Source organism: Sphingomonas sp. NIC1, from assembly GCF_001638925.1.
GTDB lineage: Bacteria > Pseudomonadota > Alphaproteobacteria > Sphingomonadales > Sphingomonadaceae > Sphingomonas > Sphingomonas aquatilis.
This window is the reverse complement of record NZ_CP015521.1, coordinates 1,076,836-1,523,710: the sequence shown is the minus strand read 5'-3', so window position 1 is coordinate 1,523,710 and position 446,875 is coordinate 1,076,836. Positions and strand designations below refer to the sequence as shown.

Here is a 446,875-nt window from a genome sequence, read left to right as displayed (position 1 = left end):
CCCAGCGACCCCAGACGCTTGGATAATTTGCCCTCGGCGCCGGTCAGCAGCGCTTCGTGCGCGAACGCGGGTGGTGTGACGCCCATCGCGTCGAACATCTGCAGTTGCAGCGCGGTGTTGGACACATGGTCTTCGCCGCGCACGACATGCGTGATGCCCAGATCGGCATCGTCGATCGCCGATGGCAGCATATACAGCCACGATCCGTCGGCGCGGCGCACGACGGGATCGCTCATCGTCTTCGCATCGAAGATTTGGGCCCCGCGGATCAGATCGTCCCAATGGATCGGTGCGTCATGATCCAGCTTGAACCGCCAGTGCGGCGCGATGCCATCCGCCTCAAACTGCGCCTTTTGCGCATCGCTCAGCGCCAGCGCCGCGCGATCGTACACCGGTGGCAGGCCGCGCCCGAGCAGGATCTTGCGCTTCAGATCGAGTTCCTGTGCGCTCTCATAGGCCGGATAGATCCGCCCCGCCGCGACCAGTGCGTCGAACCGCGCCTGATACAGTGCGAATCGCTCCGACTGGCGCACCTCGGCATCGGGCGTCAGGCCCAGCCACGCGAGATCGGCGCGGATGCCGTCGACGAACCGCTCCTCGGACCGCTCGGCATCGGTGTCGTCGATGCGCAGCACGAACCGCCCGCGCTGCCCCCGCGCGAACATCCAATTGTGCAGCCCCGCCCGGATATTGCCGACGTGGAGCATGCCGGTGGGAGAGGGGGCGAAGCGGGTAATGACGGTCATGCCCGCGCTCCTACCGCCGCGGGCGGGCGAAGCGAAGCGGTTTGCGAAAGGCGCCATCGACGATAAAGGGCGGCGCAAGGGAGCCCAGCGCATGAAACTGATCACCGGCAATTCGAACCTTCCGCTCGCGCAGGCGATCGCGAACTATCTCGAAAGCCCGTTGACCGACGCGCTGGTCCGCCGGTTCGCCGACGAGGAGATCTTCGTCGAAATCCAGGAAAACGTGCGCGGCGAGGACGTGTTCGTGCTCCAGTCGACCGGTTTCCCGGCGAACGACAATCTGATGGAGCTGCTGATCATCATCGATGCGCTGAAGCGCGCGTCGGCCAAGCGCATCACCGCGGTGATCCCCTATATGGGCTATGCGCGCCAGGACCGGAAACCCGGCCCCCGCACGCCCATCTCCGCAAAGCTGGTCGCCAATCTGGTGACCGTCGCCGGCGCCGACCGCGTGCTGTCGGTCGACCTCCACGCCGGGCAGATCCAGGGCTTCTTCGATATCCCGACCGACAATCTCTATGCCGCACCCGTGATGAGCGCGGACATCCATGCGCGCTTCAAGGGCCGCAATCTGATGGTTGTCTCGCCCGACGTCGGCGGCGTCGTGCGCGCGCGCCAGCTCGCCAAGCGACTCGACAACGCCCCGCTGGCGATCGTCGACAAGCGTCGCGAGCGCGCCGGCGAATCGGAGGTGATGAACATCATCGGCGACGTCGAAGGCCGCTTCTGCATCCTGGTCGACGATATCGTCGATTCGGCGGGTACGCTGTGCAACGCTGCCGCAGCGCTGCGACAGGCGGGGGCGGAGGATGTCGTCGCCTATGTCACGCACGGCGTCCTGTCGGGCGGCGCGGTCGCGCGCGTCGAGGGATCGGTGCTGACCGAACTCGTCATCACCGATTCGATCGGCAATCACGAATCGATCGGCGCGACGTCGAAGATCCGCCACCTGCCGATCGCGCCGTTGCTGGGCGAGGCGATCAAGCGCATCGCCGACGAAACGAGCGTGTCGTCGCTGTTCGACTGACGGGCGCCGGCGCGGCCACGCCCGCGCCAATGCGCGACGCGTAGTGCCCGACACGGCCAGCGGGCGCGCAGCGCGACCCGACTGACGGCGGCTTTGCCGGCGTCAGCCTCTATCGCTGGCTGAGCGCGATGATATGGTCGAACACCGCCGGGTGCAGCGGCTTGGCGAAGGCGCAGCCATATTGCGTCTTGTCCCGCCACGCGACCACGGCCTCCAGACCGGCCAGCCCCGGCAGCGTCAGCCACACGATCGTGCCCGGCCATAGCGTAAAGGACGTTTCGGCGCGGAACCCCATCAGCGACAGGTCGGTCACGTCGATTTCGAACCGGGTCTGTCCGCGATCGCGCAGATGCGCGCGCATCGTCACCGCCTTGCGCAGCGATCGGCGCGACTCGGCGCCCTCTTCCGTCCCGTTGAGGGCGATGGGCTGGTACGGCGGCGTGAAGGTCGGCTGTTCCATGGCTGTATCGTGCCACGGAAGGCGTTACTTTTCTGCCAACGGCTCCCCGGCGGGCGCCCGCACCCCCTGCCGCCCGCGCCGCTTGAGCTCGGCTTTCAAGGCTTCGGGCCGGGGAGCGACCAGGAAGCCGAAGCTGACGTTGCCTTCGCGCGTCTCGACGACATGGTGCAGCCGATGCGCCTGGACGATCCGCTTCATGTAGCTGGACTTGGGCAGATAGCGCGTCGGGATCCGCTGGTGGACGATGATGTCGTGGAAGCCGAAATAGATCGCGCCATAGGCCGCGATCCCCGCACCGATCCACGCGAAGCCCGGCCACCAGCCCAGCTGAACCCCGCCGAGCAGCAGCACGAACGAGGGCACCGCGAAGATCGCCGCGTACAGGTCGTTGAGCTCCCAATTGCCTTCGCGCTTGGTGTGGTGGCTCGCATGCAGGAACCAGCCCGGCCCATGCATGATCCAGCGGTGCGCGGCATAGGCAAAGCCCTCCATGCCGATCACCGTCGCCAGAAACAGAAGGATGCCGATCGGCCAGGACATGCGTATTCCATCTAATGCGAAGCGTTTGCGATAACGATCGATCCCCGTGCTATATCCGGGGTGGATTCGACGCGCCGCCTGTGCAAAGGGCGGCGGCAATCTCCTCTTTATAGCATAATGCGAGGCAGGCCATGAACATCCACGAATATCAAGCCAAGGAACTGCTGGCGAAGTTCGGCGTGCCCGTGCCGGCAGGCTTTGCGGCGCTCAGCGTCGAGGAAGCGGTCGAGGCATCGAAGAAGCTTCCCGGACCGCTCTACGTCGTGAAGGCGCAGATCCACGCCGGCGGCCGCGGCAAGGGCAAGTTCAAGGAACTGGGCCCCGACGCCAAGGGCGGCGTCCGCCTCGCCAAGACCGCTGACGAAGTCCGCGCACACGCGACCGACATGCTCGGCAACACGCTGGTGACGATCCAGACCGGCGACGCCGGCAAGCAGGTCAACCGCCTGTACATCACCGATGGCGTCGACATCGCCAAGGAATTCTACCTCGCGCTGCTCGTCAACCGCGCGACCGGCCGCGTCTCGATGGTCGCTTCGACCGAAGGCGGCATGGACATCGAGACCGTGGCGCATGACACGCCCGAGAAGATCCACTCGATCGACATCGACACCGCGACCGGCTTCATGCCGCATCACGGCCGCGCCGTCGCAGCTGCGCTCGAGCTGACCGGCGACCTCGCCAAGCAGGCGGCCAGCGTCGCGTCGAAGCTGTACGACGCGTTCCTGGGCACCGATGCCGAGCAGATCGAAATCAACCCGCTCGCCGTCACCGACGATGGCAAGCTGGTCGTGCTCGACGCCAAGGTCGGCTTCGATGGCAACGCCATGTTCCGTCACAAGGACCTGATGGAGCTGCGCGACACCACCGAAGAAGACGCGATGGAGCTCGAGGCGTCGAAGTACGACCTGGCCTACATCAAGCTCGACGGTGACATCGGCTGCATGGTCAACGGCGCCGGCCTCGCCATGGCGACGATGGACATCATCAAGCTGAACGGCATGTTCCCGGCCAACTTCCTCGACGTCGGTGGCGGCGCCAACAAGGAGAAGGTGACGGCGGCGTTCAAGATCATTCTCGCCGATCCGGCGGTGAAGGGTATCCTCGTCAACATCTTCGGCGGCATTATGAAGTGTGACATCATCGCCGAGGGCATCGTCGCTGCCGCCAAGGAAGTGAACCTGTCGGTGCCGCTGGTCGTCCGCCTGGAAGGCACGAACGTGCAGGCCGGCAAGGACATTCTGGCGAACTCGGGCCTCGCGATCGTTCCCGCGAACGACCTGGGTGATGCGGCGAAGAAGATCGTCGCAGAGGTCCAGAACGCCGCGTGATCCCTTAGTCCTCCCCCGCAAGGGGGAGGTGGCGCCGCGCAGCGGTGACGGAGGGGGAGGATAGGGTGCCGTTCATGAAGGCCGGTCCTGACCTCCCCTTCGACCATTCGGCTGATGCCGAACGGTTCCCCCGCCTGGCGGGGAAGGACTTTGCGATAGAAAATTCCTCAGGCTCGGGCATCATGTCCGGGCCTGATTCGTTTGGGCGGTAGACCTGCCGTTACGGCAACCGGCGCTTTCCGTACCGGACTTGCGAAAGGCACGGAAAACCGCCATCTCACCCGCCGATACGACGCCAAAAAGGTGTCGGAGGCGCAATCGGAAGGAAGCCTATGAAGGTGCTGGTGCCGGTCAAGCGCGTGCTTGACTATAACGTGAAGCCCCGCGTGAAGGCGGACGGCTCGGGCGTGGATCTTGCTAACGTCAAGATGAGCATGAATCCCTTCGACGAAATCGCCGTCGAAGAAGCGATCCGCCTCAAGGACAAGGGCGTCACCGAGATCGTCGTCGTCTCGATCGGTGAGGCGAAGGCGCAGGAAACGATCCGCACCGCGCTCGCGATGGGCGCCGACCGCGGCATCCTCGTGACCAGCGACACCAAGGTCGAGCCGCTGGGCGTCGCCAAGATCCTCGCCAAGATCGTCGAGGAAGAGCAGCCTAGCCTCGTCATCCTGGGCAAGCAGGCGATCGACGACGACAACAACCAGACCGGCCAGATGCTGGCAGGGTTGCTCGGTTGGGGCCAGGGCACGTTCGCCTCGAAGGTCGAGCTGACGACGAGCGACGTCACCGTGACGCGCGAAGTCGACGGCGGCCTGGAAACGGACAAATTCCCGCTGCCGGCGATCGTTACCACTGACCTGCGCCTCAACGAGCCGCGCTATGCCTCGCTGCCCAACATCATGAAGGCGAAGTCCAAGCCGCTCGCGCAGAAGACCGCCGCCGATTACGGCGTCGACGTCACGCCCCGCATCACGACGCTGAAGGTCGTCGAGCCGGGCAAGCGCCAGGCCGGGATCAAGGTCGCCGATGTCGACGAACTCGTGACCAAGCTGCATGCGATGGGGATTGCCAAGTGAAGACGCTCGTTTGGGTCGAGCATGATGGCTCGACGGTAAAGGATGCCACGCTGTCGGCGGTGACTGCCGCATCGAAGCTGGGTGAGGTGCATCTGCTCGTCGCCGGCCAGGGCGTCGATGGCGTCGCGCAGGCGGCGGCGAAGATCGCCGGCGTCGGCAAGGTGCATGTCGCCGACGATGCCGCCTATGCGCATGCGCTCGCCGAGAATATCGCGCCGCTGGTCGTCGAGCTGATGGGGCATCACGATGCCTTCGTCGCGCCGTCGACCACCACCGGCAAGAATGTCGCGCCGCGCGTCGCCGCACTGCTCGACGTGATGCAGATCAGCGACATCCTGTCGGTCGAGGGCGAGGACACGTTCACCCGGCCCATCTACGCCGGCAACGCGATCGCGACCGTCCAGACGTCGGACGCCAAGAAGGTGATCACCGTCCGCGGCACCGCCTTCGACAAGGCGGCGGCCGAGGGTGGCTCGGCCGCGATCGAGGCGGTCGCCTCGGTCGGCGACAAGGGCGTCTCGTCCTATGTCGGTTCCGAGATCGCGCAGAATGCGCGTCCCGAACTGACGTCGGCCAAGATCATCGTGTCGGGCGGCCGCGCGCTGCAGAACGGCGAGAACTTCCACACGCTGATCGAGCCGCTGGCCGACAAGCTCGGCGCCGGCGTCGGTGCGAGCCGCGCCGCGGTCGACGCGGGCTTCGTGCCCAACGACTATCAGGTCGGCCAGACCGGCAAGATCGTCGCACCGGAAGTCTATATCGCGGTCGGCATCTCGGGCGCGATCCAGCACCTCGCCGGCATGAAGGACTCGAAGGTCATCGTCGCGATCAACAAGGACGAAGACGCCCCGATCTTCCAGGTCGCGGACATCGGCCTCGTCGGTGACCTCTTCAAGGTCGTGCCGGAACTGACGGAGAAGTTGTAGGCGCACGGCTTGCCGTGCGCCGGTGCGGGGCAGGCGGAGCCGCCCCGCAACACTTCGACCGGCCAGCGCCGCTACAGCGGCGACTGACGACGCGGGATTCATTCCCGCGTCGTGGGCCCAGAGAGGTTGGCTGGACTAGCCTCGCCTCCATTCCACCGCCGTCAGCCCAGCGAAGGCTGGGACCTCCCGACGAAAGCGCGCGAACAGAGCCGCCACAGGCCCCAGCCTACGCTGGGGCGACGGCTCGGCCTGATGCGCTATCCCCAAGGGAGCGCGTGCCCACCACACACGACGGCGCGTGCCTCGGATCGCCTCCACTCCCACACAAAGAGACGGCCCGACACCAGCAATGTCGGACCGCCAGTCTACGCCTAGGGAGCTTACCTTGGCGTGTTCGAAAAGAGGTAGGCGTTACAGCGCGTTGCCGGCTGCCGGGGCGGTGGCGTTGTCCGTGACATTGCCGGTCAGCGCGGTATCGCCGGCGGCCGCATTGCCGTCCGTTTCCAGACCCGCTGCATTGTCGAAGACGGCGCCGTCGTCGTTGAGCGTGACCGTCTCCGCGGCAGTGTTGCCCGATTCGGTCTTGGGGCCGCAGGCGGCAAGGCCCAGCGCGGCGAGGCCGAGGACGGGCAGCAGGATGGCAGTCTTCATGTCGTTCTCCCTTTAGAAACCGGATGGCGATGGAACGGGTGGGCGGCCGCGGTGCAGAGCGGCGCCGATCAGCGAAAAGAAGGCGCGGCTGGCGGGCGAATCGGCCGTGTCCCATTCGGGATGCCATTGGACGCCCAGCACTTCGCCGCCGCAGGGGCGCGCCGACACCGCCTCGACCAAGCCATCGTCCGCTGCGATCGCCTCGATGGACAGACCGCGGCCCAGCCGGTCGATGCCCTGCTGGTGCACCGAATTGACGCGAACGCGGCGGGCGCCGGTCGCACCGGCGAGCCGGCCGTTTGGGGTCAGCTCCACGTCATGGCCGTGGTCGAACAGCGAATCGTAATCGCCCTCCCACGCGCCGCGATGGTGGCGGCCGGGGTGGCTGGCCGCGGCCAGCGTGCCGCCGAACAGCACGTTGATCTCCTGCAACCCGCGGCAGATTCCGAAGACGGGCTTGCCCGCCTCGATCATCCGTCCGGCAAGCGCCAGCGCGACCTCGTCGCGGCAATCGTCCGTCACCTGGTCGTCCGGCAGCGCCGCGCCACCATAGCGACCGGGCGCGACATGGCTGCGCGATCCGGTGAGCAGCAGTCCGTCGAGCACCGCGGAGAGCGTGTCGGTATCGGTGGTCCCCGGCATCGCGGGCACCAGCAGCACCGTCGCCTGCGCCAGCGTCGTCAGCGGCGCGATGAAGCGGCTCGCGACGACCTGTACCGGCCGTGCCGCCACCTCGTTGCAGCACAGCACCCCGATGACGGGACGGCGCGACAAAGGGCGGGCCTGCCCCATCACACCAGCGCCGCGACCAGCGTGTCGCGCAACGCGAGGCTGGCGGAGGGCGCGAGCAACGTGGCTTCGGGCTGCACCACCACGCCGCCGGCGGGCACGTTGTCGAGCAGCCAGACGTTGCCGCCGATCGTCGCGCCGTCGCCGATCGTGACGCGGCCGAGGATCGTCGCGCCGGCATAGATGACGACATCGTCGCCGACGATCGGATGCCGGGCATAGCGTTCGCGCGGGGATCGCCGCGCCGCGCCCAGCGGACTGCGCGCGCCGAGCGTTACGTGCTGGTACAGGCGCACGCCGGTGCCGACGATCGCGGTTTCGCCGATGACGACGCCGGTGCCATGGTCGATGAAGAAGCGCGCGCCGATCGTCGCACCGGGGTGGATGTCGATCCCGGTGCGTTCGTTGGCGAGTTCGGAGATCATGCGCGCGACGATCGGCGCGCCCAGATTGTGCAGCTGGTGCGCGATACGGTGATGCAAGCTGGCGATCGCGCCCGGATAGCAGACGAGGATTTCATCGGTGCTGCCCGCGGCGGGATCGCCCAGGAAGGCGGCCTCGACGTCGCTGTCGATCAGCCGGCGGATATCGCCGAGCGTGCCGGCGAACAGTCGCACGATCGTCGCGGCCTGATCCGCGGCGAAGGCGGTGCGCGCCTCCATCTGCCAATAGCCGAGCTCACGGTCGATCTCGCGTTCCAGATCGGTGAAGGCGGCGGTCAGCTTGGCGGCGACGAAATGATCCTCGTCCTTCGGCGCCACGCGCTGCTGGCCCAGACGGCGGGGATAGAGCGCTTCGGCGAGCAGCGCGACGACGCGCTCGATGGCTTCGCGCGAGGGGAAGATCGCTGCGGCGCGCTGCGGCTGTTGCCGGTCGCGCCAGGCCGCCCGAGCGCTGCGCAGCGCGCCCACCGCCTCGTCCAGCGTCGCGCCGGCGGCAGGGGATACGGGCGGTGAGGACAGCGTCGGCATGGCAAGTCTCCCAGACCTGCGAGCATATCCCTCCATTCTGATGGGAAAGGAAAGAAAAGCTTTGCCGCCGACAAGATGGGCCCGGTTCGGTCAGGCCGCGGGCAGTCCGGGTCCGTTCGTTTCGGGCATCGGCAGCGGCGGTATCCGGCTCAGCAGCAGCGCCACCACCAATGCCAGAACCGCCAGGATCAGGCAGAATAAAGTCACCCCCGGCCAGGCGCCGCGGCTCCACGCGATGCCGCCGGCCGAGCCCAGCACGCTCGATCCGAGGTAATAGAAGAACAGGTAAAGCGCGGCGCCCTGGCCGCGATGACCCGCCGCGCGCCGCCCGACCCAGGCGCTGGCGATCGAATGCGCGCCGAAGAAGCCGATCGTCACCAGCGCGATGCCGACGACGACCAGCCACAGCGGCGTCGCCGCCGCGACGGCGATGCCCGCGATCAACACGACGATCGGCAGCCAGAACACCCGCCGTCGCCCGACCCGTCCCGCGAAGCCGCCGAACAGCGTCGAACTCACCGATCCCAGGATATAGAGCAGGAAGACCATGCCGACCGCCGCCTGGCTGAGGCCATACGGCGGCGCGATCAGGCGGAAGCCCGCGTAATTGTACAGCGTGACGAACAGGCCCATCAGCAGGAAGGCTTCGGCGTAGAGCAGCGGCAATGCCCGGTCGCGCAGCAGGGTCACGATACCGGCGAGCGGGTTGCGTGCGGTGCTCGCGACGAAGCGGCGTGACGGCGGTGCCAGCCGGCGAAACGCTTCCGCCATCACGACCCCGGCGAAGCCGACGCCGCCTAGCGCCCAGCGCCAATCCGCGACGTCCGCGATCAGGCTGGCGATCAGTCGCCCGCCCATGCCGCCCAGCGCGCTGCCGGCGATGTACAGCCCCATCGCCGCGCCCACCGTCGCCGCATCCACCTCTTCGGCGACATAGGCCATGGCGACCGCCGGCACGCCGGCAAGCGCAAGGCCGGTGAGCAGCCTGAGCGCCAAGAGTGCATGCCAACCCGGCGCCACCGCCGCGGCGAGCGTCAACAGCCCCGCCGAAAACATCGCCGCGATCATCAGTGGCCGCCGCCCGATCCGGTCAGACAGGACGCCCGCGAACAGGATGGCGATCGCCAGCGGCCCGGTCGCGAGCGACACGGCCAAGGATGCGCCCTCCGCACTCAGCGCATAATCGTGTGCGAACAACGGCAGCAGGGGTTGGACGGCGTAGAGCAGCGAAAAGGTCGAAAAGCCCGCGAACAGCATCGCCAGCGTCAGCCGGCGATAGGCGGGCGTGCCCAGCGCAATGGGCGCGATGGCCGCGTCAGCGGGCGGCATGCGCCCGGCGTCCCGCGATCACCAGCACCGCCGCACCCGCGAGCGCCGAGGCGATCGAACCGGCGAGCACACCGATCTTCACCGCGTCGATCTGCGCAGGATCGGCGAAGGCAAGGCCACCGATGAACAGGCTCATCGTGAAGCCGATGCCGGCGATCAGCGCCATGCCGTACAATTGCCCCCAACTCACCCCCGCTGGGCGGCGTGCGATCCCCAGCCGGTCGGCACCCCAGATCGCTGCCAGGATGCCGGTCTGCTTGCCTAGGAACAGGCCGAGCGCGATGCCGAGCACCAGCGGTTGGGCGAACGTCTCCAGCCCGACGCCGGTCAGCGATACGCCGGCATTGGCGAAGCCGAATAACGGCACGATGGTAAAGGCGCTCCACGGATGCAGCGCATGCTCCAGCCGGTGGAGCGGCGAACTCGCCGCGTCACGGCGGATCGGCACCAGCATCGCGGTCATCACGCCGGCGATCGTCGCATGCACCCCCGATTGCAGCACGAACAGCCACAGCGCGGCCCCCACCAGCAGATAGGGCCACAGCGCCATCACCTGCCGCCGGTTGAGGACGTAGAGCACCAGCAGCGCAAGCCCCGCGCCGGCCAGCGCCAGGACGCGGATCGAATCGGTATAGGCGATGGCGATGATCGCCACCGCGCCCATGTCGTCGACGATCGCGACGGTGGTCAGCAGCAGCTTGAGCGACGAGGGCACGCGCGATCCGAGCAGCGCCAGCACGCCGATCGCGAAGGCGATGTCGGTCGCGGCGGGGATCGCCCAGCCGGGCTGCAATCCCGGCGTATCGCCCGCGACGAGCAGGAAGACGAGCGCCGGCACCGCCATCCCCGCGACCGCCGCGATGAACGGCAGCCGCCGCCGGTCGGCGCTGGCGAGCCGGCCGCCGACGAACTCGCGCTTGATCTCCAGCCCGACCAGGAGGAAAAACAGCGCCATCAGCCCGTCGTTGATCCAAAGGTGGACGGTCATCGGCCCCAAAGCGGGGGCGAGCGTCGGGCCGATCTGCGCGTGCAGTAGCGCCTCATAGCCGTGCGCGGTCGCCGGCCAGTTGGCGGCAATCATCGCCAGCGCGGCCGCGGCGATCAGCACGATCCCGCCCGCCGCCTCTCCATGCAGAAAGGCGCGCAGCGCGTGGCGGCGATGGGCGGAGGCCTTGGTCATCCCGTCTGACGTAACGGCTCGCGCCTCGCTGGCAAGCCGAACCCGCCGCGCTCGATGGCGAACGAGACCGCCCAGATCGCAAAGCCGCCCAGCGCCAGGCCGGCGCCGACCAGTCCGGTCGACGTCCAGCCGAGCCCGCCCGCGATGGCGAGGCCCCCCAGCCACGGGCCGATCGCGTTGGCGGTATTGAACGCCGAATGGTTCAGCGCCGCGGCCAACGCCTGCGCGTCACCTGCCACGTCCATCAGCCGCGTCTGCAACACCGTGCCCAGCGCACCCCCCAAGCCGATCGCGAAGACGTCGGGGATCAGCGTCCACAGACTCCCCGCACATAAGGGATAGACCGCCAGCGCCGCCGCCGACCACAGCAGTAGCGCACCCGCCGTCGGCATCAGCGCCCGGTCCGCGAAGCGCGGCACGATCAGATTGCCGATCGTCATGCCGGCGCCGAACACCGCCAGCACGACCGGCACGGTTTGCGGTGCCACGCCGGTGACGTCGTGCAGCGTCGCGGCGAGATAGGTATAGACCGCGAACATGCCGCCGAAGCCGATCGCGCCGGTGCCGAGCGTCAGCCACACCTGCCGCCGCTTGAGCGCGCCGAGTTCGCGCAAAGGACTGGCGCTGCGATCGGGACTGTCGATGGGGGCCAGCACGGCGACGAGGCTCGCGGTGGTCAGCGCCAGCAGCGCGACAAGCGCGAACACCCAGCGCCAGCTCGCCATCTGCCCCAGCCAGGTCGCGACCGGCACACCGACGATCGTCGCGACGGTCAGGCCCAGCATCACGCGCCCGACCGCCTGCGTGCGCTGCGCGGTCGGCACCAGCGACGCGGCGACGAGCGAGGCGATCCCGAAATAGGCGCCATGTGGCAGGCCTGCGAGGAATCGGAACGCGAGCATCCAGCCATAAGACGGCGCGAGGGCGGACAGCGTGTTGCCGATCGCGAACAGCGCCATCAGCCCGATCAACAGGCTGCGCCGTGCCATACGGGCCGACAGCACCGCGATCGTCGGTGCGCCGACCACTACGCCCAGGGCGTAGGCGCTGATGATATGCCCCACGGTCGGCGCGTCGATGCCCAGCCCGCGGGCCAGATCCGGCTCCAGGCTCATCGCCGCAAATTCGGTTGTCCCGATCGCAAACCCGCCGACGGCAAGCGCAAGATGGACGAGGCCGGGATGCGCCTCGGCAGTCTGTCGTAACGTCATGGATGCTGCCCTAACCGACCTTGCTGCAGTGCAGCAAGATCAATGGCCAAGGGCGCCGCGTAGTTCCGCTTTAGTGCGAGCGCGATGGGAGATCCGCCAATTCCTCCCTCGCGTTAGCGGTGGAGGGGGCGTTTCCGCAAACACGACCTCCGTCGCATACCTCCCCCTCCGTCACCGCTACGCGGCGCCACCTCCCCCTGGCGGGGGAGGACTTAGGCAGTGGCCTTCGCCAAGGCTTCGGCAATCAGCGTCCGACTGTTCTCCACCCCGTACAGCGCGATGAAGCTCCCCATGCGCGGCCCCTGTTCGGACCCCAGCAGCGTCTCGTACAGCGCCTTGAACCAGTCGCGTAGGCTCTCGAAGCCGGCTGTCTTGCCGATCTCATAGACGACGTTCTGGATATCCTCCGCGCTCGCATCGGCGGGCAGCGCGGCGAGATCGGCGTCCAGCCGGCGCAGCGCTTCTACCTCGACGCCCTCGGGCGCACGGCGCTTCAGCGTCGGCACGACGAAATCGCGGGCATAAGCCAGGGCATAGCCGATCAGTCGGTCGAGCTCGGGGTCGCGCTCCGGCGTCGCATCGGGCACATAATTGCGCAGATAGCCCCACACCTGCTCCTTGCTCGCCTCGCCCATCACGCCGACGAGGTTGAGCAGCAGCCCGAACGTCACGGGCAACGTCGCGCTGGGCACGTTGCCGTCGTGGATGTGGTGGACGGGGTTGCCCAGCTTCTGCGGCAGTTCCTGCGTCGGATAATTGCCGCGGAACTGCCAATAATCGTCGACCGCGCGCGGGATGACGCCGAAGTGCAGCGCCTTCGCCTTCTTGGGCTCGCGATAGGCGAAGAAGGCCAGGCTCTCTTCCGGCCCGTAGGTCAGCCATTGGTCGAGGCTGAGCCCGTTGCCCTTGGACTTGGAGATCTTCTCGCCCTTTTCGTCGAGGAACATCTCGTAGTTGAAGCCCTCGGGCGGGCGTCCGCCGAGCACGCGCGCGATCTTCGACGATTGCGTCACCGAATCGATCAGGTCCTTGCCCGCCATTTCGTAGTCGACGCCGAGCGCCACCCAGCGCATCGCCCAGTCGACCTTCCATTGCAGCTTGGACTTGCCGCCGAGCGCTGACTGGACGATCCGTTCGCCGCTTTCGTCGGTGAAGGCGATCGTGCCGGCGTCCGCGTCGACCACCTCGACCGGCACCTGCAACACGACGCCGCTCGTCGGGCTGACCGGCAGGACCGGCGAATAGGTCTCGCGCCGTTCCGCCCGCAGCGTCGGCAGCATCACGTCGAGGATGCCCTGATAGTGGCGCAGCACGCCCTTGATGGCGTCGTCGAACTTGCCGCCCTCGTAATAGTCCGTGGACGAGGCAAATTCGTAGTCGAAGCCGAACCGGTCGAGGAAGGCACGCAGCATCGCATTGTTGTGCGCGGCGAAGCTGTCGAACTTGCCGAACGGATCGGGGATGCGCGTCAGCGGCTTGCCGAGATGTTCGCGCAGCATGTCGCCGTTGGGGACATTGTCGGGCACCTTGCGCAACCCGTCCATGTCGTCGCTGAACGCGATCAGGCGCGTCGGCTGGTCGCTCAGCGCATGGAAGGCGTTGCGCACCATCGTCGTGCGCAGCACCTCGTTGAACGTGCCGATATGCGGCAGGCCCGACGGGCCATAGCCGGTTTCAAACAGGATCGGCGCGCCACCGGGCTTTCCGTCCGGATAGCGTTTCAGCAGCTTGCGCGCCTCTTCGAACGGCCAGGCCTTGGAGTCGAGAGCGGCGGAGCGCAGATCGGTATCGGTCATGATGCGCGCCGGACTAGGACTCCGGCGCGCATCTCGCAACACTTTGGGTCGCGGCGCCTTAGCGGCAGCGGCGCTTGGCGGTGATCGTGCGATCGATCGCCCGGCCGGCAAAGGCACCACCGACGCCGCCCGCGATCGTGCCGAGCGCGCCATGGCCGAGCAGCGAATTGCCGACGAGCGCACCGCCGACGCCGCCCGCCACCAGGCCCGTCGTGCCGCTCGAATAGCGGCAGCCGTGTGCGTAGCGATAGCCGCGCTCATGCGCATAGCGGTGGTGATGCCGCTTGGCCTCGGCCTTGCTGACCGGCAGCGCGACGCTGGCGGGCAGGACGAGCGAAGCGGCGGTGAGCGCGAACAGCATATGGCGCATGATATATTTCCCTTTCGTGTCGAACGATGTCTGCCGAACGAGCGATAAAGGGCGCGGTTTCATGAATGCAGGATGACGTCCGTCGCGCGCGGGTTGGCGAGTTGCCATTCCGTTCCGGTGGAGTACAGCGGCACCGGTGATCCCTTATCCCGCCCTCCACGCCAGCCATGGCGGCATCTGGATCGCGACCGCGGAGGGTACGCGGCCGATCGGGCGCGGCGAGGCGATCCGGATCGCCGCGGATACGCCAGTGATCCTGCTCAACGCCGCATTGGTCGCGCAGCGGCTGGGCTACCCCGAGCTGTCGGGCCTCGACCTGCTCGAACTGTTCGCCTTCCTCCATCCCGCGCGCTTCGCGGTGCCGACGCCCAAGGGGCTCGCGCGGGCGGTCGATCTGTCGCCGCCGACGCGCGACGAGGATGTCGCCGCCTTCCTGCGCGAAGCTGCCGCGGCATTGCTCGCCGTGCCGGAGGGTGACTGGCCCGAACGTGAGGGCGCGTGGACCGCGGTGCAGTCGCTCGGCCGGCTGCGCTGGCCCTGGGCCCCCGCGATCGGCCCGCTGATCGCCAAGCCACGCACCAACGAACGCTGGCTGTTCGCCGCGCTGCCCGAATGGGAGGAGCACGCCCCGCGTCCCGCACCGCTGTCCGCCACCGTCCCGCCCGGCGATGCCGAGGCACGGCTCCACGCCCTCACCGGTGCGGGCGCCGAGGAACGCACCGGCCAGCGCGCCTTCGCCGCCGCCGCGACCGAAGCCTTCGCGCCGCGTGCGATGCGTGAGGCGCCCAACATGGTCCTTGCCGAGGCGGGGACGGGGATCGGCAAGACCTTGGGCTATCTCGCCCCCGCTTCGCTCTGGGCCGAGCGCGCGGGCGGTGCGGTGTGGATCAGCACCTATACCAAGGCGCTGCAACGCCAGCTCGCCAAGGAAACCGAGCGCGTCTTCCCCGACGCCACGGTGCGTCGCGAGAAGGTGGTGACGCGCAAGGGCCGCGAAAATTATCTGTGCCTGCTCAACCTGGAGGATGCGTTGCAGGGTGGCTTTGCCGGCCGCGCCGCGATCCTCGCGCATCTGGTCGCGCGCTGGGCGGCCTATAGCGCGGACGGCGACATGGTCGGCGGCGACCTGCCCGGCTGGCTACCCACCCTGTTCCGGCGCAACGGCCCGGCGGCGCTGACCGACCGGCGCGGCGAATGCGTTTATGCGGGCTGCCCGCATTACCGGAAGTGCTTCATCGAACGCGCCGCGCGCGCCTCCGCCGATGCGGACATCGTGATCGCCAACCACGCGCTCGTGATGGTCAACGCCGCGCGGGGGCGAGAGACGACGACGCGCCCGACCCGCTATGTCTTCGACGAGGGCCATCACCTGTTCGAAGCGGCCGATTCGATGTTCGCCACCGCGCTGACCGGGCAGGAGACGATCGAACTCAGGCGCTGGATTCTCGGCCCCGAAAGCGGCGGGCGCGGCCGGCGGCGCGGGCTTCAGGCGCGCTTGTCCGATGTCGCGAGCTATGACGAACAGGGCGGCATCGCGATCCAGGATGCGGTGGAGGCGGCGCGCAACCTCGCGAGCGACGGTTGGCTGGGGCGGATCGCCGAAGGCGCGCCGTTCGGGCCGATCGAGCATCTGCTCGCCGCCGTCCGCGGCCTCACCTATGCCCGCGCGGAACAGCCGGGCGATGCCGGCTATGGCCTTGAAACCGAACTCGCCGAACCGACCCCCGAACTGATCGAAGCCGCCGCACCCGCTGCCGCCGCGCTCGACGCGCTGGTCCGCCCCCTGGTGACGCTCGGCCGGCGGCTGGAGGCGGTGCTGGCGGAGGCGCCCGACTGGATGGACGGTCCGGCACGTGCGCGGATCGAGGGCGCGATCGCCTCGATCGGCTGGCGAGCGGAGACGGTGGCGGCGTGGCTGTCGCTGCTCGCGCGCGTCGGCGGCCCGGTCGATCCCGACCATGTCGACTGGCTCGCGGTCGAGCGGATCGAGGGGCGCGAATATGACATGGGGCTGCACCGCCACTGGCTCGATCCCACGCGCCCCTTTGCCGAGGTGGTGCTGAAGTCCGCGCATGGCGTACTCGTCACCTCGGCGACGCTGACCGGCGGTGGCGACTGGCCGACCGCGGAGGCTCGCGTCGGCGCCCCCCACCTCGCCCGCGCACCGTCGCGGTTCGAGGCGGCGAGCCCCTTTGCCTATGACCGCCAGGCCGAGGTGCTGATCGTCACCGACGTCAAGCGCGGCGACCTGCCCGCCCTCGCCAATGCCTATGCGCGGCTGATCGTTGCGGCGGGCGGCGGCACGCTCGGCCTGTTCACCGCGATCCGCCGCCTGCGCGGCGTCCACGGCCGTATCGCCGACCGGCTGGCGCGCGAGGGGTTGCCGCTCCACGCCCAGCACGTCGACCCGATCGACACGGGCACGTTGGTCGACATCTTCCGCGACGATCCCGCCGCCTCTTTGCTCGGCACCGATGCGTTGCGCGACGGGGTGGACGTACCCGGATCGTCGCTGCGCCTCGTCGTGATGGAGGGCGTACCCTGGCCCAAGCCGAGCGTGCTCCACGCCGCGCGCCGGCTGGCGGGGGGCGGTTCGGCCTATGACGACCGTATCGTCCGCGCGCGGCTCGCCCAGGCGTTCGGCCGTCTCATCCGCCGCGCCGACGATTCGGGGGCGTTCGTGATGCTGTCGGCCGCGATGCCGTCGCGGTTGCTCGCCGCCTTTCCGCCCGGCGTCGCCGTGACGCGCGTGACGCTGGACGAGGCGGTGGCCCGCGTCGCTGCGCGTAGTGGCGGGCGGCTTTCCTTGTCGCCCGCGATCGGGCATGAGGCGCGCATCGCGGTCGAGGACGGAGACGCCGGTTGAAGACGCTGACGCTGCTGCGCCACGCCAAGTCCGGCTGGGACGATCCCGTCGCTCGCGATTTCGACCGTCCCCTGAACGACAAGGGTCGCCGCGCCGCGCAGACGATGGGCCGGCACATGCGCGACGAGGGCCTCGTCTTCGACCATATCGTCGCCTCGCCCGCGGTGCGCGTGATGGAGACGCTCGACGCGATCGCCAGCGGCTATGGTCGCAAGCTGGAACCGGTGTGGGAACGGCGCATCTACCTCGCCTCCGCCGCGACGTTGCTCGACGTCGTGCATGAGCTGCCGGATGAGGCGCAACGGGTCCTGATGGTCGGCCACAACCCCGGCCTCGAGGATCTGGCGATGCTGCTGGTGCCGTTTGGCGGCGGCGCGTTGCGCGACCGGCTCGAGGAAAAATACCCGACCGCGACGCTCGCCGAGATGGCGACCGGGGCGGAACGCTGGCGTGCGGTCGCCGAGGGGCAGGCGCGGCTCGACCGCTATGTCCGCCCGCGCGACCTCGATCCCGCGCTCGGCCCCGACGAGCGGTGACGGACCCGAAACGGTCCTGACGGGTTCTTGCCCCGTCCCGCAGTCGGCGGGAGTGCAGACGGGGGCGATATGATCGACAGGCGACGGCTGGAATCGGGGGGACTGATCGTCTTCCTCGTGGCGGTGAGCGTGGGCCTGCTCGCGATCGTGTCGTCGTTCATCGGCGCGCTGCTGTGGGCGGTGCTCGCCGCGATCCTGTTCCAGTCGCTGTTCCAATGGCTGCTCAAGCGCTGGCCGGGGCACCGCAACCGTGCGGCGGCGGCGACCTTGCTCATCATCTTCGTCGCGGTCATCATCCCGACGCTGGCGATCGGCGGCATGGTGATCGACCAGACTGCCGGCGTCTATGCCAAGGTGCAAAGCGGCCAGATCGATTTCGACAGTTACTTCAAGCAGGTGCACGACGGCCTGCCGCAATGGGTGCAGCGCCCGCTCGACCGTTCGGGCCTCGGCAGTTTCGACAACGCGCAGGCCCGCATCGTCGAGGCGGTGCGCTCCAGCTTCCGCGGCATCGCGTCGCAGGCGCTGTCGATCGGCCGCAACACGGCAGCGTTCCTGCTCGCCTTCGGCGTCGGGCTCTACGTCACCTATTTCCTGCTGCGCGACGGCGATCGGCTTGCCCCCAAGATCCGGGACGCGCTGCCCCTGGAACGCGCCGTGGCCGACCGCCTGCTCGGTCGCTTCGTCGCGGTGGTGCGCGCGACGATCAAGGGCTCGGTGCTCGTCGCACTCGCGCAGGGTGCGTTGGGCGCGATCACCTTCTGGATCGTCGGTCTGCCCGCAGCCCTGCTGTGGGGCCTGCTGATGGCACTCGTCGCACTGCTGCCGGCGGTGGGGCCGGCCCTCGTCTGGGGGCCGGTCGCGATCTATCTGCTCGCGACGGGTGCCATTTGGCAGGCCGTGGTCGTGATCGTGTCGGGCGTCGCGGTGATCGGTCTGGCCGACAATATCCTGCGGCCGATCCTGGTCGGTCGCGACACGGGCATTCCCGACTGGCTGGTGCTGGTGACGACGCTGGGCGGCATCGAGGTAGCCGGGCTCAGCGGCATCGTCGTCGGCCCGCTGGTCGCCGCGCTGTTCCTCACCGGCTGGCAGATCCTCACCGACGAGCGCGAGGGGCGGCGGGTGACGGCGGGCGTCGACGCCGAGGATGCGCCGCGCGAGGAGTGATGTGGCACGCCCAGAACGCCGTTCACCCTGAGCTTGTCGAAGGGTGGTCCTCCGCAGGTGCTACGTTTGGGGAACGCGCCCTTCGACGGGCTCAGAGCGACCGGGTAGGAAGCACTTCAATTCCGTTGGCACGGATAGGTCTTCGCCAACACCCGCGCATAGCCGTCCTTCAGCGGCAGTTTCTTGTCCGCCGGCGACAGCGCATCCAGCCCGCCCAGCATCTGCAGGATCCCGATCGATTCGCCATCGGGGATGCAGGCGATCGGCGGCTTGCCCGCAGCGACCCGCGCCGCCCCCTCTGCCCGAAGCTGGCGCGTCGCGGCGTCGGCTTCCGCCTTCAGCACCGGATAGTCGGGGTTGGTCAGCGCGGTGAAGGGGTTGGCGCGCAGTGGCGCGGCCTTGGCCAGGAAGGTGCCGACGCTCATCGCGGCAGCGGCAGGCGTGGCGAGGCCCAGCGAAACGGCAAGGGCGATCAAAGGCTTATACGACAACGGCGGCACTCCGGATGGGAATGCCGCCGCATAATCGGATCAAACTGACGGCGGGCTGAACCGTGCCCCGTCTCTGTCGTTCGGATCAGGCGCCGAGCGGTGCCGGATTGCCGAACGGACCGCCCGGACGCCGCGTCTTCGGGATCGAGGTGCCGGCACGCGGCACGCTCGCCTTCGGACCCGACGGATCGCTGCGACCGATCTCTTCACCGGCGATCAGCTTCTTGATCTCGTCGCCCGACAGCGTCTCATATTCGAGCAGCGCACCGGCCAGCAGGTGAAGCTGATCGACATGGTCGGTCAGCAGCTGCTTGGCGCGGGTCAGACCGCCTTCGACGATGCTCTTGATCTCGTCATCGATCAGCTGTGCGGTCGCATTCGACATGCGAACCGGCTGGCTCGACGAATAGCCGAGGAAGCTTTCGCCTTCAGGCTGCGCATATTCGACCGGGCCGACCTTGTCCGACATGCCCCATTTCGTGACCATGTCGCGGGCAAGGCCGGTGGCGTATTGGATGTCGCCGCTCGCGCCCGACGACACCTTGTCGTATCCGAAGATGATCTCTTCGGCGACGCGGCCGCCCATCGCCACCGCCAGGTTCGCGTACATCTTGTCGCGATGGTAGCTGTAGCTGTCGCGCTCCGGCAGGCGCATCACCATGCCCAGCGCGCGACCGCGCGGGATGATCGTCGCCTTGTGGATCGGGTCGGACGCCTGTTCGTGGATCGACACGATCGCATGGCCCGCCTCGTGATAGGCGGTCATGCGCTTTTCGTCCTCGGTCATGACCATCGACCGCCGCTCGGCGCCCATCATGACCTTGTCCTTCGCCTCCTCGAACTCGGCCATCGCTACCAGGCGCTTGCCCTTGCGCGCGCCCATCAGCGCGGCTTCGTTGACGAGGTTGGCGAGGTCGGCGCCCGAGAAGCCCGGCGTACCGCGTGCGATCGTGCGCGCATCGACGTCGGGCGCCAGCGGCACCTTCTTCATATGGACTTCCAGGATCTTGACGCGACCCTCAATATCCGGCCGCGGCACGACGACTTGACGGTCGAAGCGGCCCGGACGCAGCAGCGCGGGATCGAGCACGTCGGGACGGTTGGTCGCCGCGACGATGATGATCCCTTCGTTCGCCTCGAACCCGTCCATCTCGACCAGCAGCTGGTTCAGCGTCTGTTCGCGCTCGTCGTTGCCGTTGCCCAGGCCCGCGCCGCGATGGCGGCCGACCGCGTCGATTTCGTCGATGAAGACGATGCACGGCGCCGACTTCTTGGCCTGTTCGAACATGTCGCGGACGCGACTTGCGCCGACGCCGACGAACATCTCGACGAAGTCCGAACCCGAAATGGTGAAGAACGGCACGCCCGCCTCACCCGCGATCGCACGGGCGAGCAGCGTCTTGCCGGTGCCGGGCGAGCCGACCAGCAGCGCGCCCTTGGGGATCTTGCCGCCCAGCCGCGCAAATTTCGACGGATCCTTCAGGAAGTCGACGATTTCGGTCAGCTCGGCCCGCGCCTCGTCGATGCCGGCGACATCGTCGAAGGTGACCTTGCCTTCCTTCTGCGTCAGCATGCGCGCACGGCTCTTACCGAAGCCCATCGCGCCACCGCCGGTGTTCTTCTGCATCTGCTTGATGACGAAGAAGGCGATGCCCAGGAACAGCAGGAACGGCAGCGACTGGTACAGCAGCACCATCCACACCGACGTGCCCTCATCGGGCTTGGCGGAGATCGTCACGTTCTTCTGGCGCAGGTGCGGCACCAGCGTCGGATCGCTGATCGGATAGGTGCGGAACTTCTCGCCGCTCGTATAGGTGCCGGTGATCATGTCGCGGCTGATCGCCACGTCCTTCACCGTGCCCTCGTCGATCTGGTCGAGGAATTTCGAATAGGCGACGGTATTGCTATTCGCGGCGCTGGTGCGGCCATCGAACATCGTCACGAACAGACCGAGCGCCAGCAGGATGCCGACCCAGATCAGCAGGCTCTTCATCCAGGGGCTGCCGCCGCCGTTGCCGCCATCATTCCCGCCGTCGCCGCGCGGCTGCTTGTCGTTGTCGTTCATGGGGTGCCTTTCACCGCACAAGATAGGCGCATGGAGGTTAATGGCAATGGAACACCCCGGCGGAATTGCGTCGATCAGCCGGCCGGCGACGACGAACGCCGCGGTGGGGCGGGGCGGAAACGCCATTCGGGGCCATGCGGGCTGGCGATGACCCCCGCCTGCGTCGCGCGACGACCGGACATGAGCGCATCGAGCAACGCCTCGATATTCGCCGATTCGCTCCATTGCGTGGTCGCCACGGCATGCGTCGCGATCACCTCTCCGATCGCGCGGCGTGCCAGCCGGCGCAGCACCTCGCGTGGCAGATCGGCGGCGTCGAGCCGGATGCTCGCGTCCAGGATGCGCACGCGCGTACCCCATAGCCAGTCGACGATCGCACGCAGATCGCCGTCCGCTTCCGCCAGCGCGGTCGCCGATCGGGCGAGCTGGGGCGGGCCGAGCCATTCATTGCCCTCGATCAGTCGGCGAAAGCGCGTGCGATCGTGCGCGGGATCGTGGTTGCTGGGATCGTCGACGAACGGCACGTCGGCACGCCGGACGATCGCGCGCAGCTCCGCGCGCCGCCATTCGAGCAGCGGCCGCACGATCGTCACACCCTCGACCGTCGCCCGCGCCCGCACGCCGGCCAGCCCCGCAATCCCCGATCCGCGCGCGGCACGCATCAGGAAGGTTTCGGCCTGGTCATCGACATGATGCGCCGTCGCGATCGCATCGACCCCCAGCGCGCGCGCGTGGTCGGTCAGCAGCCCATAGCGCGCGCGCCGCGCCGCCGCCTGGATGCTCGCGCCGCCGATCGGTTCGGCGGGCGTCAGTATCGTATGCGGCACGCCGATCGCGCGGCAGTGATCGGCGACCATTGCCGCCTCCGCCGCCGCCTCCGCGCGCAGGCGATGGTCGACGGTCGCGACATGCAGCCCCTCGACCCCGCCGGCCTGCGCCAGCGTCAGCATCGCCATGCTGTCCGGCCCGCCCGAGACGGCCAGCAGGATACCGCCGCGCGGGGCGTGCCCCAGCGCGCGGATCAGGTCATCCCGAAACCGCTGGCCTTCCGGCCCTGCGGCATCACTGGCATTTGGCGGCGGTGCGGCCCTTTTCGACATTCGCCTTCATCTGGCTGGAGATCTTGCTGCCGTACACGTCGGTCAGCTCGCCATATACCTTGCACGCATCGGCCGGCTTGTTGAGCTTCATCAGCGCCTGCGCGAGATAATAGAGGCTTTCCGGCGCGCGCTCGCCGTCCGGCATCTTCTTGTAATTGTCGTAGAACGCCATCGAGGCAAGGCTGGGCTTGCCCTCGTCCAGATAGGATCGGCCGAGCAGGTTCTGCGCATAGCTGGCGCGGCGATGTTTGGGATAGGTGGCGACCACCTTCTTCAGCTGCGCCTCGGCCTGCGGATATTGCTTCGCCGCCCACAGGCGATAGCCGTAGAGATAGTCGTCCTCGGGCGCGTCGCCGGTCGAGGGTTTCTCGACCTTGGCGGCGTTGGCGGAGGGCGCGGTGTCGCCCGCGGCGGCGACCGCGGTGGAGGTCGGGGTCTTTGCCGGCGTACGGCCGGGCTTGACCGGCGCGTCGCTCGCCGTCGTGTCGCCGGTCAACGGCGCCGAGGCGGGAGTTTCGGCCAGCGCCGGCGTGCTCGCCATCGCCTTCAGCTTCGCATCGGTGCTGCGCTTGTACGCGTCGAAGGCGTCCTGCAGCTGGCGCACCTTATAGCCGTTCTGCTCGATCTGATCGGTCATCGACGCCATCTGGCTCTCGAGCGCGGTCACGCGGCTCGTCAGGTCGGCGACGGCGCTGGTCGCGGGTACGCCGCCGATTGGCTGTGGCGTATCGGGACGCGTGATCTCCGGCTGGAGATACTGGCCGGCGCCGCCCGGGAAGACCTTGCGCTGCACCGCGCGCATTTCGCTTTCCAGCTTGCCGACGCGGCCTTCGACGTTGCTTTGTGCCGATGCGGCGACCGGCGTCAGGATAGTGGCGGCAGCGAGCGCCCAGATGATCGTACGCATGGATGTGGCGCCCCCCGGCGCAGCCTTGGTTAACACGAAACGAGTCATAGCTGCATTGCCATGCCTGTCGCCAGCCTTAAGGCGCCGACGAATTGCCCGTCGTTGCCGGTGGTGGCGTCGGCGCCGTCTCGGCGGATTGCAGGTTGGCCCGCTGCGTCTCGCTGGTCGCGGGACGATCGGCGCGACGCTCGCTGCGCCGGGTCGAGCGCTCTTCGCTCGAGCGCGTCGCACTCGCCGCGGCGGCACTCGGCGTCGCGGTCGGTGCCGGGGCGCCGGACAGGCGCGCGGCGATCGCCGCGCCGCTGACGCGCACGTCCTTGATCGCGCGCGACCCGTCGCCCAGCGGCGGGATGGCGGTGCCGTTCAGCGTCACGTCCAGCTTGTCGGGACGGCCGACGTTGATCTTGGGATCGTTGGCGGTCGCCGGCACCGCAAAGGTTTCGCCCGGCTTCATCGTGCCGAGGTACAGCGTCTTGTTGTCGGCGTCGTAGACGCGCAGCCACACTTCGTCCTTCGCGGTCAGCACCACCTGCCCGCCGGTCGGCGCGGCCGGCGTCGCGGCGGCGGTCGGCCGGGGCGTCACCGCCTGCGCCACCACGGCATCCTGCGCGGCGGGCGGCGTGGCGCCGTGCTGCTGGAACAGGTTGGTGCCATACCACAGACCGACCAGGATCAGGACGGCGAGCGCGATGCCGACGCCCAGCACGGCGACCCCGCGCGAGGGCACGCGTGCCGGATCGGCGGTTTCATAGGGCACATATTCGGGCTGGCGCGGCCCCATCTGGTCGAGTTCGCGACGCAGGTCGGCGGCCAGCTCCACCTCGTCCATACCCACCGCGCGGGCATAGGCTTTTGCGAAGCCCATCGCATAGGTGGGCGAGGGCAGGGCACCATAATCGCCCGCTTCCAGCGCCTCCAGATGGCGCTGCGGCACGCGGGTGCGTGCGGCGATCTCCGCCAGGCTCAGGCCCCGGCTGTCCCGCGCGGCACGCAACCGATCGCCCGGCCGGGCCGGTTCGACGGGGGTGGGGGCAGGCTGGCCGGATTCGACCTCGTCCATTCGTATCTCCGGGGGAGGGGCGTTTGCGGATCGCTGACGGGCGGGACATTCCCCGATGGACTGCTGCAAGTCAACGCGCCCGAAACCCTATTCGGCGAGGTTTCAGGCCATGTCGACGCCTTGCGAGGCTGCCCAATTACTTAGCGCGGCGCGCATGTCGCGCGGCGGCCGGGCGATCAGCTCGGTCACGAACGCGCGGACCGCGTCATGGTCCAGGCTGCGTACCATCGCCTTGATCGGGCCGATCGCGGCGGGGGTGATCGACAGGCGGTTGATGCCCAGGCCGATCAGCGCCATCGCCTCCACCGGCCGCCCGCCCATCTCGCCGCAGACGCCCAGGTCGACGCCCGCTTCGCGGCACGGCCCGACGACCCGCGAGAGGAAGCGCAGGATCGACGGGCTGAGCCAGTCGTAGCGTTCGGCGAGCCGCGGGTTGGCGCGATCGGCGGCGAACAGGAATTGCGTCAGGTCGTTGGTGCCGACCGACAGGAAGTCGAGATCGGGCAGCAGCAGGTCGAGCTGCTCGGCGAGCGCGGGCACTTCCAGCATCGCGCCATAGCGGATGCCGGTCGGCAGCCGCCGGCCGCGCGCGCCCAGCCACTGGCGCTGCGCCTCGAACAGCGCCTTCGCCTCGGCGAACTCCCAGGCCTCGCTGACCATCGGGAACATGACGTTGAGCGTGCGGCCCGACGCCGCCTCGATCAGCGCGCGCGCCTGCACCTTCATCAGGCCATCGCGATCCAGCGCCAGCCGCAGGGCGCGCCAGCCCATTGCCGGGTTTTCCTCGTCGGCATCGGCCTTGTTGAGATAGGGCAGCGCCTTGTCGCCGCCGATGTCGACGGTGCGGAAGATCACCGGGCGATCCCCGGCGGCGTCCATCACCTCCTTGTACAGGCGCTGCTGGCGTTCGCGCTGCGGCAGCGTCGCCGACACGAGGAACTGGAATTCGGTGCGGAACAGCCCGATGCCGTCCGCCCCCGTCGTATCCAGCGCCGCGACGTCATCGCGCAGGCCGGCATTGACCATCAGCGTGATGCGATGCCCGTCCTTCGTCACCGGCGGCACGTCGCGCAGCGCGGCAAAGGCGGCCTTGCGCTTCTGGCGCAGCGCCAGCTTCGCCTCGAACGCCTCTTCCATCCCGCCCGACGGCCGCACGAACACGTTGCCCGCGACCGAATCGAGCAGCAGCAGGTCGCCCTCGGCGATCTGGCGGCGCACGTCGCGCACCCGGCCCAGCACCGGCACGCCCATCGCCCGCGCGACGATCGTCACGTGCGCGGTCAGCGATCCTTCCTCCAGCACCACGCCCTTCAGCCGGCGCTTGTCATATTCCAGCAGCTCGGCGGGCCCCAGATTGCGCGCGATCAGGATCGTATCCTGCCGCAGGCCCAGCTGCGCGGCGGTGCCCATCTGGCCCGACACGATGCGCAGCAGCCGGTTCGACAGGTCCTCCAGGTCGTGCATGCGATCGGCGAGCAGCGGATCGTCGATCTGGCGCATGCGCTGGCGGGTGCGCTGCTGGACGCGCTCGATCGCCGCTTCCGCGGTCAGGCCGCTGTCGATCGCCTCGTTGATCCGCCGGGCCCAGCCTTCGTCATAGGCGAACATCTTGTAGGTCTGCAGGACCTCTTCATGCTCGCCGCCGACGCCAAACTCCGCCTCGCGCGTCATCCGGTCGATCTGTTCGCGCATCTTGTCGAATGCGGCATAGACGCGGTGGCGCTCGGCGTCGGTATCTTCGGCGACGGTATGTTCGACGACGATGCGCGGCTGGTGGAAGACGGCATAGCCCGATCCCATGCCCTCGACCAGTTTTTGCCCCGGCAGGCGGATCGCCGCGGTCGACTTCTCGCGCCCGCTCGCGCCTGCCGCCGTGTCGATCAGCCCGGCATTGGCGATCAGCTCGGACAGCACCATCGCCACCGTCTGCAACGCCTCGATCTCGACGTCCTGATATTTGCGCTGCTCGCTGTGCTGCACCGCGAGCACGCCCACCGCGCGTTCGCGCCGGATGATCGGCACGCCGGCAAAGCTGTGGTAGCGTTCCTCGCCCGTCTCGGGTTTGTAGGCGAAGTCCGGATGGCTCGCGGCTTCGTCGAGGTTCAAGACCTCGACATCGTCGGCGATCGTGCCGACCAGGCCCTCGCCCAGCGCCAGCTTGGTGACATGGACCGCCGCCTGATCGAGCCCGCGCGTCGCGAACAGCTCCAGCACGCCTTCGCGCAGCAGATAGATTGAACAGACCTCGCTATCCATCGCCTCGGCGATGATGCCGACGACGGCGTTCAGCTTCGCCTGCGCCGGGTTGCGCCCGGCCATGACGTCGTGAAGGCGGGTGAGGATTTCGCGGGCGGAGGCGACGGCCGAGCTGGGCATGGGCCTAGGGCTAACAGATGCCGCGGGCGGGTGCCACGCAACATTGTGTTTGCGCCGGCATCAAAGTCCTCCCCCGCCAGGGGGAGGTGGCAGCGCAGCTGACGGAGGGGGAGGACAGCGATGTCTACCGAAGTGAAGCGCAACCTTTACCTCCCCCTCCGTCACGGCTCCGCCGCGCCACCTCCCCCTGGCGGGGGAGGACTTTAAGGCGAATCGAACAGCCCGTCCTGACTGCCGACCGGCGGGTTCAGCCCCAGATGCTTCCACCCGCCCGCGTTCAGCACGCGCCCGCGCGCGGTGCGGGCGACGAGGCCGAGCTGGATCAGATACGGCTCGATCACCTCCTCGATCGTATCACGCGGCTCGCTGAGGCCCGAGGCCAGCGTCTCCACGCCCACCGGCCCGCCGCGGTAGATATCGGCGATCATATGAAGGTAGCGCCGGTCCATCGCGTCGAGGCCCAGCGCATCCACCTCCAGCCGGTTGAGCGCGCGGTCGGCAGCGGTGCGATCGACCGTCGGCGTGCCCGCAACATTGGCGAAGTCGCGCACCCGGCGCAGCAGGCGCCCGGCGATGCGCGGCGTGCCGCGCGCGCGCCGCGCGATTTCGGCGGCGCCGTCGGGCGCGATCGCCAGCTCGAGCAGCCCGGCGGCGCGCGTCACCACGCGGGTCAGCTCCTCGACCGTATAGAATTGCAGGCGGACGGGAATGCCGAAGCGGTCGCGCAGCGGCGTCGTCAGCAACCCCTGCCGCGTCGTCGCGCCGACCAGCGTAAAGCGCGGCAGATCGATCCGCACCGAGCGCGCCGACGGCCCCTCACCGATCATCAGATCGAGCGCGCGGTCCTCCATCGCCGGATACAGCACCTCCTCGACCGCGGGTTGCAGGCGGTGGATCTCGTCGATGAACAGCACGTCGCCGTCCTCGAGATTGGTGAGCAATGCGGCGAGGTCGCCCGACTTGGCGATGACGGGGCCGCTGGTTGCGCGGAACCCCACGCCCATCTCGCGCGCGATGATCTGCGCCAGCGTCGTCTTGCCCAGTCCCGGCGGCCCGAAGAACAGCACATGGTCCAGCGCATCGCCGCGTCCCCGCGCCGCCTCGATGAACACGCGCAAATTCTCGCGCGCCGCCTGCTGCCCGACGAAATCGTCCAGGCTCTTGGGGCGCAGCGCCGCGTCCACATCCTCGGGACGGCGGCTGGCGGTGAGGAGGCGGTCGCTATCGGTCACGACGCGCTGTCGTGTTCTGGATCAGACAGCGCGACCCATGGGTTTGCCTGTCTTGCCGAACGAGGTGGCAGAGACAAGCGGAGACGTCGGCATACCCGCGCGTCTCCGCGACCTGCGATCCACGCCGACGGCGCGTCATCCACGGTGATCGTCACGGTCGCCATAGGTCGCTCCTAAACAGTGCGGAACGAAGCGGCAACGCCCTACTTCGCCGCCTTGCGCAGCGCCAGCCGCACCAGCGCGTCGAGCGTCGCGCCCGGGCCCAGATCCTCCTCCGCCGCACCGACCGCGTTCGCGGCCTCGGCGGGGCGGAAGCCGAGGTTGAGCAGCGCCGACACCGCATCCGCACTGGCGCCGACCGGCACTACCTGTGCGGCGGCGGCGGGGCCGAGCGCGACCGTTCCCACCTTGTCCTTCAACTCGCGCACGATTCGTTCGGCGAGCTTCGGGCCGACGCCGTTCGCGCGTGCGACCATCGCCTTGTCCTGCGCCGACACCGCGCGCGCGATCTCCTGCGTATCCAGCGCGGACAGGATGGCGAGCGCCACCCGCGCGCCCACCCCCTGCACGCCGGTGAGCAGGCGGAACCAGTCGCGCTCCTCGGCACGGGCGAAGCCGACCAGGCGGATCGAATCCTCGGCGACCAGCATCTCGGTGTGCAGCATCGCCGCTTCGCCGACCGGGCCGATCGCCGCGAGCGTGCGCGCCGACGCACCGACGAGATAGCCGACGCCGCCGACGTCGATCACCGCGTAATCCACGCCCGTCGAATCGAGCCGACCCTTGAGATGTGCGATCATGCCGTCACCCTAGCGCGGCGGGCCATGCCCTGGGCAGAGGCAAGATGATGCGCGTGCGTGATCGCCACGGCCAGCGCGTCGGCGGCGTCGGGGCCGGCGAGCTTGGCGCCCGGCAGCAGCACCGCCATCATCGCCTGGATCTGCCGCTTTTCCGCGCCGCCGGTGCCGACCACCGCCTTCTTGACCGTCGAGGGGTGATATTCGCCGATATGCAGCCCCGCGCTGGCGGCCGCGAGCAGCACCACGCCGCGCGCCTGCCCCAGCTTCAGCGTCGACTGCGCATTGGTGTTGCCCAGCACCTCCTCCACCGCCGCGCCGTCGGGCCGCTCGGCGAGGATCACGTCGACCAGCGCGGCATGCAGGTTCGACAGGCGGCGGGGCAGGGGCATCGACGGATCGGTCTTGATCTGGCCGTTGGCGATATGCCGCAGCCGGTTGCCGTCGGCATGGATGACGCCCCAGCCCGTCGTGCCGAGCCCGGGATCGAGGCCGAGAATGATCATGACAATTCCTCCCCCGCTAAAGCGAGGGAGGACCGGATCATTAGCCCAGCTTCTCCATCACCTCGTCGGACACTTCGTAATTGCCCCACACGGTCTGCACGTCGTCGTCGTCGTCCAGCGCGTCGATCAGCTTGAACAGAGTCGCGGCATCGGCTTCGGTCACCGCGACCATCGTCTGCGGGCGCCAGGCAAGCTTCGCACCCTCCGCTTCGCCGAGCACCGGCTCCAGCGCCTTGGCGACCTCGTGCAGGTCGGCCTGCGCGGTCCAGATTTCGTGGCCTTCCTCGGTCGAGGTCACGTCCTCGGCCCCCGCCTCCAGCGCCGCCTCGAACACCTTCTCGGCATCGCCCGCGGATGCGGGATAGTTGATCAGGCCGACGCGATCGAACGCATGGCTCACCGAGCCGGACGCGCCGAGGTTGCCGCCGTTCTTCGACACCGCGGTGCGCACGTTGGTCGCGGTGCGGTTGCGGTTGTCGGACAGCGCCTCGATGATCAGGCTGACGCCGCCGGGGCCGAAGCCCTCGTAGCGGATTTCCTCGTAATTCTCGGTATCGCCCTTCGATGCCTTGTCGATCGCGCGCTGGATATTGTCCTTGGGCATCGACTGCGCCTTGGCGGCGTTCACCGCCGCGCGCAGGCGCGGGTTCATGTCGGGGTCGGGCAGACCCATTTTCGCCGCCACGGTGATTTCGCGGCTGAGCTTGGAAAACATGCCCGAGCGCTTCTTATCCTGCGCGCCCTTGCGGTGCATGATGTTCTTGAACTTGGAATGGCCTGCCATGGATGCCTCTAGCGGATAATCCCGTGCCCTTACGCCGCGGACGCCGCATTCGCCAGCCTGTCGATCTTTTCCTCCAACGCCGTCAGGCGATCGAGGATCACGCCGTCCAGCTTTTCGTGCAGGCGCAGGATGTCCAGCTCGGCACGCAAATTGGTCTCATAGTCCAGGCTGGCGGCCAGCCGGTCCTTCGCCGCCTGTCGGTTCTGGCTCATCATGATGACCGGTGCCTGGATCGCGGCGAGCGTCGAGAGCATCAGGTTGAGGAAGATGTAGGGGTAGGGATCGAACGCCGCGCCGAAATGCGCGAGCACGTCCGAATTGAGCAGCATCCAGCCGAGCAGCACCACGGTGAAGCTGATGATGAAGCCCCAAGACCCGCCGATCGCCGCGACCTTGTCCGCCAGTCGGTCGCCGAAACTGGCGCGCGCATCGGCCTCGTCGGCGGCATCGCGGCTGACCAATGTGCCGCTTTCGATACTGTCGAGAACGCGGCGCTCCTCGGCATCGAGCGCATGCGCGGGCTTGCGCAGCAGCCGCAGGGCGAGGTCGGCGAACGGGATCTGGGCCATGCGGGGCATCCTCGCGCAGGGGTAGCGGAACGGAACCGGCCCGTACTGGCCCGATCGCCACGGGGCAACCGGGCGCAAACCGCTTGCCCGATGCCCCCCGGATCGGCCAAACGGCAGCCACAATGACCGTCAGCGTAGACATGGGAGCCGACGAGCGCGGCGCGCCCGTGACCATGGACCTCGAAGAACTCCTCGCCACCCGATTGCTCGTCCAGGGCAATTCCGGGTCGGGCAAATCGCATCTGCTGCGCCGCCTGCTCGAAGGATCGGCGGGACAGGTGCAGCAGGTGGTGATCGATCCCGAGGGCGATTTCGTCACGCTCGCCGGCCCCTATGGCCATGTCGTAATCGAGGCAGCGGATTATTCGGTGCCGGAAATCGCGCGCATCGCCACCCGCCTTCGCGAACATCGCGCCAGCGTCGTGCTGAGTCTGGAAGGACTCGAGGCGGAAGGGCAGATGCGCTGCGCCGCCGCCTTCCTGTCGGCGCTGTTCGATGCGCCACGCGAACATTGGTATCCGGCGCTGGTCGTCGTCGACGAAGCGCAATTGTTCGCGCCGACGACGGGCGGCGAGGTGGCCGAAGAGGTGCGCCGCGCGTCGCTCAGCGCGATGACCAACCTGATGTGTCGCGGCCGCAAGCGCGGCCTCGCCGGCGTGATCGCGACGCAGCGCCTCGCCAAGCTCGCCAAGAACGTCGCGGCGGAAGCGTCCAACTTCCTGATGGGCCGCACCTTCCTCGACATCGACATGGCACGCGCCGCCGATCTGCTCGGCATGGAACGGCGCCAGGCGGACGGTATCCGCGATCTGGCGCGCGGCACGTTCCTGGCGCTCGGTCCCGCCGTGTCGCGCCGGCCGATCACGGTGAAGATCGGTGCGGTCGCCACCTCCGCGCGCTCGGGCAGCCCCAAGCTCACGCCGCTGCCCAGCGCGCCGGTCGAGAATTTGCAGGAACTCATCTTCGCGCCGCCGCCCGAAGAGGCGCCGCAGCTGCCGATGAGCTTCGACCCGCGCCCGCGCCGCGTGCCGACCGACGAATTGTTGGACACGATCGAACGCCCCGCCGCGCCCGCGACGCTCGCGCCGCTTCCGGACAAATCGGACGCAGAGGTGGAGGGCATCTATGCCAGCGTGCTGGAGGCGATCGTCGCCGATCGCGATTCCGCGCTGCGTCCGCCATCGGTGCTGTTCCAGGATTTCCAGGTCCGCTGCCGCATGGCCGGCCTCGCCAAGCCGCCGCTCGACCTGCCCGGCTTCACCCGGCGACTGTCCGCGGCGCGCGCCGGCATCTTCGACGTCACCGATCCCGACTGGGCCGAGGCGATGGAGCTCGCCAACACGCTCCCCGACGACATGATCGGCGCCTTCCTGCTGATCGCCCGTGCGGCGCGGGCGGGTGAGCCGTGTCCGTCGGACGTGGCGCTCGCCGAAACCTATGGCACCAGTTCGCTCGGCCGGGTCCGCCGCCTGATCGGCTATATCGAAAGCCGCGAGCTGATCGTCGCGCGCGTCGACCTGTCCGGCAAGCGCTCGATCACCATCCCGCGCCTCGGCTGGACGACCGCGGCGAGCGAGGCGGCCTAGGCGCCGCTATTTCGCCGGCGGGATCGGCGTGTACTGCGCCGATACGAGCTTCCATCCGTTCGGCGCGCGCATCGCGACATAACGGACGCGGATCGAACGGGTGACCGTCGTGCCGTCGGGACGCGTCATGGTGATCGTCCGCCGCTCCGTCTCGATGCCCGTCGCGCCGCGTACGACGATCTGCCGTTCGCTGCCCTGCATCGGCGGCGCCGGCCGGCGATCCTCGGGCCGGTAGAAGCCGAGCACCTTCGCCCGATCGTCGACGTCGCCGACCGGAGAAATCTCCTGATACTCGGGGGCGAGCGTATCGGCGAGCGCCGCTGCGTCGAAGTCCGTGCGGGCGGTGTTGAAGCGCTCTACCAGCCGTTCGATCGCTGCCGCATCGGGGGAAGGGGGCGCGGGCGTCGCCGCTGCCAGCATCGCCATTGCCCATCCGATCGCCATATACCCCGCCCCTCGCCCGTGTGATGTATATGGCTAATACGGTGCGACGGCGTGGGTCAAGCGTGGTGTCAGACCAGCAGCGTCGCCAGACCGATCGCAAGGCCCGCATGGACCATCGCGATCAGGTCGAGCTGCGTTGCGAACGGCTGCTTGCGCGTCTTGTGGCGGAACCGCCGCCGCGCCCAGAGCGCGCCCGGCGATCCGCCGAACAGCGCCAAGACGAGCAGGGTCGATTCGCGTACCCGCCAGCCGCCCGATGCGGCGCGCGCCTTGTCATGGGCGAAGGCGAGCACCGTCATCAGGTTGATCGCCGCCAGCGCCAGCGCGGCGGGGACGAGGAATACGGACAGATTCGGCATCCCTCATGATGCGTATCGACGTCTTAGGAAATCGTGACCTGCAATTCGCAGATCAGATCATGCCCAGCGCCTGCATATACACCTCGAGGATCGCTTCCTCTTCCTGATACTCTTCCTTCTTCTTCTTGCGGATGGAGAGAATCTTACGGATCGCCTTGGGATCGTAGCCGCGGCCCTTGGCTTCGGCCATCACGTCCTTGATGTCGTCGGCGATGCCCTTCTTCTCTTCCTCGAGTCGCTCGGCGCGTTCGATCAGCAGGCGCAATTCGTCCGCCGCGACCTGGCCGCCGCCCATGCCTTCTTGCCGTTCGTCCATATGTCCCACCCGCCACGGGTCGCCCGTGGCCCTTCTGATTCGCGTGAAAAGGATGCCGGCGCCGGGCCGGCAGGGGGGTGCGTCTAGGCGTTAACCGGTTTGCGCTCAACCCCGGCCCTCAACCCCGGCCGGGCTCGGTCATCGCGGGCGGATCGGATGCGGGAAAGCTCTCGTCCAGCGCTTCGTCCAGGGCCGCATCCTTGGTGGCATCGGCGGGGGGATTGCGCGTCATGCTCTCGTCCATCCGCGCGAGCTGTTCGGGCGTCGCCTCGGTCTGGTAGCGCGCCTTCCACTCGGCTTGCGGCATGCCGTAGATCGTCTCACGTGCGGTCGCCTTGTCCAGCCCGCCGGCTTCCTCGATCCAGTCCGACAGGCAATTGCGGCAGAATCCGGCCAGCCCCATCAGGTCGATGTTCTGCGCGTCGGTGCGATGGCGCAGGTGGCGGACGAGGCGACGGAACGCCTGCGCGGCGACCGCATCGGGCAGCGAATCGAGTTTGTCGGTCACGGGCGTCTCCGATAGGTTGATCGCGGGTAGATAGGGATTAGAGGGAAGCGCGGCCATTCCCCAGGAGCCTGTTTCATGACCACTGCCATCGCGCCCCGATCGAGGAAGGTCCGCGTCCTCGCGACTCTCGGTCCGGCGAGCAATTCCCCCGAGATGATCGCCACGCTGTTCCAGGCGGGCGCCGACGCCTTCCGCGTCAATATGAGTCACGGCGACCAACAGTCCAAGGTCGCGGTGATCGAGGCGATCCGCGCGCTCGAAAAAGAGTTCGGCCGTCCGACGACGATCCTCGCCGATCTGCAGGGTCCCAAGCTGCGCGTCGGCAAGTTCGACGGCGGCCGGACCGTGCTGGAGCATAACAGCACCTTCGTGCTCGATCGCGATCCCACGCCGGGCGATGCGACCCGCGTCGAACTGCCGCATAAGGAAATCTTCGAAGCGATCGAGCCGGGCGCACGCCTGTTGCTCGACGACGGCAAGCTGGTGCTGCGCGTCACCGACCATGATTCCGACCGAATCACGACGGTCGTCGAGGTCGGCGGTCCGCTGTCGAACAACAAGGGGCTGAACGTCCCCGACGTGGTGCTGCCGATGGCGGCGCTGACCGAAAAGGATCGCAGCGACCTCGCCTTCGCAGTCGACCAGGGCGTCGATTGGATCGCGCTCTCCTTCGTGCAGCGGCCCGAGGATCTGTGGGAGGCGCGCAAGCTGATCGGCGGCAAGGCCGCGCTGCTCGCCAAGATCGAAAAGCCGCAGGCGATCGATCGCTTGGAAGAGATCGTCGAGGCGTGTGACGGCGTCATGGTCGCGCGCGGTGACCTCGGCGTCGAACTGCCGCCGCAGTCGGTGCCGCCCTTGCAGAAGCGCATCGTCGAAACCGCGCGCCGCCTCGGCCGCCCGGTTGTCGTTGCGACGCAGATGCTCGAATCGATGATCCAGAGCCCGTCGCCGACCCGCGCCGAAGTGTCCGACGTCGCCACCGCGATCTACGACGGGGCGGACGCGATCATGCTGTCGGCGGAAAGCGCCGCGGGCCAGTGGCCGGTCGAATCGGTCGCGATGATGAACTCGATCGGCGTCTCGGTCGAAAGCGATCCGATGCACGGCGACCGCGTCCACTTCACCGTAATGCGTCCCGATCCGACGACCGCCGACGCGCTGGCGGAAGCGGCCAAGCAGATCGCCAAGACCGTGTCGGCGACCGCGATCATCTGCTTCACCACCTCGGGCTCGACCGCGCGCCGCATCGCGCGCGAGCGGCCGTCGGTGCCGTTGCTGGTGCTGACCCCCAACCGCGACACCGCGCGCCGCCTCGGCCTGCTGTGGGGCACGCATGCCGTCCACACCCGCGACGTCGAATCGTTCGAGGACATGGTCGGCAAGGCGAAGCGCATGGCGCTGCGCACCGGCATCGCGCATGCGGGCGACCGCGTCATCGTGATGGCCGGCGTGCCCTTCCGCACGCCCGGCTCGACCAACGTGCTCCACGTCGTCCACATCACCGGCGACGAACTGCGCGACTACGCCTGAGCGAACTCTCTCCGTCACCCTGGCCGAAGAGCCGGGGTCCCGCTTCTTCCCGGCGCTGACGAAGAAGCGGGACCCCGGGTCTAGCCCGGGGTGACAGTAAGTGACGGCTTTCATCCATACGATACGTATGGATGACGGGGGCCGGACCCGTTACAGACGGAGCGTTATGTACCGTCCTGCGCTGTCCGTCGTCATTCCCTGCTACAATGAGGCCGCGTGCCTCGAGCTGCTGCACGCGCGCGTCTCGGCCGCGGCACGGGCGGCGGTGGGCGACGATCATGAGATCGTCCTGATCAACGACGGCAGTCGCGACGACAGCTGGCCGGTGATGCAGCGCCTGTCCGCGGCCGACCCACGCGTCGTCGCGATCAATCTGTCACGCAACCACGGCCACCAGCTCGCGCTGACCGCGGGGCTCGACCTGTGTTCGGGCGAGCAGATCCTCATCATCGACGCCGATCTGCAGGACCCGCCCGAATTGCTCGCCGAGATGCGCGCGACGATGGCGGCGCAGAAGGCGGACGTCGTCTATGCGGTGCGCCGCAAGCGCGACGGCGAGACGATCTTCAAGAAAGCCACCGCCGCCGCCTTCTACCGCGTGCTCGATCGCGTCACCGACACGCCGATCCCCTTGGACACCGGCGACTTCCGCCTGATGAGCCGCCGCGCGCTCGACGCGCTGCTGTCGCTGCCCGAACAGGCACGCTTCATCCGCGGCATGGTTGCTTGGGTCGGCTTCCGGCAGGTGCCGTTCCCCTATGATCGCGCCGAGCGCCACGCGGGCGAGACCAACTATCCGCTCGGCAAGATGGTGCGCCTCGCCTTCGACGCGGTGACTGGCTTTTCCACCGCGCCGCTGCGCTTCGCCAGCCACGCCTCGGTGATCCTGGCGGCGGCATCGCTGCTGTTGCTCGTCTACATCCTGTGGGGCTTCTTCGAAGGCTCGCCGGTGCAGGGCTGGACGTCGACGATGCTCGTCGTGACGGTGCTCAGCGCGGTACAGATGTTCGTGCTGGGGATGATCGGCGAATATCTCGGCCGGCTCTATATCGAATCGAAGCGGCGCCCGCTGTACCTCGTCGCCGACATCGCCGGCCCGGTGAAAGGCCATTCGACGCTCGGCTTCAACGCCGCCGAGCCCTCGCCGGAGTTCGAAGTCGCCGAGGAGCGCAAGGCGGCGGAGTGAGAAGGCGGTTGCGCCGTATCCGCCCCCTCCGTCAGCGCTGACGCGCTGCCACCTCCCCCTGGCGGGGGAGGACGTGTCCCGTAATGCCTCCCCCGCCAGGGGGAGGTGGCGCGCCGAAGGCGTGACGGAGGGGGAGGACACGGTGCCCCATGGTTTCGCCGCGACGGTTCTCCGCCGACCTACCGCGGCTCCGCCAGCGTCACGATCGACACGCCCGGCGTCAGCGGCACGCGGCCGACCGCATGGCGCTCCAGCCGGAAGATCGCCTCGAACAGCGCGTTCAGCGGCTTGGCGGGCGGCGAATCGTCGCTGTCGTCACGGCCGGTCAAACGGCCCGCGATCCGCGCCGCAGCCGCCAGCGGGAACAGCAGCGAATTGAAATAGGTGAGCTTCCGGCTCTTCAGCCCCGCCGCCTCGATCGCCTTGACCAGGCTGGCCTTGGAATAGCGGCGATGGTGGTGGTTCACCACGTCGTGCGCGCTCCACATCCATTGGTGCGCCGGGACCGCGATCAGGATTTTCCCGCCCGGCTTCAACAGGCTCGCCATGCCCTTCAGCGCGGCAACATCGTCCTCGATATGCTCGACGACGTCGAGCACCGCGACCAGATCGTACGATCCCTTCGCCACGCCGGGCAGGTCGGGCAGGGGGGCATCGCCCACCGGCTTGCCGAGTCGCTCGCTCGCGATCGATCGCGCGGCGGGATCGATCTCGATCGCGTCGACCTCGCCGAACTGGCCGAGCATCGGCAGATTGTGCCCGGTGCCGCAGCCGATCTCTAAGATGCGCGCGCCCTTGGGTACGTTGCCGTAGCGCTCCAGATAATCGCTCAGGATGTCGCGACGCGCGCGATACCACCAATGGGTGGAATCATGCGCCGCCATGCGGTCGTAGACGATGCGGTCCATGATTTAAGCGAACACCAGCCAGCGATTGAGGATGAAGGTGACGATGGTGGCCAATGCCACCGCAGGCAGCAGCGGCGCCCAGCCGGGAAGCCCCAGCACGGCCGTGCCGATCCACGTCACCAGCGCGTTGAGGGCCATGCCGGTGCCCTGTACCGCGACGAACTGCAGCTGCTGGCGCGGGCCGCGCCGTTCGGCGCCCTGTCCCTTGAAGCTCCAGCGGCTGTGCATGACGTAGCCGAATATCACCGCCACCGCAAAGGCGGGCGGCACGGCATAGACGGCATGCTCGCGCGCGAAGACCCACAAAGTCAGCGGCAGATAGACCGCCGAATAGATCAGCGTCGACAATCCGCCGGTGATCCCGAAGCGCAGGATCTGGCCGCGAATGTCGTCGGCTTGCAGGATGTGGAGCAGGGCAGGCGCTTCCCTCGTCATCGGCCAGCCCCTAAACCCACATTTCCCAAGTAAGGCGCTGATTTCGCTGTCCTGACCATTATATTTCCTATATAAAACATGGTGTTGAAGGCTGCGAGGGGCGCGTTTCATGGATCACCCAGAGGGTGCGGGCTTGCAACGGGCAGATCGGGTGGATTTCGACCCTCGCGTGCGGCTGGAATTTCGCGGCACGCAGCTCAGTTCCGACGGCGGCCTTCTGGTGATGCGCGAGCTTGATGACGCGCTCGGGTTGTCCGATTTGGCGTCAGCGGCGCTGCGCGATACTCGCTCTGGCAAGAACACGGTCCATCGGCTCGACGGCCTGTTCCGGCAATCAGTCTTTGGGCGGCTGGCCGGATACGAGGATGTCAACGACGCCAACCGTCTCGCCTGCGATCCGGTCATGCGCCAAGTTGTCGGCGGCAGAGCGGTCGATGCACAAGCGGCCTCGGCATCGCAGATGGGACGGTTCGAGACCGAGACGCTGGCTCTGGCCGGGAACCGTGCCGCGCTGGCCGACCTGAACGGGCAATGGATCGACCGGTTCCATGACCGTAACGGGCTGAAGTACATCGTTCTGGACATGGACAGCTCGGTCAGCCCGACCCATGGCGACCAGGAAGGGTCCGCCTGGAATGGCCATTTCGACTGTAGCTGCTATCACCCCAACTTTCTGTTCAACCAGTTCGGGATGCTGGAACGCTGCGCCCTGCGCCATGGCAACGTCCACAGCGCCGATGGCTGGCGTGATGTTCTCGACCCCGTCATTGCGCGCTACGCGGAGCGCGACCTTGGTGGCAGGTTCTTCCGGGCCGATGCTGCCTACGCGATCCCGGCGATCTATGAGCGATTGGAAGAAGCGCGGTTCTTCTACGCCATCCGGCTGCCCGCAAACGCGGTCCTCAAGGACAAGATCGCGCATCGGCTAACGCGCCCTGTCGGGCGGCCGTCACTGACCAAGGTCAAGCGGTTCTTCGAGGAATTCGAGTATCAGGCGGCGTCCTGGGACAAGGAACGCCGGGTGATCGCCAAGATCGAATGGCATCCGGGCGAACTGTTCCCGCGTGTCGGCTTCATCGTCACCAACCTGCCGATGGAGCCGGACTGGGTGGTGCGGTTCTACAACCAGCGCGGCACCGCCGAGCAGCACATCAAAGAGGGCAAATACGCCTTTCGCTGGACGCGGCTGTCGTGCCGGAAGTTCCGCGACAATGAGGTGCGGCTGCAACTGCACGCCCTGGCGTACAACCTGGCCACCTTCTTGCGCTGCATCGAGCTGCCCGAGGCCATGGCCGACTGGTCGTTGACCAGCCTGCAACTGAAGCTGATCAAGATCGGGCACGTGTGGTCCGTCACGCCCGCACCATCACCTTCCAGCTGGCCGAGGTCGCTGTCACCGGCACGATGGTACGCGCCATCCTCGCCGCTATCCGCCGATTGCGAGCGCCACCGCTATGCGCATGATCGCGATCCACGCTCAAACTGAACGAAAGCGGCTGGACAGATCTGTCCGCTGCGCTGAAAAACGCCGCCCCTGGGCAAGGAAACAGCGGCTTCGCGGTCTGATCCGTCCAGATCCAGCAGTCTGCGCGACCGCAGGTGCCGCTTGCGGCAGAAAATCCTTGTCTAGCGCTCGGATACAGGCGATCTTCACCTCAAACGCCACGCCACTTGGGGAATGCAGGATAATAGCAGCCCTCGGGAACGCGCCCGACCGGTCCCGGCGTCAGCACCTCGCCGAAGCGCGAGCGCGGCTTCATGTGCGCGACGCGGACGCCGTCGACATAGACCCATTTCCCGCGATGCTCGACCAGCGCCCCGGCCTCGCCGATCACGCGCTTGCCGAACGGTCCCGAATCCGGTCCGAAGTGGCGGCGCACCAGCTCGCCCTCGGGCGGCGCGAAGAACACATAGTCGCCCTTGGCGGGCACGCGGCCGCGCTGGATGAAGAACGCCCAGTTGGGGAGACTCTCGCTCGCGTTTATCATGAAGGCGTGCGTCTCGCGCCACGCGGCGATCGAGTTGTAGCCGCCCCACACGATCCCGAGCAGCGCGACCGCGCTCCACTGGCGGACCCGCTTGACGATCAGCGCCTTGCGGGCCGCGCGGTCCCCGGCGACGTCAACCGCCGTGGGAGCCGCATGACCGACCCGCGCCAGCGCCTCAGTTGCCGCTGCCATCGACCCCTCCCGGCGCGGACTGGGTGACCGTCGCCTCGACCGGCGAGACCGGCGCAGGCCCGAACGGCGAAGCGGTCGGGACCGCCGCCCCTGGCGCGGCCGGCGCGACGTTCCCGGAGACTTGGGGAAGCATCGCACCGACCGCGGGACCGGCCGGGGTGTTCGGCGCGGCCGCGGGGAGCGGCACGCGCGCGAAGACCGCGCGGCGGATCTGGTCGGTGATATCGGGGACGTTCTTCGAGAGGACCGCCTCGCCGACGAGGACGGTGGTGCCGCTCGCGCCGACCTTCTTCATCTCGTCGTCGAGCGCGGACATGAAGGCCTGGGTCTGCGCGGCCACCTGTTGGGGCTGGCCGTTACTGTGGCTCTGCGCCTGGACATATTCCGAGACGATGCCTTCGAGCCGGACGCTCGCCATCGGCACGGTCGCGGGCGGGGCAAGGAGATGCTTGGTCACCCACGCCCCCCAGAGCAGTACCGCGACCGCCAGCGCGACCGCGACATAGGCGATGACGGGCAGGCCCTGCGGCTTGCGGCGATCCACCTTGTCCGCGACCGGACGGCGCGGTGCCGCACCGGCAGCGTCATCACGGGGTGCCGGGGCCGGAGCGGACGGTTGCACCGCCGCGGACGCGACCTCGGGACGATCGAGAACATCAACCATGACGGGGGGCCTTTCGTGGAAGTGATGATCGCGCCGAGCAGGCGCACGCGGGTCACGGCGACGATGCCGAACGCGACCAGCCACACGACGAACAGCTGGTCGCCGAACGCCGCGCGGCGTGCCTGGTCGGCCGCGACGAAGCGCGTGCCGAGGTTGGCGACCTGCGAGAAGAAGCCGAGCGCGGTGAAGTCGCCCTAAAGGCAATGCGCCGGGAACGAAACGGTCAATTCGAGGGTCGCCAGTTTGTATAATCCCCCCCGCGCGGTCGGCTGGCCGATACGCTCGACAGGCGCTGGATCGCGCTGACGCTGCTCGCCTGGGTCGCGGTCGCGGCCTGGTACGTCTGGAACGACTGGAACATGGTGCGCTGGCTGTCGCTGGGCGACACCGACGACAATATGCGCCTGATGCAGGTCCGCGCGTGGCTGGCGGGCCAAGGCTGGTACGACCTCACCAACTATCGCCTCAATCCGCCCGTCGGCTTCAATATTCACTGGAGCCGCATCGTCGATTTGCCGATCGCCGGCCTGATCCTGTTTTTCCGCCTGTTCACCAGCAATTACTGGGCGGAGCGGCTGGCCTGCGGCATCGCGCCGCTGATCCCGCTGTCGATCACGATGTTGGGCGTCGGCGCCACCGTGCGGCGGCTGATCCATCCTTTGGCGTGGCCGCTGGCGATCGTCTTCCTGCTCGGCACCGCCGCGACGATGCTGATGTTCCTGCCCGAACGCATCGACCATCACGGCTGGCAGCTCGCGATGCTCAGCCTGACCGTCGCCGGCCTGTGCGACCAGCAAGACCGCCGCGGGGGCCTGATGGTCGGCCTCGCCAGCGCAGTCAGCCTGTCGATCGGGCTGGAAATGCTGCCCTATTGCGCGATGGCCGGCGCGATCCTGGCGTTGCGCTGGGTGTGGGACCGGGCTGAGGCGCGGCGGCTCGCCGCCTATGCGGTCAGCCTCGGCGGCGGCGCGGCATTCGGCTTCGCGGCCTTCGCCTCCAATGCCAATTACGCGATGCGCTGCGACGCGCTGACGCCGGTGTGGCTCAGCGTCTGCGTCGCGGCGGGCGCGCTGCTGCTGCTGATGGCATGGGCGAACCCTGAATCGCGGGCCTTGCGTATCGCGATGGCGGTGGTCGCGGGCGGCGTGATCGTCGCGGGCTTCGTCCATTTCTTCCCGCAATGCCTCGGCCGGCCCGAAGGCGTGTCGCCGGAGCTGGAGAAGAACTGGCTGAACAACGTCCGCGAAGCCAAGCCGATCTACAAACACCCCTTCCGCCTCGCCTTCCCGATCGCCGCGCTGCCGATCGTGGGGACGATCGGCGTGCTGTGGGGGACGTGGCGCGCGCGGCGGACGCCGGCGCTGATCGGCTGGACCGCGGTGGCGCTGTTCGTCGTCTTCGCGACGCTGATGCTGCTGTGGCAGGTGCGGGCCGGGCCGGCGGCGCAGATGCTCGCGGTGCCGGGCGCGACCCTGCTCGGCTGGATCATCCTGCCGTGGCTGCTCAACCATCGCTCGCTGCCCGTCCGCGTCGGCGGCACGGTGGCGGCGTTCCTGCTGGTCAGCGGGATGTTCGCCGGGCTGATCATCAAATATCTGCCGGTCGCGCGCCCGAACGCCTATACCAAGCGGGTCAACGGCGCGACGGGCAATTGCGTCCGCTACACGGTGCTGAAGGCGCTCGATCACTATCCGGCACAGACGATCTTCACCTTCGTCGATCTGGGGCCGCGGCTCATCACCGTGACGCACCACGATGCCATCGCCGGGCCGTACCACCGCAACGGCGACGCGATCCTCGACGTGCAGCATGCGTTCGGCGGGACTGCGGATCAGGCGCATGCCATCATCCGCCGCCACGGCGCGACGATGCTGCTCGTCTGCCCCAACCATTCGGAATCGACCAACTACCGCGCGCGCGATCCCGGCGGCTTCTACGACCAGCTCGCCCACGGCCAGACGCCCGCGTGGCTGACGCCGCTGCCACTGCCCAAGGGGTCTCCGCTCCGCCTGTTCAAGGTCGACTGACTGACATCCGGCATTCCTCCCCCGCCAGGGGGAGGTGGCATGCCGCAGGCATGACGGAGGGGGAGGTCAGGGTAACGCTCCTGTTACGCAGCGTCTCCCGCCCCCTCCGTCACCGCCTCCGGCGGCGCCACCGCATCGGGTCGATCATGCCCCCGGCATGATCTTGAACAGCCGGGGGCCGTTCACCCCGATGCGCCCTGGCGGGGGAGGAATGAAGGCGGTGCCCCGAACGTCGGTTGGCCTTAGGCGGCGAGCGCCTCCCCCGCCGGCAGGTCTTCGGCCAGCCGCTGGCGCGTGGCGACGATCGCCGGCACCAGCGCCTGACCCGCGACGTTCACCGCGGTCCGCCCCATGTCGAGGATCGGGTCGATCGCCAGCAACAGCCCCGCGCCCTCCAGCGGCAGGCCCAGCGTCGACAGCGTCAGCGTCAGCATCACGAGCGCGCCGGTCAGCCCCGCGGTCGCCGCCGATCCCAGCACCGATACCGCGACGATCAGCAGATAATCGGTCCCGTGCAGCGGGATGCCGTAATATTGCGCGACGAACAGCGCCGCGATCGCGGGATAGATGGCAGCGCATCCGTCCATCTTCGTCGTCGCCGCGAACGGCACGGCAAAGGCGGCATAGCCGCGCGGCACGCCCAGCCCTTGCTCGACCACCTGTTCCGTGACGGGCAGCGTCGCGATCGACGAGCGCGAGACGAAGCCCAGCTGGATCGCCGGCCAGGCCGCGGCGAAGAACCGACGCGGGCTCATCCCGTTCGCCAGCAGCAGCAGCGGGTAGACGACGAACAGCACCAGCGCGAGGCCGACATAGACCGCGATAGCGAACGTCCCGAGCGCCGACAGCGACTGCCAGCCGTAGCGCACGATCGCACTCCCCAGCAGCGCGCCCGTCCCGATCGGAGTCAGCCGCACCACCCAGCGCAGGATGCGCCGGAAGATCGCGAGTGCCGACGCGTTGAACGCCAGGAACGGTGCACCCGCCTCGCCCGTCCGCACCGCGGCGACGCCGATCGCGATGGCGACGACGATCAGCTGCAGCACGTTGAACGACAGTTTCGTGCTCGCGCCGCCCTCCTTCAGCGCCGTCGATGCCTCCAGCCCCAGGATGTTCGCCGGCACCAGCCCGCGCAGGAAGTCGAGCCACGACCCCGCCGTATCCGGCCGCACCGCGGCGGCCGCGCTCACCCCGGCATGCGCGCCCGGTTGCAGCACAATGCCCAGCGTCAGCCCGATCGACACCGCGATCAGCGCGGTGATGCCGAACCAGATGAACGTGCTCGCCACCAGCTTCGCCGCATTGTTGAGGTCGCGCAGCGCCGCGATCGACGCGACGATCGCGGTGAACACGAGCGGCACCACCAGCGCCTTCAACAGCTGGACGAACATCTCGCCGACGATCCGCAACGCGTCGGCCAGGCCGGTGAGCTCATAGCTGCGGGCGACGAAGCCCAGCACGAGGCCAAGGGCCATGCCGATGAAGACCTGTACGCCGAACGAGGGGCGGGTCATGCGCCGAATTCCTGTGTCATCGCACCGATGTAGGCCCGTCGCGGCGGAAGGGGAGGCAAGAAAAGCGATGCCGGTATCAAGCCGGCGATTGCGTGGGCGAGTCACGTACCCTGCGCTTCGCTTCCTTGAGTGGAAGCGGCTGGGCGGCCTTGGCCCATCACCGCCGGTGCCCAGCTACACGGTGCGACAGCAGGCAAGCCGCGAGCAGGCTATTGCGCTGGGCTTCACGCAGATGGTGGCCGAGGTGCCGCCCGCGGGCCGCGCGTGACCGTCGAGCGGCAGAGGGTGGACGCGCAGGCCGAAGCCATCCTTGCCAAGGCGCAGGAACGCGCGGACCAGCGCAGAGCGACGAACCCCGCCGCTGCCGGCACCATCATGCACTACGCCAAGCTCAAGGCGGAGCGCCTGCTGGCAGACCAGACGCGCCTAAAAATTCGGCCGGGACTCCCGCGACCTCGATGGCAATCCCGGCCCCATGACCCGCCGGGCCTGCCTGCGGTGTCGCGGAAACTTCCACAGCACCGGGCCGGGCAACCGGTTGTGCGGAGAGTGCCGGAGGAGAGCCGCGGACGCCAGCCCTTACGCTGTATAGCTTGCGCTTTGCTGTAAGCGCAGCCTGGCAAGTTAACAGGATACATGCTTAGCCTTCGCGTATACGGTCTCAAGCCACTGACATAGAATGATAAAATACTTGTTATGCGAGAGTTCGCCTGAGCATGCTATTGCTCATTCATTCTTCAATAGCTTTGAAAATACTTCATAGAAGTCAACAATCGTCAGTCTGTTCACCGAGTGTTCAGCAGAACTTGCTAAGGTAGGATTGTGTCATGTTCTAACGGGATTTGCACGGAAGATCGCGCAAACATATGTTCGCCCAAAAGGGGGGCGACTCGTGGCAGAAAACCAGACCGGCGTAGACGATGAGTTTGCAGCGATGCAGGCGGTGTTTTCCGCCCTGAAACCGCTCAGTGAAGAGGGTGCCCAGCAACGAGTGATGGACTACGTTGCCAATCGTCTTGGCCTGTCTATTCGCGCGGCGGCGAAGGCCGGCACCAATCAACACACGGTGATTGAAGACGAACCGACAGAAGAGAACGAAGATGTGTCGGTTCATGCGCCGGGTCACTTGGCGAGCTTTGGTACGTTTGCGGAGTTATGCGACGCTGCTCAGCCCAAGACGCAGTCGGAAAAAGCGCTTGTCGGCGGCTACTGGCTCCAAGTTTGTCAGAGCGGCGAAAGCTTTGATGGTTTCGCCATCAACAAGGAACTCAAAAACCTCGGGGAGGGCATCCCGAACATCACGTCCGCGCTGCAGGCGCTGAAAGCCCAAAAGCCTGCGTTGGCGCTCCAGCTAAAGAAATCCGGCAAGTCTCGGCAGGCACGTAAGACATTTAAGGTGACGGTAGCGGGCATCAAGGCTGTGGAGGCCATGATTCGTGGATGAGGGTAGACTTAAGGCAGCCTTGAGCGGGTATCTGACGGCTGAGCTTGGGGACGAGCTAGTTGGCAATTTCATCAAACTTCGGCGCGATGCAGCCACCCTCACTCTCGAGCGGGCCGTGGCGGGCAAGTTCGTGGAGGTGTTCGTCCAATGCTTGCAGAAGCTCGCAGCAGACAAATACGACGAGAAGCCCGACGTTGACGCCTACCTCAGCAAGCATGCCGAAAATCAGACTGCTTTGCCTGAGGGCATTCGGGTGTGCGGGGCCAGGCTCGCTCGCTTCATCTACACGCTTCGCAACAAGCGGAACATTGCTCACAAGAACCCGGTTGATCCAAATCGCTTCGACTTCGCGCTAGCGCACGAGGGCGCGGCGTGGATCATGGCTGAACTCCTTCGCAACGCTACTGGTGTTTCCATGCAAGAAGCCGGGGCGCTGATTGAGCTTGTCCAGACGCCGGTCGGCACGCTGGTTGAGGAGATTGATGGCGTTCGCTTGGTACACGCGGATGCTTCGGTACGTGGCGAGATACTGCTTCTTCTACACAGCCACTACCCCGAGCGGGTCGGTTCAGCAGACATTCTGCGCACGATGAGCGGTCGTAGCAGCGGCTCGGTGCGAAATAGGCTGGGCGAGCTGAAAGCCGAAAAGCGTCTCGTGGGAGACTCCAAGGCCGGGTACAGGCTGACCCAGACCGGCTATTCGGAAGCCGTGGAAACCATACGCCGTGTTCTGCAGTCGAGGGCTGCCTGATTTCGCGCCGGGCGAGTTGTCACGCCCAAGGATAGAGAAAATTACCCTTCCGGTTTCCCGCGGGCAAAAGCGTGCGCCTTTTCCCCGAAAGGGGTGTCTTATCTCACTAACAATGAGGAAAAAATGGTGCTGCCGGTGAGGATTGAACTCACGACCTCAGCCTTACCAAAAAAAGATGCACCGTTTCTGAGGCTTTCCTAGGGTTACCCTGGCTGGGTTTTCTCGCGGTTTTCCGCCATTTAGATGGACGTTCTGTTTCTCTCGGTGACCGCCGATTTCCATTCGGCTGCTTGCCACAAGATTGCCAGGACGACCACCAATGCAGGCTCTCGAAACCCCCTCCCGGGGCCCCGTCTCCATCAGCAAGAAGCTCATCAACGAGATCGACTTCCCGACCGCAGAGGAGGGCCGCCGCGTCCTCTGGGACAGGCAGCTGAAGGGTTACGGCATCCGCGTCAACCCGAACAAGACGGTCGTCTTCATCGTCCAGTACCGGATGAAGGCGAAGGGCGCCAAGACGCAGACCTACACCATCGGCAAGTACGGCTCGCCCTGGGCGCCCGATGTCGCGCGGGAGGAGGCGCGCTCCCTCCTCGAGAAGGTTCATCGGGGCATCGACCCGATCGCCGAGCGGCGCGCCCAAGAGGCTGCAGACGAGCAGGCCGCCCTCGAGGAGAGCCACTATGACTTCGACGCCTTCGCCGACCGCTACATCGACCAGCACGTCAAGGCGAACGAGCTGCGCAGCCTCAAGGACATCGAGGGAACGTTCGACCGCGACCTGCGGCCCTACTTCAAGGGCAAGTCGGTGCGGCAGATCACCAAGCAGGAATGTGTCAATCGGCGTCCAAAAAGGACCCCCTATCGGCGTGCAAAAGGGACCCCCTTCGTCGAGCAGCGTAACGGGTATGACGGGCGCACTGTTCGTGCTGGTTGCGGCGTAGGGCGGGCGTAGCCCGACCGGAGGCGCAACCAGCACGAAGCGTTCTCTGCCGGTGCCCCAGGCTTCAGCTTCGATGTTTGAAGCGCCAGCTGTCGTTGCCGGTTTCGACGATGTCGCAATGGTGGGTAATGCGGTCGAGCAGCGCGGTGGTCATCTTGGGGTCGCCAAAGACGGTCGGCCACTCACCAAAGGCCAGGTTGGTGGTGACGATGACCGAGGTCTTCTCGTAGAGCTTGCTGACGAGGTGGAAGAGCAGTTGACCGCCCGAGCGTGCAAACGGCAGGTAGCCAAGCTCGTCGAGCACCACGAGATCGAGGCGCGAAAGCTGGGCCGCCAGCGTGCCGGCCTTGCCGAGGCGCGTTTCCTCCTCGAGCCGGTTCACCAGGTCCACTGTGTTGAAGTAGCGTCCGCGGGCGCCGGCTCGTACCACATTGGCAGTGATGGCGGTGGCGAGATGCGTCTTGCCGGTACCCGTTCCACCGACCAGCACGACGTTGCGTTGGCCCGGAAGAAACGAGCCGCTGTACAGCGAGCGCACCAGTCCCTCGTTGATGGGAGTGTCGCCGAAGACGAAGGCGTCGAGGTCCTTCACCGCGGGTAACCTGGCGGCCGACATCCGGTAACGGACCGAGGCTGCATGGCGGTGCGTCGCCTCGGCACGCAGCAGGTCGGTCAGGACCTCCATGGTCGTGCGCTTGCGCTGGAGACCGGTAGTGACCGCCTCGTCGAAGGCGCCAGCCATGCCCTTCAGCCCCAACTCGGCCATGGCCGTCATCATCTCATGCCGCTGCATGGAGACCTCGCAGGCTGTCATAGCGGTTGCAGTCGGCACGGGGCGGATGGCGCAGCGCCAGATCTTCTGGCGTGACAATAGTCAGCGGTCGCGGCGGTTCGCGCCGGCGGGCCAGGATGTTGACGATGACGTCGTCGCTGGCGACGCCGGCCAGCAATGCTTCGCGCACGGCCACTTCTACCGCCTCCAGCCCGTCGTCGAGCACCGCTGCCAGCACCCGCACGAACCGCCGGTCGGCATCGTCGCCGGTGCCAAGCTTGCGCCGCAGTCGTGCCAGCGCAGGCGGCAACTCCCAGCCCTGGAACGGTGCGCCGTTGCGCAGGGCACCCGGCTTGGTCACCAGCACCGGCAGATAGTGCCACGGGTCGTAGATGGTCCGGTCGCGGCCGAAGAACCGGGGATGGTCGGCGACGACTTCACCGTCGCAGCGCACGACGATGCGGTCGGCATAGGCGCGGACCTGGACGGCACGTCGCACCACCCTGGCAGAAACGGAATAGCGGTTGCGGTCGAAGCTGATGAGGCATGTGCCGCTTACCGCATGCTCGCTCTCGTGGAAGCCGTCGAAGGGTGCGACAACAGGCTGGAGCACCGCCCGTTCTGCTGCCCATGCCTGGGCGACTGTCAGCTCCTTCTGCTCGGGATGCTGGTGCAACTCTGCCCAGCGCCGACACTCCGCCTCCAGCCAGCCGTTCAACTCCTCGAGGCCGGTAAATCGCAGGCGCGGCTGGAAGAAGCGACCGCGTGCGGTCTGCACCTGGTTCTCGACCTGACCTTTCTCCCAGCCCGACGCCGGCGAGCAGGCGGTCGGCTCGACCATGTAATGGTTGGCCATGACCAGGAAGCGACGGTTGAAGACCCGCTCCTTGCCGGTGAACACGCTCGTCACCGCCGTCTTCATGTTGTCGTAGATGCCGCGCGTCGGCACGCCTCCGAAGAAAGCAAACGCCCGTGCATGCGCGTCGAACAGCATCTCCTGTGTCTCGCGGGGATAGGCCCGCACATACATTGCCCGCGACGCGCACAGCCGGACATGCGCGACCTTCACGCGCATCGGCTTGCCCGAGATCTCGACGTCCTCGTGGCTCCAGTCGAACTGGTAAGCCTCGCCCGGCCGGAACAGCAGCGGGATGAACGCCGGCGCATTCATCACGTCGCGACGCTGCGCCTGCCGCCAGCGCGCCGCATAACGGCGAACCGCGTCGTACGAGCCATCGAACCCCTCGCGTAGCAGCAGGTCGTGGATGCGCGTGAGGCGCAGCTTCTCGCGCCGCGGCCGTGCCTCATCTTCCTCCAGCAACGCATCCAGTCGCGCCTGAAACGGCCCCAGCTTCGGCAGCGGCTGCACCTCTCGCCGATAACCCATGTCCGCTTCCGGCGCCCGGATCGCCTTGCGCACCACCTTGCGCGACAGGTGCAGGTCCCGCGCTATCGCCTTGATGGCCTTGCCCGACGCGTGCTCGCGCCGGATCCTCAACACCGTCTCCAATACCAGCATCCCGATCTCGCCGCCTGACACACCGCCAAGCGAACAGCCTAGAACACCAGGATGAGGGGTCCCTTTTCGACGCCGATCACCCCGCTAACGGGGTCCCTTTTCCACGCCGATCCACACTCAAGGCGTTCAAGAAGTGGCTAGACGAGCAGCCTGCCGAAAAGCTCAACGTGGAGTCCCGCCGCGCCGATAAGATCAGCGTGATCCAATACGTGCTCGATGCCCTGCTGACATCGCGCAAGTGGAAGGGCGAGCTGGCCAACGACCTCGACTTCATCAGCAACCCCTATCCCGGGATGCACCTCAGGAGCGGGCACGTGGACATCCTCGACGACGCGACGCTCGAGAAGCTCTACGTCGTAGCTGCCGACGATTGCGAGAAGTCGATCCTGCGCTGGCGCGACGACGAGGCCACCATCGCTCGCCTCCGGAACGAGGGCGTCGCGGTGCGGGACATCCGAGGCGACCCTCACCGGTGCGCCGCCCACATCCTGAACCGCTACGAACTACCCCTTCCGACTTACGCGCGCCTCCCGCAGCAGGATGCCTACGCCGAGGAGATACCGACCGAACTCTACCGGTCGATGCAGGAGCTGCTCTATCCCGACTTCGACGAGCTGCTTCCGTTCGTCCTCCTCATCACGCTGATGTTCGCGTTCAACCCCGGCGTCGTGCTGCACATGACGCACAGCGACTACGATGACGACGACACGCTGTTCGGCCGGGAGCGCATCCGGCTCAAGCCGTTCAAGCCCCGGGCGAACAAGAACCAGATCTCCATCGTGCTGGCAACCGACGACCTCGACAACCCAAGGACCATCCTGCGCCACCTCGAATCACGGACCGCCTACCTCCGCCCGAACCTGAGGAAGGAGTTCGCCGACCGCGTCTTCATCCGCTTCAGTCCGGGCAACCGCAGGATCAGCCCGGTGCAACTGACCGACGACGGCGTCCGCAAGTCGATCGAGCGCTTCTGCAAGAAGCACGAACTCGACATCTTCCAGCTCCAGCAAATCCGGCCGACAACCCTCGACCTCGTCCACGAGGTATCGGGCGGCAACCTCCTCTCGATGACGCAGGTGGCCAACCACGTCCATGCAGCCACCACGCTCGGGCACTACGCACGCACCGCGTTCCACCGCCGCAACGAGGAGATGCTCGCCAATGGGATGCAGCAGCTCGATCGGAAATACCTGAGCGATGGCCGGATCGACGTCGCGAGCCGGCACCGGCTGCGGTCGGACCTCGGCTCGGCGACCCCCGGGTTCGCCTGCCTCGACCCCTACGCCAGCCCCTTCGACAAGCCCCGTCCGCAGGACGGCGGTACATCTGGACCGCGTGCGCGCGGACGGCTCTGCCAAGCCTACGGCAAGTGCCCGATGTGCCCGCTGGCCATGATCGACCCGACGTCGCCAGAGACCTACGCCTACCTCTACAAGTTGCGCGAGGCGATCGAGGAGGCGCGCGGACGCCTCGGCGCACCCTGGATTTCCCGATGGCAGATCGTCAGCGAGAAGCTGACGCTTTGGGCGCGCCTGTTCAGGGACAAGGACGTCATCCGGAAGGGCGTCGAGCTCGCGACCTTCACCATTCCCGACCTACCCAAGCTGGATTGAGCACATGGACAATGAATCGTTCCCCCTCGTCGACATGGACGAGATGCCGACGCTTGCCGAGATCCTCGCCAAGCCGGTCCGCGTCACGCAGGCGAGCCTCTTCGTCGACGACACCTGGTATCTCGACGGTTCGACGCCGGGGTACCGCGACACCAAGTTCGCGATCCGCTGGACCGTCGACGCCGACCCCAAGCTCATCAACGGGCTGAAGTATCTCGCCGCGCTGCTGTTCCTGCGCCGGGATGGCCGGAAGATCTACGCACACGGCACCGCAGGCACGTTCAGCGCAGGCGCACGGCATCTGCTCCGCTTCATGACCTCCCATGTATACACTAGCTTCGACCAGCTCGACGACAACGCCGTCGACCTCTTCACCCGCAACCTGCACGTCACGCTCTCAGATCCGGCGTTCGCGGAGGACGACGAGCTCGACGACGGGATGCTCGATGCATCGGAAGACCGGCCGTCAGGACATGCACTGGCCCCGATCGCCCGCGTCACGCCCCGCCGGACGCAGAAGCCCAAGCCCCAGCCGTCGCCGGACGAATTCACCTACGCCGCCGCCTACAACCGGCTCCGCATGCTCCAGCTGCTGTGGGACCACCGCGCCGACCTGAGGGCGGCTGGCATCGTGGTCATGGCCAGCGACCCGTTCAAGGGCGGCTCGGCCGCGCCGGCGGCAAAGTCCGCCTCCGCCACCGCTTGGGACCTCATCCCCCCGCTTCCCGACGAGGTCGCGAACGCGATCATGTCGGACGCCCTGCGGCTGATCTACGAGCCCGCCGACGACGTCATCGAACTCCAGCGCCGCTTCCTGGCGCACAAGCTCAGGATTTCGCGGGCATCGCCGCCGCACGAACGGCGTCGCATGGCCAAGGAGCTCGAGGCGTTCGAGTTCAGCGAGGTCGACGGCAAGCCGTGGCGGGCGCGGATCGAGCTCGATGCCGACGGCATCGGCGGTCCGAAGACCGTGAACGCCCTCGTCGACCTGATCCGCGACGCGTGCCTCACGACGATCTTCTCTGGCACCGGATGCCGGATCAGCGAGGTCCTCAGCCTCTAGTGCGACACGCCGCCGCACGAGCTGCCGCTGTTCGCGACGCGCCAGAAAGAGGACGCCCTGCCGGCATGCATCTCGACGGCTCCTTCGAAGAGCCGCCTGCACCAGCTGTTCTACATGCACGCGAAGCTCTCGAAGGGTCAGGAGACGCCGAAGGACGAAAAGTGGCTGATCGGCTCTCGGCCGATGGATCTCAAGGCGGGGGAACCACTCATCGTGCGGGCCATCCGCGTGCTCGAGCGCCTCTACGCGCCCTGGCGTCCGCTGATCGCGGACGAGGCCGAGCGGCGCCGCCTGGTCCTCAACTTCCGCTCCGGCGGGCTGCCGCAGTCAGGTGCCGGCATCGTGGCGGCCGACGCATGGCGGACCGCGCTGTCGCTCCGCGAGTTCTACGCCCGTCCCGAGATCGGGCTCGCGAAGCTGGAGCCTCTGGTCGAGAAGAACCGGAGGCTGGCGCCATACGTGCGGAAGCAGGGCCGGTGCATTCGGCCGCACCAATGGCGCAAGACTTTCGCGCTCTACATGATGCGTCTCGACGAGCGGATGCTCCCGGCCATCTCCCGGCACTTCAAGCACCTGTCGCTCGCGGTCACCGAGGGTGCCTACATGCCGCAGGACCCGTCGATGATCGCCGCCGGCGAAAGCGTGCAGATGCGCGAGACGCACCGCGCCCTCTACGAGATGCGTCGCGGCGACGGCGGACGGTCCGGCAAGCTCGACAGGATCGTTGACGGGTTCCGATCCGATCTCGACAAGCTGATCGGCGACCTGCCGCTCGAGGAGAGTTACGAGGAGGTGAAGCACGCGCTGTTGTCGCGCGACCTGCGCATCTTCCATTCCGAGCACGGCCGATGCCTCATCGCCGCCAACCCCGACCGGGCGCGGTGCCACGACGCCGGCGGCACCTCCAGCTGGCGGCGCCTGCAGCCGAACGAAGCAACGCGCACGCCAGCCCTGTGCGCGGGCTGCGACAACTTCTCGATCTCGACCGAGCACGGCGACTTCTGGATGCGCCGCTACCTGGAGAACAAGTCGGTCTGGCTGCTGGCGAAGGGAAGCGCCGACTTCGAGATCGTCCGCCGCAGGGCGGAGCAGGCGCACGCCGTCCTGCAGGCCCTGGGGGCGACACCGCCCGAGGTCACCCACGGGGTCGCGGCGGTCTACCTCAATGCGAACAAGACGCCTGGCGCCGCCGCGCAAGCGATCAACTGACGAGGGGAACACCATGTACCACCACCTGCTGGAACAGGCCATGCTCGACCATCCGCTCGGCGCCGGATCTGCGACCTACCGCAAGTTCATCGACGCCACGGTCGCGCTCTTGAGGAACGATCCCACCCATCCGGACCTGATCGCGGTCATCGAGGAGAGGCAATCCGGCGGCGAGGAGAACGCGTCGATCCCCGTCAACCTCGTGAACGTCGTCCTGGAATCGCGCTGCGACCGCAAGGGGCTCATCGGCAAGAACCCACGCTATCCCAAGCTCTCAGCGTTCATCCGGGGCATCAAGTCCACGCACGGCGTCAACCAGACGACGACTGCGCTCATCGACCGGCTGCAAGCCGAGACGCGGGAATGGAAACAGCGCGAGCGCGTGCTGCGCTCGAGGCTCGCCGAGAAGGCGCTCGAACTAGCAGACACCCGGCGCGACCTCGTCGATGCCCGCGAAAAGGCGGCACGCGCGGTCGCGTCCATGCACTAGGCGTCGAACAGCGCCGGTGCGGCGATGCGGCGCCAGCCGAGCGCGGCGAGTTCCCCAGCCACCGCCTCATCGACCGTGCCGCGCATCGTCCGGTGGCCGATGGTCGGCACCGGGCGACCTGCGCCGATCGCGCGGACGAGCGCCACAGCGGCCGCCTGCCCGCCATACCAGGTCGACGCCGTCGCGAGGTGGATCCACCGGTGCTCCCCGACCGCGCTGGCGAGCAGGCCGGCGAATGCGCCGCCCTCGACCAAGCCCTCGATCCGCTCCGAGCGGATCAGGTCGGCACCCAGATCGGGCCGCGGCGCCGGGTGCAGTCCCATGTCCTCGAGCGTGACGCTGAGGCGATCGCCGGCGTCGGCGCCCTGCAGGATGCCGGCCTCCTCGAGACGCGCCCGCCACCGGTAACCCTTGTCGGGGCCCGTCGCCACACGCAACGCGTCGCGCGCGTGGAGCAGGGCACCGAGTGCGCCCTCCGTTTAGGTCGCCGCGACCGGAGCGGGCCCCTCGCGCAACGCGCGCCAGACCTCCGCGACGGTATCCACAGCGGCGTCGAGTGCCGCAGCCGGCTCAAGGGGAGCACCGTCCGGAGCGCTCAAAGGGGTGTCCGTCACCACCGGTCCTCCGGCCACTGGACGGAGAAGGGAGCGAGCGGCATCCGAAAGCTGAGCACGGGGAGGTCCTCGGTCGGATCGGTGACCACGTTCCGGACACGCATGTCCCGGCCGTGGAAAACGGGGTGGTCGACGAGGTCGCACAGACGGCGCCCGGGCATCGCCAGCACCAGCGTCTCGGGCAGCGGTTCGGGGAAGCGCAGCATGCCCATCGCGCCCACCCCGGTCAGCAGGCAGGGGCCGAGGCCGACGGAGAAGTCGAGGGTGCCGACGCCGGGCCGGATGCCGAACCGTCCGCGGTGGTCGTCGGCCCCACGCACGATGATGCCAGGATCGGCGAACGCGCGGCGGAAGCGGCGGGCCCCGCGGTCCGCGTCAACGCCCAGCATCATGCGACGCGCCTGCCACTGCCGCATCACGGGATTGGTGGGATAGTAGACGGGCCGCCAGGGCCAATCGCGCGGCGGCCTCATCAACGCGACGGCCGCAAGGAGATCGACGCCCTGCGTCAACGCCAGCTGCGCCAGGATCGGCGACACGCTCACGACAGTCGAACGGAGGTGGTCGCCGAAGAGCCGCTGGCGGTCGCGCTCCGTGCGGGCGAGGAAGTCGGCGATCGCCAACGCCACGGCCGGCTCGGACACGACCGGGACCGAGGACTGCGGCTTGGTGCGCCGGCTCACGCCGCCACCCCCATCGCGTTGATGAGCCACCGGACCCACTCGGGCGAGCGCATCATCACGTCGATCGGCGTCCTGCCGCTCATGCTGCGGTTGGGCGCGCGCAGCCATGCGCGGAGCCGCTCCATGTCGTGGTCGAACACGGAAGCCACGATCGGCTCCAGCACCACGAGCAGACGCATCCTCCGCTCCGCGAGCGGCGTGCCGTAGCTCGCGACCTCGCCGATCGGTCCGCACCCGCCCTCGCCGAGCAGAGCCGAGCACTCGTCGCCCCGCAGACCCCAGCGGACGACCATCTCGTCCCAGCTGGCGATGACGGCTGCGAGGGGAGCCGTCTCCCAGGCGAACGGCGCACTCACGAGGCGAAGCCCATTTCGACGATACGCCGGAAGCCGCGCAGGTCGGCGAGCGTTCCCGACATCGCGTCGAGCGGCGTGAGCCAGCCGAGATCGGGCGTCGGGGTGCGGAGCCAGTCGTGGAGCAGGCATTCCGCGAGGCGAATCCGGTAACCGACCTCGATCATGATGCGCATGCGCGTCTCGGTATCGCGGGGTCGAATTCAACGCATGGGACGAGCAGGACGACGACACGTCGGGGCGTGAGGACGACATCCTTGCGAACTTCGTCGGTTTTCTCCGCAGCTGCGATGTCGCGGCGTTCGCTGCGAGCGTCTCGGCCGCCTCGCGCGGTTATGCGGCGTCGACCGTCTGGAGCCGAATCCTCGGGATTGCCGGCGAGCGGGCCCCAGAGGTCGGCCATCTGGTCTGGCCCGCATTTGGCAGGCCCGACCTTTTGGAAAACACCGACACCCTACGCGACGCCGTGCGCTTCGTCGCGGGAGCTTGGCCAACACTTCCGCCAGAGGAGAAACAGCGCTTCGAAGAGATGATCCTCGACGAGGCCCGTCATGACGATGAACGGAGCAGGAGACGGTGGCGACGGATCGTCGGTCGGATCCTCGACGCGCTGCCCGAGGAGACGCTCGTCATGGAGGCGACGCGCGATGTTCGGCGCCAGATGGAGGCTAATGGCGAATTGGAGGAAAACCGCCCGATCCGCAGTTCCACCATCTCCTGGGGCGGGCATGAGGACTGGGAGATGGAGCAGCTCCGCCGCGACGGCGTGGACATGGACGGCGGTCCGAACCGGACGGTCCTGGACGCCTCCAACGCCCTGAACGCGGCATACAAGGCAACATCAAGTGCCAGCAAGGCGGCAGAACTCGCCGTTCTGTGGTCGAAAACGTTGGCGGTGCTGGCGTTGGTCGACGCAAACCCCGATTTGCACGGCGACGTCGATCGATCAGCTTGGGGCCACGTCGCCAACGTCGCTGAACGCCTCGCTTCCAGCCCCAACTTCCATCCCGGCAACGATGGCCTGCCAGATCTGGACAGCCTTTTTGCAGTCCTTCGGAGACTGTCGTCCAGCCCATATCCCCTATCGCGCGAGGACAGCGAATGAGCATCAGCTGGGGAAACCTCTCGGTCAGGGTCTACGCCGCTGAGGCCTGGGTGAACCTCGCGCCACGATTCGCCGCGGCGAGGCCCGAGATCGTCGATGAGATTGAGCGAGCGCTGGACGACGAGGAGCCAGCCGTGCGGCTGCAGGCCGCAGGCAACCTCCAGGTCATCTGCGAGGCGGCGCCTGATCGCATGTGGGAACTAGGCGCCCGGATCGCCGCGCGCGAGCGGAACGACGAGGTTCTGGTCGCATACCTCAGCAGATCGCTCCGTCGCTTCAGCCACGGCGAGACCGAACGCTGCGAGTCGATCCTCCAGATAGCGAAGGGGCGTCTGGGCGACTTCGAGGATCGAGAAGGGGCACGGGATCGCCTGCAGGAATGCCTCGGCAGCTGGGCAGCGCAACTACAGGCAGGGCAAGGCAGGACCCTCGCCCGTGAGTGGCTGGAGGAGTGGTCGGCCGACCCCGCGCGTTTCCAGTACGCGTTGAACGCCTACTCGTCGTGCCTCCGCGGAACCTTCTTCAGCCGATACGGCGCCGAACCGGAGAAGGAGGCGGAGGCGATGTGCGACCGCGCGCAGGAGGGACTGACCATGATCCTTACCCCGGCTCTGGGGATATCCGCCGCCTCGCATGCCGTTCTGCATTCCGACGTCTCCGACGAGGACAAGAGAGCGGCGGGGAAACGCTACTCCGCCGCGGAGCACGTCATTCATCACGCCATGAACCAGTTGTACTTCGGCGCGGGCGCGCGGGCGGACGATGCCGAGGGCGGACCCGGGCTGAACAACGTCAAGGTGAAGGCCCGCTTCCTCACCGACTACGCGGAAATCCTGGCACTGCTCAGTCAATCGCGGGAGCCGGCGACTCTCCACCACCTGATTGAACTCTACGAGCACCTGATCCCGGGTGATCCGATCGCTGTGTTCACGGCCTTCCATGCCATCCTCACCGGCATCGGCGCGGAGGAGGGATACCAGTTCGAAAGCCTGGGCAGCACGGCGGTGGTGAAAATCGTGAAGCGGTACATAGCCGACCACCGAGGCATCTTCGACGATCAGGTCCGACGTTCCAAACTGGTCGAGATCCTTCAGCTATTCTCGGAAGTTGGCTGGACCGAAGCGTTGCGGCTTCTCTACGATCTGCCAGACCTTCTGCGCTGATCAGCGGTCAGTTGCGGCGCCCGAACGCGCATTCGTCGCACTGGTTCGCGGCATTGCAGTAGCAGACCTTCCGGGTGCCGTCGGGATAATCCGTCACCGAACAGGGGCCGACAAAGCCGGGCCGACACTGGTTGATCACGGCGTCGAACCGCACAGCCTCCGCCGCGTCCTGCTCCCGGATCATCTTCTGCACAGTGTCGGGCAGGTCCTCGAAGCGCTGGAACCCCGCACGGATGGCGTCGTCAAACGTCGTCGGTGCTGATCGCTCGTCCGTCATGGGCTGTTCCTACAGCGGTGGTCGGGTCTGGAGGGCGTTCGCGACCGCTTGCCCGACGAGATTGGCGAAGTGCTGGTCGTCGAAGTCCTTCCTGGGAACCTTGTTTCCCTTGTCGTCGGTGACGACCTTGCCCATCGTGATGGTCAGCTCGTCGGTCTTGATCTGCGAGGCGGCGAACAGGTTTCCGCTCTGGTTGGCCGAAAGCTCCACCAGCTTCCAGGCGGGCGTCAGGTTGCCGCCGGTCGTCACGATGAACTTCACCTGGTAGGTGAAGGTCGTGTACGGTGACTCGCCGTCCTTGCGCAGCAGCGCGTCCGGCTGGAACGACATGTCCAGGCCCTTCATCAGGAAGTCGTCGATCTTGAGGTCGCTCGCCAGATAAGGGCCCGTGTTCGGCTTGCACTTCGTCGGGTCGAGGGTGAGCTTCTTCAAATCCTCGAACGAATAGTAGAAGCCGATCGTCTCGGTGCGCGTGGCATCGGCCGACCACGAGAAACCGAGCCCCAGGCTCCGGTTCTGCCCGGTGGTCACGTTGCCGTTCTTCGTGAAGACCGTGACCGCGTTCTCCAGCGGCGTCGTCGCCGACAGGCTCGGCGAGAAATTGTTCTTGTTGTTGACCGACAGCACCAGGCTGACCTTGGCGCCCCACTGACCAAGCCAAGCGGCTCGCCGCTCGGGCGGCACATTGACGGCGTTGTCCTGATCGAACTTCTCGGCCTTCGCCACCGCATTGGCCAGCTGGCACTGGATGTGAAAGATCAGATGCTGCTGGCTCAGCCACTGCTCAGGCGCGGTCTGCGAGTTGCTCCGAAAGTCGGGCGTCATTGTCGCGCAGCCGCCAAGGCCGGCGCCGAGGACCGCAAGCAGCCCGATCCACATGAACCGACGATCCATCGATCCCCCCTCATCATCAGCGGAGCCTCACCGGCCCCCGCCGCCCCATCGACTTTCTCTCGCGGCTCGACACATGCCGCAAGTCCGGTGTCGCACCGATCGCGCGACCAGGCATGATTCGCGGAAATACCGAATGTCGCCCAACAAGAAATTCGGTCGCGTCAGCTCGAACGACAATCGAACATGTTCGGCGATGATTGGGTACATCGCTCGGCGCCTTGGCGAAACGCCCGTCACATCGCCCCGTCATCAAGCGATCGGATGAAGCGACCAAGCGATCATTCGCGCGCGCTCGTCGCGACGTGAATATACACGTCGCTCGATCGGCTGTGGTAACCGCGCTCCATGGCAACACCCTCCGCGAAACGCAGCCCAGGCGACAAGCTGGGCAACTGGATACTCGACGAACTCATCGGCGGCGGTGGCAACGGCTATGTCTGGCGGGTGAGCCCGCGCGGGGGTGGCGAGGCCATGGCGTTGAAGGTGCTCAAGCGCACCAGCGACACAATCTTCAGTCGTTTCATCGCCGAGATCACGGCGCTCAAGATGGCGAAGGCCATCGACGGGGTGGTGCCGCTGATCGACGAGGACCTGCCCGTCGTCTCGACATCCCGGCCCCGATGGTACGTGATGCCGATCGCGGGCAGGTTCGATGACTTCATCGCGGGCATGGAGGCGACCGGCGTGGTCGATGCCTTCGTCCCGCTCGCCCGCACACTCGCCGAACTGCACCGCCTTGAGATCCACCACCGCGACATCAAGCCGGCGAACATCCTGTCGCTGAAGGGGCGTCTGTGCTTTTCCGACTTCGGCCTCGTCCGATACCCCAAGAAGGAGGATCTGACGCCGGCAAGGAAGGAACTCGGCCCGAAGCTGCTGATGGCCCCCGAGATGCGGCGCGACGCGCACACGGCGGACGGCGCGCCGGCCGACACGTTCTCCTTCGCGAAGTCGCTGTGGATCGGCCTGACCGGCCGTCACGACGGATTCGACGGGCAGTATGCGGCGGGTGGCGACCTGGACATCCGCCGGTGCCACCCGGACATCCTGTCGACGCCGCTGGACGAGCTGCTCACCGAGTGCACCGACAACGATCCTAGCCACCGGCCGACGATGGAGCAGGTCGCGGTCCGGCTCGCCGAATGGGTCGCGACGATGCGCGACTTCGACAAGCGCAACCTGACCGAGTGGCTCACGATCCAGAACCGCATGTTTCCCTTCGGCGCCCCCCGCCGATGCCGATGGACCGGCCCCGAGGAGATCTGCGCCGTCTTGCGGCTCGCGGCTGACACGAACGGCCTCAACCACATGATGCTGCCCGGCGGCGGCGGTCAGGCCCTTGCCGGCGCGCGGCTCGCCGACACCCCCGGCCATATCATCCTGGACATCGGATGGCGCGTGGAAATGAAGCCGGCGTCTCTGTCGTTCGAGTCCTTTGGGCCAGGCTCAACCTGGAACTATTTCTGGCTGGAGGCCGACAGCATCGCGCCGACGGGCACGCACGGCGCCTACGTGTCGTCGGACGGGCTGCAGGAGATGCTCTGCGAGATCGAGCCCGGCCGATACGTCGCCTACAGCGCCTGGGACAACGGCGAGTACCATGGCGAGCCGCTGCCGAAGGGCGCCCGTCCGCTGGAGCGTGCGCTGAAGGGCTCATTCCTGCTTGTCGCCACGCGCTCCGAATACAACCTGACTCCGGCGACCTACGACGCGCGGCACCAGAAGTTGGGCGAGGACGAATTCCGCAGATACATCGAACGCCACGCCACGAGATGACCGGACCTTCCGCCCGCCGGCACCGGGAAACGGCTCGGCTCGACGTGGCGACGCCTCGTCCCACCGCAGGCGGCTACGAGCGCCAACTGCTTCGGATGATTGCCCGGCGCTTGCCGGCCCCATCGCCGGCAGGCCGGTTCAACGGCTAAGTCATTGAAAAATGGTGCTGCCGGTGAGGATTGAACTCACGACCTCAGCCTTACCAAGGATGCGCTCTACCACTGAGCTACGGCAGCACTCGTTTTTCCGCCGGCGTTCGCCGCGGGAAGGGCGCCTAGAGACGACCGGGGGCGGATTGTCAAGCGTTACCGGACGGGGCTAGGGTCCGGGCATGGCAAATAGCGACGAACGGGCCGCCCGGCTGGCCGCGCAGCTGCGCGCGAACCTGCATCGGCGCAAGGCGCAGGCGCGCGCGGTGGCGGCGGGAACGGATCGCGGCACCACGCCCGCGCCGGCGCCGCCACCGACCGACGGATCGACCGATTAACCGCCGATCGGCGCGCATTTGGCGTTGAGCCACGCGCGCTCCGCAATGTCGAGCTCGGGACCGATCCGTGCCGCCACGTCCGCGTGATAGGCGTCCAGCCAGTCGCGCTCGTCGCGGGTCAGCAGCGCCGGATCGATCAGCGTCCGCTCGATCGGCGCGAAGGTGAGCGTTTCGAAGCGCAGCATCGTCCGCTCGCGGTCGCCGCCAGGGATGGCGGCGGGGACGATCAGCAGCAGGTTCTCGATCCGGATGCCGTATTCGCCGGCCTTGTAATAGCCCGGCTCGTTCGACAGCATCATGCCCGCGCGCAGCGGCTCCAGGCTCGCGCCGCCGGGATAATTGGGCGCCGCGATCCGCTGCGGTCCTTCATGCACCGACAGATAGCTGCCGATGCCGTGGCCGGTGCCGTGCGCGAAATCGAGCCCCGCCTCCCACAGTGGCCGGCGGGCGAAGGCGTCGATCTGCGCGCCGCTGGTGCCGTCGGGGAAGACCGCGGTGGCGATGGCGATATGGCCCTTCAGCACGCGGGTGAAGCGGTCGCGCATCTCCGCGTTCGGCGGCCCGACCGGCACGACGCGGGTCACATCGGTGGTGCCATCCGCATATTGCCCGCCCGAATCGATCAGGAACAGCTGGCCCGGCAGGATCGGGGCGTTCGATTCCTCGGTAACGTGGTAATGCGGGCTGGCGCCATGCGCGCCGGTGGCCGAGATCGTGTCGAACGACGTGTCGAGCAGGCAGCCGGTCTGTTCGCGGAAGGCGAGCAGCTGCGCCGCGGCGGAGAGTTCGGTCTGGCCGCCCTTGGGCGCCTCCGCCTCGATCCAGCGCAGGAAGCGGCTGAGCGCGGCGCCGTCGCGGATGCTGGCGGCGCGATGGCCGGCGATCTCGGCGGGGTTCTTCAGCGCCTTGGCGAGGACGACAGGGTCGCGCAGCGCCAGCACCTTGGCGCCGCCTTCGGTCAGCGCGTCGAACACCGCGGCGACGGCGCGTTCGGGATCGGCGGCGACGCGCTGGCCCGCATAGCCGCGGAGCGCGGGCGCGAAGGCGTCGCGATCATGGATGCGCACCGCATTGCCCAGATGCTGGCGCACCGCGTCGTCGACTTTTTCGGGCGCGACGAACAGGTCGGTGGTGCCGTCGCTGCCGACGATCGCATAGGAGAGCGCGACCGGCGTGTGCGCGACATCGGTGCCGCGCACGTTGAGCGCCCAGGCGATCGAATCGAGCGCGGTCAGCACCACCGCATCGGCGCGCTGCGCGCCCAGCCAGTCGGCGATCGCGGCGCGCTTGGCGGCGGAGGACTGGCCCGCATGCGTATCGGCGTGGACGGTCATCCGGGCAGGCGAGGGGGCGGGGCGGTCGGTCCACACCCCGTCGATCGGATTGCTCTCCACCGGCACCAGCGTGACACCGCGGTCGGCGAGCGCGGCGGCGGTGTCCTTCGCCCAGGCGCTGGTGTGCAGCCACGGGTCGTAGCCGATGCGGCTCCCCTCGCTGGCGTTGGCGGCGAGCCAGCCGGCGATGCTCTCCTGCGGCACCGGCACATAGGCCCAGTCGTCCGCCGACACCTGCTCACGCACCTGCAGCGTATAGCGGCCGTCGGTGAAGATCGCGGCCTTCTCCGCCAGTACGACGGCGCTGCCCGCCGATCCGCCGAAGCCGGTCAGCCAGCCCAGCCGCTGCGCATAGGCGCCGACATATTCGCTCATATGCTCGTCGGTCAGCGGCACGACGAAGCCGTCGAGGCCGCGGGTGGCGAGCTCTGCGCGGAGGGCGGCGAGGTTGGCATGAGGGGTCATCGAAGGGGTCCGTCAAAAGTCACAAAAGTCACGCCCAGGCATGTGTTTTCGCTCTAGCATCGGGAGCGTCACAAGCCGAGTCGGTCCCGCTTTGCACGGCAGGAGCGTGTAGGACAGTTTCCCTTCGTGGCGATCCAACATTGGTGCGCGGATCAGTGCCGTCTGGGCAGCAGGTGGAGCACGCCCGCGATGACGCCGCCGATGACGATCCCGACGATCCCCGATCCGATCGCGCCGACCAGCCAGCCGATGACGCCGCCCAGCACGCCGGACGAGGCCGCAGCGACCTCTGCCGCATGGTGGATCACATGCGGAATGGCGGTGAACCCGAACGCTTCCAGCCCATGGACGATGATGCCGCCGCCCACCCACACCATCGCCGCGGTGCCGATGATCGACAGCGCCGACAGCACGCGCGGCATCGCGGCGACGAGGCCGCGGCCCAGCGCCTGGCTGCCCGATCCCGGCCGGCGGGCGAGGTGCAGGCCGATATCGTCCATCTTCACGATCAGCGCGACCAGACCGTAGACGCCCGCGGTGATCGCCACCGCGACGAGCGCCAGCGCGACCGCCTGATTGACGAGGCTCTGATCGGCGAGTTCGGCGAGCGCGATCGCCATGATCTCGCCCGACAGGATCAGGTCGGTACGGATCGCGCTCGACACCTGCCGGTTCTCCAGCTCTTCCGGCGACGTCGCGGCCGCGGCCTCGTCGCCATGGCCGTGGCCGGTCAACGCGCCGAGGATCTTCTCCGCCGCCTCGAAGCACAGGAAGGCGCCACCCGCCATCAGGATCGGCGTGATCGCCCAGGGCGCCAGCGCGCTCAGGATCAGCGCCGCGGGCAGCAGGAACAGCAGCTTGTTGCGCAGCGATCCCTTGGCGATCTTCCAGATGATCGGCAGCTCGCGCGCGGGGCTGAGGCCGACGACATAGGTCGGCGTCACCGCGGTATCGTCGATCACCACGCCCGCCGCCTTCGCCCCCGCCTTGCCCGCCGCGCCCGCGACATCGTCCAGGCTGGCGGCGGCAAGCTTCGCCATCGCCGCGATATCGTCGAGCAGTGCGACCAGTCCGCCGGCCATGTGTGTTCCCCTGTGTTATCCGTGATGTGCATGGCGGCGCGCGCGCACGGGTTCAACTGCGGTCGTGTTGCTGGCGTGTTGCTGGAGCGGGCCGGTCGCCCCACGCCTCCGTCACCCCGGATCAAGTCCGGGGCGACGAAGAGGATGGCGTTCCCATCACCCGCCATCCTGTTCTACAGCAAGGCGATGACCGACCCCACGCCCCCCGTCGCCGAGCGCCGCCCCCACAGCTTCACCACGCATGGCGTGACGATCGACGACCCCTATGCCTGGCTGAAGGACCCGAAGTATCCCGAGGTCACCGACCCCGACGTCCTCGCCTATCTCGACGCCGAGAACGCCTATTTCGAAGCCGTCATGGCGCCGCACCAGCCGCTGGTCGACACGCTGTACGAAGAGATGAAGGCGCGCATCAAGGAAGACGAATCCTCGGTCCCGCAAAAGGACGGCGACTGGCTCTACTGGACCGCCTTCGAGACCGGCGGCCAGTATCGCAAATGGTGGCGCAAGCCCGTCGCGGGCGGGCCGGACGAACTGCTGCTCGACGAGCCCGCCCTCGCCGAGGGCAAGGAATATTTCCGCCTCGGCGCCTTCGCGATCAGCAACAACGGGCGGCTGCTCGCCTATGCGATCGACGACAGCGGCGCCGAGCGGTTCGAGGTGCGCGTGAAGGACCTCTCCACCGGCCAGCATCTGCCCGAGGTCATCCCCGGCATGCTGTCCGAGATCGTCTGGACCGCCGACGATACGGGCTTCCTGTACGGCGTCGCCAACGACCAATGGCGCACCGACAATGCGCGCTTCCACCGGCTCGGCACGGCGGTCGCCGACGACGTCGAGCTGTTCCACGAGGAGGACGAAGGCTATCGCGTCGCCGTCGCCGAGACGAGCGATCGCCAGTGGATCGTCATCGGCACCGGCGATCACGTCACCAGCGAAGTCCGGCTGCTGCCTGCCAACGATCCCTTCGCCACGCCGATTCTGGTCGCGCCCCGCCAGGAGGGCCGCGAATATGACGTCGACGCGCACGACGGCACGCTGTTCATCCACACCAACGATACCGATCCGATGTGGCGGCTGTGTACCGCCAGCCTCGATAGCCCAAGCGACTGGCACGAGCTGATCCCGGCGGACCCGCATTTCTACATGACCGGGGTCGAATGCTATCGGGACTTCTTCGTCGTCGAAGGGCGCCGCGACGGCCTCGATCAGATCACCATCCACCGCTACGACGCGCCGACCGTGCCCCAGCCGATCACCTTCCCGGAGGCGAGCTATGCCGCGGGCCTGGGCGACAATCCCGAATATGACGTCGCGACGCTGCGGCTGGGCTATGAATCGATGGTCACGCCGGGCACGGTCTATGACTATGACGTCGCCACCGGCGGCCTTACCGTCCTGAAGGTGCAGGAAATTCCCGCCGGCTATGACGCCGCCGGCTATCGCACCGAACGGCTGAAGATCACGGTCCGCGATGGCACCCAAGTCCCCGTATCGATCGTCTATCCGGCGGGCTTCCAGCGTGACGGGTCGCAGCCGCTGTTCCTCTACGCCTATGGCGCCTACGGCTATGCGATCCCGCCTGGCTTTTCGACCGGGCGCCTCAGCCTGCTCGACCGCGGCTTCGCTTATGCCATCGCGCATATCCGCGGCGGCGACGACCTCGGCCAGCAATGGTATCACGACGGCAAGCTCGAAAAGCGCACCAACACGTTCAACGACTTCGTCGACGTCGCCAAGGGGCTGATCGAGCAGGGGTGGACCAGCGCCGGCCGCATTGCCACCGCGGGCCGCTCGGCGGGCGGCGAGCTGATGGGCGCGATCGTCAATAGCGATCCCGATCTGTGGGGCGCAGTGATCGCTGACGTGCCGTTCGTCGATGTGCTCAACACCATGCTCGACGCCGATCTGCCGCTGACGCCGGGCGAATGGCCGGAATGGGGCAATCCGATCGAGGACAAGGCGGCGTTCGACCTGATCCGCAGCTACAGCCCCTACGACAATGTCACGGCGCAGGATTATCCGCCGATGTTCATCTCGGGCGGATTGAACGATCCCCGCGTCACCTATTGGGAACCGGCCAAATGGGCGGCCAAGCTGCGAGCCACCAAGACCGATGACAATGTGCTGCTGCTGAAAACCAACATGGGGGCAGGGCATGGCGGGAAATCCGGCCGCTTCGAATCGTTACGCGAGGCCGCGGAGGAACATGCCTTCGTGCTGTGGCAGTTGGGAATAAGCGGCTGAGCATCGAGACACTGATCGCCGAATACGGCTTGGCCGCCGTCTTCCTGGGCGCGGGGATCGAAGGCGAGACGATGGTGCTCGCCGGCGGCCTGTTCGCGCATGAAGGCATGCTGTCGCTGCCCGGCGCGATGATCGCGGCGGCGTGCGGATCGTTCGTCGCCGACCAATTGTTCTTCGCGGCGGGGCGGCGCTTCCGCTCGCACCGCTGGGTGCAGCGCGCGCAGAAAAAGCCTGCTTTCGCCAAGGCGTTGACGACGCTGGAACGCTACCCGGTCGGCTTCATCTTCGCCTTCCGCTTTCTCTACGGCCTGCGTACCGTCAGCCCGATCGCGATCGGCACCACGCATGTCCGCACGCGCCAATTCCTGTGGATCAATGCGGTCGCCGCGGCCGTGTGGGGGGCGCTGTTCACCAGCCTCGGCTATGTGTTCGGCACGGGGATCGCCGAACTCCTCGGCCGCTATCGCCCGCATGGGCGGCAATGGTTGTGGGTCGCGGGCGCGGCGGTGCTGCTGGGCGGTGCCTTCGCCGTCTTTCGCTGGTGGCGGAGCCGGCGGGCATGAGCGCGCGCTTCACGATGACGATCACCGCCGCGGCGGAGGACATCGACGAACTCGGCCACGTCAACAATGCCGTGTGGGTGCGCTGGATCCAGGACATCGCCGTCGCCCACTGGGACGCGGTGGCGCCGGCAGAGCATCGCGAGACGATGATCTGGGTCGTGACCCGCCACGAAATCGACTATCGCGGCAACGTCGTCGCGGGTGAGACGGTGACCGGCGAAACCTGGGTCCCCGAACCCCCCAAGGGCGCCCGCTTCGACCGCCACGTCCGCTTCATCGGCGCCGACGGCAAGGTGAAGGTAGAGGCAGTGACGACTTGGGCCTTACTGGAACGCGCCACCGGCCGCCTGATGCGCGTCCGGCCGGAGGTGGCGGCGCCGTTTCTGGCCAGCTGATCCGCCCTCCACGAACTTACGTCACCCCAGCGCAGGCTGGGGTCCACCGGGCCGCCAGGGGGTGGCCAGAGCCTCCAGCCGTCCCCCTGGCCGCGGAGTGGACCCCGGACCAAGTCCGGGGTGACGGGGTGTGTCTGGCGTGCCTTGGCGCGCCGCCTCAGCGTCGGCTGCGGGCAACTGATGCGCGTCCGGCCCGAGGTTGCGGCCCCGTTCCTACCGTAAGTCCTCCCTCGCTTCAGCGGGGAGGGGGACCGCCGCCGCAGGCGGTGGTGGAGGGGGCGTTTCCGCATATCGTTCGGTCGCCGTATCCTCCCCCTCCGACCGCCTGCGGCGGCCACCTCCCCCTGGCGGGGGAGGACTTACATCACCCACTATTCCGCAGCGCTGGAACGCGTAACCGGCCGCCTGATGCGCGTGCGACCCGAGGTGGCGGCGCCGTTTCTGGCCAACTGATCCGCCCTCCACAAACTTACGTCACCCCAGCGCAGGCTGGGGTCCACCGGGCCGCCAGGGGGTGGCCAGAGCCTCCCGCCGTCCCCCTCGCCGCGGAGTGGACCCCGGACCAAGTCCGGGGTGACGGAGTGTGTCTGGCGTGCCTTGGCGCGCCGCCTCAGCGTCGGCTGCGGCCGCCTGATGCGCGTCCGGCCGGAGATTGCGGCGCCGTTCCTACCGTAAGTCCTCCCTCGCTTCAGCGGGGGAGGGGGACCGCCGCCGCAGGCGGTGGTGGAGGGGGCGTTTCCGCATATCGTTCGGTCGTCGTATCCTCCCCCTCCGACCGCCTGCGGCGGCCACCTCCCCCTGGCGGGGGAGGACTTACATCACCCGCTATTCCGCAGCGCGGTCGCGATCGCGTTGATCGACAGCAGGATGCCCTCGCCGATCCGCGGATCGTCCTCGCCCGCGCGGTGGCGCTTCATCAGTTCGATCTGCAGGAAGTTGAGCGGCTCGATATATGGCAGTCGCAGCCGGATCGAGGCGTCGAGCGCCGGGTGCTTGTCCAGCAACCGCGTCTGCCCGGTCACGTCGAGCAGCCCGTCATGCGTCAGATGCCACGCATCGCGGATGCGGGTGAAGATGCCGTCGCGCAGGGCCTTGTCTTCGACCAGTTCGGCATAATGGCCGGCGATGGCGATGTCGGACTTCGCCAGCACCATCTCCATATTGGCGAGCGTCGCGGCGAACAGCGGCCAGCCCTGCGCCATGTCGCGCAGCAGCGCCTTGTCTTCGAACGCCGCAATCGCCTGCCCGACGCCGTACCAGCCGGGCAGCATCGTGCGCGCCTGCGCCCAGCTGAACACCCAGGGGATGGCGCGCAGATCCTCGATCGCGTCGCTCTTCTTGCGGCTCGCCGGGCGGCTGCCGATCTTCAGCCCCGCGATCTCGCCGATCGGCGTCATCTGGCGGAAGAAGGTGCGGAAGCCGTCCGTCCCGTAGACGAGGTCGCGATAGGCGTGGAACGCGGTGTCGGACAGCGCGTCCATCGCGCCGGTGAAGTCCGCATTCTGCGCATTCGACAGTCGTTCGGGCTCCAGGCTGGCGAGCAAGGTCGCCGAGGCGATCGCCTCCAGATTGGTCATCGCGCTGTCGCGGGTGCCGTATTTCGCCGCGATCACCTCGCCCTGTTCGGTGATGCGGATGCGGCCCTGCACCGTGCCCGGCGGCTGCGCGCGGATCGCGGCGAAGGCGCTGCCGCCGCCGCGCCCCACCGCACCGCCGCGGCCGTGGAACAGCTGCATGCCGACGCCCGCCGCCTCGAACACGGGTTTGAGCGCGGTCGACGCCTTGGACAACTGCCAGGTGGAGGTCAGGTAGCCGCCGTCCTTGTTGCTGTCCGAATAGCCGATCATCACCTCCTGATGGCCGCGCTTTGCTGCGATTTGCGCGATCTCCGGCAGCGCGAACCAGTCGGTCATGATGCCGGGTGCGGCCTCCAGATCGCCGACCGTTTCGAACAGCGGCACCGCCATGATCGCCGCCGACGGCTCGTCGCCACCACGGTACAGGCCCACTTCCTTCAGCAGCAGGTTGATCTCGAGCAGGTCGGACACCGACTGCGCCATCGACACGATATAGTTGGTGATGCACGCCGGGCCGTAGGTCGCATGCGCCTCCGCCGCGGCGAGCACGATCTGCAATTCGGACTGCGTCTCGTCCGAATAGGTGGTGAAGCGGCTGGCGAGCGGCCGCGCATGCGCCAGTTCGCGACGCAGCAGCGCGACGCGTGCCGGCTCGTCGAGGCTGAGATAATCGTCCTCGACGCCCGCCGTCTTCAGCAATTCGGCGACGACGCGCTCATGCACTGCGCTGTTCTGGCGCAGGTCGAGCGTCGCCAAGTGGAACCCGAACGTCTCCACCGCGCGGATCAGCCGGCCGAGCGCGCCGCCGGTCTTGAGCGCCCCGGCGCTCGCCAGCGCATGCGCGATCGCGGCGAGGTCGGCGCGGAACGCCTGCGGGTCGGGATAGGGCTCGCCGGTCAGCCGGCCGGGGCGCGCGGCGGGCTTGCCGGTCAGTGTCTCGTGCGTCGCGGCGAGGCGCGCATAGATCCCCGACAGTGCGCGGCGATAGGGTTCGTCGCTGCGGCTGGCGGCGGTGTCGCCGCTCGCCTCGGCCAGCGCGAGCACCGCGTCGTCCACCGCGGCATGTTCGGTCGAGATCGACAGCTCAGCCCCCAGCGCATGCACCGCGTCGAGGTAGAAGCCGAGCACCGCCTCCGCCGCGCGCGACAGCGCGGTGCGCAGCGAATCGGCGGTGACGAAGGGATTGCCGTCGCGGTCGCCGCCGATCCAGCTGCCTGGCTTCACGAAGCTCGGCACGCGCTCCCCGAACGCGCGGTCCCAGCGCTGGTACAGCGCGGGGAGGGCGGGCAGGAACACGTCGCGCATGTAGCTCAGCGCCGTCTCGACCTCGTCGGTCACGTACAGTCGCTCGCGGCGCAGCACGCGCGTCTGCCACAGCAGCGCGATCTGGCGGGTGATCGCATCGTCGACCAGATCGCCGTCGGGCGTCTCGCTGCGGCCCGAATCCTTCAGCGCCATCAGCTCGGCGATGCGGTTCTTGTGGTCGATCATGCTCTTGCGCCGCACCTCGGTGGGGTGGGCGGTCAGCACGGGGACGATCAGCGCATGGGCGAGAAGGCGCTGCACCTCGGCGCGGTCGATCCCCTCCGCCTGCAACGTCGCGAGCGCCGCGGCGACATCCGCCCCCTGTTCGGCGGCGATGCCCTGGCGGTCCTCGGCGAGGTTGGCGAGCATCGAGAAGAGCATGAATCCGCGGACGAAATCGAGCGTTTCGTCGAGGCCCAGGTCCTGCAGGTGGCGGTGCACCGCATCGCCGTCGCCGGTGCCGCGATGGCGCTCCACCGACGCCCGCCGGATCGCCTCGGTCGCTTCGAACAACGCCTCGCCGCCATAGGCGCGAATGACGTCGCCGAGCTTCGCGCCCAGGAAGCGCACGTCGGGGTTGTTGGCGATCGGCGGAAGCGAAGCGGGGTCGATATTGGCCATGCCCGCATGCTGCGCTGCGGCAGGGACCGGGTCAACCGGGCTTGGGGTTTGCGGGGCAAAAGCTGAGGTGCGGAGCCTTTGCCGCAAATTCCTCGTCACCCCGGACTCGTTCCGGGGTCCACTGAGCCACAAGGGGGCGGCAAGAGCCTCCAGCCACCCCCCTCGCCGCAGAGTGGACCCCGGACCAAGTCCGGGGTGACGGCGTGGGTGGGAGGCCTAACGACGCCCCTATTGCGCCCGCGTCCCCTGGTTGCTCAGCGTATCGCCCAGCACCGGTGTGGTCGGCTGCGCCGGCGGGGCTCGGCCGGCGTCGCGGGCGGCGCGCCATTCGCTTTCCTCTTCCGACGTCACCGTGCCGTCGTGGTTGAGGTCCATCTGGTCGAAGCGGCGCATCGTGCCCTCGCTCCATTCGATCTGGCTGATCACGCCGTCCTTGTTGCGGTCCAGCCCCATCAGGCGGCTGTTCTGGCGCGGCAGCTCGGGGGCGTCGATGCGGTCGTCGCCGTTGCGGTCCAGGCTGCGGAAGCGCTGGTCCATCGCGGTCGAGAAATCGACGCGGCTGGTCACGGCGGGCGGCACGAAGCCGGCCGCATTGGCGACCGCATCCGCCTGCGCCGCTTTCTCCTCGCTCTTCTTGCCGCACGCGCTCAGCAGGGCCACCGCAAGGACCAGCGATGCCGTCATTCCGTGTCGCCGCAACTATCGTCTCCGCTTATGCTTCCAGCTCAACATCCCAGTAGAGCCAGTCGTGCCATGTGTCGTGCAGATAGTTGGGCGGAAAGGCGCGGCCATGTTCCTGAAGGTGCCAGTTGGTCGGGCGGATCGGCTCGACATACAGCGGCATGCCCGCTTGCTTCGGCGTCCGCCCGCCCTTCTTGAGGTTGCACGGCGCGCAGGCGGTGACGACATTCTCCCACGTCGTCCGGCCCCCTTGCGCGCGCGGCACGACATGGTCGAACGTCAGGTCGCGGCTGACCCCGCAATACTGGCAGGCGAAGCGATCGCGCAGGAACAGGTTGAAGCGGGTGAAGGCGGGAAAGGCGGAGGGGCGCACATATTGTTTGAGCGCGATGACCGACGGCAGCTTGATCGCCGCATTCGGGCTGCGCACCTCACGCTCGTAATGCGCGACGATGTCGACCCGGTCGAGGAACACCGCCTTGACTGCGGTCTGCCACGGCCAGACGCTCAAGGGATAATAGGACAAAGGCGTATAGTCCGCGTTGAGCACCAACGCGGGGCAATTGTCGGGATGGCGGATCAGATCGGGATGAAACACGGCTCCTCCCACGGGTTACCCATGGGCCATGTCGCCCATGAGAGTGACGGGGGTATGACAGCACGCGCCCTTGGGTGCGGTCAAGCGGCTTGCGGTGGCCGGCGGGGCCGCGCGGCATGAGCGCCTCCGGTGCCGGCACCGTCGTCACGCGCTTCGCCCCCAGCCCCACGGGCCTGCTGCACCTGGGCCATGCCTATGCGGCAATCCAGGCGCACGACCACGCCCGCGCCGCGCATGGCCGCTTCCTGCTGCGGATCGAGGATATCGACGGGACGCGCAGCCGCGAGCCATTCGTCGCCGGCATCCTCGACGATCTCGCCTGGCTGGGTCTGTCGTGGGACGGCCCGGTGGTCCGCCAGTCGCAGCGGTTGGCGCTGTATGACGCGGCGCTCGCCAGGCTGCGCGCGGCGGGGCTGTTCTACCCGTGTTTCTGCACCCGCGCCGATATCGCGCGCGAGATTGCGGAGAGCGCCAGCGCGCCGCACCACGGCCCGGACGGACCGGTCTATCCCGGCCTCTGCCGGCATCTCGACCCGGCCGTGGCGGCGGCGCGGATCGCGGCAGGCGAGCCGCATGCGTGGCGGCTGCGCATGGACGCCGCCTTGGCGCAGACCGGCCCGCTCCACTGGCACGACCTCGACGCGGGCGACCGCACTGCCGATCCGGCGGCGTTCGGCGACGTCGTGCTTGCGCGCAAGGACGCGCCCGCCAGCTATCACCTCGCGGTGACGGTGGACGATGCCGCGCAGGGCGTCACCGACGTCGTCCGCGGCGTCGATCTCTACCCGGCGACCGACGTCCACCGCCTGCTGCAGGCGCTGCTCGACCTGCCGACGCCGCTCTATCGCCACCACCCGCTGCTGACCGGGCCGGACGGCACGCGGCTCGCCAAGCGTAATGGCGCCCCCGCGCTCGCCGATCTGCGGCAGGCGGGCGAGGATGGACGCGCCCTCGCCGAGCGCTTGCGCGCCGGGCGGCTTCCCATTGGCTTTGCCGCGCACGATGCTTAAGTATGTCGCATGAACACCTTCCTCGTCATTCTGCTGATCGCGGCGATGCTGGCGACGGTGGTCGCGCTGGTGCGGGGCGTCATCGCCTTCCTCCAGGATAGTCACGCCCAGGTCCGCAATGGCGAAGGGCCATCCGCGGCCTCGCTCAAATCGAACAAGATGATGCAGATGCGCGTCTTCTTTCAGGCGCTGGCGATCCTGATCATCGTCGTCATCCTGTTCGTCGGCGGCCGCACCTGAGCCGCTGACACCCGCACGATGGTCAAGCTGAACCGCATCTACACGCGCACCGGCGACGCGGGCACGACGGGCCTTGTCGACGGATCGCGCGTGTCCAAGGCCGCCGCGGTGATGCAGGCGATCGGCGACGTCGACGAGGCGAACAGCGCGATCGGCGTCGCGATCGCCGCGTTGCAGGGCGCGGCGCCCGCGGACCGATTGCTCGTCATCCAGAACGACCTGTTCGATCTCGGCGCGGATATCGCCACGCCGATGGGGATCGAGGGTGCGCTGCGCATCGTGCCCGCCCAGGTCGCGCGGCTGGAGGCGGAGATCGACGCGATGAACGAGGGCCTGACCCCGCTTACCAGTTTCATCCTGCCCGGCGGCACCCCCGCGGCAGCAGCCCTCCACCTCGCCCGCGCGATCGTCCGCCGCGCGGAACGCAGCGTCGTGACGATGGGCAGCGAGGCGACACAGGCCCTCGCTTATCTCAACCGCCTGTCCGACTGGCTCTTCGTCGCCACCCGTGTGGTGAACGGCGCAGGCGAGGGCGACGTGCTGTGGAAGCCCGGCGCCAGCCGATAGGGTGGGGCGGGGGCGTCTCGCGCGCTACTTATCGTCGTCCGGCGAAGGCCGGGATCTCCCGTAATCAGTGCCCACCCAAAGCCACAGCCGTTCCCCAACGCTGCGGTAACGCGCCAAGGCATACCCCAACCACCCCGTCACCCCGGACTCGTTCCGGGGTCCACTCCGCGGCGAGGGGGATGGCCGGAGCCTCTTGCTATTCCCCTGCGGCCCGGTGGACCCCGGACCAAGTCCGGGGTGACGGCGTGGTTGGGGCGACGGCAATGCGTGTAGCAGACGTCTGAAGCAGGCCTTTGCGTGGAGGCCACCAGCGCGCCACAAGCCCCAACCTGCGCCGGGGCGACGCACTGTGGCGGCCGGAACCGAGCCCAAAAAGCCCCGTCACCCCGGACTCGTTCCGGGGTCCACTCCGCGGCGAGGGGGATGGCTGGAACCTCTTGCCGCCCCCTCGCGGCCCGGTGGACCCCGGACCAAGTCCGGGGTGACGGGGTGGGTGCGGCGACGGCAATGCATGTAGCAGAAGCCTGAAGCAGGACCTGTATGTGGAGGACACAAGCCGCACACAGGTCCCAACCTGCGCCGAACCGTCGCAAAGTGGCGGCCGGAACCAAGCCCAAAAAGACCCGTCACCCCGGACTCGTTCCGGGGTCCACCCTGCGGCGAGGGGGATGGCCGGAGCCTCTTGTCGTTCCCCTGCGGCCCGGTGGTCCCCGAACCAAGTCCGGGGTGACGGGGTGATGAGTGGTCAGGACAGAAGGACCCACGAAGCGCGCACCCCCCACCACCCTGTCCTACAAGCCCCCCATCTGCTAAACCCTTGCCATGACCCGTCCGCCCTTCGCCCCGCCGCTGCGCGACGGGCGCCGCGGGCCCCTCGCTTCCGACGATAGCATACCGTCCACTTCGTCCACTTCCGCGCGCGCCCTCCCGCGCAAACCCCGATTCGCGCCATCGCCGCGCCCCACCGGAGCACCGCGCTTCAATCCTCACTTTCCTCGACAAAAAGCGCGTGTATGCTGCCCCGTCGCTGCCGGGGGGCCGCGGCTTTTCCCTATCCTCGCGGAAACACCATGAACCGTATCCTGATCGGCGTTGCCGGCATCCTCGTCATCCTCGGCATCGCCTTCGCGCTGTCCACCGACCGCAAGGCGATCCGGCTGCGCGTCGTCGGCGCGGCGTTCGCGTTGCAGGCGGCGATCGCGACGATCGTGCTCTACTGGGGGCCGGGTCGTGCGGCGCTCGCGGGGGCGTCGGCGGGTGTGTCGGCGCTGCTCGGCTATTCGCAGCGGGGCACGGAGTTTCTGTTCGGCAAGCTCGCCAGCCCCGATATCGGCGGCCAGAGCTTCGCGATCGCGGCGCTGCCGGTCATCATCTTCTTCGCCAGCCTCGTCTCGATCCTCTACTACCTCGGCGTCATGCAGGTCGTGGTGCGCTGGGTCGGCGGCGCGATCGAAAAGGTGATCGGCACGTCCAAGGTCGAATCCTTGTGTGCCGCGGCCAACATCTTCGTCGGCCAGTCCGAATCGCCGCTGGTGATCCGCCCCTATCTCGCCGGCCTCACTCCGCCGCAGCTGTTCACGGTGATGACCAGCGGCATGGCGGGCGTCGCGGGCACGATCCTCGCGGCCTATGCCTCGATGGGCATCCGCATCGAATATCTCCTCGCCGCCAGCTTCATGGCCGCGCCGGGCGGCATCCTGATGGCCAAGATCATCATGCCCGATCGCACCATGCCGCCCGAAGGCGAGCTGCCGCTGGGCGACGTGCCCGAAGAAAATCGCGTGATCGCGCTCGCCGACCATCGCATCAGCGGCGCCGGCCCCGCCGCGTTGCTGCCGGAAGGCACGCCGGGCGAGCCGCTGCCCGAAGCGACGCATGACGAGGAAAAGCCCGCCAACCTCATCATGGCCGCCGCCCAAGGCGCGCAGACCGGCGTGCGCCTCGCCGTCGCGGTCGGCGCGATGGTGCTCGCCTTCGTCGCGCTGGTCGCGCTGGCCAACGGCCTGCTCGGCGGGTTCGGCAATATGGTCGGCCTGCCGGGCTTAAGCTTCCAGGCGCTGCTCGGCTATCTCTTCCAGCCGGTCATGTTCCTGCTCAACGTGCCGTGGAACGAGGCGGGGATCGCCGGCGGCCTGTTCGGCGAGAAGATCGTGCTCAACGAATTCGTCGCCTATATCGATCTCGGCAAGCAGGCTGCGCAGCTCAGCCCGCGCACCATCGCCGTCGTCACCTTCGCGCTGTGCGGCTTCGCCAATTTCTCGTCGATCGCCATCCAGATGGCGGTGACGGGCAGCCTCGCCCCCAACCAGCGCCCGATGATCGCCAAGCTCGGCCTGCGCGCGCTCGCCGCGGGCAGCCTCGCCAACCTGATGTCGGCGGCGCTCGCCGGCCTGCTGATCGGCTGACGAGGACGATATGACCGGCCCGCTCCCCCTCACGACCACCCATACGGTATCCTGATGGGTGGCCGGGAGGGGGAGCGGGCCGGCACCGCCGGGAACCCTGCTCTTCCGCAGGGTTCCAAAAAAGCCCTCAAGCGCACGCTTGGGCCGGGCCAGCTCGCGATGATCGCGATCGGCGGGGCGGTCGGCACCGGGCTGTTCCTGGGCAGTGGCTTCGCGATCCAGCTCGCCGGGCCGGCGGTGCTCGTCAGCTATGCGATCGGTGGCCTCATCACACTGGCGCTGATGGGGTGCCTTGCGGAAATGACCGTCGCCGACCCCGCGACCGGGTCGTTCGGGCTGTTCGCCGAACGCTACATCGGTCGTTTCGCCGGTTTCCTCGTCCGCTACGCCTATGTCACCTGCATCATCCTGGCGATCGGGACGGAGGTGACCGCGGTCGCGATCTACATGCGCTACTGGCTGCCCGATGTGGCCGGCGCGTGGTGGATCGGCGGGTTCGGTTTGGCGCTGCTCGCCGTCAACCTCGTCAGCGTGCGGGCGTTCGGTGCGGTCGAATATCTGTTTTCGGCGATCAAGGTCGTCGCGATCCTCGCCTTCATCGCGCTCGGCCTGTGGGTGATCGGCCGCGGCGCACTGGGCGTCGGGCTGGCGAACTACACCGCCCACGGCGGCTTCGCGCCGCACGGTATCGGCGGCATCTGGAGCGCGGTGATCGTCTCGATCTTCAGCTACCTCAGTATCGAAATGATCGCGGTCGCGGCCGGCGAGGCACGTGATCCCGAACGCGCGATCGTCCGCGCCTTCCGCTCGACGATGCTGCGCCTCGCGCTCTTCTACCTGGGCAGCCTCGCGGTGATGCTGGCGGTGCTGCCGTGGACGCAGGCGGGCACCGCGACCAGCCCGTTCGTCACGGTGATGGCGGCGAGCGGCCTGTCCTATGCCGCGGGCGTCATCAACGCCGTCGTGCTGGTCGCGGCATTGTCGGCGATGAACAGCCAGCTCTACACCGCCTCGCGCATGCTGTTCAGCCTGGCGGACAGCGGCCTCGCGCCGCGGCGGCTAGGCGTGGTCGATGCGCGCGGCGTGCCGGTGGCGGCATTGCTCGTGTCGGCGGCGGGGATTGCGGTGGCGGGCGGCGTCTATGCGTGGCGGCCCGATGCGGCCCTTGGCGTGATGATCGCCGTGTCGATCTTCGGCGCGCTGTTCACCTGGGGCATGATTTTCGTCACGCACCTCGCGTTCCGGCGACGGCACGGGCCGCCGGCGGGGTTCCGGATGTGGGGCTATCCGTGGGTGAGCCTCGCCGGCGCGGGCGCGATCCTCGCGATCCTGGCGACGACACCCTTCACCGCGGCCTTCGCACTCACGCTGGTCTACGGCGTGCCGGTGCTGGCGGTGCTGGCGGGGGTGTATGCGGTGTGCTTGCGCCGCCCGTAAGTCCTCCCCCGCCAGGGGGAGGTGGCGTCGCGGAGCGGTGACGGAGGGGGCGGTAAGCGGCGTCGTTCGCGGCGCAGGACGCCGCCGTCCTCCCCCTCCGTCAGCTTCGCTCCCACCTCCCCCTGGCGGGGGAGGACTTGAAGGTCACTCCCCCGTCCGGGTCTTCACCTTGTTGGGCAAATCCTTGCCCTTGGTCCGGCGCGAAGGCAGCTGCACCGGGTTCTTCTTCTTCCATTCCTTGAAGGTCATCGGACCTTCGGGCGTGTCGACGATCGTGTCGTCCAGGCTCATGGCCAGTCTCCTCAGCGCGTCGGCTCGGGTTGCGGGCCGCTGTAATCGTAGAAGCCGCGGCCGGTCTTGCGGCCGTACCAGCCGGCCTCGACATACTTCACCAGCAGCGGCGCCGGCCGAAACTTGGGGTCGCCGGTGCCCTCGAACAACACGCGGGTGATCTCCAGGCAGGTGTCGAGGCCGATGAAGTCGGCCAGCGTCAGCGGCCCCATCGGATGGTTGAGCCCCAATTGGCAGGCAAGGTCGATGTCGCGGATCGTCGCGACACCCTCGCCGAGCGCAAAGATCGCCTCGTTGATCATCGGCATCAGCACGCGGTTGACGATGAAGCCCGGCGCGTCGTTGGCGCGGACCACCGCCTTGCCCAGCCGCTCGGCGTAATCCTCGATGACGCCGACGGTGGCGTCCGACGTCGCAAGCCCGCGGATCACCTCGATCAGGCCCATCACCGGCACCGGATTGAAGAAATGTACGCCGATGAACCGCGCCGGATCGGGCGTCGCCTGGGCGAGGCGGGTAATCGGGATCGAGGAGGTGTTGGACGCGAGGATCGCGTCCGGCCTGAGCACCTTGCCGACATTGCCGAAGATCGCCCGCTTGATCTCCTCGCGCTCGGTCGCCGCCTCGATGACGAGGCCGCAAGGCGCCATGGCGGCGACGTCGCCCACCGGTTCGATCCGGGCGAGCGTGGCATCGCGCGTCGCGGCGTCGATCTTCTCCTTCTCGACCGCACGGGCGAGCAGCTTGGCGATCCCCGCCTTGCCCGCCTCGGCGCGCTCGACCGACACGTCGGACAGGATCACGCGATAGCCCGCGGCCGCGCTCACCTGCGCGATGCCGGCGCCCATCTGGCCCGCACCGATCACACCCACTGCCTGCATCATGTCTCTCCATCGATCGCTTTGCCGTTCGCCATAGCCGCTTTCCCGCCGCCTGCCAGCCGGATAGGCTCGCGCGCACAGAGGAGAGGGGCATGATCATATTGGGGGATAGCGGGCTGTTGCGGCCGGGCCGATGGCGGTGGCTGGCGGCGCTCGGCTGGATGGTCGCGCTGTTCGCGGTGATGAGCGTTCTGCTCTTCCCCGGCTGGCTGCATGCGGCGCCCGCCTATCGCGATGCCGTGCGGATCGGGTCGGTGCTGGTCGCCTATGCGGTTTATGCGCTGGCGGTCCGCTACGGCGAGCGGCGCGCGCCGGTGGAGATCGCCGCCCGGCCGCTGCTGCCCGAACTGCTCGCCGGCCTCGCGATCGGGGCGGGGATGTTCGCGCTGGTCTTCACCAGCCTGCGCTTGCTCGGCGTCTATACGCTCGCGCCCGGCCAATGGGGCGACTGGCCGACCGACATCGTCTGGGCGCTGCGCACCGGGTTCGCCGAGGAATTGCTGCTGCGCCTCGTCGTGTTCCGCCTGCTGATGCGCGCGGGCGGCCTGTGGCCGGCGCTGGCGATCTCGGCGCTGCTGTTCGGGGCGATGCACCTCGCCAACCCCAATGCGACGCTGGTCGCCGCGCTGGCGATCGCGGTGGAGGCGGGGCTGATGCTCGCCGCCTTCTACCTCGTCACCGGGCGCATCTGGATGGCGGTGGGGGTGCATGCCGCGTGGAATTTCGTCCAGGGGCCGGTGTTCGGCGCGCGCGTGTCGGGCGGCACCGACACGGGCAGCCTGTTCGTCAGCGCGCCCGTACGGGGCAGCCCCGACTGGCTGAGCGGCGGCGCCTTCGGACCCGAAGCGTCGCTGCCCGCGGTGATCGTCGGCTTCGTCATCTTCGTCGTGGTGCTGCGCGCGGCGTTGCGGCGTTGGAACCGGGAACCCGTTCGCTGAGTAGGACCATCATGACCCGCCATGTCGCCCTCGCCGCCCTGATGCTCGCCGCCTGCTCCAGCCAGCCGCAGGCCGACGCGACGCCAACCCGGACGCCGGAGGCCACCCCCCGCACGGCGGCACGTGCGCCCGCGACGGCGAAGACGGATGCGCCGGTCACGCCGAAACCCGGCGTGCTGAAGACGTTCGGCGACTGGCAGGTCGGCTGCGACAATGGGCTGGTATGCACCATGGCGTCGCTGCTGCCCGACGATGGCGCGGGCGCGGGCGCGACGCTCAACCTCACGCGAGACCCGGGCCCGCAGGGTCGCTATCATGCGATGTCGGGGGAGGGCGTGACCGATGCGTCGGGGCGCACGCCCGCGGCCCGTTTCACCGTCGATGGTCGTGATCTGGGCAGCGACGCGAATGCCCTTGCCGCCGCGATGGCGAACGGTCGGGTTTTCAAGGTGCCCGGCGGCACGATCTCGCTGAAGGGCGCCTCGGCCGCGTTGCGCTACATCGACGCGATTCAGGGGCGCGCCGGGACCGTGACGGCCACCGTCGCAAAGGGCGCCAAGTCCGCAGCGAGCGTGCCGCCCGCACCGGCGCTGCCGATCGTCGCCGCACAGCGGCTGACGCCCTATACCGCCAAGCTGTCAGCATCCGTCGTCGCGACGATGAAGCGGATCGGCCGGTGCGACCTGTCCGAAGGGATGGACTCGACCCCCTCGGTCGCCAGGACGCCGGACGGTCGCCTGCTGGTGGTCCAGCCCTGTTCGGCGGGGGCGTATAACGTCATCGGCGCGCTGTTCGTCGTCCGCGGCACCGACGTCCGCCCGGCGCAGATCGACGCGCCCGCCGGCTTCGACGCGACCGGCGCGGATTCGCAGACCCCGGTCCACAGCGTCGTCAATGGCGATTTCGACCGCAACGTCCTGACCAGTTACGCCAAGGGCCGTGGCTTGGGGGATTGCGGTGTGGGGCAGACCTTCGCGTGGGACGGCAGCCGCTATCGTCTGGTGTCGCAGGACGAGATGAGCGAATGCCGCGGCAATACCGAATATATCGCGACATGGCGCGCGACGATGCGGCCGTGACGCCGTGGGGCGGCTGGCGCGCTTATGGCGCCGGCCGCTCCGGCTGCGCTTCGGCGAGGTAAAGGCCGAACAGCCCCTTGGGGTCGGTCCATTCGCGGATCGGCGTCCACCCGCCCGAACGCAGCAGGATACGCGCATCGCGCGAGGCGTATTTGTGGCTGTTCTCGGTGTGGATGCTCTCACCCGCACCGATGGTGAAGGGGCGCCCTTCGATGGTGAAGGCGACGTCGCGCTGCGCCACCAGATGCATCTCGATCCGCGCCCGGTCGTCGTTCCAGCGCGCTTCGTGCGCGAAGGCGTCGACCGGGATCGTGCCGTCGAGCTCGCGATTGATCCGGTCCAGCAGGTTCAGGTTAAACGCCGCCGTCACGCCCGCCGAATCGTCATAGGCGGCGACCAGCGTGCTTTCGTCCTTGATCCGGTCCATGCCGATCAGCAGCATCGCGCCTTCGCCCAGCGACGCGCGCATCGCGCGCAATAGGTCGACCGCCATCAGCGGGATCATGTTGCCGATCGTCGAGCCGGGGAAGAAACCGAGCTTCGGCGTGTCCGCCACCTCGGCCGGCAGCGTCAGCGGCCGCATGAAGTCCGCCTCGAACGGCAGCACGGTCAGGTCGGGGAAAGCCTCGCTGAGCACGCGCGACGATTCGCGCAGGAAATCGCCCGAAATGTCGATCGGCACATAAGCGGACGGCGCGGCACAGCGCAGCAGCAGCGGCGTCTTGGTCGACGATCCCGATCCGAACTCCACCACCGCGCGGCCGCGGCCGACGACCTCGGTCACCTCGGGGCAGATCTCTTCCAGGATCGCGGTTTCGGTGCGCGTCGGATAATATTCCGGCAGCACGGTGATATCCTCGAACAGCTCCGATCCGCGGCGATCGTAGAACCAGCGCGCGGGGATCGCGCGCGGGCGCCGCTCGAGCCCCGACAGCACGTCGGCACGGAATTGCGGATCGGCGAGGCTCGCCTGACCGTCCTCGATTTCGGGCTTGAGCATCAGATATCCTTGGCGAGCCGGACGCCGGTGAATTGCCAGCGCTGGTGGGGGTAGAAGAAATTGCGATAGCAGGGGCGGGCATGGCCGCGGGGCGTGGCGCAGCTGCCGCCGCGCAGCACGAACTGCCCGCTCATGAACTTGCCATTGTATTCGCCGACCGCGCCGTCGACGGTGCGAAAGCCGGGGTAGGGGCGATAGGCGCTGCCCGTCCATTCCCACACGTCGCCGAAAAAGGCGGGATCGCCGGGGGCGGCGGGGCGCGGCTCGACCGGGCCGGCGGCGTCCATCTGGTTGCCGCCGGCCGCGTCGGCCGCTTGCGCAGCGGCCTCCCATTCGAACTCGGTCGGCAGGCGCGCGCCGGCCCAGGCGGCATAGGCGTCCGCTTCATACAGGCTGACGTGCGTCACCGGCGCGGCGGGATCGATCGGTCGGCGCCCGTCCAGGCCGAAGCGCGTCCACACGCCGTCCTGCCGTTCCCAGTAGAGTGGCGCGGCGATGCCGTTCGCCTTCACCCATGCCCAACCGTCGGCGAGCCAGTGTCGCGCGTCCGCATAGCCGCCATCGGCGATGAACGCCGCCCATTCGCCATTGGTGACCGTGCGGTCGGCGATCGCATGGCGGGCGAGCAACGCATCGTGCCGCGGCCCCTCGCAATCGAAGGCGAAACCGTCGCCATCGTGCCCGACACGGACGATTTCCGCATCCCGCTCGATCCAGCGGATCGGCCCGGGCATCGCAACCGGCACCTTGGGCGGGGCGGGCCACAGCGCGGGCTCCAGCGGATTTTCACCGAACAGGTGCAGGATATCGGTGACGAGCAGTTCCTGATGCTGCTCTTCGTGATGACAGCCCAGCGCTACCAGCTCGCACGCGGCATCGGGCAGGTCGGGCAATGCCGACAGCAGCGCCGCATCGACATAGGCGCGATAGGCCAGCACCTCGTCCAGCGTCGGCCGGGTGATCATGCCGCGGCGGTCGCGCGCATGGCGGCGGCCCTCCGCCTCGTAATAGCTGTTGAACAGGAACGGGAAGCGTTCGTCATGCAGCACATAGCCGTCCACATGATCGCGCAGCACGAAGGTTTCGAAGAACCAGGTCGTATGCGCGAGATGCCATTTGGCCGGCGACGCATCGGGCATCGACTGAACGCTGGCATCGGCGTCGGAGAGCGGCGCGGTCAACGCGACGGTGAGGGCGCGAACCCGATCATAACGTGCGGCAAGGGCGGCGTCGTTGCCGGGTGCGATCTTCAACATGGCCGGCCCCTCCTGCGCAAGGCGCGTCCTTCACGCGCGCGCAAGATGCTGAAGCGCACGACAGCTCAAAGGGTTGCGCCGAGCCGATGATAAAGTGGATTCGTCCCGATCGATATCCGGAGCGATGCTAAGTCCTCCCCCGCCAGGGGGAGGTGGCATGCGGCAGGCATGACGGAGGGGGAGGTCAGGAAAGCGCTTCGGCTCCTGTCCGCCGCCGCCGTCGCCCCTGCCACAGCGCCATCCCCGCCGGAAGAAGCCTAGCCCGCCCCATCGCACGGCGATTGCCCCCAGCCTCTTGAAAGCAAAGGCCGCCGAACCCGTCACACGCGCCAATCCCTTTGACGCGCGCGCCAAAGCCGATAGGGTCCGCGCGATGGACGACACCCACGCCGCGCCGATCCCGCGCTCGCTCTTCGCCTTTTCGATCTTCTACGGCGGCATGGTCTGCATCGCGGGCGTGCTCGGCAACAAGCAGGTGGCGCTGGGGCCGTTGTCCGCGCTGGGCCCGCTGGTCGGGCTGGGGCCGCTGGCGGTCGAAGCGGGAATCTTCGCCTTCCTGCTGCTCGTCGTCACCTCTAGCGCAATGGCCGAACTGCACGGGCGCAGCATCGCCAACCGGCTGGTGCAGATCGGCTTCGTGCCGCTGATCGTCTCAATCCTGCTGTCGTTCATCGTCCATGCACTGCCCGCCGCGCCCGAAATGCAGCCGGCCAATCGCGATGCGATCCAGCTCGTGCTCGGCGGCACGTGGCGCATCTGGCTGGGCGGGATCGTCGCCTATGGCATCTCGCAGACGCTGAACGTCACGATCTTCGCGGCGTTGAAGGGGCGCGAGGGCGGCGGCCTCCTTTGGCTGCGTGCCGGCATCGCCAGCATGCTCAGCCAGATCGTCGATACGTTGCTGTTCGTCACCATCGCCTTCGCCGGCGTCTTCCCGATCGGCGAGCTGCTGGCCGGGCAGATGATCGTCAAGGTCGTGCTCTCGGCGCTGCTCGTGCCGCCGCTGATCTACGTGTTCGTCGGCCTCGGCAAGCGGCTCGACCGCCAGGCCTAAGTTCCCCAAGTCCTCCCCCGCCAGGGGGAGGTGGCAGCGAAGCTGACGGAGGGGGCGGTCAGCGACGTCGCCTGTTATGACTCGCCGCGCCTCTGTCGCGCGGCGGAGGACTATGAGGACCGCCCTCGGACCGCTAAAGGCCGCCGCATGACCGACTCCGCCGCCACCGCTGCCCTGCTCGCCAAGGCCGAAACGCTGACCGAGGCTCTGCCCTATCTGCAGCGCTATGCCGGTCAGACCTTCGTCGTGAAATACGGCGGCCATGCGATGGGCGATCCGGAACTGGCGCGCGATTTCGCCGAAGACGTCGTGTTGTTGAAGGCGGTCGGCATCAATCCCGTCGTCGTTCACGGCGGCGGGCCGCAGATTGGCGCGATGCTGAAGCGTTTGGGCGTCGAATCGCGCTTCATCGACGGCCTGCGCGTCACCGACGCCGAAACCGCGCGCATCGCCGAAATGGTACTGGCGGGATCGATCAACAAGGAAATCGTCGCCTGGATCGGGCAGGCGGGCGGTCGCGCGGTCGGCATTTCGGGCAAGGACGCGAACCTCGTCACCGCGATGAAGGTCGGCCGCGACACCCCCGATACGTTGCAGGGGATCGAACGCCACGTCGATCTGGGCTTCGTCGGCGAGCCGGTGGCGGTCGACCGCACGATCATCGATACGCTGTCGGCCAGCGGCATCATCCCCGTCGTCGCGCCGATCGCCTTGGGTGCGGACGGGCATACCTACAATATCAACGCCGATACGATGGCGGGGGCGATCGCCGCGGCGCTGGGTGCCTCGCGCTTCTTCCTGCTCACCGACGTCGCGGGCGTGCTGGACAAGGACAAGGTGCTTCTGACCGACCTCGACCCCGCGGGCATCGCGGCGCTGAAGGCGGACGGCACGATCTCGGGCGGCATGATTCCCAAGGTGGATACCTGCGTCGCCGCGGTCGAGGCGGGGGTGGACGCCGCGGTGATCCTCGACGGGCGGGTGCCGCATGCGATGCTTCTCGAAATCTTCACCTCGGCGGGCGCGGGGACGTTGGTCCACGCCTGACCGACAGCGCTTGGCCGCGCCGGGTTTAATCGCTAGGTCCGGCCTCTACCCATAATCCGGAGCCCAGGCGTGGTCGCGCTTTCCCTGATTCAGATCATTTCGATCCTGCTCGACGTGCTGTGGTGGATCATCATGGTCCAGTTCGTGCTGTCGCTGCTGATCGTCTTCAACGTCATCAACACGTCGAACAATTTCGTGCGCTCGCTCCACTACGGGCTCGATTCGCTGACGGAGCCGCTCTACCGCCCGCTCCGCCGCGTTCTGCCCAACATAAATGGAATCGATCTGGCGCCGCTCGCGGTGCTAATCATCATCCGCATCCTAGACTCCGTCCTCCTCCCCAACATCGCCGCTGCGATCCTGACCAACGGCGCGGCCTGAGGCGCCGCGGATGCCCGCCTGGACGGTGCGCGACGATGGCATCGTCCTTGCCGTTCGAGTGACACCCCGTAGCGGGCGCGATGCCTTACTGGCTGGCACCGAAGATCATTTTGCCGCGCGACTGGCCGCCGCACCGGTCGACGGCAAGGCGAATGCGGCGCTTCTTGCGCTGGTGGCGGACCGGTTCGGCGTTCCGAAGCGCGCGGTCGTGCTTATCGGCGGAGACACCGCGCGATTGAAGCGGCTGCATGTTGCGGGGGACGCGGCCGTGCTGGCGAAAACCGCTGCCGCCCTCTATGACGTGGCGCCATGACCGCCACGATCATCGACGGCAAGGCGCACGCCCTTGCGCTCCGTACCCGCACCGCCGCGCATGTCGCCGCCTTCCGCGACGCGACCGGCCGGGCGCCCGGCCTAGCCGTCGTCCTGGTCGGCGAGGATCCGGCGTCGTCGGTCTATGTCCGTTCCAAGGGCAAAGCGACGCGTGAGGCCGGGATGGAGAGCTTCGAGCATCGCCTGCCCGCGGACACGGATGCGGATGCTCTATTGGCTCTGGTACGGCGGCTGAATGTCGATCCGACGGTCGACGGCATCCTCGTTCAGCTGCCCCTGCCGAAGCATATCGATGCCGAAGCGGTGCTGCTCGCGATCGATCCGGACAAGGACGTCGATGGTTTCCACCCGGTCAATGCGGGACGCCTCGCGATCGGGGCGGAAGGGTTCGTGCCCTGCACGCCGCTGGGCTGTCTGATGCTGCTGCGCGACATCCATCCCAGCCTGTCGGGCATGGAGGCGGTGGTCGTCGGTCGGTCGAACATCGTCGGCAAGCCGATGGCGCAGCTGTTGTTGCAGCAGAGCTGCACCGTCACGGTCGTCCACAGCCGCACGCGCGATGTCGCGGCGCATTGCCGGGCCGCCGATATCGTCGTCGCGGCGGTGGGCATCCCCCATTTCATCAAGGGCGACTGGATCAAGCCGGGCGCGACGGTGATCGACGTGGGCATCAACCGGACCGAGACGGGGCTGGTCGGCGACGTCGATTTCGCCGCCGCCAAGGACGTGGCTGGCGCCATCACGCCCGTCCCCGGCGGCGTCGGGCCCATGACGATCGCCTGTCTGATCCGCAACACGTACATATCCGCCTGCCGCCGCGAGGGCGTGAGCGTCGCATCGTGATCGAGCTGTTCGTCTCGTCGCTCATCACCTTCTTCGTGGTGATCGACCCGCCGGGGTGCGCCCCCATCTATGCCGGCCTGTCGTCGGGCGCGTCGCCGCTGCAACGCCGCAGCATGGCCATACGCGCGGTTGGCGTGGCAAGCGCGATCCTGTTCGTCTTCGCGCTGTTCGGAGAGAAACTGCTCCATGGCCTGGGCATCAGCCTGGCGAGCTTTCGCATCGCGGGCGGCATCATGCTGTTCCTGATCGCACTTGAAATGGTGTTCGAGAAGCGCACGCAGCGCCGCGAGGATCGCGCCGCGGAGGTCGCCGCTGATCCGGAAGTAGAAGACGTGTCGATCTTCCCGATGGCGATGCCGATGATCGCCGGGCCGGGATCGATCGCGACCGTGATGCTGCTGATGGCGCGCACGAACGGGCTGGAAGCGACGCTGGTCGTGCTGGCCGCGATGGTGACGATCCTGCTGCTTACGCTGGTCGCGCTGCTCGCCGCGGGGCCGCTGATGCGGCTGCTCGGCACGCGGATCGAGGCGGTGATCACGCGCCTGCTCGGTGTGCTCTTGGCGGCGCTGGCGGTGCAGTTCGTGATGGACGGGTTGCAGGTCAGCCTGCGCTGATCGACTTTATCGCGGCGCTACCAGCGGTGCGAAGCGCGCGACCTGCCGACCGATCAGGCACAGTTGATCGTAGACGGCGGGATCGCTCGCTCCACCTTCGTCGTCGAATTTGGTGATCTGCGTGTTGATCGCCGCGGCAAAGGGCGTCGGCCAGCCGCGCAGGGCGTGGACGATCGAGCGCAGCGCCGCAATCGTCGATCCCGTCGCCTGCCAGCCATAAGCGGTGGCGATCAGCCCCACGGGCAGGTCGGCGAGATAGGGGCGTTCGTCGCGCGCGGTTTCTTCCAGCAGATCGAGCGCGTTCTTGACCACGCCAGAGATGCTGCCGTGATAGCCGGGGCTGGCGATGATGACCGCCGATGCGCCGCGCACCGCGGCGACGAACGCCTGTTCGTCCTCCGTCCGGCTCGTCGCGCGCGGATCGTAGAGCGGCAGGCGCGCCATATCGGCGCCACCGAACATCCGCGTCGCGAAGCCCTCGCGTTCCGCCGCGTCGAGCGCAATGCGCAACGCGCGCTCGGTCGAGGAGACTCCGCCGATCGTGCCGCCGATACCGACGACGAGCGGGGGTGAGGAGGGCTGCTGGGTCATGGCCCCGCGATAGCGCTCCCCGCGGGCCTGCGCCAGCCGCTGGCGTTCGCGCCTGCAAAAGGGTAAATGGGCCTACACCTCCCCCACAGCGTCCGGCCCTTGCGCGTGCTGTTATAGGATAGTAATACACGTCATGGCTGACCGCTGGGACGAGCCGATGCGTCACGAACCGATCGATACCAACCGCCGCGGCAGCATCGGCCAGCGCTACGACCTCGACGACGGGGAGGATCGCTTCGAATCGGCACCGCGTTGGCGCCGCGACGAGGCGCGGGCGCCGGACGAGGATCGGTACGCCGGGCGGTTCGACGCCTTCCTCGATTCCGAACAGGACGCCACGGCAGAGCCGCCGCCGCGTCGGCCTCGCCATATCGGCCGCTGGATTTTGCGCGGTATCGCCGCGGGCATCGTCCTGCTGGTCATCGCGATCGGCTGGCTCGCCGTGACCGCGCCGCTGAGCAAGTCGCTGCAACCGCCGACGCCGCCATCGATTACGCTGACCGCGGACGACGGCACGCCGATCGCCCGGCGGGGAGCGATCATCGACAAGCCGGTCGATGCCGCCAAGCTGCCCCCGCACGTCACCGAGGCGTTCCTGGCGATCGAGGACCGGCGCTTCCTGTCGCACTGGGGCATCGATCCGCGCGGCATCCTGCGCGCCTTCGTCCACAATGTCGGGTCGGGCGGGGTGAGAGAGGGCGGCAGCACGATCACGCAGCAGCTCGCCAAGAACGCCTTCCTCGACTCAGACCGCACCGCGGCGCGCAAGATCCGCGAGGTCATGATCGCCTTCTGGTTGGAAGCGTGGCTGTCGAAGGACGAAATCCTGTCGCGTTATCTGTCGAACGTCTATTTCGGCGACAACGTCTATGGCCTGCGTGCGGCGTCGAAACATTATTTCGGCCGCGAACCGGAAAAGATGAATATCGGGCAGGCGGCGATGCTGGCGGGGCTGGTCAAGGCGCCGTCACGTCTCGCCCCAACCAGCAACCTGGAAGGTGCGCGCAAGCGCGAGATGGTCGTCGTTCGCGCGATGGCGGATGCGGGTTTCCTGACCAAGGCCGAAGCTGCCGATGTCCAGCCGCAGCGTGTGCTGGCGAGCCGCCCCACGACGCTGCCGAGCGGCACCTATTTCGCCGACTGGGTGCTGCCGCAGGCGCGCGACCAGGCGGGCGAGATCAAGACCGAAGCGACGGTGAAGACGACGCTCGACCGCCGATTGCAGCGCACCGCCGAACGTGTCGTGCGGCAGGCGGGGCTGCGGCAGGCGCAGGTGGCGCTGGTCGCGATGCGGCGCGACGGGCGCGTCGTCGCGATGGTCGGCGGCAAGGATTACACCAAGAGCCCGTTCAACCGGGCGACGCAGGCGCAGCGCCAGCCCGGATCGACGTTCAAACTGTTCGTCTACCTCGCCGCGATGCGGAAGGGCATGACGCCCGACACGATGGCGGACGATACGCCGGTCGAGATCGCCGGGTGGAAGCCGAAGAACGACGATGGGCGCTATCTGGGCCCCATCCCGCTGCGCCGCGCCTTCGCGCGTTCGTCCAACGTGGTCGCGGCTCGGCTGACGCAGGAAGTCGGCGTGCGCAACGTCATCAAGGCGGCGCGCGACCTGGGCATCACGACGCCGATTCCGAACGAGGCGACGATCGGCCTCGGCACGGCCGAAGTCTCGTTGCTTGAACTGACCGCGGCCTATGCCGCCATCGCCAACGGCCAATATCCGGTGCGCCCGCGCGGGCTGGAAGAAACGGGCGACAACAAGAGCTGGTACGAATCGCTGACCGGCGGCACCACCAAGATGCCCGACGACATCCGCGAGAAGATGCTCGACCTGCTGTCGTCGTCGCTGCGCGGTACGGGACGCGAGGCGGTGCTGAGCACGGACGCTTATGGCAAGACCGGCACGTCGCAACAAAGCCGCGATGCGTGGTTTATCGGCTTTGCCGGCGATCTGGTCGTCGGTGTCTGGGTCGGCAATGACGACAGCTCGCCCAATCCTGGCCTGCACGGCGGCGGCGTACCGGCGCAAATCTGGCGAAACTTCATGGTCTCCGCGCTCGGCCTCGCACCACCGCAGGCGCCGGTGGTGGTCGAGGAGAATGCCAGCGATCCCGAAGCGATCGTCGGGCCGGAAGACCCCGTCGGCGACATGATCGACCAGGCGGGGCCGGAGGTCGAGGGAACGCTCGACGGCCTGGGCCTGCAGATGAAGATGGGCCGCGACGGCAGCATCAGCATCACGCCCGGCCGCGACCGCGAGCCAGATGCCCCACGCGAGCCTCGCGAGCCGCGCGCACGGGGTGATGAGGGCGGCGAGGAATAGGCCTACCACTGCCGCCGCTTCGGTTTTGCGAGGGTCGTGAAAATTTCGTCTAAGCTTTTGAACTGCTTAACTTTAACGTCAATCTTTGGATCTACTTCCCGATAGCGAGGGGAGACGCCATGGAGACTGACGCAATCGGCATGTCTGCGCGCCGCGCCAGCATCGACATGCTTCGCGGAGCGCTCGTCATCGGCGTCATCGCGGGACATTGCGCCGAGCTCGTCGCGCGGGGCAGCTTTCTCGCATGGATCGGTACGGGCATCCGCATGCCCCTGTTTCTGGGACTGTGCGGCTTTCTATTCCGAGTGGAGCGGGCGCGAGCAGAGCCGCTGGCGATCTTGCTGCGCCGCTGGTGGCCAAGAATCATCCTTCCGTGGCTGATCGCAAATCTAGCCTATCTGCTCCTCGCTGGCCGGTTCGACGTCTGGGCGCTGCCATTGATGGTGTTCCAGCCGTCCTTCCACCTGTGGTTCGTGCCGGTGATGCTGGTGTTCATGACGATCGCGGCGATTACCCGAGCGGAGCCGGCGACGCTGCTCGCCTGGGCGCTGCTGCTCAGCGTCGCGGCGATGTACGGCTTCGGTATCGGGCATGGCGTCGGCGCCTCTGTGGCCTGGCTGCCCGACCGGCGCTTCTTCGTCTATCCGATCTTCTTCTATTACGGTCTGTGGGTAGCGCGGCGACCGCGTGACCCGTGGCGGGTGCGGGCGGCGATCGCCCTTGGCGCGCTGGGCGCGTTCTGGTGGGCGTCGCTCTACGCCTCGCCCGATCCCGCCGCGGAGGTGGCGGCGGAGCTGATCTGGGGCTTGGCCCTCGTGTACCTGCTGCCCAATATCCGCGACCTCAGCGTGCGCGTGCCTGCCCTTGCGGCGATCGGGCGGGACAGCCTGTTCTATTATCTGTGGCATCCGCTGGTCTTCACGTTGTGGCTGGCGGTAGGCGGCAAAGGCTGGGCGATTCTCCTGCCGACGCTGATGACGCTGGCGGTGCTCCGCCCGGCCCTGGCGCGATGGCATCGGATCTCGGCACTCGTGGGATTGACTGATCGATTGGCGTCAGTGCCCGATCGGGCGGGGGCGACACGCGTGACGGCCGTGTCGTAAAGGGCGGCATGAGCGTCATACATCGATTGCTGCGTACCGGAACGCTGACGGTCGCGTGGCTGGTGTTGGTCCCCTGTGCGCTGCTGCCGCTGGTGGCGATCCTGCCCATGCTGCCCTGGGTGCGGATCTATGCATTCGACATCGTGCCGAACTGGGCGTCTTGGCTGCTGATAGGATGCCTTGCCGTCCTGGCGATCGGCCTGTTTGCCCGACGGCAGCCAGGCGGTGCAGCGGGCTGGCTTATCGCAGCGGCCCTGATCGGCGTGCTGGCCAATGCGATCGTGATCGGCCGCCTGTGGCAGCTTGCGGCGTCGCACGGTGCCCGCATCGACCTTGCCGCCACGCTATCGCTGCGCGACTATAGCGAAGCCGCGGCGCCCGATGCGACCTATGTCTACGATATGCCGGACGGAGAGCCGCTGTCGCTCGACGTCTATCGCCCCCCTGCGGCGCTTCGGTCCGCGCGGCCCGGCCCCGTGCTCCTCATGATCCACGGCGGCGGTTTCGTCGGCGGCACGCGGCGGCTCGCGGCGGCGAACATGCGCAATTATGCCGGGCGCGGTTGGACCGTCGTCAGCGTCGACTATCGGCTCGCACGGCCCGGACGTCCGACCTGGAACCTTGCCGCGGACGATGTGCGCTGTGCGATGGCCTGGGTTGCCGCCCATGCCGGGGCGCTGCACGTCGACACCAGCCGCCTTGCGCTGAACGGCGCATCGGCGGGCGGCAATCTGGCTCTGGCTGCGGCGTATACCCGCAAGGCACCACGGCCCGGTTGCGGGGCCGCGCTGCCGCCGGTGGCTGCGGTCGTCGCGCGGGTGCCGCTGGTCGATCCTGCTGCGTCGTGGGACCATGGCGGCGAGATGCAGCAAGTGCAGCGGCGGCTGATGCGTGCCTATTTCGGCGGGTCGCCGGCGGAGGTGCCCGCTCGCTATCGGCGGCGCGACGTGCGCCGCCGCCTCACCCCCGGCCTGCCGCCGACATTGATCATGGCGGCGGCGAACGATCCGATCCTGCCGATCGCCTCCGCGCGCGATCTTGCCGCCCGTTCCGCGGCATTGGGCAATCGGATCACGCTGGTCGTCTTCCCTTATGCCGGCCACGACTTCAATGCGGCCTATGAGGGCATTCCCAATCAGACCGTGCGGCAGATCGTTACGCGGTTCCTGGCCGAGAATGATCCCGGCCCGGCTCGTTGATCCATTACTTCGTCGCCATCCACGCGCGGACCTTGTCCTCCAGCACCGGCATCGGCAGCGCGCCGCTGTCGAGGACGGCGGCGTGGAAGCCGCGCGGGTCGAACGATGCGCCCTGCTTGGCCTGCGCTTCCGCCTTCAGCTTCAGGATGGTGAGCTGGCCGATCTTGTAGGCGAGCGCTTGCCCCGGGATGGCGATGTAGCGTTCGACCTCGGCGGTCGCATCCGTTTTTGCCATGGCGGAGTGGGTCAGCATGTAATCGATCGCCTGCTCGCGGCTCCATCCCTTGGCATGGATTCCCGTGTCGACGACGAGGCGCATCGCGCGCAGCATTTCGTCGTTTAGGCCGCCCATCCGCTGGTAGGGGTCGGTTTCCATGCCCAGCGGCTTCCACAGCGTTTCTGCATAGAGCGCCCACCCTTCGACATAGGCGGTGTTGCCGCCGAAGCGCATGAAGGCGGGCAGCGCGGCATTTTCCTGCGCGAGACTGATCTGGAAGTGATGGCCGGGCACCGCTTCGTGCAGGAACAGCGTCTCCATGCCCCAGGTGTAGCGGACCGGCAGGTCGTAGGTGTTGTAATAGAAGACGCCCGGCCGCGTCCCGTCGGGGGTGCCGCCCTGATAGCTGCCCGCCGCACCGCTCTTGGCGCGGTAATCGGGCACCGGCCGGATTTCGAGCGGCGTCTTGGGGATCACGCCGAACTGTTCGCGCACGCGGGCGTCGATGCGCTTGCCGATCGCTTCAAAGCCTTCGCGGACCGCTTCGGCGCTCGTTGGCTGGAAGCGCTTTTCGGTGCGGAGATAGTCGAAGAAGGCGGGCAGCGTGCCCTTGAAGCCCGCAGCGGTCTTCTGCGCCTCCATCTCACGTGTGATGCGCGCGACTTCGCTAAGGCCCAATTGGTGGACCTGTTCGGCGGGTAGCGGCAGCGTCGTATTCTGCTCGATGCGATAGGCGTAGAGCGCCGCGCCGCCGGGCAAGGCCGACAGGCCGACGGTCGAACGCGCCTTGGGCAGATAATCGGTCTTCAGGAAATCGCGCATGCGCGTGTGCGCCGGGGTGATGACGTCGCGAACCTGCGCGGCATAGGCCGCGGTCAAGCGCTGCCGGTCCGCGGCAGAGATGCTGGCGGGGAACATCGTGACCGGCGCGTAGAACACCGATCCTTCGACGCCCTGCGCGATCAGCGCGTCGAACTGCGCGATCATATTCTCGACGACCAGCCGCGGCTGGACGACGCCTTTCGCCATGCCTTCGCGGAAGCGGGCGATCGCGCGATCGTACAGCGCGGCATAGCCGGCGTTCCGCTTCAGATTGTTCTCGTAATCGGTGACCGTCTTGAACGGTGCAGCACCCTTGCCGCCCGCAAAATCGGGATAGAAGGTCTGGAAGCCACTGAAATGATCCATCGGCAGCAGCCGGTCGACCGCCTGGATCGCGGGAGCATAGCCGCGCAGATTGATCTCCGCCTGATTGCGGAACACGTCATAGGCGAGCTGGTCGACGCGGGTCAGCTTCGACCGGTCGATCGCCTTCAGCGCGGCGAGGTCGGATTCGAGGTTACGCTTGTCGCGCGCGGTCGCGGGATCGCTGATGTAATCGCCGAAGCGATCAGCATAGCGCAGGTCGCCGCGGAAGATCGCACTGATCGGGTTCAGCGCCAGATCGCGTTCGTCGCTGTCGTAAAACAGGCGCTTGAGCTTCATGTCCTCCGCGCCATCGCCAGGCAGCGGGTTGGGCGGCGGCAGCGCTTGGCCGAGGGCCGGCGCGGCGACGGAGGCGAGAAGCAAGGCCGCAGCAAGAAAACGCATCTATAAATCCCCTTCTGCAGCAGCACTTAGCAAGGCCGGGCGGGGATGCGATAGCCATGGTTGACGCTGTACCCCGTTGCGCCGCAAGGCAGGGGCATGCGCTTCTTTTCCGACAATGCCGCGACCGTGCATCCCCGCGTGATGGCGGCGATGGCCGACGCCAACCATCTCGACACTGCCTATGACGGCGATGGCCTGTCGCGCAGCCTCGATGCGCGTCTGTCCGATCTGTTCGGCACGGATGTAGCTGCCTTGTGGGTGCCGACCGGGACCGCGGCTAACTGCCTCGCGCTCGCCGCGCTGTGTCCGCCGCATGGCGGGGTGATCTGCCACCGCGACGCGCATATTCAGAACGATGAGGGCGGCGCGCCGGAATTCTTCACCCACGGCGCCAAGCTGTTCCTGGCCGACGGCGACGGTGCGAAGGTGACGCCCGAGACGATCGCGGCGGTGGCCGATGCGATCCCCAATGACGTTCACCGCGTGCAGCCGCATGCGATCTCGATCACCAACGCCACCGAATATGGCCGGGTCTATACGCCGGACGAGGTGGCGGCGATCGGCGCGCTGGCGAAGCGCCGTGGGCTGGGCCTGCACATGGACGGTGCGCGCTTCGCCAATGCGGTGGCGACGCTCGGCTGCACGCCCGCCGCGGTGACGTGGCAAGCGGGCGTCGACGCGCTGAGCTTCGGCTTCGTCAAGAACGGCGCGATGAGTGCGGAACTGCTGGTCTTCTTCCGCCCGGACCTTGCCGACGTGACCCGCTATCGCCGCAAGCGGGCCGGGCTGCTGTTTTCGAAGGGGCGCTATCTCGCCGCGCAGGTGATCGCGATGCTGGAGGACGATCTGTGGCTGGCGAACGCCCGCGCCGCCAATGCCTGCGCCAGCGCACTCGCTGCGGCGGCCGGCGGCCGGCTGGTCCACCCGGTCGAGGCGAATGAGGTGTTCCTGCGGGTGACGCCCGAGGAAGCGGCGGCGCTGAGGGCGCAGGGCTTCGATTTCTACGATTGGGCGCCCGGCGAAATCCGGTTGGTAACGGCGTGGGACAGCGCGGCGGATCATGTCGCGGCGCTCGCCAAGGCGATCGCGGCGCTGTGAGCGACACCGTGACGGGAGGGGCGCCGCCGCCACAATCGACCCGGGCCGCGATCCTGATCCCGTTCGCGATCGTCACGCTGATCTGGGGATCGACGTGGCTGGTGATCCGCGATCAGCTGGGCGTCGTGCCGCCGAGCTGGTCGGTGACGTATCGCTTTATCGTCGCCGGGATCGCGATGGCGCTGGTCGCGACGGTGAAAGGCGAACGGTGGGCGCTCGATACACGCGGCTGGGTGTTCGCCGGCGCGGTCGGCCTGCTGCAATTCTGCCTGAACTTCAACTTCGTCTATCGGGCGGAACATTACATCACGTCGGGGCTGGTCGCGGTGGTGTTCGCGATGCTGCTCGTGCCCAATGCGCTGCTGGCGCGCCTGTTTCTCGGCCAGCGGATGGGGCGTCAGCTGATTGCCGGCTCCGCCGTGGCGATGGCGGGCATCGCGCTGCTGTTCCTGCACGAAGCGCGGACCGGACCGGCCGGCGCCGCGGCGACGCTGGCGGGAATCGGCTTCACCGCCATCGCGATCCTGTCGGCGTCCGGTGCCAACGTGTTGCAGGCGACGCCGACCGCGAAACGCTATCCGATGCTGTCGACGCTGGCGGTCGCGATGTTGATCGGGGCGGCGATCGACGGGGCGGTCGCCTGGACGCTGACCGGACCGCCGGTGGTCGAGATGCGCGCGGGCTATTGGGCGGGCATCCTGTACCTGGGGCTGTTCGGCTCGGCCTTCGCCTTCCCGCTTTATTATCGCGTACTGCGCGTGATCGGGCCGGCCAAGGCGGCCTATTCCAGCGTCATCGTCCCCGTTATCGCGATGCTGCTGTCGACGCTGTTCGAGGATTATCACTGGTCGCCGCTCGCCGCGGCGGGCGCAGGGCTGGCCGGCATCGGATTGGTCATCGCATTGAGCGCGCGCAGGCCCAACCGGTAATCGGGATAGGCCGGGCGCCAGTCGAGCAGGCGTTTGGCCTTGCCGTTCGCGACGCGGCGGTTCTCGGCGTAAAAGGCGCGCGCCATCGGCGAGAGCGTCTCCAGCGCGACGATCGGTGGCGGCGGAAGGCGGAGCAGCCCGGCAGCGAAAGCGACCACGTCGTCCTGCGGACAGGGGCGATCGTCGGCGAGATTATAGGCGCCCGGCGGGGCGTTGCGGGCGGCAAGGACGCCGGCGACGATATCGTCGACATGAACGCGGCTGAACACCTGCGTCGGCAGGCCGACACGATGGGCGCGCCCCGCCGCCACGCGCTCGAGCGGCGAGCGGCCGGGGCCGTAGATGCCGGGCAGGCGGAAAACATGCGCGCCGCGGGACAGCCAGGCGGTATCGGCGGCGGTGCGCGCCGAGCGGCGGCCCGAGCCGGTGGGGGCGGTTTCGTCGACCCAGGCGCCGCCCGCGTCGCCATAGACGCCGGTCGAGGACAGATAGCCGAGCCAGCGGTCGTGCAGCGCGTCGCCGTAGCGAGACAGGACGGGGTCGGCGTCCCCCTCCGGCGGGACCGAGGACAGGACATGGGTGGCGGTGGCCAGCGCGGCGCGGACGGCAGGTTCGTCGTCGAAGCGGAGCGTGCCGTTCCGGCCGTCGCGGGTGGTGCCGATGGTCGCGTTCGGCCAGGCGGCTGCGATGCGGGCGGCGGTGTAGCCGAGGCCGAAGATCAGGAGCATGGGGTTTCCCCGCATGCTCCGTCACCCCGGACTCGGTCCGGGGTCCACTCTGCGGCCAGGGGGACGGCTGGCGCCGCTTGCCGTTCCCCTGCGGCCCGGTGGACCCCGGACCAAGTCCGGGGTGACGAGAGCGAGGAAGCGCTCACTGCGCCATCGGGCCGTTGTAGGTGATGCCGAAATAGTCGCCCTTGTTCCACGTCGGACGCTGCGGCGCGTCGGCGACGGCGCGGGCGATGGCGTAATTGGTCGCGACGAAGCGGACGCCCTGATCCCACAGGATCGGCTGGCTGAGGTCGTCGCAGGGACGATGGTAGCAGCGGCTGAGGAAATCCTCGAACGGCTTGGCGCCGGCGCCCTTGACCCCCGGCCACAGGAACAGCGAGGGAATGCCCTTCTTGACGAAGTTGAAGTGATCCGAACGGGTGAAGAACCCCTGTTCGGGCATCGGATCGGGCGACAGGCCGATGCCGATCGCGTTCACTGCCTTTGTCACGATCGGGCCGAGGCTGGAACGGTCGGCCCCGAAGGCGATCATATCCTCGAACGTGTAGAGCAGCACCGGCATGTCGAGGTTGATGTCGGCGACGATCGTCTGGAGCGGCACGGTTGGATGGTCGACGAAATAGCTCGATCCGATCAGCCCTTTCTCCTCGCCCGTCACGGCGAGGAACATCACCGTCCGCCTGGGGCGCGTGGGCGCCGTGGCGAAGCGTTTGGCCTCTTCGATCAGGCTGGCGATGCCGATCGCATTGTCGAGCGCGCCGTTGTTGATCCGGTCGCGACCCGGCGCATCGTCGGGGCGGGCGGGCGAGACGCCGATATGGTCGAGATGGGCCGACAGGATGACGACCTCCTTGCCGACCGTGGGGTCGGTGCCGGGGACGACGCCGACGACGTTGCTGCTGGCGGCGGGGGTGAAGCTGGTCCGCGTCGTAGCCGCGAGCGTACCCTTGAGCGCGACGGGCGTGTAGGTCGGGTCGGGGCGCCGCGCTTCGGCGACGATCGCCGACCAGGGCGTCGCGGCGCCCTCGAACAGCGTTGCAGCGGCGGCTTGGCTCAGCGTACCGAGCACCGGGGTGGTGGGTGCGGCGCTGGTGCCGGTGCCATCGGCCTTGGCCCAGGTGGTCTTGGGCGAGGCATAGCCGCCGACCAGCGCCGCGAACGGACGCTGGCGCGGACCAGCGCGCGGGGCATCCAGCATGACGATGCCGATGGCGCCACGGGCCGCCGCGATCTGCGCTTTGGTGGCGGCGGAGCCGAAATAGGCGCGCTCTTCGCCGGGAAATCGCGTCGGCGATCCGGCGAAGATCGCGACGATCTTGCCGCCCACGTCCATGCCCCGATAGTCGTCGACGCCGAATTGCGGCGCGACGATGCCGCGGCCGGCGAAGACGACCGGCGCCGTGACGCTGGTCTCGGCGCGCGCCGGGTTGGGGCTGGGGATGTAATCGGTGCCGAACACGAGCGGCCGGGCGCGTCCTGCCGCGTCGGTCCAGCGCATCGTGCCTTCGCTGGCAGCTTTGTAGATCGTCAGCGGCACCTGTTGCAGGTAGCTGTCCGCATCGCCTGCCGGGCGCAGGCCCGCCGCCTGGAATTGCGCCGCGACGTATTGCGCCGCGACGTCGTAATCCGGCGTGCCCGCCTCGCGTCCGCGGAGGGCATCGGAGGCGAGGAACATCACGTGCGCGCGCATCGCGGCCTGATCGGCCGGCAGGACGGCTGCGGTGTCGGCCGCGGCCATTTTGGTAGGGCCGGTCTGGGCGGGAGCGGACGCAACGAGGGTCAGCGCGGCAAGCGCGCCGGGAATACGGATCATGCTGGAAAGTCCCGACTATCGATCGGGCCAGCGTAACGGCACCGCCGCGGGTGGCAAGATACCGGAAAAGGCCGCAAGCGATGGCTGGCAGGGGGCGTGGGGGCTCCTATAAAGGACTCATGCTCGACGTTTCCAACAGCATCGCCCAGCCCGCCGTCTCCGCGCCCGCCACTGCGATCAGTCGGCACGATTACCGGCCGCCGGCTTGGGCCGTGCCCGAAACGCGGCTGGTGTTCGATCTGGATGCCGCCGCGACGCGGGTGACGGCGACGCTGTCGGTGACGCGCAACCCCGATGGCGGTGCGGGCCAGCCGCTGCGGCTCGACGGTGCGGGGCAGGAACCGCTGGCGGTGCGGGTCGATGGCGTTGCGGTGCGCGACTGGCGGATCGAAGGCGAGCAGCTGGTCGTGCCGCTGCCCGGCGACGCCCACACGGTCGAGACCGAGGTGGAGATCGCCCCCGAACGCAACACGCAGCTGATGGGCCTGTACGCCAGCGGCGGCATCCTGTGTACGCAATGCGAGGCGGAAGGCTTTCGCCGGATCACCTATTTCCCCGACCGGCCCGACGTGCTGAGCCGGTATTCGGTGCGGCTGGTAGCGGACAAGGCGCGCTATCCGGTGCTGCTCGCCAATGGCGATCCCGTTGATAGCGGCGACCTGGAGGATGGGCGGCATTGGGCGGAGTGGAACGATCCCTTCCCCAAACCCAGCTATCTGTTCGCGATCGTCGCTGGCGATCTGGCGGTCAATCGCGGTAGTTTCGTCACGCAATCGGGCCGCGAAGTCGCGCTGGGCATCTGGGTCCGCGCTGCTGATATCGACAAGACGCATCATGCGCTCCACGCGCTGAAGCTGTCGATGGCGTGGGACGAACGCGTCTATGGTCGCGAATACGACCTCGACGTATTCAACATCGTTGCGGTCGACGATTTCAACTTCGGCGCGATGGAGAACAAGGGGCTGAACATCTTCAACAGCCGCTACATCCTCGCCGATCCCGACACGGCCACCGACTACGATTACGACGCGATCGCCGCGGTGGTGGCGCACGAATATTTCCACAATTGGTCGGGCAACCGCATCACCTGTCGCGACTGGTTCCAGCTGAGCCTGAAGGAAGGCTTCACCGTCTATCGCGACCAGGGCTTTTCGGCGGATCAGGGTTCGGCGGCGGTCAAGCGGATCGAGGACGTGCGCGGCCTGCGTGCGGCGCAGTTCCCCGAGGACGCCGGCCCGCTCGCGCATCCAGTGCGTCCCGAAAGCTACCTCGAGATCAGCAACTTCTACACGGCGACGATCTACAACAAGGGCGCCGAGCTGATCCGCATGATGGCGACGATCCTCGGCCCCCAGGCGTTCCGCGCCGCGACGGACCTGTATTTCAGCCGCTTCGACGGGACGGCGGCGACGTGCGAGGATTTCGTCGCCTGCATGGAAGAGGCGAGCGGCATCGACCTCGCCCAGTTCCGCTTGTGGTACAGCCAGGCCGGTACGCCGCGCGTCGCCGCCAGCCTGGGCCATGAGGCGGGCGAGGGCCGTGCGACGCTGCGCCTTGCCCAGCACGTCCCGGCGACACCGGGGCAGGAGACGAAGCAACCGATGGTGCTGCCGCTGAAGATTAGGCTGTTCGGCGCGGAGACGGGCCAGCCGATCGGGCCGGAGCGACTGGTGCTGCTGGACGCGGCGGCGAGCACGATCGTGTTCGACGGCGTCACCGAACGCCCCGTCCTGTCGATCAACCGCGGCTTTTCGGCGCCGGTGATCGTCGAAAGCGATCGCAGCGCGGCCGACCTCGCCTTCCTCAGCGGCCATGATGACGATCCGTTCGCCCGCTACGAGGCGATGCAGCAGCTGATGCTCGATACGTTGGTGGCGGGCGCGGTCGAGGGGCGGGCGGACCATGGTGCGGTGATCGCCGCGGTCGCCGATACCCTGGGCAATCGCGGCCTCGATCCCGCCTTCATCGCCGAAGCGGTGCTGCTGCCGTCGGAAAGCTTCATAGGCGACCAGCTGGCGCTGGTCGATCCCGATGCGATCTTCGCGGCGCGCGAAAGCCTGCGCCGGGCACTCGGCACCGAACTCGCCGATGTGTGGCGGCATGCCTATGAGGCGGGTCCGCGCGAGGCCTATGCCTATACGCCGGTCGCCAAGGGGTTGCGCCGGCTGCGCAATGTGGCGCTGGGCTATATCGCCGCGAGCGGCGCGGGGGACGCGGCGAGCCTCGCCTTCCGCCAGTTCGAGCGCGCCGACAATATGACCGATCGGCAGGGTGCGCTGACGACGCTGGCGAGCGGCTATTCCGACGAGCGCGAGGCGGCACTCGACATCTTCTACAACCGCTATGCCGGCAACAGCCTGGTCATCGACAAATGGTTCCAGACGCAGGCGCTCGCCAGCCGTGACGATACCGGGCGGCTGGTCGAGGAGCTGGCGCGGCATCCCGATTTCACGCTCGCTAACCCCAATCGCGCCCGCTCGCTGATCGGGGCGTTCGGGGCGAACCAGCGTGCGTTCAATGCGGCGGACGGTTCGGGGTATCGCTTCCTGGCCGAACAGCTGATCCAGCTCGACAAGCTGAACCCGCAGACCGCGGCGAAGCTGTTGCCGCCGCTGGGGCGTTGGCGGCGCTTCGATTCGACCCGGTCGGCGGCGATGCGCGCTGCGCTGGAGCGGATCGTCGCGGTCCCCGGCCTGTCGCGCGACCTGTTCGAGCAGGCCTCGAAGAGCCTGGGGTGATCGGGCGGCCGTCAGGGCAAGGGGGGGCGGACGCCGAGACCCGATCGGCGTAAAGGTTTGCCGACGTCGAATACTTCGGTCGAACGTGCCGATGTCCTTGCCGTCAGCGATCGGCGAAGATGTGCCGCTGACGTGCTGCGGCGGCAAGACAGGACGCTGATCCAGATTAATTCGCTTGTTACTGCGATCCATGTTGCGTGTCTTTCGGCGCAAGCATAGGCTGCACAGGTCTCGGGGTGGGAGAAGACGTGTGAGCGTACGGCGTGGGGTTGGGATTCTGGCGCTGGCGGCGCTGTTGTCTGGCTGTGGTGACGGCGGATCGGGCGGCGGCGGGGCGACGGGCAGCACGCCGACTCCAACGTCCACGGCGACGCCAACCCCCACCGCCAGCAATGGGTGTTCGCTGCGCAGCCGCCAGGATTGGGTCGCGGCGCAGATGAAGGAATGGTATCTGTTTTACGATACCCTGCCGACTAACCTTGATCCGAGCGGCTACACCAACGTCGACGATTATCTGGATGCGCTGACCGCGACGGCGCGGTCGCAGCGCAAGGATCGGTATTTCACCTATCTGACGTCGATCCAGCAGGAAAACGCCTATTACAGCCAAGGATCCAGCGCGGGTTTCGGCTGGCGGCTGGGGCTCGATTCGTCGGGGCGGCTGTACGTCACCGAAGCGTATGAGAGCGCGCCGGCGCTGACCGCGGGGATCGATCGCGGCGCGGAAATCCTGGCGATCGGCACGTCGTCGAGCAATTTGCAGACCGTCAGCAGCCTGTACAATGCCGGCGGCAGCGCGCTGAGCGACTCGCTTGGGCCGAGCACGACCGGCACGCAGCGCTATTTCCAGATCCGCGATGCCGGTGGCACGCGGACCGTGGCGGTGACGAAGACCGACTTCACGCTCAGCCCGGTGTCCAACCGGTACGGCGTCAAGATCATCACCGACAACGGCCAGCGCTACGGTTACGTGAACCTGCGCACCTTCATCACCACGGCGAACGACCAGCTGCGCAGCGCCTTCGCCCAGTTCAAGGCGGCGGGCATTACCAACGTCGTCGTCGACCTGCGCTATAATGGCGGTGGCCTTATCGACACTGCGGTCGTCATGAGCAACCTGTTGGGTGGCAACCGCGCGACGACCGACGTGATGAGCTACATGACCTTCCGTCCGGAAAAGGCGTCGGAGAACACGACCTATCTGTTCCAGTCCGAGCCGAACGCCATCGCGGCGACCAAGATCGCTTTTATCGGCACGGGTAGCACCGCATCGGCGAGCGAATTCGTCATCAATGCGTTCGTCCCCTATCTGGGCGCCAACGACGGGCTGATCGGCGGCAACACCTATGGCAAGCCGGTGGGGCAGATCGCGCTGGACCAGAAGTCCTGCGACGACCGGCTGCGCGTGATCGCCTTCGCGTTGCAGAATGCGGCGCGGCAGGGGGCCTATTATAACGGCCTCGCGAGCACGATGGTGTCGACCTGCCAGGCTGGCGACGACATTTCGTATCCGATGGGCGATGCGCGCGAGGCTTCGACACGGGCGGCGCTCGACTTCCTGCAGGGCAAGAGCTGCACGCGCATTTCCGCCTCGGCGAGCGCGAGCGCGAATGCGGGCAGCGGAACCGGCCCGATGGCGACGCGTGCCTCGCTGCTGACCGACGTGCCCGAGCGCGAGGCGCTGATGCCGCCGGCCGAACGCCGTACGCCGGCGCAGCGCGAGGTGCCGGGGCTGTACTGACGCCGCGCGCTTTTGCCGATATGGCCACCCCCGACCAACATCGGGGGTGACATGCAGGACGACGACAGCTTCGTGTACGACGAGGCGAGCGGCGAGTGGATCAGCGCCAGCGACGCGGCGGCGAAGGCGGCCGCGTCCGGCGGCGCGGGTGGTGGCGGCGAGAGCGCCGTCGAGGTGCGCGACGCGGTCGGCAATTTGCTGGCCGATGGCGACCAGGTGACGCTGATCAAGGACCTGACGGTCAAGGGCGCGGGCCAGACGCTGAAGCGCGGCACGCTGATCAAAAGCATCCGGCTGACCGGCGATGCGCAGGAGATCGACTGCAAGTTCGACGGGATCAAGGGGCTGGTGCTGCGCGCCGAGTTCGTGCGGAAGCGCTGAATGGACGGGGCGGACATCGGCCGGCGGCTGGACCCGAGCTGGCGTACTGCGCTCGACCCGGTGCTGGCGGGCGAGGCGATGGCGAACCTGCGCCGCTTTCTGAGCGCGGAAGAGGCGGCGGGGAAGACCATTCTGCCGCCACCGCAGGACTGGTTTCGGGCGCTGGAGCTGACGCCGCTCGATGCGGTGAAGGTCGTGATCCTGGGGCAGGACCCGTACCATGGGCCGGGGCAGGCGCATGGCCTGAGCTTTTCGGTGCAGCCGGGGGTGAAGGTGCCGCCGTCGCTGCGCAACATCTTCAAGGAATTGCACGACGATCTGGGCGTTGCCCCGCCGGGCCACGGGCATCTGGAGCGCTGGGCGAGGGCGGGCGTCCTGCTGCTCAACAGCGTGCTGACCGTCGAACAGGGGCGCGCCGCGGCGCATGCCGGCCGGGGGTGGGAGGCGTTCACCGACGCGGTGATCCGCGCGGTCGCGGCCAAGCCGGAGCCGGTCGTGTTCCTGCTGTGGGGCGCGCATGCGCAGAAGAAGGCGGCGTTCGTCACCGACGTGGCGCACGGCGGGCGGCATCTGGTGCTGCGATCGCCGCACCCGTCGCCGCTGTCGGCGTATACCGGCTGGTTCGGCAGCAAGCCGTTCAGCCAGGCGAACGCCTTCCTGACCGCGCACGGCCGCGGGCCGGTGGATTGGGCATTGCCGGCGGCGTGAGGCAAGGCATGGCCGCATCCTTCCGTTCACCCTGAGCCTGTCGAAGGGTGCTTTCCCGCAAGTGTGACGCTGTGGGCGGACCCGCTCTTCGACAGTGAGCAGGTGAAGCCATCCCCCGGTTGGTTTCAGCCGAGCCTGGGAGGCTGGGCGACCTGCTCACCAGAGCGAACGGGATGGGGGCAGGTGGTTTCCTCGGGCCGATTGCGCGCGGAAGTGGACGAAGTGGACGGTACGTCATCGTCCGGAATCACGCCGAGCCGGCGTCGCCCATCGCCGCGAGGTCGCGCTCCCACGCTTCGTCGCTGGCGCGCAGCTCGGCGCCGTGCGCCGCCTCTTCACGCGCCGCCGCGGCCCGCTCCTCGATCGCATCCTGCTCCGCCTCCGACACGAAGCGCGGCGGCTGGTAGCGGACGAAGGGTTTCGGCAGCGGGTCGCCGGCCTCGCGGGCATAGGCGTCCGCCTCGACCTGATCGATCATGCGGTTGAGGCAGAGCGTCGCGGCATCGGGCGAGCGCTCGGCGCGCACCGTGTCCATCCACGCGCCGTAGCGGACGGGATCGCGGTAGCCCAGCAGGAACATCGTCAGCTTTCCGTCATAGCGGCGGCGTTCGCCGATCTGTTCGCCCTTGTAGAAGATCGGCGTGGCGACGCCGTGGATCGCGCGGGAAAAGGCGGCGTCGGACAGGCGCTGGATCGCCTGATCGAGCGCGGCGTCCCAGGCGAAGCGGAAGCTTTGCGCATCGGTGCGCGCGCGCAGGGCATAAGCGGCGCTGGTGCTGATCCCGACGCGCTTGCATGCACTGTCGACACAGCCGCATTCGGCGAGCGCGCGGATGAAGTCGACCTGCCGCTGCGGCTTCCAGCCATCGTGGCGATGGCGGAGTTCGACGGTGTCGAAATCGAGCGGGTTGCGGGCCGCGGCCTTGCGGCGGCGGGGCGAGCGATGGGGTGCATGGGACATGCATGGGTATTGGGCAGGTTTTGTGCGTGTAGGACAGGGGGTGGGGGAAAGGCGCGGTTTTCTGCGGGGTGTGGGGCGGGGGTGTCCTATGGGGGTGGGGGCAATTAGGGGTACTGCCGCATGCGCATGATAAGCTGTCCGAAAAGAATACCGACCTCGCAGGCGTGATCGAACTGGTCGTCGCTGATGGTGCTTCGCTGGCGATTGTCGGATGTAATTTAAAAATTTTTTTAACCGGACGAAAGGGACAACGAAATGTCAGCTTGTCACGATCATAGAGTTATATGGTGAAGGTGTCCGCAAATTATGGTAATTTATGTAGTGCAAAATATACCGCAAATTACTTTATAAGGTTTTTATTATTAAAATTATGCATTTGAATTAGCCGCAAGAGTGGGTTGATCAAGGCATTTATAAATCAATCTGGCAAGTTTTAGAGCTGAGCCGGCTTCGTCCATAGACAATTCTTCACCGTGTACCGCTCGGCTTGCAAGAAACCAAAACTGCCTCAGCATTCCGCGAAGATCAGGATCTTCGATGTTTTTATATGGAGGACCGCGTCGTGCCTCCGCCTGGGACATGCCCGACGTAAGTTTCCTCTCCAAATCTCGCCGCAAACTTGCCAAGGCCGTCCACGCTTCGCCCTCCCTCATCCGCTTTACCGCTGACGCGATCGGCTCAGGGTCATCCGGGAAAGTATCAAACCTAAAATATGGCTCTTCGGGAGTGGTGTCTTGGGTAGGGTGTCGCGGACTGCTATCTTCGGGTAACTTGACGAGTTCAGCCAAGCGATTGATGTATTTATTTACCCGCTGCTGAGTAGTTGTATCATTAAGGTAATCTCTGACGCCGATCTGGCCTAGGTCGGAACGAAGATATTTACCAATAGTCGACAAATTGTCACTGGTAATGGCCTTGTTGAATTCGTCTGTTCGGGTTTTTTCCAATAGGCGACGAGATTGGAAGTAGCGTTTTATCCCAGCTGTTAAAAGCGGAACAAAGGCTCCAGCAAGTGCCGAGATGATTGCAGCAAAAGCTTCTGACCTAATTAAGGTCGAAATAATGCCAACTATCGTGGTCAAAGTTCACCCTCACGACGTAAGCGTTGCAAAAAGGGCTGTACGTCTTTTAGGCGAGCGCACAAGATTGAGGTCTGAACAAACCTGGAATGGACCATGCCAGCGCGGTGAAGGGCCACATAACCCACCGTTGCAAGAAGTCCTCCTCCCGAGGGCAGGCATATTAGCAGCCAAGTGGCCAAACTTTCCTGTTTTGCCAATAACGCAAAGACTGCGATGATGGCTGCGCCGCCGGTAGTAAGAAGCCACTTGGCGATTTCAAGCCTGCGCGCATGCTCCCAGTCAAAAGCCGCTTTTACAACCGCATTTGCATCAGCCGTCTCGGACTCCACCAGTCGCATTAAATCAACCAATAACATTCTGGAGGATCTGTTAATCATCATCACTCCAGGAATGTTGCCCATTCTAAGCTATCCGAAATGAGCTGGCGGGCGACCACGTTTAATCGTGCTCTCGCCCTCTGGTGTCAATATACAAATCTCGCCCGGAGGCCTCATACAAATTGCTCATCATTGCCATTCCTATTTCGGCTTTTTCTAAAGCTTCTTTCGACAGGTCGGCGGCGATGAACGTGTCCGCCGGCGCATTCTGCTTCGCGGCGAAGTCGCGGACTTCCTGCGTGATCTTCATGCTGCAGAATTTGGGGCCGCACATCGAGCAGAAGTGGGCGGTCTTGGCGCCTTCCGCCGGGAGCGTCTGGTCGTGGTATTGCTCGGCCGTTTCGGGATCGAGGCTCAGGTTGAACTGGTCGCGCCAGCGGAATTCGAAGCGGGCGCGGCTGAGGGCGTCGTCGCGGACCTGCGCGGCGGGGTGGCCCTTGGCGAGGTCGGCGGCGTGGGCGGCGAGCTTGTACGTCACCACGCCGACCTTCACGTCGTCGCGGTCGGGCAGGCCCAGATGCTCCTTGGGCGTGACGTAGCAGAGCATCGCGGTGCCGTACCAGCCGATCATCGCGGCGCCGATGCCGCTGGTGATATGGTCGTAGCCGGGCGCGATGTCGGTGGTGAGCGGCCCGAGCGTATAGAAGGGCGCTTCGCCGCACGCTTCGAGCTGCTTGTCCATGTTCGCCTTGATCTTGTGCATCGGCACGTGGCCGGGGCCTTCGATCATGACCTGGACGTCCTGCGCCCAGGCGCGGTGGGTGAGCTCGCCGAGCGTGTAGAGCTCGCTGAACTGCGCTTCGTCATTGGCGTCGGCGATCGATCCGGGGCGCAGGCCGTCGCCGAGGCTGTAGGCGATGTCATACGCCTTCATGATCTCGGTGATCTCGTCGAAGCGTTCGTAGAGGAACGATTCCTTGTGATGCGCGAGGCACCATTTCGCCATGATGCTGCCGCCGCGGCTGACGATGCCGGTGACGCGCTTGGCGGTCATTGGGATGTAGGGCAGGCGGACGCCGGCGTGGATGGTGAAATAGTCGACGCCCTGTTCGGCCTGTTCGATCAGCGTGTCGCGGAAGATCTCCCACGTCAGATCCTCGGCGATGCCGCCGACCTTTTCCAAGGCCTGGTAGATCGGCACGGTGCCGATCGGCACGGGGCTGTTGCGGATGATCCATTCGCGCGTGTCGTGGATGTTGCGGCCCGTCGACAGGTCCATGACGGTGTCGGCGCCCCAGCGGATCGACCAGACGAGCTTGTCGACTTCGGAGGCGACGTTGCTGGCGACCGCGCTGTTGCCGATGTTGGCGTTGATCTTCACGAGGAAGTTGCGGCCGATCGCCATCGGTTCGGATTCGGGGTGGTTGACGTTATTGGGGATGATCGCGCGGCCGCGGGCGACCTCGTCACGAACGAACTCCGGCGTCACGTAATCGGGGATGGCGGCGCCGAAGCTTTCGCCGTCGCGGGCGTATTCGCGAAGGCGTTCGCGGCCGAGGTTTTCGCGGGTCGCGACGTACTCCATCTCGGGCGTGATGATGCCGCGGCGGGCATAGTGCATCTGGCTGAGGTTGCCGCCGGCCTTGGCGCGGAGCGGCTTGCGGCCGGTGTGCGGGAATTGGGGGACGCCGCCGGACCGGTCGGGGCCGAGCTGGCCGTTGTCTTCGGGGCGGATGGCGCGGCCGTCATAGGCCTCGGTGTCGCCGCGGGCGTCGATCCACTGGCGGCGCAGCTGCGGCAGGCCGGCCATGATGTCGATGCGGGCGTTGGGGTCGGTGTAGGGGCCGGACGTGTCGTAGACGCGGACGGGGGGCTCGCCCGACGATGGGTCGAGGTGGATTTCGCGCATCGCGACGTTGAGCGGGCCGACGTGGACTTTCTTCGAGCCGCGGATCGGGCCTGTCGTGACGCCGATTTCGGTACGGGCGGGGATGTCGGCCATGGGTCTTGCTCTCCAAATACGGAGAGCGGGCGGTGTACGGGTGTAGACCGCTCCCTCCCTCCGCCGGTCTTAACCGGATCAGGTTCAGCGGGTCGCGGCCTCGTGGCCGCCTCTCAAGCGCCGATAGGGACCCCATCAAAGTACTACTTTGATGGGAACCCGGTAGCGCTCCCCCGGGGATGACAGGGGTTTACGCGCTTTTTCGGAAGGGCGCCAATCAATTCCTCCCCCGCCAGGGGGAGGGGGACCGTTCGGCTTTAGCCGAATGGTGGAGGGGGAGGTCGGCGGCGCGGACTATCGTCAACGCTCCGCCGTCCTCCCCCTCCGTCAGCTTCGCTGCCACCTCCCCCTGGCGGGGGAGGACTTGTTGAGGTCAGCCGCTGGCGGCGCTGGTGCGGATGTTGCCGTTGATGCCGTTGGGGAAGAAGCCGCCGGCCGTCACCGCGGCCTTGTTGAGGAAGACGATGTTGAGCACCTGGCCGGTCGAGCGGCTGTAGACGATGCCGTTCGAATCGGTCGGCACGATGTTGGCGGTGGTGGTGTCGCCGATGCCCTGGTCGGTGTCGCTGGTGCCGTCCAGGCTGTCGCGCGCGTCGGAGATGAGGCGCGCGTTGTTGAGGATCGCCGGGTTGTAGAGGATCGACGAGGCGTCGATGCCCTTGCGGTACAGGACCGAGCGGATGAGGCCGGCGTGATAGCTTTCGGCGGCGAGGATGCCGGCGGCGGCTTCCAGATACACCTTGTTGCCGATCGCGGGCGCGGCGCCCTTGTACGCGCTGACGCCGACGTCTTCGAACAGGTACGCGCCGAGCAGGAAGCTGATGTCGTCGGCATAGGGGTTGAACGTGCCGCTCGACCCGACCACGCCGGCCGCGCGGGCGGCGGCGGTGAAGGCACCGTTGGCATCGCCCGAAATGTTGATCGCCGGCATCGCCACCGCCGCGCCGACGCCGTTCGCCCCAGCGCCCAAAGCGGTGCGCAGGAAGGTGACGTGGGCGATTTCGTCATTGGCGATCTCGCGCGCATATTGCGCGACGACCGGGTCCTGGAAGGGCACCTGCGCGCCGCCGGTCACCGTGCCGCCGATGCCGACGCCGGTGGTGAGCCCGGGGTTCAGGCCCTGGCCGAAGGCGGCCCAGCTGTAGAATTGCGCCTCGAGATATTCGAGGTTGAGCGCGAAGTTGAGCACGTCCGCGTCCGCGGCGATCGGCGTCGGGCTGCCGGTGGGCGTGGGCGTCGGCGTCGCGGTGCCGCCGGTGTCGCCACCGCAGGCGGCGAGCAGCGAGAGCGCGCCCGCCGAGGCGGCGGCGCCGCCGGCATAGCGCAGGAAGGCACGGCGTTCGGCACGGCGATCGGCGATCGCGGAAAGGATGGTATCGGTCGGAAGATCGGTCATCGGGTCTGTCCCTGGCGAAATCGGTTGGAGCGCGTCGGCGATCAGGAGGCGGTGGCCGCCTTGATCGTGCCGTTGAGGCCGGCGGGGAAGAACCCGCCCGCGCTCGTCGCCGCGGCTTTGAGATAGACGATGTTGAGCACCTGATTGGGGCTGCGGCTGTAGACGACGGCGTTCGCGTCCGCCGGCACGATGTTCGACACCGGGAAGGTCGGCGCGGGCGTCGGCGAGGCGGTTGCGGTGGGGGTCGGCGTCGGCGTGGGGGTGGGCGTCGGCGTCGGCGTCGGGGTGGGCGTCGCGGTGACGCCGCCCGCGGGCGCGGTGGTGGTGCCGGGCGTGATGCCCTGGTCGATGTCGGTCGCGCCGTCCAGGCTGTCGCGCGCGTCGGAAATGCCCTGCACCCAGCCGATCAGCGGCGACCCCGAGACCAGGCCCTTGCGGTACAATTCGCCGCGGATCGTCGCGGCGTGATAGGCCTCGGTCGCCATGATGCCGGCCGCAGCCTCGACATAGGTCTTGGTGAGCAGCGGCGCGGCGCCCTTGTACGCGGTGACGCCGACGTCTTCGAAGATGAAGGCAGCGAGGAGGAAGGCGTCCTCGTTCGCGTACGGATTGAACGTCTGGCCGGCGGTGATGATCTTCGCGGCGACCGCGGCGGCGGAGAAGGCGCTGTTCGGGCCGACCGACAGGTCGAGCGCGGGCTGCGCGACGACCGTGCTGCTGCCGAGGGCATTGCGCAGGAAGGTGACGTGCGCGACCTCGTCCGCAGCGATTTCACGCGCGTAGCGGGCAATGATCGGATCGGCGAAGGGCACCGCGGCCGCGCCGGTCGCATTCACCGACCCCGCCGTGCCGGCGCCGCCGAGCAGGCTCGACGAAATGCCCGCACCGGTGGTGGCGTACGCGTAGAATTGCGCTTCGAGATATTCGAGGTTCAGCGCGAAGTTCAGGATATCCTGATCGGTATAGGTCGGCGTCGGGGTCGCGGTGGGCGTCGGCGTCGGCGTCGACTGGGCGGACGCGCCGCTGGCGAGACCCAGCGCCCCGGTGACGGCCATGGCGCCCAAAGCATCGCGGAAGAAGGCGCGGCGCTGTTCGCGGCGGTCGACGCGGGCGTCGAGGGCGGCGATCAGCCGGTCGCTGTCGATATCGGTACGGGCGGTCATGACTTCAGGGTCCTCCCCAAACACGCGGGCGGCGGCGGACCGCCGAGAATGGCAACAGCCGTTCCGCATCCCGCCGGACGCGTCAACCCCGCATGGCGGGGAAAGCGCTCGGCTCGGCGTGTCTTCGTGACTTTGGGGAAGGTCGGGGTGTGGTCGTCAGGGGCGGCGGCGGCAATGGTTCGCGCGAAGCCGCGAAGCCGCGACGGAAGAACGGATTTCGCGCAGAGGCGCAGAGGACGCAGAGGGGGAGATGCGCCTTGAGGTGAGGGAAAAGGGGGCATCGGGCAGGTCGAGACCGAAGGGGGCTTGCAGACGACGCCAATTCCTCCCCCGCCAGGGGGAGGTGGCATGCCGAAGGCATGACGGAGGGGGAGGAAACACCAACCGATGTGTCTCTTACCGCCCCCTCCGTCACCGCTTCGCGGCGCCACCTCCCCCTGGCGGGGGAGGAATGGAGTCGGACGGCCATCCTAGCGTGGGCTTGAAGTTTTTGATCAGGGCGCTGGCAACCGCGAAAGACCCCAGTCTGCGCTGGGGTGACCGTTCCGCAATGGTGGAGCAAATCTTGAAACGAAAATCCTCCCCCACCCGGGGGGCAGGTGGAGGAGGATCCATGACCGGCCCGTCCACGGAAGGAACGGACGGTCGCCGGGCACCCAAAGGGGGGGAGGGGGAGCGGGTGCCCGAGGTGTTACCCGTCAGCCGAGGCCGACGGTGAAGGCGGGATTGGGATTATTGGTGCCGTTGGGGAAGAAACCACCACGCGTGCGGTTCGATCCATTGACGTTGAGATAGGCGATATTGTGGACCTGCTGGCTCGTCCGGCTGTACGCGATGCCGTTCGCGTCGGTCGGCACGATGTTCGAAATGCCGGTCGTGAGATTGCCGATATTGCTGCCGGCAATGCCCTGATCGTCGTCGCCGTTGGTGCCGCCGGTCGTGCCGTCGAGCAGATCGCGCGCGTCGGAGATCTTGTTCGTCGCGGTGATGATGTCGGCGTTAGTGATGCCGCGATTGTACAGGATCGTGCGGACGAGGCCGGCGTGATAGGCCTCTGCCGCGAGGATGCCTGCCGCCGCATCGAGGTACATCGACGAGATGACCGGCGAGGCGCCCTTGTACGCCGTCACGCCGATATCTTCGAAGATATAGGCGCCGAGCAGGAAGTTGGTCGGGCTGGCGTACGGATCGAACAGGCCGTCCGACGCGACCACGCCGGCGGCGCGCGCCGCCGCGGTGAAGGCGCCGGTCGAGGTGCCCGAAATGTCGATCGCCGGCTGTGCCACCACCGACGTGCCGAGCGCGGCGCGCAGGAAGTTGACGTGGGCGATTTCGTCATAGGCGATCTCGCGCGCATATTGGCCGATCAGCGGATCGCCGCTGAAGTCGACCGCGCGCGGGAAGCCCGCTCCGCTGCCGGTGATGACCGCGCCCTGCGTGCCGCTGCCGGTCAACTGCGCGGCGGTGAGGCCGGTGCCGAAGGCGGCATAGCTGTAGAATTGCGCCTCGAGATATTCGAGGTTGAGCGCGAAGTTGAGCACCGCGACGTCGGTGCTGACCGCGGTCGGCGTCGGCGTAGGGGTAGGAGCCGGCGTCTGCGCCGAATCGTTGTTATCACCGCAGGCGGCGAGCAGCGACAGGCCACCGACGGCGGCGGCACCGCCCACGGCGGTCTTCATGAAGGCGCGGCGCGCGTTGCGGCGGGCGGTCGTCTTCTCGATGATCTCGAGGACCGAAACTTCCTTGGTCATGTCGGGTCCCCTCAGTTCGCGCCGCTGGTGCGGATGGCGGCGTTGCCGTTGTTGATACCGGCCGGGAAGAACCCGCCCGACGAAACCGCAGACCGGTTCAGGTAGACGACGTTGAGCGTCTGCGCGGGCGTGCGGCTGAAGGCCAGGCCGTTGCTGTCGAGCGGCACGATGTTCGACACGAGGTTCCCCGACTGGGTGGTCGGCGAAATGCCCTGGTCGAGATCGGTTGAACCATCGACCGAGTCGCGCAGGTTCGAGATCGAATCGGCGGCGGTGCGCAGCGACGCGACGTTGAGGCCGCGGGCATAGAGCGCGGTGCGGACCAGCGCGGCATGATAGGCCTCTACCGCAAGGATGCCGGCGGCGGCCTCGAGATAGGTCTTGTTGTTGATCAGCGCGCCCGCGGCGCCCTTATAGGCGGTGACGCCGACATCTTCGAAGATGTACGCGGCGAGCAGGAAGCTGTTGTCGTCGGCATAGGGATCGAAGCCGGCGAGCGACGGGCTGGTGCTCGACGCCGCGGCGGCGAAGGCGCCACCAGACGATCCGGAGATGTTGATCGTCGGCTGTGCGGCGATCAGCGCGTCGCTGCCGCTGCTGCCACGGATCGCGGTGCGCAGGAAGGTGACGTGCGCCACCTCATCCGCCGCGATTTCGCGCGCATAAGCGGCGATGGCGGGATCGGTGAAGTTGACCTTGCGCGCCGAGCCGGCGCCGGTGCCGGTGATGACGGCGCCCTGCGTGCCGACGCCGCCGGTCAGCAGGTTGTTGGGCAGGCCGGTGCCATAAGCGGCATAGCTGTAGAATTGCGCTTCGAGATATTCGAGGTTGAGCGCGAAGTTCAGGACGTCGATTTCCGACAGCGCGGTCGACTGTGCCTGCGCGGCGGTGGCCAGCGAAAGGCTGGCGGCACCCGCGGCGGTCATCGCAGCGGCGCCCATCATGTTGCGGAAGAAGTCGCGCCGGTCTTCGCGGCGCCTCGCTTCGGCGTCGAACGCCTCGATGAGCTGATCCGTTTGAGTCATCGTCAGCCTGCCTTTCCTCACCTGTCCCGGCCAGCCTCGCGGACCCGGGGCGCGTCGATGCGCACGGATCGGGATGACCAACGGCAGGTACGTTCGGCGGCGACAAAAAGATGCGCGCAATAAAAATATATAACGCGCAGCCGCTTATGACGGGCTGGAGGCTTGCCCGGCCGGTGGCGGCCGCTTAGCCTTCGACCCCGTGGTGCCCGCCGACGATCCTGCCGACCTGCCCCCCCTGCCTGCCGCGGCGGCGCGTGCGCGCCTAGTCGAGGCGCTGATGGCAACGGGGGCGGCGGACCGCGAGGCCTTCCGCCGCGTCTATGCGCTGACCTCCGCGAAGCTTTTCGGCATCTGCCTGCGTATCTGCGGCGACAGGCAGGCCGCGGAGGACGTGTTGCACGACGTCTACATCACCATCTGGCAGCGCGCGGGCGCGTATCAGCCGGGGCGGGCGAGTCCGATTTCGTGGCTGGCGACGATCGCGCGCAACCGGGCGATCGACTGGCGGCGGCGGCACGGGCGAGCCACCGCGCCGATCGAGGAGGCCGAGGCGGTGGCCGATGGCGCGTTGCGCCAGGACGACGTGCTGATGGCCGAAGAGGCGCAGGCGCGGCTGCATCTGTGCCTCGAAAGGTTGGAGGAACGGCAGCGCGGGGCGATCCGCCGCGCCTTCTTCGGCGGCCTGACCTATGCCGAGCTGGCGGTGCAGGCGGCGGTGCCGCTGGGGACGATGAAGAGCTGGGTGCGGCGCGGGCTGCTGGCGCTGAAGGGATGCCTCGATGGCGAGCGCTGAACCGGACGATATCGGGCCCGACGACCTCGCCGCGGCGGAACTGGCGCTGGGGCTGCTGGACGGCGAGGCGCGTGTCGCGGCGCTGGCGCGGGTGGCGGCGGATCCGGCGTTCGCGCTGGCGGTGGCATGGTGGGAGGCGCGCTTTGCCGCGCTGTTCGCCGATGGCGCCGACGTGGCGGTGCCGCCCGCCGTGCTGCGGCGGATCGAGGCGTCGCTGGATGGCATGGGTCGCGATGACGGGCGATGGGCCCCGGCCGCGAACGACAATCCGGGTGTCGGACCGTGGCGCGGGGCGGCGATCGCGGCGGGGCTGGCGGCGTGCCTGCTGCTCGTGGTGACGGTGATGCTGGCGCTGCGGCCGGCGCCCGAACCCGTGCGCGTCCCGGTGCCGGTCGCGGCGCAGGCGCCGTTGCTCGCCGCGCTGGCGCCGAGCGCGGGCAAGGGCGCGCCGATCGCTGCGGCTTATGATCGCGAGACCGGCGTGGTGCGGATCGGCGGCGCGGTGGCGGTGCCGGCCGGGCGGTCGGCCGAGCTGTGGGCGATCCGTGGCAGCGCGGCGCCGCGCTCGCTGGGGGTGATGGCGGCGGGCCGGGTGGTCGTGCCGGCAGGCCTGCGCGCCGAGATGGCGGCGGATACGGTGCTGGCGATCTCGATCGAGCCGGCGGGCGGATCGCCGACCGGGTTGCCGACCGGGCCGGTGGTGGCGGCGGGTAAGCTGGCGGGGTGATTGGGGGGGCGTTACGGCCGCCCCGCCAACTTCGTCACCCCAGACTTGGTCCGGGGTCCACCGGGCCGCATGGGGGAGGCTGGAGCCTCCTACCATCCCCCTCGCCGCAGAGTGGACCCCGGACCAAGTCCGGGGTGACGGGAATATTGGGGTGAGGGTTCGCGACCCTCGCCTGCCTCAGAACGTGTACGCCACGCCCACCGCGCCGAGCCACTGGTTGCGCGAGCCGGCGATGCTGACCACCGGGCTGTCGCCGAAGTCGTTGAGCATGCGGCGATAGGTGCCGCCGGCGACGACCTTCCAGCCGTGCAGCAGATTGCCGGTCAGCGAGTAGGTGGCGAGGCCGCCGATCGAATAATTCTTCCAGCCGCCGCGCGCATTATAGGTCGGCAGACCGCTGGCGATCGATTGCGTCGGCGAAATCGAGAAATAGCTGGTCGCATAGCCGCGACCGGCATGTTCCGCGGTGGCGAACAGGCCGACCGCCGCCTTGGTGCTGAGCGGGGTGAGATAGTTGATGCTCGGCTGCCAGATGCCGCTGTCGTGTGCGCCGGCGACGTCGTGGCGGTAGCTGAGCGAGACCGACAATTTGTCGTACGGGCTGGTGATGACGCCGGTCTTGCCGATGCCGACATAGCCGCCGAGTTCGATCGCGGTCTTCACCTTGCCCAGCGCCTTCACGCGCGGATCGTCGATGCTGTCGAGGCTGGAGCGGTTGAAGTTGACGACACCGATCGGCCCGGCCTGAATGTCCCAGACGGGACCGGGTTCGTTGCGGATCAGGTCGACGCTGGCGCGGTTGCCGGCAAGCAGGAAGGCATAGCCCTTCACCGAACCGACCGCGGCGGGCGCAGGCACCCAGCGATAGTCGTTCGAGCCTTCATAATCGCTGAGGTACACGCCGGCGACGCCCGCGGTGATCGTGTCGCGGTTCGTGTCGAACTCGGTAGGGGTTTCCTGCGCGAACGCGGGTACGGCGAACGCGGCGGACGCGGCGAGCGCGGCCAAATACTTGAACGACACGGGGAAGGCTCCAACCTGTTACGTGACCGTAACGCAGCGGTTGCGGAATCTTTCCCGTAGCAACCGTTCAGAAGATGTAGCGCATTCTGATCTGTTGCTGATTTGCATCACTCGTCACCGTGAAGCGCGCGGCGGCGAAGCGCGGCGCACCGAAGCGGATCGGCGGGTTGCGCGAAAAGCCGAAGCCTTCGCGCGGGATGCCGGCGAGCGTATCGAGCTTCGCATTGTTGTTTTCGTCGTGGATCACCGCGACCGCGTAGTTGCCGAGCGGCAGCCCGTCGAAGTGCAGCGCATGCGTCGAGGCGGGGACGGAGCGGGTGACGGCATTGGCATCATCGACGCAGGCGGGGAAATTATCCGGGTCCGCGGTCAGGCAGACGCGCAAGCTGCCCTTGGCCGAGCGCATCTGGCTGACGCCAACGTCAAGCCGCGCGATCGGCGCGGCGCCCAGCATCACCACCGCCGCCGGCAGCAGGCCCGCCAGCGCCAGCGTGCGCGCGCGCCGCCTTGGCGTGGGCCCGCGCGAAATCCCCGACCCCCCGGTCGGTGCCGCACAGGCGATCCCAGAAGCGGAAATACAGCCCATAATTGCACCCGTATTGCTCATGATGGCGTTGATGATGGCTCGCGGTGATGAGCCAGCCCCCCAATGGTCCCCCCCACATGAACCGCGGGAAAACCTCCCATCCCATGTGATTGGTTACGCCCATAACGGTCATGAGGCCGAGCACGAAGCCCAGCGCGCCGATGTGGATCGGAATCAGCAGCACCAGTAGCGGAATTACCACAGCGCCGGTCACCGCCTCGATCGGGTGGAACGCCATCGCCGCCCAGGCGGTGGGCGGCCGGCTGGCGTGGTGGACGGCATGCGCGGCCTTGAACACCGCGGGCCGGTGCATCCAGCGATGCGTCCAGTAGAACCAGGTGTCGTGGAGGAACAGGTACACGACAACCGACAGCGGCACGTACCAGAGCGGCCGCGCGTGGACGTCGTCGTAGATGCGGGTCCAGCCGTGCGCCTTCCACCCCCAGGCGAGGATGCCCGCGGGCACGCCGTAGATGGCGGCGGACGCGAGGCTCCAGGCGATCTCGCGCCGCATCTGCGCATCAAGGCCGCGGTAGAGGCCGGGGTGCTTCAGGCGCGTCGCCGCGGCGAAGGCGCCCGACACGACCAGATAGCGGACACCGACGATCAGCGTCATCGCCAGAGCGGACAGGGTGACGGCGAGCAGCATGCGGGTGGTGTAGCGGATTGTGGGGGTGGGGGATACGGGGTGCCCGCATCCGTTCGTCACCCGGTTTTGGTGAAGGATGGGTTCCGCCCTATGCTTGCCGTCACCCCGGACTTGGTCCGGGGTCCACCGGGCCGCGCGGGGACGGCAAGAGGCAAGGGCCATCCCCCTCGCCGCGAAGTGGACCCCGGAACGAGTCCGGGGTGACGGATTGGGTGGGGCGAGGGTCTGTGCGTCTCAACGTGGACGGCGTGACGTTTGTCGGCCGCATTGCGCCCGCGCTGATGCCCGGCTTGGTGGGGGATGAAGCCCGCCACATCTCCTTCGTCACCCCGGACTTGGTCCGGGGTCCACCGGGCTGCGGGGGGACGGCAGGAGGCATTGGCCTTCCCCCTCGCCGCAGAGTGGACCCCGGACCAAGTCCGGGGTGACGGGGTGGATGGGGTGTGTGTCGGGGGTTCAGGTAAGGGTGGGCGTCGCTCAGCGTTCGAGGACGTGGATGGGGCGGTCCTTGTAGGTCGCGTCGCGCACCGCCGTGTAGCCGAGCTTGGCCGCCAGGCGGAGCGAGGGGGTGTTGGCGGGGTCGATGATGCAGGTGGTGCGGGCGATGCCTTGGGCGTCGGCCCAGCCGAGCGCCGCTGCCATCGCCGCCTGCGCGAATCCGCGGCCGTGGGCGTGGGGGGCGAGGACCCAGTTCGCTTCGGGCAGCGCGAGCGGCGGGTCCATCGCGCGGCGCGCCTCCATCAGGCCGCCTTCGCCGAGGACGGTGCCGTCGGGTGCGCAGAACACCCAGCTGCCATAGCCGAACGCCTGCCACTGGCCGATCGAGCGGAGCAGGCGCAGCCACACCTCTTCGCGGCTGCGGGGCACGCCGCCGATCATCGTATAGACCGCCGGGTCCGCCCACATCGCGGCGAGCGCGTCGAGGTGGTCGGGGTGGTGGCCGGTGAGGATCAGCCGGTCGGTGGTAACGACGGGGGCGATCATGCGCGCCGTTACATCCCGACCGAGGTGGTTTCCTGCGTGTTCGTATCGGGATCGGTCGCCGGCGTGGTATCGGCGGGCGTCTGCGCCTGCACCGTCGTCGGCGGGATCGGGCGGGCGACCGCCTGGCCCATCAGCGCAGCGTTTTCGATGAGGTCGAGCGCGCGGCGCGCCTCGATATAGCGGTCGGCGGCCTGCATCCAATTGCCGGCCTGCGCGGCGCCGGGCAGGCGCGCGACCTCGGCACGGGCGGCCTCCACCTGGCCGCCGTCGAGCAGGCGGCGCGCGCGGGCGAGCCGGTCGGCGGGGCGGGGCGAGGGGGTGCCGGCCTGGCGCAGCACGACGAGGCCGGCCACCTCGCGGCGCAGGCTGGCGAGCCAGCCATCGGTGCTGACCGAGGCGATGTCGGGCGCGATCGCCTCGAGCCCCTGGCGCAAATCCTCCAGCGTCACCGGCTGGCGCGCGGCGTCGATGACCGCGGCGACCGCCTTGGGCTGCGCGGTGCCGAAGCGGCTGCGCAACTGCTCCTCGAGATAGCCGAGGCCGACGCCGCGATCGAGCGCACGGCGCGCGGCGACGGCGATCAGCAGCCCTTCCGCCCGGCCCGCCTGCGCGGCGGCGGCGTTGGCGTCGGTGGTGACAGCGGCGGTGCGCGTCTCCAGCGCCGACAATTGCCCGGCGAGCGTCGCTTCGCGCGAGGCGAGCGCATTGGGGTCGAGCTGCGGGTTGGTCCGCTCACCATTGGCGTTGAGCGGCAAGGCGGGGTTGTAGTTGACCGGTTCGGGCGTTGCCTTTTGCGCGCTTGTCGTCCCGCCCAGCCACGGCACGTGGCGCATCAGATAGCCGGTCAGCACCGCGCCCGCGACGAAGGCCAGCGCGATGATCGCCAGGAAGACGCCGGTGCGCAGGCCCTGCGCTCCGCGGGCGCCCGACGGCGGATCGATCGGCACATAATCGCTCATGGCGCCTTATCCCCGGCCCCCGCCGCAGGGTCAATCGCTGGCGTGCATGCCGCCGCCCCGTCCCGGCACAGCGCAGCGTCGGTGGGGGTGTCGGCGGTGAGGGCGAGCGCCCAGCCGTCGCCGGCCGCGGCACGGACCGCGGGGCTCAGCGCGGCGATGCCGGTGGCGCTGCGGTCGGGCAGTAAGGCGGCGACGCGGGTGGCGGCGCGGACCGAATGTAGCAGAACGATGCGGTGTCGCGCGGCGCGGGCGAAGGCGGCGGGGTCTACGGCGATCGTGTCGCTGGCGTAGACGATGCGCGTCGGGTGGCCGCTGTCGATGTGGTCGCGGCCGGCGAGGTGGAGCGGGCGGGTGAAGCTGGCGGCGGCGAGCGCTTCGGTCACGCCGCCCGTGCCGACGACCGCGACCGAGAGGCCGGCGCCGCGCGCTGCCTCGGCGGTCTGCGCGCCCACCGCGATCACGGGCAGATGGGCGAGGCGGGCAAGGGCGGGGCCGGCGTGGCGCACCGTATTGGCGCTGGTGATCAAGAGCGCGTCATGGGCCGCGGGATCGGGTGCCTGCCACGGCACCGGCACGGTCGCGAACAGCGGGACGGCGGCGGCGTCCACGCCGAGCGCGCGCAGGCGGGCGAGGGTGCGCGTGCTGCCCGGTTCGGGGCGGACGACCAGCACGCCCGAGAGCGCGATGCCCGTCACGGCGCGAACAGGCTGCGGACGCTGGAGGGCGCGCGGGCGAGCAGGTCGGCGGCGAGTTCCGCGGCGATCAGCGCGCCGTCGGTGCCTTCGCTGGTGCCGTCGACGTGGAGGCTGCCGTCCTCGGCGATCAGTTCGGCGCGCAGCGTCAGCATCTCGCCCGACAAAGCGGCGAGCGCGGCGACGGGGGAGTGGCAGTCGGCGCCCAAGGCGGCGAGCAGCGCGCGCTCGGTCAGGACGCAGGCGCTGGTTGCGGGATCGTCGATCGCGGCGACGGCGACCATCGCCTCGTCGTGGCTGGCCAGCACCTCGATCCCGACGGCGCCCTGCGCGGGGGCGGGCAGCATATCGTCGGTCGGGATCGCGCGGCCGACGCCGTCGCGCCCCAGCCGGTCGAGCCCGGCGGCGGCGAGCAGGGTGGCGTCCGCCTCGCCCGCCGCCAGCTTGGCGAGGCGCGTGTCGACGTTGCCGCGGAACAGCACGACTTTCAGGTCCGGGCGCAGCCGCAGCAGCTGCGCGCGGCGGCGCGGCGAGCTGGTGCCGACGACGGCGCCGCGGGGCAGCTCCGCGACACTGTCCGCGCCGATCAGCCGGTCGCGAACGTCGGCGCGCGGCAGCATCGCGGCGATGCGGATCTCGGCCGGGCGGATCGTTTCGACGTCCTTCATCGAATGGACTGCGGCGTCGATCTCGCGGGCGATGAGGGCCCGGTCGAGTTCCTTGGTCCACAGCGCCTTGCCGCCGATCTCGGCGAGCGCGCGGTCCTGCACGCGGTCGCCGGTGGTGCGGATGACGACGAGGTCGATCTCGTCCGGCGTCCAGCCGTGTGCGGCGCACAAAGCGTCGCGGACCAAATTGGCCTGGGTCAGCGCCAGCGGCGATCCGCGCGTGCCGAGTTTGAACCTGATCGCCATCGTTTCATCCATTCACACCCTCACCCTTCCGGCGCTGCGCGCCTCCCTCCCTCTCCCGCCGGGAGAGGGAAGAGCCGCCAAAGGCGGCGAAGGGTGAGGGTGTTTTACAATCCTGCCGCCAGCCATGCCCAAACCCCCACCCTTCGACAACCTCCGTGCGGCGCGATAGAAGGCCGGCCATGCCCCCCCGGATCATCCTCGGCCTCGAATCCTCGTGCGACGAAACTGCCGCCGCGCTCATCACCAGCGACCGGCAGGTGCTCAGCCACCGGCTTGCGGGCCAAGAGGCGGCGCATGCGCCCTTCGGCGGCGTGGTGCCCGAAATCGCGGCGCGTGCGCATGTCGAGGCGCTGGAGCCGTTGGTCGCGGCGGCGCTCAAGGATGCTGGGCTGCGATTGGATCAGGTCGATGCGATCGCGGCGACCGCGGGGCCCGGGCTGATCGGCGGCGTGATGGTGGGCCTCGTCACCGGCAAGGCGCTGGCCCATGCCGCGGGCAAGCCGTTCGTCGCGGTCAATCACCTGGAGGGGCATGCGCTGAGCCCGCGGCTGTCCGATCCGGACCTCGCCTTTCCCTATTTGCTGCTGCTGGTGTCGGGCGGGCATTGCCAGCTGCTGCTGGTGGAGGGTGTCGGCCGCTATCGCCGGATCGCGACGACGATCGACGATGCCGCGGGCGAGGCGTTCGACAAAACCGCCAAGCTGCTGGGCCTGGGCTTTCCCGGCGGGCCGAATGTCGAGAAGGCGGCGGCGCTGGGCCAGCCGGTCGTGCCGTTGTCGCGCCCGCTGAAGGGATCGGCCGAACCGCATTTCTCCTTCGCCGGCCTCAAGAGCGCGGTCGCACGCGCGGTGGGGCATCATGCGCCCGAGGATATCGCCGCATCCTTCCAGGCGGCGGTGGTCGATTGCCTGATCGACCGGACGCGGCGGGGGATCGCCGGTGTCGAAGCGACGGCGCTGGTCGTCGCAGGCGGGGTCGCGGCGAACGGTGCGGTGCGCGCTGCGCTGCAGGCGCTCGCCGCCGAGCATGGCCTGCGCTTCGTCGCGCCGCCCTTGTGGCTGTGCACCGACAATGCGGCGATGATCGGCTGGGCGGGGGCGGAGCGGTTCGCCGCCGGGTTGACCGATCCGCTCGATACGCCGGCGCGGGCCAGGTGGCCGCTCGATCCGGGGGCAGAGGCGGTGCGCGGTGCGGGGGTGAAGGCGTGATCGCACAGGACGTGACGGCGACGGCATGATGCCGTACCCCCGTTCGTGCTGAGCCTGTCGAAGCACAGCTATCCACGGGCGGTGCCCCTGCGGCACGGCGCCCTTCGACAGGCTCAGGGCGAACGGAGTGTGTGAGGTTGGGCGTCCAGGGATGAGCAGCATGAAGATCGGGGTCATCGGCGGCGGCGCCTGGGGTACGGCACTGGCGCAGGTCGCGGCGCATCGCGGCGAACCGGTGACGCTGTGGGCGCGCGAGCCGGAGGTGGTGGCGGGCATCAACGACGCCCACGAAAACCGGCTGTTCCTCGCTGGTGTGCCGCTGTCGCCGTCGATCCGCGCGACGTCCGATTTCGGCGACCTCAATGCAGCCGACGCGCTGCTGGTCGTCGCGCCGGCGCAGCATGTCGGCGGGGTGCTCGCGCAGATCGACGTCGGTACGCGGCCGCTGGTGCTGTGCGCCAAGGGGATCGAGGCGGGGACGCGGCGGCTGGTGGGCGAGGTGGCCAAGGCCGTCCATCCGCAGGCGCCGATCGCAGTGCTCTCCGGTCCGACCTTCGCGCATGAGGTGGCGGCGGGCCTGCCGACCGCGGTGACGCTGGCGGTGGCGGACGAAGCGTTGGGCGAGGCGCTGGCCGCGCGGCTCGCGGCGCCGCACTTCCGCCCCTATGCCAGCCGCGACGTGGTCGGCGCGGAGATCGGCGGGGCGGTGAAGAACGTGCTCGCGATCGCGTGCGGCGTGGTGGAGGGCGCGGGGCTGGGGCAGAATGCGCGCGCGGCGCTGATCGCGCGCGGCTTTGCCGAGATGACGCGCTTCGGCTTGGCGCGTGGCGCGCGGGCGGACACGCTCGCCGGCCTGTCGGGACTGGGTGATCTGGTGCTGACCTGCTCGTCGACGAGCAGCCGTAATTTCTCGCTGGGGTTGGGCCTGGGGCAGGGCCGTGCGGCCGCCGATCTGCTCGCTGACCGGCGGACGGTGGCGGAGGGTGCGTTCACCGCACCGGTGCTGGCCGAGGCGGCGGCGCAGGCTGGCGTCGACATGCCGGTGACCGCGGCGGTGTGCCGCCTGCTGGATGGCGCGCCCGCGGCGGACGTGATCGGCGCGCTGCTCGCCCGCCCACTGCGCGCCGAACTGGGCTGATCGCGCCACAATCCGAACGCTGCATGAACGAGCGCATCGTGCGGGCGGGCGTTCGGCGCCTGCCGCGCACGGCTCGGCGTGGCGAAAGGGTGAGTGATGCTTTCCTGTCACAGCGGTGACAAAATGGTATGCAAAGGTATCACGGCGGTATTGACGCCGTCTCTCGGATAGGAAAACTTGTCTGACGTAAAGAGGCTCCATGGTAGCGAGCCTCGGTGAGAGGCAAGGCTATGATTGGGAAGAATGGGGTTTCGCTCGTCGCGCTGGCAGGCAGCCTGGCGATGGTGAGCGCACCCGCGCTGGCACAGACCACTACGACCGACGATACCAATATCGGACAATCCCCGCAGGAAGCCGCCGCCAAGGCCGCGACCGCCGCGGGCGAGACGCCGCCGGCCGCACAGCCGGGTGGCGATATCGTCGTGACGGGCACGCGCATCGTTCGCCCCAACGTCACCGCCGCCGCGCCGATCACCTCGGTCACCTCCGCCGACATCCGCGCGCAGGCCGCGGTGAACGTCGAGGACGTGCTGAACCGCCTGCCGCAGGTCGCGCCGGACGCGCAGCAGACCTATAACGATTCCGACGGGCGCCAGCGCATCAAGTTGCGCAGCCTGGGCTTCGAGCGCACGCTGGTGCTGATCGACGGCAAGCGCCTTGGCACGCAGAACGGCCAGGACACGGGCATCATCCCGACAACGCTGCTGGAGCGCGTCGACGTGCTGACCGGCGGTGCGTCGTCGGTCTATGGATCGGACGCGGTCGCGGGCGTGGTCAACTTCGTCCTGAAGAAGGATTTCGAAGGGCTGCAGCTCGACGCCAATTACAATTTCTACAATCACAACAACAAGGACACGGTCGTGTCGCCGCTGGCGCGTGCGGCGGGCTTTACGTCGCCGCGCGGCTGGACCAACGACGGCGGCCGGGCCGACCTGACGCTGACCGCAGGCCATGGCTTCTTCGACGACAAGGTCCATGTCAGTGGCTTCGTCAATTACAAGAACACCGACGAGATCGCGCTGACCTCGCGCTCGAACGCGGGCTGTTACCTGACGCAGCTGCAGCTCAACGGCCCGCTGTCGTGCGGCCTGACGCCGAGCAGCTCGACCAGCGGCCTCATCACGCCGCAGTCGGGCCCGAATGCCGGCGCGCAGCTGGTCAACAACCCCAATGGCACGCGCACCTTCGTGCCGTTCGGCGCGGGCCAGGGCAATGCGTCCAACTATTTTAGCGGCTATGCCTATCAGCGTCCCAGCGAGCGCGTGAACGCCGGCGGCTTCGTGACCGCCGAACTGGCACCGGAGGCGGAGCTCTACGCGTCGGGCCTGTGGTTCCGCGACAAGTCGTACACCAACTATCCGACGATCGCGAGCGGCACGGTCAACGTGTCCTGCGCCAACCCCTTCCTGTCGGCCAGCCAAGCGACCGCGATCGGTTGCGGCGTCGCGGGTGCGACCAGCGTGCCGGTCAACCTCGCCTATCGTCTGGGCGAGATGAACGACCGTCCCGACACGTTCGTCAACACCGGCGTGCGCCTGACCGGCGGCGTGCGCGGCAAGGTGGGCGATGCGTGGACCTATGATGTCGGCGGCGTCTATGCGCGCAACCATCAGGATTACATCCCGAGCTTCCCCACCCCCGGCAATCTGCAGAATGCGGTGAACGTCGGTGGCACCGCGGCCAACCCGGTCTGCGCGAGCGGCGCGGCGGGCTGCGTGCCCTTCGACATCTTCAGCGCGGGCAACACCAATCCGGCGCTGATCAACTATCTGTTCACGACCGGCACGTCGCAGACGACGGGGACGTTGTACGACGTGCTCGCCAACGTCAGCGGCGACCTGGGCAAATACGGCATCACCTCGCCGTTCGCCGAACAGGGCGTGGCGATCGCGCTGGGCGCCGAATATCGCAAGGACACGCTGAAATCGACCGCCGACGCCAGCTATCGCAGCGCGCTGGGCGGCACCGACAGCTACCTCAGCCAGGACGTGTGGGAAGCCAACGCCGAAGTGCAGGTGCCGCTGATCGAGCACAAGCCGTTCGTCGAGCTGGCGCAGGTCAACGGCGGCTATCGCCTGTCGAAGTACAGCAGCAATCCGTCGACCTTCAACACCTGGAAGATCGAGGGCATCTACGCGCCGGTGAAGGACATCACCTTCCGCGCCTCGTTCAACAAGGCGCAGCGCGCGCCGACCGTGGTTGAGATCCGGCAGGCGACGAACATCGACTTCGCCGCCGGCGGTGCGGGCACGTTCAACGACTTCTGCGCGCCGACGCCGATCCCCGGCCCCAATGGCGTGACCTATGGCGCGCCGCTCGCCTCGCGTGAGGTGTGCCGTGCGACCGGCCTGTCCGACGCGCTATATGGCAGCACCAGCCTGTTGTGCAGCAACGGCACGACGCCGAACGGCACCGCGGCCTGCACCGTACGATCGGGCGGCTTCACCGCCGATCCGGAGACGGCCTATACCCAGACCTATGGCCTGGTGCTGAAGCCCCGGTTCGTGCGCGGCCTGGTGTTCTCGGTCGACCGGTATCGGATCAAGATCGACAACTCGCTGGGCTACAACGATTACAGCTATTACACCGATGGCTGTCTGCGCTCGGGCGGCGACCAGTTCTTCTGCCAGGGCATCGTCCGCAACGCGAACGGCACGTTGTTCTCGAACGCGGCGAGCAACCCGACGACGGGCTTTATCCGTCAGGGCACCAGCAACTATTACACCTCGATCGCGCGCGGTTACGACTTCCAGGCGCAATATCCGATGGAGCTGGGCAGCGCGGGCCGGATCGACTGGAGCTTCAATGGCTCGCTGACCACCTTTGCCGGCGGCCAGGATTCGCCGGTGCAGCCCGAGCGCAACTGCGCGGGCTATTACGGCAACGGCTGCGGCCAGCTGATCCCGAAGTGGAGCCACGGCCTGCGCGCGACCTATACGACCGAAGGGCGTGGCTTCAGCGCATCGTTCAACTGGCGCTACGTGGGCTCGCTGACCAACGCCGACAATTCGGGCGATCCCGCGATCGGCGGCACGGCGGCGCGCGCGCGGACGAGCTATTACCGGGTCGCACCGGCGAATTACTTTGATCTCGCGCTCAACTTTGCGATCGCCAAGCAGTTCTCGCTGCGCCTGATCGCGAACAATCTGCTCGACAAGGCGGCGCCGATCGTGCCGGATTCGTACAATATCAGCCTGGCCCGCGGGAACACGATCCCGCAGCGCTACGACTCGCTGGGTCGCAACATCGCGATCGGGACAACGATCAACTTCTGATCGGTGCGTTTGGCATGAGAAAAGGCCCGTCGGAGCGATCCGGCGGGCCTTTTTTGTCTGCCGCCACCGTCCCCTTCGTCGTCATTCCCACGAAGGCGGGAATCCATAACCTCGGACGTTTCGGCTGGAGGCGCGAGGGTAGCGTGTCTGGATTCCCGCCTTCGCGGGAATGACGGTGTGGGCTGGGTAGGGGCGTGGGTGTGGGCGTGAGTGTCGGTTGGCGCGCCTTATCGCGCCAGTTCGCGCCAGCCGATGTCGCGGCGGCAGAAGCCGTCGGCGAAGTCGATGGCGTCGACGCCGCGGTAGGCCGCGTCGCGGGCGGCGCGGATGTCGGGGCCGGTGGCGGTGACGGCCAGGACGCGGCCGCCGGACGCTGCCAGCGTATCGCCGGACTGCTTCGTGCCTGCCTGGAAGACGACTGCGCCGGTCGCTTCCGCCGCATCGATGCCGCGGATCGCGCCGCCGGCCTTGGGGGTGCCGGGATAGCCCGCCGCGGCGAGGACGACGGTCATCGCGGTGTCGTCCGACAAGGCGATGTCGCCGAGCAGCGCGAGCCGGCCCTCGGCGGTGGCCAGCATCACGGCAAGCAGATCGCCCTGGAAGCGCATCATCAACACCTGGCATTCGGGGTCGCCGAAGCGGGCGTTATATTCGATCAGCTTCGGACCCGTCCGGGTCAGCATCAACCCGGCGTAGAGGACGCCGCTGAACGGCATGCCTTCGTCCCGCATCGCCTTGACGGTGGGCGCGACGATCTCGGCGATCGCACGCTCCTCCAGGTCGGGGGTGAGGACGGGGGCGGGGCTATAGGCGCCCATGCCGCCGGTGTTGGGGCCGGTATCGCCCTCGCCGACGCGCTTGTGATCCTGCGCGCTGCCGAAGGCGAGCAGGGCATGGCCGTCGGTGAGGACGAACAGGCTGGCCTCTTCCCCCTCCAGAAATTCCTCGAGCACAACGGGGGCGTCGCCCTGCGCGAACATCGCGTCGAACGCCTGCGCTGCCTCCGCCTCGCTGGTCGCGATCACCACGCCCTTGCCCGCGGCGAGGCCGTCCGCCTTGATGACGACGGGATAGCCGAAGGTCGCGGCGAGGGCGGCCTCCGCGTCGCGACGATTCTCTACGCGGACATAGCCGGCGGTCGGGATATCGGCGCGGCGGCACAGATCCTTGGTGAAGCCCTTCGATCCTTCCAGCTGCGCGGCGGCCTTGTCGGGGCCGAAGACGGGGACGCCGGCTGCGCGCAAACTGTCGGCGAGGCCATCGACCAGCGGCGCTTCGGGGCCGATCACGACCAGGCCAATCGCTTGCGCCCGCACGAAATCGATCACTGCGGCGTGATCCGTCGCGTCGAGGGCGACGCACGTCGCATGGTGCGCGATGCCGGGGTTGCCTGGCGCGGCATAGAGCGTATCGAGGGTCGGCGATTGCGCCAGTTTCCACGCCAATGCGTGTTCGCGGCCGCCTGAGCCCAGCAGCAGGACGTTCATGCCAGAGTTCCTATCCGATACCGATGATGCCCGGCTGCTAGCCGAGGAGCGCCCCGGCGACAACGCGCTCGCGCTGTCGGTGGGCGAGCTGAGCTTCAAGCTGAAGCGGATGGTGGAGGGCGAGTTCGGCCACGTCCGGCTGCGCGGCGAGATTTCGGGATACAAGCGGGCCGCCTCGGGCCACGTCTATCTGGCGTTGAAGGACGATGCCGCGGTGATCGACGGCGTGATGTGGAAGGGGCAGGTGAACGCGCTCGCCTTTGCGCCGCAGGATGGGATCGAGGTGATCGCGACCGGCAAGCTGACCACCTATCCCGGCCGGTCGAAATACCAGATCGTCATCGAGCGGATGGAGCTGGCCGGCGCGGGCGCGCTGATGGCGCTGTTCGAGACATTGAACGCGAAGCTGGCGGGCGAAGGGCTGTTCGATCGCGAGCGCAAAGTCGCGCTGCCCTATCTGCCGCGCACGATCGGGGTGGTGACGTCGCCGACCGGCGCGGTGATCCGCGATATCCTGCACCGGCTGGAGGATCGCTGCCCGAGCCACGTCATCGTGTGGCCGGTGAAGGTGCAGGGGCAGGGCGCGGCCGAGGAGGTGGCAGCGGCGGTGCGTGGCTTCGATGCGATCCCGGCGGACGGGCCGGTGCCTCGGCCCGATCTCGTCATCGTCGCGCGCGGCGGCGGGTCGATCGAGGATCTGTGGGCGTTCAATGAAGAGGTGGTGGTGCGCGCGGTCGCGGACTGCACGATCCCGATCATCTCGGCCGTGGGGCATGAGACCGACACGACCCTGTGCGATTTCGCCGCCGACCTGCGCGCGCCGACGCCGACTGCGGCCGCCGAGCTGGCGGTGCCGGTGCTCGCCGACCTGCGCTACACGATCCAGAGCCATGGTAGCCGGACGCAGCGGTGCGCCAATCGCTATGTCGAGCGTGGGCGCGAGCGGCTGGCCGCGCTCGCCCGGCTACTACCCAAGCGCGAGGCGCTGCTGGGGCCGCAGCGGCAGCGGGCGGACGATGCCGGGCAGCGGCTGGACCGGGGGCTGGAGCGGCGGGTGACGCTGGCGCGCGGCAGTCTCGATCGATCGGCGGGGGCGCTGCGGCCGGCGGTGCTGGAACGACAGGTGGAGCGCGGGCGCGAGCGGCTGGCGGGGACGTGGCGGCTGGTACAGTCGCTCAACCCCGATGCGGTGCTGGACCGCGGTTACGCGCGGGTGACGGCGCGCGACGGCACGACGCTGTCCTCGGCGGCGGCGGTGCGCGCGGCGGGCGCGGTGACGCTGCGCTTCCGCGACGACAGCGTCGATGCGGTGGTGGGCGATGAGGCGTTTGCGCCTGCGCCCGCTCCAGTATCCCCCAAGGTTGAGCGCAAGACGGCGCGCGCCTATGTCGCCCCCACGCCCGACCAGCCGACGTTATTGTGACGGCTGGGCTCTGATACGGACACAAGACATGCTCGTTTCCAATTCCGACCGGCCCGCGCGGCTGCACTATATGGCCAATGGCTTTCGCGTGCTGGCGCCCGGCGACCATGTCACCTGCGCGGTGAGCGGGGCACGCGTGCCGATCGACCTGTTGCGCTATTGGAGCGTCGCCAAGCAGGAAGCCTATGCGACGGCCGCGATTGCCAGTGAGGCGATGCGCCCGCAATGAGGCGTGCCGGCGGGCGAGGCGGCCTGTTGCTCGCGCTGATCCTTGGTGGGGCGGCGCCCGGCGTGGCGCAGCAGGCGCCGATCGTGCGCGGCGCCCAACCCTTGCTGGCCGGCGCGCCCGCGCTGCGGCTGGAGGGGACACCGATGCAGGGCGCGCTGGTGCGCCGCCATGCCCGCCCTGGCACGCGGCTAACGCTGGACGGGCGTGACGTGCCGGTCGCAGCCGACGGCACGTTCGTGCTCGGCTTCGACCGGGACGCGCCTGCCGCCGCGACGCTCGTCGAGCGGTTGGCGGGCCCCGCCGGCACCCCGCTGGTCGTGACCACGGCGCTGACCGTCGCGCCGCGGGCGTGGCGGATCGAGCGGCTCAACACCTTGCCCCGCTTCCCCGCGCCCGATCCGGTGATGGCGCAGCTGCGCCCGCCCGAACTCGCCCGGATCGCCGCGGCGCGCGCGATCGAGACCGACGCGCAGGGGTGGCGGCAGCGCTTCGTCTGGCCGGCGGTCGGCCGTATTTCGGGCTGGTTCGGGTCGCAGCGCGTCTATCGCGGCGAGCCGGGCGCCTATCATTCGGGCACCGACGTGGCGCTGCCGGTGGGTGCGCCCGTCGTCGCGCCGGCGGACGGCGTCGTGATCCTGGCCGCGGATCACCCCTTCACGCTGGAGGGCAATCTGCTGATGATCGACCATGGCATGGGGCTGAACAGCGCGTTCCTGCACCTGTCGCGCATCGACGTGGCGGTGGGCGATCACGTCCGCCAGGGGCAGGTGATCGGCGCGGTCGGCAAGACCGGGCGCGCGACCGGTCCCCATCTCCACTGGAGCCTGCGCTGGCGCGATGCGCGCCTCGACCCGATGCTCGTCGCGGGGGCGATGCCGGCCAAGTAAGCCGGCTTTTTCACGATCGGATGATGGCGCGCGCGCTCGCAGGCACGCGGTAGCGGACCCGCGTGCCGCACAGGCAGGGCATAGTAGATGTCCTATCCTTTTCGACTAGACCATGACGACGGGTGATGGTTGGGGAATGCCCAAGCCAAGCCATTAGGTCAGCATTCGTCCAAATTGCCCCGTCGCGCAGGCGCAGGCTTCGTGGACTGGACCATGCGGGTGTTCCGCCACACCAGGCCACATAAACCTATGATAAAAAGCCGGTTCGGAACAAATTGGCCAATCGGTGAACCAAGATGCCTGTCAGCGCGTTCTGCCCGTCAGCGGGCAGGATTCCCGATCCGGCCTGCCATGCAGGGCAGACATTGTGTCATTTCGGCGACACCGGCGCGCAAAGATGAGCCGCGGATGAATGACGGCTTTACACCCTAAATACGTGAACGCATTCCTGTCCCATGTCCTTTGGAAGCCGAATGCGGCTTGAGGGGGCTTGGCCATGCCTGGAACCGGCACCGTCACAACGGGCCGGCCATCCGGGTCAAGCGAGGGAAGACGATGACCACGATGTACCGCTTTACGCGAAAGGCGGCCCTGCTCGCCGCCGCGACGCCGTTCGTGCTGCTGTCCGCCGGCGTCGCCGCGGCGCAGACCACCCCGGCGCCGCAGCCGACCACCGATTCGTCGGATCAGACCGCAGCCGCCGCACCGCAGACCCCGGAGCAGCCGCAGGAAGCGTCGACCGGCAACGACATCGTCGTCACCGGCTCGATCATCCGCGGCGCCGATGCCGGCCCGTCGCCGGTCAGCACGATCACGACCGAAAACCTCGATGTGCGCGGCATCAACACCGTGCAGGCGGGCATCCAGGCGCTGTCGTCGAACAACGGCCCGGCGCTGACCAACTCGTTCACCGCCAACGGCGCGTTCGCTTCGGGTGCGTCGTCGGTGTCGCTGCGCGGCCTGTCGACCAATTCGACGCTGGTGCTGTTCGACGGTCTGCGCGCCGCTTACTATCCGCTGTCGGATGACGGTTCGCGCAACTTCGTCGACCTCAACACCATTCCGGACGACATCGTCGAGCGCGTCGACGTGCTGCGCGACGGCGCCTCGTCCAGCTATGGCGCAGACGCGATCGCGGGCGTGGTCAACATCATCACCAAGCGCTCGTTCCAGGGCATCGCCGGCCGCGTCGAAGCGGGCATCGCGGAGCGTGGCTATAACGCCAACCAGCGCCTGTCGCTGACCGCCGGCACCGGCGATCTCGATGAGAAGGGCTATAACGCCTATATCAGCGGCTTCTATTACCGCAGCGAAGGCGTGAAGGCGTCGTCGCTGCCGGCGCCGTACAACACGAGCGACGAGCGCAGCCTGTGCAGCAACCGCACCGGCACCACGGTGTGCGGCCCAAACAACATCGCCAACAGCGTCGGCCCGAACGGCACGCTGCCCGGCTTCTCGATCGGCACCGGCAACTTCTACGTCCGCCCGGCCGATGCGACCAACACGACCGCGCTGGGCCGCTATCAGTTCCTGAACCCGGCGCTGGGCTGCGTCGTCGGCACGCCCTACAACCTGACCGCGACCGACCTCGCCAACAACCCGACCGCACCGGGCACCGTCTGCCAGGTCGATACGCAGAACCTGTACGGCAACGTGACCCCGGACATCGAACGCTTCGGCGGTTCGGCCAAGTTCACCGCCAAGGTCGGCGACACGTCGGAAGCCTATTTCCAGGTCAACTTCCAGCAGTCGACGTCGAGCTACACGGGCGTTCCGGCGACGATCCGCGCCAACGCACCGGCGGGCATCCTCTTCCCGCAATATTCGACCTCGCAGGGCCCGACGCCGTCGATCGATCCGCGTTCGGCGATCCTGGCGCTGCCGGTCTACATCTGCCCGCGCGGTACGACCGCGGCCTGCACCGCGGCGAACGGCACGCTCAACCCGAACAATCCGTTCGCGGGGCTGGGCCAGGTGGCGCGCATCGTCGGCACGCTGGCCAACGAGCGTGAGTTCAACGAGACTCGCAGCCGCGTCTATCGCGCCGCGATGGGCATCAACGGCACCATCTTCGGCGACGTCGACTATCGCGTCGACGCGACCGCGATGCACACCGACCTGCGTCGTCGCACCGACGGCTACGTCTACATCCAGCACCTGCTCGATGTGATCAACGACGGCAGCTACAACTTCCTCAACCCCGGCCAGAACAGCCAGGCGGTGCGCGACTATCTGACGCCGCAGTTCATCAACAACAGCTCGTCGGATCTGTACCAGGCGCAGTTCACCCTGGGTAAGGCGCTGATGGCGCTGCCGGGTGGCGACCTGCGCGTGGCGCTCGGTGGCTCGATCTTCTACGAAGCGGTCGACGCCCCCAGCGGCAACCCGGACACCAACGGCCCGACGCAGCGCTATTTCCGTCTGAACGCCTTCGGCACCAGCGGCAACCGCACCGTCACCTCGGCCTTCGGCGAAATCAACGCGCCGATCCTCGACCAGCTGACGCTGAACGCCTCGGGTCGCTACGACCATTATTCGACCGGTCAGAGCGCGTTCTCGCCGAAGTTCGGCGCGATCTTCAACCCGATCCGTCAGGTCACCGTGCGCGGCACCTATTCGCGCGGCTTCCGCATCCCCTCGTTCGGCGAGGCGAACGCCCTGCCGACGACGGGTTACGTGACGCAGCAGCTGTCGAGCATTCCGGCGGCGTTCCTGGCGCAGTACACCAATCGCGGTTCGACCACGCCGTGCTCGGCTGCGGCACCGACCGCCTGCTCGTCGTACATCACGGCCTATTCGATCGGTCAGACCACGCTGGCATCGCCGAACCTTCAGCCTGAAAAGTCGCGCAGCTTCACCGCCGGCATCAAGTTCGAGCCGATCCGCAGCCTGTCGTTTACCGTCGATTACTACAACATCCGCAAGACCGGCGCGATCACCACGCCGGATCTGTCGCCGGCGATCGCCGCTTACTATGCGGGCAACGCGATCCCTGCGGGCTTCGACGTCATCGCCGACGCGGTCGACGTCAACAATCCGACCGCCAAGCCCAAGATCGCGTTCGTCCGCTCGCAGCTGATCAACGCGCAGACGATCAAGTCGGAAGGCATCGATTTCGGCGCCAACGGCTTCGTCAACTTCGGCAACGTGAAGTGGACCACGGCGCTGAACGCCAGCCTCATCCTGGAGCTGAGCACCACCGTCGACGGCGTGCGCCAGACCTATGTCGACACGCTCGGCAACTTCAACCTGACGGCCGGTTCGGGCACGTTCGAGTGGAAGGGCAACTGGGCCAACACGTTCGACTTCGGCGATTTCGCGCTGACCGGCACCGTCAACTACACGTCGGGTTACGACCTGTCGGCGATGGACCAGGGCGACGCGTACAAGGACTGCGGTCAGGCACCGGCCTATTTCGGCTGCCGCGTGAAGAGCTACATCACGGCGGATGCGAACGCGACGTTCCGGGTGAACGACAAGTTCTCGTTCTATGTGAACGTGCTGAACGTCTTCAACCGCCTGCCTCCGATCGATCCGGTCACGTACGGCGCGTATCTGTACAACGCCGTCCAGGGCGGCGACGGCATCTTCGGCCGCCAGTATCGCGCAGGCGTGAAGTTCGGCTTCTAAACGCCGGTATCCTGCCCCTCTGCGGAGGGGCGGCGCTCTAGGACGGGGCGGCTCTGCGGGGCCGCCCCTTTTTTGTGATTTAAAATGATTGTCAGTTACGTTGACGTATTGCTGCGCGTAGCCCCTGCTACCGTATCCAGAGTATTGCCGTAGTAACACGGCGCGCCGATCGGTATACGCAAACAGCCTAGAGAGTTAGTGTGTTATATCGGTAGGTCCGGACTGCCGTTTTTGGAGGCACAGGGCGTTCACGGCTGACGCTTGTTTGCGCAACTCGCCACGTGAAGGGCAGGAAGTGTGGCATTTTGCCCACGCATGACCTGATAATTACAAAGTGTGTCAATTTTGTTTTGCGTCAGGGCGGTCCCGTAAGAAAGTATGGCCGCATTCGCCCTTTCCAAAGGGGCGAGGCCACGTGGCGGATCACTGGATGCGCCGAGTAGGGGGACCATAGAATGACACGGAACGAACGGTTTTCGCGCGGCAAACTGCGCGCGGGCGCAGCACTCCAGGCTCTAGCACTGATCGGCGCGGGCGTCGGTGTCGCCGCGATCGCGACGCCGGCCGCCGCTCAGGATTATACGACGGGTTCCGTCCGCGGCACCGTGGTCGACACAGCGGGTAAAGACGTGCCGGGCGCTCAGGTTACGCTGACATCGCAAGCACAGGGTCAGGCGCGGACGCTGACCACTTCGGCCAATGGTTCATTCTCGGCTGTCGGCTTGGCACCAGGCGCGTACAACGTGACAGTTAAGGCTGGTGATTATGGCGACCTTTCGGATACGATCACTGTCGCCGCTGCGCAGGAAAACCGTGTCACTCTGACCATCGCTCCCGCCAACCAGGCGGCCGATATCGTGGTTACGGGGCAGCGAGTCCGTCAGGATTTCACCAAGACAACGACGGGCGTAAATATCGACGTGCCGGCGCTTACCGCCAACGTCGCATTGCCGCGCAGCATCACCGCGATCACCCTGCTGGCACCGGGATCGGTTCGCGGCGTAGCGGGCTTTGGTGACGTGCCGTCGTTGAGCGGCGCTTCCGTCGCTGAGAATGCTTACTACGTCAACGGCCTGAACATCACGAACCCCGACACCTATGTCGGCGGCGCCGAGGTGCCCTTCGATTTCTACAAAACCGTCGATGTCCAGACGGGCGGCTATGCGGCGGAATTCGGCCGCGCGACGGGTGGCATCATCAACGCGACGACCAAGTCGGGCAGCAACACGCCGTTCATGGCGATCCACGGCAATTTCGTGCCGTCGGGTACGACGGCGCGGGGACCCAGCATCGGCGATCCCACGAATCGGACGTCGATTGGTTCGCTCTATCGCAACGACGAGAACCAGCTGTCGATCGAGGCCGGCGGCGCCCTGATCAAGGACCACGTGTTCCTGTACGGCCTGTTCGCGGATAACCGGAACATCACCAAGAGCGCTTTGCCATCAGCCGGCAATTACGAGACTCGGAAGAACACCTCGCCCTTCTTCGGGGGCAAGGCCGATGTGTACTTCACGCCGACCCAGCACTTGGAATTCACCTACTTCAACACCCAGGCAAAAACCTACATCACGGACTATGCCATCACTCCGAATGCACAGTTCACGGACGCGACAGTCGGGGCTTACAAGTCGACGGCAGTCAATCGGACCGGCGGGGTCAACTGGGTCGGCCGCTACACCGGCGCCATCACCGATTTCTTCCAGATTTCGGCCGCATACGGTATCAACAAGGATACCGACGACTTCCTGCCTGGCGATGTGACATCGTATTTCGTCCGCGACCAGCGATCGTCGACGTCTCCATCGGGCACGACCTCGACGCGCGTAATTTCGGCATCGCAAACGGCGCTCACGAATCAAATCGTCCAGACCCGGCGCGAGTTCTATCGCGTTGACGGCGACCTGCGTTTCTCGCTCCTCGGCCGGCACCACATCCGTTTTGGTATGGATACCGAGAATGTCAGCGAATCGAAGATCACACAGATTAACGGCACGCTGCCCATTCGCTACACTTATACCGATACTGGTGTTCAGCTGTTGTACGAACGGCTGGGTGGGCAAGTGTCCGGTAAGAACCGCGCTTTCTACATCCAGGATTCGTGGGAACCTGCCGATGGTCTGACGATCAATGTCGGTATTCGTGACGACGAATTCTCGCAGCGGAACCTTTCGGGGCAGCAGTACCTAAACTTCAAGGGAAACCTCGGACCCCGTGCGGGCTTCAGTTATGTTCCCAACGGCACGTCCAACTTTAAGTTCACGGGGAGCTATGGTCGTTACTTCATCCCGCCGGCGATGAATCTCGGCTTCCGCGGGCGCGATCTCTACTTCGCAGAATATTTCAATTATCCTGGTGCAACGACGGCCGCACAGAATCGTGCGATTGCGGGAGGCTACCGAGTCGATCAGACGACTGGCTTGCCGCTCCTGGCGCTCGGTTCCGCGCAAACCTTCCGCACGGGTGCAGGTTATGGATCGGCATGTCCGACCAGTCTTGCTGCGGCGCCGGGTTCGCCGGTGAACGGCGCAGCAACCTGTCTGGTGCTCGGTGCGGGCATCCAGGACCCGGCCTTCGCAAAGGTCGCTCCGGGGACGAAGGCGACGTATGAGGACGAGGTCATCCTCGGTATGCGATATCAGGTCACGCCGTTGCTGTCGGTTGGCCTGACAGGCACCCATCGTCGCCTGTCGCGGGTGTCGGAAGATACCGATTTCGCGCCGATCATCGCCGATCAGCTCGGTTGCAACGGCGCGACGCCGACCGGCACGGCAGCGCAATGCAATTTCTACGAAAACAACTCGACCTATTACATCTGGAACCCCGGCAAGAAGAGCCTGTCGGTTAGGGATTGGCAGGATGCTTCGAAGATCATCAACCTGACCAATCTGCAATTCCCGACGCCGAAGCGTAAGTACGACGCGGTCACGCTCGACTGGAATCGTGCAGACGACGGCGTGTGGTCGTTGCAAGGCTCGGTAACTTTGTCGCGTTTGACCGGTAGTACCGAAGGTACGGTCAAGTCGGATGCGGGCAATGGGGCACAAACCGATGCCGGTTCGACGTCGGACTTCGACTATATCGGGCTGACCGATTACAGCTATGGACGTCTGGCAAATGACCGTTCGTGGAACTTTAAACTGTTCGGGTCGGTGCATCTCGCGAGCAATCTTATCGTCGGCGGCAATTTGCAGGTTCAGTCGCCGCTGCCAGGTTCTTGTGAGGGCATCCATCCCACGGACCCTTACGCGGCAGGTTATGGTGCTCAGAGCTTCTTCTGCGCATATGGACCGCTCAATGCTGCCGGCAACTATACGGCGACGCGCCCCTCGCCGCGTGGCACAGGCTATCGTTCGGATTGGCTTGTCCAATTCGACCCGTCGGTGAGGTTTATTCTACCGGAAGCCTGGGGTGTGGGTAAGCGGACGGTGCTTCGAGCCGACATCTTCAATGTCTTCAACCGTCAGTCGGTGCAACAGCGGTACGTCCAGCACGAGACCGCTCAACTTTCGCCGGGTCTGAACGGCGAATACGTACCCGACCCGCTCTACAACACGCCGACTGTTTATCAGCAGCCGCGTTATATCCGGTTCGGCTTCGACATGTCGTTCTAAGCTCATTTTAAAATGAGACGTAAGGAGCGGAGGGAAACCTCCGCTCCTTTTCTTTTGCTGGCCTTATCCCACCTCCAGCACCAGCTTTCCATCCCCCTCATCCACCTTCACCGTCGATCCGTCCTTCACGTCGCCCCGCAGGATCGCTTCGGCGAGCGGGTCCTGGAGGTGGCGTTGTACGGCGCGGCGGAGTGGGCGGGCGCCGTAGACGGGGTCGTAGCCGACACGGCCGAGCCATTCGCGGGCCGCATCGGTGAGTTCCAGCGCGATCTTGCGATCTGCCAGAAGTTTCGCGACGCGGGCGACCTGGATGTCGACGATCGGGCCCATGTGGCTCTGGCCCAGACGGTGGAAGAGGATGATCTCGTCCAGCCGGTTGAGAAATTCCGGGCGGAAGTGGGCGCGGACGATCTCCATCACCTGCGGTTCGACGCTGTCGACCGACTGGCCGTCCTCCAGGTTCGCCAGATACTGGCTGCCGAGGTTGGACGTCAGGATGATGATCGTGTTGCTGAAGTCGACGGTGCGGCCCTGGCCATCGGTCAGGCGGCCGTCGTCGAGGACTTGCAGGAGCACGTTGAAGACGTCGCCGTGCGCCTTTTCTACCTCGTCGAACAGCACGACCTGATACGGTCGGCGCCGCACCGCCTCGGTCAGCACGCCGCCTTCCTCATAGCCGACATAGCCGGGAGGGGCGCCGATTAGGCGGGCGACGGCGTGCTTCTCCATGAATTCGCTCATGTCGATGCGCACCATCGCGGCAGGATCGTCGAACAGGAATTCGGCGAGCGCCTTGGTCAGCTCGGTCTTGCCGACGCCCGTCGGCCCGAGGAACAGGAAGCTGCCCAGCGGCCGGTTCGGGTCCTGTAGACCCGCGCGGGCGCGGCGGACGGCGGTGGAGACGGCGCGCACCGCATCGGACTGGCCGATGACGCGGGCGCCCAGCACCTCCTCCATCTTGAGCAGCTTTTCGCGCTCGCCTTCCAGCATGCGGTCGACGGGCACGCCGGTCCAGCGGCTGACGACGCCGGCGATATCGTCGGCGGTCACTTCCTCGCGCAGCATCGCGCCCTGGGTGGCACCCTGGGCTTCGGCGAGCTGCTTTTCGAGCGCGGGGATGCGGCCGTAGGAGAGCTCACCCGCCTTGGCGAGGTCGCCGCCGCGCTGCGCCTGCTCCAATTCGAGCCGGGCGGCGTCGAGCTGCTCCTTGAGCTTCGCCTCGCCGGCGATCTTGTCCTTTTCAGCCTGCCAGCGCGTGGTCAGTTCGGCCGACTGCTGTTCGAGGTTGGCGAGTTCGCCCTCCAGCGTTTCGAGGCGATCGACGCTGGCCGCATCGGTTTCGCGGCGCAGGCCCTCACGCTCGATCTTCAGGCGCAGGATGCGGCGGTCGAGGCTCTCGATCTCCTCGGGCTTCGATTCCACCTCCATGCGGATGCGGCTGGCAGCCTCGTCCATCAGGTCGATCGCCTTGTCGGGCAGGAAGCGGTCGGTGATGTAGCGGTTGGACAGCGTCGCCGCCGACACCAGGGCGCCGTCGGTGATCCGCACCCCGTGGTGCATCTCATACTTGTCCTTCAGACCGCGCAGGATGCTGATCGTATCCTCGACCGTCGGTTCGCCGACGAAGACGGGCTGGAAGCGACGCTGGAGCGCCGGGTCCTTCTCGACATACTTGCGATATTCGTCGAGCGTGGTCGCGCCGACGCAATGCAGCTCGCCGCGGGCGAGCGCGGGTTTCAGCAGGTTGCCGGCGTCCATCGCGCCTTCGCTTTTGCCGGCGCCGATCAGCTGGTGCATCTCGTCGATGAAGAGGATGATGTCGCCCTCGGCGCCCTTCACCTCGTCGATGACGCCCTTCAGCCGCTCCTCGAACTCGCCGCGGTACTTCGCGCCGGCGATCAGCGCGCCCATGTCGAGCGCCATCAGCGTCTTGTCCTTGAGGCCGTCGGGCACGTCGCCGTTGGCGATGCGCAGGGCCAGGCCCTCGACGATCGCGGTCTTGCCGACGCCGGGTTCGCCGATGAGGACGGGATTGTTCTTGGTGCGGCGCGCGAGGACCTGGATCGTGCGGCGGATTTCCTCGTCGCGGCCGATCACGGGGTCGAGCTTGCCGTCGCGCGCCGCCTGCGTCAGGTCGCGTGCGAACTTCTTGAGTGCGTCGTAGCGATCCTCTGCCGAGGCGGTGTCGGCGGTGCGGCCGCCGCGCAGGTCGTTGATTGCGGCGTTCAGCCCCTCGGCGGTTACGCCCGCGGTCTTGAGCGCCTTGCCCGCGGCGGTGGTCTGCGCGAGCGCGAGGGCGAGCAGCAGCCGTTCGACGGTGACGTAGCTGTCACCGGCTTTCTGCGCGACCTGTTCGGCCGAATCGAGGACGCGGACGGTGTCGTTGTCGAGACCGGGCGTCTGTTGCGCGCCCGAACCGCTGACCACGGGAATCTTCGCGAGCGCGGCGTCGGTGTCCGCGGTGGCGCGGCGCGCGTCGCCGCCGGCCGCCTGGATCAGTCCGGCGGCCATGCCCTGCTCGTCCTCGAGCAGCGCCTTCAACAGGTGTTCGGGCGCAATCCGCTGATGATTCATACGGATCGCGACGGTTTGCGCCGATTGCAGAAAGCCCTTGGCACGGTCGGTAAACTTTTCGAGGTTCATCACTTACCCCTTCCTAACTGGGCAGGAATGTAGTGTTGCCTTTGTGCAACACAATAGTCGTCGATGGTTTCATCCGACACCGCTTGCCAGTTGTCGGGGCGGGGCTATGCTCGCCGCCATTCACGTCCATTACGGGACGCTCTCGGGGGGATTGCATGACGACGATCAAATTTGCCGCGCTGGCCGGGGCCGCGACGCTTGCGCTTGCGCTGCCCGCCGTTGCGCAGACCTCGCCCACGGCGGTGAAGGCCGCGCCGGTGTCGGCATTGGTCAAGGAAGTGAACATTCCGTACCAGGAGTTCACGCTGAAGAACGGGCTGCGCGTGATCGTCCACACCGATCGCAAGGCGCCGGTCGTCGCGGTCAGCGTTTGGTATGACGTCGGGTCAAAGCATGAGCCGCAGGGGTCGACCGGCTTCGCGCATCTGTTCGAACATCTGATGTTCAACGGATCGGAAAACGCCCCGGGCGACTTCTTCGCACCGCTGAAGCAGATCGGCGCGACCGACCTCAACGGCACGACCTATTTCGATCGCACCAATTATTTCGAGACGGTGCCGACCGGCGCGCTCGACCGTGCGCTGTTCCTGGAGAGCGATCGCATGGGCTATCTGCTCGGTGCGATCACGCAAGGTGTGCTCGACGAGCAGCGCGGCGTCGTCCAGAACGAAAAGCGCCAGGGCGACAACCGCCCCTATGGCCTGCTCGATTATGCGGTGACCGAGGGGCTGTTCCCGACGACGCATCCGTATGGCCATGACACGATCGGTTCGATGGCGGACCTCGACGCCGCCAGCCTGGAAACGGTGAAGAACTGGTTCCGCAGCCATTACGGCCCGAACAATGCGGTGCTGGTGCTGTCGGGCGATATCGATGCCGCGACCGCCAAGCCGCTGGTCGAGAAGTATTTCGGTGCCATCAAACCGGGCCCCAAGAGCCAATTGCCGGTCGCGCCGGTGGTCACGCTGCCCGCGGCGAAGACGGTGACGCTGAAGGACCGCGTCGCGGCAGTGATGCTGTCGCGCAACTGGGCGGTGCCGGGCCTGAACGACAAGGACAGCGCGGGGCTGGACGTCGCGGCGGGTGTGCTGGGCGGCATGGCGTCGTCGCGCTTCGCCAACGAGCTGGTGCGGAAGGAAAAGCTGTTCACGCAGCTGAGCGCCGACAACAGCGACTTCGCGCAGATCGGCGTATTCTCGATCAACGGGCTGGTGCGGCCGGGCGTCGATCCGGCGGTCGCGGCGCAGCGGTTGGACGCGGTAATCGCGGACTTCCTGCGCACCGGGCCGACCGCGGACGAGGTATCGCGCTATGTCACGGCGACGATCTCGGCCCGCCTGCGCAGCCTGGAATCGGTGAACGGCAAGGCATCGGTGCTGGCGGAGGGTGCGCTCTATTCGAACGATCCGGGCTTCTACAAGAAGGAGCTGGCCGAACTCGCTGCGCAAACGCCGGCGAGCGTCAAGGCCGCGGCGGACAAGTGGCTGAGCCGTCCGGTGCTGGCGGTGAACGTCGTTCCCGGCGCGCGTGACGCCTATGCCGAAGCCAAGGTGCCGCCGAAGGTGGATGTCGTCGCAGCCCCGGATCAGCCCGCCAAGGGTACGCGCGGCGCGATGCCCGGCGTCGGCGCGATCACCGGCCTCACCTTCCCGAAGATCGAGCGGGCGCGGCTGAAGAACGGCATCGAGATCGTCTATGCGCAGCGCAGCGCGCTGCCGGTGACGCAGGCGGTGCTGAGCTTCGATGCGGGCTATGCGTCGGACGTGCCCGACAAGCTGGGCACGCAGCTCGTCGCGCTGATGATGATGGACGAGGGCACCGACCGGTATGACGCCAACGCGCTCGCCGAGGCGCGCGAGCGGCTGGGCATGCAGCTGAGTGCCTCTGCCAGCAACGATCGCAGCACGCTGTTCATGGGCGTGCCAAGCGCGAACCTGAACGGTGCGCTCGACCTGTTCGCGGAAGTCGCGCGGCACCCGACCTACGCCGATGCCGAGGTCGCACGCTTCAAGGCGCAGCAGGTTGCGGGCATCCAGCAGGAGCTGACCAATCCCGGCGCCTTGGCGCAGCGGATGACGACGCGGCTGCTCGCGGCGGGTACGCCCTATGCCAAGGCGCAGGGCTCCGGCGATCCGGTCGCGGTGGCATCGCTGACCCCCGCCGATCTGCGCCGTTTCGAACAGGCGTGGCTGCGTCCCGACAAGGCGAAGATCTTCGTCGTCTCCGACCGGCCGCTTGGCGAGGTCAAGGCGGCGCTCGACGCCCGCTTCGGCGACTGGCAGGGCACGGGCACGCCCGGCACCAAGACGTTCGGGGGTGCGCAACCGCCGCTCACCCCGCGCATCGTGCTGGTCGATCGTCCGGACAGCCCGCAGTCGATCGTTGTCGGTGCGCAGCGCACCGGACTGAAGGGCACGGATGATCTGCTGGCGCTCAACACCGTGAACGACGCGCTGGGCGGCAGCTTCCTCAGCCGCTTCAACATGGATCTGCGCGAAGAGAAGCACTGGTCCTATGGCGCAAGCGGGCGGTTCCAGGTGTCCGAATATGCCGCGCCCTATGTGATGCAGACGGGCGTGCAGGCGGACAAGACGGGGCCGTCGGTCGCGTCGGCGCGCGAGGACGTGACGCAGTTCGTCACGACCAAGCCGATGACCGAAACCGAATATGGCCTGGCGATCAACGGCGCGATCCTGCAGCTGCCCGGCCAGTTCCAGACGTCGCAGGCGGTGCTCGGCGCGATGCAGACCAACGATCTGCTGAAGCGCCCCGACGATTATTATGCGACGCTGCCGACGCGGTTGCGCGCGCTGACGCTGCCCGAATTGCGCAGCGCGGCGGCGCAGACGATCAAGCCGGGCCAGTTCAGCTGGATCGTGGTGGGCGACGCGGCCAAGGTGAAGCCGCAGCTTGACACGCTGGGCCTGCCGGTCGAGGTCATCCCGGCAAGCGCGGTGGCCAATGTAACCCCCTCTACCACCGCGAAATAAGGAGAGACGCGCATGGCCGATGTCGATGGCAGCTGGGATTGCACCGTAAAGTCGCCGCTGGGCGACCAGAACCTGACGCTGACCGTCCAGAGCGACGGCGGCAGCTTCACCGGCACCGCATCGGGCGCGATGGGCTCGAGCGACGTGTCGGGCGAGGTGTCGGGCAACACCATCCGCTGGAAGCAGCAGATGACCGTGCCGATGCCGATGACGCTCGACTGCGAAGCGACCGCCGAGGGCGACACGCTGACCGGCACCGTCGGCGCGGGCGCGTTCGGCAGCTTCCCGCTGAACGGCAAGCGCACCGGCTGATCGTTCGGTTCGTTAGGGTAACGGGCGGCCCGTCTTCCGAGAGGAAGGCGGGCCGTTTCGGTTTTGGGCGGATCGACCGCGGTCAGGCCGCCGTCAGGCGTTTCCGCAAGAAGATGCGGACATTGTCTCGCGGCGAGTTATCGAGCGTTCCGAAGACCTCATAGCCGAGCTTTTCGTAGAAGCCGCGCGCCTGAAATGTGAAGGTCGTCAGCCACGATCCAACGCAGCCGCGCTCCGCTGCCAGCCGCTCGGCGGTCGCCATTAACTGCGATCCCAGGTCTTGGCCCCTCTCTGAAGAGGGGACGACGAGATAGTCGATGAACAGCCAATCGTAGACGGTCTTGCCCCACAAGCCTCCGACGATTTCGCCTTGGCTTTCGAGGGTGATCGCAACGGGCCGCGGATCCGCGGGATAGCCGTTTTCGGCATTGAACGTGATCAGCGGGCCAAGGATCGCATCGCGGATCGCGTCCCTTGGTTCTTCGGCGATCTTCATGACGGCATTCATATCGTCGCCCTTCAATTGGCAGGATACCCGTTCACTGAGGGCGAAAGCACGAATCGAATGCCAAACCCGTCAATCGATGGGCGTCACCGCTTCACCCGCGTCACATGGCCCATCTTGCGGCCCGGTCGGGCCGAGCCTTTGCCGTAGAGGTGGAGGTGGGCGCCGGCTTCCGTCAGGGCGGGTTGCCACGCATCGTCGCCGATCAGGTTTTCGAGGGTCACCTCGCGCCCCGTCAGCGTCGTAGCGCCGAGGGGGAGGCCGCAGATCGCGCGAATGTGGTTTTCGAATTGCGAGGTGTCGGCGCCCTCGATCGTCCAATGGCCGGAATTGTGGACGCGGGGGGCCATTTCGTTGAACACCGGGCCGTCGCTGCCCACGAAGAATTCGCACGCGAGGACGCCGACATAGCCGAGTTCGTCGGCGATGCGGCAGGCAAGCGCAGTGGCTTCCTCGGCCTGCGCGACGATCTCGGCCGGCGCGGGGACGGTGGAGGTGCGCAGGATCGCGTCGCGGTGGACGTTGTGCGGCGGATCGTAGCGGACGCTGGCGCCGTCCTGGCCGCGGGCGATCAGGATCGAGAATTCGTGGGTGAAGGCTATGAAGCCTTCGAGCACCGCGGGGCCGCCGATCGTCGCCCAGGCTTCGGCAGCGTCGGCGGCGTCGCGGATCACGGCCTGACCCTTGCCGTCATAGCCGAAGCGCGTCGTCTTGAGGATCGCGGGATAGCCGATGCGGTCGAGCGCGGCCATCAGGTCGGCCTCGCTGTTCACCGGCGCCCAGGGGGCGGGGCGGCCGCCGACCGTCTCGACGAAGCGCTTTTCGGCGATGCGGTCCTGCGCGACGCGCAGCGCGGCGGGGTTGGGGTGGACGGGGACGCGCTGGCTGAGCCATTCGACGGGCGTGACGTCGATATTCTCGAACTCGTAGGTCACGACGTCGCAGGCGGCGGCGAAGTCGGCGAGGACGATACGGTTGTGGTAATCGGCGCGCGTCAGGCTGGACGCGGTCTGCGCGGCGACGCTTTCGCGGTCGGGGGCGAGGACGTGGGTGCGATAGCCCAGCTGCGCGGCGGCGACGGCGAGCATGCGGCCCAATTGGCCGCCACCGAGGATGCCGATCGTCGAACCGGGGGGCAGCATCAGGCGGGCTCGTCCGCGACGGCGTCGGTCTGGCGCTGGCGCCACGCCTGTAGCCGCTGCGACAGCGCGGGGTCGTTGATGCCAAGGATTGCGGCGGCGAGCAGGCCGGCGTTGGTCGCCCCCGCCTTGCCGATGGCGAGCGTGCCGACGGGGATGCCGGCGGGCATCTGGACGATCGACAGCAGACTGTCCTGGCCCGACAGCGCCTTGCTCTGGACGGGCACGCCGAGGACGGGAAGGTGCGTCATCGCCGCGGCCATGCCGGGCAGATGCGCTGCGCCGCCTGCGCCCGCGATCACGACCTTGAGGCCGCGATCCGCCGCGAACTTGGCGTAATCGTACAGGCGATCGGGGGTGCGGTGCGCGGAGACGACCTTCGTCTCATGCGGCACGCCCAGCTCGGCGAGCACGTCGGCAGCGCCGCGCATCGTGTCCCAGTCGGACGTCGAACCCATGATGATGCCGACCAGCGGAGTGTCCATGGCCGTCGTCTATCGGGGGCGGGCGGCGAGGGCAACGCCCTGGCGCGCGCTTCCGTAGGGGAAAGATGGACGACTTGAACACCTGAAGGGAAACGTTCGGGGGGTATCGTTTCCGCTTTGGTGGTGATGGGGCATGGGGCGGGGCTGTGGCGGATGATGGGGGTGTCGGACAGGGGGCGGGATTTGGGTTTTGGTGCAGGGGGTAGGAGCGGAATGGGTCCAACATGCATGTCGCCGGGTGCGTTGTTGGCGCCTCCGATCCCCACGACCGTCATTCCCGCGGAGGCGGGAATCCAGACGCGCTATCGTCGCGATTCCAGCCGTGAGGTTAGCGGTTATGGATTCCCGCCTTCGCGGGAATGACGAAGAGGGGGGAGGCGGGCGCTCTTTCGTCTTCGTCATCCCGGCGGAGGCCGGGATCCATGGATGCGGTGCCGTTGCTGGTGCGCACGCCATCGGCGTTGCGTGTCCATGGATCCCGGCGTGCGCCGGGATGACGAATGTCAGCGCTCGTTGAGGTAGTAGCGGTCCGTGGCGTTCAAATCCGCGTCGAGGTCGTAGACGATCGGCTGGCCGGTGGGGATTTCGAGGCTGGTGATATCGTCGTCGGAGATGCCCGACAGGTGCTTCACCAGCGCGCGCAAGCTGTTGCCGTGGGCGGAGATCAGCACGCGCTGGCCGTCCTTCAGCGCGGGGGCGATCCGCTGTTCCCAATAGGGGAGGACGCGGGCGATCGTGTCCTTCAGGCTTTCGGTCTGGGGGATGGCGATGCCGGCGTAGCGGCGGTCCTGGCTGAGGTCGTAGGCGCTGCCGGCTTCGAGCGGGGGCGGGGGGATGTCGAAGCTGCGGCGCCAGATGTGGACCTGCTCGTCGCCGTGCTTCGCCGCCGTCTCCGCCTTGTCGAGACCGGTGAGGCCGCCATAGTGGCGTTCGTTGAGGCGCCAGTCCTTTTCGACCGGCAGCCATAGCCGGCCCATCGCCTCCAGCGCGAGGTTGAGAGTCTTGATCGCCCGCGTCTGGAGCGAGGTGAAGGTCATGTCGAAATCAAGGCCCTTGGCCGCCATCAGTTCGCCCGCGACGCGCGCTTCGGCCGCGCCCTTGTCGGTGACGTCGACGTCCCACCAGCCGGTGAAGCGGTTTTCGAGGTTCCAAGCGGACTGGCCGTGGCGGATCAGGACTAGGCGAGGCATGCGGGCTCCCGTGGGTCGAGGGGTCTGTGGTTCGGGGCGGGGATAGTGCGTGGGGGGGCGTGTGTCGATTGATCCACTTTTCGGGGCGCTGGGGAGCGTGGGTTTTGTTTCACGCGAAGACGCAAAGGCGCGAAGAGAAGAGGGGTATTCACGCGGAGACGCGGAGACGCGGAGAAGGTACGCGCGGTCGCTCCGGTCGCGTTCCATCAACCCCGGGCTGATGAAGGGCCGCGCCTGCGGCGAGGCACGCGTCCCTCCGCGTCTCCGCGTGATCCAGCCTTCTTCTTCGCGCCTTAGCGTCTTCGCGTGAATCTCCTTATCGCGATCCCAGACGTCAGATCGTGTCGATCATCTCGGTCAGCACTTCGAGGCACGAGACGGCGAGCGCCTTGGAACGTTCGCCCGACCAGCCGTATTCGGCATCGGGGTTGGGATCATGGTCCTTGAACGGCATTTCCAGCGTCACCGACACCGCGCCGAAGCGCTGGGCGAGCTGGTTGGTCGACATCGACAGATTGGCATTGCCGGCGCTCGATTTCTCATAGCCCTTTTCGACCTGGAAATCGGGTGTGTGCGCGGCGAGGCGGTGGCCGAAGTCGTAGAATTTGGCGCCGTGTTCCTCGGTCCAGTTGGGGATGCCTTCGAAGCCGGCGATGAAGTTGGCCGGAATCGCCTCGTCGCCATGGACGTCGATCGCGAAGGCGACGCCGGTTTCGTCCATCGCATTGCGGACGCACAGCACCTCCGGGCTGCGTTCGGGCGAGGGCGCATGCCATTCGCGGTTGAGGTTCACACCCGCGGCATTGGTGCGCAAATGGCCGCGGCGGGTGCCGTCTGGGTTCATGTTGGGGACGACGTGGACCGTCGCCTTGTCCAGTAAAGGCGCGGCGGCGGGGCTGGTCAGCCAGTCGAGTGCGCCGTCCATCCACCATTCGGCCATGGATTCGCCCGGATGCTGGCGCGCATAGAGCCAGACGGGCTTGGGGCCGTTGCCGATCCTGAAATAGTCGATCGCCTGCCCGTCGAGCGTGGTGCCGAGCTGGCGATGCTGGACGCCCGGCTTCGCCGCGGTGCGCGCGACGAGATCGTGATGCATTTCCATCGTGTACGGCGCGAAATAGGCGAACCAGGCGAGCTGGCCCTCGACCGTGTAATCGAACGAGAGAACGCCGTTGTCGTAGCTAGTGTCGATCATCCGCCAATGGACGCGATCGGTGCTGGCGCGCGTCTTGTAGCCGGGCCAGCCAAACGGATAGGCCGATTCGCCGGCATTGAGGATGCGGAAGGTGAGCCGACGGCCGTGCGCGCCCGCGACGCGGAACGAGAACCACTGGAAGAAGTCCGACTGGTGATCCTTCACGATCTCCAGGTCGATGCGGTCGCCGTCGATCGAAACGAGGCGGATGTTGCCGCCGTCGAAGCCGGCGTCGATGGTGATGGTCATGGGCTGGGCCGATCGGTTTTGGGGGAGGGATGGTGCTGCCCTCACCCTTCCGGCGCTGCGCGCCTCCCTCCCTCTCCCACCGGGAGAGGGAAGGGGCCCGCCCGGCACAGCCGGGTGGGAAGGGTGAGGGCAGGTCGTGTTTTCGTTACTTCACGCTGATCGTGCGGCCGGACTGGCCGGGGAAGCCGGTGAAGAGCGCGCGGGCGAGGCGGGCGGCCTGCTGGTCGGCGCGCTTGATGTCGCTGACGCCCTGCGCCTTGCCTTCCCAGATCGGCGACAGATCGGCGCGGCGCTTGATCGTGACGCTCAGCTCGGCGACGAGCAGCTCGGTCGGGCGGCTCTTGCCGATCGGGAAGCTGAGGCCCCCGCCAAGGCCGACGCCGCCACCGCTGCGCCCGCCGCTGAAGCCGCCTCCGCCCAGGCCGATGCTGACCGGCGACTGGCGCGGCGGCCCTTCGCGGCTGGTGCGGGTGAAGCCGACGGTCGCGACATAATCGGGCATCGCGCCCTGCGGTTGCACAGTATAGCCGGCCTTCAGCAATTCGGTCTGCACCGCGGCGGCATAGGTCTTGAATTCCAGGCTGGCCGGCGCGCCGCCCGACAGCGGTTCGACCGCGATCGTGCCGCGCGGGATCGGTTCGCCAAGATGGTAGCGGATCACGTCCGTCGGCGGCAGCGGACCTGCCGTGGTGGCGCAGCCGGCGAGCAGCGCGGCGGAGATGCCGAGGGCCAGGAACGGGCGGAGTGTCATGGAGGGGCAGCCTTTGCGATACGTTGCGCTTGGGAAACGCTCTAACGCCTGCGCCGTTGCTTGACTATTGGGCCCTTGCTCTCTAGGCGCTCGCGCTTTCACCGACACCTTATAAACACGAAAAGAAGCGAATCGATCATGAAGATCCGCAACAGCCTGAAGTCGCTCAAGGACCGTCATCGCGACAACCGCGTGATCCGTCGCCGCGGCCGCACCTACGTCATCAACAAGACCAACCGTCGCTTCAAGGCGCGTCAGGGCTAAGCCACTTGAGCGTGGCTCCAGCCGATGTCGAGCCTGCCGTCACACCGACGGCGGTCATCTTCGATATCGGCCGGGTCTTGTACGACTGGGATCCCCGGATCCTCTACCGGCGCCTGATCGACGACGATCGGGCGCTCGATGCGTTCCTGCGCGACGTCGTCACGCACGAATGGCATTTCCAGCATGACGCTGGGCGCGACTTCGCCGAGACCTCGGCGGAGCTTATCGCGCTGTATCCGCAGCATGCCGATCTGATCGCCGCTTGGGGGCCGCGGTTCCTGGAGAGCATCGGCGATCCCATGCCGGGCATGCCCGCGCTGGTCGACGAACTGGAGGCGGCCGGCGTGCCGCTGTTCGGCATCACCAACTTCAGCCACGAATTCTGGCCGCCGTTCCGCGCGCGCGAATCGGCGATGTTCGATCGCTTCCGCGACATCGTGGTGTCGGGCGCGGAGAAGATGGTGAAGCCGGATCCGGCGATTTACCGGCTGGCGCTGGCGCGGTTCGGGCTGGAGGCGGGCCGCACGGTGTTCATCGACGACAATGCCGCGAACGTCGCGGGGGCGCAGAGCGTCGGGCTGATCGCGCTGCATTTCGAAGGTGAGCCGAAGCTGCGGCGGGAGCTGCAGGCGTTGGGGGTGCTGTAAGCCCAGCCGCTCGTTCGTCATCCCGGCGAAGGCCGGGATCCATGGTTTCGGTGATGCTGATGGGGTGGACGCCATAAGCGTTGCGCGTCCATGGATCCCGGCGTGCGCCGGGATGACGAAGGTTGGGTGGGGTGTGCCTTCCCCTCTTTTCGTCATTCCCGCGGAGGCGGGAATCCATATTCTCTGACGGTTGCGTATCTTGCCGTGAGGGTGGCGCGTCTGGATTTCCGCCTTCGCGGGAATGACGGAGAAGGGGGTTATACCCGCTCCACCGCGTTGACCGCATCGGCGGCGCGCAGGGCGGCGATCAGGCGCATCAGTTGGTGGATGTCGTGCACTTCGACGTCGATGACGTTGGTGTGGAAGATCGTGTCGCGCGTATCGAGGCGCAGCGCGATGATGTTCGCGCGGTGGGCGCCGATGATCGTCGAGACGATGCCGAGCGCGCCGGGTTCGTTCTTCACCTGCACCGAAATGCGCGCGACAGCGCCTTCGCTCTGGTCGCCCCAGTCGACATCGACCCAGTCGGTCTCGTCGGCGCCGCGTTCGGCAAGTTCGGCGAGGACGCGGCAGTCGATTGCGTGCACCTCAATCCCCGCATCCGGCCGGCGCAGGCCGACGATGCGGTCGCCGGGCACCGGGTGGCAGCATTCGGCGAGGTCGAAGGCGACGCCCGGCGTCAGCCCCTTGATCGAGATGGCGGTCGATTGCGGCGCGATCAGCGCGAGGTCGGCACCGGCCGAGCCGGGCATCAGCGCCTCCATCACCGTCGCGTCGGACAGCGTCCGCCGCGCGATCCCCGCCATCAGCGTCGCCTCGTCGCCCATCTTCAGCCGCGACAGCGCATGGGTGAGCGCATCGGGGCCGAGCGGCGCGGGCAGGCGGCGGACGATGTCGTCGTAGAGCTTGCGGCCGAGCGCGATCAGCTCGGCGCGTTCGGTCTGGCGCAAATGGCGGCGGATCGCGGCGAGTGCCTTGCCGGTGATCGCAAAGTTGAGCCAGCCGGGCTGCGGCACCTGCCCCTTCGAGCGGAGCACCTGCACCTGGTCGCCATTCTCGATGACGGTCGACAACGGCACGACGCGGCCGTTGATCTTGGCGCCCACCGCCTGGTCGCCCAGATCGGTGTGGACGGCATAGGCGAAGTCGATCGGCGTCGCGCCCTTGGGCAGCTGGATCAGCTCGCCCTTCGGCGTGAAGGCGAAGATGCGATCTTGGTACATCGCCATGCGCGTATGTTCGAGCAGCTCTTCGGGGCTGCCCGCGGTTTCGAGGATCTCGACGAGGTCGGCGATCCAGCTGTGCTGGCTGTCGGCGCGGACCTTCTTTTCCTTATAGGCCCAATGCGCGGCGAGGCCGAATTCGGCCTCCGCATGCATCTCGGGCGTGCGGATCTGGATCTCGATACGCGCATTGTCGGCGTGGATCACGCTGGTGTGCAGCGAGCGATAGCCGTTGCGCTTGGGCGTCGAGATGTAATCCTTGAACCGCCCCGGCACCATCGGCCAGCGGCGGTGGATGATGCCGAGCGCGGTGTAGCAGTCCTCGACCGTGGGCACGATCGCGCGGAACGCCATGATGTCCGACAGTTGCTCGAAGCTGATGTGGCGTTCGCTCATTTTGCGCCAGATCGAATAGGGATGCTTCTCGCGCCCCGTCACCTCGGCATCGACGCCGGCCCGGCCTAGCAGCAGCTTCAGGCCCGATCCGATCTTGGCGATGCGGTCGCCGCCGCCGGTCTTGAGCAGGTCCAGCCGCTTGGTGATCGATTCATACGCTTCGGGTTCGAGCTGCGCGAAGGCGAGCGTCTGCATCTCCTTCATGAACTCGTACATGCCGATCCGCTCGGCGAGCGGGGCATAGATATCCATCGTCTCCTTCGCGATCCGCCGCCGCTTTTCGGGCTTGGGGATGTGATGGAGCGTGCGCATGTTGTGCAGGCGGTCGGCGAGCTTGACCAGCAGGACGCGGATGTCGTCCGACATGGCGAGCAGGAACTTGCGCAGGTTTTCGGCGGCGCGCTCGTTCTCGGTCTGCGCCTCGATCTTCGACAACTTGGTGACGCCATCGACCAGTCGCGCGACGTTGCCGCCGAACAGGCGCGTGATCTCTTCCGGCGTGGCGACCGTATCCTCGATCGTGTCGTGGAGGATCGCGGTGGCGATCGTCTCGTCGTCGAGCCTCAGATCGGTGAGGATGCCCGCCACCTCGATCGGGTGGCTGAAATAGGGGTCGCCGCTGGCGCGCTTTTGGGAGCCATGCGCCTGCATCGAGAAGACATAGGCGCGGTTGAGCAGCGCTTCGTCCGCGTCGGGGTCGTAATCGAGGACCCGATCGACCAGTTCATATTGCCGTAGCACGGCCTACACATGGGCGAGGGGCATGCCGCTTTGCAACACAATGTTGCAGAGCGGCAGGCGATTTTGCGGGATACATCAACGATGAGCCCAGAACGCGCGGATCGGCGCGTCCTCGCAACACCTTACGCCTTCTTGGCCTTGGCATTGCACTTGGCGAGCTGTTCGGCGTCATAGGCGGTGCCGCCGACGGTGAAGCTGGACAGCGTGCCGACTTCGCGCGCAACCAGTTCGCACAGCACCGCGGGACGCTCGGGCGCCTGGCCGGCAACGAAACCGCCTTCGCGGGCGCGCCATACGGTCGAGCGGGTGATGAAGCTCGCCTTGGCGGAGGGCGCCGTGGGGACGGCGACATAGGTGTCCGCGGCGGCGGCGCCGGCGGCGGTCGCACCGAACAGCGTGGTGATGGCGAGCGCCAGCGTGGGGGCGAGCGTGGACAGCAGCTTCATGACGAGGGGTCCTCCCGAACCGATTCGCAGGTGATGATGATGCGCGCCCGCTACCGATTTCGGTTTCAGGTTGCAACGGAAAACGTATAAAGGCTGTCTTGTCGGCCGGTTTGTGCGATATGCTGCCGACGATCAGACGAGGATCATGATGCCGACACCGGCCGATGGGCCCGATTCCGCGTGTACCGCGCCGATCCGGGAGACTCTGCGCGAAACGTTGCGGGAATGCAGCCTGCCCGCGGCGCTGGAGGCGATGGGCGAGCGCTGGGCGTTCCTGATCCTGCGCGCGGCGTTCAATGGCTTGCACCATTTCGAGGAATTCCAGGCCGAGCTGGGCATCGCCCGCAATATCCTGGCGAACCGGCTGGGGCGGCTGGTCGACCATGGTATCCTGCAGCGCGAGGCGATGCCCGCCGACCGACGCAAGATCCGCTATACGCTGACCGAAAAGGGCCACGCGTTGCTGCCGACGATGATCGCGCTGCGGCAATGGGGCGAGCGCTGGGAATTGTGTGCGCCGGCCTTTCCGATCCTGGTCGATGCGCGCGACCGTCGCCCGATCGCGCCGGTCGCGGTGCAGGCGCATGACGGACGCATATTGGGTAAGGGCGACCTGATCTGGGCGCTGCCGGAGGATGTCGACGACCCGACGTAAGCGGTGCCGACAATACTACCCTATGGCATGGTACTAATGCTGTTAACCCATTCAACTTCATTGATAGTTTTTGCGATCCGCGTCACAACGGCGCCCTATGCAGGTGATGTTTGAACGCGCGCGCGACGCGCTTGCCTTCCTCGAACATCAGCGGTTGGAGCCGACCGTCCCACATTACGGGCTGGCGCTGATCCATGTCACCGGTGGCAATGCCGCCTTGTCGCGCGAGATCGCCGGGCTGATCGGCGATGGCTTTCGACTGACCGCGACCGATGCCGCGCGGATGATCGCCCGGTACGTACCGTTGCCGGTTCCGACGGGGATCGCGGACCATGCCGAGCGGCTGGGATCGCTGGCGGACGAAGCGCGCGCCGTTACGCGGACGGCCGGGGCGAACGTCGGCGACCTGGTGCGGGAGGCGCAGGGGGCGCTACCGTCGGGGGACGAGACGGTGCAGCGTCTGGCCGCGGCCGAAAACGAGCTGGCCATGCTGCGGCAGCAGTTCGAAACGCTGAAGAAGGCGATGGTCGCCGACGTGCGGCGCGCGATCGATCCCGAACACGACCCGCTGACCAGCGCACTCAAGCCCGCCTTTGCCGGCCACGTCCTCGATCAGATCGACAAGCACGACCGGCGTCATGTGATCGTGATGCTCAGCATCGACGGACTGGTCGAGATCAATCGCGAATTCGGCACGAGCGTGGGCGACAATGTGCTCAACGGCTTCGCCGCCAAGATCCAGAAGCAATTCCCCGAGCAGGAAGTGATCCGCTGGGCCGGCAACGAGTTCATCGTCGTCGTGCCCGACCGGACGATCACCGCGGTGCGCAGCCAGGCCGAGGACGTGCTGTCACTGCTCGAATCGCGCAAGTTCAAGCTGGCGGAAACCGGCGAGTGGATCGGGACGGTGACCGCATCCGGGGCGGTCGTGATGGACCAGGGCGACGATTTCCCCGCGTTGCTCGGCCGGGCACGCGAGACGCTGGCCGGCGCGGTCGCCGCCGGAGGGAATCGGGTCGCGGTGTGATCGAACGGGGCCCGCCGCTTACAGCAGCAGCTTGACCCCGACGATGGCGAGGACGGTTGCCAACACCGGGCGCAGCGCCGCCTCGCGCATCACGCCCGCCAGCAGGCTGCCGACGACGATGCCCGGGATCGATCCGATCAGCAGCGACCCGAGCAGGCCGAGATCGACCGAACCGAGCAGCCAGTGGCCCGTGCCCGCCAGCAGCGTCAGCGGCACGGCATGCGCGATATCCGCGCCGACGAGGCTTTTGAGCGGATGGCGCGGGTAGAGGACGAGCAGCGCGGTCATGCCGAGCGCGCCCGCACCGACCGAGGTCAGCGACACCAGCACGCCGAGGATCGCGCCGAGCAGCACGGTAAGCGCCACTGGTTCGCGCCCGTCGGTCTCCCCCAGCCGGGGGGTGAGGGCGGCGACGATGCGGTGGCGCAGCAGCGTGGCGACGGCCGACACGACCAGCACGACGCCGAGCAACGTGGCGAGCAGATGCTGCGTCGCGGACGAATGCTCGCTAGCCTGGCCCAGCAGGAGCAGGGTGACGATCGTCGTCGGCACGCTGCCCATCGCCAGCCGGCGCACGATGCTCCAGTCGAGCGTGCCGCGCCAGCCGTGGACGGTGGTGCCGACCGTCTTGGTCGCCGCGGCATAGAGCAGGTCGGTGCCGACCGCGGTCGCGGGATGGAAACCGAAGGCGAGCACCAGGATCGGCGTCATCAGCGATCCGCCACCCACCCCGGTCAGGCCGACGAGGACGCCGACGAGCACGCCTGCGAGCGAATAGAGCGGTTCGATGGTCATGCGCGGCGGTCGCCGCTCAACCGGTTTTCTGGCCTGCGGACTGGCTGGGGGTGTTGACCCCCATGGATTGCAGGTAGCGCTTCACGTTGCGCGCCGCCTGGCGCAGTCGCTGTTCGTTTTCGACCAGGGCAATGCGCACGAAGCCTTCTCCATTTTCGCCGTAGCCCACCCCTGGCGCAACCGCGACATGGGCGTGAGTCAGCAATTGTTTGGAGAACTCAAGGCTGCCTAAGTGCGCGACTGCGGGCGGCAGCGGCGCCCAGGCGAACATGCTGGCGCGGGGGGACGGAATGTCCCAGCCGGCGCGGCCGAAGCTTTCGACCAGCACGTCGCGGCGCTTGTGGTAGAGCTGACGGTTCTTCTCGACGATGTCCTGCGGGCCGTTGAGCGCGGCGCAGGCGGCGGCCTGGATGGGCGTGAACGCGCCATAGTCGAGGTACGACTTCACGCGCGTCATCGCCGCGATCAGCTTGGCGTTGCCGACCGCGAAGCCGATGCGCCAGCCGGCCATGCTGTAGGTTTTGCTGAGCGAGGTAAATTCGATCGCGACGTCCTTGGCGCCCTTCACCTGCAGGATCGAAGGCGTCGGATTGCCGTCGTAATACAGCTCCGAATAGGCGAGGTCGCTGATGATCCAGACCTTGTTCTCGCGCGCCCAGGCGACGAGGCGTTCGTAGAAGGCAAGGTCGACCGCTTCGGCCGTCGGGTTGGACGGATAATTGACCACCAGCACCGACGGGCGCGGCACGGTGAAGGCCATCGCGCGCTCGAGGCTTTCGAAATAGGCCTCGTCGGGCGTCGTCGGCACCGCGCGGATCGTCGCGCCGGCGATGATGAAGCCGAAGGTGTGGATCGGATAGGACGGGTTGGGTGCGAGGATGACGTCGCCGGGCGCGGTGATCGCGGTCGCGAGGCTGGCGAGGCCCTCCTTCGATCCCATCGTCACGACGACCTCGGTCTCGGGGTCGAGGTCGACGCCGAAGCGGCGGCCATAGTAATTCGCCTGCGCGCGGCGCAGGCCGGGAATGCCCTTCGACTGCGAATAGCCGTGCGCGTCGGGCTTTTTCGTCACCTCGATCAGCTTGTCGAGGACGTGCGGCGGCGGCGGCAGATCGGGATTGCCCATGCCGAGATCGATGATGTCCTCGCCCGCCGCGCGCGCTGCGGCCCGCATGCCGTTGACTTCGGCGATGACATAGGGCGGCAGACGCTTGATGCGGTAGAATTCGTCGTCGGACATGGCTCACCTGATCGTGGACGCCACGACCCTAACGCGCAGGCGCGGGTTTCACCACTTCAATCGGGCGTCATCCGTCGGGTTCGCCGGGTTGTGCGACGATGACGCGGTTCTTGCCCGCGCGCTTGGCGGCGTAGAGCGCGGCGTCGGCGGCGCGCATCGCGGCGCGCGGATCGCTTTCCAGCGGCGCGAGGCCGATCGAAACGGTGATGCAGCCGATCGACGTGCCCGTTTCCGAATTGACGAAGCTGCGCATTTCCAGCCCCTCGCGCATCCCTTCGAGCAAGGGCCGCGCGCCGTCGATCGCCATGCCGGGGAACAGGCAGGCGAATTCCTCGCCGCCGTGCCGTGCCACCACAGCCTTGTCGCCGAGCGCGGTCTTGAGATGGCGCGCGACCACCTTCAGCACGCGGTCGCCCGCCTCATGGCCGTGGATATCGTTGATCCGCTTGAAATCGTCGATGTCGCAGAGCGCGACGCAGCGCGGCTCCGCCCCGGTCTCGCGGGCGAGCCGGGCATCGAAGCTGCGGCGGTTGGGCAGGCGGGTCAGATGGTCCTGCTCGGCGGTGCGGCGCGCGGCGTTGAGCCGGCTGCGCAGCCGCGTCGTCTCCCGCTCCATCGTGTCGAGCTGATGCGCGAGATCGCGCGTCGCATCGACGGCGGCGGTGGTGAGCATCACCAGCCGGCCGAGCGATGCTTCGGGATCGGCCGCCATTTCCTGCATCGTGCCGCCCAGCGCGGCTTCATAGGCGCGCGCCGAATCGCTCGACCGGCCGAGGAGACGGCTGTTTTCGAGCATCGCCGCCTGCAGCGTGTCGCCGAGATCGGCGAGCGTCGCGGCATGGTTGCGCTCGGCGAGCGCCTGCGTCGGCAGTCGGTCTAGAAAGGCGGGCGAGACGGGCTCGCCGGTGCGGACGCGTGTGTCGATCGCCTCGGCCAGCGCGGGATCGTCGCCGATCGCATAGCTGCGCGCGATCAGCAGATGGTCGGGACTGGGGTCGAGATCGTGCGTATGGAGGAAGGCGACGATCCGTTCGATCATCTCGTGATTGGCGGTGCGGCGCATCATCGCGACCGCGCCGTCGCGGTCGCCGGCGGCGCCGCCCGGCGCGTTGCTGCGCGGGGGCAGCGCCGCGGAGGCGGAGGGGGCGGCAGCGGCCGGTGCGGATGCGGGTGCGGGGGGCGTGTCGAGCCCCTTCCACCACGAGGCGAGGCGCGGCAGCCGCGCCGCATTGCTACTGTGCGGCATCAGCGACCCCCCGCCGCGCGCAGCAGCGGTGCGTCATGCGGCTGGATGCCGGCCTGGACGTCGGCGAGCAGCGCGGGCCAGCGATCCGGGAACCAATAGTCGCCGCGTTCGCGCCGCAGCACCGGATCCTGCGTCGTGTCGACGTCCTCGATCCCCAGGAAGCGTGAATCGGGCACGTGGTAGAAGGTGCGGACCAGCGGCGAATAGGGGTCGGCGCTGCCGTCGAGCACGATGCCCAGCCGGTTGGAGTTGAGCCGCACCAGTGCGTGCAGCGGCTGGATGCCGAGGTTGACGATGAAGGCGTCGAGCAGGTCGGGGTCGAAATGCCCCTCCCATTCCAGCATCCGGGCCAGCGCCTCGTGCGGCGACCAGGGACGCTTGTAGGGGCGGACCGAGGTGACCGCGTCATAGACGTCGCAGATCGCGGCAATGCGCGCGTGCAGGCTGATCTGGTCGCCCTTCAGCCGTTCGGGATAGCCGCTGCCGTCGAGCCGTTCGTGGTGGTGCAGGCAGACGTCGAGCGCGATGCTGGACGCGGTGGCGTCCTTGCGCAGCATCGCATGCCCCTCCGACGGGTGGCGGCGCATCACCAGCCATTCGTCCTGACCGAGCTGCCCCGCCTTGTCGAGGATGGTCGTGGGGGTCGCCACCTTGCCGATATCGTGCAGCAGACCCGCGGCGCCGATCTCGCGCACCTCGGCCTCGGGCAGGCCGAGATGGAGCGCGAGGTCGACCATTAGCGCGCAGACCGCGATCGAGTGCAGATAGGTGTATTCGTTATTCATCTTGAGGCGCGTGACCTTGACGAACGCCGCGCGGTCGCGCTGCAACGCGACCGAAATGTCGTCGACCACCGGAGTCACGGCCTCCAGATCGATCGCGCGGCCCAGGCGCGCTTCCTGGAACATGGCGATGACATGCTCCTTCGACCGGTCGATCGTCTGCGTCAGGTCGTCGGGCTGCGGCCCGCTGCGCCGTTTGCGCCGTTCGACCGGCAAGGGCGCGACCACGGCGGGCGCTTCGACCTGGCGACGGCGTTCGGCCTCGGGGATCACGGTGACGCCGCGCCCCTTGGTGGTGTCGATCGTGACATGCTGGATCGCCGACGAGCGCAACCGGTCCAGTTCGGCCTCGGTCTTGATCAGGAAGCTGCGGCGCCAGAACGGATTGTCGATCCATGCCCCTTCCATGGCATCGACATACATGCCCACCTGGACCTCGCGCGTGGCAACGCGGATCAGCATGACGGCGTCTCTCTATGCGGGGTGATGTGAATGCTGTTCATGAACCCGCAAATGCGCCCCAGTGCTTTACGATTGGTTGTAAACCGACCCATTCTGGCGGTCGGGGCGCCAGTTTGAGTGATTTGCCTCGGAACCGAAACCGACGGACGGCAGCACGACGATCGCGGTTCCCACCATCGGCCGCCGCCGCTACGGTCACCGCGATAAGAAGAGGATGCCATGGCCGATCCCAAGACCGCTTCGTCCGACGCGCCGCGCAGCGCTTATGGCACCGGAGCGGCGCCGGACCTTGCCGATCTGCAGCATTGGACCTGGGTGATGGGTCGCGCGCAGCAGATGATGATGGAACAGGGCATCGGCGTGTTCGCGGCGGGCGCGGGCGGGCCGGGCAGCCCCGTATCGGCCGAGGGCCAGAGCCGGCTGGCACAGCAGGTGCAGGATTATTGGGCGGACAATCTGGCGCTGTGGCAGCGTTTCGTCGATCCCGCCGCCGCGCCGCCGCCCCCGCCGGAATCGGAGGGCGATGCCCGCGACAAGCGTTTCAAGGCGGCGGCATGGCGCGAGGACCCGTGGTTCGACTGGATCCGCCGCAGCTACAATCTGATCGCCGACCATCTGTTGCGCGGAGTCGAGGCGCTGGAGGGCGTGCCCGACAAGCAGCGCGAGCAGTTGCGCTTCGCCGCGCGCGGGCTGGTCGATGCGATGAGCCCGTCGAACTTCGCGCTGACCAACCCGGAAGTGGTCGCTAAGACGATCGAGACCAAGGGCCAGAACCTGCTCGACGGCATGAAACATATGCTTGCCGACATCGGCAAGGGGCAGCTGACCCACACCAGTGACGGCGCGTTCGAGGTGGGGCGCAACCTGGCGATGACGCCGGGCAAGGTGGTGAAGCGTACGCCACTGTACGAGCTGATCCAATATACGCCGACGACACCGGACGTGCTGGCGACGCCGCTGGTGATCTTTCCGCCGTGGATCAACCGCTATTACATCCTCGACCTGACGCCCGAGAAAAGCTTCATCCGCTGGGCGGTGGAGCAGGGCATCACCGTCTTCATGGTGTCCTGGAAGTCGGCGGATGCGTCGATGAAGGACGTGATCTGGGACGATTACGTCACCGCGCAGGTCGATGCGATCGATACGATCCGGGCGCTGCTCGACGTGCCGGCGGTGCATACGATCGGCTATTGCGTCGCGGGCACGACGCTGGCGGCGACGCTGGCGCTGCTCGCCGCGCGGGGGCAAGCGGATACGGTGGCGAGCGCCACCTTCTTCACCGCGCAGGTCGATTTCTCCGCGGCGGGCGAGTTGCAGAATTTCGTGACCGACGACCAGCTGGCGGTGATCGGCACGCTGTCGCCGCAGGGGTTCCTCGACGGGCGCTATCTGGCGGCGACGTTCAATCTGCTACGCGGGCGCGACCTGATCTGGAATTACGTCACCAACAATTATCTGCTCGGCGCGGACTATATGCCGTTCGACCTGCTCCACTGGAACGGCGACACAACCAATCTGCCGGCAAAATGGCACCTGTCGTACCTGACCGATCTGTACCGCGACAATCTGCTGGTGCAGCCGGGCGCGATGTCGGTGGCGGGCGAGGCGCTGGACCTCACCCGCGTGACGACGCCCGCCTATGTGCAGGCGGGGCGCGAGGACCATATCGCGCCGGCGGAGAGCGTGTGGAAGATCACGCATCTGTTCCAGGGGCCGCTGCGCTTCGTGCTGGCGGGGTCGGGCCATATCGCCGGCGTGGTCAATCCGCCGGCCGCGGGCAAATACCAATATTGGACGAACGACGCCGCTGCCGACTCGCTCGCCGATTTCGTGGCGGGCGCGACCGAGACGAAGGGCAGCTGGTGGCCGGACTGGCTCGCATGGCTGCGAACCCTGTCGTCCGACATGGTGCCGGCAGAGGGCGCGCGGCAACCCGGAGGCGGCGCGCTGGCGGCGCTCTGCGATGCGCCTGGCGAGTATGTCAAAGCCTGAGAACGTTCTCATGTTGCAGCGCACAAAAATGCGCTTGACGTAGCGTCGCGGCTCCCTATTTGTGCGTTGCAGCATAATAGCTGGAGTAGGAGCCGTGGACGATACCGCCCCCAAGCCGCCGGTGAAGCCTGCCAAGGTCGCCCGTCGTCCGGAGCGTCCCGTCGCCACGCAGCCGCAATCGGCAGTCAGGCCGTCGCTGCCCAAGGCCAAGGTCGCCAAGAAGAGCGTGCCGGCCGTGCCGCTCGCGACAAAGCCGACGGCCGCCGACATCGTTCCGCCGCTCGCGTCGATCGTGCCCGCTTCGGTCGTGCCCGACGTGGCTGTCGAGTCGGTGCCGGTGACGAGCGAGCCTGCTCCCGAACGGCCGGTCGCACCGAACGCGGCCGCGCTACCACCCGTCGTCCCCACCACCGACCCGATCGCTGCGGCAACGACCGCGCCGATCGCCCCCTACGCAGCGAAGGAAGTCATCATGGAAACGATCGAAACCGTCACCGCCAAGACCCAGACCGCGTTCGCCGACGCGACAGAGCGCGCCAAGGGTGCGGTCGAAAAGAGCCAGAAGATGTTCGAAGACGCGAACGAATTCGGCAAGGGCAACATCGAGGCGATGGTCGAATCGTCGAAGATCGCGGTGCGCGGTCTCGAAGCGCTCGGCCAGGACGCCGCCGCCTTCGCCAAGAAGTCGTTCGAAGAAGCGACCGCCGCCGCCAAGACGATGACCAGCGTCAAGTCGCCGACCGACTTCTTCAAGCTCCAGTCGGACTATGCCCGTTCGGCGTTCGACGCGATGGTGCAGCAGACCTCGCGCAACACCGAAGCCATGCTGAAGCTGGCCGGTGAAGTGGCGCAGCCGCTGTCGAACCGCGTCGCGCTCGCCGCCGAGAAGATGAAGGTCGTCGCGTAACCTGACGCAACGGACCGAAGAGGGGGCGGCCGCAGCGATGCGGTCGCCCCTTTTCGTTGGATGGCGGGCCGGGTGCCGTCAACTTTTGCGCGACCCCCTTGCCCCGGGCATGCCCGATGCCATATTTTCGCGATCCACATGATAGTTGAACCGATCACCATGGCCGAACGCCGCGACGACGGAACGGATGACGGCAACGACGGCGGCGCCGGCACGGGCCTCGCCACCAAGACGCGCACGCGCACCAAGCAGCCGACGCCCTATCGCGTCCTGATGCTCAACGACGATTACACGCCGATGGAATTCGTCGTGCTGTGCCTGCAACGCTTCTTCCGCATGAACATGGAAGAGGCGACGCGGGTGATGCTGCACGTCCACCAGAAGGGCGTCGGGGTGTGCGGGGTCTTCTCCTATGAGGTGGCGGAGACCAAGGTCGGGCAGGTCATCGACTTCGCGCGGCAGAACCAGCACCCGCTGCAATGCACGCTGGAGAAGGCATGATCGCGGGTTTGCGCTCGCGCTAAGGCGCGACGACGGTTTGCGCGCAACCGATATTCGCCATTGTCGTCATCCCGGCGGAGGCTGGGATGTCGCAGCAGCGCTGGCGCGCCTTACCGGGCCGGTGGCAGCCAGCCGAGATCGATATGCGGCGTGCGGTCGATATGATGCGCGGTGCGGGCGAGCGCGTGTTCGTTGAGGAAGGTGATCCGGCCGCCGTTGCGGGCCAGCAGGCCTTCGTCCTCCAGCTGACGCAGCATGCGGTTGACGTGAACCGCGGTGAGGCCGGTCGCATCGCCGATCTGTTCCTGCGTCAGGCAGGGCGAAAAGCTGTCCTGCACGCTGGCATCCAGGCGTCGGTGGCGGTTGCGCAGGCCGATCAGCAGCGCGCAGATACGGGCCTTGGCCGATCCGCGCCCCAGGTTCGCCAGCCGGTCGGTCAGCGCGACGCGTTCGATCTGGTCGCGGACGAGCAACAGGCCCGCGATCCGCGGATGGTCGACGATCAGCGCGGCGATCTGCGCGCGATCGATGATGGCGACGGTGCTTTCGGTCAGCGCCATCAGCGTTTCGGGCGCGCTGCGGTAGACGAGCGCGGGCGTGGCGATCAGGTCGCCGGGGAACAGGAAGCGCAGGATCTGGCGGCTGCCGTCGGGCAGGATGATGTAGCTCATCAGCGATCCGTGGCGGATGACGAACAGCTCCGTCGCGCGGTCATGCTCGCGCAGCAGCACCGCGCCGCGCCGCACCGTCCGCTCGCGCGTTTCGAGTCCGTCGAGCGCGCGCCGTTCGCTGGCGGATAGCTCTATCAGTTCGCCGAGCCAATCGGCGAGGCCACTCCCCACGCTGTATCTTCCCCCTGAACCCCAGAGGCGCGGGGGTTAGCGAAAGGGCAGAAACGCTTGCATTAAAGTCGATCAAGCGCGCGGCGTTCATTGGCAACTTGCACCCGTCGACCGGCGCGCTAGACGCTATGCCATGGACCGTATCCTTATCCGTGGCGGCAACCGCCTGTCGGGGCGCCTGCCGATTTCGGGCGCGAAGAATGCCGCGCTGACGCTGATGCCGTGTGCGCTGCTGACCGACGAGCCGCTGACGCTGCGCAACCTGCCGCGCCTCGCCGACGTCGACGGGTTCGGTCACCTGCTCAACCAGCTGGGCGCGTCGACGGCGATCCAGGGCACGCGGCCCGAGGATTTCGGGCGGGTGATGACGATCCGGGCGGGGCAGCTGACCTCGACCGAGGCGCCCTATGACATCGTGCGCAAGATGCGCGCGTCGATCCTGGTGCTGGGCCCGGTGCTGGCGCGCGCGGGCGAGGCGCGGGTGTCGCTGCCTGGCGGCTGCGCGATCGGCAACCGCCCGATCGACCTGCATCTGAAGGCACTGGAGGCGATCGGCGCCGAACTCGAGATGGCGGCAGGCTACGTCAAGGCGACCGCGCCCGGCGGGCGTTTGTCGGGCGGGCGCTATCGCTTCCCCGTCGTGTCGGTCGGCGCGACCGAGAATGTCGTGATGGCGGCGGTGCTGGCGAAGGGCACCAGCGTGATCGAGAATGCGGCGCGCGAGCCCGAGATCGTCGACCTATGCAATTGCCTGGTCGCGATGGGCGCGCGGATCGGCGGCATCGGCACCGATACGCTGGAGATCGAGGGCGTCGACCGGCTGCACGGCGCGACCTATGCCGTCATGCCCGACCGGATCGAGGCGGGCAGCTATGCCTGCGCCGCGGCGATCACCGGCGGCAGCCTGGAGCTGGTCGGCGCGAATGCCGGCGACATGCAGGCGACGATCGACGGCCTGCGCGAGGCGGGCGTGACGGTGACCGAGACGCGCGATGGCGTGAAGGTGGAGGCATCGGGTCCGCTCGGCCCGGTGACGCTGTCGACCGCGCCGTACCCCGGCTTCGCGACCGACATGCAGGCGCAGTTCATGGCGATGCTGTGCAAGGCGGACGGCGCCAGCGTGCTGACCGAGACGATCTTCGAAAATCGCTACATGCACGTGCCCGAACTGGCGCGCATGGGCGCGGACATCCAGGTCCATGGCCGTACCGCGGTGGTGAAGGGCGTCGACCGGCTGGTCGGCGCGCCCGTGATGGCGACCGACCTGCGCGCCTCGATGAGCCTGATCCTCGCCGGCTTGGCGGCGGAGGGCGAGACCGCGGTCGCGCGCGTCTATCACCTCGACCGTGGTTATGAGCGGCTGGAGGAAAAACTGTCGGCGGTGGGCGCGGATATCGAGCGGGCGAGCGACGGGTAAGGTCATTCCTTCCTTGCTAGGACCGATCGACATTCAATCACGTCAAGATACGAAGAGGTGAGGACAAGACGGTTCGCGCGGAGGCGCGGAGGACGCAGAGGTGTCGCGTTTGCCGCGCGAGGCCTGTCTATCTCGGTCCAGGTCAAAGCGAAGCGCTGCCACGCGCGTGACATCTCCGCGTCCTCCGCGCCTCCGCGCGAACAAAACTTTTCTTCTTAATGTCTTTCCGCTCATCGAAAAATGCATCACGACGGTGAATGTCGATCGGCCCTAGAGCGGGAGGGGGCTTCAGCATACACGACGCGCGCCGTATCCTCCCCCTCCGTCAGCGCTGGTGTGCTGCCACCTTCCCCCTGGCGGGGGAGGACTGATGTCAAGGGTCCGCGGCGCGATTGGCGGCCTACAGCACCCACCAGGCCACGGCCGTCACCGTGACCAGCGACAGGATCGTCGACATCAGGATCGCGCGGGCGGCCAGCGTCACCTCCTGCGCGTAGAGTTCGGCGACCATGAACGGGCCGGTGCCGGTCGGCAGCGCGGCGACGATCAGCGCGGCGGCGGCATAGGGCTTGGGGAGGGGCAGCAGCCATAACGCGGCCAGCGTGACGAGCGGCTGCACCACCAGCTTGGCGACGACCGCGAAGCCCAGTTCGGCGGGCTCGCCCGTTCCCTGCCGCTGCGCGAGGAACATGCCGATCGTCACCAGCGCGACCGGGGTCGCCGATCCGCCCAGCATCTTTAGGACGGTAGCGGCCGGGGTGGGCAGGCCGAGGCCGGTCAGGGCGTACAGTGCGCCCGCGACCGGCGCGGCGACGATCGGGTTGCGCAATACCGATCCGAAGACCCGCGCGATCGTCGCGATCCGCAGCCCCTTGCCGTCGAGATCGACCTCGACCAGCATGAGCGAAAAGGCGAACAACGCACAGCTGGTCAGCAGCGCGGCGATGACCGCGGCGGCGAGGCCTTCCGGCCCGAGCAGGCCGTGCGCGATCGGGATGCCCATATAGGCGCAATTGGAAAAGCTGGCGGTCAGCGCATCGAGCGAGCGGCGCGCCATGCTGCGGGGCATGCCGGCGACGCGCGGGGTGGCCCAATAGGACAGCGCGAAGGTCGCGACCATGCCGATCGCGAACACCAGGGTGAAGCGCGGCTGCGCGAGCGTCGCCCAATCCGCCTCCGCCACGAAATCGAACAGCAAGGCGGGCAGCGCCAGCCAGACGACATAGGTGTTGAGGATGCTGACCGCACCCGCATCCAGACCGCGCAGCCGGGCGAAGGCGAACCCCGCCAGGATCAGCACGAAGATCGGCAGGATGGTGGCGAGGATCGTCATCGCGGGCGTTGTGGGGTGCGCGGGCGGATCAGGCGATCCGGTCCGGCACTTCCGCCGCATCCGCGGCGATCGAGTCGCTGGACGCGACGGCTTCCCATGGGAAGACGAACCAGTCCTTGACGACGTCGCGGTCGATGGTGCGCGCCGCAAGCTCGACGCGTTCGGCCGAGCGGCTGTTGTCGATCAGCGTGGCGAAGCGGACATTGGCGGCATCGCCGTCCGCCGCGGCGAGCGCTGTGCGGACGAAGGCGATGGTGCGGCCCGAATCGTTGATGTCGTCGAGGAACAGCAGGCGCTCGCCCGCGCGGGACCGGGCGGCAAGAGCAGCGAGGCCCGCCTGCGTCACCGCGTTACTGTCGCGGGCGGACAGATCGATCGAGCGCATCGGCACATCGATCGCATGGCTGAGGTAGACGGCGGGCACCAGGCCGCCGCGGCCGATGCCGACGATCGTATCGGGGCGCCAGTCACCGGCGGCGATTGCATCGCGCAGGGTCAGGACGGCGGCGACGACGGCGTCGTGTGGGATGGGAGTGAACACGGGCATCCGCCCTTTTTGCCGCATTGCGGCACAGGGGCAAGCGTGGGGTGGTGTGCGGCGCGTCCCTCTACCTTCGTCATCCCGGCGAACGCCGGGATCCACGGACGCGGAACGGTTGGGGTGTGCGAATCAGTAGCGGCACCGTCACCATGGATTCCGGCGTGCGCCGGAATGACGAAGGGTGGGGGTGTGCCTCCAGCCCCCATGCACGATGGCGGCCGGCCTCAACCCGCCGCGGCGAGCGCGCGATAGGTGTTGCGGAGCGATACCTTGTCGATCTTCTCGGTGCCCAGCCGTGGCAGGGCGACCGGGGAAACCCAGATGCGTGCGGGCACCTTGAAGGCGGCGATATGGTCGGCGAGGAACGCCTGTAGCGCCGCCTGATCCAGCGCCATGTCCCCGCGCAGATGCACCACCGCGCCCGGCACTTCGCCGAAGCGGTCGTCGGGCAGGCCGAACACCGCAGCCTCCGCGACGTCGGGATGGGCGTACAGCGCGGCTTCGACCTCCTGGCAGGCTATGTTCTCGCCGCCGCGGATCACGATGTCCTTGGCGCGATCGACGATGAAGAGATAGCCGTCCGCATCGAGATAGCCGATGTCGCCGGTGCGGAAATATCCGTCCGCGGTCATGCACGCCGCGGTCGCCTCCGGCCGGTTCCAATAGCCGAGGAAATTGGCGATCGAGCGGATCGCGATCTCGCCACGCGCGCCCTGCGGCACGGGCGCGCCGTCATCGTCGAGGATCGCGAGGTCGACCAGCGGGGCGGAGGCGCGCCCGGCGCTATCGGGCTTGGCGAGATAGTTGCTGCGCCAATTGCCGGTGCCGATGCCGTTCGTCTCGGTCAGGCCATAGCCGATCAGCGGCGCGCCCCCGCCCATCTCCGCATCGATGCGGCGGACATGCTCGACCGGGCGCGGCGCGCCGCCCGCGGCGAAATCGGTGACGGTCGACAGGTCATAGGAGCCGCGATCGGGATGGGTCAGGATTTCGAAGCTCATCAGCGGCACGCCGACGAAATAGCTGATCCGCTCCGCCTGGATCAGGCGCATCGCCTCGACCGCATCCCATTTGCGCATCAGGACGAGCTTGCGACCCATGGCAAAGCTCTGCAGCATCACCGGCACCTCGGCGGTGACGTGGAACAGTGGCAACGTCAGCAGCGTGGAGGGCTGTTCGGTCGGCGGATTGCCGTCCTGCGTCGCGAGGCCGAGCATCATCAGCGCCTGCGCCAGATAGTTGAACGTGCCCTGCACCACGCCGCGGTGATCGGCGATCGCGCCCTTCGACCGGCCGGTCGATCCGGAGGTGAACAGGATCGTCGCATGGTCGGTGCCCGCGACATCGGGCAACGCGGCATCTTCGCCACCCGCCGCGGTGATCGCGCCCAGCGCCTCGGCGAGCGGCAGCGTATCGTCGATCGCCACCACCTGCGCCGACGATCCAGCCAGCCGCTGCGCGCGCGGGCCGTCAGCGAAGACGAGGCGCGCCTCCACCTCGTCGATCGCCGCGGCCAGTTCCTCCGCCTGCCACCAGCCGTTGAGCAGCGTCGCGACGCCGCCCGCCATCAGGATGCCCATGTACAGCACGATCCACGACGGCGAATTGCGCATCGCGATGCCGATCCGGTCGCCCTTCGCCACGCGATGCGTCGCGACCAGCGCCCCCGCCACCGCGCGCGCGGCGGCATAGACATCAGCGAAGGTCAGCCGTTCGTCGCCGGCGACGAGGAAGGTCTTGTCGGCATGCTCATGGCAATAATGCGCGAAATAGTGCGGCAAGGCGGGCGGTGCGGCGGCGATGATCGGATAGCGGCGCCCGCCGCGCTCCGCCTCACCCAGCGCCAGCATGCCCCCCGGCCCGGTCAGTGCCGCCATCGTGGCGTCCATCCGCTCGTCGAGGGTCGTCCGCATGCATGCTCTCCGCTTGGTCTTGTGCCTTTGCCCCACTATGCAGGGGCGAAACCCAGGGGGAAAGCCTTGATCCTGCCGTTGCTCGCCGCCGCCGCCCCACTCGCCGATCCGCTGGTGGGTTCCGGGGGCGGCCATATCCGCTTCGCCGATTTGGGGCTGCACCCCGACGTCTTCTCGATCGGCGCGTTCACGCTGCGCTGGTACAGCCTCGCCTATATCGGCGGCATCCTGATCGGCTGGTGGTATCTGCTGAAGCTGCTGGCGCAGCCGGGGGCGCCGATGGCGCGTCGCCATGCCGACGACCTCGTCTTCTACGCGACGCTGGGGATCATCCTGGGTGGGCGGATCGGCTATGTGCTGTTCTACGCGCCCGAGATGCTGCTGCATCCGGTACGCATCCTGCGGCTGTGGGACGGCGGCATGAGCTTCCACGGCGGCGTCATCGGCACGTCGCTGGGGATCATCCTGTTCGCGCGCAAGCACAAGCTCGACTGGCTGCGCGTCCACGACTACCTCGCCTGCTGCGTGCCCTTCGGCCTGTTCTTCGGCCGGCTCGCCAACTTCGTGAACGGGGAATTGTGGGGCAAGCCCGCCGACGTGCCCTGGGCGATCGTGTTCGAACGCACCGTGCCCTTCGGCATCCCCGAACCGGCGCGTCACCCCAGCCAGCTGTACGAAGCGGGGATGGAGGGGATCATCCTCTTCGCCGTCCTGTGGTTCGCCTTCTGGCGCACCAAGGCGCGCTACCAGCCGGGCAAGCTCGTCGGGCTGTTCGTGCTGGGCTATGGCATCGCGCGGTTCATCGTGGAATTCTTCCGCGAGCCCGATCCGCAGTTCCACGGCACCTTCATCGAAGCGACCGGCATCCACATGGGCCAATGGCTGTGCGTGCCGATGATCGCGGGCGGGCTGTATCTGGTGCTGACCGCCAAGGGCCGCCGCACGCGGGTGGAGCCGATCGCGGGGACGGAGAGCGTGGCCTGACGAAAGTCCTCCCCCGCCAGGGGGAGGTGGCAGCGCGACAGCGCTGACGGAGGGGGAGGTAAGCGGCGCACGCCGTTATAAACTGCGTCGCCTACCTCCCCCTCCACCATTCGGCTAGCGCCGAACGGTCCCCCTCCCCCTGGCGGGGGAGGACTGGAAGGAGCCTTGCGCACACCGCCCGGCCACGGCATCTGCCGCCTGTGACCGACGTGACCGATATCCCCGACGCTCCGCTGCCCGACCGGCTCGCCCGTGCGATCACGCTGGCGGGACCGATGCCGGTGTCGCAGTTCATGGCCGCCGCCAATGCGCAGTATTACGCGACGCAGGAAGCGATCGGCGCGGGCGGCGACTTCGTGACCGCGCCCGAGATCAGCCAGATGTTCGGCGAGCTGATCGGCCTGTGGTGCGCCGACCTGTGGGACCGCGCCGGCCGGCCCGAGGTCGCTTGGGTCGAGCTGGGGCCGGGCCGGGGCACGCTCGCCGCCGATGCCCGGCGCGCGATGGCGAAGGCGGGGTTCGAACCGCCCGTGCACTTCGTCGAGACCAGCCCGCGGCTGCGCGCGCTGCAGGCCGCCGCGGTGCCGGGTGCGACCTTCCACGATTCGGTCGACAGCCTGCCGACGACCGAAGCGCTGATCGTCGTCGCCAACGAATTCTTCGATGCGTTGCCGATCCGCCAGCTGGTTCGCCGCGCGGATGGCTGGCACGAGCGGCTGGTCGCCTGCCAGGACACGCTGTTCCTGCCCATCGCGGGCAAACCCGTGCCGCTGGAGGTGCTGCCCGAACCGTTGCGCGATGCCCCCGCCGGGTCGGTGCTGGAAATTTCGCCCGCAAGCGTCACGGTGATGACCGCGCTCGCGCGTCGGATCGCTGCGCAGGGCGGGGCGATGCTGGCCATCGATTATGGGTATGAAGGCCCGGCGCTCGGCGACACGTTGCAGGCGGTGCGCGGCCATGGCTTCGCCAATCCGTTCGATACGCCGGGCACGGTCGATCTCAGCGCGCATGTCGATTTCACCACGCTCGCCGCCGCGGCGCAGGGGGCGGGTGCGGTCGCCTGGGGGCCGATCTCGCAGCGCGACTTGCTGGGGGGCCTCGGCATCGACACGCGGGCGACGGCGCTGGCACGGGCGACGCCGGACAAAGCGGAGGCGATCCTGGCCGATCGCGCGCGGCTGATGAGCGATATGGGGACGCTGTTCCGTGCGCTGGCGGTGACGCGCGCAGACTGGCCGGTGCCGGCGGCGTTCGGCGCATGACCGCGACGCTACGCACCCCCACGGTGGCCGATGCCGAGGCGATCGCCGCGCTGTTCGCCGAAAGCTTTACCGCGACCTTCGGGCATCTGTACGATCCGGCTGATCTTGCCGCCTTTCTCGACGGCATGACGGTTCCGGCGTGGCGGCGCGAGTTGGCAGACCCGGCCTTCGCGTTCCTGCTCGCCGAGGAGGAGGGCCGTGCGGTCGGCTTCGCGAAGCTGGGGCCGCATGGGCTGCCGGTGACGCCGACCGGCCCGATGATCGAGCTGCGCCAGCTGTACCTCACCGCCGACCAGCAGGGCAGCGGGCTCGCCGCGCGGATGATGGACTGGGTGATCGCCACCGCGCGCGATCGTGGCGCGCGCGAGCTGTTCCTGTCGGTGTACGTCGACAATCATCGCGCCCGCCGCTTCTACGAACGCTATGGCTTCGCGGACGTCGGCCGCTACACCTTCATGGTCGGCAATCACGCCGACGAGGATCATCTGATGCGGCTGGTGCTGTGAGCGACGTCGAGGTCATTCGCGCGCGCGGGCTGGGCGATGTACCGCACGGTTTTCTCGGGCGGTGCGGCGGCGTGTCGCAGGGGGTGGTCGCGGGCCTGAACGTCGGCCTTGGATCGCAGGACGATCCCGCAGCGGTGGCGGAAAACCGGCGTCGGGCGGCGGCGGCAATATTGCCCGGTGCGCCGCTTGCATCGCTGTATCAGGTCCATTCGGCGGACGTGGTGCGTGTCAACGCCGCCTATCCCGATGCCGAGCGGCCGCATGCCGACGCGCTCGTCACCGAACGCCCGGGATTGCTGCTCGGCATCCTGACCGCGGATTGCGCGCCGGTGCTTTTCGCGGATGCGCAGGCGGGCGTGGTCGGCGCGGCGCATGCCGGGTGGAAGGGGGCGCTGGCCGGCGTCACCGATGAGACGATCGCCGCGATGGAGAAGATCGGGGCGCGGCGCGATCGGATCGCCGCCGCGATCGGCCCGTGCATCGCGCGCGCCTCGTACGAGGTGGATGAGGGGTTCCTCGCGCGTTTCACGGCGGTCGATCCGGAGAATGAGCGCTTCTTCGCGAGCGGTCGGGACGGGCGCTACCAGTTCGACCTCGAGGCCTATGTGACGCATCGACTCGCTGCTGCGGGACTTGCCCGGATCGAGGCGCTTGGGCTGGATACCTATGCGCAGTCCGACCGCTTCTACAGCTACCGCCGCGCGACGCATAAAGGCGAACCGGATTACGGGCGGCAGATCAGTTTGATCGGGTTGCCTGCGTAACCTTCCTCGTCATTCCGGCGGAGGCGGAATCCAGACGCGCAGGTTTCGCTTGAGCCGCCGCGGAGCGGGTATGGATTCCCGCCTTCGCGGGAATGACGGAGGATTGGATAGTATCCAACGTTACCAGTCGGCGCTATGCTCCGTGGCAAAGGAGAGTATCATGCCCAATGAAGCACAGATCACCGGCGTCGGGGGCAATCTGCCCGCCAACACGCCGCAGACGATCGGTGACCGCAAGCTGAAGCCGTCGACGATGATGATGGGCCACGGCTTCGACCCAGCCTTGTCCGAAGGCGCGCTGAAGCCGCCGATCTTCCTGACCTCCACCTTCGTCTTCCCCAATGCCGCAGCGGGCAAGCGCCATTTCGAGGGCGTGACCGGCAAGCGGCCGGGCGGGGCCGATGGCCTCGTCTATTCGCGCTTCAACGGACCGAACCAGGAAATCCTCGAGGATCGCCTGGCGATCTGGGACGAGGCGGAGGATGCGCTCGCCTTTTCGAGCGGCATGTCGGCGATCGCGACGCTGTTCCTCGCGATGACCAAGCCCGGCGACACGATCGTCCATTCGGGGCCGCTCTATGCGGCGACCGAGACGCTGATCGGCCGCATCCTCGGCAAGTTCGGGGTGAAGTGGCTCGACTTCCCGGCCGGCGCGACGCGCGAGGAGATCGACGCGGTGTTGACCGAGGCGGCGACCGGCAACGTCGCGCTGATCTACCTCGAAAGCCCGGCGAACCCAACCAACGCGCTGGTCGATATCGAGGCGGTGGCGGCGAGCCGCGACGCGATCTTCGCCGATGCGGCGGAGAAGCCGCCGATCGCGATCGACAACACCTTCCTGGGGCCGTTGTGGCAGCAGCCGCTGCGCCACGGGGCGGATATCGTAGTGTACAGCCTCACCAAATATGCCGGCGGCCATAGCGATCTGGTCGCGGGCGGTGTGCTGGGGTCGAAGGCGCACATCAACACGATCCGCTCGATGCGCAACACGATCGGCACGATCTGCGATCCCAATACCGCGTGGATGCTGCTGCGGTCGCTGGAAACGCTGGAACTGCGCATGAGCCGCGCGGGCGAGAATGCCGCCAAGGTCTGCGCCTATCTGCGCACGCATCCAAAGGTCGAGCGCGTCGGCTATCTCGGCTTCTTCGGCGACGAGCCGGGGCAGGAGCGGCAGGCGGACATCTATCGCCGCCATTGCTCGGGCGCCGGCTCCACCTTCTCGCTGATCCTGAAGGGCGGCGAGGCGGAGGCGTTCCGCTTCCTCGACGCGCTGCGCATCGCCAAGCTCGCCGTGTCGCTGGGCGGCACCGAGACGCTGGCAAGCCATCCCGCCGCGATGACCCACCTGTCGGTGCCGCAGGAGCGCAAGGACGCGCTGGGGATCACCGACAGCCTGGTGCGCATCTCGATCGGCGTCGAGGATGCCGACGATCTGATCGCCGACTTCGCGCAGGCGCTGGACGCGATCTAAGCGACGGGCGCCCCTCCCGATTTCAGGAGGGGCGCCCGCCATCAACCCGCTTCCGCCCGCCGCGCGGCCCCGGTAGAGCCGCTGCATGGCAGGGATCAGCAGGCGCAAGGTGATCGTCGCGGGGGGCGCGGGCGTCGGGCTGGTCGTCGCCTGGGGGCTGTGGCCGCGCGCTTATGCCCCGAACCTCGCGACCGCACCCGGCGAGACCGCGTTCGGCGCATGGCTGAAGATCGGCGACGACGGCCATGTCACTGTCGCGGTGCCGCAGCTGGAACACGGGCAGGGCATCTACACTGCATTGGCGCAGGTGGTGGCCGACGAACTGGGTGCCGACTGGCGGACGGTCGGCGTCGAGGCGGCGCCGATCAACCCGCTCTATGCCAACCCGCTGGCGCTCGAATCGCTGTTCGAAGGCACGCTCGCGCGGCTGCCGCAGCACCTCTACGACAGCTATGCACAACGCAGCGACGCGATGCTGACTGGCGGATCGACCAGTCTTCGCATGTTCGAGGACGATGCGCGCACCGCGGGCGCGACCGTGCGGGCGCTATTGTGCAAGGCGGCGGCGCGGCGCTGGGGCGTTACCTGGACCGATTGCAGCGCGGAGGCGGGCTTCATCGTCCACGGCCGCGACCGGTTGCGCTTCGCCGCGCTGGCGGCAGAGGCGGCGCGCGAGAGCGTGCCCAAACCCCTGCCAATCGGCGTCGCGGGGGCGGGCAAGCTGGCGGGACAGGCGGTGCCGCGGATCGACGTACCCGCGAAGGTCGATGGTTCGGCCAGCTTTGCGGGGGATATCCGCCTGCCCGACATGGTGCATGCCGCGATCCGGCAGGGGCCGATCGGCGATGCGCGGTTGGTCGCGGTCGACCGGGCGGCGGCGGATCGCATCCGCGGCGTGCTGGCGGTCGTCGAGAATCCCAAGTGGGTGGCAGCAGTTGCGACGACCTGGTGGGCCGCGAATCGCGCGCTGGAGGCGCTCGCGCCGCGCTTCGCCAGCGACACGCCGCTCGCTGACGATGCCGGGATCGACCGCGCGCTGACCGACGCGCTGGCCGCACCGGGGCAGACCATGGCCGCGACCGGCGACCCGGCGCGCTTGCTGGAGGGCGGCGGCGTCGTCTCTTCGGACTATCGCGTCGGGCTGGGCGTGCATGCCGCGCTGGAGACCGCGAGCGCGGCGGCGGCGTATCGCGACGGGCGGCTGGAGCTGTGGTTGCCCACCGCGGCCCCCGCGGCGGCGCGGGCAGCGGCGGCGCGCGTCGCGGGTCTGTCGCCGGGGGCGGTGGTGATCCACCGCACGCTGGCGGGCGGCGACTTCGGTGCGCGGTTGGAGACGGTGATCGCCGAACAGGCGGCGTTGCTGACGATGCAGCTGAAGCGTCCGGTCAATCTCGTATTGTCGCGGGGCGAGGAGACGCTGCACGATCGCGTTCGCCCACCCGCCCGCGCGACGTTGCGCGCGCGCCTGTCGAGCAACGGCGCCATCGCCGCCTGGGACGCAGCGATCGCGGCGCCGGCGACGGGCCATGCGCTCGCCCGGCGGCTGCTGCCCGGGGCGGGCGCGCTGCTGGGGCGCGGCGATCCCTATGCGGTGGCGGGCGCAACGCCGGTCTATCGCATCCCGGCCTATGCCATCGCGCATCATCCCGCCGACATCGGCGTCGAAACCGGCCACCTGCGCGGCGGCGCGCATGGCTACACCGCCTTCTTCACCGAATGCTTCATCGACGAGCTGGCGCATGTCGCGGGCACCGAACCCTTGTCCTACCGGATCGGCATGCTGGGCGGCGAGCCGCGGCTGGCACGCTGCCTGACGACCGTTGCAGCGCTGGGCGGCTGGGACGGCGGCGCGGACGGATCGGGGCAGGGCATCGCCGCACATGCCTTTCGCGGCAGTCGCATCGCGGTGCTGGCGGAGGTGTCGGCGGAGGATGGCGGGCGAATCCGCGTCGATCGCCTCGTCGCGGCGGTGGATTGCGGGCGGATCGTCAACCCGGACCTCGTCCGCCAGCAGATCGAAGGCGGCCTGATCTTCGGCATGGCGCAGGCACTGGGCGCATCGACCGGTATCGCGAAGGGGCGGACGCGCGCGCATGGCTTTGCGGGGCTCAACCTCCCGCGGCTCGCGGACAGTCCGGACATCGTCGTCGAACTGATCGCATCCGGCGAGGCGCCGGGCGGAGTGGGCGAGCTGGGCGTGCCCGCCGTCGCGCCCGCGATCGCCAACGCCGTCTTCTCCGCGACCGGTAGGCGGCTGCGCTCACTGCCGCTACAGCCGACGCCATGACGATTCCCGCCGGCCATCCCGCGATCCCGCCCCGCAAGATCGGGGTATTGCTCACCAATCTTGGCACGCCCGATGCGCCCGATCCGAAATCGGTGAAACGCTATCTGGGCGAATTCCTGTCCGATCGGCGCGTCGTCGAAATCCCGGCGATCGCGTGGCAGCCGATCCTGCGCGGCATCATCCTCAACACCCGCCCGAAGAAGTCCGCGCATGCCTATGGCCTGGTGTGGAGCGACGAAGGGTCGCCGCTCGCCGCGATCACGCGTCGGCAGGCACAGGCGCTGACGGACGCGTTCGGCGAGGGCGTGATCGTCGATTATGCAATGCGCTACGGCAATCCGGCGATCGCCGACCGACTGGCCGCACTCAAGGATGCCGGGTGCGAGCGCATCCTGATCGCGCCGCTATATCCGCAATATTGCGCGGCGACGACCGCGACCGCCAACGACAAGGCCTTTGCCGCGCTGGCGGGCATGCGCTGGCAGCCGGCGATCCGCACGCTGCCGCCGTATCACGACGACCCCGCCTATATCGCCGCGCTGAAGGAGAGCATCGAATCGCAGCTCGCGGGCCTCGATTTCGTGCCCGAGCGGATCGTCGCCAGCTTCCACGGCATGCCAAAGCGGACGCTGGAGTTGGGCGACCCCTATCACTGCCACTGCCAGAAGACGGCGCGGTTGCTGTCCGAGGCCATGAATCGCGAGCTCATCATCGCCTTCCAGTCGCGCTTCGGGCCGGCGAAATGGCTGGGGCCGGCGACCGACGAGACGCTGGAGGCGCTGCCCGCGCAAGGGGTGCGCAAGGTTGCGGTGGTGGCGCCGGGCTTTTCCGCCGATTGCCTCGAGACGCTGGAGGAACTGGCGATCCGCGGGCGCGAAAGCTTCGTTGCGGCGGGCGGCACCGACTTCGCCTATCTGCCCTGTTTGAACGACGGCGCGCCCGGCATGGCGATGCTGCGGACGTTGCTGCATCGCGAGCTGCAAGGCTGGATTCCGTAACGAAATATGGAAATACCGGTCCGGCCCTGGTTCCGCCATTGCCACCGTCCGGGCGCCCGCCTAGCGTTCCACCGAACGTCTAACGGGAGAGGTTGGAATGGCCAGAGTAGCGATCGTCACCGGTGGTACGCGTGGCATCGGCGAGGCGATCAGCCTTGCCCTGAAAGAGGCCGGCATCACCGTCGCCGCCAATTACGCCGGCAATGACGAACGGGCGCGCGAGTTCACCGAGCGTACGGGCATCGCCGCCTATAAATGGGACGTCGCGGATCACGACGCTTGCCAGGACGGCTGCGCGAAGGTTGCCGCGGATCTGGGGCCCGTCGACATCGTCGTGAACAATGCGGGCATCACGCGCGACGGCACGATCTTGAAGATGACCTACCAGATGTGGAAAGAGGTCATGGACACCAACCTGGGTGGTTGCTTCAATATGGCCAAGGCGACCTTCCCCGGGATGCGCGAGCGCAAATGGGGGCGGATCGTCAACATCGGTTCGATCAACGGTCAGGCGGGTCAGTACGGCCAGGTGAACTATGCCGCGGCGAAGAGCGGTATCCACGGCTTCACCAAGGCATTGGCGCAGGAAGGCGCACGCGCCGGCGTAACGGTGAACGCGATCGCGCCGGGCTATATCGACACCGACATGGTGGCGGCGGTGCCGAGCGACGTGCTGGAGAAGATCGTCGCCAAAATTCCCGTCGGTCGCCTGGGCCAGGCAAGCGAAATCGCGCGCGGCGTCGTCTTCCTGTGTTCGGAAGATGCGGGCTTCGTGACGGGATCGACGCTGAGCCTGAACGGCGGTCAACATATGTACTGACGATGCGAGGGGCGTAGCCCAGGCTACGCCCCGATGCGCGCGCAACGCGCACGCACGCATCGGCACGGCCGGCGGGGCGCCAAGGGCGAACCCGTCCGACGACGGCTTTGCCGGCGTCCTGATTGGGGGGCATTCCCGAAAATGCTCCGTCACCCGGGACTCGTTCCGGGGTCCACTGGGCCGCGAGGGAGCGCCCGAGCCCCTTGCCTCCCCCTCGCCGTGGAGTGGAGCCGGACCCAGTCCGGGGTGACGGCGTGGGCGGGACAAGCGTCTAAAGTCCCACACACAACACAAGGCCCGGCCTCCCCGAAGGAAGACCGGGCCTCGCACCCCGTTACGCTACGCGGGGCTTAACGCTTACCTGCAGTAGCCGGGGCGATCCGAGCGCTCGACCGCGCGGCCGGCGAGGGCACCCGCACCGGCGCCGAGGACGGTGCCGAGCGTGCGGTCGCCGCGGGTGTCGATCGTGCGGCCGAGCAGGCCACCGGCGATCGCACCGAGCACCGTACCGGTGGTGCCGTCGTTGCAGCGGCGGGCGTAGCCGCGGTCGCGGTAATAGCCACGGTCGCCGCGATAGACGCGATCGTCACGATAGCCGCGGTCATAGGCGTAGCCGCGATCGTAACCGCCGTAATAGCCGCGCTGCGCCGAGGCGGCGCTGACCGGCACAAGGGCCGAGGCGGTCATGGCGAGCGCGGCACCGGCGAGGCTCAGGGTCTTCAGCATGGGTCTTCTCCCGTCCGTAATCTGTCCGTTTCGACGGCGATGCGGGGGGCACCTGCCCGTCGTCGATGGATGCCTTTTGCCCGAGTCGCGTTGACCCGACCCTGAATGCACCCGTTATCGTCCGTTCAGGCAGAGCAGGGGTGCCGCCTGCCGTTCCGCACCCTATGAGGCGCGGCATGCGTGTGCTGTTCGTCATCCTGGCGGTGTTGCTGATCGTCCCCGGCTGGGCGGGGGAGGAACGCCTGCCGCTGTTGGGGCGACACCCCGAACTGACCGTGCGGCGTGTCGATCTCGACCCCGCCGATCCGTCGCGCCGGCGGCTGGGATCGCTGACCTATCTCGGCGGTGCCGAGCTGCGCAGCCGCGATCCGGCGTTTGGCGGCTATTCGTCGCTGCGGGTGGAGCGGCGGCCGAACGGCGACCGGTTCACGCTGCTCAGCGATGGCGGCAATATCGTCGCCTTCACGATGGGCACGGACTGGCAGCCGCATGGCGTGCAGTTTCAGAACCTGCCGCAGGGACCGGGCACCGGTTGGGAGAAGCGCGACCGCGACACCGAATCGATGGCGGCCGATCCGGCGACGGGACAGATCTGGGTGGGATATGAGCGGTATAACGCCATCTGGCGCTACGCTCCCGGTTTCGCGCGCGCCGAGGCGCAGCGCACACCGCCTGAGATGGCGCGCTGGCCGATCAATGGCGGCCCCGAATCGCTCGCGCGCCTGCCGGATGGGCGATTCGTGACGATCAGCGAGGATGCGCATGTCCCGCCGGCGCATTGGACGGGCGCAGAGGCGGAAAGGCTGCACAGCCGCACAGCGTTACTCTTCCCCGGTGATCCGATCCGCACGCGGCCGGTCTATTTCGCCTATATGCCCCATGGGCGCTACGATCCCGCCGATGCGACCGCTTTGCCGAACGGCGGCCTGCTGGTACTCGATCGGGCGTTTCGGCTGCCCTTTCGGTTCAGCAATCGCCTGTCGCTGGTGCCGGCATCCGCGATTCGTGCGGGGGCCGTGGCACGGGGGCGTCTGCTCGCGACGCTCGATTCGCCGCTGATCCACGACAATTTCGAAGGGGTCGCAACGACGATCGAGGATGGCGCGACGATCGTCTGGCTGGTGTCCGACGACAATCAGCTGCCGATGCAGCGGACGTTGCTGCTGAAGTTCCGGCTCGATTCGCGCTGACGAACCGCGCACCGTCGAAGAGCGGGCGATCCGCCCGCGCCCTGTTTGTCTGTGCCGCCATCATCAACGCCAAAAGCCCGCCGCTCCGGGGGAGCAGCGGGCCTTGGCAAGCCGGAAACGGACGTCGCTGTCGGCCGCTTACGCGGCGGCGGCGGTCGCCGACAGCTTCTTGACGATTTCGCGCTTCAGGCGGCGGCAGCGCAGCGACAGCTTGTCGTCGCCGGTCTTCACCAGCCAGTTGTCGAGACCGCCGTTGTGCTCGACCGAGCGCAGGCCGTGGGTCGACACGCGCAGACGCACGCTCTTCTCGAGCGAATCGGACATCAGCGTGACGTTCTGCAGGTTCGGCAGGAACGTGCGCTTGGTCTTGTTGTTGGCGTGGGAAACATTGTGACCCACCTGCCGGCCCTTGCCGGTCAGCTCGCAAATGCGCGACATGGCTTTAAATCCTGAATTCGGTTGCCCGGAAAGCCGGCGCCACTAGCGGCTTCGCGGCGATCCGTCAACCATGGGGCGATCCGCGCACCGTCGCATGCCGGGTGCAACGGACTCGGACACGCGGCGTTGTTACGCCATCGTAAAGGTCACGAACAGGGGACGGTTCACATGCGCACGTTGCTGGCATTGCTCGGGGTCATCGCGCTCATCGTCGTGGCGCTGATGTATTTCGGCTTCATCAATATCGATCAGACGCGCCCGGCGTTGGTGCAGGCGCCGCAGTTCAAGGCCGATGTCGCGCGCGTCAGCGTCGGCACCGAAAAGAAGACGGTCGAGGTGCCGACCGTGAACGTCGAGCGGCCGGGCAACGCCCAATAAAGGGGCGCTTTCGCGAATCGGGGATCGGGGGCAGGAGGGAGAGATGTTTCCCCTGCCGCCCCCCATGCGACGCGCCCTCGACGCGGCCGCCGCCGCCGCCGCGGCGGGCGAGGTGCCGGTGGGGGCGGTGCTGCTGTGGCGCGGCGAGGTGATCGCGGAGGCGGCCAATGCGCCGCGCGCGCTGTGCGATCCCACCGCCCATGCCGAAATGCGCGTGATCCGCGAGGCCGCGGCGCGGCTGGGCCGCGAACGGCTGGAGGAGGCGGATTTGTGGGTGACGCTAGAGCCCTGCGCAATGTGCGCGGGGGCGATCGCGCATGCGCGGATCGGGCGGCTCTATTATGGTGCGAGCGACCCCAAGGGGGGGGCGATCGAACACGGGCCACGGCTGTTCTCGCAACCCACCGTGCATCACCGGCCAGAGGTGTACGGCGGGATCGGCGAGGCTGAGGCGGCGGCGCTGCTGCGGGCCTTCTTTCGCGACCGGCGGTAAACGGGTTCGCGCGAAGACGCTAAGACGCGAAGGGGTCGCGTTGTGGCGCTGCGTTGGCCTGTTTCATGGAATGCGCGCGCAGAGGCGCGGAGGGCGCAGAGAGGCTACGTTTTAGGCCAGCGTGGCCTGTCTCTCGTGTCATGAGGGGCACCTGACGGTGCCGTAGGCGGACCATCTTGGCGTCTTCGCGTCTTCGCGCGCACCAAATCGGGCCGCAGCGCGCGCCGTCGCGCAAAACACCCGCCGGCACCGATGGCACCGGCGGGCAGAGGCGTCTTACTGACGCAGGTCGTTCTGCGAGATCGGCACGATCTTGATTTCGACACGGCGGTTGGCGGCGCGGCCGGCTTCGGTGTCGTTCGAGGCGACCGGGTTGCTCTCGCCGAACCCGCGCGTGCCGATACGCGCGGCCTGCACGCCGTGTGCGGCCAGATAGTCGGCGACCGACACCGCGCGGCGTTCCGACAGCTGCTGGTTGTACGATTCCGAGCCGGTCGAATCGGTGAAGCCGTACACGTCGACGAAGGTCTGGTTGTACTGCGACAGCGTGTCGGCGACCTGGTCGAGCGTGCGTTGGAACTGCGGCTGTACCGCGGCGCTGTTATAGCCGAAGGTGATGCCCGACGGGATGTTGAGGATCAGATTGTCGCCTTCGCGCGTCACCTGCACGTCGGTGCCGGCGGTGCGGGCGCGCAGGTCGCGTTCCTGCTTGTCCATATAGGCGCCGATGCCGGCCCCCGCGAGGCCCCCGATGCCGGCGCCCAGGATCTTGGCGGTACGATCGTTGCGGCCGCCGACCAGGTCGCCGAGCAGATAGCCGCCGAGCGCGCCGCCGATGCCGCCGATCGCGGTCGACGAGATGCGGCGCTGGCCGGTTTCCGGATCGGTGGTGCAGGCGCTGGTCGTAACGAGCGCCGTGAGCGCGGCGGCAGCGAGGAATTTGGAGCGCATGATGTCCCTTTGCTAACAGGTGGCCTTCGTCTGGGGGGAATAACTCAGGTCCGAAGCGGCTTGTTCCGCCTGCGATCTGAACGGTGGATGAGCCGGGCGCCGATGCGCGTGCGACGCACTTTCCGCGGCCACGGTGCAATCAGGCGGTTGTCGCGGCCGGACTTGTACGGCAAAGACACGTCACGCCGATGGCACCGCTTCCGCCCTTTCCCTGGATCGACGTCCTCATCATCCTCGCGCTTGTCGCGTTGAACGGCGTATTCGCGATGAGCGAGCTGGCGATCGTCTCGTCGCGCAAGGCGCGGCTGGAGGCGATGGCGCGCTCGGGGCGCAAAGGGCCCGCGGCCGCGCTGAAACTCGCCGCCGATCCCGGCAAGTTCCTGTCCTCCGTGCAGATCGGCATCACGCTGATCGGCATTCTGGCGGGTGCCTATTCGGGATCGAGCCTGGGCAGCCCCACCGCCGCGCGGCTGCAGCTGCTGGGCCTGTCGGCGCACACGGCCGAAACGCTGGGCTTCGCGCTGGTGATCGGCCTCACCACCTATGCCTCGCTGATCATCGGCGAGCTCGTTCCCAAGCAGTTCGCGTTGCGTAAGCCCGAAACGGTCGCCAGTCTGGTGGCGCTGCCGATGCGCTATATCGCGCTGGTCTGCGCCCCCCTCGTCTGGGTGCTCGATTCGTCGAGCGCGCTCGTCTTCCGCATCCTCGGCCTCAACCGCGAATCGGAAGACCAGGTGACGGCAGAGGAGTTGCACCTGATCGTCGCGGAAGCCAGCAAGTCGGGCGTGATCGAGGAGCATGAGCGCACGATCATCTCGGGCGTCGTCCGCCTCGCCGACCGGCCGGTGCGTGAGGTGATGACGCCCCGCACCGAAGTCGACTGGCTTGACTGTAACCTCGACGCCGACCGGATCCGCGACATCCTGCTCGCGACGCCGCACACCCGGCTGCCGGTGGCGGAAGGGTCGGTCGATGCGGTCGTCGGCGTCGTGCAATCGCGCGACATCGCGTCTGCACTGTTCCGCGGCGAGCCGCTCGACCTCAAGACGCTGATGCGCAAGGCGCCGGTCGTGATCGACCGGATCGACGCGATGGACGCGCTGATCGCGCTGCGCCAGGCGGAAGTGCCGATGGCGCTGATCCACGACGAATACGGCCATTTCGAAGGGATCGTGACCCCGGCCGATCTGCTCGCCGCGATCGCCGGCGAGTTCGCGAGCGATGCCGATCCCGACGAGGCCCCCTCTGTCGTGGTGCGCGACGACGGATCGTTGCTGGTCGCCGGCACGATGGCGGCCGACGCGCTCGCCGAACGGCTGGGCATCGACCTGCCCGAGGATCGCGATTATGCGACCGTCGCCGGTCTAGCATTAGCCGCTTTCCGCCATTTGCCGGGTGAGGGCGAGCATTTCGAGGAACAGGGTTGGCGGTTCGAGGTCGTCGACCTCGATGGCCGCCGCATCGACAAATTGCTCGTCAGCGAAATGTGATGGGGCCGGCCGGCATGCCGGCGGCGTCCGTTTCGATGCTATCTCGCTAACATAAGGCAGTTTCCGCCTGGCGTAGGACAATTCGTCCCATCGACGGCGGGGCCAGGCGTGCCCACCTATTGCAGATGGAACAGCCCGACACGCCCGCCAAGCCCTCCACATTCCGCTGGATCCTGCACTGCGGCTGGAAGGGCCTGTGTCCGCGCTGCGGCGAGGGGCGGATGTTTCGATCGTGGCTGAAGATCGTCGATCGCTGCGAGCATTGCGGGCTCGACTATCGCTTCGCCGCGCCGGACGATGGCCCCGCCTTCTTCTCGCTGTGTATCATCGCGCTGCCGCTAATCTTCTTCGTCGTGTGGCTGCAGGTGGCGTTCGAGCCGCCCGTCTGGGTGCACCTGATCACGTCGGTGCCGGTGATGGTCGCGGGGACGCTATTGCCGCTGCGCCCGATCAAGGGCTGGCTGGTCGCATCGCAATTCGTCAATCGCGCGCAGGAAGCGGGCACGCAAGGTCTGTGGCGCCGTCTGCACGGCACCGACGATGTGACCAACGATTTCGATCAGTAAGACGGCCGGTTACAGCCGGCCGAAGACGCGTTCGAACCCGGCCGTGTCGCCCGCGGCGAGGAAGCGGGCCTGTTCGATCCAGCGGTCGCGCTCCATCCGGCCGGCGAACGGTCCCAGCTGCGCATCGAGTGCCGCAGCCTGTTCGGGGCTGAGCGCGGCAACCTGACCCACCGTGCTGATGCCGAGTTCGCCCAGACGCGCGGCGAGCTTTGGGCCGAGGCCCTTCAGCGTCGACACGGGGGCTCCGGCGGGATCGGCGGAGACGGGCGCAGGCGCTGCCGGTGCGGACGCGGCTTCCTGTGCCGGTGCCGCGTCCAGCGGTGCGCTGGCGGCGATCGGTTCGTCAGCGATCGGGTCGGTCGCCGCGGGCGCGGGATCGGACGCCTGCGGTGCCGGAGCGGTGACGGGCGCAGGCGCTGCTACCGGTGCCGGCGCTGCCACCGGTGGCGGGGCTACCGATGTCGGCGCGGAAGTGTCGTCCGCGGTCCGCGCCACTTCGGCATTGTGTTCGGCGATATCGCGCTCCGCCGTGCGGCGCTGCCGCTTCAGGCGGATACCCCAGATGATCGCGACGATCGTCAGCAGCGCGAAGATGGCGATGATCGCCAGATGCGCGGCGGTAAAGGCATCGGTGGTGCTCGGGATCAGACTGGCGCCCGAGGCGCCGCCGGCGGAGGCGGTGTCGTTCATGCGTATGATCCTAGCGATGGCGTGCCGAGGGGGCGAGGGGGATTGTCATGAGCCCAGCACGCGTGCCGACAGCGCCGCACAATCGGCATCGCCCGCGCGCGGTTCCTGCTTGCCGGTGATCGCGCGGCCCAGCGCCTTCAACACGTTGCCGACCGATTTGACCTGCGCCGGCACGACGATCTCTGGCGCGCTGAGCGTGCCGGTGAGGAAGGCGGCGCCGGGCAAGCGGAGCAGGCCGTCGCCCTTGGGGGCACCGGTCAGCCGCATGTCGAGCCGTTCGGCGGGGAAACGCACCGTGCCGGTGCCGCGCAGCTGGCTGGCGCTGGTGTCGACGATCATCGGCGCGGCGTGGCCCAGGCCGTCCGTCACCTTCAGCCCGACGACGACGCAGCGCAGACGGGCGCGTTCGCTCTCCCCCGCCAGCAGCGCGCGTCCGGCATCGAAACCCAGCGCCGCGGCGTAGCGTTGCGGCAGCGTGCCGTCGCGCACCACGAAACCGATGCGGCCGTCGGACCGCCCCACCGCCGCGCGGATCGTATCGCCCCGCCCGGTCAGGCGCGCGCGCGCTGCGATCCGCCCGGTGAAGTCGCCGCCGGTGCCGGGCAGCGCCGCGACGCGCGTGCCGCTCAGCCGCATATCGACCGTCAGCAGCGGGCTGGGCGCCCCGTCGCGCTGGTCGACGCGCAGGCTGCCCTTGGCGGTGCCATCGGCGAGCACCAGCGTCAGCGGCGCAACGTCGAGCCGCTTGTGGTCGAGCGCCAATACCGTCGACAGCGCGCGCACCGGCGTCGGTCCGCTGCGGCTGACCACGCGTGCGATACGGAGCGATATGCGGCCGTCGGTTTCGCCGATCTTGCTGAGATCGATCCGCGTATCGGGCACGACATGCGGCCCGATCGCGCGTTCGCGCGCGGCCGCTTCCGCGCGACCTTCGTCGGACGCGAGATCACCGAAATCGAAGCGGTTGGCGGTGACGGCGCCGTCCAGCTTCGTGCGGCCGTCCTGCTTGTCGACCGTGACATGGCCGGCGATGTCGGACTGGCCGATCGTGCCCTTCAGGTCGTTGACGATCCACTTGGGCGCGTCGTGGCGGACGTGTGCGGTCAGTGCGACGGGTTGCGTGCCGAACAGGCCCGCTTCGATCACTGCGTCGATCAGGCGGAGGTCCGCGGCGCGTGCGGTGACGTCCAGCGTCATCGCGTCGGTATCGAGCGGCACGTCGGTGCTGCCCTTGGCGCGCATCGACAGCCGGTCGCCGTCGATCGTCGCGGTGAAGGGCCAGGGGCCAGGGGATGGCTGTGCGACCGAGGCGCCGTCGAGCGCGATGTGGACGGGTACGCCGCGGATCGTGCCGTTGCCCTTGGCGCGTAGGCCTTGTGCGTCGGACGAGACCTGCACCACGGCGCTGCGGCGGCGCTTGTCGTCGCGATAGCGGATGGTGGCGTCGCGGATCGTCAGCCCCTCGAGGTCGCTCGACGCGCCGCCGCTTTCCGCCTCGCCGGGCCGCGGCCAGTTGGTGCGGCCGTTGGCATCGCGCACCAGCGCCAGTTGCAGCCCCTCCGCGACGATATCGCGCGGGCGGAAGGTGCCGGTCAGCAGCGGCCAGACGGGGAAGGTGACCCGCGCTTCGCGCAAGGTCAGGAAATTGCCACTGCCGGCCCAGCCCGCCTGCGGGATCGTGACGTCGCGGACGCGGATCGTCGGGGTGAAGCCGATCGTATCCACCCGGTCCATCGCCCCGATCACCACCGGTCGCCCGAAACGCTTGGCCAGCCGATCGGCGACCACGCCCTTCAACACGCCATAGGGAAAGGCTGCGATGACCAGCAGCAACACCAGCGGCACCGCGACGAGGACAGGCACGTAACGCCTGCCGGCGCGGAGACGGAGGGTCATGCCAGCGGGACGCGCCGGAACGCCATTGGTTCCGGCGCGGTCCTTCGGCCAGTTCGCTGCGGTATCAGAAATCGATCGCGATGCCCTTCAATTCCCAGTCACCGTAGCGCGTGGGATCGAGCCCCAACGGGTCTTCCGTCTTCGGCTCGACCGGCTCCGGGGTGGGCACGGGCGGGTTCTTGCTGAGATAGGCGGGCGGCTTCAGATGTTCGGGACGTTGGCCCATCGCGTCTCTCCGGTCTAAGGGACCCGTATATCGTTCCGAACCGAAGGTTTCTCAAGCTTGCCCGATCCCCGCCGTCCCCGAGCCGGTCACCGTTTCAATCGTGAGCCCGCCGCCGCTGCCGAGCCGCTCGGCACGCCGTCGCGCCGCGCCGCCATCCGCCTGCTCGACGCGGTGCTGCGCCGGGGCGAGCCACTGGAGCAGGCGCTGGTCGCGGCGACGCGCCACGTCTACGGGCCCGACCGGGGGCTGGCGCACGCAATCGCGGCGGAGGTGTTGCGGCGTCTGCCCGATCTCGACGCGCTGATCGATTCGGTGACGGAGCGCCCGCTGCCGGAGGATGCCAAGGCGCGCATGGCGCTGCGGATCGCGCTGGTGCAGGCGCTGGTGCTGGGCACGCCGCATCACGCCGCGATCGCGACCGTGCTGCCGCTGGTCGACGGCGGGCCGCGGAAGCTGGTGCATGGCGTGTTCGGCGCGATCGTCCGGTCGGGCGTGCTGCTGCCCGAAATTCCCGCCCTGCCGCCGAAGGTCGAGGCGCGGTGGGACGCCGCCTGGGGGCCTGAGATGGTCGAGGGCGCGGCACAGGCGATCGCCGCGCCGCCGCCGCTCGACCTCAGCCTCGCCGACCCCGCCGAGACCGAACACTGGGTGCGCGAGCTTGGCGGCACCAGCCTGATGCCGGGTCATGTCCGCCTGACCGACGCTGCCGCGGTGACTGAACTGCCCGGCTTTACCGAGGGGCGCTGGTGGGTGCAGGATATCGCCGCCTCCATTCCCGCGCGGTTGCTGGCCGACGGGATCGCCGACGGCGCGCACGCGATCGATCTGTGCGCGGCGCCCGGCGGCAAGACGCTGCAACTCGCCGCCGCCGGTTATCGCGTGGCTGCGGTCGATGTGTCCAACGCCCGGATCAAGCGGCTGCGCGAGAACCTGTTCCGTACGCGGCTGAAGGCGGAGGTAATCGCTGCCGATGTGCTGAAATGGGCGCCGGATGCACCCGCCGATGCGCTGCTGATCGACGCGCCGTGCAGCGCCACCGGCATCTTCCGCCGCCATCCGGATGTGCTTCATCGCGTCCACCCGGCGATTATCGAGGAGATGGCAGGCCTGCAGACCCGTTTGCTCGCGCGCGCCGCCGATTGGGTGAAGCCCGGCGGGCGTCTCGTCTTCGCGACGTGCAGTCTGGAGCCGGCGGAGGGCGAGGCGCAGCTGGAACGCTTTTTGGCGGACCGCCCGGACTACGCCATCGATGCGCCCGATGCCGCGCTGCTCCCACCGGGGGTCCCGGTGCAGTCGGGCGGTTACGTCCGCACGCTGCCGGGGATGCTGGTAGCAGAGGGCGGCTGCGACGGCTTCTTCATCGCAAGGTTGCGCCGCAAGGACTGACGCTGAAATTCCTCCCCCGCCAGGGGGAGGTGGCGCGGCGGAGCCGCGACGGAGGGGGAGGGCGACGGCGTCTTCCGTCTTCAGACCCCGCCCTGTCCTCCCCCTCCACCACTCGGCTGGCGCCGAGCGGTCCCCCTCCCCCTGGCGGGGGAGGACTTGTGTGGTCAGCCCCATCCGCTCCGTCACCCGGCGTGACGAAGACTGTGTGGCAAAGGACCAAACTCCACCCCAACCGCATTGCCATCGCCCGACAGGGGCTTAGAGAGGCGCCATGCAGCCGGTCCGCATCGCCCCGTCCATCCTGTCCGCCGATTTCGCCAAATTGGGCGAAGAGGTCCGCGCCATCGATGCCGCGGGCGCCGACTGGATCCATATCGACGTCATGGATGGCCATTTTGTCCCCAACATCACGATCGGCCCGGCGGTGGTGAAGGCGCTGCGCCCGCACACGACCAAGCCGTTCGACGTCCATCTGATGATTTCGCCGGTCGATCTGTACCTCGACGCCTTCGCCGAGGCGGGCGCCGACACGATCACCGTCCATCCGGAGGCGGGGCCCCACGTCCACCGCACGATCCAGCATATCAAGGGGTTGGGCAAGCGCGCGGGCGTCGTGCTCAATCCGGCGACGCCGGCCAAGATGCTCGACTATCTGATCGACATGGTCGACCTCGTCCTCGTGATGAGCGTCAACCCCGGCTTCGGCGGGCAGAGCTTCATCGACAGCCAGCTGAAGAAGATCGCCGCGATCCGCAAGATGATCGATCACAGCGGCCGTGCCATCGATCTGGAGGTCGATGGCGGCGTCGACGCGACGCATGCCCGCCGCTGTGTCGAGGCGGGCGCCGATGCACTGGTCGCCGGCACCGCGGCCTTCCGTGGCGGGCAGGCCTGCTACGCCGCCAATATCGCCGCGCTGCGGGGCTGATGCGCGGATGAGCGACCTGTCGCCCCACCGTCATCCCGTGACCCCGTTCGACGGGCCGGATGCCCCCGACGGGATCGAGGAGGGCAAGCGCCTGATGCGCGTCGGCGGCGACAAGGGGCTTAGCCTCGCCGAGCGGCTCGCCGAACGCTTTCACAAGCTGACGTGGCGCACACCGATCCACACGATGCGACTGAAGGGCCGCTATCCGCTGAAGCTGGTTGCGGTGCCCGACGATCCCGTGATGGGCGACGTGCGGCGCGGCCATGCGTTGCTGCGTGGCGAGCTGGCGTTCCAGGGCGAGACGCACCCGATCGACACGCTCGCGTTCAAGCGTGGCGATTGGGGCCGGCCGTTTGCCGATTACGTCCACAGCTTCGCGTGGCTGCGCGATCTGTCGACCGTCGCGACGCGCGCGCAGGGCGCGCCGATCGCCGAGGCGCTGATGGCGCGCTGGCTCGACGATTATGCCGAGCGGATCGATCCGCTGGCGTGGCGCCCCGATCTGTGGGGCCGGCGCCTGCTGTTCTGGACGTGCCACGCGCCGCTGATCCTGTCGTCGACCGACCTCGTCTATCGATCGAGCGTTCTCAACACGCTGGCGCGCGGCGCCCGCCACCTCGATCGCGGTGCGGACAAGGCGCCGCCGGGCGCGCCGCGGATCGCCGCCTGGTGCGGAGTCATCACCGCCGGCCTGCTGATCCCCGGCGGCGACCCGCGCCGTGCGTTCGGCGAGGCGGGCCTTGCCCGCGCGCTGGCGAGTGGCTTGAGCGACGACGGCGGTTCGGTGTCGCGCAGCCCGGCGATGCTCGCCGACACGATCCAGCTGCTCAGCACCTTGCGCGAAGTCTACACGGCGCGGCGCGAAGAGATGCCCGAGGCGGCGCAGACCGCGCTCGCCCGTGCGGTGCCGGCGCTGCTCGGCGTCATGCACGGTGATCGCATGCTGGCGAGCTGGCAGGGTGCCGGCCCGGCGACCGCCGACGAACTCGCCGCGCTGATCGAGGCGAGCGGTATCCGCACCCGCCCGCTGCGCCAGGCGCGCGACTGGGGCTATCAGCGGCTCGCCGCGGGGGGCGCGGTGCTGATCGTCGATGCCGCCCCGCCGCCGATCGCCAAGGTCGTGGAGGGCGGCTGCGCCTCGACGCTGGCCTTCGAATTTTCCGACGGCGAACAGCGGTTGATCGTCAATTGCGGCGGCGCGCGTGCGGCCGTCGCGCAATTGCCCGCCGCCTTTGCCGAAGGGTTGCGCACCACCGCGGCGCATTCGACGCTGACCGTGGGCGATTCCAACTCCACCGCGATCCACGCTGACGGCACGCTCGGCCGCGGCGTCGCGCAGGTCGAGCTGTCGCGCCAGGAATCGGACGTCGCCAGCCGGATCGAGGCGAGCCACGACGGCTATGTCCGCCGCTGGGGCCTTATCCACCGCCGCCAGTTGATGCTGACCGGCGACGGCAAGGAACTGCGCGGCGAGGACGCACTGCTGCCGCAGGGGCGCCGCCGCAAGGCGGGCATGGCGCCCTTCTGCATCCGCTTCCACCTTGGCGCGGGCGTGCAGGCCTCGCCAACCGCCGATGGCCTCGCGGCGTTGCTCCGCCTGCCCGGCGGTGCGCTGTGGCAGTTCCGCTGCCGCGGCGGCATGCTGACGATCGAGGATTCGCTGTGGATCGACGGCGAAGGGCGCCCGGTCGCGACGCAGCAGCTGGTCGTGTCGGGTGAGGCGCCCGCCGGTGGCGCCAACGTCAGCTGGGCGCTGAAGCGGGCGCTCTAACCCACTAGATGATCGATGCTCCGGTCCTCCCCCGCCAGGGGGAGGGGGACCGTTCGGCGTAGCCGAATGGTGGAGGGGGAGGTCGGCGGCGCGTTTCCGAACGGGCGTCACCCTTTCCTCCCCCTCCGTCACCGCTGGCGCGGTGCCACCTCCCCCTGGCGGGGGAGGAATGTGTCATAGTGCCCGATTGCTCTGGCGCGGCCGTATTCGAGGCAGTCGAGCACAACTCCCACCTGTTCCCCGGCGCCATCCGTCGCTAGGGAACGCGCGCGAGACTCCTCCCCCGCTAGGACCATCATGACCACGATCCCCATCCGCCGCGCCCTGCTGTCCGTGTCCGACAAGACGGGGGTCGTCGATCTCGCCCGCGCGCTGGCCGACAAGGGCGTCGAGCTCGTCTCGACCGGCGGCACCGCCAAGGCGCTGCGCGACGCCGGCCTAACCGTGAAGGACGTCAGCGACCTCACCGGCTTCCCCGAGATGATGGACGGCCGCGTCAAGACGCTGCACCCGATGGTCCATGGCGGCCTGCTCGCGGTGCGCGACGACGCCGAGCATGCCAAGGCGATGACTGACCACGGTATCGGTGCGATCGACCTCGTCGTCGTGAACCTCTACCCGTTCGAGGCGACCGTCGCCCGCGGCGCCGACCGCGACACGGTGATCGAGAACATCGACATCGGTGGCCCCAGCATGGTGCGCTCCGCCGCGAAGAATCACGCCTATGTCGCGATCGTCACCGATCCCGCCGATTACGCGATCGTCGCGACCGGCGAGACCAGCCTCGACCAGCGTCGCCTGTTCGCCGCCAAGGCCTTCGCTGCCACCGCGTCGTACGACGGCGCGATCGCGCGCTGGTTCGGCACGGTCGACCAGGCCGAGGCCTTCCCGCCGGTGTTGCCCGTCACGATGCGCCGCGCCGCGACGCTGCGCTATGGCGAGAACCCGCACCAGTCCGCCGCTTTCTACGCCAGCCATGACGGCGTGCGCGGCATCGGCCAGGCGCGGCAGGTGCAGGGCAAGGAGCTCTCCTACAACAACCTCAACGACGCCGACGCGGCGCTGGAACTGGTGGCCGAATTCCGCGACGCCGCGCCCACCTGCGTCATCGTCAAGCATGCCAACCCGTGTGGTGTCGCGACGGGCAAGACGCTGGAAGACGCCTATGCCGAGGCGTTCGCCTGCGACACCGTGTCGGCGTTCGGCGGCATCATCGCCGTCAACCGCCCGCTCGATGCGGCGACCGCGAAGGCGATCACCGGCATCTTCACCGAAGTCGTCGTCGCGCCGGATGCCGACGAAGAGGCGCTCGCGCTGTTCGCCGCCAAGAAGAACTTGCGCCTGCTGCTGACCGGCGAGCTGCCCGATCCGGCGCGTGCCGGCCTGTTCGCCAAGACGATCGCCGGCGGCTGGCTGGTGCAGGATCGCGACGCGGGCGTGCCCGGCGACCTACAGGTCGTCACCAAGCGCGCGCCGACGGAGCAGGAGTTGGCGGATTGCCGCTTCGCCTGGACGATCGCCAAGCACGTCAAGTCGAACGCGATCGTCTACGCCAAGGACGGCGCGACCGCCGGCGTCGGCGCAGGCCAGATGAATCGCCTCGAATCCGCCCGCATCGCGGCGTGGAAGGCGAAGGACGCGGCGGAGAAGGCCGGCTGGGCGCAGCCGCGGACGATCGGGTCTGCGGTGGCGTCGGACGCCTTCTTCCCCTTCGCCGACGGCCTGATGGCGGCGGTGGAGGCTGGCGCGACGGCGGTGATCCAGCCCGGCGGTTCGATCCGCGACGACGAGGTGATCGCGGCCGCCGATGCGGCGGGGCTGGCGATGGTCTTCACCGGCATGCGCCACTTCCGCCACTGATCGGAGCAGCCTGAGTCCTCCCCCGCCAGGGGGAGGGGGACCGTTCGGCGTCAGCCGAATGGTGGAGGGGGAGGTAAGCGGCGCGCGTCGTTTTTTGAGGACGTCGCTGTCCGCCCCCTCCGTCACCGCTTCGCGGCGCCACCTCCCCCTGGCGGGGGAGGACTTCGGTTCACCGCACCGGCGATCCGACATTGGGCAGCGTCGCTTCGTCCGCGGTCGGCATCTTGCCGAACAGGGCCCGGTCCGCCGGGCCGAACGCCCATTTCCACAATACGAACAGATAGGTGGCAGCGATCGCGGGTTCGCCGCCGGCGAGTTCCAGCCATTCGAAGTCGTGCGGCAGCATCGTGAACGCAGCGCCGACGACGATCGCGGCCAGCGCCGCCCCCGCCAGCGACCAGCGCCACGGGGATACCGGCGCCGACAGGAGGCGCCCGAGCAGCCGCGCCTTGATGATCGAGGTCAGGCCAACGCCGATCATCAGCGCCACCGCCGGCCCCGCCGCCTGCCACGTCTGCGGCAGGCCCAGTCGCCGCATGCCGAGGATCAGCGCGAAGCTCAGCGCGATCTGCACGCCCAGCATCGCGATGGAGATCATCAGGTTGCGGTGCCGCGCGGTATAGACCAGCGCCGATTCGCACACCGCGCCGGTCGAGGCGAGCACTTCGGCGAACAGCAGGAAGCCGAGCGCCGCGCTGCCCGACACGAATTGCGGCCCGACGACGCCCATCACTGCTTCGGCTGGAATCGAACCCATCAGCGCAAGGCCGGTCTGCGCGGCCATGATCCAGAAGGCGACCTGCCGCACCTGATTGGCGATCGCGACGCGATCGTTCACCGCCAGACTCTGCGTGATGACGGGGCCGAGGATGGGGTCGAAGCTGGTCTTCAGCTTCTGCGGCAGCGATGCGACCTGCTGCGCCATGTAATAGATGCCGACGACCTTGGGTTCAAACATCACGCCCAGGATAAAACGATCGACGTTGCGCGTGCCCCATTCCAGCGCGTCCGCCCCGGCGAGCGGCGCGTTGGCGCGAGCGAGGCGGAACAGCTGCCCCAGATGCGGCGACCAGCCATGCGGTACGCCATAGCTGCGGATGAAGGGCACGAAGCTGGCGATCAGCGCCGCGATCATCGACGCGACATAGGAGAGGACGAGGCCGTCCTTGATCGTGACGAACGAGAAGACCCAGGCGGCGATCGAGATCGTCCATGGCTCGACCACCGCGCGTGCGGTGACGGTCGCCTTCACGTTATGGCGATAGGCGAGGGCGGCGAGGCTGACGTCGGACCAGGCGACCGCGACGATGATGCAGGGCAGGAACCGGTCCAGCCCCGTCACATGCGTGTTGGCGTACATCACCTCCGGAAAGGCGATCAGCACCGCACTGGCCGCCATCGACAGGACGAAGGCGAGCGCGAGCGCGTCCCACACCACGCAGACATGCGGCTGATCGGAGGAGGACAGGGCTTGCGCGAGGCCACGCTTCAGGCCGAGCGTTGCGACGAGCGCGGCGAGTTCGACCACCACCACCGCGAGCGCAAAGCGGCCGACGAGGTCCGGACCGTAGAGCCGCCCGGCGATGAACAAGAACGGGATGCGCGCGGCGAGGCGCAGGACGAAGCCTGCGATATTGGTGCGGCCGCCCTTGGCGAGCGCATCGATATCTTTGGTTTCGGTCACAGGTGAGCGATCGAGAGGGCGACGCACCCGCCCTCACCCTTCCCACCCGGCTGCGCCGGGCGGGCCCCTTCCCTCTCCCATTGGGAGAGGGAGGGAGGCGCGCAGCGCCGGAAGGGTGAGGGTGGGTACGGGACGGCCACGATCAATGCGCCGCTCCCCAGCTCGCGCCGACGCCGATCTCGATTCCCAGCGGCACCGACAGCTCCACCGCCGGTGCGGCAGCCTCCGCCATGACGCGCTCGATCACCGGCTTGGCCGCCTCGACATCACCCTCCGGCAACTCGAACACCAGTTCGTCGTGGACCTGCAGCAGCATCTGCACGTTCGGCAGCCCCGCCGCGAGCAGGGCGGGCTCCATCCGCACCATCGCGCGCTTGATGATGTCGGCGCTGGTGCCCTGGATCGGCGCGTTGATCGCGGCGCGTTCGGCGCCCTGGCGTTCGTGCTGCACCTTGCTACGGATGCGCGGGAAGTGCGTCTTCCGCCCGAATAGCGTCGTCGTATAGCCGCGCTCGCGCACGCTCTGCGTCGTTTCGGCGATGTAATTGTTGATGCCGGGGAAGCGATCGAAATAGCGGTCGATCATCGCCTGCGCCTCGTCGGCGGTGACGTCGAGCCGCCCCGCCAGCCCCCAGCGGCTGATGCCGTAGAGGATCGCGAAGTTGATCGTCTTCGCCCGTCCGCGCGTGTCGCGGTTGACCTCGCCGAACAGCTCCATCGCGGTGAGGCTGTGGATGTCATCGCCATTGGCGAAGGCGGCCTTCAGCGCCGGGACGTCCGCCATATGCGCCGCCAGCCGCAATTCGATCTGCGAATAGTCGGCCGCCAGGATGACGTTGCCCGGTTCCGCGACGAAGGCGTCGCGAATCTGGCGACCCACCTCGGTGCGGATCGGGATGTTTTGCAGGTTCGGCTCGGTCGAGGACAGGCGGCCGGTTTGCGCGCCCGTCAGGCTGTAGCTGGTGTGGACGCGGCCGGTGCGCGGGTTGATCTCATTCTGCAGCGCGTCGGTATAGGTGTTCTTCAGCTTGGTCAGCTGGCGCCAGTCGAGCACGCGCGCGGCGATCTCGGCACCCGGCGAATCCTTGTCGGCGGCAATCCGCTCCAACTCGTTGACGTCGGTCGAATAGACGCCGGACTTGCCCTTGCGGCCGCCCTTGATGCCCATGCGCTCGAACAAGACGTCGCCCAGCTGCTTGGGGCTACCGATCGTGAACGGCGCCCCGGCGAGGCCGTGGATCACCGTTTCGAGCGCGGCGATCTGCTCGCTGAACCCGGCCGACAGCGCCGACAATTTCTCGCGATCGACCTTGATCCCGCGCGTTTCCATGCGTGCGATCACGGGCACCAGCGGGCGGTCTACCATCTCGTAGATGCGCGTCGCCTCTTCGGCGGGCAGCCGTGCTTTGAAGCGTTTCCACAGGCGATAGGTGACGTCGGCGTCCTCGGCGGCGTAGCGAGTCGCGGATTTTAGATCGATCTCGTGGAAGCCGCGCTGCGATTTCCCCGTGCCGACCACGTCCTTATAGGCGATGCAGCTGTGCGACAGATGCGTCGCGGCGAGCTCGTCCATGCCGTGGCCGTGCAACCCGGCGTCGAGGTCGAAGCTCATCACGATCGTGTCGTCGTGCGGTGCGACGGTGATGCCGACAAGGCCGAGCACGATCATGTCGAACTTCAGATTGTGCCCGATCTTGAGGACCGATGCGTCCTCACACAGCGTCTTCAGCCGCGCGAGCGCCTCGGCCCGGTCGATCTGCACCGGCGATTCGGCGAGCAGATCGGTCGTGCCGTGGCCCAACGGTATGTAGCACGCCTTGTTGGCGCCCAAGGCAAGCGACACACCGACCAGATCGCAGCGCGTCGCGTCGGTGCCGGTCGTCTCGGTATCGATCGCGACCCAGCCCTGATGCTGCGCGTCCGCCACCCAGCGGTCGAGCGTCGCGGCATCGACCACCGTCTCGTATCCATCGTGGTCGCAGGGTGGATCGGCCTCGAACGGCACATCCGCGGGCGCCGCGACGGGGGCGTCGGCAACCTGACCCAGCCGGTTCATCAGCGTCTTGAAGCCGTGATGCTCCAGGAAAGCGCGCAGGGGCGCGTCGGGAATGCCGCTTGCGGGCAGTTCCAATTCCTCGAGCGGGTGAACCAGCGGCACATCGCAGGCCAGTTCGACCAGCTTGCGGCTGAGGCGCGCCGCCTCGGCATGCTCGATCAGATTCTCGCGCAGCTTGCCCTTCTTGAACGCGTCGGACGCCGCCGCGGCGAGCACGCCCTCGACATCGCCATGTTCCAGGATCAGCTTGGCGGCGGTCTTCGGGCCGACGCCGGGGACGCCGGGCACGTTGTCGACGCTGTCGCCCATCAGTGCGAGCACGTCGCCGAGCTTTTCCGGGCCGACGCCGAACTTCTCCACCACCGCATCGGGGCCGAGGCGGCGGTTGTTCATCGTGTCGAGCATGTCGACCGACGGATCGGTCATCAGCTGCATCAGGTCCTTGTCGGAGCTGACGATCGTCACCTGCCAGCCCTGCGCCAGCGCGGCCTTGGTGTAGCTCGCGATCAGATCGTCCGCCTCCCAGCCTTCCTCTTCGATGCAGGGCAGCGAGAAGGCGCGGGTGGCGTCGCGGATCATCGGGAATTGCGGGACCAGATCTTCCGGCGGTGGCGGACGGTGCGCCTTGTACTGATCGTACATCGCGTTGCGGAAGGTCTGCGACGATTTGTCGAGGATGACCGCCATGTGCGTTGGGCCGTCCGCTTTGTGCAGCTCGTCGGCGAGCTTCCACAGCATAGCGGTATAGCCATAGACGGCGCCGACCGGCTCGCCGTGCCGGTTGGTGAGCGGCGGCAGGCGGTGGTAGGCGCGGAAGATATAGCCCGAGCCGTCGACGAGATAGAGATGGGGCATCGTGGGTGCCGTTTAGCGGATCGGCGGGGGCGCACCAACCTCTGGCGAGCAGGGTCGCAAGCTTTGGCGGAGTGTGGCTTTTGGGGCACAAACGGGCACAGCTCCTCCCCTCCCGGGGAAGGTGGCAGCGCGACAGCGCTGACGGAGTGGGAGGATACGGCGAAGCCGACGTTTGGGGCGATGCCCCCTCCACCACTCGGCTAAAGCCGAGCGGTCCCCCTCCCCCGGCTGCGCCGAGGGAGGACTTTAGGAGGTGGCGTCGGTCGCTACGGCGGCGGCCACCGCCTGGATCAGTTGCTGGCGTTCGCGGATCGGGCGGCGGCTGTCGCCGATCATCACGGCGATCGCGTAGCGGCGACCGTCGGGTGCGGTGAGCAGGCCGACGTCGTTGAAGCCGGCGTTGCGCGAGCCCAGGTCCTGACCCGTGCCCGTCTTGTGCGCGATCTTCCAGCCCGCCGGGATCGCGGCGCGCAGGCGGGCGCGGCCGGTGACCGAGGCGCCCATCGTGTCGAGCAGGATGCGCGTCGAGGTTTCGCTGAACAATTCGCCGCGGGCGAGGCGTGCGAGCGCATCGGCGATGGCGAGCGGTGCGGCGCCATCGGGCGGATCGTTGACGTAGGCGTCCAATGCCGCGGCGCGCACCTCGGGCGACAGGCGCGAACGGGCAAGTTCGAAGCCATTGCCCTTCGACATGGTCGCCTGGTTCCAGACGAGGCCGGCGGTCTTCGACTGGAGCAGGCGTTCGCCGGGACCGAAGCGGATGTCGCCGAGCTGCTTGCGCTCGATCATCGCGCGCACGGCGCTTGGCCCGCCGACATAGGTCAACAGGCGGTCGTTGGCGGTATTGTCGCTGTGCGTGAGGGCACGGGTGAGCAGTTCGCCGACCGTGGTGTGATAGCCGTCGCCCTTTACCAACATCGCGATCGGCTGGTGGAACAGCGTCAGATCCTGGTCGCGAACGACGACGGGATCGTCGAGCCGTGCTTTGCCCTGATCGCGCAGGTCCATCAGCGTCATCGCGACCCACAATTTGCTGACCGATTGCTGCGGCATGCGGGTGCGCGCGCCGGGCGAGGTGACGGTCCAGCCATCGTCGACCGCGCGGATCGCGATGCCGAACTTGCCGTCGAAATTGCGGGCGAGGCTGTCGATCGCCGCGGTGAGGCGGGCGGGCGCGACCCGGCGCGGCGGCGGCGCGGCGGCGGGGATGGGGATCGACACCGCGGCAGAGGGCGTGGTCACCGCCGGCACCGGGCCGTTGCCGCCCGGCCGCGCATTCGAACCGCAGGCGGCGAGCGCGGCGCAGACGCCGGTCATCAGGATGGATCGGGCCGACCGGCCGTACGCTATCATAATCGTGAACTGGCCCCCGCTAGGCGTAGCATCCTCCATATCCGCCATTTCGGGTGCGGATACCGGCGAAACAAGCCGCTGCGGTGAAGCGCGGCGCACGCGCGGCGAATCGCGTCGGCATCAGGGCACCAACACCGTGTCGACCGCCTCCGCCGCCGTCTGCGGATAGTCGAGCGTGTAATGCAGGCCGCGGCTTTCGTGCCGGTGGAGCGCCGATCGTACGATCAGCTCGGCGGTCTGGAGCAGGTTCCGGAGCTCGATCAGGTCGGGCGTCACGCGGAAATGGCCGTAATAATCGGCGACCTCACCGGTCAGCATCTGGATGCGATGCTGCGCGCGCTCCAGCCGCTTCGTGGTGCGGACGATGCCGACGTAATTCCACATGAAGCGACGGATTTCGGTCCAGTTCTGCTTGATGACCACCTCTTCGTCCGAATCGGTGACGCGGCTTTCGTCCCAGGGTCGGATGACGGGGACGGGGGGCAGGCTGTCCCAATGCGCGGCGATATGGTCGGCGCACGCTTCGCCGAAGACGAAGCATTCGAGCAGGCTGTTGGACGCGAGGCGGTTGGCGCCGTGCAGCCCGCTTTCGGTGCATTCGCCCGCCGCATAGAGGCCGGGCAGATCGGTGCGGCCGTCGCGGTCGATGACGATGCCGCCGCAGGTGTAATGCTGCGCGGGCACGACCGGGATCGGCTGTGTCGTCATGTCGATGCCGAGGCCGAGCAGCTTTTCGTAGATGTTGGGGAAGTGGCCCTTCACGAATTCCGGCGGCTGATGGCTGATGTCGAGATGGACGTAATCGAGGCCGTAGCGCTTGATTTCGGCATCGATCGCGCGCGCCACGACGTCGCGCGGCGCCAGCTCCATCCGCTCCGCGTCATAGTAGGACATGAAGCGCTTGCCGGTGGTCGGGTTGATCAGCCGCCCGCCCTCGCCACGCACCGCCTCGGTGATGAGGAAGTTCTTGACCTCGAGATTGTAGAGGCAGGTCGGGTGGAACTGCATCATCTCCATATTGGAGACGCGGCAACCCGCGCGCCATGCCATCGCGATACCGTCACCCGTCGCGCCGCGCGGCGCGGTGGAGAAGAGGTAGGTGCGGCCTGCGCCGCCGGTGGCGAGGATCGTCGCGCGCGCGGTGTAGAGGGTGACGCGGCCCGTGCCCCGATCGACCGCATAGACGCCCCAGACGTTGCCCGCGCCCGAATAGCGCTGTTCGTGCCGGCTGGTCGCGAGGTCGATCGCGACCTGATCGGGGACGAGCGTGATATTGGGATGCGCCTCGGCGGCGCGTTGCAACGCCTCCTGCACCGCCCAGCCGGTCGCGTCGGCGACATGGACGATGCGGCGATGCGAATGGCCGCCTTCGCGGGTGAGGTGGAGCGCGTTCCCTTCGGTGGCGAAGGGGACGCCGAGTTGGGTCAGGCGCTCGATCGCGGCGGGGGCGTTCTCGACGACGAATTCGACGATATCGCGGTCGTTAAGGCCCGCGCCGGCGACCATCGTATCCTCGACATGGTTGTCGAACGTGTCACCGGGTTCGAGCACCGCGGCGATTCCGCCCTGCGCCCAGGCAGTCGATCCTTCGTTGAGCGCGCCCTTGGCGAGGACGGTGACCTTGAACCGGTCCGCGAGATTGAGCGCCGCGGTGAGCCCGGCGGCGCCCGAGCCGACGATCAGCACGTCGGTGGCGGGGGGTGATTCGCTCATCGCGGGGCGCTTTCGTGGCCGCGGAAGTGGACGAAGTGGACGATACGTATCGTCCGGAAACGCCCCCCGTACGTCCCACCGCAAGGATGGCGGCCGGCGGGCAGGGCGGGACGGGGATCAGGCATCGGACCGCTGTGGCATAAACCGGGGCGTGTAGGACAGCCGGTTTCGCATAAGGGCCGGCCGATCCCGCAATCGGTGCGACGGCGGGAAACCGATTGCGGCGCTCTGCGTCTTGTGACTCACGTGTGACAGGTTCGACGCGGCCTCGGGACAAGCCGCTTCAGGGAGGCGGTGCCCATGACCGTTCTGATCGGACAGACGCAATATTCCGTTGCTGCGCGCGCGGCGTTGCAGCGCCATCGATCGATCCGCGACCATTTCGCGGCCGAGCTGTTCGCCGAGCCGGCGCTGGAGGCGCTGCTGCAATTGTTCATCGCGCAGGAGGAGGGCGTGCGGCTCAGCATGCTGACGCTCAGCCGGCAGTGCAGCGTGTCCGAATCGACCGGCCTGCGCTGGATCGCCCGGCTGGAGGCGCTGGGCTATTGCGAGCGGATCGCCGATCATCAGGACCATCGGCGTTCGTGGATCGTGATGAGTGACGATGGGTGCCGGCGGATGCGGCGCTGGCTCGATACGCAGCCGCGCGAGGCGTGAGGGCGGTGGCCTTCTCACGGGGTGGGGCGGGTTAGCCTACGAGTGCCGGTGCGCCGCAGCGTGCGCCGACGACGCGCAGGTCGGCCTGTCCGATGCGGACGCCGGCAAGCTGCTGCACTTGTTCGAGGATGCCGTCGAGCGCCGGCGCGACGCCGGACAGGGCGCTGAGCAGAGGGGCGGTGACCGGCGACGTGCTGACCGTGAGCCCGAGCACGCTGATCCGGAGATCGAGCCGCTGGAGCAGCGAGGCGATGAGGCCACCGAAGGCTTGGGTGGTGTTGATCGTCTTCACCGCACGGTCGGCGATATCGCCCGGGGTGAAGGTCGCCCGCGTCCAGTCGCTGCCGCCGACCTGCACGTCGGCGAGGCCGGTCACGGCGGTCACCAGCACCGACAGCAAGGTGGCCGGCTGGGGCTGGAGCGGCGCATTGAGGTTGCGCAGTGCGGTGTCGGACACCTGGCCGATGATCGCGCGCATCGGCGTGACCCGCCCGTCGACACCGACGGTCGCGCCGCCGGTGCCGCAGGCGACCGAGGCGAGCCGTGCCTCGCCGCCGGCGCCCTCCAGGATCACCGGCAAATTGGCGGTGGCGAGGCCGAGGCCGGCAACGTCGATCCGCGCATTGAGCGCGATGCGAATCTGCGAGGTGCTGACCGTCACCGACGAATCGCGGCCGACGCGTACCCAGGGCGAGGTGGCGACGCGACTACCGATGATGACCGTCGCCTTGGTCGATCCGACGCCTATCACCTGTCCGCCGAGGTCGAGCGTCAGCTGGCGGTCGCCGCCGGTGCCGATCAGCGCTTCGCGCAGCAGCTCGTCCGCGCCGACGTTGAGCGATTTCAGGATGGTGCCGTCGCCGAGCTTCACGATGCGGGCGAGATCGACCTTGGTCGGGGGCAGTTTGACCGCGATGCTGCGCAGCACGGAGGCGCCGGTGCCCGGCGTCGCCGCATCGGCCATCGCGGTGACGAGCGTCGGCAGGTCGACCACCGCCGAGGCGGTGCTGTCGAACGTGCCCAGGCCAACCCCGGCGCGCGTCTTGAGCAGGCCGGACAAAGCATAGAGATCGACGTTGGCGCCGACCAAAGCGTTATAGTCGGCGACGCTGAGGTTCAGATCGACGCCCGCCAGCTGCGACAGCAGCATGCCCGGAACGCCGCCCTGGACGTGGACCAGGCGGCTGCCGACGCTGATCGCCGCCTCCCCCGTCCGCGCGGCGATCGCCGCGGCGCGCAGGTCGACGTAGCGCCGACCGGTGAGGATACCGGAGAAGAACAGCGGGATGCGCTGGCTCGCCAGCACCTGCACCGCGGCGACGCCGTTCGCGGCCGGCTGGAAGCGCGCCGCGACCGCGACCGCCGGATCGGGGTTGTAGGCGCCTGATTGGGCGGTGACGATCGTGACGCTGGGCGCGCTGTCGGCGGCGACGGCGCTTTGCGCCGCGGTGCGCGGGTCGCCGCCCTGAAGCACGGCGGCCATCGCGGCGCGATCGGTGATGCCCTGCAGCTGGCGCTTGCGCACGACCATCCAGCCGTAATCGACGGCGAGCGAGGCGGCGCTGAGGAAGATGATGATCAGGAAGACCGACATGACCGCGACGCTGCCGCGCCGGTCGCGCGCCAGTTGTCGTCCGAATGGGGAGACGGCGAAGCGAACCCTCACAGGCCCCCCAGCAGGATGGTGGCGCGCTGGACGATGCGGCTGGGTGGCGCGGGCACGAAGGGCAGGCGCAAATTGCCGTCGCGACTGGCGTCGTAGCTGACCGTGATGGTGAGCTGGCCCGTCCCCTCGCTGACCGCGATCGTGGCGCGCTGCATGTCGTAGCGTCCGAGATTCTTGAGGTGTTCGGTTGCCTTGCCCGTGGCGAGATTGCGCCGTTCGGTGGCGTCGAGGCCGGCGATGGCGGCGCGGGCGCCGTCGTTCGCCGCCTGCTGGATGCCGTTCGCGACCAGGAACCACCAGGCGTAGGAAATGATGCCGAAGGTCAGCATCAGCATTACCGGCAACAGAACGGCAAATTCGATCAGCATCGACCCGCCCGTGTGGGACAGAATTGCCGCAATTCCCTTCCGGCCGCGGCCCGCGGTGCGGGCGCTGACGGCGTCGGTGCGAACATCAACTCCGGTCATTCTCTTTCCTCCATGACAGGGCATGGAGGATGTCGCCTCAAGTCGATCTAAACATTTCTGTCAGAACGACTTTGAGGTGATTTTCGGACCGGATCCGTTTGTTTGGCGAACTATTGCCGACGTGCGGCTTTGTTTCGCTATCGAAAGATTGCTCAGGCGTCGGTGCGGGTGAGGCTGAGGAACACGTCTTCCAGATCGGGTTCTTTGGTCGTCACGTCGACGATGCCGAAACCGTCGTTCTGCACCGCGGCGAGGACGTCGCCGGCATTCACCCGATCCTTGGCATAGGTGATCTCGAGCGTGCGGCTGCCTTTCAGGACGATCTTGGCGAAGCAGGCGTTCTGCGGCGGCGTCGCGACGTCGCGGTCGACGGTGACTGCCACTACCTTTTCCTGCGCCTTGCCGACGAGGTCGCGCGTCGGTTCGTTGGCGATCAGGCGGCCGTGGTTGATTATCGCTATGCGATCGCACAATTCCTCGGCCTCTTCGAGGTAATGGGTGGTCAGCACGACGGTGACGCCGGCGGCGTTCAGTTCGCGGACATAGGCCCACAATTGCTGGCGCAGCTGGATGTCGACGCCCGCGGTCGGTTCGTCGAGGACGAGGACGGGGGGCGAATGGACCATCGCCTTGGCGACCATCAGCCGCCGCTTCATGCCGCCCGACAGCGTGCGGGCGTAGGCGTTCGCCTTGTCCTCCAGATGCACCGCGCGCAGCAGGTCGAGGCTGCGGCGCTGCGATTTGGGGACGCCGTAGAGGCCTGCCTGGATTTCCAGCGTCTCGATCGGCGTGAAGAAGGGGTCGAACAGGATTTCCTGGTTGACGATGCCGATCGACGCCTTGGCGTTGCGCGGATGCGCGTCGATGTCGAAACCCCAGATTTCGGCGCTGCCCTCGGTCTTGTTCACCAGGCCGGCGAGGATGTTGATGAGCGTCGATTTGCCGGCGCCATTGGGGCCGAGCAGGCCGAAGATCTGGCCGCGGGGGACGTCGAAGCTGACCCCGTCGAGCGCGCGCTTGCCGCCCTGATAGGTCTTGCAGAGGTTCTGGATGCGGATCGCGGCCTCGGTCATGGAGCGGGGCATACGCTTGTCGTGGCGGGGTGCAACCCATTCCGGTGGATGCATCCTCTTCCTTCATCGTCATTCGCGCGGAGGCGGGAACCCAGACTGGCTAACGGTGCGGCTCTATCGTTGCGGTTCGGAGGGTATGGATTCCCGCCTTCGCGGGAATGACGAAGGGGGGAGAGCGAAGACGTAGCGGAGGATTGATGGGACGGGCGCGCCTTGCTATCCGCTGGCGCATGATCGCGCCGCCCGAAATCGTCCGTGTCTCCCAACGCCGCGTCGCCTGCGACGGCGCCACCGACATTCCCGGCGGTGCGGCGCTCGGCCATCCGCGCGTGTTCCTGCAGATCGACGAGCATGGCTATATCGACTGCGGCTATTGCGATCGGCGCTTCGTGCTGATCGGCGGGCCGGCGGACGGCGTCGATCAGGCGACGTTGCGCGACATTTCGGAAGGCGCGAGCCCGCGCTAACTAGCCGGGCCGCATCGCGCGCCTATATTGGCGGGTATGACCGTATCCGCCGATCCCCGCTCGTTCCTGTATCGCGACGCGCTGTCGCCCGACGCCGCGCTGCGGCTGACCGCCGAAACGCTGGGGGCCGCCGATGATGGCGAACTCTATCTGCAATATCGTAAGGCCGAGGCGTTCGGCTTCGATGACGGGCGGCTGAAGACCGCGAGCTACGACACCAATGCGGGCTTCGGCCTGCGCGCCGTGTCGGGCGAGATGACCGCCTTCGCGCACGCCAACGAGCTGTCCGAAGCGGCGATCCGCCGCGCGGGCGAGACGATGGCGCTGATCGACCCGTCGAACGGTGCCAAGGCGCTGCCGCCGCAGGGCAACAACCGCCACCTCTATACCGATGCCGACCCCCTCGACCTGGTGCCGTTCGCCGACAAGGTGAATTTGTGCCAGACGATCGATGCCGCGGCGCGGGCGCGCGATCCGCGCGTGGCGCAGGTGTCGGTGGGCCTCAGCGGCACGTGGAGCGTGGTCGAAATCGTGCGGCCCGACGGCTTCGTCGCGACCGACGTGCGGCCGCTGGTGCGGCTCAACATCCAGATCGTCGTCGAACAGAATGGTCGGCGGGAGACGGGCAGCTTCGGCATCGGCGGGCGCTATCTGTACGAGCGGCTGATGGAGCCGGCGGTGTGGAACCGCGGGATCGACGAGGCGCTGGCGCAGGCGTTGATCAACCTCGAATCGGTCGCGGCGCCGGCGGGCGAGATGACCGTGCTGCTCGGGCCGGGCTGGCCGGGGGTGCTGTTGCACGAGGCGATCGGCCATGGGCTGGAGGGCGACTTCAACCGCAAGGGCACCAGCGCCTTCTCGGGCCGGATCGGCGAGCGCGTCGCGGCGCCGGGCGTGACGGTGGTCGACGACGGCAGCCTCGCCGACCGGCGCGGGTCGCTGTCGATCGACGACGAGGGCACGCCGACGCGCGAGACGGTGCTGATCGAGGACGGTATCCTGAAGGGCTATATGCAGGATCGGCTCAACGCGCGGCTGATGGGCGTGGCCGCGACGGGCAATGGCCGGCGCGAAAGCTTCGCGCATGCGCCGATGCCGCGGATGACCAACACCTTCATGAAGGACGGCAAGGACGATCCCGCCGAGCTGCTGTCGCGCGTGAAGACGGGCATCTTCGCCAAGAGCTTCGGCGGCGGGCAGGTGGATATCGTGTCGGGCAAGTTCGTCTTTTCCTGCACCGAGGCGTACCGGATCGAGAACGGCAAGCTGGGCGCGCCGATCAAGGGCGCGACGCTGATCGGCGACGGGCCGACGGTGCTGACCAAAGTGCTGGGCATCGGCAACGACTTCGCGCTGGACGAAGGGATCGGCGTGTGCGGCAAGGGCGGACAGAGCGTGCCCGCGGGCGTGGGTCAGCCGACGCTGCTGGTCGATGGGCTGACGGTGGGGGGGACGGCGGCCTGAAGGATCAGAAGCCGTTGATGAGGAAGTCGAGCGCGGCCTTGATCGTCCATTCCTGATCCGCGAGCGATCCGATGCGTCCACGGAGCAGTTTGGCGTCCAGCGTGACGGCGAAGTGCGTGGCGAGCAGCCATGGTTCGCCGTCCAACGTCACCTGAGGGTTCAGCCGGCCGACGACGTTTGTATCATCGGAAGGGTCGATCAGCGGGATCACCAGCCGCGTACGGTGGACACTCGCCAGTGGAGACTGGACGTCGACGACATGTGCGCCGTCGGGCAGAATGTAGACGTCGAATTGGGCCATCACCAGGCGCGGTACTTTTCGAGTGGATGACCGTTTTTCTCGTACCAGCGGTTCCAGCCTTCGATGGCGTGAGCATTATCCTCGCGCCATCGCGCCTCCTGCGCAGCTTTGATCGCCACGCGTAGCGCGTCTTCACTCACTCGGGACATATTGACCCCGGCTTCCCTGGCAGCCGCGACGATGCCGGTGTCGATCGAGACGTTGACGGCCCTGCGCTTGCCGGTGCGGATCGGATCGTGCTTCATGCGGTGAAAGTATGCGCATCATCTATGCGCGTCAACGGAGTGCAACCATGTCCCTCGTCGAACTCGGTCGGTACGATCGCAACCTGGCCAACATCCTCGTCGGGCGACTGGCGGCGGAAGGGATTGCGGCGATCGCCTTCGATGGCGGCGCGAGCATCGCCGATGGCAGCTATCTGCTGATCCCGGTCCGCGTGATGGTGGACGAGGACGATCTGACGGCGGCGCAGGATATCGTCGGCGCTGCCTGATTTTTGGGCAGAGAAAGCGCGCTGCACAATAATCTGACGTTGCCTGCGTCGACTACGCACGAAATACCCTGAAATCCTGCCAAATCGTAAATGGCACGGTCGTTGCGATGCAGCATGCCGTCTGATGCGAAGGGGGCAGGGATGAAGCTGGTCATTGCGATCATCAAGCCGTTCAAGCTCGACGAGGTGAGGGAAGCGCTCACCACGTTGGGGGTGGCAGGGATGACGGTTACCGAGGTCAAGGGGTTCGGCCGCCAGAAGGGCCAGACCGAAATCTACCGCGGCGCCGAATACAGCACCAACATGGTGCCCAAGATCAAGATCGAGGTGGTGTGCGCCGCCGACCTGGCCGACCGGGTCGTCGAGGCGATCCAGGCATCGGCGAACACCGGCGCGATCGGCGACGGCAAGATCTTCGTGCTCGACGTCGGGCAGGCGGTGCGCATCCGTACCGGCGAAACCGACGATTCGGCGCTCTGAGGGGGGTAAGATGAAGCTGACACACACAATCGCCGGTGTCGGGGCGGCCTGCGCTGCCGCGGCCTTCACCGCACTGCCGGCCTTCGCCCAGGCGGCGCCCGCGGCGGCACCCGTCGTCGCGACGGTCAACAAGGGCGACACCGCCTGGATGATGACCAGCACCGTGCTGGTGATGATGATGATCCTGCCGGGCCTCGCGCTGTTCTACGGCGGCCTCACCCGCGCCAAGAACATGCTGTCGGTAATGACGCAGATCGGCGCGGTCGCGTGCCTCGCGATGCTGATCTGGGTGATGTACGGCTATTCCCTCGCCTTCGGACCGGACGTGGCCGGTGGCGGGGTGCTGACCAACTTCATCGCCAGCTTCGACAAGGCGTTCCTGAAGGGCGTGACCGCGGCGTCGCAGTCGGCGACCTTCACCGCAGGCGTCGAAATCCCCGAATATGTCTTCATCTGCTTCCAGATGACCTTTGCCGCGATCACCGTCGCACTGGTGCTGGGATCGGTGGTCGAGCGGATGAAGTTCAGCGCGGTGATGGCGTTCGGCGCCGTCTGGCTGACGATCGTCTACTTCCCGATCGCACACATGGTGTGGGCATCGTCGGGCCTGTTCTTCAAGGCGGGCGCGCTCGACTTCGCGGGCGGCACCGTGGTGCACATCAACGCCGGCGTTTCGGCGCTGGTCGCATCGCTGATGCTCGGCAAGCGCATGGGCTATCCCAATACGCCGATGCCGCCGCATTCGCTGACCCTGACGGGCGTCGGCACCGGCCTGCTGTGGGTCGGCTGGTTCGGGTTCAATGCGGGTAGCGCGCTGGAAGCCAATGGCTCGGCGGGGCTCGCGATGATCAACACCTTCGTCGCGACCGCGAGCGGCGGCCTGTTCTGGATGCTGATCGAGCGGGTGCGCGGTCACAAGGGGTCGGCGCTGGGCTTCTGTTCGGGCATCGTCGCCGGCCTGGTCGCGGTGACGCCGGCGGCAGGCAATTCGGGTCCGTTCGGTGCGATCGTGCTGGGTGCGGTTGCTTCGGTGGTCTGCTTCTTCGCGGTGTCGGTGCTGAAGCCCAAGCTCGGCTATGACGACGCGCTCGACGCCTTCGGCGTGCATGGCATCGGCGGCATGATCGGCGCGATCGGCACGGGCATCGTCTATGCGCCCTCGCTCGGTGGACCGGGTGCGGCGGATTACGCGATGGGCGCCAAGCTGCTGGTGCAGATCGAGGCGGTCGCGACGACGATCGTCTGGGCCTCGATCGGCACGGTGATCGCGATCACCATCGCCAAGCTGCTCACCGGCCTGCGCGTCAGCCCCGAAGTCGAGCAGGAAGGCCTCGACCTCGGCGAACACGGCGAGCGCGCCTACAATTGATCGGGAGCGGGACGCCAGGTCTCGCACCCCACCGACGTTCCTCCTGCGGACGACCCTGGCCCGGTACGGTAACGTACCGGGTCTTTTTTTATGTTCGCGCGAAGACGCGAAGACGCGAAGGGGGTGCGTGAGGGGCGGGCGTCAGCCTGTCTTGCTCGTGATGGGGAGGGCAGGTGGCTGGCGGCGGGTGCCTGCCTCTTCGCGGCTTCGCGGCTTCGCGTGAATCGGTTTTTGCGCGCAGAGGCGCGGAGGACGCCAAGGGCGCAGAACGGGCGGATCATTCCCGTTCGTGCTGAGCTTGTCGAAGCACGTCGTGCCACAGGGGCGGGGGTGCGTGGGGCGACCCGCCCTTCGACAGGCTCAGGGCGAACGGGGTGTGGGAGCACGGCCCGCCCTGCCCTTTACGTCGTCATCCGGGCGAAAGCCGGGATCCATGGAAACGCGACGCAGCGGTTGCGCGCCTACGTCAGCCACACCTCCGTCCATGGATCCCGGCGTGTGCCGGGATGACGAAAGTCGGGTGAAAGGGCGCGGGCCTCAGCCCAGTTGCGCGCGTAGGTCCATCATGGCGATCGCCGCCTGGGCCGCGCCGCCGCCCTTGTCGAGCTGGCCGGGGTCGGCGCGGGCGATGGCTTGCGCTTCGTTTTCGGTGGTCAGGATGCCGTTGCCGATGGCGAGGCCGTCCATGGTCAGCGCCATGATACCGCGCGCGCTTTCGTTCGAGACGATTTCGAAATGATAGGTCTCGCCGCGGATCACGACGCCCAGCGCGACGAAGGCGTCGTAGCGGCTGGTGTCGGACGCCAGCGCGATCGCGCCAGGCACCTCGAGCGCGCCGGGCACCGTCACCGTCTCATGCGTGTGGCCAGCCGCCTCGATCGCGGCGCGGGCGCCGGCGAACAGCATGTCGTTGAGATGATCGTAGAAGCGGGCTTCGACGATGAGGATATTGGCCATGGGTCAGCCTTCGCCTTCGATGCGGCGCTCGGCGACGATCGACAGGCCGTAGCCGTCGAGCCCCACGAGCGTGTGGTGGGTGTTGGTCAGCAGGATCATGTCGTGGACGCCGAGCTCGGCGAGGATCATCGCGCCGACGCCATAGTCGCGCAATTCCTCCATCGGCACTTCGACCTGCTCGCCGGCATGGCGGCGGACGGCGGTGGTGAAGCCGTCGGCGCGCTGGCGGTTGATGATGACGATGACGCCCGAGCCTTCTTTGGCGATCATCTCCATCGAGCGCTGGAGCATGCGGCTGCGGTCGCCGTCCTCGCCGAACACGTCGGCGAAGGGGGAGAGCGCGTGCATGCGCACCAGCACGGGCTGCGTCACGTCGAGCCGGCCCTTGACCAGCGCGATCTGTTCGGTGCCCGTCGCGGTGTTGCGATAGGCGCGTACCGCCCATTCGCCGCCCCAGCGGCTGGTGAAGCGCGTTTCCGACACCAGCGACACGAGATGGTCGTAGCGGCGGCGATAGGCGATCAGGTCGCGGATCGTGCCGATCTTGAGGTTGTGGAACTGCGCGAAGGTGACGAGATCGTCCATCCGCGCCATCGTGCCATCCTCGTTCATGATCTCGCAGATCACGCCCGAGGGGTTGAGGCCGGCGAGGCGCGAGACGTCGACCGCCGCCTCGGTGTGCCCTGCGCGCACCAGCACGCCGCCGTCGCGCGCGACGAGCGGGAAGACGTGGCCCGGCGTCACGATATCGGCGCGGCCCTTGGCCGAATCGGTCGCCACCGCGATCGTGCGGGCGCGGTCGGCGGCGGAGATACCGGTCGTCACGCCTTCTCGCGCCTCGATCGAGACGGTGAAGGCGGTTTCGTGGCGGGTGCCGTTGTTACGGCTCATCAGGTCGAGGCCGAGTTCCTCGACGCGGGTGCGCGTCATCGCGAGGCAGATGAGGCCACGGCCGTGACGGGCCATGAAGTTGATCTTTTCGGGCGTCGCCATCTGCGCGGGGATGACGAGGTCGCCCTCATTCTCGCGATCTTCGTCGTCGACGAGGATGAACATGCGGCCGTTACGCGCCTCGTCGATGATCTCTTCAGGGCTGGACAGGAAGGCGTGGCGCAGCTGGGCGATCTCAGGGTTAGCGGCCACGGTAATGCTCCATGCGTTGCAGATAGCGGGCGAGGACGTCGATCTCGATATTGACCATCTGGCCCTGGGCGAGGGCGCCGAGCGTCGTCACCGCCTGGGTGTGGGGGATGAGGTTGACCGAAAAGTGCGTGACGTCCCCATGATCCTCGACCGTGTTGACGGTGAGCGAGACGCCGTCGATCGTGATCGACCCCTTGGGCGCGATGAACGGCGCGAGGGCGGCGGGGACGGCGAAGCCGATGCGGTGCGACTCGCCCTCCGGACAGATGCCGATCACCTCGGCGATGCCGTCGACATGGCCGGTGACGATATGGCCGCCGAGTTCGTCGCCGAGCTTCATCGCGCGTTCGAGATTGAGGCGGCGTCCTTCGACCCATTGGTCGCGTGCGGTGCGGGCGATGGTCTCGCCGGAGACCTGGACGTCGAACCAATGGGTGCCGGCCGTGCCCTTATCGATGACGGTCAGGCAGACGCCCGAACAGGCGATCGAGGCGCCGAGGTCGATCGTGTCGGGGTCGTAGGACGTGGCGATGCGCACGCGCGTGTCGCCCTCGCTCTGAACCCGTTCGATCGTGCCGATATCGCTGACTATGCCGGTGAACATGGGGTGCGCTCGTAGACCTCGAGCCGGTCGCTGCCAAGCTGGCGCGCATCGTGGAGCTGCCAGCGGCCGTGTGCCGATCCGAGATCGGTGAGGCCGATCGCGCCGATCGCGGGCAGGCCGCCGCCGATGACGATGGGCGCGCGGTAGAGGAGCAGGCGGTCGACGAGGTCGTCTCGCAAGAAGGCGGCGGCGGTGCCCGCGCCGCCGTCGATGAGCAGGTGGTCGCCGGGGAGGGTGGCGATGGCGGCGGGGGAGGGAATCCATGCCGGGTCGCCCTCACCCTTCCGCGGCTCCGCCGCTCCCTCCCTCTCCCGATGGGAGAGGGAAGCGGCGCGCAGCGCCGAAGGGTGAGGGTGAGTGCGGGACAGTACCACCCGCTGCGGGCTTCGTTCCTCCAGCCCCGGCAGGCGCACGTCGAGGGTCGGGCGGTCCGCCTCCCATGTTCCCCGGCCGACGAGGATCGCTTCGTGGCGGGCGCGTTCGAGGTGGGCGTGGGCGCGTGCCTCTGCGCCGGTGATCCAGCGGCTGGTGCCGTCGGCGAGCGCGATGCAGCCGTCGAGCGAGGTGGCGAGCTTCAGCGTCACGAACGGGCGGCCGAGCCGGCGGCGGGTGAGGAAGCCGGCCATGCTGCGCGCCGCATCGGTGGCAAGCAGGCCGACCGCCACCGCGACACCGGCGGCGCGGAGTCGGGCGATGCCCTGGCCGTTGGTGCGCGGGTCCGGATCGCCGAGCGCGATTACCACACGCGCGATGCCGGCCGCGATCAGCAGATCGGTGCAGGCCGGTCCGCGCGCCGAGAGATGCGCGCAGGGTTCCAGCGTGACATAGGCGGTGGCACTGCGTGCCGCGTCGCCCGCCTGCGCGAGCGCCATCGCCTCGGCATGCGGGCGGCCGCCGGGCTGGGTCCAGCCGCGACCGACCACTTGATCGTCGCGGACGATGACGCAACCGACGTTGGGATTGGGCGCGGTGCGGCCGCGCGTGCGCTCGGCGAGCGTAAGCGCGGCGGCCATCCAGCGCGAATCGGCCGTGCTCACAGCCCCATTTTGTTCATCGCGTCATCGACCTTCTTGAACTGGCTGCGCAATTTCTCCTCGCGCGCCTTTTGTGCGGCGATGCGCTTGTCCTGTTCGACCTTGTCGATCGCCTGCTGCGCCTTGATCTCCGCATCGGTGCGGTTGGCCGCGTAATTCTTGAAGTAGATGATGTTGGGTTGATAGGGTTCGGGCGGAATGTCGTTGCGCATGAAGGCGTAGACGAAGAACCCCGTGATCGCGATCGCCAGCGCAAGAAAGCCCAGGTCGCGCGGCTCGCGCTGCGACAGGAAGAAGCGCAGGTCGCGAATGGCCCGCACCGGCGAGAAGCGGCTGAAGAACTGCATGGGGGAGAAGATAGGACGTGGCGGCGGACGCGACCAGCCCCTCCCTTGCAAACGGCCGTTCGTGCTGAGCCTGTCGAAGCACGGCTGTCCGGGGGCGTTACGCTTGTGGCAACCTGCCCTTCGACAGGCTCAGGGCGAACGGCGCGAGGGTTGGGGGTCAGTCGGTCAGCCCGTGGACCAGCAGCAGCGAGACGAAGGTGAGGAGCGCCGCCCAGGCGAAGACGAGCAGCACCGCGGTACGCCAGAGTGCGGAAAAGGTGCGCAGCGAATAGGCGCCGCGTAGTTGGCGGAACATGTGGATCGGCGGCAGCGCAAAGACGGCGAGCACGATCCAGCCGCTGCCGATGCCGATGACGCCGGCGATCATCAGCGTGATCACCATCAGCATCATGAAGGCGAGGCTGTAGGTGACGAAGATCGCGTGATCGTACAGGCCGAAGCGGCGGCGCCACAGGAAGAGCAACGCCACGAAGGGCGTCGAGATGGGGATCAGCAGCCAGCTGTATTTGTACGCGCTCGATTGCAGCTTGTAGAGCGCGAGGCCGGGGTTCTTGTTGGCCTTTTCCAGGCCGTGGTCGAGGCTGGCCCAGCCGGTCTTGGCGTTGGTGAACGACGTTTCCACGCTGTCGCCGCCGGTCGCGCCCGCCTGGGTCCGCTTCAGCGCGGCGATCGCGGTCTGCAGGCCGGCGATGTCCTGATCGATTTTTCCGGTCGGTTTGCCCGCAGCGACCAGCTTGGCGCGTGTCTTCTGGGCGAGGTCGAGCTGCTTTTCCACCTTCTCGACGCCGCCGGCGATGCCGACGATGTGGCGGCTGACGCCTTCGGGCGTCGCGAGTTCGGCGATGTCGCCGCCCAGCGCGCTGATCGTCGCGAACATCAGGAAAACGGTGAACAGGAACACCGCGAGCGGCGAGACGAAGCGCGCGCGTTCGCCGGCGACGTAGCGGCGGGTGAGATCGCCCGGCCGCCACACCAGCATCGGCAGCGTGCGCCAGATCTTGCCTTCGAAATGGAACACGCCGTGCGCGATCTCATGCCCGATCGCGCCGATCGTGCGATGGACGTGGCCGCTCTGTCCGCAGGCGTGGCAATGCGCGCCGATCAGCCGCGTGCCGCAGTTGAGGCACAGGCCGTGGCCGTGCTCGCGTGATTCCCCGGCGTGCGGCTCCACCGTGCGGGCGGCGAGCGCGCCCGTGATGAAGTCCCCTGCTGCTGCGATATCCCCCGACATGATAGCAGCTTAGCAAGCTGTATCGGCCGGGCAAGATCGTCTTCGTGGCATAAGGCGGGGTAGCGTGGTAACGAACGGCATGGCCGACGCAGACAATACGCACGAAATGATCGCAGACATGGGCGCGCGTGCGCGCCGCGCCGCCAGGATGCTCGCGGCTCTGCCGACGGCGGCGAAGGCGGCCGGGCTGCGCGCTGCGGCGGCGGCGGTGCGTGCGGCGGCGCCGGCGATCCTTGATGCGAATGCGCGCGACATGGCGGCAGGCGAGGCACGCGGCCTGAGTGGCGCGCTGCTCGACCGGCTGCGGCTCGATGCCGGGCGGATCGAGGGGATCGCGGCGGGGATCGGGGCGGTGGCGGGGCTCGACGACCCGGTCGGGCAGGTGATCGATCGTCGCGAGCGGCCCAATGGCTTGCAGCTGACCCGCGTGCGCGTGCCGATCGGCGTGATCGGCATCATCTACGAATCGCGGCCCAACGTGACCGCGGACGCGGCGGCATTGTGCGTGATGGCGGGCAATGCGGTGATCCTGCGCGGCGGCAGCGAGGCGATCCATAGCAATCGTGCGATCCATGCGGCGCTGGTTGAGGGGCTGGAGCAGGCGGCACTGCCGGTGGAGGCGGTGCAGCTGGTGCCGACCACCGATCGTGCCGCGGTCGGCGCGATGCTGACCGCCGATGGCGTGATCGACCTGATCGTCCCGCGCGGCGGCAAGAGCTTGGTCGCGCGCGTGCAGGCGGAGGCGCGGGTGCCGGTGCTGGCGCATCTCGATGGGATCAACCACGTCTATGTCGATGGCTCGGCCGATCCGGCGATGGCGGAGCGGGTGGTGCTGGATGCCAAGATGCGGCGGACGGGCATCTGCGGGGCGATGGAGACGCTGCTGATCGATCGCGACTTTGCCAGGCCAGCGGAGTTGGTGACAGCGTTGCAACAGGCCGGATGCGAAGTGCGTGGCGATCCCGTCGAGGCGGCGTTCGGCGAGATCGTCGTGCCCGTCAGCGCCGAGGATTGGGACACCGAATATCTCGATGCGATCGCCTCCGTCGCGCTGGTCGACGGGGTTGAGGGGGCGATGGCGCATATCGCGCGGCACGGCTCGCACCATACCGACGCGATCGTCGCCGAGGATGCAGGGGTTGCGGAGCGATTCCTGAACGGCGTCGACAGTGCGATCGTGCTGTGGAACGCCTCCACCCAATTCGCCGATGGGGGCGAGTTCGGGCTGGGTGCGGAGATCGGCATCGCGACGGGGCGGCTGCACGCCCGCGGGCCGGTCGCGCTGGAGGGGCTGACGACGTACAAATGGATCGGCCGCGGCACGGGGCAGGTGCGCGGTTGATAGCGCCGCGCGCCAAGCGTAGGCTGCGCCGATGAACGCCCCCACGCGCATCTCCGCCGAAGTCGACGATGTGACGCTCGCCAAGATCGAGGCGGCGGCATCGCAGCTGGGGGTGAGCCTGGAGCAGTTTGCGGGCGATGCGCTGCGGCGGGCGGCGGACGAGGCCAGCGATCTGGCCGACCGATTGGAGCGGGGACGCAGCCAGATCGCGGCGGGCGATTGTCGCGACCACGACGCGTTCATGGCCGATCTACGCCACTGGAGAGACGATCGGGTCCGTTCGCGTTGATGCGGTTGATCTGGTCGACGCAGGCCCAGCAAGAGCTGCTCGACATTGCCGAACATTATGACGGGATCGATCCCGATCTGGCGAATGCGATCGTCGATCGGGTCGAGGCGTCCGTGTCGCCCTTGCTCGAGTTTCCACGGTTGGGAGCGATCATCGAACGGAACGGGGCCCGAAAGTGGCGGGTGCCGCGCACGCCCTTCATTCTATTGTACGATGTCACCGCCGAGCGGATCGAGATCCTGAGCGTCAGCCACGCCCGCAGCGACTGGGCCGAGCCATGAAAACCGGCCTGCTCGGCGGATCGTTCAACCCGGCGCATCGCGGGCATCGGGCGATCACGCTCGCCGCGATCCGGGCGCTGGAGCTTGACGAGGCATGGTGGCTGGTGTCGCCGGGCAATCCGCTCAAGAGCGGCGCGCGCGACATGGCGCCGCTGGCCGCGCGGCTCGCGTCGGCCAAGCGGATGGCGCGGCGGGCGCCGATCCGGGCGAGCGATATCGAGGCGCGGCTGGGTACGCGCTACACGCTCGACACACTGCGCCAATTGCAGCGGCGTTACCCCCGGCGGCAGTTCATCTGGTTGATGGGGGCGGACAATCTGGCGCAGTTTCATCGCTGGCTCGGGTGGCGCGAGATCGCGCGCACGATGCCGATTGCGGTGATCGCGCGTCCGGGGTATGACGACAAGGCCCTCGCGGGTGTCGCGATGGGTTGGCTGCGGCGCTTCCAACGGCCCGCACGCCAGGCGAAGCATTGGACCTCGTGGAGTTTGCCGGCACTCGTGCTGTTGCGCTTCCGCCCCGACCCGACCTCCGCCACCGCGGTCCGTGCGGCCGATCCCGACTGGCACCGGCACTGATGCCGGCCCAGCAACCCAGGAGTCCCCTTGGCGAGTACCCCCCAGGCCGTGCGTCCGGCCGATCCGGCCGAAGTCGAAGCGCTGCTGCGACTGATCCTGACGTCGCTGGACGACGATCAGGCCGAAGAGGTCATTTCGATTCCGCTCGCGGGCAAATCGACGATCGCCGACCATATGGTGATCGCCAGCGGCCGCTCGACGCGGCAGGTCGCATCGATGGCCAACAAGATCGCCGAAAAGGTGAAGGCCGAGTTCGGCCGTCCGGTGCGGATCGAAGGGCTGCAGACCGCCGATTGGGTGCTGATCGACGCCAATGACGTCATCGTCCACCTGTTCCGGCCGGAGGTACGCACCTTCTATAACCTGGAGCGCATGTGGCAGTTCGGCGATACGGTGTCGTCGTCGCTGAAGCCGCTTCCCCCGGAAGTCCTCAACCCGCCGAAGACCCCCACCGCGACGGACGAGGCCTGACATCCTTCTCCACATCGTGGCGCGCGGCAAGATCGGGCGATCGCCCGAGGCGGAGCTGGTCGATCGCTATCTGAAGCGGATCGTCTGGCCGACGCGCGTCACCGAACTGCCCGATACCGGCGGCAAGGTGCCCGCGATGGAGCCGCAGACGGTGCGGGTGATGCTGGACGAGAAGGGCGAGGTGCTCGGCTCGCTGGACTTTGCGCGGCGGATCGAGCGGTGGCGCGATAGCGGCACGCGAGAGCTGCGCTTCCTGATCGGCGCCGCCGACGGCTTCGACGATGCCGAGCGGGCGGGCGCGGACCTGTTGCTGTCGTTCGGGCGCGCGACCTGGCCGCATATGCTGGCGCGGGCGATGCTGGCCGAGCAGCTGTTCCGTGCGACCGCGATTTTGGCTGGGCATCCCTATCATCGGGAGGGGTGAGGGTGCGCGCTGCCGTTCGGTTTCCGCCCTCACCCCCCCCACTCGGCTGCGCCGAGCGGGTCCCCCCCCTCTCCCGTTGGGAGAGGGGAAGAGGCGCGGAGCGCCGAAGGGGTGAGGGCGGGCGCGTCGTCCTCGGCGTGCTTGCCCTGATCGCGCTCACCCTTCCCGCATACGGCCAGCCCGTCGTCGACCAGCGCCAACGCCTCGTCGCAGCCAAGCGCGACGCGGTGATCGCCACGCGTCGCGCCGAAGCGTTGGCGCGCGACGCGGCGGCCGAACGCAATGCCGCGGACAAGGCGCGGGCCGAGGAGGCGGCGCTGGCGGCGCGGGTGCGTGCTGCGGAGGCCAATCTGGCGGCGGCGCGGGCGCGGCAGGCGATCGTCACGCGGTTGCTGGCGGATCAGCAGACGACTCTTGCCACGCAGCAGGCGCCGGTCGCGCGATTGCTCGCGGCGCTGACCGCCTTGGCGCGCCGGCCGGCGGTGGTCGCGATCGCGCAGCCGGGATCGATCGACGACCTCGTCCACGTCCGCGCGGTGCTGGGTGGTGCGCTGCCGCTGGTGCAGCAGCGGACCGATGGCGTGCGGAGGCAGATCGCACGGACGCGGGGGCTGGAGCGGGATGCATCGGTCGCAGCGGCGGCGCTGCGGCGCGGGCGGGCGCAGCTGGAGACGGACCGGGTCGCGCTTGCGACGCTGGAGGCGGCGCATCGGCGTCGCGCCAGTGCGCTCGGGCGTCATGCGATGAGCGAGGAGGATCGGGCGCTCGCGCTGGGCGAACGCGCGCGGGACCTGGTCGAATCGCTCGGCGACGATGCGGTGGCACAGGCGACTGCGGCGGATCTGGCGGCACTGCCCGGTCCCCTGCCGCGCCCGCTGGCGCCCGGCACGCGGGTACCGGTGCCGGCGGCGGGGGCGTATCGCCTGCCGGTGCGCGGGCGGCTCGTCACCGGGACGGGCGAGATTTCCGACGCGGGCGTGCGGTCGCGCGGGCTGACCTTTGCGGTCGCGGCGGGCGCGCCGGTGGTGGCGCCGGCGGGGGGCGTGGTACGCTACGCCAAGGCGTATCGCGGCTATGGCACGATCGTGATCCTCGACCATGGCGACGGCTGGACCAGCCTCGTCACCGGGCTCGCCGCTGCGGGCGTTCGCCCGGGCGAGCGGATCGCGGCGGGAGCGCCTCTAGGCAGGGCGGCGGGGGGCGAAGAGCCTCGGATCACCGTCGAATTGCGTCGCCGCGGGCGGCCGGTGGATATCGCCGCGCTGCTGGGCTGAGGGTGCCCGACGGTTCGCGTCGATCAAGCGTCATCCGGTCTTCCGGGTCGTTATTGCCTCGCTCCGCTCGCAATGACGGGAGGGGGCGTGCGGCGGCGATAGGCGGATCGGCAGCAGGCGCGCTGCGCCGTCAGCGACGGTTCAGCCTCGCCGTGCTTTGCTCCGGCTCGCAAAAGGGATAGACGTGCGGGGTTTTCCCGCCTTGCAGGACTTTCGATGCCCCGTCCGCTGCTGACCGCGACTGCTATCATCGGTTCCCTGTCCCTGATCCCGCTCGCCACGCAGGCGATGGCGGCGGTGGACACGGATACCTATCGCGAATTCGACCAGTTCCTCGACGTCTTCAACCGGATCAAGGCCGATTACGTCGACAAGGTCGACGACAAGAAGCTGATCAAGGGCGCGATCGAGGGCATGCTTGCGAGCCTCGACCCGCACTCGAGCTATGTCGATGCGCTCGACTACGACAATCTCAAGATCCAGACCGAGGGCAATTACGGCGGCCTAGGCCTCACCGTCCAGATGGAGGACGGCGCGGTAAAGGTTGTCGCGCCGCAGGAGGATACGCCCGCCTATCGCGCCGGCGTGAAGTCGGGCGATTACATCACGCATATCGACGGCAAGCTGATCTACGGCGAGACGCTGGACGAGGCGGTGGCGCTGATGCGCGGCAAGCCGGGCAGCAAGATCAGCATGACGATCGTCCGCCCCGGACAGGACAAGCCGCTCGACATCACGATGACGCGCGAGGTGATCGTGCAGCGCCCGGTGAAGTGGGAGGTGCGCGGCGACGTCGGCTACATCAACATCAACACCTTCTCCGAAAGCACCGGCGCGGATACGCGCGCGGCGATCATGGCGATCGACAAGAGCCTGGGGCATCGGCCGCTGGGCTATGTGGTCGACCTGCGCGACAATGGCGGCGGTTTGCTGACGCAGGCGATCGCGGTGAGCGACGCTTTCCTGGATCATGGCGAGATCGTCTCGCAGCGCGGGCGCGAGAAGAGCGATATCGAACGCTATTTCGCCAAGCCGGGCGACGACGCGCATGGGCTGCCGGTGGTGGTGCTGACCAACCCCGGTACGGCCTCGGCGTCCGAAATCGTCGCAGGCGCGCTGCAGGATCATCACCGCGCACTGATCATGGGTGAGCGCAGCTTCGGCAAGGGATCGGTGCAGACGCTGCTGCCGCTGGGCCCGCAGACCGCGCTGCGCCTGACTACGGCGCGCTATTACACGCCGTCGGGCCGCAGCGTGCAGGAAGGCGGCATCGAGCCCGATATCCGCGTGCCGCAGATCAGCGATCCCGACATCAAGACGCGCCCGGTGTTCCGCGAGGCCGACCTGCGCCGCCACCTGATCAATGAGGTGAAGGCGGACAACAAAATCCTCGAGGAAGATACCAAGGACGATCCGCGCTTCGCGATGACTGCGGAGCAGCTCAAGAAGCAAGGGATCGACGACTTCCAGCTCTATTATGCGCTGAAGACGGTCGCGCGGCTGGGCGGCGCGGCGCAAGTCGCCGCGGCGACGAAGCCGGTGCCCTCCAGCCGGCCGGGCGGCAAGTGAGCCGCGCGTTCACCCCCGCCGAGCGGCGCGCGCGGGCGCTTGCGCTGCTGCTGCCCGCGGCGCTGCTGGCGGGGGCGTGGTTCTCTCAGCTCGTCGGGCATCTGTACCCGTGCGAGATGTGCCATTGGCAGCGCTGGCCGCATTATGCGGCGCTGCCGTTCGCGCTGCTGGCGTTCGTCGTGCCGCAGCGGAGCATCGCCAAGGGACTGGTGATCATCGCTGCGCTGCTGATCGCGGTATCGGGTGCGATCGGCGTGGCGCATGCCGGCGTCGAATATCATTGGTGGGAAGGCTTTACCGCCTGTACCCAGACGGTCGACCTGCGCGGCCTGGGCCCGGATGCGCGGCTGGAGGCGCTGATGCACGCGCCCATGGTGCGCTGTGATACGCCGCAGTGGACGCTGTTCGGCATCTCGCTCGCTGGGTTCAACGCGATCTTTTCGCTGGGTGGCGCGTTGCTGATCCTATGGTGGATGAGGAAGGCACGATGACCGCGACGATCGCGAACGCGCGCAGGCCGCACTGGCGCCCCGGCGACCGGCGCGAGGCGACGAAGGCGATGATCCGCGTCGATCAGGCGGGCGAATATGGCGCGACGCGTATCTATGCGGGCCAGCTGGCGGTGCTGGGCGATCGGCACCCGGCGGCGCGTGCGATCCATCATATGGCCGCCCAAGAGGAGCGGCACCGCGCCTTCTTCGATGCGATGATGGCGCGCCGCGGCGTGCGGCCGACGCTGTTCCAGCCGTTCTGGGACAAGGCGGGCTTCGCATTGGGTGCGATCACCGCGGCGATCGGGCCGAATGCGGCGATGGCCTGCACTGCGGCGGTCGAGACCGAGATCGACAAACACTATCAGCAGCAGCGTGACGAATTGGGCGACAGCGACCCCGAATTGTCCGACGCGATCGCCGATTTCCAGGCCGAGGAACTGGAGCACCGCGACCATGCGCTGGCCGCGGGCGCCGAACAGGCGGTCGGCTATCCGATCCTGTCGGGCCTGATCCGGCTGGGCTGCAAGGTCGCGATCGCCACCGCCAAGAGGATTTGAGAGGACGACGCATGCGAGCCTTCATCGCCACCGCCTTGATGCTGACCGCCGGCCCCGCGTTCGCGCAGGAGTTTACGCAGGGCGCGCAGCCGACGGCCCAGCCCCCGGCGCAGACGGTCAGCACGAAGCCGGCGCTGCCCGGCGCGCCCAAGCCGGTGGTGATCCAGGCACCGGGCGAGGTCGCCAAGCGGGCGCCGATCAACGGCGTGCTCGTCCTCTATGGCAACGAACGGTGCCCGACGAACAGCGACGGGCAGGAAATCGTGGTGTGCGAACGCCGCAGCGCGCGCGAGCAATATCGCGTGCCCAAGGAATTGCGTGAATTCCAGGTGACGCCGCAGAACGAAAGCTGGGCGGCCCGCGCGCAGGGGACGCTGGATGCCGGCGTCGGCGCGAACAGCACGGGGAGTTGCTCGACGGTGGGGGCCGGCGGGCAGACCGGTTGCTTCCTGCAGAGTGCGCGGGCGGCGCGTAAGGAGAATCAGGCCCGTAAGGCGGAAGAAGCGCGGGTTCCGTAAGGGGCGGTTGCCTCACACTCCCCCGTCACCCCGGACTCGGTCCAGGGTCCACTCCGCGGCGAGGGGGACGGCTGGAGGCACAGGCGCTACCCCCGCGGCACGGTGGACCCCGGAACGAGTCCGGGGTGACGGAGTGGGTGTGGCAGAGGGCGTGGCTCCTACCAGCGACTTGGCGGCTCGTGCCGCGTCGGCTACCCTCGTGGTCAGGGGGATGCGCACATGGCGACGGCGATCGGACGGGGCGGAACACGGGTAAAGCCTTGGGCCGCCGACACCTATGAAAAGGTGCTGTCGGTCGGTGCGCTGCTGCTGCTCGCCGCCGTGCTGATCGCGATCCTTCGCGGGCATGCGCAATGGGCGATGGTGCCAGGGATCGTTTGGGCGCATATCCTCACCATTTTCGTCGCGCTCGTCCTGACGCCGGTCATCCTGCTGTCGCCGCGCGGGGACAGGCGGCATCGCATCTTGGGGCGGATCTGGGCGGCGGCGATGCTGCTGACCGCGTTGCTGTCGTTCGGTATCCGCGAGGCGAACGGCGGCTTCAGCTTTATCCATATCCTGTCGGCCTGGGTCGTCATCCAGGTGCCGCTGCTGTGGTATGCCGCGCGCGCCCACAAGGTTGCGCTGCACCGGGGCAGCGTGCGCGGCATGGTGACGGGGGCGCTGCTGATCGCGGGCTTCTTTACCTTCCCGTTCGGCCGGTTGCTCGGGCGCTGGCTGTTCGGCTGAGTCCATGCGCGGCGTCCGCATCGTCCTGTTCGCGCTCGTCTGGCTGAGCTGTGTCTGGTTCGGATCGTGGGAGCGCAACGACAATCAGGCGACGCGGATGTACGCGGCGATCGGGCTGGTCGAGCGCGGCGATGCCTCGATCGATCCCTATGCCACGCTGACGATCGACAAAGCGATGTTCGGCGGGCGCACCTATCTCGACAAGCCACCGGGCATGACGCTGATGGCACTGCCCGCAGTGTGGATCGTCGATCGTGTCACCGGCGACCGGGCAAGCCATTATGACAGCGCGATCGGGGGCTATGACTTCGATCGCTACCTGCGGCTGCGCGTGCGGCTGGCGGTGGCGATGGGGCCCGCGCTGCTGACCGCGCTCGCCGCGGTGCTGCTGTTCGATCTGGGCGTGGGGCTGAGCGGCAGCGCGGGCGCGGGGTTGTTCGCCGCGCTGGGCTATGCGCTGGGTACGCCGGTGTGGGGCTGGTCGACGACGCTGTTGGGGCATGCGGTGGTCGCGGACCTGTATGTCGTGGCGATCTGGGCTGTGTGGCGCGGACTGTCCCTGCCGCGGGGGGCGAGCGGCCATGCGCTGCTGGCCGGCGTGGCGCTCGGTTGGGCGGTGGTGGTCGAGCATCAGGCGGTGTTGGCCGGCGCAGTGCTCGCGCTCTGGGCGGCGTGGGCGGCACGCGACCGGGCGGATCGCGGCTGGCTGATCGGCGCGGCGCTGATCGGCGGGGCGATCGCGCTGGTGCCGTTCGCGACCTACAATCTCGTCGCCTTCGGGACGCCGTTCCGGATCGGCTATGCCGGCGTCGTCGGCTGGGAGGGCATGCACCAGGGGCTGTTCGGGCTGGGTATGCCGCGCATGTCGGTGCTGCGCGAGGTGACGATCGGCGCGCGCTATGGGCTGATCTGGGTCGCGCCCGTGTTGGTGCTGGCGCCGTACGGCCTGTGGATGTGGGGGCAGCGGCCGCGGACGCGCAGCCTGGCGGTTGCCGCAGCGCTGGCGGCGGCCGTCGTACTGCTGGTCAATGCGGCCTATGTCTATTGGCAGGGCGGCAACACCACTGGGCCACGGTTCGCCATTCCCGCGGTGGCGCCGCTGGCGTTGGGCCTTGCTGCGGCTTGGGCGCATGCCGGGGATCGCGGCATCCGGATCGGCATGGCCGCGCTGCTGGCGCTGTCGATCGCGATCAATGCGGCGATCGCCTCGGCCGAGATTTTCGCACCACCAGGCAGCGCCTTTCCGGTGTGGCAGGCGGTCATCGCCGGGCCGTTCGCCGACGGCGTCCTGCGCACGCTGCCGAGCGAGTGGTTCGGCTGGAGCCCCTGGGCGGGCTTCCGCTGGTGGTGCGCGCTCGCGCTGCCGATGCTGGCGTGGCTTGTCTGGCGGGTGCGACGGGTTCAGGCCTGAGGCGTGCGCTTCAGGCCGCGGACGCGGTGCCAGATGTAGAAGGCGACGAGGGCGATCAGGACGATGCCGATCGCGAGGTCGGCGCGGTGGAAGGCGGCTTTGACGCGCGGGTCGCTGTCCCACTTGCTGCCCAGCTTCATGCCGACCCAGGCGAGGCCGAAGCACCAGGGCCAGCTGCCGAGGAAGGTATAGACGTGGAAGGGCACCAGCCGCATCCGCGCGACGCCCGCCGGGAAGGCGATGAAGCTGCGGATGACGGGGAGCAGGCGGCCGATCAGCACTGCGATCGAGCCCCAGCGCGCGAAGAAGCGATCGGCGGCGTCGAGCTCGCCCGGGCCGATCAGCAGATAGCGGCCCCAGCGTTCCGCGACCGGCCGGCCGCCGCGCTTGCCGATCTCATAGGCGACGATCGAGCCGAGGTTGCAGCCGATCGCGCCCGCGGTCGCCGCCAGATACAGGTCGAAGCGGCCGGTCGAGACGAGATAGCCCGCGAACGGCATGATGATCTCGGACGGCAGGGGAATGCAGGCGCTTTCGATCGCCATCAGGATCGCGATGCCGACGTAGCCGCCGCTGGAGATGACCCAGATCGTGAAGGTGGCGAGGACGCCCAGAATTTTCTCGAACATGGGCGGGGGGCTTGGCGGATCGCACGGGTTTAGGGAAGGGGGAACCGGATACGCTGCTGGGACGCTGGGCGACGATGACCGATCTGACGCTGAACGATGGCCGGACCATGCCCCAATTGGGCTTCGGCACCTGGAAACTGCCCGATGCACAGGCCCCTTTGGTGGTGCGCGGCGCGCTCGATGCCGGATATCGGCTGATCGACACCGCGGCGATCTACCGCAACGAACGCGGCGTCGGCGAAGGGCTGGCGGGCAGCGACGCCTTCGTCACGACCAAGCTGTGGAACGACAGGCAGGGCGATCCCAAGGCGGCGCTGGTCGAAAGCCTGGCGCTGCTGGGGATGGATGCGGTCGATCTGTATCTGATCCACTGGCCCGCGCCGGGGCAGGGGCAGTATGTCGAGGCGTGGAAGGCGCTGGTGCGCCTGCGTGACGCGGGCAAGACGCGATCGATCGGCGTGTCGAACTTCCTGCCCGAGCATCTAGACGCGATCATCGATGCGACGGGCGTGACGCCGGTGCTCAACCAGATCGAGCTTCACCCGCGGCATCAGCGGCTGGAAGAGCGGGCGTATCACGAAGCGCATGGCATCGTGACGCAGAGCTGGAGCCCGCTGGGGCAGGGCGGCGACCTGTTGCAGGACGCGGCGATCGTACGCATCGCGGACAAGCATGCGCGGTCGGTGGCGCAGGTGGTGCTGGCCTGGCATCTGGCGCATGGCTTTTCGGTGATCCCGAAGGCGGCGGACCCGGAGCATATGCGCGAAAATTTCGCCGCGGCGGACCTGACGCTGGACGACGAGGATATGGCGGCGATCGATGCGCTCGACCGGCAGGAGCGGATGGGCGAGGATGCTCGGGCGATGTGATGCGTCCGTGACGTGGGCAACGTGGACATCTTGGCGGAAACGGTTTGGCCTTATCGTTTCCGTACGTGACATGATGATGAGAAAGAGCGAATCTGGAGATTCGATCTATCCGAATAGGCCGATGTAGGACGGCGACTGGGAATTCCCCTGCCGTGCCAACACCTTGTTGCAGAGGGCGTCCAACAGATTCTTTGCAGCAAGACGATGTGGTCGGGGCCGGAGCGGTTGTCGGCATCGCGTATGTCGCGAGGGTGTCGCGTACCTCCCCCTCCGTCACCGCTTTGCGGTGCCACCTCCCCCTGGCGGGGGAGGACTTGGGTTGTGTCAGTCCTCCCTCGCTTTAGCGGGGGAGGGGGACCGGCGGACGTAGTCCGGTGGTGGAGGGGGCGTTTCCGCATAGGGCCTTGGGCAGATCCGGTGTCAGCCTAGCGCCGCCTTGGCCTGTTTCAGGTCTTCGACGAAGCGGGCGTATTCCTCGGCCTTTTGGGTTTCGTCGGGCAGGCGCAGCAAGTAGCTGGGGTGGACCGTGATCCAGGCCTCGCCGCCGTCGGGGAGGGCGATGGCTTTGCCGCGTTCGCGGCCGATCGTGACCGTTCGGCCGAGCAGCGAGCGCGCGGCGGTGGCGCCGAGGGCGACCGTTACGCGCGGGCGGATAAGCATCTGTTCCTGTTCGATCCACCAGCGGCAGGCCTGGATTTCGCCGGTGTCGGGCTTGGCGTGGATGCGGCGCTTGCCGCGTTGTTCGAATTTGAAGTGCTTCACCGCATTGGTGACGTAGACGCGGGCGCGGTCGATCTCGGCTTCGGCGATGGCGCGGTTGAAGACCTGCCCGGCGGGGCCCACGAACGGCGTGCCGGCGAGGTCCTCTTGGTCGCCGGGCTGTTCGCCGACGAACATCAGCGGCGCATCGACCGGGCCTTCGCCGAAGACGGTCTGCGTCGCGTGCTTGTAGAGGTGGCAGCGGGTGCAGGCTGCGGCTTCCTCGCGCAGCGCCGCCCAGGCGGCGGTGGCATTGTCGCCGATGGCCGGCGCCTCGCGTGACTGGGTGATCATGCCGCTTTCCCGTGCCTGTGCGCCGGCGATCAGCTGCCCGACCAGCGCTGTTTCGGGCATGTTCTTCCAATACTTCCGCGGCATCTCCTTCAGCATCGCGCCGATCTTGACGCGCGCGGGGTTGAAGATGCTGGCGTAATAGGTCTTCCACACCTCTTCGGTGGGATCGCCGTCGGGGGCGTCGGCCTTTTGCGCGCCGGGTCCCTCGGACAGCGCCTTGCCGTCCCAGTGAAGCGAGACCTCCGGCGTCAGGATCGACCAGCGCATGCTGGCGAAGCGGTTGACGAAGAAGGCGGCGTTGGCGCGGACGATATGATGGTCGGGCTCGAACCAGGCGACGTAGCGCGTGCCCTCATCGTCCTGGTCCTCGCGGAAGCGGAGGAAGGCGCGCATCTTGTGGATGTCGCGGCGAACCGATTTGGCGAGGCCTTCGAGACGGCGGACCAGCGGGTCGGCCTGATCCTCGATCAGTTTCGGTTCGCGGCGCAGGCGGGCGAGCGCGGTGTAGAGGAGCGCGAACCGTTCGGGATCGCTCGACAGGACGACGCTGCGCGCGAGATCGATGAAGGCGCGGGGGACGGAGAGGGTGCCACTGGGGGGCGGCGGGGGCGTGTTGTCGGTGGCGGTGGCGAACAGGTCGGCGGGGGTGTCGCCGACCTGCCAGACGATATCGTCCGGGGGGACGTCGGCCGCGGCGAGAGGCCGGGCGGCGTCGCGCCAGGCGTCGAAGTCGTCGGGGGCGGGGAGGGTGATTATGCGCATGGCATGTCTTCGTCACTCCGGACTTGGTCCGGAGTCCACTGGGCAGCGGGGGAATGGCTGGAGGCTCTGACCGCCCCCCTCGCCGCAGAGTGGACCCCGGACCAAGTCCGGGGTGACGGGGTAAGCGGGGCAGGCGTACCGAGCCTCACCGATCAGTCACGGTCGTCGCCGCCGGCGGGCTTTTCCTTGGCGAGCTTCAGTTCCTCGGGCTTGCGCTCTTCGTAGATCGCGGCGAGTTCCTTCTCGGTCTTGCTGTCGAGCTCGTCGGCCGCGGCGGGGAACATCTCTTCCTCTTCCTCGGTGATGTGGTGTTCGTAGCGGCGGCGCATGTGGAAGAATTTCTCGTTCCACTCGTCCGACGACACCTCCAGCTCGGTCATCTCGGCGAGCAGGTCGTCGACCTCCTTGTGCTCGGACACCGAATGGCGCGCGTCGTCGCGCAGCTCGGGGTCGCGTAGCATCGTGGCGTAGAGCGATTCCTCCTCGGCGGCGGCGTGCGCCTGCACTTCGAGGCGGAAGGTTTCGAACAATTTGCCGCGCTTGGCCGTATCGGTCAGTTCGGCCAGCTCCTTCAGCATCTTGCGCTGCTTGTCGTGGTCGCGCTTCAGGTCTGCGTAGATGTCGGCGAGGGCCATGGGTGTGTCTCCTTCGCATCGCCCAACCGGCGAACGCGCACGGCGTTTCACCCGCGAGTCATTCTCACGCGGCGAAGAGTTCGAGCTGCTGCTTTTTGGGCGCGACGAGCGGCGTCAGGTCGGCGCGGTCGCTGAGCAGTACCGGGCGCCAGTCATCGGTGACGATGAAGGGGCGGACCTTGGCGACGCTGACCGTCAGGCGCGCGACATCGTCGAGGCGCAGGCGGCGCCAGCGGCGGGTGGCGACGATACGGTCGACCGCCTTCACGCCGAGGCCCGGAACGCGGAGCAGCATTTCGCGTGGGCTTCGGTTGACGTCGACCGGGAAGCGGTCACGGAATTTGAGCGCCCAGGCGAGCTTCGGATCGATGTCGAGCGGCAGCATGCCGGTGGCGTCGTCGGCGGCGGCGACGACCTCGGCCGGGCTGTAATCGTAGAAGCGCATCAGCCAGTCGGACTGATACAGGCGATGTTCGCGCATCAGCGGCGGGCGTTGCAGCGGCAGCACGGTGCTGGCGTCGGGGATCGGGCTGAATGCGCTGTAATAGACGCGGCGCAGGCCGAAGCGATCGTACAGTGTCGAGGCACGCGCAACGATCTCGCCATCGGTCGCGGCGTCGGCGCCGACGATCATCTGCGTCGACTGGCCTGCGGGGGCGAAGCGGGGGGCGGATTTGTACTTCTTGCGCGCGTCGCCATTGTCGGCGATCGCGCCCTTCACGTCGCGCATTGCGCCTTCGATGCGGGTGCCGTCCTTTTCGGGGGCAAGGCGCTTCAGGCCGCTGACCGTCGGCAATTCGACGTTGATCGAAACACGGTCGGCGTAGAGGCCGGCCTGATGGACCAGCTCCGGGTCGGCGTCGGGGATCGTCTTGAGATGGATATAGCCGCGGAAGTGATGGTCTTCGCGTAACGATCGCGCGACCTCGACCATCTGCTCCATCGTGTAGTTCGACGATTTGATGATGCCGGACGAGAGGAACAGCCCCTCGATATAGTTGCGCTTGTAGAAGGCGATCGTCAGGTCGACGACCTCCTTGGCGGTGAAGCGCGCGCGGCGGACGTTGCTGCTCTTGCGGTTGATGCAATAATGGCAATCGAAGATGCAGCTGTTGGTCAGCAGGATCTTGAGCAAGCTGATACAGCGACCATCGGGGGCGTAGGCGTGGCAGATGCCCATGCCCTCGGTCGAGCCCAGCCCCTTGCCGTCTCGGCTGTTGCGCTTGGCGGTGCCCGACGAGGCGCAGGACGCATCGTATTTCGCCGCATCGGCAAGGATTTCCAGCTTCTGGCGGGTGTCGAGCTGGGCCATGCGTTCGATATACGTTCCACAGGCATCGTCGGCAAGGGGCGGAGGCAACACGATTTTCAGCCTCAGTCATCGCCCCGCAATGATGATGCGCGATAAGGTCCGCCAAGGAGAGTCGGAGATGACGACAGAGGACATGCCCTATCTGTCCGCGCGCTCGTTCGCCGAAGCGGTGCGATCGATCCAGGCGGACCATCCCGCTGCGGCGGCGGCGCATCAGGCGATGTGCCTGGCCTATACCGGCCGCGTGCTGGCCGGCCTGCGCGCCGCTATTCCGCCGCGAGCAGGCTGGTCGCGCCGCCCAGATCAACCGATACCAGCCGGCTGACGCCGCGTTCGACCATGGTGACGCCGAACAGGCGGTGCATGCGGCTCATCGTCACCGCATTGTGCGTGACGATCAGATAACGGGTCTGCGTTTCGCGCGTCATCCGGTCGAGCAGGTCGCAGAAGCGCTCGATATTGGCGTCATCCAAGGGCGCATCGACCTCATCGAGGACGCAGATCGGCGCGGGGTTGGTAAGGAACAAGGCGAAGATCAGCGCGACCGCGGTCAGCGCCTGTTCGCCGCCTGAGAGCAAAGTGAGCGATTGCAGGCGCTTGCCGGGCGGTTGCGCCATGATCTCCAGCCCCGCCTCGAGCGGATCGTCCGAATCGACCAGCGCGAGGTGCGCGGCGCCCCCGTCGAACAGCGTGGTGAACAGGCGGCGGAAATGGCCGTCGACGGCTTCGAACGCGGCGGTGAGGCGCTGGCGGCCTTCACGGTTGAGCGTGCCGATCGAGCCGCGCAGGCGGTGGACCGCCTCGACCAATTCGTCGCGTTCGGCGGCGTTGCTCTTGCCGGTGGCTTCCAGCTCGGCGAGTTCGCGCTCGGCAACGAGGTTGACCGGGCCGATGCGCTCGCGATCGGCGGTGAGGCGTTCGTGCGTGGCGCTTTCCGCGGCGGGTGTGCCGACATCGGCGCCGGCGAAGCCGAGGCGTTCGGGAAGCACGGGCGCGGGGCATTCGAAGCGTTCGCCCGACAGGCGGCCCATCTCGACGCGGCGCAACTCCTGCGATTCGAGGCGGGCGGCGGCGCCGGCGCGGGCTTCGCGGGCCTGCGACAGCGCCTCGATCGCGCGGCGCTGCGCATCGTCGGCGCGACGGACGGCGGCATCGGCGTCGCGTTCGGCGGCGGCGTGCGTATCCGCGTCGCGGCGGGCGGCGTCATGTTCGGCATGGGCGGTGGCGATGGCGGCGTCGAGCGCGGCGGGGCGGCCGGCGGCGTCGGCAGCCTCTTTGGCGAGCGCGACCTCGCGCGCGTCCATGTCGGCGATGCGCTTGGCGGCCTCGCCGGCGCGGGCGCGCCAGCTGCGGGTGTCGGCTTGCGCGGCGGCTAGCCTCTCGCGATTGTCCTGGACCGCGCGGTCGAGCGTAGCGCGCTCGCCGCGGGCCTGCGCGACGGCGGTGCGGCAGCGCTCGGCGACGGCGGAGAGGGCGGTGACCGCGGCGGCGCTGTCGCGGCCGTCGGGCAAAGCGGCGCGGGCGGCTTCGGCGGCGGTGCGCTCGGCCTCGGCCTCGTCGTGTTCGGCGGCGACGCGCAAGGCGCGGGCGTCGAGATCGGCGCGCTGCCCGGCGAGGCGGTCGAGCGCCGTGGTGGCGCGGTCTTCGGCACGTTCGGCGTCGCGGATCGCGGTGTCGGCCTGCGTGAGGGCGGATCGGGCGGCTTGCGCGGCCGTGCGGGCCGCGGCGATGCGGCGGTCGATGTCGGCGCGGGCGGTGTCGGCGGCCTCCGCGGTGGCGGCGGCGGCGGGGCGTGCCGCCTGCAGGGTCTTCAGGCGGTTGAGGCGTTCGAGCCGTTCCGCCGCGGCGGCGCCGCTGCCGCTTGCGACATGGCCGTCCCAGCGGCGTGTGTGCCCGGCGGGGGTGACGAGGCGCTGGCCGACCGCGAGCGACTGGCCGTCGTCGGTATCGGCGACGAAGGACTGGGCGAGGCGGCGGGCGAGCGCGGCAGGCGCGGTGACGTGGTCGGCGAGCGGCGTCGTGCCGGGTGGTGGGGCGGGATCGCCCGGCTGCGGCTTGGCACCGGTCCAGGCGGCAGGGTCGCCCTCCAGCTCGTCGCCGAGCGCGGCGGCGAGCGCGCGTTCGTAGCCGGCGGCGGGAGCGAGGCGATCGAGCAGCTTTTCCTTGCCCGTGCGCTGGGTGGCGCGGGTAAGCGCGGCGATCTCGGCATCGATCTGGGCGAGGTCGGCGCGGGCGGCGGCGCGGGTGATTTCGGCGGCGTCGCGGCCGGCGATGGCGGCGCGTTCCTCCGCCTCCGCCTGGGCGAGCGCGTCGCGGGCCTGTTCAGCGCGGGCGAGGGCCTGTTGCCGGCGTGTGGCGGCCTCGTCGCGGGCGGCGGTGAGCGGGGCGGCGTCGCCCAGCGCGGCGAGCGCCTGTGCGACCTGTGCGACGTCGCGGCGGGCGCGGTCGGCGCGGGTGCGGGCAGCGGCGAGCGCGGCGTCGGCGACGCGGGTTTCGGCGGCCTCGCTCGCCTGGCGCGCGAGGCCCTGGGCGAGGGCGACCTCGGCATCGCGGGCGTGGCGTTCGGCGTCGGCGAGCGTCGCGTCGAGGCGGGGCGCCTCGTCGGCGGCGGACAGGATCGCGCGGTCGAGCGCCTTCACCTCGTCGGCGAGGCGGGCGAGCGCCTGCGCGGCGTCGGCGGCGAGCGTGCCTTCGCGCGCGCGGTCGTCGGCGATGCGGCGGCGCGCCTCGTCCAGTTCGCTCACCCGGCGCGCGGCGGCGGCGCGTTGCGCGCGGAGCGTGGTGAGGCGGTGGCCGAGATCGTTGGCGGCGTCGCGCGCGGCGAGCGCGGCGGCGCGGGTGGTGGCGACGGCGGCCATGGCATCGGCCTGTGCGGCGGCGGCGATGCGTTCGGCGTCGGTCGTCTCGGCGACGCGGGTGTCGGCGGCGGTCGCTTCGGCGCGCGCGGCGTCGGCGGCGGCGGCGGCGTCGCGCCAGCGGGCAAAGATCATGCGCGCTTCGGCGAGGCGAATCTTTGCCGACAGCTCACGATAGCGTTCGGCGGCGCGGGCCTGGCGGCGCAAGGAGGCGGCGCGCGCGTCCTGATCGGCGATCAGTTCGCCGAGGCGTTCGAGGTTCGCTTCGGTCGCGCGCAGTTTCTGTTCGGCGTCCTTGCGGCGGACGTGGAGGCCGGCGATCCCCGCCGCTTCTTCCAGCATCGCGCGGCGTTCGGCGGGCTTGGCGGCGATGACCGCGCTGATCCGGTTCTGGCTGACGAGCGCGGGGCTGTGTGCGCCGGTGGCGGCGTCGGCGAACAATAGCGCGACGTCCTTGGCGCGCACGTCGCGGCCGTCGATGCGATAGGCGCTGCCGGCGCCGCGTTCGATGCGGCGGACGACCTCGCGTTCGTCGCCGTCCGCGGCGTCGAGCAGGATCGACACTTCGGCAAAGGCGCGCGGCGGGCGCGTCGCGGTGCCGGCGAAGATGACGTCCTCCATCCCCGCGCCGCGCAGCGACTTGGCGCTCGATTCACCCATCGTCCAGCGGAGCGCTTCGAGCAGGTTGGACTTGCCGCAGCCGTTGGGGCCGACGACGCCGGTCAGCCCCGGCTCGATATGGAGGTCGGCGGGGTCGACGAAGCTTTTGAACCCGGCAATGCGGAGCCGCTTGATCTGCACGAGGGTGGGGTGGCTGTTCTATTGTGCGGTGGCAAGCGGCGCGGCGTTTTTTGATTCACGCGAAGACGCGAAGACACGAAGAGGTCAGGCTTGGCGCCGCAGGCATTCCCCTCTCGCACCCGAACCGCATAGGCGATCGGTGCTAGATAGGGGCGGCTGCGCCGCATGGGCGACCTCTTTGCGTCTTCGCGTCTTCGCGCGAAACCCCTTTACGCGCCGGCGGCCTTGAGCAGCGGTTCAAACTGGCCCCAGCTGCTGACGTCGGTCTTCTTGCCGTTGATGAGGAGCGTCGGCGTGCCGGTGACGGTGCCGTCGGCGCCCTTGTCCTGCGTCTGCTTGGTCCAGCGGTCGATCTGGCTCATGTCGCCCAGGCACTGCATCGCCTTGGCTTCGGGGATGCCGCGCTGCTTGGCGAAGTCGATCAGGCCCATCTGCTGTGCCATCATCTTGATCGCATCGACGGGCTTGGCGGTCTGCAACTGCTGCTGCTGCGCGGGCGTCATCGCCTGGAGCTTGTTGAGGAAGCCCTCCTGCTGCTGGTACATCTGTTCCAGGATCGGGAAGAAGGCGGCTTTGTCGGCGCAATTGCCGAGCAGCGCCGGCGGCACGTCGGGGGCGCCGTGAACCAGGAACTCCCTGTATTCGAAGCTGACCTTGCCGCTCTTCACATAGTTCATCAGCGATTCGAAGCCGTCGCGCGCGAAGGCGCCGCAGACCGGGCACAGGCGCGAGCCATATTCGACGACCTTGATCGGCGCGTTCGGGTTGCCGACGATCGTGCCCTCCGCGGTGCGCGAGACGACGTCGGTCCAGTTCTGGCCTGACGGCGCGGCGACGGCGGCGACGGGGCTGGCGGGCGCGGCGGGGGTGCCGGTGCCGTCCTTCGAACAGGCGTTGAGCGCCAGCGGCAGGACGAGCAAAGCGGCGGTGAGGCGGGTCTTCATGGCGTTACGCTCCATCACGAAAATCACTTGAGGCCCTTGGCACGCAGCACGGGGGCGAGGGTGTTCCAGTCACCCGGCGGTTGCAGCGTGCCGTCGACGTAGAAGCTGGGGGTGCTGTTCACCTCGATCGGCGCGTCGCCGGTCATCGCGGTGATCCGCGCGACCTCTGCCTTGTCGGCGAAACAGGCGTTGATGCGCGCCGGCGTCAGGCCACGCGCGCGCATCGCGGCGGTAAGACCGCCGGCATCGGCATAGGTGCGCGCCTGGACGATCGGCGGCTTGGTATCGATGTCGGGATGGGCCGCCTGATACTCGCCGACCTTCTTCAGCCATACCGGTTGCGTCGCGAAGATCATCGCATGCGCTGCGGCAAAGCCGCGCGGGCCGGCGCAGCGGGCGAGGATCGCGGCGCCGAGGTCGGCGGGATCGCGGATCAGGTGGCGGTATTCGAGGCTGAGCCCGCCTGAGCGGATCATCTTGCCCTTCAGCTCCGCCTCGCTCTCCTTGGCGAAGACAGCGCAGTGCGGGCAGGTGTAGCTGCCATATTCGATCAGCTTCACGCGTGCGGCGGGGTTGCCGAAGACGTAGGCGCCCTTGGCGGTCTGGCGCGCGGGCGCGGCCGACCAGTCGGTGACGGGCGCGGTGGCGGCGACCGTGAGAAGCGCGATCGGAAGTAAACGGGAAAGCGTCATCAGCTGATCCTGGGCAGGGTGCGCGGCGCGTGGACGCCGGCGGCGAGGGCTTCGAGCACGGCGCGGAGTTCCGGGTCGGCGATTGTCTTCAACCCTTCGCCGATCTCGGCGGGCGCTTCGCGCGGGGCGGCGGGGGCGCTGCGTGGCATACGCTTGGCGACGTCACCCTGGCGGATCGTCAGTTTCGCGACCGCCGCATAGCCGAAGAAGCGGTTGACGCGCTCGACGATCTCGGGCGCGATATGCTGCATCATCGGGGCATGCGCGCCGCGCACGACGATGGTGAGCACGCCGTCCGCCTTCTGCCCCGGCGGGAAGCGCAGCGATTCGGGTGCCGATGCCGCCGCCCAGCGTTCGCCGACGATCTCCGGCCAGCGCGTGACGAGCGCGCTCTGCACGAAGCCGAATCGCTTGAACGCGGCGCCATGGATCGCGGGCAGCAGTTCGCTGACCGCGCGGGCGCGATTCTGGCGGGGGGCTTCGGTATCGGTGGCGCGGGCGCGCTTGCTCATCCGCGGCTCCATGCCATAGCGGATGCGTGGACGCTACACGCTCTTATCCCGAACCTGCGGTGATCGCGCCGCTTCTACTCGCCTGGTACGACGTCCACCGCCGCGCGCTGCCGTGGCGGGCACTGCCTGGTGAGACGGCGGACCCGTATCGCGTGTGGCTGTCGGAGGTGATGCTCCAGCAGACGACCGTGGCGGCGGTGCGGCCGCGGTTCGAGGCGTGGGTGGCGCGCTGGCCGGATTTCGATGCTCTTGCGGCGGCGGACGAGGTGGAGGTGATGGCCGCCTGGGCGGGGCTGGGCTATTATGCTCGCGCGCGCAATCTGGTGGCGGCGGCGAAGGTCGTGGTGGCGGAGCATAATGGCGCGTTCCCGTCGGACGAGGCGAGCTTGCGCACGCTGCCGGGCCTGGGCGCCTATACCGCGGCGGCGGTGGCGGCGATCGCCTTCGGGCAGCGCGCGGTGGTGGTCGATGCCAATGTCGAGCGCGTCGTCGCGCGGCTGTTCGCGATTCGCGAGGCGTTGCCGGGCGCGCGGGTGGCGATCCGCGCTGCCGCCGACCGTCTGACGCCGGACGCGCGCGCGGGCGATTTCGCGCAGGCGATGATGGATCTGGGGTCGGGCATCTGCACGCCCAAGAAGCCGTCGTGCCTGCTGTGCCCGCTACAGGGCGAATGCCGGGCGTTCCGCGAGGGCGATCCCGAGCGGCTGCCGGTGAAGGCGGCGAAGAAGGCCAAGCCGCAGCGGCACGGCACGATCTTCTGGCTGGAGCGCGACGGGGCGGTGTGGCTGGTGCGGCGGCCGGGCAAGGGTCTGCTCGGCGGAATGCGTGCGCTGCCGACCGGGCCGTGGGCGGATGCGCCGCCGGGCCTCGCCGATGCGCCGGTCGCGGCGGCGTGGGAGTTGCGCAACGCAACTGTCGCGCACGGTTTTACCCATTTCGATCTGCAACTGGCGCTTGCCGTGGCGGAAGGCGAGGGCCATCACCCGCTTAACGGCGAATGGTGGCCGATCGACGATCTGGATCGCGCCGGCCTGCCGACGCTGTTCGCAAAAGCCGCCGCGGCGGTGCTGAGGAGGGATGGATGAGGCGCGTTCACGGGATCGTCGGTGCTGGTCTGGTCGCGCTGGTCGCGAGCGCCGGGTTTGCGGGGCAGGCGCAGCGGGCGTCAGCGCCAGCGCCGTCGGTGGCGCACACCGGATCGGTCGATACGCTGGGCCGTGCGGTGCTGCCGGGGACGCAGGCGCTGTTCGATGGCTATGTCCGCGACGACAAGATGCCGGGCATCGTCGGCGCCTTCGGTGTGGGCGATCGGCCGACCTGGTTCGTCTCGGCCGGACGGATCGCCACCGACGCCAATGCGCCTGCCGCGACGCCCGATACGCTGTGGCGCGTCTATTCGATGACCAAGCCGGTGACGGCGATGGCGGCGATGATCCTGATCGAAGAGGGCAAGATCGGCCTCGACGACCCGCTGTCCAAATATATCCCCGCCTTCAAGCAGATGCGCGTCTTCACCAATCCGGATGTGACGCTCGATTCGGTGCCGGCGAAAAGCGAGATCACGATCCGCGAGTTGCTGACCCATACGTCGGGCCTGGGCTATAACATCAACGCCAAGGGCCCCCTGCTCAAGCTGCTGGAGGCGAAGGGTATCCTGCCGGCGGCGGTGAACACGCGGATCGAGGCGGCGGCGCGGCGCACCCGGCCCGCGACGCTCGCCGACTTCGCCGATCGCGTCGCGAGCATCCCGCTGGTCTACCAGCCGGGCACGCGCTGGCATTATTCGATCGGCCTCGACGTGATGGGCCGCGTGATCGAGGTGGCGTCGGGCATGCCGTTCGACCGCTTCGTCCAGCAGCGCCTGTTCGACCCCTTGAAGATGACGTCGAGCTTCTGGACCGTGCCGGCGCGCGACGCATCGCGCCTCGCGACCAATTACGCGATCGTCGGCGATCAATTGTCGCCGCTCGATCCCGGTGCGACGTCGGTGTGGCTAAAGCCGCCGAGCTTTCCCTATGGCGGCGCCGGCCTGGTCATGTCGGCGCGCGACTATGACCGGTTCCTGCACATGCTGGCCGATGAGGGCACGCTGGACGGCGTGCGGGTCATGAAGCCCGAGACGGTGCGGCTCGCCATGTCGAATCTGCTGCCGGCGGGCGTCACCTTTGGCGGAGTGGACGGCAATACCGGGGGCACGCAGGCCGCGACGCCGATGGGCTTCGGCGCGGGCGGTTCGGTGTATCTCGCCGATGGGCCGGGGGGCATGCCCTCCAAGGGCACCTATGGCTGGGGCGGTGCGGCGGGCACGGTGGCGTTCGTCGATCCGGTGAAGAAGGTGCGCGGTACGATCATGGTCAATTACTTCCCCGCCGATCGCTGGCCGGTGCGGCAGGATACGGTGCGCGCGCTGGCCGCCGATCTGTCGCGGTTCAAGCGATGAGCGTCGCCCCCGGATTTACGGCCATCGGGTTCACGGGCGGCACGCTCGATCGCGCCGATGCGCTGCGCCACGATCCGACGGCGCTGGCGGCGAAGCTCGACTGGCGGGCGCGGTTGCTGCGGCTCGATGGGCTGATGCCGGCGGCGGACGACGACGGACGACTGGTGTGGGACAGCCTTGCCGCACTGCCGGAGGATGCCGAGGTCATCCTGCTGGGTCTGGATGAGGCCGGCCGCGCGCATGTCGCCGCGCTGCTGCCGCACAGTGGCGAAGGCACGGTGCCGGCGATGCGCAGCCCGGCGCTGATGGGCCTGCTTGCCAGCCTTCAGCCGGGTGAGGCGGCGACCTATGCCGCGGCGCGCAGCCTGATCGACTGGCACAGCCGCCATCGCTTCTGCGCCCGTTGCGGCGGCACGACGCACCTGTTCCGCGGCGGCTGGGGGCGGCAGTGCGACGTCTGTGCGACCGAGCATTTCCCGCGCGTCGACCCGGTCGTCATCATGATCGCCGAACATGACGGCCGCGCTCTGCTGGGGCGCGGCAAGGGCTGGCCCGAGGGGCGCTATTCGGCGCTCGCCGGCTTCGTCGAGCCTGCCGAATCGGTGGAGGAAGCAGTGGCGCGCGAGATCGTCGAGGAGGCGGGCGTGCGCGTCACCGACGTGCGCTATGTCGCGAGCCAGCCCTGGCCGTTCCCGTCGTCGCTGATGATCGCCTGCATCGGCCGGGCGGAGGACGATAGGATCACGCTCGACACCAACGAGCTGGAGGATGCGATCTGGGTGGAGCGCGACGTGGTGCGTGCCGTGCTGGCGGGCGAAGCCGGCCCGTTCCTGCCGCCGCCGCCCTATGCGATCGCGCACACGCTGCTGACGGTGTGGGCTGACCAATAAGTCCTCCCCCGCAAGGGCGCATCGGGATGAACGGCCCCCGGCCGTTCAAGATCATGCCGGGGGCATGATCGACCCGATGCGGTGGCAGCGAAGCTGACGGAGGGGAGGTAGACGGTGTACTGTTTTCTCAGAGCACCTCGCCGTCCTCCCCCTCCGTCACGCCCTGCAGGCGCGACACCTCCCCCTGGCGGGGGAGGACTTATTGGTCAGCGCATGGCCGCAAGCAGGTCGTCGAGGGGCGCGATCGCGAAGCTCGTCATGTCGTCGGCGAGGGCATAGGGGAGCAGCAGCGTGCGGCCGCGGACCATGGCGCCGCAGGAATAGACGACGTTCGGGACATAGCCGTCCCAGGTTTCGCCATCGGGTGCGATCAGCGGTTCGGGCAGGCGGCCGAGCACCTTCGTCGGATCGTCGCGGTCGAGCAAGGCGGCGCCGATGCAATAGCTTCTGACCATGCCGACGCCATGGGTGAGGACCAGCCAGCCCTCGTCGATTTCGATCGGAGAGCCGCAATTGCCGATCTGCACGAATTCCCAGGGGTATGCGGGCTCCATGATCCGGACCGGGCGGTCCCAGGCGAGCGGGGTGTCGCTGGTGGCGTACCACAGGTTTTCGTTGTCGTGGCGGAACAGCGCGGCGAATTTGCCGCCGATCTTGCGCGGGAACAGCGCCATGCCCTTGCCGCTCGCCACCGGCCCTTCGACCGGGTGCATGTGGAACAGGCGGAAATCGTCGGTCTGGAGCAGTTCCTGCCGCGCGCTTTCGGCGCAGACGGCGGTGTAGCTGCCCATATAGGTGGTGCGGCCGTCGTCCTCGCAGAACTGGACGAGGCGCAGGTCCTCGATCCCGCGGCTCTGGCTGGGGACGACCGGGAACAGCACGGTTTCGGACGGCTCGCGCGCGTCGCCACAGTTGAGCTGCACCAAGGCCTTGGCGCCGATCTGGCGGACGAGTTCGGGGTCGGGCTCCTCCACCACCGGCGGCACGCCCTGCGGTCCGGGCGGGTGGAGGACGAGGTCGTCGTCGTCCGGCCCCCAGGTGCCGGTGCGGAAGGTGACGGAGGACAAATGCCCCTCGCCGATCCCGCGCAGCGACAGGACGAAGCGGATCGCGCCGTCCGCGCAGTCGCTCTGGTCGGGATGGGGGACGATGCTGGGGTTGAACAGCGCGGCGGCTTCGAACGAATATTCGGCGCTGCAATAGCCGCCGATCAGCATGCGGCGCGCTTCCGACAAATCGGGCGGCAGGTCGAGTTGCGCCGCGACCTCGTCGAACCGGCGCAGCAGTAGCGCAGGCACTTCGCGATGCCGGGCGCCGAGGCCCTCGACGATTGCCTCGACCAGGTCGGCGGTGCGCGCGTCGTCGAGCGCGAGCAGGCGATCGACGATCCGGTCGCCGCGCGGCGCACCCTCGACCGCGAACGGGGCGGGGTCTTCGGGCAGGAAGGGGCGGATGACGGTACGCTTGGGATCGGGAAGCAGCGTCGGCTTCAGATGGCGGACGAACGTTGCGGCCAAGGCACCCTCCAGAGGTTGTCGCGATAGACGCGCGAACCGGCGCGGCGGGTCCGTCGCCCATCGGTCCATCCTGTCAGGAAATGTTGCTCATCCTGTCCTTCCCATATGATGGATGCGCTTTTCACCTGTTCGAGTGCGCGGTGACGTGGCAGGCGGGCGGAACGGATCGGGAGGGGATGCATGGGGACGTTGCTGGCATTCGGCGAGATCATGCTGCGCCTGTCGCCGCCGGGGCGCGAGCTGCTGTTGCAGACGCCGAAGCTGGACGTCTGGGTCGCGGGGGCGGAGGCGAATGTCGCGACGGCGCTCGCGCGACTGGGCCATGACGTGCGCTTTGCCAGCCAAGTGCCGGACAACGACCTCGGCCGTTCGGCGATCGCGACGTTGCGCGGCCATGGCGTCGATACGCGCGGTATCACGCTGGGCGGCGCGCGCATGGGGCTGTATTTCGTCACCTCCGGCGCCGGGATGCGCGCGACCGAGGTGATCTACGACCGGGCGCATTCCGCCTTTGCTGAGGCGCCGGCATCGGCGTGGGACTGGGATGAGCTGTTCGACGGCGTCGATGGCCTGCATCTGTCGGGGATCACCCCGGCGCTGGGTGCGGTGGCGGCACAGAATGCGATCGCGGCGGTCGAGGCGGCGGCGGCGCGAAACATCCCGATCTCGTTCGACGGCAATTACCGCGCGAAACTGTGGGAGCGGTGGGATGGCGATCCGCGTGGTCTGCTGACGCAATTGGTCGCGCGCGCCAGCCTGTTCTTCGGCAACCATCGCGACATCGCGCTGCTGCTCGGCACGCCGTTCGAGGCGGGCGAGGCGCGCGCCGCGGCGGAGGCGGCGTTCGCGGCGTTTCCGACGCTGCAGACGATCGCCTCGACCGCGCGGACAGTCGAGAATGTCGACCTCCATTATCTGTCGGCGCGGATCGACACGCGCGAGACATGGGTGGAGACGCCGCAGGTGACGCTGGCGGGGATCGTCGACCGGATCGGCGGCGGCGATGCCTTTGCGGCGGGCGTGCTGCACGCGCTGCGGCGGGGACAGGGAATCGCGGCGGCGGCGGAGTCGGGCGTGGCGTTGACCGCCCTCAAACATTCGCTCCCCGGTGATGCCGCACTGTTCCGGCAGGCGGACCTCGACGCCTATCTGGCCGGCGGGCTGGACGTGCGCCGCTGAGCCGCGGCGGCGGCGACGCTGCTCCACGCATAGAGGCCGCACCCGGCCCAGATCAGCGCGAAGGTGGCGAGCTGCGCCGGGCGTACGGGCTCGTGATAGAGCAGCACCGCTTCGAGGAACTGGAGCGTCGGCGCGATGAACTGGAGCAGCCCGATCGTCGTGTAGCGCAGCGTGCGCGCGGCGGCGGCGAACAGCAGCAGCGGCGCGGCGGTGACGGGGCCGGCGAGGACGAGCAGCAGGTCCATCCCCGTCCCGCTGCCGAAGGCGGACGTGCCGTTGCGCCCGGCGACGATCAGGATGGCGAGCGCGACGGGTGCGATCAGCGCGGTTTCGACGGTCAGCCCGCCGAGCGAATCGATCGCGCAGATCTTCCGCAGGAAGCCGTAGAAGGCGAAGCTGAGCGCCAGGGCAAGCGAGATCCAGATCGCGCCGCCGCCGTTCAGCGCGAAGATGAGCACGCCGCAGGCGGCGAGGCCGATCGCGATGGCCTGCACCCGGCCCAGCCGCTCGTGCAGCAACAGCGTCCCGAGCGTGACATTGACCAGTGGATTGATGAAATAGCCGAGGCTCGCTTCGACCAGATGCGCGTTATCGACCGCCCAGATGTAGACGAACCAGTTGATCGCGATCAGCGTCGCGCTGCCCGCCAGCATCAGCAGCGTGCGGCCACGCGCGACGGCCAGTAGCGGCCGCAATCGCCGGGTGGCGACGACGATGACCGCCAGCAGGACCAGCGACCAGAGCACGCGGTGTGCGATCACCTGCAGCGGCGGGACACCTGACAGCAGGTGCAGGTAAAGCGGCAGCGCCCCCCACAAGCTATAGGCGCCGATGCCCTGGAGAAGGCCGGTGCGGGTGGAGGAGGCGGCGGACATGGTGCGCGCTGTGCCGGGTCGATCGGGGTGAGGCAAGCGCGCGGCGCTTTTCCTTGGGGCACCAGCCGGCTAGGGGCAGGGGATGACCAGCGGCGCGCTCCATGATCTGTTTCTGTCGACGCTGATTCGTCGGGCTGGCGGCAACCGGCGGCGCTGGCGATTGGTGACGGGGGACCTGCGCGTCTACCCCATCGCCACGCATCCGCATTGCAACTGGTCGGTGACGCCGTCCGGCACCGCCGCCGAGAACGATATCGTCGAACGAATCGCCGACGATCTGCGTGCCGCTCATCCCATCCTTGTTGAAGATTAGACGCCTATCCTCGCAAAAAGGATTGTCTCCGGAACGGTTGCTTTCAAAACCAGCCCAGCATAAACGTCGATTGCCGACATGACAGACATGTCATGTCATGTCGATAGGTTCTTATTGGGAAAGAACGGGATGGCGCCCGAGACGCACGAGCGGATATGCACCCAATTGTCCGAGGTGCTCGTGCTGTTAGATCAGCAACACTGTCCGGTCGCGGCCCTTTACGTCGCACATGCGCTCGACGCGCTGTGCTATGCGCCCAGCGACCGCGGAGACCCGGGATCGTCTACGGTACTACAGTGATGTCGGTCAGCCAGGTGCGGATGATCTGACGGGCGCGGTCGCTCAGCGCCAGCATCGTCACGCGCCGATCGGTGATATCGTCGCTGCCGTCGATCAGCCCCCGTTCCTGCAACAGCTTCACCCAGCGCAGCGCCGTGGTGCGCGGCACGCCGGCCGCGGCGCAACAGGCGTTCGTGGTGACCGCGCGGCCACCCTGGCCCTCGGCGAACAGGAACAGCATGATGTCGAGGCCGGGATTGGCGAACAGCGACGCATCGAGATGCGTGGTCAGCCGCCGGCGCGATGCCGTAAAGGCCCGTGCGAGCGCGTAGAGATGTTCGTCCGGCGTCGCGCTCACCGCGATGGGTGAGAGCAGACCGTTATTGGCATTCTGATCGCTAAACAGAGCGGCGTCCTGTCCTCGCATTGCGCTTCCCATCGTGCCCCGCTTTTGGTTTCACTGTCAGCGCATAAACTTAGCCGGTCCGAAATCAAGTGGTGTCGTGCGAGACTATATCGGTCAAACGATCAATCGATTGGGTCGATCGGCACCCCTTCGGCCCGATAGCGATCGACCGCGCGGCGGATGTTGCCGCCCATTTCCTCCAACGTGACCGCGGCGATCCGCTGTTCGACCGGCGCGCAGGAACGCAGCAGGTCGGCGACGGCGAGCTGCGCCTGCGTGATCCGGTCGATCCCCTGCAGGCTGTGCATGTGGTGGCGCAGCGTGTCGGGATTGCCGGCGAGATCAAAGGCGAGGTCGGCGAGCAGGCCGGTGATCCCGACCAGCTCGTCCGCCAGCGCATGGGCGAGGGCCGGTTCGCAGCCCGGCGTGATCGGGGTGGCGGATCCCATGTCGACGGGCAGCCCGATCACTTGTTGCACAGTTTCAGAAGGGTGCGGGCGAGCTGGTCCGCGGGGACCGGCTGGTTCGCCATGCGCCGCGCCATCGTATAGCCCTGGCTCCGATCCTCGGCCGGGGTGATGTAAAAGCCGTTGCCCGCCGACAGAGCGCGCACGCCGGCATCGCCGTCCTCGCCATCCGCGCCGAGCAGCAGACCGACCGATTCGGCGCCCGCCGCCTTCGCGACCGAGGCGAACAGGATCGAGATCGACGGCCGCTCGCCCGCGACCGGATCGCGCGGCAGCATGCGCAGCTTGCCGTTCGGCCAGGAATCGACGACGACATGCGTCTCGCCCGGGGGTGCGAGATAGATCGTGCCCTGTTCGACCGGCATGCCGTCTTCGGCCAGCACGATCTTGGGCGCGATTTCTGCGGCCAGCTTGTCGATCATCGTACCGGCGAGGCCCGCGCCCAGATGCTGGACGACGACGGTCGGCGGGCAGTTCGCCGGAAAGGCGCCGAACAGTTCGAACAAGGTCTGCGTCGCCGCAGCCTCGCCACCGATCGCGAGCAGGCGGCCGTTCCAGTCGAGCGGCGGCGCGGCCACCACCTTGGTCGCGCCGGCGGCCTTCACCGCGGCGCCCTTGGCAGCCTTGATACGCTTGCCGAGCTTGGCGAGGATCTTGTCGAACTCCGCCGCGACCGCGACCTTGGGCTTGGGGAAACAGTCGATCGCGCCCAGCCGCAGCGCCTCGATCGATGCTTCCGCCCCCGCCTCGGTCCGGGTCGAGAACATGATGACCGGCATCGGCCGCTGTTCCATCAGCTCGGCGAGATATTCGAGGCCGCTCATCCCCGGCATTTCGACGTCGAGCGTCATGACGTCGGGAACCAGCTTGTCGCGCATGACGCGGGCTTCCTCGGCGCCGTCGGCCGAACCGACGACGGTGACGCCCGGGATGCGTTCGAGAGCGCCCGATAACAGCGCGCGCATGGTGAGCGAATCATCGACGACGAGAACTTTAACCGGGGCGGCGGCCATGCCTGTTATCCTTGGGTAACGAGAAGACGGAGGGTAATCGTTCAGGCAGCGTCGGAGAGCGAAGCCGAGCTATCGACCAGCCGCTCCAGCGCGAGCACGAGGATCAGCCGCTGATCGATCGTCGCCAGTCCTTCAAGGAATTGGGCGGCGGGCGTTTCGCCGATATCGGGCAGCGGCTGCATACCATCGTCAGGAATGCTGACGATATCGTTGACGGCGTCGACGATAAGTCCCTGCAACTGTTCGCCGATCCGCACGACGATGATGACGTGGCGCGACGACGGGTCGGTCGAGCCCCAGCCCAGGCGATGGCTGAGATCGAGCACGGGCAACACGACGCCGCGCAGGTTGACGACACCGCGCACATGCGCCGGCACGTTGGGCAGCGGCGTGGCCGGCGACCAGGCGCGGATTTCGCGAATCGCCATGATGTCGACGCCGAGAACCTGTTCGCCGATCTGGAAGGTGATGAGCTGACGGGACATGATGTTATTCCTGTTGCAAATCAGTGCAGGACGCGGCGGATCGCCGCAGCGAGCTTGTCGGGATGGAACGGCTTGACGATCCAACCTGTAGCGCCCGCCGAGCGCGCGCGCTGCTTCTTTTCATCCGAGCTTTCCGTGGTGAGCACCAGGATCGGCAGGTTGCGATGCCGGTCCTGTTCGCGCACCTTCTCGATCAGGCCGAAGCCATCGAGACGCGGCATGTTGATGTCGGTGATGAGCAGGTCGGGACCGTTGCCCGACGAACAGGCGCCACCGAGCCGTTCGAGCGCATCGACGCCGTCTTCGGCCTCGAGGACGTTGTAGCCCATGTCGGTCAGCGCTGCCTTCAGCAGCATCCGCATACTGGGCGAATCGTCCACGGTCATGATCATGCTGGACACGGCAGTTCCTTTTTGGGGGAGGGGGTTCATCAGAAGAATTCCACATCGCCGACGGCATCGGCGATGACGGGAGCGGGAGCGGCGACGCGCGGTTTTTCGACCGGGCGATCGGTGGCGATGCGGCAGCGGGCAAGGCCCAGCGTCGGACGGAATTCGATCCGGCGCGCGCCATGGCCACCGACGTCCTCACCGACCAGCGCGATGCGTTCGTCGCGCAGGAAGCGGCGGGCGAACAGCGCGTTGGTTGCACCGATATCGCGGAACCCGTCGCGCAGGCTGGCGCCGCCATAGATGCGCGCCTTCAGGTTCGATCGCGTCGCGCCCATCGACATCATCGCGTTGATCAGCACTTCCATCGCATAGACGCCGTAGCGTTGCAGCGAGCGCACGTCGGTCTCGCCACTGCCCGGCTCGGCGAGCAGGAAGTGGTTGAGGCCGCCGACCTTGGCGATCGGATCGTAGAGACAGGCCGAGATGCAGCTGCCGAGTACGGTCGTCAGCACGACGCCGGCGTCGTCGGACACCTTGGTTTCGCCCTGCAGGATGTTGATCCGGCGCAGGCCGTCGGAGGCGCGGGGAAGGTTCGACAATGGGGTCATGCACGGCACTCCGCCATCAGTCGCGCCGCGATCTTCGACAGCGGCAGCTGCGCAGTCACGGCGCCCATCTGGAACGCCGCGGCGGGCATGCCGTAGACGACGCAGCTGTCGGCATCCTGGCCGATGGTCATCGCGCCCTTGTCGCGCATCGCCTTCAGCCCCTGCGCGCCGTCGGCGCCCATGCCGGTCAGGATCGCGCCGACCGCGGATGCACCGGCCCAGCGCGCGACCGAATGGAACAGCCGGTCGACCGAGGGGCGGTGGCCGCTCATCTTCTCGTCCTCGACCAGACGGCACCGGCGCAACGTCCCGCCGGTGATCTCGGTGTGATAGGCGCCGCCGGGTGCGACATAGACATGCCCCACCTCCAGCGGCGCGCCGGGGCGCGCGACGCTGACGTGCGGCGCCGACAGCCGGTCGAGCCGCGCGGCGAAGGTCGGCACGTAGCTTTCGGGCATATGCTGGACGATGACCGTCGGCGGACAATTGACCGGGAAGCCGCCGAGCAGCTCGATCAGCGTCTCGACGCCGCCGGTCGACGATCCAATCGCGATCATCGCGTCCTGGCGCGGCACGTAATCGGCGGCGGGGGCGCGCTGGACCGGTGCCGCCTGGAAGCGGGGGCGAACCCTGCTCTTCGCCGCCGCCTTGACCAGCCGCGTCAAATCGTTGCCGAGACCGCCGCCGAACGCCTGCTTGGGCTTTTCGTAACAATCGAACGCCCCCAGTTCGAGCGCGCGGATCGTCGCTTCCGCACCCTTGCCGGTCAGCGTCGACAGCATGACGACGGGCATGGGGCGCAGGCGCATGATCTTTTCGAGGAAGTCGAGGCCGTTCATCCCCGGCATCTCGATGTCGAGCGTGATGACGTCGGGGTTGAGCGACTTGATCATCTCGCGCGCGGTCATCGGCCCGTCGGCGGTGCCGACGACCTCGATATCCGGATCCTGCGACAGGCTATGCGACACCATCGCGCGCATCGTCGGCGAATCATCGACCACTAGAGCGCGGACCGTCATGCCGTCACTTTCTGAAAGGTGGTGCGGCCGACGCAGGCGAAGCGTGGCGCGACCGAGTTGGAGAGCCGCTCGGAATGCCCGATGTACAGGAATCCGCCGGGAACGAGGTGGTCGGCAAGCCGGGTCTGCAAGCGTTCCTTGGTCGGTTCGTCAAAGTAGATCATGACGTTGCGGCAAAAGATCGCGTCGAACTGCCCCTTCATCGGCCAGTTTTCGAGCAGGTTGAGCTTGCGGAAGGCGACGCGCTCGCGGATCAGCGGATGAACCTCCGCCTGATTGCCGTCGCGCGTCATCCAGATCGAGCGCAGCGACTGCGGCACGCCCGATGCGGTATCCAAGGTGTAGCGACCGGCCTTGGCCGCGGCGAGGATCTCGGTCGACAAATCGGTGGCTAGCACGCGCAGGTCGGTGCGTGCGAGGCGCTGGCCGTTGCCGCGTTCCTGGCCGAAGATCGCCATCAGCAGCGAATAGGGTTCCTCGCCACTGGAGCAGGCCGCCGACCACAGGCGCACCTTGCCGCGCGTCGTCAGCCGCGCGTCGAGCGCGGGCCAGCAATGCTCCATGAAGTGATCGAAGTGATGCGATTCGCGGAAGAAGCTGGTGTGGTTGGTGGTCAGCGCATCCAGCGCCTGCGTGCGTTCGACCGGATCGGTGCCGATCAGCGCGACATATTGGGCGAAGGTCGTCAGCCTGCAGGCGCGCACCCGCGGCGCCAGCCGGCCATAGACGAGCTGCATCTTGTTCGGCGGCAGCAGGATGCCCGCCGCCTCGTACACGAATTCGCTGATCGCCTGGTGATCGGCAACCTCGAACCGGAATTCGGTCGGTCGCTGTCCGACGAGTGTCGCGGCGGCGGCGCTCATGCGGCGAGGCTCAGCGGCGCGTGCGGCGGCGTGGTGTGGCGCGGGTCACGGCGCCAGCGCGAGATCAGCGCATCGACGTCGAGGATCAGCGCGACGCGGCCGTCGCCCAGGATGGTGGCACCGGCAAGGCCGGGGATGGCTTCGTAATTCGCCTCAAGGCTCTTCACGACGACCTGGCGCTGGTCCTGGATCGAGTCGACCATCAGCACCGCCTGGCCGTGATCGGATTCGACCACGATCAGCACCGCATCCTCGGGATTGGTCTGCGCGCCATGGATGCCGAGCTGTTCGGCGACGCGGTGGACCGGCACGTACGAGCCGCGCACGTCGAGCAGCGACGCGGTCGGGCCGAGCACCTTCACGCCGTCTTCGTCGGGGCGCAGGCTCTCGACGATATGGCCCAGCGGGATGACGAAGGTCTGGTCGCCGACGGTGACGATCATGCCGTCGAGCACCGCCAGCGTCAGCGGCAGCGACAGCGCGAAGGTCGACCCCGAGCCCAGCGTCGAGGTGATGCCGATCCGCCCGCCCAGCGCCTGCACGTTCTTGCGCACCACGTCCATGCCGACGCCGCGGCCGGAGATGTTGGAGACGGTCGCCGCGGTCGAGAAGCCGGGGGCGAAGATCAGATTGTCGATCTCTTCCTCGTTCAGGATCGCGTCGGCGGTGATGATGCCGCGCTCGATCGCCTTGGCGCGCACGCGCTTGCGGTCGATGCCGCGGCCGTCGTCGGCGACGGTGATGACGATGCGGCCCGAATGGTGCGCGGCCGACAGCGTGACGACGCCTTCTTCCGGCTTGCCCGCGGCGAGGCGATCGGCCGGCGTTTCGAGGCCGTGGTCGACCGCGTTGCGGATCAGGTGGGTTAACGGTTCGCCGATGCGTTCGACGACGGTCTTGTCGACCTCGGTCATCTCACCGACGATGTCGAGGCGGACGCGCTTGCCGGTTTCGACCTCCAGTTCGCGGATGATGCGCGGCACGCGGCTGAAGACGGTCTTCATCGGCTGCGCGCGGATCGCCATCGTCGATTCCTGCAGCTCGCGCGTCAGGTGGTCGAGGTCGGTCAGTTCGCTGATGCCGCCGGCGCCATGTTCGGACAGGCGCTGCGCCAGCATCGCCTGGGTGATGACGAGCTCGCCGACCAGGTTGACGAGGCGGTCGAGCTTGTCGAGGTCGACGCGGATCGTCTGCGCGGGCGGCGCGGCCGCGGGGCGCGGCGCGGCAGGTTCGGCGGGCAACACCGTCGCGACCGGGGCGGGCGCCGCCGGGGCTGGGGCCGCGATCGGCGCAGGCGCCGGTTCGGGCGCCGCAGCCACCGGAGCGGGCTTCGGGGCGGCGGCGGGCACGGGCGCGGCGACCGGCAGGATCTCTTCGACCGAAGCCGATGCGGGCGCGGCCGGCATGACGTCGGCGAGCATGTCGGCGATCAGATCGTCATCCGACACGGCAGGTTCGCCAATGCGGGTGACGGTGAGTTCGCAATCGCCGATAAATTCGAAGATGCCGCGGATATCGTCTTCGGCGACGCTGCCCGGCACGATCGCGGTCCAGCCGAGATACGAGCGTTCCGGATGCAGTTCGGACAGCAGCGGCAGGCGCGACACGTCGGCGGCGAGGACTTCGCCCTCGAGCAGCGTCAGCTCGCGCACCAGCAGCAGCGGGTCGCCGCCATTGTCGAGCGCGTTGGTGCCGGGCACGAAGGTGACGGTCCAGTCGCCGGGATTGCCGAGGCTTTCTTCCGGTTCGGGAACGCTTTCGCACATTTCGAACAGATCGTCGAAATCGTCGATCGGGGCGGCGGCGGGCGCTGCGGCTACCGGTTCGGGCGCGGCCTCCACCACGGCGCCGGGCGTCGAGGCGGCAACGAGGCGCGCAAGCATCGGGCCGTCGGCGGGCGCATCGCCACCGTCGCGCGCCGCGGCAACGTGATCGGACAGCATGTCGAACGCGCCGACGATCGTGCCGAGCAGGTCCGACGTCAGATCGAGCGTGCCGTTGCGCACCAGGTCGAGCAGCGTTTCATACTCATGGGTGAACGCCTGCAACCGCTCGTGCCCGAACGCGCCCGCGCCGCCCTTGATCGAATGGACCGACCGGAAGATGGTGTTGATCGTTTCGGTGTCGTGCCCACCCTGGCGGACGGAGGCGAAGCTCGCCTCCATCGTCGCGAGACCTTCCTCGCATTCCTGAAAGAAGATCTGCTGGATCTCGTCGAGGTTCATCATCAATCCTTTCAGGCGCCGCAGGTCGGTTCGAGCGCGGTGTCGAGCCGGGCGACGATCATCATCCGTTCCAGCGCCTCGCTGGGCCGATCGATGCGGAAATCGAGACCGCGGGCGATCGCCGTGGTGCGGGCGCTGACCAGCACCTGGAGGCAGGCCTGGCCGACCCGCGCGACCTCTGCCCCGTCGAGGCGCAGCGCCTCACCGCGCTCGATCAGGCCGAGCAGCGCGTGGCGCAGCGGCACGGCCGCCGAGGTATCGAGCGTGGGGGCAAGCGGAAGCGATGGCACGGACATACGGGTTCGACTTTCCTACGGACGGCACGACGGCGATTGGAGTGGCTGCGGACGCATCAGAACGCCGACCAATCGTCGTCCGCGATCGCCACGGCGGCGTTGCCGGCCCGAGGACGGGCGAGGCGACGGCCCGCTTCGGCGGCGCGTTGCTGAAGATGATGCACACTATTGCTGACGGAATGACTAACGACGCGCACACCATGACCGACATCGGTATCGCCGACGCGGAAGTGGGCGACCTGACGGGCAAGTTCGCTTGCTTCGCCAGACAGTTCCCGGGCGGCGGCGGTGGCCTGTTCGACCATGGCGGCATTCTGCTGCGTCACGCTGTCCATTTCGCCGACGGCCGTGTTGACCTGCTGCAAGCCGGTCGATTGCTGTTCGGCGGCGATGGCGATCTGCGCGACGAGGCCGTTGATCTCGCCGAAGCGGCCGATCAGGCGCTGCAAGGCCTGGCCGGTTTCGCTGACCAAAGCGACGCCGGCATCGACCTGTTCGGACGAGGCGTTGATGCGCGTCTTCACGTCCTTGGCCGCCTCGGCCGAGCGCTGCGCGAGTGCGCGCACTTCGGATGCGACGACGGCGAAGCCCTTCCCCGCGTCGCCGGCGCGCGCCGCCTCGACGCCCGCGTTCAGCGCGAGCAGGTTGGTCTGGAAGGCGATGCCGTCGATGACGCTGATGATCTCGGAGATCTCGGCCGAGGCGCGTTCGATGCCGCCCATCGCTTCGACCGCGCGGGCGACGACGGCCCCCGATTGTTCGGCCTCGGTCTGCGCGGCGGCGACCACGTCGTTGGCACGCGTCGCGCCGGTGGCGGCCTGTCGGACCGTCTTGGTGATCTCGTCCATCGCCGCGGCGGTTTCTTCCAGGCTGGCGGCCTGCTGCTCGGTGCGCTGCGACAGATCGTCCGACGCCTGGAGAATACCCTGCGAGCCATGGTTGATGCGGGTGGCGGCCTGATCGACCGCGGTCATCGCGGTGCGGATCGCGTCCATCGCCGCATTGAAGTCGTCGCGCAGCGATTCGAAATCCGCTGGGAAGCCTGCGGTGATGCGGAAGGTGAGGTCGCCCTGCGCAAGCGCGCCGAGCCCTTCGCCGAGCGCGGCGGCCATGCACCGCTGCGCCTCGGCGGTGTTCGCCTTTTCAATATTGGTGCGGAAGACCGCCATGGCGGTGGTCATCCGGCCGACGCAGTCGCGATTCTCGGTATAGGCGATCGGTGAATCGAGGTCGCCGTCGGCCAGCGCCTCCATGCGCAGCACGGTGTCGACATAGGGCGTGCAGATAAGGCGCCCGGCCATCACCGTCGTCGCGACGATGCCGGCGACCGCAGCGGCGACGACCGCGATGTCGAACGCCGGACCGATCGCGAGCGTGCCCGTCGCGGTGAGCGCGGTGATCGCCACGGCAATGCCTCCCAGCGTCGCGTGCGTTCCCGCCAACACCCGGAATTTCGTGCGGATGGGCGCGTGTTTGGCGAACCATTCCAGTGTCATCAGACCCTCCCTCAGGGCCCGGAAAGGCAAGTCCCCCCGGACCATGAGCGCGGGTTGTCGCGACACGTGTTTAACGACCGGTTGAGCAACCGAAATGGGTGCAATTTTCGGCCGCTTCGTACCGATCCGGGTCGCATGACGCCGGGGGAAGCGGGGAGCGGGAGGACGGGCGACGACACGATAACGGTCGTCGTTCAATCGAACCGACATGGCGTCGCCTTTCTATCAAAACCGGAGGGAAGAAGACCGGCGGGCCGGGGCCCGCCGATCGCGGGATCAGAATTCGGACCAATCGTCGCTCGGCGCCACGGCCACCGCCGCTCCGCCACCGGTGGCGCGGCGGCTGGCACGGGCGATGCGGCGGCCGGCGTCGGCGGCGCGATTTTGCAGCTGGTGGACCGCCGGCACCGCCGCCTTCGGTTCGCCGTCGCCCACCTTGAAGCGGGCGACATGGCGGGCGAGCTCGTCCGATTCGGCGGACAGGCTGCGCGCCGCGGCGGTGGCTTCCTCGACCATCGCGGCGTTCTGCTGGGTCACGCCGTCCATTTCGCTGACCGCGGTGTTGACCTGTTGCAGGCCGGTCGCCTGCTGTTCGGCGGCGGTGGCGATCTGGCCGACGAGGTTGCTGATCTCGGCGAAGCGGCCGATGATCCGTTGCAGCGCCTGACCGGTCTCGCTGACCAGTTCGACGCCCGCTTCGACCTGTTCGGACGAGGCGTTGATGCGCGTCTTGACGTCCTTGGCCGCTTCCGCCGAGCGCTGCGCCAGGGCGCGCACCTCGGAGGCGACAACCGCGAAGCCCTTGCCGGCGTCGCCGGCGCGCGCCGCCTCGACGCCTGCGTTCAGCGCCAGCAGATTGGTCTGGAAGGCGATGCCGTCGATGACGCTGATGATTTCGGAAATCTCGTTCGACGAGCGTTCGATGCCGCCCATCGCCTCGACCGCACGGGCGACGACCGCGCCCGACTGTTCGGCCTCGACGCGCGCTTCCTCGACGACGCCGTTTGCGCGGACCGCGCCGGCGGCCGTCTGGCGGACGGTCGAGGTGATCTCGTCCATCGCCGCGGCGGTTTCTTCCAGGCTCGCGGCCTGCTGTTCGGTGCGTTGCGACAGATCGTCGGAAGCCTGGCGGATGTCGATCGCGCCGCTGTTGATGCCATTGGTGGCGTCGGTGACCGCGCTCATCGTTTCGGCGACGGCGTCCATCGCGCGGTTATAGTCGATGCGGAGCTGTTCGTATTCGGCTGGGAATGCGCGGTCGATGCGATAGCTGAGATCGCCGCTGGCAAGGCGGGTCAGCCCTTCGCCGAGCGAGCCGACGATGATCTGCTGCGCGGCGGCGCCGGCCTGAACGCGTTCGGCATTTTCTTTGAAGATTTCCATCGCGCGCGAAATGCGGCCGATGCAGTCGCGATAGTCGGTGTTGGCGATCGGCGTGGCAAGATCGCCCGCGGCCAGCCCCTCCATCCGCACCACGGTGGCGACATAGGGATCGCTGATCAACTTGCCGGCGACGAACACAGTCGCCATGGTCAGGGCGGTCAGCACGCAGGCGGCGGCGAGGTATATGCCGACCTGCGACGGATCGGCGAGCGCCGCGAGATAGGTGGTGGCGATGCCGCCTGCGGTAAACAGGCCAAGGATCACCAGCAGGACCTTGAATTTCAATCGGATGGGGGCACTTTTCTCGAACCAATTCAGCATCGTCGGCGTTCCTTTTCGTCAAGACCGTCGAGCTGAAGCGGCTCCCCCCTCCGGGCCACCGATGCTTCTCGGAATCGATTGGTCCGCTTTGCGTGAAAAGGGTAAAGGCCCGGTAAACTACGTCCATTCTGGCACTGAACCGTTTTGGATATGTGTGCTCAAAATGGCTGGCGAAGGACATGTCGATGACCTGTTACGCTTTGGACGATGTCCGACCCCACCTTGCCGCCGACGCCTACGTCGCGCCGGGCGCGCAGGTGATCGGGCGCGTGATGCTGGGCGCGCGGGCGTCGGTCTGGTTCAATGCGGTGCTGCGCGGCGACAACGATCCGATCACGATCGGCGCGGACAGCAACGTGCAGGATGGCGCGATGGTGCATGCCGATCCCGGCGTGCCGACGACGATCGGGCAGGGCGTAACGATCGGGCACCACGCGATCGTCCATGGTGCGACCGTCGGCGACAATTGCCTGATCGGCATGGGCGCGACGCTGCTCAACCGCGCGGTGATCGGTGCCGATTCGCTGGTCGGTGCGGGCGCCCTGGTGACGGAGGGCAAGAGCTTCCCGCCCGGGTCGCTGATCGTCGGCAGCCCGGCGCGGGTGCTGCGGCCGCTGACCGAGACGGAGATCGCCGGCCTCAGGCTGTCGGCGGCGACCTATGTCGCCAATGCCGAACGCTATCGCACCGGGCTGCGCGCGCTTCAGGCGTAGCGCGCCGACGCCTCCGCAACGAAGCGGGCGGTCTCTTCCGGCTGGGTGACGGGGATCATGTGGCCGCCTTCGATCACGTCGATCCGCGCGCCGGGGATCGCCGCGGCGGTGCGGTGGCCGTGCAGATCGGGGTCGAGGACATGGTCTTCGCGCGCGTAGAGGATCGACAGCGGTACGCGGAGGTCGCCGTAGCGGGCGGCGATCGCGCCGATGTCGCTGGCGGCATGCGACAGGTCCGCCGCCGCCGCCGCGATCGCTGCAGGGCGGGCGGACAGCGCGCCGCCGCCGCGGGTGACGAAGTCGGCGGGCGGCGCTTCGGGCGCGAAGACCGCGGCGAGCGTCCGTTCCGAGGTGAGGCGGCTCAATGGCGTGGCGATCGTGCTCGCCATCAGGAGGCGCAGCGACGGCGGGATGGCGGCGAGGCTGCGGAACGCCTCGGGCACGCCATCCTGCGGCTGGGTGAGGGGGCAGATCAGCGCGAGGCCGCGAATGAGCGTCGGATGGTCGAGCGCCAGCGCCAGCGCGATGGCGCCGCCCAGCGAATGGCCGACGAGCAACGGCCGGTCGATCCCAAGGGCTTCGATGAAGCGCGCGACGATCGCCGCCTGTTCGACGACATTCGGTTCGCGATCCTCGTCGGCGGTCGAATAGCCCGAGCCGGGACGGTCGACGAGGATGACGCGATGGTCCTTCGCCAGAATGTCGAGCATGCCATAGCCGAAGTTGCGCAGCTGGCCGGCAAGGCCATGGACCATGACGATCGCGGGGCCGGTGCCCTTGTCGACATAATGCAACCGCGCGCCATCGACCCGGATGTAGCGGCCGTCGGGCGGCACCTGCCGCTCCGCGTCGCGTGCGAGCCGATCTGAGTAGAAGGAGAGCCCGAGCCCGCCGGCGACCGTCAGCGCCGCGCCGCCCACCAGGCTGCCGAGGGTCCAGCGTGTCGCGCTCTGCATGCCCGTCTCCGTCGCTCAAGGTTCGAAGCGACGAGGCGTAGCATGGATTGGGGCGCGGATCACGCGGTGGTGACGATCCCGTCGACGACGGTGACGGGCCACGCCGTCAGATGCTGGCCGACGCAGGGGCCGCCGACGCAGCGGCCCTCCGCAATCGTGAACAGCGCACCATGCCAGTTGCAGGCGATGAGGTCGCCCGCGGGGGTGAGATAGTCGTCGAGCGTCTGGGTCAGCGGCACGCCGGCATGTGGGCAGCGGTCGACATAGCCGACGACGCCATCGCCCTGCCGCACAACGAAACCGTGGAAGCGGCCGGCGCGCATCTGGAGCACGAAGTTGCGCGCCTTGCCGTCGGCGATGTCGGTCAGCGGGGCGAGCGCGACGCCGGCGGGAGTGGTGGAGAGGCGTTCGCTCACGCGTCCGCGTCGGGCTGGCGGCTGGGGTGGGCGGCTTCCGCCAGATCCGCGGTGCGCGCGGCGGCGGCGACCATGCGCGGGTAGGGCGTGGTGTCCACGCCGAACCGCTCGGCCGAATAGAGCGCGGGGACCGCGATACAATCGGCGAGCGTGGGGGTCTCGCCGTAGCAGAAGGTGCCGCCGTGACGCTCTGCAAGCGCCTCGAACGCGGCGAACCCCAGGCCCATCCAATGCCCCATCCAGGCGTTGACCTGCGTATCGCTCGCACCGAAATCCTGGCGCAGTGCCTTCAGCGTGCGCAGATTGTGGAGCGGGTGGACGTCGGTGGCGATCGTCGCGACCATCGCGCGGACGATGGCGCGGCCGTTGGCATCGGCAGGCAGCAGGGCGGGGGTGGGGAAGCGATCCTCCAGCCATTCGAGGATCGCAACGCTCTGCGTCAGGATCAGGCCGTCGACCTCCAGCGCGGGCACCAGCCGCTGCGGGTTGAGCGCGGCATAATCGGGATCGGTGTGGCCGCCGGTGCGCAGGTCGTGGTTGACCTGTTCGTAGGCGATGCCCTTCAGCGCCAACGCGATCCGCACGCGATAGGCGGCGCCCGAGCGCCAGTAACCGTGCAGGATCACGCCGTTGGGTCCTTGGGCAGCTGGGCCTTCGGAAAGTCGTTCCACACCGCGTCGTAATCGAGCTGGGCGTGTTCGAGCGCGTATGTCGTCGGGCGATAGGGCCAGCAACTTTCCAGCATGAAGGCCATCGTGCCGTCGATCTTGTGCGGCTTCAACTCCGCCGCCGACGCGCCCTGCCAGCTCGCGACATCGGGGCCGTGGCCCGCCATCAGATTGTGCAGCGAGATACCGCCGGGCGAGAAACCGTCCGCCTTGGCGTCATAGGCGCCGGTGATGAGGCCCATCGCCTCGCTCATCACATTGCGGTGGAACCAGGGCGGGCGGAACGTGTCCTCCGCCACCATCCAGCGCGGGGGGAAGATCACGAAGTCCGCATTGGCGCGGCCGGGCACGTCGCTGGGTGAGGTGAGGACGGTGAAGATCGACGGATCGGGATGGTCGAAGCTGACCGTGTTGATCGTATTGAAGCGCGACAGGTCGTAGCGCCATGGGGCGAGATTGCCGTGCCAGGCCACCACGTCGAGTGGGCTGTGATCGAGCGTCATCGTCCACAGCGATCCCATGAACTTCTGGATCACCTCGGTCGGCTCGTCGCGATCCTCGAACCAGGCGACGGGCGTTTCGAAATCGCGCGGGTTGGCGAGGCCGTTGGCGCCGATCGGGCCCAAATCGGGCAGGCGGAACAGGCTGCCGTGATTTTCGCAGACATAGCCGCGTGCCGCGCCGTCAGGCAGCAGCGCGCGGAAGCGGACGCCGCGGGGGATCAATGCGATCTGGCCGGGCGCGACGTCGAGGCGGCCGAGTTCGGTCAACAGCTGCAGGCGGCCGGCCTGGGGCACGAACAGCAGCTCGCCGTCGGCATCCATGAAGACGCGGGCGCTCATGTCGGCATTGGCGGCGTAGACGTGCATGGCGACGCCTTCGAGGTCCGCCGGATGCCGGTTGGCGAGCATCGTCGTCATGCCGTCGATCAGGTCGGTGCCCGGCGCTGCGTCGGCGATCGGGTTCCAGCGCAGGCGGTTGGGCGCGAGCGGCGCGTCGTCGGTGCCGGGAGCGAAGCGCTCTGCGCCGTCGTAGCGGGTATAGGGCGGATGCTCCGCGGTTGGGCGCATGCGGTACAGCCACGAGCGGCGATTCTCATGGCGCGGCGCGGTGAAGGCGGTGCCGCTGAGCTGTTCGGCGTAAAGACCGAAGGCGGGGCGCTGCGGCGAATTGCGGCCGATCGGGAGCGCGCCGGGGACGGCCTCGGTCGCGATATGGTTGCCGAAGCCCGGGATATAGTCGCTGCGGGGGTGGTGGTCGGTCATTGTTCTGGCGTCCTCTCCTGTTTCCACCACCCCCAATCCCCTCTCCCACCGGGAGAGGGGCAAGCTCGCGTTAGCGAGCGCGGGGTGAGGGCGGCGCGGGACGGCAACCGCATTGCGCCTCGCCCTCACCCTTCCGCCGGCTTCGCCGGCTCCCTCCCTCTCCCGATGGGAGAGGGACTGGTGCTCCGCCATCCGCCGTGACGTCGGACCCGGCGAAGCCGGGCCCTATGTCCCGGCGTGCCGTGCCGGCCGGTCGACGGCGGCGCTTTCGCGCCGCACCGCGAACGAAGCTGCGCTTCGTTCTTGGTCAGGCGTCGACCGTGATGACGCCGCGACGGATCTGGTCGAGTTCAATCGACTCATACAGCGCCTGGAAATTGCCGTTGCCGAAGCCCTCATTGCCCTTTCGCTGGATGATCTCGAAGAAGATCGGTCCGACCATCGTCTCGGTGAAGATCTGGAGCAGCAGGCCTTCCTCGCCGACGTTGCCGTCGATCAGGATGCGGTTCTTTCGCAGGCGTTCCAGGTCTTCGCCATGGCCGGGCACGCGCTTGTCGACGAGTTCGTAATAGGTCTCGATCGTGTCCTGCAGCTTGACGCCGCGCGCGCGCAGCTTTTCGACGGTGCTGTAGATGTCGTCGGTGGTCAGCGCGAGGTGCTGGATGCCTTCGCCGTTATAATCGCGGATGAATTCCTCGATCTGACTCTTGTCGTCCTGGCTCTCGTTCAAGGGGATGCGGATCGCGCGATCGGGGGCGATCATCGCCTGGCTGAACAGGCCGGTCGCCTTGCCCTTGATGTCGAAATACTTCTGCTCTTCGAAGCCGAAGATCTGGCCGTAAAAGGCCGACCAGGTGCGCATCTGGCCGCGGCGCACGTTGTGCGTCAGATGGTCGAGCAGGTCGAGGCCGACGTTGTTTTCGGCTTCCGCCTCCGCCGCGCCGGGCACCTGATCCCAATCGTCGTAGACGCTGCCGTCGGCGCCATGGCGATCGACGAGGTACAGCAGCGAACCGCCGATGCCTTCCAGCGCCGGAATGCCGTCGAGCGACTGGCCGGCGGGGGCGGGCTTGGCGCCGCGCGCGATCGCCGCGTCATAGGCAGCCTGGGCGTCCTGCACCCGGAACGCCATCGCGCTCGCCGACGGGCCGTGCGCCGCGCGGAAGTCGGCGGCGTGGCCGCTGTCTTCGCGGTTGATCAGGAGGTTGATGCGGCCCTGCTTGTAACGGGTGATGGCGCGCGTCTTGTGCGTCGAGGCGGGGACGAAGCCCAACGCCTCGAACTGCTTGGCCAGCGCATCCGGATCGGGCGAGGTGAATTCGCAGAATTCGAAGCCGTCGAGCCCCATCGGGTTAACGTCGATATGGTCGTCGGTCTGGGCGGCATCGGTCATCAGTCTGGCCTTCCGAGATGGTATCATCCGTTACCAAACCTGCGACATTGCCAAACTGGTGTCAACTGATACGAATGCGGCATGGCCGACCCATGCCCAGCCTCGTCGCCCGCGCCATCATTGGTTTTGGCCGATTTTATTCCGTACCGGCTGTCGGTGACGTCCAACCTGGTCAGCGATTCGATCGCGCGGACCTATGAGGCGCTGTTCGGGCTGACGATTCCGGAATGGCGGCTGATCGCGGTGATCGCGGAAACGGGCGGCATCACGCAGCAGGCGATTGGCCGGGCCACGCGGATGGACAAGGTGACGGTCAGCCGCGCGGCGATCGCGCTGGTCGACCGGGGATTGCTCGACCGGCGCGGCAATCCGGAGGACCGGCGGTCGCACCTGCTCGACCTGACCGATGCCGGGCGCGACCTATATGCGGTAGTGGCACCCAAGGCGCTGGACCTGGAAAGCCGTATCTTTTCGCAATTCCCCGCCGACGACGTCGCGCGGTTTATGGAGATGCTGCGCCGGGTCGAGGCGGTGACGCTGGCGCTCGACACCTGATCGCATCCTGCAGCGCGTTCCCACATCACGGACACCGCTCTGGCACATTCGTGCGACAATTGGCGTTTACGCGCCGGCCGGTCGCCACAGGGATGGCGGCGGGTAAGAGGGACAAGCGAATCATGCGGATCGTTGCGGCGATGATGGTGGCGGCAAGCTGGCCGGCGATGGCGCTGGCGCAAGAGGTGCCGGCGCCCGCGCAGGCCCCCGCGCCCGCTCCGACGCCGAATCCGACGTCGCCTGCCCCCGCGGCAGCGACCGTCCAGGCCGCACCGATGACCCCGGCGGCGGCACCCGCCGCCCCGGCGGAAGAGGACAGCGAAGAGGGCGATATCGTCGTTACCGGCCGCAAGCCGGTGGGCTCCGTCGTCGGCGACATTCCCGCCGAACAGACGCTGAGCCCCGCCGACGTGCGCAGTTATGGCGTCAGCAGCGTGTCCGACCTGCTCACCGAATTGGGGCCGCAGACGCAGAGCGGCGCGGGCGGACCGCCGGTGGTGCTGCTCGACGGGCATCGCATTTCGGGCTTCCAGGAAATCCGCGACATCCCGACCGAGGCGATCCTGCGCGTCGATATCCTGCCCGAAGAGGTCGCGCTGAAATACGGCTATACCGCCGATCAGAAGGTGGTGAATTTCGTGCTGCGCCGCCGCTTCCGCGCGACGACGGTCGAGCTGGCCGACAAGGGTGCGACCGAAGGCGGCAGCAACACGCCGCAGGGCGAGTTGGACCTGCTCACCATCCGCCAGGGCGCGCGGCTGAACATCCACAGTAAATATCAGCAGACGTCGGCGCTGACCGAATCGGAGCGCGACATCACCGCCGCGTCGACCGAGGGCCAGACCAACAATTTCGACCAGCGGCCGTATCGCACATTGGTGCCGTTCAGCCGCAGCTTCGGCACCAACGCCACCTATGCCAAGACGATCGGCGAGGACATCAACGCCTCGATCAACGGCGAAATCGCGGCGACGCAGAGCACCGGCCAGTTCGGCCTGCCGCTCGACGGCACGGGCGCACCGATCGGCGCCGATCCGCTGCGCCAGCACACCAACGGTGTCACCGGCCACCTCGGCACCAGCTTCAACGGGCGGCTGAGCCCGCGCTGGCTGTGGACGGTGACGGGATCGTTCGACCGCGCCGATACGCGCACGATCGGTGACACGGTCGCCGGCCGCGGCACCAACCGCGCGCATTCGGTGTCCAATGCCGGCGATCTGGAGGCGCTGGTCAACGGACCGTTGTTCACGCTGCCTGCGGGCGACGTGACGACGGCGGTGCGCGTCGGCGCGCAGACCAGCCAGTTCACCAGCAACTCGCTGCGCGCCGGCCTGGTCAGTGGTGGCCGGGTCTCGCGCGATCAGGCGAATGCGCGCGTCAACATCGACCTGCCGATCGCCAGCAAATCGCGCGCCGTGCTGCCGTTCCTCGGTAATCTGTCGATTAACGGCAATGCGGCGGTCAACCAGCTGTCCGACTTCGGCACGCTGACCGCCTATGGCTATGGCGTGAACTGGGCGCCGATCAACGCGATCCGCGTCATCGGGTCGATCAACCAGCAGGACGTCGCGCCGACCGCGCAGCAGCTGGGCAACCCGACGGTCGTGACGCCGAACGTACGCGTCTTCGACTATGTGCAGGGCCAGACGGTGACGGTGACGACGATCAGCGGCGGCAACCCGGGCTTGCGCGACAGCAGCCGGCGGGTGACGAAGCTCGGCGTGACGCTCAGGCCGCTCGACCAGACCGACCTGACGATCATCGGCAATTATACGAAGCAGGATACGCGCAACCCGATCCAGGGCTTCCCGTCGCCGACCGCGGTGATCGAGGCGGCCTTCCCCGATCGCTTCACTCGCGATGCGGACGGCGAACTGACCCGGCTCGACACGCGGCCGATCAACTTCGCCCGATCCGAAAGCTCGGAATTCCGCTGGGGGATCAATTTCTCCAAGCCGATCAAGTCGAAGGTTCAAAAGCAGATCGAGGCGTTCCGCGCCGGCACCGGACCCAATCCGTTCGCCGGCCTGCGATTCCCGGGTGCGGACGGACGGCGGCGCGGCGGCGGCGGTGACGGCGCCGGTTCGGGTGGGGGCGGAGGCGCCCCACCGGCGGGCGGCGATCAGGCTGCGACGCAGGGGACCAGCGGGCAGGCGGCTGACGGTTCCGGAGTGCGCCCGAACCAGCAAGCCGATGGTGGCGACCGGCCGCGCGGCGGCTTCGGTGGTCCGGGCGGCGGCGGTCGCGGCTTCGGCGGTGGTGGGTTCGGGGGACGTGGCGGCGCCGGTGGCGGTCGCGTCCAATTCGCCTTCTATCACACCTGGCATCTGGTCGAACGGCGGACGATCGCCAACGGCGGACCGGTGCTCGACCTGCTCAACGGCGATACGCTGGGGTCGAACGGTGGCCAGCCGCGTCACGAATTCCAGGGGCAGGCCGGCTATTCCAACAATGGCATCGGCGTGCGCCTGTCGGCCAATTACGCCACCGGCACGCGGGTGAACGGCGGCACCGCGGCGAACCCGCAGACGCTCAACTTCTCGGGCCTCGCAACCGCAGACCTGCGTGTCTTTGCCGATCTGGGACAGCAGCTCAGTCTGGTGAAGGCGCATCCGTGGATCCGCGGCACCCGCGTCACCTTCTCGGTCAGCAACATCTTCAACAGTCGCCAGCGCGTGACCGACGCGACCGGGGTGACGCCGATCAGCTACCAGCCGGATTATCAGGACCCGATCGGGCGGACGGTGCGGCTGTCGTTGCGCAAGCTGTTCTTCTAAAGGCCCAGCCGGCGGGCGAGCCAGTCCGCCGCCTGGTCGGGGGTCTGCTTGTCGGCGTCCCGGTCGACGCGATAGTTCGCCTCGCGCATCGCGGTCACCGGGATGCGGCCGACCAGCGGCTGGAGTGCCGCGACGAACGCGGCGTCCTTCGCGCGGCGCGGGGCGACCAGCAGCAGCGCGTCGTAGCTGGGGATGGCGTGCTTCGGGTCGGTCAGGACGGTCAGCCCGTCCGCGGCGATCCGGCCATCCGAGGAGAAGGCGGAAATCACGTCCGCCTCGCCGCTCGCCAATGCGCGGTACATGAAGGTCGGCGCGTAGGATTTGGCCGCAGCGAAGCGCAACGGATAGGCGCGCCGCACCGCCGCCCATTCGGGCCGTTCGAGGAATTCGAGGTCGCTGCCAAGCTTGAGTGAGGGCGCGGCGGCGACGAGGTCGGTCAGGCTGGTGATCCCCCGCGCCTTGGCGTCCGCTCCCCGCATCGCGAAGGCATAAGCGTTTTCGAAGCCCAGGGGGCCGATCAGGCGTACGCCGCTGCTGGCCTGTGCCCAGCGGCCGATCGCGGCGACCATCGCGCGGCGATCGGGCACGTCGCTGCGGTGCATCTGGCCGTTCCACAGCGTACCGGCATAATCGACGTAGACGTCGACATCGTTGCCGGCGAGCGCGCCATAGACCACCGCCGAGCCGAGGCCGTCGCGATAGCGGACGCTATAGCCGGCGCGCTCCAGCCGGTCGCCGATCAGCCGGGCGAGAATATATTGTTCGGAGAAGTTCTTGGCCCCGATCGTCACGACCTTCGTGTCATTGCGTTGCCACAGCGGCGCGGTGGCGAGCGCGAGGCCGGCGACGAGCGCGATCAGCGCGGCGATCCAAAGTGGCCGGCGGCGGTGCGCGATGCCGCGCTCGATCAGGCCGATGAGCGCGTCCGTGACGAGCGCCAGCCCGGCGGCGGCGATGCAGCCCGCCAGCACCAGCGCCCAGTTCTGCGTCTGAAGACCTGCGAAGATCATGTCGCCGAGGCTGGGCTGGCCGACCGTCGTCGAGAGCGTCGCCGCGCCGATCGTCCACACCGCGGCGGTGCGGATGCCGGCGACCAGCACCGGCAACGCGAGCGGCGCTTCGACCAGGCGCAGCTTTTGCGCGGGCGTCATGCCGACCGCGTCCGCCGCCTGGGTGACGGCGGGGTCGATGCCGACGAGGCCGGCGACTCCGTTGCGGATGATCGGCAGCAGCGCGTAGAGCGTCAGCGCGATCAGCGACGGCAGGAAGCCGAGCGCGGGGATACCGCCGCCGACCACCCCCGACAGCCACAGCAGCAACGGGTAGAAGAGCGCGAGCAGGGCCAGCGCCGGGATCGTCTGGATCAGGCTGGCGATCCCCAGGATCGCGGTGCCGATTCGTGGACGGCGTGCAGCAAGGATGGCGAGCGGCAGGCTGATCGCGATGCCGAGCGCCAGCGCCGCTGCCGACAGCAGGACGTGCTGGGCAAGCAGCGGCGGCACGCGGCCAAGCGCGGCGACGAGGGCGTTCATCGTGCCATCTCGCGCAGCCGTTCGGCCTGATCGCGCGGCACCGCGACCAGCGCCTGTGCGGTCTCGCCGCCTTCGCCGCGCAGCAGCTGTGCGGGGGTGGCATCCGCGACGAGCCTGCCCGCCTGCAACACCAGCACGCGGTCGGCGAGCAGCAAGGCTTCGGCCATGTCGTGCGTGACGAGGATCGTGGTGAGGCCGAGCCGATCGTGCAGCGCGCGAATCTCCTGCCCCAGCGCATCGCGCGTCACCGGGTCGAGCGCACCGAACGCTTCGTCGAGCAGCAGCAATTTGGCACCCGGCGCAAGGGCACGGGCAATGGCGACGCGCTGTCGCTGGCCGCCCGACAGTGCGTCGGGCCTGCGGCCGGCGAGTTCGCGCGGCAAGGCGACGAGGTCGAGCAGCGCAGGCACGTCGACGGGCGGCCCGCCGGCGATGCGCGGGCCGATTGCGATATTCTCCGCGACGGTCATGTGCGGGAATAGGCCGATCGATTGGAAGACATAGCCGATGCTCCGTCGCAGCGCCGGCGCGGGGCGGGTGGCGACGTCGGCATCGTCGATCAGGACGCGGCCGTCGCTCGGCTCGACCAGACGATTGACGGTCTTGAGCAAGGTCGACTTGCCGGAGCCGGACGCGCCGACGAGCGCGACGAACTGACCCGCGGGGATCGTCGCCGAAACGCCATCGACCGCGACCGTGTCGTCGAACCTCTTGGTCACGGCATCGAAGCGGAGCGATTCTGCTGGCATCGGGGCCGACGATGCGGGATGCCTGATGCAAAGTCTAATAGGGAGAGCAAGATGGGCGAGCGGAAGGCGATCTTCATCACCGGTGGCGGATCGGGTATCGGCCGCGCGGTCGGGCGGCTGTTCGCGAGCCGCGGCTGGCTGGTCGGCGTGGCCGACGTCAATGCGGGCGGCCTCGCCGAGACGCTGGCGGCGCTGCCGGGCGAGGGGCACCAGAGCTATGTGATGGACGTACGCGATCGCGATGCGTGGACGGCGAGCCTCGACGGCTTCACGCGCGTCAGCGGTGGGCGGCTCGACGTCTTGTTCAACAATGCCGGCATCGGCACGGGCGGGCCGATCGCGACCGCGAGCTTCGACGAGATCGACCGGACGGTGGCGATCAACTTTACCGGCGTGCTGAACGGTGCGCGGATCGGGCATGCGTATCTGGCACGGACGCCGGGGTCGGTGCTGCTCAACACCTCGTCGGCGTCGGGTATCTATGGCTCGTCGGGCCTCGCGACCTATTCGGCCACCAAGTTCGGGGTGCGGGGATTGAGCGAGGCGCTGGATGGCGAATGGTCGGCGGAGGGCATCAAGGTGCGCTGCCTGCTGCCGAGCTTCATCGAAACGCCGCTGCTGAACGGCGTATCCTCAGGCAGCAACCGCACCATCCGTGAGAGCGTGACCGGCGCGGGACTGGAGCTGACGCCGGTCGACGTGGTCGCGGAAGCCGCGTGGAAGGCGGTGCATGGCGACGCGGTCCACACCTATGTCGGCAAGACCGCGGAGCGGATGCGCTTCGCCGCGCGCTGGATGCCGGGCTCGCTGCGCAAGCGGATGCGGCGGTCGATGCGCTGATGGTTGCGGTAGCGCGCTGCGCATCCTTTCCGTCACCCCGGGCTTGACCCGAGGTCCCGCTTTTCACCGCGTGATAGAAGAAGCGGGACCCCGGCTCTTCGGCCGGGGTGACGGAGGATGGGAAATGCGTTGCGGCTATTCGTCGACGATCGCGTCGATCGCCTCGGCCATCTCGATGTCGCGGTGGCTGAGGCCGCCGGCGTCATGGGTGGTCAGCAGGATTTCGACGCGGTTGTAGACGTTCTTCCATTCGGGATGGTGGTTCGCCTTTTCCGCCATCAGCGCGACCTGCGTCATGAAGCCGAACGCCTCGACGAAATCGGCGAACACCAGGCTGCGCGTGATCGCGTCGCGGGCCTCGTCATAATCCCATTCGGGCAGGCCATCGAGCGCATCGGCGCGGTCGGTTTCGCTGAGAGCCTCGATCATCCGGTCTTCCTTGCTGGAGGGCGTGGCGCCGGGGTATGGCCGTTATCATGGCGCTGCAAGAATCTTATAGGCAAGATGCTTTTGGCCCGGCGCCGGACGCCGACGCGATCGAGGGGATCGCCCGCGACACGATCGCGCGGCTGCCCGCGGCGTTCGCGCAACATCTGGGCGATGTCGTCCTGATCGTCGAGGAAGAGGCGGATGACGAGACGCTCGCCGCGCTCGGCCTCGACCACCCGCTCGATCTGACCGGTCTGTATCACGGGCGACCGATCGGCGAGAAATCGTCGATGGAATCGGGGGCGCTGCCCGATCGCATCCATCTGTATCGCCAGGCGATCCTGGCCGAATGGATGGAGACGGGCGTGCGGCTCGACGATCTCGTCCGCCATGTGACGATCCATGAGATCGGCCATCATTTCGGCCTGTCCGACGACGACATGCATGCGCTGGAAGAGGCGGCCGCGGATTGAGCGTCCTGCGGTTCGAGGATGTTGGCTGTCAGCGCGGCGGGCGGTTGCTGTTCGCAGGAATCGGCTTTGCGCTGGCGGCGGGCGGGGCCTTGTGCGTCACCGGCCCCAACGGCGTCGGCAAGTCGAGCCTGATCCGCATCGCTGCCGGCCTGCTGCGGCCCGTCGAGGGCGTGGTGACGCGGGAGGGTGACGTCGCCTTGCTGAGCGAGGCGCATGCGTTGGACCCGGAGCGGCCGCTGGCGCTGGCGCTGCGCTATTGGATCGGCGCGCGGACGGAGGCGGCGCTGGCGGCGGTGGGACTGGCAGAGGCGGCCGCGGTGCCGGTGCGGCTGCTGTCGACCGGGCAGCGGCGCCGCGCGGGATTGGCGCGGGTCATCGGAGCAGAGGCACCGGTCTGGCTGCTGGATGAGCCGGCGAACGGACTGGACGGGGCGGGGATCGCGTTGCTGGAGGCGGCGGTCGCGGACCATCGCGCGAAGGGCGGCATTGCGGTGGTGGCGACGCATCTGCCGCTGGCGCTACCGGGCGCGCAGATGCTGGCGCTGGGCTGATGCGTGTGTCCGGGATCATCCTGCGCGACCTGCGGCGGGCGTGGACGGGCGGCGGGTTGCTGTGGCCGGTCGCCTTTTTCCTGCTCGTCGCCACACTGTTTCCCTTTGCGGTCGGGCCGGATGCGGCGTTGATCGGGCGGATCGGCGGTGGGGTGATCTGGGCGGCGGCACTGCTTGCGGCGCTGCTGCCGGTCGAGCGGCTGGTCGCGCCCGACGTCGAGGCGGGGGTGATCGATCAATATGCGGTGCGGGGCGTGCCGCTGGCGCTGGTCGCCTTCGCCAAGACGGTCGCGCACTGGCTGGGCTTCGCGCCGCCGTTGATGCTGGCGGCGGTGATCGCGGCCGGCCTGTTCGATCTGCCGGCCGCGACACTGCTGCGCGTCGAGGCGGGATTGCTGGTGGGGACGCCGGGCCTCGCCGCTCTGGCAGTCGCGACATCGGCGTTGGTGACGGGCCTGCGCGGAGGGGGTGGGGTCGCAGGCCTCGTCATGCTGCCGCTCGCGATCCCGCTGCTGATCTTCGGCGCGGGATCGCTCGACACTGGGGTGGGGGCGTTGAAGCTGCTCGGCGCGGTCAGCCTGTTGCTGACGGCGGGCGCCCCCTGGATCGCCGCCGCGGCGATCCGAGCAGGGATGGACTAAGGCAAGATCAGCCCTGGTTATTGTCCGATGCATAGACCATCGCCGCCGCAGTTCCGGTTGCCGGTTTCAAGTGAAACCATTCGGGTCGGTCGATCGCGGTCAGAAATGCCAGTACCGTCAGGCCGAACATCAGCAGCGCTAGTCTGCCCCACAGCGGATTGGGAGGGCTGTCGTCGGTATTGGTCTTGGCGATATCGTCGTCAAGCTGCATGATAAGCCTCTCTGTCTGCCGAAGCCGAGATATAGGCTTATCAAGTCTTCTGATCGACGAGCGTTCCGTTACGTTTTCTTGCTGCGTCGCACCATGGCGTTGGGGCGACGCATTTCGGGCGGTGAGACGAGGCGCTAGCGGCTCCAGCGCGCCCAGATTGCGGTCGGCAGCGTCAGGCCGCGGGCCTCTTCGCGCACGCCGAGCTCGCCCGCTTCCACCTTGCCCGGCAGATCGGCGAACAGCTGGCGCATCAGTTCCTGCAGTGCCAGCGCCGACATGCGCACGGCATAGACGGTGAGGAACAGGAAGCGGCTGTCGGCATCGAGCAGGCGGCGGCAATCGGCGAGCAGGCGGGGCAGGTCTTCCTCCAGCCGCCACACTTCGCCCTCCGGCCCGCGGCCGTATTTGGGCGGATCGAGCAGGATGCCGTCGTAGCGGCGGTTGCGGCGCACCTCGCGCGCGACGAATTTCGCCGCATCGTCGATAATCCAGCGCACCGGCGCATCGCTCATCCCCGACAAGGCCGCATTGGCGCGCGCGGCCTCGACCGATTTCTTGGAAGCATCGACATGCACCATCTTGGCACCCGCCGTTGCCATCGCGAGCGTGCCGACGCCGGTATAGCCGAACAGATTCATGCATTCGGGCTGGTCCATGTCCGCGACCTGTTCGCGCATCCAGCTCCACACCGGCGCCATGTCGGGGAAGAAGCCCAGATGGCGGAAGGGCGTGGTCTGCGCGGTGAAGCGCACCTCGTTCCACTTCAGCGGCCAGCCTTCGCGCGGCACGGGTTCGGCAAAGACCCAGCGACCGCCGCCGTCCTCGTCGCTGGCGGGCAGGAACTCGCCCTGCGCCTTCCAATTCTCTGACGCGGGTGCCCACATCGCCTGCGGTTCGGGGCGGATGAAGCGGAAGCGGCCGTACCGCTCCAGCTTGCGGCCGTTCCCCGAATCGACCAAGCCATAGTCGGCCCAGGGTTCGCCGATCAGCGTCTGGAGCGTCATGCGCGGGGGCGCGCGCGCTCGGCGATATAGGCCGTCACCGCCTCGAACGTGCCGGGCAGGTGAGCGCAACGCTCTTCGCGATCGAAAAGGTCGCCGACGCGCGCGGGCAGTGCGGGGCGCTGGCCGGTCGCACGCTCCACCGCATCGCCGAACTTGGCGGGGTGGGCGGTGGCGAGCGTCACCATCGGCGCATCGCCCGCCTGCGCGCGCGCGGCGGCGAGGGCAATGGCGGTGTGTGGGTCGATGATCTGGCCCGCCGCGTCATGCGCCCAGCGCATCGCCAGCGTCATGTCGTCCAGATCGACGCGGGCGCTCGCGAACAGCGACGCACCGGTCTGCTGCGCATTGCTGAGCCGCATCGCACCGCTCGATTCGAAGCCGCGCATCTGGTCGGCCAGCGCGGCGCCGTCGCGACCGCCGAGGTCGAACAGCAGGCGTTCGAAATTGGAGCTGACCTGGATGTCCATCGACGGCGTCGGCGTCTGCTGGACGATGCCCTTGCTGTAATCGCCTGCCGACAGCGCGCGGTGCAGGATGTCGTTGACGTTGGTCGCGACGATCAGCTTCGCGACCGGCAGGCCCATCTTCGCCGCGACATAGCCAGCGAAGACGTCGCCGAAATTGCCGGTCGGCACCGAGAAGGCGACGGCGCGGTCGGGCGCGCCGAGGCGGACCGCGGCGTAGAAATAATAGACCACCTGCGCCATCAGCCGCGCCCAGTTGATCGAATTGACCGCGGACAAATGGAAACGCCCGGAGAAACCGGGATCGTTGAACATCGCCTTCACCAGCGCCTGCGCGGTGTCGAAGTCGCCGTCGATCGCGATGTTATGGACGTTGGGGGCGAGCACCGTCGTCATCTGGCGGCGCTGCACGTCGCTGACCCGGCCATGCGGGTGAAGCATGAAGATATCGACGCCGGCACGCCCCGCCAGCGCATCGATCGCCGCCGATCCGGTGTCGCCGCTGGTCGCGCCGACGATGGTCAGATGGTCGCTGCTGCCCTTGAGGAAGCGTTCGAACAGCAGGCCGAGCAGTTGCAACGCCACGTCCTTGAACGCCAGCGTCGGGCCGTGGAACAGTTCGAGCAGCCACTGGTCGTGGTCGAGCTGGACGAGCGGCGTGACCGCGGCATGCGCGAAACGGCCATAGGCCTGGGTGCAGAGCTCTTTCAGCTCGGCCGGCGTCAGCGCATCGCCGATGAAGGGCGTCATCACCGCGACCGCGGTATCGACATAGGACAGGCCGGCGAGGTCCGCGATCTGTTCGCGCGTGAAGCTCGGCCACGCGTCGGGCAGGTACAGGCCGCCGTCCGACGCCAGGCCGGCGAGGGTGACGTCGCGGAAATCGAGGGCGGGGGCGGCCCCGCGGGTGCTGACGTAGCGCATTGCGGCTGGGTAGCGGCGTGGGCGCGACGGGGCAACGGCGGGTTTTCTTGGGCGTGGTGCGGCTGGACTATCGGCGTGCGAACGCGGCGGCGGCGTGCCGATTCGCGGCGATTCGGGCGCGGAAGTGGACGAAGTGGACGGTACGTCGATGTCGAAATCACCCACCGGCCCGGTGCCGGAGGGCACGGGGGCGGCAAAGCGACGGTCGGACATGCTGCCGGCATAGCGGATCGGCGGCGTGTAGGACAGACGGGCGATGGCGGCGGGGCCGCGCGGCGTCGGCGGGTCCGCAGTCTCGCTGCGCCGGGTCGCCATGCATCGTGTTGGTGGTTCACGCGAAGACGCGAAGACGCGAAGAAGAAGAGGGTTGTTCACGCGGAGGCGCGGAGGACGCAGAGGGGTTGCGCCTGCCGCGTCGGTGGGCTGTTTTCCTCCGGCCGAGATAAGAACAGTGCGCCGCGGCGCACGAGACACCTCCGCGTCCTGCGCGCCTCCGCGTGACCGGTCTTTCCTTTGCGTCTTCGCGTCTTCGCGTGAAGGAATGTCGATCCGTCCTGGTGGGTAAGTGATTGACTTCGCCTTGTCGCGAAACCCTCCCGCGCCTTGGCGCGACACCGGACTTTCATGCTGTTGTAGGGGGCATGATAGTCGAAGGGGCGATTGGCGCCGGCCCGGTGGGCGGGTTAGACGATCGGCCATCCCGTTCGTTATCGAGGCGCTATCCCATGACCCTCCCCGACTTGTTGCTGCCGACCTATGCCCAGATGCTGCGCGCGCTGTCCGCGTGGCTCGAAAAGGCGGGCGCGGGGCGGGAGGATGGTGGGGATGGGCTGCTGACTGCGCGGCTGGCGCCGGACATGTTCCCGCTGGCGACGCAGGTGCGCTTCGCCTGCGTGCAGGCCTATGAGGGCGTCGCCCGGCTGCGCGACGCGCCGCTGCCCGATGCGGTGCAGACGTTGCTCGCCGAGGGACGCGGCGCGGCCGAGGCGCCGGGGACGCTGGCGGACGCGCAGGCGCGGATCGCCGAGACGATCGCGATGGTCGAGGGCGCGGCGGGGACGATGCCCGCGGTCGATCCGGCGCGCGCGATCGCGCATGCGCTGCCGCAGGGCATGATCTTCGATCTCAGCGCGGAGCAATATGCCCGCGACTGGGCGATCCCGCAGTTCTATTTCCACGTCATGACCGCCTATGCGATCCTGCGGGCCGAGGGAGCGGCGCTGGGCAAGGCGGATTATGTCGCGCACATGTTCGCCTATCTGCGCCCCGGCACGATGCCCGGATGAGTAGGTTTGTACTCCGTCACAGACCTAATCTGCCAGAATGAGCAATTGATTGCATTTTTTTGGACAGTATCCGCCAGTTTCGGGTGAGGATGCTGACGTTCCGTGTCGTCATGACAGCAACGACAAGCTCGTCGTGAACCGAGGGACGAACCACGCATTATGCCGGAACCGATCAAGCCGCCCCCCGCCCAGTTTCTGCGCGACGACGTGATCCGTGGGGGGATGGACCTGTTGCTGTTTGCGCACAAATCGCACCTGCGCCATTCCGATGCCGAACTGACCGCCATGGGGCTGGGCCGGGCGCATCATCGCTGCCTGTATTTCGTCGGGCGGCGACCCAATCTGTCGGTGGGCGAATTGCTGGGGCTCTTGGGCGTGACCAAACAGTCGCTGGGCCGCGTGCTTGGCGCGCTGATCGACAACGGCCTGATCGAACAGCGCCCGGGCGAGGCGGATCGCCGCCAGCGCCTGCTGCGTCTGACGCCGGCGGGTGAAGATCTGGAGCGTCGCCTGTTCAGCGGGCTACATGCCAATATGAGCCGCGCCTATGCCGCTTCGGGCGAAGAGGCGGTCAGCGGCTATTGGACGATGATGCAGAATCTGATGAGCGACGACGCGCAGGCGCAGTTCAAGGCGTTCCACGCGGGGTGAGGGCGTGGGGCGGCGGTGCGCCACGCCCGCCGCCCCGTTCCGGCCTCAAAAGGGCAGGGGCTGCTGATCGGGTTCGACCCAGTCGCGACGCGCGGCCACGCTGAGCAGCGTATCGCGATGCCAGTGATCCAGCAGCCACTCCGGGTTGCCCGGCCGCGATGCCATGAGCGCGGTGAGCACGCGATGCAGCGGTGCGTCCTTCTCATGACGCTCCAGATGATGCGCTACGGCCCGCATCGACGCGCAGGTGATGGTGTGATGGTAGCCGCTGCTATCGGTGTTGGCGGTGAGCGTCGCGTCATTGTAGCGCGAGATCAGCGTCCGCATGCCCTGCGGCGTGGCCAGGTCGGGACGATGGCGATACAGCCACAGCGCGGCGGCAAAGTGCGCGGCGTGCGTCCAGTCGCGCTTGGGTAATGCGCGATCGATTACGCCCAAAGCGATGCGGGCGATGGCCGCGTCCGTCGATATCATCATGGTAGGGCGTTTTTCGTCAGGCCCGACTGGCACAAAAAACCCCGCCGGTCGGGCGGGGTGGGTCGTGTACAAGACAGCACGCGACTACCGTCGCCGGCGCAGCGCCAGCGTGTAGATCGTCGCGGCGATGGCGGCGAAGAGGAACCACTGGACGGCGTAGGACAGATGGTTGTTCGGCACCGACGACAGATCGGGCTGGCCGTTGGCGGCGAGGCCGGGGGCGGGGCGATCGGCGACCAGCATCAGCCGCTGCGGCGTATGGTCGAACAGCGACCCGATCAACGAGCGGGCGTCGGGCGCATGGCTGATGAAGCCTGTCACCGGGCCGCCGGTCCAGCTGCCCTTGTAGGCGGGGTCGGTGGTGGTGCCGAGCTGGACGAGCATGCCCGGCCCCTCCGCGCCCGTCGCGCAGTCCGCGATCAGGCGGAAGCCGGCCTTGCCCGCCCCGGCGAGCCGCTGGCCGGTGACGCGAACGCACAGGCCCGAAGCGCGGCGGAACAGCAGGCGATCGTCGGGAAAGCGCGGGAAGGCGATCGGCGGCTTGGCCGGATTGGCGGCGAGCTGCGCGAGATACGCCTCCTTCTTCGGCGCGCGGTCGAGCAGCTGCCAGAGGCCGAGGCCGATCATCGCGGCCACCGCGAGCGCGACGACGATGGTGGGGATCAGGGGAATGCGCTTCATGGGATGGGGTCGCTGCGGGACTCGTCGATGCGGCCTTCGCGCGCGGCGTTCCTATATTCGGCGGCGAGCAGCGCGGCCTTGGCGACGCGCAGCGACCAGATCACGCCCGCCGCGGTGACGGGAATCCAGATCAGCATGTGCAGCCACAGCGGTGGATGCAGCGTCAGTTCGAGCGTGATCGCGCCGGCGACGACCAATGCGCCCAGGATCAACGTCAGGAAGGCGGCTGGCCCGTCCCCGACGTTGAAGCGCGTGAAATCCAGGCCACAGCCCGAACAGCGATCCGCGAACTTGACCCAGCCGGCAAACAAAAGGGGCCGGCCGCAACGCGGACACAGCCCCTTCAACGCGACCTCGGCAATCGCAGGCGAGGATATGGGCGTCGGATCGGTCATGCGACGCCCGTCAACCTTATCAGCCGCCGTGAACCGGTGCGCCCCAGCCGCCCCAGACGTAGATGGTGACGAACAGGAACAGCCACACCACGTCGACGAAATGCCAGTACCAGGCGGCGGCTTCGAAGCCGAAATGCTGGCGCGGCGTGAAGTCGCCCTTATAGGCGCGGATCAGGCAGACGATCAGGAAGATCGTGCCGATCAGCACGTGAAAGCCGTGGAAGCCGGTCGCCATGAAGAAGGCGGCGCCATAGTTGATGCCCTTGAACGGGAAGGGCGCGTGCATGTATTCATACGCCTGGATGCTGCTGAACAGCACGCCCAGCGCGACCGTCAGCCACAGGCCCTTCAGCACGCCGTCACGGTCGCCGACGCCCAGCATGCCCCACAGGCCACGCTTCTCGCCGCCGCGCTGGTTGTGGATCAGCGCGTGATGCGCCCAGGTGACGGTGGTGCCGCTGGTCAGCAGGATCAGCGTGTTGAGCAGGGGAAGCTCGAAGGCGTTGATGACGGTCAGGCCCTTGGGCGGCCATTGCGCGGCGATCGCCGCAGCGCCTTCGGCCGCGCGCTCCACCTGGCCGTCGACGAAGGCCATGGCGGTCGGGAACAGGCTGAAGTCGAAGAATGCCCAGAACCAGCCGACGAAGAACATGACTTCGGAGGCGATGAACAGGATCATGCCGTAGCGGAAGTGGAGCTGGACGACGGGGGTATGATCGCCATGATGCGCCTCGCGCACCACGTCCGCCCACCAGCTGTACATCGTGAACAGCACGCCCGCGAGGCCGGCGAAGAAGATCCAGCCGCCGCCATTGGCCTTGTCGGCCGCCAGATGGCCGCCGTGCATCCACATGATCGCGCCGCTCGCCATCACCAGCGCCGAGAGCGATCCGAACAGGGGCCAGATGCTGGGTGGCAGAATGTGATAGTCGTGATTCTTGGCGCCGGCCATGGTCAGGTCCCTGTTCTCTTATCCTCTTTGGGGCAGGACCCTAAGGCCCAAACGCCCCTAGAACAAGGTCGTGGCGGCGACGATTTTAGCGTTCGGCGAGGGACGCGGGGCGGTGGATCAGGATTCCGAACCCGTCTGCGCCCGGCCGGGGGTCTTGCCGGCATCGGCGGGATAGAAGGTGTAAGACAGCGTGATCGTCTCGACGTCCGACGCGTCGGGGTCGTCCATGATCTTGGGATCGACGAAGAAGATGACCGGCATCCGCTGCGTCTCGCCGGGCTTCAGCGTCTGCTGCGTGAAGCAGAAACACTGGATCTTGGTGAAATATTTGCCAGCCTGGCTGGGCGTGACGTTAAACGTCGCGGTGCCGGTGATGGGCTTGGTGTCGAGGTTTGTCGCGGTGAAGAACGCCATGTCGCGCGCGCCGATCTTCACCGTCTCGGATCCCGCTTCGGGGCGGAAGCGCCACTTCATGCCGGGGGCGACGTTGCTGTCGAAATCGATGCGGATCAGCTTGTTGACCGCGCCGGGCGCCTCGAGCGCGCGCTGCGTCGTGCCGTTGAGGCCGGTCACCTGACAGAACAGGCGGTAGAGCGGCACGCTGGCCCAGGCGACACCGGTCATCACGCAGATGCCGAGCACCGCCAGCATCGCGGTGCGCAGCTGGCGGCGGGTGCCGGGATCGGTCGCCGCCCCGGTCACATGCCCTCGCGGATCTTCACGATCGCAATGGCGAAGACGAGGATCACGAACGCGCCGAGCAGCAGCGCCATCACGCGTGCCCGCGATTGCTGGCGCGCGCGGATCAGGTCTTGGTCGTCAGGAGTCATCATGGCAGCACCCAGCGGTCGACGACCAATGCGCCGAACACCACGAAGAGGTAGAGGATCGAATAGCTGAACAGGCGCTTTTCGGGCTTCATGTTATCATCGGGCTGCGTCGTGCGCGTGGCGACGATCAGCGCGAGGGCGGCGAACACCAAAGTCGTGACGGTGGCGACCACGCCGTAGATCGCGCCGGTCAGGCCGAGCGGCCAGGGCAGCAGCGCCGCGAGCGCCATCGGGATGGTGTACAGGCCGATCTGGCGGCGCGTCGTGCGCTCGCCCGCGACGACGGGCAGCATCGGCACGCCGGCATTGGCGTAATCGGTCTTCACGAACAGCGCGAGCGCCCAGAAATGCGGCGGCGTCCACAGGAACACGAGGCCGAACAGCAGCACGGGGAGCAAGGCGACATGCCCCGTCGCCGCCGCCCAGCCGATCAGCGGGGGAAAGGCGCCGGCCGCGCCGCCGATCACGATGTTCTGCGGCGTCCGGCGCTTCAGCCAGACGGTGTAGATCAAAACGTAGAACAGGATTGAGACGGTCAGGATCGCCGCGGCGGCCAGATTGACCGCGAAATACATCAAGATGACCGAGAAGGCGGCAAGGCCGACGCCGAAGTGCAGCGCCGACTGACGGTCCATCCGGCCATCGGGCAGCGGCCGCTTCTGCGTGCGGCGCATCTTGGCGTCGAGGTCCGCCTCATACCATTGGTTGAGAGCGCCTGCCGCGCCGGCGCCCAGTGCGATGCACAGGATCGCGGTGAAGCCGATCACCGGATGCACGCCCACCGGCGCCGCCAGCATGCCGCACAGGCCGGTGAACACGACGAGCGTCATCACGCGCGGCTTGGTGAGCGCGAGGAAATCGCGCCAGTCGGCTGGCGGCAAAAGGGGCGTCGCGGCGGTCATGATCGGCCCGGCTATACCCGTAGCGCGGGGGTTGGGGAAGGGTGACGCACGTATCGTGCTGATCCAGGTCAAGCACCCCCGGAATGGCGGGAACGATAGCGGAAACAGGCGGTTAGCCTGACCTATTAGGCCGCCCGTACGGCGGCACAGGTTCGAGGGGATGAAGCAGTGGCAACCCGTATGATCGACGCCGGTATTCCGGCGTCGCAATTCCTGACCGACAGCTTCCAACGCGGCCTCGCCCATTGGAACCGCGAGCGGCTGGAGCCGGGCTTCCCGACTAACGACTGGCAGCGCACGCTGGACCGCGACGTGCGCATGCAGCGGCTGGAGGGCGGCTTCCTGGAGGAATTGCGCGCGGAGGTGACTGAGGAGGCTGCCGCAGCGCCGACCGACGTCGAGGGCTTCATCGCCTGGTTTGAGGGGCTGAAGGCGAGCGGGCCAGGGCAGCACGATGCGCTGTTCCCGTGGCTGGCGGAGCAGGCGAACCTCGACCAGTTGCGCTGGTTCTTCGAACAGGAAGCGGCGGGCGAGGCGGGGTTCGACGATCTCGTCGCGATGACGCAGGTGAAGCTGCCGACGCTGCCCAAGCTGGAGCTGGCGCGCAATTATTGGGACGAAATGGGCCGGGGCAATGCCAAGGGCATGCACGGGCCGATGCTGGACGCGCTGGTCGAGACACTGGCGGTAAACCCGGTGATCGAGAACACCTTGTGGCAGAGCCTGGCGCTGGCCAATGCGATGACCGCGATGGCGACCAACCGGCGTTATGCGTGGCAGTCGGTGGGGGCGCTCGGCGTGATCGAGCTGACCGCGCCGGATCGCTCGGCGGCGACCGCCAAGGGGCTGCGGCGGCTGGGCTTTTCCGACAAGGAGCGGCGCTATTTCGATCTGCACGCGGTGCTCGACATCAAGCACAGCGAGGATTGGAACCGCGAGGCGATCCGCCCGGCGGTGGAGGAAGACCCGCGCCGCGCGACCGCGATGGCGGAGGGTGCTCTGATCCGGTTGAAGTGCGGCGAGCGGTGTTTCGAGGCGTATCGTGCGGTGTTGATGGGGTGAAGGTCGCCTAACGTAACCGTCACCCCGGACTTGGTCCGGGGTCCACCGGGCCGCAAGGGGGTGGCAAGAGGCTCAAACCATCCCCCTCGCCGCGGAGTGGACCCCGGACCAAGTCCGGGGTGACGGGGTGGCTAGGGCGGTCGCAGAGTCTTAAATCAGCGCGAGGTCTGCCAGTCGTCCGATGAGCGCGGGCGGCATCAGCGAAAGACCGTCGGTGTCCCCGCCCAGGTCCGCCGGCGCATCCGCCGCTTCCAAATAGCGCCAACCCTGATGGGCGCGCTTCGGCCGCGCCTGTACCAGCACCAGAGCGGGATCGATATGGATCGCGACGCGGCCGCCCTCCGCCTCGCCGAAGCCGAGGATCGGTGAACGTGCGACGAGCTGGTGCTTGATGATCCAGAATAAGGAACCCTGCCCGGCCACCTCCTCGTGCCGCTTGGGCAGATAGCGCGTGGTCAGGAATACCGGGCCGTCCGCGGCACGCTGCGTCAGGCGATCGGCGAGATGATCGACGCTCGTCGCGCCGAAGGCCACTTTGGTGAGATGCAGCATGGCCGCGCGATGTGGGTGGGGGGTGTGGTGCCCGCAAGGCTCGTCGTCGGTTCGATGCGTTCTAGCTGACCCCGCCGTCATCGCAGCGAAGGCTGGGATCTCCATGAGTTAGCGTGCGACAAGAGTCGCTTGAGACCCCAGCCTGCGTTAGAGTGACGTGTGTTGGGCAGATGTCGCGTCTTTACCCGCCCAGCCCCCAGAGCGACGCCAGCCCCAGGAACGAAAAGAACCCCATCACGTCGGTCGCGGTCGTCACGAACACCGCCGACGACACCGCCGGATCGACATTGGCCTTGTCGAGCGCCACCGGCACGATGACGCCGACGAGGCCGGCGACGATCGAGTTGATGACCATCGCGATCGCGAACACGATCGACAATTGCAGGTTGCCGAGGATCACATAGCTGCCGACCGCGCCGACCAGGCCGAGCGCGCCGCCGTTGCACAGCGCGATCTGGAATTCGCGCGCCAGCATGCGCACCGTGTTCGAGCTGGTGAGCTGGTTGGTCGCGAGCGCGCGGACGACGACGGCGAGCGTCTGCGTACCGGCATTGCCGCCCAGCGCCGACACGATCGGCATCAGCGCGGCGAGCAGGGCAAAGCGGGCGATCTCGCCCTGGAACAGGCCGACGACCGAGGCCGACAGCATCGTCGCACCCAGATTCACCACCAGCCACGCGATGCGCGTGCGCACGGTGAAGCGGATGGGTTCGTTGATGTCGCCTTCGCCGGCGCCGGACAGGCGGAGCGCGTCCTCGCCCGCCTCCTGCTGAATGATGTGAACAATATCGTCGACGGTGATCATGCCGACCAGCCGATCGGACGCATCGACCACCGCGGCGCTGATGAGCGCGTATTTTTGGAAGCGGAGCGCGACTTCTTCCTGATCCATGTCGACCGGGATCAGCGTCTGTTCGCGCTTCATCACGTCGCCGATCGCGATGCTGCGCGGCGTGCGCAGGATCCACGACAGCTGGCACGTGCCGACCGGGTGGTGGCCGGCATCGACGACGAAGATCTCCCAGAAGTCGGTGGTCAGCTCTTCGTGGTGGCGCAGGAAGTCGATGACGTCGCCGACGGTCCAGTGATCGGGCACCGCGATCAGCTCGCGCTGCATCAGGCGGCCGGCGGTTTCCTCCGGGTAGGACAGCGCCTCTTCGATCGCGGCGCGATCGTCGGGGTCGAGCGCACGCAGCACGGCGCGCTGGTCGGCTTCCTCCAGATCCTCGATGATCGCGACCGCGTCGTCGGTGTCGAGCTCGCTCGCGATGTCGGCGACCTCGGTCGGGGTCAGCGCGTCGATCAGGTCCTCGCGGACGTAATCGTTCATCTCGGCGAAGACGTCGCCGTCGAGCAAGTCCTTCAGCGCGCGGGCGAGGCCGGCGCGATCCTCATGCGGGGTCAGTTCGAACAGGTCGGCGATGTCGGCCGGGTGCAGCGGTTCGACCAGCGCGCGCGCTTCCTCGTCGTCGCCCGCGCGCACCGCATCCAGCACCGCATCGACGAATTCGGGACGCAAGCGATCGTCCTCGTCCAGCTCGTCCTGTTCGGGGGCCAGCATCTCGGGAAGCTCGGTATCGCTCATCGCTGCCTCCGTCCGTGCTGCAATCGTGTCGTGGTGCAATCGGGGGCGTCTACCGCGCTGCGGCACGATTGGCCACCCTTCGGGGATTTGCCCTTCGGCCGAAGCGACACTACCTGCTGCGGCAACATCATAAAGGACAACACATGGCCGATACCTTCACCACGCTGACGCTGACGCTCGACACCGGGTCCGAACAGGGCGACGTCACGATCAAGCTGCGCCCCGATCTGGCGCCGAACCACGTCGCGCGCATCGGCGAGCTGGCGAACGAAGGCTTCTACAACGGCGTGCCGTTCCACCGCGTGATCCCGGGCTTCATGGCGCAGGGTGGCGACGGCGGTCGTGGCGATGGCACCGGCGGGTCGTCGAAGCCGAACCTGAAGCAGGAGTTCAACAAGGAGCCGCACGTGCGCGGCGTCTGCTCGATGGCGCGGACCAGCGATCCCAATTCGGCGAACAGCCAGTTCTTCATCTGCTTCGACGACGCGCGCTTCCTCGACAACCAGTACACCGTCTGGGGCGAAGTGACCGACGGCATGGACCTGATCGACAAGCTGCCCAAGGGCGAGCCGCCCCGTAACCCGGGCAAGATCGTCAGCGCCAAGGCGGAGTAAGCCGTTTCGAAGGGGGGGCGAGGGCGCCGTGTCCTCCCCCTCCGTCAGGCCATACGGCCTGCCACCTCCCCCTGGCGGGGGAGGACTTCGACCTCATGCCTCCCCCGCCAGGGGGAGGTGTCGCCGGCCAGGCCGGTGACGGAGGGGGAGGATGCGGGACGTCCGCTGTCTTCCCGACGTTTAGACCTCCCCAAGCGTCCTTATCAGCCAGTCGTGGAACATGCGGACCGGGCGCTGTTGCAGCGCGCGGGGGCGGCAGACGAACCAATAGCTGTACGGGCTTTCCACCACGATATCGAACAGGCGTACCAGCCGCGGATCGCGGGCGTCCTGGAAATGGCTTTCGTGCATGAAGGCGACGCCGATGCCCTGCGCCGCGGCCTCCAGCATCAAGGCGCCCGAATCGAAATAGTCGATCGCCAGCGGCTCGATCGTCGGGTCGATGCCCGCCGCGTCGCGCCATGCGGTGAAATTGTCGGGCATCTCGCGATGAATCAGCGCGGTCAGCCCGCTCAACTGCTCGGGCCGGGTGATCGGGTCGGGCCCCTCCAGCAGCGTGCGGGCGCCGATGACATAGACCGAATTGCGGTCGAGCCGCTTGGCGTACAGCGTCGGATCGATCTCGCGCGACAAAGCGATCACCGCGTCCAGCCCCTCGCCCAGCCGCGCGATGCCGTGGCCGGCGGTGTCGATATCGAGATGCAGTTCCGGATGCGCCGCGCGCAATTCGCCCAGCCGCGGGAACAGCCGCTGCGAGGCGAACAGCGGCAGGATGCCGAGGCGCAGGCGCAGCACGTCGCTATGCCCCATCATCTCCTCGATCGTATCCGACAAGCTGTCGAGCATCGGCGCGATCTGGCCGAGCAGCCGGTCGCCATCCGCGTTCAACACCATCGCCTGGTGGCGGCGTTCGAACAGCGGACGCCCGATGAAGCGTTCCAAGCTCTGCACGCGGCGGCTGAGCGCGGGAGCGGACAGCGCCAGTTCGGTGGCGGCAGCCTTCACCGACCCCAGTCGGGCGACTTGCACGAACGCCTCGATGGCGCCCAGCGGCGGCAATCTGCGCATCGCGGTCCTTCCTCGCCCCAGTGTCGCGTCAACGAATGCAGATTGTGCAATCGTATCGAATGTTTTCGCACTTGCAACATAAAGCTGCGGAGAGGAAAGGGGACGGGCCTTTCAGGCATCCTCTCCTAAAAACTTTCCCGGGCTGGCGTTTTCGCCGGCCCTTTTTTTGTGCGTTTTTCGCGAAGCGCGCGCAGCAGGCCGGAGCCGCTAACGCGCGTGAACGCGTTTTCAAAAGCTTCTACCCTCGCACCATCGGAACCGCCTTCCTATCTCGCGCGCTTCGAACGCACCCTGCAGGACGAGAGTGGATGGCCGACAGCGATACCCCGACGCGTAAGATCCAGGTGGCGAACAGCCGTCCGGAGGATTCCGGCCGCGGCCTCGCGCACCTGCCGCGCAGCCTTATGGCCGCGCTGGGCGTGGGCGAGGGCGACGTGATCGAGATCGTCGGCAAACAGTCGACGCCCGCGCGCGCGGTCGGGCCGTACCCCGAGGACGAGGGGATCGAGATCCTGCGTATCGATGGCCTGCAGCGCGCCAATGCCGGCGTCGGCGCGGGCGATTTCGTCGAGGTGCGGAAAGTGGAATCGAAGCCCGCGACGCGCGTCGTCTTCGCGCCTGCGCAGGCCAATCTGCGCTTGCAGGGCCAGCCGCAGGCGCTGAAGCGCACCTTCTTCGGGCGGCCGCTCTGCCAAGGCGACGTCGTCGCGACCGCGGGGCACCAGCGCGTCGGCAACATGCCGCCGGGCATCCAGCAGTTCATGAACGCGCCGGCCTATGCGTTGCAGGAAATCCGCCTGTCGGTCGTGTCGGCCAGCCCCAAGGGCATCGTCCATATCGACGAGAATACCGAGGTGGAGCTGCGCCCCGAATATGAGGAGCCGACGCAGCGCCGCGCCGACGTGACCTATGACGATATCGGCGGCATGGCGCAGACGATCGACCAGCTGCGCGAGATGGTCGAACTGCCGCTGCGCTACCCCGAGCTGTTCCAGCGGCTGGGCGTCGATCCGCCCAAGGGCCTGCTGCTCTATGGCCCGCCGGGCACCGGCAAGACGCGCCTCGCGCGCGCCGTGGCGAACGAGAGCGACGCGTCGTTCTTCCTGATCAACGGCCCTGAGATCATGGGCTCGGCCTATGGCGAGTCCGAAGGGCGGCTGCGCGAGATTTTCGAGGAAGCGGCAAAGAGCGCACCGTCGATCGTCTTCATCGACGAGATCGATTCGATCGCCCCCAAGCGCGGCAGCGTGCAGGGCGAGGCGGAGAAGCGTGTCGTCGCGCAGCTGCTGACGCTGATGGACGGGCTGGAGGCGCGCGCGAACCTCGTCGTGATCGCCGCGACCAACCGACCCGAGGCGATCGACGAAGCGCTGCGTCGACCGGGCCGCTTCGATCGCGAGATCGTCGTCGGCGTGCCCGACGAGCGCGGCCGTCGCGAAATCCTGGGCATCCACACCCGCGGCATGCCGCTGGGCGACAAGGTCGACCTCGTCGAACTGGCGCGCACCACCTATGGCTTTGTCGGTGCCGATTTGGCCGCGCTGACCCGCGAGGCGGCGATCGAGGCGGTGCGGCGGATCATGCCCAAGCTCAACTTGGAAGAGCGGACGATCCCGGCCGAGGTGCTCGACGAGCTGTCGGTGACGCGCGAGGACTTCCTCGAGGCGCTGAAGCGCGTCCAGCCGAGCGCGATGCGCGAGGTGATGGTCGAGGCGCCGCGCGTGCGCTGGGACGATGTCGGCGGGCTGGATGCCGCGCAGAACCGGTTGAAGGAAGGCGTCGAGCTGCCGCTGAAGGACCCCGATGCCTTCCGCCGGTTGGGCATTCGGCCGGCCAAGGGCTTCCTGCTCTATGGCCCGCCGGGCACCGGCAAGACGTTGCTCGCCAAGGCGGTGGCGCGCGAGGCGGAGGCAAATTTCATCGCTACCAAATCGAGCGACTTGCTGTCGAAATGGTATGGCGAGAGCGAGCAGCAGATCACGCGCCTGTTCCAGCGCGCGCGGCAGGTGGCGCCGTGCGTGATCTTCATCGACGAACTCGACAGCCTGGTGCCCGCGCGCGGCGGCGGTCTCGGCGAGCCGCAGGTGACCGAGCGCGTGGTCAACACGATCCTCGCCGAGATGGACGGGCTGGAGGAATTGCAGTCGGTCGTCGTCATCGGCGCGACCAACCGGCCGAACCTGATCGACCCCGCGCTGTTACGGCCGGGCCGGTTCGACGAGCTGGTCTATGTCGGCGTCCCCAACCAGGAGGGGCGCCGGCGTATCCTGGGCATCCAGACGCAGAAAATGCCGCTGGCCGACGATGTCGATTTGGACGCGATCGCGCGCCAGACCGACCGGTTTACCGGTGCCGATCTGGAGGACGTGGTGCGCCGCGCCGGCCTGGTCGCGCTGCGGCGGTCGTTGCAGTCGACCGCGGTGACGATGGCGGACTTCGAATCGGCGCTGACCGAATCGCGGGCGAGCGTGACGCCCGAGATGGAGAAGGATTACGAAAAGATCGCGGCGCAGCTGAAGCAGGATGCGGCGGCGATCCAGCCGATCGGCTTCATCTCTCCCGGGCAATTGCGCGGACGCGGGCCGAAGGGCGCGGACTGAGCCGCAAACGCGCCAGAACCGTTCGGGCTGAGCCTGTCGAAGCCCGCCCTTCCGCCGGCATTACGTCTGAGGAAAGGTGCCCTTCGACAGGCTCAGGGCGAACGGTTTGAGAGGTGCGCGGATCAGGCCCGCTCCTTCAACGCCACCCACGCATAGCCGAACAGCACCACCAGCGCCGCCGCCGCGGTCAGATACGGCAGCGGCCGCGACAGTTCGTACAGGCCGACGCCGATCGAGGGGCCGAGCACGAAGCTCGCGCCGTTGACGCTCGTCACCTTGCCAGCCACCGACCCTTGCGCGGCGGGTCCTACGGCAAGGCTCGACCCCGCGGTGAACCCCGGCCGCGTGAAGCCGAAGCCCAGGTTCGCCAGCGCATAAGCGGTGGCGATGCCGTACAGCGACGTCGCGAGCCCGGTCAGCGCCACGCCGGCCGCGGCGAGCACCAGCCCCACCAGCACCAGCCGCCGCGGCGTCAGGCCGAGCAATGGGATCACCCCCCATTGCACCAGCAGCGCCGCGCCCGCGCCCATCATTAGCACGATGCCGGTCGGCTCCAGCGCCAGCGCGGGCGCGATGTGCAGGCGATCGATGACGAGGAAGCCGATCGCCTGGCTGGTCATCGCCTGCGCATGGCCCATCACCAGTCCTGCGATCATCCAGGCGCGCACGCGCGGATCGAGATAGCCGACATGCTCGCTATGCGGCTGCGTCGCGGCGGCGACGGTCGCGCCGGTGGGGGCGCCGCCGATCGAGGGATAGGCGGAGGAGGTGCCATGTTCGTGGAACGCCGCCCGCCGGTCGTCGGGCAGGATCGCGCGCACCGTGATCCACACGCCCACACCGAACACCGCGAAGACGAAGGCGGGACCGGCCAGCCCCACCTCGACACGGCCGATATGGCCGAGCAGCAGATAGGGCGCGATCGCCGGCCCCAGGATCGTACCGAGGCCGAAGGCGCTGGCGAGCAGGGTGAGGGCGCGCGTGCGATCCTCACGGCTCGTCTCGCCGGCGACCAGCGCTTGTACCGCGGGCGGCGCGGCGGAGCCGAACGTGCCGTAGATCAGCCGGCCGGCGATGAAGAGGCCGAAGGCGGCGGTGCCGCCGATCCAGCCGTTGATCCCGGCGGCGAGGAACAGGCCGCACAGGCTGAGCGACACCGAAAAGCCGCCGACGCCCAGCAGGATCATCGCGCGATGCCCGTGCCGGTCGGACCGGTTCGCCCAGAAGGGCGCGGCGATCACCCATAATAGCGCCGATACCGAAAAGGCGGCGGCGACGGCGCTGTCGGCGACCTTCAGCGAGCGCCCCAGCGCGGGCAGGATCGATTGCAGCGCGGTATTGCCCGCCGCGATCGTCAGCATGACGAGGAACATGAGCGCAAAGCGCCGGTCCATCGGGCCGCGGGTCCGGCCGGTCATGCGGCGCGGTGCCCGGCGCGGTCCCAGGCCCCGGCGCGGTCCCAGGCATAGTCGCGCATCACGGCGCAGACGATGACCTGATAGCGGTCGTACCAATGCGCCCGGCCCGCCTCGCGGATCGCTGCGTAATCGGGCTGGTCGCGCCAGGCGATGGCCGCCGCCTCGTCCGCCCAATAGCTGATCGTGATGCCGGCGCCGTCCGGCTCGCGCACGCTGTCGACGCCGCGATAGCCCGGCTGGCGTGCCGCCAGCGCCGCCATCGCCGCGGCGGCGGCGTCATAGCCCGCCGCGTCGGCGCCGTTGCGCTGCGAGGTGAAGATCACCGCGACCTCGCCAGACCGTTGCTCCGCCATGGTTTCTTCCCCTCCGTGATCCCCTTCCTAGTCCGGCGACGAGGCAGGGCAAGCCGTGTCTCGGGAGCGCTCGCTGCGACGAACCGCAGGGGGCGACGCAACCGCATGTCTTGAAACGCGTTCGGGAAACGTGGCACGGGGTATTTTCCGCGCGGTCCTGCGCGGGGTCCCGACACGCGATCAACGACAGGAAACCGATGCCCTCTTCGACCACCGCCGCCAGGCGCCGTACCCGTGGCACCGGCGTGCCGAGCCCGGTCGCGATGTTCTTTCAGGGCTTCCTGAAGCATCCGGTTATGGTGGGGTCGATCATCCCGTCTTCGGACAAGCTGATCCGCAAGATGCTCGCGCCGGTCGACTGGTCGGCGTGCAAGCTGTTCGTCGAATATGGTCCCGGCGTCGGCACCTTCTGCCGCCCGATCCTGGAGCGGATGGCGCCCGACGCGACGTTGATCGCGATCGACACCAACCCCGATTTCATCCGCTACCTCGACCACACGATCACGGATTCGCGCTTCGTCGCGGTGGAAGGATCGGCGGCGGACGTCGAGCGGATCGTGCGCGAACGCGGGCACGACCATGCCGATTACGTGCTGTCGGGCCTGCCCTTCTCGACGCTGCCCGCCGGCGTCGGCCCGGCGATCGCCGCGGCGACGCATCGCGTCATCCGCACCGGCGGCGCGTTCCTGGTGTATCAATTCTCGCCCAAGGTGAAGGACTTCCTCACCCCCCATTTCACCAACATTGATCACGACATGGAATGGTGGAACGTGCCCCCTGCGCAGCTTTACTGGGCATGGAAGGATTGATCGCCAGCGCGATCTGTAGCGACACAATCAAACGATTTTACCGATACGGGCCCTTTTCCTGCATCGCGGGTTAAGCTAATCGCGTCCGATATGGACGCTCCGAAGCATTCCTCTGCCCTGTTCCTGCGCGACACTGCGATCCGCCGTGGCATGGAATTGATGATGTTCGCCCAGACGCGGTTTTTGCGCACGGCGGATGAAAAGCTGGCCGAACTGGGCCTGGGGCGCGCGCATCACCGCGCGCTCTATTTCATCGGGCGCTGCCCCGACGTCACCGTCGGTGATCTGCTGTTGCTGCTGGCGGTGACCAAACAGTCGCTCGGCCGGGTGATGAAGGATCTGGTCGATCGCGATCTCGTCTGCATGCGCGCCGGGGACGTCGATCGCCGCCAGCGCCTGTTGAGGCTGACGGAACAGGGGGTCGCGCTGGAAACCGCCTTGTTCGAGGAGCAGCGCGACCACATGGCCAAGGCGTACAGCTATGCCGGGCAAGAGGCGGTGGCGGGCTATTGGGCGGTGATGGAGGCGCTGATCCCCGCAGAGGCGCGCGCGCAGATCGACGCGCTGGGCCGGTGACGCGCGGCTAGTCGTCAACGCCGAAGTTCAGCCCGCGCGACACGCTGGGATCGACCACCGCGATCAGCAGATAGGCCGCGAACTGGCGCAGGCGTTGCAGCGCGCCGGTATGCGCCTTGTACCAGCTGCGCGTGATCGGCTGCGATCGCGCGATCTCGCCCTCGATATAGCGACGGACATGCGCGGCGAAGGCGGCGTCGTGGACGCGCAGCATCAGCTCCATGTTGATGAACAGGCTGCGCATGTCGAAGTTGGCCGATCCGACATAGACGACGTCGTCGATGACGTAGAGTTTGGTGTGCAGCTTGGTCGGCAGATATTCGTATAGCGCGACGCCCTTGCGCAGCAGGCCCGCATAGGTGAAGCGCGCCGCCGCGATCGTCGCATTGTTGTCGGATTTGGATGCGGTGACGACGCGCACCTTCGCCTTGCGGCGTCCGGCCTTGTCCAGTCGCCGCAGGATGGTGGGCGAGGGCGTGAAATAGGCGGCGATGATGTCGATCCGCTTGCCGCGGCGCAGGTCGTCGCGCACCGCGCGTGCCCAGGGCGACAGGCGCCGCGTCGGCCCGCCGATCAGCCAGCGTGTGTCACCATGCGCCTCGCTCCAGCGCGCTAGCGCCTTGTTGAGCGGGCGCAGCTTGCCCTTGGGCAGCCGTAGCCAGTCGTGCAGTGCGTCGAAATAGCCCGCCAGCCGACCCGCTGCCGGCCCCTCGACCAGCAGCCCCAGGTCGCGCCACGCTTCCTGCGCGGGGGTGCCGAAATAATCGTCCTCGACGTTGAACCCGCCGATGATGATCCGCTCGCCCGACTGCCCCGCGTCGGCGAGCGCCAGCTTCTGGTGGTTGCGCAGCAGGTAGCGGCGCCCGAACCGGGGCGCGAAGCGGCACACGGATACGCCGGCCTCGCGCAGCGGCGCGTAAAAGGCGTCGTCGGTTTCGCTGCCGAAGCCATCGACGATCAGCGCGGTGTCGACGCCGCGTTCCGCTGCGGCGATCAGCGCGGCATTGACGCGGCGTCCGGTCGCGTCGTCGGCGTAGATGTAATAGAGGATGCGCAGCGAATGGGCCGCGCCCGCGATCAGGGCGAGCAGCGCGTCGAGGCGGCGCGGGCCGGTATCGAGCAGCGTCAGCCGATTGCCATCGACCGCGAAGGTCGGCTGGGGAGCGGGCGCATCCATCGCGCTCGTCTGTGCCCGTCGGTGCGCCGGGTGGCAAGTAAGGGTGAGGCGTTATGAACGTGACCTCACCCCACCCACGCCGTCACCCCGGACTTGGTCCGGGGGCCACTTCGCGGCGAGGGGGATGGCTGGATCCTCTTACGCCTCCCTTGCGGCTTGGTGGACCCCGGACCAAGTCCGGGGTGACGATGTGGGTGGGGCCAAGGCCGCGCATCTACCCTCGCAGCATCCCCGCGCCCCCGATTTTCTTGACTTTACCCACAGCCTCCGCCTACACGCCGCCCCTTACTGAATCGGTATTTGCGAAGGAAAGCGTCCATGGCGCGCGTTACCGTCGAGGATTGCGTCGACAAGATCCCCAACCGTTTCGACCTGGTCCTGTTCGCCGCGCAGCGCGCGCGGCAGATTTCGGGCGGCGCGGAACTGCTGCTCGATCGCGATCGCGACAAGAACCCGGTCGTCGCGCTGCGCGAGATCGCCGACGAGCTGGTCCGCCCCGATCACCTCGAGGAAGCGGTCGTCAACAGCCTACAGCGCGTCCAGATCGACGACGACGATGAAGTCGACGCCGTCGGCTCGCTTGCCGCTTCGGCCGAAGCGCTCCGCCTGACCGCCGCTGCGCCGCCGCGGAACCAGAATCTCGGCGCCGATTACGACGGGTGAGGACTGGTCAGCGGATTAGCCCAGGCTAATCCGCGTCGCGGACCAGTCCACGGCCAGCGGGCGCCAAGCCCGACTGACGACGCGGCTTTGCCGCGTCGTTTGCGTTTGGGGGATCGGTCAGCGGATTAGCCGCGCTAATCCGCGCCTCGGACCGATCCGCGGCCAGCGTCGCAACGCGACGACTGACGACGCGGCTTTGCCGCGGCGGGCGGGTTTTGGGAGATATGCAATTCCTCCCTCGCATCAGCGGGAGTGCAGGGTTGGATTGTTCCCAGCAATCCAAGATCATGCCGGGGGCATGATCGACCCTGCGCTGGGAACCGCCCGCGCAGCGGGTGGTGGAGGGGGTGCTTCCGCGAACGCTGCCGTGACCGCATCCTCCCCCTCCGTCAGCGCTGACGCGCTGCCACCTCCCCCTGGCGGGGGAGGAATTCAGAAGAGCCGGCGTTTAAAGCTCCGACTGCTATCGTCACCCCAGCGGAGGCTGGGGTCTTTGTGGGATGACGGCTGGAGCGTCGCGCAAGGCCCCGCCGCGGCGAAGCCGCGTCGTCAGTCGTCGCTTTCGCGACGCTGGCCGGGGTCGCCACGCGGCGCGGATTAGCGTCGCTAATCCGCTTGGCGACCCTTGAACCCCTGCGCTACGACGAACCATTCCACCGAACCCTTGCGGCTGCTCGGCGGCTTGGCGTGTTTCACCGTCTGGAAGTTGCGCTTCATCTCGGCGACCAATTGCGCATCGGCGCCGCCCGCAAAGACCTTGGCGACGAAGGTGCCGCCCTTTTCCAGCACGTCGACCGCGAAGGCGAGCGCGGTTTCGACCAGCGCCATGGTGCGCAGCGCGTCGGTCTGCGGGTGGCCGACGGTGTTGGCCGCCATGTCCGACATCACCAGGTCGGGCGCGCCGCCCAGCGCCTCCATCAGCACGTCCGGCGCGGCATCGTCCATGAAGTCCATCTGGAAGATGGTGACGCCGTCGATCGGATCGACCGGCAACAGGTCGATGCCGACCACCGCCGCCTTGGGTACGCGGCGGCGGATCACCTGGCTCCAGCCGCCCGGCGCGATGCCGAGGTCGACGACGCGGCGCTTGCCCTGGATGATGCCGAACCGCTCGTCGAGTTCGAGCAATTTGTACGCCGCACGGCTGCGATAGCCCTCCGCCTTGGCGCGGCGGACATAGGGGTCGTTGAGCTGGCGTTCGAGCCAGCGCGTCGATTGCGCGGTGCGGCCGCGCGCGGTCTTGACGCGGGTGCGCAGGCCGCCGCCGTCTCTGCTCATGTCATGACACTCATGGTCTGGGGCTGCCCATCAGGCGGCGCAGGATGCCTTCGCGAATGCCGCGGTCGGCGATGCCCAGCCGCTCCGCGGGCCACAAATCGAGGATCGTTTCGAGGATCGCGCAGCCTGCGACCACCAAGTCTGCGCGTTCCGATCCGATGCAGGCGAGCTGCGCGCGCTCCTTTACCGATTTGCGCGACAGATCGGCGCTGATCCGCCGCATCGCATCGGCGGGGACGATCAGGCCATCCACCTGCGCACGGTCGTAATGGCTGAGCCCCAGATGGACGCTGCCGAGCGTCGTCACCGTGCCGCTGGTGCCGAGCAGGCGCGGGCGCCGAACGTTCTTGGGTAAGCGACCGGCAAAGTCGGCGAAACTGTCCGCGACGATGCCGCGCATCCGCTCGTACGCCGCGAGGCGGCCGCCTTCGCCCTCGCCGCCGCCGGCATGTTCGGTCAGCGACACGACGCCCCAGGGCGCCGAATGCCAGTCGAGCACGCGCGGCATGCTGCCCCGCGTCGTGTCGATCAGCACCAGTTCGGTCGAGCCGCCGCCGATGTCGAAGATCAGCGCGGGGTCGTCGCCCGGTTCGATCAGCGCATGGCAGCCAAGCACCGCCAGCCGCGCCTCTTCCTCGGCCGAGATGATGTCGAGGTGGATGCCGGTTTCCGCGAGCGCGCGCGCGATGAAATCCTGCCCGTTGCTCGCCCGCCGGCACGCTTCGGTCGCGACCGAGCGCGCGAGCGTGACGTTGCGGCGCTTCAACTTGTCGGCGCACACGCGCAGCGCGGCGATGGTGCGTTCGATCGCGGCGTCGCTCAGCCGGCCGGTCGCGGCGAGGCCTTCGCCGAGGCGCACGATGCGCGAAAAGGCGTCGATCACGGCGAAGCCATCGCCCTGCGGCCGGGCGATCAGCAACCGGCAATTGTTGGTGCCGAGGTCGAGCGCGGCAAAGGCCTGCGCATCGGACCAGCGACCGCGTTGCGGTCGGCTCGGCGCCGAACGGGCAGGCGGGGCCTGCCGGTACGGCATTCGGGCGGAACGATCCCCCATAGCCGTGGTGACTTTCTATCTGTTTCTGTTCTGCCGTCACGGGGATGAACGCCCCGCTCGGTGCTTGCCCTCTAGGTAGCGCGTACAAGCCCTTGCGACAAGGCGAGCAATTTGACCTGTTGACAGGCCCACGGTGCCCGCCTAGATGCGCGGCCCTCGTTGCCCGATCCTCTAATGGTAAGAGAGCGGACTCTGACTCCGTCAATCAAGGTTCGAATCCTTGTCGGGCATCCACTTACCACCTGCTCCCACGAGCGTTCCTCCCATCGCTGACGTTGATCCCGCCCCCACGCAGGTCGTGCTGGGGATCGATGCCGCGTGGACCGCGGGCCAGCCGAGCGGCGTCGCGCTCGCGGTGTTGGAGGCCGGGCGCTGGCGATTGCGCGCGGTGGCGCCGTCCTACGACCATTTCCTGACGCTGGCAGAGGGCGAAGCGCTCGATGAACGCCCGCGCGGGCGTCTGCCCGATGCGCCTGCGCTACTCGCCGCGGCCGAGGCGCTGGCGGGCGCGCGGGTCGATCTGGTCGCGATCGATATGCCGCTGGCCCGCACGCCGATCCTCGCGCGGCGCGCGTCGGACAATGCGATCACGCGGGCCTTCGGCGTGCGCTATTGCGGTACGCATTCGCCCAGCGCGATGCGGCCGGGGCCACTCTCCGACGGCTTGCGGGCAGGGTTCGAGGATGCGGGCTATCCGCTGCGCACCGACGCGGCGCAGACCGGCGGGCTGATCGAGGTCTATCCGCATCCGGCGCTGGTGGTGCTTGCGCAGGCGCCGCGGCGGTTGCCCTATAAGGCGTCGAAGACTCGCACTTATTGGCCGGACGAATCGCTGGCCGCGCGGCGCGTGTTGCTGGCGGCGGAATGGGCGCGAATCGTGGGGCTGCTGGCGACCCGGATCGATGGCGTGCAGGACGCGCTGCCGTCGCTGCCCGACGACGCGAGCGGTGTCGCGCGCAAGGCGCACGAAGACATGATCGACGCGATCGTCTGCGCCTGGGTGGGGATCACTGCGCTCGGCGGGCAGGCGGACGCCTATGGCGATGCGGAGTCGGCGATCTGGGTGCCGCGCGAGGGCGGAACGGTGGCGCCCTTCGCCGGTTGAACGGCCATGCCGACGCTCGACCCCCGCACCACCGCGCTCATCCTCATCGACCTGCAGGACGGCATCATTGCCGGCGACAAGGGGCCGCACAGCGCCGCCGATGTCGTCGCGCGCGGCAAGGCGTTGGCCGCGCGCTTCCGCGCCGCGGGCGCGCCGGTGGTGCTCGTCCATGTCGGCTTCACGCCCGATACGATGCCGAGTCGCACTGTCGACCAGCCGCGCTTGCCCGCCGAGGGGACGCCGCCTGCCTTCCATACGCTGGTCGAAGGATTGCGGCAGGACGGTGACATCGTCGTGATGAAGCACCATTGGGGCGCCTTCACCGGCACAGACTTGGACCTGCAACTCCGGCGGCGCGGCGTGAAGACGGTGGTGATCGCCGGCATCGCGACGAACTTCGGCGTCGAATCGACCGCGCGGAGCGCGTGGGAGCTGTCGTACGACGTGGTGATCGTCGAGGATGCGTCGACGTCGCGTTCGGCGGAGCTGCATGCGTTCGCGATCCAGCACATCCTGCCCCAGATCGCGCGGGTGGTGGCGAGCGACGAGGTGATGCTCGCTTAAACCCGCCAAATCCGTTCGTGCTGAGCCTGTCGAAGCACGTGATTCCTTAAGCGTCATGCCTGTGGCGGCCCGCCCTTCGACAGGCTCAGGGCGAACGGAAGAAGAGCCTATTTCGCCTCCGCGATCAGCTTCGCCGCGTCCGCACCGGCCCAATCGTTGCCGCCCTTCCAGCGCCACACTTCCTTGCCCGCCGAATCGAACAGCACCGTCGTCGGCAGATTGGCGTTCCACCCCAGCGACAGCGCCATCTGATCGTCGACGTAGGGCGTCAGCGTCGGCGCGCCATGCGCCTTCAGGAACGCGGGCACCTTGTCCGCCCCTTGCGTATCCTGGCTGATCGCCGCGACGCGCACGGTGCCGCTCTTCGCCAGCGCCTCCAGCGTCGGCAGTTCGGCGATGCACGGCCCGCACCACGTCGCCCACAGGTTGACGAGCACCGGCTTGCCCTTGAACGCGGCGAGGGTGGTGGGCTTGCCGTCCGGCCCCTTGAACGGCGTGTTTGGCGCGGCCTCGCCGGCATGGCTGCGATCGACCCCGACCTGCGCGGTCGTGGCCGCCGGAGCGGTCGCTTCGTCGGGCGAGGCTGTGTTCGTATCGGCCGTGTTCGCTTGCCCGGGGGCGGCGCTTTGCCTATCGCAGCCTGCGGCCATCAGTGCCAGGAGACAGACGATCGCGACGCGTGCGGACATGAGCGGTTCCAATTCGATGTGGGGCGGCAGATTTGCCGAAGGCCCTGCTGCGGTAATGCGCGAGATTAACGCGTCGATCCCCTTCGACAAGCGGATGTGGCGTCAGGATATCGCCGGATCGAAGGCGCATGTCGCGATGCTGGCGAAACAGGGCATCGTGTCGGCCGAGGATGCCGCGGCGATCGATGCGGGGCTGGACACGGTCGCCGCGGACTATGCCGCGAACGGCGTGCCCGAAGACCTCGCCCTCGAAGACATCCACATGCTGACCGAGGCGAAGCTGGCGGCAGCGATCGGCCCCGTCGCGGGGCGCCTGCACACCGCGCGCAGCCGCAACGACCAAGTCGCGACCGATTTCCGCCTGTGGGTGCGCGATGCGATCGATCAGGTGTTGGATGCCCTGACCGGCCTGACCCACGCGCTGCTGACCCGCGCCGAGGAGCATGCCGATGCGGTGATGCCCGGCTTCACGCACCTTCAGTCCGCACAGCCGGTGACGCTCGGCCACCATCTGATGGCCTATGTCGAGATGACGGCGCGCGACATCTCGCGCTTCCGCGATGCGCGAGCGCGGATGAACCTGTGCCCGCTCGGCTCCGCCGCGCTCGCCGGCACCAGCTTCCCGCTCGACCGGCAGATGACGGCGGCAGCGCTCGGCTTCGACGGGCCAACGCGCAACAGCCTGGACGGGGTCAGCGACCGCGACTTCGCGCTCGATTACCTCACCTGCGCGACGCAGACCGCGCTGCATCTCAGCCGCCTGGCGGAAGAGTTCGTGTTATGGGCATCGCAGCCGTTCGGCTTCGTCGCATTGAGCGACCAATGGTCGACCGGCAGCTCGATCATGCCGCAGAAGCGCAATCCCGATGCGGCCGAACTGGTCCGCGGCCACGCCGGGCGCATCGTCGGCTGCCAGACCGCGCTGATGGTGACGATGAAGGGCCTGCCGCTCGCCTATTCGAAGGACATGCAGGACGACAAACCGCCGGTGTTCGAGGCGCACGACCTGCTCGGCCTGTCGATCGCGGCGATGACCGGCATGGTCGAAAGCGCGACCTTCCGCACGAACCGCATGCGTGGCCTTGCCGAAAGCGGCTTCGCCACCGCGACCGATTTCGCCGACTGGCTGGTGCGCGAGGCGGGGCTGCCGTTCCGCGAGGCGCATCACGTCACGGGGCGCGCGGTGAAGCGTGCCGAGGAGCTGGGCGTGCGGCTGGACGAGTTGCCCTTCGCCGAATTCCAGGCGATCGACGCGCGGGTCAACGAAAGCCTGTACGACGTGCTGTCGGTCGACGCCTCGGTCGCCAGCCGGACGAGCTTCGGCGGCACCGCGCCTGCCAATGTGCGCGCCGCGATCCGGGCGGCGCGGGAGAGCCTGTCATGAAGCGCCTGATCCCGCTGCTGGCTTTGGCGCTCGCCGGCTGCGGCGCCGCCAAGGAATTGCAGCCCGCGCCCGGCGCGAAACTGCCGCCCGCGCCTTATGGCGCGACCGCGACGCCGACCGCGAACCAGTTGCTCACCCCGACGACGCAACAGCGGCCGCAGCGTAGCGACGAACTGCTCAAACAGTCCGAAGCCCGCCGCAGCGACGAATTCGACCTCCCGCCGAACTGATACACCCATGAACCATTTCGATTACCGCGACGGCGTGCTCCATTGCGAGGACGTGCCGCTCACCCGCATCGCCGAAGAGGTGGGCACCCCCGTCTACGTCTATTCGACCAACACCTTCCGCCGTCACGCGCAGGTGTTCCGCGAGGGGCTGAAGCATGTCGGCCGCATCCATCTGGCCTATGCGATCAAGGCCAATCCCAATCTCGCCGTGCTGCGCGTCCTTGCCGAAGAGGGCTATGGCGCCGACGTTGTCTCGGGCGGCGAGATGGCGCGCGCGCTGGCGGCCGGCATCGCGGCGGCGGACATCGTGTTTTCGGGCGTCGGAAAGACGCGGGCCGAACTCGCGCGCGGGATCGACGCCGGCATCGGCCAGTTCAACCTGGAGCTGGAGGAAGAGGGCGTCGTCCTCGCGCAGATCGCCCATGCCAAGGGCAAGCGCGCGCCCGCGACGCTGCGCGTGAACCCCGACGTCGACGCCGGCACGCACGCCAAGATCTCCACGGGCCGCGCCGAGAACAAGTTCGGCGTCCCGATCGACCAAGCCCCCGACATGTTCGACCGGCTGGCACCGCTCGACGGGCTCGACCTGCGTGGCGTCGCCTGCCACATCGGCAGCCAGCTCAGTGACCTGTCGCGCCTCGAAGAGGCGTATCGCCGTATCGGCGAGCTGGTCGCCGAACTGCGCCGCCGTGGCCACACGATCACCCGCGTCGACCTGGGCGGTGGTCTCGGTGTCCCCTACAAGGCGGGCGACGTCCTGCCGAGCCCGGCGGACTATGGCGCGATGGTGGCACGCGCGACGCAGGGGTGGGACGTCGAGCTGATGTTCGAACCCGGCCGCGTCATCGCCGGCAATTCGGGCGTGCTGCTGACCGAAGTCGTCTGGGTGAAGCCCGGCGTCACCAACCCGTATGTCATCGTCGATGCCGCGATGAACGACCTCGCCCGCCCCGCGCTGTACGATGCGTGGCACGATTTCGACGCAGTGACCCCGACGGGCGAGCGGATGACCGCCAACATCGCCGGCCCGGTGTGCGAAAGCGGCGACACCTTCGCGATGGGCCGCGAGATCGATGCGGTGAAGAGCGGCGACCTGGCCGTCTTCCGCACCGCGGGCGCGTACGGCGCGACGATGGCCTCGACCTACAACAGCCGCGACCTCGTTCCCGAGGTGCTGGTCGATGGCGACCGCTATGCCGTCGTCGCCGATCGCATCGCGGCCGAGACGATCCTCGCCGCTGAGCGTGTGCCGGAGTGGCTGAAGGCGTGAGCCTCCACAGCCTGCCGCTGTTCGTCCGGCTGGCGGGCCGCCCGGTGATCCTGCTGGGCGAGGGCGAGGCGGCGGACGCCAAGCGGCGGCTGCTGGAGCGCGCCGGCGCGGTGATCGTCGGCGAGGACGCGGCGGCGGCGCTCGCCGTGGTAGCGATCGAAGACGAAGGTGAGGCGCTGGCCGCAGTCGATCGGCTCAAGACGCGCGGGCTGCTGGTCAATGCGGTCGATCGGCCGGCATTGTGCGACTTCACCACGCCCGCGATCATCGACCGCGCGCCGGTACTGATCGCGATCGGCACCGGTGGCGTGTCGGCGGGCCTCGCCGCAGCGCTGCGCCAGCGGCTGGAGGCGCTGCTGCCGGCGGGTCTCGGGCGGCTGGCGGACCAGCTCCACCATGCCCGCGCCGCGCTGCGTGCGCATTATCCCGATGGTGCCACGCGGCGGCGAGCGCTCGGCGCGGCGCTGGCGGCGGGCGGCGCGCTCGACCCGATGCGTGAGGATGCCGACGTGCCGCGCTGGATCGCAGGCGGGCAGGCGATCGAGCAGGGGCATGTCCGTATCGCGCTCGCCTCACCCGATCCCGACGCGCTGACGCTGCGCCAGGCACGCTGGCTCGCCAATGCCGATCGCGTCGTCTTCCACCCCGGCGTGCCCGCGGCGATCCTCGACCGCGCCCGCGCCGATGCGGTGCGCGAGGCGTGGGGCAAGGCTATGGCGGCGCACGACGGCCTGACGGTCGAGCTGGAGATGGCATGAGCGGCTTCGGATATCGCATCAACGGCCGATCGGCGGAGCGCGTCGCGGTCAAGCAGGCGCTGGCCGATCCGGCGGACTTCGTCTGGGTCCACCTCAACACCACCGAAGAGCGCGCGCAGATCTGGCTGCGCGATGCGGCGGGGCTGGACGATTATGTCGTCGACGCGCTGACCGCGATGGAGACGCGCCCGCGCTGCGAGGCGTTCGAACAGGGCGCGCTGCTCAATCTGCGTGGCCGCTCCACCGACGAACTGACCAGCGGTGACGCGCTCGCCTCGGTTCGCATCTGGGCGATCAAGGGCCACGTCTATTCGGTCAGCCGTCGCCCGCTCTACGCGGTCGATGCGGTCGAGAAAGAGGTGGAATCGGGCCATGTCGCCGATCCGGGCGACCTCATCTCCGCCTTCGCCACCGCGATCACCGCCGACCTCGATCCGCATGTCGCGGACCTCGGCGACGAGTTGGACGATTGCGAGGAGCGGCTCGACGCCAATCGCGTCTTCGACCTGCGCCGCACCGTCACGCGCGTGCGCGTCGCCGCGATCGGCTATCGCCGCTTCCTGTCACCGCAGCGCGCCGCGTTGGAAAAGCTCGCGGAACTGCCCGGCGCCTGGCTGGCCGAGGACGACCGTCGCCATCTGTCCGCCGCCGCCGACCGCGCCGCGCGCATGGCGGAGGAGCTGGAGGCGATCCGCGAACGCGCCTCGCTGATGCACGAGGCGCTGACCGACTTGCGCAGCGAGCAGATCGACAGCCGCTCGCTCATCATCTCGATCGTCGCGATGGTGTTCCTGCCGCTCACCTTCATCACCGGCCTGTACGGCATGAACGTCGCGCATCTGCCCTATGCGCAGGAGCCTTGGGCGTTCGATGCGATCATGGGGCTGTGCGGGCTGATCACCGTGACGGTGCTGGGCTATTTCGTCCAGCAGCACTGGTTTCAGAAGTAATCTAATTCCTCCCTCGCTTTAGCGGGGGAGGGGGGAGTGATGGGTCGAACGTGCCCCGCACGTTCGAGGATCGTCCGGGGGACGATCCGACCCATTACTCCGGCGAAGCGGGTGGTGGAGGGGGGGGCACATGCGGCGCGTTCGCCGTATCCTCCCCCTCCGTCACCGCCTTTGGCGGCGCCACCTCCCCCTGGCGGGGGAGGAATGAGGTTTTACGCCGCGCGCGCGGTGCGCCACGCCTCCGCGATCTCGGACAGGCTGCTCGCCGCATCGCGGAACGGCGCCGAATCGGTGCCGACCGATGCGTCCACCACCGTCCGGCGGATTCCGGCATAGAGCCGCGCCAGCGTGTTCGACACCTCGCCGCCACGTTCGAAATCGAGGCCCGATTCCAGCGCGAACAGGATCGCGGTCGCGCGCGTCACGCGCTCGCTCTTGGTGCGCAGCTGGTTGTTGTCCATCGCCCAGGCCGCCGCGCGCAGCGCCGAGATGAGCTCTTCGTAGAGCAATTGGACGAGGCCCGGGCCCTGCGCCTCGGCCGTGCGGCCGACGACGTCGATCTGGCGATAGGTGGCATAGGGGTCGCCCGAAAGTGCGGTCGCGTAAGCCATCAGTTGCTCTTGTTCCAAGCCTTGATCTGGTTGTCGAGGAATGTCTGCGTCGACTTGTACGCGCTGACCTTGCTGTTCATCGACGAGAATTGCTGCGTCAGCCGCTTGTTCATCGCATCCGACAACAGCGAGACCTGATCCTGTTGTTTCGCCAGATCGCTCTTCGCCTGCGTATAGCGGGTCGCCGATGCGCCGAGGCCGTAGATGCTGCTCGACGTGGTCAGCGAGATGCTCGACAGCGTGCTCGAGAGGCCGAGCGCATTGCTCGACGTGCTGGCGAACATCGCCTCGACCTGATCGGGATTGGCGGCGAGCACGCGGTTGAGCGTCGTCGTATCGACCTTCAGCGTGCCGTCGCGATTGGTCGCGACGCCCAGCTGCGCCAGCGTCGTCGGTGCGCCGCTGCCGTCGTCCGACACCAGCCCCTTGGTCGTCAGCGCCTGGAGCGAGCGCATCAGCGTCGCGGCGGCGGTATCGCCCTTCAGGTCGCCGTTCGTCGGGTCGATCTCGCCCTTCACGCTGGCGAACACCTGGTTGTAGGTGTCGACGAAATCGCCGACCGCCTGCGCCAGCGCGCTAGTCGGCCGCACGCTGGTGAGCGACACCGCGCTGGTCGTCACCGCATTGAGCTGCAACGTCACGCCCGACACCAGATCGCTGACCGTATTGGATGCGCGCTGCACCTGCACGCCATCGACGGTCAGCCTCGCATTCGCCGCGGTGCCGGTCAGCGTGCCGGTGTTCTTGCCGATGTTGAACTGGTTGAGCTTGCTGTCGGCATCGTCCGCCTTCAGCGTGAAGGCCTGCGCGGCGCCGGTCGCGCCCTTCAGCGACAGCACCGACTTGCCGTCGACATCGGTGATGACGGTCGCGGTGACGCCTGCCTTCGCGCCGTTGATCGCGCTGGCAATACCGTCGAGGCTGCCGTTGGTGACGTCGATCGACACGGTCGGGGCGCTGCCCGCGGTGAAGTCGGTCATCTGCGTGCCGTCGCTGCTGTACGTCGCCGTTCCGAACGTCAGCGTCATCTTGCCGGTCGCGATCGTCGCGGTGCGATCGTCGATCTTCGCCGAGCGTGATCCTTGCGCGGTCGCGAGTGCCTGGATCGAGACGCTGGACGACAGCTGGCCCACCTTGGCGCCGGCAATCGCGGTCGCGCCGAGCGCGCTGGTGTTCGAGCTGACGGGCTGCGTCTGCAACGTGCCGCCGGAGCTCAGACTGGCGAGCGCGGTCGAGAAGTTGGAGATCGTGTTGCGCAGCGTGCTGGTCGCCGAGATTTGCGCGGTCAGCGTGTCGTTCTTGGCGGTTAGCGCGGCAGTCTTGGCGGCGAACTGCGCCTGCACGAGCGCCGGGACCAGCGTCGCGATGTCGATGCCCGAGCCTGCGTTGAGCGAGGTCAGCAGGCTCTGCGCCGCATTCTTGGTCAGGCTCGTCGTCGACGCGGGCGCCGGGGTGGGCGTCGGTGTCGGCGTCGATGTGCTGCTGCCTACGGTGCTGGCCACTGGTCTACTCCACGCGCTTCATCAGGATTAACGGCCGCCGCCGTGCAAAGGTTAAGGGGTTTTCGCCGAAATCTTGATGCCGTGTTCGTCGAACCGCGCGCTCTCGGGCACCTCGACCGGCGGCTGCGCGGTGCCGCCCGCCGCGGCGTTCAGATTGAACACGAAGGCGAGCACGGTGGCGATCGCGACGTACAGATCGTCGCGGACCTCCTGGTTCTCGCGCGTGGTGTAGTAGATGGCGCGGGCGAGCATCGGATATTCCAGGATCGGCACGCGCGCCTCGCCCGCCACTTCGCGGATCGCCAGCGCGGTCGCTCCGCGGCCCTTGGCGACGACCACCGGCACCTGGTCGCGCCCACGGTCGTACCGCAGCGCGACCGCGAAGTGCGTCGGGTTGGTGAGCACGACATGCGCCTCCGCCACCGCCTTGCGCACGCCGCCCTTCGCCATCGCGCGCTGTACGCTGCGCTGGTGGCCCTTGGCCTCGGGCGAGCCTTCGGTTTCCTTATGCTCGTCGCGAACCTCCTGCTTGGTCATCTTGAGCTTGGACAGCAGCTGGATGATCTGGATCGGCACGTCGAACAGTGCGATCGCGACGAGGCCGGCGGCCATGGCGATCATGATGCCGGTGAATGTGCCGCCCAGCGCCCCCACGGCCTCGCCCAGGCTGGACGACGACAGGCCCAGCGTCGTGCGGCTCGACTTCCACAGCATATAGCCGCCGATCACCGCGAGCAGCACGACCTTCAGCAGCGACTTGCCGAGTTCGATCCACCCCTGCGGCCCCAGGATGCGCTTCAGGCCCGACGCGGGGTTGATCCGCTCGCCCTTGAACGCGATCAGCTTGTTGTTCCACGTCAGCGAACCGAGGCCCGCCGAGCTGATGATCGTCGCGATCACGCTCACCGCGAACAACGTGATGAGCGAAGGCAGCAGCTTCCACCCCGCCTGTTGCAGCGGCCGCCAGGGCGAGAAATCCTCGACGTCGGTGCGGTCGAACTGGAAGCTGGCGGTCATCACCGCCTTGCACGCCGCGATCAGCGACGGCCCGGCGAAGATCAGCCAGGCGACGCCCGCCATGACGACGAGCGCGGTCGCGAAATCCTTGGATTTGAGGATATTGCCGTCTTCGGCGGCCTTTTCCTTGCGCCTTTGGGTTGGCGCTTCCGTCTTGTCGCCGCCTCCCGACATCAGCCGTTCACCAGCGTATCGGTGGCGGCGAGGCCCTCGCGGATGATGACGAGCATGTAATCGCCCATCGCCGGGAAGGCGACGGCGAGCGCGACGACGCCGACCGCGAGGCTGGCGGGCAGGCCGACCGAGAACAGGTTGAGCGAGGGCGCCGCACGGCTGACCATGCCGACCACGAGGTTGAGGCAGAGCAGCAGGAAGCCGACCGGCAGCGCCAGCAGCAGGCCGGCGAGAAACGCATAGCCGCCGAAGAAGGCGATGTCCTTCAGCCGATCGGTCGAGATCCAGCTGCCCGGCGGCATCGTCTCATAGCTCTTCACCAGCAGCTGCACGAGCACCAGGTGCCCGTCGACCGACAGGAACAGCAGCGTCAGCATGATCGTGAAGAACTGGCCGAGCGCGGGCGACGAACGGCCGTTCTGCGGGTCGATCGACGATGCGAAGCCGATACCCATCGACCCGCCGATGATTTCGGAGGCGACCATCGGCGCGGCAAAGGCGATCTGCAGGATGAAGCCGATCGCGGCGCCGACCAATGCTTCGGAAAAGACGGACAGAAAGGTCGCGACCGCAAACACCTGTGCGGGCGGTGCGACGGGATGGACGGCGAGCACGAAGATGCCGACCGCGCCGGTCAGCCCGACGCGCACCGGCAGCGGAATCGCCACCGCGCCGAACACCGGCGCCAGGATGAACGCCGCCCCGACGCGCACCATCACGAAGATGAGCGCCCACAGCTTGGGTTCGATGGCTAACCCAAATCCCAACATCTCAATCCCTCTCCCTGTGGGAGAGGGAGGGAGCGGCGGAGCCGCGGAAGGGTGAGGGTGAGAAGCGCGCGACGCCCTCACCCTTCCCACCCGGCTGCGCCGGGCGGGCCCCTTCCCTCTCCCGATGGGAGAGGGAGATCATTATTTCACCAGGTCCGGGATGCGTTCGAACATGCCGACGGTGAAGTCGCTGAGCAGCCCCAGGATCAAACTCCCGAAGATCATGATCGAAAACGCGACGACCAGCAGCTTGGGCACGAAGCTCAGCGTCTGTTCGTTGATCGACGTCGCGGCCTGAATCATGCCGAGGATCAGGCCGGCGAGCAGCGCCGGGATCAGGATCGGCGCGCTGGCGAGGGCGAGCACCCACATCGTCTGATTGGCGACGGTGAGGAAGTAATCGGCGTCCATCGTCTCGTATCCTGTGGCGGTGGCCAAGCCCGCACCGTTCGGCCTGAGCCTGTCGAAGGCCCTGTGTCTCACCGTGCTTCGACAGGCTCAGCACGAACGGAAGTAGAGGTCAGGTCGCGAAGCTGTTGGCGAGGCTACCCATCGTCAGCGCCCAGCCATCGACCAGCACGAACAAGAGCAGTTTGAACGGCAGCGAGATGATCGTCGGCGACAGCATCGCCATGCCGAGCGCCATCAGCACCGTCGCGACGACCAGGTCGATGACGATGAAGGGCAGGAACATCAGGAAACCGATCTGGAACGCGGTCTTCAGCTCCGACGTGACGAATGCGGGCAGCAGGACCGCGAAGGGAATGTCCTTCGGGCTGGCATAGGGGCCCGACTTCGCCATGTCGGCGAACATCGTGACGTCCTTGATCCGCGTCTGCTTGACCATGAAGGCGTGCAGCGGCGCACCGGCGCGCTCGATCATCTGCGTGCCGGCAAGCTGGCCGGCGGCATAGGGCTGGATCGCGTCGCGGTTCATCTGGCTGATCGTCGGTGCCATCACGAACAGCGACAGGAACAGCGCGAGGCCGATCAGCACCTGGTTCGGCGGCGTCTGTTGCAGGCCCAGCGCCTGGCGCAGCACCGCGAGCACGATGACGATCCGGGTAAAGCTGGTCATCATCAGCAGGATGCCCGGCAGGATCGTCAGCAGGCCCATGATGATGAGGACCTGGAGCGACAGCGACAGCGGCGCCGACTGAGTGCCCCCCGAAGCCGCACCCGAACTCAGCTGGCCGAGCGCGCGGTCCACCGCATCGCCGACGCCCGGCGCGGGCGCCGCAGCGGGGGCGGCCGGTGCGGCCTGGGCAAAGGCCGGCACCGCGATCAGCAGCGCGAGCGCGATCGCCAGGATCGCCCAGATCCACTTGTGCGCGCTGCGTCCGCCGGCATTGGCGTCGCGGCGGCGCGAGGTCTTGAACAGCGCCGGGCCATGGCCCAGCCGGGTCACCGTCGGGCTCACTGGTCCACCTTGTCGATCAGGTTGACGCCGCCACGGCCGACCGAGACGAGCAGGCGCTTGCCCTCGAAATCGAGCACGGCGAGGCGCAGGCCCGGCGAGATCATCATCGTTTCCTTGACCGCGATCAGCCGGTTGGTCGGCTTGCCGGGCATGCGCGTCTCGATCCGGCGCCACAGGTACAGGCAGCCGATCATCAGGCCGCACACCAGCGGCAGCAGGACGACGAGCTTCAGGATATAGGACCACATCATGGCGTCGTGTCCTCAGGCGCGCTTGTCGGGCGAGACCAGCTCGGTCATGCGCACGCCGAAGCGGTCGCCCACCGTCACCACTTCGCCGCGGCCGATCAGCGTGCCGTTGACGAACACGTCGAGCAGTTCGTTCGCCTGACGGTCGAGCTCGATGACGCTCGATTCGCCCAGCGCCAGCAGCTCGCGGAGCGTCAGCTGGGTCGATCCGATCTCGACGGTCAGCTTGACGTCGACATCCTGGAGCAGGCGGAAATTGGCGGCGACGCCACCCTCCACCGGAAAGCTGCCGGTCATGTCGTTCATGCGTCGAATCCTTCGTCGTCGATACGGTCGAGATGGGTGAGGCGGACGGCCGCATGGCCGTTCGAGGTGCCGACGGTCCCCATGCCCAGCCGGCCGCTGCCGACCATGACGGGCACTTCGGGGCCGAAGCTGATCGGGATGACGTCGCCGGGCTTCAGGTCCATCAGCAGCGACAGCGGCACGACGGGTTCGGCGAGGACCGAGCGGATCGGGAAGCGCACGCCGAGCGCGGCGCGCGTCAGCGAATTGCGCCACACCGGATTGGCATCGGCCTTTTCCAGCACCTTGCCGGTCAGCGTCGGGGCATGCGGCTTCAGCGTCGTGACCGGATACAGCAGGTCGATGAACACCGGCTTCGCATCACCCGCGGCGATGCCGAAACGGGTGACGATCATCGCATCCTCGCCGTCGATCGCCAGCATCGCGGCGTTGATCTCGACGCGGGTCGGCGTGAAGTCGATCTGCGCGAGCGGCTCCCAGGCGCTGCGCAGCGGCGCGGCGATCCACTGGCCCAGCCGCGTCACCATCGCCTCGCCCGCGGGCGAGAATTCCGCCGGCATCACCGCAGGCGCGGTGCCGGTGCCGCCGAAGAACAGATCGAGCAGCTCCAGCACGAACACGCCGTCCAGCACGCACAGGCCGTTCGTCGCATTGGGCGCCATCGTCATCGGCAGCCAGGCGGTCAGCCCCTCGGGCCGTTCCGACCGGTAATCCGCGAAGCGCTGCACGACCAAAGGCTCGGCCCAGGTGCGCACCTCGCGCCGCAGCACCGGCTCGAATACGCCGCGCAAGGTGCGGGCATAGCGGGCCGACAGATGCTGCAGCGTGTGCAGGTCGCCGAACGGATTGAGCTTCGCCGCCCCCAGCACCGACGCATGCGCGGCGGTGGCGCGATCGCGCGTCCGTCGTTCGGTGGTTGCTGCGGCGTTAACCATGCCTCACTGAACAACGAAATTGGTAAAGTAGACGTTACTAACGCCGCCGAATCCCTCTTTTTGTGTCAGCGTATCGTTAATTGCCTTCGCCAGCCGCTTCTGCAGCTGCTCCTTGCCCTCGCTGCTGAACACCTGATCCTCGGGCGTGTCGCCCAGCGTCAGCAGCACCGCCGACCGCACGGCGATGTCGTTGGTCTTCAGATTCTCGATGACCGTGTCGTCGTAGGGCGTCGAGATGGCGAGGCCGATCTGCACGACATGGACGGAATTCTGCAGGTTCGAGGTGAAGCTCGGCTCCATCGTATAGTAATTGGAGGCATAGCGATCGCCCGGCCCGCCCGACGGCACGTGCTTGCCGCCGCCGCTGTCGTGGCTGCCGCCTGATTCGCCGCCGCCGCCATGGCCGCCCTCACCGCCTTCGCCTTCCGCCTTGGGGCGCTTCTGTTCGGATTTGGGGACCAGCTTGGGGCCATGGTCTTCCTCGGCCGCGGCATGGCCGCCGCCGATCAGGCCGCTGCTGGCGGCGAAGACGCCGGCACCGACGCCGCCGCCGACCAGCACCAGCAACACGACCACCATGACGATGATCTTCATCTTGCCGCCGCCCTTCTTCTTGGGTTCGGCCTCTTCGGGTTTGTCGCTCATCGCTCGGGTTCCTTAACGACTGGGATCAGGCGAGACGGCCGTCATCGGCGGCGTCCTGCTCGGGGTTGGTGGTACGCGCGGCCCGGTCGGGTTGGCGCGCGGTGGAGGTTTGCTGGCGGGGCTGCTGCTGGCCGCCTTGGGGCTGGCCCGATTGGGCCTGGCTTGCGGTCTGCTGCTGGTTGCCGGTGTTGCTCTGGGTCGACGGCGACTGGCTCTGGTTCTGGCTCTGCCCCTGCGACGACGACTGCGACGACGTGCCCGCCTGCTGCTGGCTGGCGGCGGCGGCGGTGGCGGCCTCGACCGTCGTCTGGCCGATGCGAATCCCGCGGTCTTCGGCGATCGCGGACAGGCGGGCGCTGGCGCCCTCGATCAGCGCGCGCGTTTCGGCATTGTCGGATGCGAAGCGGACGTGCAGCGCGCCGCCGATCGTCTTCACCGATACGTCGAGCGCACCCAGCGCATCGGGGACCAGCCGGATGCGCGTGTCCTGCGCATTGGCGGCGTCGCGCAGCCGCTCGATCCGGTCGATCATCGTCGCCGGCCAGTCGTTCTGGCGCATGTCGAGCGGCGCCTGCGTCGGCGTGGCGGCGGTGCTGCGGACCTCGACGGCCTGCGCGGCGACCGGCGTCGGCGCGACCGGCTGCGCGTCGCGCTCCTCGCCGGTGCTGGCGGCATGGATCGCGGCGCCGAACACCTCCGCCGCCGACGCGGTCGTGCCGGCCACCGGTTGCAGGCGCGGCAGCGATTGCGCGCTGAGCGCGACCGTCTGGCGCGGCGTACCGGCGACTTCGCGCGCGAACGTCTGGCGGGCGGGCGTGGGCTGTGCAGCGGGGGCAGGCTCGGCCGCTACGTCGGCGACGACCGCGGCACCGGCGACGGGCACCGGCGCCGCCGCGGCGATCACGGGCGCGGTCTCGGCCGGCGCGGGTGCGGCGGCCTGTGACGGCGCAGGGGTAGGGGGCGTCCCGCCTCGCTGCGGCGTGGTGGCGGACAGAGGCGATGCCGCGACGGGCGTCGTGGCCGGCTGCTGCGCGGGGGACGTCGCGACGTCAGGCGCAGAGGTCGGCGCGGCGGCCACGTCAGCGGACGGGGCCTGACGCCCGCGGCCGGCGGCGGAGGGCCGGGGGCCAGTGGCGATGGGCGCCCGGGGTGTCGTGGCGGGCGCTGTAGCTACCGGCGTCAGCGCCGCGGGGGAGGGGGCTGGCGTGGTCGGCGGGGCGGCGGGCGTCGCGGCCGTCTGCGCGACCGGTACGGTCAGCGTCTGAGTCGGCGCGGCGACCGCCACAGTGTCCGGCTGGACGGGCGTGTCGCGGCTCGGCGCCGGCTGGTCATCGGCGGCGGTGGTCGCCGTATCCCGGTGCGGCATCGGGCTCGACGTCGCCGTGCGGTCCTGCACGACGCTGTCGTGCTGCGTCCGCGGCGCCGGCTGCGCGATGGCGGCATCCGGCGTTGCGGTGGGCGAGGGTGTCGCCACCATCGTATGCGTGTCGACGGCTGGACGCGAGGCCTGCCTGGCGCGCGGCGACGCCAAGGGTGCGGGCGTCGCCTCAGGCTGCCGCGCCGCGGGCTGCTTGGTCTCCGGCTGCGGCGTTTCGGGCTGGGGCGCCACGGCGACGGGTATCGCTGCGGCTGGCGTCGGATCGATGACCGGCGCGACGTTCGCGGGCACGACGGCGGACGCGTCGGTCTGTGCCGCCGCGTCATCCGCGTCCTGCTCGGTCGAATCGGTGTCGGCGGACGCCTTGGTGCCGGACGATGGGGTCGCGGCTGCCAAGGGGCGGGCGGGCGCCTCCGCGATACCCGCCTTGGCCTCGGCCGGCCGCCTGACAAGTTTCGCCTTGGCACCCGCGGCGGTCTGCGGGAGGGGCGTAGGGGCAGGCTGGGCCGGCTGCGGAACGGGTGCCGCGGCGACCGGCGCGTCCGACGCGCCGAGGTCGACCATCGGCGCCTCCACCGGTGCCGGCTGCGGCAGGCGAATCGTCGGCGCCCCGGGTGTGGTCGCGACAGGCGCGGGCACGTCCTCGGTTGGCGCGGCGGGAAGGGCCGGGGTCAGATCGGGCGCCAGCATCACGGACGGATCGACCGGACGCGACGGCTGCGCGGCGCGGGGCGCGACCGGTTGCGTCGTCGCGACGGGATCCGCCTTGGGCGTTTGTGCGGCAGCGATCGTGGGCGGCGCGATTGGCGCAGGCGCGGCCGCGGCTTCGGCGGCGTGCGTAGCGGGCACCGGCGCGTCCGATGGCGCGGCGACGGGGCTCGCTACATCGGCCGCGGCCCGACCGGCATCGGCGGCAACCGGAGCCGCGACGGTAGCGGGCGGCGCAACCACCGCCTCGACCGAAACCGCATGGGCCGACGCCGCCGCCGATGCGGGCGCCGCGACGACCGGTGCCGCCGCGACACCGACGTCTGCGGACGTGGTGACCGGCTCCGTCATCGTCACTGCGGCAGGTGCGGCAACCGGCGCAGGCAACGTGCTCGCCATCGCCTTCGTCGACGTGCCGCTGCTCAGCGTCTGCACCTTGGTCGCAGGAGTGGCAGGGATCGCCGTCGCCATCGCTGCAGGCTTCGCAGCCACCGGCACGGCCGGCTTGGCAGCCAGCGCCGCCGGAATCTCGAGCGGTGCGGGCACCGCGATATTGACCGCGGGCAGCCACGCCAGCGCGGGATCGACTTCCGCCGTCGCAGGGGCCGTCGCAGGGGCCGCCGCAGGCGTCACCGCCGCCGCCACGGCCGGCAGCGGGATGCCAGGAGCGGCAACCGTTTGCCGCCCGGCCGGGGCGCTTGCCGCCGCGCCGGCTGGCGTCGCGGCTGCCGGCTTGGTCGCAAGGATAGGCAAGACTGCCGCGGCACCCCCCGGTGCCACGGCAGCCTCGTCCTCACCACCGCCGATCTGAAGCATCGACAACGCAAACAGATCACCGCCCGCCGACGACGCGCCCTTGCCCGGATGGCCGGGGGTGGGAGAGGCGACGGTAAGAGCAGTGTCGATCATGGTCATCATCTCATCGGACAGAGGTGTCCCGAGACAGTCAGCAAGGATCGTGCCGTTTTGCTTTCAGTGGCGACACGGGCGGCGTCTCTTCCAGCGCGCGCATCTCTTTGGCCAAGGCGGTGCGGCGTGCGCGCTCCAGCAGTTTCTCGATCGCGCTCTGGTCGCGCTTGGCGGACCGGGTCGCCTCGGCGGCGCGATTGACCATCAGTTCGGCGGTGTCGACGCGCGCCTGCGCGGCGGCGGCGGACTGGTGCAGCCGTTCGCGGAAATGCGCCTGCGCCCCCATCGATGCGGCGGAAACGCGCGTGTCCGGCGCGGGCGCGACCGCATCGGCCAGCGCCCGGATTCGGTTGTGCAGGCTGGTTTCGCTGGCGTGCTTTTCGTGCGCGCGCATCTCGTCGGCGCGCACCAGCCCCAGTTGCAGCGTGCGCACCCGGTGGATGCGCGCGAGCTTCTTGGCGTCAGGCACCGAAGACGCCGGTCAGTTCGGCGATCGCCTCGTCCAGGCTGACCGTCTCGTTCGACGCCTGTTTGATATATTCCATCACCACCGGATGCGCGGCGATGGCGTTGTCGATCGCCGGATCGGCGCCGGGGCGGTAGGCGCCCATCAGCACCAGGTCGCGGTTTTCCTCGTACGTCGCCAGGTGCCGGCGCAGCACGCGCGCGGCATGGACGTGATCGGGGTGCGCGATATCGGTCATCACGCGGCTGACCGACGGACCGATGTCGATCGCCGGATAGACGCCGCGCTCCGCCAGATGCCGGTTGAGCACGATATGCCCGTCGAGGATCGACCGCGCCGAATCGACGACCGGATCGTTGCCGTCGTCGCCATCGGCCAGCACGGTATAGATGGCGGTGATCGACCCGCCGCTGCGCACGTCGGTGCCGGCGCGCTCGATCAGATTGGGCAGCATCGCGATGGCGGACGGCGGATAACCGCGCGCACTGGCGGGTTCGCCCAGCGCCAGCCCGATCTCGCGGCCCGCATGCGCGACGCGGGTCAGCGAATCCATGATCAGCAGCACCTTTTTGCCCTCGTCGCGAAAGGCTTCGGCGATCGCGGTGGCGCGCAGCGCGCCGCGGATGCGCAGCACGGGGCTGTGGTTGGCAGGCACCGCGACGACGACGGCGCGCTGGCGTGCCTCGCCTGCGACCTTGGTTTCCAAGAAGTCGGCGACTTCGCGGCTGCGTTCGCCGATCAGGCCGATGACGATGACGTCGGCCTTGGCCGCCTTCACCATCATGCCGAGCAGCACCGACTTGCCGACGCCCGACCCGGCCATGATGCCGACGCGCTGGCCCTGGCCGATCGTCAGCAGCCCGTTGATCGCCCGCACGCCGACGTCCATCGGCTGGAGCACGCGGCCACGGTCGAGCGGGGATTGCAGCTTGCCGGCGAGCGGCCACTTGCCCGCACCGCGGATCGGTCCCAGGCCGTCGATCGGCTTGCCCGATCCGTCGACCACGCGGCCCAGCATCGCCGCGCCGACCTCGGCCTCGCCCGGAGGCCCGATCGGGCGCACCGGCGCGCGCGGCAGCAAGGCGGCGGGACCGCCCAGGTTCATCAGCAGGGTACGGCCGTTGCGAAAGCCGATCACTTCGGCCTCGACGCGCGCCGCGCCCGTGTCGTTGGCGCTGCCGCCACCGATCTCGCAGATCGTGCCCACGGGCAGCGACAGGCCCACCGCTTCCATCAGCAGGCCGTCGTAGGAGGCGAGTCGGCCCGATACTTTGGCGGTGGGGCGGAAGTCGGCGACGCCCAGCGTCTCCAGATAATCGGTGGTAAAGCGGTTCAACATCATGCGTCCGGGTTGGTCACGACGGGCAGCGGCACGCGCTCGATCGCCTGCGCCAACTGGCTGAGCCACAGGTCGGGACCGTCCTCGACCAGGGTAGAGGCGCTTTCCAGGACGAAGCTGCCGCGGGCGAGATGGGGATCGGCCGCCGCAAAGATCGACTTGGGCAAGGCATCGGCCAGCAGGGGCATGTCGTCAGGGTTGAGGCGCAGCAGCGCGGATTCGCTGGCATCGGCCAGCAGCTCCGCCGCCGCTTCGATCCGCGCGTTCAGCATGTCCGCGCCGACGCCGCATTCGCCGACCAATTTGCTCACCAGCATCATCACCGTGGTGCGCAACTGGTGCGCGATCCGGTCGCGGTCGAGCTGGTGGCCGTTGGCGAGCGCCGCGGCGAGTTGCGTCATCAGCGCCGCATCGCGGTCGCCGCTTTCGCGCGCCGCAGCGGCGGCGGCGGCCAGGCCCTCGGCATAGCCGGCGGCATGCGCGGTTTCGACGGGATCGATGAAGGCCGTGGGTTCGGCCTCGGCGTCCAGCGGGTCCCACCCTTGCGTCGGCTTGTCGCCGTCGCGGTCGGCGGGGCTGAAATGCTTCGGCCCGACCGGGCGCTCGTCCGCATCGTCGGCGGCCGCGCGCGCGCGCGAATAATCCGGCGCCTCGCCGCCCAGCTCGCGCTCCAGCGTCGCCCACATGTCGCGCGGGGTGAAGCCGGGCACCGGCGGCGCGAACGCCGCCTGCAACAGCTGCGCCGTGGTGTCGTGGCGCGAGGCGAAGCCGGCGACGAAGTCGGTCGGCTGGAGCGGCACGGTGCCGCGCGCGAAGGCGTCAGACATAATCGTCGTCGCCCGCGCCCATCACGATCGTGCCGTCCTTGGCCAGGTTGCGCGCGATGGTGATCATCGCCTTCTGCGCCTCCAGCACCTCGGCCAGCTTCATCGGCCCGCGCGCCTCCATCTCGTCGCGGATGCCGTCGGCGGCGCGCGCCGACATGCAGCCCAGGAAGCGGTTGCGGCCGTTCTCGTCGGTGCCCTTCAGCGCGCGCGACAGGATGTCGCCGTCGACGTTGCGGATCAGCGTGCCCAGGTTCTTGTCGTCCATGTCGAGCAGGTTGTCGAAGATGAACATCGCCTCTTCGATCGCCTTGGCGACTTCCTTGTCGATCTTGAACAGCTTGGGCATCACGCGCTGCTCGGTGGCCTTGCGCGCGCCCTGCAGGATCAGCGCCGCCTCGCGCGTGCCGCCCAGCGTCAGCCCGCCCGACGTGGTGCCGCCGCCGTTGCGCCGGTTGGCGAGCACGGTCTTCAGCGTCTCGATCGCATCGGCGTTGATCGGCCCCAGCCGCGCGATGCGGTGCAATATGTCGGGCTGCACGCCTTCGGGCAGCAGTTCCAGCACCTTGCCGCCGACTGCGGGTTGCAGGTGGGCGATCATCACCGCGGCGATCTGCGGATGCTCCTTCTCGATCATCTGCGCGATCTCAGGCGCGTCGAGCCAGTTGAGCATCTCGAGTTCGCTCGACGTTTCGGCCGGGCCGATCCGGGCGAGGATGCTCTCCGCCTTTTCCTCGCCCAGCGCGCGCGTCATCAGCGCCTGCACCTTGGCGCGCGGATCGAAGGTGATGCCGTTGCGCTCGCGCGCCTTGCCGGTGAAATCGTCGAGCACCATCTGCATCTCCTCCTCGGAGACGTCGGCGACGTTGAGCATCGCCGTGCCCAGCTCGCGCACCTCGTCGGGATCGAGCTTCTGGAGCATGGCCGCGGCCTCTTCCTCGTCGACCAGCATCATCAGCACCGCGGCGCGTTCGACGCCGCTGAAGGTGCGCGGGGCGGGGGCTTCGCTCACTGTTCTTCAGCCTTCATCATGTCACGCAGCGCCAGCGCGGCGCGGGCCGGATTGTCGCGGGTGAAGCCGCGCACCGCCATGATCCGTTCGTCCATGGTCTGCGGCTGTTCCAGCTGCTCGAGCGTCACCGGCTCGTGGACGGCGATGCCCAGCGGCGCGGTGCCGTCGGCGCCGATCCCGGCGGTGGCGCCCTCGGTGCCCTCGGCGTCGTCCGGCGCGTCGGTCTTGCCGGCGGCGTCCGCTTCGGCCTTGGTCTTGGCCAGCGTGTCCTCGCGCTTGCCCATCAGGCCCTTGGCGATCGGACGGACGCCGAGCAGCAGGACGAGTAGGGCGATCAGGATCGCGGTGCCGTTGCGCGCCGCCACCGGCACCCAGGCATTGTCGTACCAGGCGGGCGGGGCGACGTCGGTCGCATCGGCGAACTTGCGGCTGATGACCGTCACCTGATCCTGCCGCGCGCCATCGAAGCCGACCGCGCTCTTCACCAGATCGGTGATCTGCTGGATTTCCATCGCAGTGCGACGGCTCTTGTCGGGATCGCGCAGCAGTACGGCGACCGACAGGCGCTTGATCGACCCCGGCGTCGCCTTGGTCACCGACACCTCGCGGCCCAGGTCATAGGCGCGCTGGAAGCTGTCGCTCTGCTTGTTGGGATTGGGGGCGGGGCCACCGGCGACCGGCGAGGGGTCGGGCGTCGGCGCCGCACCCGACGCACCGTTTGCGGCCTGCGGCTGCTGCAACTGGCTGGCGGGCGGCGGCGTGTTGCTGAGCGCACCGGGGATGCCGCCGGGCGTCGTCGGGCTGGGGGCCTGATTGCCGGTCCAATTGCCCGTCTCGGCACGCAGCGCGCCCTGCTTGTCATAGCTTTCGCGCGTCGCCTGCGTCTGGTCGAGGTTGATGTCGGCCTGCACCTCGGTGGTGAAATTGCCGGCGCCGACCAGCGGGGTCAGCAGCTGGATCAGCTGCTGGCGCACCTTGTCCTCGGTCTTGCGCTGCATTTCCAGCCGGGCATCGCCCTCGGCGTCGACACCGCTCGCGCCGCCGGGCTTGGACAGCAGCGCGCCCATCTGGTCGACGATCGTCACGTCCTCGGGCTTCATGCCGGGGACGGAACTGGCGACGAGGTTGATGATCGACTGGACCTGCGCCTGGCTCAGCGCACGGCCGCCCTGCAGCTTGACCACCACCGATGCGGACGGCGACGCCTTGTCGCGCACGAACACGCTGGCTTCGGGCATCGCGAGATGGACGCGCGCCTCGGCGACCGCGTCGATATCCTCGATCGATCGGGCAAGCTCGGTCTCGCGCGCCTGGCGCAGGCGCTCGCCCTCCACCGCGCGGCTGACGCCCATCGGCAGCTGGTCCAGGATCGCATAGCCGCCGGGCGCCTGCTTGGGCAGGCCCTGGCCCGCCAGCAGCATCCGCGCCTTGCTATACTGGTCCTCGTCGACGGTCAGGGCACCCGTGCCCTCGTCGATCCGGCTCTTGATGTTCGCCTGGGTCAGCGCGGCGGTGACCGCCTGCTTGTCGGCGTCGGTCAGCCCCTGGAACAGCGTCTTCTGCGTCGGCGTCGACAGCGTCATCCACGCCAGCGCGGCGGCGCCGATCAGCGCGACCAGCATCGCCATCGGCAGGCTGCGGCGTACCGCGGGCTGCGCCAGGACAGACTTGATCTGCAACAGCGGGTTGGCGAACTTCTCGGGCAGCGCGGGCGCGGCACCGGGCGTGGTGGTGGCGAGTGCAGTGGTCATCGATTACACCGGCATGCTCATGATGTCCTTGTAGGCGGACAGCAATTTGTTGCGGACCTGCAGCGTGGCCTCGAACCCTACCGAGGCTTCCTGGCGGGCGAGCATCACCTTGGCGATATCGACCGTCTCACCGCGTTCGTAGCTTTCCGACAGCGCGCTCGCCTTGTTCTGGCTCGCGTTCACGTCCTTCAGCGCGTCTTGCAGCGTATCGGCGAAGCTTGCGGGCTTCGTCGCGGCGCTCTGCGTCGGGGCGGCGCCCTCGGCCGATCCGGCGCGGGCCAGCGCCTGGTTGCGTTCCAGGATCTGCGCGCGCAGCTGCATCACGCGGTCGACGCTCATCGCGCCGCCCCCGACCCCGGCTACACCACCGACGCCGCTCATGCCGAAGCCGCCCAGGCAGTGGCGGGCCGGGCGAGGTCGTCACCCTGTTCGCGCGCCTTGGCGAGGCGATAGCGCAGCGTGCGCTCGGAGATGCCCAGGCGCCGCGCGGTCTCGACGCGGCTGCCGCCGCACGCGGCCAGCATCTCGCGGATCGCCTGGAATTCGCTCATCTGCACCACGTTGCCCAAGGTCGCCGGCTCGGCGGGCAGGGCAGGGGCGGCAGGTGCGACCGCGAACAGCGGCGTCACCGGACTGGTCTCGCGGAAGGTGAAGCTGATCGGGCGATCGAACACGATGTGGCTCGCCTCGATCGTGTCGCCGCCGGCGAACAGCAGCGCGCGCTGGATCACGTTTTCCAGCTCGCGGACGTTGCCCGGCCAGTCGTGGCGGATCAGCGTCTCGACCGCCTCGGCGGTCGGCCACGGCACCACCGCGCGGGTTCCGGCATGGCGCAGGATCATCGTCGCGGCGAGCGCCGGAATGTCCTGCGTGCGGTCGGCGAGCGGCTTGGTGCTGAGCGGGAAGACCGACAGGCGGTAGTAGAGATCGGCGCGGAAGCGGCCCGCGGCGACTTCGGCCTGCAGGTCGCGGTTGGCGCAGGCGACGACGCGCACGTCGATCGGCTGCGGCACAGAGGCGCCGATCGGCACCACCTCGCGCTCCTGCAGCACGCGCAGCAGCTTGGCCTGCAATTGCAGCGGCATCTCGGCGATCTCGTCGAGCAGGATCGTGCCGCCGTCGGCCGCGCGGAAGAAGCCTTCGCCGCCCGACGAGGCACCGGTGAACGCGCCCTTCTGGTGGCCGAACAGCAGCGCCTCCAGCATGGTTTCGGGCAGCGCGGCGCAGTTGATCGCGACGAACGGCCCGTTCTTGCGGGGCGAATTGTTGTGGATGGCGCGCGCCAGCACTTCCTTGCCGGTGCCGGTCGGCCCGTTGATCAGGACGGTGATGTCCGCCTGCGCGACGCGCTCGGCCAGCGCCAGCAGCGCCAGGCTCTCGGGGTCCGCGGCGGTGGGCGTGTCGGGGCCGGCGACCAGCGCGCGGGCAAAGCCGTTGCCGACCGCGGCGTCTTCGGGACCGAAGGCGATGCGCGCCGGATTGCCGCCCTGCGAGGGCACGACGTGGCGCGGGCCATCGCCGATGATGACCGTGCGCGCCGGGGCCGGCGGGGCCTCGCCCTCGGCGACCAGGAACAGGTCGGTGGCTGCGGGCTGGCCGGATTCGAACGATCCGATCCCGAAGCCCTGGGCACGCAGGCCCGAAACGAGCGCATATTTGCGCTGCATCACTGCAGCGGAAGGAAAAATCGAACGCATGGTCATCCCCCAAGGATGAGCGTTGAAATGCGGCAAGACTGGTAAACGGGTCGTTAAAACGGTTGCCGCCCGGCAAAATATTTCCGGGCGCTCGTGCGCGCGCGCCGCGCGCGCCCCGCACCCGTGCCCGCGTACGCCGCACGTGCCTGCATGCGGGCGCGTGCTTTCTCCTGCCGCGCAATCCGCGTTCCCGGCCATCGCCGATGGCATGCGATTTTTTGCTTAAAGCCCGTTTCGACCGGCCGTTACCCACCATGACGGCTCGGCCTTCCTCGCCAACGAGGCAGCGACAGGCCGCAGACCAATGGAGGTTCTCATGGCTGTTATCGGTACTAACGTTGCTTCGATCCGCGCCGCCAATGCGTCGACGGCCGCCAACCAGGCGCTGCAGACGTCGATGGAGCGCCTGTCGACCGGGCAGCGCATCAATTCGGCGAAGGACGATGCCGCCGGCATGGCGATCTCGGACACGATGACCGCGCAGATCCGCGGCATGAACCAGGGCATCCGCAACGCCAACGACGGCATCGCGATGGCGCAGACCGCCGAAGGCGCGCTGGGCGAAGTCGCCAACATGCTGCAGCGCGTTCGCGAACTGACCGTGCAGGCGACCAGCGGCACCTACAGCTCGTCCGACAAGACGAACATGCAGGCCGAAGTCTCGGCACTGAAGACGCAGATCACCTCGACGCTCGCCAACACGCAGTTCAACGGCAACAAGCTGTTCGACGCGACGGCCGGCACCGTCAACACGACCGGCACCGCGCCGGCCCCCGTCGTCGCCGTGTCGAGCACGTTCAAGATCCAGGCGGGCGCCAACGCCGCCGACGCGGTCAGCCTGACGTTCAACAAGCTGACCAACAATTCCTCGCTGACCGCCGTGATCGGCGACGCCACCGCCCCGGCGCCGGCGCCCGTCCCCGGCATCGACCTGACGACCGCCGACAACTCGGCGCTCGCCACCGTCGACACCGCGCTGAAGACGGTCAGCACCTACCGCGCCGGCCTGGGTGCCGCGCAGAACCAGCTCCAGTCGGCGGTGAACAACCTCACCACCAACGCGACCAACCTCACCGCGGCGAAGAGCCAGATCACGGACGCCGACTTCTCGGCCGAAACGACCGCCCTCGCCAAGGCGCAGATCCTGAGCCAGGCATCCACCGCGATGCTCAGCCAGGCCAACCAGAGCCAGCAGGGCGTGCTCAAGCTGCTCCAGTAATGTCCTCCCTGACGGCCGGATAAATTCCGCAAGTTCGGACCGCGTCCGGCCGTATCCCAACATGGTAGCTCAGCCTTTCGCCCAGGGGGGGCGGCGGTGAGGTGCCAATAATCAACCAAGGATTGTCACATGGCTGTTATCGGCACCAACGTCGCCTCGCTCCGCGCGGCTAATGCTTCCACCTCCGCCAACGCGATGCTGCAAACGTCCATGCAGCGCCTGTCGACCGGGCAGCGCATCAACTCGGCGAAGGACGACGCCGCCGGCATGGCGATCTCGGACACGATGACCGCGCAGATCCGCGGCATGAACCAGGGCATCCGCAACGCCAACGACGGCATCGCGATGGCGCAGACCGCCGAAGGCGCGTTGGGCGAAGTGTCCAACATGCTCCAGCGTGTCCGCGAACTGACGGTGCAGGCGACCAGCGGCACCTACAGCTCGTCCGACAAGACGAACATGCAGGCCGAAGTCACCGCGCTCAGCGCGCAGATCACCTCGACGCTCGCCAACACGCAGTTCAACGGCAACAAGCTGTTCGACGCGTCGGCCGGCACCGTGACCGCCGCCACTGCGGCACCGGCCCCGGTGGCGCCCGCCTACAGCACGATCAAGATCCAGGCGGGTGCGAACTCGGCGGATGCGATCAACCTGAAGCTCAACAAGCTGACCGACGACACGACGATCACCAACGCGACCTCGCTCGACCTCACCAGCGCGACCAACACCGCGCTCGCCACGGTCGACTCGGCGCTGAAGACGGTCAGCACCTACCGCGCCGGCCTGGGTGCCGCGCAGAACCAGCTCCAGTCGGCGGTGAACAACCTCACCACCAACTCCACCAATCTTACCTCGGCGAAGAGCCAGATCACGGACGCCGATTTCTCGGCCGAAACGACTGCCCTCGCCAAGGCGCAGATCCTGAGCCAGGCATCCACCGCGATGCTGTCCCAGGCCAATCAGAGCCAGCAGGGCGTGCTCAAGCTGCTCCAGTAAGGTTCCGCTACCCGCGCAGCTCCGTCACCTTCGTGGTGACGGAGAGGCTCCTTCCTAACCCCCCTTACAGAAGGAACGATCATGACCGTCATCGGCACAAACGTGGCATCGCTGCGCGCCGCCAATGCCTCCACCAACGCGAATGCCGCGTTGTCCACCGCGATGCAGCGCCTGTCGACCGGGCAGCGCATCAACTCGGCGAAGGACGACGCTGCCGGCCTCGCGATTTCCGATACGATGACGGCCCAGATCCGGGGCATGAACCAGGGCATCCGCAACGCCAACGACGGCATCGCGATGGCGCAGACCGCGGAAGGCGCGTTGGGTGAAGTCTCCAACATGCTGCAGCGTGTCCGCGAACTGACCGTGCAGGCGACCAGCGGCACCTACAGCACGTCGGACAAGGCCAACATGCAGGCCGAAGTCTCCGCTCTGTCGACGCAGATCACCTCGACGCTCGCGAACACGCAGTTCAACGGCAACAAGCTGTTCGACGCGTCGGCCGGCACGGTCACCGCCGCCACCTCGGCACCGGCGCCCGTCGCGCCTGCCTACAGCACCTTCAAGATCCAGGCAGGTGCGAACGCGGCCGACTCGGTGAACGTGAAGTTCAACAAGCTGACCGACGACACGACGATCACCAACGCGACGTCGATCGACCTCACCACCGCGACCAACACCGCGCTCGCCACGGTCGACTCCGCGCTGAAGACGGTCAGCACCTATCGCGCCGGCCTCGGCGCCGCGCAGAACCAGTTGCAGTCGGCGGTGAACAACCTCACCACCAACTCCACCAACCTGACCGCGGCGAAGAGCCAGATCACGGACGCGGACTTCTCCTCCGAGACGACCAACCTCGCCAAGGCGCAGATCCTCAGCCAGGCCTCGACCGCGATGCTCGCGCAGGCGAACCAGAGCCAGCAGGGCGTGATGAAGCTGCTCCAGTAACGGCAGCCGACGACTTTCAGTAACCGCGTACTTCGGCGCGGGCACCGCCCCCCCCAAGGGTGCCGGCGCCGGACCGAGCTCGTCCCCCAAGGTCGAGCAAGCCAGAGCCCCGGTGGTCGCCAGCGACCGCCGGGGTTTTCGGCGTATCACCTTCGTCGTTCCGGCGCGTGCTACACGCACCGCCCGCCGCACGCACACCATCTTCCGGCGGCCATAATGTCGTTCGGCAAATGTGGCGCGCAACGCCAGCCTCACATTCTCCGTCACCCCGGACTCGTTCCGGGGTCCACTCCGCGGCGAGGGGAATGGCTTGAGGCTCGTACGCTGCCCCTGCGGCCCGGTGGACCCCGGACCAAGTCCGGGGTGACGTGGTGTGTGGGCGGGCGGACCGCCCCCAGCCGGGCGCCGTTACCGATGCGCCGCGCGCGCCAGCCGGTCGTTGATCGCCTCGCCCAGCCCCTCGTGTGGGATCGGCGCGATCGCGATACCCCTGGCGTCGCTCGCATCGGCCCGATGCAGCGCATCGAACAGCCGCGCCGCCGCCTCGGTCAGGTCGCCCGACGCCGACAGCGTGTCGTCCCCTATTATAGAGTCATAACCGATCAGCCATTCGCCCGCGCGCCGCTCGGTCGCCCCCAGCCGCAGCGGCTTTGCGGGGGCATAATGCGTCGCGAGCTGACCCGGCGCGGTGATCGCCGCGCCCTCGGCACGTCGCGTCACGGGGAATGGCAGGTCCGCCGCCGCGATCGGCCCCGGTCGCAGGATCGTCCTCCCGGCGACAATCGTCGATTCCACGCCCGCCGCGCACGCGCCGTCGTCGATGATCAGCGGCACCCGCGGTCCCAGGCTCCTGGCGACATGCTCCGCCCGCGTTGGGCTCAGCCCGTTGCTCGCATTGGCCGAGGGCGCGGCGAGCGGCGCCCCGCTGGCGGCCAGCAGCGCCTGCATCGCGCGATGCCGCGGCACGCGCAGCGCGATCGTCTCCAGCCCCGCCGTCACCAGCGCGGCGATCCCGGCGTCGGCGCGCAGCGGCAGCACCAGCGTCAGCGGTCCCGGCCAGAAGCGCGCCGCCAGCGCCCGCGCGTCCGCATCGAACATTGCGATCCGCTCCGCCGCCGTCAGATCGGGCACATGCACGATCAGCGGATTGAAGCTCGGCCGCCCCTTCGCCGCATAGATACCCGCCACGGCCGTCGCATTCCGCGCGTCGGCGGCGAGGCCATAGACCGTCTCGGTCGGCACCGCGACGCATTCGCCGCGGGCGATTCGCTCGGCCGCCTCGTCGATCGCGGCCATGCCGTAGGGTAAGATGCGCGGGTTTGGATCGGCCATTTTCCGACGCTATATCGTGCTGATCCTTGGGAGAGAATGATGTCCTTTACCGCCGCCGTCGCCGACCAGCGTTTCGTGCTGGAGCATGTCGTAAAGATCGACGAACTGGCGAACACGGATCGCTTCGCCGCCGCCAGCGCCGACGTGGTCGATGCCGTGCTGGAGGGCGTCGCGACCTTCGCCGCGGGCGAATGGGCGCCGCTCAACCGGGAAGGCGACACCGTCGGCGCGACATGGACCCCCGACGGCGTCCATATGCCGGCCAATTTCATCAAGGCGTATAAGGATTACGTCGAGGGCGGCTGGGGCACGATCGGCGTGCCCGAGGATTTCGGCGGCCAGGGCCTGCCCTTCGCGATCCAGACCGCGGTACTCGATACGCTCGGCAGCGCCAACATGGGCTTCGCGCTCTGCCCGACGCTCACCGTCGGCGCGATCGAGGCGCTGATCCACCACGGCACCCCCGAACAGCAGGCGCAATATCTGCCCCACCTCGCCACCGGCGCGTGGACGGGCACGATGAACCTCACCGAACCGCAGGCGGGCAGCGACGTCGGCGCGCTCCGCTCGACCGCCAAGCCGCTCGGCGACGGCAAATGGTCGATCAAGGGCACGAAAATCTACATCTCGTTCGGCGACCACGACATGGCGGACAATATCGTCCACCTCGTCCTCGCCCGCACTCCCGATGCGCCCGCCGGCACGCGCGGCATCAGCCTGTTCCTCGTCCCCAAATATCGTCTCAACGCCGACGGCACGCCCGGCGACTTCAACGACGTGCGCGTCGTGTCGATCGAACACAAGATGGGCCTGCACGCCTCGCCGACCTGCGTCCTCTCCTTCGGCGACCATGACGATTGCATCGGCGAGCTGATCGGCCCCGAACATGGCGGCATGCGCGCGATGTTCACGATGATGAACAACGCCCGCCTCAACGTCGGCCTGCAGGGCGTGCAGGTGGCCGAAGGCGCGACGCAAAAGGCGGTCGCCTATGCCCTCGAACGCGTCCAGTCGGCGCGTGCCGGCTCGCCCGACAAGAATCCGGTCCGCATCGTCGAACACCCCGACGTCCGCCGCATGCTGCTGCGCATGAAGGCGCAGACCCAGGCCGCCCGCGCACTCGTCTATTATGCCGCGGGCCAGGTGGATCGCGCCGGCCTCGGCGATGCCGCGGCGAAGAACCGGCTGGAGGTGGTGACGCCGCTCGCCAAGGCGCACGGCACCGATATCGGCAACGAAGTCGCCAGCCTCGGCGTCCAGGTCCATGGCGGCATGGGCTATGTCGAGGAAACCGGCGCCGCCCAGTATTTCCGCGATGCGCGCATCACGCCGATCTACGAAGGCACCAACGGCATCCAGGCCGCCGACCTCGTCGGCCGCAAGCTCGGTCTGGAAAACGGCGCCGCCTTCGCCGCGCTCGTCGCGGACATGCGCGACGAGGCACAGCACCCGGATCTCGTCGCGCTGATCGACGCGGTCGACCAGATCGCCCACCGCCTCGCTACCGCGGACGCCGACGACAAGCTCGCCGCCAGCTACCCCTTCCTGACGATGACCTCGGTCGCAACCTGCGGCTGGCTGCTGGAACGCGAAGCCCGCCATGCGACGGGCGACGAAACCTTCGCCGCCCTGAAGCGCGCCAGCGTCGCCTTCTACCTCGACCAGATCGTCCCCGAAGCTCTCGGCCTCAAGGCGGCGGCGACGGCCACGGCCGACGTCCTCTACGCCATCCCCGCCGAAGCCTTCGCGGCCTAACCAGTCCTCCCCCGCCAGGGGGAGGTGGCACCGGCAAAGCCGGTGACGGAGGGGGCGGTCAGCGGCGCACCTGATAACAGGACGCCCCGCGACCTCCCCCTCCACCATTCGGTTGGCGCCGAACGGTCCCCCTCTCCCTGGCGGGGGAGGACTGAGCGCCGCCCCACCCACACCGTCACCCCGCATTCGTTCCGGGGTCCACGCCTCCATGGGGGGGGGGGCTCCAGACCTGCGCACCCGCCCGGAATGACGCCGGACCGAGCGTCACCCCACATAGATCGTCCCGGCCGAGGCCTTCACGGCCTAAAAATCCTCCCCCGCCAGGGGGAGGTGGCGCCGGCAAAGCCGGTGACGGAGGGGGCGGTAAGCGGCACACTGAAAATCAGAGGCTCCGCGACCTCCCCCTCCACCATTCGGCTGGCGCCGAACGGTCCCCCTCCCCCTGGCGGGGGAGGACTGAGCGCCGCCCCACCCACACCGTCACCCCGGACTCGTTCCGGGGTCCACTTTTCCGCGAGGGGACGGCAAGAGCCCCCGTCTCCGCCCCTAGCCGCCGGCAGCCTCCGGCACGCGCCCGCCGTGCCGCGGGCAGGAAAGGCGGCACCACCCACCACCCAACCCTTGCCAACCGCAGCATTCGTCCCGAAAGCGCAGGCATGTTCGATCTCGACGCCTATCTCGCCCGCATCGGCCTGCCGGCCCGCGTGACCCCCGACGCCGAAGGCCTCGGCCGCCTGCAGCGCGAACACCGCCTAGCGATCCCGTTCGAAAACCTCGATGTCCGCCTCGGGCGCGGGATCGCGATCGACAGCGCCAGCGTGTTCGCCAAGCTCGTCACCGCCAAGCGCGGCGGCTATTGCTTCGAACACAACCGCCTGTTCCTCGACGCGCTCGCCGCTCTGGGCTTCGACGCGCGCCCGCTGCTCGCCCGCGTCTGGCTCGGCGCGACCGAGGTGCCGCCGCTCACCCACACGTTCAGCCTAGTGACGATCGACGGCGCGGACTGGATCGCCGACGCGGGCTTCGGCGGCAGCTATGCGCCGGTCATGGCGCTGGTCGACGGCTGGGAAGTCGACGCCCCCGACGGTGCGCGCTTCCGTCTGACGCGCGACGCCGCGCATGGCTGGATGCTGCTGCGCAAGGGCGCTGCCGGCTCCACCGACGGCCGCGGCACGGGCGAGGGCTGGCAGCCGCAATACAGCTTCCACGAAACCCCCGTCGCCGATGCGGATCTTGCGCTGTCCAACCATTGGACGTCGACCGCGCCCGGCAGCCGCTTCACGCAGATGACGATCGCCAGCATCGTCCTGCCCCATGGCTTTGCCGGCCTCACCGATCGCCGCTACCACCGCCGCGCGGGCGATAATGACACCGAAAGCGAGATCACCGATCCGCGCGTCTACCGCATGCGCATGTCGCTGATGTTCGGCATCGATCTGACCGCGGACGAGGTGGCGGCGCTGGGGCTGTTCTGACGATCGCGTCACCCCGGCCTTGAGCCGGGGTGACGCTTCTTCTTCTCCCGCCGCCGTGAAAAGCGGGACCCCGGGTCAAGCCTGGGGTGACGGGGAAATGGGGGCTTACACCCGTTCGGCGTTCAGCAGGTCCGCCGCATCGAGCCCCAGCAGGTCGATATAGCCCCGGATCCGCGGCCACTGATTTTCGATGAACCTCGCGCGTTCCGCCGCGCGCAGCTTGTCCGCCGCGCCGGGCAGCACGAACATGCCGACGCCGCGCCGCACCTCGACATAGCCGTCGTCCTGAAAGCTCTGATACGCCTTGGCGACCGTCAGCGGGTTGGCGCCATGTTCGGCGGCAAAGGCGCGAACCGAGGGAAGCTGGTCACCCGTGCGGTAATCGCCGCGCAGGATCCCGGCGGCGATGGTGCCACGCAGCCGGATGTAGACCGGGCTGTCCTCGTTGCTGAGCGCTGTCATGGTTGTTTAATACACCAGTCGCACAAAAGGTCCATCCCAAACCTTTCCGTCCGAACCTGCCTTAAAATCCGTGCGATCAGGGCCAGTGGCTGATCACGCGTGCCAGATCGGGACGGGGCCGTTCGTCGAGCGGCCGGCCCGGCGTGCCGAGGAAGACGAAGCCCGCAATCCGTTCGTGCGGCCCGCCGAAGGCATCGCGCACGACTTCCGAAAAGGTCGGCCAGCCCGTCAGCCAGCCGCCCGCAAAGCCCATCGCATGCGCAGCATGCAGCAGGTTCATCGTCGCCGCGCCCGCCGACAGCTCCTGCTCCCAGCGCGGGATATGGCTGGTCGTGCTGGGCGAGGAGAGCACGACGACCAAAGCCGGCGCCTGGTGCGCGAACTGCTCCAGCGATTCGATCTCGGTCCGCGCCGCCTGCGGGCGTTCGGCGCGATAGGCATCGGTGATCAGCGTCGCGAGCGCGGCGCGATCGTCGATGATGACGAAGCGCCAGGGGGCGAGCTTGCCATGGTCCGGCGTGCGCGCCGCGATGGCGATCATCTGCTCGAGTTGCTCGGGGGAGGGGCCCGGCGCGGTCAGATCGCGCGGCTTGCCGGAACGGCGCGTGGTCAGCAACGAAAGCGGCGTGGAGGTGTCGTTGAACATAGGGGCCGCCATAGCCGCGAGACGCCGATGTTTACAGTCGCGGCTTTGTCGTTACTCTTGATACCATTAACGACGATGCGTGCGCAGCGATGCGGCACAGTTCAGGGAGCGTAACGAATGGTGGACACCCCGACCGCGGACAACCGCGGCGAGCCTGACATCAGCCATATCAATCCGGCCGCCGAAAAGACCTGGTTCGGCCATCCCCGCCAGCTCGCGCGCCTGTTCACAACCGAAATGTGGGAACGCTTCGGCTATTACGGCATGCGCGCGCTGCTGACGCTCTATCTGACGCAACATTTCCTGTTCGGCGACCGCGCCGCGACCGGCCTGTATGGCGGCTATACCGCGCTCGTGTACCTGACGCCGCTGGTCGGCGGCTATCTGGCGGACCAGTATCTGGGGTCCAAGCGCGCGGTGAAGTTCGGCGCGATCCTGATGGCGCTCGGCTATTTCACGCTCGCCTTCGGCGGCCAGCCCGCCAAGCCCTATGCGACGATTGACGGCCAGCGCTACGACGTCGCGGTCGCGCAGGTGAACGGCGTGGAGACGCGCTACGTCATCGACGGCACGCAGAAGCTGGCGATCAAGGGCAATGACGACGGCAGCGTCGCACTGCTCGGGGCCGATGGCCAGCCGCAGCGGACGATCGCCAAGGGCGGCTTCGCGTCGGACGGCGAGCGTAGCACCTTCTACACGACGCTGATGCTCATCGCCTTGTGCATGATCTCGGTCGGCAACGGCTTCTTCAAGCCCAACATCTCGACCATGGTGGGTGAGCTCTACGCGCAGGGCGATCGCCGTCGCGACAGCGGCTTCACCATCTTCTACATGGGTATCAATCTCGGCTCGCTGCTCTCGCAATTCCTCTGCCCGCTGCTCGCGGTGGGTATTCCGGGCGTGTGGGCGGGGCTCGGCTGGTGGGCGGGCTTCGGCCTCGCCGCGCTCGGCATGCTGCTCTCGTGGATCCTCATCCAGTTCGATGGCGGGCGCCTGACCGGTTACGGCGAACAGCCCGCCGGCCAGCCCGCCAACCGTACGATCGGCATCTATGCCGCGGCGCTGATCGGTATCCCCTTGTTCTACCTCCTGTTCGTCAACCTGATGAACAGCGCGGAATCGACCGCGGGTGCGGGCTCGATCGTCGCCTATGTCCTGGCGCTGCCGCTGATGGGCAAATTGCTGTTCGGCACCTTCATCATCGCCGTCCCCGGCATCCTGATCTGGAGCTTCGTGTCCGGCAGCCGCACCGAATTCCAGATGATGCTGGCGGCGATGGTGCTCATCACCTTCAACGTCGTATTCTGGACGCTGTTCGAACAGGCCGGCTCCAGCCTCACGCTGTTCGCCGACCGCAACACCGACCTCCACATCTTCGGCTATCCGATCTCGGCCGGGCAGACGCAGACGTTCAACGCGCTGTTCATCGTGCTCTTCGCGCCGGTCATGGCGGCGATGTGGACCAAGCTTGCATCGCTGGGCCGCGAACCGTCGATTCCCGTCAAGTTCGGCATCGCGCTGATGGGCGTCGGCGCGGGCTTCCTGTTCCTCGTCTTCGGCAGCCGCTTCGTCGGGCCGGATTTCAAGGTCGGCATCTGGTGGCTCGCAGGGCTGTACCTGATCCACAGCCTCGCCGAACTCTGCATCTCGCCGGTCGGCCTGTCGATGATCACCAAGCTGTCGATCGCGCGCATCGTCGGCCTGATGATGGGCGTGTGGTTCCTCTCGATCTCGGTCGCGCAATATTTCGCCGGCATGATCGCGCAGGTCGCCAGCGTCGAAACCGTCGGCGGGCAGGTCACGAACCTGAAGGTCAGCCTCGACACCTACAACGGCGTCTTCACGCTCATCGCCGAATGGGCGATCGGCCTCGGCATCGTCCTGCTGCTGCTGTCCTGGCCGCTGAAGAAGTGGATGCACGGCGTGAAGTAAGCCTAAGTCCTCCCTCGCTTTAGCGGGGGAGGGGGAGTGATGGGTCGAACGTGCCCCGCACGTTCGAGGATCGTCCGGGGGACGATCCGGCCCATTACTCCCGCGGAGCGGGTGGTGGAGGGGGCGTCTCCAAGAACACGACGTGCGCCGTATCCTCCCCCTCCGTCAGCCTGCGGCTGCCACCTCCCCCTGGCGGGGGAGGACCTAGGCCTTACGCCCCACCACACTCGTCACCGCGACATCCATCGTCACATTCCCCACGGTCCGGAACAGGTCCGGCACCGTCTCCACCGCCACCAGCAGCCCCAGCGCCTCGATCGGCACGCCCATCGCGAAGGCGACCGGCGCCACGCTCGCGAAGAAGCTGATCGTCCCCGGCAGCGACACCGACCCCATCGTCGTGATCGCCGCGGTCGCCACGCCCGCCGCCAGCTGTCCCGGCCCGATCGGCACCCCCAGCCAGTGCGCGACGTACAGCGCCACCGCCAGGTTCATCGCCGGACTCGTCGCGCGAAAGATCGCCACCGCCACCGGCAGCACGATCCCCGCGGTCGCCGGCGCCACGCCGATCGCTTCCGATCCCTTCAGCATCGCCGGCAGCGACGCGAGCGAGCTTTGCGTGCTGATCGCAATCCCCTGCGCCGGTGCCACTGCCTTCGCAAAGGCGCGCACCGGCACGCCCCCGAACACCCGCGCCACGACATATCCGGCCAGCAACACGATGAAGCCGATCGTCGATACCAAGACGATGTAATGCACCAACGCCCCGAACGCCGCCGCCCCCGTCCGCGCGCCGACGCCATAGGCAAGCGCGAAGATGCCGATCGGCGCCAGCTTCAGCACCCAGCCGATGATCACCAGCATCGCGCCCGTGATGCTCTGGAACAGGTCGGTCAGCCGCCTGCGCGACTCCGCCTCCAGCCGCGTGATCGCGAAGGCGAAGGCGAGCGTAAACACCGTCAGCGGCAGGAACGCGTCACTCGACGCCGCCGCCACGACATTGGTCGGCACGATCGTGTTGAAGAAATCGGCCAGCGTCGGCACCTTGCCCATCACCGGCGCCGCGGTCAGCGCGGCACGCAGCGCCTGCGACCACGCCTCCGGCAATGGCCAGGCATCCAGCAGTAGCGGCATCACCGCCGCCGACATCAGCGTCGTGCCCCACAGCACCACGACGAACAGCGCCACCGCGCGCCCCGCGATCCGCCCGGCGCGCGCGGCTTCGGCGGTCGCGGCGATCCCCGTCACCAGCAGCCCGACGATCAGCGGCACGATCACCATCTGCAAGCCATGCAGCCACGCCTCGCCGATCGGCTGGGTGACGGTCGTCACCGCCAGCGCGGCGTCACGGTTCAGCGCGACCCCCAGGATACCGAGCGCGATGCCGGCGACGAGCGCCAGAAGGATACGGGTGGCTTGCGACATCGGGTTCCTTGGCGCATCGGGAAAATACGAAAACGCATAGCGGGACGGAAACCACGCGATGGCAAGGAAATACTTCGGCACCGACGGAATTCGCGGGCTGACCAACGCGGGCGCGATGACCGCGGCGATGGCGATGAAGGTCGGCATGGCGGCCGGCGCCTATTTCCAGCGCGGCGATCACAAGCATCGCGTGCTGATCGGCAAGGACACGCGCTTGTCGGGTTATATGCTGGAATCCGCGCTCGTCGCGGGCTTCACCAGCGCCGGCATGGACGTCATCATGGTCGGGCCGCTTCCGACGCCGGCGGTCGCGATGCTGACCCAGACGATGCGCGCCGACATCGGCGTGATGATCTCGGCCAGCCACAATCCCTTCGCCGACAATGGCATCAAGCTGTTCGGCCCCGACGGCTACAAATTGTCGGACGAGGCCGAACTGACGATCGAGGGCCTGATCGACAGCGAGGTGCCACTCGCCCCCGCCGCGCAGATCGGCCGCGCGCGCCGCATCGACGACGCGCAAGGGCGCTACATCCACTTTGCCAAGAACACCTTCCCCACCGATCTGCGCCTCGATGGCCTGCGCGTCGTCATCGATTGCGCCAACGGCGCCGCCTACAAGGTCGCGCCCTCCGCGCTGTGGGAATTGGGCGCGGACATCATCGCGATCGGCGTCACGCCCAATGGCGTCAACATCAACAACGGCGTCGGCTCCACCGCGCCGCAGACGCTGTCCGAAACCGTCGTCGCTAGCGGCGCCGACATCGGCATCGCGCTGGATGGTGATGCCGACCGCCTGATCGTCGTCGACGAACAGGGCAGGGTGGTCGACGGCGACCAGCTGATGGCGACGATCGCCGCCGGCTGGGCGCGCCGCGGCCGGCTGGCGGGCGGCGGCCTCGTCGCGACCGTCATGTCGAACCTCGGCCTCGAACGGCATCTCAAGGCGCAGGGCCTTGGCCTCGTCCGCACCGCGGTCGGCGACCGCTACGTCCTCGAAAAGATGCGCTCGTCGGGCTACAATGTCGGCGGCGAACAGTCGGGTCACATCATCCTGTCGGATTACGGCACCACCGGCGACGGCCTCGTTGCCGCGCTGCAGGTGCTCGCCGAGTTGAAGCGCGCCGGCGCGCCGGCCAGCGAAGTGCTTCACCGCTTCGAACCGCTGCCGCAATTGCTCAAGAACGTCCGCTTTGCTGGCGGCAAGCCCTTGGAGGCGCAGTCGGTCAAGGACGCGATCGCCGCCGCCGAGGCCGAGCTCGCCGGCACCGGCCGCCTCGTCATCCGCCCGTCGGGCACCGAACCGGTGATCCGCGTGATGGCGGAAGGCGACGATGCGCGCCAAGTCGAAACGCTCGTCGACCGCATCTGCGACGCCGTCCGACAGGCCGCCGCCTGATGCTGGAGATGCGCCCCGACTGCGAGCGCTGCGGCATGGACCTGCCCGCCGACGAACCCGGCGCGTTCATCTGCTCGATGGAATGCACCTTCTGCACCGAATGCGCCGACGCGATGGACGAACGCTGCCCCAATTGCAGCGGCGAACTCCTCGACCGCCCCACGCGGTTGGGGAAGACGCTCAAGGCGAACCCCGCCAGCACGGAACGCCGCTTCCAAGCCTGACCCCGCCCCCTTCGTCATCCCGGCGAACGCCGGGATCCATGGACACGGCGCCACCAGCGTCGGCGCACCACCGCGACCTCACCACCACCATGGATCCCGGCGTCCGCCGGGATGACGAACAATTTTGGTTCGCGCGGAGACGCGGAGACGCGGAGGGTTGCGCTTGTGGACGGGTGCCGCATTTCGCGGGCGGGGTCCATTGTTGAACCGTTTTGGTGAGAGCTGCCGCGGGTCCAAACGCAACACCTCCGCGTCTCCGCGTCTCCGCGTGAACCCAATCCCCATCGCCCCAGACACCGCCGATGGCTCACGCAAAGCCGCGAAGCCGCAAAGAGGCCTCTCTCGAGGCCCCGCCGCCACCCACGCAACCTCGTCGCGTCTTCGCGTCGTCGCGCGAACCAAAACCGCTGTCCTACACGCCCCCAAATATGCCATGGCACACCACCATGGCTCACCCGACAAGCCACACCCCCGCCATCGTCATCGCCACGCCCCAGCACGGGGAGCGAGTCCGGACGTTACGTACCGTCCACTTCGTCCACTTCCGGAAACAATCATGATCCCCCGCGTCCTCATCATCGCCGGATCCGATTCGGGCGGCGGCGCCGGTATCCAGGCGGATATCAAGACCGTCACGATGCTCGGCGGCCATGCGATGACCGCGATCACCGCGATCACCGCGCAGAATACGCTGGGCGTCCAGGCGGTGCATCCCGTGCCCGTCGACATGGTCGTCGCGCAGATGACGAGCGTCCTCGACGACCTCGGCGTTGACGCGGTGAAGATCGGCATGATCGGCTCCGCCGCGACCGTCCACGCCGTCGCCGACGTGCTGGAGGCGCTCGACGTCCCCATCGTCTTCGACCCCGTGATGATCGCGACCAGCGGCTCCGTCCTCGCCGACGCCGATACGATCGCGGCGTTCGAGCGGCTGATGGGCATCGCGTCGGTGGTGACGCCCAACATTCCCGAACTGGCGGCACTCGGCGGCGAAGCGGCGGTGCTGGCGCATGGCTGTCACGTCGTCGCCAAGGGCGGGCATGGTGACGGGGCGTCGGTGACGGACCGGCTGCTGTCGCCCGGCGGAGAAATCCGTCGGCTCATCGGCAAGCGCTTCGACACCGACGATACCCATGGCACGGGATGCACCTTGGCCAGCGCGCTGGCAGCGGGTCTCGCCAGCGGACTGGGAATCGAGGATGCGTTCGTACAGGCCGTCCGGTTCGTCCGCATTGCGATGATGCACGCACCGGGTCTCGGTGCCGGCCATGGCCCGCTTGGGCATGCGCTCGGGGTGGTGCCATTTGACGAACTGGAAGGCTGAATGCCCGGACTGAAGCACGAAAAGGCCTGCCTGCCCCCCGTCGCCGGGGTGGACGAGGCGGGGCGCGGCCCGCTCGCCGGGCCGGTCGTCGCCGCCGCGGTGGTGCTGCCCGCCAAGGGTACGCCGCGCGGCATCGATGATTCCAAGAAGCTCTCGGCCACCGAACGCGCCCGCCTTTGCACGCTGATCCAGACGCGCGCCGTCTTCGGCATCGGCATCGTCGAGGCGGACGAGATCGATACGCTTAACATCTATTGGGCGACGATGAAGGCGATGACGCTCGCGGTTGATGCCCTCACGCTGAAGCTTGGCTGCGATCCCGGCCATGTGCTGGTCGACGGCAACCGCCTGCCGCGCTGGTCCTATCCCGCCACCGCGATCGTCAGCGGCGACGCGCACAGCCTGTCGATCGCCGCCGCCTCGATCCTCGCCAAGGAAACGCGCGACGCGATCATGCTTGAACATGCCGCGGTTCACCCGCACTATCACTGGCATTCGAACAAGGGCTATGGCTGCAAGCACCATCTGGCGGCGCTGCTCGAACACGGGCCGACCCCGATTCACCGCCGCAGCTTCGCGCCCGTCGCCGCGGCCTACGCCCGAATCACGCCGGATGCCGCCGCCGGGCCGCTGTTCACCGCCTCTGCCGCTAACCAATTTCATGGCTGAGTCTTTTGAGTCACACCCCCAGCGCTGGGGGACGCACGGAATCGACGCTCCCATATCTTGCGGGGCCGAGTCGTTGGTTGGGCCGCTTAACGGGATGGCAAGCTTTATCGTTAACCACTCAGGCCTTGACGCGAGTCCACCATCTGACGCGAATAGGGGTCCAAGGGGGACGTAATGGCGGTTATCGAGAAGGTCAGGCAGCCGAAGGTTTCGGCGCGGACAGTGGCGCGCAAGGCGGCGCCGGTCGACACGCGCGTGCTGCCGCTCGACCAGATCGTCCGCGGCGATTGCATCGCGGCGATGCGCGCCATGCCCGACAAGTCGGTCGACATGATCTTCGCCGATCCGCCCTACAATCTCCAGCTCGGCGGCGAGCTGTTCCGTCCCGACGGCAGCCATGTCGATGCGGTGACCGACGATTGGGACAAGTTCGACACCTTCGCCGCCTATGACGCCTTCACCCGCGCGTGGCTCGCCGAGGCGCATCGCATCCTGAAGGACACCGGCTCGATCTGGGTGATCGGCAGCTATCACAACATCTTCCGCGTCGGCACCGCGGTGCAGGACCTGGGCTATTGGATCCTCAACGACATCGTGTGGCGCAAAGCCAACCCGATGCCCAACTTCCGCGGCACCCGCTTCACCAACGCGCATGAGACGTTGATCTGGGCGTCGAAGGGCGAGGGCGCGAAATACACCTTCAACTACCGCAGCATGAAGACCCTGAACGACGAGCTGCAGATGCGCTCCGACTGGGAATTCCCGATCTGCGGCGGGCAGGAGCGCCTCAAGAAGGACGGGGTCAAGGTCCACCCGACCCAGAAGCCCGAGGCGCTACTCTACCGCATCCTGCTCGCCTGCACGAAGCCCGGCGACGTCGTGGTCGATCCCTTCTTCGGCACCGGCACGACCGGCGCGGTGGCGAAGCGCCTGGGCCGCCACTGGATCGGCATCGAACGTGAGGGCGATTACATCGCCGCCGCCGAGGAACGCATCGCTGCCGCGCTGCCGCTCGATGAATCGGCACTGTCGACGATGCAGTCGCCGCGTCAGCAGCCCAAGGTCGCCTTCGGCGTGCTGGTCGAAAACGGCTATCTCCAGCCCGGCGCGGTGCTGACCGACACCAAGCGCCGCTTCCGCGTGACGGTCCGCGCCGACGGCAGCCTGCTGTCGGACTGCGGCGCCAGCGGCTCGATCCACAAGCTCGGCGCAACGCTCCAAGGCGCCCCCGCCTGCAACGGCTGGACCTTCTGGCAGCATGAAGCCGGCGGCAAGCTCCAGCCGATCGACACGCTGAGACAGACCTACCTGCTCGCGACCCAGCCGTAACGCCGCCTCGGCAAACGGGGGAGGAGCGGGTGCCTGCTTCCTCCCGTCACCCCGGACTTGTTCCGGGGTCCACCGGGCCGCAGGGGAACGGCAAGAGCCTCCAGCCGCCCCCCTCGCCGCGGAGTGGACCCCGGACCAAGTCCGGGGTGACGGGGGGCGGCCCGGAACGGGGTCGGGCGAAACCAAACTCCTCCCGCGCCAGGGGGAGGTGGCACCGCAAAGCGGTGACGGAGGGGGCGGTAAGCGACGCCCCCCGTTGCCGACACCCGACCGCCTCTTGCCTTGTCGGCCCACAGCAAGGACACGGGAACGATGACCCTCCACCTCCGCCCCGTCCAGTTCGTCGACACCCCCGTCACCCAGGCCGACGGCACCGTCGCCCGCCTCGCCGGCGGCCTGCAATGGTTCGCGGCCTATGAGGTGATCGAGAACGGCACCAAACGCACCGTCCCGGTTGCCGATATCGCCACCCTCGGCGATCGCGCCCAGACGCTCCACGCCGCCATCAACGCGCCGCGTCCCCCGCTCGTCCTTGGCGACCGGACGCTCCGCCTCGACCAGCCGCTCGTCGCCGGCATCCTCAACGTCACGCCGGACAGTTTCTCCGACGGCGGCCAGCACAGCGCCGATCCCGCCACCGCCGCGGCCGCCGGTGTCGACATGGCCGCCGCCGGCGCCGCGCTGATCGATCTCGGCGGCGAATCCACCCGGCCCGGCGCCGCGCAGGTCTGGGAAGGCGACGAAATCGCCCGCATCCAGCCGGTCGTCGAACGCCTCGCCCGCAGCGGCACGCTCGTCTCGATCGACACCCGCAAGGCCGCGGTGATGGACGCCGCGCTCGCCGCTGGTGCGCAGATCGTCAACGACGTCTCCGCTTTGCTCTGGGACGATCGCGCGCTCGCCGTCGTAGCGCAGGCCGGTTGCCCCGTCGTGCTGATGCACTCGCCCGACCCCAAGGAGGGTGGCCACGCCCGCACCGGCTATCGCGACGTGCTGACCGAGGTGTTCGACTGGCTCGACGCGCGCATCGCCGCGGTAACGGCCGCCGGCATCGACCGGTCGCGCATCATCGTCGATCCCGGTATCGGCTTCGGCAAGACGCTGTCGGAGAATCTCGCGCTCCTCAACGGCCTCGCGCTGTTCCACGGTCTGGGCTGCCCGATCATGCTCGGCGCCAGCCGCAAGCGGATGATCGGCGCGCTCGACAACGAAGCCCCGGTGGCGGCGCGCCTCGGCGGCAGTCTCGCGCTCGCGCTGAAGGGGGCGGAAGCCGGTGTGCAACTCCTGCGCGTTCATGACGTTTCCGCAACGGTTCAGGCGCTGCGCGTGTGGCGCGGTCTGCGTGACCGGGCCCTCGCGGGTGGCTGAACCGTAAAATAGTGTTGCGGTGCAGCATAGCGCGCGGATGTGCGTTATGGCCGCTCCGTCATCATTCGTGAGGTTCCATGATCGTCGCATCCTCCCCTCGACTGAACCGTATCATCGCCGAGGTCTGGAAGCCGCTGACGCTCCTGTTCGTCTGGGACGTCATCGTTACGGTCACATATTACGTCCTGCCGTTCAAGGCGCCGTCGCTGCCGCTGACGCTGTTCGGGTCGGTGCTGGCGCTGTTCCTGGGCACGCGCGCCAATTCGGCCTATGCGCGCTGGTGGGAAGGGCGCTCCTTGTGGGGACTGATGATCAATGCCTCGCGCAACATCAGCCGCGAAGCGCGCAACTTCCTGCCCGCCGAAGAGGCACATGACCTGCGCCGCACGATCGTACTGCGCCAGATTGCCTATGTGAACGCGCTACGCTGCCAGCTGCGCAAGCAGCCCGTCGACGAACAGGTGCTGAAATATCTGTCGCGCGGCGAGGCGGAGCCGGCGCTTGCCCGCACCAACATCGCCAACGGCCTGCTCGACGGCACCGGCCGCCGTATCGACGATGCGCGCCGTGCCGGGCTGATCGATACGATCCAGCAGACGCGGATGGAATCGACCCTCGTCGACATCGCCAATTCGCAAGGCGGGATGGAGCGGCTCAAGAATACGCCGCTGCCGAACCAGTTCCGCTTCTTCCCGACGCTGTTCACCCACGTCTTCTGCATCCTGCTGCCGATCGGCCTCGTCGAGACGTTGGGCTTCGCGACGCCGCTGGGGTCGACGGTGGCGGGGCTGATGTTCCTTGCGGTGCTCGCGATCGGTGACGATCTGGTCGATCCGTTCGCCAATACGGTTCACGATCTGCCGCTGACCGCGATGTGCCGGACGATCGAGATCGATCTGCTCCAGTCGATCGGCGACGAGGCACCCCCGCCGCTGACCCCGGTCAAGGGCGTGCTCTGGTAAGGCTACAGCGTGTAGCCGCCGTCGCTCAGCAGGCAGCTGCCGGTGACGAGCGCGGCGGCGTCGGACAGCAGGAAGCCTATCTGCGCGGCAATCTCCTCCGCCTTGGCATAGCGGCCCAGCGGCGTGGCCATCGCCGCCATTTCCGCAAAGGCGGCGTCACGACCGATCGCGGCGACCCGGTTCGCAAACATCGGGATGGCATCCCACACCGGGGTTTCGACCCCGGCCGGGGCGATGGCGTTGACGCGGATGCGTCGCGCCGCGGCCTCCTTGGCGGCGACCTTCACCAGATGGATCAGCGCCGCCTTCGACGCGCCATAGGCGGCGACGCCCGCTTCCGCCTTGATCCCCGCTGCCGATGCGGTCGCGACGATCGCGCCGCCGTCCGCCACCGCCCGCAATGCCGCGCGCAGCGTCAGGAACGCGCCATCCAGGTTCACCGACAGGATGCGTCGCCATTCGGCGAAGTCGAGGTCGGCGATAACGCCCGCGCCGGCCACCCCGGCATTGACCACCGCACCGTCGATGCCGGCAAGATAGGGTGCCGCGGTGTCCCAGAACGCCTCGTCCGCGACGTCGCCGGGCAGCAGGTCCAGCGTGCAGGGCAGGTCGATCGCGGCCAGCGCCGCCGCATCGCGGTCGACCAGCACCAGCCGGCGCGCGCCCTCGGCGGCGAGATGTTGCGCGGTGGCGAGGCCGATGCCCGATGCGGCACCGGTGACGAGTATGTGACGGTTCGCGAAGCGGCTCATGCCGTCCCGCATAGCAGGATCTACGCCGCGGCGTTATCGATGCCCAACTCGCCCAATTTGCGATACAAGGTCGACCGCCCGATCCCCAACCGCCGTGCGACTTCGGTCATCCGCCCGCGATAATGGCCGATGGCAAGGCGGATCACGTCCGCTTCGATATCCTCCAGCGGGCGCAGGTTGCCGTCCGGCCGGAACAGCGTCACCCCGCCGCCCGACAGCGTCGCCGTGCCCGCGCTACCCGGCCGACGATTGCCCAGCGAGGCGATCTGCGGGAAATCCGCCCGCGTCAGCGCCGCGCCCTCGCACAGCACCGCGGCGCGAAACAGCGCGTTCTGCAACTGGCGGACGTTGCCCGGCCAGTCGTATTGCACCAGCAGCGCCAGTGCATCGTCGGTAATCCCCAGCGGCCGCAGCCCCGGCTGCTGCGCAATCCGCGCCAGCAGATGCCGCGCCAGCGCCGGCACGTCGGCCAGCCGTTCGCGCAACGGCGGGATCGTCACCTGCACCACGTTGAGCCGGTAATAGAGGTCCTCGCGGAACCGCCCGGCGGCAACTTCGTCGAGCAGCGTCTTGTTCGTCGCGGCGATCACGCGCACATCCACCTGCCGCGCATGACGCGCGCCGATCGGCTGGATCTCGCCCGACTGCAGCACGCGCAGCAGCTTCACCTGCGCCTCGAGCGGCATTTCGCCCACTTCGTCGAGCAGTATGGTGCCGCCGTCGGCATCGGCGAACTTGCCGATCTTGCGTTCGAACGCGCCGGTGAACGCGCCCTTTTCATGCCCGAACAATTCGGATTCGACGAGGTTCGCCGGAATCGCCCCGCAATTGACGGTGACCATCGGTTTCTTCGATCGCGGCGAGGCGGCATGGATCGCATCGGCGACCACTTCCTTGCCGACGCCGCTTTCGCCCTCCACCAGCACCGGCACGCGCGCCCGCGCCGCCTTGGCGGCGATGGCGAGCGCGGCGCGGAAATCGGGCGAGGAGCCGACGATCTCGTCGAACGCCAGCAGCGCCGGAATCTTCTCGGTCAGCGGGCGCAATTCCCCCGCCGCCGTGCCCGCCACCGCCGCCTCCAGCGCGGCGAGCAGGCGTTCGGGCGCCAGCGGCTTGACCAGGAAATCGGTTGCGCCCGCGCGCATCGCGGCGACGGCATGCGCGACCGATCCGTTGGCGGTCAGCATCAGGATGGGCAGCGCCGGGCGTCGTTCGCGCAGCTCGGCGATCAGCGGGCCGGCATCGGCATCGGGCGCCCAATGGTCGAGCAGGATTGCGTCCAGCTGCATTCCGTCCTGCGTGCCGAGCTGCGCCAGCGCCATCTCGCCATCGGCGGCGAAGATCGATCGCCAGCCGGCACGCGCGGCCAGCGCCGACACCAATCGCCGCTGCGCAGGTTCGTCGTCGATCAGCAGAAGCAGCCGCTGCCCGTTGCGCGTCATAAGGTTTTCCGTCCCGGTTCGGGGCAAGCGATACACAGCCGGAGTAAAGGCGGGCTTAAGCCGGTGCAGGCGTACCTTGCCTTGACGCCCATGGCGCTTTGCGGGCAGTGATCGTGCAACAGGGGCGAAGGCGCCACAGGCAAACAGGGGTTGGATGATGGCCGGCAACGGTGACATGAAGGCGCATGTGGCGACCTATTCGAGCGTCACGAAGATGCTGTTCTGGGGCGCCATCGCCTGTGCGGTTATCGCCGCGCTGGTGATCTGGCTGATCGCCTGAGCGACCGCCGACATGAAGATCGCCGTACTCAAGGAACATGTTGACGGCGAGCGGCGCGTTGCCGCCACGCCGGAAACCGTCAAGAAATTCATCGCCCTGGGTGCGACCGTCGCGGTGGAAACCGGTGCCGGTGCCGCCGCCCGTTATGCCGATCAGGCCTATGCCGATGTCGGCGCCAGCGTCGCCGACCGCGCGAGCACGCTCGCCGGCGCGGACATCATCCTCGGCGTGCAGGGCCCCGATCCCGCCGGTCTGACGGGTGCCGCTGCCGGAGCGTGGATCGTCGCCGGCTTCAACCCCTTCGGGGACCGCGCGCGAATCGACGCCTATGCCGCCGCCGGCTACGAAGCGCTGGCGATGGAATTCATGCCGCGCATCACGCGCGCGCAGTCGATGGACATATTGTCGTCGCAGTCGAACCTCGCCGGGTACAAAGCGGTGCTCGACGCCGCGGCCGAATATGGCCGCGCCTTCCCGATGATGATGACCGCGGCCGGCACGGTCAGCGCCGCCAAGGTGTTTGTGATGGGCGTCGGCGTCGCCGGCTTGCAGGCGATCGCCACCGCGCGGCGCCTCGGCGCGCAGGTCTCCGCCACCGACGTGCGCTCCGCGACGAAGGAACAGATCCAGAGCCTCGGCGCCAAGCCGATCTTCGTCGAGAATGTGAAGGGCATCGAGGGCGAAGGGGCCGGCGGCTATGCCGGCGAGATGAGCGACGAATATAAGGCGGCGCAGGCCGAACTCGTGTCGTCGCATATCGCCAAGCAGGATATCGTCATCACCACGGCGCTGATCCCCGGCCGCCCGGCGCCCCGCCTGATCAGCGATGCGCAAGTCGCCAGCATGCGCCCTGGCAGCGTCATCGTCGACCTCGCCGTCGAACAGGGCGGCAATGTCGAAGGCGCGGTGGCGGGCGAGATCGTCGAGCGCCACGGCGTCACGATCGTCGGTCATCGCAACGTCGCGGGCCGTCTGCCCGCCGACGCTTCGGCATTGTTCAGCCGCAACCTCTACAACTTGCTCTCGACCTTCTGGGACAAGGAGGCCGGCCGCCCGGTGCTCGACGCCGAGATCGGCGACGCCGTCCGTTTGACCAAGGACGGGCAGGTGGTGAACGCCCGGCTGCTCGGCGCATGAGGGGGGCTGTCCTACACGCCGGTCTTGGGCCTAGTCTTGCGCCGATGAACCGCGAATCGTGCCTCCGTTCCATCGCGACGAACCGTTCGGGTTCGCGGTATGGCAAACAGGGGGATACCGTTTCGCTCACTTTGTCCACTTTGGAAGCGCCGGTACGCCGCGCCGAATCGGTCGGGAGCTGAATCATGGACTTCGTCGCGATCCTCTCGATCTTCGTGCTGGCCTGCTTTGTTGGATATTATGTCGTCTGGTCGGTCACGCCGGCGCTGCATACGCCGCTGATGGCGGTGACCAACGCCATCTCCAGCGTCATCATCGTCGGCGCCCTGATCGCCGGCGCGGCGGCGGGAAGTGCCTCGTCGAAATGGCTGGGGCTGCTTGGCGTGGTACTGGCCAGCATCAACATCTTCGGCGGATTCGCGGTCACCAGCCGCATGCTCGCCATGTACAAGAAGAAGGACCGGCCGGCGCCGGCCAAACACTAGGCAATTCGTCACCCCGGCCTTGGGGTCCCATCAAAGTATTACTTTGATGGGGTCCCTGAGCCGGGGTCCCGCTTCTTCTGGCGGCGGGACAAGACAGCGGGACCCCGGGTCGAGCCCGGGGTGACGAAGGGGGATACGGGGACATGGAACACGCAACCGCCGGCAGCTCGTTCGCGGCGCTCGCCTATCTGATCGCCGGGGTGTGCTTCATCCTCGCCTTGCGCGGCCTGTCGTCGCCGACGTCCAGCCAGCGCGGCAATCGCTTCGGCATGATCGGCATGACCATCGCCGTCGTGACGACGCTGGTGACGCATGTGCCGATCGACCAGTTGCTCGTGAGCGGCGCGACGCCGACCTATGATTACACGGCGATCCTCAGCCGCGTCGATTACGTCACGATGCTCGAAATCCTCGCCGCGATCGGCGTCGGCGCGGTCATCGGCATCACCACCGCGCGCCGTATCGCGATGACCGCGATGCCGCAGCTCGTCGCCGCCTTCCACAGCCTCGTCGGCTTGGCGGCCGTCCTCGTCGCCTGCGCCGCCTTTCTCAACCCCATCGCCTTCGGCATCGCCGACATGGTGATCCCGATGATCGGCCAGCCCTTTGCCGTCATCCATGGCGTCAGCCGCGTCGAAATGGGCCTCGGCGTCGCGATCGGCGCGATCACCTTTTCGGGCAGCGTCATCGCCTTCCTGAAATTGAACGGCAACATGGGTGGCAAGCCGATCCTGCTGCCCGGCCGCCACGCGATCAACCTCGCCGTGCTGGCCGCGATCCTGCTGCTCGTCGCCTATTTCACGCAGGATCAGAGCCTCTGGATCTTCTGGACGATCACGATCCTCAGCTTCGCGATCGGTTTCCTGCTGATCATCCCGATCGGCGGCGCGGACATGCCGGTCGTCGTCAGCATGCTCAACAGCTATTCGGGCTGGGCGGCGGCGGCGATGGGCTTCACGCTGCACAACAGCGCGATGATCATCACCGGTGCGCTGGTCGGCTCGTCGGGTGCGATCCTCAGTTACATCATGTGCCGCGCGATGAACCGCAGCTTCATCAGCGTCATCGCCGGCGGCTTCGGGGCAGAGGCCGCGGCGGGCGGCGGCGGCGACAAGGTCGACCGTCCGTGGAAGCGTGGCTCGGCAGAAGACGCCGCCTTCCTGATGAGCCAGGCCGAACAGGTCGTCATCGTGCCGGGCTACGGCATGGCAGTTGCGCAGGCACAGCACGTGCTTCGCGAAATGGCCGACAAGTTGAAGGAGCATGGCGTCCGTGTGAAATACGCGATCCATCCCGTCGCGGGCCGCATGCCGGGCCATATGAACGTGCTGCTCGCCGAAGCGAACGTGCCCTATGACGAGGTGTTCGAGCTCGAAGACATCAACTCCGAATTCGCGCAGACCGACGTCGCCTTCGTGATCGGTGCGAACGACGTCACCAACCCGGCGGCCAAAACGGACAAGTCCTCGCCGATCTACGGCATGCCGGTGCTCGACGTCGAAAAGGCGAAGACCGTGCTGTTCATCAAGCGCTCGATGGGCGGCGTCGGCTATGCCGGGGTCGATAACGACGTGTTCTACATGGACAATACCATGATGCTCCTCGCCGATGCGAAGAAGATGGTGGAGGAGATCGTCAAGGCGCTCGACTGATGGCGGCGGGTGTCTCCATTTCGGATGTAATTGGCGTTTCGGCGCCATTTGCCTCGGAAATGGAGGTGACTGACCGCGATCCCGTCCCCGGCCCGCGTATCGTGCCGCCATGGGGAAGGCGACGTTTACCGAATGGGCGGGGCAGGGCGGTGCCGCCTGCTACAAGCACCGCGGCCGCGCGATGCTGCTGATCGCCGACAGCGACATGGGCGATGCCGCCGACGCGGCGATCGCCGCCGCCGGGGGACGGCCCTTGCGGCGCATCGCCTGGGCCGAGGTGGAGGCGGGCCTCGCCGCCGTCGTCGCGGCGCCCGTCGTGCTGGCGGAGGCGGGCGGCGTGGCTCCCGAACGGCTGGAACAGGCGCTGCCTGCACTGTGCCGCTTCCTCGACGCCATGGAGACGCGCGGCGTCGTCACGTTCGCCACGGACCAGATCGATCTCGTCGCCCGCCATTTGATGGATGCCCCCGTCGAATTGCTCTGCGACGCCACCATCCCGCAGCGCGCGCTGGCGCTGGCCCAGGCGGCACTGCCCCGGGCGCTGATGCTGAACGACAGCATGCCCGACCGGGTCGAGGACGATCGCCACGCCTACAGCCCGCAGGGCGCCGAATCCGACGACCAGCACATCCGACGCATGGCCGAAGGGATCGCGCAAATCTCGCGCATCACCGCCGGCCTCCTCTCCCATACCGCACCCGCGGAGGCTGGCCCGGGTGCCAGCGACCTCGCCGATCGCCGCCGCAGCTTCGCCAGCGAGCCTGCGCCCGGCGGTCAGGTCGTCACGCCGCAGGAGGTGCGCCGCGTGATCCAGTTGCGCCAGTCGCGCAGCCGCTTCTTCGGCCAGTTCATCGGCGAGGGGCTGTTCGAAGACCCGGCGTGGGACATGCTGCTCGACCTGTTCGCCGCCGAGCTGGAGGGCAATCGCGTCAGCGTGTCCAGCCTGTGCATCGCCGCCGGTGTCGCGCCGACCACCGCGCTGCGCTGGATCGCCCGCATGACCGACATGGGCCTGTTCGTCCGCCACCCCGACCCCGTCGACCGCCGCCGCGCCTTCATGACCCTGTCGCCCCGGGCCAGCGAGGCGATGCGCGCCTATCTGGTGGCGGCGCGGAAGGCGTGAGTGCGCTTCCCTCTTGCGGTTCCGCTCCGGCTTTGGCAGGGCGGACATCCCCGACAGGGGGCGCTTAGCTCAGTTGGTAGAGCATCTCGTTTACACCGAGAGGGTCGGCGGTTCGAGCCCGTCAGCGCCCACCATCCCCCCCCCCCGATGATCAGGCCTGTGCCGCCCCGAAGTCCGATGGCGTCCGCCGCGGGCCACCGCTGCCGCGCCGGTTGAGCGCCTGGCGCACCCGGTCGAGCAGTTCAGTGCTCCGATAGGGCTTGCTGAGCACGTCGGTGGCGCGCTTGCGGGGTCCGTTGACGACCAGTTCCTCGTTATAGCCGGTGGTTAGCAGCACAGAGACGCTGGGATCGCGCTCCATTACCGCATCGGCTAGCATCAGACCGTTCATGCCGCCCGGCATCACCAGATCGGTGAACAGCAGGTCGATATGATTGTCGGGATGGACCTTGTCGAAGGTCTTGAGGCCCTGTTCGCCGCTGATCGCGGTGGTGACGCGATAGCCCGCGCTCGTCAGGATCTCGCTCGCGACCGCCAACACCTCGTCATTGTCCTCGACGATCAGCACATGTTCGACATAGCCACGCGGCTGCGCTGGTGCCGCGTTCAGTGCGTCGACGCTGGCATCGGACGTGCCCGCCTCTTCGCTGGGGCGCGCGACGGGGAAGATCATCATGACGCTGGTGCCGCGACCGTCCTCGCTCTCGATGTCGAGGCGGCCGCCGGACTGGCGCAGGAAGCCGCTGGCCATGGCGAGGCCGAGCCCCGTGCCCTGACCGACGCCCTTGGTCGTGAAGAACGGTTCGACCGCGCGCTCCAGCACCTCGGGCGGCATGCCCGTGCCCTCGTCCTTCACCTCGAGCACGACATAGTCGCCGGGCGCCAGTTCGCGTGCGGTTTCGGGGGTGAGCGACAGGCGACGCGTCCCGATCGTCACCTCGCCGCCATTGGGCATGGCGTCGCGGGCGTTGTTGACGATGTTGAGCAGCGCCATTTCGAGCTGGTCGGGATCGACGACGACATGCGGCAGCCCACGACGCAGGCTGAGATGCAGGTCGACGTATTTCGACACCGAGCTTTCGATCACCTCGCTGAATTCGGTGACGAGGTGGCTGAGATCGATCGCGCGCGGCTCCAGCCGCGTCTTGCGGGCGAAGGCGAGTAGCTGGCGGGTGAGCTTGGCGCCGCGCTCGGCGGCAGACTGTGCCGCGGCGACATAGCGCTTCGCCTTGTCACTGTCGGTGACGGCGGACAGCAGGTCGAGATTGCCGTTCACCACCTGGAGCAGGTTGTTGAAATCGTGGGCGAGGCCGGCGGTGAGCTGGCCGATCGATTCCATCTTCTGCGCCTGGCGATAGCTTTGCTCGACGTTGCGGCGGCGCGTGACGTCGAGCTGGCTGGCGAAGAAATAGAGGAGGTTGCCCTCGACGTCGTAAACCGGGCCGATGAACACCGCGTTCCAGAACGGCGAACCGTCGCGGCGGTAGTTGAGCAATTCGAGCGCGATCGACTGGCGGGCCTCGATCGCCTCGCGCAGTTCGGCGACGGCGCCGCGATCGGTCTGCGACCCCTGCAGGAAGCGGCAGTTGCGGCCCAGCACCTCGGCTTCCTCATAGCCGGTCAGGTCGAGGAACGCCTTGTTGGCGAAGGCGATCGGATTGTCGTCCTGGTTGGGATCGGTCAGGATCATCGGCATCCGCGTCATCTCGATCGCGGCGAAGAAGACGTTGCCGCGATCGTCGAGGCCGGGGCGCGTGATCGTGCTTTCGCGCCAGTGATGCAGGCCGGGGCGGCCGATCGGGTCGTCGTGACCGCTGTCGATCGTGCCGGCGGACGGGACTCCGGTCGCCTGTCCGATCAGAGGCGCGTCGGACGCGGTGCGTTCAGTGGGGTGCTGGGAGTCATCAGCCATGGATTCGGGCATGGCCCAGTCGGCCCCAACAGGCAAGTCGCGACCGTGACTGGTTTATTCCACCGATCATGGTCGATCGCCACCCTCGTCGCGATATTTGATCTCCAGATAGCGGCCGCGCGTCGACAGGCTGTCGAGGTCGTTCTGCGCCAGCCGGGCGGTCATGTCGGCGATTTCCTGCTCGATCAGCTTGAGGCCGGCGACGAGTTCGGCGTCGGGCGTGCGGCCGTTGCGCTCGACGCGGCGCAGCGGTTCGGGAACGCGCGCGTAATCGGTAACGAAGGCGGGCAGCTGTTCGCCGATCAGGCGGCGGACCTCATAGGCCTCTTCCTCGCGGCCATCGAGCCGGCCGAGCTGCGGCGACAGCGTTTCGAGGCGGACGCCGATCTGGTCGACCAGCCCGCGTGCCGGCGCAGGCAGCATCGGGCGCTGCGCATCGAGCCAGCGTTCGGTCTTGGCGGGCAACGCCTTGATATCGGTTTCGCGCAGCACCTTCTCGCTCGGCGCGCGGGCGGCGGGTGCGATGGCGATCGCGATCGTCACCGCCGCCATCAGCAGCAGCACGGCGAGTCCGCCGAACAGCCCAAGCGGCACGACCATCCCCGCCACCGCGGCGGCGATCAGGATGATCGCATTGACCGCGCAGATGATTGCGAAGCGCGTGCCGACACCGACCGCCTTGCGCTTCAGCCGCTTGCCGTGCGCGCGATAGGCGGTGCCGAGCTTTTCGGCGACCGGCCCGCGATAGTCCTCGCTGATCCGGGCCATCGTCGCGCGGGCGCGGGCGATCTGTTCGTCGACCTCGGTCATGCCAGTCTCACAGCGACTCCAGGCGATAGCTGTCGGTCGACGGACCCTTCAGCGCGCCCTGCGCGGCGCCTTCCGCCCGCGCGATATAGCCCTTCGACTTCTCCACCTCGCTGCCGAGCGCGGTGACGGTGGTCTTCATCGAATCAAGCGCCTTGATCTTGAACGTGTCGATCGCGTCCATCGTGTCATAGATGTTCTGGAAGGCGCGTTGCAGCGTTTCCAGCGGGATGGTCGAAGCGGCGGCCTGTTCATGGATCGCGGCGGTGTTGCTGCGCAGCAGCTTGCCGGTCGAATCGATGATGTTGGCGGTCGTCGTGTTGAGCTGCGTGATCGATTCCAGCACCAGTTTCTGGTTGGTCAGCGCCTGCGCCACCGTCACCGCGGTGCGCAGTGCCGAGACGGTCGTGGTGCTGGCGCGATCGACGCCCTTCACCAGTTCGACGTTGTTCTTCTTGACGAGGTCGAGCGCCAGATAGCCCTGCACCGTCACCGCCATCTGCGTCAGCAGGTCTTGCGTGCGCTGGCGCGTGTAGAACAGCGCGGTTTCGCGGATCGCCTTCGCCTTGGCGGGATCGGTGTGGTCGAGGTCGGCGGCCGTCTCCTCCAGCTTGGCGTCCATCGCCTTGCTGAGGTGGATCATCTGTTCAAGGCGCCCCATCGCGCCCCACAGGTTGGCGCGTTCGGTATCGATGGCGGCATTGTCCATCAGCAGTTCGTCCTTGCCGCTGGCAAGGTTCTTCAGGATCGCGCTGATGTGCGTCTGCGACGACTGATAGCTTTCGAAATAGTCGCGCATCTTCGACCCGAAGGGGATGATGCCGAAAATCTTCTTGGGGCCCGAGAGCGCGCCCTTGCGGCCGGGATCGAGGTCTTCGATCACCCGGCGCAGCTGGGCGAGGTCGGCGCCGACGCCACTTTCCTTGTCCATCGCGCGGATCGGGCGATCGAGGAAGCGGTTCGACTGGCCCGCCGCCTCGCGGATTTCCTTCGCGCCCATCGCGGTGATCGCATCGACGCGCTTGCCGAATTCGGGGCTGTTGACGTCCTCGGCGACGAGATCGCGGACGAAAGTGTCGACGCGGGTTTCGAGCTGCGTCTTCTTGGTGTCGTCGATCGGCACGAGGCCCGCGGCGCGCTCGGCCTGCACGGTCGGCACGGGATCGGGCGGGGTCAGCACCAGCCCCGGTTGCGTAGGTGCGCTCAAGGTATCGGCGCTCGTCGCCATCATCGTCCTCCAGCGGGCATCGGCCCGTTGCCCCGCAATGTGCCGGTTGCGGGGGCGGGGTTCAAGTGTGTCATGTGAATAATACGCTTGCAAGCGGTGATGGGGGTGATTCGGGCCGCGGAAGTGGACGAAGTGGACGGTGCGTTACGTCCGGAAACGCCACCTGTGCTGCGCCTGCCGGCGGAGGGCAGGGCGAGGGTGGGCGTGGCCATGGCAGCGGTATAGCGGATCCGGGGCGTGTAGGACAGCGGGGTTGCGATACGGTGGGATGTCGGCGTCCACTTGGTCGTCGGTGACGATCGAAGCATATGGCGGCCATGCGCACCTTATGGAACGATCGCGCCCGATCCGGCGGCTCACCCCCGTTGAAGGCCCAAGGGATGACTTTAGCATTATTATCAACAACGAGCCGATAGATATTGCAAGCGCGCGCGAGCGAAAAGCTCTCGATAGTAAAATCGTCGACCGACGTTGTCGAATGCTTGTCGATCCATTTTCGGCTGTTAATGTTGCGAAGACCCTTCACTCGAATGGTCATTATCGGGGGATATATGAAATATTCGAAATTGGGGTTGCTTCCCCTGCTCGCTTTGGTGACCGCATGCGGCGGTAGCGATGGATCAAGCGCGGGTGGGGCGGTGAGCGTTACACCGGCTCCCTCGCCAGCCCCTACGCCGGCGCCCACCCCGACGCCGACGCCCGCTCCTACGCCCACGCCCACTCCAGCGCCGACTCCAACCCCGACGCCGACATCGGCAACGCTGCCGATCTCCTCCCCCATCCCCAGCGATGGCAATTGGTCGACCCTGCAGGGTGACCCGGGGCATACCGGTTATGTTGCCGGGAGCTATACAGCCGCAAAATTCGCCGACGCCTGGACGATTACGACTCCCAAACCTCCTAGCGATGTCGCGGCACGGGCGGGAAGCGTATTCTACAATGTGCTGCAGGCGGACGGCCACGTCTATACGCAGGCCGTATCGACCACGAGCGGCGCGTCGCTGTGGGGTTTCGATCTTGGCGGAAACAACGTATACCCGAATACGATGCCATTCGGTCCAGCCTACGCGAATGGTCGCGTAGTATCGATGGCGCCGAATAACACATCGTCTGCCGCACCGTTTCAGGTGATCAATGCTTCGAACGGTGGGTACGTCAGTACGGTAACGTACGATGCACAATTCAGTAACGGTAGCGTCCTAACGCCCGTTGGAGACGAATTGTTCTTCACATCAGGGTATTATGGCAACGTCGTGTTCGCCGCGAACGCCGCCACGGGAGACAAAATCTGGCGTAACTCGGACAGTACGCAGTATGGCGGCTATGTCATGCAGGGGGAGAGTGTCGCCGTCGATCAGAAATACGTCTACTTTTTCCGCGTTGGGTCGCTTTCGATCCTAGCTCGGGATGGAAATCTTCTGCAAAGCATTCAAAACCCGTTCTTTTCGCAAAATTACATTAGTTACTTCGGGGAATATGACGGCGCTCCGATGCTGGACGGTAATGGCCACGTATTTACCTATGCAGACAATTATATGTTCGGTAAATCGTTGCCGCTTATCGGTTTCGCCGTCAATGCCGCCAAGCCAATGTGGCGTACCAGTTATAGCTATACTGGACAGCCTGCAGTCCGGGGTGGCAAAATCTATGCCGTCCGGTCCTCCAGCACGATGGTCGACGTGATCGATGTGCTCACCGGCTTGGTCACGAGCTCGATCAACGTGGGCGGCAGCGGTAACCTGACCAGCAATGTGATCGTCACCGACAGCCATCTGTTCGTCGCGAATGCGGCAACGACGTTTGCCGTGGATCTGAACGGCGGTAATCCAGCGCCAACCTGGACAACGGCATTCGGCGGCAACCTGGCCATCACGCCGGATGGATATCTGATCATTTCCACCAAGACGGGTCTGCACGCGGTGAAGCTCAAATAGGTTTCGGCTCGTACGGCGGCGGCGGCGGGGGCGCGCGCGATGATAGGCGCAAGGATCATTCCGTCATCCATCCCCGCCGCCGCCCCCCTTCCCGCGACGCAACATTTCGGCTATGGGCGCGCCCGATACCCTATAGATCAGGAATTCCCATGAGCCTCCGCAACGTGGCGATCATCGCGCACGTCGATCACGGCAAGACGACGCTGGTCGATCAGCTCTTCCGCCAGTCCGGCACCTTCCGCGACAACCAGCGTGTCGAAGAGCGCGCGATGGATTCGAACGACCTCGAAAAGGAGCGCGGGATCACCATTCTCGCCAAGCCGACCTCGGTCGACTGGGCGCCTCCCGGTGGCGGCGAGACCGTGCGCATCAACATCGTCGACACCCCGGGGCACGCCGACTTTGGTGGTGAAGTCGAACGCATTCTCTCCATGGTCGACGGCGTCGTGCTGCTGGTGGATTCGTCGGAAGGCGCGATGCCGCAGACGAAGTTCGTGACCGGCAAGGCGCTGGCGCTGGGCCTGAAGCCGATCGTCGTCGTCAACAAGGTCGACCGCCCCGACGCGCGCATCCAGGAGGTGCTGGACGAGGTGTTCGACCTGTTCGTGTCGCTGGACGCGAACGACGAGCAGCTCGACTTCCCGGTGCTCTATGCCTCGGGCCGCAACGGCTATGCCTCGACCGACATGGACGCGCGCGAAGGCACGCTGATCCCGATGTTCGAGACGATCGTCAACCACGTGCCGCCGCCCAACCTCGACAAGGACGCGCCGTTCACCTTCCTAGTGACGCTGCTGGACCGTGACAACTTCCTGGGCCGCATCCTGACGGGTCGCGTCAATTCGGGCACTGTGAAGACCAACCAGCCGATCCATGCGCTCGATAATGATGGCAACATCATCGAGACGGGCCGCGCGTCGAAGATCCTGTCGTTCCGCGGGCTCGATCGCGTGCCGGTCGACGAAGCGAGCGCGGGCGACATCATCAGCCTCGCCGGCCTGACCGTCGCGACCGTCGCCAACACGATCGCCGACACGACCGTCAGCGAGCCGCTGCACGCGCAGCCGATCGATCCGCCGACGCTGTCGATGCGCTTTGCCGTGAACGATTCGCCGATGGCGGGTCGCGAGGGCAGCAAGGTGACGAGCCGCATGATCCGCGACCGTCTGTTCCGCGAGGCGGAATCGAACGTCGCGGTGAAGGTGACCGAAGCCGCCGATCGCGACAGCTTCGAAGTCGCCGGCCGCGGCGAACTGCAGCTGGGCGTGCTGATCGAGACGATGCGCCGCGAAGGCTTCGAGCTGGGCATCAGCCGCCCGCGCGTGCTGTTCGGCGAGGACGAGGACGGCAAGAAGACCGAGCCGTACGAAACCGTCATCATCGACGTCGACGAGGAGCATTCGGGCACCGTCGTCGAGAAGATGAACCTGCGGAAGGCCGAACTGACCGACATGCGTCCGTCGACCGGCGGCAAGACGCGCATCACCTTCTCCGCGCCCTCGCGCGGCATGATCGGTTACCACGGCGAGTTCCTGTCGGACACGCGCGGCACCGGCATCATGAACCGGCTGTTCGAGCGTTATGGTCCGCACAAGGGCCAGATCGAAGGCCGCAAGAACGGTGTGCTGATCTCGAACGGCGCGGGCGAGGCGAACAGCTATGCGCTCGGCCCGCTCGAGGATCGCGGCATCCTGTTCGTCGGCCACGGCGAGGCGCTGTACGAAGGCATGATCATCGGCGAGAACGCCAAGACGGATGACCTGGAGGTCAATCCGATGAAGGCGAAGCAGCTGACGAACTTCCGTGCATCGGGCGGCAAGGACGATGCGATCCGCCTGACCCCGCCGAAGAAGATGACGCTGGAACAGGCGATCGCCTACATCGACGACGACGAGATGGTCGAAGTGACGCCGAAGTCGATCCGCCTGCGCAAGCGCCACCTGGATCCGCATGAGCGCAAGAAGGCGTCGCGCGCCAAGATGGCGGCGTAACGCTTTCGGGTTCTGGTTTGAGAAGGGGGCGTCCGAGCGATCGGGCGCTCTCTTTTTTTGTGTGCGGTGGGGCGGGCGGACCGGTGATCCTGCCCGATCCGTCACCCCGGGCTTGACCCGGGGTCCCGCTTTTAGGCGGGGCGGAGAAGAAGAAGCGGGACCCCGGGTCGAGCCCGGGGTGACGGGGAGGGTTAGCGGGGGACGGAATATGCGACGCCTTGCGGTGCTGCCTCCTGCCGCCGGTGGCGATCGCTTGTCGGGCGTGGGCGCTCGCCGATGGGGCGGGTGGAAGGTGTCTTGACCTTCCCGTCATCCCGGACGGGTCCGCTGCGGCTAGGGGACGTTTTGCGCCTCTTGCCGCCCCCTGGCGGCGCGGTGGACCCCGGAACGAGTCCGGGGTGACGGTGTGGTTGGGCGACGACGGGGCGCAAAAAAGGGGCGGCGCCTCGTGGTGCCGCCCCTGCTTTAGGTCAGGTCAAATTGCTTACTTGAAGCGGCCGCTGACCGAGACGCCGATGATGCGCGGTTCGTTGAATACCGCGGCCATGTAGTTTTCGATCACGCCCTTCAGGTTCTTTTCGTTGGTGATGTTGCGAGCGAAGGCGGCGACTTCGTAATTGTCGTCCGGCGTCGTGTAGCCGATCTTCAGGCCGCCTTCGAAATTGCCCTTCGAATAGAATTCCGCGGTCTTGTAGAGCACGAAATTCGTGTAACCCTGGATGTTCCAGTCGGTCGCGGCGAAGAGCTTGCCGCCGTTCGACAGCGGCACGTCGTAGCGCGCGGTGGCGTCAAGGTTCCAGCGCGGGGCGTTGGGCAGCGGGTTGCCGTCGACCGCCGCGAAGGTGTTGGCGCCGACCTTGATCGTCGGATTCTGCACGGTGCAGACGACCACGCCGTTGAGGATGCAGACCTGCGCATAGACGCGCTTGTCGCGGATCTTCGAGGCCAATGCGCTGGCGCCGAGGGTCAGCGTCAGGTTCGGGATCGGGCGGAATTCGCTGTCGATCTCGACGCCATAGGCGCGCGCCTTGTCGGCATTGAACAGCACGCCATTGCCGTTCACGTCATTGCCGTTCAGCTGGATGTCGTTGACGACATAGGTGAACAGCGACGAATTGACGCGCAGGCGGCCGTCGAGGAACAGGCCCTTAGAGCCGATTTCCCACGAGGTGATCGTCTCGCTGTTCGCGGTGGTGAAGGGCGAGTTGAACACCGCCGAACGGCCCTGGATCGTCGGCCCGCGGAAGCCGCGCGCGACGCGGGCGTAGACGCTGTTCTGGCCGTCGATCGCGTAGAGCGCCGAGACGTCCCAGCTCGGCTCCTTGCCCTCGAGGCGGACCGACGTCGGCGCGGTCGCGGGGAACAGGCTGGCGGTGCCCGCGGCGTTGAAGACCGGCTTCACGAGCGCGGTCTTCTTGAGGTCCTCGGTATAGCGTGCGCCGCCGGTGATGGTGAAGTCCGGCGTCACCTTGAAGCTGGCCTGACCGAACGCCGCCCAGCTGGTGTTGACGTCGCGCAGACGCACCCAGTTGTTGGGATTGCGCGTGTTTCCAAGGGCATCCGGGCCGGTCAGGAAGTAGGACCGTTGGTAGAATTCCGTGGTGTCCTTCTGGTTGAAGTAGAATCCACCGACCTGCCACGTGAAGCGCTGGCCCGCGGCCGACGCAAGGCGGACTTCCTGGGTGTACTGGTCGAGGCCGCGGATGTTGCCCTGGCTCTGCCCGTAGCCGTTGGGGCGGCCGTTGAACGGATAGTTCACCGCCGCGCCGCCATCGGTATCGCCGCGGCTGTAGCCCGAGGTCGTCTCGTACGCGCTGATCGAGGTGAGCGTGACCGGCCCGAAGTCATAGGCGGCGTTCACCGACGTGCCGTAGGTGTCGTAATCCTGCGGATTGTCGTTGCCCTCGTCGAGCGCGATGCGGTCGCGCGGTTCGGCCGAGACCGAATTCGAGCCCTTCTTCAGCGCCGCGCGATGGAAGATCGTCGAGGTGCCGTGATAGCCGCGCGCATGGCCCGACACGTTGACCGAGAAGGCGTCGGTCGGCGTCAGCAGCACCTGGAGGCGCACGTCCTTTTCGGTGAAGCCGCCCATCGCATTCTTCTGCGGCGTGCGCGTGCTGTCGGCGCTGTAGCCGGCGAAGGTGTTGTCGACCCAGTCGTTGCGATGCTGCATCAGGCCCGACAGGCGGACGGCGACCTTGTCCTGAACGATCGGACCGCCGACGCCGGCGTCATAGGTGAAGGTGCCGAGGCTGCCGGCCGACGCCGACACGCGACCCTGCCAGGTTTGCGAAGGCTTGATCGTGTCGAACTTAATGATACCGGCGGTCGTGTTGCGACCGAACAAGGAACCCTGCGGTCCGCGCAAGACTTCGACCTGCTGTACGTCGAACACCGGATTGGACTTCAGGACGACATGCTCCAGAACAACATCATCCTGAATGATGGAGACTGGTTGGCTGGCGCCCAGGTAAAAGTCGATGTTGCCCAAACCGCGGATGTAGAAGCGCGGGAAGATGCGGCCGGTGGTGGTTTCGGCATAGAGACCGGGGACGCGACCCGAGAGCGCGAGAATGTCTTCGCCGCCCGACTGGAGGTTGCGCAGTTCCGGCCCGCCGACGACGGCGACCGAGATCGGCACGCGCTGCAGGTTTTCGGCCCGGCGTTCGGCGGTGACGACGATGTCGCCTAGATCGCCGGTGTCGGCCTGCGGCGCGGCGTCGGCCGGGGCGGGAACGGGCGCAGGCGCCGTCTGGGCGAGGGCGGGCGCCGCGAGGCCGGCGGCGCCGAGCAGCAGCATGGTCTTGAACACACGAGACGTCACGAAATTCCCCTTTATGGTCTGGCGCGAGGGGACCATGTTCGCGTGGCAGGCGCGCGGGTGATCCCGTTCGCGAATGCCCGTCGTATCGGATGGCGCCCCCTGCGGCTGTCGCGCGACTAAGCGCGGATTGTGTCGTCTTCGTGAACATATGTGTCCGGGCGGACGGTAAACCGCGGATGAACGCCGCATTCCGGCTCGGTTCAGCCCGAATCACCTAGAGCACTGGCAACACGCTCGGACCGTTGTGCGTTTGGCCCAACCCGGACGTCGTCAGTGAGGAGGTTCGTCATGAACGGGTTTTTGAAGAAGGCAGGATTGGGTGTGGCGCTCGCCGCCACCGCGCTGACCGCCGCCGCGCCGGCCGACGCGCAGCGCTGGGGCGGCTATCGTCACTATAATCGGGGTGGCGGCGACGCCGTTGCCGGTGCGCTGCTGGGCAGCGTGCTGGGCCTGGGCATCGGTGCGGCGATCGCGAGCAGCAACCGTCCGCGCTATTACGATCGCGGCTATTATTACGATGCGCCGCCGCCCCCGCCGCGCGTCGTGTATGAAGACCGCTATTACGCGCCGCCTCCGCCCCCGCCGCGGATCGTGGTGCGCGAGCGCTACTATAACTACAATTATCCTTCCTACGGATATGGCTACGGCTACTGACAGCAGCGGTTTCGTCGGGAAGGCGGCGTGGGCAGCGATGCCTGCGCCGCTTTTTCGTGGCGGGCGCGCGCCATTGGCGTTAAGCGCGCGCGGATGACCGATACGCCCCCCGATCGCCTGTCGACCGACCCGTCGAGCCCGTATTTCGACCAGCCCGCGCTGGAGCGCGGCATCGGTATCCGCTTCAAGGGCAAGCAGCGCCACGACGTCGAGGAATATGACCGCGCCGCCGGCTGGATCCGCGTCGCGCTGGGCAAGAAGGTCGACCGCCACGGCCGCCCGCTGACGATCAAGCTCACCGGCGAGGTGGAGGCGTGGTTCGAACGCCCTGCGCCGGGGGCCGAGGCTGAGGACGGCGCCGAGGGCTAAGCCCCCGATCGCGACTGGCTGAACGTGAGGGCGTGGCGGGGAACCGGTGCGCCCTTTTTGCTGGGCGATGCGTGTGACGGAGGGGGGCAATCGTGACGATCGTCCCGAAACCGTAGCCCCAGCGCAGGCTGGGGTTTCTCTCGGCTCCGGTCGCGCGCTGTCACCGGACGATCCCTGCCTGCGCTGGGATGACGTTTGGGGCGGGTGGATCGACGCGCCGCCGCGTCAGCCCAAAACGCGGCCGATGCGCACGAGGACGCCGGTGGGGTCGCTGACCGCGAATTCATAGGTGCCCCAGGGGGTGGCGTGGGGCGTGTCGGGCAGGATGATGAGCTCGCGCACCCGGTCGGCGATCGCATCGACGTCGTCGACGTAGAGGTAAAGGCCGAAGGGATTGTCCTCGACATTTGCTGGCCAGCCGGGCGCGTGGCGCAGGTGAAGGTGCCAGCCGCGGCCATCCTCCAGAATGCGATATTCGCCCCAGTCGGACGCGAGGGTGAAGCCCAAACGGGCGTAGAAGGCGGTGCTGGCGGCGAGGTCGCTGCTCGGCACGATGGCGACGACATGGTGGGACATCGGGATCGGCCTCCTGCCGGGACGGCTTATCGCTTGGGCAGGTGCCGCAGGATCGCCGGCATCTCCGCATCGATGACCGGGCGGGGATCGCCGTCGCCGTAGCGCACGCTACTGCGATAGCGGAGCAGCTGTCGATAGGGGTGCGCGCGGGTGCCGGGCGCGCTGACGGAGATCCAATAGGCGAAGGGAGCGGTGCGGGTCGGCTCCGCGACGATCACGTCGCCTGCGAGTGGGCCGGCGTCGATATACCGCACCTCCTGATTGTTGTTGCGGCCGGTCCGGTGCGTGAAGACGGGCGTGAAGCGGTCGGCGGCCCGGTCATAGGCGAACAGCGCAGTCGCGATCCGCTGGTCGCCGTTGGCGCCATGCAGGCTGCCGACGCGGAGCAGCAGAAGCGGGGTATGGTCGCGAGGGTGGACGATGCGTGCGGCGAGCAGGTCGTGCGCCTCGGCATAGGGATCGGCGCCGCCGGGTGGGGTGAGCAGGCGCGGGACATCGGGCTGGCAGGCGCCGCCGGGATGGCCGAGGCACAGGCGGACCGCGCCGGGCACGGTGCCTTCGCCGAGGATGGGATCGGGGATGGCAGGTCCCTGCGTCGCGGCGAGGCGCCACGGGGTGCGGGTGGCGAAGGGGCGGGTGAGGTCGATCGTGTCCGGCAGCGGGGGCGCGGCGGGGCTGGAGGCGGCGATCAGGAGCAGGGCGAGCAGCGGCATAAGCATGCATCCTTCGCGGGCGAGGCGCGGGCAATCTGCGCGGTGAAATCTTGCGCGTTGCTGAACGTCGTTGGTGAGCGGCGCGCGGGCTGGCGGGGGTGGTTGTGGTTCGCTTGGGCGGCGCGCTGGCGGTGGTGTTGGAGGCGCTGTCTCCCCGGTTCGGCGAGGTGCGAGAGCGGTGGAGGGGGCAGGCCATGGCCAAGCGCGCGTTAACCATATTGGCGCTGGTGGTCATTGGTGTGAGACGCAAGAGGGTTGCGCAGGATTACCGATCTGGTACGTTGGTGTCCGCTGGTGGGGCCATGGCATCCCATCGGCCGGCGATCGCGTCCAGATATTGGCGTGCAACGTCGAGCGTTCCTGGTACATAGCGATAGTGGGTTTCGCGCCCCGCGCTGGTCCGGGTGACGAGGCCCGCCTGTTCGAGCAGGTGCAAATGTTTGGTGACGGCTTGGCGGGTCATTCCCGCATGCGTCGCCAGCCGGGCGATCGGTCGGGCGACGCCGCTGCGAAGCGTGACGAGCAGCAGCAGCCGCGTGGGATCGCCGAGAATGGCGAACAGCCGCGCGGCCTGCACGGGCTTGGCGACGGACGGCGGAACGGACATCGGCAACCTCCCGGTTGCCCAGGCAACCGTCAGGGTGCCGACAGAGCAACCAAACGGTTGCGATGGTGGCAACCCTTGGGTTGCTTATGATCGACGTACGTTGGTTAGGCAACGCCGTCGTTGCCATCGATATGTGGTGCGCATCCTTGGCTGTGGTGTCGACTGCTTGAGGCGCATGCCCAGCCGGCGCGGGGACGTTCTGCCTCGGTGGCAGAGCCGGGCGCCGGTGGACGCAAAACCGTCAAAATGCGGCGGCATGGTCGACCCGGGACGTCAGGTGCGATGGCCCGTGTAAATGGACGAGCGTCGGAGGCAGACATGAACCGGGCAGGGCGGGCCGTGATGACGATGGTGGCGGGCGCGCTGATGCTGTCGGCCGGGCCGGCGGTCGCCAGCGAGCCGGGCCTGGAGCTGATCGGCACGACGCAGATTCCGTTCGACAGCCGGTTCGACGGGATCACGATCGGCGGACTGTCGGGGCTCGATCGGCTGCGCGGTGACCAGTATCTCGCGATATCGGACGACAAGGGCGATGGCCGCCCGCCGCGCTTCTATCAGCTATCGATCGGGCTCGATCCGGCGCATCGCGCGATGACGGTGCAGGTCGAACGCCAGACACCGCTGCGCGACCTGCGGGGCGTGCGCTTCCCGATGGACCGCGCGGTCGTCGATCCCGAAGGCATCCGGCATCTGGCGCACGGGCATATCCTGTGGTCGTCCGAGGGCACGTGGAGCGAGGATCCCGCGCTGCGGGTGCAGCCGGCGATCTACGAAAGCAACGCGGCCGGCCGTGTGCTGCGGCAGTACCATTTGCCGTCGGCCTATCTCTACGCGGACAATCGCACGCGTGGGGCGGCATCGAACGGCGTGCTGGAGGGGCTGGCGGTCGCGCCCAAGGGCGGCGTGTTCGCGATCAATGAGGTGCCGGCGTATGAGGACGGGACGGCGAATGGGCCCGCGCTCCATCGCCTGACCCGCTTCGATCCGCGGACCGGGCGGCCGCTGCGCCAATATGTCTATGACGTGCCGGATGCGCGCTACAGCGTGTCGGAATTGCTGGCGATCGACGACCGGCGCTTCCTGTCGATCGAGCGCGTCGCGCCGTTCGACATGCGGCAGGGCGTGCGCGCGCGGATCGTGCTGTCGCGGATCGCCGACGATACGACGGACGTGCTGTCGTGCCCGGCGCTGCCGCGCTGCGCCGCGGTGCCGATGACGCGCGAGGTGCTGCTCGACCTGCCCGGCCGGTATGACGGGGTGCTGATCGACAATCTGGAGGGGATGGCGTGGGGCCCGCGACTGTCGGACGGGCGGCGCACGCTGATCCTGGTGGCGGACGACAATTTCAATCCGGAGGAGACGACGCAGTTCCTCGCCTTCGCCTGGCCGGGGGCGGACCCGCTGCGGTAGCGGGTCCGTCGGCGGCAGTTACGCCGCCTCGAGCGCCTCGGTTGCTTCCAGCCATTGTGCTTCGAGCGCGTCGATGCGGTCCTGCGCGTCGGCGCGGCGCTTCATCAGGTCGCCCATGGCGAGCTTGGCGAAGCGCGGCTCGGCGGTCTTGGGATCGAACATGGCGCGATCGAGCGCGTTGCGTTCGGTGGTGAGCTTGGCGATCTCCGCCTCCGCGTCGCGGATCGCCTTGCGGCGCGCCTTGTCGGCGTCGCGGTCGATCGGCTTGGCCTTGTCCTTCTTCTTGCCCTTCTCCTCTGGCTGCTTGTCGCCCGCGAGGACGAAGGCGATGTAATCGTCGAGGCTGCCGTCGAATTCCTGCGCGGTGCCGCCGTCGACCAGCACGAGGCGGTCGGCGGTCATTTCCAGCATGTGGCGATCGTGGCTGACCAGCACGACGGCGCCCGAATAGGCGTTGAGCGCCTGGATCAGCGCCTCGCGCGCGTCGACGTCGAGGTGGTTGGTCGGTTCGTCGAGGATCAGCATGTGCGGCGCGTCACGGGTGATGAGCGCCAAGGCGAGGCGCGCCTTTTCGCCGCCCGACATCTTGCCGACCTTGCCCACCGCCTTGTCGCCCGAAAAGCCGAAGCGGCCGAGCTGCGCGCGCACCGCCGCCGGGCTGGCGCCGCGCATGATACGGGTCATGTGCTCGAGCGGCGTGTCGTCGGCGTCGAGCTCCTCGACCTGGTACTGGGTGAAATAGCCGACCTTCATCTTGCCGGTCGCGTTCATCTCGCCGTCCATCGGCGTCAGCTGCGCGGCGAGCAGGCGGGCGAGCGTGGTCTTGCCGTTGCCGTTGCGGCCCAACAGCGCGACGCGGTCGTCGGGATCGAGGCGCATGTTGAGGCGCTTGAGGATCGGCGTGTCGGCATAGCCGACGCTCGCCATGTCGAGCGTGATGAGCGGGGGCCGGAGCTCGCTGGGATCGGGGAAGTCGAACGACAAAGTCGGATCGTTGGCGAGTTCGGCGATCGGCTGCATCTTGGCCAGCATCTTCTGCCGGCTCTGCGCCTGTTTGGCGGTGGAGGCGCGGGCCGAGTTGCGCGCGACGTAATCCTGCAGCTTGGCGCGCTGCGCGTCCTGGTTCGCCTTGGCGGCGGCGAGCTGTGCCATGCGCTCGGCGCGCTGGCGTTCGAAGCTGTCGTAGCCGCCGGCATAGAGCGTGATCTTGCCGTTCTGCAGGTGCAGGATGTGGTCGACGACGTTGTTGAGGAAATCGCGTTCGTGGCTGACGACGACGATCGTCGCCTTGTAGTTCACGAGGAAGTCCTCGAGCCACATCACCGCTTCGAGATCGAGGTGGTTCGACGGTTCGTCGAGCAGCAGCAGGTCGGGCTGCGAGAAGAGGAGCGCGGCGAGCGCGACGCGCATCTTCCAGCCGCCCGAGAAGCTGTCGAGCGGGCGCTGCTGCATCTCTTCGTCGAAGCCGAGGCCGAGCAGGATCTGCGCGGCGCGCATGGGGGCGGTGTAGGCGTCGATCGCGATCAGCCGCTCGTAGACGTCGCCGAGCCGGTCGGGGTCTTCGCACGTCTCCGATTCGATCATCAGCGCGGCGCGCTCGACGTCGGCGGCGAGGACGGTGTCGAACGGCGTCGCGGTGCCAGAGGGGGCTTCCTGCGCGATATAGCCGAGGCGCGCGCCCTTTGGCATGTCGGCGCTGCCGTCGTCGGGCTCCAGCATGCCGGCGATGACGCGGACCAGCGTCGACTTGCCGGCGCCGTTGCGACCGATCAGGCCGACGCGGCTGCCGGGCGGCAGCGCCGCGGATGCGCCGTCGAGGATCGTGCGGCCGCCGAGGCGCACGGTGATGCCGTTGAGGTTGAGCATGGGCGAGGCCCATAGCAGATGTTGCGTTGCAGCTAAAGCGGGCGGGAAGGCGGGGTGTTCACGCGAGGACGCGAAGACGCGACGAGGGTGGGGCTTGGCGCCGCCGGTGTGCCCAAGGCAGGGTGAGCGGTGAGGGTGCCTGCGGCGCGCGCCCTTTGCGACTTCGCGGCTTTGCGTGAACCCTATTACAACGACCGGATCAGGCGGACGGCTTGCGCGATCCAGGGGGGCGAGGGGATCGAGACCGGGCGGGCGGCGGGCATGGGCGGCAGGACGAGCAACGCCTCGCCGTCGATACCGATGAGCCGCGCGAAGAGGAAGCGGCCGGCGGGTTCGGGGAGCAGGATGTCGCGGTTGAGCGCCTGGGCGAAACCGTCGGGCGCGCGCAGGTCGCACCAGATTTCGTCGCCAGCGCGATAATCGCCGACGCTGCCCGTCACCGAAATGGCGATGCCGCCGTTGCTCGGCTGCGGCGCGGGGAGCGTCATTTCGCGGCGGGGGACGTGGGTGCCCTCGCTGTCGAGCGTCGCGGCGACCGGCAGTGCGGTGCGTTCGGGCAATGTCACCAGATCGGCGGGTGCGACCTCCAGCGCCGCGGCGATGCGGTTCAGCCAGTCGACCGAAACCGTCCGCGTCCCCGTCTCCAGACGACCGATCGTCTGGGCGGTTGTTGGAGGGACGCACTTTTGCGCGACCTCTTCGAGGGTCAGTCCCTTGGCCCTACGTACTTGACGGATCGCGGTAATCATGGCGGCTCTCTAACCAGTGTGGTTATTTCGCTGTCCTACAACGTGCGCGATATGGCAAGCCCCCGCGACTCGGAAAGCGAAGGAGCGCGGGATATGCGGGAGGTGGTCGAGCGGACGATCGGCGATGCGCGACGGGTGCGGGTGAACGTCGCGGAATCACCCTTGGGGTGGCTGAAGGCGCGTGGGCTGGTGGACGCGCGGCAGTTCGAGGCGGGCGAGCGGCTGCGCGGCGATTACGAAACGGCGGCGCTGGGGCCGCGGGTGACGATGCGGTGGTCGCCACGCGTCGACGGCGGGGCGGGCGAAGGCCTGGACCCGACGACCGCGCAGATCGCGGCGAAGCGGCGGTTCGATGCGGCGCTCGACGCGGCGGGCAAGGGCCTGTCCGATATCGCGTGGCGGACGATCTGCGCGGGCGAAGCGCTGCCGGTGGCGGAAAAGGCGCTAGGCTGGCCGGTGCGATCGGGGCGGCTGGTGCTGACGCTGGCGCTGGATCGGCTGGCCGATCATTACCGGCTGGCCTGACGGCGCGCGCGGGTGTAGGGCGCGCGCCAAGCAGAACATAAGTGGCACGGATACGTGCCGATGACGGGATGGGTGCAGTGCGGTTCGACTTCGTGAAATGCCATGGGTCCGGCAACGATTTTCCGTTGATCGACGCGCGTGCGCTGTCGCTGAGCGATGCGGATTGGGCGGCGGTGGCCCGCGCGCTGGCCGACCGACGCGGGCCGGTGGGCGGTGACGGGTTGCTGCTGCTGGGGCAAGGTGCTGGCGACGCTGCGTTTTCAATGCGCATGTTCAATGCGGATGGCAGCGAGGCGGAGACGTGCTTGAACGGCTTGCGCTGCGTGGCGCGGGCGGGGTTCGAGGCGCTGGGGATCGATGCCGCCGATGTGTCGTTGAAGACGTCGACCGCCCATGTCGAGCGCGATGCCGATGTGGCGCCGGGTGTCTATACGGTGCGCGAGACCGCGGGGCCGGCGGGGCTGGATGCGGCGGCGTGGCCGCTGACCGGCGCCGGGCCGCGGATCGTCGAGGCGGTGGTGCCGCCGCTGGAGAGCGACCGATTGTTCACCGCGGTATCGATGCCCAACCCGCATCTGGTGACGTTCGTCGATGCCGTGGACGAGACCGAGCTGGTCGCCGTGGGCGAGCGGTGCGAAGCGGCACCCGCATGGTTGCCCAATCGCGCCAACGTGTCGTTCGTCGAGGTGCGCGGCGCGGATCTGTTCGTGCGGACGTTCGAGCGCGGTGTCGGGCTGACCGACAGCTGCGGCAGCGCGATGGCGGCGTCGAGCTTCGCCGCCTGCCTGACCGGGCGGCTGGCCTATGGCGCGCCGATCACGGTGTTCAACAAGGGCGGGTTGGTGCGCGCGGTCGTCGCCGAGGACGCGATGGTCAGCCTGTCGGGCAATGCGACCTGGGAATGGCGTGGATCGGTCGACATCGACCTTATGACGGAGCAGGCGGGAAACTTGCGCGTTGAGGGTCATGCCGACGCGGAGATCGCCGCCTGGGCGCAGTTAGCCGACGCCGCGAGCCGCTGACCCGTCCCAGACCTGATCCAGTTGAAGGCGAGGTTCGCCCTTTTGGGCGCATCCTCCTGTACCGCTTAGAGAAAAGTATCACGATGCGTGACGATTCGAACTATTTCTACGACCGGGCCGAAACCGAGCTCGAACTGGCGCAGCGCGCCACCCACCCGTTGGCGGTGCGCGCGCACTATATCATCGCCAACCATTATCTGGACCGCTGCTATGGCAGCCCGGCCGAGGATGCCGCTGCGGCGCCCGCCGACGAGGGCGACGCCGCCTGATCCTCGCGGCGAACCGGCCCGTGGCGTGACACGGACCGGGTGAACCCTCGCGATTCCCATGCGTTGCAGGGGAGCGAGGTAGGAATGGCGGACGAGGCGCAAGACCCGACGCCCGGTGGGCATGGTCCGGGCGATACGGAAGTATGGACGGGCACGCGGGCCGATGACGGCCCAGAGGGTAAGTTATACCCGGTAGCGGTCGCGTTGCGCGCAACCTTCGATGCCGACAATCATGCGACGCTGAGCCGCGACGTCACCGGGCTGATGCTCGACCTCTCGCGGGTGCCGTTCGAACCGCACGAATTCGAACCTCTGCTGCGGCCGCTGGCGCCACCGCCGCCGGTCGGGTGGCTGGCGCGGGCGCGCCTGGCCTTGCGCCGGTTGCGCGAGGCGCGGGGCTGAGCGTGCCGCTCAGGCGGGAACGCGCATGCCTTTCAATTCCGATCCGAGCGAGCTGAACAGCGCCTCGATCTGCGACAGCGCGAGCGGCGACAGGCGAATGGGCGTCGCCGGGCCGAGCGCGCCCGGCGCCTCCATCTCGGCGAAACCCGCGTCGATCAGCGCCAGGATCCAGCGGTTGGCGAGCGCCTGCGACGTGCTGATCCGCTTGGCGAGTTCGGCGGCGGTAACCGAGCTCGCCTCCGCCTCTGCCAGATAGGCGATCAACAGGATCTCGCAGGCGGGATTGCCGGCCAGCGCCGGGCCGAACGCGCGCTTGCTGCCACTGACCGCCTGCAGGAACATCCGCGCCATCCGCCAATAGCTATGGACCGATTCGGTTTCGGCATGGCGGCAGAGCAGGCGGGCGCTGAGGACGAGCAGGGCGGCGTCACCCTGGCCCAGCCGAGAGACGGAGACGTTGATCCAGACGACGCCGCCATCGGCCTGCATGCAGCGCAGCGTGCCGCGATGCGTTTTTTGGCCGGGATCGCGCCACGCGGTCTCCAGGAACGCGTCCGCGATCAGCCGTTCGGTCGGATGGGCGAATTCGCTCGCCGGACGTCCGATCACCGCATCGCGCCCGATGCCGACAAGCGCGGCATAACCGTCGTCGATGTCGACGATGTCCCTGCGGCGGTTGATCAGCGCATGGCCGATATGTCCTGATCGAAACGGCATAGCGTACGATAGCGGCCTTTCGTGGCAAAATGAAACCCGTTGTCAGACTATTGTACCTTAGTAGCATATCTTGTGCCCGGCCGTGGGGATCGGGCGGTAGGATGGGCGGCTGTAACCTATCTGGTACAAAGTGCTTGATATCGTCACGCTCATTTGGTACATAACGGGAACGCTGAAGAATTGCGAGTCGGGCCGAGGTGGCGGGGATCGATCCCCGCCGCGCTCGGCCGCTTGCGTTTCGGGGCCGGGGCGAATGAGTGGGGAGATGGGGCATGGACAGCGGCGAAACGACCGAGGTCATGGTGGTGCGCCTGCCGGTGCGGGGTAGGCGGGTGCGATGGACCATCGCCCTGGAGGGCCTGTTCCTCGATCATCTCGCAGCGACGGGCGATATCCAAGCCGCAGCCCGCACGATCAATCTGCATCCGTCGCAGGTCTATTATCGGCTGCGCACCAACGCCCGCTTTGGCGAGGGGTGGGCGGCCGCGATTGAGGCGGGGTATCAGTCGGTCGAGATCAGCATGATCGGACAAATCCTGTCGTCCGACCCCGACGTCGGCGCTGATCAATCGACGAAGGGCCGGTCGTTCGATTGGGACAAGGCGCTGCGCCTGATGGCGCAGCGCGCCAGCCGTGCCGCAGGCAAGCCATGGCGTGGCGGCCCGGCCCGCACGATCGCCACCCGCGAGGAAAGCGACGCGATTATCCTGCGACGCCTGTCGAATATCGCGGCGAAGGCGAAGCGCCTTGGGGAGGGCGCATGACAGACGGTTCGATCGACGTGATCGCCAGGATGGTCGCGATGACCGAGGTAGAGCGCGGACAGTTCATCCGGGAATTGCCCCTTGGCGTACGGCGCGAGCTGTCCGAACGCTGGATCGGTGGGTGGGCGCGGGCGGGGCAGGCGCCGCCGGAGGGGGACTGGCGAATCTGGCTGATCCGCGCCGGGCGCGGGTTCGGCAAGACACGCGCGGGCGCGGAATGGGTGACGACGCTGGCGGCGGACGAGCATGCGGCGATCGCGCTGGTCGGCGCGACCGAGGCGGACGTGCGGCGGGTGATGATCGACGGGCCGAGCGGGCTGCGCGCGGTCGCCAAGACGGGGCGGATTCCGCGCTATACGATCCACAAGGGTGAGGTGCGCTGGCCCAATGGGGCGGTCGCCTATGTCTATTCGGCCGATGCGCCCGAGCAGCTGCGCGGGCCCGAGCATAGCGCGGCGTGGTGCGACGAGCTGGCCAAGTGGCGGCGCGGCGATGCGGCGTGGGACAATCTGATGATGGGGCTCAGGCGCGGCGCCAATCCGCGCGTGCTGGTGACGACGACGCCGCGGCCGACCAATCTGATGAAGCGCGTGCTGCGGTCGAAGGGGCTGGTGGAGACGCGCGGGACGACGCGCGACAATCCGTTCCTGCCGCAGGTGTTCGTCGATCATATCGAAGAGGCCTATGCCGGCACCGCGCTGGGCCGGCAGGAACTGGACGGCGAGATGGTCGAGGATCTGGCGAGCGCCTTGTGGTCGCGTGCGCTGCTGGAAACGTGCCGGGGCGGTGTGCCCGACGATCTGGTGCGCGTGGTGGTCGGCGTCGATCCACCGGCGGGGGGACTGGAGGACGGCACGGCGGGCGATGCGTGCGGGATCGTCGCGGTTGGGCTGGATGGCGATGGCGTCGCGCATGTGCTGGACGATGCGAGCGTCTCCGCCGCGTCGCCCGAGGGCTGGGCGCGCGCGGTGGCGGGTTGCGCCGCGCAACATCGCGCCGACCGGGTGGTGGCGGAGGCCAATCAGGGTGGCGCGATGGTGCGATCGGTGCTGATGGCCGCCGACGTGACGCTGCCGCTGACGCTGGTGCGCGCGAGCCGGGGCAAGGTGGCGCGGGCCGAGCCGGTGGCGACACTCTACGCGCGCGGGCGAGTGCGGCATTGCGGGCGGTTCGCCGCGCTGGAGGACGAGATGTGCGGGCTGGTGGCCGGGGGCGGCTATCAGGGGCCGGGGCGGTCGCCGGATCGTGCGGACGCGCTGGTGTGGGCGGTGAGCGAGCTGATGCTGCGGCCGCAGGGGAAGGCGGGCGTGCGGGGGCTGTAGGCGCCGCTTCGTTCGCTTCTCCCTTCGTCATCCCGGCGTACGCCGGGATCCATGGAGGCGGTGGGGTCGGCGATGCGCGCCTACGCTGGCGGCGGACGTCCATGGATCCCGGCGTTCGCCGGGATGACGAGGGAGGGGGCGTGGCCTCGCCCTTGCCGGAACGGCATTACGGGAGATTCAACATGTGGTTGTTCGGGCGGAAGGGGCTGCGTGAGGGCGCGCGGCCGGCGTTGTCGCGTGGCGGTGCGGGGGTGGCCTTGGGGGAGTGGCCGCGCAGCTATGAGGCGCAGGTGCGCGAGGCCTATGCGGGCAATGCGATCGCGCAGCGGGCGGTGAAGCTGGTGGCCGAAAGCGTGGCGGGTGCGCCTGTGGTGGCGAGCGTGCCCGACATGATGGCGTTGCTGGCGGCGCGATCGGGCGGGCAGGTGCTGCTGGAGGCGGTGGCGGCGCAGCTGCTGTTACACGGCAACGCCTATGTCCAGGTGCTGCGCGATGCCGAGGGGCAAATCGGCGCGCTCTATGCGTTGCGGCCCGAGCGGGTCAGCGTCGAGGTGGACGCGGGCGGGTGGCCGACCGCCTATCGCTATGCGGTGGGCGAGCGGCGGGTGCGGCTGGATGCCGAGGGGCCGCGGCCGGATGTGATGCATGTCCGCAGCTTCAATCCGATCGACGATCATTACGGCATGGGGTGCCTGGGTGCCGCCGCCGGGGCGGTCGCGGTCCACAATGCGGCGGGCAAGTGGAACAAGGCGCTGCTCGACAATGCGGCGCGGCCGTCGGGTGCCTTGGTGTACGATCCGGGCGATGGCGCGGCGCTGTCGGCGGAACAGTTCGAGCGGCTGAAGGCGGAGATGGAGGCGGGGTTCTCGGGCGCGACCAACGCCGGGCGGCCGATGCTGCTGGAAGGCGGGCTCAAGTGGCAGGCGCTGTCGCTGTCGCCGGCCGACATGGATTTCGTCGGGCTGAAGGCGGCGGCGGCGCGCGAGATCGCGCTGGCGTTTGGGGTGCCGCCGATGCTGCTCGGCCTGCCGGGCGACGCGACCTACGCCAATTATCGCGAGGCGAACCGGGCGCTGTGGCGGCTGACGGTGTTGCCGCTGGCGGGGACGATTCTGACCGCCTTGGCGCAAGGGCTGGGGGGCTGGTTCGAGGGGGCGAAGCTGTCGGTCAATCTGGATCGCGTGCCGGCGCTGGCGGAGGATCGCGAGCGACTGTGGCGCAGCGTATCGGGCGCTGATTTCCTGAGCGTCGAGGAGAAGCGGGCGATGCTGGGAGTGGGGGCATGAGCGGGCCGGCACAGGATACGGGGGTGCTCGCGCAGCTGATGGCGCAGGCGGCGCGCGAGGGCGCGGACCTGGCGACGATGCGCGGCATCGCCGAGGAAGCGGGCGAGCTGTCGGCGATGCGTGCGCTGACCAGGCTGGGCCTCAGCGACGAGGCGGCGCGGAGCGACTTGGCCGAGCTGCGCGAGCTGCTGGGGGCGTGGCGCGATGCCAAACGGTCGGCGTGGAAGGCGGCGGCGGGATGGTGCGTGCGGCTGGCGGGCGCGCTGCTGCTGACGGGGCTGGCGGTGAAGCTGGGGTTCGGCGGGTGGCTGGAGTGAGGTTCGCTGGATACGCCGCGGTGTTCGATCGCGTCGATCGGGCAGGAGATGTGGTGCGGTCGGGGGCCTTTGCGGGCGCCGGGCCGGTGCCGTTGCTGTGGCAGCATCGTGGGCGCGCGGTGGGGCGGATCGACGTTTTGGCTGAAGATGCGCGCGGACTGCGGGTCGAAGGGGTGATCGACGATGCGGAGGTTGCGCGGCTGGTGACGGCGCGCGCGGTCGATGGGTTGTCGGTCGGCTACCGCCCTCTGGTGGTGCGGCAGGGTGCGCGGCGCGAACTGCTGCGCGTGGCTCTGGCCGAGGTCAGTCTGGTGGCGGTGCCGATGCAGCCGCACGCGCGGATCACGCAGGTCGGCTGATTTCGGTCGGGCGCCGGCACCGCCCCTCAAACGTGTTTCAACGAGGAGAAGACGTATGGACGTGGTCGAAAGGCCGGCGCTGGATGGCGCGCGGGTGGAGCAGACGGACGGGGCGTTCGCGGGCTTCGTGCGGACGGGGACGGTGCTGGAGATGAAGGCCTTTACCGGCGTCACCGGCGACGCCGGCGGCTATGCCGTGCCGCGTGAGGTGGACGGCGAGATCGCGCGGGTGCTGAAGGGCATTTCGCCGATCCGCGCGATCGCCAACGTGGTGACGGTGGGGTCGGCGGGCTATCGCAAGCTGATCACCACCGGCGGCACGCCATCGGGCTGGGCGGCGGAGACGGCGGCGCGGCCGGAGACCGCGAGCCCGGTATTCGCCGAATTGGTGCCGCCGATGGGCGAGCTGTACGCCAACCCCTCCGCCAGCCAGGCGATGCTGGACGATGTGGCGTTCGACGTCGAGGCGTGGCTGGCCGGCGAGATCGCGACCGAGTTCGCGCGCGCGGAAGGGGCGGCATTCGTCGGCGGCAATGGCGTCAACCGGCCCAAGGGGTTCCTGACCGCGCCGGTATCCACCGCCAAGGATGCCACGCGGCCGCTGGGGACGCTGCAATATCTGCCGTCGGGCGCGGCGGAGGATTTCGGCGCGGCGCCGGACGAGCGGCTGCTCGATCTGGTGCATAGCCTGCGCGCGCCATACCGGCAGGGTGCGAGCTTCGTGATGAACGCCAATACGCTGGCGCGCATCCGCAAGTTCAAGACCGCGGACGACATGCCGCTGTGGCAGCCGAGCCTGGCGGCGGGGCAGCCCGCGACGCTGCTCGGCTATCCGGTGGTCGAGGCGGAGGACATGCCCGACATTGCCGCCAACGCGCTGAGCATCGCCTTCGGCAACTTCCAGGCGGGCTATCTGATCGCCGAACGTGGCGAGACGGCGATCCTGCGCGATCCGTACAGCAACAAGCCGTTCGTCAGCTTCTACGCGACCAAGCGCGTCGGCGGCTGCGTCGCGGACAGCGCGGCGATCAAGCTGATGAAGATCGCCACCGCCTGATGGCTGTCTGAAAGAAAATTCGCGGAAGAGCGAATTTTTAAGCGGTTCCGGCCCGCTCCCCCTCCCGGCCACCCATCAGGATACCGTGTGGGTGGTCGGGAGGGGGAGCGGGCCGGAACCGCCCTCTTAAAGGAGAGCGGGATGGGAGCGGCGGCGATGCCGGCTGCGGCGGTCGCGAACGCGGCGGCTGCGACGGCGACCTATTTGCGGATCGGCGAGGCGCCCGATGCGGTGCTGCTGCGCGCGAGCGGCACGGCGCTGGGGCTGGCGGAGGCGTTCTGCGGGCAGATGCTGGTGGCGCGTGACTGTGAGGAGCGGATGCGGCCGCGCGCCGGGTGGCAGCGGCTGGCGGCGATGCCGGTGCGTGGGATCACCGGCGGCAGCGGGCTGGGGATCGATATCGATGCGGGCGGGGTCGGCTGGGTGAGGGTCGACGGCGGCGAGATCGTGGTGCGCTATTCGGCGGGACTCGCGGCGGCGTGGGAGGCGCTGCCCGAGGCGGTGATGCAGGGCGTGGTGCTGCTGGCGGCGCATCTGTTCGAGCGGCGCGACGGCGATGCCATGCCGCCCGCGGCGGTGGCGGCGCTGTGGCGGCCGTATCGGCGGATGCGGCTGGGCGTGGAGGTGCGGGCATGAGCGCAGGGATGGTGCTGCATGCCGCGGTGCTGGCACACCTCAAGGCGACATGCCGGGTGTTCGACGCGCCGACGGCGCGGGCGGCGATGCCGGTCGCGGTGCTCGGCGAGGCGGTGCTGGGCGCCAGCGATGCCGCTGGGGTGAGCGGGCGGACCGGCACGATCGCGGTCGACTATGTCGACACGGGCGAGAGCCCGGCGCGGCTGCGCGCGCTGGTCGGTGCGGTCGAAACGGCGGCGGCGGGCGTGCCGCGAGGCCTGGGCGAAGGGTGGCAGCTCACCGGGCTGCGGCTGACCAAGAGCCGGATCCAGCGCGGCAAGGGCGATCGCTGGGTCGCGTCGAGCGAGTTCGCGGTGCGGATGTACCGGGTTCAATAACAGGAGAATCGTGATGGCGGTGGAACGGGGCAGTGCGTTCCTGCTGAAGGTCGGCGATGGGGCGGCGACGCCGGCCTTCGCGACGGTGGCGGGGCTGCGCACGACGCAATTGAGCGTCAACGGCGAAGCGGTGGTGGTGACGACGAAGGATTCGGGCGGCTGGCGGCAGCTGCTGTCGGGCGCGGGCGTGCGCAGCGTCAGCGTGAGCGGCGCGGGCGTGTTCACCGGATCGGCGGCGGAAACGCGGATCAAGGCGAGCGCGCTCGGCGGTACGATCGATGATTATCGGCTGAGCTTCGAGAGCGGCGAGAGCATGACCGGCCGGTTCCTGGTGACGCGGCTGGATTATGCCGGCGATTTCAATGGCGAGCGATCCTACACGATCGCGCTGGAAAGCTCTGGCCCGGTGGTGGCGGCATGAGCGGCGCCAACGAGGCGCGCCCCGCCAACGAAGCGCGCGGGGAATGCGCGGTACGGGTCAACGGCTGCGACCTGGTGCTCAGGCCGAGCTTTCAGGCTTTGGTCGCGGCGGAGGCGGAGCTGGGGCCGTTGTTCGCCCTGGTCGAGCGCGCGGCGGCGGGGAAGCTGGGGTTCGGCGAACTGGTCGCGCTGTTCTGGCACTGCCTGCGCGAGGTGCCGGAAGAGGTGACGCGCGAGGTGCTGGGCGAGGCGTTGGCGGCGCTGGGGCTCGCCAAGCTGACGCCGGTGCTGCGCGTGCTGCTCGGCCAGATCCTGGCCGGGCGGTGAGCGATTTCCGGATGAGTGCGGTGCGGCTGGCGGGCTTTGCCGGGGCGGCATTGGGCTGGACGCCCGATGCCTTCTGGCGGGCGACGCCGGCCGAACTGGCGGCGGTGGTGACGGCGGCGAGCGGTGGCGGTGCGGCGGCGGTGACGCCGCCCGATACCGCGACGATCGCCGCGATGCGGAGGGCCGATCCCGATGGATGAGGTGGAGCGGATGGCGGTGGGCGTGCGCGCCGACACCGCGGGCTTCGCGCGCGAGGTGGAGACGATGCGCGCGACGCTGGAGGGCGAGCTGGGCGCGGGCGCCGAGCACGCGGGGCAGTCGATCGAACGCGCGCTGCTGCGCGCGGCGCGGACCGGGCAGTTCGGGTTCGACGACCTGAAGGCGACCGCGCTGGGGGTGCTGGCGGAGATCGCGCGCGCGGCGGTGCGTGGCGGGGTGCAGGCGGCGGCGGGCAGCGGGTCGATCGGCGGCGTGCTGGCCGGGTTGCTCGGTGGGTTGCCGGGGCGGGCGACGGGCGGGCCGGTGACGCCGGGTCGCGGCTATGTCGTCGGAGAGCGCGGGCCGGAGCTGTTCGTGCCGACGACGAGCGGGCGGGTGGAGGCGGCGGTTCCGCCAGCAGCGCGCGACGTGCGGGTGACGATCCATGTCCAGGCGGGGGCGGGGGACGCGCCGGCGGCGTTGCAGCGGTCGAGCCGGCAGGTGGCGCGCGCGGTGCGGGCGGCGTTGGAGGGGTAGGGGCGGCCAGTGTCGCTTCGTCACCCCGGACTCGTTCCGGGGTCCACTGGGCCACGGGGGGATGATGGAGCCTCTGGCGATCCCCCTCGCCGCGGAGTGGACCCCGGAACGAGTCCGGGGTGACGGGATGGGTGGGGAGCGGTTCCGAACCTCGCCGGCCGTCCCCAATTATGGAGACATCATCATGGCGCATTGGCTGTGTTCGCAGCGGGTGGAGCAGGAGGCGGGGGTGCTCAGCCGGTTCGATCCGCGGTTTTGGACAGTCAATTTCCCGCGGCCGATGATGGCGGCGGTGACCAATCCGGCGCCGGATGCGCTACGGGTGGATGCGGTCTTCTATCGGCGGAGCGATCTGGCCGGGCTGATCTGGGAGGCGGAGGATCGGTTCGACCATCCGCTGCTGCGGTACGAGACGGCGCGGGATTTTCGGGGCTGTCGGCTTCGGTTCCGCTGGCGGTCGGCGGGGGTGAAGCCGCTGGACGCGATCCGCGGGCCGACGCTGACGATCGAGGGGCGGGATGCGGCGGGCAAGGCGCGCGTCTGGCATGTGCGGCTGTGGAATTATGCGACCGGCAGCCCGGAGGATGCCAGTGTCGCGATCGACTTTGCGAGCGTCGTGGGCGGCTTTGCACTGCCGAGCGAGGCGGACCCGGTGTGGGCGGGCGATGTCGACCGGATGTTCGTATCGCTGGTCGCGCCGGATTTCGACGAGACCGACGCGCCGCTGGCCGCAGCGCAGGAGGGGTGGGTCGAGCTGACCGGGATCGCGTGCGAGGGGCCGGGGGCGGTGATCGGCATCGGCGAGGCGGTGCTGCCCGAGCACGGCTTCCAGATCGCGAGCGGCTATGACGACAGCTATAACCTGACGCCGGCGCGGCTGCTGCGCAATGCGCTGCACCTCGGTTATCGCGGGGCGATCACGCATTATGTCGGGATGAGCCATTATTTCCGGCTCGATGCGCTGTACGGCGGCTTTTATGTCGGGCTGACCGGCGGCGTGCTGAACGTGGCGTGCGCAGCGTGGCATCGCGACTTTGCGATGCGCGCGAAGGCGCTGGGCTATGACGTCATCTGGTCGCTGAGCTACGAGCTGTTCGACGCGCATTGTTGGAACGACTGGAAGCAGCGCGCGGCCGATGGCGCGCCGGCGCTGACCGGGTGGGAGCCGCCGTCGACCCTGCTGTCGCCGTGCCAGACGAACGCGATGGCCTATCTGCGGCAGGTGGCGGCGGCCTTTGTCGGGATCGGGGTCGCGGCGGGATTGCGGCCGAAGTTCCAGATCGGCGAGCCGTGGTGGTGGACGATGCCGGACGGTCGGCCGTGCCTGTACGACGCCGCGGCCGTGGCGGCGCTGGCGCCGGTGGCGATTCCGAGCGTGCGTGGGACCATGGACGCCAGTCAGCGCGCGACGATGGATCGGGCGGGGGCGGCGCTGGCGGCCTCGACCGCGGCGCTGGCGGGATGGGTGAAGGCGGCGTTTCCGGAGGCACAGACGCTGCTGCTCACCTATCTGCCGACGGTGCTCGATCGCGCGGCGCCGGAGTTGAAGCGCGCCAACATGCCGCTGGGCTGGGCGTATCCCGCCTTCGACGTGCTGCAGCTGGAGGATTACGACTGGGTGACGGAGGGCGATGCCGCCGCGACCGCGCGGGGCGTCGCCGCGGCGGAGGCGCGATTGGGCTATCCGCGTGACCGGCAGCATTATCTGTCTGGCTTCGTGCTGCGCCCCGACCAGGCGGCGCAATGGGCGCTGATCGAAACCGCGGGACAGGTGGCGCGGACGCGCGGCGTCGCGTCGGTGGTGCTGTGGGCGCTGCCGCAGGTGATGCGCGATGGCTTCGTCCGCTTCGAAGGAGAGGCAGATATGCAGGACTATGACGACGTGCTGTTTCCGCTGGCGCTGGGACGCGAGGCGGAGGTGGCGCCGGCCTTTTCCACCGCGATCCTGACCGCGGCGGGCGGCGCGGAGCAGCGCAGCGCGGGCTGGGCGGAGGCGCGGACGAGCTACGACGTCGGGCCGGGCATACGGTCCGAGGCCGACATCGCGACGCTGCTTGCCTTCTTCCGCGCGCGGATGGGGCCGGCGCGCGCCTTCCGGCTGCGCGATCCGTTCGATGCGAGCGGCGTGGACGAGGTGATCGGGACGGGCGACGGCACGACGCGGCGGTTCGAGCTGGTTCGCCATTATGGCGCGGCGACGCGGCGGATCGTCCGGCCGGTGACGGGCAGCGTGCGGATCAGCGTGGATGGCACGGCGACGCAGGGCTTCAGCGTCGAGGCCGATGGCGTGGTGGTGCTCGACACGGCGCCGGCCAAGGGCGCGGTGGTGCGGGCGAGCTTCACCTTCGACGTGATGGTGCGCTTTGCCGAGGATCGGTTGCGGGTGGCGCGATCGACCTTCCTGGCGGGGGAGGCAGTGTCGGTGCCGCTGATCGAGGTGCGCGGGTGAGCGCGCTGTCGTGCATCGCGCTGTGCTGGCGGGTGGAGCGACGCGACGGGGTCGCGATCGGGCTGACGACGCATGATCGCGATGTGACCGTCGACGGTCTGATCCACCGCGCGGCGCCGGGCATGGTGCCGTCCGCGATCGAGCGCTCCGATGGGCTGGAGGCGGACACGATGGATATCGGCGGGGCGCTGACCAGCGCGGCGATCGGCGAGGCGGATCTGCTCGCCGGGCGCTGGGACGGGGCGCGGGTGCGGGTGTTCGCGGTCGACTGGGAGACGGGCGCGCGGCTGGCCGAGCTGGGCGAGGGGCGCATCGGCGCGGTCGAGCTGACCGACCATGGCTTTACCGCGGAGCTGGCGGGCGTCAGCGCGGCGCTGGCGCGCGCGGTGGTGGAGGAAACGTCCGCCGAATGCCGCGCGGATCTGGGCGATGCTCGCTGCCGCGTCGCCATGGCGGGGCGGCGGCGGTTCGCGCGGGTGGTGTCGACGGTCGAGCGGGTGGTGACGCTGGACGCGGGCGAGCCGGTGGCGGGGGCCTATGCAGGCGGCGTGCTGCGCTGGTTCGGCGGCGGCAATGCGGGGCTGTCGCAGGGTATCGATGCGTCGGACGGCGCGACGGTGACGCTGCGCGCGGCGCCCGCTTTTGCTGTGGCGGCGGGGACGTTGGTCGAGGTGAGCGACGGGTGCGACAAGAGCTTCTCCACCTGTGTCGCGCGGTTCGGCAATGGTGCGAACTTTCGCGGCGAGCCGCATCTGCCGGGGATCGACCTGCTGACGCGCTATCCCGGTGGATGAGGACGCGGCGGATGCGGTTGCGGCCGCGGCGCTGGCCTTGGTCGGGGCTAGGTTCCGGTTGCACGGGCGGGATGCTTTGCATGGGCTCGATTGCATCGGGGTGATCGCGGCGGCGCTGCGGGCGGCGGGCTGGGAGGGGGAGGTGCCGAGCGGCTATCCCCTGCGCGGCGGCGATCCGGCGGTGGTAGCGGCGGGCTTCGATGCGATGCTGGCGCGGGGTGACGGAAGGCGAGCGGGCGATGTGCTGCTGTTCGCGGTGGGGCCGGGGCAGATTCATGGCGCGGTGAAGACGGCGGCGGGTTTCGTCCATGCCGATGCGGGATTGCGCCGTGTGGTCGAGCGACCGGGGGCGGCGGAGTGGCCGCTGATCGGGGCATGGCGCTATATCAACGGAGGGGCGGATGGCGACGCTGGTGCTGACGACGGTCGGGCGGGCGATCGGCGGACCGATCGGGGGTGCGCTGGGTGCGCTGGCGGGGCAGGCGATCGACGGGCGGTTGTTCCGCGGCGCGACGCGCGAGGGGCCGCGGCTGAGCGACCTGTCGGTGCAGACGTCGAGCTATGGCACGCCGATCCCGAAATTGTTCGGCACGATCCGGGTGGCGGGGACGGTGATCTGGTCGACCGACCTGATCGAGACGCGCACGACCAGCCGCGGCGGCAAGGGCCAGCCGGGGACCAACACCTATAGTTATAGCGTGTCCTTCGCCGTGGCGCTGTCGGCGCGACCGATCCGCAGCGTGCGGCGGATCTGGGCGGAGGGCAAGCTGCTGCGCGGCGCGGCGGGCGACTGGAAGAGCGTGACGGGGTTCCGTCTGCACACCGGGGCGGAGGATCAGGTGGTCGATCCGCTGATCGCTTCGGCCCTGGGGACGGTGCCGGCGTATCGTGGCATCGCCTATGCGGTGTTCGAGGGGATGCAGCTGGCCGATTACGGCAACCGCATCCCGTCGCTGACCTTCGAGGTGGAGGCCGATGCGGCGCCGGTGGCGAGCGGGGCGGTGGCGGCAGCGCTGGCGCCGGAGGTGCGTGGCGGCGGCGGGGTGATGCTGGGTGGCTTTGCCGCGTCGGGCGCGAGCGTGCGCGGCGTGCTGGAGACGCTGACGACGATCGATGGCGGCTGGTGGCGGGCCGAGGGCGCGACGCTGGTGCGGAGCGATGCCGGCGGGGCGGCGGTGGCGATCGCCGATACCGGCAAGGAGCGCAGGCGCAGCGTCGCGGCGGCGGGCGGAACCGCGCGAGAGGTGGCGGTGGCGCATCATGACCCGGCGCGGGACTATCAGATCGGCGTGCAGCGCGTGCGGCGGCCGGGGGCGGGCCAGGCGGTCGATCGCGTCGATCTGCCGGCGGTGCTAGACGCGAGTGAGGCGAAGCGCGTGGCGGCGGCGCTGCTGGCGCGGAGCGAGAGCGAGCGGACGCAGCGGCGGGTGACGCTGGGGCGCGAAGGGCTGGGGATTGCGCCGGGTGCGATCGTGACGATCGCCGGAGAGGCGGGGCGGTGGCGCGTGGCGCAGGCAACGATGGCGGGGCTGGCGACGACGCTGGACCTGGTGCCGCTCGCGCCGGCCGCGCTGTCGATGCGGGCGAGCAGCGGGACGGTCGCGGCGGCGGCGGACATGCGCATAGGCCGGACGCTGCTGGTCGCCGCGGAATGGCCGGGGCTGGAGGATACGCCGCTAAGCCAGCCGCGGGTGTCGGTTTTGGCTTGTGGTGAGGGGGCGGGGTGGCGACAGGCTGCGCTGCTCTACAGCCTCGACGATGGCGCCAGCTGGATGGGTACGGGCGGGACGGCGGCGCCGGCGACGATCGGGGTGATCGAGGGGGTGCCGGAGGTGGCGTCTCCCTGGCTGATCGATTCGCGCAGCCGGCTGATCGTGCGGCTGATGCGGGCGGACATGGTGCTCGGCGATGCCGACGCGACGCGGCTGGCGCAGGGTGGCAACCTTGCGCTGGTCGGCGACGAATTGATCCGGTTCGCGGTTGCCGAGCCGATGGGTGCGGGGCGCTGGGCGTTGACCGGGCTGCGACGGGGCGTGCTGGGAACCGAGGCGGCGATCGGTACGCAGCGGCCGGGCGATCGCTTTGCGCTGATCGAACGCGATGCGGTGGCGACGATCGACCTGCCGGTGACGGCGATCGGGCGGCGCGTGCGGCTGATGGCCAGCGGGGTGGGCGATGCCGCCGCGCCCGCCACCGCCGCGGTGATCGTGACCGGCGCGTCCGTGGCGCCGCCATCGCCGGTGCATCTGGGGCTGCAGCGCGATGCGGACGGCGGGCGGCGGCTGGGCTGGATCCGGCGCAGTCGCGCGGGATGGACCTGGCGCGATGGGCTCGACGCGGCCGTGGGGGAAGAGAGCGAACGCTATCGCGTGACGATCGCGCGGCCGGATGGCGGCGTGCGCAGCGTCGAGACGACGGCGCCAACGCTGTCGATCGAGGCAGGCGATGCCGGTGCCGTCGTCACCGTCGTGCAACAGGGAACGCTCGCGGTCTCGTCGCCGGCGCACCTGACATTTTCCGATCTGGGAGCTTGATCGATGAACAGTCTGACGACGTCGCGATTCGCCCTGCCGCTGCTCGCGGCGGGGCAGGCGGACAAGGAGCTGACGCATAATGAGGCGCTGACGCGGATCGATATGCTGTTGCATCCGGTGGTGCAGGCGGTCGGGCTGTCGGTTCCGCCGACGACGCCCGGTGTCGGGCAATGCTGGGTCGTTGGGGTTAATCCGACCGGCGCGTGGGTGGCCCAAGCCAATCGACTGGCAGGCTGGAGCGAGGGGGGATGGCGCTTCGTCGACCCACGCGAGAACCTGATCGTATGGGACGTTTCGCAAGCGATACCAATCGCTTATCGGGGAGGGCTGTGGCAAGAAAGTGACGTCCGCGGGGCGCGCCTGACGGTGGGCGGGCAGCAGGTCGTCGGCAGCCGCAAGGGCGCGATCGCCGACCCGCAGGGCGGAGGCACGATCGACGATGTCGCCCGCTCCACCCTGGTCGCGATCCTTGCCGCGCTGCGCGGCCATGGCCTGATCGGCACCGGCTGACCTGTGACATTGGCGCAACAGTTCCAACCTTTTGTCGGCTTGCGTGGAAACCAACCCTCCGATAGTGAGTTTGCGCTGTCCGTAGTGACACTCAAGAAAGGGGACTTCTATGCGGAAGCTTGCCGTCGTTCTGGCACTGGCCTCCACCGCACTCGCCACTCCCGCCCTCGCCCGCGACAAGTCGTGGTACGTCGGCGTCGAAGGCGGTGCGATGATCGTCGAAGACATCAACTATGACATCGGCGCGTCGCGCAATGCGGCCACCGTCGATCACAACTATGGCTATGACGTCGATGGCGTGATCGGCTACGATTTCGGCGGGTTCCGCGTCGAAACCGAAGTCGGCTATCGCAGCGCGACCGTCGATGGCTACACCTCGACGCTGACCACCCCGGCGTACACGTCGACGGGTGCGCTCGTGAACGTTCCGGCCGGTTCGTACAGCTATGCTGGCGGCCGCACCTCGGCGCTCAGCTTCATGCTGAACGGCCTGCTCGACTTCGGTGACGATGACGGCATCCAGGGCTTCGTCGGCGGCGGTGTCGGTGTCGCTCGCGTCAAGGCGAACTACCAGCTGAACACCCGCGGTAACTTCGTCGACGATTCGGACACCGTGTTCGCATGGCAGGGCCTAGCGGGCGTTCGCGCGCCGCTGACCGACCACATCGACGCGACGCTGAAGTATCGCTTCTTCAACGCCGACAACGTCAAGCTGGTCGACGTGACCAACCGCACGTTCGACGGTCGCTTCCGTTCGCACAGCATCCTGGGCGGCATCACCTACAACTTCGGTTCGCCGACCCCGCCGCCGCCGCCGCCGCCGCCGCCTGCTCCGGAGCCGACTCCTGCTCCGCCGCCGCCGCCGGTCGAAGCGCCGGTCTGCTCGCCTGGTCCGTTCATCGTGTTCTTCGAATGGAACAAGTCGGACATCACGCCGGAAGCAGCGTCGATCCTCGACAACGCGGTCAGCCAGTACCAGAACTGCAACAATGCGCAGGTCATGGTTGCCGGTTACACCGACACGTCGGGTACGCCGAAGTACAACCTGGGTCTGTCACAGCGTCGCGCCGACTCGGTCAAGGCGTACATGACCTCGCACGCCGTCCCGGCGGCGCAGATTTCGACCGAAGCGTTCGGCGAAACCCGTCTGCGCGTCCAGACCGCCGACGGCGTTCGCGAAGTGCAGAACCGTCGCGTCGAGATCACCTACGGCCCGGGCGCTGGTCAGTAAGACCAGTCCCACCGTTGGGATACGATTGGGGAGGTCGGCGAAAGCCGGCCTCCCTTTTCGTTTGCGGTCGGTAATCCCCGTCAAGCGCATGCGGATCGGTCGCGATGTTCGCTTTGCGCGGTCCAATCACGTGTCGTAATGTGCTGACCGTGAAGCGTTCCCTGCCCTTCCGGTTGGGAGGGTGGCAATCGCGCCCTGTTTCGCTAGAGAGCGCGTGACCGGGGATCACCCCTCCACGACGAGGTATCGATGCGCATTACGATGATCGGTTCGGGCTATGTCGGCCTGGTATCGGGTGCCTGCTTTGCCGATTTCGGGCATGAGGTGATTTGCGTCGACAAGGACGAGGGCAAGATCGCCGCGCTGAAGGCGGGGCGGATGCCGATCTACGAGCCTGGTCTCGATACGCTGGTCGCGAGCAACGTGGCGGCGGGGCGGCTGACGTTCACTACCGATCTGGCCTCGTCCGTGGCGGGCGCCGACGCGATCTTCATCGCGGTCGGCACGCCCTCGCGCCGCGGCGATGGCCATGCCGATCTCAGCTACGTCTTTGCCGCGACCGAAGAGATCGCCGCGGCGGTGACCGGCCCGACCGTCGTCGTCACCAAGTCGACCGTCCCCGTCGGCACCGGCGACAAGGTGGAGGCGATCCTGCGGGAGAAGCGCCCCGAGGTCGATGTCCAGGTCGTCTCCAACCCCGAATTCCTGCGCGAAGGCGCCGCGATCGGCGACTTCAAGCGTCCCGACCGCATCGTCATCGGCACCGACGACGAGGGCGCACAGCGGGTGATGCGCGGCGTGTATCGCCCGCTCTACCTCAACGAATCGCCGATCCTGTTCGTCAGCCGCCGCACCAGCGAGCTGATCAAATATGCCGCGAACGCCTTCCTCGCGACCAAGATCACCTTCATCAACGAGATCGCCGACCTGTGCGAGGCGGTGGGGGCGGACGTGCAGGACGTCAGCCGCGGCATCGGGCTCGACAACCGCATCGGCAAGAAATTCCTGCATGCCGGCCCGGGCTATGGCGGATCGTGCTTCCCCAAGGACACGCTGGCGCTGCTGAAGACCGCCGAGGATTTCGAAAGCCCGATCCACATCGTCGAGGCGGTGGTGAAGGTGAACGACAGCCGCAAGCGCGCGATGGGCCGCAAGGTGCTGCACGCGCTGGGCGATGCGCCCAAGGGCAAGACGGTCGCGCTGCTCGGCCTCACCTTCAAGCCGAACACCGACGACATGCGCGACGCGCCCTCGATCGCGATCGCGCAGGCGCTGCTCGACGAGGGCGTGACGGTGCGGGCCTATGATCCCGAAGGCGTCGAGCCGGCACGGCGGATGATGCCCGACCTCACCTATTGCAGCGACGCCTATGATGCGGCCGGGGGTGCCGATGCGGTGGTGATCGTCACCGAATGGGACGCCTTCCGCGCGCTCGACCTGACGCGGCTCAAGACGCTGATGACCGCGCCTGTGCTGGTCGACCTGCGCAACGTCTACCGCCGCGAAGAGGTGGAAGCCGCCGGCTTCGCCTATACCGCCGTCGGACGCTGAGCGTCAGGCGAGCGCCGGGGCGAGCCAGTCGGGGATCAGCGCATTGCCGAGCGCCTCGACCCGGCGGTGTTCGATCATGAGGCCGAGGTCGGGATAGGTCGCCCGCGTGCGATCGCCCGGTTCCGCCAACGGCGCGACGACCAGGCGCCGGTTGACCTTGGCCCGGTGATGCATGCGCGCGGTGTTTTCCTGGCCGATGTAGCAACCCTTGGTGAAGCTGACGCCGTTGAGTTCGCGCGCGTTGCACTCGAGCCAGAGCGTTTCGCCATTGCCGAGTTCGCCGATCCCTTCGGTCACACCGAGCGACAGGCGGTGGGCCTGCCACCCGTCGACGGGGTCCAAGGGGGGAGCGATCCAGCGCTGCCCGAGCGCGGGCAGGCGGGGATCGGCGACCCCTTCCGTCCCATCGCGCGACCAATGCACCGCCAGCCCCGTGTCGATCGCAATCCGGATCGCCCGGCGCAGGCGATAGAGCGTCAGCCGTCGGACGAGCGCCTCCGCCTGGGTCGCTTCGGCATCGAGGAGCAGGTCGTCGCCATCGGCCCAGACGAGAAAATCGAACAGTGCCTTACCCTGCGGTGTCAGCAGCGCGGTCCAGACCGGCAGGACGCCGGCGACGTCGTTGGTGACGAGGCCCTGCAGGAAGCCGCGCACATCCTCTCCGGACAGGCGGATGACGGCGCGATCGGTGAGCGTGGTGGCGTTCATGCCACTGCACCTAGGCTGTCGCCGTCATTTTCCAAGGTGGCGACACGGCGCCGACGACGATAGGAGGGCGCATGACCGATCGCCTGACCATCCGCCGCCCCGACGACTGGCACGTTCACCTGCGCGATGGCGCGATGCTGACGCAGGTCGCACGGCATACCGCGCGGCAGTTCGGGCGAGCGATCGTGATGCCGAACCTGACCCCGCCGGTGACGAGTGTCGCCGCCGCGGAGGCCTATCGGCAGCGGATTCTGGCGGCGGTCGGCGACGGTGGCGGCTTTACGCCGCTGATGACCTGTTACCTGACGGACGGCATCGACGCCGCGGAGATTGCGGCGGGACATGCGGCCGGCGTCTTCACCGCCTGCAAATTGTACCCGGCCCATGCGACGACCAATTCAGCGCATGGCGTCACCGATATCCGGGCGCTGACCGATGTGCTGGAGACGATGCAGCGGATCGGTATGCCGCTGCTGATCCATGGCGAGGTGACGGACAAATCGGTCGATATCTTCGATCGCGAGGCGGTGTTCATCGAGCGCGTGCTGATGCCGCTGATCCGGGACTATCCGGCGCTGAAGATCGTGCTGGAGCATATCACGACCGCGGAAGCGGCTGCCTTCGTCAGCGAGGTCGATCATCCGATCGCGGCGACGATCACGCCGCAGCATATCCTGATCAACCGCAACGCGATGTTCGATGGCGGCCTGCGTCCTCATGCCTATTGCCTGCCGGTGCTAAAGCGCGAGGCGCATCGGCTAGCCGTGCGGCGCGCGGCGACGTCGGGCAGTCCGCGATTCTTCCTGGGCACCGACAGCGCGCCGCACGTCGTCGGCGCAAAAGAGTCGAGCTGCGGTTGCGCGGGCATCTTCAATGCGCCCTTTGCGCTCGAGGCGTATCTACAGGCCTTTGACGAGGATGGGGCGATCGACCGGTTCGAGGGCTTCGCGTCGGAACATGGCCCGCGCTTCTACGGCCTGCCGCTGAACGAGGGCACGGTGACGCTGGTGCGCGAGACGGTGACGGTGCCCGAGCGGATCGGCGAGGGCGAGACGTCGGTCGTGCCGTTCCTGGCCGGCGATACGGTGGGATGGCGGTTCGAGGGGTAAGTCGTCGAACCCCACCCATCCGTCAGAAGGCGTCGTTGATCGAACAGGCCGCGGGGCCGAGGATGACGATGAACAGCGTCGGCAGGATGAACAGGATCAGCGGGATCGTCATGATCGCGGGCAGACGCGCGGCTTTTTCCTCGGCGCGCATCATGCGTTCGTTGCGAAATTCCGCCGACAGGACGCGCAAGGCCGACGCGAGCGGCGTGCCATATTTTTCGGTCTGGATCATCGTCGTGACCACGCCCTTGATGGCATCGAGTTCGACGCGCGTGGCGAGATTCTCGAACGCCTGACGCCGTTCGGTGAGGAAGCCCAGTTCGATCGCGGTCAGCGTGAATTCGTCGCCCAATTCGGGATAGGCGCGGCCCAGTTCCTTCGCGACGCGATGGAAGGCGGCGTCGACCGTCAGGCCGGCTTCGGCGCAGATCACCAGCAGGTCGAGCGCATCGGGCAGCCCCTTGCGGATCGCATCGGTGCGCTTGGTGATGGCGTTCTTGAGGTAGATGTCGGGCGCCTTGTACGATAGCACCAGCGTGCCCGCGACCAAAGCATAGCGCTTCAACGCGGACCAATCGTCGAAGGTCGAGGTGCCGTAGACGATGAACGCCATGATCCCGCCGAACACGATCGGCAGCACCATTCGCCCGAAGATGACGCCGACCGCCCAATCCTTCGACCGGATGCCGGCGCGCATCAGCTTGAGCTGCGCTTCCTTAACCTGGCTGTCCTGCAGCACTTTCAGCGACGACAGCATCGTGCGCATCAGGTCGGTGGTGTCGTTGCGCTGGATCAGCTTGGCGCGCCGCTTGGTGGAGGCGGTAATGCCGGCCTTCAGCTGTTCGCGCCGGTCGTTCAGTGACTTGACGCGCTTGCTCATCGGGTCGCTGACCGTCGTCGCCGCGTAGATTGCGATCATCACCGCGAAGGCGGCGACGCCCGACAGGATCGTCGCGACCCACAGCACGTCGATACCCATCAGTGTCGGACCGGAAGCCTGCATGTCTCTACCCGTTCCCGCCGTCAGATTTCGAAGCTGACCATCTTGGCCATGATGAATACGCCGATTCCCATCCACAGCAGCCCGCCGAGGCCGGTGATGATGAGACGCGGGTCGACGAAGAAGTTCTGCATGTAGCTGGTGTTGATGAACCAGATCATCGTGAAGACGATGAAGGGCAGCGAACCGACGATATAGGCCGACGCCTTCGATTCCGACGACATCGCGCGAATCTTGAGCTTCATCTGGCCGCGCTGGCGCAGCACCGTCGCGAGGTTGGCGAGTGTTTCGGCGAGGTTGCCGCCGGTTTCGCGCTGGATCGCGATGGTGATGACGAAGAACTGGAATTCGGGCGTGCCGAGCCGATCGGCGGTGTCCTGCAACGCCGCGTCCATCGACTTGCCGATCTTCATCTTGTCGGCGACCATGCGGAATTCCTCGCCGACAGGGCCTTCCACTTCGTTGCCGACGACCTGAATCGTCTCGCTGACGGGTAAGCCGGAGCGCAGGCCGCGGACGAGCAATTCGATCGCGTCAGGGAATTTGGCGGTGAATTTGGCGATTCGGCGCTTGATGAACTGGCCGACGAGCCAATGCGGTATCCCTGCGCCGACCGCGAGGCCGAACAGCAGTGCGAGCAGCAATGGCGCGCCCTTCAGCCACAGCAGGCCGGTCATGACGGCAACCAGCCCGGCGCTGACCATGCCATATTGGCCGACCGTCCAGTCGTAACCGGTCATCGCCAGTCGCTTGGCGAGCTGTTCGGGGTTGGGCAGCAGGCGGCCGAAGGCGATGTCGGACCGCGTCTGTTCACGCCCCGCCGCGATCCGCCGCATCTGCGCATCGGCGACGACGCCGCTGTCGCCGTGCCGTTCGCGCATCGCGGCGATGCGCCGCGTCTGCGCGCGCTGCGGCGAGGGGCCGGCGAACACGAACAGCACCATGCCCAGCGAGATCGTCGCGCCGAGACCCAGCATCAGAAGGGAGAACAGATCCATCGCGGCGCCCTTGCCCGACGTTATTTCTTGCTGCGCTTCGACAGCATCGCCGACATGCCGCCGAGCAAGGACTTGCTCTTGGGCTTGCCGGTGCCGCCGTCATCGTCACCCACGACCATGTCGTCGGCGGCGTTGAGCACATGGCGGGTCAGCGCGATGATCGGCGCGATCGTGCGCGAATTCTTGCCGGCCTCGGCCAGCGGCTTGCCGAGCTTGGCCGCCTGCGCCGCGAGCTTCTGGTCGAAGGGGATCAGGAAATCGATCTTGCGCTCGATCGACCCTTCGAAATCCTTGCGGCTGATTTCGAGCTGGCCCGCGGCGTGGACGCGATTGGCGACGACGGTCACCTGCGTCTGCGGCGCGTTGGCCTTCAGCCAGGACAGCAGCCGGATCGTGTCGCGCGCGGCGGCAAGCGTCAGCTCGGTCACCACGACCATCGACTGCGTGTCGCGGATGAGGTGCGGGTAGAGGATCAGCATGCTGCGCGGCAGATCGACCACGGTCGCTTCGAACGCGGCGCGCATTTCCTCCTGCAACTGAAGAAAGGCGGTGCCGTCGGTCATCAGCGGCGTGTTGATCGGCGCTTCGGCGGAGAGGACCGCGAGCTTCTCGCTGGCCTTCACCATCGCGCGTTCGATGAACAGGCCGTCGATGCGGCTGGGATTTTCGATCGCGTCGGTGAGGCCGCGGCCGGGCTCGAGGTCGAGCGTCAGCGCGCCGGTGCCGAAATGCACGTCGAGGTCGAGCAGCGCGGTCGTGCGCTTTTCCTTGTCGCTGACCAGCCAGGCGAGCGAGGTCGCGATCGTCGACGCACCGACGCCGCCACGTGTGCCGATCACGGCGATCGCGCTATGCGGCCGGTCGAGGCTGGCCTCGATCGGCTTGGGCGCGTTGAGCATCGCATGCGCGTGGCCCAGTGATTCGCGCAGCGCGTCGGGCTGCAACGGCTTGAGCAGATAGTCCTGGATGCCGCTCGCGATCAGATCGCGATACAGGCGCACGTCGTTCACCTGGCCGGCGGCGATCACCACCGTGCCCGGCTCGCACACTTCGGCCAGCGCATTGATATCGTTGAGCGGATCACCCGATTCGGCGAGGTCGACGAACAGGATCTGCGGGCTTGCCGAAACCGACAGCGACTGCACCGCGTTGCGCAGGCCGCCCTTATAGACCTTGTCGATCGACCAGCCCATGTCGCCGGCGATCGGGCGCAGCGCTTCGGCGCTGGCCTCGTCGCAGACATAGGCGGCGAAGGGATCGCGGCTGACGATGCCGGCCGGTTTCCACGGCGCGTTCATATCAACGGCCCCCCTTGGCGCTGACCTGTTCCAGCGCGCCTGCGCCGGTCGCCGGTTTCTTGCGATAGGCGTCGATCGCCTTGGCGGTGAGCACCGGATCGCTGATCGGATCGTGGTCGACGCCGCGCACCAGATCGCCCGGACGAGCGACCATCGCGGCCAGATTGGTGTTCACCGCACAGCCGAAGTTCGACGAGGTATTGGCGTCGAATTCGTGCGAGGCGTCGCGGCTCCAGTCGGGGCAGCCGGGAACGCGCGCGTGCATGCGGCTGACGACGACGCGGACCGTGCCCGGCGTCACCGGGGCGGCAGTGACCGGGTGATCGTCCGACAGCAGCAGGCCATAGCTGGCGACCACGGCCGCGACTTCGTCGCGCGCCGCGACCGGGATCGGGCCACCGGCATCGACGCCGACGCGATCGCCGAAGCCCAGATGCATGGTGTTCATCCAGTCCGACAGGCGGCGCGCTTCGCTGGGGGCGAGTCGCCCGCCCGCGGTGGCGACGTCGAGAGCATAATCCTGCCGGGAGACGACGGGCTGATGCACCGAGGTGATCCCCGGATTCTGCGTGCCCATGCAGCCGCCGAGCAGCAAGGCCGGCGCAGCGAGCGTCGCACGCAGCGTGGCAGGAAGGATCGAACGCTTGGTCATCGCAGCCATGTCCTTGGAGCAAGCCATCAGTTGGAAAAGCCGGGGACGGGCGCCGCGCCGGCCCGGCGCACGGTCGCGCGCGGATCGGCGCTGGTGCGCGGCGAGGCGGGAGCGGGCGCGCGGCCGACCGGCACCGCGGCGGCGGCTCCGATCGTCGGCGAGACCGCCATCGGCGAACCCGGCACCATCACGGGTCCCGGTCGCGGGCCACCCGGCGTGCCGGATATTTGCCCGAGCAGCAGGCGTTCGGCGTCGGTCGGTGCCCGATAGCCATCGGTCGGCATCGCGATCTGCGACAGGCTGTTCACCGGCTTCACCAGATACGGGGTGATGATGATGACCAGTTCCGTCTCGTTGCGCTGGAAGCCGTTCGAGCGGAACAGCGAGCCGATGATCGGCAGGTCGCCGAGGAACGGCGTTTTCTGGATCGTGTTGTTGTGGCCGTTCTGCAGCAGGCCGCCGATCATCATGCTCTGGCCCGATCCCAGTTCCAGCGTCGTTTCGACGCGGCGGGTGGTGAGGCCGGGCACGCGTGTGCCGTTGAGCTGGACGGCATTGGCGTAATCGAGCTGCGACACTTCGGGGCGGACGCGCAGGGAGATGCGCCCGTCCGACAGCACCGTCGGCGTATAGGCCAGGCTGACGCCATATTGCTTGTATTCGACCGAGGTCGTGCCGAAGCCGCCCGCAATCGGCACCGGCACTTCGCCGCCGGCGAGGAAGGTGGCGGTCTCACCCGACAGAGCGGTGAGATTGGGGTTGGCGAGCGTCGTCACCTGACCGGTCGTCTCGCCCAGGTCGAGCGCGCCGATCACGTCGATGCCGAACAGCTTGCTGGCTAGGCCCAGCGTCGCACTGTTCGCGGCCTGGGTGATGAGGCTGCCGCCGGTGGCGGGGGTGGTGAAGCCCGTGCCCAACGGGCCGCCGGGCGCGAAGTTGGTGCTGGCGCCGCGGCCCTGCGCGAGGCCGAACTTGAAGCCGCTGGTGGCGTCGTTGGTCTGCCAGTTGACGCCGACGTTCTTAATGAAGTTGCGGCTGACTTCCGCGACGCGAACCTGCAAATTGATCTGCAGCGGCGTCGCGGTGCGCAGGCGCGAGAGGACCTTGGTCGTATCGCCGACATAGGCCTGGACCAAGCGCTCGGCTTCCGCCGCATCGCCGGGCCCGGCCACCGTGCCGGTGAGCAGGACCAGGCCATTCATCGGCGTCGCGGTCAACTGCGCATCGGGCATCGCCAGACGCAGCATCGTGCTGATCGAATCGAGGTTCTGGCCGACGCGAACCGTGGTCGCATAGACGACCGCGCCGCCCTTTGCGGTGGCGGAGATCGTCGTCTCGCCGGTCTTTTTGCCGTAGATATAGAGCTGGGTCGGCGAGCGGACCTGCACGTCTGCGATGGTTTCGTCGGCGACGAAGACGTCGCTCATCGCGCGCGGCAGCGTCACCAGGCGGCCGCGGCCGGTGTTGACCTGCACGATCGACGATCCCGCCACGCTGGCGCCGCCGGCGGGCAGGCGCGCATCGGCGCTGCCGCCGAGGCTGCCGGCCGCGAGCACGAGGCCCAGCGCCAGTCCGAGCGATGCCGTGCGCGGCGGCGCGGTGCGCCGGCGTGCGTCGGCAGATACGGTGGTGCGCATCTTAATTCTTCCCCCCGACCGGAACGACGGTCACGTTGTTGCCGCGCGCGACGCGCACGACGGGTCCCATGGCGACGGCGGTGCTTCCCGCTGCCGCACCCGGCGTACCCGCACCCGGCAGGGGCACGCCCTGGACCGAGGCCGGGCCATTGCCCTTGCCGGTCGGCACCGTGCTGCGCTGGTAGCGCGACACGTCGGCGCCGGTGGCGAAGCTGGAGCTGCCGCTTTGCGGTTGGGCGGCGACGCGCAGCATCATCGCCTTTTCGCCCTTCGCATCGCCCGGCACCTTCACCGCGCCATTGGCGATCGCTTCTTCGAGTTCGCTGGGATTGTCGGCCAGCGCGCGCAGCGACAGCGACAGTTCGCCGATCGTGCGGGCGACGGCGACCTGCTCGGCCATCTTGGGCGTCGCCTCCAGCGTGACGGTAGAATAGGTGCTGACCTTGGTCTTGCCGTCCTCGCCCGCGACATTGTCGGTGCGCTGGTCGGTGGCGAGCACGCGGACGTTGCGCATGATCGTTTCGGATACCTTGAGCGGCGGACCGTCGCCCCCGCCGGCAACCGTCTGCGTCAGGACCAGGTCGATCCGGTCGCCCGGAAAGACGAAGCCCGCCACCGCGGCCTGATTCGACACGGCGACGGTGACCGCGCGCATGCCCGGGCCGAGCGCCGCGGCCAGGAAGCCGCGATCCCCCGGCGAGACGAGCGCGCCCTTGGTGAGCGGCTGGCCGGCGGTGATCGCGTTGCGCACCACCGTGCCCTGCAGCTTGGTGATGTCCGTCGTCGGCTTCAGATAATAGGCGCCGTCGACCAGTTCCTTGGGCCAGGGCTGAAACTTCAGCGCGGTCGCGTCCAGGATGGTGCCGACGGGCAGCGCCCGCGTCGCGACCAGTACTTCCGGGCCGGTGACGGGCGGCGGTGGTGGCGGCGTGCCCATGGCAGCCGCCTGCGGCGCCGCGGACCCGGCGATGAGCGTGCGAGCGAAGAATGCCGTAATGCCGGCCACGAACAGCGCGCCCACCAGCAAAACGATCTTGCGACTATCCATGTCTCATCGGGCCTTTCAGGTCGCCGGTGGTTGATCCGACGGTAATCATTGCAGCGGAGTGGTTAAGATCGGGTTTGCGCCACCTGGGCCGCAGCCGGCCCAGGACCGTCGATCGGCAGGATCGCCGGCAGCACGAGCAGCGCGGCGGCCGCGATGGCGACGCCATAGGGCACCTCGATCGTGCCGAAGGCGCGGCGGCGGCGCTGGTCGATCATCATCAGCACGGTGATCGCGCCGCCCAGCACCGCCATCACCATCAGCATGTCGACGAGGCTGCCGAGCGGCAGCCACAGCGAGATGGCGGCGATCATCTTGACGTCGCCGCCGCCCATCCAGCCGGCGGCAAAGGCGCCGACGAATACCCCGAAGACGATGGCGGCGACGAGCAACTGCACCCCGACGTCGGTCCAGCCCAATCCCAGCGCCCACCACCATAGTGGCGCGAGCAGCGCGATCGCCGCATTCTTGGCATTGGCGATCTCGCGGGTGCGCGCATCCTCGATCCCCGCCGCCAGCAGCAGTGCGGCCAGGACCACGGCGAGTCCGACGATCGCGAAAGCGTTCCATCCCATCACGCGATCACTGGTAGACGGCATGGCTTGCCAAACCGTAACCATGATGGCGATGACCCTGATTTGCATGACTCCATCGGCATGACCGCCGCCAGCACGAGCCTATCCGCCGATCCCGACGCGCTGCGCCGCGACTGGCCTGCGGGGTCGCGCCTGTCCGAATGGGTGGCGCCCGACGGCTGGCGCCATCGCCGGTTCGACTGGACGCATCCCGCCCCGCGCGGGCGCATTCTGGTGCAGGGTGGTCGCGCCGACATCATCGAGAAGTTCGTCGAGACGATGGGGTGGCTGCACGATCACGGCTGGTCGGTGACCGCATTCGACTGGCGCGGGCAGGGCGGGTCGGGCCGGCTGTGCGCCGATCCGCACGTCGGCCACGCAACGAGCTTTGCGCCCTGGGTCGAGGACCTCGGCCATTTCTGGCGCGCGTGGCGGGCGGAGGCGGATACGCCGGTGGCGCTGCTCGGCCATTCGATGGGGGGGCATCTGGTGCTGCGGGCGCTGGTTGAGGGGCGGGTCGATCCCGATGCGGCGGTGCTGGTCGCGCCGATGGTCGGCATCCGCTCGCCGATTGGTAACCGGCTGGGCGCGCTGCTGGCGCGGGCGCTGGCACGGCTCGATCCGACGCGAGCAGCGTGGAAGGTGCGCGGCGATGCGGCCTCCGCCGGGCATCGCGAGCGGCTGCTGACGCATTCGCACGAACGCTATGCGGACGAAGCCTATTGGTATGCGCGCGATCCGGCGCTGCGGCTGGGGCCGCCGAGCTGGGGATGGGTGGCCGAGGCGTTCGTGTCGGGCGCGCGGTTGCAGGCCGATCCGCGGCTCGCCACGCTGACGACGCCGATCCTGATGCTGGTCGCCGACGAAGACGGCCTGGTCGATCCCACCGCCGCGGTGCGGCTCGCCGGGCGGTTGCCCGATGTTGAGCTCGTACGGTTCGGGCCCGAATCGGCGCATGAAATCCTGCGCGAGGCGGATGGGGTGCGGCTGCGGGCCTATCGCCTGATCGATGCCTTCCTCGCCAAGCGGCTGGCGGCATGATCCATGACATCGCCATCGTCGGCGCAGGCATCGCCGGCGCGAGCCTTGCCGCGGCGATCGGGCGCGATGCCCGCGTGCTGCTGCTCGAGGCGGAGGATCAGCCTGGATACCATGCGACGGGGCGGTCGGCGGCCTTCTGGTCGGAAACCTATGGCGGGCCGGGCATCCAGCCGCTGACCAGCGCGTCGGAGGCGGGCTTGCGCGCGCATGACGTGCTGACGCCGCTCGGATCCTTGCATATCGGGCGCGCCGAAGATGTAGGCGCGATCGACGCGCTGCTCGCCGCCTTCGCCGATACGCCGGTCGCGCTGGCGAGGGTCGATCCACGCGATTTCGTACCGGGGCTGCGTGCCGACTGGACGCTGGGCGTGATCGAACCGAGTTGCGCCTATATCGACGTCGCCGCTTTGCACCTCGCGTACCTCGGCATCGTCCGGCGGATGGGCGGCGCGATCGTGACACGGGCCGGACTGATCGCGGCCCATCACGCGGACGGCGTATGGACGATCGAGACGGCGGCCGGCGCTTATCGTGCCCGCATCTTGGTGAATGCGGCGGGGGCGTGGGCGGATGCGGTGGCGGTGCGCGCGGGCGCCCGGCCGCTCGGCATCGCCCCCTATCGGCGGACGATGGTGCAGCTGCGTACCGATCCCGCCGCACCGTCGGCGATGCCGCACGTCAAGGACATCGGCGGGCGCTTCTACTTCAAGCCGGAGGCGGGCGGGCGGCTGTGGCTGACCCCGCATGACGAAACGCCGGTCGACCCAGGCGACGCGGCTGCCGACGAGATGGATGTCGCCATCGCGATCGAACGGTTCGAGGGCGTCGTCGATTGGCGCGTCGATGCGGTCGAGCGGCGCTGGGCGGGGCTGCGCAGCTTCGCGCCGGACCGTTTGCCGGTGTACGGCTTCGATCGCGACGTGCCGGGCCTCTTCTGGTGCGCCGGCCAGGGTGGCTTCGGCATCCAGACTGCGCCCGCCGCGGCCGCGCTGGCGGCGAGCCTGTTGCTGGGGCGCAGCCTGCCCGACTGGCTGTTGGGCGTGGACCCGGAGCGGTATGCGCCGACGCGCTTCTAGCGCGCCCGTTTCTTTGCTATGGCGCTGCGCATCGTATCAGCGGGAGTGTCGTCGTGGCGCACAGGTTCGTGATCGAGAAGAACAAGGCGGGCGAGTTCGTCGCCAAGTTCAAGTTCAACAACGAATTGATCTGGTGGACCGAGGGCTATGAGAGCCGTGCCTCGGCGCGCAACGCGATCGCCTCGATCCTGAAGAATGGGCCGACCGCCGAGGTGCAGGAGGACTGACGGTCAGCCTGTTGCCGCCGCCCCGGCTCCGCGGCCGGGGTAGTGGGCGGGATGGCGTCAGCTCGCCGGGCGGCTTGCCGCCAGCGCCGCATCGCTGGCGAGCTTGTCGACGCGTTCGTTGTCAGGGTGGCCGGCGTGGCCCTTCACCCAGACCCACTCGATCTCGTGCTTCTGCGTTTCGGCGAATAGCGCCTGCCACAGTTCGGCATTCTTGACCGGCTTCTTGTCGGCGGTGCGCCAGCCGTTCTTGCGCCAGCCGTGAATCCAGCGGGTCAGGCCGTCCATCACATATTTGCTGTCGGTCGACAGGCGGATGCGGCACGGGCGAGTGAGGACGCGCAGCGCCTCGATCGCGGCGGTCAGCTCCATGCGATTGTTGGTGGTGAGCGTCTCGCCGCCCGACAATTCCTTTTCGTGCGTGCCGAAGCGCAGCAGCGCGCCCCAGCCGCCGGGGCCCGGATTGCCTTTGCACGCGCCGTCGGTGGCGATTTCGACGAGTTGCGGTTCGGTCATGCGAAAGCCTCCGGATGCGCGTCATACCAGTCGAGGCGGCGCAGATAGGCGAGGGGGTCCTTGCGCGTCACCAGCGCATCGGCCGGGGTATTGAGCCAGTCCCACGCGCGGGTCAGCAGGAACCGGATGCACGCGCCCTTGGCCAGCACGGGCAGCGCCGCGCGCTCCTCGGCGGACAAACCGAATGCCGCGTCATAACCGGCGAGCACCGCGGAGCCGACGCCATCGAGCGGCGCGCCGATGGAATCGAAGGCCCAGGAGGTGTGCATCACCGCGATGTCATAGGCGCGGATGTCGTTGCAGGCGAAGTAGAAATCGATGAGTCCCGTCACCTGGTCGCCCAGCATCAGGACATTGTCGGGAAACAGATCGGCATGGATGACGCTGGTGGCGAGATCGCGTGGCCAGGCGGCCTCGACCGCGGCCAGCGCCGTGCCGATACGGCCGTAGAGGCCGGGTGCGATGCCATCGAGGTCGCGGCCGCAGCGATCGAGCAGGGGGCGCCAGTCGGCCACCCCCAGCGTGTTGGGCCGCTGCCCGGCGAAGTCGGCAACCGCGCCGTGCATGCGGCCGAGCGCGGCGCCCGCTGTGACCGCCTGTTGCGGCGTGGGGCGCGAGAGCGAGATGCCAGTCAGGAAGCGGATCAGGCAGGCGGGACGCCCTTCCAGCGTCTGGATCGCGACGCCTTCGCGATCGGCGAGTGCCGGCGGCACCGGCAAACCGCGCGCGGCGAGGTGATCGAGCAGGGCGAGGAAGAAGGGCAGGTCGCCCGCGTCGACGCGCTTTTCATACAGCGTCAGGATGAAGCGCGAGGTGGTGGTGTCGACGAGGTAATTGCTGTTCTCCACCCCTTCGGCGATGCCCTTGGCCGAGACGAGGTCGCCGACATCGTCGTAGCGGCGCAGGAAGGCGTCGAGGGATTCGGCGGACACCTGCGTGTAGACGGCCATGACGGTCTCTCTTTCTCTCCTCCCTCTCAGGGAGGGGCTGGGGGTGGGTGGCGTGCTCGTGGTGCGGCGGCGTCGGGCGCCCGGTGGCCGTTTCGCCTGGACGCCACCCACCCCCGACCCCTCCCTGATAGGGAGGGGAGACGCGCCTATGCCGCTTCCAGCCCGCGCGGCAGCTTGAAGGCGATCGTTTCGCGCGTCGTCTCTTCCTCGCGCTCGGTGACGTCGTAGCGGGTGGCGAGCAGGTCGACGAGCTCGCGCACCAGCTGTTCGGGCGCCGATGCGCCGGCGGTGATGCCGAGCGTGCCGACGCCGTCGAGAAACGACCAGTCGAGATCGGCGGCGCGCTGGATCAGCCGGGCGGGGATTCCCTCGCGCTCCGCCACCTCGACGAGGCGGACGGAGTTGGACGAATTGGGCGCGCCGATCACCAGCATCGCATCGCACTGGCCGGCGATCGCCTTGACCGCGGCCTGCCGGTTCGACGTCGCATAGCAGATGTCCTCGCCGCGCGGCGCCTGCATCAGCGGGAAGCGACGCTGCAGCGTGGCGACGACGGCGGCGGTATCGTCGACCGACAGCGTCGTCTGCGTCAGGAAGGCGAGGTTGGCGGGATCGGGTGGGGTGAAGGCCTCGGCGTCTTCGACCGTCTCGATCAGCGACATCGCGCCTGTCGGCACCTGGCCGAACGTGCCGATGACCTCCGGATGGCCGGCGTGGCCGATGAAGACGATATGGCGGCCGGCATCGACCAGCCGTTCGGCCTGGCGATGCACCTTGGACACCAGCGGGCAGGTCGCGTCGAGATAGGACAGGCCGCGATCCTCGGCGGCGGCGGGCACGGATTTGGGCACGCCATGCGCGGAGAAGACGACGGGCACGCCGTCGGGCACCTGGTCCAGCTCTTCGACGAAGATTGCGCCCTTCGCCTTCAGCGTATCGACGACGAACTTGTTGTGGACGATCTCGTGCCGGACATAGACGGGCGCGCCGTGCTTTTCGATCGCGAGTTCGACGATGCGGATCGCGCGGTCGACCCCGGCGCAAAAGCCGCGCGGCGCGGCGATCAGCAGGTCGAGCGGAAGCCGGGCGGTGCCGGCGGCGGCGTCTGCGGAGATGGAGGCCATATCCTGCCGCTTACGCGATTGCTTGCGCGCGCGAAAGGCGGTTCCTATGGTGCGCGCCGCAACGCCGGCCCCGTGCCGGCGCTGGTCCTGCTCGTTCGACAAAGGTACGCGTCCTCGTGAAAACCCCGGCAATCGGCCTTTGCGCCCTCGCGTTGATCCTGTCCGGTTGCACGGGCAAGGGCGAGATCGTGGAAGGCGGCATCACCGCCGTGCGTTCGGCCTGCCCGACGGTGGGCGTCGCGGCGGGCACCGGCGACATCACGCTGTTCGATCCGGCGACCAGCCGCGACGAGAATGCGATCGACGTGGTCGCGAACATGACGCACGTCCGCGGCACCTGCGCGGACGTGGGCGACGACATCACGACGACGATCACCTTCGACGTGCTCGCCCGCCGCACCCGCGCCGATGCGGCGCGCGACGTGACGCTGCCCTATTATATCGCGATCGTGCGCGGCGGCACGGCGGTGACGGCGAAGCGCAAGGGGACGGTGACGGTGCATTTCGATGCCGGCCAGACCCGCGCACAGGCGAGCGGCACGGCATCGACCACGATCGGCCGTGCCGCGGCGACGCTGCCGGAGTCGGTGCGCGAGGAACTGACCAAGAAGCGCAAGGCCGGCGACGAGGATGCCGCGGTCGATCCGCTGACCAAGCCCGAGGTGCGCAGCGCCGTGCTGCGCGCGACGTTCGAGGCGCTCGTCGGCTTCCAGCTGACCGACGACCAGCTGAAGTATAACGCGCAGCGGTAAGGGCGGGCGGTCACCGCCTTCCCGTCGTCACCCCAGACGTGTTCCGGGGTCCACTCCGCGGCGAGGGGGACGGCTGGAGGCACAGGCGCTACCCCCGCGGCCCGGTGGACCCCGGAACACGTCCGGGGTGACGGGGGATATGGGGCGGTCGTCTCGTTTACCCAACTTGGCCCGATCGGCCGCTTTCTCAATTGACTAAACCGGCCTCGCTCGCCAGAGCGGCGCGTGTCGATGACGGTGCGAACCGTCATGGGCATGCGCGGGAGAGAGCCCCCACGAAAGGGGCCGCCGAAGGAGCAACCACCCCGGAATCTCTCAGGCAAACGGACCGCGCAGGCCTTATCGATACTCTGGAAAGCGCCCCTTCTAGGGGCCACCGAAGGGGTAAGCCGGCGGTGCCGGCGAAAGCTCTCAGGTTCCCGTGACAGAGGGGGTTCGACGGATCGTGACGGCGGGTATGCTCCCGCAGGAACGGTCGCGTGGCCTTGATCTGGAGACGGTTGATGAGCGAGACGCTGACGGAAACCCTGCCCGACCCGCTCGATGGGATCGACGAGGGCGATGAGCCCGCCATCCTGCACCTGCCGCTCGACGCCTGGCACCGCGCCCGCGGCGGCCGCATGGTGCCGTTTGCCGGCTATGAAATGCCCGTCCAGTATGAAGGCATCATGGCTGAGCATCTGTGGGTGCGCGACTCGGCCGGGCTGTTCGACGTTAGCCACATGGGGCAGGTGACGCTGACCGGGGACGGCCTGGATGCGGCGGCGATCGCCAAGGCGCTGGAAGCGGTGCTGCCGGGCGACATCGTCGGTCTGGCGCCGACCAAGATTCGCTATTCGCTGCTGCTGAACGACGAGGGCGGCATCCTCGACGATCTGATGGTGACGACGCTGCCGGCAGACGGCGCGCATCCGTTCGGTGAGGCAAGCTATTATGTCGTGGTCAACGGCGCGACCAAATATGACGACCTTGCCTATCTGCTCGACGTGCTGCCCGACGATGTGACGCTCAACCTGATGGACGAGCAGGCGCTGCTCGCGGTGCAGGGGCCGAAGGCGGTCGAAGCGGTCGCGCGGCTGGTGCCGGGTGTCGAGAGCCTCGTGTTCATGACCGCGGGTGCGTTCGAATGGAACGGCCATGCGCTGTGGATCAGCCGTTCGGGCTACACCGGGGAAGATGGCGTCGAGATTTCGATCCCGGACGAGGCGGCTGCGGCCTTCGCCGACGCCCTGTGCGAGCAGCCCGAGGTGAAGCCGATCGGCTTGGGCGCGCGCGATTCGCTGCGGCTCGAGGCCGGGTTGCCGCTGTATGGTCACGACCTTGATCCCGAAACGACGCCGGTGATGGCGGACCTGGGCTTCGCGCTGTCGAAGCGGCGTCGCGAGGCTGGCGACTTCGCCGGTGCCGGCCGCATCCTCGCCGAGCGCGAGAGCGGCGCGGCGGTGAAGCGCGTCGGCCTGTCGGTCGGCGGGCGCCAGCCAGTGCGCGAGGGCGCGAGCGTCGTCGATGCGGATGGCGCGGTGATCGGCCGCGTCACCAGCGGCGGCTTTGCCCCCAGCGTCGGCGCGCCGATCGCGATGGCCTATATCCCCGCCGATCTGGCAAGCGCCGGCACCGCCGTCCGCCTCGTCCAGCGCGGCAAGATCCATGAGGGCGTCGTCACCCCCATGCCTTTCGTTCCCCACCGCTACGTCCGCAAGGCGTAGGCTTTCTGGAGCCAGTCAAGATGAGCCGTTACTTCACCGAAGATCACGAATGGGTCGACGTCGATGGTGACATCGGCACGGTCGGCATCTCGGAATATGCGCAGAGCCAGCTGGGCGACATCGTGTTCGTCGACGTTCCCGAAGACGGCAAGGCGCTGTCGAAGGGCGACGAGGCCGCGGTGGTCGAATCGGTGAAGGCGGCGTCGGACGTCTATTCGCCGGTGTCGGGCAACGTGCTGGAAGGCAACAGCCAGCTCGCCGACGATCCCAGCCTCGTCAACTCGGACGCCGAGGGCGAGGGCTGGTTCTTCAAGATCACGCTGAGCGATCCGTCCGAGCTGGAAACGCTGATGGACGAGACCGCCTACGAAGCGTTCGTCGCGAAGCTGTAAGACCTGCTCCCCTCCCGGGAAGGGAGGGGCTGGGGGTGGGTGGAGTGCTTGCTGTACGGCCGCTGCGCCGGGCAAGCCTTGCCGTACCACCAGGACGCTACCCACCCCCGACCCCTCCCTTGCAGGGAGGGGAGGAGCCTATGATGCGCTATCTGCCGCTTACCCAAACCGACCGTGAGTCGATGCTGTCCGTCATCGGCGCCGCCAGCATCGACGACCTGTTCGTCGACGTGCCCGAGGCCGCCCGGCTCGACGGCCCCGTCCATGGCCTGCCCAATCACGCCACCGAACTCGCGGTCGAGCGGCATATGGCCAAGCTCGCGCGGGCGAACACGGTCGCTGGCGAAGTGCCCTTCTTCCTCGGTGCGGGCGCGTATCGGCATCATGTGCCCGCGACGGTCGACCACCTGATCCAGCGCGGCGAGTTCCTGACCGCCTATACGCCGTATCAGCCCGAGATCGCGCAGGGCACGCTGCAGATGTTGTTCGAGTTCCAGACGCAGGTCGCGCGGCTGCTCGGCACGGACGTGGCGAACGCGTCGATGTACGACGGCTCGACCGCCTGCTGGGAAGCGATCGGCATGGCGCGGCGCATCACCAAGCGCGGCAAGGCGATCCTGTCGGCGGGTCTGCACCCGCATTACGTCAGCGTCGCCAAGACGATGGCGAAGTACACCGGCGATACGCTGGACACGACGACACCCTGGCTGACCGGCGAGATGGACATCGATCGGCTGATCGAGAAGATCGACGGCGATACGTCGTGCGTCGTCGTCCAGTACCCGGACATCCTCGGCCGCATTGCCGACCTGACGCCGCTGGCCGACGCCTGCCACAAGAACAAGGCACTGCTGATCGCAGTCGTCACCGAGCCGGTCGCGATGGGTGCGATCCGTAGCCCAGGCGAAATGGACGCCGATATCGTCGTCGGCGAAGGCCAGTCGCTGGGCGTCGGCCTGCAGTTCGGTGGCCCGTACGTCGGACTGATGGGCTGCAAGGAAAAGTATATCCGCCAGATGCCGGGCCGCTTCTGCGGCGAGACGGTGGACGCCGACGGCAAGCGCGGTTTCGTGCTGACGCTGTCGACGCGCGAACAGCATATCCGTCGCGAAAAGGCGACGAGCAACATCTGCACCAATTCGGGCCTGTGCGCGCTCGCCTTCTCGATCCACATGACGCTGCTGGGTGAGGCAGGCCTGCGCCGGCTCGCCGCGATCAACCACGCCGGTGCTTGCCGTGCGGCAGATCGCCTGAGCAAGGTGCCGGGCGTCGAGCTGGTGACGCAGAGCTTCTTCAACGAATTCACGCTGAAGCTGCCCAAGGAAGCGCGTCCCGTCGTCCGCACGCTGGCGGATCGCGATATTCTGGCGGGCGTGTCGCTTGGCCGGCTGTATCCGGGCGAGGATGCCCTCGCCAACGGGCTGATCGTCGCGGTCACCGAAACGACGACCGCGGAGGACGTCGAAACCCTTGCCGCCGCACTCGAGGAGGTTTTCGCATGAGCATCAACCAGAGCGGCTGGCGCCCCGAGATGACCGCGCGTGACAATGCGGCGGGCCAGACCTTCACCGGCAATCGCGCGCTGATGCTGGAAGAGCCGTTGATCTTCGAGATCGGTTCGACCGAGACGACCGGCGTCGACTTTCCGGACGGCGACGTCGCGGGATCGCGGTTGGGCGACCTGACGCGCAAGCAGCCGATCGGCCTGCCGGGCCTCGCCGAGCCGGAAACGATCCGCCATTATACGCGGCTCAGCCGGCAGAATTACGCGATCGACCTGGGGCTGTTCCCGCTCGGCTCGTGCACGATGAAGCACAATCCGCGCCTCAACGAACGCGTCGCGCGGATGCCGGGCTTTGCCGACGTCCATCCCTTGCAGCCGGTCGATACCGTGCAGGGCGCGCTGGGCGTCATCAACGAACTGGCGGTGTGGCTGATCAAGCTGACCGGCATGTACGGCGTCGCGATGAGCCCCAAGGCGGGCGCGCATGGCGAGCTGTGCGGTATCCTGTGCATCAAGGCGGCGCTGGAGAAGCGTGGCGAGGGGCATCGCAAGGTCGTGCTGGTGCCGGAATCGGCGCACGGCACCAATCCGGCGACCGCTGCCTTCGCGGGCTTCACCGTCGAGGATATCCCCGCGACGCCCGACGGCCGGATCGACACCGCGGCATTGGAAGCGCGGTTGGGGCCGGACGTGGCGGCGGTGATGATCACCAATCCCAACACCTGCGGCCTGTTCGAACGCGATCTGAAGCGCATCTCGGACGCGGTGCATGCCGCTGGCGGCTACGTCTATTGCGACGGCGCGAATTTCAACGCCATCGTCGGGCGGGTGCGTCCGGGCGATCTGGGCGTCGATGCGATGCACATCAACCTGCACAAGACCTTCTCGACGCCGCACGGCGGCGGCGGGCCGGGGTCCGGGCCGGTGGTGCTGTCCGAAGCACTGGCGCCGTTCGGGCCGCTGCCGTTCACCGCACGGATGGCGGACGGTCATATCCAGCTGATCGAGGAAGAGACGGCGGGCGACGACCATCCCGACACGTTCGGCCGGATGACCGCGTTCCACGGCCAGATGGGTATGTTCACCCGGGCGCTGACCTATATCCTCAGCCATGGCGCCGACGGCCTGCGCCAGGTCGCCGAGGATGCGGTGCTCAACGCCAATTACGTGCTGCGCAGCCTGGAAGGCACGCTCGACGCGCCGTTCGCGAAGGCGGGGCCGTGCATGCACGAGGCGATCTTCAGCGACGCCAACCTAGCCGAGGGCTTCTCGACGCTCGACGTCGCCAAGGGGCTGATCGACGAGGGGTTCCACCCGATGACGGTCTATTTCCCGCTCGTCGTCCATGGCGCGATGCTGGTGGAACCGACCGAGACCGAATCGAAGGCAGCGCTCGACCAGTTCATCGGCGCGCTGCGCAGCGTGGCGGAGCGGGCGAAGGCGGGCGATGCCAGCCTGAAGACCGCGCCGCACTTCGCCCCCCGGGCCCGGCTCGACGAGACGCTGGCGGCGCGCAAGCCGGTGCTGGTGTGGAAGGAGCAGCCGCTGGCCGCGGCGGCGGAGTAACGGCGTCTCCCCTTCCGTCAGGTGCCTGTCCTCGCTACCCTTCGCCCGAACAGGGCAGGGGTAGCGTATGCAGGTACATCAGGCGGGCGGCTGGATCAGCTATGCGATCCCGTTCGTCATCATCGCGATCGTCGTGGCGATCCGGTGGAAGCGGATGAGCCGCGTGACGCCGCTGAAGCTGGAGCGGCTGTGGATGCTGCCCGCCGCCTATGCCGCACTCGTCGTCTTCGCCTTTACGATGCATCCGCCCAAGGGGCTGGCGTGGCTTTTCTGCCTGCTGGCGCTGGGGCTTGGCGCGGCGCTGGGCTGGCAGCGGGGCAAGATGATGCGGATCACGTTCGATCCCGAAACGCATCGGCTGAACCAGACGTCTTCGCCCGCCGCGCTGCTGTTCATCGTCGTCCTCATCGTCGTGCGCAGCGGGGCGCGGGGGGCGATGAGCTATAGCGGCGGCGCGTTCGATCCGATGGCGGCGACCGACGTGCTGATGGCGCTGGCGCTGGGCCTGTTCGCGGCGCAGCGGCTGGAGATGTACCTGCGCGGCAAGCGCATGCTCGAGGCGGCGCGCTAACCCGCGCGCCGTTGCGCCGTGGGCGTGCGGCCGATGCGCTTCCGCTTTTCGGCGTAGAGCATCGCGTCGGCGCGGCGGGCGAAGTCGCGCAGCGAATGGCAGTCGGTATCGAACATCGCATGGCCGATCGACCCCGCGCTCGTCATCGTGATGCCGCCGGCGCTGACGGGGACGCGCAGCGCGCCTTCCAGGCCGCGGCACAGCTGTTCCGGGTCGGCGATCAGCGCGGGCGCGGTGACGATCAGCGCGAATTCGTCGCCGCCGATCCGCGCCGCGAAACAGTCGCGCAGCCACGGCTGGGTCAGCGCCGCGCCGGTTAGCCGCAGCACGTCGTCGCCCGCGTCATGGCCGAGCGCGTCGTTGATCGCCTTGAACCCGTCGAGATCGATCAGCATCAGCATCAGCGCGCTGCCGTCGGTACGGGCGCGGGTCATCGCCGCATCCAGTTCGCGGTCGAAGGCGGCACGGTTGGCGATGCCGGTCAGCGCGTCGGTGTCGGCCGAGCGGCGCAGCTGCGTTTCGAGGCGATGGCGTTCGGTGATGTCCTGGAATACGCCGACCAGCGCCTGGACGCTGCCGTCCTCGCCACGCTCCGCCTCGCCCGCCGCGCGAACCTGCAACAGCCGCCCGTCGGCGGTGTGAAGCGCGGATTCGAAGTCGAAGGGCTCGCCGGTCCGCACCGTGCGGCTGATCGTTTCCGAAATCTGGTCGCGCATATACGGCGGGTAAAATTCCAGCGCCTTGCTGAGCGGCGGCTGGTCGCCGGTCGGCACGCCGTGGATGCGAAAGACGTTTTCCGACCATTCGAGCTGCGAATCGCCGAGAGACAGGCGCCACGATCCGATCCGCGCGATGCGTTCGGCCTGGCGGAAGATCTTGTCCTGCCGCGCGAGGTCGCGGACGAGTTGTTCGCCGGTCGTCGCGATGCGGATCGCCTCCATCGCATTCCGCCGTGCGGCGATCAGCACCTCTGCCAGTGTTCCGAGGTGGCGCAGCGCCGCTTCGCCCGCCGCGTTCAGCGAGCGCGGCGTGACATCGAGCACGCACAATGTCCCGATCGGCTGCGTCACGCCCTGGCCGTCGACGACATGGATCGGCACGCCGGCGTAGAAGCGGTTGCCCGCGTCCGTCACCACCGGGCTGGTGCGATAGTGCGCATCCAGCGTCATGTCGGTGATAACCATCAGCTCATTCTGTCGCACGGTGCGGTCGCACATCGCGACGTTGCGCCCAAGTTCGTTCGGACCCGGCGCGTTCATCGCCTTGACCCAGATTCGCTCGCGATCGACGAGGCTGATCAGCGCGGTGGGACAGCCGAGCAGGTCTGCGGCCAGCGCGACCACCGCGTCGAATTCGCGTTCGGGCTCGCTGTCGAGCAGGTTGAGCGCATGCAGCGCCGCCAGGCGACCGGCTTCGTCATAGGCCGCCTGTGGAGGAAGGACAGCATCGTTCATGACATTTCCCATGCCATCCAAGGTCTTAAAATGTCCTTCCCCCACGGGGCGGTCCGAGCCACAACTGCGACGGAATGAGCGAGACCGATCCTTACGAAACGATGCCCCTGACGATGCAATGGGCGGCGCATCTGGCGCGCGACCGGCGTCGGTCGGCGCATACCGTGCGCGCCTATCGCGCCAGTGCGGAGCGGCTGGTCGCGTTCCTGCAGGCGCATCGGGGCGAGCGGCCGACGGCGGCGGCGCTGGCACGGGTGAGCGCGGCGGACCTGCGCGCCTTTTTGGCGGCGCGCCGCGGCGATGGGCTGGGCAACGCCTCTGCCGCGCGTGAGCTGTCGGCGGTGCGGGGTTTCTTGGCGTTCGTGGCGCCCGATGTGGCGATGCCCCGGCTGCGCGGCCCCCGCGTCAAACCCGGCGTGCCGCGGCCGATCGCGCCGGACGAGGTGATGGCGCTGGCCGGCGAGGTGGCGGACGAGGCGGCGGAACCCTGGGTGGGTGCGCGCGACTGGGCGGTGCTGCTGTTGCTGTATGGCGCAGGGCTGCGCATCGGTGAAGCAATCGCGCTGCCGGCGCGCGTCCTGCCGCTGGGCGAGACGCTGACGGTGACCGGCAAGCGCGACAAGACGCGGATCGTGCCGCTGCTGCCGCAGGTGCGCGCTGCGGTGGAGGCCTATGCGGCGCAGATGCCCTGGGCGCCGGCGCCGGACGAGCCGCTGTTCCGCGGTGTGAAGGGCGGGCCGCTGTCGCCGGGGATGATCCGGCGATCGGTGCGCGCGGCGCGCGGGCGGCTGGGGCTCGGCGAGCGGACCACACCACATGCGCTGCGCCACAGCTTCGCGACGCATCTGCTGGGCCGCGGCGCCGACCTGCGCGCGTTGCAGGAGCTGTTGGGGCATGCGAGCCTCAGTTCGACGCAAATCTATACGGCGGTCGATGCGGCGCATCTGCTGGATGTCTATCGGAACGCGCACCCGCGGGCGTGATGGCCGGCGAAGAGGGGCAACAGGAACCCCTTGGGCGAAACGATCGGGGTTGATCGTTTCCGTTGTTGCACCCATTGAAAGAACTGTTCCGTCGCAATGACGCGGGAATGCCGGATGACTGGCGTTAGCGGATTGGGTGGATGTAGGACAGCGGGTCTCGAGTTTGCGCTCGCATTCAAGCCCTTACCGGTGCCCCGATCCTATCGTGCGCGCGGTTTCCAGGTGACGACGCGATAGAGGTAGGCGAGGACGATCGCGACGCTGAGCGCGACGGCGGCGGGGCCGACATAGCGGTCGATCGCCTCGAAATTCGAGCCGAGATAGACACCGGCGGCGGCGAGCATGGTGTTCCAGATCAGGCTGCCGGCAAAGGTCCAGACGAGGAAGCGCCACAGCGGCATGCAGGTCATGCCCGCGGGTAGCGACACGAGCGTGCGGAAGGTGGGCATGAAGCGGAATACGAACACGACGCCGCCGCCGCGTTTGCAGAAGAAGCGGTGCAGCTTTTCGACATCCTCCCACTCCATCGTCAGCCAGCGGCCGTGGCGTTCGATGAAGGGGCGGAAGCGCTGGTAGCCGATGTGGCGGCCGATGTAATACCAGAAGTAATTGCCCGCGGTGGTGCCGGCGGTGCCCCACAGCACGAGCGGCACGATGGCCATGTCGCCACGCGCCACCGCCATGCCGCCGAGGCCCATGATCACCTCCGACGGGATGGGCGGGACGATATTCTCCAGCGCCATCAGCAGGAAGATGCCGATATAGCCGCCCTGGGCGATGGCGTTGAGGATGAACTCGGTCATGGCCCAGGGTAACGGCGCGGGGGTCAGCCGCGTTCCGCTGCGACGCCATCCGATGCGCGCTGCGCGACGCGGCGCTCGATGGCATCCCAGATCAGGCCGGCGACGTCGGTGCCGTCGAAGGTCTGGATCGCGACGATGCCGGTCGGGCTGGTGACGTTGATTTCGGTCAGCCATTCGCCGCCGATCACGTCGATGCCGACGAACAGCAGCCCGCGGCGCTTCAATTCCGGTCCGAGCACGGCGCAGATCTCGCGCTCGCGGTCCGTCAGTTCGGTCTTCACCGCCGAGCCGCCGACCGCGAGGTTCGATCGGATTTCGCCTTCACCCGGCAGGCGGTTAATCGCGCCGGCGATCTCGCCATCGATCAGCACGATCCGCTTGTCGCCCTTCGCCACCGCGGGCAGGAACGCCTGGACCATGTGCGGTTCGCGCCAGGTCTGGTTGAACACCTCGATCAACGCGGACAGGTTCGCACCGTCCGATCCGACACGGAAGATCGCCTTGCCGCCGTTGCCGTGCAGCGGCTTGACGACGATCTCGCCATGCTGCGCCAGGAAGGCGCGTGCTTCGTCGAGGCTGCGGGTGATGAGCGTCGGCGGCATGAACTGCGCATAGTCGAGCACGAACACCTTCTCGGGCGCGTTGCGGACGCTGTGCGGATCGTTCACGACCAGCGTCCGATCGGAGATGCGTTCGAGCAAATGCGTCGCGGTGATATAGCCGAGGTCGAAGGGCGGGTCCTGCCGCATCAGCACGACGTCGGCCTGCTCGCCGAGATCGAGGCTGACAGGCGCGTCGAAGCGGAAATGGTCGCCCGCGCCCGGTGCCGCCGGGCGCTGTACCGTCACCGGATGCGCCTTCGCCCAGACGCGGCCGTCGGCGTAATTCAGGTCCTCGGCGAGGTAATGGAACAGCCGGTGCCCGCGTGCCTGGCCTGCCAGCATCAGCGCGAAGCTCGAATCGCCGGCGATATTGATCTGATCGAGCGGGTCCATCTGGACGGCGACGGTGAGGGTCATGGGCACACTCGCGAGTGGGTTGGTTCGGGGTCCGACTTAGGGGGCGGGCGGTGGAATGTCACCCGGAGCGCGCGCGGAAGTGGACGAAGTGGACGGTACGTCGTTGTCGGGAGGCGGGGGACGGAACGTCTTTTTTGTGAGGAAGGCCAAGGGGTTTGCGCGCAGAGGCGCGGAGGGCGCGGAGGTGGTTCGTGCGACGCAGCGTTCCGCTTTATAGCCGACGGGGGTGAGGGATCGCACCGATACGGCGGACGCGACCCCTCTGCGGTCTCCGCGCCTCTGCGCGAGCATCGTCCTGCCTCTCGACCTGTGGTCCCGCTGCCGCAAATCGTCACCCCAGCGCAGGCTGGGGTCGCTCGCGGCGCTTGCTGCGCGCGATAGTTGGGAGATCCCAGCCTGCGCTGTGATGACGATGGGGCGGGGGGGATTGTGCGTCTTGGACGGGACGCGATGAGGGGCGGGGCGACGGGACGGGCATGGGTGGAGGCTATCGACGCCGGGACCCGTAGGACAGCGTGTCCCGTTTTCCGTCGCCCGATCCGTCACTTGCGGTGCGGGCGATCCAACACGCTCAGCCGATCCAGGCATTCTCGATATGCCGCGGCCGTGTGCCGGGGGCGAGCAGGATAACATCGACGCGGATGTCTTCGCCCGGCCCGGCATAGCGCGGCATCAACACCTCCGCCGCCGCGGCGACGCGGGCGAGGCGGCGTTCGTCGATCGCGAAATCGAGCTCGGCGGCGGTGGCGCGGGTCTTCACCTCGACGAAGGCGACGAGGTTGCCGCGGCGGGCGATGATGTCCACCTCACCCGCCGGCGTGCGCACGCGGCGATCGAGGATGCGCCAGCCCTTGAGCCGCAACCACCAGCCCGCGATCCGTTCAGCCCGTCGGCCAGCGGCTTCGGCGGACTGGCGCGCCTGGGTGCTGCGGCGACGGGGCGGGCGGGGCATGGGGGGAGGGTGGCGCAATCGCCACCTGGGGACAAGCGCTCGATCTGTCAGACGCCGAATAGTCGATCCGGTAAAACTTGCACCTGAAACGCCAAGTCCCTATTTATCGATCAAGGATTGGGCTTTCCCGGTCGACGAAGGGGTTTCGGGGCACCGGAGCCCCTTTGTTACTCAAGGGAACATTTTGAAGTCCCAGATGCGGTTGGCGATAATGTCATAGGCACGGTTGGGCTGATCGGGCCTGATCGCGTGCAGGGCGAGGGGGCGGGCGATCAGATCGCTGAGTTGATGCCCGGCCAGATTTGCTTGTTTGGCCACGAACAGGGGTTCGAGCGGTGTCCGCTGGAAATCCACCGCCCGCCAGCCCCACCGTTTGTCGTTGGCGGCGACGCGGCGAAATTCCAATTCAAGCTGCCTGTCCTCTTCGCGGCCGCGCGCTTCGAACAGGACGTGTGTCAGGCGCCCGCACTGTCCGTCGAGTACCAACCTGTCGCTGAGTTTCTCCATGCAGAAATGCATGGCAATCTCATACGGGTTCCACGGATCGGCATAGCGCGCCTTGTGCTTCAGTTTGTCGATGACGGCGCAATACGCGTGGAAGCGGGCTCCCGCCATGATCGCGTTGACGTCGGTCATAAAGGCGTCACGTAGCGCCGCATCTTGCCTGAGGAAGGCGAAGGGGGGCGCTTGCTTGCGGATGTCCCTCTCGTGCAGAATTGCAGCATCGTGCCCGAAGTATTTGAATTTCAGTCTACGAAAGGCTGGCTCGATTTCGTCGGTGTAGACGGTCTTTTCAAACACACAGAAGACCAGCGCGAAGGCTGGGAATTGCGGATCGATAGACGCAAGGCCGTGATCGCCGCTTTCATCCGCAAAGACGATATAGTCGCTGAAGTCTGACATTCCGCAGCGTGTCGTGGCATTCTGCGTCATGCAAGGCGTCGTGCTAATCCCCCTTCATCGCTAGCGCGCGCGCGTACAGTTCCTTGCGGTCCAGGCCGAAGGCCTTGGCGACTTCGCTGGCGGCTTTTGCGACCGGCAGGCGGGTGAGGGCGTCGGCCAGGGCGGCGTCGGCGTCTTCGATCGCGGCGGGCGGGGCTTCGCCGGGCGGGGCGATGACGATGGCGATTTCGCCCTTGGGGGCTGCGTCGGCGTAGCGGGTGGCGAGGGTCGACAGCGTGCCGGTCACCGCTTCCTCGAAGCGTTTGGTGATCTCGCGCGTCACGGCGGCCTCGCGGTCGCCGAGGCCGTCCGCCAAGGCGGTGAGGCAGGCGGAGAGGCGCGGGCCGGATTCGTAGAGGACGAGCGTCGCGCGGATCGGGGCGATTTCGGCAATGGCGTCGGCGCGGGCCTTGGCCTTGCTCGGCAGGAAGCCGGCGAACAGGAAACGATCGGTCGGCAGGCCCGCCAGCGTCAGCGCGGCGATCGCGGCGCAGGGGCCGGGGATGGTCACCACCGTATGGCCGGCGGCGCGGGCGTCGCGGACGAGCTTGTAGCCGGGATCCGAGATCAACGGCGTGCCCGCGTCCGAGACGAGTGCGATTGCTTCGGTGCCCATGCGCGCGATCAGGCCGGGGCGGACGCCTTCGGCATTATGGTCGTGATAGGGAACCATCGGGCGCTTTGCACCGATATGGCGGAGCAGGCCGGCGGTGACTCGGCTGTCCTCGACCGCTACGACGTCGGCGCGCGACAGGATGTCGGCGGCGCGGGGCGATAGGTCAGCAAGATTGCCGATCGGGGTCGCAACGATATAAAGACCGGGCTGTAGGGGATTTTCGACGATGGTCACGGGGAACGTCATGACAGAGGCGAGCGCGGTTGGACAGCCTGCGAAGGGCGGCGGCGTCAAGCGCTGGCTGGCGATCCTGGGGGCGGGGCTGCTCGCGGCCTGTTCCACCGTGGTGCCGCGTGGACCGGTGGAGGCGCCGACGCGGCCGGGCCGCCCGCAGGCGCAGCGACCCGATGCGCCGGTCGAGGCCGGGCTGCCGCGCGACACGCAGCGCAACCGCGTCGCGCTGCTGGTGCCGCTGTCGGGCGCCAATTCGGGCGTCGGCCGATCGATCGCCAATGCGACGATGCTGGCGGTGCTCGACACCGGCACCGACAAGGTGCGCATCACCAATTACGATACCGCAACCGGCGCGGGGGCCGCGGCACAGCGTGCGATCGCCGAGGGCGCGCAGCTGATCCTGGGGCCGCTGCTGGCCGACGACGTGCGCGCCGTCGCGCCGATCGCCAAGGCGGCGGGCGTGCCCGTGCTGAGCTTTTCCAACGACGTGTCGGTGGCGGGCAATGGCGTGTATCTGATGGGCTATGTGCCCGGCCAGTCGATCGACCGCGTCGTGCAATATGCGCGCAGCCGCGGGGTTTCGACCTTTGCGGGCCTGATCCCCAATGGCCTGTACGGCGAGCGCGCGTCGACCGCCTTCCTGCGATCGGTGGAGGGCGCTGGCGGATCGGTGGTGTCGCTGCAGACCTATGGCCGGACCGCGGGGGGCGTGACGGGCGCGGTGACGCGGCTCAATGCCAAGGCGCCGTATGACGCGGTGCTGGTCGCCGATGCGGGCACGACCGCGGCGGTGGCAGCGCCGCTGATCAAGCGCGGCAGCGGCGCGTCGACGCGCATCCTGGGCACCGAATTGTGGAATTCGGAGAACGGGCTGGCGACCAAGCCGGCACTCAGCGGGGCGTGGTTCGCGAGCGTGTCGAACACGCTGTACCGGCAATATGCGGCCAAGTACCGCGCGCGCTACAATGCCGGGCCGTACCGGCTGTCGAGCCTGGGTTATGACGCGGTGCTGCTGACGGTGCGGATCGCGCGCGACTGGCCGGTGGGCCGTGCGTTCCCCGAGGGCAAGCTGCGCGATGGCGACGGCTTTGCGGGCATCGACGGCGCGTTCCGCTTCGGTCGCGACGGCGTGGCGGAGCGGGCGCTGGAGGTGCAGGAGATCCAGGCGGGCGGGCTGGTGACGGTGTCACCGGCGCCTTCGGGGTTTGGGAAGTAAGGGGTTTTCGCGCGAAGTCGCGAAGACGCTAAGGTGTTGCGTTTGCTGCCGCAGACTTTCTTTCCTCGGGCGGCACCGCTTTGTGTGACGGTGATGAAGGAAGGCGGCTGCGCCGCGGGCGTGCCCTCTTTGCGGCTTCGCGGCTTCGCGTGACTCCAGTCCTCCCCCGCCAGGGGGAGGTGGCGCGGCGTAGCCGTGACGGAGGGGGAGGATACGGAGCAGGCGTTTCGTGTCCTCCCCCTCCGTCAGCGCTGGCGCGCTGCCACCTCCCCCTGGCGGGGGAGGACTGGGGTTAGGCGTCGGCTACAACCAGCGGCAGAATCGAGTCGAGGAGGAGCGCGCCGGCTTCGGTGACGCGGAGGCGGTGGGCTTCGTGGGCGATCATGCCCTGGCGGGACAGGCGCTCGACCGCGGGCCAGTCGATCGGGGCGGTGCCGCCGGCCAGGGCGGCGACATAGTCCAGGTCGACGCCTTCGCGCAGGCGCAGGCCCATGACGAGCGCTTCGCTGGCGCGGTCGTGGGGGGCGAGCGGCTCTTCCACCTCGAGGCCGTGGCCGTTGCGCGCGACGGCGGACAGCCAGTTTTCAGGCTTGCGGCGGCGCTGCGTCGCGAGGCCGTCGCGGCGGCCGTGCGCGCCGGGGCCGACGCCGGCATAATCGCCGTAGCGCCAATAGGTGAGGTTGTGGCGGCTCTCCGCCCCTAGGCGGGCATGGTTCGAGGTTTCGTAGGCGGGCAGGCCGGCGGCGGCGGTCATCGCGCGGGTCATCTCGAACAGGTCGGCGGCGCTATCACCATCGGGGATGGTGAGGCGTCCCTGCGCGGCTTCGGTAGCGAAGCGGGTGCCGGGTTCGATCGTCAATTGGTAGAGCGAGAGATGTTCGGTGCCGAAGCCGAGCGCGCGGGTGAGTTCGCGCTCCCACGCGGCGAGGCTCTGGTCGGGCAAAGCATAGATCAGGTCGACGCTGACGCGACCGAAATGCGCCTGCGCGGTGTCGAGCGCGCGCAGGCTTTCGGCGACTCTGTGCGCGCGGCCGAGAAAGGCGAGCGCGGCGTCGTCGAGCGATTGCAGTCCCAGCGAGACGCGGTTGATGCCGGCGGCGGCGAGATCGGCGAAGCGCGCGGCCTCGACCGACGAAGGGTTCGCCTCCAGCGTGATCTCGATATCGGGTGCGGGCGTCCAGTGCGTCTGCGCGGCGTCGAGGATCGCCGCGACGGTCGATGGCGGCATCAGCGACGGCGTGCCGCCGCCGAAGAAGATCGATCCCAATGTGCGGCCGGGCAAGGCGGCGGCTTCATGCGCCAGGTCGGCGAGCAAAGCGTCGCGCCACGCCTGCTGGTCGACGCTCTCGCGGACGTGGCTGTTGAAGTCGCAATAGGGGCATTTGGAAACGCAGAACGGCCAGTGGACGTAGAGCGCCAGGGGCCGGGCTGCCGGCGTCTTGTCGGGGATCATGATGGTGCCGATATGGCGGCGATGATCGCGAAACGCTACCGCGCGCTTGCGCTGCCGCTCTTGTTACTGGCCTGTGCGCAGGCGCCCGAGGGGCCGGAGCGGGTGATCGAGCCGCGGGTGAGTGCGTCCGCTGCGCCGCGCGGGTCGGTGCTGCTGAAGTCGGTGATGCTCGCCGCGCACAATCGCGCGCGGGGCGAGGTGGGCGTGGCGCCGGTTGTCTGGAGCGATACGCTTGCCAGCTCGGCGCGCGGCTATGCCGAAGAGATGGCGCGGACCGGGCGGTTCGAACATGCCGCGCAGCCGATGGGGCCGGGGCGGCAGGGCGAAAATCTGTGGACGGGCACGCGCGGCGCCTATCGCTTTGACGAGATGGCGGGGCATTGGATCGCGGAGAAGCGCGACTTCGTGAACCTGCCGACGCCCAACTTCAGCCGGACCGGGCGGTGGCAGGACGTGGGGCATTATACGCAGATGGTGTGGCGCGGATCGACCGCAGTCGGCTGCGCGATCGCGAGCAACCGGAGCGACGACTATCTGGTGTGCCGCTATGCGCCGCCGGGGAATGTGTTCGGGCAGGTGGCGTTTTAGGCGTTTGCTGCGGAGGGGTGAACTCACGCGAAGACGCGAAGACGCAAAGATGGCTCGAGCGCGGCAGCGCTCCCGCCCTGCGTGTCGCTTTCGATGAGAAGCCGCTGTCGCGGCGAGCGATCACATCTTTGCGTCTCCGCGTCTTCGCGTGAACCTCAGACGATCGCAGCGCTGGTGTAGGGGCAGTATTCGCGCCAGCCGAGGCTGGTGTAGAGCGCCGCGCCCATGTCGGTGGCAGTGAGGATCTGTTGCGCGCCGGGTGAGCGGCGGGTGGTGGCGAGCGTCGTCATCAGCGTGTGGCCGAGACCGCGGCGGCGGTGGGCTTCGGCGGTGACGATGCGGTCGTAGACGAAGACGTCGTCCAGTTCGGCGGCATAGCCGCTCGCGGCGAGGTCGCCGGCGGGGCCGGTGATCGCGACATGGGCGACGCCGGCGGTGTGCGTGGTGGTGGCGATATAGCCGGCGGGGAGCGGGCGGCGGGGCGGCGGCGGACCGTCGGTCACCATCATGCGATTGGCGTCGGTGATCGTCCAGCGCGGCGGCAGGATCGCCCGCAAGGTGGTAGCGTCGGCGCAGAGTTTGAGGAAGATGGCGGGTTCGGTGATCGTCGCGGCGAGATGGTCGAGGCCGGGGCCGGCTGTGGCGAAGACGTAGCGCTGGCGTTCGGGTTCGGTGGCGGTGTCGACGCGCCAGCCGCCATGGTCAGCCACGGGTGCGGGGAGGCCGCGGGCGAGGGAGCGGGCGGCGAGCCAGCCGCGGACGAGGGTGGGGTCTGGGTGGGGCGTCATGGGGTGGAGTGCGCTTGCCTGCTCCGCCCCGTCACCCCGGACTTGGTCCGGGGTCCACTCTGCGGCGAGGGGGGAGGCTGGAGGCTCCGGTCACTCCCCCGTGGCCCGGTGGACCCCGGAGCAGGGAACCCATCAAAGTAATACTTTGATGGGAACCCAAGTCCGGGGTGACGGAGGGGGTGGGGCGAGGTCTCGTGTCCCAGCATGCCCCCCCCCGCCTCAGAACACCGCGGCGACGAGTTGGCGGAAGGCGTCGGCGCGGTGGCTGATCGCGTGCTTGGCGGCGGCGTCCATTTCGCCGAACGTCTCGGTGCCGTTGTCGGGCAGGAACATCGCGTCATAGCCGAAGCCGTTGCCCCCGCGCGGCGGCCAGACGAGCGTGCCGTCGACGCGGCCTTCGAACCATTCGACATGGCCGTCGGGCCAGGCGAGCGCGAGCGCGCAGACGAAATGCGCCGAGCGTGCCATGTCGGGTTCTTCGTTCAGGCGATCTTCGACCAGCCGCATCGCGAGGTCGAAGTCCTTCGATTCGCCCGCCCAGCGCGCCGAGAAGATGCCGGGATCGCCGCCCAGCGCATCGACGCACAGGCCGCTGTCGTCGGCAAGCGCGGGCAGGCCGCTGAGGTCGGCAGCGATCCGTGCCTTCAGCTCGGCATTGGCGACGAAGGTGGTGCCCGTCTCTTCCGGCTCGGGCAGGTCGAGTTCGCCCGCCGAGATCGGCTCGACGCCATAGGGGCCGAGCAGCTCGGCGATCTCACGCACCTTGCCGGGATTGTGACTGGCGATGACCAGCTGTCCGGGGCGCAGCTTGCGGATCGCCTGCGGGATGTCGCCCTCGCCGCTCATTTTACCGCGCGATCCTGCGCGGCGAAGATCTCGGCGCAGCCGATGCGGGCGAGGCGGAGCAGGCGGAGCAGTGCCTCTTCGTCATAGGTCGCGTGTTCGGCGGTCGCCTGCGCTTCGGCGATGTTGCCGTTTTCGAGCAGGACGAAATTGCCGTCCGCATCGGCGGCCGAATCCTCGAGATAGTCGAGGTCGAGGACGGGCGTGCCCTGGTGGATGCCGCAGCTGACCGCGGCGACCTTTTGCAGAATCGGGTCCGCCGTCAGCTTGCCGCTGGCGAGCAAAGTGTTGACCGCGAGGCGCAGCGCGACCCAGGCGCCCGAGATCGCCGCGGTGCGCGTGCCGCCGTCGGCCTGCAGCACGTCGCAGTCGAGCGTGATCTGGCGTTCGCCGAGCAGCTTCATGTCGACCACCGAGCGCAAGCTGCGACCGATCAGGCGCTGGATTTCCTGGGTGCGGCCCGACTGCTTGCCCTTGGCGGCTTCGCGGTTGCCGCGGGTGTGCGTAGCGCGCGGGAGCATGCCATATTCGGCCGTCACCCAGCCTTCGCCCTTGCCGCGGAGGAACGGCGGCACGCGTTCTTCGACGCTGGCGGTGACGAGCACCTTGGTATCGCCGAACGCGACCAGCACCGATCCTTCGGCGTGGCGGGTGAAGTTCGGGGTGATGGTGATGTCGCGCATCTGGTCTGGCGCGCGGCCGCTGGGGCGCATGGAGGTCTCCTTGGGATGTGGCGTGGCGATAGACCGGACGGCGGGGGGATGCCAGCGGTGTTGCAATTGGTGCCTTTTCCTTCGTCACCCCGGACGTGATCCGGGGTCCCGCTTTATCATGGACGAGGGGAAGAAGCGGGACCCCGGCTCTTCGGCCGAGGTGACGAAGAGGAGACGAAGAAGGGGCGGTTGCCCGCCCCGCAAACTGCCCTAGATTGCACCTATGGCTCCGCCCGTCACCGAATTGACCGACCGCGCGCGCGATATCTTTCGTGCCGTCGTCGATGGTTATGTCGAGAGCGGCATGCCGGTGGGGTCGAAGACGATCGCCGCGGCATCGGGGCTGAACCTGTCGCCCGCATCCATCCGCGGCGTGATGCAGGAGCTGGAAGAGCTGGGGCTGCTCGCCAGCCCGCACACCAGCGCGGGGCGGATTCCGACCGAGCGCGGCCTGCGATTGTTCGTCGATGGGATGATGCAGGCGCTTGAACCCAGCGCGGAGGAGCGCGCGGCGATCGAGGCGCGTGCGGGCCATCATGGCCCGGTGGAAGAGGCGCTGGCGGCGACGACCGCGGCTTTGTCCGGCCTGTCGGCCTGTGCCGGCCTTGTGATGGTGCCCAAGCGCGAGGTGCCGTTGCGCTCGATCGGGTTCATCGGCCTGTCGCCGACGCAGGCGATGGCGGTGCTGGTGAGCGAGGACGGCAGCGTCGAGAATCGCGTTATCGCTTTGCCCGCGGGTATGACGCCGTCGGCGCTGATCGAGGCGGGCAATTACATGACCGCGACGCTCGCCGGGCTGACGCTGGGCGAGGCTCGCGCGCGGATCGAGCGGCAGCTGGCCGCGGACCGCCATGCGCTGGACGGTGCCGCGCGCGCGCTGGTCGAGGCGGGGCTGGTGGTGTGGAGCGAGGACGATGCGCGCCGCCCGGTGCTGATCGTCCGCGGGCAGGGGCGGTTGATCGATGCCGCCGCCGCCGCCGACCTGGAACGCCTGCGCGACCTGCTCGACGATCTGGAGGGCAAGCAGGAGATCGCGCAGCTGCTCGACAGCGCGCGTGCGGGCGATGCGACGCGCATCTTCATCGGCGCGGAGAACAAATTGTTCGCGCTGTCAGGCAGCTCCGTTATCGCGCGGCCGTTCCGCGGACCCGGCGGGCGGGTGGTCGGCGTGGTCGGCGTGATCGGCCCCACGCGGTTGAACTATGCGCGCGTCGTGCCCATGGTGGATTTCACGGCGGCAACGCTTGCCCGTTTGATGGGCTGACGACGACAAACAGGGATGTACATGACCGAAGAGACGAAGACCGACGCCGAGGCGCTGCGCCAGGATACGGCGGCGGCGGCGCCCGAAGTGGCGGAGCACGATCGCGTGGCCGAGCTGGAGAACCAGCTGGCCGAAGCGAAGCAGCAGGTGCTGTACGCGCAGGCCGAAATCCAGAACGTGCGCCGTCGCGCCGAGAAGGAAATCGCCGATGCGCGCGCCTATTCGACCACGTCGTTCGCGCGCGACATCCTGTCGGTGGCGGACAATCTGGCGCGCGGGCTGTCCGCGATTCCGGCCGAGCTGCGAGCGGACGAGAAGCTGAAGGGCCTCGTCACCGGGCTGGAAGCGACCGGCCGCGAACTCGACAGCGTGTTCGCGCGCAACGGCATCGTGAAGGTCGAGGCGATGGGCGCGACGCTCGATCCCAACAAGCATCAGGCGATGATGGAAGTGCCGAGCGACGCCGCGCCGGGCACGATCGTGCAGGAAATGCAGGCGGGCTATATGATCAAGGACCGCCTGCTGCGCCCGGCGCTGGTCGGCGTGGCGAAGAGGCCGGATTGATCCGATGAGGCCGCGCCATGATCCGCCCAGTGGCCGGCCCATCGAACTGTCGCTGGCCGAGGCGCTGGATACGTTCGCACGATCACGGGCATCGCGCCGCCGGCGTCACACGCCGCGGCGGCGTGGCGAGCCGGGTGGCGAGCCTTGCCCGGTCGAACCGAACCGCCCGCTCGACCTGTCGGGTGGCGCCGCGGCGGCACTGGAGTTTGACGACTAGGTCGGGTTAAGAGATTGGCATGAACTCCAATCTCACTGCCGATCGCCAGACGTTCGTCACCCACTTGGAATGCTCGCTGACCGGCGAGCGCTACGAGGCGGACCAGCTGCATGGCCTGTCGCGCGCCGGACGGCCCTTGCTGGTGCGCTACGATCTCGACGGCGTGCGGGCTGCGTTGGCGAAGGACGCGCTCACGGCGCGGCCGACCGACCTGTGGCGGTGGCGCGAGCTGTTGCCCGTCCGGCGCACGGAGAATGTCGTCAGCCTGGGCGAGATCGAGACGCCTCTGATCCCGCTGGTGAAGAGCGGTGGCGGTGGCAACGTCCTCGTCAAGGACGAAGGCCGCTTGCCGACGGGCAGCTTCAAGGCGCGCGGGCTGGTGATGGCGGTCGCGATGGCGAAGGAGCTGGGCGTCACGCGGATCGCAATGCCGACCAACGGCAATGCCGGCGCGGCGCTGGCGGCCTATGCCAGCCGGGTGGGGATCGAGACGATCGTCTTCTGCCCCGAGGATACGCCCGAGGTGAACGTCCGCGAGATCGCGATGCAGGGCGCGCGCGTCTATCGCGTCAACGGGCTGATCGACGATTGCGGCGCGATCGTCGGCAAGGGCGCCGCCGAGGGGCGCTGGTTCGATTTCTCGACGCTGAAGGAGCCCTATCGCATCGAGGGCAAGAAGACGATGGGGCTGGAGCTGGCCGCGCAGATGGGCTGGGAACTGCCCGATGCGATCTTCTACCCCACCGGCGGCGGCACCGGGCTGATCGGCATGTGGAAGGCGTTCGACGAGCTGGAGCGGCTCGGCTGGATCGGGTCCAAGCGGCCGCGCATGTATGCGGTGCAGGCGTCGGGCTGCGCGCCGATCGTGCGCGCGTTCGAGGCGGGCGAGGAGCATGCCGAGCGGTGGGAGGACGCGCATACCGTCGCCGCGGGCATCCGCGTGCCGCGCGCGGTCGGTGACTTCCTGATCCTGCGCGCGGTGCGCGAGAGCGGCGGCAAGGCGGTGGGCGTCGGCGGCCCCGCGATCCTGGCCGCGGTGGACGATTGCGCGAAGAAGGACGGGTTGCTGCTGTGTCCCGAGGGCGGCGCGACGCTGGCGGCCTATCGTCAGGCGCTGCGCGATGGCGAGGTGGATGAGGAGGAGCGCGTCGTGCTGTTTAACTGCGCGACCGGGCTGAAATATCCGATGCCGGAGGCTCCGGCGTGGCTCGATCGGCATGGGGCGATTGATTTGGGGGCGTTGTAGTTTCGGCACCCCGGCCAATGAGCCGGGGTCCCGCTTGGTCGAGCGAACGAGGAAGAAGCGGGACCCCGGGTCAAGCCCGGGGTGACGGGAGTAGGGTGGGGCTTAGCCGAACGGTAGCAGCGTTTCGTATTGGGCGAGGGGCGGTGCGCCGGGGATGCGGGCGCCGTGGCGGAGTAGGAAGGCGTGGCGGACGATCTCGCCTTGCTGCTCGATGCCGTAGCGGTGGAGCGGCTGGCCGGGCTTCAACGCATAATCGTAGCGGCAGAAGGGGTGGCGGGCGAGCGGCAGGCAGATGCCGCGCTGGTGCTGCCAGATATGCACCATCTCATGGATGAAGAGCCCCTGGTCGGTCAGTGCGGCGGCGGCGAAGTCGTCGCGCCAGCCCTGGCCCTTGGGGTGGAAATGGATGCAGCCGCGTGGCGCCATCACCGTGTCGCGGGGCTGGAAGAAGGCCCATTTGCTGCGCGAGAGCGTCACCCGGTCATAGTCGATCGTGTCGTGGAAGACCGATGCGGCGAGGGCGCGTTCGCCGTCGGTGAGCGGGCGGGTGGGGTGCGGCATTGTCGGCTGAGATAGGGGGTGGGGTGGGGGTGTGCCAGTGGTTGGGGGTGGGGCGCGTTACCACCTATTCTCCGTCACCCCGGACTGGGTCCGGGGTCCACTCTGCGGCGAGGGGGTGGTTTGAGCCTCTTGCCACCCCCTCGCGGCGCGGTGGACCCCGGAACGAGTCCGGGGTGACGGGGGTGGGTGGGCGGTTCTTATGGCAGTTTCGGCCCGTGCAAGTTCGCGCACCAGGTTTACCCATTCGTCATTCCCGCGAAGGCGGGAATCCATAACCTCTGACCTTGCGGCTGGAGGGCGACGGTAGCGTGTCTGGATTCCCGCCTTCGCGGGAATGACGGAGTGGGAGCGGGGGCGGCCCTCGTCCGCGACGGGGCGCCCTCGTCCGCGACGGCCCGCATACGAAAAGGGCCGCCGGATCGCTCCGGCGGCCCCTCTCATCGATCGGTCAGGATCAGGACTGACCCTGGCTCAGGAAGCCGATCAGTTCGGGCTTGGACACCGACTTGCTCTTGTCCTTGTCCGCCTGGGCGAAGGCCGAATTGACCCAGGACTTGGTCTTGGCGTCGGTGGCGGTCGCCTTGGGGTCGCTCGCCTGCTTCAGCTTGACCATCCAGCTGGCGAATTCGGCCTTTTCCAGCTTGCCATCCTTGTTCGCGTCATAGGTCGGGAACTCGGTTTCGACGACGCTCGCCACCTGATCCGCGCCGGTCGCCGGCTGCGTGGTGGCCGGCTGCGCTGCCGCGGTCTGCGTCGCTTCGGCGGGCGCTGCTGCCGCCGTTGCCGAATCCATCGGCGTGGCCGCGGGCTGGGCGTCGGTTACCGGCGATCCGGCGGGTGCCTGATTTTGCGGTGCGGTCTGCGTCGTGGCTTGGGTCGGCGCAGTATTGGTCGTTTGCTGCGCCAGTGCCGGCGAAGCAACCGTCATCACTCCGGCGAGAAGAGCATATTTCAGCATTGCTGGTCTCCCATCGTTATTCAAACCGAGCGGCGCGCATCATTTCACCGTGCGCCGCGTCGTCTTAAAATGGGGAATTATGATTTGAACGCAAGCCTGACGGGTTTACGGCTTGCGACCCCCGCTGCTAGGAACCCGCGGAAATCCGCGAGTCGCGGCCGATGCGGCCACGACGAACCGTGCAGCCGTCAGGACGAAGGAACACCATGGTCCCCCGCTATTCCCGCCCCGAAATGACCGCGATTTGGACGCCGGAGAACCGGTTCCGCATCTGGTTCGAGATCGAGGCGCACGCCACCGACGCGCTCGCCGAGCTGGGCGTGGTGCCCAAGGATGCCGCCGCGGCGCTGTGGGCGTGGTGGAACACCAACCCCGCGATCGACGTCGCCGCGATCGACGCGATCGAGGCGGTGACCAAGCACGACGTCATCGCCTTCCTGACCTGGGTCGCGGACAATGTCGGCGATCAGGCGCGCTTCATGCACCAGGGCATGACCTCGTCCGACGTGCTCGACACCGCGCTGGCGGTGCAGCTGGCGCAGGCGGCGGACATCCTGATCGCCGATCTCGACAAGCTGCTGGCCGTGCTCAAGACGCGCGCGATCGAGCATAAGATGACGCCGACGATCGGCCGCAGCCATGGCATCCATGCCGAGCCGGTCACGTTCGGGCTGAAGCTGGCGCAGGCCTATGCCGAGTTCGACCGCTGCCGCACGCGGCTGATCGCGGCGCGCGCCGATATCGCGACCTGCGCGATCAGCGGCGCGGTCGGCACCTTCGCCAACATCGATCCGTCGGTTGAAGAACATGTCGCCGCCAAGCTGGGCCTGTCGGTCGAGCCCGTCTCGACGCAGGTGATCCCGCGCGACCGGCATGCGATGTTCTTCGCGACGTTGGGCGTGATCGCGAGTTCGATCGAGCGGCTGGCGACCGAGGTGCGCCACCTGCAGCGCACCGAGGTGCTGGAGGCGGAGGAATATTTCTCGCCTGGTCAGAAGGGCTCGTCGGCGATGCCGCACAAGCGCAACCCGGTGCTGACCGAGAACCTCACCGGCCTCGCCCGCATGGTGCGTGGCTATGTGACGCCGGCGCTGGAGAATGTCGCGCTGTGGCATGAGCGCGATATCAGCCACTCGTCGGTCGAGCGGTACATCGGGCCGGACGCGACGATCACGCTCGATTTCGCGCTGGCGCGGCTGACGGGCGTGATCGAGAAGCTGCTCGTTTACCCTGAGCGGATGGACAAGAACCTCAACAAGATGGGCGGGCTGGTCCATTCGCAGCGCGTGCTGCTCGCGCTGACGCAGGCGGGGGTGAGCCGCGAGGACGCGTACCGGCTGGTGCAGCGCAACGCGATGAAGGTGTGGGAGTCGGACGGGCAGCTCGCGCTGACGCAGGCGGGGGTGAGCCGCGAGGACGCGTACCGGCTGGTGCAGCGCAACGCGATGAAGGTGTGGGAGTCGGACGGGCAGCTGTCGCTGCTCGAGCTGCTGAAGGGTGATGCCGAGGTGACGGCGGCGCTGTCGCCGGCGGAGATCGAGGACAAGTTCGACCTGGGCTATCACCTGAAGCACGTCGATACGATCTTCGCGCGGGTGTTTGGCTAACGCCAAGTCCTCCCCCGCCAGGGGGAGGGGGACCGTTCGGCGTCAGCCGAATGGTGGAGGGGGCGGTCAGCGATGCGCTTCGACGCGGAGGATACCCTGTCCTCCCCCTCCGTCAGCGCTAGTGCGCTGCCACCTCCCCCTGGCGGGGGAGGAGTTGGGACGTCACGCCCATTGCGCCAGCCAGTCGGCGAGGCCTTGCGGGGAGAGCGAGCGGGCGTCGGCGAGTGCGGTTTCGCGGCCGGCGTTGACGACGCGGTTGGTCTTCGGGTCGACGATCAGTAACGCTGGCACGCCGGCGAGGCGCCCCTTGATCCCGTAGCTCGCGGGAATGTCGAGGTTCTTGTCGAAGCGGCCGATGTCCACCGTCACCACCTCATAATGCTTCGCCATGAAGCCATGCATCGCGGGCAACTCCATGACGCCGGCGAGCAGGCGGCAGTCGAGGCACCAATTGCCGCCCATGTCGATCAGCAGCTTCTTGTGGCCCTTCAGCGCGCGCGCCTTGGCGGCGGCGACCTGCGCCTTGGCGTCGGCGGCGCCGTCATAGGGTAGCGGCAGCGGCTGCGGCAGCTGGTTGAACGTTGCGATGGCGACGCGCGGCGCGGCGACGCGGGCATCGGCAACCGCCGGCAGGGTAGCGGCGAGCGCAAGGGCGAGCATGAGCGGGCGGGACATCGACACCTCCGACAAGGGAAAGGCCGATCTCAGCCGCTGGCGTCGGCCTTGGCAAGGTGGCGCGTGCTGCACCGGCGAAAAGCGCGGCTCTCTGGACGGTAGCCGTGATGGCGTCGTAGAATTGTTACAGTTGCGTGAAACGCATCCGTCATTGCAAGCAACAATATTGCGCGATCGTGTAACGATCTACATATCGCGGGGGCCGGCCATTCCGCCGGCACGGAGACCTTCCATGCGCATGTTCGAAACCGCGGCCAGCTCGGTGCTGGCGATCGCGGCCCAGGCGCTGGTGGTCGGGGTGATCATTTCCGCCCTGTAACCCATCAGCCCGTCCGCCCGCTTTTCGCCTGATGGCGTCGAGGGGGCGGCTAGGGCCGTCGGGGTTTCTGTGTGCCGCCGGAACCAGCGCTGCGCCTGCGCGTCGTCGCGCCATGTTCGTCGACTTTCGCGATGTGCCGCCGCCACCGCCGTGGCAGCCGCCCAAGCGGCCCGATCCGCGGCCGCAGCTGACGCCGCGTCAGCAGAATGCGCTGGCGGCGATCATCGGCGTCAACGTGCTGCTTCTGTTGGTCGCGCCGATCGGCGGCGCGACGGTGATCCAGGCGATCGGCGCGCTGTTTCGCTAGCGCCTGCGATCGTAACGCGCCGCGAATTCGTCGTCGGACATGATCAGATAGCGGATCATGTCGACGAACGCCCAGGGCGCGGTGACGAGCAGGCCGACGACGGTGATGCTGAGGACCAGCATAACGATTCCCGACCCGGTCCGCCCCAAGTAGAAGCGATGGATGCCGAGCGTGCCGAGCAGGAAGGCGAGGATCGCAGCAACATATTTGTTGCGATCGTTCACCGGCGCGCGGGGCGGCGGGGGTGCCAGGACGTGGCGGCTGCCCGCTTCGGCGGGCATCGGGAAGACGCTGAGCGCGCGATCGCCCTCCGCTTCGAAATCGACCTTCACGCCGATCTTGGGCTCGCCGCGCTGCGCCCAGTCTTCGGGGGTGAAGCGATAGCGCTTGCCGTCATCGCCCGCGACCAGCCCCTCGCCGCTCCGCGTATCCACTCCCAACACCTGTCCGCGCATGCCCACTCCCCGGCTCGTTCGCGGTGTATTGTGGCGATCAGGCGCCGGTGCGCAAGAGGCTACTCGGCGGCGAGGCGTTCGGTCAGGCGGGCGAGCGTGGTGAGCGCGGCGACATGCGCGGCAAAGGCCTTGCGTCCGGCGCGCGTGGCCGCGGCCCAGGTGCGGGAGCGGCCGTCGCTGCTCGCCTTGCGCAGGTTGACGTAGCCCGCGTCGACCAGCGCCGACAGATGTTTCGACAGGACCGAATCGCTGACCTGCGTCGTGGTGCGCAGCAGGGCGAACTCGGCATCCTGCACCTCCGTCAGCACCGCCATGATCTGCAGGCGGGCGGGCGGGTGGATGACCGGATCGAAGCCGCTCATGCGAGGCTGCCGAGCAGTTCGCGGCGGAAGACGCGGCACCACCAGAGGCTGCCGGCATAAGCGATGGCGGCGGCTACGAGCGCGAGGGGGAGCGGGGCCCAGGTCACGCCCCGATCGGTTGCGAGCCAGACGCCGAGCAGGTGGATCGGCAGGATGACGAGCAGCATCACCGCGGTGACCCGCCGCGTCCTGCCCGCGCGATAGCCGTTGATGAACATGCCCATGCGCCGTCGGTCCCAGCGGACGATCCAGGCGATGGCCGCGAATAGGCCGGCGATCATCGCGAAGCGCAGCGGGAAGGGCACAGCGGTGCTCGCGACCATCCCGCCCATCAATGCGGCGAAGGCGGCATGGCGGATCGGCGGCACGTCCGATGCCGCGGCGAGGCGCAGGCGCGACTGTTCGATGAAGGCCAGCGCCTCTGCGGCGTTCGCGCTGTTATGGTGCATGACGTTCCCTTTCCAAGTTGGAAAGAGAGTGGCGGCGACTTTCCGATTCGGCAAGTGATCATTTTCCGGATTGGAAAGTGATGTGCGGAGGCTGGCGGGGGACTGAACGCGCCCATTGCCTTTCTCCGTCATCCCGGCCTTGAGCCGGGATGACGCTTCTTCTGCTGCGGTGGAGAAGCGGGACTCCGGATCAAGTCCGGGGTGACGGTGGGGTGCGGTGGGTTATCGCTGTTGGTCGTTGGGTCGCTGAGATGGTGTTTCGACGTGAGGGCGTTGCTTACCTCCCCCTCCGTCACCGCTTCGCGGTGCCACCTCCCCCTGGCGGGGGAGGACTTTGGGGCATTCTTTTCTCGCGATGGTATCGGCGTGAGGGGATCTGGGTGGTTTCGGTCGCGACTGGATCGGGATCGGTGCGATACGACCACCCTTTCCGTCATCCCGGCCTTGAGCCGGGATCCCGCTTCTTCTTTTACTGCGGGGGAGAAGCGGGACCCCGGATCAAGTCCGGGGTGACGGGATGGGGGAGCATGCGCCCCGCCGCCCCCCATCCCGGCTTATTCGCCCGCGAAGACGCTCTTCAGCTTGGCGAAGAAGCCCTGGCTTTCGGGGCATTCGTCTCCAGTTTCCGTTTCGCGGAACAGTTCGAGGAGTTCGCGCTGGCGGGTCGAGAGCTTGGTTGGGGTTTCGACCTCGATCTGGATGACGAGATCGCCCTGGCCGCGGCCTTGCAGGACGGGCATGCCGGCGCCGCGCTGGCGCAGCTGCTTGCCCGACTGGATGCCGGCGGGGATCTTGATGTCGTGCCGGGCGCCGTCGAGGCCGGGGATCGACAAGGTGCCGCCCAGCGCCGCGGTGGTGAAGCTGATCGGCGCGCGCGCGAACAGCGTGGTGCCCTCGCGTTCGAAGATCGGATGCCGCGCGACATGGAGGAAGATGTAGAGGTCGCCCGGAGGGGCGCCACGCGGACCGGCCTCGCCTTCGCCGCTCAGGCGGATGCGCGTGCCTTCGTCGACGCCGGGGGGGACGTTGACGCTGAGCGTCTTGGTCTTTTCGATCCGGCCTTCGCCGCGGCAATCGGGGCAGGGATCGGCGATGATCTCGCCCGAGCCCTGGCAGACCGGGCAGGCGCGTTCGACGACGAAGAAGCCCTGCTGCGCGCGCACCTTGCCGTGGCCGTTGCAATGGCGGCAGGTGGAGGCGTGGGTGCCGGGCTTGGCGCCCGAGCCGTGGCAGGTATCGCATTGCGCCGAGACGTCGACGGTGATCTCGGTCGCCTTGCCGTGGTAGGCCTCTTCCAGGGTCACTTCCATGTCGTAGCGCAGGTCGGCACCGCGACGCTGCTGCTGACGCCCGCCGCCGCGGCCGCCGTTCATGAATTCGCCGAAGACGGATTCGAAGATGTCGGAGAAGCCGCCGAAGTCCTGCGCCCCGCCGCCACCGCCGCCGCCGTTCTGGAAGGCTGCATGGCCGAAGCGATCATAAGCGGCGCGCTTCTGGGGGTCCTTCAGGACGTCATAGGCCTCGCTGATCGCCTTGAAGCGCGCTTCGCTATCCTTGCACCCGGCGTTCTTGTCCGGATGGTATTTCATCGCGAGCTTGCGGTACGACGATTTGATCGTCGCGCCGTCGGCATTCCGCTCGCATTCGAGCAGCTCGTAATAGTCGACTGTGGTGCTCATGCCCGTCCTCTAGCGCGAGACGATCCGGTGGTCCCGATCCAATCCGCAAACCGCCGTTCGTGCTGAGCTTGTCGAAGCACGGTGGGGTCCCACCTGCCCTTCGACAGGCTCAGGGCGAACGGGAGGGGATAACGCCGATACCACATGCAGCCCGCGTGTTCGAAACACGGACCGGATGGGGTGTCGGCTCATCTCTCTATCACCCCACGTTCCACCCCGTTGTCCCCCTGCCGGAAAGTCACAAAAGTCACGCCGAAGCATGTGTTGTGCGGGCAGGGGGACGGGGTGGCTTTTACGCCTTGTGGTCGTCGACTTCCGAGAATTCGGCGTCGACCACGTCGTCCTTGGGCGCTTCGGCACCGGCATCGCCCTGCGGCGAGGCCTCTGCCGCCTGCGACTTTTCGTAGATCGCCTGGCCGAGCTTCATGGCAACCTGCGCGAGCGCCTGCGCCTTTTCGTTCATCTGGTCGGCATCGCCGCCCTCGACCGCCGCCTTGGCCGCGTCGATCGCCGACTGGATTTCCGACTTCAGCGAATCATCGACCTTGTCGCCATTGTCCGCGAGCTGACGCTCGGTGGTGTGGATCAGCGATTCGGCGTTGTTCTTCGCCTCGGCGCCGGCACGACGCTTCTTGTCCTCTTCGGCGAAGCGCTCGGCATCCTTGACCATCTGGTCGATGTCGGCGTCGCTGAGACCACCCGAGGCCTGGATGCGGATCTGCTGCTCCTTGCCCGTGCCCTTGTCCTTGGCACTGACGTTGACGATGCCGTTGGCGTCGATGTCGAACGTGACCTCGATCTGCGGCACGCCGCGCGGCGCCGGCGGGATGCCGACCAGGTCGAACTGGCCGAGCAGCTTGTTGTCCGCCGCCATCTCGCGCTCGCCCTGGAACACACGGATCGTCACCGCGCCCTGGTTGTCGTCGGCGGTCGAATAGGTCTGCGACTTCTTCGTCGGGATCGTCGTATTGCGGTCGATCATGCGGGTGAACACGCCACCCAGCGTCTCGATGCCCAGCGACAGCGGCGTCACGTCGAGCAGCAGCACGTCCTTGACGTCGCCCTGCAGCACGCCCGCCTGGATGGCGGCGCCCATCGCGACGACCTCATCCGGGTTGACGCCCGTGTGCGGCTCCTTGCCGAAGAACTGCTTCACCGCCTCGCGCACCTTCGGCATGCGGGTCATGCCGCCGACGAGGACGACTTCGCTGATGTCACCGGTGCTGACGCCGGCATCGGCCAGCGCCTTCTTCATCGGCTCGATCGTGCGCTTGATCAGGTCATCGACCAGACGCTCCAGATCGGCGCGGCTGATCGTCTTGACGAGGTGCTTCGGGCCGTTCTGGTCGGCGGTGATGAAGGGCAGGTTGACCTCGGTCGACGCGGCCGAGCTCAGCTCGATCTTCGCCTTTTCCGCGGCTTCCTTCAGGCGCTGCAGCGCGAGCTTGTCCTTGGTGAGGTCGATGCCCTCATCCTTCTTGAAGCCCTCGGCCAGGTAATCGACCAGCTTGTTGTCGAAGTCTTCGCCGCCCAGGAAGGTGTCGCCGTTGGTCGCCTTCACCTCGAACACGCCATCGCCGATCTCGAGGATCGAGACGTCGAACGTGCCGCCGCCGAGATCGTAGACCGCGATCGTCTTGCCGTCCTGCTTCTCGAGGCCATAGGCCAGCGCCGCCGCGGTCGGCTCGTTGATGATGCGCAGCACTTCGAGGCCGGCGATCTGGCCGGCGTCCTTGGTCGCCTGGCGCTGCGCGTCGTTGAAGTAGGCCGGCACGGTGATGACCGCCTGCGTGACCGTCTCGCCGAGATACGATTCAGCGGTTTCCTTCATCTTCTGCAGCGTGAAGGCGCTGATCTGCGACGGGCTGTAATCCTTGCCGCCCGCCGAGACCCACGCGTCGCCGTTCGGGCCGCGTGCGATCTTGTACGGAACCAGCTCGGTGTCCTTCTTGGTGATCGGATCGTCGAAGCGACGGCCGATCAGGCGCTTGACCGCGAAGATGGTGTTGTCGCCGTTGGTGACGGCCTGGCGCTTCGCCGGCTGGCCGACCAGACGCTCGCCGTCCTTGGCGAAGGCGACGATCGACGGCGTGGTACGCGCGCCTTCCGCATTCTCGATCACCTTGGGCTTGCCGCCTTCCATCACTGCGACGCAGCTGTTGGTGGTGCCGAGATCGATGCCGATTACTTTAGCCATGTGTGCTTGCTGAGCCCCTCACGAACAAAAAAATACAAACGAGAAGGGAACCTTTTGCCCCGTTACGGCGACGAAAGGTGCCCGTTGATGGGCGCGATATAGGTGGGGTTGCGCTTGCCGCAAGACGGGGCGGGCCATAGGAACTGCGGGTGAAACGATCCCGTTTCGGGAAGGGATATGGACATGCGACGGCGCGAGGCTTTGCGGGCGATGGTTCTGGCGGGCGTGATGGCCGCGAGCCTGTCGGGCTGTGGCGGACCGGATCGCGTGACCGCGGACGATGCGTGGATCCGCCTGCCTGCCGCGCCGGGGCGACCGGGGGCGGCCTATTTCACGCTGCACGGCGGGCGCAGCGATGCGACGCTGATCGACGTCAGCGCTGATGTCGCGGTCCGTGCCGAGATTCACGAGAGCATGAGTGGCGCGGGCGGCATGGCGGGGATGAAGCCGCTGGCCAGCGTGGCGGTGCCGGCGGGGGCCAAGGTGGTGTTCGCGCCGGGGGGCAAGCATGTGATGCTGTTCGACATCAACCCGCGGGCGAAGCCGGGCAAGATCTTCAACCTGACGCTGAACTTCGCCAATGGCGGGCGGATGTACGTGCCTGCGACGATCGTGGGGCCGGCTGATCCGGCGCCGGATTTTTGAGGCAGGCGGGCGGCTTTTCCTTCCGTCACCGTAAATACCTCGTCACCCCGGACGTGTTCCGGGGTCCACTCCTCCGCAAGGGGATGGCTTGAGCCTCATAGCGGCCCCTCGCCGCACGGTGGACCCCGGAACACGTCCGGGGTGACGGAGTGGGTGGGGTGAGCGGGGGCACGAGCAGCCTCCCTCAGATCAGCCCCTGCGCCTTCAGGCTGACGTGGCCGCCGAGCCCCATGATGATGTGATCGTGGACGACGATCCCCATCGGCGCGCCGGCGTCGGCGATGGCGCGGGTGATCTGCACATCGGCGCGGCTGGGGGAGGGATCGCCCGAGGGGTGATTGTGGACGAGGATGATCGCCGCCGAGCCCAGGTCCATCGCACGGCGGATCACTTCGCGAACGTGGACGGCGGCCTGATCGATCGAGCCTTCGCTCATCACCTCGTCGCGGATCAGCATGTTGCGCGTGTTGAGGTGGAGCACGCGGAAGCGTTCGATGACGTGATGCGCCATGTCGGCGCGCAGATAATCGAGCAGCGCCTGCCAGTTGCCTAGCACGGGGCGCTCGGCGACCTCCGCCTTCAGCAGCCGGATCGCGATGGCGTGCGCGATCTTGATCGCGGCCGCGGCGCTGTCGCCGACGCCGGGCACGCGGGCGAGCGCTTCCGGATCGGCGGTCAGCAGCCCGCCGATGCCGCCAAATTCGCGCAACAAGGCCTTGGCGATCGGCTTAGTATCGATGCGCGGCAGCGCTAGCGTGAGCAGATATTCGATCAGCTCATGGTCGAGAAGCGCGTCGCCGCCCCCTGCCAGCAGCCGCCCGCGCAGGCGCTTGCGGTGACCGGCGGTGTCGTCAGGTGGCAGGGCGGGGGCCATGGCCTGCGATCCTATGACGCGGCCGGAGCGGGTGCAACGATTGCGCCCGCGCTTGGCCCAAGCCTATGAAGGCGGTGATGGACGATGCCGCCCACCCGCCGCGCGAGACGCCGCCCCGCCGGCGACGGGGCTTCGGTGCGTTCAGCCGGCGCCGCAGCATCGCGCTCGGCGTGGCGCTGGTGGTGCTGTCGGCGCTGATCGCATTGTGGAGCGTGCGGCGGCCGATCGCGGCGCGCGTCATCGACCGCGAACTGGCGAAGCTGGGCGTGCCGGCGCGCTATACGATCGGCACCTTCGGGACGGGGCGGCAGCGGCTGCAGAACGTGGTGCTCGGCGATCCCGCCGACCCCGACCTCGTCGCCGACTGGCTGGAGGCGGAGACGCGGATCGGGCTCGATGGCGCCAAGGTGGTCGGCGTGCGGGCGGGGCATGTCCGGCTGCGCGCGCGCTGGGTGGGCGGCAAGCTGTCGTTCGGGGCGATCGACCGGCTGCTGCCTGCGCCGTCGGGCCAGGCGACCCCCTTCGCGCTGCCGGCGCTGTTCGTGGATGCCGAGGATGCGCGGCTACGGGTCGAGGCGCCGGCGGGCGTGCTGGGGCTGAAGGTCAGCGGGCGCGGGCGGCTGGACGACGGCTTTGCGGGAAATGTCGCGCTGGTCGGCGATACGCTGCGCCTGAACGATTGCGTCGCGCGCGGCGTGCAGGCGGCGCTGCGGGTGACGGTCGCCAAGGGCGCGCCGACGCTGGCCGGGCCGGTGCGGCTGGCGCGCGGAGCGTGCGGGACGAGCCGAATCGCAGGCGTGGGGGCCGACATCGACGCGCGGCTGTCGCCGGCGTTCGATGCGTGGCGCGGTTCGGCGCGGTTGGCGAGCGGGGCGGTGACGGGGGCGGGTGCGTCCGCCGAGGCGCTGAAGGGATCGGCGACGTTCGACGGCAATGCGACGGCGACCGAGGGGCAGGCGGACCTTGCCGCATCGGCAGTGCGTGCGCCGGGTGGTGCGGCGCGCACATTGGCGGTGCAGGGGCGTTACCGAATCGGGGCGGAACAGCTGTTCGCCGGAACGGTGACGGTGGCCGGGGGGCAGGTCGCGCCGCGAATGCTGGCGGTGCTCGACGCCCGGACGGGCGCGGGATCGCCGGTCGCGCCGCTGGTGCGCCAGCTCAGCCTGGCGCTGCGCCAAGCGGGGCAGGCGATCGACGGCAGCGCCGATCTGGCGGTGCGGCAGGCGGGTGGCAGCGGCCAGCTGCGCGTGACGCGCGCGGCGCTGGCGGCGGCGAGCGGCGCGCGGCTGCGGCTGGGGGGCAGCAGCGGCATCGCCTACGGCTGGCCGCAGGCGCGCGTGCATATCGATACCGCGGTGCAGATCGCGGGCGGTGGCCTGCCGCAGGCGGACGTGCAGCTGGCACAGGCGCGCGCGGGCGCGCCGATCCGCGGGCGTGCGATCGTCGCGCCCTATGCGGCGGGTGGGGCAAGGCTGGCGCTGGCCCCGGTGACGTTCAGTGCGGGCAGCGGCGGTGTGACGCGGATCACGACGCGGATCGACCTCAGCGGGCCGCTCGGCGACGGGCGAATCGACCGCTTGCAGGCGCCGCTCGATCTCGACTGGGACGGGCGCGGGCGGCTGCGCGTCGATCCGGGGTGCGCGGCCGTCGCGATCCAGCGGCTCGCGGTGGCGGGGCTGGTGCTCGATCCGGTACGGACGCGCGTGTGCCCGCGCCGTGGTGCGGCGGCGGTGGTGACGGTGGAGCGCGGGCGGATCGGCGGCGGCGTGCGCCTGCCCGCGACGCGGCTGACCGGGCGATTGGGCGGTACGCCGCTGACGCTGGCGGCGAGCGGCAGCGAGTTGCGGCTGGAGGATAACGGGTTCGCCCTGAGCGGCGTCGCGGCGCGGCTGGGCAGTCCTGAGCGGGTGACACGGATCGATCTGGGGCAATTGACCGGCCGGATCGCGGGTGGCGGGGTTGCCGGGCAGTTCGCCGGCGGATCGGGCCAGATCGGCAACGTACCGTTGCTGCTGGGCGCGGCGGCGGGCGACTGGAACCTGCGCGGCGGCGTGCTGGCGCTGACCGGCGCGATGACGGTCGACGATGCCGCGCCCGATCCGCGCTTCAAGACGCTCGCGGCGCGCGATGTCACGCTGCGCCTCGCCGATGGCACGATCACCGCGGGGGGCACGTTGTACGAGCCGACGAAGGCGGTGAAGGTCGCCGACGTGCGTATCATCCATCGCCTGTCGGCGGGGACGGGCACCGCCGATCTCACCGTGCCGGGCATCGTCTTCACCAAGGATTTCCAGCCTGACCTGCTGACCCGCCTGACCTTCGGCGTCGTCGCCGAGGTGCGTGCGACCGTCACCGGCGATGCGCATATCGGCTGGACGCCCGAGGGCGTCACCTCGACCGGCACCTTCGCGACCAAGGATGCGGCGCTGGCCGCAGCGTTCGGCCCAGTGTCGGGCCTGAGCACGACGATCCATTTCAGCGACCTGCTCAGCCTGGCGAGCGCGCCCGCGCAGGTGGCGACGGTGAAGACGATCAACCCCGGCATCGCCGTGACCGACGGCACGATCGTCTACCAATTGCTGCCCGAACAACGCGTGCAGATCGACAGAGGCGTCTGGCCGTTCGCGGGCGGCACGATGACGCTGCTGCCGACGACGCTCGATTTCGCGCAGGCGGGCCAGCGGCGGCTGACCTTCCGTCTGGACGGGGTGGCGGCGGACCAGTTCCTCCAGCAGTTCGACTTCAAGAACCTCGACGCGACCGGCATCTTCGACGGCGAGCTGCCGATGATCTTCGACGACAACGGCGGGCGGATCGAGGGCGGGCGGCTGACGGTGCGGCCGGGCGGGGGCAGCATCGCCTATGTCGGCGACCTGACGCAGAAGGATCTGGGCATCTGGGGCAATATCGCGTTCCAGGCGCTCAAATCGCTGCGCTATCGCAACCTCACCATATCGATGAACGGCCCGCTGGCGGGCGAGATGGTGACCGCGGTGCGCTTCGCCGGGGTGACGCAGGGCGAGGGCGCGAAGAGCAATTTCATCGTCCGCCGGCTGCAAAAGCTGCCCTTCGTGTTCAACATTACTATCAAAGCGCCGTTCCGCGGCCTGCTGGACAGCGCGCAGAGCTTCTACGACCCGAGTCGGCTGCTGCCCCAATTGCTCGACCGCGAACGGCGCAAGGCGGTCATTCAGCCTCCCGCAAGCGCACCCGTGCCACAACCGAAACAGGATTGAAGATGGTGAAGCGAATCACGACATTGCGGATCGCGATGGGGATGGCCGGGATCGGTATGGCGGCGACGCTGGGCGGCTGCATCAACGTGTCCGCACCCGAAAAGCCGATCCAGATCAACCTCAACATCAGCGTCACGCAGCAGGTGGTGTACCGCCTGGACGGCGAGGCGAAGGCGCTGATCGACAAGCAACCGGGGATTTTCTGATGACCAAGACCATGATGATGATCGGAGCCGCCGCCATGGCGCTGGCGGGCCTGTCGGGCGCGGCGTTCGCGCAGCGCGACCCGGCCTATGCGGCGGCGCGCGAGGCGAAGGAAGTCGGCGAACAGCCCGACGGCTATCTCGGTGTGGTGAAGGGCGGCCCCGCGATCCAGGCGCTGGTCCGCGACATCAACATCAAGCGCAAGGCGGCCTATACGCAGAGCGCGCAGGCCAATGGTTCGACGGTCGAGCAGTTCGCCTTCACCACCGGCTGCAACCTCGTCGCGCGCGTGCCGGTGGGCGAGATGTACAAGACGCCGTCGGGCCAGTGGAAGGAAAACACCGGCACGCCGGAGCTGGACGGGCGGTGCAAGTGACGCGGTAGAGCCGCTGTCGACCCTCACCCTTCCCAGCCGGCTGCGCCGGGCGGGCCCCTTCCCTCTCCCGCCGGGAGAGGGAGGGAGCGCCGAAGGCGCGGAAGGGTGAGGGCGGCGCAAGTGATCGCCCGAGGAGCGGACGAATCTGTGTTCCGTTCGCCCTGAGCCTGTCGAAGGGCGGCTCTCCGCAAGCGTGACGCTCGTGGCAACGCGCCCTTCGACAGGCTCAGGGCGAACGGTGGTGCGAGGACGCCCCTCCCCCTGGCGGGGGAGGAATTGCTTGTGGGTTACTCACCGGTTGACACCCTCGGCACCCCCACCTAAACGGACCACGCCTTGGCGGGATCGGTCGCCCTGCGCGCTTTCTCCCCCGGTTGAACGATACAGGCGAGGGGATGCGCGTGGCGGATGACGATACCGGACGAGACTTCACCAGCGCGGAGGATCCGCGGCTTTCCGCGCTCGACGAGCGGTTGAGGGAAGCCCGGCACGCCGAAGCGCTGCGGACGGGGCAGGGGGCGCCGACGGCCGATGCGGGATATTCGCTCGGCAATCGCGTGCTCGCCGCTTTGATCGGAAGCCTCGTCGGCAGTGCCCTGATCGGCTGGTGTATCGACCGCTGGTTCGGCACGACCCCATGGGCGCTGATCGTGATGCTGTTCCTCGGAATCGCGGTCGCGTTCAGGCAGATCTTACGGATTGCAGGCGAGCGCCCGGAGTAAACCGGGCGTTTGTCGTATCAGGGAGCGAAAGGCCACACGTGGCGGCAGAATCGGGCAGCAGAATCGATCCGATGCACCAGTTCCTGATCGAACCCCTGTTCGGTCGGCATTGGGTCGTCGCGGGATACGACATCTCGTTCACCAACTCCGCGTTGTGGATGGTCGTGACGCTGGTCAGCCTGTGGCTGTTCATGCTGGGCGGGATGAAGCGCGAGCTCGTCCCCGGCCGCTGGCAGGCCGCGGTGGAAGGCTTCACCGGCTTCGTGTCGAACATGCTGACGTCGAACGTCGGGCCGGCGGGCAAGCGCTTCGTGCCCTACGTCTTCTCGCTGTTCATGTTCATCCTGTTCGCCAACCTGTGGGGCCTGTCGCCGGTCGGCGTCGTGCCGGGCTGGCATCCGTTCACGGTCACCAGCCACCTGACCGTCACCGGCGTGCTGGCGATCATCAGCTTCTCGATCGTGCTGATCGTCGGCTTCGGCAAGCACGGCTTCCACTTCTTCAGCCTGTTCGTGCCGCACGGCACGCCGCCGCTGATGATCCCGCTGATCTTCGTCGTCGAGCTGATGAGCTTCCTGGTGCGCCCCTTCTCGCTGGGTCTGCGACTGTTCGTCGCGATGACCGCGGGGCACATCCTGCTGAAGGTGCTGGCCGCCTTCGTGATCACCGGCATGAACCTCGGCGTCGGTTACGGCCTGCTCGTGTCGCTGCCCAGCTTCGTGCTGATGATCGGCATCACGCTGCTCGAGCTGCTGGTCGCCGCGATCCAGGCCTATGTCTTTGCGCTGCTGACGAGCGTGTATCTGAACGACGCCGTCAACCTGCACTGAGTTTCGTTTTTAGTTTCAACCCAACTGTTTGATACGGGAGTTTTGACATGGACGCAGAAGCCGCCAAGATGATCGGCGCCGGCCTGGCCGCGATCGGCATGGGCCTTGCCTCGCTGGGCGTGGGCAACGTGTTCGCCAAGTTCCTCGAAGGCGCGCTGCGCAATCCGGGTGCGGCGGACAGCCAGCAGGGCCGTCTGTTCATCGGTTTCGCGGGCGCCGAGCTGCTCGGCCTGCTCGCCTTCGTGACGATGATCATCCTGCTGTTCGTCGCCTAACATCGGATGCGTTCGCCGGGCGCACATTCGCGTCCGGCGGATCGTTCGAGGTCGCGCTAAAGGGTTTCGATGCCTCAGATTTCGCAGATCGCCGCCACTTACGCTTCGCAGATCTTCTGGCTGCTCATCACCTTCGGCATCCTGTATTTCGGGATCGGCAAGATGATGGTCCCGAAGGTCATGGCGACCGTGGACGCGCGTGAAGGCCAGATCGCGGGCGACCTTGCCGCAGCCGAACAGGCCCGCCTTGCCGCCGACCAGGTCGAAGCGGCCTGGCGCGCCAAGATGGACGAGGCACGCGCCGCGGCGCATGCCGAGACCACCGCTGCCAAGGCGCAGGCGGTCAAGGCGACCGAAAGCCAGATCAAGTCGATCGACGTCGAACTCGCCGAACGCCTCGCGCATCACGACCTCGCGGTCGGTAATGCCAAGGCGCAGGCGATGCTGAACCTGCAGGCGGTCGCCGCCGAGGTGACGCAGGATCTGGTGGCCAAGGTGTCGGGCCTGACCGTCGGCATCGATGCCGCCGCGGATGCGGTGCGCAGGAGCAACGCGCATGGCTGAGGCCGCCCCCCAAAACACGCCGGCCGGTGACGCGGGCGATGCCGCCGTCGCCGCCAACCTTGCCGATGCCGCGACCGCGCAGGGGCTGCAGACGCAGAACGTGCGTGACGGCAGCCAGCTGACCGCCAACGTCTCCGAACCCGCGGCGCATCACGTCGAGGAGCCGACCGCCCTCGGCCTGAACACCACCGGCTGGGTCGGGATCGCCGCGCTGGTCGTGCTGATCGGTATGCTGGTCGTGAAGGTGCCGGCGAAGATCGCCGCGAGCCTGGACAAGCAGATCGCCGGCGTGCGCGCCCAGCTGGACGAAGCCAAGGCGCTGCGCGCCGAGGCCGAGCGGCTGCGCGGCGAATATGAGGCGAAGGCCAAGGCCGCCGAAGCCGACGCCGCGACGATGCGGGCGCATGCCCAGGCGGAGGCGAACCAGATCATCGCCAAGGCCAAGCACGATGCGGAGGAGCTGATGGCCCGCCGCACCAAGCGCGCCGAGGACAAGATCGCCGCCGCCGAACGCGCCGCAATCGCCGAAGTCCGCGCGCTGGCGGCGGAGACCGCGTCCAAGGCGGCCGCGCTGGTGATCGCCGAACAGCTCGACGCCGATGCCGATCGCGCGATGATCGATCGTTCGATCGCCGGATTGGGCCGGCCGAACTGACCATAGTCCTCCCCCGCCAGGGGGAGGTGTCATCGCGTAGCGGTGACGGAGGGGGAGGTAAGCGGCGCGCTGCGTAACGGCGTGCGTTCCTTACCTCCCCCTCCACCATTCGGCTTGCGCCGAACGGGCCCCAGGACCGGGTCGGATCGTCCCCCGGACGATCCTTGAGCATGCGGGGCATGCTCAACCCGGTCCTCCCTGGCGGGGGAGGACTTTCTTTTCCGACGTGCGTCTCTTCACGGGTTTCCGGCGCCGTCCCATCTGTCCGAGCCCGCACAGGAGCAATCCGATGTCGTGGCTTATTCTCGCAATTGCCGTCTTTACCGAAATCTGCTGGGCGCTCAGCCTGAAATGGGCGGCGACGCTGGCGACGTGGCAGGCGTCGGCGGTGCCGATCGTGCTGTCGTTCGTGAATATGGGGCTGCTCGCGCTGGCGATGCGCGGCTTGCCCGCTGGCACCGCTTATGCGGTGTGGACCGGCTGTGGCGCTGTGGGCGTCATCATCGGCGGCGTGCTGCTGTTCGGCGACAAGGTGAGCCTGGTGCAGGCGTGCTTCATGGCGGTGACCGTGGTGGGGATCGTGGGGACGAAGCTGTTCGCGCAGGCGTGAGGGGCGATAGCCCTTCTCACGCCGTCACCCCGGACTTGGTCCGGGGTCCACTTCGCGGCAAGGGGATCGCCTGAGCCTCTTGCCAACCCCTCGCGGCCCGGTGGACCCCGGACCAAGTCCGGGGTGACGAGGAATGACAGGCGGTGCTACAGGTCCCCAACGCGCCACGGCGCGAGGTGAGGTGTAGCCATGTCGATCCTGCTGTCGTTGCTGTTGATCGGAACCCAGACGCAGGCGGCGGAACGCGCGGGAAAATTCTCGCTCGACATCCCGGCGGACGAGACGGTTACCGCCCCGGCCGAACCCAAAGCCGCCACCGAAGAGACGCCGAAGCCCGAGGCGCAACCGGTCGAGGCGAAGCCGGATACCGCGACCGAATCGCCGCCCGCGCCGGCGGAAGCGCCAAGTCCAGCAGCCGCCGCCCCGGCATCCCGCGCGCATTTCTCGCTCGACACGCCGATCGTCGACCTGCTCGCCGATCCCCGCGCGAAGGCGGTACTCGATAAGGATATGCCGGGGCTCAGCGACGACGAGAATCTGTCCAAGTTCCAGGCGCTGTCGCTGCGCCGGCTCGCGCCGTTGAGCGGCGGGCAGATGACGGCGGAGCTGATGGGCAAGCTCGCCTATGATCTCGCCGCGCTGGGTGGTGGCGCGCCGCCGCCGGTGTCGCGCAAGGGGCTGCCGAACGGGCGTTAACCTCTAGCCCCGACCCCGGCCGACTCCTACATGGGCCGGCATGTCGTCCTACGGTCCGCCCGATCGATTCAACGAAGAACGCGCCACCTACGCCGTCCGCGGATCGGATACCCCCGATATAGAGGCGGGGGTCGCCGCGATACGTAACGTGTTGCAAACGCTGCCGACGCGCTCCGGCGTCTATCGCATGCACGATGCCAAGGGCGACGTGCTGTACGTCGGCAAGGCGCGCTCGCTGAAGCAGCGGGTGGCGAATTATACGCAGGTGAAGGGGCTCACCAAGCGCCTCCAGCGGATGATCGCGCAGACGCGGTCGATGACGATCGTCACGACGAACAACGAGGCGGAGGCGCTGCTGCTCGAGGCGCAGCTCATCAAGCGCTACCGCCCCGCGTACAACGTGCTGCTGCGCGACGATAAAAGCTTCCCGTTCATCCTGCTGCGCGGCGACCACGATTTCCCGCGCGTGCAGAAGCATCGCGGGGCGCGGCGGGCGCCGGGCAATTACTATGGGCCGTTCGCCAGCGCGGGCAGCGTCAACAACACGCTCAACGCGTTGCAGAAGCTGTTCCTGCTGCGCAGCTGCACCGACGGCTTCTTCAAGACGCGCGACCGGCCGTGCCTGCTGTACCAGATCAAGCGCTGTTCGGCCCCGTGCGTCGGGCGGATCGACAAGGACGGATACAAGGAATTGGTCGACGATTGCCGCGACTTCCTGGCCGGCAAGTCGACCAGGGTGCAGGCCAAGCTGGGCGCGCAGATGCAGGCGGCGGCGGAGAATATGGACTTCGAACTGGCCGCGCTGCTGCGCGACCGGTTGAAGGCGCTGACGTTCGTGCAGGGCAAGCAGGCGATCAATGCGGAGGGCGTGGGCGATGCCGACGTCTTCGCGCTGGCGTGCAAGGACGGCGTGATCGGCATCCAGGCCTTCTTCATCCGCGGCGGCCAGAATTGGGGGCATCGCAGCTTCTTCCCGCAGCACACCAACGACGTGCCCGAGGATGAGGTGCTGGCGAGCTTCCTCACCCAATTCTACGAAGAGGTGCCGCCGCCCAAGACGATCCTGCTCGACCGCGAGCTGGGCGAGGGCGCGCTGCTGGGCGAGGCGCTGGGCGAGCGCGCGGGCTATAAGGTCGCGCTGTCGGTGCCCCAGCGCGGCGATCGGCGCCGGCTGATGGACCAGGCCAAGCGCAATGCGATCGAGGCGCTGGAGCGGCGGCTGGCGGAGAGCACGACGCAGGCGAAACTGCTGCGCGAGGTGGCGGAGCTGTTCGACCTGGGCGACCCGCCCGACCGCATCGAAATCTACGACAACAGCCACATCCAGGGCAGCAATGCCGTGGGCGCGATGGTCGTCGCGGGGCCGGAGGGGTTCCGCAAGGGCCAGTACCGCAAGTGGAACATCAAGGGGAATGAGGCGGCGACCGACAGCGACGTCGGCATGATGCGCGAGGTGTTCCGCCGCCGCTTCGCCCGCCAGCTGGAGGAAGCGCCCGATCGTGACGACGGGACATGGCCCGACCTCGTCCTGATCGACGGCGGCAAGCCGCAGCTCAATGCGGCGAAGGCGGTGCTGGAGGATCTGGGCATCGAGGACGTGTGCCTGGTCGGCATCGCCAAGGGGCCGCACCACGGCCGTGAGGGGCGCGAGGTGTTCCACCTGCTCGACGGGCGCGAATTCCAGCTGCCGGTCAATGCGCCGGTGCTGTTCTACCTCCAGCGGCTGCGCGACGAGGTCCACCGCTTCGTGATCGGTGCGCATCGCGACAAGCGCGCGAAGGCGATCGGGGCGAGCCCGCTGGACGAGGTGCCCGGCATCGGCCCCGCGCGTAAGAAGGCGCTGCTGATGCACTTCGGCACCGGCCGTGCGGTACGCAACGCGAGCCTGGAGGATTTGAAGAAGGCGCCGCGCGTGTCAGCGGGCGTCGCGCAGCAGGTGTACGACTTCTACCACGCGCGGTGATGTAACTCCCCCCGTCATCCCGGACGTGGTCCGGGGTCCACCGGGCCGCTAGGGGGCGGCAAGAACCTCCGGCCGTCCCCCTCGCCGCAGAGTGGACCCCGGACCAAGTCCGGCGTGACGAAGAAGAGCGATACGTGCTCTTCCACCGCATCCTCATCTTTTCTGCGTTGCCGCTGCATCGTGGGTCGCTAGACTGATCGATATCGGGGGCGGGGTCATCCGGGGGTGATCGCTTGCACCGTTCGCCCTGAGCCTGTCGAAGGGCCCGTCGCCGCGAGCGTCATGCTTGGGGAGGGGCGTGCTTCGACAGGCTCAGCACGAACGGCGTGTGGTGTGACGTCATCTGCTTTTGGGATGGCAGGGGGGATTATGATGAAGATGCGGCGACTGGCGCTGGTGGCGCTGTTCGGGTCGACCAGTTGGGTGGCGCAGGCGGCCGACAAGGTGCTCTACCAGCCGGTGCCGGCCTGGGTGAAGCCGGCACCGGCGGTCGATCCCGCCAGCGTCACGCCAGATTCGCCGGTGCTGATGGTGCTCGACAACCAGCAGCGGCTGGAGGGCGGCACGGTGTGGCAATATACCGATACCGCGACGCGGATCGCGACGGCCGAGATGCTGGGGCAGGCGGGGACGGTCAGCCTGCAATGGCAGCCGGCGGCGGGCGACCTGATCGTCCACCGCGCCGAGATCATCCGCGGTCCCGAGCGTATCGACCTGCTGAAGGCGAACGCGGAAGGCGCCAAGGCGGGGTTCGACGTGCTGCGTCGCGAACAGAAGCTGGAACAGCGCCAGCTGGATGGCATGCTGACCGCGACGATGGCGGTGGAGGGCCTGCGCGTCGGCGACATCCTGCACGTCGTCGTGTCGATCACGCGCAAGGACGCCGTCCTGCAGGGCGCGATGCAGGGCTTCCAGCCGCTGCCATCGGCGCCGCTGAAGATCGGCTATGCGCGGGCCCGCGTGCTGTGGCCGGCGACCGATCAGGTGCGCTGGAAACTCTATGCCGAGGCGCCCAAGCCGGTGGAGAGCGTCGTCGGCGGCTATCGCGAGATCAGCGTGCCGCTGCCGCTCGCCAAGCAGCCCGAGCTGCCCAATGACGTACCGGTGCGGTTCCAGCGGCTGGGTCTGCTGGAGGCGACGAGCTTTGCCGACTGGGCGGCGGTGTCGAAGGTGATGGCGCCGCTCTATACGACCGACGGGCTGATCGCCGCCGATCCGGCGCTGTCCGCGGAGGTCGCGAAGATCAAGGCGGCGAGTAGCGACCCAATGCAGCGCACCGCGGCGGCACTGCAATTGGTGCAGGAACAGGTCCGCTATCTGTTCAACGGCATGGACCAGGGCAATTACAAGCCGCAGAGCCCGGCCCAGACGTGGCAGCTGCGCTATGGCGACTGCAAGGCGAAGACGCTGTTGCTGCTGTCGATCCTGCGCGCGTTGGATATCGAGGCGGAGCCGGTGCTGGCGAGCAGCAAGCTGGGCGACCTGCTGCCCGATCGCCTGCCGACGCCCGGCGCGTTCGATCATATCCTGGTCCGCGCGAGCGTGAACGGCGAAACCTTGTGGCTGGACGGCACCGATGCCGGCGCCCGGCTGGCCGACCTGCGCGATACGCCGCCATTCCGCTGGACGCTGCCGGTGCGCGCGGCGGGAGCGCCGCTGCTCGCGCTGCCGATGCGCACGCCGGCGCGGCCGCATATCGAGGCGACGATCGATCTGGATGAGAGTGCGGGCGTCGACCTGCCGGCGGTGCTGACCGCGACGGTCAACCTGCGCGGTCGCATCGGCCAGATGCTGCAGGCGGCGCAGGCGCAGGCGAGCCGCGAGGATATCCGCAAGATGGCGGACAAGATGACGCAGGGGATCATTGGCTCCGCGACCGTGGTCGATCGCACGCTGAAATATGACGCCGCGACCGGTCTGGCCACGGTGACCGTCACCGGCATCGCCTATCCCGACTGGAATCGCGTCGACCAACGCTACCGCAGCGTGATCGACCGGACGGTGGCGGGGATGACGTTCGAACCCGATCGTGCGCGCGCGGCTTGGGCGGCGATGCCGGTCGCGACGGGCGACGGGGCCTATTATCGCAGCCTGACCCGCATCCGCCTGCCCGATAGCGGCAAGGGCTATACGCTGGAGGGCGATCGCAGCTTCGCCAAGCCGATGGCGGGGGTGACGGTGACGCGGACCGTCGCGGAGGCGAATGGCGTGGTGACGATCGACGACCGCTCGGTCCTGTCGGGCGCCGAAGTGCCCGCGAACGAGATCGCCGCCAACCGGGCGGCGATCAGCGCCGCCAAGAACCGATTGCTGAGCGTCGTCGCGCCCGCCGATCTGCCCAACCTGCCCGCCCGGGTGGAAGCGACGAAGCGCGCCGGCGGATTCGCCAAGCTTGCCGCGCTGTACGATCGCGGCGTTGCCGACCAGCCCGACGAGGCGGAGGTCTATACCAATCGCGCCTGGTTCTACGAGCAGACGTACGACCGGCCCAAGGCGATCGCCGATCTGACGCGGGCGATCGCGATCACGCCCGATGCCAGCACCTATACCCGGCGCGCTGCGCTGTATCGGCAGACCGGCGACCTCAGCAAGGCGTTCGCCGATCTGACCGCCGCGCGCGGCATCGACCCGTCGGACGACGATACCGTCGAGGCGCTGGCGACGTTGCGCGCCGATCGCGGCGAGAAGGACGCGGCGATCGAGCTGGTACAGGAACGGATCGACGCGGGCGGCAAGAGCAAGCCGGGCATGATCGCGTTGAAGGCCGACGTGCTCGCACGCACCGGCGACAAGGAGGGGGCGATCGCGGCGATCGACCAGGCGGTGGCGGCAGGGCCGGGCAATCCGCGGCTGCTCAACAGCCGATGCTGGATCAAGGGTACGCTGAACGTCGCGCTCGATACCGCATTGAAGGATTGCACGCGCTCGATCGAGCTGAGCGATTCGACCACCGCGGCGCTCGACAGCCGGGCGATGGTGTTCTTTCGCATGAACCGCTTCGACGATGCGCTCGCCGATCTTAACGCCGCGCTCGACAATGCGCCGGGGCTGGCGGCGAGCCTGTACATGCGCGGGCTGATCCTGGGGCGGCAGGGCAAGGCCGAAGGCAAGGCGGATCTCGCCGCCGCGCGCCTGATCAACCCGCGGATCGACGAGGATTACAAGCGCTACGGCATCCAGCCGTGATGGCCTTTGCCGCCACGCGGGAGGGCGACCGGGCCGGGTCGCGCTGCGCGATCGAGCGGGTCCACGATGGTGGTCTTGCGTGATCGGTGCATGGCAAGCCGATGGTGGGGCAGCGCAAAAGCGGCCGAGACATAATTTGTTACGGCCATTATGGCCTGAAATATGACCCGGCCTAGGCATTTGTTCATCGGCGGCGGATAGGGCGGAGGGGATGACGACCTCCGTCTTCCTGACCGTCGATGTCGAATTTGCGTGGCGCCATTATGCCGCGGGATATGACGTCGATACGATCTATGCCCGTTCGATCGAGCCGGCGGGGGTGGGGCTGTCCTTTCAATTGGCCCAACTGGCCCGCCATGGGTTGAAGGCGTGCTTCTTCGTCGATCCGATGCCGGCGCTGGTCTTCGGTATCGATCCCGTGCGGCGGATGGTGGAGACGATCCTGGCGGCGGGGCAGGAGGTGCAGCTGCACATCCACCCCAATTGGCGCGGGGCCGACGAGAGCGATCGCAAGACCCGTTACGGTCGGTTCCAGCTGCACGAATATGGCGCCGACGAGCAGCGCGCCTTGCTCGTCACCGCGACCGAGCTGCTGGTCGCGGCCGGCGCACCGCCGCCGATCGCGTTTCGCGCGGGCAGCTATTCCGCGAACGACGACACGCTACGGGCGCTCGCCGATCTGGGCTTCGTCTATGACAGCAGCCACAATGGCGGCGAGGCGCAGGTGAGCCGCATCCGGCTGGCGCCGACGCAGATCGCACCGGTGATGCGGCAGCTGGTCGAGGTGCCGGTGACGGTGATCGAGGAATTGCCGGGGCGGCTGCGCACGTTCCAGCTGTGTGCGCTGTCGCGGCATGAGGCGGCGGCGGCGCTGGATCATGCGATGGCCGAGGCGCATCAGGCGGTGACGATCGTCAGCCATGGCTTCGAACTCGCCAATCGGGCGGGCACGCATGCCAATGCCGTGCATGTCCGGCGCTTCGATGCGCTGTGCCGGCGGCTGGCCGAGCGCGCGGCGGAGCTGCCGACGCGGCATTTCGCCGACCGGCCGGTGTTGGCGCTGGATGCGGACGACCGGCCGCTGGGCCCCGCCTTGTGGCGTCGTCGGGTGCGGCAGGCGGAGCAGGCCTGGTCGAATTGGGTGTCGGAACGGCGCCGGTGAGCGCGATTCCCTTACGCTTTCAGGTGGGCGCGCGGACGCTCGCCACGGTGCGGCGCGATCTGGTGCGCGTGCCGCTCGCGCTGGATGACGTGCTGGCCGGAACGCTGCCGGTGTTGCCGCCAGCGCAGGGCGACGGCTATCTGGTGACCTCGCTGCCCGCGGCCCTCGCCGCTGCGCTTCCCGCGAGCGGGCGGATCGTGCGGGAGCGCCAGCGCTACACGCGGTATTACACCGACCTGTCGATCGGGCATGCGGCGTGGCTGGCGAGCCTGTCGGGATCGGCTCGCGCGACGCTGCGGCGTAAGGCCAAGAAGGTGGCGGCGGCGGGGATGGCGGTGCGCGCCTATCGCGACGCGGCGGATTTCGATGCCTTTCACCCGATCGCGCGTGGCATTTCGGCACGAACCTATCAGGAGCGGTTGCTCGATTCGGGCCTGCCCGTCGCGCCGGACACGGTCGCCAGGCTGCGCGCGCTGGCGGCGGCGGATGGCCTGCGCGCCTGGCTGCTGCTGATCGACGGAAAGCCCGCAGCCTATCTGTGCTGTACGGTCGAGGGGCAGGCGCTGCGCTATGATTATGTCGGCCACGATCCGGCGTTCGGCGATCTGTCGCCGGGTACGGTGCTGCAGGCGGCGGCGTTCGAGGACCTGTTCCGGGATCGCTTCGCGCGATTCGATTTCACCGAAGGGGAGGGGCAGCACAAGCGGCTGTTCGCGACCGGCGGGGTGGAATGCGTCGACCTGCTGGTGCTGACGCCCACGCTGGCCAATCGCGCGACTCTGGCGGCGCTGGCGGGGTTCGATGGCGCGGTGGCGGTGGCGAAGCGGGCGATGGGTCATTCGCGGCTGCGGGCGCTGGCGAACGCCGTGCGGCGGTAGGGGAGAATTGCCACGCCCTCACCCTTCGGCGCTGCGCGCCTCTTCCCTCTCCCGGTGGGAGAGGGAGGGAGCGGCGAAGCCGCGGAAGGGTGAGGGTCGGTACGGCCCCACCGGTTGACCCTCGCCGTGCCACGCCCCATCTCGCGGACATGCAACAATCCACTACCGATCTCGATCGCGCGCTCGGCTTCGCGATCCCCAGTCGCTCGGCGCGCGGCCGTGTCTTGCGGCTCGGGCCGGCGCTCGACAGCGTGCTTGCCGCTCACGCCTATCCCCCCGCGATCGAGGCGCTGCTCGCCGAGGCGCTGACGCTCGCCGCGCTGATCGGCTCGACGTTGAAGGACCCGAGCGGCCAGCTGACGATGCAGACGCGCACCGAAAACGGTGTCGTCCGCCTGCTGGTGTGCGACTATCGTGGTGGCGAAGTGCGCGGCTATATCGATTACGACGCGGACAAGTTCGCCGAAATGCCGGAAAAGCCGACGCTGTTCGCGCTGTTCGGCCAGGGCTATCTCGCCATCACCTTCGATCTTGCTACCACCGGCGAGCGCTATCAGGGCATCGTGCCGCTGGACGGGGACACGCTGGCGCAGGCGGCCGAAAGCTATTTCGTCCAGTCCGAGCAGATCCCGAGCCTGGTCAGCGTCGGCATCGCCCGCGACGGCGATGGACATACGGTCGCCGGCGGCCTGTTCCTCCAGCACCTGCCCGAGGGCGAGGTGGGGCGCGAGCGGCTGCACACGCGGCTCGACCATCCCGAATGGGAGCATGTCGAGGCGCTGGGCCGAACGATGGGCGTCGACGAACTCGCCGATCCGGCGCTGCCGCTCGAGACATTGGTCTGGCGCCTGTTCAACGAGGAGGAAGAGGTGCGCGCACTCGCCTCGACACCGCTGTCGCGCGGCTGCCGCTGCACCGGCGACTATATCGCCAGCGTGCTCGCCAAATTCACGCCCGAGGAACGGCGCGAGATGGCGGACGAGAATGGGCTGATCCAGGTCGATTGCGCGTTCTGCGCGACCAAATTCCCCATTCCGGCGGATGCCGCCGCGGTGGCGTGAGCCATGGGGCGAATCTGCACCGGATGGTAAGGATTTCCCGCTAATACAGGCGGGTGGATGCTTCAGCGTCGCACGCTTTTCTCCCTAAAAGGGCGCTTGCGCCCTTCCCTTTGAGGCCCGCGCCCCCCGTGCGGGCCTTTTCTTTTGGCCGCGATTCGCCTAGCGGGCGGCGGATCATGATGAACCAGAACCAGGCCGCACCGTTGGCCGTCGTGCTCGTCTCCGGCGGGCTCGACTCGATGATCTCCGCCGCCAGCGCGCGGGAGCAGGGATATCGCGTGCTCGCGCTGTCGGTGGATTATAACCAGCGCCACCGTGTCGAGCTGGCGGCCGCGCGCCGCGTCGCCAATGTGCTCGGCGCCGAACGCCACATCATCCTGCCGCTCGACCTGTCGGCCTTTGGCGGATCGGCGCTGACCGACGATATTGCCGTGCCCAAGGATGGCGTCGGCACCGAAGAGGGCGGCGGCATTCCCGTCACCTATGTCCCTGCGCGCAATACAATCTTCCTCAGCCTCGCGCTCGGCTGGGCGGAGGCGGCGGGCGCGCGCGACCTGTTCATCGGCGTCAACGCGCTCGATTATTCGGGCTATCCCGATTGCCGACCGGAGTTCATCGCGGCGTTCGAAGGGCTGGCGGAGATCGCCACCAAGGCCGGGGTCGAAGGCCAGCGCTTCACGATCCATGCGCCGCTCCAGCATATGACCAAGGCGGATATCGTCCGCGAAGGCCAGCGGCTGGGCGTCGACATGGGGCTGAGCTGGTCGTGCTACGATCCCGCGCCGGGCGGCGTGCATTGCGGCACCTGCGACAGCTGCCGCCTGCGGTCCAAGGGGTTCGAGGACGCAGGGATTCCCGATCCCACGGTCTACGCCGTCCGGGTGTGATGCGATGAGCTATGCGGTCAAGGAGATGTTCCTCACCCTGCAGGGCGAGGGCGTCAACGCCGGCCGGCGCGCGGTGTTCGTGCGTTTTGCCGGCTGCAATCTGTGGAGCGGGCGCGAGCAGGATCGGGCCACGGCGATCTGCCGCTTTTGCGACACCGATTTCGTCGGCACCGATGGCCTCGGCGGCGGCAAGTTCGCGGACGCAGGCGCGCTGGTCGCGGCGGTCGCGGGCTTCTGGGGCGCGGGGCAGGCAGATCGCTTCGTCGTGCTGACCGGGGGCGAGCCGATGTTGCAGGTCGACGATGCGCTGGTCGATGCGCTGCATGATGCGGGCTTCCGCATCGCGATCGAGAGCAACGGCACGCTGCCCGTCCATTCCGGCATCGACTGGGTATGCATCAGCCCCAAGGCGGGGAGCGAGGTGGTGCAGCGATCGGGCGACGAATTGAAGCTCGTCTGGCCGCAGCCGGGCACGGACATCGACGCGATCGAAACCTGGGACTTTGCGCACCGATTGCTCCAGCCGATGGACGACGCCGCCGGCCAGGCGAATGTCGACGCCGCGATCGCGCTGGTGATGGAGCGCCCGCACTGGCGGCTGTCGCTTCAGACGCACAAGCTGCTGGGATTGCGATAGGGGCGGAATGCGCCTTCGCTTTTCACGAACCGTCATTCCCGCGGCGGCGGGAATCCAGACGCGCAGGTCTTCGAAAGAACCGCAAGGTTAGCGGATCTGGATCCCCGCCTTCGCGGGGATGACGATCGGGTGGATGGGGCGGCGGCAAAAGACGCCAACGGCCTGCGGCATCGAGATCGAATTCCGGACCATGCCAGGTGACCGAACGGGCGGGGTGAACCGCGCCCGATCCCCTTAGCGCTGCGCCGTCTCGGTGCCCTTTGCGGTGGCGGCGACCGTGGTCGGGGCGGCGGGCGGCCAGGCGAAGGCGCCGCACTTCTTGGTCACCCATTCGCCCTTCTTGTTCCAGCAGATCGGGTCGAACCGCGGCTTGGAGGCGTAATCGCGGCCCAGGTAGCGTTGGAAATGCTGTTCGCCATACGGCGTCAGGCTGTTGCGCAATTCGCGGATGCGCGACAGCGCCAGCGGGCCGAAGCCACCACGCGGCGCGAAGACGGCATCGCGGCCGATCTCGCTGGCGGTCTGGCAGAAGTTGAGCTGGGCGGAGACGGTGGCGAAATTCGAATAGGTGCGCGTGCCGAACTGGTCGAGCGCGTTCTGTCCGTCGCGCGGGGTCTTCGACGTGCGGGTGAAATATTTGGTCAGCGTCTGCCAGACGCCGGCCAGCTCGTCCTTATGGTCGAGCAGCACCGCATTGTAGTTTTCGCGCGTCAACAGCGTCGGTTCGAACTGGCATTGCAGCGCCGCGACGTTGAGCGCGGCGCGCAGGTTCCACGCCATCGCCGCGCGCAGCTCCACCGGGGTGGCGCCGGGCAGCACCTGGCCCAGATTGGCCTCCGTCCCCGTCACTTCCTCGCCATGATAATCGTGCGATCGCAGGAAAAACTGCGCCGACGCGGGCGCCGCCGCCACCAGGC

General features: G+C 68.1%; 437 protein-coding genes, 3 tRNA genes, 1 pseudogene and 2 riboswitches (2 of these 443 running past the window's edge). Of the genes and pseudogenes, 219 read left to right on the top strand and 222 right to left on the bottom strand.

From position 1 onward, the window contains the following. Positions 1-746 carry the 5' portion of a glutamate--tRNA ligase gene (locus A7E77_RS07330; protein WP_063686959.1) on the bottom strand. Its footprint begins 601 nt before the window's first position, so 746 of the gene's 1,347 nt are visible here — the first part of the coding sequence; its start codon is at positions 744-746; its stop codon lies off the left edge, out of view. Between the two features lie 91 nt (positions 747-837). Between A7E77_RS07330 and A7E77_RS07325 the strand changes: the two genes are divergently transcribed. Then, a complete protein-coding gene (locus tag A7E77_RS07325) occupies positions 838-1,773 on the top strand; it encodes a ribose-phosphate pyrophosphokinase (RefSeq protein WP_024310320.1) in 936 nt (311 codons plus the stop codon). A gap of 109 nt (positions 1,774-1,882) precedes the next feature. On the opposite strand, the gene A7E77_RS07320 is transcribed toward A7E77_RS07325, so the two are convergent. Together A7E77_RS07320 and A7E77_RS07315 are read right to left on the bottom strand one after the other, a co-directional pair. Beyond that, the gene (locus tag A7E77_RS07320) at positions 1,883-2,233 is read right to left on the bottom strand and encodes a PilZ domain-containing protein (RefSeq protein ID WP_017980458.1); all 351 of its coding nucleotides are present in this window, start codon (positions 2,231-2,233) and stop codon (positions 1,883-1,885) included. A 24-nt stretch (positions 2,234-2,257) separates the two neighbouring features. Further along, complete coding sequence (locus tag A7E77_RS07315; RefSeq protein WP_063686957.1) at positions 2,258-2,773, bottom strand: sterol desaturase family protein; 516 nt, start codon at positions 2,771-2,773, stop codon at positions 2,258-2,260. Between the two features lie 131 nt (positions 2,774-2,904). Between A7E77_RS07315 and sucC the strand changes: the two genes are divergently transcribed. From sucC to A7E77_RS07300, 3 genes are all read left to right on the top strand, one after another. Then, a complete protein-coding gene (gene sucC / locus A7E77_RS07310; protein ID WP_063686955.1) occupies positions 2,905-4,104 on the top strand; it encodes an ADP-forming succinate--CoA ligase subunit beta in 1,200 nt (399 codons plus the stop codon). Between the two features lie 332 nt (positions 4,105-4,436). After that, the gene (locus A7E77_RS07305) at positions 4,437-5,183 is read left to right on the top strand and encodes an electron transfer flavoprotein subunit beta/FixA family protein (RefSeq protein WP_063686953.1); all 747 of its coding nucleotides are present in this window, start codon (positions 4,437-4,439) and stop codon (positions 5,181-5,183) included. Next, on the top strand, positions 5,180-6,109 hold the full coding sequence (locus A7E77_RS07300; RefSeq protein WP_063686951.1) for an electron transfer flavoprotein subunit alpha/FixB family protein: 930 nt from the start codon (positions 5,180-5,182) through the stop codon (positions 6,107-6,109). Before A7E77_RS07305 ends, A7E77_RS07300 begins: the two co-directional genes overlap by 4 nt. Positions 6,110-6,520: 411 nt before the next feature. On the opposite strand, the gene A7E77_RS07295 is transcribed toward A7E77_RS07300, so the two are convergent. From A7E77_RS07295 to A7E77_RS07260, 8 genes are all read right to left on the bottom strand, one after another. After that, entirely contained in the window at positions 6,521-6,760 is a 240-nt protein-coding gene (locus A7E77_RS07295) for a hypothetical protein (RefSeq protein ID WP_063686949.1), read from the bottom strand. Positions 6,761-6,772: 12 nt separating this feature from the next. Beyond that, positions 6,773-7,510 carry a gamma-glutamyl-gamma-aminobutyrate hydrolase family protein gene (locus A7E77_RS07290; protein WP_063689796.1) on the bottom strand — a complete coding sequence of 246 codons (738 nt, stop codon included), beginning with the start codon at positions 7,508-7,510 and terminating at the stop codon, positions 6,773-6,775. 41 nt (positions 7,511-7,551) lie between these two features. After that, positions 7,552-8,520: a serine O-acetyltransferase EpsC gene (epsC, locus tag A7E77_RS07285; RefSeq protein WP_063686947.1), complete on the bottom strand. Its 969-nt coding sequence runs from the start codon at positions 8,518-8,520 to the stop codon at positions 7,552-7,554. Between the two features lie 90 nt (positions 8,521-8,610). Further along, positions 8,611-9,849 (bottom strand): MFS transporter, encoded by a 1,239-nt coding sequence (locus tag A7E77_RS07280; RefSeq protein ID WP_063686945.1) that lies wholly within the window; start codon positions 9,847-9,849, stop codon positions 8,611-8,613. After that, complete coding sequence (nhaA, locus tag A7E77_RS07275; RefSeq protein ID WP_063686943.1) at positions 9,836-11,029, bottom strand: Na+/H+ antiporter NhaA; 1,194 nt, start codon at positions 11,027-11,029, stop codon at positions 9,836-9,838. The genes A7E77_RS07280 and nhaA overlap by 14 nt, the downstream gene beginning before the upstream one ends. After that, positions 11,026-12,240 carry an MFS transporter gene (locus A7E77_RS07270; RefSeq protein WP_017980448.1) on the bottom strand — a complete coding sequence of 405 codons (1,215 nt, stop codon included), beginning with the start codon at positions 12,238-12,240 and terminating at the stop codon, positions 11,026-11,028. Before A7E77_RS07270 ends, nhaA begins: the two co-directional genes overlap by 4 nt. A gap of 212 nt (positions 12,241-12,452) precedes the next feature. Continuing rightward, positions 12,453-14,036, bottom strand: coding sequence for a lysine--tRNA ligase (locus tag A7E77_RS07265; RefSeq protein WP_063686941.1), 1,584 nt, complete (start codon positions 14,034-14,036; stop codon positions 12,453-12,455). A gap of 58 nt (positions 14,037-14,094) precedes the next feature. Continuing rightward, on the bottom strand, positions 14,095-14,406 hold the full coding sequence (locus A7E77_RS07260; protein ID WP_018250585.1) for a hypothetical protein: 312 nt from the start codon (positions 14,404-14,406) through the stop codon (positions 14,095-14,097). Positions 14,407-14,542: 136 nt separating this feature from the next. Here A7E77_RS07260 and A7E77_RS07255 point away from each other — a divergent pair, with 136 nt between their 5' ends. The 3 genes from A7E77_RS07255 to A7E77_RS07245 all read left to right on the top strand — a co-directional run bounded on the left by A7E77_RS07255 (position 14,543) and on the right by A7E77_RS07245 (position 18,978). Continuing rightward, positions 14,543-17,272 (top strand): ATP-dependent DNA helicase, encoded by a 2,730-nt coding sequence (locus A7E77_RS07255; protein WP_063686939.1) that lies wholly within the window; start codon positions 14,543-14,545, stop codon positions 17,270-17,272. Beyond that, positions 17,269-17,808: a SixA phosphatase family protein gene (locus tag A7E77_RS07250; protein ID WP_063686937.1), complete on the top strand. Its 540-nt coding sequence runs from the start codon at positions 17,269-17,271 to the stop codon at positions 17,806-17,808. Before A7E77_RS07255 ends, A7E77_RS07250 begins: the two co-directional genes overlap by 4 nt. Before the next feature lie 69 nt (positions 17,809-17,877). Further along, positions 17,878-18,978, top strand: a complete 1,101-nt coding sequence (locus tag A7E77_RS07245; RefSeq protein WP_063686935.1) for an AI-2E family transporter — start codon at positions 17,878-17,880, stop codon at positions 18,976-18,978. Between the two features lie 116 nt (positions 18,979-19,094). Here A7E77_RS07245 and A7E77_RS07240 read toward each other — a convergent pair whose 3' ends face one another. The 11 genes from A7E77_RS07240 to A7E77_RS07190 all read right to left on the bottom strand — a co-directional run bounded on the left by A7E77_RS07240 (position 19,095) and on the right by A7E77_RS07190 (position 30,865). Beyond that, entirely contained in the window at positions 19,095-19,469 is a 375-nt protein-coding gene (locus A7E77_RS07240) for a hypothetical protein (protein WP_145957884.1), read from the bottom strand. Between the two features lie 85 nt (positions 19,470-19,554). Further along, a complete protein-coding gene (gene ftsH, locus A7E77_RS07235; protein ID WP_017980441.1) occupies positions 19,555-21,534 on the bottom strand; it encodes an ATP-dependent zinc metalloprotease FtsH in 1,980 nt (659 codons plus the stop codon). Positions 21,535-21,608: 74 nt separating this feature from the next. Beyond that, positions 21,609-22,634 carry a tRNA lysidine(34) synthetase TilS gene (tilS, locus tag A7E77_RS07230; RefSeq protein ID WP_063686934.1) on the bottom strand — a complete coding sequence of 342 codons (1,026 nt, stop codon included), beginning with the start codon at positions 22,632-22,634 and terminating at the stop codon, positions 21,609-21,611. Further along, on the bottom strand, positions 22,597-23,541 hold the full coding sequence (locus A7E77_RS07225; protein ID WP_063686932.1) for a tetratricopeptide repeat protein: 945 nt from the start codon (positions 23,539-23,541) through the stop codon (positions 22,597-22,599). The genes tilS and A7E77_RS07225 overlap by 38 nt, the downstream gene beginning before the upstream one ends. A 76-nt stretch (positions 23,542-23,617) precedes the next feature. Further along, entirely contained in the window at positions 23,618-24,601 is a 984-nt protein-coding gene (locus tag A7E77_RS07220; protein WP_063686930.1) for a helix-turn-helix domain-containing protein, read from the bottom strand. A gap of 102 nt (positions 24,602-24,703) precedes the next feature. Continuing rightward, positions 24,704-26,977: a phosphoenolpyruvate--protein phosphotransferase gene (ptsP, locus tag A7E77_RS07215; RefSeq protein ID WP_063686928.1), complete on the bottom strand. Its 2,274-nt coding sequence runs from the start codon at positions 26,975-26,977 to the stop codon at positions 24,704-24,706. Positions 26,978-27,180: 203 nt separating this feature from the next. Further along, positions 27,181-28,209, bottom strand: coding sequence for a Holliday junction branch migration DNA helicase RuvB (gene ruvB, locus A7E77_RS07210; RefSeq protein WP_063686926.1), 1,029 nt, complete (start codon positions 28,207-28,209; stop codon positions 27,181-27,183). Positions 28,210-28,412: 203 nt separating this feature from the next. Beyond that, positions 28,413-29,009 carry a Holliday junction branch migration protein RuvA gene (gene ruvA, locus A7E77_RS07205; RefSeq protein ID WP_063686924.1) on the bottom strand — a complete coding sequence of 199 codons (597 nt, stop codon included), beginning with the start codon at positions 29,007-29,009 and terminating at the stop codon, positions 28,413-28,415. Further along, positions 29,006-29,512, bottom strand: coding sequence for a crossover junction endodeoxyribonuclease RuvC (gene ruvC / locus A7E77_RS07200; protein ID WP_017980431.1), 507 nt, complete (start codon positions 29,510-29,512; stop codon positions 29,006-29,008). Before ruvC ends, ruvA begins: the two co-directional genes overlap by 4 nt. Positions 29,513-29,552: 40 nt before the next feature. Beyond that, entirely contained in the window at positions 29,553-30,296 is a 744-nt protein-coding gene (locus tag A7E77_RS07195) for a YebC/PmpR family DNA-binding transcriptional regulator (RefSeq protein ID WP_017980430.1), read from the bottom strand. Between the two features lie 29 nt (positions 30,297-30,325). After that, entirely contained in the window at positions 30,326-30,865 is a 540-nt protein-coding gene (locus A7E77_RS07190) for a DUF1003 domain-containing protein (protein ID WP_063686922.1), read from the bottom strand. A 122-nt stretch (positions 30,866-30,987) separates the two neighbouring features. On the opposite strand from A7E77_RS07190, the gene A7E77_RS07185 reads away from it, so the two are divergent. Beyond that, entirely contained in the window at positions 30,988-32,451 is a 1,464-nt protein-coding gene (locus A7E77_RS07185; RefSeq protein ID WP_063686920.1) for an ATP-binding protein, read from the top strand. Positions 32,452-32,457: 6 nt separating this feature from the next. Here A7E77_RS07185 and A7E77_RS07180 read toward each other — a convergent pair whose 3' ends face one another. From A7E77_RS07180 to A7E77_RS07165, 4 genes are all read right to left on the bottom strand, one after another. After that, complete coding sequence (locus A7E77_RS07180) at positions 32,458-32,895, bottom strand: nuclear transport factor 2 family protein (protein ID WP_063686918.1); 438 nt, start codon at positions 32,893-32,895, stop codon at positions 32,458-32,460. Positions 32,896-32,963: 68 nt separating this feature from the next. Beyond that, positions 32,964-33,254, bottom strand: coding sequence for a DUF1294 domain-containing protein (locus A7E77_RS07175; RefSeq protein ID WP_063686916.1), 291 nt, complete (start codon positions 33,252-33,254; stop codon positions 32,964-32,966). A gap of 52 nt (positions 33,255-33,306) precedes the next feature. After that, entirely contained in the window at positions 33,307-33,570 is a 264-nt protein-coding gene (locus A7E77_RS07170; RefSeq protein ID WP_063686914.1) for a DUF2312 domain-containing protein, read from the bottom strand. Positions 33,571-33,688: 118 nt separating this feature from the next. Further along, on the bottom strand, positions 33,689-34,078 hold the full coding sequence (locus tag A7E77_RS07165; RefSeq protein ID WP_063689793.1) for a DUF1244 domain-containing protein: 390 nt from the start codon (positions 34,076-34,078) through the stop codon (positions 33,689-33,691). Positions 34,079-34,153: 75 nt separating this feature from the next. Here A7E77_RS07165 and pyk point away from each other — a divergent pair, with 75 nt between their 5' ends. Together pyk and A7E77_RS07155 are read left to right on the top strand one after the other, a co-directional pair. Next, positions 34,154-35,608, top strand: a complete 1,455-nt coding sequence (gene pyk, locus A7E77_RS07160; protein ID WP_017980423.1) for a pyruvate kinase — start codon at positions 34,154-34,156, stop codon at positions 35,606-35,608. A 166-nt stretch (positions 35,609-35,774) separates the two neighbouring features. Further along, on the top strand, positions 35,775-36,794 hold the full coding sequence (locus A7E77_RS07155) for a glycosyltransferase family 2 protein (RefSeq protein ID WP_017980422.1): 1,020 nt from the start codon (positions 35,775-35,777) through the stop codon (positions 36,792-36,794). 179 nt (positions 36,795-36,973) lie between these two features. Here the strand turns inward: A7E77_RS07155 and A7E77_RS07150 are convergent, their stop codons facing one another. Both A7E77_RS07150 and A7E77_RS07145 read right to left on the bottom strand, forming a co-directional pair. Next, positions 36,974-37,702, bottom strand: coding sequence for a class I SAM-dependent methyltransferase (locus A7E77_RS07150; protein WP_063686912.1), 729 nt, complete (start codon positions 37,700-37,702; stop codon positions 36,974-36,976). A 3-nt stretch (positions 37,703-37,705) separates the two neighbouring features. Further along, complete coding sequence (locus A7E77_RS07145; RefSeq protein ID WP_063686910.1) at positions 37,706-38,137, bottom strand: GtrA family protein; 432 nt, start codon at positions 38,135-38,137, stop codon at positions 37,706-37,708. A gap of 109 nt (positions 38,138-38,246) precedes the next feature. Between A7E77_RS07145 and A7E77_RS07140 the strand changes: the two are divergent. Beyond that, positions 38,247-39,601: pseudogene (locus A7E77_RS07140) on the top strand (IS1380-like element IS1247 family transposase). 191 nt (positions 39,602-39,792) lie between these two features. Here the strand turns inward: A7E77_RS07140 and A7E77_RS07135 are convergent. Then, positions 39,793-40,317: a S26 family signal peptidase gene (locus A7E77_RS07135; protein ID WP_226341709.1), complete on the bottom strand. Its 525-nt coding sequence runs from the start codon at positions 40,315-40,317 to the stop codon at positions 39,793-39,795. After that, entirely contained in the window at positions 40,301-40,981 is a 681-nt protein-coding gene (locus A7E77_RS07130) for a TrbI F-type domain-containing protein (RefSeq protein ID WP_063686908.1), read from the bottom strand. Before A7E77_RS07130 ends, A7E77_RS07135 begins: the two co-directional genes overlap by 17 nt. Before the next feature lie 15 nt (positions 40,982-40,996). Between A7E77_RS07130 and A7E77_RS17915 the strand changes: the two genes are divergently transcribed. Continuing rightward, positions 40,997-41,179 carry a hypothetical protein gene (locus A7E77_RS17915; RefSeq protein WP_063686906.1) on the top strand — a complete coding sequence of 61 codons (183 nt, stop codon included), beginning with the start codon at positions 40,997-40,999 and terminating at the stop codon, positions 41,177-41,179. 25 nt (positions 41,180-41,204) lie between these two features. Here the strand turns inward: A7E77_RS17915 and A7E77_RS18220 are convergent, their stop codons facing one another. Then, positions 41,205-41,342, bottom strand: coding sequence for a hypothetical protein (locus A7E77_RS18220; RefSeq protein WP_226341874.1), 138 nt, complete (start codon positions 41,340-41,342; stop codon positions 41,205-41,207). Between A7E77_RS18220 and A7E77_RS07120 the strand changes: the two genes are divergently transcribed. Further along, positions 41,341-43,008, top strand: a complete 1,668-nt coding sequence (locus A7E77_RS07120) for an AcrB/AcrD/AcrF family protein (RefSeq protein WP_226341873.1) — start codon at positions 41,341-41,343, stop codon at positions 43,006-43,008. The genes A7E77_RS18220 and A7E77_RS07120 overlap by 2 nt on opposite strands. Positions 43,009-43,250: 242 nt before the next feature. Here the strand turns inward: A7E77_RS07120 and A7E77_RS07115 are convergent, their stop codons facing one another. Continuing rightward, positions 43,251-44,522: a dicarboxylate/amino acid:cation symporter gene (locus A7E77_RS07115; RefSeq protein WP_063686902.1), complete on the bottom strand. Its 1,272-nt coding sequence runs from the start codon at positions 44,520-44,522 to the stop codon at positions 43,251-43,253. 892 nt (positions 44,523-45,414) lie between these two features. Between A7E77_RS07115 and A7E77_RS07110 the strand changes: the two genes are divergently transcribed. From A7E77_RS07110 to A7E77_RS07100, 3 genes are all read left to right on the top strand, one after another. Continuing rightward, positions 45,415-45,966 (top strand): hypothetical protein, encoded by a 552-nt coding sequence (locus A7E77_RS07110; protein WP_151895465.1) that lies wholly within the window; start codon positions 45,415-45,417, stop codon positions 45,964-45,966. A 19-nt stretch (positions 45,967-45,985) separates the two neighbouring features. After that, a complete protein-coding gene (locus A7E77_RS07105) occupies positions 45,986-46,717 on the top strand; it encodes a hypothetical protein (protein WP_151895464.1) in 732 nt (243 codons plus the stop codon). A 319-nt stretch (positions 46,718-47,036) separates the two neighbouring features. Beyond that, on the top strand, positions 47,037-47,672 hold the full coding sequence (locus A7E77_RS07100; protein ID WP_063686896.1) for an Arm DNA-binding domain-containing protein: 636 nt from the start codon (positions 47,037-47,039) through the stop codon (positions 47,670-47,672). 52 nt (positions 47,673-47,724) lie between these two features. Here the strand turns inward: A7E77_RS07100 and istB are convergent, their stop codons facing one another. Both istB and istA read right to left on the bottom strand, forming a co-directional pair. After that, complete coding sequence (istB, locus tag A7E77_RS07095; protein WP_062127353.1) at positions 47,725-48,453, bottom strand: IS21-like element helper ATPase IstB; 729 nt, start codon at positions 48,451-48,453, stop codon at positions 47,725-47,727. Next, positions 48,440-49,951: an IS21 family transposase gene (gene istA, locus A7E77_RS07090; RefSeq protein WP_078462179.1), complete on the bottom strand. Its 1,512-nt coding sequence runs from the start codon at positions 49,949-49,951 to the stop codon at positions 48,440-48,442. Before istA ends, istB begins: the two co-directional genes overlap by 14 nt. Before the next feature lie 197 nt (positions 49,952-50,148). Between istA and A7E77_RS07085 the strand changes: the two genes are divergently transcribed. The 4 genes from A7E77_RS07085 (at position 50,149) to A7E77_RS07070 (ending at position 54,326) form a co-directional block, all read left to right on the top strand. Further along, the gene (locus A7E77_RS07085) at positions 50,149-51,564 is read left to right on the top strand and encodes a hypothetical protein (protein ID WP_151895463.1); all 1,416 of its coding nucleotides are present in this window, start codon (positions 50,149-50,151) and stop codon (positions 51,562-51,564) included. 4 nt (positions 51,565-51,568) lie between these two features. After that, positions 51,569-52,627 (top strand): hypothetical protein, encoded by a 1,059-nt coding sequence (locus A7E77_RS07080; RefSeq protein WP_063686892.1) that lies wholly within the window; start codon positions 51,569-51,571, stop codon positions 52,625-52,627. Between the two features lie 114 nt (positions 52,628-52,741). Then, positions 52,742-53,836: a hypothetical protein gene (locus A7E77_RS07075; protein WP_063686890.1), complete on the top strand. Its 1,095-nt coding sequence runs from the start codon at positions 52,742-52,744 to the stop codon at positions 53,834-53,836. Between the two features lie 13 nt (positions 53,837-53,849). Beyond that, positions 53,850-54,326 (top strand): hypothetical protein, encoded by a 477-nt coding sequence (locus tag A7E77_RS07070; protein WP_063686888.1) that lies wholly within the window; start codon positions 53,850-53,852, stop codon positions 54,324-54,326. On the opposite strand, the gene A7E77_RS07065 is transcribed toward A7E77_RS07070, so the two are convergent. The 4 genes from A7E77_RS07065 to A7E77_RS17910 form a co-directional block, all read right to left on the bottom strand. Continuing rightward, positions 54,323-54,757 (bottom strand): hypothetical protein, encoded by a 435-nt coding sequence (locus A7E77_RS07065; protein WP_063686887.1) that lies wholly within the window; start codon positions 54,755-54,757, stop codon positions 54,323-54,325. The two genes, A7E77_RS07070 and A7E77_RS07065, sit on opposite strands and share 4 nt — an antisense overlap. Positions 54,758-54,936: 179 nt before the next feature. Further along, positions 54,937-55,623 (bottom strand): hypothetical protein, encoded by a 687-nt coding sequence (locus A7E77_RS07060; RefSeq protein ID WP_063686885.1) that lies wholly within the window; start codon positions 55,621-55,623, stop codon positions 54,937-54,939. Next, positions 55,620-55,979, bottom strand: a complete 360-nt coding sequence (locus A7E77_RS17320; RefSeq protein WP_063686883.1) for an MbcA/ParS/Xre antitoxin family protein — start codon at positions 55,977-55,979, stop codon at positions 55,620-55,622. Before A7E77_RS17320 ends, A7E77_RS07060 begins: the two co-directional genes overlap by 4 nt. Further along, positions 55,976-56,152, bottom strand: coding sequence for an antitoxin Xre/MbcA/ParS toxin-binding domain-containing protein (locus A7E77_RS17910; protein WP_192930027.1), 177 nt, complete (start codon positions 56,150-56,152; stop codon positions 55,976-55,978). The genes A7E77_RS17320 and A7E77_RS17910 overlap by 4 nt, the downstream gene beginning before the upstream one ends. Before the next feature lie 260 nt (positions 56,153-56,412). Here A7E77_RS17910 and A7E77_RS07050 point away from each other — a divergent pair, with 260 nt between their 5' ends. Together A7E77_RS07050 and A7E77_RS07045 are read left to right on the top strand one after the other, a co-directional pair. Continuing rightward, positions 56,413-57,081 carry a hypothetical protein gene (locus A7E77_RS07050; RefSeq protein WP_063686881.1) on the top strand — a complete coding sequence of 223 codons (669 nt, stop codon included), beginning with the start codon at positions 56,413-56,415 and terminating at the stop codon, positions 57,079-57,081. After that, complete coding sequence (locus tag A7E77_RS07045; protein WP_063686879.1) at positions 57,078-58,244, top strand: hypothetical protein; 1,167 nt, start codon at positions 57,078-57,080, stop codon at positions 58,242-58,244. Before A7E77_RS07050 ends, A7E77_RS07045 begins: the two co-directional genes overlap by 4 nt. 7 nt (positions 58,245-58,251) lie before the next feature. Here A7E77_RS07045 and A7E77_RS07040 read toward each other — a convergent pair whose 3' ends face one another. Both A7E77_RS07040 and A7E77_RS07035 read right to left on the bottom strand, forming a co-directional pair. After that, the gene (locus A7E77_RS07040; protein ID WP_063686877.1) at positions 58,252-58,521 is read right to left on the bottom strand and encodes a hypothetical protein; all 270 of its coding nucleotides are present in this window, start codon (positions 58,519-58,521) and stop codon (positions 58,252-58,254) included. 9 nt (positions 58,522-58,530) lie between these two features. Then, positions 58,531-59,400 carry a hypothetical protein gene (locus tag A7E77_RS07035; RefSeq protein WP_151895461.1) on the bottom strand — a complete coding sequence of 290 codons (870 nt, stop codon included), beginning with the start codon at positions 59,398-59,400 and terminating at the stop codon, positions 58,531-58,533. A gap of 360 nt (positions 59,401-59,760) precedes the next feature. Between A7E77_RS07035 and A7E77_RS07030 the strand changes: the two genes are divergently transcribed. Continuing rightward, a complete protein-coding gene (locus tag A7E77_RS07030) occupies positions 59,761-61,191 on the top strand; it encodes a protein kinase domain-containing protein (RefSeq protein WP_063686873.1) in 1,431 nt (476 codons plus the stop codon). Positions 61,192-61,352: 161 nt separating this feature from the next. On the opposite strand, the gene A7E77_RS07025 is transcribed toward A7E77_RS07030, so the two are convergent. Beyond that, positions 61,353-61,427 (bottom strand) — tRNA-Thr (locus A7E77_RS07025). Between the two features lie 95 nt (positions 61,428-61,522). Here A7E77_RS07025 and A7E77_RS17905 point away from each other — a divergent pair. Continuing rightward, positions 61,523-61,678, top strand: coding sequence for a hypothetical protein (locus tag A7E77_RS17905; protein WP_192930026.1), 156 nt, complete (start codon positions 61,523-61,525; stop codon positions 61,676-61,678). Here the strand turns inward: A7E77_RS17905 and A7E77_RS07020 are convergent. After that, positions 61,675-63,477, bottom strand: coding sequence for an aminopeptidase P family protein (locus A7E77_RS07020; protein ID WP_063686871.1), 1,803 nt, complete (start codon positions 63,475-63,477; stop codon positions 61,675-61,677). The two genes, A7E77_RS17905 and A7E77_RS07020, sit on opposite strands and share 4 nt — an antisense overlap. 152 nt (positions 63,478-63,629) lie before the next feature. Continuing rightward, the gene (locus tag A7E77_RS07015) at positions 63,630-64,559 is read right to left on the bottom strand and encodes a DUF808 domain-containing protein (RefSeq protein WP_063686870.1); all 930 of its coding nucleotides are present in this window, start codon (positions 64,557-64,559) and stop codon (positions 63,630-63,632) included. 186 nt (positions 64,560-64,745) lie between these two features. Here A7E77_RS07015 and A7E77_RS07010 point away from each other — a divergent pair, with 186 nt between their 5' ends. From A7E77_RS07010 to A7E77_RS07000, 3 genes are read left to right on the top strand one after another with little or no spacing between them, the layout of a single operon-like run. Continuing rightward, a complete protein-coding gene (locus A7E77_RS07010; protein ID WP_063689788.1) occupies positions 64,746-66,806 on the top strand; it encodes a S9 family peptidase in 2,061 nt (686 codons plus the stop codon). Beyond that, the gene (locus tag A7E77_RS07005) at positions 66,803-67,369 is read left to right on the top strand and encodes a DedA family protein (RefSeq protein WP_063689790.1); all 567 of its coding nucleotides are present in this window, start codon (positions 66,803-66,805) and stop codon (positions 67,367-67,369) included. Before A7E77_RS07010 ends, A7E77_RS07005 begins: the two co-directional genes overlap by 4 nt. Continuing rightward, complete coding sequence (locus tag A7E77_RS07000; protein WP_192930025.1) at positions 67,366-67,764, top strand: acyl-CoA thioesterase; 399 nt, start codon at positions 67,366-67,368, stop codon at positions 67,762-67,764. Before A7E77_RS07005 ends, A7E77_RS07000 begins: the two co-directional genes overlap by 4 nt. Positions 67,765-68,582: 818 nt before the next feature. On the opposite strand, the gene ppc is transcribed toward A7E77_RS07000, so the two are convergent. The 3 genes from ppc to A7E77_RS06985 all read right to left on the bottom strand — a co-directional run bounded on the left by ppc (position 68,583) and on the right by A7E77_RS06985 (position 72,546). Then, positions 68,583-71,267: a phosphoenolpyruvate carboxylase gene (ppc, locus tag A7E77_RS06995; protein WP_063686866.1), complete on the bottom strand. Its 2,685-nt coding sequence runs from the start codon at positions 71,265-71,267 to the stop codon at positions 68,583-68,585. Between the two features lie 228 nt (positions 71,268-71,495). After that, on the bottom strand, positions 71,496-71,951 hold the full coding sequence (locus A7E77_RS06990) for a hypothetical protein (RefSeq protein WP_063686864.1): 456 nt from the start codon (positions 71,949-71,951) through the stop codon (positions 71,496-71,498). A 28-nt stretch (positions 71,952-71,979) separates the two neighbouring features. Next, complete coding sequence (locus A7E77_RS06985) at positions 71,980-72,546, bottom strand: HNH endonuclease (RefSeq protein ID WP_017980402.1); 567 nt, start codon at positions 72,544-72,546, stop codon at positions 71,980-71,982. 116 nt (positions 72,547-72,662) lie between these two features. Here A7E77_RS06985 and gluQRS point away from each other — a divergent pair, with 116 nt between their 5' ends. The 5 genes from gluQRS to A7E77_RS06960 all read left to right on the top strand — a co-directional run bounded on the left by gluQRS (position 72,663) and on the right by A7E77_RS06960 (position 78,205). Next, positions 72,663-73,556, top strand: a complete 894-nt coding sequence (gluQRS, locus tag A7E77_RS06980) for a tRNA glutamyl-Q(34) synthetase GluQRS (protein ID WP_063686862.1) — start codon at positions 72,663-72,665, stop codon at positions 73,554-73,556. A gap of 9 nt (positions 73,557-73,565) precedes the next feature. Beyond that, positions 73,566-73,796 (top strand): twin transmembrane helix small protein, encoded by a 231-nt coding sequence (locus A7E77_RS06975; protein ID WP_017980400.1) that lies wholly within the window; start codon positions 73,566-73,568, stop codon positions 73,794-73,796. Positions 73,797-73,814: 18 nt separating this feature from the next. Continuing rightward, the gene (locus A7E77_RS06970; protein ID WP_063686860.1) at positions 73,815-74,363 is read left to right on the top strand and encodes a cob(I)yrinic acid a,c-diamide adenosyltransferase; all 549 of its coding nucleotides are present in this window, start codon (positions 73,815-73,817) and stop codon (positions 74,361-74,363) included. Positions 74,364-75,433: 1,070 nt separating this feature from the next. Further along, entirely contained in the window at positions 75,434-76,768 is a 1,335-nt protein-coding gene (locus tag A7E77_RS06965) for a NupC/NupG family nucleoside CNT transporter (protein WP_063686858.1), read from the top strand. Positions 76,769-76,927: 159 nt separating this feature from the next. Beyond that, on the top strand, positions 76,928-78,205 hold the full coding sequence (locus A7E77_RS06960) for an amino acid permease (protein ID WP_063686856.1): 1,278 nt from the start codon (positions 76,928-76,930) through the stop codon (positions 78,203-78,205). A 144-nt stretch (positions 78,206-78,349) separates the two neighbouring features. Here A7E77_RS06960 and A7E77_RS17900 read toward each other — a convergent pair whose 3' ends face one another. Continuing rightward, positions 78,350-78,496: a hypothetical protein gene (locus tag A7E77_RS17900; protein ID WP_017980396.1), complete on the bottom strand. Its 147-nt coding sequence runs from the start codon at positions 78,494-78,496 to the stop codon at positions 78,350-78,352. Positions 78,497-78,507: 11 nt separating this feature from the next. Beyond that, complete coding sequence (locus A7E77_RS06955) at positions 78,508-79,377, bottom strand: 3-hydroxybutyryl-CoA dehydrogenase (RefSeq protein WP_063689785.1); 870 nt, start codon at positions 79,375-79,377, stop codon at positions 78,508-78,510. Positions 79,378-79,469: 92 nt separating this feature from the next. On the opposite strand from A7E77_RS06955, the gene A7E77_RS06950 reads away from it, so the two are divergent. Further along, a complete protein-coding gene (locus A7E77_RS06950; RefSeq protein ID WP_063686854.1) occupies positions 79,470-80,315 on the top strand; it encodes a CPBP family intramembrane glutamic endopeptidase in 846 nt (281 codons plus the stop codon). Between the two features lie 11 nt (positions 80,316-80,326). Next, positions 80,327-81,394, top strand: a complete 1,068-nt coding sequence (locus A7E77_RS06945) for a DUF1176 domain-containing protein (RefSeq protein WP_063686852.1) — start codon at positions 80,327-80,329, stop codon at positions 81,392-81,394. A 22-nt stretch (positions 81,395-81,416) separates the two neighbouring features. Here the strand turns inward: A7E77_RS06945 and egtD are convergent, their stop codons facing one another. Together egtD and egtB are read right to left on the bottom strand one after the other, a co-directional pair. Then, a complete protein-coding gene (egtD, locus tag A7E77_RS06940) occupies positions 81,417-82,394 on the bottom strand; it encodes an L-histidine N(alpha)-methyltransferase (protein WP_063686850.1) in 978 nt (325 codons plus the stop codon). Then, complete coding sequence (gene egtB / locus A7E77_RS06935; RefSeq protein WP_063686848.1) at positions 82,394-83,650, bottom strand: ergothioneine biosynthesis protein EgtB; 1,257 nt, start codon at positions 83,648-83,650, stop codon at positions 82,394-82,396. Before egtB ends, egtD begins: the two co-directional genes overlap by 1 nt. A gap of 373 nt (positions 83,651-84,023) precedes the next feature. Here egtB and A7E77_RS06930 point away from each other — a divergent pair, with 373 nt between their 5' ends. The 6 genes from A7E77_RS06930 (at position 84,024) to A7E77_RS06905 (ending at position 87,925) form a co-directional block, all read left to right on the top strand. Then, the gene (locus A7E77_RS06930) at positions 84,024-84,704 is read left to right on the top strand and encodes a queuosine precursor transporter (RefSeq protein ID WP_063689782.1); all 681 of its coding nucleotides are present in this window, start codon (positions 84,024-84,026) and stop codon (positions 84,702-84,704) included. 147 nt (positions 84,705-84,851) lie between these two features. Next, the gene (argB, locus tag A7E77_RS06925; protein ID WP_043060974.1) at positions 84,852-85,751 is read left to right on the top strand and encodes an acetylglutamate kinase; all 900 of its coding nucleotides are present in this window, start codon (positions 84,852-84,854) and stop codon (positions 85,749-85,751) included. A 69-nt stretch (positions 85,752-85,820) separates the two neighbouring features. Further along, positions 85,821-86,132 carry a YggT family protein gene (locus A7E77_RS06920; RefSeq protein WP_063686846.1) on the top strand — a complete coding sequence of 104 codons (312 nt, stop codon included), beginning with the start codon at positions 85,821-85,823 and terminating at the stop codon, positions 86,130-86,132. Positions 86,133-86,142: 10 nt separating this feature from the next. Continuing rightward, positions 86,143-86,445 carry a DUF167 domain-containing protein gene (locus A7E77_RS06915; RefSeq protein ID WP_063686844.1) on the top strand — a complete coding sequence of 101 codons (303 nt, stop codon included), beginning with the start codon at positions 86,143-86,145 and terminating at the stop codon, positions 86,443-86,445. Next, complete coding sequence (folD, locus tag A7E77_RS06910) at positions 86,442-87,308, top strand: bifunctional methylenetetrahydrofolate dehydrogenase/methenyltetrahydrofolate cyclohydrolase FolD (protein WP_063686842.1); 867 nt, start codon at positions 86,442-86,444, stop codon at positions 87,306-87,308. Before A7E77_RS06915 ends, folD begins: the two co-directional genes overlap by 4 nt. Further along, the gene (locus A7E77_RS06905; RefSeq protein ID WP_043060971.1) at positions 87,305-87,925 is read left to right on the top strand and encodes a MarC family protein; all 621 of its coding nucleotides are present in this window, start codon (positions 87,305-87,307) and stop codon (positions 87,923-87,925) included. Before folD ends, A7E77_RS06905 begins: the two co-directional genes overlap by 4 nt. 6 nt (positions 87,926-87,931) lie before the next feature. On the opposite strand, the gene A7E77_RS06900 is transcribed toward A7E77_RS06905, so the two are convergent. Beyond that, a complete protein-coding gene (locus A7E77_RS06900; RefSeq protein ID WP_017980384.1) occupies positions 87,932-88,516 on the bottom strand; it encodes an NADPH-dependent FMN reductase in 585 nt (194 codons plus the stop codon). 133 nt (positions 88,517-88,649) lie between these two features. Between A7E77_RS06900 and A7E77_RS06895 the strand changes: the two genes are divergently transcribed. The 3 genes from A7E77_RS06895 (at position 88,650) to A7E77_RS06885 (ending at position 93,147) form a co-directional block, all read left to right on the top strand. Continuing rightward, positions 88,650-90,845, top strand: coding sequence for a transglycosylase domain-containing protein (locus tag A7E77_RS06895; RefSeq protein ID WP_063686840.1), 2,196 nt, complete (start codon positions 88,650-88,652; stop codon positions 90,843-90,845). 119 nt (positions 90,846-90,964) lie between these two features. Continuing rightward, positions 90,965-91,948, top strand: a complete 984-nt coding sequence (locus tag A7E77_RS06890) for an acyltransferase family protein (RefSeq protein ID WP_063686838.1) — start codon at positions 90,965-90,967, stop codon at positions 91,946-91,948. Between the two features lie 8 nt (positions 91,949-91,956). Then, positions 91,957-93,147 (top strand): alpha/beta hydrolase fold domain-containing protein, encoded by a 1,191-nt coding sequence (locus A7E77_RS06885; RefSeq protein ID WP_078462242.1) that lies wholly within the window; start codon positions 91,957-91,959, stop codon positions 93,145-93,147. Positions 93,148-93,151: 4 nt separating this feature from the next. Here A7E77_RS06885 and A7E77_RS06880 read toward each other — a convergent pair whose 3' ends face one another. Continuing rightward, on the bottom strand, positions 93,152-94,954 hold the full coding sequence (locus A7E77_RS06880; protein ID WP_063686834.1) for a DUF885 domain-containing protein: 1,803 nt from the start codon (positions 94,952-94,954) through the stop codon (positions 93,152-93,154). A gap of 96 nt (positions 94,955-95,050) precedes the next feature. Between A7E77_RS06880 and A7E77_RS06875 the strand changes: the two genes are divergently transcribed. Together A7E77_RS06875 and A7E77_RS06870 are read left to right on the top strand one after the other, a co-directional pair. Continuing rightward, the gene (locus tag A7E77_RS06875; RefSeq protein WP_063686829.1) at positions 95,051-96,052 is read left to right on the top strand and encodes a threonine aldolase family protein; all 1,002 of its coding nucleotides are present in this window, start codon (positions 95,051-95,053) and stop codon (positions 96,050-96,052) included. After that, positions 96,049-96,981: a DMT family transporter gene (locus A7E77_RS06870; RefSeq protein ID WP_017980380.1), complete on the top strand. Its 933-nt coding sequence runs from the start codon at positions 96,049-96,051 to the stop codon at positions 96,979-96,981. The genes A7E77_RS06875 and A7E77_RS06870 overlap by 4 nt, the downstream gene beginning before the upstream one ends. Here the strand turns inward: A7E77_RS06870 and A7E77_RS06865 are convergent. Both A7E77_RS06865 and A7E77_RS06860 read right to left on the bottom strand, forming a co-directional pair. Beyond that, a complete protein-coding gene (locus tag A7E77_RS06865) occupies positions 96,894-97,709 on the bottom strand; it encodes a hypothetical protein (protein WP_063686827.1) in 816 nt (271 codons plus the stop codon). The two genes, A7E77_RS06870 and A7E77_RS06865, sit on opposite strands and share 88 nt — an antisense overlap. Positions 97,710-97,851: 142 nt before the next feature. Continuing rightward, on the bottom strand, positions 97,852-99,525 hold the full coding sequence (locus tag A7E77_RS06860) for a M28 family metallopeptidase (protein WP_063686825.1): 1,674 nt from the start codon (positions 99,523-99,525) through the stop codon (positions 97,852-97,854). Positions 99,526-99,644: 119 nt separating this feature from the next. Between A7E77_RS06860 and pepN the strand changes: the two genes are divergently transcribed. The 4 genes from pepN to ung all read left to right on the top strand — a co-directional run bounded on the left by pepN (position 99,645) and on the right by ung (position 105,093). After that, positions 99,645-102,263, top strand: coding sequence for an aminopeptidase N (pepN, locus tag A7E77_RS06855; protein ID WP_063686823.1), 2,619 nt, complete (start codon positions 99,645-99,647; stop codon positions 102,261-102,263). Positions 102,264-102,699: 436 nt separating this feature from the next. Beyond that, positions 102,700-104,004 (top strand): S41 family peptidase, encoded by a 1,305-nt coding sequence (locus A7E77_RS06850; RefSeq protein WP_063686821.1) that lies wholly within the window; start codon positions 102,700-102,702, stop codon positions 104,002-104,004. Positions 104,005-104,055: 51 nt separating this feature from the next. Further along, positions 104,056-104,385, top strand: coding sequence for an alkylphosphonate utilization protein (locus A7E77_RS06845; RefSeq protein WP_063686819.1), 330 nt, complete (start codon positions 104,056-104,058; stop codon positions 104,383-104,385). Beyond that, a complete protein-coding gene (ung, locus tag A7E77_RS06840; RefSeq protein ID WP_063686817.1) occupies positions 104,386-105,093 on the top strand; it encodes a uracil-DNA glycosylase in 708 nt (235 codons plus the stop codon). It abuts the gene before it with no gap. A 247-nt stretch (positions 105,094-105,340) separates the two neighbouring features. On the opposite strand, the gene A7E77_RS06835 is transcribed toward ung, so the two are convergent. The 8 genes from A7E77_RS06835 to A7E77_RS06810 form a co-directional block, all read right to left on the bottom strand. Then, complete coding sequence (locus tag A7E77_RS06835; protein WP_063686815.1) at positions 105,341-106,054, bottom strand: hypothetical protein; 714 nt, start codon at positions 106,052-106,054, stop codon at positions 105,341-105,343. A 368-nt stretch (positions 106,055-106,422) separates the two neighbouring features. Further along, complete coding sequence (locus tag A7E77_RS17685) at positions 106,423-107,136, bottom strand: hypothetical protein (protein ID WP_151895459.1); 714 nt, start codon at positions 107,134-107,136, stop codon at positions 106,423-106,425. Further along, the gene (locus A7E77_RS17680) at positions 107,133-107,537 is read right to left on the bottom strand and encodes a hypothetical protein (protein ID WP_151895458.1); all 405 of its coding nucleotides are present in this window, start codon (positions 107,535-107,537) and stop codon (positions 107,133-107,135) included. The genes A7E77_RS17685 and A7E77_RS17680 overlap by 4 nt, the downstream gene beginning before the upstream one ends. Positions 107,538-107,574: 37 nt before the next feature. Further along, complete coding sequence (gene thiC, locus A7E77_RS06830; protein WP_063686813.1) at positions 107,575-109,455, bottom strand: phosphomethylpyrimidine synthase ThiC; 1,881 nt, start codon at positions 109,453-109,455, stop codon at positions 107,575-107,577. A 38-nt stretch (positions 109,456-109,493) separates the two neighbouring features. After that, a riboswitch (TPP riboswitch) is annotated at positions 109,494-109,640 on the bottom strand. Between the two features lie 188 nt (positions 109,641-109,828). Beyond that, positions 109,829-110,851, bottom strand: coding sequence for a ferritin-like domain-containing protein (locus A7E77_RS06825; RefSeq protein ID WP_063686811.1), 1,023 nt, complete (start codon positions 110,849-110,851; stop codon positions 109,829-109,831). 41 nt (positions 110,852-110,892) lie between these two features. Continuing rightward, positions 110,893-112,014, bottom strand: a complete 1,122-nt coding sequence (locus A7E77_RS06820; protein ID WP_063686809.1) for a ferritin-like domain-containing protein — start codon at positions 112,012-112,014, stop codon at positions 110,893-110,895. Positions 112,015-112,712: 698 nt separating this feature from the next. Further along, complete coding sequence (locus A7E77_RS06815; protein WP_063686807.1) at positions 112,713-113,765, bottom strand: ferritin-like domain-containing protein; 1,053 nt, start codon at positions 113,763-113,765, stop codon at positions 112,713-112,715. An 11-nt stretch (positions 113,766-113,776) separates the two neighbouring features. Beyond that, positions 113,777-114,790, bottom strand: a complete 1,014-nt coding sequence (locus A7E77_RS06810; protein WP_063686805.1) for a ferritin-like domain-containing protein — start codon at positions 114,788-114,790, stop codon at positions 113,777-113,779. A 199-nt stretch (positions 114,791-114,989) separates the two neighbouring features. Here A7E77_RS06810 and A7E77_RS06805 point away from each other — a divergent pair, with 199 nt between their 5' ends. Both A7E77_RS06805 and A7E77_RS06800 read left to right on the top strand, forming a co-directional pair. After that, a complete protein-coding gene (locus tag A7E77_RS06805) occupies positions 114,990-115,583 on the top strand; it encodes a sigma-70 family RNA polymerase sigma factor (protein ID WP_043060959.1) in 594 nt (197 codons plus the stop codon). Then, the gene (locus tag A7E77_RS06800) at positions 115,570-116,310 is read left to right on the top strand and encodes an anti-sigma factor domain-containing protein (protein WP_063686803.1); all 741 of its coding nucleotides are present in this window, start codon (positions 115,570-115,572) and stop codon (positions 116,308-116,310) included. Before A7E77_RS06805 ends, A7E77_RS06800 begins: the two co-directional genes overlap by 14 nt. 177 nt (positions 116,311-116,487) lie before the next feature. On the opposite strand, the gene A7E77_RS06795 is transcribed toward A7E77_RS06800, so the two are convergent. From A7E77_RS06795 to hemC, 7 genes are all read right to left on the bottom strand, one after another. After that, positions 116,488-117,333 (bottom strand): MipA/OmpV family protein, encoded by an 846-nt coding sequence (locus tag A7E77_RS06795; protein WP_063686801.1) that lies wholly within the window; start codon positions 117,331-117,333, stop codon positions 116,488-116,490. A gap of 67 nt (positions 117,334-117,400) precedes the next feature. Next, on the bottom strand, positions 117,401-117,787 hold the full coding sequence (locus A7E77_RS06790; protein ID WP_017980361.1) for a DUF2141 domain-containing protein: 387 nt from the start codon (positions 117,785-117,787) through the stop codon (positions 117,401-117,403). Next, complete coding sequence (locus A7E77_RS06785) at positions 117,756-118,568, bottom strand: sterol desaturase family protein (RefSeq protein ID WP_063686799.1); 813 nt, start codon at positions 118,566-118,568, stop codon at positions 117,756-117,758. Before A7E77_RS06785 ends, A7E77_RS06790 begins: the two co-directional genes overlap by 32 nt. Positions 118,569-119,045: 477 nt before the next feature. Continuing rightward, positions 119,046-119,552, bottom strand: a complete 507-nt coding sequence (locus tag A7E77_RS06780; protein WP_063686797.1) for a GNAT family N-acetyltransferase — start codon at positions 119,550-119,552, stop codon at positions 119,046-119,048. A gap of 8 nt (positions 119,553-119,560) precedes the next feature. Next, on the bottom strand, positions 119,561-120,511 hold the full coding sequence (locus A7E77_RS06775) for a hypothetical protein (RefSeq protein WP_017980358.1): 951 nt from the start codon (positions 120,509-120,511) through the stop codon (positions 119,561-119,563). Then, positions 120,508-121,206: a uroporphyrinogen-III synthase gene (locus A7E77_RS06770; RefSeq protein WP_063686795.1), complete on the bottom strand. Its 699-nt coding sequence runs from the start codon at positions 121,204-121,206 to the stop codon at positions 120,508-120,510. The genes A7E77_RS06775 and A7E77_RS06770 overlap by 4 nt, the downstream gene beginning before the upstream one ends. Continuing rightward, positions 121,203-122,117: a hydroxymethylbilane synthase gene (gene hemC / locus A7E77_RS06765; protein WP_413243590.1), complete on the bottom strand. Its 915-nt coding sequence runs from the start codon at positions 122,115-122,117 to the stop codon at positions 121,203-121,205. The genes A7E77_RS06770 and hemC overlap by 4 nt, the downstream gene beginning before the upstream one ends. A gap of 179 nt (positions 122,118-122,296) precedes the next feature. Between hemC and tsaD the strand changes: the two genes are divergently transcribed. From tsaD to A7E77_RS06750, 3 genes are all read left to right on the top strand, one after another. Then, complete coding sequence (gene tsaD / locus A7E77_RS06760; protein WP_063686791.1) at positions 122,297-123,325, top strand: tRNA (adenosine(37)-N6)-threonylcarbamoyltransferase complex transferase subunit TsaD; 1,029 nt, start codon at positions 122,297-122,299, stop codon at positions 123,323-123,325. A 160-nt stretch (positions 123,326-123,485) separates the two neighbouring features. Further along, the gene (locus tag A7E77_RS06755) at positions 123,486-124,463 is read left to right on the top strand and encodes an NAD(P)H-dependent glycerol-3-phosphate dehydrogenase (protein WP_063689779.1); all 978 of its coding nucleotides are present in this window, start codon (positions 123,486-123,488) and stop codon (positions 124,461-124,463) included. A 230-nt stretch (positions 124,464-124,693) separates the two neighbouring features. Beyond that, the gene (locus A7E77_RS06750; protein WP_078462241.1) at positions 124,694-127,738 is read left to right on the top strand and encodes a TonB-dependent receptor domain-containing protein; all 3,045 of its coding nucleotides are present in this window, start codon (positions 124,694-124,696) and stop codon (positions 127,736-127,738) included. Positions 127,739-127,965: 227 nt separating this feature from the next. Here A7E77_RS06750 and purD read toward each other — a convergent pair whose 3' ends face one another. Continuing rightward, a complete protein-coding gene (gene purD / locus A7E77_RS06745; protein ID WP_063686789.1) occupies positions 127,966-129,225 on the bottom strand; it encodes a phosphoribosylamine--glycine ligase in 1,260 nt (419 codons plus the stop codon). Here purD and xseA point away from each other — a divergent pair. The 5 genes from xseA (at position 129,224) to A7E77_RS06720 (ending at position 139,008) form a co-directional block, all read left to right on the top strand. Next, the gene (gene xseA, locus A7E77_RS06740; RefSeq protein ID WP_063686787.1) at positions 129,224-130,648 is read left to right on the top strand and encodes an exodeoxyribonuclease VII large subunit; all 1,425 of its coding nucleotides are present in this window, start codon (positions 129,224-129,226) and stop codon (positions 130,646-130,648) included. The genes purD and xseA overlap by 2 nt on opposite strands. A 28-nt stretch (positions 130,649-130,676) precedes the next feature. Next, positions 130,677-130,877 carry a DUF2093 domain-containing protein gene (locus A7E77_RS06735; RefSeq protein WP_017980350.1) on the top strand — a complete coding sequence of 67 codons (201 nt, stop codon included), beginning with the start codon at positions 130,677-130,679 and terminating at the stop codon, positions 130,875-130,877. Then, entirely contained in the window at positions 130,874-131,764 is an 891-nt protein-coding gene (locus A7E77_RS06730; protein WP_063686785.1) for a M23 family metallopeptidase, read from the top strand. Before A7E77_RS06735 ends, A7E77_RS06730 begins: the two co-directional genes overlap by 4 nt. A 555-nt stretch (positions 131,765-132,319) precedes the next feature. Next, complete coding sequence (locus tag A7E77_RS06725; RefSeq protein WP_063686783.1) at positions 132,320-135,394, top strand: TonB-dependent receptor domain-containing protein; 3,075 nt, start codon at positions 132,320-132,322, stop codon at positions 135,392-135,394. A 455-nt stretch (positions 135,395-135,849) separates the two neighbouring features. Beyond that, complete coding sequence (locus A7E77_RS06720; RefSeq protein ID WP_063686781.1) at positions 135,850-139,008, top strand: TonB-dependent receptor; 3,159 nt, start codon at positions 135,850-135,852, stop codon at positions 139,006-139,008. A 63-nt stretch (positions 139,009-139,071) separates the two neighbouring features. Here the strand turns inward: A7E77_RS06720 and clpB are convergent, their stop codons facing one another. Then, a complete protein-coding gene (clpB, locus tag A7E77_RS06715) occupies positions 139,072-141,651 on the bottom strand; it encodes an ATP-dependent chaperone ClpB (protein ID WP_063686779.1) in 2,580 nt (859 codons plus the stop codon). Between the two features lie 155 nt (positions 141,652-141,806). On the opposite strand from clpB, the gene A7E77_RS06710 reads away from it, so the two are divergent. Further along, on the top strand, positions 141,807-144,641 hold the full coding sequence (locus tag A7E77_RS06710; protein WP_063686777.1) for a M16 family metallopeptidase: 2,835 nt from the start codon (positions 141,807-141,809) through the stop codon (positions 144,639-144,641). 12 nt (positions 144,642-144,653) lie between these two features. Continuing rightward, entirely contained in the window at positions 144,654-144,953 is a 300-nt protein-coding gene (locus tag A7E77_RS06705) for a hypothetical protein (RefSeq protein ID WP_017980344.1), read from the top strand. Between the two features lie 82 nt (positions 144,954-145,035). Here the strand turns inward: A7E77_RS06705 and A7E77_RS06700 are convergent, their stop codons facing one another. The 6 genes from A7E77_RS06700 to A7E77_RS06675 form a co-directional block, all read right to left on the bottom strand. Then, positions 145,036-145,449, bottom strand: a complete 414-nt coding sequence (locus A7E77_RS06700; protein WP_063689773.1) for a GNAT family N-acetyltransferase — start codon at positions 145,447-145,449, stop codon at positions 145,036-145,038. 95 nt (positions 145,450-145,544) lie between these two features. Next, positions 145,545-146,600, bottom strand: a complete 1,056-nt coding sequence (locus A7E77_RS06695) for a 5-(carboxyamino)imidazole ribonucleotide synthase (RefSeq protein ID WP_063686775.1) — start codon at positions 146,598-146,600, stop codon at positions 145,545-145,547. Further along, positions 146,600-147,082 (bottom strand): 5-(carboxyamino)imidazole ribonucleotide mutase, encoded by a 483-nt coding sequence (purE, locus tag A7E77_RS06690; protein ID WP_063686773.1) that lies wholly within the window; start codon positions 147,080-147,082, stop codon positions 146,600-146,602. The genes A7E77_RS06695 and purE overlap by 1 nt, the downstream gene beginning before the upstream one ends. A 503-nt stretch (positions 147,083-147,585) precedes the next feature. Next, the gene (gene gpmA / locus A7E77_RS06685) at positions 147,586-148,272 is read right to left on the bottom strand and encodes a 2,3-diphosphoglycerate-dependent phosphoglycerate mutase (RefSeq protein WP_063686771.1); all 687 of its coding nucleotides are present in this window, start codon (positions 148,270-148,272) and stop codon (positions 147,586-147,588) included. 334 nt (positions 148,273-148,606) lie between these two features. Beyond that, positions 148,607-149,716 (bottom strand): M14-type cytosolic carboxypeptidase, encoded by a 1,110-nt coding sequence (locus A7E77_RS06680; RefSeq protein ID WP_063686769.1) that lies wholly within the window; start codon positions 149,714-149,716, stop codon positions 148,607-148,609. A 145-nt stretch (positions 149,717-149,861) separates the two neighbouring features. Beyond that, the gene (locus A7E77_RS06675; RefSeq protein ID WP_063686767.1) at positions 149,862-150,467 is read right to left on the bottom strand and encodes a DUF4136 domain-containing protein; all 606 of its coding nucleotides are present in this window, start codon (positions 150,465-150,467) and stop codon (positions 149,862-149,864) included. Between the two features lie 138 nt (positions 150,468-150,605). On the opposite strand from A7E77_RS06675, the gene ykgO reads away from it, so the two are divergent. Both ykgO and A7E77_RS06665 read left to right on the top strand, forming a co-directional pair. Continuing rightward, the gene (gene ykgO / locus A7E77_RS06670) at positions 150,606-150,731 is read left to right on the top strand and encodes a type B 50S ribosomal protein L36 (RefSeq protein WP_003046794.1); all 126 of its coding nucleotides are present in this window, start codon (positions 150,606-150,608) and stop codon (positions 150,729-150,731) included. An 11-nt stretch (positions 150,732-150,742) separates the two neighbouring features. Next, positions 150,743-151,378 carry an HAD family phosphatase gene (locus A7E77_RS06665; RefSeq protein WP_318842606.1) on the top strand — a complete coding sequence of 212 codons (636 nt, stop codon included), beginning with the start codon at positions 150,743-150,745 and terminating at the stop codon, positions 151,376-151,378. A 257-nt stretch (positions 151,379-151,635) separates the two neighbouring features. Here A7E77_RS06665 and A7E77_RS06660 read toward each other — a convergent pair whose 3' ends face one another. Both A7E77_RS06660 and A7E77_RS06655 read right to left on the bottom strand, forming a co-directional pair. Beyond that, positions 151,636-153,738, bottom strand: a complete 2,103-nt coding sequence (locus A7E77_RS06660) for a RelA/SpoT family protein (RefSeq protein WP_017980336.1) — start codon at positions 153,736-153,738, stop codon at positions 151,636-151,638. A gap of 122 nt (positions 153,739-153,860) precedes the next feature. Further along, complete coding sequence (locus A7E77_RS06655; protein WP_063686763.1) at positions 153,861-154,184, bottom strand: CC_3452 family protein; 324 nt, start codon at positions 154,182-154,184, stop codon at positions 153,861-153,863. Positions 154,185-154,329: 145 nt separating this feature from the next. Here A7E77_RS06655 and A7E77_RS06650 point away from each other — a divergent pair, with 145 nt between their 5' ends. Both A7E77_RS06650 and A7E77_RS06645 read left to right on the top strand, forming a co-directional pair. Then, entirely contained in the window at positions 154,330-154,839 is a 510-nt protein-coding gene (locus tag A7E77_RS06650) for a winged helix-turn-helix transcriptional regulator (RefSeq protein ID WP_017980334.1), read from the top strand. Between the two features lie 97 nt (positions 154,840-154,936). After that, positions 154,937-155,866 (top strand): GGDEF domain-containing protein, encoded by a 930-nt coding sequence (locus tag A7E77_RS06645; protein WP_063686761.1) that lies wholly within the window; start codon positions 154,937-154,939, stop codon positions 155,864-155,866. 18 nt (positions 155,867-155,884) lie between these two features. On the opposite strand, the gene A7E77_RS06640 is transcribed toward A7E77_RS06645, so the two are convergent. The 4 genes from A7E77_RS06640 to A7E77_RS06625 all read right to left on the bottom strand — a co-directional run bounded on the left by A7E77_RS06640 (position 155,885) and on the right by A7E77_RS06625 (position 160,391). After that, complete coding sequence (locus A7E77_RS06640; protein ID WP_043060940.1) at positions 155,885-156,661, bottom strand: sulfite exporter TauE/SafE family protein; 777 nt, start codon at positions 156,659-156,661, stop codon at positions 155,885-155,887. Positions 156,662-156,677: 16 nt separating this feature from the next. Next, a complete protein-coding gene (locus A7E77_RS06635) occupies positions 156,678-157,901 on the bottom strand; it encodes an LL-diaminopimelate aminotransferase (RefSeq protein WP_017980331.1) in 1,224 nt (407 codons plus the stop codon). A 67-nt stretch (positions 157,902-157,968) separates the two neighbouring features. Then, entirely contained in the window at positions 157,969-159,147 is a 1,179-nt protein-coding gene (locus tag A7E77_RS06630; RefSeq protein WP_063686759.1) for a diguanylate cyclase, read from the bottom strand. Beyond that, positions 159,147-160,391, bottom strand: coding sequence for an HD-GYP domain-containing protein (locus A7E77_RS06625; RefSeq protein ID WP_063686757.1), 1,245 nt, complete (start codon positions 160,389-160,391; stop codon positions 159,147-159,149). The genes A7E77_RS06630 and A7E77_RS06625 overlap by 1 nt, the downstream gene beginning before the upstream one ends. Before the next feature lie 219 nt (positions 160,392-160,610). Between A7E77_RS06625 and A7E77_RS06620 the strand changes: the two genes are divergently transcribed. From A7E77_RS06620 to clpS, 3 genes are all read left to right on the top strand, one after another. Next, entirely contained in the window at positions 160,611-162,383 is a 1,773-nt protein-coding gene (locus A7E77_RS06620; protein WP_063686755.1) for a PHA/PHB synthase family protein, read from the top strand. Positions 162,384-162,477: 94 nt separating this feature from the next. Next, complete coding sequence (phaP, locus tag A7E77_RS06615; protein WP_063686753.1) at positions 162,478-163,290, top strand: phasin family protein; 813 nt, start codon at positions 162,478-162,480, stop codon at positions 163,288-163,290. Positions 163,291-163,449: 159 nt separating this feature from the next. Then, entirely contained in the window at positions 163,450-163,791 is a 342-nt protein-coding gene (gene clpS / locus A7E77_RS06610; RefSeq protein ID WP_017980326.1) for an ATP-dependent Clp protease adapter ClpS, read from the top strand. Between the two features lie 110 nt (positions 163,792-163,901). Here clpS and A7E77_RS06605 read toward each other — a convergent pair whose 3' ends face one another. After that, positions 163,902-164,633: a Crp/Fnr family transcriptional regulator gene (locus tag A7E77_RS06605; protein WP_063686751.1), complete on the bottom strand. Its 732-nt coding sequence runs from the start codon at positions 164,631-164,633 to the stop codon at positions 163,902-163,904. A gap of 133 nt (positions 164,634-164,766) precedes the next feature. Between A7E77_RS06605 and murA the strand changes: the two genes are divergently transcribed. Continuing rightward, positions 164,767-166,050, top strand: a complete 1,284-nt coding sequence (murA, locus tag A7E77_RS06600) for a UDP-N-acetylglucosamine 1-carboxyvinyltransferase (RefSeq protein WP_063686748.1) — start codon at positions 164,767-164,769, stop codon at positions 166,048-166,050. Between the two features lie 400 nt (positions 166,051-166,450). On the opposite strand, the gene A7E77_RS06595 is transcribed toward murA, so the two are convergent. From A7E77_RS06595 to A7E77_RS06585, 3 genes are all read right to left on the bottom strand, one after another. Then, the gene (locus tag A7E77_RS06595) at positions 166,451-167,383 is read right to left on the bottom strand and encodes an AEC family transporter (RefSeq protein ID WP_063686746.1); all 933 of its coding nucleotides are present in this window, start codon (positions 167,381-167,383) and stop codon (positions 166,451-166,453) included. A 28-nt stretch (positions 167,384-167,411) separates the two neighbouring features. Next, positions 167,412-167,930 (bottom strand): phosphoribosyltransferase, encoded by a 519-nt coding sequence (locus A7E77_RS06590; protein WP_063686744.1) that lies wholly within the window; start codon positions 167,928-167,930, stop codon positions 167,412-167,414. Positions 167,931-168,148: 218 nt separating this feature from the next. After that, positions 168,149-169,837 carry a class I adenylate-forming enzyme family protein gene (locus A7E77_RS06585; RefSeq protein WP_063686742.1) on the bottom strand — a complete coding sequence of 563 codons (1,689 nt, stop codon included), beginning with the start codon at positions 169,835-169,837 and terminating at the stop codon, positions 168,149-168,151. A gap of 66 nt (positions 169,838-169,903) precedes the next feature. On the opposite strand from A7E77_RS06585, the gene lgt reads away from it, so the two are divergent. The 8 genes from lgt (at position 169,904) to phbB (ending at position 178,932) form a co-directional block, all read left to right on the top strand. Next, the gene (gene lgt, locus A7E77_RS06580; protein ID WP_063686740.1) at positions 169,904-170,821 is read left to right on the top strand and encodes a prolipoprotein diacylglyceryl transferase; all 918 of its coding nucleotides are present in this window, start codon (positions 169,904-169,906) and stop codon (positions 170,819-170,821) included. Between the two features lie 200 nt (positions 170,822-171,021). Then, complete coding sequence (locus A7E77_RS06575) at positions 171,022-172,083, top strand: class I SAM-dependent methyltransferase (protein ID WP_063686738.1); 1,062 nt, start codon at positions 171,022-171,024, stop codon at positions 172,081-172,083. After that, entirely contained in the window at positions 172,080-172,589 is a 510-nt protein-coding gene (locus tag A7E77_RS06570) for a GNAT family N-acetyltransferase (RefSeq protein WP_063686736.1), read from the top strand. The genes A7E77_RS06575 and A7E77_RS06570 overlap by 4 nt, the downstream gene beginning before the upstream one ends. Then, the gene (pgeF, locus tag A7E77_RS06565) at positions 172,586-173,353 is read left to right on the top strand and encodes a peptidoglycan editing factor PgeF (RefSeq protein WP_063686734.1); all 768 of its coding nucleotides are present in this window, start codon (positions 172,586-172,588) and stop codon (positions 173,351-173,353) included. Before A7E77_RS06570 ends, pgeF begins: the two co-directional genes overlap by 4 nt. Positions 173,354-173,513: 160 nt before the next feature. Further along, complete coding sequence (locus A7E77_RS06560; RefSeq protein WP_063686732.1) at positions 173,514-174,827, top strand: cystathionine gamma-synthase family protein; 1,314 nt, start codon at positions 173,514-173,516, stop codon at positions 174,825-174,827. 85 nt (positions 174,828-174,912) lie between these two features. Continuing rightward, positions 174,913-177,114 (top strand): xanthine dehydrogenase family protein molybdopterin-binding subunit, encoded by a 2,202-nt coding sequence (locus A7E77_RS06555; protein ID WP_063686730.1) that lies wholly within the window; start codon positions 174,913-174,915, stop codon positions 177,112-177,114. Beyond that, positions 177,111-178,112 carry a ferrochelatase gene (gene hemH / locus A7E77_RS06550; RefSeq protein WP_063686728.1) on the top strand — a complete coding sequence of 334 codons (1,002 nt, stop codon included), beginning with the start codon at positions 177,111-177,113 and terminating at the stop codon, positions 178,110-178,112. The genes A7E77_RS06555 and hemH overlap by 4 nt, the downstream gene beginning before the upstream one ends. A gap of 97 nt (positions 178,113-178,209) precedes the next feature. Further along, a complete protein-coding gene (gene phbB / locus A7E77_RS06545; RefSeq protein ID WP_063686726.1) occupies positions 178,210-178,932 on the top strand; it encodes an acetoacetyl-CoA reductase in 723 nt (240 codons plus the stop codon). Between the two features lie 357 nt (positions 178,933-179,289). Here the strand turns inward: phbB and A7E77_RS06540 are convergent, their stop codons facing one another. Continuing rightward, the gene (locus A7E77_RS06540; protein ID WP_017980312.1) at positions 179,290-179,658 is read right to left on the bottom strand and encodes a glycine zipper 2TM domain-containing protein; all 369 of its coding nucleotides are present in this window, start codon (positions 179,656-179,658) and stop codon (positions 179,290-179,292) included. Positions 179,659-179,834: 176 nt separating this feature from the next. Here A7E77_RS06540 and A7E77_RS06535 point away from each other — a divergent pair, with 176 nt between their 5' ends. After that, entirely contained in the window at positions 179,835-180,848 is a 1,014-nt protein-coding gene (locus A7E77_RS06535) for an esterase-like activity of phytase family protein (protein ID WP_063686724.1), read from the top strand. 138 nt (positions 180,849-180,986) lie between these two features. On the opposite strand, the gene rpmB is transcribed toward A7E77_RS06535, so the two are convergent. After that, positions 180,987-181,286, bottom strand: coding sequence for a 50S ribosomal protein L28 (gene rpmB, locus A7E77_RS06530; RefSeq protein ID WP_017980310.1), 300 nt, complete (start codon positions 181,284-181,286; stop codon positions 180,987-180,989). A 168-nt stretch (positions 181,287-181,454) separates the two neighbouring features. Here rpmB and A7E77_RS06525 point away from each other — a divergent pair, with 168 nt between their 5' ends. Next, positions 181,455-181,664 (top strand): hypothetical protein, encoded by a 210-nt coding sequence (locus A7E77_RS06525; protein ID WP_017980309.1) that lies wholly within the window; start codon positions 181,455-181,457, stop codon positions 181,662-181,664. A 64-nt stretch (positions 181,665-181,728) separates the two neighbouring features. Further along, positions 181,729-182,157 (top strand): nucleoside deaminase, encoded by a 429-nt coding sequence (locus A7E77_RS06520; protein WP_043060924.1) that lies wholly within the window; start codon positions 181,729-181,731, stop codon positions 182,155-182,157. Positions 182,158-182,433: 276 nt separating this feature from the next. On the opposite strand, the gene A7E77_RS06515 is transcribed toward A7E77_RS06520, so the two are convergent. Next, positions 182,434-183,108: an OmpA family protein gene (locus A7E77_RS06515; protein WP_018250602.1), complete on the bottom strand. Its 675-nt coding sequence runs from the start codon at positions 183,106-183,108 to the stop codon at positions 182,434-182,436. A 188-nt stretch (positions 183,109-183,296) separates the two neighbouring features. On the opposite strand from A7E77_RS06515, the gene A7E77_RS06510 reads away from it, so the two are divergent. Further along, a complete protein-coding gene (locus A7E77_RS06510) occupies positions 183,297-184,598 on the top strand; it encodes a hemolysin family protein (protein ID WP_017980306.1) in 1,302 nt (433 codons plus the stop codon). Between the two features lie 125 nt (positions 184,599-184,723). Then, positions 184,724-185,164, top strand: coding sequence for a DUF983 domain-containing protein (locus tag A7E77_RS06505; RefSeq protein ID WP_017980305.1), 441 nt, complete (start codon positions 184,724-184,726; stop codon positions 185,162-185,164). 9 nt (positions 185,165-185,173) lie between these two features. Here A7E77_RS06505 and A7E77_RS06500 read toward each other — a convergent pair whose 3' ends face one another. The 3 genes from A7E77_RS06500 to A7E77_RS17310 form a co-directional block, all read right to left on the bottom strand. Continuing rightward, positions 185,174-185,854 (bottom strand): hypothetical protein, encoded by a 681-nt coding sequence (locus tag A7E77_RS06500; protein WP_063686723.1) that lies wholly within the window; start codon positions 185,852-185,854, stop codon positions 185,174-185,176. 45 nt (positions 185,855-185,899) lie between these two features. Continuing rightward, the gene (locus A7E77_RS06495; RefSeq protein WP_226341870.1) at positions 185,900-187,750 is read right to left on the bottom strand and encodes an AsmA family protein; all 1,851 of its coding nucleotides are present in this window, start codon (positions 187,748-187,750) and stop codon (positions 185,900-185,902) included. A gap of 64 nt (positions 187,751-187,814) precedes the next feature. After that, a complete protein-coding gene (locus A7E77_RS17310) occupies positions 187,815-187,976 on the bottom strand; it encodes a DUF1674 domain-containing protein (protein WP_078462240.1) in 162 nt (53 codons plus the stop codon). Positions 187,977-188,033: 57 nt separating this feature from the next. Here A7E77_RS17310 and A7E77_RS06490 point away from each other — a divergent pair, with 57 nt between their 5' ends. From A7E77_RS06490 to purH, 4 genes are all read left to right on the top strand, one after another. Then, positions 188,034-189,362 (top strand): RsmB/NOP family class I SAM-dependent RNA methyltransferase, encoded by a 1,329-nt coding sequence (locus tag A7E77_RS06490; protein WP_063686722.1) that lies wholly within the window; start codon positions 188,034-188,036, stop codon positions 189,360-189,362. Positions 189,363-189,633: 271 nt separating this feature from the next. Further along, positions 189,634-190,290, top strand: coding sequence for a ribulose-phosphate 3-epimerase (rpe, locus tag A7E77_RS06485; RefSeq protein WP_063686721.1), 657 nt, complete (start codon positions 189,634-189,636; stop codon positions 190,288-190,290). Between the two features lie 7 nt (positions 190,291-190,297). Further along, positions 190,298-192,061: a heparinase II/III family protein gene (locus A7E77_RS06480; protein ID WP_063686720.1), complete on the top strand. Its 1,764-nt coding sequence runs from the start codon at positions 190,298-190,300 to the stop codon at positions 192,059-192,061. Between the two features lie 297 nt (positions 192,062-192,358). Then, on the top strand, positions 192,359-193,921 hold the full coding sequence (gene purH / locus A7E77_RS06475; RefSeq protein ID WP_063686719.1) for a bifunctional phosphoribosylaminoimidazolecarboxamide formyltransferase/IMP cyclohydrolase: 1,563 nt from the start codon (positions 192,359-192,361) through the stop codon (positions 193,919-193,921). Between the two features lie 169 nt (positions 193,922-194,090). Here purH and A7E77_RS06470 read toward each other — a convergent pair whose 3' ends face one another. The 4 genes from A7E77_RS06470 to nadB all read right to left on the bottom strand — a co-directional run bounded on the left by A7E77_RS06470 (position 194,091) and on the right by nadB (position 201,582). Continuing rightward, positions 194,091-195,605, bottom strand: coding sequence for a lipopolysaccharide biosynthesis protein (locus A7E77_RS06470; protein WP_063686718.1), 1,515 nt, complete (start codon positions 195,603-195,605; stop codon positions 194,091-194,093). Positions 195,606-195,747: 142 nt separating this feature from the next. Then, the gene (gene polA / locus A7E77_RS06465) at positions 195,748-198,516 is read right to left on the bottom strand and encodes a DNA polymerase I (RefSeq protein ID WP_063686717.1); all 2,769 of its coding nucleotides are present in this window, start codon (positions 198,514-198,516) and stop codon (positions 195,748-195,750) included. Positions 198,517-198,762: 246 nt separating this feature from the next. After that, the gene (locus A7E77_RS06460; RefSeq protein WP_063686716.1) at positions 198,763-199,833 is read right to left on the bottom strand and encodes a serine hydrolase; all 1,071 of its coding nucleotides are present in this window, start codon (positions 199,831-199,833) and stop codon (positions 198,763-198,765) included. A 156-nt stretch (positions 199,834-199,989) separates the two neighbouring features. Then, entirely contained in the window at positions 199,990-201,582 is a 1,593-nt protein-coding gene (nadB, locus tag A7E77_RS06455) for an L-aspartate oxidase (protein WP_063686715.1), read from the bottom strand. 300 nt (positions 201,583-201,882) lie between these two features. On the opposite strand from nadB, the gene A7E77_RS06450 reads away from it, so the two are divergent. Beyond that, positions 201,883-202,239, top strand: a complete 357-nt coding sequence (locus tag A7E77_RS06450; RefSeq protein WP_017980292.1) for a hypothetical protein — start codon at positions 201,883-201,885, stop codon at positions 202,237-202,239. A gap of 31 nt (positions 202,240-202,270) precedes the next feature. Here the strand turns inward: A7E77_RS06450 and A7E77_RS06445 are convergent, their stop codons facing one another. From A7E77_RS06445 to A7E77_RS06435, 3 genes are all read right to left on the bottom strand, one after another. Next, positions 202,271-203,833 (bottom strand): TadG family pilus assembly protein, encoded by a 1,563-nt coding sequence (locus A7E77_RS06445; protein WP_063689767.1) that lies wholly within the window; start codon positions 203,831-203,833, stop codon positions 202,271-202,273. 68 nt (positions 203,834-203,901) lie between these two features. Further along, positions 203,902-204,372: a TadE/TadG family type IV pilus assembly protein gene (locus A7E77_RS06440; protein ID WP_018250604.1), complete on the bottom strand. Its 471-nt coding sequence runs from the start codon at positions 204,370-204,372 to the stop codon at positions 203,902-203,904. Positions 204,373-204,524: 152 nt separating this feature from the next. Further along, complete coding sequence (locus A7E77_RS06435) at positions 204,525-205,445, bottom strand: ABC transporter ATP-binding protein (protein WP_063686714.1); 921 nt, start codon at positions 205,443-205,445, stop codon at positions 204,525-204,527. Positions 205,446-205,675: 230 nt separating this feature from the next. Between A7E77_RS06435 and A7E77_RS06430 the strand changes: the two genes are divergently transcribed. Together A7E77_RS06430 and tldD are read left to right on the top strand one after the other, a co-directional pair. Then, a complete protein-coding gene (locus A7E77_RS06430) occupies positions 205,676-205,912 on the top strand; it encodes a zinc-finger domain-containing protein (RefSeq protein WP_017980288.1) in 237 nt (78 codons plus the stop codon). A gap of 36 nt (positions 205,913-205,948) precedes the next feature. Then, positions 205,949-207,376 carry a metalloprotease TldD gene (tldD, locus tag A7E77_RS06425; protein WP_063686713.1) on the top strand — a complete coding sequence of 476 codons (1,428 nt, stop codon included), beginning with the start codon at positions 205,949-205,951 and terminating at the stop codon, positions 207,374-207,376. Between the two features lie 4 nt (positions 207,377-207,380). Here the strand turns inward: tldD and A7E77_RS06420 are convergent, their stop codons facing one another. Beyond that, positions 207,381-207,677, bottom strand: a complete 297-nt coding sequence (locus tag A7E77_RS06420) for a CcdB family protein (RefSeq protein WP_043060891.1) — start codon at positions 207,675-207,677, stop codon at positions 207,381-207,383. Then, positions 207,677-207,922 (bottom strand): type II toxin-antitoxin system CcdA family antitoxin, encoded by a 246-nt coding sequence (locus tag A7E77_RS06415; protein WP_063686712.1) that lies wholly within the window; start codon positions 207,920-207,922, stop codon positions 207,677-207,679. The genes A7E77_RS06420 and A7E77_RS06415 overlap by 1 nt, the downstream gene beginning before the upstream one ends. A 47-nt stretch (positions 207,923-207,969) precedes the next feature. On the opposite strand from A7E77_RS06415, the gene A7E77_RS06410 reads away from it, so the two are divergent. The 3 genes from A7E77_RS06410 (at position 207,970) to A7E77_RS06400 (ending at position 210,019) form a co-directional block, all read left to right on the top strand. Beyond that, positions 207,970-208,170 carry a DUF2007 domain-containing protein gene (locus tag A7E77_RS06410; RefSeq protein ID WP_043060897.1) on the top strand — a complete coding sequence of 67 codons (201 nt, stop codon included), beginning with the start codon at positions 207,970-207,972 and terminating at the stop codon, positions 208,168-208,170. A 141-nt stretch (positions 208,171-208,311) separates the two neighbouring features. After that, positions 208,312-208,650 carry a P-II family nitrogen regulator gene (locus A7E77_RS06405; RefSeq protein ID WP_017980283.1) on the top strand — a complete coding sequence of 113 codons (339 nt, stop codon included), beginning with the start codon at positions 208,312-208,314 and terminating at the stop codon, positions 208,648-208,650. Positions 208,651-208,660: 10 nt separating this feature from the next. Next, positions 208,661-210,019 carry an ammonium transporter gene (locus tag A7E77_RS06400; protein WP_017980282.1) on the top strand — a complete coding sequence of 453 codons (1,359 nt, stop codon included), beginning with the start codon at positions 208,661-208,663 and terminating at the stop codon, positions 210,017-210,019. Between the two features lie 537 nt (positions 210,020-210,556). On the opposite strand, the gene ribH is transcribed toward A7E77_RS06400, so the two are convergent. From ribH to A7E77_RS06370, 6 genes are all read right to left on the bottom strand, one after another. After that, positions 210,557-210,976 (bottom strand): 6,7-dimethyl-8-ribityllumazine synthase, encoded by a 420-nt coding sequence (gene ribH / locus A7E77_RS06395; RefSeq protein ID WP_063686711.1) that lies wholly within the window; start codon positions 210,974-210,976, stop codon positions 210,557-210,559. Between the two features lie 3 nt (positions 210,977-210,979). Then, on the bottom strand, positions 210,980-212,119 hold the full coding sequence (gene ribB / locus A7E77_RS06390) for a 3,4-dihydroxy-2-butanone-4-phosphate synthase (protein WP_063686709.1): 1,140 nt from the start codon (positions 212,117-212,119) through the stop codon (positions 210,980-210,982). After that, entirely contained in the window at positions 212,109-212,723 is a 615-nt protein-coding gene (locus A7E77_RS06385; RefSeq protein WP_063686707.1) for a riboflavin synthase, read from the bottom strand. Before A7E77_RS06385 ends, ribB begins: the two co-directional genes overlap by 11 nt. Next, complete coding sequence (gene ribD / locus A7E77_RS06380) at positions 212,708-213,736, bottom strand: bifunctional diaminohydroxyphosphoribosylaminopyrimidine deaminase/5-amino-6-(5-phosphoribosylamino)uracil reductase RibD (RefSeq protein WP_192930024.1); 1,029 nt, start codon at positions 213,734-213,736, stop codon at positions 212,708-212,710. Before ribD ends, A7E77_RS06385 begins: the two co-directional genes overlap by 16 nt. A 20-nt stretch (positions 213,737-213,756) precedes the next feature. After that, on the bottom strand, positions 213,757-214,104 hold the full coding sequence (locus tag A7E77_RS06375) for a hypothetical protein (RefSeq protein ID WP_017980277.1): 348 nt from the start codon (positions 214,102-214,104) through the stop codon (positions 213,757-213,759). Positions 214,105-214,261: 157 nt separating this feature from the next. Then, on the bottom strand, positions 214,262-215,335 hold the full coding sequence (locus A7E77_RS06370; RefSeq protein ID WP_063686703.1) for a DUF3667 domain-containing protein: 1,074 nt from the start codon (positions 215,333-215,335) through the stop codon (positions 214,262-214,264). A gap of 79 nt (positions 215,336-215,414) precedes the next feature. Between A7E77_RS06370 and A7E77_RS06365 the strand changes: the two genes are divergently transcribed. The 13 genes from A7E77_RS06365 (at position 215,415) to A7E77_RS06305 (ending at position 225,272) form a co-directional block, all read left to right on the top strand. Continuing rightward, entirely contained in the window at positions 215,415-216,677 is a 1,263-nt protein-coding gene (locus A7E77_RS06365; protein ID WP_063686700.1) for a glutamate-5-semialdehyde dehydrogenase, read from the top strand. 31 nt (positions 216,678-216,708) lie between these two features. Continuing rightward, positions 216,709-216,966 carry a hypothetical protein gene (locus tag A7E77_RS06360; protein ID WP_063686698.1) on the top strand — a complete coding sequence of 86 codons (258 nt, stop codon included), beginning with the start codon at positions 216,709-216,711 and terminating at the stop codon, positions 216,964-216,966. Next, a complete protein-coding gene (locus A7E77_RS06355; RefSeq protein ID WP_063686696.1) occupies positions 216,966-217,247 on the top strand; it encodes a type II toxin-antitoxin system RelE/ParE family toxin in 282 nt (93 codons plus the stop codon). The genes A7E77_RS06360 and A7E77_RS06355 overlap by 1 nt, the downstream gene beginning before the upstream one ends. Then, a complete protein-coding gene (locus tag A7E77_RS06350) occupies positions 217,244-217,825 on the top strand; it encodes a nicotinate-nucleotide adenylyltransferase (RefSeq protein ID WP_063686694.1) in 582 nt (193 codons plus the stop codon). The genes A7E77_RS06355 and A7E77_RS06350 overlap by 4 nt, the downstream gene beginning before the upstream one ends. A 27-nt stretch (positions 217,826-217,852) precedes the next feature. Further along, complete coding sequence (gene rsfS / locus A7E77_RS06345) at positions 217,853-218,296, top strand: ribosome silencing factor (protein WP_221204681.1); 444 nt, start codon at positions 217,853-217,855, stop codon at positions 218,294-218,296. Between the two features lies 1 nt (position 218,297). After that, complete coding sequence (locus A7E77_RS06340) at positions 218,298-218,720, top strand: 23S rRNA (pseudouridine(1915)-N(3))-methyltransferase RlmH (protein WP_063686692.1); 423 nt, start codon at positions 218,298-218,300, stop codon at positions 218,718-218,720. 137 nt (positions 218,721-218,857) lie between these two features. Further along, positions 218,858-219,994 carry a murein hydrolase activator EnvC family protein gene (locus tag A7E77_RS06335; RefSeq protein WP_063686690.1) on the top strand — a complete coding sequence of 379 codons (1,137 nt, stop codon included), beginning with the start codon at positions 218,858-218,860 and terminating at the stop codon, positions 219,992-219,994. Between the two features lie 216 nt (positions 219,995-220,210). After that, positions 220,211-221,563, top strand: a complete 1,353-nt coding sequence (locus A7E77_RS06330) for a S41 family peptidase (RefSeq protein ID WP_017980268.1) — start codon at positions 220,211-220,213, stop codon at positions 221,561-221,563. Further along, entirely contained in the window at positions 221,560-222,054 is a 495-nt protein-coding gene (locus A7E77_RS06325) for a disulfide bond formation protein B (protein ID WP_063686688.1), read from the top strand. The genes A7E77_RS06330 and A7E77_RS06325 overlap by 4 nt, the downstream gene beginning before the upstream one ends. After that, entirely contained in the window at positions 222,051-222,614 is a 564-nt protein-coding gene (locus tag A7E77_RS06320) for a demethoxyubiquinone hydroxylase family protein (RefSeq protein WP_020486621.1), read from the top strand. Before A7E77_RS06325 ends, A7E77_RS06320 begins: the two co-directional genes overlap by 4 nt. 11 nt (positions 222,615-222,625) lie before the next feature. After that, a complete protein-coding gene (locus A7E77_RS06315; RefSeq protein WP_063686686.1) occupies positions 222,626-223,132 on the top strand; it encodes a hypothetical protein in 507 nt (168 codons plus the stop codon). Between the two features lie 219 nt (positions 223,133-223,351). Continuing rightward, positions 223,352-223,861, top strand: coding sequence for a DUF2306 domain-containing protein (locus A7E77_RS06310; protein ID WP_063686684.1), 510 nt, complete (start codon positions 223,352-223,354; stop codon positions 223,859-223,861). Between the two features lie 4 nt (positions 223,862-223,865). Then, entirely contained in the window at positions 223,866-225,272 is a 1,407-nt protein-coding gene (locus tag A7E77_RS06305) for a hypothetical protein (RefSeq protein WP_063686682.1), read from the top strand. On the opposite strand, the gene A7E77_RS06300 is transcribed toward A7E77_RS06305, so the two are convergent. Beyond that, complete coding sequence (locus A7E77_RS06300; protein ID WP_017980262.1) at positions 225,263-225,901, bottom strand: DedA family protein; 639 nt, start codon at positions 225,899-225,901, stop codon at positions 225,263-225,265. The genes A7E77_RS06305 and A7E77_RS06300 overlap by 10 nt on opposite strands. Before the next feature lie 74 nt (positions 225,902-225,975). On the opposite strand from A7E77_RS06300, the gene A7E77_RS06295 reads away from it, so the two are divergent. Further along, positions 225,976-226,770, top strand: coding sequence for an aldo/keto reductase (locus A7E77_RS06295; RefSeq protein ID WP_063686680.1), 795 nt, complete (start codon positions 225,976-225,978; stop codon positions 226,768-226,770). A gap of 420 nt (positions 226,771-227,190) precedes the next feature. On the opposite strand, the gene A7E77_RS06290 is transcribed toward A7E77_RS06295, so the two are convergent. From A7E77_RS06290 to A7E77_RS06280, 3 genes are all read right to left on the bottom strand, one after another. After that, a complete protein-coding gene (locus A7E77_RS06290) occupies positions 227,191-228,585 on the bottom strand; it encodes a UdgX family uracil-DNA binding protein (RefSeq protein ID WP_063686678.1) in 1,395 nt (464 codons plus the stop codon). A 152-nt stretch (positions 228,586-228,737) separates the two neighbouring features. After that, a complete protein-coding gene (locus A7E77_RS06285) occupies positions 228,738-229,220 on the bottom strand; it encodes a hemerythrin domain-containing protein (RefSeq protein ID WP_043061101.1) in 483 nt (160 codons plus the stop codon). A 64-nt stretch (positions 229,221-229,284) separates the two neighbouring features. Further along, positions 229,285-230,532: a putative DNA modification/repair radical SAM protein gene (locus tag A7E77_RS06280; RefSeq protein ID WP_063686676.1), complete on the bottom strand. Its 1,248-nt coding sequence runs from the start codon at positions 230,530-230,532 to the stop codon at positions 229,285-229,287. Positions 230,533-230,650: 118 nt separating this feature from the next. Between A7E77_RS06280 and A7E77_RS17675 the strand changes: the two genes are divergently transcribed. Further along, entirely contained in the window at positions 230,651-230,857 is a 207-nt protein-coding gene (locus A7E77_RS17675) for a hypothetical protein (RefSeq protein ID WP_131588934.1), read from the top strand. Here A7E77_RS17675 and A7E77_RS06275 read toward each other — a convergent pair. The 4 genes from A7E77_RS06275 to A7E77_RS06260 form a co-directional block, all read right to left on the bottom strand. After that, positions 230,799-234,188, bottom strand: a complete 3,390-nt coding sequence (locus tag A7E77_RS06275; protein ID WP_063686674.1) for a chromosome segregation SMC family protein — start codon at positions 234,186-234,188, stop codon at positions 230,799-230,801. The genes A7E77_RS17675 and A7E77_RS06275 overlap by 59 nt on opposite strands. A gap of 209 nt (positions 234,189-234,397) precedes the next feature. Continuing rightward, a complete protein-coding gene (locus A7E77_RS06270) occupies positions 234,398-235,132 on the bottom strand; it encodes a thioredoxin domain-containing protein (protein ID WP_043061104.1) in 735 nt (244 codons plus the stop codon). Positions 235,133-235,155: 23 nt separating this feature from the next. After that, entirely contained in the window at positions 235,156-235,824 is a 669-nt protein-coding gene (locus A7E77_RS06265) for a DsbA family protein (protein ID WP_063686672.1), read from the bottom strand. After that, positions 235,824-236,336, bottom strand: coding sequence for a DUF721 domain-containing protein (locus A7E77_RS06260; RefSeq protein WP_226341869.1), 513 nt, complete (start codon positions 236,334-236,336; stop codon positions 235,824-235,826). Before A7E77_RS06260 ends, A7E77_RS06265 begins: the two co-directional genes overlap by 1 nt. 26 nt (positions 236,337-236,362) lie before the next feature. Between A7E77_RS06260 and mutY the strand changes: the two genes are divergently transcribed. From mutY to nudC, 3 genes are read left to right on the top strand one after another with little or no spacing between them, the layout of a single operon-like run. Beyond that, on the top strand, positions 236,363-237,421 hold the full coding sequence (gene mutY / locus A7E77_RS06255) for an A/G-specific adenine glycosylase (RefSeq protein ID WP_063686668.1): 1,059 nt from the start codon (positions 236,363-236,365) through the stop codon (positions 237,419-237,421). Next, entirely contained in the window at positions 237,418-238,776 is a 1,359-nt protein-coding gene (locus A7E77_RS06250; RefSeq protein ID WP_063686666.1) for a serine hydrolase domain-containing protein, read from the top strand. Before mutY ends, A7E77_RS06250 begins: the two co-directional genes overlap by 4 nt. Next, complete coding sequence (nudC, locus tag A7E77_RS06245) at positions 238,773-239,666, top strand: NAD(+) diphosphatase (protein WP_063686664.1); 894 nt, start codon at positions 238,773-238,775, stop codon at positions 239,664-239,666. The genes A7E77_RS06250 and nudC overlap by 4 nt, the downstream gene beginning before the upstream one ends. Positions 239,667-239,872: 206 nt before the next feature. Here nudC and A7E77_RS06240 read toward each other — a convergent pair whose 3' ends face one another. Continuing rightward, a complete protein-coding gene (locus tag A7E77_RS06240) occupies positions 239,873-241,183 on the bottom strand; it encodes a glycoside hydrolase family 130 protein (RefSeq protein WP_063686662.1) in 1,311 nt (436 codons plus the stop codon). A gap of 180 nt (positions 241,184-241,363) precedes the next feature. On the opposite strand from A7E77_RS06240, the gene A7E77_RS06235 reads away from it, so the two are divergent. After that, positions 241,364-242,362, top strand: coding sequence for a sugar kinase (locus tag A7E77_RS06235; RefSeq protein ID WP_063686660.1), 999 nt, complete (start codon positions 241,364-241,366; stop codon positions 242,360-242,362). Here the strand turns inward: A7E77_RS06235 and rarD are convergent. Continuing rightward, positions 242,329-243,237, bottom strand: coding sequence for an EamA family transporter RarD (gene rarD / locus A7E77_RS06230; protein ID WP_063686658.1), 909 nt, complete (start codon positions 243,235-243,237; stop codon positions 242,329-242,331). The genes A7E77_RS06235 and rarD overlap by 34 nt on opposite strands. Positions 243,238-243,319: 82 nt before the next feature. On the opposite strand from rarD, the gene A7E77_RS06225 reads away from it, so the two are divergent. Next, on the top strand, positions 243,320-243,550 hold the full coding sequence (locus A7E77_RS06225) for a hypothetical protein (RefSeq protein ID WP_017980247.1): 231 nt from the start codon (positions 243,320-243,322) through the stop codon (positions 243,548-243,550). A gap of 283 nt (positions 243,551-243,833) precedes the next feature. Here A7E77_RS06225 and A7E77_RS06220 read toward each other — a convergent pair whose 3' ends face one another. The 12 genes from A7E77_RS06220 to A7E77_RS06165 form a co-directional block, all read right to left on the bottom strand. Continuing rightward, a complete protein-coding gene (locus A7E77_RS06220; protein ID WP_017980246.1) occupies positions 243,834-244,256 on the bottom strand; it encodes a MarR family transcriptional regulator in 423 nt (140 codons plus the stop codon). A gap of 101 nt (positions 244,257-244,357) precedes the next feature. Next, positions 244,358-244,705, bottom strand: a complete 348-nt coding sequence (locus A7E77_RS06215) for a hypothetical protein (RefSeq protein ID WP_017980245.1) — start codon at positions 244,703-244,705, stop codon at positions 244,358-244,360. Next, positions 244,702-245,715, bottom strand: a complete 1,014-nt coding sequence (locus tag A7E77_RS06210; RefSeq protein WP_063686656.1) for a chemotaxis protein CheB — start codon at positions 245,713-245,715, stop codon at positions 244,702-244,704. Before A7E77_RS06210 ends, A7E77_RS06215 begins: the two co-directional genes overlap by 4 nt. A gap of 41 nt (positions 245,716-245,756) precedes the next feature. Beyond that, positions 245,757-246,200 carry a chemotaxis protein CheW gene (locus A7E77_RS06205; RefSeq protein ID WP_017980243.1) on the bottom strand — a complete coding sequence of 148 codons (444 nt, stop codon included), beginning with the start codon at positions 246,198-246,200 and terminating at the stop codon, positions 245,757-245,759. A gap of 20 nt (positions 246,201-246,220) precedes the next feature. Next, the gene (locus tag A7E77_RS06200) at positions 246,221-246,601 is read right to left on the bottom strand and encodes a response regulator (RefSeq protein ID WP_017980242.1); all 381 of its coding nucleotides are present in this window, start codon (positions 246,599-246,601) and stop codon (positions 246,221-246,223) included. A 29-nt stretch (positions 246,602-246,630) separates the two neighbouring features. Beyond that, a complete protein-coding gene (locus tag A7E77_RS06195) occupies positions 246,631-247,200 on the bottom strand; it encodes a chemotaxis protein CheD (RefSeq protein WP_017980241.1) in 570 nt (189 codons plus the stop codon). After that, complete coding sequence (locus A7E77_RS06190) at positions 247,197-248,219, bottom strand: protein-glutamate methylesterase/protein-glutamine glutaminase (protein ID WP_024310334.1); 1,023 nt, start codon at positions 248,217-248,219, stop codon at positions 247,197-247,199. Before A7E77_RS06190 ends, A7E77_RS06195 begins: the two co-directional genes overlap by 4 nt. Next, complete coding sequence (locus tag A7E77_RS06185; protein ID WP_063686654.1) at positions 248,216-249,082, bottom strand: CheR family methyltransferase; 867 nt, start codon at positions 249,080-249,082, stop codon at positions 248,216-248,218. Before A7E77_RS06185 ends, A7E77_RS06190 begins: the two co-directional genes overlap by 4 nt. Then, a complete protein-coding gene (locus tag A7E77_RS06180; protein ID WP_063689766.1) occupies positions 249,079-251,307 on the bottom strand; it encodes a chemotaxis protein CheA in 2,229 nt (742 codons plus the stop codon). Before A7E77_RS06180 ends, A7E77_RS06185 begins: the two co-directional genes overlap by 4 nt. Before the next feature lie 11 nt (positions 251,308-251,318). Beyond that, entirely contained in the window at positions 251,319-251,603 is a 285-nt protein-coding gene (locus A7E77_RS06175) for an STAS domain-containing protein (RefSeq protein ID WP_043061119.1), read from the bottom strand. Between the two features lie 56 nt (positions 251,604-251,659). Continuing rightward, the gene (locus A7E77_RS06170) at positions 251,660-253,099 is read right to left on the bottom strand and encodes a methyl-accepting chemotaxis protein (protein ID WP_063686652.1); all 1,440 of its coding nucleotides are present in this window, start codon (positions 253,097-253,099) and stop codon (positions 251,660-251,662) included. Positions 253,100-253,375: 276 nt separating this feature from the next. Further along, the gene (locus tag A7E77_RS06165) at positions 253,376-254,803 is read right to left on the bottom strand and encodes a methyl-accepting chemotaxis protein (RefSeq protein WP_063686650.1); all 1,428 of its coding nucleotides are present in this window, start codon (positions 254,801-254,803) and stop codon (positions 253,376-253,378) included. Positions 254,804-254,988: 185 nt separating this feature from the next. On the opposite strand from A7E77_RS06165, the gene A7E77_RS06160 reads away from it, so the two are divergent. Continuing rightward, positions 254,989-255,516, top strand: a complete 528-nt coding sequence (locus A7E77_RS06160; RefSeq protein ID WP_192930023.1) for a gamma carbonic anhydrase family protein — start codon at positions 254,989-254,991, stop codon at positions 255,514-255,516. On the opposite strand, the gene A7E77_RS06155 is transcribed toward A7E77_RS06160, so the two are convergent. The 5 genes from A7E77_RS06155 to hppD form a co-directional block, all read right to left on the bottom strand. Next, a complete protein-coding gene (locus A7E77_RS06155; RefSeq protein ID WP_063686646.1) occupies positions 255,507-256,472 on the bottom strand; it encodes an alpha/beta fold hydrolase in 966 nt (321 codons plus the stop codon). The two genes, A7E77_RS06160 and A7E77_RS06155, sit on opposite strands and share 10 nt — an antisense overlap. A 59-nt stretch (positions 256,473-256,531) precedes the next feature. Beyond that, positions 256,532-256,888: a Rieske (2Fe-2S) protein gene (locus tag A7E77_RS06150; RefSeq protein WP_063686644.1), complete on the bottom strand. Its 357-nt coding sequence runs from the start codon at positions 256,886-256,888 to the stop codon at positions 256,532-256,534. Further along, positions 256,885-257,514 carry a maleylacetoacetate isomerase gene (gene maiA / locus A7E77_RS06145; protein ID WP_063686642.1) on the bottom strand — a complete coding sequence of 210 codons (630 nt, stop codon included), beginning with the start codon at positions 257,512-257,514 and terminating at the stop codon, positions 256,885-256,887. The genes A7E77_RS06150 and maiA overlap by 4 nt, the downstream gene beginning before the upstream one ends. Next, positions 257,511-258,821 carry a homogentisate 1,2-dioxygenase gene (gene hmgA, locus A7E77_RS06140; RefSeq protein WP_063686640.1) on the bottom strand — a complete coding sequence of 437 codons (1,311 nt, stop codon included), beginning with the start codon at positions 258,819-258,821 and terminating at the stop codon, positions 257,511-257,513. Before hmgA ends, maiA begins: the two co-directional genes overlap by 4 nt. A 307-nt stretch (positions 258,822-259,128) precedes the next feature. Then, positions 259,129-260,214: a 4-hydroxyphenylpyruvate dioxygenase gene (gene hppD / locus A7E77_RS06135; protein WP_063686638.1), complete on the bottom strand. Its 1,086-nt coding sequence runs from the start codon at positions 260,212-260,214 to the stop codon at positions 259,129-259,131. A gap of 81 nt (positions 260,215-260,295) precedes the next feature. Between hppD and A7E77_RS06130 the strand changes: the two genes are divergently transcribed. Both A7E77_RS06130 and A7E77_RS06125 read left to right on the top strand, forming a co-directional pair. Next, positions 260,296-260,769: a MarR family winged helix-turn-helix transcriptional regulator gene (locus A7E77_RS06130; protein WP_172436182.1), complete on the top strand. Its 474-nt coding sequence runs from the start codon at positions 260,296-260,298 to the stop codon at positions 260,767-260,769. 122 nt (positions 260,770-260,891) lie between these two features. Next, a complete protein-coding gene (locus A7E77_RS06125) occupies positions 260,892-263,546 on the top strand; it encodes a hypothetical protein (protein ID WP_063686636.1) in 2,655 nt (884 codons plus the stop codon). Here the strand turns inward: A7E77_RS06125 and A7E77_RS06120 are convergent. Together A7E77_RS06120 and A7E77_RS06115 are read right to left on the bottom strand one after the other, a co-directional pair. Further along, positions 263,543-265,078, bottom strand: a complete 1,536-nt coding sequence (locus A7E77_RS06120; protein WP_063686634.1) for an ABC transporter permease/substrate-binding protein — start codon at positions 265,076-265,078, stop codon at positions 263,543-263,545. The genes A7E77_RS06125 and A7E77_RS06120 overlap by 4 nt on opposite strands. Continuing rightward, positions 265,075-265,827 (bottom strand): ATP-binding cassette domain-containing protein, encoded by a 753-nt coding sequence (locus A7E77_RS06115; RefSeq protein ID WP_063686632.1) that lies wholly within the window; start codon positions 265,825-265,827, stop codon positions 265,075-265,077. The genes A7E77_RS06120 and A7E77_RS06115 overlap by 4 nt, the downstream gene beginning before the upstream one ends. A gap of 51 nt (positions 265,828-265,878) precedes the next feature. On the opposite strand from A7E77_RS06115, the gene A7E77_RS06110 reads away from it, so the two are divergent. Then, positions 265,879-266,667 carry an SDR family oxidoreductase gene (locus A7E77_RS06110; RefSeq protein WP_063686630.1) on the top strand — a complete coding sequence of 263 codons (789 nt, stop codon included), beginning with the start codon at positions 265,879-265,881 and terminating at the stop codon, positions 266,665-266,667. A gap of 135 nt (positions 266,668-266,802) precedes the next feature. Here the strand turns inward: A7E77_RS06110 and A7E77_RS06105 are convergent, their stop codons facing one another. After that, complete coding sequence (locus tag A7E77_RS06105) at positions 266,803-267,096, bottom strand: 4a-hydroxytetrahydrobiopterin dehydratase (RefSeq protein WP_063686628.1); 294 nt, start codon at positions 267,094-267,096, stop codon at positions 266,803-266,805. A 35-nt stretch (positions 267,097-267,131) separates the two neighbouring features. Between A7E77_RS06105 and A7E77_RS06100 the strand changes: the two genes are divergently transcribed. Genes A7E77_RS06100 through A7E77_RS06090 form a run of 3 tightly spaced genes read left to right on the top strand, consistent with a single transcriptional unit; the run spans position 267,132 to position 268,761 of the window. Further along, positions 267,132-267,569: a metallopeptidase family protein gene (locus A7E77_RS06100; protein ID WP_063686626.1), complete on the top strand. Its 438-nt coding sequence runs from the start codon at positions 267,132-267,134 to the stop codon at positions 267,567-267,569. Next, positions 267,566-268,120 (top strand): heme ABC exporter ATP-binding protein CcmA, encoded by a 555-nt coding sequence (gene ccmA / locus A7E77_RS06095; RefSeq protein ID WP_063686624.1) that lies wholly within the window; start codon positions 267,566-267,568, stop codon positions 268,118-268,120. Before A7E77_RS06100 ends, ccmA begins: the two co-directional genes overlap by 4 nt. Continuing rightward, positions 268,120-268,761, top strand: coding sequence for a heme exporter protein CcmB (locus A7E77_RS06090; RefSeq protein WP_063686622.1), 642 nt, complete (start codon positions 268,120-268,122; stop codon positions 268,759-268,761). The genes ccmA and A7E77_RS06090 overlap by 1 nt, the downstream gene beginning before the upstream one ends. A gap of 7 nt (positions 268,762-268,768) precedes the next feature. Here the strand turns inward: A7E77_RS06090 and A7E77_RS06085 are convergent, their stop codons facing one another. The 3 genes from A7E77_RS06085 to thrC all read right to left on the bottom strand — a co-directional run bounded on the left by A7E77_RS06085 (position 268,769) and on the right by thrC (position 271,364). Further along, the gene (locus A7E77_RS06085; RefSeq protein WP_043061132.1) at positions 268,769-268,972 is read right to left on the bottom strand and encodes a hypothetical protein; all 204 of its coding nucleotides are present in this window, start codon (positions 268,970-268,972) and stop codon (positions 268,769-268,771) included. 134 nt (positions 268,973-269,106) lie between these two features. Then, a complete protein-coding gene (locus A7E77_RS06080; RefSeq protein WP_063686620.1) occupies positions 269,107-269,976 on the bottom strand; it encodes a class I SAM-dependent methyltransferase in 870 nt (289 codons plus the stop codon). Next, the gene (gene thrC, locus A7E77_RS06075; protein WP_063686618.1) at positions 269,973-271,364 is read right to left on the bottom strand and encodes a threonine synthase; all 1,392 of its coding nucleotides are present in this window, start codon (positions 271,362-271,364) and stop codon (positions 269,973-269,975) included. The genes A7E77_RS06080 and thrC overlap by 4 nt, the downstream gene beginning before the upstream one ends. A gap of 725 nt (positions 271,365-272,089) precedes the next feature. Here thrC and A7E77_RS06070 point away from each other — a divergent pair. Next, complete coding sequence (locus tag A7E77_RS06070) at positions 272,090-272,650, top strand: DUF1993 family protein (protein WP_063686616.1); 561 nt, start codon at positions 272,090-272,092, stop codon at positions 272,648-272,650. Between the two features lie 159 nt (positions 272,651-272,809). Beyond that, entirely contained in the window at positions 272,810-273,301 is a 492-nt protein-coding gene (locus A7E77_RS06065; RefSeq protein ID WP_017980215.1) for a MarR family winged helix-turn-helix transcriptional regulator, read from the top strand. A gap of 45 nt (positions 273,302-273,346) precedes the next feature. Here the strand turns inward: A7E77_RS06065 and A7E77_RS06060 are convergent, their stop codons facing one another. From A7E77_RS06060 to A7E77_RS06035, 7 genes are all read right to left on the bottom strand, one after another. Beyond that, positions 273,347-273,778 (bottom strand): hypothetical protein, encoded by a 432-nt coding sequence (locus A7E77_RS06060; RefSeq protein ID WP_063686614.1) that lies wholly within the window; start codon positions 273,776-273,778, stop codon positions 273,347-273,349. Positions 273,779-273,862: 84 nt separating this feature from the next. Beyond that, positions 273,863-274,459: an SURF1 family cytochrome oxidase biogenesis protein gene (locus tag A7E77_RS06055; protein WP_063686612.1), complete on the bottom strand. Its 597-nt coding sequence runs from the start codon at positions 274,457-274,459 to the stop codon at positions 273,863-273,865. Then, the gene (locus tag A7E77_RS06050; protein WP_063686610.1) at positions 274,456-274,854 is read right to left on the bottom strand and encodes a DUF983 domain-containing protein; all 399 of its coding nucleotides are present in this window, start codon (positions 274,852-274,854) and stop codon (positions 274,456-274,458) included. Before A7E77_RS06050 ends, A7E77_RS06055 begins: the two co-directional genes overlap by 4 nt. 19 nt (positions 274,855-274,873) lie before the next feature. After that, positions 274,874-275,806, bottom strand: a complete 933-nt coding sequence (locus A7E77_RS06045) for a cytochrome c oxidase subunit 3 (RefSeq protein WP_017980211.1) — start codon at positions 275,804-275,806, stop codon at positions 274,874-274,876. Positions 275,807-275,923: 117 nt separating this feature from the next. After that, positions 275,924-276,457 (bottom strand): cytochrome c oxidase assembly protein, encoded by a 534-nt coding sequence (locus A7E77_RS06040; RefSeq protein ID WP_264177020.1) that lies wholly within the window; start codon positions 276,455-276,457, stop codon positions 275,924-275,926. Positions 276,458-276,504: 47 nt separating this feature from the next. Beyond that, positions 276,505-276,639 carry a hypothetical protein gene (locus tag A7E77_RS18455; RefSeq protein WP_017980209.1) on the bottom strand — a complete coding sequence of 45 codons (135 nt, stop codon included), beginning with the start codon at positions 276,637-276,639 and terminating at the stop codon, positions 276,505-276,507. After that, complete coding sequence (locus A7E77_RS06035; protein ID WP_017980208.1) at positions 276,636-277,538, bottom strand: heme o synthase; 903 nt, start codon at positions 277,536-277,538, stop codon at positions 276,636-276,638. Before A7E77_RS06035 ends, A7E77_RS18455 begins: the two co-directional genes overlap by 4 nt. A gap of 180 nt (positions 277,539-277,718) precedes the next feature. On the opposite strand from A7E77_RS06035, the gene A7E77_RS06030 reads away from it, so the two are divergent. Next, the gene (locus tag A7E77_RS06030) at positions 277,719-278,600 is read left to right on the top strand and encodes an iron-containing redox enzyme family protein (protein WP_063686606.1); all 882 of its coding nucleotides are present in this window, start codon (positions 277,719-277,721) and stop codon (positions 278,598-278,600) included. 150 nt (positions 278,601-278,750) lie between these two features. On the opposite strand, the gene A7E77_RS06025 is transcribed toward A7E77_RS06030, so the two are convergent. Beyond that, the gene (locus tag A7E77_RS06025; RefSeq protein WP_063686603.1) at positions 278,751-279,152 is read right to left on the bottom strand and encodes a DUF1489 family protein; all 402 of its coding nucleotides are present in this window, start codon (positions 279,150-279,152) and stop codon (positions 278,751-278,753) included. A 181-nt stretch (positions 279,153-279,333) separates the two neighbouring features. Continuing rightward, entirely contained in the window at positions 279,334-280,737 is a 1,404-nt protein-coding gene (gene mgtE, locus A7E77_RS06020; RefSeq protein ID WP_063686601.1) for a magnesium transporter, read from the bottom strand. Positions 280,738-280,880: 143 nt separating this feature from the next. On the opposite strand from mgtE, the gene A7E77_RS06015 reads away from it, so the two are divergent. Beyond that, the gene (locus A7E77_RS06015; protein ID WP_017980204.1) at positions 280,881-281,351 is read left to right on the top strand and encodes a peptidylprolyl isomerase; all 471 of its coding nucleotides are present in this window, start codon (positions 280,881-280,883) and stop codon (positions 281,349-281,351) included. A 180-nt stretch (positions 281,352-281,531) separates the two neighbouring features. On the opposite strand, the gene A7E77_RS06010 is transcribed toward A7E77_RS06015, so the two are convergent. Continuing rightward, positions 281,532-282,419 (bottom strand): LysR substrate-binding domain-containing protein, encoded by an 888-nt coding sequence (locus A7E77_RS06010; RefSeq protein ID WP_063686599.1) that lies wholly within the window; start codon positions 282,417-282,419, stop codon positions 281,532-281,534. A 308-nt stretch (positions 282,420-282,727) separates the two neighbouring features. Here A7E77_RS06010 and A7E77_RS06005 point away from each other — a divergent pair, with 308 nt between their 5' ends. Next, a complete protein-coding gene (locus tag A7E77_RS06005; RefSeq protein WP_063686598.1) occupies positions 282,728-285,019 on the top strand; it encodes a CDC48 family AAA ATPase in 2,292 nt (763 codons plus the stop codon). A gap of 122 nt (positions 285,020-285,141) precedes the next feature. Here A7E77_RS06005 and A7E77_RS06000 read toward each other — a convergent pair whose 3' ends face one another. Both A7E77_RS06000 and A7E77_RS05995 read right to left on the bottom strand, forming a co-directional pair. Beyond that, complete coding sequence (locus A7E77_RS06000; RefSeq protein WP_063686597.1) at positions 285,142-286,437, bottom strand: MFS transporter; 1,296 nt, start codon at positions 286,435-286,437, stop codon at positions 285,142-285,144. Next, complete coding sequence (locus tag A7E77_RS05995) at positions 286,434-286,790, bottom strand: antibiotic biosynthesis monooxygenase family protein (RefSeq protein WP_063686596.1); 357 nt, start codon at positions 286,788-286,790, stop codon at positions 286,434-286,436. The genes A7E77_RS06000 and A7E77_RS05995 overlap by 4 nt, the downstream gene beginning before the upstream one ends. A gap of 197 nt (positions 286,791-286,987) precedes the next feature. Between A7E77_RS05995 and A7E77_RS05990 the strand changes: the two genes are divergently transcribed. Together A7E77_RS05990 and A7E77_RS05985 are read left to right on the top strand one after the other, a co-directional pair. Next, entirely contained in the window at positions 286,988-287,599 is a 612-nt protein-coding gene (locus tag A7E77_RS05990) for a class I SAM-dependent methyltransferase (protein WP_017980199.1), read from the top strand. Between the two features lie 90 nt (positions 287,600-287,689). Then, positions 287,690-288,175: a MarR family winged helix-turn-helix transcriptional regulator gene (locus A7E77_RS05985; protein WP_063686594.1), complete on the top strand. Its 486-nt coding sequence runs from the start codon at positions 287,690-287,692 to the stop codon at positions 288,173-288,175. A 7-nt stretch (positions 288,176-288,182) separates the two neighbouring features. On the opposite strand, the gene A7E77_RS05980 is transcribed toward A7E77_RS05985, so the two are convergent. Next, positions 288,183-289,352 (bottom strand): phospholipase D-like domain-containing protein, encoded by a 1,170-nt coding sequence (locus A7E77_RS05980; RefSeq protein WP_063686592.1) that lies wholly within the window; start codon positions 289,350-289,352, stop codon positions 288,183-288,185. Positions 289,353-289,670: 318 nt separating this feature from the next. On the opposite strand from A7E77_RS05980, the gene rpoZ reads away from it, so the two are divergent. After that, positions 289,671-290,015, top strand: coding sequence for a DNA-directed RNA polymerase subunit omega (gene rpoZ / locus A7E77_RS05975; protein ID WP_017980196.1), 345 nt, complete (start codon positions 289,671-289,673; stop codon positions 290,013-290,015). Between the two features lie 606 nt (positions 290,016-290,621). On the opposite strand, the gene A7E77_RS05970 is transcribed toward rpoZ, so the two are convergent. Continuing rightward, the gene (locus tag A7E77_RS05970) at positions 290,622-291,293 is read right to left on the bottom strand and encodes an RlmE family RNA methyltransferase (RefSeq protein ID WP_063686590.1); all 672 of its coding nucleotides are present in this window, start codon (positions 291,291-291,293) and stop codon (positions 290,622-290,624) included. 10 nt (positions 291,294-291,303) lie between these two features. Next, on the bottom strand, positions 291,304-292,326 hold the full coding sequence (locus A7E77_RS05965) for a Ppx/GppA phosphatase family protein (protein WP_043061398.1): 1,023 nt from the start codon (positions 292,324-292,326) through the stop codon (positions 291,304-291,306). Positions 292,327-292,507: 181 nt separating this feature from the next. On the opposite strand from A7E77_RS05965, the gene A7E77_RS05960 reads away from it, so the two are divergent. The 3 genes from A7E77_RS05960 to A7E77_RS05950 all read left to right on the top strand — a co-directional run bounded on the left by A7E77_RS05960 (position 292,508) and on the right by A7E77_RS05950 (position 294,016). Then, positions 292,508-292,581: transfer RNA gene (locus tag A7E77_RS05960), tRNA-Gln, on the top strand. Positions 292,582-292,645: 64 nt separating this feature from the next. Continuing rightward, positions 292,646-293,452, top strand: coding sequence for a DUF429 domain-containing protein (locus A7E77_RS05955; protein WP_226341868.1), 807 nt, complete (start codon positions 292,646-292,648; stop codon positions 293,450-293,452). Positions 293,453-293,458: 6 nt separating this feature from the next. Further along, positions 293,459-294,016 carry a hydrolase gene (locus A7E77_RS05950; RefSeq protein WP_063686588.1) on the top strand — a complete coding sequence of 186 codons (558 nt, stop codon included), beginning with the start codon at positions 293,459-293,461 and terminating at the stop codon, positions 294,014-294,016. 107 nt (positions 294,017-294,123) lie between these two features. Here the strand turns inward: A7E77_RS05950 and A7E77_RS05945 are convergent, their stop codons facing one another. After that, positions 294,124-294,705, bottom strand: coding sequence for a TlpA family protein disulfide reductase (locus A7E77_RS05945; protein WP_063686586.1), 582 nt, complete (start codon positions 294,703-294,705; stop codon positions 294,124-294,126). Between the two features lie 16 nt (positions 294,706-294,721). On the opposite strand from A7E77_RS05945, the gene argH reads away from it, so the two are divergent. The 5 genes from argH to A7E77_RS05920 are packed head-to-tail and all read left to right on the top strand — an operon-like array spanning position 294,722 to position 299,297. Further along, positions 294,722-296,089 carry an argininosuccinate lyase gene (gene argH / locus A7E77_RS05940; protein WP_063689761.1) on the top strand — a complete coding sequence of 456 codons (1,368 nt, stop codon included), beginning with the start codon at positions 294,722-294,724 and terminating at the stop codon, positions 296,087-296,089. Next, positions 296,086-296,319, top strand: coding sequence for a hypothetical protein (locus A7E77_RS05935; RefSeq protein ID WP_017980140.1), 234 nt, complete (start codon positions 296,086-296,088; stop codon positions 296,317-296,319). Before argH ends, A7E77_RS05935 begins: the two co-directional genes overlap by 4 nt. 7 nt (positions 296,320-296,326) lie before the next feature. Continuing rightward, positions 296,327-297,589 carry a diaminopimelate decarboxylase gene (gene lysA / locus A7E77_RS05930; protein ID WP_063686584.1) on the top strand — a complete coding sequence of 421 codons (1,263 nt, stop codon included), beginning with the start codon at positions 296,327-296,329 and terminating at the stop codon, positions 297,587-297,589. Further along, positions 297,586-298,347, top strand: a complete 762-nt coding sequence (locus tag A7E77_RS05925; protein ID WP_063689759.1) for a bifunctional precorrin-2 dehydrogenase/sirohydrochlorin ferrochelatase — start codon at positions 297,586-297,588, stop codon at positions 298,345-298,347. Before lysA ends, A7E77_RS05925 begins: the two co-directional genes overlap by 4 nt. Beyond that, complete coding sequence (locus A7E77_RS05920) at positions 298,344-299,297, top strand: zinc transporter ZntB (RefSeq protein WP_063686582.1); 954 nt, start codon at positions 298,344-298,346, stop codon at positions 299,295-299,297. Before A7E77_RS05925 ends, A7E77_RS05920 begins: the two co-directional genes overlap by 4 nt. A 212-nt stretch (positions 299,298-299,509) precedes the next feature. On the opposite strand, the gene fliS is transcribed toward A7E77_RS05920, so the two are convergent. From fliS to A7E77_RS05830, 18 genes are all read right to left on the bottom strand, one after another. After that, on the bottom strand, positions 299,510-299,908 hold the full coding sequence (fliS, locus tag A7E77_RS05915) for a flagellar export chaperone FliS (RefSeq protein WP_063686580.1): 399 nt from the start codon (positions 299,906-299,908) through the stop codon (positions 299,510-299,512). After that, the gene (fliD, locus tag A7E77_RS05910; RefSeq protein WP_063686578.1) at positions 299,908-301,410 is read right to left on the bottom strand and encodes a flagellar filament capping protein FliD; all 1,503 of its coding nucleotides are present in this window, start codon (positions 301,408-301,410) and stop codon (positions 299,908-299,910) included. Before fliD ends, fliS begins: the two co-directional genes overlap by 1 nt. Before the next feature lie 51 nt (positions 301,411-301,461). Continuing rightward, positions 301,462-302,601: a flagellar type III secretion system protein FlhB gene (flhB, locus tag A7E77_RS05905; RefSeq protein ID WP_017980134.1), complete on the bottom strand. Its 1,140-nt coding sequence runs from the start codon at positions 302,599-302,601 to the stop codon at positions 301,462-301,464. After that, positions 302,601-303,371 carry a flagellar biosynthetic protein FliR gene (fliR, locus tag A7E77_RS05900; protein WP_017980133.1) on the bottom strand — a complete coding sequence of 257 codons (771 nt, stop codon included), beginning with the start codon at positions 303,369-303,371 and terminating at the stop codon, positions 302,601-302,603. The genes flhB and fliR overlap by 1 nt, the downstream gene beginning before the upstream one ends. 141 nt (positions 303,372-303,512) lie before the next feature. Then, complete coding sequence (fliQ, locus tag A7E77_RS05895; RefSeq protein ID WP_017980132.1) at positions 303,513-303,782, bottom strand: flagellar biosynthesis protein FliQ; 270 nt, start codon at positions 303,780-303,782, stop codon at positions 303,513-303,515. A 109-nt stretch (positions 303,783-303,891) separates the two neighbouring features. Then, positions 303,892-304,791 carry a flagellar type III secretion system pore protein FliP gene (gene fliP / locus A7E77_RS05890; RefSeq protein WP_063686576.1) on the bottom strand — a complete coding sequence of 300 codons (900 nt, stop codon included), beginning with the start codon at positions 304,789-304,791 and terminating at the stop codon, positions 303,892-303,894. Next, positions 304,788-305,042, bottom strand: a complete 255-nt coding sequence (locus tag A7E77_RS05885; protein ID WP_017980130.1) for a flagellar biosynthetic protein FliO — start codon at positions 305,040-305,042, stop codon at positions 304,788-304,790. The genes fliP and A7E77_RS05885 overlap by 4 nt, the downstream gene beginning before the upstream one ends. A gap of 12 nt (positions 305,043-305,054) precedes the next feature. Next, entirely contained in the window at positions 305,055-305,345 is a 291-nt protein-coding gene (gene fliN / locus A7E77_RS05880) for a flagellar motor switch protein FliN (protein ID WP_017980129.1), read from the bottom strand. Continuing rightward, on the bottom strand, positions 305,342-306,280 hold the full coding sequence (locus tag A7E77_RS05875; RefSeq protein WP_043060868.1) for a flagellar motor switch protein FliM: 939 nt from the start codon (positions 306,278-306,280) through the stop codon (positions 305,342-305,344). Before A7E77_RS05875 ends, fliN begins: the two co-directional genes overlap by 4 nt. Positions 306,281-306,283: 3 nt before the next feature. Continuing rightward, positions 306,284-306,925: a flagellar basal body-associated protein FliL gene (fliL, locus tag A7E77_RS05870; protein WP_017980127.1), complete on the bottom strand. Its 642-nt coding sequence runs from the start codon at positions 306,923-306,925 to the stop codon at positions 306,284-306,286. 25 nt (positions 306,926-306,950) lie between these two features. Next, on the bottom strand, positions 306,951-309,920 hold the full coding sequence (locus A7E77_RS05865) for a flagellar hook-length control protein FliK (RefSeq protein ID WP_151895456.1): 2,970 nt from the start codon (positions 309,918-309,920) through the stop codon (positions 306,951-306,953). A gap of 37 nt (positions 309,921-309,957) precedes the next feature. After that, entirely contained in the window at positions 309,958-310,389 is a 432-nt protein-coding gene (locus A7E77_RS05860; RefSeq protein ID WP_017980126.1) for a hypothetical protein, read from the bottom strand. After that, positions 310,382-311,725 (bottom strand): FliI/YscN family ATPase, encoded by a 1,344-nt coding sequence (locus tag A7E77_RS05855; protein WP_017980125.1) that lies wholly within the window; start codon positions 311,723-311,725, stop codon positions 310,382-310,384. Before A7E77_RS05855 ends, A7E77_RS05860 begins: the two co-directional genes overlap by 8 nt. Continuing rightward, positions 311,725-312,552, bottom strand: a complete 828-nt coding sequence (locus A7E77_RS05850) for a FliH/SctL family protein (RefSeq protein WP_017980124.1) — start codon at positions 312,550-312,552, stop codon at positions 311,725-311,727. Before A7E77_RS05850 ends, A7E77_RS05855 begins: the two co-directional genes overlap by 1 nt. Continuing rightward, positions 312,545-313,561, bottom strand: a complete 1,017-nt coding sequence (fliG, locus tag A7E77_RS05845; protein ID WP_017980123.1) for a flagellar motor switch protein FliG — start codon at positions 313,559-313,561, stop codon at positions 312,545-312,547. The genes A7E77_RS05850 and fliG overlap by 8 nt, the downstream gene beginning before the upstream one ends. Next, positions 313,558-315,312, bottom strand: a complete 1,755-nt coding sequence (fliF, locus tag A7E77_RS05840; RefSeq protein WP_063686572.1) for a flagellar basal-body MS-ring/collar protein FliF — start codon at positions 315,310-315,312, stop codon at positions 313,558-313,560. Before fliF ends, fliG begins: the two co-directional genes overlap by 4 nt. A 3-nt stretch (positions 315,313-315,315) precedes the next feature. After that, positions 315,316-315,693 (bottom strand): flagellar hook-basal body complex protein FliE, encoded by a 378-nt coding sequence (gene fliE / locus A7E77_RS05835; protein WP_063686570.1) that lies wholly within the window; start codon positions 315,691-315,693, stop codon positions 315,316-315,318. Continuing rightward, on the bottom strand, positions 315,690-316,979 hold the full coding sequence (locus A7E77_RS05830) for a sigma-54 interaction domain-containing protein (protein WP_017980120.1): 1,290 nt from the start codon (positions 316,977-316,979) through the stop codon (positions 315,690-315,692). Before A7E77_RS05830 ends, fliE begins: the two co-directional genes overlap by 4 nt. A 346-nt stretch (positions 316,980-317,325) precedes the next feature. Here A7E77_RS05830 and A7E77_RS05825 point away from each other — a divergent pair, with 346 nt between their 5' ends. The 3 genes from A7E77_RS05825 to A7E77_RS05815 all read left to right on the top strand — a co-directional run bounded on the left by A7E77_RS05825 (position 317,326) and on the right by A7E77_RS05815 (position 320,172). Further along, entirely contained in the window at positions 317,326-318,228 is a 903-nt protein-coding gene (locus A7E77_RS05825; RefSeq protein ID WP_043060865.1) for a flagellin, read from the top strand. A gap of 129 nt (positions 318,229-318,357) precedes the next feature. Beyond that, positions 318,358-319,224: a flagellin gene (locus A7E77_RS05820; RefSeq protein ID WP_017980118.1), complete on the top strand. Its 867-nt coding sequence runs from the start codon at positions 318,358-318,360 to the stop codon at positions 319,222-319,224. A gap of 81 nt (positions 319,225-319,305) precedes the next feature. Further along, on the top strand, positions 319,306-320,172 hold the full coding sequence (locus A7E77_RS05815) for a flagellin (protein ID WP_063686568.1): 867 nt from the start codon (positions 319,306-319,308) through the stop codon (positions 320,170-320,172). A gap of 408 nt (positions 320,173-320,580) precedes the next feature. Here A7E77_RS05815 and A7E77_RS05810 read toward each other — a convergent pair whose 3' ends face one another. After that, entirely contained in the window at positions 320,581-321,504 is a 924-nt protein-coding gene (locus A7E77_RS05810) for an L-threonylcarbamoyladenylate synthase (protein WP_226341867.1), read from the bottom strand. Between the two features lie 36 nt (positions 321,505-321,540). Between A7E77_RS05810 and A7E77_RS05805 the strand changes: the two genes are divergently transcribed. Together A7E77_RS05805 and A7E77_RS05800 are read left to right on the top strand one after the other, a co-directional pair. Next, positions 321,541-323,259 (top strand): acyl-CoA dehydrogenase, encoded by a 1,719-nt coding sequence (locus tag A7E77_RS05805; protein WP_063686563.1) that lies wholly within the window; start codon positions 321,541-321,543, stop codon positions 323,257-323,259. Positions 323,260-323,915: 656 nt separating this feature from the next. After that, complete coding sequence (locus tag A7E77_RS05800; RefSeq protein ID WP_063686561.1) at positions 323,916-324,734, top strand: arylamine N-acetyltransferase family protein; 819 nt, start codon at positions 323,916-323,918, stop codon at positions 324,732-324,734. Between the two features lie 105 nt (positions 324,735-324,839). Here A7E77_RS05800 and A7E77_RS05795 read toward each other — a convergent pair whose 3' ends face one another. Next, the gene (locus A7E77_RS05795) at positions 324,840-325,196 is read right to left on the bottom strand and encodes a GntR family transcriptional regulator (protein WP_063686558.1); all 357 of its coding nucleotides are present in this window, start codon (positions 325,194-325,196) and stop codon (positions 324,840-324,842) included. A gap of 76 nt (positions 325,197-325,272) precedes the next feature. Beyond that, positions 325,273-325,842, bottom strand: a complete 570-nt coding sequence (locus tag A7E77_RS05790) for a nitroreductase (protein ID WP_063686556.1) — start codon at positions 325,840-325,842, stop codon at positions 325,273-325,275. Positions 325,843-325,959: 117 nt separating this feature from the next. Between A7E77_RS05790 and A7E77_RS05785 the strand changes: the two genes are divergently transcribed. After that, positions 325,960-327,774: a peptide MFS transporter gene (locus A7E77_RS05785; protein WP_063686554.1), complete on the top strand. Its 1,815-nt coding sequence runs from the start codon at positions 325,960-325,962 to the stop codon at positions 327,772-327,774. Positions 327,775-327,978: 204 nt separating this feature from the next. Here the strand turns inward: A7E77_RS05785 and A7E77_RS05780 are convergent, their stop codons facing one another. After that, positions 327,979-329,199: a dicarboxylate/amino acid:cation symporter gene (locus tag A7E77_RS05780; protein ID WP_063689757.1), complete on the bottom strand. Its 1,221-nt coding sequence runs from the start codon at positions 329,197-329,199 to the stop codon at positions 327,979-327,981. A 58-nt stretch (positions 329,200-329,257) separates the two neighbouring features. On the opposite strand from A7E77_RS05780, the gene glmM reads away from it, so the two are divergent. The 7 genes from glmM to A7E77_RS05745 all read left to right on the top strand — a co-directional run bounded on the left by glmM (position 329,258) and on the right by A7E77_RS05745 (position 336,474). After that, the gene (glmM, locus tag A7E77_RS05775) at positions 329,258-330,598 is read left to right on the top strand and encodes a phosphoglucosamine mutase (RefSeq protein ID WP_063686552.1); all 1,341 of its coding nucleotides are present in this window, start codon (positions 329,258-329,260) and stop codon (positions 330,596-330,598) included. After that, entirely contained in the window at positions 330,598-330,822 is a 225-nt protein-coding gene (locus A7E77_RS05770) for a DUF1272 domain-containing protein (RefSeq protein ID WP_063686550.1), read from the top strand. Before glmM ends, A7E77_RS05770 begins: the two co-directional genes overlap by 1 nt. 556 nt (positions 330,823-331,378) lie before the next feature. Beyond that, positions 331,379-332,146 (top strand): bifunctional hydroxymethylpyrimidine kinase/phosphomethylpyrimidine kinase, encoded by a 768-nt coding sequence (gene thiD, locus A7E77_RS05765; RefSeq protein ID WP_078462239.1) that lies wholly within the window; start codon positions 331,379-331,381, stop codon positions 332,144-332,146. After that, entirely contained in the window at positions 332,147-332,815 is a 669-nt protein-coding gene (locus tag A7E77_RS05760; protein ID WP_063686548.1) for a ribonuclease HII, read from the top strand. It begins immediately after the preceding gene. Between the two features lie 174 nt (positions 332,816-332,989). After that, positions 332,990-334,144: a site-specific DNA-methyltransferase gene (locus A7E77_RS05755; protein WP_063686546.1), complete on the top strand. Its 1,155-nt coding sequence runs from the start codon at positions 332,990-332,992 to the stop codon at positions 334,142-334,144. A gap of 312 nt (positions 334,145-334,456) precedes the next feature. After that, on the top strand, positions 334,457-335,512 hold the full coding sequence (gene folP / locus A7E77_RS05750; protein ID WP_063686544.1) for a dihydropteroate synthase: 1,056 nt from the start codon (positions 334,457-334,459) through the stop codon (positions 335,510-335,512). Positions 335,513-335,589: 77 nt separating this feature from the next. Next, positions 335,590-336,474: a bestrophin family protein gene (locus A7E77_RS05745; RefSeq protein WP_017980102.1), complete on the top strand. Its 885-nt coding sequence runs from the start codon at positions 335,590-335,592 to the stop codon at positions 336,472-336,474. 2 nt (positions 336,475-336,476) lie between these two features. Here the strand turns inward: A7E77_RS05745 and A7E77_RS05740 are convergent, their stop codons facing one another. Together A7E77_RS05740 and A7E77_RS05735 are read right to left on the bottom strand one after the other, a co-directional pair. After that, entirely contained in the window at positions 336,477-337,238 is a 762-nt protein-coding gene (locus A7E77_RS05740) for an SDR family NAD(P)-dependent oxidoreductase (protein ID WP_063686542.1), read from the bottom strand. An 8-nt stretch (positions 337,239-337,246) separates the two neighbouring features. Beyond that, a complete protein-coding gene (locus A7E77_RS05735; protein WP_017980100.1) occupies positions 337,247-338,668 on the bottom strand; it encodes a sigma-54-dependent transcriptional regulator in 1,422 nt (473 codons plus the stop codon). A gap of 154 nt (positions 338,669-338,822) precedes the next feature. On the opposite strand from A7E77_RS05735, the gene A7E77_RS17305 reads away from it, so the two are divergent. From A7E77_RS17305 to A7E77_RS05710, 6 genes are all read left to right on the top strand, one after another. After that, positions 338,823-338,948 (top strand): aa3-type cytochrome c oxidase subunit IV, encoded by a 126-nt coding sequence (locus A7E77_RS17305; RefSeq protein WP_017980099.1) that lies wholly within the window; start codon positions 338,823-338,825, stop codon positions 338,946-338,948. 12 nt (positions 338,949-338,960) lie between these two features. Continuing rightward, positions 338,961-340,085, top strand: coding sequence for an NAD(P) transhydrogenase subunit alpha (locus A7E77_RS05730; protein ID WP_063686540.1), 1,125 nt, complete (start codon positions 338,961-338,963; stop codon positions 340,083-340,085). 185 nt (positions 340,086-340,270) lie between these two features. Continuing rightward, positions 340,271-340,570: an NAD(P) transhydrogenase subunit alpha gene (locus A7E77_RS05725; protein ID WP_043060847.1), complete on the top strand. Its 300-nt coding sequence runs from the start codon at positions 340,271-340,273 to the stop codon at positions 340,568-340,570. 143 nt (positions 340,571-340,713) lie between these two features. Then, positions 340,714-342,222 (top strand): NAD(P)(+) transhydrogenase (Re/Si-specific) subunit beta, encoded by a 1,509-nt coding sequence (locus A7E77_RS05720; protein WP_063686538.1) that lies wholly within the window; start codon positions 340,714-340,716, stop codon positions 342,220-342,222. Between the two features lie 109 nt (positions 342,223-342,331). Then, a complete protein-coding gene (locus A7E77_RS05715; RefSeq protein ID WP_063686535.1) occupies positions 342,332-343,345 on the top strand; it encodes a MarR family winged helix-turn-helix transcriptional regulator in 1,014 nt (337 codons plus the stop codon). 58 nt (positions 343,346-343,403) lie between these two features. Then, a tRNA-Val gene (locus tag A7E77_RS05710) sits at positions 343,404-343,479 on the top strand. 17 nt (positions 343,480-343,496) lie between these two features. On the opposite strand, the gene A7E77_RS05705 is transcribed toward A7E77_RS05710, so the two are convergent. The 3 genes from A7E77_RS05705 to A7E77_RS05695 form a co-directional block, all read right to left on the bottom strand. Continuing rightward, a complete protein-coding gene (locus A7E77_RS05705; protein ID WP_063689751.1) occupies positions 343,497-345,257 on the bottom strand; it encodes a histidine kinase famiy protein in 1,761 nt (586 codons plus the stop codon). 66 nt (positions 345,258-345,323) lie between these two features. Beyond that, a complete protein-coding gene (locus A7E77_RS05700) occupies positions 345,324-346,067 on the bottom strand; it encodes a hypothetical protein (RefSeq protein ID WP_063686533.1) in 744 nt (247 codons plus the stop codon). Between the two features lie 7 nt (positions 346,068-346,074). Then, complete coding sequence (locus tag A7E77_RS05695; protein WP_063689749.1) at positions 346,075-347,292, bottom strand: toxic anion resistance protein; 1,218 nt, start codon at positions 347,290-347,292, stop codon at positions 346,075-346,077. Between the two features lie 551 nt (positions 347,293-347,843). Between A7E77_RS05695 and A7E77_RS05690 the strand changes: the two genes are divergently transcribed. Both A7E77_RS05690 and typA read left to right on the top strand, forming a co-directional pair. After that, positions 347,844-349,226: a PQQ-binding-like beta-propeller repeat protein gene (locus A7E77_RS05690; protein WP_226341866.1), complete on the top strand. Its 1,383-nt coding sequence runs from the start codon at positions 347,844-347,846 to the stop codon at positions 349,224-349,226. A gap of 149 nt (positions 349,227-349,375) precedes the next feature. Beyond that, positions 349,376-351,217, top strand: coding sequence for a translational GTPase TypA (typA, locus tag A7E77_RS05685; protein WP_043060842.1), 1,842 nt, complete (start codon positions 349,376-349,378; stop codon positions 351,215-351,217). 484 nt (positions 351,218-351,701) lie between these two features. On the opposite strand, the gene A7E77_RS05680 is transcribed toward typA, so the two are convergent. Further along, entirely contained in the window at positions 351,702-354,077 is a 2,376-nt protein-coding gene (locus tag A7E77_RS05680; RefSeq protein WP_063686529.1) for a TonB-dependent receptor, read from the bottom strand. A gap of 252 nt (positions 354,078-354,329) precedes the next feature. On the opposite strand from A7E77_RS05680, the gene A7E77_RS05675 reads away from it, so the two are divergent. Together A7E77_RS05675 and A7E77_RS05670 are read left to right on the top strand one after the other, a co-directional pair. Beyond that, the gene (locus tag A7E77_RS05675; RefSeq protein WP_063686527.1) at positions 354,330-354,695 is read left to right on the top strand and encodes a hypothetical protein; all 366 of its coding nucleotides are present in this window, start codon (positions 354,330-354,332) and stop codon (positions 354,693-354,695) included. A 93-nt stretch (positions 354,696-354,788) separates the two neighbouring features. Further along, positions 354,789-355,064, top strand: coding sequence for a DUF3297 family protein (locus tag A7E77_RS05670; RefSeq protein WP_063686525.1), 276 nt, complete (start codon positions 354,789-354,791; stop codon positions 355,062-355,064). A 225-nt stretch (positions 355,065-355,289) separates the two neighbouring features. On the opposite strand, the gene A7E77_RS05665 is transcribed toward A7E77_RS05670, so the two are convergent. The 3 genes from A7E77_RS05665 to A7E77_RS05655 form a co-directional block, all read right to left on the bottom strand. Continuing rightward, positions 355,290-355,640 (bottom strand): VOC family protein, encoded by a 351-nt coding sequence (locus tag A7E77_RS05665; protein ID WP_063686523.1) that lies wholly within the window; start codon positions 355,638-355,640, stop codon positions 355,290-355,292. Positions 355,641-355,666: 26 nt separating this feature from the next. Continuing rightward, complete coding sequence (locus A7E77_RS05660; protein ID WP_063686521.1) at positions 355,667-356,353, bottom strand: hypothetical protein; 687 nt, start codon at positions 356,351-356,353, stop codon at positions 355,667-355,669. 265 nt (positions 356,354-356,618) lie between these two features. Continuing rightward, positions 356,619-356,960 (bottom strand): ArsR/SmtB family transcription factor, encoded by a 342-nt coding sequence (locus tag A7E77_RS05655; RefSeq protein ID WP_063686519.1) that lies wholly within the window; start codon positions 356,958-356,960, stop codon positions 356,619-356,621. A 318-nt stretch (positions 356,961-357,278) separates the two neighbouring features. Here A7E77_RS05655 and A7E77_RS05650 point away from each other — a divergent pair, with 318 nt between their 5' ends. Continuing rightward, entirely contained in the window at positions 357,279-358,370 is a 1,092-nt protein-coding gene (locus tag A7E77_RS05650; protein WP_078462237.1) for an esterase-like activity of phytase family protein, read from the top strand. 18 nt (positions 358,371-358,388) lie between these two features. Here the strand turns inward: A7E77_RS05650 and A7E77_RS05645 are convergent, their stop codons facing one another. Continuing rightward, positions 358,389-360,236: an ABC-F family ATP-binding cassette domain-containing protein gene (locus A7E77_RS05645; RefSeq protein WP_063686514.1), complete on the bottom strand. Its 1,848-nt coding sequence runs from the start codon at positions 360,234-360,236 to the stop codon at positions 358,389-358,391. Positions 360,237-360,421: 185 nt separating this feature from the next. Next, complete coding sequence (locus A7E77_RS05640) at positions 360,422-360,985, bottom strand: helix-turn-helix domain-containing protein (RefSeq protein WP_063686512.1); 564 nt, start codon at positions 360,983-360,985, stop codon at positions 360,422-360,424. 93 nt (positions 360,986-361,078) lie between these two features. Here A7E77_RS05640 and A7E77_RS05635 point away from each other — a divergent pair, with 93 nt between their 5' ends. The 4 genes from A7E77_RS05635 to A7E77_RS18215 all read left to right on the top strand — a co-directional run bounded on the left by A7E77_RS05635 (position 361,079) and on the right by A7E77_RS18215 (position 363,203). Beyond that, positions 361,079-361,510: a DUF6456 domain-containing protein gene (locus tag A7E77_RS05635; protein WP_063689746.1), complete on the top strand. Its 432-nt coding sequence runs from the start codon at positions 361,079-361,081 to the stop codon at positions 361,508-361,510. 68 nt (positions 361,511-361,578) lie between these two features. After that, complete coding sequence (gene dapF, locus A7E77_RS05630) at positions 361,579-362,532, top strand: diaminopimelate epimerase (RefSeq protein WP_063686510.1); 954 nt, start codon at positions 361,579-361,581, stop codon at positions 362,530-362,532. Positions 362,533-362,615: 83 nt separating this feature from the next. After that, positions 362,616-362,801 (top strand): hypothetical protein, encoded by a 186-nt coding sequence (locus tag A7E77_RS05625; protein ID WP_017980078.1) that lies wholly within the window; start codon positions 362,616-362,618, stop codon positions 362,799-362,801. 204 nt (positions 362,802-363,005) lie between these two features. After that, positions 363,006-363,203 carry a hypothetical protein gene (locus A7E77_RS18215; protein ID WP_226341865.1) on the top strand — a complete coding sequence of 66 codons (198 nt, stop codon included), beginning with the start codon at positions 363,006-363,008 and terminating at the stop codon, positions 363,201-363,203. A 9-nt stretch (positions 363,204-363,212) separates the two neighbouring features. Here A7E77_RS18215 and A7E77_RS05615 read toward each other — a convergent pair whose 3' ends face one another. Beyond that, the gene (locus A7E77_RS05615) at positions 363,213-363,920 is read right to left on the bottom strand and encodes a PAS domain S-box protein (protein ID WP_063686506.1); all 708 of its coding nucleotides are present in this window, start codon (positions 363,918-363,920) and stop codon (positions 363,213-363,215) included. Positions 363,921-364,192: 272 nt separating this feature from the next. Between A7E77_RS05615 and A7E77_RS05610 the strand changes: the two genes are divergently transcribed. From A7E77_RS05610 to A7E77_RS05525, 18 genes are all read left to right on the top strand, one after another. After that, positions 364,193-364,684, top strand: coding sequence for a hypothetical protein (locus tag A7E77_RS05610; protein WP_063686504.1), 492 nt, complete (start codon positions 364,193-364,195; stop codon positions 364,682-364,684). Then, positions 364,681-366,006 (top strand): DNA-packaging protein, encoded by a 1,326-nt coding sequence (locus tag A7E77_RS05605; protein WP_063686502.1) that lies wholly within the window; start codon positions 364,681-364,683, stop codon positions 366,004-366,006. The genes A7E77_RS05610 and A7E77_RS05605 overlap by 4 nt, the downstream gene beginning before the upstream one ends. Positions 366,007-366,188: 182 nt before the next feature. Continuing rightward, positions 366,189-367,292 carry a phage portal protein gene (locus A7E77_RS05600; protein ID WP_063686500.1) on the top strand — a complete coding sequence of 368 codons (1,104 nt, stop codon included), beginning with the start codon at positions 366,189-366,191 and terminating at the stop codon, positions 367,290-367,292. Beyond that, positions 367,289-367,609, top strand: a complete 321-nt coding sequence (locus A7E77_RS05595; RefSeq protein ID WP_063686498.1) for a DUF6127 family protein — start codon at positions 367,289-367,291, stop codon at positions 367,607-367,609. The genes A7E77_RS05600 and A7E77_RS05595 overlap by 4 nt, the downstream gene beginning before the upstream one ends. After that, entirely contained in the window at positions 367,606-367,968 is a 363-nt protein-coding gene (locus A7E77_RS05590) for an HK97 family phage prohead protease (protein WP_063686496.1), read from the top strand. Before A7E77_RS05595 ends, A7E77_RS05590 begins: the two co-directional genes overlap by 4 nt. A gap of 55 nt (positions 367,969-368,023) precedes the next feature. Continuing rightward, positions 368,024-369,025 carry a phage major capsid protein gene (locus A7E77_RS05585; RefSeq protein ID WP_063686494.1) on the top strand — a complete coding sequence of 334 codons (1,002 nt, stop codon included), beginning with the start codon at positions 368,024-368,026 and terminating at the stop codon, positions 369,023-369,025. Between the two features lie 141 nt (positions 369,026-369,166). Further along, a complete protein-coding gene (locus tag A7E77_RS05580; protein ID WP_192930022.1) occupies positions 369,167-369,661 on the top strand; it encodes a hypothetical protein in 495 nt (164 codons plus the stop codon). Then, positions 369,658-370,038 carry a DUF3168 domain-containing protein gene (locus A7E77_RS05575; protein ID WP_063686490.1) on the top strand — a complete coding sequence of 127 codons (381 nt, stop codon included), beginning with the start codon at positions 369,658-369,660 and terminating at the stop codon, positions 370,036-370,038. Before A7E77_RS05580 ends, A7E77_RS05575 begins: the two co-directional genes overlap by 4 nt. A gap of 13 nt (positions 370,039-370,051) precedes the next feature. After that, complete coding sequence (locus A7E77_RS05570) at positions 370,052-370,459, top strand: phage major tail protein, TP901-1 family (RefSeq protein ID WP_043061186.1); 408 nt, start codon at positions 370,052-370,054, stop codon at positions 370,457-370,459. Further along, complete coding sequence (locus A7E77_RS05565) at positions 370,456-370,785, top strand: gene transfer agent family protein (protein ID WP_078462236.1); 330 nt, start codon at positions 370,456-370,458, stop codon at positions 370,783-370,785. The genes A7E77_RS05570 and A7E77_RS05565 overlap by 4 nt, the downstream gene beginning before the upstream one ends. 11 nt (positions 370,786-370,796) lie before the next feature. Continuing rightward, positions 370,797-370,985, top strand: coding sequence for a phage tail assembly chaperone (locus A7E77_RS05560; protein WP_063686488.1), 189 nt, complete (start codon positions 370,797-370,799; stop codon positions 370,983-370,985). Beyond that, positions 370,978-371,520: a hypothetical protein gene (locus A7E77_RS05555; protein ID WP_063686487.1), complete on the top strand. Its 543-nt coding sequence runs from the start codon at positions 370,978-370,980 to the stop codon at positions 371,518-371,520. Before A7E77_RS05560 ends, A7E77_RS05555 begins: the two co-directional genes overlap by 8 nt. A gap of 184 nt (positions 371,521-371,704) precedes the next feature. Further along, positions 371,705-373,969: a DUF2460 domain-containing protein gene (locus A7E77_RS05550; RefSeq protein WP_063686485.1), complete on the top strand. Its 2,265-nt coding sequence runs from the start codon at positions 371,705-371,707 to the stop codon at positions 373,967-373,969. After that, complete coding sequence (locus A7E77_RS05545; protein WP_063686483.1) at positions 373,966-374,763, top strand: DUF2163 domain-containing protein; 798 nt, start codon at positions 373,966-373,968, stop codon at positions 374,761-374,763. Before A7E77_RS05550 ends, A7E77_RS05545 begins: the two co-directional genes overlap by 4 nt. A gap of 401 nt (positions 374,764-375,164) precedes the next feature. After that, positions 375,165-377,297 carry a phage tail protein gene (locus tag A7E77_RS05540; protein ID WP_063686481.1) on the top strand — a complete coding sequence of 711 codons (2,133 nt, stop codon included), beginning with the start codon at positions 375,165-375,167 and terminating at the stop codon, positions 377,295-377,297. Positions 377,298-377,300: 3 nt separating this feature from the next. Then, complete coding sequence (locus A7E77_RS05535; RefSeq protein WP_063686479.1) at positions 377,301-377,807, top strand: DUF2793 domain-containing protein; 507 nt, start codon at positions 377,301-377,303, stop codon at positions 377,805-377,807. Positions 377,808-377,916: 109 nt separating this feature from the next. Then, entirely contained in the window at positions 377,917-379,038 is a 1,122-nt protein-coding gene (locus A7E77_RS05530; RefSeq protein WP_063686449.1) for an OmpA family protein, read from the top strand. Between the two features lie 249 nt (positions 379,039-379,287). Beyond that, positions 379,288-380,589 (top strand): UDP-glucose dehydrogenase family protein, encoded by a 1,302-nt coding sequence (locus A7E77_RS05525; RefSeq protein ID WP_063686448.1) that lies wholly within the window; start codon positions 379,288-379,290, stop codon positions 380,587-380,589. Positions 380,590-380,592: 3 nt separating this feature from the next. Here A7E77_RS05525 and A7E77_RS05520 read toward each other — a convergent pair whose 3' ends face one another. Then, entirely contained in the window at positions 380,593-381,297 is a 705-nt protein-coding gene (locus tag A7E77_RS05520) for a YgfZ/GcvT domain-containing protein (RefSeq protein WP_063686446.1), read from the bottom strand. A gap of 71 nt (positions 381,298-381,368) precedes the next feature. Between A7E77_RS05520 and pyrC the strand changes: the two genes are divergently transcribed. After that, positions 381,369-382,406 carry a dihydroorotase gene (gene pyrC, locus A7E77_RS05515; RefSeq protein ID WP_063686445.1) on the top strand — a complete coding sequence of 346 codons (1,038 nt, stop codon included), beginning with the start codon at positions 381,369-381,371 and terminating at the stop codon, positions 382,404-382,406. Positions 382,407-382,428: 22 nt separating this feature from the next. Here the strand turns inward: pyrC and A7E77_RS05510 are convergent, their stop codons facing one another. The 7 genes from A7E77_RS05510 to A7E77_RS05480 all read right to left on the bottom strand — a co-directional run bounded on the left by A7E77_RS05510 (position 382,429) and on the right by A7E77_RS05480 (position 389,611). Further along, positions 382,429-383,409 (bottom strand): type II secretion system F family protein, encoded by a 981-nt coding sequence (locus A7E77_RS05510; protein ID WP_024310354.1) that lies wholly within the window; start codon positions 383,407-383,409, stop codon positions 382,429-382,431. Between the two features lie 20 nt (positions 383,410-383,429). Next, entirely contained in the window at positions 383,430-384,404 is a 975-nt protein-coding gene (locus tag A7E77_RS05505) for a type II secretion system F family protein (protein ID WP_018250623.1), read from the bottom strand. A gap of 20 nt (positions 384,405-384,424) precedes the next feature. Next, entirely contained in the window at positions 384,425-385,702 is a 1,278-nt protein-coding gene (locus A7E77_RS05500) for a Flp pilus assembly protein ATPase CpaE (protein WP_017980053.1), read from the bottom strand. 1 nt (position 385,703) lies between these two features. Further along, positions 385,704-386,363 carry a CpaD family pilus assembly protein gene (locus tag A7E77_RS05495; protein ID WP_063686443.1) on the bottom strand — a complete coding sequence of 220 codons (660 nt, stop codon included), beginning with the start codon at positions 386,361-386,363 and terminating at the stop codon, positions 385,704-385,706. A gap of 17 nt (positions 386,364-386,380) precedes the next feature. Beyond that, positions 386,381-387,991 (bottom strand): type II and III secretion system protein family protein, encoded by a 1,611-nt coding sequence (locus A7E77_RS05490; RefSeq protein ID WP_063686441.1) that lies wholly within the window; start codon positions 387,989-387,991, stop codon positions 386,381-386,383. 1 nt (position 387,992) lies between these two features. Beyond that, the gene (cpaB, locus tag A7E77_RS05485) at positions 387,993-389,039 is read right to left on the bottom strand and encodes a Flp pilus assembly protein CpaB (RefSeq protein ID WP_063686439.1); all 1,047 of its coding nucleotides are present in this window, start codon (positions 389,037-389,039) and stop codon (positions 387,993-387,995) included. A 62-nt stretch (positions 389,040-389,101) separates the two neighbouring features. After that, positions 389,102-389,611, bottom strand: coding sequence for a prepilin peptidase (locus A7E77_RS05480; protein WP_043059808.1), 510 nt, complete (start codon positions 389,609-389,611; stop codon positions 389,102-389,104). An 81-nt stretch (positions 389,612-389,692) separates the two neighbouring features. On the opposite strand from A7E77_RS05480, the gene A7E77_RS05475 reads away from it, so the two are divergent. Genes A7E77_RS05475 through A7E77_RS17290 form a run of 3 tightly spaced genes read left to right on the top strand, consistent with a single transcriptional unit; the run spans position 389,693 to position 391,955 of the window. After that, complete coding sequence (locus A7E77_RS05475; RefSeq protein WP_063686437.1) at positions 389,693-390,652, top strand: alpha/beta fold hydrolase; 960 nt, start codon at positions 389,693-389,695, stop codon at positions 390,650-390,652. Further along, entirely contained in the window at positions 390,649-391,728 is a 1,080-nt protein-coding gene (locus A7E77_RS05470) for an NAD(P)/FAD-dependent oxidoreductase (RefSeq protein WP_063686436.1), read from the top strand. Before A7E77_RS05475 ends, A7E77_RS05470 begins: the two co-directional genes overlap by 4 nt. 53 nt (positions 391,729-391,781) lie before the next feature. Next, a complete protein-coding gene (locus A7E77_RS17290; protein ID WP_017980046.1) occupies positions 391,782-391,955 on the top strand; it encodes a YegP family protein in 174 nt (57 codons plus the stop codon). A 57-nt stretch (positions 391,956-392,012) separates the two neighbouring features. Here the strand turns inward: A7E77_RS17290 and rnhA are convergent, their stop codons facing one another. The 3 genes from rnhA to ispH form a co-directional block, all read right to left on the bottom strand. Next, positions 392,013-392,468 (bottom strand): ribonuclease HI, encoded by a 456-nt coding sequence (gene rnhA, locus A7E77_RS05465; protein WP_017980045.1) that lies wholly within the window; start codon positions 392,466-392,468, stop codon positions 392,013-392,015. Then, positions 392,465-393,418, bottom strand: coding sequence for a homoserine kinase (gene thrB, locus A7E77_RS05460; RefSeq protein WP_063686433.1), 954 nt, complete (start codon positions 393,416-393,418; stop codon positions 392,465-392,467). Before thrB ends, rnhA begins: the two co-directional genes overlap by 4 nt. Positions 393,419-393,564: 146 nt before the next feature. Next, positions 393,565-394,542, bottom strand: a complete 978-nt coding sequence (gene ispH, locus A7E77_RS05455; protein ID WP_192930021.1) for a 4-hydroxy-3-methylbut-2-enyl diphosphate reductase — start codon at positions 394,540-394,542, stop codon at positions 393,565-393,567. 152 nt (positions 394,543-394,694) lie between these two features. On the opposite strand from ispH, the gene A7E77_RS05450 reads away from it, so the two are divergent. The 6 genes from A7E77_RS05450 to A7E77_RS05425 all read left to right on the top strand — a co-directional run bounded on the left by A7E77_RS05450 (position 394,695) and on the right by A7E77_RS05425 (position 401,033). After that, positions 394,695-395,294 carry a hypothetical protein gene (locus A7E77_RS05450; RefSeq protein ID WP_063686429.1) on the top strand — a complete coding sequence of 200 codons (600 nt, stop codon included), beginning with the start codon at positions 394,695-394,697 and terminating at the stop codon, positions 395,292-395,294. 250 nt (positions 395,295-395,544) lie between these two features. Beyond that, positions 395,545-395,635: riboswitch (glycine riboswitch) on the top strand. Between the two features lie 162 nt (positions 395,636-395,797). Next, a complete protein-coding gene (gcvT, locus tag A7E77_RS05445; protein ID WP_063686427.1) occupies positions 395,798-397,000 on the top strand; it encodes a glycine cleavage system aminomethyltransferase GcvT in 1,203 nt (400 codons plus the stop codon). A gap of 20 nt (positions 397,001-397,020) precedes the next feature. Continuing rightward, entirely contained in the window at positions 397,021-397,392 is a 372-nt protein-coding gene (gcvH, locus tag A7E77_RS05440) for a glycine cleavage system protein GcvH (RefSeq protein WP_017980040.1), read from the top strand. Between the two features lie 143 nt (positions 397,393-397,535). Next, a complete protein-coding gene (gene gcvPA, locus A7E77_RS05435) occupies positions 397,536-398,894 on the top strand; it encodes an aminomethyl-transferring glycine dehydrogenase subunit GcvPA (protein WP_063689740.1) in 1,359 nt (452 codons plus the stop codon). Next, a complete protein-coding gene (gene gcvPB / locus A7E77_RS05430) occupies positions 398,891-400,462 on the top strand; it encodes an aminomethyl-transferring glycine dehydrogenase subunit GcvPB (RefSeq protein ID WP_063686425.1) in 1,572 nt (523 codons plus the stop codon). The genes gcvPA and gcvPB overlap by 4 nt, the downstream gene beginning before the upstream one ends. A gap of 67 nt (positions 400,463-400,529) precedes the next feature. Further along, a complete protein-coding gene (locus A7E77_RS05425; protein ID WP_063686424.1) occupies positions 400,530-401,033 on the top strand; it encodes a CcdC protein domain-containing protein in 504 nt (167 codons plus the stop codon). Here the strand turns inward: A7E77_RS05425 and A7E77_RS05420 are convergent. After that, a complete protein-coding gene (locus tag A7E77_RS05420) occupies positions 401,030-402,487 on the bottom strand; it encodes a diguanylate cyclase domain-containing protein (RefSeq protein WP_063686422.1) in 1,458 nt (485 codons plus the stop codon). The genes A7E77_RS05425 and A7E77_RS05420 overlap by 4 nt on opposite strands. 113 nt (positions 402,488-402,600) lie before the next feature. On the opposite strand from A7E77_RS05420, the gene A7E77_RS05415 reads away from it, so the two are divergent. After that, a complete protein-coding gene (locus A7E77_RS05415) occupies positions 402,601-403,470 on the top strand; it encodes a tyrosine recombinase XerC (protein WP_078462332.1) in 870 nt (289 codons plus the stop codon). A gap of 200 nt (positions 403,471-403,670) precedes the next feature. Here the strand turns inward: A7E77_RS05415 and A7E77_RS05410 are convergent, their stop codons facing one another. From A7E77_RS05410 to rsmI, 5 genes are all read right to left on the bottom strand, one after another. Continuing rightward, entirely contained in the window at positions 403,671-404,273 is a 603-nt protein-coding gene (locus tag A7E77_RS05410; RefSeq protein WP_063686420.1) for a DedA family protein, read from the bottom strand. A gap of 23 nt (positions 404,274-404,296) precedes the next feature. Next, the gene (gene gshB, locus A7E77_RS05405; RefSeq protein WP_063686418.1) at positions 404,297-405,292 is read right to left on the bottom strand and encodes a glutathione synthase; all 996 of its coding nucleotides are present in this window, start codon (positions 405,290-405,292) and stop codon (positions 404,297-404,299) included. A gap of 571 nt (positions 405,293-405,863) precedes the next feature. Further along, positions 405,864-406,244 carry a YraN family protein gene (locus A7E77_RS05400; RefSeq protein ID WP_063686417.1) on the bottom strand — a complete coding sequence of 127 codons (381 nt, stop codon included), beginning with the start codon at positions 406,242-406,244 and terminating at the stop codon, positions 405,864-405,866. A 171-nt stretch (positions 406,245-406,415) separates the two neighbouring features. Beyond that, positions 406,416-407,177 carry a DUF3800 domain-containing protein gene (locus A7E77_RS05395; RefSeq protein ID WP_226341862.1) on the bottom strand — a complete coding sequence of 254 codons (762 nt, stop codon included), beginning with the start codon at positions 407,175-407,177 and terminating at the stop codon, positions 406,416-406,418. Positions 407,178-407,190: 13 nt separating this feature from the next. Further along, complete coding sequence (gene rsmI / locus A7E77_RS05390) at positions 407,191-408,048, bottom strand: 16S rRNA (cytidine(1402)-2'-O)-methyltransferase (RefSeq protein WP_063686412.1); 858 nt, start codon at positions 408,046-408,048, stop codon at positions 407,191-407,193. On the opposite strand from rsmI, the gene A7E77_RS05385 reads away from it, so the two are divergent. Beyond that, positions 408,047-409,252 carry a penicillin-binding protein activator gene (locus A7E77_RS05385; protein WP_063686411.1) on the top strand — a complete coding sequence of 402 codons (1,206 nt, stop codon included), beginning with the start codon at positions 408,047-408,049 and terminating at the stop codon, positions 409,250-409,252. The two genes, rsmI and A7E77_RS05385, sit on opposite strands and share 2 nt — an antisense overlap. Positions 409,253-409,544: 292 nt before the next feature. On the opposite strand, the gene hemW is transcribed toward A7E77_RS05385, so the two are convergent. Then, entirely contained in the window at positions 409,545-410,705 is a 1,161-nt protein-coding gene (hemW, locus tag A7E77_RS05380; RefSeq protein ID WP_063686409.1) for a radical SAM family heme chaperone HemW, read from the bottom strand. A 12-nt stretch (positions 410,706-410,717) separates the two neighbouring features. Between hemW and A7E77_RS05375 the strand changes: the two genes are divergently transcribed. Further along, a complete protein-coding gene (locus A7E77_RS05375; RefSeq protein WP_063686407.1) occupies positions 410,718-411,293 on the top strand; it encodes a CAP domain-containing protein in 576 nt (191 codons plus the stop codon). A 155-nt stretch (positions 411,294-411,448) separates the two neighbouring features. On the opposite strand, the gene A7E77_RS05370 is transcribed toward A7E77_RS05375, so the two are convergent. From A7E77_RS05370 to rph, 3 genes are all read right to left on the bottom strand, one after another. Next, positions 411,449-412,081 carry a GNAT family N-acetyltransferase gene (locus tag A7E77_RS05370; RefSeq protein WP_063686405.1) on the bottom strand — a complete coding sequence of 211 codons (633 nt, stop codon included), beginning with the start codon at positions 412,079-412,081 and terminating at the stop codon, positions 411,449-411,451. A 219-nt stretch (positions 412,082-412,300) separates the two neighbouring features. Next, positions 412,301-412,927, bottom strand: a complete 627-nt coding sequence (gene rdgB, locus A7E77_RS05365) for an RdgB/HAM1 family non-canonical purine NTP pyrophosphatase (RefSeq protein WP_043060487.1) — start codon at positions 412,925-412,927, stop codon at positions 412,301-412,303. Further along, on the bottom strand, positions 412,924-413,637 hold the full coding sequence (gene rph, locus A7E77_RS05360) for a ribonuclease PH (RefSeq protein ID WP_043060486.1): 714 nt from the start codon (positions 413,635-413,637) through the stop codon (positions 412,924-412,926). The genes rdgB and rph overlap by 4 nt, the downstream gene beginning before the upstream one ends. A gap of 223 nt (positions 413,638-413,860) precedes the next feature. Here rph and hrcA point away from each other — a divergent pair, with 223 nt between their 5' ends. Genes hrcA through A7E77_RS05340 form a run of 4 tightly spaced genes read left to right on the top strand, consistent with a single transcriptional unit; the run spans position 413,861 to position 416,928 of the window. Next, on the top strand, positions 413,861-414,901 hold the full coding sequence (hrcA, locus tag A7E77_RS05355; RefSeq protein ID WP_017980021.1) for a heat-inducible transcriptional repressor HrcA: 1,041 nt from the start codon (positions 413,861-413,863) through the stop codon (positions 414,899-414,901). Positions 414,902-414,916: 15 nt separating this feature from the next. Continuing rightward, positions 414,917-415,465: a nucleotide exchange factor GrpE gene (grpE, locus tag A7E77_RS05350; protein ID WP_151895454.1), complete on the top strand. Its 549-nt coding sequence runs from the start codon at positions 414,917-414,919 to the stop codon at positions 415,463-415,465. A gap of 4 nt (positions 415,466-415,469) precedes the next feature. Further along, the gene (locus A7E77_RS05345; RefSeq protein WP_063686403.1) at positions 415,470-415,682 is read left to right on the top strand and encodes a hypothetical protein; all 213 of its coding nucleotides are present in this window, start codon (positions 415,470-415,472) and stop codon (positions 415,680-415,682) included. 19 nt (positions 415,683-415,701) lie between these two features. Continuing rightward, positions 415,702-416,928, top strand: coding sequence for a threonine synthase (locus A7E77_RS05340; protein ID WP_063686401.1), 1,227 nt, complete (start codon positions 415,702-415,704; stop codon positions 416,926-416,928). A 102-nt stretch (positions 416,929-417,030) separates the two neighbouring features. Here A7E77_RS05340 and A7E77_RS05335 read toward each other — a convergent pair whose 3' ends face one another. Next, positions 417,031-417,489, bottom strand: a complete 459-nt coding sequence (locus A7E77_RS05335; RefSeq protein ID WP_063686399.1) for a hypothetical protein — start codon at positions 417,487-417,489, stop codon at positions 417,031-417,033. A gap of 454 nt (positions 417,490-417,943) precedes the next feature. Then, positions 417,944-418,447, bottom strand: a complete 504-nt coding sequence (locus tag A7E77_RS05330; protein ID WP_063686397.1) for a hypothetical protein — start codon at positions 418,445-418,447, stop codon at positions 417,944-417,946. Positions 418,448-418,653: 206 nt separating this feature from the next. Between A7E77_RS05330 and purB the strand changes: the two genes are divergently transcribed. Then, positions 418,654-420,054, top strand: coding sequence for an adenylosuccinate lyase (gene purB / locus A7E77_RS05325; protein ID WP_063686395.1), 1,401 nt, complete (start codon positions 418,654-418,656; stop codon positions 420,052-420,054). A 162-nt stretch (positions 420,055-420,216) separates the two neighbouring features. On the opposite strand, the gene A7E77_RS05320 is transcribed toward purB, so the two are convergent. Further along, positions 420,217-420,729 (bottom strand): thioredoxin family protein, encoded by a 513-nt coding sequence (locus A7E77_RS05320; RefSeq protein ID WP_063689732.1) that lies wholly within the window; start codon positions 420,727-420,729, stop codon positions 420,217-420,219. Here A7E77_RS05320 and A7E77_RS17660 point away from each other — a divergent pair. Together A7E77_RS17660 and A7E77_RS05315 are read left to right on the top strand one after the other, a co-directional pair. Then, complete coding sequence (locus A7E77_RS17660; protein ID WP_151895453.1) at positions 420,713-421,048, top strand: hypothetical protein; 336 nt, start codon at positions 420,713-420,715, stop codon at positions 421,046-421,048. The genes A7E77_RS05320 and A7E77_RS17660 overlap by 17 nt on opposite strands. 112 nt (positions 421,049-421,160) lie before the next feature. Continuing rightward, positions 421,161-421,355, top strand: a complete 195-nt coding sequence (locus A7E77_RS05315; protein ID WP_017980013.1) for a hypothetical protein — start codon at positions 421,161-421,163, stop codon at positions 421,353-421,355. On the opposite strand, the gene A7E77_RS05310 is transcribed toward A7E77_RS05315, so the two are convergent. From A7E77_RS05310 to dnaK, 5 genes are all read right to left on the bottom strand, one after another. Next, on the bottom strand, positions 421,352-421,789 hold the full coding sequence (locus A7E77_RS05310; protein ID WP_226341861.1) for a TM2 domain-containing protein: 438 nt from the start codon (positions 421,787-421,789) through the stop codon (positions 421,352-421,354). The genes A7E77_RS05315 and A7E77_RS05310 overlap by 4 nt on opposite strands. 80 nt (positions 421,790-421,869) lie before the next feature. Next, entirely contained in the window at positions 421,870-422,172 is a 303-nt protein-coding gene (locus tag A7E77_RS05305; protein WP_063686393.1) for a transcriptional regulator, read from the bottom strand. Further along, positions 422,169-422,621 carry a hypothetical protein gene (locus A7E77_RS05300; protein ID WP_063686391.1) on the bottom strand — a complete coding sequence of 151 codons (453 nt, stop codon included), beginning with the start codon at positions 422,619-422,621 and terminating at the stop codon, positions 422,169-422,171. Before A7E77_RS05300 ends, A7E77_RS05305 begins: the two co-directional genes overlap by 4 nt. Positions 422,622-423,175: 554 nt before the next feature. Then, complete coding sequence (dnaJ, locus tag A7E77_RS05295) at positions 423,176-424,300, bottom strand: molecular chaperone DnaJ (protein WP_017980009.1); 1,125 nt, start codon at positions 424,298-424,300, stop codon at positions 423,176-423,178. A gap of 292 nt (positions 424,301-424,592) precedes the next feature. Further along, positions 424,593-426,497 carry a molecular chaperone DnaK gene (dnaK, locus tag A7E77_RS05290; RefSeq protein ID WP_063686388.1) on the bottom strand — a complete coding sequence of 635 codons (1,905 nt, stop codon included), beginning with the start codon at positions 426,495-426,497 and terminating at the stop codon, positions 424,593-424,595. A gap of 183 nt (positions 426,498-426,680) precedes the next feature. Here dnaK and A7E77_RS05285 point away from each other — a divergent pair, with 183 nt between their 5' ends. Further along, on the top strand, positions 426,681-427,142 hold the full coding sequence (locus A7E77_RS05285; RefSeq protein ID WP_318842605.1) for a copper chaperone PCu(A)C: 462 nt from the start codon (positions 426,681-426,683) through the stop codon (positions 427,140-427,142). 184 nt (positions 427,143-427,326) lie between these two features. Here the strand turns inward: A7E77_RS05285 and radC are convergent, their stop codons facing one another. Next, positions 427,327-428,016, bottom strand: coding sequence for a RadC family protein (radC, locus tag A7E77_RS05280; protein ID WP_063686384.1), 690 nt, complete (start codon positions 428,014-428,016; stop codon positions 427,327-427,329). Between the two features lie 65 nt (positions 428,017-428,081). On the opposite strand from radC, the gene A7E77_RS05275 reads away from it, so the two are divergent. From A7E77_RS05275 to queE, 17 genes are all read left to right on the top strand, one after another. After that, positions 428,082-431,252: a YdbH domain-containing protein gene (locus A7E77_RS05275; protein ID WP_063686382.1), complete on the top strand. Its 3,171-nt coding sequence runs from the start codon at positions 428,082-428,084 to the stop codon at positions 431,250-431,252. A 2-nt stretch (positions 431,253-431,254) separates the two neighbouring features. Further along, complete coding sequence (locus A7E77_RS05270; RefSeq protein WP_017980004.1) at positions 431,255-431,458, top strand: YnbE family lipoprotein; 204 nt, start codon at positions 431,255-431,257, stop codon at positions 431,456-431,458. Further along, positions 431,458-431,832 carry a YdbL family protein gene (locus tag A7E77_RS05265; RefSeq protein ID WP_017980003.1) on the top strand — a complete coding sequence of 125 codons (375 nt, stop codon included), beginning with the start codon at positions 431,458-431,460 and terminating at the stop codon, positions 431,830-431,832. The genes A7E77_RS05270 and A7E77_RS05265 overlap by 1 nt, the downstream gene beginning before the upstream one ends. Before the next feature lie 395 nt (positions 431,833-432,227). Beyond that, the gene (locus A7E77_RS05260; RefSeq protein ID WP_017980002.1) at positions 432,228-432,554 is read left to right on the top strand and encodes an AtpZ/AtpI family protein; all 327 of its coding nucleotides are present in this window, start codon (positions 432,228-432,230) and stop codon (positions 432,552-432,554) included. A 38-nt stretch (positions 432,555-432,592) separates the two neighbouring features. Continuing rightward, complete coding sequence (locus tag A7E77_RS05255; RefSeq protein WP_063686380.1) at positions 432,593-433,384, top strand: F0F1 ATP synthase subunit A; 792 nt, start codon at positions 432,593-432,595, stop codon at positions 433,382-433,384. A 47-nt stretch (positions 433,385-433,431) separates the two neighbouring features. After that, a complete protein-coding gene (locus A7E77_RS05250; RefSeq protein WP_038662560.1) occupies positions 433,432-433,659 on the top strand; it encodes a F0F1 ATP synthase subunit C in 228 nt (75 codons plus the stop codon). A 69-nt stretch (positions 433,660-433,728) separates the two neighbouring features. Continuing rightward, on the top strand, positions 433,729-434,223 hold the full coding sequence (locus A7E77_RS05245; protein WP_017979999.1) for a hypothetical protein: 495 nt from the start codon (positions 433,729-433,731) through the stop codon (positions 434,221-434,223). Next, positions 434,216-434,878 carry a hypothetical protein gene (locus A7E77_RS05240; protein WP_063686378.1) on the top strand — a complete coding sequence of 221 codons (663 nt, stop codon included), beginning with the start codon at positions 434,216-434,218 and terminating at the stop codon, positions 434,876-434,878. The genes A7E77_RS05245 and A7E77_RS05240 overlap by 8 nt, the downstream gene beginning before the upstream one ends. A 289-nt stretch (positions 434,879-435,167) precedes the next feature. Beyond that, positions 435,168-435,488, top strand: a complete 321-nt coding sequence (locus A7E77_RS05235) for a DMT family transporter (RefSeq protein ID WP_017979997.1) — start codon at positions 435,168-435,170, stop codon at positions 435,486-435,488. Positions 435,489-435,677: 189 nt separating this feature from the next. After that, positions 435,678-436,184, top strand: coding sequence for a hypothetical protein (locus A7E77_RS05230; protein WP_063686376.1), 507 nt, complete (start codon positions 435,678-435,680; stop codon positions 436,182-436,184). Positions 436,185-436,224: 40 nt separating this feature from the next. Next, entirely contained in the window at positions 436,225-438,147 is a 1,923-nt protein-coding gene (gene uvrC, locus A7E77_RS05225) for an excinuclease ABC subunit UvrC (RefSeq protein ID WP_063686375.1), read from the top strand. Between the two features lie 369 nt (positions 438,148-438,516). Continuing rightward, positions 438,517-441,333 (top strand): DUF3857 domain-containing protein, encoded by a 2,817-nt coding sequence (locus A7E77_RS05220; protein ID WP_063686373.1) that lies wholly within the window; start codon positions 438,517-438,519, stop codon positions 441,331-441,333. 211 nt (positions 441,334-441,544) lie between these two features. Further along, a complete protein-coding gene (locus tag A7E77_RS05215) occupies positions 441,545-442,495 on the top strand; it encodes a polysaccharide deacetylase family protein (protein ID WP_063686371.1) in 951 nt (316 codons plus the stop codon). Then, positions 442,492-443,373: a GNAT family N-acetyltransferase gene (locus tag A7E77_RS05210; RefSeq protein WP_226341859.1), complete on the top strand. Its 882-nt coding sequence runs from the start codon at positions 442,492-442,494 to the stop codon at positions 443,371-443,373. Before A7E77_RS05215 ends, A7E77_RS05210 begins: the two co-directional genes overlap by 4 nt. 149 nt (positions 443,374-443,522) lie before the next feature. Further along, a complete protein-coding gene (locus tag A7E77_RS05205; protein WP_063686367.1) occupies positions 443,523-444,434 on the top strand; it encodes an Hsp33 family molecular chaperone HslO in 912 nt (303 codons plus the stop codon). A gap of 176 nt (positions 444,435-444,610) precedes the next feature. Further along, positions 444,611-445,321, top strand: a complete 711-nt coding sequence (queC, locus tag A7E77_RS05200; protein WP_043060167.1) for a 7-cyano-7-deazaguanine synthase QueC — start codon at positions 444,611-444,613, stop codon at positions 445,319-445,321. A gap of 4 nt (positions 445,322-445,325) precedes the next feature. Beyond that, positions 445,326-445,958 (top strand): 7-carboxy-7-deazaguanine synthase, encoded by a 633-nt coding sequence (queE, locus tag A7E77_RS05195; protein WP_063686365.1) that lies wholly within the window; start codon positions 445,326-445,328, stop codon positions 445,956-445,958. A 234-nt stretch (positions 445,959-446,192) separates the two neighbouring features. Here the strand turns inward: queE and A7E77_RS05190 are convergent, their stop codons facing one another. Further along, positions 446,193-446,875 carry the 3' portion of a hypothetical protein gene (locus A7E77_RS05190; protein ID WP_226341858.1) on the bottom strand. It continues 46 nt past the right edge of the window, so 683 of the gene's 729 nt are visible here — the last part of the coding sequence; its start codon lies off the right edge, out of view — the gene reads right to left on this strand; its stop codon occupies positions 446,193-446,195.

What these genes read in the sequence shown, in the direction of transcription:
- A7E77_RS07325 (WP_024310320.1), top strand. Translation starts at nt 838, where the DNA reads ATGAAACTGATCACCGGCAATTCGAACCTTCCGCTCGCGCAGGCGATC.
- A7E77_RS07320 (WP_017980458.1), bottom strand. Translation starts at nt 2,233, where the DNA reads ATGGAACAGCCGACCTTCACGCCGCCGTACCAGCCCATCGCCCTCAAC.
- A7E77_RS07315 (WP_063686957.1), bottom strand. Translation starts at nt 2,773, where the DNA reads ATGTCCTGGCCGATCGGCATCCTTCTGTTTCTGGCGACGGTGATCGGC.
- sucC (WP_063686955.1), top strand. Translation starts at nt 2,905, where the DNA reads ATGAACATCCACGAATATCAAGCCAAGGAACTGCTGGCGAAGTTCGGC.
- A7E77_RS07305 (WP_063686953.1), top strand. Translation starts at nt 4,437, where the DNA reads ATGAAGGTGCTGGTGCCGGTCAAGCGCGTGCTTGACTATAACGTGAAG.
- A7E77_RS07295 (WP_063686949.1), bottom strand. Translation starts at nt 6,760, where the DNA reads ATGAAGACTGCCATCCTGCTGCCCGTCCTCGGCCTCGCCGCGCTGGGC.
- epsC (WP_063686947.1), bottom strand. Translation starts at nt 8,520, where the DNA reads ATGCCGACGCTGTCCTCACCGCCCGTATCCCCTGCCGCCGGCGCGACG.
- A7E77_RS07280 (WP_063686945.1), bottom strand. Translation starts at nt 9,849, where the DNA reads ATGCCGCCCGCTGACGCGGCCATCGCGCCCATTGCGCTGGGCACGCCC.
- nhaA (WP_063686943.1), bottom strand. Translation starts at nt 11,029, where the DNA reads ATGACCAAGGCCTCCGCCCATCGCCGCCACGCGCTGCGCGCCTTTCTG.
- A7E77_RS07270 (WP_017980448.1), bottom strand. Translation starts at nt 12,240, where the DNA reads ATGACGTTACGACAGACTGCCGAGGCGCATCCCGGCCTCGTCCATCTT.
- A7E77_RS07265 (WP_063686941.1), bottom strand. Translation starts at nt 14,036, where the DNA reads ATGACCGATACCGATCTGCGCTCCGCCGCTCTCGACTCCAAGGCCTGG.
- A7E77_RS07260 (WP_018250585.1), bottom strand. Translation starts at nt 14,406, where the DNA reads ATGCGCCATATGCTGTTCGCGCTCACCGCCGCTTCGCTCGTCCTGCCC.
- A7E77_RS07245 (WP_063686935.1), top strand. Translation starts at nt 17,878, where the DNA reads ATGATCGACAGGCGACGGCTGGAATCGGGGGGACTGATCGTCTTCCTC.
- ftsH (WP_017980441.1), bottom strand. Translation starts at nt 21,534, where the DNA reads ATGAACGACAACGACAAGCAGCCGCGCGGCGACGGCGGGAATGATGGC.
- tilS (WP_063686934.1), bottom strand. Translation starts at nt 22,634, where the DNA reads ATGTCGAAAAGGGCCGCACCGCCGCCAAATGCCAGTGATGCCGCAGGG.
- A7E77_RS07225 (WP_063686932.1), bottom strand. Translation starts at nt 23,541, where the DNA reads ATGCGTACGATCATCTGGGCGCTCGCTGCCGCCACTATCCTGACGCCG.
- A7E77_RS07220 (WP_063686930.1), bottom strand. Translation starts at nt 24,601, where the DNA reads ATGGACGAGGTCGAATCCGGCCAGCCTGCCCCCACCCCCGTCGAACCG.
- ptsP (WP_063686928.1), bottom strand. Translation starts at nt 26,977, where the DNA reads ATGCCCAGCTCGGCCGTCGCCTCCGCCCGCGAAATCCTCACCCGCCTT.
- ruvA (WP_063686924.1), bottom strand. Translation starts at nt 29,009, where the DNA reads ATGATCGCACATCTCAAGGGTCGGCTCGATTCGACGGGCGTGGATTAC.
- ruvC (WP_017980431.1), bottom strand. Translation starts at nt 29,512, where the DNA reads ATGATCATTCTCGGCCTCGATCCCGGGCTCGGCACGACGGGCTGGGGC.
- A7E77_RS07195 (WP_017980430.1), bottom strand. Translation starts at nt 30,296, where the DNA reads ATGGCAGGCCATTCCAAGTTCAAGAACATCATGCACCGCAAGGGCGCG.
- A7E77_RS07190 (WP_063686922.1), bottom strand. Translation starts at nt 30,865, where the DNA reads ATGGCCCAGATCCCGTTCGCCGACCTCGCCCTGCGGCTGCTGCGCAAG.
- A7E77_RS07185 (WP_063686920.1), top strand. Translation starts at nt 30,988, where the DNA reads ATGACCGTCAGCGTAGACATGGGAGCCGACGAGCGCGGCGCGCCCGTG.
- A7E77_RS07180 (WP_063686918.1), bottom strand. Translation starts at nt 32,895, where the DNA reads ATGGCGATCGGATGGGCAATGGCGATGCTGGCAGCGGCGACGCCCGCG.
- A7E77_RS07175 (WP_063686916.1), bottom strand. Translation starts at nt 33,254, where the DNA reads ATGCCGAATCTGTCCGTATTCCTCGTCCCCGCCGCGCTGGCGCTGGCG.
- A7E77_RS07170 (WP_063686914.1), bottom strand. Translation starts at nt 33,570, where the DNA reads ATGGACGAACGGCAAGAAGGCATGGGCGGCGGCCAGGTCGCGGCGGAC.
- pyk (WP_017980423.1), top strand. Translation starts at nt 34,154, where the DNA reads ATGACCACTGCCATCGCGCCCCGATCGAGGAAGGTCCGCGTCCTCGCG.
- A7E77_RS07155 (WP_017980422.1), top strand. Translation starts at nt 35,775, where the DNA reads ATGTACCGTCCTGCGCTGTCCGTCGTCATTCCCTGCTACAATGAGGCC.
- A7E77_RS07150 (WP_063686912.1), bottom strand. Translation starts at nt 37,702, where the DNA reads ATGGACCGCATCGTCTACGACCGCATGGCGGCGCATGATTCCACCCAT.
- A7E77_RS07145 (WP_063686910.1), bottom strand. Translation starts at nt 38,137, where the DNA reads ATGACGAGGGAAGCGCCTGCCCTGCTCCACATCCTGCAAGCCGACGAC.
- A7E77_RS07135 (WP_226341709.1), bottom strand. Translation starts at nt 40,317, where the DNA reads ATGGCAGCGGCAACTGAGGCGCTGGCGCGGGTCGGTCATGCGGCTCCC.
- A7E77_RS07130 (WP_063686908.1), bottom strand. Translation starts at nt 40,981, where the DNA reads ATGGTTGATGTTCTCGATCGTCCCGAGGTCGCGTCCGCGGCGGTGCAA.
- A7E77_RS07120 (WP_226341873.1), top strand. Translation starts at nt 41,341, where the DNA reads ATGGTGCGCTGGCTGTCGCTGGGCGACACCGACGACAATATGCGCCTG.
- A7E77_RS18220 (WP_226341874.1), bottom strand. Translation starts at nt 41,342, where the DNA reads ATGTTCCAGTCGTTCCAGACGTACCAGGCCGCGACCGCGACCCAGGCG.
- A7E77_RS07115 (WP_063686902.1), bottom strand. Translation starts at nt 44,522, where the DNA reads ATGACCCGCCCCTCGTTCGGCGTACAGGTCTTCATCGGCATGGCCCTT.
- A7E77_RS07100 (WP_063686896.1), top strand. Translation starts at nt 47,037, where the DNA reads ATGCAGGCTCTCGAAACCCCCTCCCGGGGCCCCGTCTCCATCAGCAAG.
- istB (WP_062127353.1), bottom strand. Translation starts at nt 48,453, where the DNA reads ATGCAGCGGCATGAGATGATGACGGCCATGGCCGAGTTGGGGCTGAAG.
- istA (WP_078462179.1), bottom strand. Translation starts at nt 49,951, where the DNA reads ATGCTGGTATTGGAGACGGTGTTGAGGATCCGGCGCGAGCACGCGTCG.
- A7E77_RS07080 (WP_063686892.1), top strand. Translation starts at nt 51,569, where the DNA reads ATGGACAATGAATCGTTCCCCCTCGTCGACATGGACGAGATGCCGACG.
- A7E77_RS07075 (WP_063686890.1), top strand. Translation starts at nt 52,742, where the DNA reads ATGCACGCGAAGCTCTCGAAGGGTCAGGAGACGCCGAAGGACGAAAAG.
- A7E77_RS07070 (WP_063686888.1), top strand. Translation starts at nt 53,850, where the DNA reads ATGTACCACCACCTGCTGGAACAGGCCATGCTCGACCATCCGCTCGGC.
- A7E77_RS17910 (WP_192930027.1), bottom strand. Translation starts at nt 56,152, where the DNA reads ATGCGCATCATGATCGAGGTCGGTTACCGGATTCGCCTCGCGGAATGC.
- A7E77_RS07045 (WP_063686879.1), top strand. Translation starts at nt 57,078, where the DNA reads ATGAGCATCAGCTGGGGAAACCTCTCGGTCAGGGTCTACGCCGCTGAG.
- A7E77_RS07040 (WP_063686877.1), bottom strand. Translation starts at nt 58,521, where the DNA reads ATGACGGACGAGCGATCAGCACCGACGACGTTTGACGACGCCATCCGT.
- A7E77_RS07035 (WP_151895461.1), bottom strand. Translation starts at nt 59,400, where the DNA reads ATGTGGATCGGGCTGCTTGCGGTCCTCGGCGCCGGCCTTGGCGGCTGC.
- A7E77_RS07030 (WP_063686873.1), top strand. Translation starts at nt 59,761, where the DNA reads ATGGCAACACCCTCCGCGAAACGCAGCCCAGGCGACAAGCTGGGCAAC.
- A7E77_RS17905 (WP_192930026.1), top strand. Translation starts at nt 61,523, where the DNA reads ATGGCAAATAGCGACGAACGGGCCGCCCGGCTGGCCGCGCAGCTGCGC.
- A7E77_RS07020 (WP_063686871.1), bottom strand. Translation starts at nt 63,477, where the DNA reads ATGACCCCTCATGCCAACCTCGCCGCCCTCCGCGCAGAGCTCGCCACC.
- A7E77_RS07015 (WP_063686870.1), bottom strand. Translation starts at nt 64,559, where the DNA reads ATGGCCGGCGGACTGGTCGCACTGCTCGACGATATCGCGGCGATGGCG.
- A7E77_RS07010 (WP_063689788.1), top strand. Translation starts at nt 64,746, where the DNA reads ATGACCGACCCCACGCCCCCCGTCGCCGAGCGCCGCCCCCACAGCTTC.
- A7E77_RS07000 (WP_192930025.1), top strand. Translation starts at nt 67,366, where the DNA reads ATGAGCGCGCGCTTCACGATGACGATCACCGCCGCGGCGGAGGACATC.
- ppc (WP_063686866.1), bottom strand. Translation starts at nt 71,267, where the DNA reads ATGGCCAATATCGACCCCGCTTCGCTTCCGCCGATCGCCAACAACCCC.
- A7E77_RS06990 (WP_063686864.1), bottom strand. Translation starts at nt 71,951, where the DNA reads ATGACGGCATCGCTGGTCCTTGCGGTGGCCCTGCTGAGCGCGTGCGGC.
- gluQRS (WP_063686862.1), top strand. Translation starts at nt 72,663, where the DNA reads ATGAGCGCCTCCGGTGCCGGCACCGTCGTCACGCGCTTCGCCCCCAGC.
- A7E77_RS06975 (WP_017980400.1), top strand. Translation starts at nt 73,566, where the DNA reads ATGAACACCTTCCTCGTCATTCTGCTGATCGCGGCGATGCTGGCGACG.
- A7E77_RS06970 (WP_063686860.1), top strand. Translation starts at nt 73,815, where the DNA reads ATGGTCAAGCTGAACCGCATCTACACGCGCACCGGCGACGCGGGCACG.
- A7E77_RS06965 (WP_063686858.1), top strand. Translation starts at nt 75,434, where the DNA reads ATGAACCGTATCCTGATCGGCGTTGCCGGCATCCTCGTCATCCTCGGC.
- A7E77_RS06960 (WP_063686856.1), top strand. Translation starts at nt 76,928, where the DNA reads ATGATCGCGATCGGCGGGGCGGTCGGCACCGGGCTGTTCCTGGGCAGT.
- A7E77_RS17900 (WP_017980396.1), bottom strand. Translation starts at nt 78,496, where the DNA reads ATGAGCCTGGACGACACGATCGTCGACACGCCCGAAGGTCCGATGACC.
- A7E77_RS06955 (WP_063689785.1), bottom strand. Translation starts at nt 79,377, where the DNA reads ATGCAGGCAGTGGGTGTGATCGGTGCGGGCCAGATGGGCGCCGGCATC.
- A7E77_RS06950 (WP_063686854.1), top strand. Translation starts at nt 79,470, where the DNA reads ATGATCATATTGGGGGATAGCGGGCTGTTGCGGCCGGGCCGATGGCGG.
- A7E77_RS06945 (WP_063686852.1), top strand. Translation starts at nt 80,327, where the DNA reads ATGACCCGCCATGTCGCCCTCGCCGCCCTGATGCTCGCCGCCTGCTCC.
- egtD (WP_063686850.1), bottom strand. Translation starts at nt 82,394, where the DNA reads ATGCTCAAGCCCGAAATCGAGGACGGTCAGGCGAGCCTCGCCGATCCG.
- egtB (WP_063686848.1), bottom strand. Translation starts at nt 83,650, where the DNA reads ATGTTGAAGATCGCACCCGGCAACGACGCCGCCCTTGCCGCACGTTAT.
- A7E77_RS06930 (WP_063689782.1), top strand. Translation starts at nt 84,024, where the DNA reads ATGGACGACACCCACGCCGCGCCGATCCCGCGCTCGCTCTTCGCCTTT.
- argB (WP_043060974.1), top strand. Translation starts at nt 84,852, where the DNA reads ATGACCGACTCCGCCGCCACCGCTGCCCTGCTCGCCAAGGCCGAAACG.
- A7E77_RS06915 (WP_063686844.1), top strand. Translation starts at nt 86,143, where the DNA reads ATGCCCGCCTGGACGGTGCGCGACGATGGCATCGTCCTTGCCGTTCGA.
- folD (WP_063686842.1), top strand. Translation starts at nt 86,442, where the DNA reads ATGACCGCCACGATCATCGACGGCAAGGCGCACGCCCTTGCGCTCCGT.
- A7E77_RS06900 (WP_017980384.1), bottom strand. Translation starts at nt 88,516, where the DNA reads ATGACCCAGCAGCCCTCCTCACCCCCGCTCGTCGTCGGTATCGGCGGC.
- A7E77_RS06895 (WP_063686840.1), top strand. Translation starts at nt 88,650, where the DNA reads ATGGCTGACCGCTGGGACGAGCCGATGCGTCACGAACCGATCGATACC.
- A7E77_RS06890 (WP_063686838.1), top strand. Translation starts at nt 90,965, where the DNA reads ATGGAGACTGACGCAATCGGCATGTCTGCGCGCCGCGCCAGCATCGAC.
- A7E77_RS06885 (WP_078462242.1), top strand. Translation starts at nt 91,957, where the DNA reads ATGAGCGTCATACATCGATTGCTGCGTACCGGAACGCTGACGGTCGCG.
- A7E77_RS06880 (WP_063686834.1), bottom strand. Translation starts at nt 94,954, where the DNA reads ATGCGTTTTCTTGCTGCGGCCTTGCTTCTCGCCTCCGTCGCCGCGCCG.
- A7E77_RS06875 (WP_063686829.1), top strand. Translation starts at nt 95,051, where the DNA reads ATGCGCTTCTTTTCCGACAATGCCGCGACCGTGCATCCCCGCGTGATG.
- A7E77_RS06865 (WP_063686827.1), bottom strand. Translation starts at nt 97,709, where the DNA reads ATGCTCCTGATCTTCGGCCTCGGCTACACCGCCGCCCGCATCGCAGCC.
- A7E77_RS06860 (WP_063686825.1), bottom strand. Translation starts at nt 99,525, where the DNA reads ATGATCCGTATTCCCGGCGCGCTTGCCGCGCTGACCCTCGTTGCGTCC.
- pepN (WP_063686823.1), top strand. Translation starts at nt 99,645, where the DNA reads ATGCTCGACGTTTCCAACAGCATCGCCCAGCCCGCCGTCTCCGCGCCC.
- A7E77_RS06850 (WP_063686821.1), top strand. Translation starts at nt 102,700, where the DNA reads ATGAAGGAATGGTATCTGTTTTACGATACCCTGCCGACTAACCTTGAT.
- A7E77_RS06845 (WP_063686819.1), top strand. Translation starts at nt 104,056, where the DNA reads ATGCAGGACGACGACAGCTTCGTGTACGACGAGGCGAGCGGCGAGTGG.
- ung (WP_063686817.1), top strand. Translation starts at nt 104,386, where the DNA reads ATGGACGGGGCGGACATCGGCCGGCGGCTGGACCCGAGCTGGCGTACT.
- A7E77_RS06835 (WP_063686815.1), bottom strand. Translation starts at nt 106,054, where the DNA reads ATGTCCCATGCACCCCATCGCTCGCCCCGCCGCCGCAAGGCCGCGGCC.
- A7E77_RS17680 (WP_151895458.1), bottom strand. Translation starts at nt 107,537, where the DNA reads ATGGGCAACATTCCTGGAGTGATGATGATTAACAGATCCTCCAGAATG.
- thiC (WP_063686813.1), bottom strand. Translation starts at nt 109,455, where the DNA reads ATGGCCGACATCCCCGCCCGTACCGAAATCGGCGTCACGACAGGCCCG.
- A7E77_RS06825 (WP_063686811.1), bottom strand. Translation starts at nt 110,851, where the DNA reads ATGACCGATCTTCCGACCGATACCATCCTTTCCGCGATCGCCGATCGC.
- A7E77_RS06820 (WP_063686809.1), bottom strand. Translation starts at nt 112,014, where the DNA reads ATGACCGCCCGTACCGATATCGACAGCGACCGGCTGATCGCCGCCCTC.
- A7E77_RS06815 (WP_063686807.1), bottom strand. Translation starts at nt 113,765, where the DNA reads ATGACCAAGGAAGTTTCGGTCCTCGAGATCATCGAGAAGACGACCGCC.
- A7E77_RS06810 (WP_063686805.1), bottom strand. Translation starts at nt 114,790, where the DNA reads ATGACTCAAACGGATCAGCTCATCGAGGCGTTCGACGCCGAAGCGAGG.
- A7E77_RS06800 (WP_063686803.1), top strand. Translation starts at nt 115,570, where the DNA reads ATGGCGAGCGCTGAACCGGACGATATCGGGCCCGACGACCTCGCCGCG.
- A7E77_RS06790 (WP_017980361.1), bottom strand. Translation starts at nt 117,787, where the DNA reads ATGCTGGGCGCCGCGCCGATCGCGCGGCTTGACGTTGGCGTCAGCCAG.
- A7E77_RS06785 (WP_063686799.1), bottom strand. Translation starts at nt 118,568, where the DNA reads ATGCTGCTCGCCGTCACCCTGTCCGCTCTGGCGATGACGCTGATCGTC.
- A7E77_RS06780 (WP_063686797.1), bottom strand. Translation starts at nt 119,552, where the DNA reads ATGATCGCCCCCGTCGTTACCACCGACCGGCTGATCCTCACCGGCCAC.
- A7E77_RS06775 (WP_017980358.1), bottom strand. Translation starts at nt 120,511, where the DNA reads ATGAGCGATTATGTGCCGATCGATCCGCCGTCGGGCGCCCGCGGAGCG.
- hemC (WP_413243590.1), bottom strand. Translation starts at nt 122,117, where the DNA reads ATGGCGATCAGGTTCAAACTCGGCACGCGCGGATCGCCGCTGGCGCTG.
- tsaD (WP_063686791.1), top strand. Translation starts at nt 122,297, where the DNA reads ATGCCCCCCCGGATCATCCTCGGCCTCGAATCCTCGTGCGACGAAACT.
- A7E77_RS06755 (WP_063689779.1), top strand. Translation starts at nt 123,486, where the DNA reads ATGAAGATCGGGGTCATCGGCGGCGGCGCCTGGGGTACGGCACTGGCG.
- A7E77_RS06750 (WP_078462241.1), top strand. Translation starts at nt 124,694, where the DNA reads ATGATTGGGAAGAATGGGGTTTCGCTCGTCGCGCTGGCAGGCAGCCTG.
- xseA (WP_063686787.1), top strand. Translation starts at nt 129,224, where the DNA reads ATGCCAGAGTTCCTATCCGATACCGATGATGCCCGGCTGCTAGCCGAG.
- purD (WP_063686789.1), bottom strand. Translation starts at nt 129,225, where the DNA reads ATGAACGTCCTGCTGCTGGGCTCAGGCGGCCGCGAACACGCATTGGCG.
- A7E77_RS06735 (WP_017980350.1), top strand. Translation starts at nt 130,677, where the DNA reads ATGCTCGTTTCCAATTCCGACCGGCCCGCGCGGCTGCACTATATGGCC.
- A7E77_RS06730 (WP_063686785.1), top strand. Translation starts at nt 130,874, where the DNA reads ATGAGGCGTGCCGGCGGGCGAGGCGGCCTGTTGCTCGCGCTGATCCTT.
- A7E77_RS06725 (WP_063686783.1), top strand. Translation starts at nt 132,320, where the DNA reads ATGACCACGATGTACCGCTTTACGCGAAAGGCGGCCCTGCTCGCCGCC.
- A7E77_RS06720 (WP_063686781.1), top strand. Translation starts at nt 135,850, where the DNA reads ATGACACGGAACGAACGGTTTTCGCGCGGCAAACTGCGCGCGGGCGCA.
- clpB (WP_063686779.1), bottom strand. Translation starts at nt 141,651, where the DNA reads ATGAACCTCGAAAAGTTTACCGACCGTGCCAAGGGCTTTCTGCAATCG.
- A7E77_RS06710 (WP_063686777.1), top strand. Translation starts at nt 141,807, where the DNA reads ATGACGACGATCAAATTTGCCGCGCTGGCCGGGGCCGCGACGCTTGCG.
- A7E77_RS06705 (WP_017980344.1), top strand. Translation starts at nt 144,654, where the DNA reads ATGGCCGATGTCGATGGCAGCTGGGATTGCACCGTAAAGTCGCCGCTG.
- A7E77_RS06700 (WP_063689773.1), bottom strand. Translation starts at nt 145,449, where the DNA reads ATGAAGATCGCCGAAGAACCAAGGGACGCGATCCGCGATGCGATCCTT.
- A7E77_RS06695 (WP_063686775.1), bottom strand. Translation starts at nt 146,600, where the DNA reads ATGCTGCCCCCCGGTTCGACGATCGGCATCCTCGGTGGCGGCCAATTG.
- purE (WP_063686773.1), bottom strand. Translation starts at nt 147,082, where the DNA reads ATGGACACTCCGCTGGTCGGCATCATCATGGGTTCGACGTCCGACTGG.
- gpmA (WP_063686771.1), bottom strand. Translation starts at nt 148,272, where the DNA reads ATGCCTCGCCTAGTCCTGATCCGCCACGGCCAGTCCGCTTGGAACCTC.
- A7E77_RS06680 (WP_063686769.1), bottom strand. Translation starts at nt 149,716, where the DNA reads ATGACCATCACCATCGACGCCGGCTTCGACGGCGGCAACATCCGCCTC.
- A7E77_RS06675 (WP_063686767.1), bottom strand. Translation starts at nt 150,467, where the DNA reads ATGACACTCCGCCCGTTCCTGGCCCTCGGCATCTCCGCCGCGCTGCTC.
- ykgO (WP_003046794.1), top strand. Translation starts at nt 150,606, where the DNA reads ATGAAGATCCGCAACAGCCTGAAGTCGCTCAAGGACCGTCATCGCGAC.
- A7E77_RS06655 (WP_063686763.1), bottom strand. Translation starts at nt 154,184, where the DNA reads ATGAAGCTGCTGTCCACGCTCGCCCCCACGCTGGCGCTCGCCATCACC.
- A7E77_RS06650 (WP_017980334.1), top strand. Translation starts at nt 154,330, where the DNA reads ATGATGCCGACACCGGCCGATGGGCCCGATTCCGCGTGTACCGCGCCG.
- A7E77_RS06645 (WP_063686761.1), top strand. Translation starts at nt 154,937, where the DNA reads ATGCAGGTGATGTTTGAACGCGCGCGCGACGCGCTTGCCTTCCTCGAA.
- A7E77_RS06640 (WP_043060940.1), bottom strand. Translation starts at nt 156,661, where the DNA reads ATGACCATCGAACCGCTCTATTCGCTCGCAGGCGTGCTCGTCGGCGTC.
- A7E77_RS06635 (WP_017980331.1), bottom strand. Translation starts at nt 157,901, where the DNA reads ATGTCCGACGACGAATTCTACCGCATCAAGCGTCTGCCGCCCTATGTC.
- A7E77_RS06630 (WP_063686759.1), bottom strand. Translation starts at nt 159,147, where the DNA reads ATGCCGCACAGTAGCAATGCGGCGCGGCTGCCGCGCCTCGCCTCGTGG.
- A7E77_RS06625 (WP_063686757.1), bottom strand. Translation starts at nt 160,391, where the DNA reads ATGCTGATCCGCGTTGCCACGCGCGAGGTCCAGGTGGGCATGTATGTC.
- A7E77_RS06620 (WP_063686755.1), top strand. Translation starts at nt 160,611, where the DNA reads ATGGCCGATCCCAAGACCGCTTCGTCCGACGCGCCGCGCAGCGCTTAT.
- clpS (WP_017980326.1), top strand. Translation starts at nt 163,450, where the DNA reads ATGGCCGAACGCCGCGACGACGGAACGGATGACGGCAACGACGGCGGC.
- murA (WP_063686748.1), top strand. Translation starts at nt 164,767, where the DNA reads ATGGACCGTATCCTTATCCGTGGCGGCAACCGCCTGTCGGGGCGCCTG.
- A7E77_RS06595 (WP_063686746.1), bottom strand. Translation starts at nt 167,383, where the DNA reads ATGACGATCCTCGCCACCATCCTGCCGATCTTCGTGCTGATCCTGGCG.
- A7E77_RS06590 (WP_063686744.1), bottom strand. Translation starts at nt 167,930, where the DNA reads ATGCCCGTGTTCACTCCCATCCCACACGACGCCGTCGTCGCCGCCGTC.
- A7E77_RS06585 (WP_063686742.1), bottom strand. Translation starts at nt 169,837, where the DNA reads ATGCGGACGACCCTCGACGAGCGGATGGACGCCACGATGGCGGCACTG.
- A7E77_RS06570 (WP_063686736.1), top strand. Translation starts at nt 172,080, where the DNA reads ATGACCGCGACGCTACGCACCCCCACGGTGGCCGATGCCGAGGCGATC.
- A7E77_RS06560 (WP_063686732.1), top strand. Translation starts at nt 173,514, where the DNA reads ATGCCCAATGAAGCACAGATCACCGGCGTCGGGGGCAATCTGCCCGCC.
- A7E77_RS06555 (WP_063686730.1), top strand. Translation starts at nt 174,913, where the DNA reads ATGGCAGGGATCAGCAGGCGCAAGGTGATCGTCGCGGGGGGCGCGGGC.
- hemH (WP_063686728.1), top strand. Translation starts at nt 177,111, where the DNA reads ATGACGATTCCCGCCGGCCATCCCGCGATCCCGCCCCGCAAGATCGGG.
- phbB (WP_063686726.1), top strand. Translation starts at nt 178,210, where the DNA reads ATGGCCAGAGTAGCGATCGTCACCGGTGGTACGCGTGGCATCGGCGAG.
- A7E77_RS06540 (WP_017980312.1), bottom strand. Translation starts at nt 179,658, where the DNA reads ATGCTGAAGACCCTGAGCCTCGCCGGTGCCGCGCTCGCCATGACCGCC.
- A7E77_RS06535 (WP_063686724.1), top strand. Translation starts at nt 179,835, where the DNA reads ATGCGTGTGCTGTTCGTCATCCTGGCGGTGTTGCTGATCGTCCCCGGC.
- rpmB (WP_017980310.1), bottom strand. Translation starts at nt 181,286, where the DNA reads ATGTCGCGCATTTGCGAGCTGACCGGCAAGGGCCGGCAGGTGGGTCAC.
- A7E77_RS06525 (WP_017980309.1), top strand. Translation starts at nt 181,455, where the DNA reads ATGCGCACGTTGCTGGCATTGCTCGGGGTCATCGCGCTCATCGTCGTG.
- A7E77_RS06520 (WP_043060924.1), top strand. Translation starts at nt 181,729, where the DNA reads ATGCGACGCGCCCTCGACGCGGCCGCCGCCGCCGCCGCGGCGGGCGAG.
- A7E77_RS06515 (WP_018250602.1), bottom strand. Translation starts at nt 183,108, where the DNA reads ATGCGCTCCAAATTCCTCGCTGCCGCCGCGCTCACGGCGCTCGTTACG.
- A7E77_RS06510 (WP_017980306.1), top strand. Translation starts at nt 183,297, where the DNA reads ATGGCACCGCTTCCGCCCTTTCCCTGGATCGACGTCCTCATCATCCTC.
- A7E77_RS06505 (WP_017980305.1), top strand. Translation starts at nt 184,724, where the DNA reads ATGGAACAGCCCGACACGCCCGCCAAGCCCTCCACATTCCGCTGGATC.
- A7E77_RS06500 (WP_063686723.1), bottom strand. Translation starts at nt 185,854, where the DNA reads ATGAACGACACCGCCTCCGCCGGCGGCGCCTCGGGCGCCAGTCTGATC.
- A7E77_RS06495 (WP_226341870.1), bottom strand. Translation starts at nt 187,750, where the DNA reads ATGACCCTCCGTCTCCGCGCCGGCAGGCGTTACGTGCCTGTCCTCGTC.
- A7E77_RS17310 (WP_078462240.1), bottom strand. Translation starts at nt 187,976, where the DNA reads ATGGGCCAACGTCCCGAACATCTGAAGCCGCCCGCCTATCTCAGCAAG.
- rpe (WP_063686721.1), top strand. Translation starts at nt 189,634, where the DNA reads ATGCAGCCGGTCCGCATCGCCCCGTCCATCCTGTCCGCCGATTTCGCC.
- A7E77_RS06480 (WP_063686720.1), top strand. Translation starts at nt 190,298, where the DNA reads ATGAGCGACCTGTCGCCCCACCGTCATCCCGTGACCCCGTTCGACGGG.
- purH (WP_063686719.1), top strand. Translation starts at nt 192,359, where the DNA reads ATGACCACGATCCCCATCCGCCGCGCCCTGCTGTCCGTGTCCGACAAG.
- polA (WP_063686717.1), bottom strand. Translation starts at nt 198,516, where the DNA reads ATGCCCCATCTCTATCTCGTCGACGGCTCGGGCTATATCTTCCGCGCC.
- A7E77_RS06460 (WP_063686716.1), bottom strand. Translation starts at nt 199,833, where the DNA reads ATGACCGGCGTCTGCGCCGCGCTCGCCGCCTGCGGTTCGAATGCGCGG.
- nadB (WP_063686715.1), bottom strand. Translation starts at nt 201,582, where the DNA reads ATGAGCGAATCACCCCCCGCCACCGACGTGCTGATCGTCGGCTCGGGC.
- A7E77_RS06450 (WP_017980292.1), top strand. Translation starts at nt 201,883, where the DNA reads ATGACCGTTCTGATCGGACAGACGCAATATTCCGTTGCTGCGCGCGCG.
- A7E77_RS06445 (WP_063689767.1), bottom strand. Translation starts at nt 203,833, where the DNA reads ATGTCGGTCTTCCTGATCATCATCTTCCTCAGCGCCGCCTCGCTCGCC.
- A7E77_RS06440 (WP_018250604.1), bottom strand. Translation starts at nt 204,372, where the DNA reads ATGACCGGAGTTGATGTTCGCACCGACGCCGTCAGCGCCCGCACCGCG.
- A7E77_RS06435 (WP_063686714.1), bottom strand. Translation starts at nt 205,445, where the DNA reads ATGACCGAGGCCGCGATCCGCATCCAGAACCTCTGCAAGACCTATCAG.
- A7E77_RS06430 (WP_017980288.1), top strand. Translation starts at nt 205,676, where the DNA reads ATGATCGCGCCGCCCGAAATCGTCCGTGTCTCCCAACGCCGCGTCGCC.
- tldD (WP_063686713.1), top strand. Translation starts at nt 205,949, where the DNA reads ATGACCGTATCCGCCGATCCCCGCTCGTTCCTGTATCGCGACGCGCTG.
- A7E77_RS06420 (WP_043060891.1), bottom strand. Translation starts at nt 207,677, where the DNA reads ATGGCCCAATTCGACGTCTACATTCTGCCCGACGGCGCACATGTCGTC.
- A7E77_RS06415 (WP_063686712.1), bottom strand. Translation starts at nt 207,922, where the DNA reads ATGAAGCACGATCCGATCCGCACCGGCAAGCGCAGGGCCGTCAACGTC.
- A7E77_RS06410 (WP_043060897.1), top strand. Translation starts at nt 207,970, where the DNA reads ATGTCCCTCGTCGAACTCGGTCGGTACGATCGCAACCTGGCCAACATC.
- A7E77_RS06405 (WP_017980283.1), top strand. Translation starts at nt 208,312, where the DNA reads ATGAAGCTGGTCATTGCGATCATCAAGCCGTTCAAGCTCGACGAGGTG.
- A7E77_RS06400 (WP_017980282.1), top strand. Translation starts at nt 208,661, where the DNA reads ATGAAGCTGACACACACAATCGCCGGTGTCGGGGCGGCCTGCGCTGCC.
- ribH (WP_063686711.1), bottom strand. Translation starts at nt 210,976, where the DNA reads ATGGCCAATATCCTCATCGTCGAAGCCCGCTTCTACGATCATCTCAAC.
- A7E77_RS06385 (WP_063686707.1), bottom strand. Translation starts at nt 212,723, where the DNA reads ATGTTCACCGGCATAGTCAGCGATATCGGCACGATCGAACGGGTTCAG.
- ribD (WP_192930024.1), bottom strand. Translation starts at nt 213,736, where the DNA reads ATGGCCGCCGCGCTTACGCTCGCCGAGCGCACGCGCGGCCGCACCGCG.
- A7E77_RS06375 (WP_017980277.1), bottom strand. Translation starts at nt 214,104, where the DNA reads ATGCAGTTCTTCAGCCGCTTCTCGCCGGTGCGGGCCATTCGCGACCTG.
- A7E77_RS06370 (WP_063686703.1), bottom strand. Translation starts at nt 215,335, where the DNA reads ATGTCGGGGGATATCGCAGCAGCAGGGGACTTCATCACGGGCGCGCTC.
- A7E77_RS06365 (WP_063686700.1), top strand. Translation starts at nt 215,415, where the DNA reads ATGGCCGACGCAGACAATACGCACGAAATGATCGCAGACATGGGCGCG.
- A7E77_RS06360 (WP_063686698.1), top strand. Translation starts at nt 216,709, where the DNA reads ATGAACGCCCCCACGCGCATCTCCGCCGAAGTCGACGATGTGACGCTC.
- A7E77_RS06355 (WP_063686696.1), top strand. Translation starts at nt 216,966, where the DNA reads ATGCGGTTGATCTGGTCGACGCAGGCCCAGCAAGAGCTGCTCGACATT.
- A7E77_RS06350 (WP_063686694.1), top strand. Translation starts at nt 217,244, where the DNA reads ATGAAAACCGGCCTGCTCGGCGGATCGTTCAACCCGGCGCATCGCGGG.
- A7E77_RS06330 (WP_017980268.1), top strand. Translation starts at nt 220,211, where the DNA reads ATGCCCCGTCCGCTGCTGACCGCGACTGCTATCATCGGTTCCCTGTCC.
- A7E77_RS06320 (WP_020486621.1), top strand. Translation starts at nt 222,051, where the DNA reads ATGACCGCGACGATCGCGAACGCGCGCAGGCCGCACTGGCGCCCCGGC.
- A7E77_RS06315 (WP_063686686.1), top strand. Translation starts at nt 222,626, where the DNA reads ATGCGAGCCTTCATCGCCACCGCCTTGATGCTGACCGCCGGCCCCGCG.
- A7E77_RS06310 (WP_063686684.1), top strand. Translation starts at nt 223,352, where the DNA reads ATGGCGACGGCGATCGGACGGGGCGGAACACGGGTAAAGCCTTGGGCC.
- A7E77_RS06305 (WP_063686682.1), top strand. Translation starts at nt 223,866, where the DNA reads ATGCGCGGCGTCCGCATCGTCCTGTTCGCGCTCGTCTGGCTGAGCTGT.
- A7E77_RS06300 (WP_017980262.1), bottom strand. Translation starts at nt 225,901, where the DNA reads ATGTTCGAGAAAATTCTGGGCGTCCTCGCCACCTTCACGATCTGGGTC.
- A7E77_RS06295 (WP_063686680.1), top strand. Translation starts at nt 225,976, where the DNA reads ATGACCGATCTGACGCTGAACGATGGCCGGACCATGCCCCAATTGGGC.
- A7E77_RS06290 (WP_063686678.1), bottom strand. Translation starts at nt 228,585, where the DNA reads ATGCGCATAATCACCCTCCCCGCCCCCGACGACTTCGACGCCTGGCGC.
- A7E77_RS06285 (WP_043061101.1), bottom strand. Translation starts at nt 229,220, where the DNA reads ATGGCCCTCGCCGACATCTACGCAGACCTGAAGCGCGACCACGACAAG.
- A7E77_RS06280 (WP_063686676.1), bottom strand. Translation starts at nt 230,532, where the DNA reads ATGGCCCAGCTCGACACCCGCCAGAAGCTGGAAATCCTTGCCGATGCG.
- A7E77_RS17675 (WP_131588934.1), top strand. Translation starts at nt 230,651, where the DNA reads ATGACGACAGAGGACATGCCCTATCTGTCCGCGCGCTCGTTCGCCGAA.
- A7E77_RS06270 (WP_043061104.1), bottom strand. Translation starts at nt 235,132, where the DNA reads ATGAAGACCCGCCTCACCGCCGCTTTGCTCGTCCTGCCGCTGGCGCTC.
- A7E77_RS06265 (WP_063686672.1), bottom strand. Translation starts at nt 235,824, where the DNA reads ATGACGCTTTCCCGTTTACTTCCGATCGCGCTTCTCACGGTCGCCGCC.
- A7E77_RS06260 (WP_226341869.1), bottom strand. Translation starts at nt 236,336, where the DNA reads ATGAGCAAGCGCGCCCGCGCCACCGATACCGAAGCCCCCCGCCAGAAT.
- A7E77_RS06250 (WP_063686666.1), top strand. Translation starts at nt 237,418, where the DNA reads ATGAGGCGCGTTCACGGGATCGTCGGTGCTGGTCTGGTCGCGCTGGTC.
- nudC (WP_063686664.1), top strand. Translation starts at nt 238,773, where the DNA reads ATGAGCGTCGCCCCCGGATTTACGGCCATCGGGTTCACGGGCGGCACG.
- A7E77_RS06235 (WP_063686660.1), top strand. Translation starts at nt 241,364, where the DNA reads ATGGGGACGTTGCTGGCATTCGGCGAGATCATGCTGCGCCTGTCGCCG.
- rarD (WP_063686658.1), bottom strand. Translation starts at nt 243,237, where the DNA reads ATGTCCGCCGCCTCCTCCACCCGCACCGGCCTTCTCCAGGGCATCGGC.
- A7E77_RS06225 (WP_017980247.1), top strand. Translation starts at nt 243,320, where the DNA reads ATGACCAGCGGCGCGCTCCATGATCTGTTTCTGTCGACGCTGATTCGT.
- A7E77_RS06220 (WP_017980246.1), bottom strand. Translation starts at nt 244,256, where the DNA reads ATGCGAGGACAGGACGCCGCTCTGTTTAGCGATCAGAATGCCAATAAC.
- A7E77_RS06210 (WP_063686656.1), bottom strand. Translation starts at nt 245,715, where the DNA reads ATGGCCGCCGCCCCGGTTAAAGTTCTCGTCGTCGATGATTCGCTCACC.
- A7E77_RS06205 (WP_017980243.1), bottom strand. Translation starts at nt 246,200, where the DNA reads ATGTCCCGTCAGCTCATCACCTTCCAGATCGGCGAACAGGTTCTCGGC.
- A7E77_RS06195 (WP_017980241.1), bottom strand. Translation starts at nt 247,200, where the DNA reads ATGACCCCATTGTCGAACCTTCCCCGCGCCTCCGACGGCCTGCGCCGG.
- A7E77_RS06190 (WP_024310334.1), bottom strand. Translation starts at nt 248,219, where the DNA reads ATGACGGTCCGCGCTCTAGTGGTCGATGATTCGCCGACGATGCGCGCG.
- A7E77_RS06185 (WP_063686654.1), bottom strand. Translation starts at nt 249,082, where the DNA reads ATGAGCGCCGCCGCCGCGACACTCGTCGGACAGCGACCGACCGAATTC.
- A7E77_RS06180 (WP_063689766.1), bottom strand. Translation starts at nt 251,307, where the DNA reads ATGAACCTCGACGAGATCCAGCAGATCTTCTTTCAGGAATGCGAGGAA.
- A7E77_RS06175 (WP_043061119.1), bottom strand. Translation starts at nt 251,603, where the DNA reads ATGTCCGTGCCATCGCTTCCGCTTGCCCCCACGCTCGATACCTCGGCG.
- A7E77_RS06170 (WP_063686652.1), bottom strand. Translation starts at nt 253,099, where the DNA reads ATGACACTGGAATGGTTCGCCAAACACGCGCCCATCCGCACGAAATTC.
- A7E77_RS06165 (WP_063686650.1), bottom strand. Translation starts at nt 254,803, where the DNA reads ATGCTGAATTGGTTCGAGAAAAGTGCCCCCATCCGATTGAAATTCAAG.
- A7E77_RS06160 (WP_192930023.1), top strand. Translation starts at nt 254,989, where the DNA reads ATGACCTGTTACGCTTTGGACGATGTCCGACCCCACCTTGCCGCCGAC.
- A7E77_RS06155 (WP_063686646.1), bottom strand. Translation starts at nt 256,472, where the DNA reads ATGCAGAGCGCGACACGCTGGACCCTCGGCAGCCTGGTGGGCGGCGCG.
- hmgA (WP_063686640.1), bottom strand. Translation starts at nt 258,821, where the DNA reads ATGACCGACCACCACCCCCGCAGCGACTATATCCCGGGCTTCGGCAAC.
- hppD (WP_063686638.1), bottom strand. Translation starts at nt 260,214, where the DNA reads ATGACCGATGCCGCCCAGACCGACGACCATATCGACGTTAACCCGATG.
- A7E77_RS06130 (WP_172436182.1), top strand. Translation starts at nt 260,296, where the DNA reads ATGGCCGACCCATGCCCAGCCTCGTCGCCCGCGCCATCATTGGTTTTG.
- A7E77_RS06125 (WP_063686636.1), top strand. Translation starts at nt 260,892, where the DNA reads ATGCGGATCGTTGCGGCGATGATGGTGGCGGCAAGCTGGCCGGCGATG.
- A7E77_RS06120 (WP_063686634.1), bottom strand. Translation starts at nt 265,078, where the DNA reads ATGAACGCCCTCGTCGCCGCGCTTGGCCGCGTGCCGCCGCTGCTTGCC.
- A7E77_RS06115 (WP_063686632.1), bottom strand. Translation starts at nt 265,827, where the DNA reads ATGCCAGCAGAATCGCTCCGCTTCGATGCCGTGACCAAGAGGTTCGAC.
- A7E77_RS06110 (WP_063686630.1), top strand. Translation starts at nt 265,879, where the DNA reads ATGGGCGAGCGGAAGGCGATCTTCATCACCGGTGGCGGATCGGGTATC.
- A7E77_RS06105 (WP_063686628.1), bottom strand. Translation starts at nt 267,096, where the DNA reads ATGATCGAGGCTCTCAGCGAAACCGACCGCGCCGATGCGCTCGATGGC.
- A7E77_RS06100 (WP_063686626.1), top strand. Translation starts at nt 267,132, where the DNA reads ATGGCCGTTATCATGGCGCTGCAAGAATCTTATAGGCAAGATGCTTTT.
- A7E77_RS06090 (WP_063686622.1), top strand. Translation starts at nt 268,120, where the DNA reads ATGCGTGTGTCCGGGATCATCCTGCGCGACCTGCGGCGGGCGTGGACG.
- A7E77_RS06085 (WP_043061132.1), bottom strand. Translation starts at nt 268,972, where the DNA reads ATGCAGCTTGACGACGATATCGCCAAGACCAATACCGACGACAGCCCT.
- A7E77_RS06080 (WP_063686620.1), bottom strand. Translation starts at nt 269,976, where the DNA reads ATGACGCTCCAGACGCTGATCGGCGAACCCTGGGCCGACTATGGCTTG.
- thrC (WP_063686618.1), bottom strand. Translation starts at nt 271,364, where the DNA reads ATGCGCTACGTCAGCACCCGCGGGGCCGCCCCCGCCCTCGATTTCCGC.
- A7E77_RS06070 (WP_063686616.1), top strand. Translation starts at nt 272,090, where the DNA reads ATGACCCTCCCCGACTTGTTGCTGCCGACCTATGCCCAGATGCTGCGC.
- A7E77_RS06065 (WP_017980215.1), top strand. Translation starts at nt 272,810, where the DNA reads ATGCCGGAACCGATCAAGCCGCCCCCCGCCCAGTTTCTGCGCGACGAC.
- A7E77_RS06060 (WP_063686614.1), bottom strand. Translation starts at nt 273,778, where the DNA reads ATGATGATATCGACGGACGCGGCCATCGCCCGCATCGCTTTGGGCGTA.
- A7E77_RS06055 (WP_063686612.1), bottom strand. Translation starts at nt 274,459, where the DNA reads ATGAAGCGCATTCCCCTGATCCCCACCATCGTCGTCGCGCTCGCGGTG.
- A7E77_RS06050 (WP_063686610.1), bottom strand. Translation starts at nt 274,854, where the DNA reads ATGACCGATCCGACGCCCATATCCTCGCCTGCGATTGCCGAGGTCGCG.
- A7E77_RS06045 (WP_017980211.1), bottom strand. Translation starts at nt 275,806, where the DNA reads ATGGCCGGCGCCAAGAATCACGACTATCACATTCTGCCACCCAGCATC.
- A7E77_RS06040 (WP_264177020.1), bottom strand. Translation starts at nt 276,457, where the DNA reads ATGCTGGCGGTGCTCGGCATCTGCGTGATGACCGGTGTCGCCTGGGCC.
- A7E77_RS18455 (WP_017980209.1), bottom strand. Translation starts at nt 276,639, where the DNA reads ATGATGACTCCTGACGACCAAGACCTGATCCGCGCGCGCCAGCAATCG.
- A7E77_RS06035 (WP_017980208.1), bottom strand. Translation starts at nt 277,538, where the DNA reads ATGACCGCCGCGACGCCCCTTTTGCCGCCAGCCGACTGGCGCGATTTC.
- A7E77_RS06030 (WP_063686606.1), top strand. Translation starts at nt 277,719, where the DNA reads ATGATCGACGCCGGTATTCCGGCGTCGCAATTCCTGACCGACAGCTTC.
- A7E77_RS06025 (WP_063686603.1), bottom strand. Translation starts at nt 279,152, where the DNA reads ATGCTGCATCTCACCAAAGTGGCCTTCGGCGCGACGAGCGTCGATCAT.
- mgtE (WP_063686601.1), bottom strand. Translation starts at nt 280,737, where the DNA reads ATGAGCGATACCGAGCTTCCCGAGATGCTGGCCCCCGAACAGGACGAG.
- A7E77_RS06015 (WP_017980204.1), top strand. Translation starts at nt 280,881, where the DNA reads ATGGCCGATACCTTCACCACGCTGACGCTGACGCTCGACACCGGGTCC.
- A7E77_RS06010 (WP_063686599.1), bottom strand. Translation starts at nt 282,419, where the DNA reads ATGCGCAGATTGCCGCCGCTGGGCGCCATCGAGGCGTTCGTGCAAGTC.
- A7E77_RS06005 (WP_063686598.1), top strand. Translation starts at nt 282,728, where the DNA reads ATGGCCGACAGCGATACCCCGACGCGTAAGATCCAGGTGGCGAACAGC.
- A7E77_RS06000 (WP_063686597.1), bottom strand. Translation starts at nt 286,437, where the DNA reads ATGACCGGCCGGACCCGCGGCCCGATGGACCGGCGCTTTGCGCTCATG.
- A7E77_RS05995 (WP_063686596.1), bottom strand. Translation starts at nt 286,790, where the DNA reads ATGGCGGAGCAACGGTCTGGCGAGGTCGCGGTGATCTTCACCTCGCAG.
- A7E77_RS05990 (WP_017980199.1), top strand. Translation starts at nt 286,988, where the DNA reads ATGCCCTCTTCGACCACCGCCGCCAGGCGCCGTACCCGTGGCACCGGC.
- A7E77_RS05985 (WP_063686594.1), top strand. Translation starts at nt 287,690, where the DNA reads ATGGACGCTCCGAAGCATTCCTCTGCCCTGTTCCTGCGCGACACTGCG.
- A7E77_RS05980 (WP_063686592.1), bottom strand. Translation starts at nt 289,352, where the DNA reads ATGGATGCGCCCGCTCCCCAGCCGACCTTCGCGGTCGATGGCAATCGG.
- rpoZ (WP_017980196.1), top strand. Translation starts at nt 289,671, where the DNA reads ATGGCGCGCGTTACCGTCGAGGATTGCGTCGACAAGATCCCCAACCGT.
- A7E77_RS05970 (WP_063686590.1), bottom strand. Translation starts at nt 291,293, where the DNA reads ATGAGCAGAGACGGCGGCGGCCTGCGCACCCGCGTCAAGACCGCGCGC.
- A7E77_RS05965 (WP_043061398.1), bottom strand. Translation starts at nt 292,326, where the DNA reads ATGCCGTACCGGCAGGCCCCGCCTGCCCGTTCGGCGCCGAGCCGACCG.
- A7E77_RS05950 (WP_063686588.1), top strand. Translation starts at nt 293,459, where the DNA reads ATGCCGACGCTCGACCCCCGCACCACCGCGCTCATCCTCATCGACCTG.
- A7E77_RS05945 (WP_063686586.1), bottom strand. Translation starts at nt 294,705, where the DNA reads ATGTCCGCACGCGTCGCGATCGTCTGTCTCCTGGCACTGATGGCCGCA.
- argH (WP_063689761.1), top strand. Translation starts at nt 294,722, where the DNA reads ATGTGGGGCGGCAGATTTGCCGAAGGCCCTGCTGCGGTAATGCGCGAG.
- A7E77_RS05935 (WP_017980140.1), top strand. Translation starts at nt 296,086, where the DNA reads ATGAAGCGCCTGATCCCGCTGCTGGCTTTGGCGCTCGCCGGCTGCGGC.
- lysA (WP_063686584.1), top strand. Translation starts at nt 296,327, where the DNA reads ATGAACCATTTCGATTACCGCGACGGCGTGCTCCATTGCGAGGACGTG.
- A7E77_RS05920 (WP_063686582.1), top strand. Translation starts at nt 298,344, where the DNA reads ATGAGCGGCTTCGGATATCGCATCAACGGCCGATCGGCGGAGCGCGTC.
- fliS (WP_063686580.1), bottom strand. Translation starts at nt 299,908, where the DNA reads ATGGCTTACGCGACCGCACTTTCGGGCGACCCCTATGCCACCTATCGC.
- flhB (WP_017980134.1), bottom strand. Translation starts at nt 302,601, where the DNA reads ATGTCGGGAGGCGGCGACAAGACGGAAGCGCCAACCCAAAGGCGCAAG.
- fliR (WP_017980133.1), bottom strand. Translation starts at nt 303,371, where the DNA reads ATGTTGGGATTTGGGTTAGCCATCGAACCCAAGCTGTGGGCGCTCATC.
- fliQ (WP_017980132.1), bottom strand. Translation starts at nt 303,782, where the DNA reads ATGGACGCCGATTACTTCCTCACCGTCGCCAATCAGACGATGTGGGTG.
- A7E77_RS05885 (WP_017980130.1), bottom strand. Translation starts at nt 305,042, where the DNA reads ATGATGTGGTCCTATATCCTGAAGCTCGTCGTCCTGCTGCCGCTGGTG.
- fliN (WP_017980129.1), bottom strand. Translation starts at nt 305,345, where the DNA reads ATGAACGACATGACCGGCAGCTTTCCGGTGGAGGGTGGCGTCGCCGCC.
- A7E77_RS05875 (WP_043060868.1), bottom strand. Translation starts at nt 306,280, where the DNA reads ATGGTTAACGCCGCAGCAACCACCGAACGACGGACGCGCGATCGCGCC.
- fliL (WP_017980127.1), bottom strand. Translation starts at nt 306,925, where the DNA reads ATGAGCGACAAACCCGAAGAGGCCGAACCCAAGAAGAAGGGCGGCGGC.
- A7E77_RS05865 (WP_151895456.1), bottom strand. Translation starts at nt 309,920, where the DNA reads ATGATCGACACTGCTCTTACCGTCGCCTCTCCCACCCCCGGCCATCCG.
- A7E77_RS05855 (WP_017980125.1), bottom strand. Translation starts at nt 311,725, where the DNA reads ATGTTGAACCGCTTTACCACCGATTATCTGGAGACGCTGGGCGTCGCC.
- A7E77_RS05850 (WP_017980124.1), bottom strand. Translation starts at nt 312,552, where the DNA reads ATGTCTGACGCCTTCGCGCGCGGCACCGTGCCGCTCCAGCCGACCGAC.
- fliF (WP_063686572.1), bottom strand. Translation starts at nt 315,312, where the DNA reads ATGACCACTGCACTCGCCACCACCACGCCCGGTGCCGCGCCCGCGCTG.
- fliE (WP_063686570.1), bottom strand. Translation starts at nt 315,693, where the DNA reads ATGAGCGGCGTCGGTGGTGTAGCCGGGGTCGGGGGCGGCGCGATGAGC.
- A7E77_RS05830 (WP_017980120.1), bottom strand. Translation starts at nt 316,979, where the DNA reads ATGCAGCGCAAATATGCGCTCGTTTCGGGCCTGCGTGCCCAGGGCTTC.
- A7E77_RS05825 (WP_043060865.1), top strand. Translation starts at nt 317,326, where the DNA reads ATGGCTGTTATCGGTACTAACGTTGCTTCGATCCGCGCCGCCAATGCG.
- A7E77_RS05820 (WP_017980118.1), top strand. Translation starts at nt 318,358, where the DNA reads ATGGCTGTTATCGGCACCAACGTCGCCTCGCTCCGCGCGGCTAATGCT.
- A7E77_RS05815 (WP_063686568.1), top strand. Translation starts at nt 319,306, where the DNA reads ATGACCGTCATCGGCACAAACGTGGCATCGCTGCGCGCCGCCAATGCC.
- A7E77_RS05810 (WP_226341867.1), bottom strand. Translation starts at nt 321,504, where the DNA reads ATGGCCGATCCAAACCCGCGCATCTTACCCTACGGCATGGCCGCGATC.
- A7E77_RS05805 (WP_063686563.1), top strand. Translation starts at nt 321,541, where the DNA reads ATGATGTCCTTTACCGCCGCCGTCGCCGACCAGCGTTTCGTGCTGGAG.
- A7E77_RS05800 (WP_063686561.1), top strand. Translation starts at nt 323,916, where the DNA reads ATGTTCGATCTCGACGCCTATCTCGCCCGCATCGGCCTGCCGGCCCGC.
- A7E77_RS05795 (WP_063686558.1), bottom strand. Translation starts at nt 325,196, where the DNA reads ATGACAGCGCTCAGCAACGAGGACAGCCCGGTCTACATCCGGCTGCGT.
- A7E77_RS05790 (WP_063686556.1), bottom strand. Translation starts at nt 325,842, where the DNA reads ATGTTCAACGACACCTCCACGCCGCTTTCGTTGCTGACCACGCGCCGT.
- A7E77_RS05785 (WP_063686554.1), top strand. Translation starts at nt 325,960, where the DNA reads ATGGTGGACACCCCGACCGCGGACAACCGCGGCGAGCCTGACATCAGC.
- A7E77_RS05780 (WP_063689757.1), bottom strand. Translation starts at nt 329,199, where the DNA reads ATGTCGCAAGCCACCCGTATCCTTCTGGCGCTCGTCGCCGGCATCGCG.
- glmM (WP_063686552.1), top strand. Translation starts at nt 329,258, where the DNA reads ATGGCAAGGAAATACTTCGGCACCGACGGAATTCGCGGGCTGACCAAC.
- A7E77_RS05770 (WP_063686550.1), top strand. Translation starts at nt 330,598, where the DNA reads ATGCTGGAGATGCGCCCCGACTGCGAGCGCTGCGGCATGGACCTGCCC.
- thiD (WP_078462239.1), top strand. Translation starts at nt 331,379, where the DNA reads ATGATCCCCCGCGTCCTCATCATCGCCGGATCCGATTCGGGCGGCGGC.
- A7E77_RS05760 (WP_063686548.1), top strand. Translation starts at nt 332,147, where the DNA reads ATGCCCGGACTGAAGCACGAAAAGGCCTGCCTGCCCCCCGTCGCCGGG.
- A7E77_RS05755 (WP_063686546.1), top strand. Translation starts at nt 332,990, where the DNA reads ATGGCGGTTATCGAGAAGGTCAGGCAGCCGAAGGTTTCGGCGCGGACA.
- folP (WP_063686544.1), top strand. Translation starts at nt 334,457, where the DNA reads ATGACCCTCCACCTCCGCCCCGTCCAGTTCGTCGACACCCCCGTCACC.
- A7E77_RS05745 (WP_017980102.1), top strand. Translation starts at nt 335,590, where the DNA reads ATGATCGTCGCATCCTCCCCTCGACTGAACCGTATCATCGCCGAGGTC.
- A7E77_RS05740 (WP_063686542.1), bottom strand. Translation starts at nt 337,238, where the DNA reads ATGCGGGACGGCATGAGCCGCTTCGCGAACCGTCACATACTCGTCACC.
- A7E77_RS05735 (WP_017980100.1), bottom strand. Translation starts at nt 338,668, where the DNA reads ATGACGCGCAACGGGCAGCGGCTGCTTCTGCTGATCGACGACGAACCT.
- A7E77_RS17305 (WP_017980099.1), top strand. Translation starts at nt 338,823, where the DNA reads ATGATGGCCGGCAACGGTGACATGAAGGCGCATGTGGCGACCTATTCG.
- A7E77_RS05730 (WP_063686540.1), top strand. Translation starts at nt 338,961, where the DNA reads ATGAAGATCGCCGTACTCAAGGAACATGTTGACGGCGAGCGGCGCGTT.
- A7E77_RS05725 (WP_043060847.1), top strand. Translation starts at nt 340,271, where the DNA reads ATGGACTTCGTCGCGATCCTCTCGATCTTCGTGCTGGCCTGCTTTGTT.
- A7E77_RS05720 (WP_063686538.1), top strand. Translation starts at nt 340,714, where the DNA reads ATGGAACACGCAACCGCCGGCAGCTCGTTCGCGGCGCTCGCCTATCTG.
- A7E77_RS05715 (WP_063686535.1), top strand. Translation starts at nt 342,332, where the DNA reads ATGGGGAAGGCGACGTTTACCGAATGGGCGGGGCAGGGCGGTGCCGCC.
- A7E77_RS05705 (WP_063689751.1), bottom strand. Translation starts at nt 345,257, where the DNA reads ATGGCTGATGACTCCCAGCACCCCACTGAACGCACCGCGTCCGACGCG.
- A7E77_RS05700 (WP_063686533.1), bottom strand. Translation starts at nt 346,067, where the DNA reads ATGACCGAGGTCGACGAACAGATCGCCCGCGCCCGCGCGACGATGGCC.
- A7E77_RS05695 (WP_063689749.1), bottom strand. Translation starts at nt 347,292, where the DNA reads ATGGCGACGAGCGCCGATACCTTGAGCGCACCTACGCAACCGGGGCTG.
- A7E77_RS05690 (WP_226341866.1), top strand. Translation starts at nt 347,844, where the DNA reads ATGAAATATTCGAAATTGGGGTTGCTTCCCCTGCTCGCTTTGGTGACC.
- typA (WP_043060842.1), top strand. Translation starts at nt 349,376, where the DNA reads ATGAGCCTCCGCAACGTGGCGATCATCGCGCACGTCGATCACGGCAAG.
- A7E77_RS05680 (WP_063686529.1), bottom strand. Translation starts at nt 354,077, where the DNA reads ATGGTCCCCTCGCGCCAGACCATAAAGGGGAATTTCGTGACGTCTCGT.
- A7E77_RS05675 (WP_063686527.1), top strand. Translation starts at nt 354,330, where the DNA reads ATGAACGGGTTTTTGAAGAAGGCAGGATTGGGTGTGGCGCTCGCCGCC.
- A7E77_RS05670 (WP_063686525.1), top strand. Translation starts at nt 354,789, where the DNA reads ATGACCGATACGCCCCCCGATCGCCTGTCGACCGACCCGTCGAGCCCG.
- A7E77_RS05665 (WP_063686523.1), bottom strand. Translation starts at nt 355,640, where the DNA reads ATGTCCCACCATGTCGTCGCCATCGTGCCGAGCAGCGACCTCGCCGCC.
- A7E77_RS05660 (WP_063686521.1), bottom strand. Translation starts at nt 356,353, where the DNA reads ATGCCGCTGCTCGCCCTGCTCCTGATCGCCGCCTCCAGCCCCGCCGCG.
- A7E77_RS05655 (WP_063686519.1), bottom strand. Translation starts at nt 356,960, where the DNA reads ATGTCCGTTCCGCCGTCCGTCGCCAAGCCCGTGCAGGCCGCGCGGCTG.
- A7E77_RS05650 (WP_078462237.1), top strand. Translation starts at nt 357,279, where the DNA reads ATGAACCGGGCAGGGCGGGCCGTGATGACGATGGTGGCGGGCGCGCTG.
- A7E77_RS05645 (WP_063686514.1), bottom strand. Translation starts at nt 360,236, where the DNA reads ATGCTCAACCTCAACGGCATCACCGTGCGCCTCGGCGGCCGCACGATC.
- A7E77_RS05640 (WP_063686512.1), bottom strand. Translation starts at nt 360,985, where the DNA reads ATGATTACCGCGATCCGTCAAGTACGTAGGGCCAAGGGACTGACCCTC.
- A7E77_RS05635 (WP_063689746.1), top strand. Translation starts at nt 361,079, where the DNA reads ATGCGGGAGGTGGTCGAGCGGACGATCGGCGATGCGCGACGGGTGCGG.
- dapF (WP_063686510.1), top strand. Translation starts at nt 361,579, where the DNA reads ATGGGTGCAGTGCGGTTCGACTTCGTGAAATGCCATGGGTCCGGCAAC.
- A7E77_RS05625 (WP_017980078.1), top strand. Translation starts at nt 362,616, where the DNA reads ATGCGTGACGATTCGAACTATTTCTACGACCGGGCCGAAACCGAGCTC.
- A7E77_RS05615 (WP_063686506.1), bottom strand. Translation starts at nt 363,920, where the DNA reads ATGCCGTTTCGATCAGGACATATCGGCCATGCGCTGATCAACCGCCGC.
- A7E77_RS05610 (WP_063686504.1), top strand. Translation starts at nt 364,193, where the DNA reads ATGGACAGCGGCGAAACGACCGAGGTCATGGTGGTGCGCCTGCCGGTG.
- A7E77_RS05605 (WP_063686502.1), top strand. Translation starts at nt 364,681, where the DNA reads ATGACAGACGGTTCGATCGACGTGATCGCCAGGATGGTCGCGATGACC.
- A7E77_RS05600 (WP_063686500.1), top strand. Translation starts at nt 366,189, where the DNA reads ATGTGGTTGTTCGGGCGGAAGGGGCTGCGTGAGGGCGCGCGGCCGGCG.
- A7E77_RS05595 (WP_063686498.1), top strand. Translation starts at nt 367,289, where the DNA reads ATGAGCGGGCCGGCACAGGATACGGGGGTGCTCGCGCAGCTGATGGCG.
- A7E77_RS05585 (WP_063686494.1), top strand. Translation starts at nt 368,024, where the DNA reads ATGGACGTGGTCGAAAGGCCGGCGCTGGATGGCGCGCGGGTGGAGCAG.
- A7E77_RS05580 (WP_192930022.1), top strand. Translation starts at nt 369,167, where the DNA reads ATGGGAGCGGCGGCGATGCCGGCTGCGGCGGTCGCGAACGCGGCGGCT.
- A7E77_RS05575 (WP_063686490.1), top strand. Translation starts at nt 369,658, where the DNA reads ATGAGCGCAGGGATGGTGCTGCATGCCGCGGTGCTGGCACACCTCAAG.
- A7E77_RS05570 (WP_043061186.1), top strand. Translation starts at nt 370,052, where the DNA reads ATGGCGGTGGAACGGGGCAGTGCGTTCCTGCTGAAGGTCGGCGATGGG.
- A7E77_RS05565 (WP_078462236.1), top strand. Translation starts at nt 370,456, where the DNA reads ATGAGCGGCGCCAACGAGGCGCGCCCCGCCAACGAAGCGCGCGGGGAA.
- A7E77_RS05560 (WP_063686488.1), top strand. Translation starts at nt 370,797, where the DNA reads ATGAGTGCGGTGCGGCTGGCGGGCTTTGCCGGGGCGGCATTGGGCTGG.
- A7E77_RS05555 (WP_063686487.1), top strand. Translation starts at nt 370,978, where the DNA reads ATGGATGAGGTGGAGCGGATGGCGGTGGGCGTGCGCGCCGACACCGCG.
- A7E77_RS05550 (WP_063686485.1), top strand. Translation starts at nt 371,705, where the DNA reads ATGGCGCATTGGCTGTGTTCGCAGCGGGTGGAGCAGGAGGCGGGGGTG.
- A7E77_RS05540 (WP_063686481.1), top strand. Translation starts at nt 375,165, where the DNA reads ATGGCGACGCTGGTGCTGACGACGGTCGGGCGGGCGATCGGCGGACCG.
- A7E77_RS05535 (WP_063686479.1), top strand. Translation starts at nt 377,301, where the DNA reads ATGAACAGTCTGACGACGTCGCGATTCGCCCTGCCGCTGCTCGCGGCG.
- A7E77_RS05530 (WP_063686449.1), top strand. Translation starts at nt 377,917, where the DNA reads ATGCGGAAGCTTGCCGTCGTTCTGGCACTGGCCTCCACCGCACTCGCC.
- A7E77_RS05525 (WP_063686448.1), top strand. Translation starts at nt 379,288, where the DNA reads ATGCGCATTACGATGATCGGTTCGGGCTATGTCGGCCTGGTATCGGGT.
- A7E77_RS05520 (WP_063686446.1), bottom strand. Translation starts at nt 381,297, where the DNA reads ATGAACGCCACCACGCTCACCGATCGCGCCGTCATCCGCCTGTCCGGA.
- pyrC (WP_063686445.1), top strand. Translation starts at nt 381,369, where the DNA reads ATGACCGATCGCCTGACCATCCGCCGCCCCGACGACTGGCACGTTCAC.
- A7E77_RS05510 (WP_024310354.1), bottom strand. Translation starts at nt 383,409, where the DNA reads ATGCAGGCTTCCGGTCCGACACTGATGGGTATCGACGTGCTGTGGGTC.
- A7E77_RS05505 (WP_018250623.1), bottom strand. Translation starts at nt 384,404, where the DNA reads ATGGATCTGTTCTCCCTTCTGATGCTGGGTCTCGGCGCGACGATCTCG.
- A7E77_RS05500 (WP_017980053.1), bottom strand. Translation starts at nt 385,702, where the DNA reads ATGAACGCGCCGTGGAAACCGGCCGGCATCGTCAGCCGCGATCCCTTC.
- A7E77_RS05495 (WP_063686443.1), bottom strand. Translation starts at nt 386,363, where the DNA reads ATGGCTGCGATGACCAAGCGTTCGATCCTTCCTGCCACGCTGCGTGCG.
- A7E77_RS05490 (WP_063686441.1), bottom strand. Translation starts at nt 387,991, where the DNA reads ATGCGCACCACCGTATCTGCCGACGCACGCCGGCGCACCGCGCCGCCG.
- cpaB (WP_063686439.1), bottom strand. Translation starts at nt 389,039, where the DNA reads ATGGATAGTCGCAAGATCGTTTTGCTGGTGGGCGCGCTGTTCGTGGCC.
- A7E77_RS05480 (WP_043059808.1), bottom strand. Translation starts at nt 389,611, where the DNA reads ATGGGATGGAACGCTTTCGCGATCGTCGGACTCGCCGTGGTCCTGGCC.
- A7E77_RS05475 (WP_063686437.1), top strand. Translation starts at nt 389,693, where the DNA reads ATGACCGCCGCCAGCACGAGCCTATCCGCCGATCCCGACGCGCTGCGC.
- A7E77_RS05470 (WP_063686436.1), top strand. Translation starts at nt 390,649, where the DNA reads ATGATCCATGACATCGCCATCGTCGGCGCAGGCATCGCCGGCGCGAGC.
- rnhA (WP_017980045.1), bottom strand. Translation starts at nt 392,468, where the DNA reads ATGACCGAACCGCAACTCGTCGAAATCGCCACCGACGGCGCGTGCAAA.
- thrB (WP_063686433.1), bottom strand. Translation starts at nt 393,418, where the DNA reads ATGGCCGTCTACACGCAGGTGTCCGCCGAATCCCTCGACGCCTTCCTG.
- ispH (WP_192930021.1), bottom strand. Translation starts at nt 394,542, where the DNA reads ATGGCCTCCATCTCCGCAGACGCCGCCGCCGGCACCGCCCGGCTTCCG.
- gcvT (WP_063686427.1), top strand. Translation starts at nt 395,798, where the DNA reads ATGAGCGAGACGCTGACGGAAACCCTGCCCGACCCGCTCGATGGGATC.
- gcvH (WP_017980040.1), top strand. Translation starts at nt 397,021, where the DNA reads ATGAGCCGTTACTTCACCGAAGATCACGAATGGGTCGACGTCGATGGT.
- gcvPA (WP_063689740.1), top strand. Translation starts at nt 397,536, where the DNA reads ATGCGCTATCTGCCGCTTACCCAAACCGACCGTGAGTCGATGCTGTCC.
- gcvPB (WP_063686425.1), top strand. Translation starts at nt 398,891, where the DNA reads ATGAGCATCAACCAGAGCGGCTGGCGCCCCGAGATGACCGCGCGTGAC.
- A7E77_RS05425 (WP_063686424.1), top strand. Translation starts at nt 400,530, where the DNA reads ATGCAGGTACATCAGGCGGGCGGCTGGATCAGCTATGCGATCCCGTTC.
- A7E77_RS05420 (WP_063686422.1), bottom strand. Translation starts at nt 402,487, where the DNA reads ATGAACGATGCTGTCCTTCCTCCACAGGCGGCCTATGACGAAGCCGGT.
- A7E77_RS05415 (WP_078462332.1), top strand. Translation starts at nt 402,601, where the DNA reads ATGCAATGGGCGGCGCATCTGGCGCGCGACCGGCGTCGGTCGGCGCAT.
- A7E77_RS05410 (WP_063686420.1), bottom strand. Translation starts at nt 404,273, where the DNA reads ATGACCGAGTTCATCCTCAACGCCATCGCCCAGGGCGGCTATATCGGC.
- gshB (WP_063686418.1), bottom strand. Translation starts at nt 405,292, where the DNA reads ATGACCCTCACCGTCGCCGTCCAGATGGACCCGCTCGATCAGATCAAT.
- A7E77_RS05400 (WP_063686417.1), bottom strand. Translation starts at nt 406,244, where the DNA reads ATGCCCCGCCCGCCCCGTCGCCGCAGCACCCAGGCGCGCCAGTCCGCC.
- A7E77_RS05395 (WP_226341862.1), bottom strand. Translation starts at nt 407,177, where the DNA reads ATGACGCAGAATGCCACGACACGCTGCGGAATGTCAGACTTCAGCGAC.
- A7E77_RS05385 (WP_063686411.1), top strand. Translation starts at nt 408,047, where the DNA reads ATGACAGAGGCGAGCGCGGTTGGACAGCCTGCGAAGGGCGGCGGCGTC.
- rsmI (WP_063686412.1), bottom strand. Translation starts at nt 408,048, where the DNA reads ATGACGTTCCCCGTGACCATCGTCGAAAATCCCCTACAGCCCGGTCTT.
- hemW (WP_063686409.1), bottom strand. Translation starts at nt 410,705, where the DNA reads ATGATCCCCGACAAGACGCCGGCAGCCCGGCCCCTGGCGCTCTACGTC.
- A7E77_RS05375 (WP_063686407.1), top strand. Translation starts at nt 410,718, where the DNA reads ATGGCGGCGATGATCGCGAAACGCTACCGCGCGCTTGCGCTGCCGCTC.
- A7E77_RS05370 (WP_063686405.1), bottom strand. Translation starts at nt 412,081, where the DNA reads ATGACGCCCCACCCAGACCCCACCCTCGTCCGCGGCTGGCTCGCCGCC.
- rdgB (WP_043060487.1), bottom strand. Translation starts at nt 412,927, where the DNA reads ATGAGCGGCGAGGGCGACATCCCGCAGGCGATCCGCAAGCTGCGCCCC.
- rph (WP_043060486.1), bottom strand. Translation starts at nt 413,637, where the DNA reads ATGCGCCCCAGCGGCCGCGCGCCAGACCAGATGCGCGACATCACCATC.
- hrcA (WP_017980021.1), top strand. Translation starts at nt 413,861, where the DNA reads ATGGCTCCGCCCGTCACCGAATTGACCGACCGCGCGCGCGATATCTTT.
- grpE (WP_151895454.1), top strand. Translation starts at nt 414,917, where the DNA reads ATGTACATGACCGAAGAGACGAAGACCGACGCCGAGGCGCTGCGCCAG.
- A7E77_RS05345 (WP_063686403.1), top strand. Translation starts at nt 415,470, where the DNA reads ATGAGGCCGCGCCATGATCCGCCCAGTGGCCGGCCCATCGAACTGTCG.
- A7E77_RS05340 (WP_063686401.1), top strand. Translation starts at nt 415,702, where the DNA reads ATGAACTCCAATCTCACTGCCGATCGCCAGACGTTCGTCACCCACTTG.
- A7E77_RS05335 (WP_063686399.1), bottom strand. Translation starts at nt 417,489, where the DNA reads ATGCCGCACCCCACCCGCCCGCTCACCGACGGCGAACGCGCCCTCGCC.
- A7E77_RS05330 (WP_063686397.1), bottom strand. Translation starts at nt 418,447, where the DNA reads ATGCTGAAATATGCTCTTCTCGCCGGAGTGATGACGGTTGCTTCGCCG.
- purB (WP_063686395.1), top strand. Translation starts at nt 418,654, where the DNA reads ATGGTCCCCCGCTATTCCCGCCCCGAAATGACCGCGATTTGGACGCCG.
- A7E77_RS17660 (WP_151895453.1), top strand. Translation starts at nt 420,713, where the DNA reads ATGAGCGGGCGGGACATCGACACCTCCGACAAGGGAAAGGCCGATCTC.
- A7E77_RS05320 (WP_063689732.1), bottom strand. Translation starts at nt 420,729, where the DNA reads ATGTCCCGCCCGCTCATGCTCGCCCTTGCGCTCGCCGCTACCCTGCCG.
- A7E77_RS05315 (WP_017980013.1), top strand. Translation starts at nt 421,161, where the DNA reads ATGTTCGTCGACTTTCGCGATGTGCCGCCGCCACCGCCGTGGCAGCCG.
- A7E77_RS05305 (WP_063686393.1), bottom strand. Translation starts at nt 422,172, where the DNA reads ATGAGCGGCTTCGATCCGGTCATCCACCCGCCCGCCCGCCTGCAGATC.
- A7E77_RS05300 (WP_063686391.1), bottom strand. Translation starts at nt 422,621, where the DNA reads ATGCACCATAACAGCGCGAACGCCGCAGAGGCGCTGGCCTTCATCGAA.
- dnaJ (WP_017980009.1), bottom strand. Translation starts at nt 424,300, where the DNA reads ATGAGCACCACAGTCGACTATTACGAGCTGCTCGAATGCGAGCGGAAT.
- dnaK (WP_063686388.1), bottom strand. Translation starts at nt 426,497, where the DNA reads ATGGCTAAAGTAATCGGCATCGATCTCGGCACCACCAACAGCTGCGTC.
- A7E77_RS05285 (WP_318842605.1), top strand. Translation starts at nt 426,681, where the DNA reads ATGCGACGGCGCGAGGCTTTGCGGGCGATGGTTCTGGCGGGCGTGATG.
- radC (WP_063686384.1), bottom strand. Translation starts at nt 428,016, where the DNA reads ATGGCCCCCGCCCTGCCACCTGACGACACCGCCGGTCACCGCAAGCGC.
- A7E77_RS05275 (WP_063686382.1), top strand. Translation starts at nt 428,082, where the DNA reads ATGAAGGCGGTGATGGACGATGCCGCCCACCCGCCGCGCGAGACGCCG.
- A7E77_RS05270 (WP_017980004.1), top strand. Translation starts at nt 431,255, where the DNA reads ATGGTGAAGCGAATCACGACATTGCGGATCGCGATGGGGATGGCCGGG.
- A7E77_RS05265 (WP_017980003.1), top strand. Translation starts at nt 431,458, where the DNA reads ATGACCAAGACCATGATGATGATCGGAGCCGCCGCCATGGCGCTGGCG.
- A7E77_RS05260 (WP_017980002.1), top strand. Translation starts at nt 432,228, where the DNA reads ATGCGCGTGGCGGATGACGATACCGGACGAGACTTCACCAGCGCGGAG.
- A7E77_RS05250 (WP_038662560.1), top strand. Translation starts at nt 433,432, where the DNA reads ATGGACGCAGAAGCCGCCAAGATGATCGGCGCCGGCCTGGCCGCGATC.
- A7E77_RS05245 (WP_017979999.1), top strand. Translation starts at nt 433,729, where the DNA reads ATGCCTCAGATTTCGCAGATCGCCGCCACTTACGCTTCGCAGATCTTC.
- A7E77_RS05240 (WP_063686378.1), top strand. Translation starts at nt 434,216, where the DNA reads ATGGCTGAGGCCGCCCCCCAAAACACGCCGGCCGGTGACGCGGGCGAT.
- A7E77_RS05235 (WP_017979997.1), top strand. Translation starts at nt 435,168, where the DNA reads ATGTCGTGGCTTATTCTCGCAATTGCCGTCTTTACCGAAATCTGCTGG.
- A7E77_RS05230 (WP_063686376.1), top strand. Translation starts at nt 435,678, where the DNA reads ATGTCGATCCTGCTGTCGTTGCTGTTGATCGGAACCCAGACGCAGGCG.
- uvrC (WP_063686375.1), top strand. Translation starts at nt 436,225, where the DNA reads ATGTCGTCCTACGGTCCGCCCGATCGATTCAACGAAGAACGCGCCACC.
- A7E77_RS05220 (WP_063686373.1), top strand. Translation starts at nt 438,517, where the DNA reads ATGATGAAGATGCGGCGACTGGCGCTGGTGGCGCTGTTCGGGTCGACC.
- A7E77_RS05215 (WP_063686371.1), top strand. Translation starts at nt 441,545, where the DNA reads ATGACGACCTCCGTCTTCCTGACCGTCGATGTCGAATTTGCGTGGCGC.
- A7E77_RS05205 (WP_063686367.1), top strand. Translation starts at nt 443,523, where the DNA reads ATGCAACAATCCACTACCGATCTCGATCGCGCGCTCGGCTTCGCGATC.
- queC (WP_043060167.1), top strand. Translation starts at nt 444,611, where the DNA reads ATGATGAACCAGAACCAGGCCGCACCGTTGGCCGTCGTGCTCGTCTCC.
- queE (WP_063686365.1), top strand. Translation starts at nt 445,326, where the DNA reads ATGAGCTATGCGGTCAAGGAGATGTTCCTCACCCTGCAGGGCGAGGGC.